This window comes from Amycolatopsis regifaucium (assembly GCF_001613935.1).
Taxonomy (GTDB): Bacteria; Actinomycetota; Actinomycetes; order Mycobacteriales; family Pseudonocardiaceae; genus Amycolatopsis; species Amycolatopsis regifaucium.
The window spans coordinates 405,262-856,492 of the sequence record NZ_LQCI01000034.1 but is presented as its reverse complement, the minus strand read 5'-3'; the positions used below and the strand labels follow the sequence as shown (position 1 = coordinate 856,492).

The 451,231-nt window shown below is 68.1% G+C and carries 451 protein-coding genes, 11 tRNA genes and 5 pseudogenes (2 of these 467 running past the window's edge); 189 read left to right on the top strand and 278 right to left on the bottom strand.

The genetic code is table 11. From position 1 onward, the window contains the following. A protein-coding gene (locus AVL48_RS27950) for a DNA-directed RNA polymerase subunit beta' (RefSeq protein ID WP_061979971.1) crosses the window boundary here: on the bottom strand, window positions 1–1,401 show its 5' portion. The gene continues 2,514 nt to the left of window position 1, outside the view; the window shows 1,401 of its 3,915 coding nt (coding positions 1–1,401); the start codon lies at window positions 1,399–1,401; its stop codon lies off the left edge, out of view. An 85-nt stretch (window positions 1,402–1,486) separates the two neighbouring features. Continuing rightward, the gene (rpoB, locus tag AVL48_RS27945; RefSeq protein WP_061979972.1) at window positions 1,487–4,987 is read right to left on the bottom strand and encodes a DNA-directed RNA polymerase subunit beta; all 3,501 of its coding nucleotides are present in this window, start codon (window positions 4,985–4,987) and stop codon (window positions 1,487–1,489) included. A 664-nt stretch (window positions 4,988–5,651) separates the two neighbouring features. Between rpoB and AVL48_RS27940 the strand changes: the two genes are divergently transcribed. Then, the gene (locus tag AVL48_RS27940; RefSeq protein WP_244162507.1) at window positions 5,652–6,890 is read left to right on the top strand and encodes a hypothetical protein; all 1,239 of its coding nucleotides are present in this window, start codon (window positions 5,652–5,654) and stop codon (window positions 6,888–6,890) included. Window positions 6,891–7,072: 182 nt separating this feature from the next. Here AVL48_RS27940 and AVL48_RS27935 read toward each other — a convergent pair whose 3' ends face one another. The 13 genes from AVL48_RS27935 to rplJ all read right to left on the bottom strand — a co-directional run bounded on the left by AVL48_RS27935 (window position 7,073) and on the right by rplJ (window position 19,997). Continuing rightward, window positions 7,073–8,035 carry a hypothetical protein gene (locus tag AVL48_RS27935; protein WP_061979973.1) on the bottom strand — a complete coding sequence of 321 codons (963 nt, stop codon included), beginning with the start codon at window positions 8,033–8,035 and terminating at the stop codon, window positions 7,073–7,075. A gap of 83 nt (window positions 8,036–8,118) precedes the next feature. After that, window positions 8,119–8,652 (bottom strand): hypothetical protein, encoded by a 534-nt coding sequence (locus tag AVL48_RS27930; protein WP_061979974.1) that lies wholly within the window; start codon window positions 8,650–8,652, stop codon window positions 8,119–8,121. Window positions 8,653–8,683: 31 nt separating this feature from the next. Next, on the bottom strand, window positions 8,684–9,949 hold the full coding sequence (locus AVL48_RS27925) for an MCE family protein (RefSeq protein WP_061979975.1): 1,266 nt from the start codon (window positions 9,947–9,949) through the stop codon (window positions 8,684–8,686). Further along, window positions 9,949–11,151, bottom strand: coding sequence for an MCE family protein (locus tag AVL48_RS27920; RefSeq protein ID WP_061979976.1), 1,203 nt, complete (start codon window positions 11,149–11,151; stop codon window positions 9,949–9,951). Before AVL48_RS27920 ends, AVL48_RS27925 begins: the two co-directional genes overlap by 1 nt. A gap of 2 nt (window positions 11,152–11,153) precedes the next feature. Further along, the gene (locus AVL48_RS27915) at window positions 11,154–12,332 is read right to left on the bottom strand and encodes an MCE family protein (protein ID WP_061979977.1); all 1,179 of its coding nucleotides are present in this window, start codon (window positions 12,330–12,332) and stop codon (window positions 11,154–11,156) included. After that, a complete protein-coding gene (locus tag AVL48_RS27910; RefSeq protein WP_061980572.1) occupies window positions 12,329–13,315 on the bottom strand; it encodes an MCE family protein in 987 nt (328 codons plus the stop codon). Before AVL48_RS27910 ends, AVL48_RS27915 begins: the two co-directional genes overlap by 4 nt. Beyond that, window positions 13,312–14,343: an MCE family protein gene (locus tag AVL48_RS27905; RefSeq protein ID WP_061979978.1), complete on the bottom strand. Its 1,032-nt coding sequence runs from the start codon at window positions 14,341–14,343 to the stop codon at window positions 13,312–13,314. Before AVL48_RS27905 ends, AVL48_RS27910 begins: the two co-directional genes overlap by 4 nt. Continuing rightward, window positions 14,340–15,683 (bottom strand): MCE family protein, encoded by a 1,344-nt coding sequence (locus AVL48_RS27900; protein WP_082857778.1) that lies wholly within the window; start codon window positions 15,681–15,683, stop codon window positions 14,340–14,342. The genes AVL48_RS27905 and AVL48_RS27900 overlap by 4 nt, the downstream gene beginning before the upstream one ends. Then, window positions 15,680–16,516 (bottom strand): MlaE family ABC transporter permease, encoded by an 837-nt coding sequence (locus tag AVL48_RS27895; protein WP_037314104.1) that lies wholly within the window; start codon window positions 16,514–16,516, stop codon window positions 15,680–15,682. The genes AVL48_RS27900 and AVL48_RS27895 overlap by 4 nt, the downstream gene beginning before the upstream one ends. A gap of 3 nt (window positions 16,517–16,519) precedes the next feature. After that, complete coding sequence (locus tag AVL48_RS27890; protein WP_125732839.1) at window positions 16,520–17,272, bottom strand: MlaE family ABC transporter permease; 753 nt, start codon at window positions 17,270–17,272, stop codon at window positions 16,520–16,522. A gap of 38 nt (window positions 17,273–17,310) precedes the next feature. After that, window positions 17,311–18,480, bottom strand: coding sequence for an ABC transporter ATP-binding protein (locus AVL48_RS27885; RefSeq protein WP_061979980.1), 1,170 nt, complete (start codon window positions 18,478–18,480; stop codon window positions 17,311–17,313). Between the two features lie 530 nt (window positions 18,481–19,010). Next, window positions 19,011–19,397, bottom strand: a complete 387-nt coding sequence (gene rplL / locus AVL48_RS27880; RefSeq protein WP_061979981.1) for a 50S ribosomal protein L7/L12 — start codon at window positions 19,395–19,397, stop codon at window positions 19,011–19,013. A 48-nt stretch (window positions 19,398–19,445) separates the two neighbouring features. Next, window positions 19,446–19,997: a 50S ribosomal protein L10 gene (gene rplJ / locus AVL48_RS27875; protein ID WP_061979982.1), complete on the bottom strand. Its 552-nt coding sequence runs from the start codon at window positions 19,995–19,997 to the stop codon at window positions 19,446–19,448. A 328-nt stretch (window positions 19,998–20,325) separates the two neighbouring features. Between rplJ and AVL48_RS27870 the strand changes: the two genes are divergently transcribed. Further along, window positions 20,326–21,192: a hypothetical protein gene (locus AVL48_RS27870; RefSeq protein ID WP_061979983.1), complete on the top strand. Its 867-nt coding sequence runs from the start codon at window positions 20,326–20,328 to the stop codon at window positions 21,190–21,192. Between the two features lie 30 nt (window positions 21,193–21,222). Here the strand turns inward: AVL48_RS27870 and AVL48_RS27865 are convergent, their stop codons facing one another. The 6 genes from AVL48_RS27865 to AVL48_RS27840 all read right to left on the bottom strand — a co-directional run bounded on the left by AVL48_RS27865 (window position 21,223) and on the right by AVL48_RS27840 (window position 24,853). Continuing rightward, window positions 21,223–21,987, bottom strand: a complete 765-nt coding sequence (locus AVL48_RS27865; protein ID WP_061979984.1) for an alpha/beta fold hydrolase — start codon at window positions 21,985–21,987, stop codon at window positions 21,223–21,225. 77 nt (window positions 21,988–22,064) lie between these two features. Beyond that, window positions 22,065–22,778, bottom strand: a complete 714-nt coding sequence (gene rplA / locus AVL48_RS27860; RefSeq protein ID WP_061979985.1) for a 50S ribosomal protein L1 — start codon at window positions 22,776–22,778, stop codon at window positions 22,065–22,067. Window positions 22,779–22,859: 81 nt separating this feature from the next. Then, window positions 22,860–23,294 (bottom strand): 50S ribosomal protein L11, encoded by a 435-nt coding sequence (gene rplK / locus AVL48_RS27855; RefSeq protein ID WP_020633284.1) that lies wholly within the window; start codon window positions 23,292–23,294, stop codon window positions 22,860–22,862. 78 nt (window positions 23,295–23,372) lie between these two features. After that, on the bottom strand, window positions 23,373–24,224 hold the full coding sequence (nusG, locus tag AVL48_RS27850) for a transcription termination/antitermination protein NusG (RefSeq protein ID WP_061979986.1): 852 nt from the start codon (window positions 24,222–24,224) through the stop codon (window positions 23,373–23,375). A gap of 76 nt (window positions 24,225–24,300) precedes the next feature. Next, window positions 24,301–24,753: a preprotein translocase subunit SecE gene (gene secE, locus AVL48_RS27845; protein WP_007031001.1), complete on the bottom strand. Its 453-nt coding sequence runs from the start codon at window positions 24,751–24,753 to the stop codon at window positions 24,301–24,303. Window positions 24,754–24,780: 27 nt separating this feature from the next. Further along, window positions 24,781–24,853 (bottom strand) — tRNA-Trp (locus AVL48_RS27840). Between the two features lie 206 nt (window positions 24,854–25,059). On the opposite strand from AVL48_RS27840, the gene AVL48_RS27835 reads away from it, so the two are divergent. The 3 genes from AVL48_RS27835 to AVL48_RS27825 are packed head-to-tail and all read left to right on the top strand — an operon-like array spanning window position 25,060 to window position 27,390. Further along, window positions 25,060–25,533, top strand: coding sequence for a PLP-dependent aminotransferase family protein (locus AVL48_RS27835; RefSeq protein WP_061979987.1), 474 nt, complete (start codon window positions 25,060–25,062; stop codon window positions 25,531–25,533). Then, the gene (locus tag AVL48_RS27830; RefSeq protein WP_061979988.1) at window positions 25,533–26,420 is read left to right on the top strand and encodes a TIGR03619 family F420-dependent LLM class oxidoreductase; all 888 of its coding nucleotides are present in this window, start codon (window positions 25,533–25,535) and stop codon (window positions 26,418–26,420) included. Before AVL48_RS27835 ends, AVL48_RS27830 begins: the two co-directional genes overlap by 1 nt. A 37-nt stretch (window positions 26,421–26,457) precedes the next feature. Next, on the top strand, window positions 26,458–27,390 hold the full coding sequence (locus AVL48_RS27825) for an SGNH/GDSL hydrolase family protein (protein WP_143104669.1): 933 nt from the start codon (window positions 26,458–26,460) through the stop codon (window positions 27,388–27,390). Between the two features lie 264 nt (window positions 27,391–27,654). Here the strand turns inward: AVL48_RS27825 and AVL48_RS27820 are convergent, their stop codons facing one another. The 6 genes from AVL48_RS27820 to AVL48_RS27795 all read right to left on the bottom strand — a co-directional run bounded on the left by AVL48_RS27820 (window position 27,655) and on the right by AVL48_RS27795 (window position 31,692). After that, entirely contained in the window at window positions 27,655–28,059 is a 405-nt protein-coding gene (locus AVL48_RS27820; protein ID WP_061979989.1) for a MaoC family dehydratase, read from the bottom strand. Then, entirely contained in the window at window positions 28,056–28,505 is a 450-nt protein-coding gene (locus AVL48_RS27815) for a MaoC family dehydratase N-terminal domain-containing protein (protein ID WP_061979990.1), read from the bottom strand. Before AVL48_RS27815 ends, AVL48_RS27820 begins: the two co-directional genes overlap by 4 nt. An 89-nt stretch (window positions 28,506–28,594) precedes the next feature. Next, the gene (gene rpmG, locus AVL48_RS27810; protein ID WP_005152047.1) at window positions 28,595–28,759 is read right to left on the bottom strand and encodes a 50S ribosomal protein L33; all 165 of its coding nucleotides are present in this window, start codon (window positions 28,757–28,759) and stop codon (window positions 28,595–28,597) included. A 44-nt stretch (window positions 28,760–28,803) separates the two neighbouring features. Continuing rightward, a tRNA-Met gene (locus tag AVL48_RS27805) sits at window positions 28,804–28,876 on the bottom strand. A 49-nt stretch (window positions 28,877–28,925) separates the two neighbouring features. Beyond that, window positions 28,926–28,998 (bottom strand) — tRNA-Thr (locus AVL48_RS27800). A gap of 78 nt (window positions 28,999–29,076) precedes the next feature. Next, complete coding sequence (locus AVL48_RS27795) at window positions 29,077–31,692, bottom strand: putative bifunctional diguanylate cyclase/phosphodiesterase (RefSeq protein WP_061979991.1); 2,616 nt, start codon at window positions 31,690–31,692, stop codon at window positions 29,077–29,079. A gap of 280 nt (window positions 31,693–31,972) precedes the next feature. Between AVL48_RS27795 and AVL48_RS27790 the strand changes: the two genes are divergently transcribed. From AVL48_RS27790 to lon, 3 genes are all read left to right on the top strand, one after another. Beyond that, window positions 31,973–32,911, top strand: coding sequence for a GNAT family N-acetyltransferase (locus tag AVL48_RS27790; protein WP_061979992.1), 939 nt, complete (start codon window positions 31,973–31,975; stop codon window positions 32,909–32,911). A 40-nt stretch (window positions 32,912–32,951) separates the two neighbouring features. Further along, entirely contained in the window at window positions 32,952–33,815 is an 864-nt protein-coding gene (locus AVL48_RS27785; protein WP_061979993.1) for an SAM-dependent methyltransferase, read from the top strand. Between the two features lie 318 nt (window positions 33,816–34,133). Further along, window positions 34,134–36,536: an endopeptidase La gene (lon, locus tag AVL48_RS27780; RefSeq protein WP_061979994.1), complete on the top strand. Its 2,403-nt coding sequence runs from the start codon at window positions 34,134–34,136 to the stop codon at window positions 36,534–36,536. A 56-nt stretch (window positions 36,537–36,592) separates the two neighbouring features. On the opposite strand, the gene AVL48_RS27775 is transcribed toward lon, so the two are convergent. Continuing rightward, on the bottom strand, window positions 36,593–37,525 hold the full coding sequence (locus tag AVL48_RS27775) for a zinc-dependent alcohol dehydrogenase (RefSeq protein WP_061979995.1): 933 nt from the start codon (window positions 37,523–37,525) through the stop codon (window positions 36,593–36,595). An 83-nt stretch (window positions 37,526–37,608) separates the two neighbouring features. Between AVL48_RS27775 and AVL48_RS27770 the strand changes: the two genes are divergently transcribed. Then, window positions 37,609–38,355 (top strand): TetR/AcrR family transcriptional regulator, encoded by a 747-nt coding sequence (locus AVL48_RS27770; RefSeq protein ID WP_244162508.1) that lies wholly within the window; start codon window positions 37,609–37,611, stop codon window positions 38,353–38,355. Between the two features lie 131 nt (window positions 38,356–38,486). Next, the gene (locus AVL48_RS27765; RefSeq protein WP_061979996.1) at window positions 38,487–39,647 is read left to right on the top strand and encodes an alkaline phosphatase PhoX; all 1,161 of its coding nucleotides are present in this window, start codon (window positions 38,487–38,489) and stop codon (window positions 39,645–39,647) included. A gap of 63 nt (window positions 39,648–39,710) precedes the next feature. Here AVL48_RS27765 and AVL48_RS27760 read toward each other — a convergent pair whose 3' ends face one another. After that, complete coding sequence (locus AVL48_RS27760; RefSeq protein ID WP_061979997.1) at window positions 39,711–40,361, bottom strand: DedA family protein; 651 nt, start codon at window positions 40,359–40,361, stop codon at window positions 39,711–39,713. Window positions 40,362–40,496: 135 nt separating this feature from the next. Between AVL48_RS27760 and AVL48_RS27755 the strand changes: the two genes are divergently transcribed. From AVL48_RS27755 to AVL48_RS27740, 4 genes are read left to right on the top strand one after another with little or no spacing between them, the layout of a single operon-like run. Then, complete coding sequence (locus tag AVL48_RS27755; RefSeq protein ID WP_061979998.1) at window positions 40,497–41,648, top strand: sensor histidine kinase; 1,152 nt, start codon at window positions 40,497–40,499, stop codon at window positions 41,646–41,648. Then, window positions 41,639–42,283 carry a response regulator gene (locus AVL48_RS27750; RefSeq protein WP_061979999.1) on the top strand — a complete coding sequence of 215 codons (645 nt, stop codon included), beginning with the start codon at window positions 41,639–41,641 and terminating at the stop codon, window positions 42,281–42,283. Before AVL48_RS27755 ends, AVL48_RS27750 begins: the two co-directional genes overlap by 10 nt. Window positions 42,284–42,326: 43 nt before the next feature. Continuing rightward, window positions 42,327–42,617 (top strand): ArsR/SmtB family transcription factor, encoded by a 291-nt coding sequence (locus AVL48_RS27745; RefSeq protein ID WP_061980000.1) that lies wholly within the window; start codon window positions 42,327–42,329, stop codon window positions 42,615–42,617. Beyond that, window positions 42,614–43,003, top strand: a complete 390-nt coding sequence (locus tag AVL48_RS27740; protein ID WP_061980001.1) for a VOC family protein — start codon at window positions 42,614–42,616, stop codon at window positions 43,001–43,003. The genes AVL48_RS27745 and AVL48_RS27740 overlap by 4 nt, the downstream gene beginning before the upstream one ends. Before the next feature lie 71 nt (window positions 43,004–43,074). Here the strand turns inward: AVL48_RS27740 and AVL48_RS27735 are convergent, their stop codons facing one another. Continuing rightward, the gene (locus AVL48_RS27735; RefSeq protein WP_061980002.1) at window positions 43,075–43,455 is read right to left on the bottom strand and encodes a VOC family protein; all 381 of its coding nucleotides are present in this window, start codon (window positions 43,453–43,455) and stop codon (window positions 43,075–43,077) included. A 47-nt stretch (window positions 43,456–43,502) separates the two neighbouring features. Next, the gene (locus tag AVL48_RS39235; RefSeq protein ID WP_156515779.1) at window positions 43,503–43,646 is read right to left on the bottom strand and encodes a hypothetical protein; all 144 of its coding nucleotides are present in this window, start codon (window positions 43,644–43,646) and stop codon (window positions 43,503–43,505) included. A 98-nt stretch (window positions 43,647–43,744) separates the two neighbouring features. On the opposite strand from AVL48_RS39235, the gene AVL48_RS27730 reads away from it, so the two are divergent. Together AVL48_RS27730 and AVL48_RS27725 are read left to right on the top strand one after the other, a co-directional pair. Further along, entirely contained in the window at window positions 43,745–44,383 is a 639-nt protein-coding gene (locus AVL48_RS27730; protein WP_061980003.1) for a TetR/AcrR family transcriptional regulator, read from the top strand. Between the two features lie 38 nt (window positions 44,384–44,421). Continuing rightward, window positions 44,422–45,636 (top strand): DUF4241 domain-containing protein, encoded by a 1,215-nt coding sequence (locus AVL48_RS27725; RefSeq protein WP_061980004.1) that lies wholly within the window; start codon window positions 44,422–44,424, stop codon window positions 45,634–45,636. Between the two features lie 26 nt (window positions 45,637–45,662). Here AVL48_RS27725 and AVL48_RS27720 read toward each other — a convergent pair whose 3' ends face one another. Then, window positions 45,663–46,196 carry a GNAT family N-acetyltransferase gene (locus AVL48_RS27720; protein ID WP_061980005.1) on the bottom strand — a complete coding sequence of 178 codons (534 nt, stop codon included), beginning with the start codon at window positions 46,194–46,196 and terminating at the stop codon, window positions 45,663–45,665. A 40-nt stretch (window positions 46,197–46,236) separates the two neighbouring features. Between AVL48_RS27720 and AVL48_RS27715 the strand changes: the two genes are divergently transcribed. Next, entirely contained in the window at window positions 46,237–46,800 is a 564-nt protein-coding gene (locus tag AVL48_RS27715; RefSeq protein WP_061980006.1) for a dihydrofolate reductase family protein, read from the top strand. A 152-nt stretch (window positions 46,801–46,952) separates the two neighbouring features. Further along, complete coding sequence (locus tag AVL48_RS27710; protein ID WP_061980007.1) at window positions 46,953–47,135, top strand: hypothetical protein; 183 nt, start codon at window positions 46,953–46,955, stop codon at window positions 47,133–47,135. Between the two features lie 361 nt (window positions 47,136–47,496). Here the strand turns inward: AVL48_RS27710 and AVL48_RS27705 are convergent, their stop codons facing one another. After that, entirely contained in the window at window positions 47,497–48,333 is an 837-nt protein-coding gene (locus AVL48_RS27705) for a glycosyltransferase (protein WP_061980008.1), read from the bottom strand. A gap of 3 nt (window positions 48,334–48,336) precedes the next feature. Continuing rightward, a complete protein-coding gene (locus AVL48_RS38630; RefSeq protein WP_074038209.1) occupies window positions 48,337–48,546 on the bottom strand; it encodes a UTRA domain-containing protein in 210 nt (69 codons plus the stop codon). A 290-nt stretch (window positions 48,547–48,836) separates the two neighbouring features. Between AVL48_RS38630 and AVL48_RS38625 the strand changes: the two genes are divergently transcribed. Then, the gene (locus AVL48_RS38625; protein ID WP_061980009.1) at window positions 48,837–49,211 is read left to right on the top strand and encodes a site-specific integrase; all 375 of its coding nucleotides are present in this window, start codon (window positions 48,837–48,839) and stop codon (window positions 49,209–49,211) included. Between the two features lie 119 nt (window positions 49,212–49,330). Here the strand turns inward: AVL48_RS38625 and AVL48_RS27695 are convergent. Continuing rightward, a tRNA-Tyr gene (locus tag AVL48_RS27695) sits at window positions 49,331–49,412 on the bottom strand. Window positions 49,413–49,531: 119 nt separating this feature from the next. Here AVL48_RS27695 and AVL48_RS27690 point away from each other — a divergent pair. Beyond that, window positions 49,532–50,023 (top strand): YajQ family cyclic di-GMP-binding protein, encoded by a 492-nt coding sequence (locus AVL48_RS27690; protein ID WP_037314015.1) that lies wholly within the window; start codon window positions 49,532–49,534, stop codon window positions 50,021–50,023. Between the two features lie 51 nt (window positions 50,024–50,074). On the opposite strand, the gene AVL48_RS27685 is transcribed toward AVL48_RS27690, so the two are convergent. Continuing rightward, window positions 50,075–50,758 (bottom strand): hypothetical protein, encoded by a 684-nt coding sequence (locus AVL48_RS27685; RefSeq protein ID WP_061980576.1) that lies wholly within the window; start codon window positions 50,756–50,758, stop codon window positions 50,075–50,077. A gap of 182 nt (window positions 50,759–50,940) precedes the next feature. On the opposite strand from AVL48_RS27685, the gene AVL48_RS27680 reads away from it, so the two are divergent. Both AVL48_RS27680 and rfbA read left to right on the top strand, forming a co-directional pair. Beyond that, window positions 50,941–52,089: a sialidase family protein gene (locus AVL48_RS27680; protein WP_061980010.1), complete on the top strand. Its 1,149-nt coding sequence runs from the start codon at window positions 50,941–50,943 to the stop codon at window positions 52,087–52,089. Between the two features lie 54 nt (window positions 52,090–52,143). Next, on the top strand, window positions 52,144–53,025 hold the full coding sequence (rfbA, locus tag AVL48_RS27675) for a glucose-1-phosphate thymidylyltransferase RfbA (protein WP_061980011.1): 882 nt from the start codon (window positions 52,144–52,146) through the stop codon (window positions 53,023–53,025). Window positions 53,026–53,210: 185 nt separating this feature from the next. Here rfbA and htpX read toward each other — a convergent pair whose 3' ends face one another. After that, window positions 53,211–54,077: a zinc metalloprotease HtpX gene (gene htpX, locus AVL48_RS27670; protein WP_061980012.1), complete on the bottom strand. Its 867-nt coding sequence runs from the start codon at window positions 54,075–54,077 to the stop codon at window positions 53,211–53,213. Between the two features lie 143 nt (window positions 54,078–54,220). Between htpX and AVL48_RS27665 the strand changes: the two genes are divergently transcribed. The 16 genes from AVL48_RS27665 (at window position 54,221) to AVL48_RS27590 (ending at window position 73,174) form a co-directional block, all read left to right on the top strand. Beyond that, a complete protein-coding gene (locus AVL48_RS27665; RefSeq protein WP_061980577.1) occupies window positions 54,221–55,189 on the top strand; it encodes a YncE family protein in 969 nt (322 codons plus the stop codon). A 16-nt stretch (window positions 55,190–55,205) separates the two neighbouring features. Beyond that, the gene (locus tag AVL48_RS27660) at window positions 55,206–56,393 is read left to right on the top strand and encodes a BtrH N-terminal domain-containing protein (protein WP_061980013.1); all 1,188 of its coding nucleotides are present in this window, start codon (window positions 55,206–55,208) and stop codon (window positions 56,391–56,393) included. A 152-nt stretch (window positions 56,394–56,545) separates the two neighbouring features. Beyond that, on the top strand, window positions 56,546–58,480 hold the full coding sequence (locus AVL48_RS27655) for a S8 family serine peptidase (protein ID WP_061980014.1): 1,935 nt from the start codon (window positions 56,546–56,548) through the stop codon (window positions 58,478–58,480). 197 nt (window positions 58,481–58,677) lie between these two features. Then, the gene (locus AVL48_RS27650) at window positions 58,678–59,913 is read left to right on the top strand and encodes a class I SAM-dependent methyltransferase (RefSeq protein WP_061980015.1); all 1,236 of its coding nucleotides are present in this window, start codon (window positions 58,678–58,680) and stop codon (window positions 59,911–59,913) included. Next, window positions 59,910–60,707, top strand: a complete 798-nt coding sequence (locus tag AVL48_RS27645) for a glycosyltransferase family protein (RefSeq protein WP_061980016.1) — start codon at window positions 59,910–59,912, stop codon at window positions 60,705–60,707. Before AVL48_RS27650 ends, AVL48_RS27645 begins: the two co-directional genes overlap by 4 nt. Further along, on the top strand, window positions 60,704–61,357 hold the full coding sequence (locus AVL48_RS27640; RefSeq protein ID WP_061980017.1) for a PIG-L deacetylase family protein: 654 nt from the start codon (window positions 60,704–60,706) through the stop codon (window positions 61,355–61,357). Before AVL48_RS27645 ends, AVL48_RS27640 begins: the two co-directional genes overlap by 4 nt. 5 nt (window positions 61,358–61,362) lie before the next feature. Next, window positions 61,363–62,385 (top strand): NAD-dependent epimerase/dehydratase family protein, encoded by a 1,023-nt coding sequence (locus tag AVL48_RS27635; protein ID WP_061980018.1) that lies wholly within the window; start codon window positions 61,363–61,365, stop codon window positions 62,383–62,385. Next, complete coding sequence (locus tag AVL48_RS27630) at window positions 62,385–63,659, top strand: DUF4910 domain-containing protein (RefSeq protein ID WP_061980019.1); 1,275 nt, start codon at window positions 62,385–62,387, stop codon at window positions 63,657–63,659. The genes AVL48_RS27635 and AVL48_RS27630 overlap by 1 nt, the downstream gene beginning before the upstream one ends. A gap of 4 nt (window positions 63,660–63,663) precedes the next feature. Next, complete coding sequence (locus tag AVL48_RS27625; RefSeq protein WP_061980020.1) at window positions 63,664–64,962, top strand: MATE family efflux transporter; 1,299 nt, start codon at window positions 63,664–63,666, stop codon at window positions 64,960–64,962. A gap of 147 nt (window positions 64,963–65,109) precedes the next feature. After that, window positions 65,110–66,060, top strand: a complete 951-nt coding sequence (locus tag AVL48_RS27620) for a glycosyltransferase family 2 protein (RefSeq protein WP_061980021.1) — start codon at window positions 65,110–65,112, stop codon at window positions 66,058–66,060. Continuing rightward, window positions 66,057–67,244, top strand: a complete 1,188-nt coding sequence (locus AVL48_RS27615; protein ID WP_061980022.1) for a polysaccharide pyruvyl transferase family protein — start codon at window positions 66,057–66,059, stop codon at window positions 67,242–67,244. The genes AVL48_RS27620 and AVL48_RS27615 overlap by 4 nt, the downstream gene beginning before the upstream one ends. Continuing rightward, the gene (locus AVL48_RS27610; protein WP_061980023.1) at window positions 67,241–67,789 is read left to right on the top strand and encodes a dTDP-4-dehydrorhamnose 3,5-epimerase family protein; all 549 of its coding nucleotides are present in this window, start codon (window positions 67,241–67,243) and stop codon (window positions 67,787–67,789) included. The genes AVL48_RS27615 and AVL48_RS27610 overlap by 4 nt, the downstream gene beginning before the upstream one ends. A gap of 7 nt (window positions 67,790–67,796) precedes the next feature. Further along, window positions 67,797–69,113: a glutamate-1-semialdehyde 2,1-aminomutase gene (locus AVL48_RS27605; protein WP_074038210.1), complete on the top strand. Its 1,317-nt coding sequence runs from the start codon at window positions 67,797–67,799 to the stop codon at window positions 69,111–69,113. Between the two features lie 119 nt (window positions 69,114–69,232). Beyond that, window positions 69,233–70,609, top strand: a complete 1,377-nt coding sequence (locus tag AVL48_RS27600; protein WP_061980025.1) for a right-handed parallel beta-helix repeat-containing protein — start codon at window positions 69,233–69,235, stop codon at window positions 70,607–70,609. Between the two features lie 56 nt (window positions 70,610–70,665). Next, complete coding sequence (locus AVL48_RS27595; RefSeq protein ID WP_061980026.1) at window positions 70,666–72,123, top strand: right-handed parallel beta-helix repeat-containing protein; 1,458 nt, start codon at window positions 70,666–70,668, stop codon at window positions 72,121–72,123. A gap of 403 nt (window positions 72,124–72,526) precedes the next feature. After that, window positions 72,527–73,174 carry a hypothetical protein gene (locus AVL48_RS27590; protein ID WP_341865676.1) on the top strand — a complete coding sequence of 216 codons (648 nt, stop codon included), beginning with the start codon at window positions 72,527–72,529 and terminating at the stop codon, window positions 73,172–73,174. A 113-nt stretch (window positions 73,175–73,287) separates the two neighbouring features. Here the strand turns inward: AVL48_RS27590 and AVL48_RS27585 are convergent, their stop codons facing one another. From AVL48_RS27585 to AVL48_RS27535, 11 genes are all read right to left on the bottom strand, one after another. Then, a complete protein-coding gene (locus AVL48_RS27585; protein WP_061980028.1) occupies window positions 73,288–73,923 on the bottom strand; it encodes a phosphatase PAP2 family protein in 636 nt (211 codons plus the stop codon). Next, window positions 73,920–75,113, bottom strand: coding sequence for a glycosyltransferase family 4 protein (locus tag AVL48_RS27580; protein WP_061980029.1), 1,194 nt, complete (start codon window positions 75,111–75,113; stop codon window positions 73,920–73,922). The genes AVL48_RS27585 and AVL48_RS27580 overlap by 4 nt, the downstream gene beginning before the upstream one ends. Beyond that, window positions 75,110–76,330 (bottom strand): O-antigen ligase family protein, encoded by a 1,221-nt coding sequence (locus AVL48_RS27575; RefSeq protein WP_061980030.1) that lies wholly within the window; start codon window positions 76,328–76,330, stop codon window positions 75,110–75,112. The genes AVL48_RS27580 and AVL48_RS27575 overlap by 4 nt, the downstream gene beginning before the upstream one ends. A gap of 1 nt (window position 76,331) precedes the next feature. After that, window positions 76,332–77,858, bottom strand: coding sequence for a right-handed parallel beta-helix repeat-containing protein (locus AVL48_RS27570; RefSeq protein WP_061980031.1), 1,527 nt, complete (start codon window positions 77,856–77,858; stop codon window positions 76,332–76,334). Beyond that, window positions 77,855–79,801 (bottom strand): heparinase II/III family protein, encoded by a 1,947-nt coding sequence (locus AVL48_RS27565; RefSeq protein ID WP_061980032.1) that lies wholly within the window; start codon window positions 79,799–79,801, stop codon window positions 77,855–77,857. The genes AVL48_RS27570 and AVL48_RS27565 overlap by 4 nt, the downstream gene beginning before the upstream one ends. Beyond that, window positions 79,801–81,984 (bottom strand): bi-domain-containing oxidoreductase, encoded by a 2,184-nt coding sequence (locus AVL48_RS27560; RefSeq protein WP_061980033.1) that lies wholly within the window; start codon window positions 81,982–81,984, stop codon window positions 79,801–79,803. Before AVL48_RS27560 ends, AVL48_RS27565 begins: the two co-directional genes overlap by 1 nt. Window positions 81,985–81,999: 15 nt before the next feature. Then, a complete protein-coding gene (asnB, locus tag AVL48_RS27555; RefSeq protein WP_061980034.1) occupies window positions 82,000–83,907 on the bottom strand; it encodes an asparagine synthase (glutamine-hydrolyzing) in 1,908 nt (635 codons plus the stop codon). 15 nt (window positions 83,908–83,922) lie between these two features. Next, complete coding sequence (locus AVL48_RS27550; protein ID WP_061980035.1) at window positions 83,923–85,479, bottom strand: Wzz/FepE/Etk N-terminal domain-containing protein; 1,557 nt, start codon at window positions 85,477–85,479, stop codon at window positions 83,923–83,925. Further along, window positions 85,476–86,756, bottom strand: a complete 1,281-nt coding sequence (locus tag AVL48_RS27545; RefSeq protein ID WP_061980578.1) for a YveK family protein — start codon at window positions 86,754–86,756, stop codon at window positions 85,476–85,478. Before AVL48_RS27545 ends, AVL48_RS27550 begins: the two co-directional genes overlap by 4 nt. A 150-nt stretch (window positions 86,757–86,906) precedes the next feature. Then, window positions 86,907–88,094, bottom strand: a complete 1,188-nt coding sequence (locus tag AVL48_RS27540; RefSeq protein WP_061980036.1) for a glycosyltransferase family 4 protein — start codon at window positions 88,092–88,094, stop codon at window positions 86,907–86,909. Further along, entirely contained in the window at window positions 88,075–89,391 is a 1,317-nt protein-coding gene (locus AVL48_RS27535; RefSeq protein WP_061980579.1) for a nucleotide sugar dehydrogenase, read from the bottom strand. The genes AVL48_RS27540 and AVL48_RS27535 overlap by 20 nt, the downstream gene beginning before the upstream one ends. 403 nt (window positions 89,392–89,794) lie before the next feature. On the opposite strand from AVL48_RS27535, the gene AVL48_RS27530 reads away from it, so the two are divergent. Further along, window positions 89,795–90,793 carry a hypothetical protein gene (locus AVL48_RS27530; protein WP_061980037.1) on the top strand — a complete coding sequence of 333 codons (999 nt, stop codon included), beginning with the start codon at window positions 89,795–89,797 and terminating at the stop codon, window positions 90,791–90,793. Window positions 90,794–90,937: 144 nt separating this feature from the next. On the opposite strand, the gene AVL48_RS27525 is transcribed toward AVL48_RS27530, so the two are convergent. The 3 genes from AVL48_RS27525 to ddaH all read right to left on the bottom strand — a co-directional run bounded on the left by AVL48_RS27525 (window position 90,938) and on the right by ddaH (window position 93,326). Further along, window positions 90,938–91,615 carry a glycoside hydrolase family 75 protein gene (locus tag AVL48_RS27525; protein ID WP_061980038.1) on the bottom strand — a complete coding sequence of 226 codons (678 nt, stop codon included), beginning with the start codon at window positions 91,613–91,615 and terminating at the stop codon, window positions 90,938–90,940. Between the two features lie 117 nt (window positions 91,616–91,732). Continuing rightward, on the bottom strand, window positions 91,733–92,389 hold the full coding sequence (locus AVL48_RS27520; RefSeq protein ID WP_061980039.1) for a polysaccharide deacetylase family protein: 657 nt from the start codon (window positions 92,387–92,389) through the stop codon (window positions 91,733–91,735). 94 nt (window positions 92,390–92,483) lie between these two features. Next, window positions 92,484–93,326, bottom strand: a complete 843-nt coding sequence (ddaH, locus tag AVL48_RS27515) for a dimethylargininase (protein ID WP_177242254.1) — start codon at window positions 93,324–93,326, stop codon at window positions 92,484–92,486. A 74-nt stretch (window positions 93,327–93,400) separates the two neighbouring features. On the opposite strand from ddaH, the gene AVL48_RS27510 reads away from it, so the two are divergent. The 4 genes from AVL48_RS27510 (at window position 93,401) to AVL48_RS27495 (ending at window position 97,875) form a co-directional block, all read left to right on the top strand. Then, window positions 93,401–93,847 (top strand): Lrp/AsnC family transcriptional regulator, encoded by a 447-nt coding sequence (locus AVL48_RS27510; RefSeq protein ID WP_037308316.1) that lies wholly within the window; start codon window positions 93,401–93,403, stop codon window positions 93,845–93,847. Window positions 93,848–93,859: 12 nt separating this feature from the next. Continuing rightward, window positions 93,860–94,612, top strand: a complete 753-nt coding sequence (locus tag AVL48_RS27505) for an enoyl-CoA hydratase (RefSeq protein WP_061980041.1) — start codon at window positions 93,860–93,862, stop codon at window positions 94,610–94,612. A 291-nt stretch (window positions 94,613–94,903) separates the two neighbouring features. Next, window positions 94,904–96,811: a 2-oxoacid:acceptor oxidoreductase subunit alpha gene (locus tag AVL48_RS27500; RefSeq protein ID WP_061980042.1), complete on the top strand. Its 1,908-nt coding sequence runs from the start codon at window positions 94,904–94,906 to the stop codon at window positions 96,809–96,811. Beyond that, window positions 96,808–97,875, top strand: coding sequence for a 2-oxoacid:ferredoxin oxidoreductase subunit beta (locus AVL48_RS27495; RefSeq protein WP_061980043.1), 1,068 nt, complete (start codon window positions 96,808–96,810; stop codon window positions 97,873–97,875). The genes AVL48_RS27500 and AVL48_RS27495 overlap by 4 nt, the downstream gene beginning before the upstream one ends. Before the next feature lie 67 nt (window positions 97,876–97,942). On the opposite strand, the gene AVL48_RS27490 is transcribed toward AVL48_RS27495, so the two are convergent. Together AVL48_RS27490 and AVL48_RS27485 are read right to left on the bottom strand one after the other, a co-directional pair. Then, window positions 97,943–99,259 (bottom strand): sunset domain-containing protein, encoded by a 1,317-nt coding sequence (locus AVL48_RS27490; protein ID WP_061980044.1) that lies wholly within the window; start codon window positions 99,257–99,259, stop codon window positions 97,943–97,945. A gap of 15 nt (window positions 99,260–99,274) precedes the next feature. Then, window positions 99,275–100,300, bottom strand: coding sequence for a polyprenyl synthetase family protein (locus tag AVL48_RS27485; protein WP_061980045.1), 1,026 nt, complete (start codon window positions 100,298–100,300; stop codon window positions 99,275–99,277). 160 nt (window positions 100,301–100,460) lie between these two features. Here AVL48_RS27485 and AVL48_RS27480 point away from each other — a divergent pair, with 160 nt between their 5' ends. Next, window positions 100,461–101,417, top strand: coding sequence for a neutral zinc metallopeptidase (locus AVL48_RS27480; RefSeq protein WP_061980046.1), 957 nt, complete (start codon window positions 100,461–100,463; stop codon window positions 101,415–101,417). A gap of 10 nt (window positions 101,418–101,427) precedes the next feature. Here the strand turns inward: AVL48_RS27480 and AVL48_RS27475 are convergent, their stop codons facing one another. Continuing rightward, complete coding sequence (locus tag AVL48_RS27475) at window positions 101,428–101,733, bottom strand: DUF6204 family protein (protein ID WP_061980047.1); 306 nt, start codon at window positions 101,731–101,733, stop codon at window positions 101,428–101,430. A gap of 180 nt (window positions 101,734–101,913) precedes the next feature. Here AVL48_RS27475 and AVL48_RS27470 point away from each other — a divergent pair, with 180 nt between their 5' ends. Both AVL48_RS27470 and AVL48_RS27465 read left to right on the top strand, forming a co-directional pair. Beyond that, window positions 101,914–102,573: a hypothetical protein gene (locus AVL48_RS27470; RefSeq protein ID WP_061980048.1), complete on the top strand. Its 660-nt coding sequence runs from the start codon at window positions 101,914–101,916 to the stop codon at window positions 102,571–102,573. A 110-nt stretch (window positions 102,574–102,683) separates the two neighbouring features. Further along, window positions 102,684–103,319, top strand: coding sequence for an SRPBCC family protein (locus AVL48_RS27465; RefSeq protein ID WP_061980049.1), 636 nt, complete (start codon window positions 102,684–102,686; stop codon window positions 103,317–103,319). On the opposite strand, the gene AVL48_RS38620 is transcribed toward AVL48_RS27465, so the two are convergent. Continuing rightward, on the bottom strand, window positions 103,295–103,495 hold the full coding sequence (locus tag AVL48_RS38620; RefSeq protein ID WP_244162509.1) for a hypothetical protein: 201 nt from the start codon (window positions 103,493–103,495) through the stop codon (window positions 103,295–103,297). The two genes, AVL48_RS27465 and AVL48_RS38620, sit on opposite strands and share 25 nt — an antisense overlap. A 605-nt stretch (window positions 103,496–104,100) precedes the next feature. Here AVL48_RS38620 and AVL48_RS27460 point away from each other — a divergent pair. Genes AVL48_RS27460 through AVL48_RS27445 form a run of 4 tightly spaced genes read left to right on the top strand, consistent with a single transcriptional unit; the run spans window position 104,101 to window position 107,254 of the window. Then, on the top strand, window positions 104,101–104,523 hold the full coding sequence (locus AVL48_RS27460) for a hypothetical protein (RefSeq protein ID WP_143104638.1): 423 nt from the start codon (window positions 104,101–104,103) through the stop codon (window positions 104,521–104,523). Continuing rightward, entirely contained in the window at window positions 104,523–105,152 is a 630-nt protein-coding gene (locus AVL48_RS27455; RefSeq protein WP_063816492.1) for a DUF3558 domain-containing protein, read from the top strand. The genes AVL48_RS27460 and AVL48_RS27455 overlap by 1 nt, the downstream gene beginning before the upstream one ends. Next, a complete protein-coding gene (locus AVL48_RS40615) occupies window positions 105,152–106,471 on the top strand; it encodes a PPE domain-containing protein (RefSeq protein WP_061980051.1) in 1,320 nt (439 codons plus the stop codon). The genes AVL48_RS27455 and AVL48_RS40615 overlap by 1 nt, the downstream gene beginning before the upstream one ends. A gap of 27 nt (window positions 106,472–106,498) precedes the next feature. Then, entirely contained in the window at window positions 106,499–107,254 is a 756-nt protein-coding gene (locus AVL48_RS27445; protein ID WP_061980052.1) for an ESX secretion-associated protein EspG, read from the top strand. Here the strand turns inward: AVL48_RS27445 and AVL48_RS27440 are convergent. The 20 genes from AVL48_RS27440 to AVL48_RS27345 all read right to left on the bottom strand — a co-directional run bounded on the left by AVL48_RS27440 (window position 107,251) and on the right by AVL48_RS27345 (window position 129,951). Next, window positions 107,251–108,009 carry a Scr1 family TA system antitoxin-like transcriptional regulator gene (locus AVL48_RS27440; RefSeq protein WP_244162531.1) on the bottom strand — a complete coding sequence of 253 codons (759 nt, stop codon included), beginning with the start codon at window positions 108,007–108,009 and terminating at the stop codon, window positions 107,251–107,253. The two genes, AVL48_RS27445 and AVL48_RS27440, sit on opposite strands and share 4 nt — an antisense overlap. A gap of 476 nt (window positions 108,010–108,485) precedes the next feature. Continuing rightward, window positions 108,486–110,051 carry an NADH-quinone oxidoreductase subunit NuoN gene (nuoN, locus tag AVL48_RS27435; RefSeq protein WP_061980054.1) on the bottom strand — a complete coding sequence of 522 codons (1,566 nt, stop codon included), beginning with the start codon at window positions 110,049–110,051 and terminating at the stop codon, window positions 108,486–108,488. 2 nt (window positions 110,052–110,053) lie between these two features. Beyond that, window positions 110,054–111,604 (bottom strand): NADH-quinone oxidoreductase subunit M, encoded by a 1,551-nt coding sequence (locus AVL48_RS27430; protein ID WP_061980056.1) that lies wholly within the window; start codon window positions 111,602–111,604, stop codon window positions 110,054–110,056. Then, a complete protein-coding gene (gene nuoL, locus AVL48_RS27425; protein ID WP_061980058.1) occupies window positions 111,601–113,499 on the bottom strand; it encodes an NADH-quinone oxidoreductase subunit L in 1,899 nt (632 codons plus the stop codon). Before nuoL ends, AVL48_RS27430 begins: the two co-directional genes overlap by 4 nt. 12 nt (window positions 113,500–113,511) lie before the next feature. Beyond that, window positions 113,512–113,811, bottom strand: coding sequence for an NADH-quinone oxidoreductase subunit NuoK (nuoK, locus tag AVL48_RS27420; RefSeq protein ID WP_061980060.1), 300 nt, complete (start codon window positions 113,809–113,811; stop codon window positions 113,512–113,514). Further along, window positions 113,808–114,653, bottom strand: a complete 846-nt coding sequence (locus tag AVL48_RS27415) for an NADH-quinone oxidoreductase subunit J (RefSeq protein ID WP_061980062.1) — start codon at window positions 114,651–114,653, stop codon at window positions 113,808–113,810. Before AVL48_RS27415 ends, nuoK begins: the two co-directional genes overlap by 4 nt. Continuing rightward, complete coding sequence (nuoI, locus tag AVL48_RS27410) at window positions 114,650–115,198, bottom strand: NADH-quinone oxidoreductase subunit NuoI (RefSeq protein ID WP_061980064.1); 549 nt, start codon at window positions 115,196–115,198, stop codon at window positions 114,650–114,652. Before nuoI ends, AVL48_RS27415 begins: the two co-directional genes overlap by 4 nt. Further along, window positions 115,185–116,522: an NADH-quinone oxidoreductase subunit NuoH gene (gene nuoH, locus AVL48_RS27405; protein WP_061980066.1), complete on the bottom strand. Its 1,338-nt coding sequence runs from the start codon at window positions 116,520–116,522 to the stop codon at window positions 115,185–115,187. The genes nuoI and nuoH overlap by 14 nt, the downstream gene beginning before the upstream one ends. Continuing rightward, window positions 116,519–119,005, bottom strand: a complete 2,487-nt coding sequence (locus AVL48_RS27400; RefSeq protein WP_061980068.1) for an NADH-quinone oxidoreductase subunit G — start codon at window positions 119,003–119,005, stop codon at window positions 116,519–116,521. Before AVL48_RS27400 ends, nuoH begins: the two co-directional genes overlap by 4 nt. After that, the gene (gene nuoF / locus AVL48_RS27395; protein ID WP_061980070.1) at window positions 119,002–120,282 is read right to left on the bottom strand and encodes an NADH-quinone oxidoreductase subunit NuoF; all 1,281 of its coding nucleotides are present in this window, start codon (window positions 120,280–120,282) and stop codon (window positions 119,002–119,004) included. The genes AVL48_RS27400 and nuoF overlap by 4 nt, the downstream gene beginning before the upstream one ends. Further along, on the bottom strand, window positions 120,282–121,154 hold the full coding sequence (nuoE, locus tag AVL48_RS27390; RefSeq protein WP_061980072.1) for an NADH-quinone oxidoreductase subunit NuoE: 873 nt from the start codon (window positions 121,152–121,154) through the stop codon (window positions 120,282–120,284). The genes nuoF and nuoE overlap by 1 nt, the downstream gene beginning before the upstream one ends. Beyond that, window positions 121,151–122,530, bottom strand: coding sequence for an NADH-quinone oxidoreductase subunit D (locus tag AVL48_RS27385; RefSeq protein ID WP_061980074.1), 1,380 nt, complete (start codon window positions 122,528–122,530; stop codon window positions 121,151–121,153). The genes nuoE and AVL48_RS27385 overlap by 4 nt, the downstream gene beginning before the upstream one ends. After that, on the bottom strand, window positions 122,527–123,294 hold the full coding sequence (locus tag AVL48_RS27380) for an NADH-quinone oxidoreductase subunit C (RefSeq protein WP_061980581.1): 768 nt from the start codon (window positions 123,292–123,294) through the stop codon (window positions 122,527–122,529). The genes AVL48_RS27385 and AVL48_RS27380 overlap by 4 nt, the downstream gene beginning before the upstream one ends. 5 nt (window positions 123,295–123,299) lie before the next feature. Then, on the bottom strand, window positions 123,300–123,848 hold the full coding sequence (locus AVL48_RS27375) for a NuoB/complex I 20 kDa subunit family protein (protein WP_005151847.1): 549 nt from the start codon (window positions 123,846–123,848) through the stop codon (window positions 123,300–123,302). 6 nt (window positions 123,849–123,854) lie between these two features. Beyond that, window positions 123,855–124,271 carry an NADH-quinone oxidoreductase subunit A gene (locus AVL48_RS27370; protein WP_061980582.1) on the bottom strand — a complete coding sequence of 139 codons (417 nt, stop codon included), beginning with the start codon at window positions 124,269–124,271 and terminating at the stop codon, window positions 123,855–123,857. Window positions 124,272–124,776: 505 nt separating this feature from the next. Further along, window positions 124,777–126,063, bottom strand: coding sequence for a geranylgeranyl reductase family protein (locus AVL48_RS27365; protein WP_037308398.1), 1,287 nt, complete (start codon window positions 126,061–126,063; stop codon window positions 124,777–124,779). Continuing rightward, the gene (locus AVL48_RS27360; protein ID WP_061980076.1) at window positions 126,060–126,764 is read right to left on the bottom strand and encodes a demethylmenaquinone methyltransferase; all 705 of its coding nucleotides are present in this window, start codon (window positions 126,762–126,764) and stop codon (window positions 126,060–126,062) included. The genes AVL48_RS27365 and AVL48_RS27360 overlap by 4 nt, the downstream gene beginning before the upstream one ends. A gap of 69 nt (window positions 126,765–126,833) precedes the next feature. Further along, on the bottom strand, window positions 126,834–127,604 hold the full coding sequence (locus tag AVL48_RS27355) for an AfsR/SARP family transcriptional regulator (protein WP_061980078.1): 771 nt from the start codon (window positions 127,602–127,604) through the stop codon (window positions 126,834–126,836). Window positions 127,605–127,682: 78 nt separating this feature from the next. Beyond that, complete coding sequence (locus AVL48_RS27350; RefSeq protein WP_061980080.1) at window positions 127,683–128,786, bottom strand: glycosyltransferase family 4 protein; 1,104 nt, start codon at window positions 128,784–128,786, stop codon at window positions 127,683–127,685. A 46-nt stretch (window positions 128,787–128,832) separates the two neighbouring features. Next, window positions 128,833–129,951, bottom strand: a complete 1,119-nt coding sequence (locus AVL48_RS27345; RefSeq protein WP_208616242.1) for a glycosyltransferase family 4 protein — start codon at window positions 129,949–129,951, stop codon at window positions 128,833–128,835. A 111-nt stretch (window positions 129,952–130,062) separates the two neighbouring features. Between AVL48_RS27345 and AVL48_RS27340 the strand changes: the two genes are divergently transcribed. Beyond that, window positions 130,063–130,893 (top strand): inositol monophosphatase family protein, encoded by an 831-nt coding sequence (locus tag AVL48_RS27340; RefSeq protein ID WP_061980084.1) that lies wholly within the window; start codon window positions 130,063–130,065, stop codon window positions 130,891–130,893. A gap of 114 nt (window positions 130,894–131,007) precedes the next feature. Here the strand turns inward: AVL48_RS27340 and AVL48_RS27335 are convergent, their stop codons facing one another. The 3 genes from AVL48_RS27335 to menD all read right to left on the bottom strand — a co-directional run bounded on the left by AVL48_RS27335 (window position 131,008) and on the right by menD (window position 134,815). Then, on the bottom strand, window positions 131,008–131,502 hold the full coding sequence (locus tag AVL48_RS27335; protein WP_061980086.1) for a hypothetical protein: 495 nt from the start codon (window positions 131,500–131,502) through the stop codon (window positions 131,008–131,010). Between the two features lie 22 nt (window positions 131,503–131,524). Further along, the gene (locus AVL48_RS27330) at window positions 131,525–133,039 is read right to left on the bottom strand and encodes a M1 family metallopeptidase (protein WP_061980088.1); all 1,515 of its coding nucleotides are present in this window, start codon (window positions 133,037–133,039) and stop codon (window positions 131,525–131,527) included. 99 nt (window positions 133,040–133,138) lie between these two features. Next, window positions 133,139–134,815, bottom strand: coding sequence for a 2-succinyl-5-enolpyruvyl-6-hydroxy-3-cyclohexene-1-carboxylic-acid synthase (gene menD / locus AVL48_RS27325; protein ID WP_061980090.1), 1,677 nt, complete (start codon window positions 134,813–134,815; stop codon window positions 133,139–133,141). Between the two features lie 57 nt (window positions 134,816–134,872). Between menD and AVL48_RS27320 the strand changes: the two genes are divergently transcribed. From AVL48_RS27320 to AVL48_RS27310, 4 genes are all read left to right on the top strand, one after another. After that, the gene (locus AVL48_RS27320) at window positions 134,873–135,796 is read left to right on the top strand and encodes a 1,4-dihydroxy-2-naphthoyl-CoA synthase (RefSeq protein ID WP_061980092.1); all 924 of its coding nucleotides are present in this window, start codon (window positions 134,873–134,875) and stop codon (window positions 135,794–135,796) included. Between the two features lie 86 nt (window positions 135,797–135,882). Next, window positions 135,883–137,007, top strand: coding sequence for an o-succinylbenzoate--CoA ligase (gene menE / locus AVL48_RS27315; protein ID WP_061980094.1), 1,125 nt, complete (start codon window positions 135,883–135,885; stop codon window positions 137,005–137,007). 63 nt (window positions 137,008–137,070) lie between these two features. Then, the gene (locus AVL48_RS39680) at window positions 137,071–137,226 is read left to right on the top strand and encodes a hypothetical protein (RefSeq protein WP_167386362.1); all 156 of its coding nucleotides are present in this window, start codon (window positions 137,071–137,073) and stop codon (window positions 137,224–137,226) included. A 103-nt stretch (window positions 137,227–137,329) separates the two neighbouring features. Next, window positions 137,330–138,199: a 1,4-dihydroxy-2-naphthoate polyprenyltransferase gene (locus AVL48_RS27310; RefSeq protein ID WP_061980096.1), complete on the top strand. Its 870-nt coding sequence runs from the start codon at window positions 137,330–137,332 to the stop codon at window positions 138,197–138,199. Between the two features lie 240 nt (window positions 138,200–138,439). On the opposite strand, the gene cds1 is transcribed toward AVL48_RS27310, so the two are convergent. From cds1 to AVL48_RS27295, 3 genes are read right to left on the bottom strand one after another with little or no spacing between them, the layout of a single operon-like run. Further along, a complete protein-coding gene (cds1, locus tag AVL48_RS27305; protein ID WP_061980098.1) occupies window positions 138,440–139,522 on the bottom strand; it encodes an L-cysteine desulfhydrase Cds1 in 1,083 nt (360 codons plus the stop codon). Then, entirely contained in the window at window positions 139,519–139,812 is a 294-nt protein-coding gene (locus tag AVL48_RS27300; protein WP_061980100.1) for a DUF4229 domain-containing protein, read from the bottom strand. The genes cds1 and AVL48_RS27300 overlap by 4 nt, the downstream gene beginning before the upstream one ends. Window positions 139,813–139,823: 11 nt before the next feature. Continuing rightward, window positions 139,824–140,297, bottom strand: a complete 474-nt coding sequence (locus AVL48_RS27295) for an Lrp/AsnC family transcriptional regulator (protein WP_061980102.1) — start codon at window positions 140,295–140,297, stop codon at window positions 139,824–139,826. A gap of 249 nt (window positions 140,298–140,546) precedes the next feature. Between AVL48_RS27295 and AVL48_RS27290 the strand changes: the two genes are divergently transcribed. Continuing rightward, window positions 140,547–140,759, top strand: coding sequence for a BldC family transcriptional regulator (locus tag AVL48_RS27290; protein WP_005151795.1), 213 nt, complete (start codon window positions 140,547–140,549; stop codon window positions 140,757–140,759). Window positions 140,760–140,908: 149 nt separating this feature from the next. Then, window positions 140,909–141,091 (top strand): hypothetical protein, encoded by a 183-nt coding sequence (locus AVL48_RS27285; protein ID WP_037308437.1) that lies wholly within the window; start codon window positions 140,909–140,911, stop codon window positions 141,089–141,091. On the opposite strand, the gene AVL48_RS27280 is transcribed toward AVL48_RS27285, so the two are convergent. From AVL48_RS27280 to hemL, 8 genes are all read right to left on the bottom strand, one after another. After that, window positions 141,088–142,425, bottom strand: coding sequence for a MinD/ParA family ATP-binding protein (locus tag AVL48_RS27280; RefSeq protein ID WP_061980104.1), 1,338 nt, complete (start codon window positions 142,423–142,425; stop codon window positions 141,088–141,090). The two genes, AVL48_RS27285 and AVL48_RS27280, sit on opposite strands and share 4 nt — an antisense overlap. Window positions 142,426–142,505: 80 nt before the next feature. Beyond that, the gene (gene ccsB / locus AVL48_RS27275) at window positions 142,506–143,477 is read right to left on the bottom strand and encodes a c-type cytochrome biogenesis protein CcsB (protein WP_061980106.1); all 972 of its coding nucleotides are present in this window, start codon (window positions 143,475–143,477) and stop codon (window positions 142,506–142,508) included. Window positions 143,478–143,482: 5 nt separating this feature from the next. After that, complete coding sequence (gene resB, locus AVL48_RS27270; RefSeq protein WP_061980108.1) at window positions 143,483–145,081, bottom strand: cytochrome c biogenesis protein ResB; 1,599 nt, start codon at window positions 145,079–145,081, stop codon at window positions 143,483–143,485. Beyond that, window positions 145,078–145,851: a cytochrome c biogenesis CcdA family protein gene (locus tag AVL48_RS27265; RefSeq protein WP_061980110.1), complete on the bottom strand. Its 774-nt coding sequence runs from the start codon at window positions 145,849–145,851 to the stop codon at window positions 145,078–145,080. The genes resB and AVL48_RS27265 overlap by 4 nt, the downstream gene beginning before the upstream one ends. A 166-nt stretch (window positions 145,852–146,017) precedes the next feature. Continuing rightward, complete coding sequence (locus AVL48_RS27260; RefSeq protein WP_061980112.1) at window positions 146,018–146,686, bottom strand: rhomboid family intramembrane serine protease; 669 nt, start codon at window positions 146,684–146,686, stop codon at window positions 146,018–146,020. 67 nt (window positions 146,687–146,753) lie between these two features. Beyond that, window positions 146,754–147,335 carry a TlpA family protein disulfide reductase gene (locus AVL48_RS27255; RefSeq protein ID WP_061980113.1) on the bottom strand — a complete coding sequence of 194 codons (582 nt, stop codon included), beginning with the start codon at window positions 147,333–147,335 and terminating at the stop codon, window positions 146,754–146,756. Next, window positions 147,332–147,964, bottom strand: coding sequence for a histidine phosphatase family protein (locus AVL48_RS27250; RefSeq protein ID WP_061980114.1), 633 nt, complete (start codon window positions 147,962–147,964; stop codon window positions 147,332–147,334). The genes AVL48_RS27255 and AVL48_RS27250 overlap by 4 nt, the downstream gene beginning before the upstream one ends. Further along, window positions 147,961–149,265, bottom strand: a complete 1,305-nt coding sequence (gene hemL, locus AVL48_RS27245) for a glutamate-1-semialdehyde 2,1-aminomutase (protein WP_061980115.1) — start codon at window positions 149,263–149,265, stop codon at window positions 147,961–147,963. The genes AVL48_RS27250 and hemL overlap by 4 nt, the downstream gene beginning before the upstream one ends. Before the next feature lie 121 nt (window positions 149,266–149,386). On the opposite strand from hemL, the gene AVL48_RS27240 reads away from it, so the two are divergent. Next, complete coding sequence (locus tag AVL48_RS27240) at window positions 149,387–149,878, top strand: TspO/MBR family protein (RefSeq protein ID WP_061980116.1); 492 nt, start codon at window positions 149,387–149,389, stop codon at window positions 149,876–149,878. On the opposite strand, the gene AVL48_RS27235 is transcribed toward AVL48_RS27240, so the two are convergent. From AVL48_RS27235 to AVL48_RS27225, 3 genes are read right to left on the bottom strand one after another with little or no spacing between them, the layout of a single operon-like run. After that, complete coding sequence (locus tag AVL48_RS27235; RefSeq protein WP_061980117.1) at window positions 149,871–150,257, bottom strand: hypothetical protein; 387 nt, start codon at window positions 150,255–150,257, stop codon at window positions 149,871–149,873. The two genes, AVL48_RS27240 and AVL48_RS27235, sit on opposite strands and share 8 nt — an antisense overlap. Further along, window positions 150,235–150,690, bottom strand: coding sequence for a hypothetical protein (locus tag AVL48_RS27230; protein ID WP_061980118.1), 456 nt, complete (start codon window positions 150,688–150,690; stop codon window positions 150,235–150,237). The genes AVL48_RS27235 and AVL48_RS27230 overlap by 23 nt, the downstream gene beginning before the upstream one ends. Beyond that, on the bottom strand, window positions 150,687–151,238 hold the full coding sequence (locus AVL48_RS27225) for a hypothetical protein (RefSeq protein WP_061980119.1): 552 nt from the start codon (window positions 151,236–151,238) through the stop codon (window positions 150,687–150,689). The genes AVL48_RS27230 and AVL48_RS27225 overlap by 4 nt, the downstream gene beginning before the upstream one ends. Window positions 151,239–151,326: 88 nt before the next feature. Here AVL48_RS27225 and AVL48_RS27220 point away from each other — a divergent pair, with 88 nt between their 5' ends. Both AVL48_RS27220 and AVL48_RS27215 read left to right on the top strand, forming a co-directional pair. Continuing rightward, window positions 151,327–152,820: an outer membrane protein assembly factor BamB family protein gene (locus tag AVL48_RS27220; RefSeq protein WP_061980120.1), complete on the top strand. Its 1,494-nt coding sequence runs from the start codon at window positions 151,327–151,329 to the stop codon at window positions 152,818–152,820. A 46-nt stretch (window positions 152,821–152,866) separates the two neighbouring features. Beyond that, window positions 152,867–154,411: an outer membrane protein assembly factor BamB family protein gene (locus tag AVL48_RS27215; protein ID WP_082857775.1), complete on the top strand. Its 1,545-nt coding sequence runs from the start codon at window positions 152,867–152,869 to the stop codon at window positions 154,409–154,411. Between the two features lie 54 nt (window positions 154,412–154,465). Here AVL48_RS27215 and hemB read toward each other — a convergent pair whose 3' ends face one another. Beyond that, window positions 154,466–155,437, bottom strand: coding sequence for a porphobilinogen synthase (hemB, locus tag AVL48_RS27210; protein ID WP_074038211.1), 972 nt, complete (start codon window positions 155,435–155,437; stop codon window positions 154,466–154,468). A gap of 151 nt (window positions 155,438–155,588) precedes the next feature. On the opposite strand from hemB, the gene AVL48_RS27205 reads away from it, so the two are divergent. Further along, complete coding sequence (locus AVL48_RS27205; protein WP_061980123.1) at window positions 155,589–156,875, top strand: Nramp family divalent metal transporter; 1,287 nt, start codon at window positions 155,589–155,591, stop codon at window positions 156,873–156,875. A gap of 50 nt (window positions 156,876–156,925) precedes the next feature. Here the strand turns inward: AVL48_RS27205 and AVL48_RS27200 are convergent, their stop codons facing one another. The 8 genes from AVL48_RS27200 to AVL48_RS27165 form a co-directional block, all read right to left on the bottom strand. Continuing rightward, on the bottom strand, window positions 156,926–157,303 hold the full coding sequence (locus AVL48_RS27200) for a hypothetical protein (RefSeq protein WP_061980583.1): 378 nt from the start codon (window positions 157,301–157,303) through the stop codon (window positions 156,926–156,928). Between the two features lie 126 nt (window positions 157,304–157,429). Further along, complete coding sequence (locus tag AVL48_RS27195; RefSeq protein WP_061980124.1) at window positions 157,430–158,962, bottom strand: bifunctional uroporphyrinogen-III C-methyltransferase/uroporphyrinogen-III synthase; 1,533 nt, start codon at window positions 158,960–158,962, stop codon at window positions 157,430–157,432. Window positions 158,963–159,024: 62 nt separating this feature from the next. Further along, complete coding sequence (hemC, locus tag AVL48_RS27190; protein ID WP_061980125.1) at window positions 159,025–159,957, bottom strand: hydroxymethylbilane synthase; 933 nt, start codon at window positions 159,955–159,957, stop codon at window positions 159,025–159,027. A gap of 24 nt (window positions 159,958–159,981) precedes the next feature. Then, window positions 159,982–161,289 (bottom strand): glutamyl-tRNA reductase, encoded by a 1,308-nt coding sequence (locus AVL48_RS27185; RefSeq protein ID WP_061980126.1) that lies wholly within the window; start codon window positions 161,287–161,289, stop codon window positions 159,982–159,984. A gap of 1 nt (window position 161,290) precedes the next feature. Further along, a complete protein-coding gene (locus tag AVL48_RS27180; RefSeq protein ID WP_425266117.1) occupies window positions 161,291–162,118 on the bottom strand; it encodes a redox-sensing transcriptional repressor Rex in 828 nt (275 codons plus the stop codon). A 191-nt stretch (window positions 162,119–162,309) separates the two neighbouring features. Continuing rightward, on the bottom strand, window positions 162,310–163,845 hold the full coding sequence (locus tag AVL48_RS27175) for a molybdopterin-dependent oxidoreductase (protein ID WP_061980128.1): 1,536 nt from the start codon (window positions 163,843–163,845) through the stop codon (window positions 162,310–162,312). Between the two features lie 57 nt (window positions 163,846–163,902). Further along, on the bottom strand, window positions 163,903–164,139 hold the full coding sequence (locus AVL48_RS27170) for a glutaredoxin family protein (protein ID WP_061980129.1): 237 nt from the start codon (window positions 164,137–164,139) through the stop codon (window positions 163,903–163,905). 19 nt (window positions 164,140–164,158) lie between these two features. Continuing rightward, window positions 164,159–165,643 (bottom strand): AMP-binding protein, encoded by a 1,485-nt coding sequence (locus AVL48_RS27165; RefSeq protein ID WP_177242251.1) that lies wholly within the window; start codon window positions 165,641–165,643, stop codon window positions 164,159–164,161. 292 nt (window positions 165,644–165,935) lie between these two features. On the opposite strand from AVL48_RS27165, the gene AVL48_RS27160 reads away from it, so the two are divergent. The 3 genes from AVL48_RS27160 (at window position 165,936) to AVL48_RS27150 (ending at window position 168,857) form a co-directional block, all read left to right on the top strand. Beyond that, entirely contained in the window at window positions 165,936–166,643 is a 708-nt protein-coding gene (locus tag AVL48_RS27160; protein ID WP_061980131.1) for a sigma-70 family RNA polymerase sigma factor, read from the top strand. A gap of 114 nt (window positions 166,644–166,757) precedes the next feature. Further along, window positions 166,758–167,858 (top strand): DUF5667 domain-containing protein, encoded by a 1,101-nt coding sequence (locus AVL48_RS27155; protein ID WP_061980132.1) that lies wholly within the window; start codon window positions 166,758–166,760, stop codon window positions 167,856–167,858. Between the two features lie 96 nt (window positions 167,859–167,954). Next, window positions 167,955–168,857 carry an HAD family hydrolase gene (locus AVL48_RS27150; protein WP_061980133.1) on the top strand — a complete coding sequence of 301 codons (903 nt, stop codon included), beginning with the start codon at window positions 167,955–167,957 and terminating at the stop codon, window positions 168,855–168,857. 84 nt (window positions 168,858–168,941) lie between these two features. Here the strand turns inward: AVL48_RS27150 and AVL48_RS27145 are convergent, their stop codons facing one another. The 11 genes from AVL48_RS27145 to AVL48_RS27100 form a co-directional block, all read right to left on the bottom strand. Next, on the bottom strand, window positions 168,942–170,048 hold the full coding sequence (locus AVL48_RS27145; protein ID WP_061980134.1) for a lysophospholipid acyltransferase family protein: 1,107 nt from the start codon (window positions 170,046–170,048) through the stop codon (window positions 168,942–168,944). After that, on the bottom strand, window positions 170,045–171,094 hold the full coding sequence (locus AVL48_RS27140; RefSeq protein ID WP_061980135.1) for an NAD-dependent epimerase/dehydratase family protein: 1,050 nt from the start codon (window positions 171,092–171,094) through the stop codon (window positions 170,045–170,047). The genes AVL48_RS27145 and AVL48_RS27140 overlap by 4 nt, the downstream gene beginning before the upstream one ends. 286 nt (window positions 171,095–171,380) lie before the next feature. Continuing rightward, the gene (locus AVL48_RS38615; protein ID WP_007030867.1) at window positions 171,381–171,482 is read right to left on the bottom strand and encodes a 30S ribosomal protein bS22; all 102 of its coding nucleotides are present in this window, start codon (window positions 171,480–171,482) and stop codon (window positions 171,381–171,383) included. 145 nt (window positions 171,483–171,627) lie between these two features. Continuing rightward, window positions 171,628–171,843 (bottom strand): helix-turn-helix domain-containing protein, encoded by a 216-nt coding sequence (locus tag AVL48_RS27135; protein ID WP_016330918.1) that lies wholly within the window; start codon window positions 171,841–171,843, stop codon window positions 171,628–171,630. A 192-nt stretch (window positions 171,844–172,035) separates the two neighbouring features. Then, window positions 172,036–172,851, bottom strand: coding sequence for a pyrroline-5-carboxylate reductase (proC, locus tag AVL48_RS27130; RefSeq protein ID WP_061980136.1), 816 nt, complete (start codon window positions 172,849–172,851; stop codon window positions 172,036–172,038). 101 nt (window positions 172,852–172,952) lie between these two features. Next, window positions 172,953–173,783, bottom strand: coding sequence for a thioesterase family protein (locus AVL48_RS27125; protein WP_061980137.1), 831 nt, complete (start codon window positions 173,781–173,783; stop codon window positions 172,953–172,955). 141 nt (window positions 173,784–173,924) lie between these two features. After that, on the bottom strand, window positions 173,925–174,722 hold the full coding sequence (locus AVL48_RS27120) for a sugar phosphate isomerase/epimerase family protein (RefSeq protein ID WP_061980138.1): 798 nt from the start codon (window positions 174,720–174,722) through the stop codon (window positions 173,925–173,927). Window positions 174,723–174,744: 22 nt separating this feature from the next. After that, the gene (locus AVL48_RS27115) at window positions 174,745–176,355 is read right to left on the bottom strand and encodes a hypothetical protein (protein WP_082857774.1); all 1,611 of its coding nucleotides are present in this window, start codon (window positions 176,353–176,355) and stop codon (window positions 174,745–174,747) included. A 105-nt stretch (window positions 176,356–176,460) separates the two neighbouring features. Beyond that, window positions 176,461–177,450 (bottom strand): Ppx/GppA family phosphatase, encoded by a 990-nt coding sequence (locus AVL48_RS27110; RefSeq protein ID WP_061980139.1) that lies wholly within the window; start codon window positions 177,448–177,450, stop codon window positions 176,461–176,463. Between the two features lie 82 nt (window positions 177,451–177,532). Further along, window positions 177,533–178,222, bottom strand: a complete 690-nt coding sequence (locus AVL48_RS27105) for a response regulator transcription factor (protein ID WP_037319339.1) — start codon at window positions 178,220–178,222, stop codon at window positions 177,533–177,535. Then, complete coding sequence (locus tag AVL48_RS27100; protein ID WP_061980140.1) at window positions 178,219–179,451, bottom strand: sensor histidine kinase; 1,233 nt, start codon at window positions 179,449–179,451, stop codon at window positions 178,219–178,221. The genes AVL48_RS27105 and AVL48_RS27100 overlap by 4 nt, the downstream gene beginning before the upstream one ends. Before the next feature lie 292 nt (window positions 179,452–179,743). On the opposite strand from AVL48_RS27100, the gene AVL48_RS27095 reads away from it, so the two are divergent. Both AVL48_RS27095 and AVL48_RS27090 read left to right on the top strand, forming a co-directional pair. After that, window positions 179,744–180,391, top strand: coding sequence for a response regulator transcription factor (locus AVL48_RS27095; protein ID WP_061980141.1), 648 nt, complete (start codon window positions 179,744–179,746; stop codon window positions 180,389–180,391). Beyond that, window positions 180,388–181,308 carry a hypothetical protein gene (locus AVL48_RS27090; protein ID WP_061980142.1) on the top strand — a complete coding sequence of 307 codons (921 nt, stop codon included), beginning with the start codon at window positions 180,388–180,390 and terminating at the stop codon, window positions 181,306–181,308. The genes AVL48_RS27095 and AVL48_RS27090 overlap by 4 nt, the downstream gene beginning before the upstream one ends. Before the next feature lie 67 nt (window positions 181,309–181,375). Here AVL48_RS27090 and AVL48_RS27085 read toward each other — a convergent pair whose 3' ends face one another. The 7 genes from AVL48_RS27085 to AVL48_RS27055 form a co-directional block, all read right to left on the bottom strand. Continuing rightward, window positions 181,376–182,125, bottom strand: a complete 750-nt coding sequence (locus tag AVL48_RS27085; protein ID WP_034310552.1) for a phosphoglyceromutase — start codon at window positions 182,123–182,125, stop codon at window positions 181,376–181,378. 446 nt (window positions 182,126–182,571) lie between these two features. After that, entirely contained in the window at window positions 182,572–183,489 is a 918-nt protein-coding gene (locus AVL48_RS27080; RefSeq protein ID WP_061980143.1) for a DUF4349 domain-containing protein, read from the bottom strand. A gap of 67 nt (window positions 183,490–183,556) precedes the next feature. After that, the gene (locus AVL48_RS27075) at window positions 183,557–184,072 is read right to left on the bottom strand and encodes a type III secretion system chaperone family protein (protein WP_061980144.1); all 516 of its coding nucleotides are present in this window, start codon (window positions 184,070–184,072) and stop codon (window positions 183,557–183,559) included. Next, window positions 184,069–185,373: a D-inositol-3-phosphate glycosyltransferase gene (gene mshA, locus AVL48_RS27070; protein ID WP_082857773.1), complete on the bottom strand. Its 1,305-nt coding sequence runs from the start codon at window positions 185,371–185,373 to the stop codon at window positions 184,069–184,071. Before mshA ends, AVL48_RS27075 begins: the two co-directional genes overlap by 4 nt. 21 nt (window positions 185,374–185,394) lie before the next feature. After that, complete coding sequence (locus AVL48_RS27065) at window positions 185,395–186,207, bottom strand: alpha/beta fold hydrolase (RefSeq protein ID WP_061980145.1); 813 nt, start codon at window positions 186,205–186,207, stop codon at window positions 185,395–185,397. A gap of 256 nt (window positions 186,208–186,463) precedes the next feature. Then, complete coding sequence (locus AVL48_RS27060; RefSeq protein WP_061980586.1) at window positions 186,464–187,642, bottom strand: L,D-transpeptidase; 1,179 nt, start codon at window positions 187,640–187,642, stop codon at window positions 186,464–186,466. Between the two features lie 214 nt (window positions 187,643–187,856). After that, on the bottom strand, window positions 187,857–188,921 hold the full coding sequence (locus AVL48_RS27055) for a UDP-N-acetylmuramate dehydrogenase (protein ID WP_061980146.1): 1,065 nt from the start codon (window positions 188,919–188,921) through the stop codon (window positions 187,857–187,859). 26 nt (window positions 188,922–188,947) lie between these two features. On the opposite strand from AVL48_RS27055, the gene AVL48_RS27050 reads away from it, so the two are divergent. From AVL48_RS27050 to AVL48_RS27030, 5 genes are all read left to right on the top strand, one after another. Then, complete coding sequence (locus AVL48_RS27050; protein ID WP_061980147.1) at window positions 188,948–189,445, top strand: DUF2505 domain-containing protein; 498 nt, start codon at window positions 188,948–188,950, stop codon at window positions 189,443–189,445. Next, complete coding sequence (locus tag AVL48_RS27045; protein WP_061980148.1) at window positions 189,427–190,224, top strand: hypothetical protein; 798 nt, start codon at window positions 189,427–189,429, stop codon at window positions 190,222–190,224. Before AVL48_RS27050 ends, AVL48_RS27045 begins: the two co-directional genes overlap by 19 nt. A gap of 63 nt (window positions 190,225–190,287) precedes the next feature. Then, window positions 190,288–190,947, top strand: a complete 660-nt coding sequence (locus AVL48_RS27040) for a DedA family protein (RefSeq protein WP_061980149.1) — start codon at window positions 190,288–190,290, stop codon at window positions 190,945–190,947. After that, window positions 190,925–191,809 (top strand): formyltetrahydrofolate deformylase, encoded by an 885-nt coding sequence (gene purU, locus AVL48_RS27035; RefSeq protein WP_177242250.1) that lies wholly within the window; start codon window positions 190,925–190,927, stop codon window positions 191,807–191,809. The genes AVL48_RS27040 and purU overlap by 23 nt, the downstream gene beginning before the upstream one ends. A 15-nt stretch (window positions 191,810–191,824) precedes the next feature. Further along, on the top strand, window positions 191,825–192,454 hold the full coding sequence (locus AVL48_RS27030) for a pyridoxamine 5'-phosphate oxidase family protein (RefSeq protein WP_061980151.1): 630 nt from the start codon (window positions 191,825–191,827) through the stop codon (window positions 192,452–192,454). A 78-nt stretch (window positions 192,455–192,532) separates the two neighbouring features. On the opposite strand, the gene AVL48_RS27025 is transcribed toward AVL48_RS27030, so the two are convergent. The 3 genes from AVL48_RS27025 to AVL48_RS27015 form a co-directional block, all read right to left on the bottom strand. Continuing rightward, entirely contained in the window at window positions 192,533–193,531 is a 999-nt protein-coding gene (locus tag AVL48_RS27025; protein WP_061980152.1) for an NADP-dependent oxidoreductase, read from the bottom strand. A gap of 104 nt (window positions 193,532–193,635) precedes the next feature. Further along, complete coding sequence (locus tag AVL48_RS27020) at window positions 193,636–194,070, bottom strand: SRPBCC family protein (RefSeq protein ID WP_061980153.1); 435 nt, start codon at window positions 194,068–194,070, stop codon at window positions 193,636–193,638. 154 nt (window positions 194,071–194,224) lie between these two features. Next, window positions 194,225–195,121 carry an ABC transporter substrate-binding protein gene (locus AVL48_RS27015; RefSeq protein ID WP_082857772.1) on the bottom strand — a complete coding sequence of 299 codons (897 nt, stop codon included), beginning with the start codon at window positions 195,119–195,121 and terminating at the stop codon, window positions 194,225–194,227. Between the two features lie 175 nt (window positions 195,122–195,296). Between AVL48_RS27015 and AVL48_RS27010 the strand changes: the two genes are divergently transcribed. Both AVL48_RS27010 and AVL48_RS27005 read left to right on the top strand, forming a co-directional pair. Beyond that, window positions 195,297–195,983, top strand: coding sequence for an ABC transporter permease (locus AVL48_RS27010; protein WP_061980587.1), 687 nt, complete (start codon window positions 195,297–195,299; stop codon window positions 195,981–195,983). Then, a complete protein-coding gene (locus AVL48_RS27005) occupies window positions 195,980–196,696 on the top strand; it encodes an ABC transporter permease (RefSeq protein WP_061980588.1) in 717 nt (238 codons plus the stop codon). Before AVL48_RS27010 ends, AVL48_RS27005 begins: the two co-directional genes overlap by 4 nt. 6 nt (window positions 196,697–196,702) lie before the next feature. On the opposite strand, the gene AVL48_RS27000 is transcribed toward AVL48_RS27005, so the two are convergent. The 4 genes from AVL48_RS27000 to AVL48_RS26985 form a co-directional block, all read right to left on the bottom strand. Continuing rightward, on the bottom strand, window positions 196,703–197,257 hold the full coding sequence (locus AVL48_RS27000) for a YbaK/EbsC family protein (protein WP_061980155.1): 555 nt from the start codon (window positions 197,255–197,257) through the stop codon (window positions 196,703–196,705). 13 nt (window positions 197,258–197,270) lie between these two features. Further along, complete coding sequence (locus AVL48_RS26995; protein ID WP_061980156.1) at window positions 197,271–197,564, bottom strand: DUF2516 family protein; 294 nt, start codon at window positions 197,562–197,564, stop codon at window positions 197,271–197,273. 85 nt (window positions 197,565–197,649) lie between these two features. After that, complete coding sequence (locus tag AVL48_RS26990) at window positions 197,650–198,354, bottom strand: hypothetical protein (RefSeq protein ID WP_061980157.1); 705 nt, start codon at window positions 198,352–198,354, stop codon at window positions 197,650–197,652. Further along, window positions 198,351–198,800 carry a helix-turn-helix domain-containing protein gene (locus AVL48_RS26985; protein WP_061980158.1) on the bottom strand — a complete coding sequence of 150 codons (450 nt, stop codon included), beginning with the start codon at window positions 198,798–198,800 and terminating at the stop codon, window positions 198,351–198,353. Before AVL48_RS26985 ends, AVL48_RS26990 begins: the two co-directional genes overlap by 4 nt. A 108-nt stretch (window positions 198,801–198,908) precedes the next feature. On the opposite strand from AVL48_RS26985, the gene AVL48_RS26980 reads away from it, so the two are divergent. Further along, window positions 198,909–200,039: a methyltransferase domain-containing protein gene (locus AVL48_RS26980; protein WP_061980159.1), complete on the top strand. Its 1,131-nt coding sequence runs from the start codon at window positions 198,909–198,911 to the stop codon at window positions 200,037–200,039. Here AVL48_RS26980 and AVL48_RS26975 read toward each other — a convergent pair. The 3 genes from AVL48_RS26975 to AVL48_RS26965 are packed head-to-tail and all read right to left on the bottom strand — an operon-like array spanning window position 200,031 to window position 201,442. Further along, complete coding sequence (locus tag AVL48_RS26975) at window positions 200,031–200,660, bottom strand: P-loop nucleotide/nucleoside kinase family protein (RefSeq protein ID WP_061980160.1); 630 nt, start codon at window positions 200,658–200,660, stop codon at window positions 200,031–200,033. The two genes, AVL48_RS26980 and AVL48_RS26975, sit on opposite strands and share 9 nt — an antisense overlap. Window positions 200,661–200,662: 2 nt before the next feature. Further along, window positions 200,663–201,040, bottom strand: a complete 378-nt coding sequence (locus AVL48_RS26970; RefSeq protein ID WP_074038212.1) for a TFIIB-type zinc ribbon-containing protein — start codon at window positions 201,038–201,040, stop codon at window positions 200,663–200,665. 33 nt (window positions 201,041–201,073) lie between these two features. Then, the gene (locus AVL48_RS26965) at window positions 201,074–201,442 is read right to left on the bottom strand and encodes a VOC family protein (protein WP_037319277.1); all 369 of its coding nucleotides are present in this window, start codon (window positions 201,440–201,442) and stop codon (window positions 201,074–201,076) included. 60 nt (window positions 201,443–201,502) lie between these two features. Between AVL48_RS26965 and AVL48_RS26960 the strand changes: the two genes are divergently transcribed. Continuing rightward, window positions 201,503–202,003, top strand: coding sequence for a CGNR zinc finger domain-containing protein (locus AVL48_RS26960; protein WP_082857771.1), 501 nt, complete (start codon window positions 201,503–201,505; stop codon window positions 202,001–202,003). 170 nt (window positions 202,004–202,173) lie between these two features. On the opposite strand, the gene AVL48_RS26955 is transcribed toward AVL48_RS26960, so the two are convergent. Then, window positions 202,174–203,472 (bottom strand): DUF445 domain-containing protein, encoded by a 1,299-nt coding sequence (locus AVL48_RS26955; protein ID WP_061980163.1) that lies wholly within the window; start codon window positions 203,470–203,472, stop codon window positions 202,174–202,176. 29 nt (window positions 203,473–203,501) lie between these two features. On the opposite strand from AVL48_RS26955, the gene AVL48_RS26950 reads away from it, so the two are divergent. Continuing rightward, window positions 203,502–204,665 (top strand): pyridoxal phosphate-dependent aminotransferase, encoded by a 1,164-nt coding sequence (locus tag AVL48_RS26950; RefSeq protein ID WP_061980164.1) that lies wholly within the window; start codon window positions 203,502–203,504, stop codon window positions 204,663–204,665. Between the two features lie 15 nt (window positions 204,666–204,680). Here AVL48_RS26950 and AVL48_RS26945 read toward each other — a convergent pair whose 3' ends face one another. Then, on the bottom strand, window positions 204,681–205,226 hold the full coding sequence (locus AVL48_RS26945; RefSeq protein ID WP_244162511.1) for a sigma-70 family RNA polymerase sigma factor: 546 nt from the start codon (window positions 205,224–205,226) through the stop codon (window positions 204,681–204,683). A 294-nt stretch (window positions 205,227–205,520) separates the two neighbouring features. On the opposite strand from AVL48_RS26945, the gene AVL48_RS26940 reads away from it, so the two are divergent. Beyond that, window positions 205,521–206,687: a hypothetical protein gene (locus tag AVL48_RS26940; protein WP_061980166.1), complete on the top strand. Its 1,167-nt coding sequence runs from the start codon at window positions 205,521–205,523 to the stop codon at window positions 206,685–206,687. Between the two features lie 530 nt (window positions 206,688–207,217). Here AVL48_RS26940 and yczR read toward each other — a convergent pair. Further along, window positions 207,218–208,672, bottom strand: coding sequence for a MocR-like transcription factor YczR (gene yczR, locus AVL48_RS26935; protein ID WP_061980167.1), 1,455 nt, complete (start codon window positions 208,670–208,672; stop codon window positions 207,218–207,220). Window positions 208,673–208,733: 61 nt separating this feature from the next. On the opposite strand from yczR, the gene yczE reads away from it, so the two are divergent. Next, the gene (gene yczE / locus AVL48_RS26930; RefSeq protein ID WP_061980168.1) at window positions 208,734–209,360 is read left to right on the top strand and encodes a membrane protein YczE; all 627 of its coding nucleotides are present in this window, start codon (window positions 208,734–208,736) and stop codon (window positions 209,358–209,360) included. A 391-nt stretch (window positions 209,361–209,751) separates the two neighbouring features. Here the strand turns inward: yczE and AVL48_RS26925 are convergent, their stop codons facing one another. Continuing rightward, complete coding sequence (locus tag AVL48_RS26925; protein ID WP_061980169.1) at window positions 209,752–210,276, bottom strand: Clp protease N-terminal domain-containing protein; 525 nt, start codon at window positions 210,274–210,276, stop codon at window positions 209,752–209,754. Further along, a complete protein-coding gene (locus tag AVL48_RS26920; RefSeq protein ID WP_004559389.1) occupies window positions 210,276–210,485 on the bottom strand; it encodes a sigma factor-like helix-turn-helix DNA-binding protein in 210 nt (69 codons plus the stop codon). The genes AVL48_RS26925 and AVL48_RS26920 overlap by 1 nt, the downstream gene beginning before the upstream one ends. Window positions 210,486–210,546: 61 nt before the next feature. Here AVL48_RS26920 and AVL48_RS26915 point away from each other — a divergent pair, with 61 nt between their 5' ends. Both AVL48_RS26915 and AVL48_RS38610 read left to right on the top strand, forming a co-directional pair. Next, window positions 210,547–211,320: a protein phosphatase 2C domain-containing protein gene (locus tag AVL48_RS26915; protein WP_061980170.1), complete on the top strand. Its 774-nt coding sequence runs from the start codon at window positions 210,547–210,549 to the stop codon at window positions 211,318–211,320. 53 nt (window positions 211,321–211,373) lie between these two features. Then, window positions 211,374–211,925, top strand: a pseudogene (locus tag AVL48_RS38610) (DUF998 domain-containing protein); the annotation flags it as partial. A 78-nt stretch (window positions 211,926–212,003) separates the two neighbouring features. On the opposite strand, the gene AVL48_RS26905 reads toward AVL48_RS38610, so the two are convergent. Continuing rightward, window positions 212,004–213,008, bottom strand: coding sequence for a D-cysteine desulfhydrase family protein (locus tag AVL48_RS26905; RefSeq protein WP_061980172.1), 1,005 nt, complete (start codon window positions 213,006–213,008; stop codon window positions 212,004–212,006). Between the two features lie 74 nt (window positions 213,009–213,082). On the opposite strand from AVL48_RS26905, the gene AVL48_RS26900 reads away from it, so the two are divergent. The 3 genes from AVL48_RS26900 to AVL48_RS26890 are packed head-to-tail and all read left to right on the top strand — an operon-like array spanning window position 213,083 to window position 215,888. Beyond that, window positions 213,083–214,465, top strand: a complete 1,383-nt coding sequence (locus tag AVL48_RS26900; protein WP_061980173.1) for an amidase — start codon at window positions 213,083–213,085, stop codon at window positions 214,463–214,465. After that, entirely contained in the window at window positions 214,462–215,010 is a 549-nt protein-coding gene (locus AVL48_RS26895; protein WP_143104662.1) for a TetR/AcrR family transcriptional regulator, read from the top strand. The genes AVL48_RS26900 and AVL48_RS26895 overlap by 4 nt, the downstream gene beginning before the upstream one ends. After that, complete coding sequence (locus AVL48_RS26890; RefSeq protein WP_061980175.1) at window positions 215,007–215,888, top strand: oxygenase MpaB family protein; 882 nt, start codon at window positions 215,007–215,009, stop codon at window positions 215,886–215,888. The genes AVL48_RS26895 and AVL48_RS26890 overlap by 4 nt, the downstream gene beginning before the upstream one ends. Window positions 215,889–215,892: 4 nt before the next feature. Here AVL48_RS26890 and AVL48_RS39225 read toward each other — a convergent pair. Continuing rightward, a pseudogene (locus AVL48_RS39225) lies at window positions 215,893–216,120 on the bottom strand (CGNR zinc finger domain-containing protein); the annotation flags it as partial. Between AVL48_RS39225 and AVL48_RS39220 the strand changes: the two are divergent. From AVL48_RS39220 to AVL48_RS26865, 5 genes and pseudogenes are all read left to right on the top strand, one after another. Further along, a pseudogene (locus AVL48_RS39220) lies at window positions 216,054–216,413 on the top strand (alpha/beta fold hydrolase); the annotation flags it as partial. The pseudogenes AVL48_RS39225 and AVL48_RS39220 overlap by 67 nt on opposite strands. A 101-nt stretch (window positions 216,414–216,514) precedes the next feature. After that, window positions 216,515–217,963: a hypothetical protein gene (locus AVL48_RS26880; RefSeq protein ID WP_143104635.1), complete on the top strand. Its 1,449-nt coding sequence runs from the start codon at window positions 216,515–216,517 to the stop codon at window positions 217,961–217,963. Beyond that, window positions 217,960–218,382, top strand: a complete 423-nt coding sequence (locus AVL48_RS26875; RefSeq protein WP_082857769.1) for a FixH family protein — start codon at window positions 217,960–217,962, stop codon at window positions 218,380–218,382. The genes AVL48_RS26880 and AVL48_RS26875 overlap by 4 nt, the downstream gene beginning before the upstream one ends. A 19-nt stretch (window positions 218,383–218,401) precedes the next feature. Further along, window positions 218,402–219,541 (top strand): hypothetical protein, encoded by a 1,140-nt coding sequence (locus AVL48_RS26870; RefSeq protein WP_061980176.1) that lies wholly within the window; start codon window positions 218,402–218,404, stop codon window positions 219,539–219,541. Further along, entirely contained in the window at window positions 219,534–220,082 is a 549-nt protein-coding gene (locus AVL48_RS26865; protein WP_061980177.1) for a hypothetical protein, read from the top strand. Before AVL48_RS26870 ends, AVL48_RS26865 begins: the two co-directional genes overlap by 8 nt. Window positions 220,083–220,141: 59 nt before the next feature. Here the strand turns inward: AVL48_RS26865 and AVL48_RS26860 are convergent, their stop codons facing one another. Then, window positions 220,142–220,396: a DUF397 domain-containing protein gene (locus AVL48_RS26860; RefSeq protein ID WP_061980178.1), complete on the bottom strand. Its 255-nt coding sequence runs from the start codon at window positions 220,394–220,396 to the stop codon at window positions 220,142–220,144. Between the two features lie 349 nt (window positions 220,397–220,745). On the opposite strand from AVL48_RS26860, the gene AVL48_RS26855 reads away from it, so the two are divergent. Next, window positions 220,746–221,018 (top strand): hypothetical protein, encoded by a 273-nt coding sequence (locus tag AVL48_RS26855; protein WP_061980179.1) that lies wholly within the window; start codon window positions 220,746–220,748, stop codon window positions 221,016–221,018. Window positions 221,019–221,023: 5 nt separating this feature from the next. After that, window positions 221,024–221,287: a hypothetical protein gene (locus AVL48_RS26850; protein ID WP_061980591.1), complete on the top strand. Its 264-nt coding sequence runs from the start codon at window positions 221,024–221,026 to the stop codon at window positions 221,285–221,287. A gap of 18 nt (window positions 221,288–221,305) precedes the next feature. On the opposite strand, the gene AVL48_RS26845 is transcribed toward AVL48_RS26850, so the two are convergent. The 3 genes from AVL48_RS26845 to AVL48_RS26835 all read right to left on the bottom strand — a co-directional run bounded on the left by AVL48_RS26845 (window position 221,306) and on the right by AVL48_RS26835 (window position 223,905). Continuing rightward, on the bottom strand, window positions 221,306–222,154 hold the full coding sequence (locus AVL48_RS26845; RefSeq protein ID WP_061980180.1) for an SAM-dependent methyltransferase: 849 nt from the start codon (window positions 222,152–222,154) through the stop codon (window positions 221,306–221,308). A 14-nt stretch (window positions 222,155–222,168) separates the two neighbouring features. Then, window positions 222,169–222,984, bottom strand: coding sequence for an SAM-dependent methyltransferase (locus AVL48_RS26840; protein ID WP_061980181.1), 816 nt, complete (start codon window positions 222,982–222,984; stop codon window positions 222,169–222,171). Between the two features lie 63 nt (window positions 222,985–223,047). Beyond that, window positions 223,048–223,905, bottom strand: coding sequence for a helix-turn-helix domain-containing protein (locus AVL48_RS26835; protein WP_005163455.1), 858 nt, complete (start codon window positions 223,903–223,905; stop codon window positions 223,048–223,050). A 220-nt stretch (window positions 223,906–224,125) separates the two neighbouring features. On the opposite strand from AVL48_RS26835, the gene AVL48_RS26830 reads away from it, so the two are divergent. Next, window positions 224,126–225,034: an MBL fold metallo-hydrolase gene (locus AVL48_RS26830; RefSeq protein WP_061980182.1), complete on the top strand. Its 909-nt coding sequence runs from the start codon at window positions 224,126–224,128 to the stop codon at window positions 225,032–225,034. A 264-nt stretch (window positions 225,035–225,298) separates the two neighbouring features. Beyond that, entirely contained in the window at window positions 225,299–226,738 is a 1,440-nt protein-coding gene (gene gndA / locus AVL48_RS26825; protein WP_061980183.1) for an NADP-dependent phosphogluconate dehydrogenase, read from the top strand. A 51-nt stretch (window positions 226,739–226,789) separates the two neighbouring features. On the opposite strand, the gene AVL48_RS26820 is transcribed toward gndA, so the two are convergent. The 3 genes from AVL48_RS26820 to AVL48_RS26810 all read right to left on the bottom strand — a co-directional run bounded on the left by AVL48_RS26820 (window position 226,790) and on the right by AVL48_RS26810 (window position 230,159). After that, entirely contained in the window at window positions 226,790–228,007 is a 1,218-nt protein-coding gene (locus AVL48_RS26820) for a GNAT family N-acetyltransferase (protein WP_061980184.1), read from the bottom strand. Between the two features lie 175 nt (window positions 228,008–228,182). Next, window positions 228,183–228,911, bottom strand: a complete 729-nt coding sequence (locus tag AVL48_RS26815) for a Clp protease N-terminal domain-containing protein (protein WP_061980185.1) — start codon at window positions 228,909–228,911, stop codon at window positions 228,183–228,185. Window positions 228,912–228,944: 33 nt separating this feature from the next. Beyond that, on the bottom strand, window positions 228,945–230,159 hold the full coding sequence (locus AVL48_RS26810) for an NAD(P)/FAD-dependent oxidoreductase (protein WP_061980186.1): 1,215 nt from the start codon (window positions 230,157–230,159) through the stop codon (window positions 228,945–228,947). A gap of 155 nt (window positions 230,160–230,314) precedes the next feature. Here AVL48_RS26810 and AVL48_RS26805 point away from each other — a divergent pair, with 155 nt between their 5' ends. The 4 genes from AVL48_RS26805 to AVL48_RS26790 all read left to right on the top strand — a co-directional run bounded on the left by AVL48_RS26805 (window position 230,315) and on the right by AVL48_RS26790 (window position 235,541). Beyond that, entirely contained in the window at window positions 230,315–231,670 is a 1,356-nt protein-coding gene (locus AVL48_RS26805) for a nucleobase:cation symporter-2 family protein (protein WP_061980187.1), read from the top strand. Between the two features lie 39 nt (window positions 231,671–231,709). Beyond that, window positions 231,710–232,228, top strand: coding sequence for a hypothetical protein (locus tag AVL48_RS39215; RefSeq protein ID WP_061980188.1), 519 nt, complete (start codon window positions 231,710–231,712; stop codon window positions 232,226–232,228). A gap of 239 nt (window positions 232,229–232,467) precedes the next feature. Next, the gene (locus AVL48_RS26795) at window positions 232,468–235,245 is read left to right on the top strand and encodes a sensor domain-containing protein (RefSeq protein WP_061980189.1); all 2,778 of its coding nucleotides are present in this window, start codon (window positions 232,468–232,470) and stop codon (window positions 235,243–235,245) included. Then, complete coding sequence (locus AVL48_RS26790; protein ID WP_061980190.1) at window positions 235,242–235,541, top strand: GNAT family N-acetyltransferase; 300 nt, start codon at window positions 235,242–235,244, stop codon at window positions 235,539–235,541. Before AVL48_RS26795 ends, AVL48_RS26790 begins: the two co-directional genes overlap by 4 nt. Before the next feature lie 4 nt (window positions 235,542–235,545). On the opposite strand, the gene AVL48_RS26785 is transcribed toward AVL48_RS26790, so the two are convergent. The 21 genes and pseudogenes from AVL48_RS26785 to AVL48_RS26700 all read right to left on the bottom strand — a co-directional run bounded on the left by AVL48_RS26785 (window position 235,546) and on the right by AVL48_RS26700 (window position 248,468). Next, complete coding sequence (locus AVL48_RS26785) at window positions 235,546–236,367, bottom strand: arylamine N-acetyltransferase family protein (protein ID WP_061980191.1); 822 nt, start codon at window positions 236,365–236,367, stop codon at window positions 235,546–235,548. A 69-nt stretch (window positions 236,368–236,436) separates the two neighbouring features. Further along, window positions 236,437–236,880, bottom strand: a complete 444-nt coding sequence (locus tag AVL48_RS26780; protein WP_143104633.1) for a hypothetical protein — start codon at window positions 236,878–236,880, stop codon at window positions 236,437–236,439. Window positions 236,881–237,073: 193 nt separating this feature from the next. Next, window positions 237,074–237,775: a hypothetical protein gene (locus AVL48_RS26775; protein WP_143104632.1), complete on the bottom strand. Its 702-nt coding sequence runs from the start codon at window positions 237,773–237,775 to the stop codon at window positions 237,074–237,076. Between the two features lie 14 nt (window positions 237,776–237,789). Continuing rightward, entirely contained in the window at window positions 237,790–238,014 is a 225-nt protein-coding gene (locus AVL48_RS39865; protein ID WP_208616243.1) for a hypothetical protein, read from the bottom strand. Between the two features lie 36 nt (window positions 238,015–238,050). After that, the gene (locus AVL48_RS26765) at window positions 238,051–238,917 is read right to left on the bottom strand and encodes a site-specific integrase (RefSeq protein WP_061980195.1); all 867 of its coding nucleotides are present in this window, start codon (window positions 238,915–238,917) and stop codon (window positions 238,051–238,053) included. Continuing rightward, complete coding sequence (locus tag AVL48_RS26760) at window positions 238,917–239,129, bottom strand: helix-turn-helix domain-containing protein (RefSeq protein WP_061980196.1); 213 nt, start codon at window positions 239,127–239,129, stop codon at window positions 238,917–238,919. The genes AVL48_RS26765 and AVL48_RS26760 overlap by 1 nt, the downstream gene beginning before the upstream one ends. Before the next feature lie 17 nt (window positions 239,130–239,146). Further along, a pseudogene (locus AVL48_RS26755) lies at window positions 239,147–240,403 on the bottom strand (replication initiator); the annotation flags it as partial. A gap of 39 nt (window positions 240,404–240,442) precedes the next feature. After that, complete coding sequence (locus tag AVL48_RS26750; RefSeq protein ID WP_061980197.1) at window positions 240,443–240,697, bottom strand: AMED_5909 family protein; 255 nt, start codon at window positions 240,695–240,697, stop codon at window positions 240,443–240,445. Then, window positions 240,675–240,932, bottom strand: a complete 258-nt coding sequence (locus AVL48_RS26745; RefSeq protein WP_061980198.1) for a hypothetical protein — start codon at window positions 240,930–240,932, stop codon at window positions 240,675–240,677. Before AVL48_RS26745 ends, AVL48_RS26750 begins: the two co-directional genes overlap by 23 nt. 294 nt (window positions 240,933–241,226) lie before the next feature. Beyond that, window positions 241,227–241,688 carry a hypothetical protein gene (locus tag AVL48_RS26740; protein ID WP_061980199.1) on the bottom strand — a complete coding sequence of 154 codons (462 nt, stop codon included), beginning with the start codon at window positions 241,686–241,688 and terminating at the stop codon, window positions 241,227–241,229. Between the two features lie 23 nt (window positions 241,689–241,711). After that, window positions 241,712–242,008, bottom strand: coding sequence for a hypothetical protein (locus AVL48_RS26735; protein ID WP_061980200.1), 297 nt, complete (start codon window positions 242,006–242,008; stop codon window positions 241,712–241,714). Window positions 242,009–242,114: 106 nt separating this feature from the next. Beyond that, window positions 242,115–242,675, bottom strand: coding sequence for a flavoprotein (locus tag AVL48_RS26730; RefSeq protein ID WP_061980201.1), 561 nt, complete (start codon window positions 242,673–242,675; stop codon window positions 242,115–242,117). 5 nt (window positions 242,676–242,680) lie between these two features. Next, on the bottom strand, window positions 242,681–243,805 hold the full coding sequence (locus AVL48_RS26725) for a transcriptional regulator (RefSeq protein ID WP_244162512.1): 1,125 nt from the start codon (window positions 243,803–243,805) through the stop codon (window positions 242,681–242,683). Window positions 243,806–243,947: 142 nt separating this feature from the next. After that, window positions 243,948–245,054 (bottom strand): helix-turn-helix domain-containing protein, encoded by a 1,107-nt coding sequence (locus AVL48_RS38595; RefSeq protein ID WP_074038216.1) that lies wholly within the window; start codon window positions 245,052–245,054, stop codon window positions 243,948–243,950. A 42-nt stretch (window positions 245,055–245,096) separates the two neighbouring features. Continuing rightward, window positions 245,097–245,729 (bottom strand): hypothetical protein, encoded by a 633-nt coding sequence (locus AVL48_RS39210; RefSeq protein ID WP_143104631.1) that lies wholly within the window; start codon window positions 245,727–245,729, stop codon window positions 245,097–245,099. Window positions 245,730–246,291: 562 nt separating this feature from the next. Then, on the bottom strand, window positions 246,292–246,732 hold the full coding sequence (locus AVL48_RS39205) for a hypothetical protein (RefSeq protein ID WP_143104630.1): 441 nt from the start codon (window positions 246,730–246,732) through the stop codon (window positions 246,292–246,294). 153 nt (window positions 246,733–246,885) lie between these two features. Next, window positions 246,886–246,959 (bottom strand) — tRNA-Phe (locus AVL48_RS26720). Window positions 246,960–246,990: 31 nt separating this feature from the next. Then, a tRNA-Asp gene (locus AVL48_RS26715) sits at window positions 246,991–247,064 on the bottom strand. 28 nt (window positions 247,065–247,092) lie between these two features. Continuing rightward, window positions 247,093–247,165 (bottom strand) — tRNA-Glu (locus tag AVL48_RS26710). A gap of 145 nt (window positions 247,166–247,310) precedes the next feature. Then, complete coding sequence (locus AVL48_RS26705; RefSeq protein ID WP_061980203.1) at window positions 247,311–248,090, bottom strand: SCO6745 family protein; 780 nt, start codon at window positions 248,088–248,090, stop codon at window positions 247,311–247,313. A gap of 123 nt (window positions 248,091–248,213) precedes the next feature. Continuing rightward, on the bottom strand, window positions 248,214–248,468 hold the full coding sequence (locus tag AVL48_RS26700) for a hypothetical protein (RefSeq protein ID WP_061980204.1): 255 nt from the start codon (window positions 248,466–248,468) through the stop codon (window positions 248,214–248,216). Window positions 248,469–249,018: 550 nt separating this feature from the next. Here AVL48_RS26700 and AVL48_RS26695 point away from each other — a divergent pair. After that, window positions 249,019–249,438, top strand: coding sequence for a hypothetical protein (locus AVL48_RS26695; RefSeq protein ID WP_061980205.1), 420 nt, complete (start codon window positions 249,019–249,021; stop codon window positions 249,436–249,438). Window positions 249,439–249,553: 115 nt separating this feature from the next. On the opposite strand, the gene AVL48_RS26690 is transcribed toward AVL48_RS26695, so the two are convergent. Beyond that, entirely contained in the window at window positions 249,554–249,757 is a 204-nt protein-coding gene (locus tag AVL48_RS26690; protein WP_003097368.1) for a cold-shock protein, read from the bottom strand. Between the two features lie 420 nt (window positions 249,758–250,177). On the opposite strand from AVL48_RS26690, the gene AVL48_RS26685 reads away from it, so the two are divergent. From AVL48_RS26685 to AVL48_RS26660, 6 genes are all read left to right on the top strand, one after another. Further along, window positions 250,178–251,419 (top strand): L,D-transpeptidase, encoded by a 1,242-nt coding sequence (locus tag AVL48_RS26685; RefSeq protein WP_061980206.1) that lies wholly within the window; start codon window positions 250,178–250,180, stop codon window positions 251,417–251,419. A 133-nt stretch (window positions 251,420–251,552) separates the two neighbouring features. Next, complete coding sequence (locus AVL48_RS26680; protein WP_061980207.1) at window positions 251,553–251,909, top strand: hypothetical protein; 357 nt, start codon at window positions 251,553–251,555, stop codon at window positions 251,907–251,909. Then, on the top strand, window positions 251,910–252,467 hold the full coding sequence (locus AVL48_RS26675; protein WP_061980208.1) for a SigE family RNA polymerase sigma factor: 558 nt from the start codon (window positions 251,910–251,912) through the stop codon (window positions 252,465–252,467). Window positions 252,468–252,471: 4 nt separating this feature from the next. Beyond that, window positions 252,472–252,930 (top strand): hypothetical protein, encoded by a 459-nt coding sequence (locus AVL48_RS26670; protein ID WP_244162513.1) that lies wholly within the window; start codon window positions 252,472–252,474, stop codon window positions 252,928–252,930. Window positions 252,931–253,142: 212 nt separating this feature from the next. Beyond that, window positions 253,143–254,558 carry an MFS transporter gene (locus tag AVL48_RS26665; protein ID WP_061980210.1) on the top strand — a complete coding sequence of 472 codons (1,416 nt, stop codon included), beginning with the start codon at window positions 253,143–253,145 and terminating at the stop codon, window positions 254,556–254,558. A gap of 9 nt (window positions 254,559–254,567) precedes the next feature. Further along, on the top strand, window positions 254,568–255,152 hold the full coding sequence (locus AVL48_RS26660) for a PaaI family thioesterase (RefSeq protein WP_061980211.1): 585 nt from the start codon (window positions 254,568–254,570) through the stop codon (window positions 255,150–255,152). Between the two features lie 66 nt (window positions 255,153–255,218). Here AVL48_RS26660 and AVL48_RS26655 read toward each other — a convergent pair whose 3' ends face one another. Next, window positions 255,219–257,900, bottom strand: a complete 2,682-nt coding sequence (locus AVL48_RS26655) for a tetratricopeptide repeat protein (RefSeq protein WP_061980212.1) — start codon at window positions 257,898–257,900, stop codon at window positions 255,219–255,221. Between the two features lie 136 nt (window positions 257,901–258,036). Here AVL48_RS26655 and AVL48_RS26650 point away from each other — a divergent pair, with 136 nt between their 5' ends. From AVL48_RS26650 to AVL48_RS40610, 4 genes are all read left to right on the top strand, one after another. Further along, window positions 258,037–258,789, top strand: a complete 753-nt coding sequence (locus tag AVL48_RS26650) for an ESX secretion-associated protein EspG (protein ID WP_244162514.1) — start codon at window positions 258,037–258,039, stop codon at window positions 258,787–258,789. Window positions 258,790–258,883: 94 nt separating this feature from the next. Then, window positions 258,884–259,294, top strand: coding sequence for a hypothetical protein (locus AVL48_RS26645; protein ID WP_061980214.1), 411 nt, complete (start codon window positions 258,884–258,886; stop codon window positions 259,292–259,294). An 18-nt stretch (window positions 259,295–259,312) separates the two neighbouring features. Then, the gene (locus tag AVL48_RS26640) at window positions 259,313–259,864 is read left to right on the top strand and encodes a DUF3558 family protein (RefSeq protein WP_074038217.1); all 552 of its coding nucleotides are present in this window, start codon (window positions 259,313–259,315) and stop codon (window positions 259,862–259,864) included. Window positions 259,865–259,884: 20 nt separating this feature from the next. Next, a complete protein-coding gene (locus AVL48_RS40610) occupies window positions 259,885–261,399 on the top strand; it encodes a PPE domain-containing protein (protein ID WP_061980216.1) in 1,515 nt (504 codons plus the stop codon). Between the two features lie 42 nt (window positions 261,400–261,441). Here the strand turns inward: AVL48_RS40610 and AVL48_RS26630 are convergent, their stop codons facing one another. The 10 genes from AVL48_RS26630 to AVL48_RS26595 all read right to left on the bottom strand — a co-directional run bounded on the left by AVL48_RS26630 (window position 261,442) and on the right by AVL48_RS26595 (window position 270,859). Continuing rightward, window positions 261,442–262,407 carry a glutamate ABC transporter substrate-binding protein gene (locus tag AVL48_RS26630; protein WP_061980217.1) on the bottom strand — a complete coding sequence of 322 codons (966 nt, stop codon included), beginning with the start codon at window positions 262,405–262,407 and terminating at the stop codon, window positions 261,442–261,444. Continuing rightward, window positions 262,407–263,792, bottom strand: coding sequence for a hypothetical protein (locus AVL48_RS26625; RefSeq protein WP_061980218.1), 1,386 nt, complete (start codon window positions 263,790–263,792; stop codon window positions 262,407–262,409). Before AVL48_RS26625 ends, AVL48_RS26630 begins: the two co-directional genes overlap by 1 nt. 105 nt (window positions 263,793–263,897) lie before the next feature. Continuing rightward, window positions 263,898–264,536 (bottom strand): response regulator, encoded by a 639-nt coding sequence (locus tag AVL48_RS26620; protein WP_061980219.1) that lies wholly within the window; start codon window positions 264,534–264,536, stop codon window positions 263,898–263,900. Continuing rightward, on the bottom strand, window positions 264,533–265,660 hold the full coding sequence (locus tag AVL48_RS26615) for a sensor histidine kinase (RefSeq protein WP_061980220.1): 1,128 nt from the start codon (window positions 265,658–265,660) through the stop codon (window positions 264,533–264,535). Before AVL48_RS26615 ends, AVL48_RS26620 begins: the two co-directional genes overlap by 4 nt. Before the next feature lie 8 nt (window positions 265,661–265,668). Continuing rightward, window positions 265,669–265,791, bottom strand: a complete 123-nt coding sequence (locus tag AVL48_RS40605; RefSeq protein WP_279626641.1) for a hypothetical protein — start codon at window positions 265,789–265,791, stop codon at window positions 265,669–265,671. 68 nt (window positions 265,792–265,859) lie between these two features. Further along, window positions 265,860–267,119 (bottom strand): GAF domain-containing protein, encoded by a 1,260-nt coding sequence (locus tag AVL48_RS26610; protein WP_061980221.1) that lies wholly within the window; start codon window positions 267,117–267,119, stop codon window positions 265,860–265,862. Between the two features lie 72 nt (window positions 267,120–267,191). Next, entirely contained in the window at window positions 267,192–268,070 is an 879-nt protein-coding gene (locus AVL48_RS26605; RefSeq protein ID WP_061980222.1) for a diacylglycerol kinase family protein, read from the bottom strand. Window positions 268,071–268,335: 265 nt separating this feature from the next. Next, window positions 268,336–268,539 carry a cold-shock protein gene (locus tag AVL48_RS26600; RefSeq protein ID WP_061980223.1) on the bottom strand — a complete coding sequence of 68 codons (204 nt, stop codon included), beginning with the start codon at window positions 268,537–268,539 and terminating at the stop codon, window positions 268,336–268,338. A 221-nt stretch (window positions 268,540–268,760) separates the two neighbouring features. After that, window positions 268,761–268,937 (bottom strand): hypothetical protein, encoded by a 177-nt coding sequence (locus AVL48_RS39675; RefSeq protein WP_167386363.1) that lies wholly within the window; start codon window positions 268,935–268,937, stop codon window positions 268,761–268,763. 272 nt (window positions 268,938–269,209) lie between these two features. Then, window positions 269,210–270,859, bottom strand: coding sequence for a thiamine pyrophosphate-binding protein (locus AVL48_RS26595; protein ID WP_279626644.1), 1,650 nt, complete (start codon window positions 270,857–270,859; stop codon window positions 269,210–269,212). Window positions 270,860–271,041: 182 nt separating this feature from the next. Here AVL48_RS26595 and AVL48_RS26590 point away from each other — a divergent pair, with 182 nt between their 5' ends. Both AVL48_RS26590 and AVL48_RS26585 read left to right on the top strand, forming a co-directional pair. Next, window positions 271,042–272,274 (top strand): hydroxyacid-oxoacid transhydrogenase, encoded by a 1,233-nt coding sequence (locus AVL48_RS26590; RefSeq protein WP_061980225.1) that lies wholly within the window; start codon window positions 271,042–271,044, stop codon window positions 272,272–272,274. Continuing rightward, window positions 272,268–272,687: an acyl-CoA thioesterase gene (locus AVL48_RS26585; protein WP_074038218.1), complete on the top strand. Its 420-nt coding sequence runs from the start codon at window positions 272,268–272,270 to the stop codon at window positions 272,685–272,687. Before AVL48_RS26590 ends, AVL48_RS26585 begins: the two co-directional genes overlap by 7 nt. On the opposite strand, the gene AVL48_RS26580 is transcribed toward AVL48_RS26585, so the two are convergent. The 4 genes from AVL48_RS26580 to lanKC all read right to left on the bottom strand — a co-directional run bounded on the left by AVL48_RS26580 (window position 272,643) and on the right by lanKC (window position 278,901). Next, a complete protein-coding gene (locus tag AVL48_RS26580; protein WP_061980227.1) occupies window positions 272,643–274,379 on the bottom strand; it encodes an ABC transporter ATP-binding protein in 1,737 nt (578 codons plus the stop codon). The genes AVL48_RS26585 and AVL48_RS26580 overlap by 45 nt on opposite strands. Beyond that, window positions 274,376–276,061: an ABC transporter ATP-binding protein gene (locus tag AVL48_RS26575; RefSeq protein WP_061980228.1), complete on the bottom strand. Its 1,686-nt coding sequence runs from the start codon at window positions 276,059–276,061 to the stop codon at window positions 274,376–274,378. Before AVL48_RS26575 ends, AVL48_RS26580 begins: the two co-directional genes overlap by 4 nt. Window positions 276,062–276,173: 112 nt before the next feature. Then, complete coding sequence (locus AVL48_RS39200; RefSeq protein ID WP_143104629.1) at window positions 276,174–276,317, bottom strand: SapB/AmfS family lanthipeptide; 144 nt, start codon at window positions 276,315–276,317, stop codon at window positions 276,174–276,176. 40 nt (window positions 276,318–276,357) lie between these two features. Continuing rightward, window positions 276,358–278,901, bottom strand: coding sequence for a class III lanthionine synthetase LanKC (gene lanKC / locus AVL48_RS26570; protein WP_061980229.1), 2,544 nt, complete (start codon window positions 278,899–278,901; stop codon window positions 276,358–276,360). A gap of 428 nt (window positions 278,902–279,329) precedes the next feature. On the opposite strand from lanKC, the gene AVL48_RS26565 reads away from it, so the two are divergent. Together AVL48_RS26565 and AVL48_RS26560 are read left to right on the top strand one after the other, a co-directional pair. Next, complete coding sequence (locus AVL48_RS26565) at window positions 279,330–279,695, top strand: hypothetical protein (RefSeq protein WP_061980230.1); 366 nt, start codon at window positions 279,330–279,332, stop codon at window positions 279,693–279,695. Beyond that, entirely contained in the window at window positions 279,688–280,137 is a 450-nt protein-coding gene (locus tag AVL48_RS26560) for a hypothetical protein (protein ID WP_425266119.1), read from the top strand. The genes AVL48_RS26565 and AVL48_RS26560 overlap by 8 nt, the downstream gene beginning before the upstream one ends. A 3-nt stretch (window positions 280,138–280,140) precedes the next feature. Here AVL48_RS26560 and AVL48_RS26555 read toward each other — a convergent pair whose 3' ends face one another. From AVL48_RS26555 to AVL48_RS26545, 3 genes are all read right to left on the bottom strand, one after another. Beyond that, on the bottom strand, window positions 280,141–281,127 hold the full coding sequence (locus tag AVL48_RS26555) for an MCE family protein (protein ID WP_061980231.1): 987 nt from the start codon (window positions 281,125–281,127) through the stop codon (window positions 280,141–280,143). A 322-nt stretch (window positions 281,128–281,449) separates the two neighbouring features. Continuing rightward, window positions 281,450–281,830 carry a PPOX class F420-dependent oxidoreductase gene (locus AVL48_RS26550; protein ID WP_061980232.1) on the bottom strand — a complete coding sequence of 127 codons (381 nt, stop codon included), beginning with the start codon at window positions 281,828–281,830 and terminating at the stop codon, window positions 281,450–281,452. A 37-nt stretch (window positions 281,831–281,867) separates the two neighbouring features. Then, a complete protein-coding gene (locus tag AVL48_RS26545; protein ID WP_061980233.1) occupies window positions 281,868–282,959 on the bottom strand; it encodes an alpha/beta hydrolase family protein in 1,092 nt (363 codons plus the stop codon). 174 nt (window positions 282,960–283,133) lie between these two features. Between AVL48_RS26545 and AVL48_RS26540 the strand changes: the two genes are divergently transcribed. Together AVL48_RS26540 and AVL48_RS26535 are read left to right on the top strand one after the other, a co-directional pair. Further along, complete coding sequence (locus AVL48_RS26540) at window positions 283,134–284,336, top strand: sensor histidine kinase (protein WP_061980593.1); 1,203 nt, start codon at window positions 283,134–283,136, stop codon at window positions 284,334–284,336. Further along, on the top strand, window positions 284,333–284,977 hold the full coding sequence (locus tag AVL48_RS26535) for a response regulator (protein WP_061980234.1): 645 nt from the start codon (window positions 284,333–284,335) through the stop codon (window positions 284,975–284,977). Before AVL48_RS26540 ends, AVL48_RS26535 begins: the two co-directional genes overlap by 4 nt. Here the strand turns inward: AVL48_RS26535 and AVL48_RS26530 are convergent. Continuing rightward, window positions 284,967–285,557, bottom strand: coding sequence for a GNAT family N-acetyltransferase (locus AVL48_RS26530; protein ID WP_482746683.1), 591 nt, complete (start codon window positions 285,555–285,557; stop codon window positions 284,967–284,969). The genes AVL48_RS26535 and AVL48_RS26530 overlap by 11 nt on opposite strands. 372 nt (window positions 285,558–285,929) lie before the next feature. On the opposite strand from AVL48_RS26530, the gene AVL48_RS40280 reads away from it, so the two are divergent. The 3 genes from AVL48_RS40280 to AVL48_RS26515 are packed head-to-tail and all read left to right on the top strand — an operon-like array spanning window position 285,930 to window position 287,344. After that, entirely contained in the window at window positions 285,930–286,310 is a 381-nt protein-coding gene (locus AVL48_RS40280; protein WP_061980236.1) for a glycoside hydrolase family 11 protein, read from the top strand. A gap of 4 nt (window positions 286,311–286,314) precedes the next feature. Beyond that, window positions 286,315–286,953: a polysaccharide deacetylase family protein gene (locus AVL48_RS26520; protein WP_061980237.1), complete on the top strand. Its 639-nt coding sequence runs from the start codon at window positions 286,315–286,317 to the stop codon at window positions 286,951–286,953. 10 nt (window positions 286,954–286,963) lie between these two features. Then, on the top strand, window positions 286,964–287,344 hold the full coding sequence (locus AVL48_RS26515) for a contact-dependent growth inhibition system immunity protein (RefSeq protein WP_244162515.1): 381 nt from the start codon (window positions 286,964–286,966) through the stop codon (window positions 287,342–287,344). Between the two features lie 14 nt (window positions 287,345–287,358). Here AVL48_RS26515 and AVL48_RS26510 read toward each other — a convergent pair whose 3' ends face one another. Both AVL48_RS26510 and AVL48_RS26505 read right to left on the bottom strand, forming a co-directional pair. After that, a complete protein-coding gene (locus AVL48_RS26510; RefSeq protein ID WP_061980594.1) occupies window positions 287,359–288,600 on the bottom strand; it encodes a lipase family protein in 1,242 nt (413 codons plus the stop codon). Between the two features lie 137 nt (window positions 288,601–288,737). After that, a complete protein-coding gene (locus AVL48_RS26505; RefSeq protein ID WP_063816493.1) occupies window positions 288,738–289,214 on the bottom strand; it encodes a cupin domain-containing protein in 477 nt (158 codons plus the stop codon). A gap of 78 nt (window positions 289,215–289,292) precedes the next feature. On the opposite strand from AVL48_RS26505, the gene AVL48_RS26500 reads away from it, so the two are divergent. Further along, window positions 289,293–289,742 (top strand): MarR family winged helix-turn-helix transcriptional regulator, encoded by a 450-nt coding sequence (locus AVL48_RS26500; protein WP_061980240.1) that lies wholly within the window; start codon window positions 289,293–289,295, stop codon window positions 289,740–289,742. 73 nt (window positions 289,743–289,815) lie between these two features. Here AVL48_RS26500 and AVL48_RS26495 read toward each other — a convergent pair whose 3' ends face one another. Then, complete coding sequence (locus AVL48_RS26495; protein ID WP_037319102.1) at window positions 289,816–290,019, bottom strand: cold-shock protein; 204 nt, start codon at window positions 290,017–290,019, stop codon at window positions 289,816–289,818. A 185-nt stretch (window positions 290,020–290,204) separates the two neighbouring features. Continuing rightward, window positions 290,205–290,822, bottom strand: coding sequence for a dihydrofolate reductase family protein (locus AVL48_RS26490; RefSeq protein WP_063816494.1), 618 nt, complete (start codon window positions 290,820–290,822; stop codon window positions 290,205–290,207). A gap of 133 nt (window positions 290,823–290,955) precedes the next feature. Here AVL48_RS26490 and AVL48_RS26485 point away from each other — a divergent pair, with 133 nt between their 5' ends. Both AVL48_RS26485 and AVL48_RS26480 read left to right on the top strand, forming a co-directional pair. Next, window positions 290,956–291,840 carry an alpha/beta fold hydrolase gene (locus AVL48_RS26485; RefSeq protein WP_061980241.1) on the top strand — a complete coding sequence of 295 codons (885 nt, stop codon included), beginning with the start codon at window positions 290,956–290,958 and terminating at the stop codon, window positions 291,838–291,840. Between the two features lie 31 nt (window positions 291,841–291,871). After that, on the top strand, window positions 291,872–292,594 hold the full coding sequence (locus AVL48_RS26480; RefSeq protein WP_061980242.1) for a MerR family transcriptional regulator: 723 nt from the start codon (window positions 291,872–291,874) through the stop codon (window positions 292,592–292,594). 170 nt (window positions 292,595–292,764) lie between these two features. On the opposite strand, the gene AVL48_RS26475 is transcribed toward AVL48_RS26480, so the two are convergent. Further along, window positions 292,765–293,964 (bottom strand): MFS transporter, encoded by a 1,200-nt coding sequence (locus AVL48_RS26475; RefSeq protein WP_074038219.1) that lies wholly within the window; start codon window positions 293,962–293,964, stop codon window positions 292,765–292,767. A gap of 82 nt (window positions 293,965–294,046) precedes the next feature. Further along, entirely contained in the window at window positions 294,047–294,178 is a 132-nt protein-coding gene (locus tag AVL48_RS40600; RefSeq protein WP_279626642.1) for a hypothetical protein, read from the bottom strand. Between the two features lie 121 nt (window positions 294,179–294,299). Here AVL48_RS40600 and AVL48_RS26470 point away from each other — a divergent pair, with 121 nt between their 5' ends. Further along, window positions 294,300–295,178: a LysR family transcriptional regulator gene (locus tag AVL48_RS26470; RefSeq protein ID WP_061980243.1), complete on the top strand. Its 879-nt coding sequence runs from the start codon at window positions 294,300–294,302 to the stop codon at window positions 295,176–295,178. 148 nt (window positions 295,179–295,326) lie between these two features. Here AVL48_RS26470 and AVL48_RS26465 read toward each other — a convergent pair. Further along, window positions 295,327–295,399 (bottom strand) — tRNA-Lys (locus AVL48_RS26465). 99 nt (window positions 295,400–295,498) lie between these two features. On the opposite strand from AVL48_RS26465, the gene AVL48_RS26460 reads away from it, so the two are divergent. The 3 genes from AVL48_RS26460 to AVL48_RS26450 all read left to right on the top strand — a co-directional run bounded on the left by AVL48_RS26460 (window position 295,499) and on the right by AVL48_RS26450 (window position 298,515). Next, complete coding sequence (locus AVL48_RS26460) at window positions 295,499–296,038, top strand: DinB family protein (RefSeq protein WP_061980596.1); 540 nt, start codon at window positions 295,499–295,501, stop codon at window positions 296,036–296,038. Window positions 296,039–296,063: 25 nt separating this feature from the next. Beyond that, entirely contained in the window at window positions 296,064–297,437 is a 1,374-nt protein-coding gene (locus tag AVL48_RS26455; protein ID WP_061980244.1) for a nitrosuccinate lyase, read from the top strand. Between the two features lie 82 nt (window positions 297,438–297,519). Next, complete coding sequence (locus AVL48_RS26450) at window positions 297,520–298,515, top strand: SCO0930 family lipoprotein (RefSeq protein ID WP_061980245.1); 996 nt, start codon at window positions 297,520–297,522, stop codon at window positions 298,513–298,515. A 9-nt stretch (window positions 298,516–298,524) separates the two neighbouring features. On the opposite strand, the gene AVL48_RS26445 is transcribed toward AVL48_RS26450, so the two are convergent. Then, window positions 298,525–299,121 (bottom strand): DUF4383 domain-containing protein, encoded by a 597-nt coding sequence (locus AVL48_RS26445; RefSeq protein WP_061980246.1) that lies wholly within the window; start codon window positions 299,119–299,121, stop codon window positions 298,525–298,527. A 197-nt stretch (window positions 299,122–299,318) separates the two neighbouring features. On the opposite strand from AVL48_RS26445, the gene AVL48_RS26440 reads away from it, so the two are divergent. Beyond that, window positions 299,319–300,227, top strand: coding sequence for a serine hydrolase (locus AVL48_RS26440; RefSeq protein ID WP_061980247.1), 909 nt, complete (start codon window positions 299,319–299,321; stop codon window positions 300,225–300,227). A 67-nt stretch (window positions 300,228–300,294) separates the two neighbouring features. Continuing rightward, window positions 300,295–301,134 (top strand): oxygenase MpaB family protein, encoded by an 840-nt coding sequence (locus tag AVL48_RS26435; RefSeq protein ID WP_061980248.1) that lies wholly within the window; start codon window positions 300,295–300,297, stop codon window positions 301,132–301,134. Here the strand turns inward: AVL48_RS26435 and AVL48_RS26430 are convergent, their stop codons facing one another. Both AVL48_RS26430 and AVL48_RS26425 read right to left on the bottom strand, forming a co-directional pair. Further along, the gene (locus tag AVL48_RS26430; protein ID WP_061980249.1) at window positions 301,135–302,352 is read right to left on the bottom strand and encodes an alpha/beta hydrolase; all 1,218 of its coding nucleotides are present in this window, start codon (window positions 302,350–302,352) and stop codon (window positions 301,135–301,137) included. It abuts the gene before it with no gap. Window positions 302,353–302,489: 137 nt separating this feature from the next. Then, complete coding sequence (locus AVL48_RS26425) at window positions 302,490–303,437, bottom strand: alpha/beta hydrolase (protein ID WP_061980250.1); 948 nt, start codon at window positions 303,435–303,437, stop codon at window positions 302,490–302,492. A 143-nt stretch (window positions 303,438–303,580) separates the two neighbouring features. Here AVL48_RS26425 and AVL48_RS26420 point away from each other — a divergent pair, with 143 nt between their 5' ends. The 5 genes from AVL48_RS26420 (at window position 303,581) to AVL48_RS26400 (ending at window position 308,596) form a co-directional block, all read left to right on the top strand. Further along, window positions 303,581–304,048, top strand: a complete 468-nt coding sequence (locus AVL48_RS26420) for a MarR family winged helix-turn-helix transcriptional regulator (protein WP_061980251.1) — start codon at window positions 303,581–303,583, stop codon at window positions 304,046–304,048. 27 nt (window positions 304,049–304,075) lie between these two features. Continuing rightward, window positions 304,076–304,924 carry an SAM-dependent methyltransferase gene (locus tag AVL48_RS26415; RefSeq protein WP_177242248.1) on the top strand — a complete coding sequence of 283 codons (849 nt, stop codon included), beginning with the start codon at window positions 304,076–304,078 and terminating at the stop codon, window positions 304,922–304,924. Window positions 304,925–304,982: 58 nt separating this feature from the next. Next, entirely contained in the window at window positions 304,983–305,519 is a 537-nt protein-coding gene (locus AVL48_RS26410) for a PadR family transcriptional regulator (protein WP_061980252.1), read from the top strand. A 9-nt stretch (window positions 305,520–305,528) separates the two neighbouring features. Continuing rightward, window positions 305,529–307,547: an NADPH-dependent 2,4-dienoyl-CoA reductase gene (locus tag AVL48_RS26405; protein WP_061980253.1), complete on the top strand. Its 2,019-nt coding sequence runs from the start codon at window positions 305,529–305,531 to the stop codon at window positions 307,545–307,547. A 95-nt stretch (window positions 307,548–307,642) separates the two neighbouring features. Then, the gene (locus AVL48_RS26400; protein WP_061980254.1) at window positions 307,643–308,596 is read left to right on the top strand and encodes a prephenate dehydrogenase; all 954 of its coding nucleotides are present in this window, start codon (window positions 307,643–307,645) and stop codon (window positions 308,594–308,596) included. A gap of 68 nt (window positions 308,597–308,664) precedes the next feature. On the opposite strand, the gene AVL48_RS26395 is transcribed toward AVL48_RS26400, so the two are convergent. Next, a complete protein-coding gene (locus AVL48_RS26395; protein ID WP_061980255.1) occupies window positions 308,665–308,901 on the bottom strand; it encodes an antitoxin in 237 nt (78 codons plus the stop codon). Between the two features lie 76 nt (window positions 308,902–308,977). Beyond that, window positions 308,978–309,910, bottom strand: a complete 933-nt coding sequence (locus tag AVL48_RS26390) for a TauD/TfdA dioxygenase family protein (protein ID WP_061980256.1) — start codon at window positions 309,908–309,910, stop codon at window positions 308,978–308,980. Window positions 309,911–310,586: 676 nt separating this feature from the next. On the opposite strand from AVL48_RS26390, the gene AVL48_RS26385 reads away from it, so the two are divergent. From AVL48_RS26385 to AVL48_RS26375, 4 genes and pseudogenes are all read left to right on the top strand, one after another. Beyond that, window positions 310,587–310,982: a hypothetical protein gene (locus AVL48_RS26385; RefSeq protein WP_143104628.1), complete on the top strand. Its 396-nt coding sequence runs from the start codon at window positions 310,587–310,589 to the stop codon at window positions 310,980–310,982. Window positions 310,983–311,163: 181 nt separating this feature from the next. Then, a pseudogene (locus AVL48_RS40275) lies at window positions 311,164–311,358 on the top strand (DUF397 domain-containing protein); the annotation flags it as partial. A gap of 55 nt (window positions 311,359–311,413) precedes the next feature. Next, on the top strand, window positions 311,414–312,295 hold the full coding sequence (locus AVL48_RS26380) for a helix-turn-helix domain-containing protein (protein WP_061980258.1): 882 nt from the start codon (window positions 311,414–311,416) through the stop codon (window positions 312,293–312,295). A gap of 91 nt (window positions 312,296–312,386) precedes the next feature. Continuing rightward, complete coding sequence (locus AVL48_RS26375) at window positions 312,387–313,265, top strand: SAM-dependent methyltransferase (RefSeq protein ID WP_061980259.1); 879 nt, start codon at window positions 312,387–312,389, stop codon at window positions 313,263–313,265. On the opposite strand, the gene AVL48_RS26370 is transcribed toward AVL48_RS26375, so the two are convergent. Further along, on the bottom strand, window positions 313,262–313,600 hold the full coding sequence (locus AVL48_RS26370) for a hypothetical protein (RefSeq protein ID WP_061980260.1): 339 nt from the start codon (window positions 313,598–313,600) through the stop codon (window positions 313,262–313,264). The two genes, AVL48_RS26375 and AVL48_RS26370, sit on opposite strands and share 4 nt — an antisense overlap. A gap of 79 nt (window positions 313,601–313,679) precedes the next feature. Beyond that, on the bottom strand, window positions 313,680–315,644 hold the full coding sequence (locus tag AVL48_RS26365; RefSeq protein WP_061980261.1) for an FUSC family protein: 1,965 nt from the start codon (window positions 315,642–315,644) through the stop codon (window positions 313,680–313,682). A gap of 49 nt (window positions 315,645–315,693) precedes the next feature. Between AVL48_RS26365 and AVL48_RS26360 the strand changes: the two genes are divergently transcribed. Beyond that, window positions 315,694–316,134, top strand: a complete 441-nt coding sequence (locus AVL48_RS26360) for an SRPBCC family protein (RefSeq protein WP_061980262.1) — start codon at window positions 315,694–315,696, stop codon at window positions 316,132–316,134. Window positions 316,135–316,341: 207 nt separating this feature from the next. On the opposite strand, the gene AVL48_RS26355 is transcribed toward AVL48_RS26360, so the two are convergent. The 6 genes from AVL48_RS26355 to AVL48_RS26335 form a co-directional block, all read right to left on the bottom strand. Further along, complete coding sequence (locus AVL48_RS26355; RefSeq protein ID WP_061980263.1) at window positions 316,342–318,870, bottom strand: CHAT domain-containing protein; 2,529 nt, start codon at window positions 318,868–318,870, stop codon at window positions 316,342–316,344. Between the two features lie 111 nt (window positions 318,871–318,981). Further along, window positions 318,982–319,461 (bottom strand): hypothetical protein, encoded by a 480-nt coding sequence (locus tag AVL48_RS26350; RefSeq protein ID WP_061980264.1) that lies wholly within the window; start codon window positions 319,459–319,461, stop codon window positions 318,982–318,984. Next, window positions 319,458–320,063, bottom strand: coding sequence for an RNA polymerase sigma factor (locus AVL48_RS26345; protein ID WP_061980265.1), 606 nt, complete (start codon window positions 320,061–320,063; stop codon window positions 319,458–319,460). Before AVL48_RS26345 ends, AVL48_RS26350 begins: the two co-directional genes overlap by 4 nt. A 331-nt stretch (window positions 320,064–320,394) precedes the next feature. After that, complete coding sequence (locus tag AVL48_RS39670; protein ID WP_167386364.1) at window positions 320,395–320,556, bottom strand: hypothetical protein; 162 nt, start codon at window positions 320,554–320,556, stop codon at window positions 320,395–320,397. A gap of 116 nt (window positions 320,557–320,672) precedes the next feature. Then, window positions 320,673–321,398: an SGNH/GDSL hydrolase family protein gene (locus AVL48_RS26340; RefSeq protein ID WP_061980266.1), complete on the bottom strand. Its 726-nt coding sequence runs from the start codon at window positions 321,396–321,398 to the stop codon at window positions 320,673–320,675. Between the two features lie 84 nt (window positions 321,399–321,482). Continuing rightward, window positions 321,483–322,115: an NAD(P)-dependent oxidoreductase gene (locus AVL48_RS26335; protein ID WP_061980267.1), complete on the bottom strand. Its 633-nt coding sequence runs from the start codon at window positions 322,113–322,115 to the stop codon at window positions 321,483–321,485. Between the two features lie 95 nt (window positions 322,116–322,210). On the opposite strand from AVL48_RS26335, the gene AVL48_RS26330 reads away from it, so the two are divergent. After that, entirely contained in the window at window positions 322,211–322,816 is a 606-nt protein-coding gene (locus tag AVL48_RS26330) for a TetR/AcrR family transcriptional regulator (RefSeq protein WP_061980268.1), read from the top strand. Between the two features lie 180 nt (window positions 322,817–322,996). On the opposite strand, the gene AVL48_RS26325 is transcribed toward AVL48_RS26330, so the two are convergent. Next, the gene (locus AVL48_RS26325) at window positions 322,997–323,497 is read right to left on the bottom strand and encodes a GbsR/MarR family transcriptional regulator (RefSeq protein ID WP_061980269.1); all 501 of its coding nucleotides are present in this window, start codon (window positions 323,495–323,497) and stop codon (window positions 322,997–322,999) included. Window positions 323,498–323,591: 94 nt separating this feature from the next. Here AVL48_RS26325 and AVL48_RS26320 point away from each other — a divergent pair, with 94 nt between their 5' ends. Both AVL48_RS26320 and AVL48_RS26315 read left to right on the top strand, forming a co-directional pair. Next, complete coding sequence (locus AVL48_RS26320) at window positions 323,592–324,488, top strand: ABC transporter ATP-binding protein (protein ID WP_061980270.1); 897 nt, start codon at window positions 323,592–323,594, stop codon at window positions 324,486–324,488. After that, on the top strand, window positions 324,485–326,125 hold the full coding sequence (locus AVL48_RS26315) for an ABC transporter permease (RefSeq protein ID WP_061980271.1): 1,641 nt from the start codon (window positions 324,485–324,487) through the stop codon (window positions 326,123–326,125). Before AVL48_RS26320 ends, AVL48_RS26315 begins: the two co-directional genes overlap by 4 nt. 34 nt (window positions 326,126–326,159) lie before the next feature. On the opposite strand, the gene AVL48_RS26310 is transcribed toward AVL48_RS26315, so the two are convergent. The 5 genes from AVL48_RS26310 to AVL48_RS26290 all read right to left on the bottom strand — a co-directional run bounded on the left by AVL48_RS26310 (window position 326,160) and on the right by AVL48_RS26290 (window position 329,073). Beyond that, window positions 326,160–326,639 (bottom strand): hypothetical protein, encoded by a 480-nt coding sequence (locus AVL48_RS26310; RefSeq protein ID WP_061980272.1) that lies wholly within the window; start codon window positions 326,637–326,639, stop codon window positions 326,160–326,162. Window positions 326,640–326,745: 106 nt separating this feature from the next. Next, complete coding sequence (locus AVL48_RS26305; RefSeq protein ID WP_061980273.1) at window positions 326,746–327,294, bottom strand: TetR/AcrR family transcriptional regulator; 549 nt, start codon at window positions 327,292–327,294, stop codon at window positions 326,746–326,748. Between the two features lie 61 nt (window positions 327,295–327,355). Continuing rightward, window positions 327,356–328,141: a metal-dependent hydrolase gene (locus tag AVL48_RS26300; protein WP_061980598.1), complete on the bottom strand. Its 786-nt coding sequence runs from the start codon at window positions 328,139–328,141 to the stop codon at window positions 327,356–327,358. A 55-nt stretch (window positions 328,142–328,196) separates the two neighbouring features. Continuing rightward, complete coding sequence (locus AVL48_RS26295) at window positions 328,197–328,550, bottom strand: STAS domain-containing protein (protein WP_061980274.1); 354 nt, start codon at window positions 328,548–328,550, stop codon at window positions 328,197–328,199. A gap of 214 nt (window positions 328,551–328,764) precedes the next feature. Further along, window positions 328,765–329,073 (bottom strand): WhiB family transcriptional regulator, encoded by a 309-nt coding sequence (locus AVL48_RS26290; RefSeq protein ID WP_061980275.1) that lies wholly within the window; start codon window positions 329,071–329,073, stop codon window positions 328,765–328,767. Between the two features lie 138 nt (window positions 329,074–329,211). On the opposite strand from AVL48_RS26290, the gene AVL48_RS26285 reads away from it, so the two are divergent. The 3 genes from AVL48_RS26285 (at window position 329,212) to AVL48_RS26275 (ending at window position 330,896) form a co-directional block, all read left to right on the top strand. After that, a complete protein-coding gene (locus AVL48_RS26285) occupies window positions 329,212–329,628 on the top strand; it encodes an ATP-binding protein (protein ID WP_061980276.1) in 417 nt (138 codons plus the stop codon). Beyond that, on the top strand, window positions 329,625–330,398 hold the full coding sequence (locus AVL48_RS26280; protein WP_061980277.1) for a SigB/SigF/SigG family RNA polymerase sigma factor: 774 nt from the start codon (window positions 329,625–329,627) through the stop codon (window positions 330,396–330,398). Before AVL48_RS26285 ends, AVL48_RS26280 begins: the two co-directional genes overlap by 4 nt. A 78-nt stretch (window positions 330,399–330,476) precedes the next feature. After that, window positions 330,477–330,896: an ATP-binding protein gene (locus tag AVL48_RS26275; RefSeq protein ID WP_061980599.1), complete on the top strand. Its 420-nt coding sequence runs from the start codon at window positions 330,477–330,479 to the stop codon at window positions 330,894–330,896. Here the strand turns inward: AVL48_RS26275 and AVL48_RS26270 are convergent. After that, on the bottom strand, window positions 330,871–331,341 hold the full coding sequence (locus AVL48_RS26270) for a MarR family winged helix-turn-helix transcriptional regulator (RefSeq protein WP_061980278.1): 471 nt from the start codon (window positions 331,339–331,341) through the stop codon (window positions 330,871–330,873). The two genes, AVL48_RS26275 and AVL48_RS26270, sit on opposite strands and share 26 nt — an antisense overlap. 55 nt (window positions 331,342–331,396) lie before the next feature. On the opposite strand from AVL48_RS26270, the gene AVL48_RS26265 reads away from it, so the two are divergent. Then, complete coding sequence (locus AVL48_RS26265; RefSeq protein WP_061980279.1) at window positions 331,397–332,380, top strand: aldo/keto reductase; 984 nt, start codon at window positions 331,397–331,399, stop codon at window positions 332,378–332,380. Window positions 332,381–332,421: 41 nt separating this feature from the next. Beyond that, the gene (locus AVL48_RS26260) at window positions 332,422–333,057 is read left to right on the top strand and encodes a nitroreductase family protein (RefSeq protein ID WP_177242260.1); all 636 of its coding nucleotides are present in this window, start codon (window positions 332,422–332,424) and stop codon (window positions 333,055–333,057) included. 1 nt (window position 333,058) lies between these two features. Here the strand turns inward: AVL48_RS26260 and AVL48_RS26255 are convergent, their stop codons facing one another. Together AVL48_RS26255 and AVL48_RS26250 are read right to left on the bottom strand one after the other, a co-directional pair. Next, entirely contained in the window at window positions 333,059–333,697 is a 639-nt protein-coding gene (locus tag AVL48_RS26255) for an alpha/beta fold hydrolase (protein WP_061980281.1), read from the bottom strand. 28 nt (window positions 333,698–333,725) lie between these two features. After that, the gene (locus AVL48_RS26250) at window positions 333,726–334,373 is read right to left on the bottom strand and encodes an HNH endonuclease family protein (protein ID WP_425266124.1); all 648 of its coding nucleotides are present in this window, start codon (window positions 334,371–334,373) and stop codon (window positions 333,726–333,728) included. A 175-nt stretch (window positions 334,374–334,548) separates the two neighbouring features. On the opposite strand from AVL48_RS26250, the gene AVL48_RS26245 reads away from it, so the two are divergent. After that, window positions 334,549–335,556 carry a tetratricopeptide repeat protein gene (locus AVL48_RS26245; protein ID WP_061980283.1) on the top strand — a complete coding sequence of 336 codons (1,008 nt, stop codon included), beginning with the start codon at window positions 334,549–334,551 and terminating at the stop codon, window positions 335,554–335,556. On the opposite strand, the gene AVL48_RS26240 is transcribed toward AVL48_RS26245, so the two are convergent. Both AVL48_RS26240 and AVL48_RS26235 read right to left on the bottom strand, forming a co-directional pair. Next, window positions 335,553–336,446 carry an SWIM zinc finger family protein gene (locus AVL48_RS26240; protein ID WP_061980284.1) on the bottom strand — a complete coding sequence of 298 codons (894 nt, stop codon included), beginning with the start codon at window positions 336,444–336,446 and terminating at the stop codon, window positions 335,553–335,555. The two genes, AVL48_RS26245 and AVL48_RS26240, sit on opposite strands and share 4 nt — an antisense overlap. Window positions 336,447–336,450: 4 nt before the next feature. After that, the gene (locus AVL48_RS26235) at window positions 336,451–337,119 is read right to left on the bottom strand and encodes an SDR family oxidoreductase (protein ID WP_074038235.1); all 669 of its coding nucleotides are present in this window, start codon (window positions 337,117–337,119) and stop codon (window positions 336,451–336,453) included. 46 nt (window positions 337,120–337,165) lie between these two features. Between AVL48_RS26235 and AVL48_RS26230 the strand changes: the two genes are divergently transcribed. After that, on the top strand, window positions 337,166–337,726 hold the full coding sequence (locus AVL48_RS26230) for a TetR/AcrR family transcriptional regulator (RefSeq protein WP_061980285.1): 561 nt from the start codon (window positions 337,166–337,168) through the stop codon (window positions 337,724–337,726). Between the two features lie 5 nt (window positions 337,727–337,731). On the opposite strand, the gene AVL48_RS39195 is transcribed toward AVL48_RS26230, so the two are convergent. Then, window positions 337,732–338,547, bottom strand: coding sequence for a hypothetical protein (locus tag AVL48_RS39195; protein ID WP_143104627.1), 816 nt, complete (start codon window positions 338,545–338,547; stop codon window positions 337,732–337,734). A gap of 398 nt (window positions 338,548–338,945) precedes the next feature. Beyond that, window positions 338,946–340,415: an AAA family ATPase gene (locus tag AVL48_RS38580; RefSeq protein ID WP_082857765.1), complete on the bottom strand. Its 1,470-nt coding sequence runs from the start codon at window positions 340,413–340,415 to the stop codon at window positions 338,946–338,948. Between the two features lie 95 nt (window positions 340,416–340,510). Between AVL48_RS38580 and AVL48_RS39190 the strand changes: the two genes are divergently transcribed. After that, window positions 340,511–341,686, top strand: coding sequence for a phosphorothioated DNA-binding restriction endonuclease family protein (locus AVL48_RS39190; protein ID WP_483398213.1), 1,176 nt, complete (start codon window positions 340,511–340,513; stop codon window positions 341,684–341,686). Between the two features lie 1,044 nt (window positions 341,687–342,730). Here the strand turns inward: AVL48_RS39190 and AVL48_RS26225 are convergent. From AVL48_RS26225 to AVL48_RS26190, 8 genes are all read right to left on the bottom strand, one after another. Further along, window positions 342,731–342,804: transfer RNA gene (locus AVL48_RS26225), tRNA-Arg, on the bottom strand. A gap of 42 nt (window positions 342,805–342,846) precedes the next feature. Further along, window positions 342,847–342,936, bottom strand: a tRNA-Ser gene (locus AVL48_RS26220). 65 nt (window positions 342,937–343,001) lie between these two features. Further along, window positions 343,002–344,657, bottom strand: coding sequence for a phosphatidylglycerol lysyltransferase domain-containing protein (locus tag AVL48_RS26215; RefSeq protein ID WP_061980287.1), 1,656 nt, complete (start codon window positions 344,655–344,657; stop codon window positions 343,002–343,004). Between the two features lie 30 nt (window positions 344,658–344,687). Further along, on the bottom strand, window positions 344,688–346,664 hold the full coding sequence (locus AVL48_RS26210; protein WP_061980288.1) for an acetoacetate--CoA ligase: 1,977 nt from the start codon (window positions 346,662–346,664) through the stop codon (window positions 344,688–344,690). Window positions 346,665–346,692: 28 nt separating this feature from the next. Beyond that, entirely contained in the window at window positions 346,693–347,445 is a 753-nt protein-coding gene (locus tag AVL48_RS26205; protein WP_061980289.1) for an ESX secretion-associated protein EspG, read from the bottom strand. After that, entirely contained in the window at window positions 347,445–348,590 is a 1,146-nt protein-coding gene (locus tag AVL48_RS26200; RefSeq protein ID WP_061980290.1) for a PPE domain-containing protein, read from the bottom strand. The genes AVL48_RS26205 and AVL48_RS26200 overlap by 1 nt, the downstream gene beginning before the upstream one ends. Beyond that, on the bottom strand, window positions 348,590–349,069 hold the full coding sequence (locus tag AVL48_RS26195; protein ID WP_244162517.1) for a hypothetical protein: 480 nt from the start codon (window positions 349,067–349,069) through the stop codon (window positions 348,590–348,592). The genes AVL48_RS26200 and AVL48_RS26195 overlap by 1 nt, the downstream gene beginning before the upstream one ends. 48 nt (window positions 349,070–349,117) lie before the next feature. Further along, window positions 349,118–349,750 (bottom strand): dienelactone hydrolase family protein, encoded by a 633-nt coding sequence (locus AVL48_RS26190; protein ID WP_061980291.1) that lies wholly within the window; start codon window positions 349,748–349,750, stop codon window positions 349,118–349,120. Window positions 349,751–349,847: 97 nt separating this feature from the next. Between AVL48_RS26190 and hisC the strand changes: the two genes are divergently transcribed. Continuing rightward, entirely contained in the window at window positions 349,848–350,903 is a 1,056-nt protein-coding gene (gene hisC / locus AVL48_RS26185) for a histidinol-phosphate transaminase (RefSeq protein ID WP_061980292.1), read from the top strand. A 90-nt stretch (window positions 350,904–350,993) separates the two neighbouring features. Here hisC and AVL48_RS26180 read toward each other — a convergent pair whose 3' ends face one another. The 3 genes from AVL48_RS26180 to AVL48_RS26170 form a co-directional block, all read right to left on the bottom strand. Further along, window positions 350,994–351,755: a sulfite exporter TauE/SafE family protein gene (locus AVL48_RS26180; protein WP_061980293.1), complete on the bottom strand. Its 762-nt coding sequence runs from the start codon at window positions 351,753–351,755 to the stop codon at window positions 350,994–350,996. Window positions 351,756–351,835: 80 nt separating this feature from the next. Continuing rightward, window positions 351,836–352,186 carry a VOC family protein gene (locus tag AVL48_RS26175; RefSeq protein ID WP_061980294.1) on the bottom strand — a complete coding sequence of 117 codons (351 nt, stop codon included), beginning with the start codon at window positions 352,184–352,186 and terminating at the stop codon, window positions 351,836–351,838. Then, entirely contained in the window at window positions 352,183–352,812 is a 630-nt protein-coding gene (locus AVL48_RS26170) for a GNAT family N-acetyltransferase (protein ID WP_061980295.1), read from the bottom strand. Before AVL48_RS26170 ends, AVL48_RS26175 begins: the two co-directional genes overlap by 4 nt. 74 nt (window positions 352,813–352,886) lie before the next feature. Between AVL48_RS26170 and AVL48_RS26165 the strand changes: the two genes are divergently transcribed. Further along, on the top strand, window positions 352,887–353,591 hold the full coding sequence (locus AVL48_RS26165; RefSeq protein WP_074038221.1) for a FadR/GntR family transcriptional regulator: 705 nt from the start codon (window positions 352,887–352,889) through the stop codon (window positions 353,589–353,591). 77 nt (window positions 353,592–353,668) lie between these two features. After that, window positions 353,669–354,484: a class I SAM-dependent methyltransferase gene (locus tag AVL48_RS26160; RefSeq protein ID WP_061980296.1), complete on the top strand. Its 816-nt coding sequence runs from the start codon at window positions 353,669–353,671 to the stop codon at window positions 354,482–354,484. A 51-nt stretch (window positions 354,485–354,535) separates the two neighbouring features. Here the strand turns inward: AVL48_RS26160 and AVL48_RS26155 are convergent, their stop codons facing one another. After that, complete coding sequence (locus AVL48_RS26155; RefSeq protein WP_061980297.1) at window positions 354,536–355,036, bottom strand: FBP domain-containing protein; 501 nt, start codon at window positions 355,034–355,036, stop codon at window positions 354,536–354,538. Between the two features lie 84 nt (window positions 355,037–355,120). Here AVL48_RS26155 and AVL48_RS26150 point away from each other — a divergent pair, with 84 nt between their 5' ends. Beyond that, the gene (locus AVL48_RS26150) at window positions 355,121–356,605 is read left to right on the top strand and encodes an adenylate/guanylate cyclase domain-containing protein (protein WP_061980603.1); all 1,485 of its coding nucleotides are present in this window, start codon (window positions 355,121–355,123) and stop codon (window positions 356,603–356,605) included. Here AVL48_RS26150 and AVL48_RS26145 read toward each other — a convergent pair. Continuing rightward, window positions 356,592–357,629, bottom strand: a complete 1,038-nt coding sequence (locus tag AVL48_RS26145; RefSeq protein WP_074038222.1) for a beta-ketoacyl-ACP synthase III — start codon at window positions 357,627–357,629, stop codon at window positions 356,592–356,594. The two genes, AVL48_RS26150 and AVL48_RS26145, sit on opposite strands and share 14 nt — an antisense overlap. A gap of 201 nt (window positions 357,630–357,830) precedes the next feature. On the opposite strand from AVL48_RS26145, the gene AVL48_RS26140 reads away from it, so the two are divergent. The 3 genes from AVL48_RS26140 (at window position 357,831) to AVL48_RS26130 (ending at window position 360,119) form a co-directional block, all read left to right on the top strand. Then, a complete protein-coding gene (locus AVL48_RS26140) occupies window positions 357,831–358,304 on the top strand; it encodes an Lrp/AsnC family transcriptional regulator (RefSeq protein ID WP_061980299.1) in 474 nt (157 codons plus the stop codon). Between the two features lie 60 nt (window positions 358,305–358,364). Continuing rightward, window positions 358,365–359,558 (top strand): MFS transporter, encoded by a 1,194-nt coding sequence (locus AVL48_RS26135; RefSeq protein ID WP_061980300.1) that lies wholly within the window; start codon window positions 358,365–358,367, stop codon window positions 359,556–359,558. Window positions 359,559–359,714: 156 nt separating this feature from the next. Further along, the gene (locus AVL48_RS26130) at window positions 359,715–360,119 is read left to right on the top strand and encodes an SsgA family sporulation/cell division regulator (RefSeq protein WP_061980604.1); all 405 of its coding nucleotides are present in this window, start codon (window positions 359,715–359,717) and stop codon (window positions 360,117–360,119) included. Window positions 360,120–360,222: 103 nt separating this feature from the next. Here AVL48_RS26130 and AVL48_RS26125 read toward each other — a convergent pair whose 3' ends face one another. After that, window positions 360,223–361,317, bottom strand: coding sequence for a S1 family peptidase (locus AVL48_RS26125; protein ID WP_061980301.1), 1,095 nt, complete (start codon window positions 361,315–361,317; stop codon window positions 360,223–360,225). Window positions 361,318–361,789: 472 nt separating this feature from the next. Between AVL48_RS26125 and AVL48_RS26120 the strand changes: the two genes are divergently transcribed. From AVL48_RS26120 to AVL48_RS26090, 7 genes are all read left to right on the top strand, one after another. Beyond that, a complete protein-coding gene (locus AVL48_RS26120; RefSeq protein WP_061980605.1) occupies window positions 361,790–364,702 on the top strand; it encodes an ATP-binding protein in 2,913 nt (970 codons plus the stop codon). Between the two features lie 250 nt (window positions 364,703–364,952). Beyond that, window positions 364,953–365,807, top strand: coding sequence for an ESX secretion-associated protein EspG (locus tag AVL48_RS26115; RefSeq protein WP_061980302.1), 855 nt, complete (start codon window positions 364,953–364,955; stop codon window positions 365,805–365,807). Window positions 365,808–365,836: 29 nt separating this feature from the next. Next, the gene (locus tag AVL48_RS26110) at window positions 365,837–366,268 is read left to right on the top strand and encodes a hypothetical protein (RefSeq protein ID WP_061980303.1); all 432 of its coding nucleotides are present in this window, start codon (window positions 365,837–365,839) and stop codon (window positions 366,266–366,268) included. Window positions 366,269–366,279: 11 nt separating this feature from the next. Next, on the top strand, window positions 366,280–368,244 hold the full coding sequence (locus AVL48_RS26105) for a hypothetical protein (protein ID WP_061980304.1): 1,965 nt from the start codon (window positions 366,280–366,282) through the stop codon (window positions 368,242–368,244). Next, a complete protein-coding gene (locus tag AVL48_RS26100; RefSeq protein WP_061980305.1) occupies window positions 368,241–368,570 on the top strand; it encodes a type VII secretion target in 330 nt (109 codons plus the stop codon). Before AVL48_RS26105 ends, AVL48_RS26100 begins: the two co-directional genes overlap by 4 nt. Next, the gene (locus AVL48_RS26095; RefSeq protein WP_061980306.1) at window positions 368,567–369,091 is read left to right on the top strand and encodes a YbaB/EbfC family nucleoid-associated protein; all 525 of its coding nucleotides are present in this window, start codon (window positions 368,567–368,569) and stop codon (window positions 369,089–369,091) included. The genes AVL48_RS26100 and AVL48_RS26095 overlap by 4 nt, the downstream gene beginning before the upstream one ends. 33 nt (window positions 369,092–369,124) lie before the next feature. Continuing rightward, window positions 369,125–374,083 (top strand): RHS repeat-associated core domain-containing protein, encoded by a 4,959-nt coding sequence (locus AVL48_RS26090; RefSeq protein ID WP_061980307.1) that lies wholly within the window; start codon window positions 369,125–369,127, stop codon window positions 374,081–374,083. Window positions 374,084–374,173: 90 nt separating this feature from the next. Here the strand turns inward: AVL48_RS26090 and AVL48_RS26085 are convergent, their stop codons facing one another. From AVL48_RS26085 to AVL48_RS26070, 4 genes are all read right to left on the bottom strand, one after another. After that, entirely contained in the window at window positions 374,174–375,346 is a 1,173-nt protein-coding gene (locus AVL48_RS26085; protein WP_244162518.1) for a GGDEF domain-containing protein, read from the bottom strand. Between the two features lie 257 nt (window positions 375,347–375,603). Next, entirely contained in the window at window positions 375,604–376,866 is a 1,263-nt protein-coding gene (locus AVL48_RS26080; protein ID WP_061980308.1) for an MFS transporter, read from the bottom strand. 399 nt (window positions 376,867–377,265) lie between these two features. Beyond that, a complete protein-coding gene (locus AVL48_RS26075) occupies window positions 377,266–377,952 on the bottom strand; it encodes a hypothetical protein (RefSeq protein ID WP_244162519.1) in 687 nt (228 codons plus the stop codon). Between the two features lie 107 nt (window positions 377,953–378,059). After that, window positions 378,060–378,896, bottom strand: a complete 837-nt coding sequence (locus tag AVL48_RS26070) for an SDR family NAD(P)-dependent oxidoreductase (protein ID WP_061980310.1) — start codon at window positions 378,894–378,896, stop codon at window positions 378,060–378,062. Between the two features lie 149 nt (window positions 378,897–379,045). Here AVL48_RS26070 and AVL48_RS26065 point away from each other — a divergent pair, with 149 nt between their 5' ends. Together AVL48_RS26065 and AVL48_RS26060 are read left to right on the top strand one after the other, a co-directional pair. Continuing rightward, the gene (locus AVL48_RS26065; RefSeq protein WP_061980311.1) at window positions 379,046–379,807 is read left to right on the top strand and encodes a trypsin-like serine peptidase; all 762 of its coding nucleotides are present in this window, start codon (window positions 379,046–379,048) and stop codon (window positions 379,805–379,807) included. Between the two features lie 7 nt (window positions 379,808–379,814). Further along, entirely contained in the window at window positions 379,815–380,033 is a 219-nt protein-coding gene (locus tag AVL48_RS26060; RefSeq protein WP_061980312.1) for an RNA-binding S4 domain-containing protein, read from the top strand. A gap of 4 nt (window positions 380,034–380,037) precedes the next feature. Here the strand turns inward: AVL48_RS26060 and AVL48_RS26055 are convergent, their stop codons facing one another. Then, window positions 380,038–380,982 carry an Ldh family oxidoreductase gene (locus AVL48_RS26055; RefSeq protein WP_244162520.1) on the bottom strand — a complete coding sequence of 315 codons (945 nt, stop codon included), beginning with the start codon at window positions 380,980–380,982 and terminating at the stop codon, window positions 380,038–380,040. 113 nt (window positions 380,983–381,095) lie between these two features. Here AVL48_RS26055 and AVL48_RS26050 point away from each other — a divergent pair, with 113 nt between their 5' ends. From AVL48_RS26050 to AVL48_RS26040, 3 genes are all read left to right on the top strand, one after another. Continuing rightward, window positions 381,096–381,383 carry a DUF2277 domain-containing protein gene (locus tag AVL48_RS26050; RefSeq protein ID WP_061980314.1) on the top strand — a complete coding sequence of 96 codons (288 nt, stop codon included), beginning with the start codon at window positions 381,096–381,098 and terminating at the stop codon, window positions 381,381–381,383. A 28-nt stretch (window positions 381,384–381,411) separates the two neighbouring features. Next, window positions 381,412–381,771, top strand: coding sequence for a DUF4190 domain-containing protein (locus AVL48_RS26045; protein WP_061980607.1), 360 nt, complete (start codon window positions 381,412–381,414; stop codon window positions 381,769–381,771). Between the two features lie 44 nt (window positions 381,772–381,815). Next, a tRNA-Ser gene (locus AVL48_RS26040) sits at window positions 381,816–381,904 on the top strand. A 74-nt stretch (window positions 381,905–381,978) separates the two neighbouring features. Here AVL48_RS26040 and AVL48_RS26035 read toward each other — a convergent pair. Then, complete coding sequence (locus tag AVL48_RS26035; RefSeq protein ID WP_061980315.1) at window positions 381,979–383,757, bottom strand: RICIN domain-containing protein; 1,779 nt, start codon at window positions 383,755–383,757, stop codon at window positions 381,979–381,981. Window positions 383,758–383,947: 190 nt separating this feature from the next. After that, complete coding sequence (locus AVL48_RS26030) at window positions 383,948–384,448, bottom strand: MarR family winged helix-turn-helix transcriptional regulator (protein ID WP_061980316.1); 501 nt, start codon at window positions 384,446–384,448, stop codon at window positions 383,948–383,950. A 537-nt stretch (window positions 384,449–384,985) separates the two neighbouring features. Here AVL48_RS26030 and ypfJ point away from each other — a divergent pair. Then, on the top strand, window positions 384,986–385,912 hold the full coding sequence (gene ypfJ, locus AVL48_RS26025; RefSeq protein ID WP_061980608.1) for a KPN_02809 family neutral zinc metallopeptidase: 927 nt from the start codon (window positions 384,986–384,988) through the stop codon (window positions 385,910–385,912). 85 nt (window positions 385,913–385,997) lie between these two features. Here ypfJ and AVL48_RS26020 read toward each other — a convergent pair whose 3' ends face one another. After that, complete coding sequence (locus AVL48_RS26020) at window positions 385,998–387,545, bottom strand: M28 family metallopeptidase (RefSeq protein ID WP_208616244.1); 1,548 nt, start codon at window positions 387,543–387,545, stop codon at window positions 385,998–386,000. Window positions 387,546–387,625: 80 nt separating this feature from the next. Here AVL48_RS26020 and AVL48_RS26015 point away from each other — a divergent pair, with 80 nt between their 5' ends. Beyond that, window positions 387,626–388,603 carry an NAD(P)H-quinone oxidoreductase gene (locus AVL48_RS26015; protein WP_061980317.1) on the top strand — a complete coding sequence of 326 codons (978 nt, stop codon included), beginning with the start codon at window positions 387,626–387,628 and terminating at the stop codon, window positions 388,601–388,603. On the opposite strand, the gene AVL48_RS26010 is transcribed toward AVL48_RS26015, so the two are convergent. Further along, window positions 388,600–389,799, bottom strand: a complete 1,200-nt coding sequence (locus AVL48_RS26010) for a cysteine desulfurase-like protein (RefSeq protein WP_037315320.1) — start codon at window positions 389,797–389,799, stop codon at window positions 388,600–388,602. The genes AVL48_RS26015 and AVL48_RS26010 overlap by 4 nt on opposite strands. Before the next feature lie 134 nt (window positions 389,800–389,933). Here AVL48_RS26010 and AVL48_RS26005 point away from each other — a divergent pair, with 134 nt between their 5' ends. Next, complete coding sequence (locus tag AVL48_RS26005) at window positions 389,934–390,542, top strand: bacterial proteasome activator family protein (RefSeq protein ID WP_061980318.1); 609 nt, start codon at window positions 389,934–389,936, stop codon at window positions 390,540–390,542. Between the two features lie 285 nt (window positions 390,543–390,827). Here AVL48_RS26005 and AVL48_RS26000 read toward each other — a convergent pair whose 3' ends face one another. Continuing rightward, window positions 390,828–392,003: an epoxide hydrolase family protein gene (locus tag AVL48_RS26000; RefSeq protein WP_061980319.1), complete on the bottom strand. Its 1,176-nt coding sequence runs from the start codon at window positions 392,001–392,003 to the stop codon at window positions 390,828–390,830. Window positions 392,004–392,042: 39 nt separating this feature from the next. Next, window positions 392,043–393,290, bottom strand: a complete 1,248-nt coding sequence (locus tag AVL48_RS25995) for a polysaccharide pyruvyl transferase family protein (protein ID WP_061980320.1) — start codon at window positions 393,288–393,290, stop codon at window positions 392,043–392,045. A 104-nt stretch (window positions 393,291–393,394) separates the two neighbouring features. Between AVL48_RS25995 and wzm the strand changes: the two genes are divergently transcribed. The 4 genes from wzm (at window position 393,395) to AVL48_RS25975 (ending at window position 397,966) form a co-directional block, all read left to right on the top strand. After that, the gene (gene wzm / locus AVL48_RS25990) at window positions 393,395–394,339 is read left to right on the top strand and encodes a galactan export ABC transporter permease subunit Wzm/RfbD (protein WP_061980610.1); all 945 of its coding nucleotides are present in this window, start codon (window positions 393,395–393,397) and stop codon (window positions 394,337–394,339) included. A gap of 3 nt (window positions 394,340–394,342) precedes the next feature. Continuing rightward, window positions 394,343–395,167 (top strand): galactan export ABC transporter ATP-binding subunit Wzt/RfbE, encoded by an 825-nt coding sequence (gene wzt / locus AVL48_RS25985; protein WP_061980321.1) that lies wholly within the window; start codon window positions 394,343–394,345, stop codon window positions 395,165–395,167. Beyond that, complete coding sequence (glfT1, locus tag AVL48_RS25980; RefSeq protein WP_061980322.1) at window positions 395,164–396,072, top strand: galactofuranosyltransferase GlfT1; 909 nt, start codon at window positions 395,164–395,166, stop codon at window positions 396,070–396,072. Before wzt ends, glfT1 begins: the two co-directional genes overlap by 4 nt. Before the next feature lie 184 nt (window positions 396,073–396,256). Then, window positions 396,257–397,966, top strand: a complete 1,710-nt coding sequence (locus AVL48_RS25975) for an arabinofuranosyltransferase AftB family protein (protein ID WP_244162521.1) — start codon at window positions 396,257–396,259, stop codon at window positions 397,964–397,966. A gap of 124 nt (window positions 397,967–398,090) precedes the next feature. Here the strand turns inward: AVL48_RS25975 and AVL48_RS39860 are convergent, their stop codons facing one another. The 4 genes from AVL48_RS39860 to AVL48_RS25955 form a co-directional block, all read right to left on the bottom strand. After that, window positions 398,091–399,584 (bottom strand): WXG100 family type VII secretion target, encoded by a 1,494-nt coding sequence (locus AVL48_RS39860; protein WP_061980323.1) that lies wholly within the window; start codon window positions 399,582–399,584, stop codon window positions 398,091–398,093. A 12-nt stretch (window positions 399,585–399,596) separates the two neighbouring features. Then, complete coding sequence (locus AVL48_RS25965; RefSeq protein ID WP_061980324.1) at window positions 399,597–400,151, bottom strand: DUF3558 domain-containing protein; 555 nt, start codon at window positions 400,149–400,151, stop codon at window positions 399,597–399,599. A 5-nt stretch (window positions 400,152–400,156) separates the two neighbouring features. After that, window positions 400,157–400,633, bottom strand: coding sequence for a hypothetical protein (locus tag AVL48_RS25960; protein WP_244162522.1), 477 nt, complete (start codon window positions 400,631–400,633; stop codon window positions 400,157–400,159). 144 nt (window positions 400,634–400,777) lie between these two features. Then, entirely contained in the window at window positions 400,778–401,542 is a 765-nt protein-coding gene (locus AVL48_RS25955) for an ESX secretion-associated protein EspG (protein ID WP_061980325.1), read from the bottom strand. Window positions 401,543–401,656: 114 nt separating this feature from the next. Here AVL48_RS25955 and AVL48_RS25950 point away from each other — a divergent pair, with 114 nt between their 5' ends. Next, entirely contained in the window at window positions 401,657–401,899 is a 243-nt protein-coding gene (locus tag AVL48_RS25950) for a hypothetical protein (protein WP_061980326.1), read from the top strand. A gap of 201 nt (window positions 401,900–402,100) precedes the next feature. Here the strand turns inward: AVL48_RS25950 and AVL48_RS25945 are convergent, their stop codons facing one another. Both AVL48_RS25945 and AVL48_RS25940 read right to left on the bottom strand, forming a co-directional pair. Then, window positions 402,101–404,026 (bottom strand): glycosyltransferase, encoded by a 1,926-nt coding sequence (locus AVL48_RS25945; protein ID WP_061980327.1) that lies wholly within the window; start codon window positions 404,024–404,026, stop codon window positions 402,101–402,103. A 6-nt stretch (window positions 404,027–404,032) separates the two neighbouring features. Then, on the bottom strand, window positions 404,033–404,530 hold the full coding sequence (locus AVL48_RS25940) for a GtrA family protein (protein WP_061980328.1): 498 nt from the start codon (window positions 404,528–404,530) through the stop codon (window positions 404,033–404,035). A gap of 137 nt (window positions 404,531–404,667) precedes the next feature. On the opposite strand from AVL48_RS25940, the gene dprE1 reads away from it, so the two are divergent. From dprE1 to AVL48_RS25910, 6 genes are all read left to right on the top strand, one after another. Continuing rightward, entirely contained in the window at window positions 404,668–406,002 is a 1,335-nt protein-coding gene (gene dprE1 / locus AVL48_RS25935; RefSeq protein ID WP_177242259.1) for a decaprenylphosphoryl-beta-D-ribose oxidase, read from the top strand. Then, the gene (gene dprE2, locus AVL48_RS25930) at window positions 405,999–406,754 is read left to right on the top strand and encodes a decaprenylphospho-beta-D-erythro-pentofuranosid-2-ulose 2-reductase (RefSeq protein WP_061980329.1); all 756 of its coding nucleotides are present in this window, start codon (window positions 405,999–406,001) and stop codon (window positions 406,752–406,754) included. The genes dprE1 and dprE2 overlap by 4 nt, the downstream gene beginning before the upstream one ends. Before the next feature lie 83 nt (window positions 406,755–406,837). Next, on the top strand, window positions 406,838–407,329 hold the full coding sequence (locus AVL48_RS25925) for a YbaB/EbfC family nucleoid-associated protein (protein ID WP_061980330.1): 492 nt from the start codon (window positions 406,838–406,840) through the stop codon (window positions 407,327–407,329). Then, window positions 407,326–408,816, top strand: coding sequence for a WXG100 family type VII secretion target (locus tag AVL48_RS25920; protein WP_061980331.1), 1,491 nt, complete (start codon window positions 407,326–407,328; stop codon window positions 408,814–408,816). The genes AVL48_RS25925 and AVL48_RS25920 overlap by 4 nt, the downstream gene beginning before the upstream one ends. Then, window positions 408,813–409,529 carry a hypothetical protein gene (locus AVL48_RS25915; protein ID WP_061980332.1) on the top strand — a complete coding sequence of 239 codons (717 nt, stop codon included), beginning with the start codon at window positions 408,813–408,815 and terminating at the stop codon, window positions 409,527–409,529. The genes AVL48_RS25920 and AVL48_RS25915 overlap by 4 nt, the downstream gene beginning before the upstream one ends. Further along, window positions 409,529–410,122, top strand: coding sequence for a hypothetical protein (locus AVL48_RS25910; protein ID WP_061980333.1), 594 nt, complete (start codon window positions 409,529–409,531; stop codon window positions 410,120–410,122). Before AVL48_RS25915 ends, AVL48_RS25910 begins: the two co-directional genes overlap by 1 nt. Window positions 410,123–410,194: 72 nt before the next feature. Here the strand turns inward: AVL48_RS25910 and AVL48_RS25905 are convergent, their stop codons facing one another. The 5 genes from AVL48_RS25905 to glf form a co-directional block, all read right to left on the bottom strand. After that, a complete protein-coding gene (locus AVL48_RS25905) occupies window positions 410,195–411,700 on the bottom strand; it encodes a hypothetical protein (protein ID WP_061980614.1) in 1,506 nt (501 codons plus the stop codon). A gap of 38 nt (window positions 411,701–411,738) precedes the next feature. Beyond that, the gene (locus tag AVL48_RS25900; RefSeq protein WP_061980334.1) at window positions 411,739–412,137 is read right to left on the bottom strand and encodes a hypothetical protein; all 399 of its coding nucleotides are present in this window, start codon (window positions 412,135–412,137) and stop codon (window positions 411,739–411,741) included. Window positions 412,138–412,235: 98 nt separating this feature from the next. Continuing rightward, complete coding sequence (locus tag AVL48_RS25895) at window positions 412,236–413,189, bottom strand: decaprenyl-phosphate phosphoribosyltransferase (protein ID WP_061980335.1); 954 nt, start codon at window positions 413,187–413,189, stop codon at window positions 412,236–412,238. After that, on the bottom strand, window positions 413,186–413,704 hold the full coding sequence (locus AVL48_RS25890) for a phosphatase PAP2 family protein (protein WP_061980615.1): 519 nt from the start codon (window positions 413,702–413,704) through the stop codon (window positions 413,186–413,188). Before AVL48_RS25890 ends, AVL48_RS25895 begins: the two co-directional genes overlap by 4 nt. Next, window positions 413,697–414,923 carry a UDP-galactopyranose mutase gene (gene glf, locus AVL48_RS25885; protein WP_061980336.1) on the bottom strand — a complete coding sequence of 409 codons (1,227 nt, stop codon included), beginning with the start codon at window positions 414,921–414,923 and terminating at the stop codon, window positions 413,697–413,699. Before glf ends, AVL48_RS25890 begins: the two co-directional genes overlap by 8 nt. 77 nt (window positions 414,924–415,000) lie before the next feature. On the opposite strand from glf, the gene AVL48_RS25880 reads away from it, so the two are divergent. Beyond that, a complete protein-coding gene (locus AVL48_RS25880; protein ID WP_061980337.1) occupies window positions 415,001–417,010 on the top strand; it encodes a DUF6541 family protein in 2,010 nt (669 codons plus the stop codon). A gap of 560 nt (window positions 417,011–417,570) precedes the next feature. Here the strand turns inward: AVL48_RS25880 and AVL48_RS25875 are convergent. Further along, window positions 417,571–418,464 carry an LLM class flavin-dependent oxidoreductase gene (locus AVL48_RS25875; RefSeq protein ID WP_061980338.1) on the bottom strand — a complete coding sequence of 298 codons (894 nt, stop codon included), beginning with the start codon at window positions 418,462–418,464 and terminating at the stop codon, window positions 417,571–417,573. A gap of 82 nt (window positions 418,465–418,546) precedes the next feature. Here AVL48_RS25875 and AVL48_RS25870 point away from each other — a divergent pair, with 82 nt between their 5' ends. Continuing rightward, entirely contained in the window at window positions 418,547–419,347 is an 801-nt protein-coding gene (locus AVL48_RS25870; RefSeq protein ID WP_061980616.1) for an HAD family hydrolase, read from the top strand. Here the strand turns inward: AVL48_RS25870 and AVL48_RS25865 are convergent. The 10 genes from AVL48_RS25865 to AVL48_RS25820 form a co-directional block, all read right to left on the bottom strand. Further along, window positions 419,344–420,078, bottom strand: a complete 735-nt coding sequence (locus AVL48_RS25865; RefSeq protein WP_061980339.1) for a lysophospholipid acyltransferase family protein — start codon at window positions 420,076–420,078, stop codon at window positions 419,344–419,346. The two genes, AVL48_RS25870 and AVL48_RS25865, sit on opposite strands and share 4 nt — an antisense overlap. A gap of 311 nt (window positions 420,079–420,389) precedes the next feature. Then, a complete protein-coding gene (wsfD, locus tag AVL48_RS25860) occupies window positions 420,390–421,856 on the bottom strand; it encodes a glycan biosynthesis hexose transferase WsfD (protein ID WP_061980617.1) in 1,467 nt (488 codons plus the stop codon). Further along, window positions 421,853–423,463: an ABC transporter permease family protein gene (locus AVL48_RS25855; RefSeq protein ID WP_061980340.1), complete on the bottom strand. Its 1,611-nt coding sequence runs from the start codon at window positions 423,461–423,463 to the stop codon at window positions 421,853–421,855. Before AVL48_RS25855 ends, wsfD begins: the two co-directional genes overlap by 4 nt. A gap of 203 nt (window positions 423,464–423,666) precedes the next feature. Further along, window positions 423,667–424,647: a lysylphosphatidylglycerol synthase transmembrane domain-containing protein gene (locus AVL48_RS25850; RefSeq protein ID WP_061980341.1), complete on the bottom strand. Its 981-nt coding sequence runs from the start codon at window positions 424,645–424,647 to the stop codon at window positions 423,667–423,669. 34 nt (window positions 424,648–424,681) lie between these two features. Beyond that, the gene (locus AVL48_RS25845; protein WP_061980342.1) at window positions 424,682–425,923 is read right to left on the bottom strand and encodes an acyl-CoA reductase; all 1,242 of its coding nucleotides are present in this window, start codon (window positions 425,921–425,923) and stop codon (window positions 424,682–424,684) included. Beyond that, a complete protein-coding gene (locus tag AVL48_RS25840) occupies window positions 425,920–426,972 on the bottom strand; it encodes a LuxE/PaaK family acyltransferase (RefSeq protein WP_061980343.1) in 1,053 nt (350 codons plus the stop codon). Before AVL48_RS25840 ends, AVL48_RS25845 begins: the two co-directional genes overlap by 4 nt. Further along, entirely contained in the window at window positions 426,969–428,366 is a 1,398-nt protein-coding gene (locus AVL48_RS25835; protein ID WP_061980344.1) for an AMP-binding protein, read from the bottom strand. The genes AVL48_RS25840 and AVL48_RS25835 overlap by 4 nt, the downstream gene beginning before the upstream one ends. 145 nt (window positions 428,367–428,511) lie before the next feature. After that, the gene (locus AVL48_RS25830; protein WP_061980345.1) at window positions 428,512–429,237 is read right to left on the bottom strand and encodes an SDR family NAD(P)-dependent oxidoreductase; all 726 of its coding nucleotides are present in this window, start codon (window positions 429,235–429,237) and stop codon (window positions 428,512–428,514) included. Continuing rightward, window positions 429,237–429,476 (bottom strand): acyl carrier protein, encoded by a 240-nt coding sequence (locus tag AVL48_RS25825; RefSeq protein WP_061980346.1) that lies wholly within the window; start codon window positions 429,474–429,476, stop codon window positions 429,237–429,239. Before AVL48_RS25825 ends, AVL48_RS25830 begins: the two co-directional genes overlap by 1 nt. A gap of 9 nt (window positions 429,477–429,485) precedes the next feature. Continuing rightward, window positions 429,486–430,217 carry an acyl-ACP--UDP-N-acetylglucosamine O-acyltransferase family protein gene (locus AVL48_RS25820; protein WP_061980347.1) on the bottom strand — a complete coding sequence of 244 codons (732 nt, stop codon included), beginning with the start codon at window positions 430,215–430,217 and terminating at the stop codon, window positions 429,486–429,488. A 173-nt stretch (window positions 430,218–430,390) separates the two neighbouring features. On the opposite strand from AVL48_RS25820, the gene AVL48_RS25815 reads away from it, so the two are divergent. Both AVL48_RS25815 and AVL48_RS25810 read left to right on the top strand, forming a co-directional pair. Then, complete coding sequence (locus AVL48_RS25815) at window positions 430,391–431,497, top strand: DegT/DnrJ/EryC1/StrS family aminotransferase (RefSeq protein ID WP_061980348.1); 1,107 nt, start codon at window positions 430,391–430,393, stop codon at window positions 431,495–431,497. Continuing rightward, window positions 431,494–432,453, top strand: a complete 960-nt coding sequence (locus AVL48_RS25810; RefSeq protein WP_074038224.1) for a Gfo/Idh/MocA family protein — start codon at window positions 431,494–431,496, stop codon at window positions 432,451–432,453. Before AVL48_RS25815 ends, AVL48_RS25810 begins: the two co-directional genes overlap by 4 nt. A gap of 71 nt (window positions 432,454–432,524) precedes the next feature. Here the strand turns inward: AVL48_RS25810 and AVL48_RS25805 are convergent, their stop codons facing one another. Together AVL48_RS25805 and AVL48_RS25800 are read right to left on the bottom strand one after the other, a co-directional pair. After that, window positions 432,525–433,280 (bottom strand): hypothetical protein, encoded by a 756-nt coding sequence (locus AVL48_RS25805; RefSeq protein ID WP_061980349.1) that lies wholly within the window; start codon window positions 433,278–433,280, stop codon window positions 432,525–432,527. Continuing rightward, window positions 433,277–433,786 (bottom strand): SigE family RNA polymerase sigma factor, encoded by a 510-nt coding sequence (locus tag AVL48_RS25800; protein WP_061980350.1) that lies wholly within the window; start codon window positions 433,784–433,786, stop codon window positions 433,277–433,279. The genes AVL48_RS25805 and AVL48_RS25800 overlap by 4 nt, the downstream gene beginning before the upstream one ends. A gap of 112 nt (window positions 433,787–433,898) precedes the next feature. On the opposite strand from AVL48_RS25800, the gene AVL48_RS25795 reads away from it, so the two are divergent. Further along, a complete protein-coding gene (locus tag AVL48_RS25795; RefSeq protein WP_061980351.1) occupies window positions 433,899–434,513 on the top strand; it encodes a hypothetical protein in 615 nt (204 codons plus the stop codon). Between the two features lie 2 nt (window positions 434,514–434,515). Here the strand turns inward: AVL48_RS25795 and AVL48_RS25790 are convergent, their stop codons facing one another. The 6 genes from AVL48_RS25790 to AVL48_RS25765 form a co-directional block, all read right to left on the bottom strand. After that, window positions 434,516–435,082 (bottom strand): copper resistance CopC family protein, encoded by a 567-nt coding sequence (locus AVL48_RS25790; RefSeq protein WP_061980352.1) that lies wholly within the window; start codon window positions 435,080–435,082, stop codon window positions 434,516–434,518. Window positions 435,083–435,246: 164 nt separating this feature from the next. Beyond that, window positions 435,247–435,822: a Uma2 family endonuclease gene (locus AVL48_RS25785; protein ID WP_061980353.1), complete on the bottom strand. Its 576-nt coding sequence runs from the start codon at window positions 435,820–435,822 to the stop codon at window positions 435,247–435,249. 257 nt (window positions 435,823–436,079) lie between these two features. Further along, window positions 436,080–436,706, bottom strand: a complete 627-nt coding sequence (locus AVL48_RS25780) for an acyltransferase (protein ID WP_061980354.1) — start codon at window positions 436,704–436,706, stop codon at window positions 436,080–436,082. Next, a complete protein-coding gene (locus AVL48_RS25775; RefSeq protein ID WP_244162524.1) occupies window positions 436,693–437,919 on the bottom strand; it encodes a glycosyltransferase family 4 protein in 1,227 nt (408 codons plus the stop codon). Before AVL48_RS25775 ends, AVL48_RS25780 begins: the two co-directional genes overlap by 14 nt. Window positions 437,920–437,953: 34 nt before the next feature. Continuing rightward, entirely contained in the window at window positions 437,954–438,883 is a 930-nt protein-coding gene (locus AVL48_RS25770; RefSeq protein ID WP_061980355.1) for an NAD-dependent epimerase/dehydratase family protein, read from the bottom strand. A gap of 7 nt (window positions 438,884–438,890) precedes the next feature. Further along, window positions 438,891–440,021: a DegT/DnrJ/EryC1/StrS family aminotransferase gene (locus AVL48_RS25765; protein ID WP_061980356.1), complete on the bottom strand. Its 1,131-nt coding sequence runs from the start codon at window positions 440,019–440,021 to the stop codon at window positions 438,891–438,893. 104 nt (window positions 440,022–440,125) lie between these two features. Between AVL48_RS25765 and AVL48_RS25760 the strand changes: the two genes are divergently transcribed. Next, a complete protein-coding gene (locus AVL48_RS25760) occupies window positions 440,126–443,245 on the top strand; it encodes an AfsR/SARP family transcriptional regulator (RefSeq protein WP_061980357.1) in 3,120 nt (1,039 codons plus the stop codon). Here the strand turns inward: AVL48_RS25760 and AVL48_RS25755 are convergent. Next, window positions 443,227–443,910: a hypothetical protein gene (locus tag AVL48_RS25755; RefSeq protein ID WP_061980358.1), complete on the bottom strand. Its 684-nt coding sequence runs from the start codon at window positions 443,908–443,910 to the stop codon at window positions 443,227–443,229. The two genes, AVL48_RS25760 and AVL48_RS25755, sit on opposite strands and share 19 nt — an antisense overlap. After that, complete coding sequence (locus AVL48_RS25750; RefSeq protein WP_061980359.1) at window positions 443,907–444,140, bottom strand: hypothetical protein; 234 nt, start codon at window positions 444,138–444,140, stop codon at window positions 443,907–443,909. Before AVL48_RS25750 ends, AVL48_RS25755 begins: the two co-directional genes overlap by 4 nt. Before the next feature lie 127 nt (window positions 444,141–444,267). Between AVL48_RS25750 and AVL48_RS40595 the strand changes: the two genes are divergently transcribed. Next, the gene (locus AVL48_RS40595) at window positions 444,268–444,399 is read left to right on the top strand and encodes a hypothetical protein (protein WP_279626643.1); all 132 of its coding nucleotides are present in this window, start codon (window positions 444,268–444,270) and stop codon (window positions 444,397–444,399) included. After that, a complete protein-coding gene (locus tag AVL48_RS25745) occupies window positions 444,396–445,955 on the top strand; it encodes an MFS transporter (RefSeq protein ID WP_061980360.1) in 1,560 nt (519 codons plus the stop codon). The genes AVL48_RS40595 and AVL48_RS25745 overlap by 4 nt, the downstream gene beginning before the upstream one ends. Before the next feature lie 14 nt (window positions 445,956–445,969). Here AVL48_RS25745 and AVL48_RS25740 read toward each other — a convergent pair whose 3' ends face one another. Continuing rightward, the gene (locus AVL48_RS25740; protein WP_061980361.1) at window positions 445,970–446,461 is read right to left on the bottom strand and encodes a nuclear transport factor 2 family protein; all 492 of its coding nucleotides are present in this window, start codon (window positions 446,459–446,461) and stop codon (window positions 445,970–445,972) included. Next, window positions 446,458–447,069: a TetR/AcrR family transcriptional regulator gene (locus AVL48_RS25735; protein ID WP_061980362.1), complete on the bottom strand. Its 612-nt coding sequence runs from the start codon at window positions 447,067–447,069 to the stop codon at window positions 446,458–446,460. The genes AVL48_RS25740 and AVL48_RS25735 overlap by 4 nt, the downstream gene beginning before the upstream one ends. A gap of 65 nt (window positions 447,070–447,134) precedes the next feature. Here AVL48_RS25735 and lhgO point away from each other — a divergent pair, with 65 nt between their 5' ends. Next, window positions 447,135–448,316: an L-2-hydroxyglutarate oxidase gene (gene lhgO, locus AVL48_RS25730; protein WP_061980363.1), complete on the top strand. Its 1,182-nt coding sequence runs from the start codon at window positions 447,135–447,137 to the stop codon at window positions 448,314–448,316. 22 nt (window positions 448,317–448,338) lie between these two features. On the opposite strand, the gene AVL48_RS25725 is transcribed toward lhgO, so the two are convergent. Together AVL48_RS25725 and serS are read right to left on the bottom strand one after the other, a co-directional pair. Beyond that, window positions 448,339–449,331: a DUF3558 family protein gene (locus AVL48_RS25725; protein ID WP_061980364.1), complete on the bottom strand. Its 993-nt coding sequence runs from the start codon at window positions 449,329–449,331 to the stop codon at window positions 448,339–448,341. Window positions 449,332–449,365: 34 nt separating this feature from the next. Then, window positions 449,366–450,634: a serine--tRNA ligase gene (gene serS, locus AVL48_RS25720; RefSeq protein ID WP_074038225.1), complete on the bottom strand. Its 1,269-nt coding sequence runs from the start codon at window positions 450,632–450,634 to the stop codon at window positions 449,366–449,368. A 133-nt stretch (window positions 450,635–450,767) separates the two neighbouring features. Between serS and AVL48_RS25715 the strand changes: the two genes are divergently transcribed. After that, on the top strand, window positions 450,768–451,231 hold the 5' end (the start) of the coding sequence (locus tag AVL48_RS25715; RefSeq protein ID WP_061980366.1) for an aspartate aminotransferase family protein. The gene runs 820 nt beyond the window's last position; the window shows 464 of its 1,284 coding nt (coding positions 1–464); it begins with the start codon at window positions 450,768–450,770; its stop codon lies beyond the right edge, outside the window.

The following is a 451,231-nucleotide window of genomic DNA, read 5'->3' as shown; positions in this document are numbered from 1 at the left end:
CTGCGCGTGGTTCAGGTCGACCAGCCGCTTCATGACGAACGGCTTGAACAGCTCGAGCGCCATGTCCTTCGGCAGACCGCACTGGTGCAGCTTCAGCTGCGGACCGACGATGATGACCGAACGGCCGGAGTAGTCGACACGCTTGCCGAGCAGGTTCTGACGGAACCGGCCCTGCTTGCCCTTGAGCAGGTCGGACAGCGACTTCAACGGGCGGTTACCGGGACCGGTGACCGGGCGGCCGCGGCGGCCGTTGTCGAACAGCGCGTCGACGGCCTCCTGCAGCATCCGCTTCTCGTTGTTGACGATGATCTCGGGCGCGCCGAGGTCGATGAGCCGCTTCAACCGGTTGTTCCGGTTGATGACCCGGCGGTAGAGGTCGTTCAGGTCGGAGGTGGCGAACCGGCCACCGTCGAGCTGGACCATCGGGCGCAGGTCCGGCGGGATCACCGGGACGGCGTCGAGCACCATGCCGCGCGGGTCGTTGCCGGTGGCCTGGAAGGCCGCGACGACCTTGAGCCGCTTCAGCGCGCGGAGCTTCTTCTGCCCCTTGCCGTTGCGGATGGTGTCGCGCAGGTTGTCGGCCTCGGCCGCGACGTCGAACTCGGTGGCCAGCTTCTGGATGGCCTCCGCGCCCATGCCGCCGGTGAAGTACTCGCCGTAGCGGTCGACGAGCTCGCGGTAGAGCAGCTCGTCGGCGATCAGCTGACGCACGTCGAGCTTGGTGAAGGTCGTCCAGACCTCCTCGAGACGGTCCAGCTCGCGACCGGCGCGGTCACGGATCTGGCGCATCTCCCGCTCGCCGCCCTCCTTGACCTTGCGGCGGACGTCGGACTTGGCGCCCTCCGCCTCCAGCTCGGCCAGGTCGGCTTCCAGCTTCTGCGCCCGTGCCTCGATGTCCGCGTCACGCTTGGTCTCGAGGTTCTTGCGCTCGACGCCGATCTCGTTCTCCAGCGTCGGCAGGTCGTTGTGCCGCAGCTCGGTGTTCACACCGGTGATCACGTAGGCCGCGAAGTAGATGATCTTCTCGAGGTCCTTCGGCGCCAGGTCGAGCAGGTAGCCGAGGCGGGAAGGAACACCCTTGAAGTACCAGATGTGGGTGACGGGAGCGGCCAGCTCGATGTGGCCCATCCGCTCACGGCGCACCTTGGCGCGAGTGACCTCGACGCCACAGCGCTCGCAGATGATGCCCTTGAAGCGGACCCGCTTGTACTTACCGCAGTAGCATTCCCAGTCCCGGGTCGGGCCGAAGATCTTCTCGCAGAAGAGGCCGTCCTTCTCGGGCTTGAGCGTCCGGTAGTTGATGGTCTCCGGCTTCTTGACCTCGCCGAAGGACCACTGACGAATGTCGTCGGCGGTAGCGAGGCCGATGCGGAGCTCATCGAAGAAGTTGACGTCCAGCACGTCTTTACATCCCCTTGGGGTTGATGCGACTAGAGGAGTTGGCGAGCGGAGGCGGGAGCCTGAGTGGCTCCCGCCTCATCGCGGATCAGTGCACGACGTCGTCCACCGAGGGCGACTCGTTGCGGGACAGGTTGATGCCGAGGTTCGCCGCGGCACGCTCGAGGTCCTCGTCGTCGGAGTCGCGCATCTCGATCGCGGCGCCGTCGCTCGACAGCACCTCGACGTTGAGGCAAAGCGACTGGAGCTCCTTCAGGAGCACCTTGAACGACTCCGGGATACCCGGCTCGGGGATGTTCTCCCCCTTGACGATGGCCTCGTACACCTTGACGCGGCCGACCACGTCGTCCGACTTGATCGTCAGCAGTTCCTGCAGGGTGTAGGCGGCGCCATACGCCTGCATCGCCCAGCACTCCATCTCACCGAAGCGCTGGCCACCGAACTGTGCCTTACCACCCAGCGGCTGCTGCGTGATCATCGAGTACGGACCGGTGGACCGGGCGTGGATCTTGTCGTCGACCAGGTGGTGCAGCTTCAGGATGTACATGTAGCCGACCGCGACCGGGTACGGGTACGGCTCGCCGGAGCGGCCGTCCAGCAGCGTGGCCTTGCCGTTCTGCTTCACCATGCGCTCACCGTCGCGGTTCGGCTTGGTGGCACCGAGCAGGCCGGTCAGCTCGTCTTCCTTGGCACCGTCGAACACCGGGGTGGCGGTGTTCGTGCCGGGGTCGACGTCGTAGAGCTCCTCGTTGAGGTTCTTCGCCCAGTCCGGGTTGCCTTCGATCTTCCAACCCTGCGAAGCCAGCCAGCCCAGGTGGAGTTCCAGCACCTGGCCGATGTTCATACGACGCGGGACACCGTGGGTGTTCAGGATGATGTCGACGGGCGTGCCGTCCTCCATGAACGGCATGTCCTCGACGGGGAGGATCTTGCCGATGACACCCTTGTTCCCGTGGCGGCCGGCGAGCTTGTCACCCGGCTGGATCTTCCGCTTCTGGGCCACGTAGACGCGGACCAGTTCGTTGACGCCCGGGGGCAGCTCGTCGTCGTCCTCGCGCGAGAACACGCGGATGCCGATGACCTTGCCGGTCTCGCCGTGCGGCACCTTCAGCGAGGTGTCGCGGACCTCACGGGCCTTCTCACCGAAGATCGCGCGGAGCAGACGCTCTTCCGGGGTCAGCTCGGTCTCACCCTTGGGCGTGACCTTGCCGACCAGGATGTCGCCGTCGCGGACCTCGGCACCGATGCGGATGATGCCGCGCTCGTCGAGGTCGGCCAGGACCTCCTCGGAGACGTTCGGGATGTCCCGGGTGATCTCCTCGGCGCCCAGCTTGGTGTCGCGGGCGTCGATCTCGTGCTCCTCGATGTGGATCGACGTGAGCACGTCGTCCTGCACCAGGCGCTCGGAGAGGATGATCGCGTCCTCGTAGTTGTGGCCCTCCCACGGCATGACCGCGACAAGCAGGTTCTTGCCGAGCGCCATCTCACCGTTCTCGGTGGACGGGCCGTCGGCGATGACCTGACCCTGCTCGACCCGGTCGCCCTCGTTGACGATCGGGCGGTGGTTGAAGCAGGTGCCGTGGTTCGAGCGACGGAACTTGTACAGTCCGTAGCTCTTCCGCGTGCCGTCGTCGTGCATGATCGTGATCAGGTCGGCCGAGAGCTCCTCGACCACACCGGCCTGCTCGGCGACGAGCACGTCACCGGCGTCCACCGCGGCACGCAGCTCCACGCCGGTACCGACCAGCGGGGCCGAGTTGCGCAGCAGCGGAACGGCCTGACGCTGCATGTTCGCGCCCATCAGCGCGCGGTTCGCGTCGTCGTGCTCGAGGAACGGGATCATCGCGGTCGCGACCGAGACCATCTGCCGCGGCGAGACGTCCATGTAGTCCACGTCCAGCGGGTCGATCAGCTCGACCTCGCCGCCCTTCTTACGGACCAGGACGCGGTCTTCGACGAAGGTGCCGTCTTCCGAGATCGGCGCGTTCGCCTGCGCCTTCACGAACCGGTCTTCCTCGTCCGCGGTGAGGTAGTCGACCTGGTCGGTGACCCGGCCCTCGACGACCTTGCGGTACGGGGTCTCGATGAAACCGAACGGGTTGACCCGCGCGTACGAGCAGAGCGAGCCGATCAGACCGATGTTCGGGCCTTCCGGCGTCTCGATCGGGCACATGCGGCCGTAGTGCGACGGGTGGACGTCACGGACCTCCATGCCGGCGCGCTCACGCGACAGACCACCCGGGCCGAGCGCGGACAGACGACGCTTGTGCGTCAGCCCCGACAGCGGGTTGTTCTGGTCCATGAACTGCGACAGCTGCGAAGTACCGAAGAACTCCTTGATCGCCGCCACGACGGGCCGGATGTTGATCAGGGTCTGCGGCGTGATCGCCTCGACGTCCTGGGTGGTCATCCGCTCACGGACGACGCGCTCCATCCGGGACAGACCGACGCGGATCTGGTTCTGGATGAGCTCGCCGACGGTGCGGAGACGACGGTTGCCGAAGTGGTCGATGTCGTCGGTCTCGACCGGGATGACCTGGTCGCCGACGGTCGCCTTGTCCTCGCCGGCGTGCAGCCGGACCAGGTACTCGATCGTCGAGACGATGTCCTCTTCGGTCAGCGTCCCGGTGTCGTACGGCGTGGTGAGGCCGAGCTTCTTGTTCAGCTTGTACCGGCCGACCTTGGCGAGGTCGTAGCGCTTCGGCTTGAAGAACAGGTTCTCCAGCAGCGTCTGCGCGCTCTCCTTCGTGGGCGGTTCGCCCGGGCGCAGCTTGCGGTAGATGTCGAGCAGCGCCTCGTCGGTGCCCGCGGTGTGGTCCTTCTCGAGGGTGGCGAGCAGCGTCTCGGAGAAGGAGAAGCGCTCGCGGATCGCCTCGGTGGTCCAACCGAGCGCCTTCAGCAGCACGGTCACCGGCTGGCGGCGCTTGCGGTCGATGCGGACGCCGACGGTGTCGCGCTTGTCGACGTCGAACTCCAGCCAGGCACCCCGGCTCGGGATGACGCGGACGTTGAAGACGTCCTTGTCCGTGGTCTTGTCGACGCTGGTGTCGAAGTACACACCCGGCGAACGGACCAGCTGGGACACGACGACACGCTCAGTGCCGTTGATGACGAAGGTGCCCTTGTCGGTCATCACCGGGAAGTCGCCCATGAAGACCGTCTGGCTCTTGATCTCGCCGGTGTTGTTGTTCACGAACTCGGCGGTCACGAACAGCGGGGCCGCGTACGTCATGTCCTTGTCCTTGCACTCCTCGACGGAGGCCTTGACCTCGTCGAAGCGCGGGTCGGAGAAGGACAGCGACATGGATCCGGAGAAGTCCTCGATCGGCGAGATCTCGTTGAGGACCTCTTCCAGGCCACCGACCGGGTTTTCTTCACCTTCTTCGACGCGGCGTTCGAACCACGCCTCGTCGCCGGTGAACCATTCGAATGACCTGATCTGCACGTCGAGCAGGTTCGGGGTGTTGAGCGGCTCGCGAATCTTTGCGAAGGAGACCCGCTTGGGGGCTCCCGGGATTCCCGTGGACTCCGAGCGAGATACAGCCGAGGTGGTCGCAGCAGTGGCCTGGTTCGCGGGAGAGACTGCCAAGATGCGTCCTTCCGGGGACAATGAGCGGTGAGCAGCCGCGTCAGCAACAGCTGATGCGGTCTGTCAAGGGTGCCGTGTGCCCACTATCCTAACTACCGGCTCCGGGCAGCCTGAAAGAGGGCAGCGCAAAGAAGCAGTCTAGCCCGAACGTCGCGGTCTGTCCAGGGGGCGCTCCTGATGGGGCCCAGCCTGCATCGCAACGTCTTCAGGTATGCCTCTCCTCGGCTTCCCCGGGTCGTCCCTCCCGCAAGGGCACCGCCGGTTCTCGCCGTTGCCAGTAAGCGTGACCCCACGCGGGCTCGTAGTCAAGATGCCGCGCGGTGGTCCCGCCGGTTGGCGCAGCGTTGAAGAGGTCACGCGGAGGGTGACGAACAAGACGCTTGTCCTGATTACCGTGCAGTACCCGCAGGTGACGGCGTTGGCGCGCCGACCTGCGTTTCGCGGGCAGATCGTGATCCGTCCGGCGGCTGTTTCGGAGAGTCACCGAGTCGAGCGTCCGGCGGCCGGGAAGGTGACAGTCACGGCTCTGGCCGTGTGACCGCTGTGACCGGTGGGCCTTCTGGGGCGGCGCACAGGAAGCCGTCCCGAGCGACTTTCGCCCGCTAATCGCGACGCGCGTTTAGCGGGCTAAACGCGCTCCGGCGGCCGGTGCCAGACTGGGGCGATGTTCCAGATGCGCGAGGACGGGCCGGAGCCGGACACCACGCCACCGATGCCCCCTGTCGTCATCCCGCCGGACGCCGAACTGCGCCTCGCCGCCGAGCGAAGTCCGGTACTGAAGGAACTACGCCAGTACGTCGCCGGCTTGGCCGGGCACAGCGGCCACGGGGACTCCCTGGTCGGTCGCTGGGCCGAGGATTGCGGACTCGTCCGCGTCCTCAAGGGCGCCCACGTACCGGTCAAGAAGAACGCGAAGCTTCTCAGGGACCCCCTCGCCCTGTGGGAACGAGCGTTTTCGACGGTCGGCGCGGCCGGGCAGGACCTGGCGGGCAAAGACTCCGTCGATCCCGGAATACAGTTCCCTCAGCTGGCTTCGGCGCTCACGTTCACGCTGTACAGGTCGAACGGAGTTCCCGTTCCCGCGGAGCTCGCCCTCGGGTTTCTCGCGGGGATGTTCGAACGCTCTCCGGCTGCCAGTCCTTCGCTCCGCTATGCGACGACCGTCCTGCTGGAGCTGCTGGACCGGCTCGGCGCGGTCGAGCGCGACACCGTGACGGACCCCGCCTCCCTCGCCAAGCTCGCGGAAATCGCCGGTAGCCCGGATCCGGACCCGACGCTGATCAGGCTCACGCCGCTCGCCGTCTGGGCGACCAACCGGGAGCTCCGCGAGGCGGGGGTGGCCGCGCCGATCGTCGGTGAGGCCGCGGACCAGAGTCTCGACGACCTGAGTTCCCACCTCCTCGACGCCACGCCGAAGGCCATCGACGCGGACCTCAAAGCCTGGGTTCGGCGTCGATCGCCCCTCGACGCGGCGACCGAGGCGGGCGAGCTCCTTCGGACTGCGACCACGCCGTCCAAACGGCTGTTCGCCTTGATCGCGCTCGGCGAGACCGGCGAATCCGGCCTCGTCATCGCCGCCGAGATCCGCGCGGAGGGCGGCCTGCCTGGGGCGGTCGCGGGAATGTGGCTGTCGGAACGTGGAGCGGTCGATCGCGAATCGGTCACCCGCGATGAGGTCGTCATCGGGATGACCGACCACTACGCGGCCATGAACGAGCTAGGCGCCTTCGTGCACCAACTCGCCGAGATGGACGACGGCTTCGACCTCGTCGAACTGCTCACGGTCTCCGGCCACCCCGCGACGACCGAGCTGCTGGACGTCGTCGCCGCCGGGCATCCGGACCGGGCGACGGCCAAGAAGGCGAGGAAGGCTCGCTTCAAGCTGCGGTCGCGCGGCCTCTGACCGCTCGTCGGCCAGGCCCAGGTCAGCGCGCCGTCGCGTCACGATTAGCCCGCGAAAGTCGACTTGGCGCGCCCTCTGGAGGGTCCCGCCCAGATCGCGTTTAGCGGGCTAAACGCGAGCCTGGGGCCCAGACCCGAGCGGAGCGGCAGATCGCGTTTAGCCCGCTAAACGCAAGTGGGGGGCTACTTGCTCGGGGCCGGGGAGGCGGGGGGTGCGGCGGGGGCAGAGGAAGCGGCGGGGTTCGGCGGAGCGGCGTAGGTGTTCATCGCCGTGATCTTCCACTTGTCGCCCTGCAGCTCCGCGTTCAAATGCAGCTGCGCGCTCCCGGCGGTGGTCTTGTTCGTGTCGGCTCGGGTCGAGCTCTGGTCGACGAACACCATCACGTCGGCCCGGTCACCTTCCAGCCGGATGACGGCGCTGCGGGTGACCTTGCAGGTCACGACCATCTTCTGCTGCGGGGCCAGCCGCTTGACCTCGCCCATCAGCAGGTTGTACTTCGCCCGCACCTCGTCGTTGACCAGCAGATCGTTCGCCGCGGCCTCGGTCTTCGCGATGTTGTTGTAGTCGTACGAGAACAGCGCCTCGGTCGCCTTCGCGACCTGGTCCTTGACCTGCGAGGTCTTCGCGACGTCCAGCAGCGCGGTGTTCTCCGTCGAGCTGGTCACCTCGTCCGCCTGGATCTTGAAGAGCACCGCGGCCGCGGCCAGCAGCAGCCCGACGACGACCAGCGCGCCCGCCAGGATCAGCTGCCGGGAGCCAGGCTTCTTCGGCTTCTCGGAGTCGGCATCGGCCTCGGCGGCAACCGCGGCTTCGGCCTCTTCGATGTCGTCCGGCTTAGCCCGGACCGCCACACGAGCCTTCGCACGCGGACTCGGCTTCGCGACTACCTCGTCTTCAGTGGCCTCAGCACTCTCAGGAGCCTCGACAGCCTCCGAAGCCTCTGCAGGCGCCTCGACAGTCTCAGCAGCAGGCTCCGAAGGCTCCACAGCCGGAGCCGGAGCCGGACGCGGAGCAGGCCGCGGCGAAGGACGGCGGACCGGCGCCGGCTTTGTCACCGGCGTCTCGTCGACCTCGGCCTCAGCCTCGACCTCGGGGGCTGGCGCCTCGCTGACCGGAGAGGCACCCGGCCGGCGCAGACCGGCCACCCTGGGGCGGCGCACCGGCGGAGTGCTGCGAGGAGGCTGGCGACGGGAGGGGGGCACTACGAGGCTCCGTTCTAGGTGACGCTTTACTGGCCGGCCGCGACGAGGGGCACGTTGTCGATCCCGGACAGCTTCCACTCATCGCCGACCCTGGTCATCGAGACCTCCAGGCGCAACGCCTTCGAGCTCGCCTTGTCGCCCTGGGTGACCTGGGTGGTGATGGCGGCGAGGAAGCTCGCCTTGCCTTCGTGGTCGTCGAGTTCCTCGACCGCGATGTCCTGGATCGTGGTCGCGACCTTGGTCTTCGCGTCGCCGAGCGCCTTGCGGTAGGTCGACTCCAGCTGGGCCAGCTGCTGGCTCATCTTGTCGTCGGAGACGGCCTTCTGCCGGTTGAAGAACTCGTCGAGGTTCTCGAAGTCGACCTCGGTGTAGGCCTTGATCGCGGTGCCACCGGCCTTCACCACTTCGTCCCGCGAACGCGCCAGGTCGGCGTTGTCGTCCGAGGCCGCCACCGCCCACTGGATCCCGAACAGGCCCGCGGCGAGCAGGGCGGCCAGCGCGAACGCCGCGGCGCCCAGCACCAGCGTTCGCGGCGAGGTCCACGATCGAGAAGAACTCATGACACTCCAGGGTAGGTATACGGTCTCGGGCTCAGCCGGGCAGTCCCAGCAAGGCGCCGAGGCTGGCCAGGCTGACGCCCGGGCTCTGCAGGACGCTCGGCATGCCCTGTGCCGCGCGCAGGCTGGCCAGCTCCTCGGCCGACCGTCCGGCGTTCGCGGCGACGTCGCCCTGCGACGGGATCTGCGGGACCCCGTTGTACGGCACGTTCTGCGAACCGCGCACGTTGATCGGGCTGCCCTTCGGCTCGGCGCAGTACGCGTCGTCCTTCGGCGGGCGCGGCGTCGTGTCGGTGCCTTCGCGGTACTTGTCCAGGCCGATGTAGCCCTTGGTGCACGAAGGCGGGTTGAACAGGTTGAGCGCGAGGCCCAGATGCGCGGTGCCGTCGTTGGCGACGGTGTTGGCGCCCGCCGCGAGCATCGGATAGGTCACCAGCCCCTGCTCGAGCCCGTCGAGCCGCGTCACGAGCAGGTTCGCCGTCGTGAGCAGGTTCGCCGTCAGCGCGCCCAGTCCCGGCCCCGATTCCGCCAGCACCTCGCTGATCTGGGTCGCCACCTGCGGGGTGATCCCGATCAGCTTGCGGATGTCGGCGTCGGAGTTCTTCAGCTGGCCGGACAGTTTTTCGAGGTCCGCGCTGAACGACTTCATCGAGCTCGCCATGTCGTTCTGCGTTTCGAGGACCTGCCCGCCCTTTTCCAGCAGCTGGATCGTCTGCGGCAGGTACTCCTGCGCGGTCGTGGTGAAGCTGCGCGCGGTGTCGAGCAGCCGCTGCAGGTCCGGGCCGGTGCCGTTGAAGGCGTTGTACGACTCGTCGACGACCTTGCGCAGCGAATCGGTCGGCACCGACGCCGCGAGGCTGTCGAGGTCGCCGATGAGCTGTTCGGTGGGCACCGGGGTCTTGACCTTGTCCGCCGGGATGACCGAACCCGGCCGCAGGAACGGCCCGTTCTCGTTCTTGGGCCGCAGGTCGACGAACTGCTCGCCGACCGCGGACCGGTTCGCGACGACGGCGTCCAGATCGGCGGGCACCTGCGGGGCGTCGGGCGCGATGTTGAGATCGGCCTCCAGCCCGCTCTTGGTCAGGCGCAGTTCGCCGACGCGACCGATGTTGAAGCCGCGGTAGGTGACCTCGGCGTTGGAGAAGATGCCGCCCGACTGCTTGAGTTCGAGCTTCACCGTGTAGCCCTCGTCGCCGAAGACCGAGCCGAGCCCGGCGAACCGGATCAGCGCGTACACGATGGCGACCACGGAGATGATCGCGAACATGACCAACTGGATCTTCGTCCTCCGGACCAGCATCAGCCCGCACCTCCCGAGAGCAGGCCGAAGATACCGGCGGGTCCGGTTTGTCGCGGCTGTCCGCCGCTCTGCGGCGCACTCACCTGGCCGCCGCCGACGCCCCCGACGCTGTCCGGGATCGGCAGCGGCGGGTTCACGCCCGGCCCCTCGGTGCCGCCGGTCAGCCCCGGCACCGGGACGACGTCCTGGAGCGGATTCTGCCGGCTGCGGCCGAGATTCTTGAGGATCTCGTTCAGGTTCAGGTCGATCTTCGCGAACAGGTTGAAGTAGTCGCCCTTGACGCCGTCGTAGGCGGCGTCACTGAACGGGAAGGTCAGCAGGATCTCCAGTGCCTTGGGCAGATCCGAGCCCGCCTCGCCGAGCTTCTGCAGCGTCGGCTGCAGCGCCTTGAGGTCGGCCACGAGATCTTCCTTGCTCTTGTTCACCGTGTCGACGGCGACGCCGGAGAGGCTGTTGAGCGCGTTCAGCATGGTCACCAGCTGGCCGCGTTGCTGCTCCAGCACCCCGAGTCCGGGGCCGAGGTTGTCGACCGCGCCGACCAGCTTGTCCTTCTGGCCGTTCAGCGTGAGGGAGAGCCGGTTCAGCCCGTCGAGTGCCCGCGTGATGTTCGCGGACTGCTTGTCCAGGTTCGTCACCAGCTGGTTGGTGTTGTTCAGCAACGCCTTGAGTTCCGGCGAGCGGCCGCTCGTGGCGTTGTTGAGTTCCTTGGTGATGGTGTTGAGCTGTTCGACCCCACCTCCGTTGAGCAGCAGCGAAAGCGCGCCGAGCAGCTCTTCGACCTCGACGCTGCGGTTCGTCCGTGCCAGCGGGATGACCGCGTCGTCGGCGAGTTTGCCTTGACCGTCCGACGGTGCGGCCAGCTCGACGTACTTCTCGCCGAGCAGGCTCGACTGCCGGACGTTGGCCAGCGCGTTCGCCGGGAGCTTCACATTGCCGTTGACCCGGAGGGTGACCTCGGCGTTCCAGCCGTCCGGCGTCAGCCCGATCGCCTCGACCCGGCCGATGGACACCTCATTGACCTTCACCCCGGCCTGCGGGGTCAAATCGAGCACGTCCCGGAACTGCACCTTGACCGTGTACGGGTGGTCGCCGAGTTCGGCGCCACCGGGCAGCGGGATGTCGTAGATCCCGCTGAACCCGCACCCGCTCAACGTCAGCGCGGCGACCGTTCCGGAAGCGATGAGAGCGAGAGACCTCTTCATGTTCACTTCGCCGCCGTTCCGTAGAGCTGACCGGCGATGGGGAGCGGAAGCGGCGGCAACTGGCCCGCCTGCGACGACTGGATCACCTGCGCGATCGACGGCAGCGGCACCAGCCCGTCGACCAGCCCGGCGATCCCCTTGCACGCGTCACCGAGCGCGTCGAGCGCGTCCGGGGTCTGCTTCAGCAGGTTGCACACCATCACCAGCGGCGGCTGGGTGAGTTCGTTCAGGTTGGCCCGCGCGTCGAGCGTGCCCGACGACGCGTTGTAGGTGTTGACCAGGTTCCCGAGGCCGACCGGGGCGACGTCGAGGACCTCGGCGAGCGCGCCGCGCTGGTCGACGAGCACCTTGGTCACGCTGGCCAGCTTGTCCACATTGGACTTCAGTCGGTCGCGGTTCTTCTCGATGAACGCCTGCACCGCGGTGAGCGTGTCGGACAGCTGCTTCACCGTGGCCGCGAGGTTTTCCCGCTCCCCAGCGAGGAAACCGCTGACGTCGGCGAGCTGCCGCTCGAAATCGCGGACCTGTTTGTCGCTGTTCACCAACGTCTGCGAGAAGGAGCCGAGGTTCTCGACCGTCTTGAACAGGTCGCCGGAGTTGCCGGACAACGTGCCCGCCGCCTGGCCGAGTTTGGTGATCGTGTCGTGCAGCGCCTGCCCGTTGCCGTCGAAGTTCTTCGCGGCGGTGTCGAGCAGGTTCGACAGTGAACCGTTCTTGTTGGCGCCGTCGGGGCCGAGCGACTTGCTGACCCGCGAGAGGCTGGCCGCGAGTTCGTCGACCTCCAGCGGGACCTCGGTGCGGTCGAGGCCGATGACGGCGCCGTCGTCGATGCGCGGGCCGCCCTTGTAGGCCGGGGCCAGCTGCACGTAGCGGTCGCTGACCAGCGACGGCGACACGATGATCGCCTTCGCGTCCGCGGGCACCGCCACCGAACGGTCGTATTCGAGTTCGACGCGGACCTGGTTGCCCATCGGCTGGATCCTGGTGACCGTGCCCATTTCGACGCCGAGCATCCGGACGCTGTTGCCCTCGTACAGCCCGACGGCACCGGCGAAGTAGGCGGTCAGATGGTTGCGGCCGGCGTCCTTGAGCGTCCACCACAGCGCGCCGGCGACCACCAGCGCGAGCACGATCGCGATGGTGAGGCCGCGGGCGAGGCTGTCTCCGAGACGGGTACTCATTTCTCGTAGCACCCCTTCTCGTTGATCGGGCCGAACGACGGCAGGACCAGTCCGCAGATGTAGTTGTCGAACCAGCGGCCGTTGCCGATCGTGTTGGTGAACACCCGGATGAACGGCGCGAACCGCGCGATGCCCTGGCCGAGCGCGTCCTGGTTGCGCTGCAGCATCGAGGTCAGCTGGTCGAGCTGGGTGAGCACCGGGTCGAGCTGCGCGTCGTTGTCGTCGACCAGGCCCTTGAGCTGGGTGGCGAGGTTGCGCGAGCCGTCCAGCAGCGCGGAGATCGCCTCCTTGCGGCGGGACACCTCGCCGAGCAGCTTGTTGCCATCGGACAGGAGTTTCTGGAACTCGGCGTCGCGGTCGACGAGCGTTTGCGAGACCTGCCGCGTGTTGGCCAGCAGACTCGCCAGCTGCGAGTCCCGGGAAGCGATCGTGTCCGAGAGGCGCGAAAGGCCGGTGAGGGCGCCCTTCACGTCGGCCGGGGTGTCGGCGAAGGTCTCCGAGATGACGTCGAAGCTCTTGGCCAGCTGGGCGGTGTCGATGTTGTCGACCGTCTGCGAAAGCCCGCGGAAGGCGTCGAGGACGTCGAACGGCGACATCGTGCGCTCACGCGGGATGGTGGCGCTCGGGTCGAGCGTGCGCTGCCCTTGCGGGTCGAGCGCCAGGTACTTCTGGCCGAGCACGGTCTTGATCTTGATCGCCGCGCTGGTCTTGTCGCCGAGCCAGGCGTCCTTGACCTTGAAGGAGATCCGGACCTTGTCGCCGTCGAGCTTGATCTCGGAGACTTTGCCGACCTTCACGCCGGCGACGCGGACGTCGTTGTCCTCCTGCAGACCCGAGGTCTCGGAGAAGTCCGCGCTGTAGGTCGTCCCGCCGCCGATCACCGGCAGGTCGTCGGAGTTGAGCGCGGCGAGGAAACCGAGCAGCAGCACCGAGATGCCGACCAGCGCGATCGGGACCGGATTGCGTTTCTGGAACGACTTCATGCCGTGCACCTCGCCCGGTTCACCGGCAGCAGCGGCAGGTTGATCGGTTCGTTGATCAGCGGAGGCAGGGCGACGGCTCCTGTCATTTCACAGGCGAAGAAGTTGAACCAGGACCCGTAGTCGGCGGTGCGGGTCAGCGCCGTCACCTTCTGCGGCAGGAACTGGATGAAGTGCTCGACGATCGGCTGGCTGTCGTTGAGGTTCTTCGACAGCGTGCCGAGCGCGGCGATGTCCTGCTTCAGCGGCTCGCGGGCCTCACCGAGCAGGCCGGACGTCGTCTGCGCCAAGGTGCCGAGCGAGTCGATGGCGTCACCGATCGGCTCGCGGTCCGCGGCCAGCCCGGAGACCAGCTGCTGCAATTTGACGATCAGGTCGTTCAGCTGCGGCGTATGCGCGTTGACCGTGTCGAGCACCGAGTTCAGGTTGTCGATGACCTCACCGATCACCTGGTCCTTGTCGGAGATCGTGGTCGCCAGCGACGCGGTGTGCTTCAGCAGGCTTTCGATCGTGCCGCCCTCGCCCTGCAGGACCTGGATGACCTCGTAGGACAGCTTGTTGATGTCGTCCGGGTTGAGCGCGGTGAACAGCGGCTTGAACCCGTTGAACAACTGCGTCAGGTCGAGCGCCGGCGTGGTCCGCTCGAGCGGGATGTTGCCGCCGGGCTCCAGGGTCTTGCCGGAGGAGTCGGTGCCCTGCCCGAGGGAGACATAACGCTGGCCGACCAGGTTCCGGAACTTGATCTGCGCGGTCACCCCGGCGGGCAGCTTGCGGCCGGCGTCCACTTCGAACTCGACCTCGGCCTGGCGCCGGTCGACGATGCGGACGTCCTTGACCTGCCCGACCCTGACGCCCGCGATGCGGACGTCGTCGTTGGGCAGCAACAGGGTCGCGTCGCTGAAGCGCGCCTTGTAGGCGTTCGTGCTGGTGGTGTTGATGTTGGCGATGCTGATCCCGAGGATCGTCGTGAACAGCACGGTGACCACGACGAAGACGCAGAGCTTGATCAGCGGTGCGAGCAATCCCCTCACTGGACATGCACCTCCGCTCCGCGGTAGAGCGGACCGACGAGCAGCGAGCCCCAGCCGGGCACGTCCGCGGCGGACATGCCGACCTGCGGGGCGACCAGCTGCGCGAGGAAGTCGGATTCCGAGGTGCTGTACGACGGGTCACCCGCGGGCGCGCCGCCGCCGTTCCCGTTGTAGCCGCCGTAGTTCGCGAAGCCGTTGGACGGCGAGAGGCCGTCGTTGGCCGAGCGGGCGGGCGGTTTGACCGTGCTGCCGTCCTTGATCGGACCGTCCGGCGGATACTGCGGGAACGGGTCCGGGAACTGCTTCAGGTCGTAGCAGCGCGGACCGCGTTTGTCCTCGAACCGCGGCTCGTCCTTGCCCGGCAGGTACGGGCCGCGGTTGACGGTGACCTCGATGGTCGCGTGCAGACCGGGCCGGTTCGTGCCCTTGCCGAGGGCCTTGTCGATCTTCGGCAGGTTGTCGGCCATCTGCCCGATCACGCACGGGTACTCCGGCGAGTACTTCGCCAGCAGTTCCGCCGTCGGGCGGGCCGTGTCGGCGAGGCGGATCAGGTTGTCGGCGTTGTTCCGCAGGAAGGTCTGCAGGTCGACCGAGGCCTGGGTGACGCTGCCGTAGAGGTTCGCCAGGTTCAGTTTCTGGTCGACGACCGTGCGCGTGGTGGTGCTCAGGTTGTCCAGCGTCCGCACCAGATCCGGGGCGACGGCGTTGAGATTGTCCGAGAACTTCGCGAGCTCCTTGAGGTTCTGCTGGAGCTGGGGCTCGTGCGGGTTCAGGTCGCCGACGTAGCTGCCGAGCTGCGCGAGGGTGTCACCGAGCTGGTCGCCGCGGCCGTTGAGGGCGGTCGAGATCGCCGAAAGCGTGCTCGACAGCTTCTGCGGCTGGACCGCCTGCAGGACCGGCATCAGGTGAGCGAAAGCCTGCTCCAGTTCGACCGCGCTGGACGTGCGGTCCTGGGTGATCACGTCGCCTTCGCTGATCGTCTTCGCCGACGGCGCGTCCGGGATCTCGAGGGAGACGAACCGCTCACCGAACAACGTCTTCGGCAGGAATCGCGCCGAAACGTTCTGCGGGATCAGTTTCGCCGATTCGGGCTTCAGCGCGAGCGTGAGTTCGGCGCCGTCCGGCGTCGCGGCGATGTCCTGCACCGAACCCACGATGAGACCGCGGACCTTCACGTCGGACTGTTTCAGCAACTGGTTCCCGATGCTGTCCGATTGGAGCTTCACGCTCACCACCGGCGTGAACGCCTTTTCGTACAGCGCGATACTCAGCGCCACGCCGCCGACGATCACGGCGACCAACAGCAGGCCCAGCAGCCTGCGCCGCAGTGTCGCGATCATCCTGCGATCCTCACCGTGACGTCGGTTCCCCAGATCGCGAAACCGATGAAGAAGTTCATGATGGACACCGTGACGATGCTCAGCCGGACCGCCTTGCCGACCGCCACGCCGACACCGGCGGGGCCGCCGGAGGCCCGGTAACCGAAGTAACAATGGGACAGGATGATCAAGACGCTGAACAACAGCACCTTGATGAACGAATACAACACATCCTGCGGAGGTAGGAACAGGTCGAAGTAATGGTCGTAGGTACCCGCTGACTGGTTGTAGATGTAGATAACGACCAACCGGGACGCGAGATACGAACTCAGCAGCCCGATGACGTACAGCGGGATGACCGCGACGAAACCGGCGATGATCCGCGTGGTCACCAGGTACGGCAGGCTCGGGACGCCCATCACCTCGAGCGCGTCGATCTCCTCCGAGATCCGCATCGCGCCCAGCTGCGCGGTGAACCCGGCGCCGACCGTCGCGGAAAGCGCGAGGCCCGCGACAAGCGGCGCGATCTCACGGGTGTTGAAGAACGCGGTGAGGAAGCCGGTGAAGGCCGAAGTGCCGATCGAGTTCAGCGCCGAGTAGCCCTGCAGACCGACTAGCACGCCGGTGAACAGGGTCAGGCCGACCATCACGCCGACCGTGCCGCCGATGACCGCGAGCGAGCCGGAACCGAAGCTCACCTCGGCCAGCAGCCGCAGGACCTCTTTCATGTAGCGGCGCAACGTCCGCGGCGTCCACAGCAACGCGCGGCCGTAGAACGACATCTGGTCGCCGAGAGTGTCCAGAGTCTGCAATGGACGGTTGGCGACCCGCTTGGCGCCTTGGAGAAAGGTCATGCGTCAGTCCAGCTTTCCGGGCACGATCTGCAGGTAGATCAGTGTGATCACGAAATTCACCACGAACAGCATGAGGAACGTGATGACGACCGACTGGTTGACCGCGTCGCCGACGCCCTTCGGGCCGCCGGACGGGTTCAGTCCCCGGTAGGAGGCGACGACAGCGGCGATGAAGCCGAAGATCAGCGCCTTCAGTTCGCCGACCCAGAGGTCGGGCAATTGGGCCAGCGCGGAGAAGCTCGCCAGGTACGCGCCCGGCGTCCCGCCCTGGAGTACGACGTTGAAGAAGTAGCCGCCGAGCACGCCGATGACGCTGACCATGCCGTTGAGCAGGAGCGCCACCAGCATCATCGCGAGGACACGCGGCACGATCAGGCGCTGGACCGCGGAGACGCCCAGCACCTCCATCGCGTCGATCTCTTCACGGATCGTCCGCGCGCCGATGTCGGCGCAGACGGCACTACCGCCGGCACCCGCGACCAGCAACGCGGTGACCAGCGGGCTGGCCTGCTGCACGGTGGCCAGCACCGACCCGGCGCCCGTGTAGGACTGGGCGCCGAGCTGGCGGGCGAGGGAGCCGAACTGCAAAGAGATGACCGCGCCGAACGGGATCGCGACGAGCGCCGTCGGGAGGATCGTGACGCTGGCGATGAACCAGGCCTGCTGGATGAACTCCCGCAGCTGGAACGGGCGCTGGAAGATGCCACGAACGATGTCGAGGCCGAGAGCGAACAGGTTCCCGGTCTCGCGCACCATGCCGATCCCGGGAATCTTCGCCGATGAAGCGGAGGAACTCACGCGCCACCTGACCCCGGATCATGTGGCCGCAAGCGGTGGTTGCCCGGTCTCCCGGGGTGCGGGATGTGGGCGACCTGATCGTCGGGCAGCTGCCCCTGGTGGTGGTTCGGGATCGACGTGTCGGTGGGCGCCGACCGGTGCCCGGCGGTCGCGAGCCGCTCGGAGCGGACGCCGTAGCGCTGCTGCTCCTCCGGCGAAAGCGACTCGATGATGCTCTGCTGTGCCTCGTGCGGAAGGCCGTGCAGGATCTGCATGACGCGGTCCTTGCGACGGACCGCGCCCATCCGCGTCGGCACGCCCGGGGTGGGCTGCATCTGCGGCGGCACCCCGGATACGTCCTCGACACCGCCCGCGTGGTGACCGGCCTCGAACATGGCGCGCTCGGCGGCGAGCTGGGCCGAGTCCTTCTCCTCGCTCATGCCGATGGGGCCGTCCATCTTGCCGTTGAGGAACTGCTTGACAACCGGCTCCTCGCTGGTCAGCAGCACCTCGCGCGGACCGAACATGACCAGTTCCTTGCGGAAGAGCATGCCCAGGTTGTCCGGCACGGTGCGGGCGAGGTTGATGTTGTGCGTGACGATCAGGAACGTCGCGTCGATCTGCGCGTTGACGTCGAGGAAGAGCTGGGAGATGTAGGTGGTGCGGACCGGGTCGAGGCCCGAGTCCGGCTCGTCGACCAGGATGATCTGCGGGTCGAGCACCAGGGCACGGGCGAGACCGGCGCGCTTGCGCATACCGCCGGAGATCTCGCCGGGCAGCTTCTTGTCGGCGCCGTTGAGACCGGTCATCTCGAGCTTTTCGAGGACGATCCGGCGGACCTCGGTCTCCGACTTCTTCGTGTGCTCGCGCAGCGGGAAGGCCACGTTGTCGTAGAGGTTCATCGACCCGAACAGCGCGCCGTCCTGGAAGAGGACGCCGAAGAGCTTGCGCACCTCGTAGAGCTGGTGTTCGGAGCACGTCACGATGTCGACGCCGTTGATCATGCACCGGCCGCGGTCCGGCTTGAGCAGACCGATCATCGACTTCAGAAAGACGGACTTACCGGTTCCGGACGGACCGAGCATCGCCGAGACCTCGCCCGGGGGCAGGGTCAGCGTGACGTCCCGCCAGATGGCCTGCTTACCGAAGGACTTCGAAAGACCTTCGATGACCACCTCGGCACCCATCGCACCTCCAGGAGCTGTTCCGCGTCGTCGCGCACTGCCTTCCCGTGCCACTGGCTCGAGAGAGCGCACGCGTCCGCGCAGCGATACCCGCGTCAACCAGGTGCAACGAGCTGAGTGCGAACAGGTTACTCACCAGTTTTCTTTTCTGGCCAGACCCGCGGGTAACTTTTCGCGCAGCCGCTGTCGGCCCGTGCACCGCTGGCAGCACCGTAGTGCACGTCACCCCCGCTCGCAGATCCACAACTCGGTCCCCGCCCAGGTCGGCGCGCTGCGCGCATCACGATTAGGGGGCTAAACGCAGGTCAGGCGCGCTGCCGCTCCCCGCCGCCGGGCGCCGCCCCGTGTCGCGGTTAGCGGGCTAAACGCGATCCGGTGCCCTGGGCGCGCTCAGGTACTTAGCGTGGCTACGCGTCGCGATCAGGGGGCGAAAGTCGACACGGGGGCGGGGCGGGAGACAGCGAAGGGGCGGGCATCCGTGGTGGATGCCCGCCCCTTCGGCGTTGCTGCGGTAGGCGCTGTCGCGCCCGGGATCACTTGATGGTGATCTTGGCGCCAGCAGCCTCGAGCTTCTCCTTGGCGGCCTCGGCGGCCTCCTTGTCGACCTTCTCCAGGAGGGCCTTGGGAGCGGCCTCGACCAGCTCCTTGGCCTCCTTCAGGCCCAGGCCCGAGACGACCTCACGGACGACCTTGATGACCTGGATCTTCTTGTCGCCGGCCGACTCGAGGACGACGTCGAACTCGTCCTGCTCCTCGGCGGCCGCGGCCGGGGCGGCACCCGGGGCGGCGGCGACGACGGCAGCCGGGGCGGCCGCGGTCACGTCGAAGGTGGTCTCGAATTCCTTGACGAACTCGGACAGCTCAAGAAGGGTGAGCTCCTTGAAGGCGTCGATCAGCTCGGTGGTGCTCAGCTTCGCCATGGTGGCTTTCCTCTCTGAAACGAACTAAAAGTTCGGGGTGGGGGGTGTTCAGCTCTCGGCGGGTGCTTCGGCTGCTTCGGTACCGGCGTTGCGCTGCTTGTCCTCCAGCGCGGCAGCCAGGCGAGCGACCTGGGACGCCGGCGCCTGGAACAGCGCGGCGGCCTGGGACAGCTTCGCCTTGAACGCGCCCGCCGCCTTGGCGAGCAGGACCTCACGGCTGTCGAGATCGGCGATCTGGTTGATCTCGTCCACGGACAGCGTCTTGCCGTCCATGAAGCCGCCCTTGATCACAAGCGCGTTGTTGTCCTTCGCGAAGTCGCGAAGCGCCTTCGCGGCGTCAACAGCTTCACCCTCGACGAAGGCGATGGCGGTCGGGCCGACGAACAGGTCTTCAAGGCCCTCGATGCCCGCGTCCGTGGCGGCACGCTTGACGAGGGTGTTCTTCGCGACCCGGTACTTGGCACTGGTGCCGAGAGCGCGGCGCAGCTGGGACAGCTGGGACACGGAGAGGCCGGTGTACTGGGTAACGACTGTGGCCGAGCTGCTGCGGAAGCTCTCCGCGATCTCGGCGACGGCCGCCTCCTTGTCGGGCTTCGCCATGGTCGCCTCCTCTCTTGGCTAGTGGTCCACTGGCCTTGAGAGCCCTGAAACGACGAAACGCCCCAGCGCAGACAGGCGCGGGGCGTCAGGGCACGCGACGACGTACGTCACGGGCGAGCCTCGTTCCTCCTGCGCGGGTCGCCCGCCCTAGCGGGGCCTTCGTTCTCCAGGCCAGATGACCGGGAGAAGACCAGCGGTCTTCGGTAGAACCTTGACAAGGATACGTGACCCCTTTTCGCTCCTCGACGCACCCCCTCTGAAGTCGCGTTCAGCGGGCTAAACGCGACCGGCGGAGTGCACAGGAGGGCTCGCGGGGCATCATGGTGACGTGGCGGAGCAGCGTGATGACGGAAAGCCGGGCAACGAGCCCGGCACGGACATCGAGCCCAAGGCGGGAGGTCAGCCCGCGCCTCGGCTGGACGAGGAGCAACTGCGCCAGTTCCAGCAGTTTCAGCAGTTCCAGGACTATCTGAAGTTCACCGAGGCACAGCAGCAGGGCCTGGTGCCTTCGCAACCCGCGCAGCCCGTGACCCAGCACTACGGCGGGCAACCGCCGGTGCCTCCGGGACCGCCGCCCGGTGAGCTCGTCCCTGCTCCTCGCCAGCGCGTGCCGCGGTGGTTGCGACGACTGGGCGGGAAGCTGCTCGCCTGGGTGATCGTGATCGTGCTGATCTGCGTCGGGGCCACCATCGCCTACCGGCAGATCTTCCCCGATGACGAGGGCAAGACGTCGGAACAAGTCGCCGCGGAAGGCGGCGGCACCTATAAGACGAACAAGATCCTTACCAGCGCCTCCCCCTACGAAGCCGTTCGCAGTGTCTACGACGGGATCGCTCAGCACGGGGCGGGAGAAAAGAGCATGGTCGCCCTGGTCTGCGGCAAGTTCGAAGAGCGCACTCAGCAGCAATTCGCCATCGACGTCAACGCCAAAGATTGTCGAGATGCCGTCGAGAAACTCCACACCGAGGTCAAGCCCGGGAAGGTCAACGACTACGCGGAGTCGATCTCGAAGCGGTCGGGCTGGCCGCCGGGCGCAAGTGTGCTCGTGAAGTCCTGCGATTTCATCATCACAGGCGGCCCTGCTCTCGGCGACTTCACCGTCTCAACGGTGCAGAACGGCCAGTGGCTGATCACCGAACACGCCCCCGGCCCCAAGGCGTGCCCTCCGCTGTCCCCCTCCACCACGCCCAGCTGATCGCGTTTAGTCCGCTAAAGGCGACGCGGGTCAGAGGTCGTGCGAGGTGAGGAAGCCGGCGAGGGCGGAGCCGAAGCCGGGGTGCATGACGGCGGTCATGTGATCGCCGGGAACGCGGACGAGGCGGGCGCCCGCGATGGCGGCGGCCAGGCGTTCGGGCTCGGCGGCCAGCGGATCGGTTTCTCCGGCCAGGACCAGGGTCGGGACGGCGATCGCCGTCAGGTCCAGTTTCGGGTTCGCTGTTCCGCGCGCGACGGCCGCGAGAGCGACGCGGTCCGCGCGGAGAGCCTCGGCAAGAGCCCTGAAAGGCGCTGAAGACGGCGGAAGCGTCGAAGGGTCCGGAGCGAGCAGTGCCTCGCTGATCGCTTCCGGCGTGACGACTCGCGTGTCCACGCCGCCGAAGTCGACGATGCCCGAGCCGACTCCGCCGATCGCGAGGCAGCGGATCCGCGGGTCGGCGGCCACCGCGCCGAGCGCGATCATCGCGCCCATCGAGTAGCCGACCATCGACACCTCGTCGAGGCCCAGTACGTCGAGCAACGTGGACACGTCGCGGACCATCGCGTCGTCGCCGTAACTCGCCTCATCGTGCGGCTTCGCCGACCGGCCGTGCCCGCGCGCGTCGAGGCCGATCACGGTCAGCCCCGCCTGCTGCAGGGTGGCGACGACGCCGGGCGCGATCCAGTTGGCGTTCGTATCGGCGGCGAAACCGTGTTGCAGCAGCACCGGGCGCCCTTCGCCCTCCCACACGGTGTAGCTCAGCTGGAGCCCGTCGAACGACGCGAAGGTAGGCATGCCCTCCAGCAAACACGACAAAGGGGCGGCCCCGCTGTAGCGGGACCGCCCCTTTGTCAGTGATGTGCGACTCAGCGTTACGCGTCCTCGGAAAGGAGGTTGCGAGTACGGGCGGGGTCGACCGGGATACCCGGGCCCATCGTCGTGGAGACGACGACCTTCCGCAGGTAACGGCCCTTCGCCGACGACGGCTTGGCCCGCAGGACCTCGTCCAGCGCGGCCGCGTAGTTCTCCACCAGCTTCTCGGTGTCGAACGAGACCTTGCCGATCACGAAGTGCAGGTTGGCCTGCTTGTCGACGCGGAAGTTGATCTTACCGCCCTTGATGTCCGAGACGGCCTTCGCGACCGCGGGGGTCACGGTGCCGGTCTTCGGGTTCGGCATGAGGCCACGCGGGCCGAGGATGCGGGCGATACGCCCGACCTTCGCCATCTGGTCCGGCGTCGCGATCGCGGCGTCGAAGTCGAGCCAGCCACCCTGGATGCGCTCGATCAGTTCGTCGGTGCCGACCGCGTCAGCGCCGGCGGCTTCGGCCTCGGCGGCCTTGTCACCAACGGCGAAAACGATGACGCGAGCGGTCTTACCGGTGCCGTGCGGCAGGTTCACGGTGCCGCGGACCATCTGGTCGGCCTTACGAGGATCGACACCGAGGCGCATGGCGACCTCGACGGTGGCGTCCATCTTCGACTTGGAGGTCTCCTTGGCCAGCTTCGCGGCCTCGAGCGGGGCGTAGAGCCGCTCGCGGTCCACCAGCTCAAGAGCCTGACGGTAGGCCTTGCTGTGCTTGGGCATTACTTCTGTCCTTAACTCTTCAACGGATCAGTGTGGTGTTGGAGCCAGCCCTGGCTCTCCCACGGTGGTGCGGGGTGAAGCTCAGTCGACGACCGTGATGCCCATCGAGCGGGCGGTGCCGGCGATGATCTTCGCGGCCTGGTCGATGTCGTGCGCGTTCAGGTCGGATTCCTTGGTCTTCGCGATGTCGCGGACCTGGTCCCAGGTGACCTTGGCGACCTTGGTCTTGTGCGGCTCGCCGGAGCCCTTCTCCACGCCCGCGGCCTTCAGCAGCAGCTTCGCGGCCGGCGGCGTCTTGAGCTTGAAGTCGAACGAGCGGTCTTCGTACACGGAGATCTCGACCGGGACGACGTCCCCGCGCTGCGACTCGGTCGCGGCGTTGTAGGCCTTGCAGAACTCCATGATGTTGACGCCGTGCTGACCCAGCGCGGGGCCGACCGGCGGCGCGGGGTTGGCCGCACCCGCCTTGATCTGCAGCTTGATGATCGCCGCAAGCTTCTTCTTCTTGGGTGGCATTTCGTTTGTTCCTTCTTACTGACTTGAGTCCCCCGCACACCTGCCAGTACGCGGGGACTGCCGGCCGTCTGGCGGCCGTCAGATCTTGGAGACCTGGTTGAACGACAGCTCGACCGGGGTCTCCCGGCCGAAGATCGACACCAGGACCTTCAGCTTCTGCCCGTCCACGTTGACCTCGGAGATCGTCGCGGGCAGCGTCGCGAACGGGCCGTCCATGACGGTGACCGACTCGCCGATCTCGAAGTCGACCTCGACCGCGGGGCCGCCCAGCTGCGACTCGGACGAAGCAGCCTCGCCCTTGCCGGACTTGGCGGGTGCCGCGGCTTCGACCTTGGGCGCGAGGAACTTCAGCACCTCTTCCACGGTCAGCGGCGACGGGCGCGAGGTGGCGCCGACGAACCCGGTGACACCCGGCGTGTTGCGCACCGCGCTCCACGAGGCGTCGTTCAGGTCCATCCGGACCAGGATGTAGCCGGGCAGCACCTTGCGCTGCACCTGCTTGCGCTGGCCGTTCTTGATCTCGGTGACCTCTTCGGTCGGGACCTCGATCTGGAAGATGTAATCCTCGACGTCCAGCGTCTGGGTACGGGTTTCGAGGTTGGTCTTCACCTTGTTCTCGTAGCCCGCGTACGAGTGCACGACGTACCACTCACCGGGAGCGGCGTTGAGTTCCGCGCGCAGCTTCGCGACCGGGTCGAGTTCCTCGGCGGGCTCGGCCTCGGCGGCGGTGTCGGTGTCGTCGTCTTCGGTCTCGACGGACGCCTCTTCGGCCTCCGCGACGTCTCCGGCTTCGTCGACCTCGTCGCCTGCGGCGGGCACCTCGACGGAGTCCAGGTGCTCGGACTGCTCGTCGCCGAGTGCCGCGTGCACCTGCTCGTCGGAAAGCTCGGTCAGCTCATGACCGGCTGCTGTGCCGTTGTCGGAGGTCACGTTCCGTCCTCTCAGTTGATCGGTTGCCGTGGCGCCGGCCACCGTGCGGCGCGGTCAAGCGCCGCGACCGGCTGCCTCAGCTGCCGAAGACGGCACCGACGACCTCTTTGAAGGCCAGGTCGAGGCCGCTCACCAGCGCCACCATGAACACCACGAAGACCAGCACCACCGCGGTGTAGGTGACCATCTGCTTGCGGTTCGGCCAGATGACCTTGCGCAGCTCGGCCCAGACTTCGCGGATGAAACGCATCAGCCGGGCGAAGATCGACGCCTGCTTCGGCTTGCGGTCGCGCTTCGGAGTCGCCGTGCCTTTGGCGTCCTTGGATTTTTCGGTCTTGTCCCCGGCCTTCGCCTTGCCGGCGGGGCGGGTCTTGTCATCCGACTTGGCGTCGGCCTTACCGGACGGGCGCGCGGACGCACGGCGCTCACGCCGGGCAGCGGCGGTCACCGGGCGGGACTGTTCGTCGGGCTTCTGCCCGGCGCCGTCCTGCGCCTTCTCACCGCTGGCGTCGCTGTCGCTCACGACCACTCCTCCGCCTTCACCAGTTCGCTTACGCAGGGGTGACAGGACTTGAACCTGCAACCTGCGGTTTTGGAGACCGCTGCTCTGCCAATTGAGCTACACCCCTTTGGCGCCCCGATGCTCTGGGGCGCCCGAGGACGCATTCCATCGTCCCCACCGCCGTGGCGGGGATGACCGTAGTGCGTTCCGAGACCAGAAGTCTACGGCAACCCCCGAACAGCTTCGCAACCGCGCCCCTCAAAGCGGCGTGGAGCAGCCTTCCGCGAGGAAACTCCCCCACAGCCGACCCCATGATCGTGCCACGATGTCGCCATGAGCGCTCCCGCACCCTCGCTTTCCCCGGCGTCCCGCGTCTCGGCCCGCATCGGCGGCAGCACGCCGTCGGCCACGCCGGCGGTCGACGCGAAGGCCCGGGAGCCCAAGGCGAAGGGCCGTCCGGTGATCGGGTTCGGGGCGGGGCAGCCGGACTTCCCCACCCCGGCCGACGGGCTCGATGCCGCCGAAGCGGCCGTCCGGGACAGGGTGAACCACGGCTACACCGCCGCGGGCGGGCTGCCGGAGCTTCGCGAGGCGATCGCGGCGAAGACGACTCCCGTGCCGCTCGGCGCCTTCTACCTATACCCGTCGAGGAAAGCCTTACTGGGCAAGGAAATCCGTGGCGAGCGGCCGAAGGACACGGTGGCGCTGGCCGATTTGCTCCTGCGTGAGGCCGAGGTCGCCGTGGTGCCCGGCGAGGCGTTCGGGACACCCGGGTACTTCCGGACTTCCTACGCGCTGGCCGCGTGATGCGTCTGGGAATCGCCCTTCCGCAGTACGGCCCTCTCGCGACGATGGACGCCGTGGCCGGTTTCGCGACCGCGGCGGAGGAACTCGGCTATGCGTCCTTGTGGGTCGGAGACCGGGTGCTGGCCCCGGTTTCGCCGTCGGACTTCTACCCCGGCGGCACCCCGGAACGGCCGTACCCGCCCGAATTCGTCACCTTCGCCGATCCGCTGATCCTGCTGACGGTGGCCGCGAGCGTCACGAAGAAGGTCCGGCTCGGGACGAGCACGCTCACCGGAACGGTGTATCCGGCCGTGGTGCTCGCCCGGATGCTCACTTCGCTGGATCAGGTGAGCGGTGGCCGCCTGGACGTCGGCCTGGGCATCGGCTGGCTTCGCGACGAGTACACCGCGACAGGCACGCCATGGACGGGCCGTGGAAGGCAACTGGAGGAGCTTCTCGACGTCCTTCGGGAGTTTTGGACCGGCGATCCGGTCGAGCACGAAGGCGAACGCTGGCGGATCCCGGCGTCGAAGGTCGGGCTGCGGCCGGTGCAGAGCCCGCATCCGCCCGTGTTGCTCGGCGGGTTGTCGGCGGCGGCACTGGACCGGGTCGGCCGCCGCGCCGACGGCTGGCTGCCTGCCGGGCTGCCCGTGCCCTACCTCGCGAAGCTCTGGGAGACCGTGGCGAGCGCGGCGGAGAAAGCCGGCCGCGACCCCGGCGCGCTGCGGCGGGTGCTGCGGATCAATCCGAAACCCGGCACCGACCTCAGGGACGTCGCGGGTCAGCTGGAAGCGGCCGCCGAAAGCGGGATCACCGAGGCCTTCGTCGACCCGCATTACCTCGCGCGGGACGTCACTCACGCGCTCGATCTCGCCGCGGAGCTGCGCGGCCTGGTCCCGGGCGACTGAGGAACGGGCGTCATCGGCCCTAAGTCCGATGACAAAAGTGGCCTCGGTCGCGTACAACGAACGGGTGACGCAGCGGAGAACTGGCGGTGGCTGCCTGTTCCTGGTGATCGTGCTGTCGGTCCTGGGGATCGCCTACCACCTGTGGGAGCGCGGAACATCGGTGACACCGGCGGGGGTCACCACCTCGGATGGCACGGGCCGGTATGTCGCTCTGGGTGACTCCTACACGGCGTCGCCGGGCACCGGACGGCCTGTCGGCGCGCCCGCCGGCTGCGACCGTTCGGACAACAACTACCCGAGCCTGCTCGCCGCGAAGCTGCGGCCGGCCGAGTTCGTCGACGTCAGCTGTGGTGGCGCCACGACGGAACACCTGACCGGCGCACAGAAGACCCGCGACGGCACGAACGCTCCGCAACTCGATGCGATCGACGGCGACACGACCCTGGTGACTGTGGGGATCGGCGGCAACGATGTGGGCTTCGTCGGCTTCGCGAGCCAGTGCGCGACGCAGCACCAGACCGCTTCGCCGTGCAAGACCCAGCTGACCGCGGGCGGACGCGACCAGCTCATGGAGCGGATCACCGCCGCCGCGGACCGGTTGGGCGGAGTTCTGGATCAGATTCGCGCGAAGGCACCAAAAGCGCGCGTCGTGGTCGTGGGATACCCGACAGTGCTTCCGGACGACGACGGCGGTTGCTGGCCGGTGCTGCCGGTCGGCGCCGGGGACATGGCCTACTTCCGCAGCTCGCTCGCGCGGCTGAACACCGCGCTGCAGGAGACGGCGAAGAAGCACGAAGCGGGCTTCGCCGATATGTCGACCGCGAGCAAGGGGCGCGACATGTGCAGTGCCGCGAACCGGCGGTGGGTCGAGGGCCCAGCGCCCGCGGTTCCCGCGGCGCCGCTGCATCCGAACGCCCGGGGCGAGGAGGGCATGGCGGAGGTCATTGAGAAGCTGCTTAAGCTCGCGTAGGGACCTTGGCGAGGGTCCTCGTGGGGGCCCACTTCTTGTCGATGAATGTGGGGACGTTCAGTGTCCCGATTCCTTCATCGACGGCTCACCCGACGTCGCCCTAACGCTGCTTAAGCTCGCGAAGCGCCTTCGCGGCGCTTCGCGAGCCGACCCGGAGCCTTCGCAAGCCCTCTGACCTGCGAAAAGAGAGCAAGGGACCTTTGCTATCGCTTACTTAGCCATGCTAAGCGACGCTAGCAAAGGTCCCTTGCTGTCGTTTTCGGGTCAGTCGCGCGCGATCACTTGGGCCTTCCCCAGGACCGCCTTGCCGTCGAACTTGGCGGTGATGTCGATCCGCGCGGTGCCGTCGTCGTTGACCACGGCGACCTTCCCGGTGAACTCGATCGTCGCCGCGCCGTCGTTCGGCACGACCACGGGGCGCGTGAAGCGCGCGAAGTAGTCGACGAGACGGCCCGGGTCACCCAGCCAGTCGGTGACAAGCCGCGCGCCGAGCGCCATGGTCAGCATGCCGTGCGCGATGACGTCCGGCAGGCCGACCTCCTTCGCGAAGGCCTCGTTCCAGTGGATCGGATTGAAGTCCAGCGAGGCACCGGCATACCGCACCAGCTGCTCCCTGGTGACTTCGACGGTCAGCGGCGGCAGTTCTTCTCCGGCGGTGAACGTGCTCACGCGCCCTCCCCTCGGACCACGAGCTGGGCGTGCGTGGTGGCGATCGGGCCACCGTCGGCACCGGCGATCTCGGCGCGCAGGTTGATGAAGTCGTTCCCCGCGCGGGCCATGATGTTGTCGATATGCGTGGTGAGCGACAGGACGTCGCCCGCGTGCACCGGCCGCACGTAGGTGAACCGCTGGTCGCCGTGGACCATCCGCGAATAGTCCAGCCCGAGTTCGGGGTCGGTGACGATCGCGTTGATCGAGGCGAGGTTGATGATCGTGAGGAACGTCGGCGGCGCGATGACGTCGGGGTATCCGGCCGCCTTCGCCGCTTCGGTGTCGCGGTAGAGCGGGTTCGCGTCGCCGAGCGCGTCGGCGAACTCCCGGATCTTCTCCCGACTCACTTCATAGGTACTGGTCGGCGGGTACACCCGCCCGGTGAACGACTGGTCCAAGGCCACCCGAGCAGGCTACAGAACCCGGAAACGCCCGAAGCCGCCCTGGTGTGACCAGGGCGGCTTCGGGTAAGACTGGTAGAACCGCTAGACGCTCAGCGGGTCTCTTTGTGAGTCCGGTGCGTACCGCAGTTCGGGCAGAACTTCTTCATCTCCAGGCGATCCGGGTTGTTGCGCCGGTTCTTCTTGGTGATGTAGTTGCGGTGCTTGCACTCCTCACACGCGAGCGTGATCTTCGGTCGCACGTCAGTGGCAGCCACAGCATTTCCTTCTCTCTAGGCCTGGGACACCCAGGGTTACCGCGTAGCGGTGGCCGGACTTGAACCGGCGACACAGCGATTATGAGCCGCTTGCTCTGCCAGCTGAGCTACACCGCCTTACATGCTCCTGGCCGCGACACGCTTGCGTGACGCGGCTGAGGTCGCGAGCCCCTTTACGGAATCGAACCGTAGACCTTCTCCTTACCATGGAGACGCTCTGCCGACTGAGCTAAAGGGGCCTGCCTCTCGCGAGGACTTGGAAAGATTACCAACGCCGGAAGACCCGGAGTTCAGGGGGGTCCTCTTACCGCAAAACCTCAGGTCAGCAGGGTCAAGACGGTCTCGGAGTGGCGGCCGGGCGAGCGCGCCGTGCGGGCCTGCAGCCACGCCTCCAGACGGTCCTCCGGCAGCGGCCGCGAGATGAGGTAGCCCTGTGCCACGTCACATCCCATCGCTTCGAGCTGATCCCGCGCGACGTCTTCCTCGACCCCCTCGGCGACGACCGTGAGGCCGAGCGAGTGGCCCAGTTCGACGATGGAGCGCACGACGGCGAGGTCGCCGAGGTCGGTACCCATGCCGAGGACGAAACTCTTGTCGATCTTGACCTGGTCGACCGGGAGCTGCCGCAGGTAGGCCAGCGACGAGTAGCCGGTGCCGAAGTCGTCCACGGCGAGCACGATGCCCAGCGAGTGCAGTTCCCGCAGGATCGGCAGCGCCTTCTGTGGGTCGGACATCACACCGGATTCGGTCAGCTCGAAGGTGAGCAGCTCGGGCGGGATGCCGAAGCGGTCGAGTTCGCGCGCGACCTTCGTCGGGAAGTCCTCGTCGGCCAGGTTCCGCACCGACAGGTTCACCGCGGCGGAGATGCGCAAGCCTTCGTCGAGCCACTTCCGCACGCGCTTCAACGATTCTTCGAGCACGAAGGACGTCAGGACGCCGATGAGGCCGGCGGCTTCGATCGCCGGGACGAACTCGTCCGGGCCGAGCCTGCCGAACTCCGGATGCACCCAGCGCACCAACGCCTCGACACCTTGGATCTGCCGGTTCGGCAAGGTGATCTTGGGTTGATAATGGACGCTCAGCTGGCCTTCTTCGAGCGACTGCCGGAACTGCGTGACCATCTGGAACCGGCGCATGAAGATCTGGCCCATGCTGGCCATGTAGCCGCGCACCTCTTCACCGCCCTTGGTCGCGCGGACGGCGACGTCGGCGCGCTGCAGGAGCCCGTCGACGTCGACCTGCTCGTCGTCGTCTGCGGAGGACGTGGCATAGCCGATCATCGCGTTGGCCTCGACGGAAAGCCGGTCCACCGGATACGGGGCGACGAGTTCCGCGCGAAGCAGTTCCGCGGCGGCCTGAGCGCGCTCCGGCGCGCAGCCGACGAGAAGCGCCGCGAAGGAAGCGCCTTCGAGCCTGGCGAGCGGGACGTCGGGGCCGAGCGCGTCGCGGATGCGGCGGCCGGCGGCGATGACCATCCGGTCGGCCCACACGTAACCGAGCGCGTCGCTGACGGTGGAGAAGACGTCCAGGTCGACCCGCAGCACGACCGCGTCGACCTGTTCCCGCAACGGTTCCTTGGCGACCTGGCGGAAGCCCGGCCGGTTGAGCAGGCCGGTCAGCGGATCGTGGTAGGCGTCGTGGCGCAGGGTCGCGAGCAGGCGCCGGTTGTCCAGCGACGTCGCGAGATGGCTGGCCATCGTGCCGAGCAACTGGACGTCGTACTTGCCGAAACCACGCCAGCGCGAAAGCCGGTCGTGCGCCTCGACGACGCCGAGGAGCTGGTTCGCACTGCGCAGCGGGACGACCAGCGCCTCCTGCGCGCCGCGGTCGAGCAACGCGGACCGGACGTCGGGATTGGCTTCGGTGATCCGGAAATGCCGGACGTGCGCGCCGGGAAGGCGCAGCAACGGGTCGTCGGCGGCCGGATCCACCGGCGGCAGTTCGTCGCCCGCGACGACCATCCGCATGGTGTCCTTGGGTTCCAGCCGCAGCCGGAGCACGACACGGCCGGCGGCCAGCTGGTCCTTGATGCGTTCGGCGATGGTCGCCCACTCACGGACGTCCACTCCGCCGACGAGTTCGTCGGCTCGTCCGGCGGGACGCGCGGCCGCCTGCTGACCGGACCGCGCGACCATCAGGCTGACGTCGGACAGCGCTTCCATGTCGCGCTGTTCGCGGAGCAGATCGGAGTAGGCCCAGTACAACGCGGTGAGCCCGAGGAACACCGCCAGCACGAGCGGCCAGGCCTTCGGGGTACCGGAAATGACCAAATAACCGGAAAGACCGACCGAGGCGTTGACGAACCCGACGACGAGGATGCGGCCGGTGAGCCGGATCGCGGTGCTGACCCGCATGCGGCGGCGCAGCACGCGGACGGCGGCGAGCGCGAGCAGCGTGCTGACCAGTGGTGCGGTCAAAGTGCCTGCCAGGGCGGCGATCCAGGTCATGTCGTGCGCGCCGGAGGCCTGTTTCACCAGTCCTGCCACGGCGAACGCGCCGGTGATCTCCAGCAGGAAGGCGCCGGCGTTGTAGAGGACGCGGCCCGCGACCTTGCGGGCCAGCAGGGTTCCGATGCCCGCCGCGAGATGCGCGGCGAGGACGACTTCGAATGGTGCGACGAAGAATCCGATGACCAGCGGGATCTCGGTGAACGAGATCGTCCACGAGATACCGCTGCGGACGTCGACGTTGATCCCGAGTTGTTCGGCGAGCAGGAAGGCGAGCGCGAGGATCGGCCCGATCCACAACAGATCGTCGGAGGCCTCGAAGTCCAGCCACAGACTGACCGCGGCCGCGGCGGCGATGCCCATGGTGAGTACGGCGAAGGTGTAGACGCGGAATCGTCGCTCGTCGGTTCGAGCCTCCGTAACGGCCCCTCCCTTGCCCGGTGCCGCCTGTGCGGTGCTCCCGGGGCTGCCGTTCGTGTCCGGCATCCGACCTTCCTTCCCGGCTGCCCAACCGATCTTGTCCTACCGCGACCTCGGGGACGAGGGCAATACAGTACCCCGGAGGGCGTACCCAAGTCCCATTCGAGACAGTATGAGATCACCCCAGGGTTAACAATGGGCTCGTCGCGCTGACCTGCGCGGACCAAGGGGTGAAATGGGAGCGTTATTCGCGTTCCTTCCGACTACCGGAAGTCACTTGGCACCGCGGTGGGGCCAATCTCGTGAAGTTCGCCGCGGACCCGTCAGTAGGGGCTTGAATAGACGTATGAATAGCCACGCGATCGCCGCCGGCCATGCCGAGCGGCTCGCCACAGTGGACGCCCTGCTCCCGGAAATGCCTGCACTGGAGCCTGTCGAGGGTTCCGTGTCACTCTCCGCGACAGCCGACGAATCGGCCGCCGCCGGATTGTCGGTTCGCACCGAGGCGGGCCCTGATTCTGTTGACTCTCCGTGGCGGGCCCTCGTCGAACATCGCCTCGAAGCGCGGCTCACCGGACCGCGCCCGGAAGCGGCCCTTGACGCATTACTCACCCGATGGGATGAACATCTGATGGCGGTCGCCCCACCTGGGGATGTCGAAACGGCGGCGACCGTGGTGCGGCCGAGCCGCGATTCGCCGGGCTCGGCCGAATTGCTGCGCCGCGGCTTCGCTCCGGTGCTGGTGATCGCGGTCCGCCCGGCCGACCGGCTCACCATGACCGGGCCGCCCGCGACGCCAGGGGTGCACATCCGGCCGGCCGAAGCGGATGATCTCGAAACCGCGGTCGGTCTCGAGCTGGAATTGCAGCGGTACGACGCGCAGTTCGGATCTGTCACTTTGCGCGAAGGCGCGAAGGAAGCGATCGCGGCGGATCTGTCGAAACAGCTGGGGCGGGAAAACCCGACGTTGTGGATCGCGGAGCTGTACGGGCGTCCGCTGGGCATGGTACGTGTGCAGTTCCCCGACGAGACTTCGTGGATCTGCGACCGGGTCGCGGCGGACCGGGTCGGCTATCTGTCGTCGCTGGCGGTGGCGGAGCCGGCGCGGTCGAGCGGGGTGGGGACCGCGCTCGCCGCGCACGCGCACCAGGTTTTCGACGAATGCGGGACCGAAGCCGTGCTGCTGCACCACGCGCTGGCCAATCCGCGCTCGACGCCGTTCTGGTACGCGCAGGGCTACCGGCCGCTCTGGACTTACTGGCAGCGTCGGCCCGCCGTGCGCTGATCCCGATACGCTGATCTTCGAAGGATCAGGGGGTGGAGGCATGACCGGCGACGATGACGCGGCCCCGGTGGCGCCGAGCGGGGTCGACACCGAAAAGCCGTCCGCGGCGAGGATCTACGACTGGTTTCTCGGCGGCACCCACAACTGGGCGGTCGACCGCGAGTTCGCCCGCGCGCTGGAACGGCAGTGGCGGTGGGTCAAACCGGGCGCGCGGCACAACCGCGAGTTCATGAACCGAGTCGTGCGGGCCGCGCTGAACGCGGGCGTCCGGCAGTTCATCGACTTGGGTTCCGGTGTCCCGACCGCCGGGAACGTGCACGAAATCGTCCAGGAGGAACTGGAACCTGGCGATACGGCGAAGGTCGTGTACGTCGACTACGAGCCGGTGGCGGTGGCGCACGCGGAACTGATCCTCGAACGACACGAGGCGACCGACTGGGCCGGGATCGTCCACGCGGACATGCGGCGGCCGAAGGACGTCCTCGGACATCCGGAGACGCGGCGGCTGATCGACTTCGACCAGCCGGTGTGCCTGATGCTGATGGCGGTGCTGCATTTCGCCGGGCCGCACGACGATCCGCCCGCGCTGGTCGCGACCTACCGGAACGCGCTGGCGCCGGGGAGCTGGCTGGGGCTGTCGCACATGAGCTTCGGCGGCCAGACCGGCGAGGACGCCGACGGCCTGCGGTGGATGGTCGAGCAGTACCGCAAGACGAGCAACCCCGTGTGGATGCGGGACCGCGAAGAGATCGAGCCGCTCTTCGGGGACTGGCCGCTGCTGGAGCCCGGCATCGTGCACCTGCCCGACTGGCGGCCGGTGCGGGACCTGCGGCGGAACGAGGAAGGTGCCCGGCCGTTCGCTTGGTGCGGGGTCGCCACCCACCCGCTTACATCCGACCACTGACCCCACCGTGTCGCCTTTCGCGGGCTAACCGCGCCACGTTGGGCCACAGGTCCGAGGGGTGGGTGCGGCGCGTCCGGCGACGGGGGCCGAGAGGGCTCGGTTCCCGCGTCGTGGGCCCGGCGCGGGTCGCTGGCTGCGGTACGCGGGAAGAGATCCGACCAATGTGGGCATCGCGTCGCCTTTCGCGGGCTAACCGCGCCGCGTTGGGGCGGAGAGGTCTGAGGGGCGGGTGATCGCTGACGGCGAACGTGAGGAGGAAACAAACGGGTCGATCGGAGAGTTGAGCTAGGCAGACTCAACTAACCGAGGAGTGCACAGATGACCGACAACCGCCTCCTGCCCGTCCTCCCGCTCGATGACGACGTCGTGCTGCCGGGCATGATCGTCCCGCTCGACCTCACCGACACGGAGACGCGGGCCGCGGTGGAGTCCGCCCAGGCCAACACGCCTGCCCAGGCTTCCTTCCCGGGGATCCGGTCCAGCTCCGCCACCAAGGCCGAAATGCTGATCGTCCCCCGCGTCCACGGCGAGTACGCCGAACTCGGCACCATCGCGACCGTCGAGCGCATCGGCCGCGTGCCCGGCGGCAAGACCGCGGTGCTGCTGCGCGGCACCCGCCGCGCGACCGTCGGCCGCATCGCCGACGGCCCCGGCGCCGCCCGCTGGGTCCACGCCGAAGTCGCCGCCGAGACCACCGACGACAACTCCGCGAAGCTCGCGTCCGAGTACAAGAGCGTCGTCCTCGCGATCCTCCAGCAGCGCGGCGGCTGGCAGATGATCGACGCCGTCCAGGAGGTCGAGGATCCGTCCGCGCTCGCCGACCTCGCGGGCAACTCCTCGTACCTGAACACCGACCAGAAGCTCGAACTGCTCTCCACGCTCGACGTTTCGGCACGGCTCGAAAAGGCCCTCGAATGGAGCCGTGAGCAGCTGGCCGAACTCGAGGTCACCGACACCATCCGCAAGGACGTCCAGGAGGGCATGGAGAAGCAGCAGAAGGAGTTCCTGCTGCGCCGCCAGCTCGAAGCGATCCGCAAGGAGCTGGGCGAACTCGACGGCACGGCAGGCGACGACGACTACCGCGCCCGCGTCGAGGCCGCCGAACTGCCGGACGCGGTCAAGAAGGCCGCACTGTCCGAAGTGGACAAACTGGAGCGGACCTCGGAGCAGTCCCCCGAGGGCGGCTGGATCCGCACGTGGCTGGACACCGTCCTCGAACTGCCGTGGAACGAGCGCACCACCGACGTCCACGACATCGCCGCCGCGCGCGACATCCTCGACGCCGATCACGCCGGTCTCGACGACGTGAAGGAACGCATCATCGAGTACCTGGCCGTGCGCAAGCGTCGCGCGGAGTCCGGTCTCGGGCCGGTCGGCGGACGTCGTTCGGGTGCCGTGCTCGCGCTCGCCGGTCCTCCCGGGGTCGGCAAGACCTCGCTCGGTGAGTCCGTGGCGAAGGCGATGGGCCGCAAGTTCGTCCGGGTCGCGCTCGGCGGCATCCGCGACGAGGCCGAGATCCGCGGGCACCGCCGCACCTACGTCGGCGCGCTGCCCGGCCGGATCGTCCGCGCCATCAAGGAAGCGGGCTCGATGAACCCGGTCGTGCTGCTCGACGAGATCGACAAGGTCGGCGCCGACTACCGCGGCGACCCGACGGCGGCGCTGCTGGAGGTGCTGGACCCGGAACAGAACCACACGTTCCGCGACCACTACCTGGAGGTCGAACTCGACCTGTCCGACGTCGTGTTCCTCGCGACGGCGAACGCGCTCGAAACCATTCCCGGTCCGCTGCTGGACCGGATGGAGCTGGTCACCCTCGACGGCTACACCGAGCACGAGAAGGTCACCATCGCCCGCGATCACCTGCTCCCCCGCGAGCTGGACCGCGCCGGCCTCGGCAAGGAAGACGTCAAGCTGACCGACGACGCCTTCAGCCGCATCGCCGCCGAGTACACGCGGGAGGCCGGGGTGCGCAACGCGAACCGGACCATCGCGAAGGTGCTCCGGAAGGTGGCGACCAAGGTGGCGCTGGACGAGGTCGAGTTACCGCTGACCATCGACGCCGATGGGCTCGAAACCTACCTCGGCCGTCCGCGGCACCTGCCGGAGTCGTCGCTGCCCGCGTCGACCCAGCGCACGTCGACCCCCGGTGTGGCGACCGGTCTCGCGGTGACCGGCGCCGGTGGTGACGTCCTCTACATCGAGGCGTCGCTGGCGGATCCGGAGTCCGGCGCGACCGGACTGCAGCTGACCGGCCAGCTGGGCGAGGTGATGAAGGAGTCGGTGCAGATCGCGTTGTCGTACCTGCGTTCGCACGGCGCGGAGCTGGAACTTCCGGTCGGCGATCTGAAGGAGCGCGGCATCCACGTGCACGTTCCCGCGGGCGCGGTGCCCAAGGACGGGCCGAGCGCCGGGATCACGATGACGACCGCGTTGGCGTCGCTGCTTTCGGGCCGGGTCGTGAAGTCGGACGTGGCGATGACCGGTGAGGTGTCGCTGACCGGGCGGGTGCTGCCGATCGGCGGGGTCAAGCAGAAGCTGCTGGCCGCGCACCGGGCCGGGATGAAGACGGTGATCATCCCGCAGCGCAACGAGCCGGACCTCGACGACGTCCCGGCCGAAGTGCTGGCACAGCTGGACGTCCACGCCGTGGCGAACGTCCGTGACGTGCTCGACATCGCGCTGGCGCCGGCGTCCACGCCGGTCGCTCAGGCGGCGTAACGGCACGAAGTCCGAAGCCCCGGATCCGCGAAGGATCCGGGGCTTTCGGCTGGGCATCAAGGGTGGAGGACGACTTTGATGGCTCCGGCGGCCCGGTCGCCCGCCACGCGGAAGGCTTCCGCGGCGTCGTCGAGGGGGAAGCGGTGGGTGATCACCGTCCGCGCGATCTCGGGGTCGCCCGCGAGCAGCGCCGCGGCCTCTTCGGTGTCGCGGACGCCGTCGTGCCTGCTGTAGGCGATGGAGTGCACGTAGGTGAGTTCCTTGACCAGACTGACGATGCCCGGAACGGGAGCCGTGTGCCGGTAGACCCCCAGCAGCACGACACGACCGCCGGGGCGGGCGAGTTCGGCGCACCGGGCTAGTCCCGCTTCGCTGCCCGCGGCGTCGATCACGACGTCGTAGGTACCCGTGACCGAACCGGCTTCCAGGCGTTCCGCCGCGATCCGCTGGTGCTCGTGGCGTGTCTCGACATCGACGTCGAAGCCGCGTTGCCGGGCCGTCGCCGCGGCCAGCAGTCCGACGCTGCCGCCGCCGACGATCGCGAGCCGCTCCCCTTTTTCGAGTGCCGCGGCGCGGACACCGTGCCCGGCCACTGACGCCGGTTCGACGAGGCAGGCGTCGCGCACGTCCAGGCCGGGCGGGAGGGGGACGAGCATGTTCCCGGGAACCGTGATCGCGTCGCACATACCGCCGTCGCGGAAGATGCCGAGCGTTCCGTGGGCCGGGTCGTCGCATCTCTGGACATGGCCTTGGCGGCATTGCCCGCACTCTCCGCAGTAGACCGTGGGTTCGACGGCGTAGGACCGGCCGTCGGCGGCGGTCCCGGCGAATTCGTGGCCGTAGGTGTAGCCCTGGACGCCGTTCGCCGCGAAGGCGACGTCGGTTCCGCAGATTCCGATCGAGGCGATGACGAGGCGGACGCCGGAACCTTCCGGCTCGTCGACCTCGGCCACGAGGATGCCCTGATCGGAGTTTCGTACGGCACGCATGACTTTCCCTTCGGTCACCCTTATGCGAACAGTGTTAGCTTATATTAAGTGATACTTGTTCGCATAGGCCTTATCCTTGGGCAGTGGACGAACCGAGCACGACAGCGGAGACCGGCGAAGCGCGGCCGGGAACGGCGGCCTGGTGGCTGGCCAGGGAAAACGAACCCGCGCGTCAGCGGCGACGCCGATCACTGACCATCGAGGGCATCCTCGACGCGTCCATGGCGCTGCTCGACGCGCGCGGGGCGGCCGCGCTGACCATGCGCAACGTCGCCGAGGAGCTCGGCTGCACCCAGGCATCGCTCTACCGGCACGTCCGCAACCGCGAGGAACTGGTGACCCTGCTCGTCGACAGGGCGATCAGCGTGGCGAGCGCCGCTCCACCCGAAGACGCGGATTGGGCCGAAAAGGCGGCGTGGTCCGCGCACCGGTTCCGGGCGCACCTGCGCCGTCATCCCGGCGTGGCCTCGCTTCTTCGCGGTACCGAGCGGCTCGGCCCCAACTCGTTGGCCGGGATGAACTACGCCCTCGGACTGTTCATCGGTGCGGGTCTCAGCCCCAAGCTCGCCGCCGCCGCCGCGTCGTCACTGGCCACCTTCGTCATCGGTTCGGTGCACTTCAACCTCGGCGTCGACGCCCGAGATCCGGCAGAGAAGCGGCACCGCAGGCGGCTGTATCGTTCGCGAGACGCCGAGGCCGTTCCGTTGCTCGTCCAGCACGCCGACGCCCTCGCCGAACTGGGGAGCGACGACGAGTTCGAAGTCGGCCTGACCGCGTTGCTGGCCGGGTTCCGCGTCCTGATCGAGAACTCGGACGGCACCCGCGATTGAGCGTGGCTGCGACGAAAGTTCCCTTCCCCCGGTGAATACGTCGCGAATTCACCTGGATGTCCCGTCACGCCCGTAATCTCCCCTCCGCTCCTTACCGCACCACCACCTCAGCGGATGTCTTGGAGGCACGAGTGAAGCGACGGAATTTCCTGCGCGCGGCCGTGGTCGGCGCCGGGGTCACGGCGTTCGGCAACAGGCTTTCGGGGACGGCTTTGGCGGCGCCCGCGCAGAACGGACCCAGCCCGTACGGCGCGCTCCAGGCGGCCGACGCGAACGGGATCCAGCTGCCCGCCGGATTCACCAGCCGCGTCATCGCGCGCTCCGGCCAGCAGGTCGCGGGGACCGGTTACACCTGGCACAACGCCCCGGACGGCGGCGCGGTGTTCGCCGACGGCAGCGGCTGGATCTACGTGTCGAACTCGGAGATCACCCCTGGTGGTGGCGCCAGCGCGGTCAAGTTCGACGCGAGCGGGAACATCACCGGCGCCCACCGCATCCTGGCGAACACACGCCAGAACTGCGCGGGCGGCAAAACCCCTTGGAACACTTGGCTTTCCTGTGAGGAGGTCGACCTCGGCCTGGTCTACGAGTGCCAGCCGAACGGGCCCGCCACGGCCGCGGTCCAGCGGCCCGCGATGGGGAAGTTCAAGCACGAGGCCGCCGCCGCCGACCCGGTGCGCAAGGTCGTCTACCTGACCGAGGACACCACGGACGGCTGCTTCTACCGCTTCGTCCCGACGACCTGGGGCAACCTCTCCGCCGGAACGCTTCAGGTACTGAAGGCGGGTACGGCGACCTCGGGCAGCTTCACCTGGGCGAACGTGCCCGACCCCGACGGCTCCCCCACCGCCACGCGCAACCAGGTGTCCGGCGCGAAGCGGTTCAACGGCGGCGAAGGCCTGCACTACGCCAACGACACCGCCTGGTTCACCACCAAGGGCGACAACCGCGTGTGGCAGCTGAATTTGACGAATAACACCTACGAACTCGCCTACGACGATTCGCTGGTCAGCCCCGGTTCGGCGCCGCTGACCGGCGTCGACAACGTCACCGGGACCTCGTCGGGTGACCTGTACGTCGCCGAAGACGGCGGCAACATGGAGATCTGCATCATCACGCCGAACGACATCGTGGCACCGTTCCTGCGGATCAACGGCCAGAGTTCGTCGGAGATCTGCGGCCCGGCGTTCAGTCCGGCGGGGAACCGGCTGTACTTCTCTTCGCAGCGCGGTACTTCCGGCTCGTCCTCCGGCGGGATCACCTACGAGGTGACCGGTCCCTTCCGCTCTTGATCCCGCGGAAGGCCTCCTTCCCTCGGCTGAATGGAGGGGGAAGGAGGCCTTCACGCGCGTTCGTCAGGCGTTGGTGCGGTTCTTTTCGCGGAGCCGGGTGACGACGAAGAGCGTCAGCGCGACCACGACGGCCGCGATCACCACGTATTGGAAGAACCCGGCGTACTCCTCGACGAGGTGCCAGCTTTCCCCCAGGCCGTAGCCCGCCAGGACGAACGCCGTGTTCCAGATCAGGCTGCCCAGCGTCGTCAACACCAGGAACCGCCAGAACGGCATCCGCTCGATCCCCGCGGGCAGGGAGATGAGACTGCGGAAGATCGGCACCATCCGGCCGAAGAACACCGCCTTGGCGCCGTGCTTTTGGAACCAGGCCTCGGTCTTGTCGAAGTCGGCGGTCTTGACCAGCGGAATCTTGGCCATCCAGCGGCGCGTGCGGTCGCGGCCCAGCAGCATTCCGAGGTAGTACACGATGATCGCACCGGCCACCGAGCCGAAGGTCGTCCACACCAGCGCTTCGACCAGGGTGAACGTTCCCTGACTGGCGGAGAACCCGGCGAGCGGCAGCACCAGCTCGCTGGGGATCGGCGGGAACAGGTTGTCCAGCCCGACGATGATCGCCGCCCCCGGACCTCCCAGTGAATCCATCAGTGAGACTGCCCAGCCGGCGAGGCCGCCCATCGATTCGTTGGCGGCTTCGGCGAGGAGGAGGTTCATGGCGGCCTTTCGTGGTCGTCTGCAGGTGTCAACGAACGTACGAATTGCCCGGGTTCCACACCCTGCGGTGAAGCGGCACAGATCACTGCGGAAAACCGCAATACCGTTCTTCGGATACCCCGCTAACCTGGTGTTATGCCTGTTCCGGCCGCTACGCGCCGCTACCTGCGCAAGATGCTCCGCGGCACGCTGGGCCTGGCGATCGGCGCCGCCACCGCGTTCGCGGAGGTCTTTTACGTCCTCTTCGGGGGTCTCGCGCTCGCGCTCCCCGCGCTGCGACAGACCGTCTTCGACGGCGCCCGCGCACTGTCCGAAGTGGAGCGACGACGGCTCGAGAAGTACCTCGGCGCCGAGAACGCGACGGACTACACCGGCCGCCGTGCGATGACCTACCTTGTCCCGCGCTGCGTCGTGGGGCTGCTCAGCGCGGGGATCTTCGTGTTGATCCTGCTCGGTGCCGGCTCCGGCTTGATCATCGGATATCAGCTCCTCGACGGCAGGTCGCCCGGCGGCGGCGCGCCCGCCGGCTGGTACGACCCCGTCACCACCGCGCTCTTCGGCGTACTGCTCATTTTTCTTTCCGTACAGGGGCTCATCGGCATCGCCACCTTGGATCGCAAGCTGGCGCGGCACTTCCTCGGCCCCAGCAAGCAGGAACAGTTGCGCCGCCGGGTTTCCGAGCTGGCGACCAGCCGCGCCGAGGTCGTCGAAGCGGTCAACGACGAACGCCGAAGGATCGAGAGAGACCTGCACGACGGCGTCCAGCAGCGGCTCGTCGCGCTCGGCATGCTGCTCGGCCGGGCGCGCCGCACCGGCGATCCGGACCACGCGTCGGATCTGCTGCGGCAGGCGCACGAGGAATCCCAGCGCGCGCTGAACGATCTGCGCGAGGTCTCGTGGCGGGTTTATCCGATCGCGTTGGACACCGACGGGCTGCATCCGGCTTTGGAGGCGCTCGCGGAACGCTCGGGCATACCGGTCCACCTGCGCGTCGACCTGCCGGAACGGCCATCGGCGGCCATCGAGACCGTCGCCTACTTCGTCGCGTCCGAGGCGGTCACCAATACGATCAAGCACGCCGCGGCGACGCGGATCGACATCGAGGCCGAGCGGGACGGGGACAGCGTGCGGGTGCGGATCACCGACGACGGCACGGGCGGGGCGAGGGAGTCCGGTGGCGGTCTTTCCGGTCTCGCGCGGCGCGTCGCGGCGGCGGACGGGGAGTTCACCGTGGACAGTCCGCTCGGCGGTCCGACCGTGGTGACGGCGGTGCTGCCGTGCGGGTGATCCTCGCCGAGGACTCGACCCTGCTCCGGGAGGGCCTGGTCCGGCTGCTGGTCGAAGAGGGGCACGACGTCGTGGCGTCGGTCGGAGACGGCGAAGCACTCGTCTCGACGACGGCCGCTTATCGGCCGGACGTGATCGTCACCGACGTCCGCATGCCGCCGACCCACACCGACGAGGGCCTTCGCGCCGCACTCGAAATCCGGACACGCTGGCCGGAGATCGGCGTCCTGGTGCTCTCTCAATACGTCGAGAAGCGGTACGCGGCCGAACTGATCACCGGCGACGGCGAACGCGTCGGCTATCTCCTGAAAGACCGGGTCGCCCAGGTGGGCGAATTCCTGGAGGCACTCGACCGGGTGGCCGCGGGCGGTGCCGCGTTCGATCCGGAGGTGGTACGGCGACTGCTCGCGAGGACCACGCACACCGATCCGCTCGCGAAGCTGACCACCCGCGAGCGTGAAGTGCTGGAGAAAATGGCGCAGGGCCACACCAACGCCGGGATCGCCGAGTCGCTGTACGTGTCGCAAAGCGCCGTCGAGAAGCACGTGAACGCCATCTTCGACAAGCTCGGACTGGCCAACACCGCCGGCTACAGCCGCCGCGTCCTCGCGATCCTGCGGTACCTGGGCTCCTGATCCCGGCTTGACAGGCAAGTGACGACTTGCCTATAACTGGGTCGTGGACGGCGACCTGTTCAAGGCCATCGGCGACGCGACGCGACGCGTCATCCTCGACGAATTGACCGAAAAGGACGGTCAAACGCTGTTCGAGATCTGCGGACGGCTGACCATGAAGCACGGCCTCACCTCGTCGCGGCAGGCCATTTCGCAGCATCTCGCGATGCTCGAACAGGCAGGCCTGGTGCACACCCGGCGGCAAGGCCGCTACAAGTTCCACCACATCGACACGAGCCCGCTGCGCTCGATCGTCGAGCGGTGGCCTCTCGACCGGAAGGAACCGAACCCGTGATCCGCGTCAACCTCACCAGCGTCTTCGTCGACGACCAGGCCAAGGCGCTCGCCTTTTACACCGAGAAGCTGGGGTTCCAGAAGAAGCACGACGTGCCCACCGGCGACGCCCGCTGGCTCACCGTGGTCTCCCCCGCCGACCCGGACGGCGTCGAACTGCTGCTCGAACCGGACGGTCACCCCGCGGCGAAGCCGTTCAAGGAAGCCCTGGTCAGCGACGGCATCCCGGTCACCCAGTTCGCCGTCGACGACGTGTTCGCCGAGGTCGAGCGGCTCAAGGGACTGGGCGTCGAGTTCACCCAGGACGCCGTCGACATGGGGCCGGTGGTCACCGCCGTTTTCGACGACACCTGCGGCAACCTGATCCAGCTCGCCACGATGAAGTAGCGGCACCGGAAAGCGGGGCTTGGTCCATTGTGGACCAAGCCCCGCTTTGTTTCCCCGAGATGGGCGATCCTTTACTGCTGCACCCACTCCACGAGTTCCACGGGCACCCCGTTCGGGTCGGTGACCATGAAGAGCCGCTCTCCCCACGGTTCTTCCCGCAGCGGCAGCGTGATCTCGACACCCGCGGCACGCAAGCGCTTCTCCTCGGCTTCGAGATCCTCGACCGTGAAGGCCACGATCACCCCGGCCGCGCGCTGCTGCCGCAGGTGCTCCGGCAGGACCTCGATCCCCGCCTTGAGCAGGACGATGTTCACCTTCGCGGTTTCGTGCCCGAGGGAGACGAAACCCTCCGCGGCCATCTGCTCGGTGAAGCCGAAGTGCTCGGTGAAGAAGCGACTGGATGCGGCGACGTCGTCGACGGTCAGCGAAACGGTGGAGGTCAGGACGTTCATGGGCTATCCCCTTAGGTCAGCGGTGGGTTTTCGGACTGGCTGAGCGGTCAGTACGACCTGCGCCGCGGAACGCCGATCGAGCGGCGCACGGGCATCGAGCGGCCGGGGAACGGCCGCTGATGGCGGCGGTCGTTCCGGCGGACCTTGGCGCGGTCGGCGCCTTCGTTGCCTTGGGGGATTCGAGCGGTCAAGGAGCCTCTTTCTCTCAGTGGTCGGTAGTACGGACGTAAGTTTACATCCAACCTAAGGTAAGTCAAGGATATTTTTACAACAGTGGTAAAGTTCGCTCATGATCAGCACGGATGTGGGTTTGCGAGAGCTCAAGAAGCAGGAGACACGGCAGCTGATCTCCGATCACGCGACGATGCTCTTCATCGAGAAGGGCTTCGAAGAGACGACGATCGCCGAGATCGCCGCGGCGGCGAGGGTGGCGAAGAAGACCGTCACCAACTACTTCCCGCGCAAAGAGGATCTGGCGCTCGACCAGCACGAGGCGTTCACGAACGGACTGGCGAACGCGGTCGGCTCCAGGAAGACGGGTGAGTCGGCGCTGGCCGCGCTACGGCGCACCTTCCTGGACGCGGTGGCGGAGCACTCGCCCGTGATCGGCTTCACCGGGCCTGCCTTCGCGAAGATGGTCCTGGAGAGCCCGACCCTGACCGCGCGGCTGCGTGAGCTGCACGAACTGCGGGAGGCCGCGCTCGCCGAACTCCTCGCGGCCGAGACCGGTGCCGACATCGGCGACGTCACCCCGGTAATGGCGGCCGCCGAACTCAACGCGATCGACCGCGTCCTCTTCCGCGAGGTCCTGCGGCGTTCGCACGCCGGCGAGAGCAACGACGAGATCGCCGAAGCGCTGACGAAGGCGGCGAAGCGGGCCTTCGAGCTACTGGAGCCTGCTTTCGGTGACTACGCGGTCCGCGAGTAGCTCACCGATTTGTCGGGGGTCCACGCTAAGTTCGCTCCATGTCTGAGGGGACTTTGCTGGACGTCATCTACTGCGAAGGCTGGGATCCGGCCGCCCGCGCGCTGCTCGGGAGGCTTTCGCCCGGCACCGCGCGGGAACGCGACGCCACCGGAGAGCAGTACGCCGTCGCACTGGTGCTTCCCGGCACCGAAATGCCGCTGGTGCTGTTCGAAATCGCCTGGGGGCACCACTTCGCCCGCACTGTGCACTTCGATCAGCAGAAGCGGCGCCAGAGTTCGTTCGAGTTCCGCGCGCTCGGAGACGACGCCCTGTTCCTCGTGCGGGTCGAGCAGTGGACCTACAAATCCGACGACCAGGAGGAATTCGACCCGAAGACGGCAGGCCACGTGGAGCTGACCTTCCAGCCCGACGGCACGGGCTGGGTGGAACGCTCTCCCCACGGGGAAAGCGGCGGGTCGAGCAGTACCAGCGTGCGGAAAACGGTGTCCGAACTGACCACGCCGAGACCCGCCTTCGGCGACTGGACGGCCTTCACGAAATCGAAACAGCTGACCCTCCGAACGCCGGACGTTCCGGACACCGATCCGCCGCTTCCCGTCGAAGAGCGTCCTTGGCGGCCATCCGTTCCTCTGCAGCCTTCGGGCCTGGAAGAGATGTTCACGCCAGGTACGCGCTTTTCGCTGAGCGACGATCTCGGCCTCGTCGAGGTCGAGGTCCGGCGTGCCGGGAAACTCCGCATGCCCAGCGGCGAACTCGTCGCCTCGGACCCGGCCTTCCTCGATCGGGAAACCGAACCCTTCACCGTCACCGTGCCTCCGGGGGACTACCCGGTCGAGGTCGCCCTGATCCGGTTCGTCGACGAGCCGGATCACCTACGGGTCGCCGCCGCCAAACTTGTCGTCACCGACGTTCCGGTCGCCACGTGGGAGGCCGCGCTGCGGCCGGGAGAGGACACGCTCTTCCTCGGGGACGGGCATTTCCACGGCTACGGCGTGGACAGTGGGACAGGCTGCTTCGCCGATGCCGCCGCTCTTCCCGAGAAGGTGGACGACGACTTCATCGAGCGGTTCACCGAGGTGAAGCCCCATCTCGACCTCACCCTGGACGGAGTCGACGGCAACATCATCCTGTTCAACGCCGGCTGGGGAGACGGGAGCTATCCCACCTGGATCGGCCGGGCCGCCGACGGCACCCTGGCCTGCTTCGTCACCGACATGCTGGTTCTCAACGACGCACAAGTACTCACGGCCTGAGGGAGACACCCGTCGCGGCGTGCGGTTCACGGCGCCGCGTAGAGCAGCATGTCTCGCGCGAAGCCGCCTATCTCCTGATGGGCGGGCAGCAGCGCTTCGCGCCGATAGCCCGCCTTCTCGGCCGCGCGCAGCGAGCCGCGGTTCCACGGCTCGATGTACAGCTCGATCCGCTCCACGCCCGGCACCGTCCAGGCGAAGGGGGTGATCGCTTTGAGCGCGTCGGACGCGAAGCCGCGGCGCCGATGCTCGGGCGAGATCGAATAGCCCACGATCCCGATGCCTTCGGACAGTTTTCGCAGCCAGAGTCCGACCGTCCCGACCCCGGTTCCCGCCACGTCGATCACGAAGGGGAACCCGCGGCCCTCCGCGTGACGACTCTGCTGCCGACGTACCCAGGCTTCGGCTTCCTGACGCGTCGGATGTGCGGGCAGGCTCCCGATGAGCGGCACGTACGGATCTTCGCCGAGTTCGAGCGCGAGACGGACGTCGGCTTCGGTGAACTCGCGGAGGACGACGGATCCGTACGCCGGTGGCGTGGACGGCCAGGGCAGCGGGGTCATCGCCCCATTCTTGTCGGAGGGCGGCGGTACGGTCGGGCGCATGCGGAAGCTGATCGTCACGGAGAACAGCACGATCGACGGCGTCATCGAACTGGCGGGTGACTGGTTCAGCCCGGGTGACAGCGACCCGGACGTCGACCAGTCGGACGTTCTGGCCGCGCTCCGCGAACAACGGGAAACCGCCGACGCGCTCCTGCTCGGGCGCATCACCTTCGAGGACATGCGCGGCTATTGGCCGGAACAGACCGATGACCAGACGGGCATCTCGGCTTATCTCGACTCAGTGAACAAGTACGTCGTATCCAGCACGCTGACGGAGCCGGAGTGGGAAAACACGACAGTGCTCTCCGGTGGCCTGCGTTCCGAGATCGAGAGGCTGAAGGCCGCCGAGGGCAAGGACATCGTGACCACCGGCAGCGTCTCGCTGGTGCACGCCCTCATCGCCGCCGGACTGGTCGACGAGTACCGGCTGTTCGTCTACCCGGTCGTCGTGGGCGAAGGCCGTCGGCTGTTCGAGGGCGCGACCGCCGTGCCCAAGCTGCGGCTGGTGGAGGAACGCGCGTTCACGTCGGGGATCGTGCTGCTGCGGTATCGAACCGCGTAGAGCGGTGAGCCCGACAATCCGTGAGGCGCGACGGACGTGTATCCAGCATGACCGACGAGCAGCGTGACAAGCCGATGAACCGCGAACAGCGGTAAGCAGCGAGGGAGGCCGCGCCTGCCAAGGAACGGACACCGGTCGATGTCCTCCTGATCATGATCGGTGTCGTCGCCGCCGTGGTCTTCACGATCGTGGGAATCGGACGTCTCAGCCAGGGGACGGGAACGAGCGACTGGTGGGACGCGGGCCGCACGGTGATCCTGACCTTCGGGCTCGCCGGGGTAGATGCCGCGCCAACTTCTCCAGAGATCGGCGGCATCGCGCGGTGCGCAATGTAGTTTCGAAGCCCTTCCACAAGACGGTAGCCAAAGTGGCTTTCGTACGCCTCATTAGTTGCGCGCGTGAACCTCTGAAGCCGGTCGGAGCCAGGGCCGAAGCTTTCCGACAAACCATGCCTTGATTATCTGTACATAGTCGCCATACAAGCGCAAATGATACAACCGACGCGCCAAGCTCTTCGGTAACTTGCCGAGTTTCGTCTCCTCGAGACGCCCAACCTGTTTACAACCTGATCAAAGTTTAGCTTTGCGCCGACCACAAGACGGGTAGACAGTCTTGCCGCATACTCCCTACAGTATCTAATTGCTTCACGGCTTTCTTTCTCTTCGCCTTTCAGAACAGGGCGCAGGACGGTGATGTTCACGGCGACATCTCCGGCACCGTGCCCTGCGCTTGGCGTCCTTCTGGAGGCATAGCTGATTCAGCCGTCAGATCGCCGCCATCAATGGCCGCTGGTTCGTACCGAATTCCGTTCGCATGAATGGCCTCCACTCGCATCTGAATAAGCCGCCTACGCGCCTCGTCTTCCTGCGGATTCCAGTACGACTCAGACGCCGTAGTCTGCGCCGAGTGCTTCCGGTAGAGCATGCTCGGTTCGGCGATGAACTCCCCGGGCGTCACTGCCTCCGCCGCCAACAGCGTGGCAATGGTCTCGGCCCCCGTGAGAGCCATCCACCCACCCAAAAACCAGATGAGGTCCGTGTGCATCGCGACGTTCGCCGCAAGCACCGAGAGCCTGTCCTCTGCCTGCTCCTTGTAGAAGCGGCCGGGCTCGACGGGGCCATGGGGAGGGTCGTACGGCCCGGGCGTTGTCGTCCCATCCTCGTGCAGGTCAAGACCTGCCGAGACGCACCACGCGACGCGGTGCAACGCGTCGATATCCCGCTCCAATGCACCCGGCAGCAGCACGTCGTCCGCGTCGAGGTTGCGAATCACGATCCCCTGCGCCTGAGATAGCGCCATGTTGCGCGTGACCGCAGCACGGCCAGCCAAACCAGTGCCGTAGTGGACGCGCGGGTCATCGTCCGGAAGCTCTTGTTTCGGCACACCACTATTGCCGTCTTCCTGCACACACCACTCCCATGACCAGCCTTCTGGCATCTCCTGAGCGCACAGGGACTCGTAAGCCTCCTTGAGGTAGTGGTGTCCGCCCTCGAAGACGGCCGTCACTACGGAGATCAAGCGTGGCGTTGCCATTGCTTACTCGTCCCACTTTCGCAGTTCGGTGGTGCAGGACAGGGAAATCCGGTCCGCTGGGGTCAGGAGTTCGGCCACATCCACCGCACGACCCGACGTGTCGTAACTGATCTTCAGACTGGGAAGCACGGGCACATTGAACGGGATGTCATAGAGGGCCACCTCTTCCTCGGTGGGCATGCGCGCGGAAACGCGATCTTCAAACTTCCCCACCTCCGCCGTCTAGAGCTGGTGAAGCGTACCGCCCGCCCAGGGTTCATTGGATGAGTCCAACAGCGGCGGATGATCCTTGACGAGCGAATATGAGCTGATGTACTACGCCGCTCTCCGGCCGGAGGAGGTAGCGAACCTGAGCAAGGCCGACCTGTCGCCCCCGAGGAAGGTCGGGGAGATCTTCTCCTCAGGAAGGCGCGCCCCGGAGATCGGGCAGGAATGGACAGACTCCGGCGAGGCATCCGAAGAGGGGACCGCTCAAGCACCGGGCAGAAGAGGAGGAGCGGCCGGTGCCGTGCCCGCGTCAGCTCACCGCGCTACTGCACGAGCACCTACGCCGGTTCGGGACCGCGCCGGACGGCAGCCTGTTCCGAGGAGCCCGCGACGGCGGGCGGGTCGGCAGCTCGGTCTACGGCCGGGTGTGGGCGACGGCACGCGAGCGGGATTTCACGGCTGAGGTGGCCGCTGGGCCGCTCGGAAAGCGTCCCTACGACCTCCGGCACGCTGCGGTGTCGACGTGGCTCAACGGCGGTGTGGAGCCCACTCGTGTGGCCAAGTGGGCCGGACACAGTCTCTCCGTCCTGCTGAGGGTCTACGCGAAGTGCCTCGACGGCGGGAAGCAGGCCGCCCGAGACCGCGTGACCAGGGCTCTTGGTGGCGAGTAGGCCCCGGGAACTTTGGGGCAGCCAGCCGCCTACGGCCGCGCAGAGCTGCACCCAACTGCACATAACAAGATCGGCCCCCTGGCCTGGTTTTCCAGGTCAGGGGGCCGATCTTGCTGGTGTGGCGAGTGAGGGATTCGAACCCCCGAAGGCTGTGCCGTCTGATTTACAGTCAGATCCCTTTGGCCGCTCGGGCAACTCGCCGTGGCCGGGCGAGCCCGGCCGAGACGAAAGAATACCCAATGCCGTGGCGGGCCGGTCAACCGGGTTCCGCAGGGCTAGGGTGGAAGCTCCTGACAAGCGAGTACGAGGTGTGAGAACACGTGGCGGATCCCTCTTTCGACGTGGTGAGCAAGGTCGATCGCCAGGAGGTGGACAACGCCCTGAACCAGGCCAGCAAGGAACTCGGTACACGGTTCGACTTCCGGGGTACCGGGACCAAGATCGACTGGTCGGGCGAGGAAGCGATCGCGATCGAGTCCGAGACCGAGGAGCGGGCGCTGGCGGCGGTCGAGGTGTTCAAGGAGAAGCTGATCAAGCGCGGCATCTCCCTGAAGGCCTTCGAGGCGGACGAGCCGGCGCTTTCCGGCAAGATCTACAAGGTGAGCGGCAAGATCCTGCAGGGGATCGCGTCGGACAAGGCGAAGCAGATCGCCAAGTTCATCCGGGACGAGGGCCCGAAGGGCGTCCAGGCGCAGATCCAGGGTGACCAGCTGCGGGTGTCCGGCAAGAAGAAGGACCAGCTCCAGGACGTGATCGCCTTGCTCAAGGGCAAGGACTTCGAGATCGCGCTGCAGTTCACGAACTACCGCTGACCCTGCGGAGAAGGCCACCTTCGAGAGCCTCGAAGGTGGCCTTCGTCATACCTACGACGCGGTGAGCGTCCAGGTTCCATCGCCTTCGATCGACACGAACGCGGGGCCGGACACGGGAATGTCGCCCTTGTAGTCGCCGAGCTGGTTCACGGGGAGATCCGAGTGGCCGCCGCTGTGCACCCATACCGCGACGCGGCCGCTGTTCTTGGTGGTGAGGGCGACCGACGCGACGGCGTCGGGCACGGAGAAGACAGCCTCGTTCTTGCCCGAGACGGGCTTGCCCGGCTCCAGGACGGGCAGGCCGCTTTCGTCGGTGACGGTCAGCGTCCAGGCGGCGTTGGCCTTGATGGTGAACGTCTTCGCCTGGTAGCCGGGCATGTCGTTGATCCACTGCGTGCCCCTGTACGGGCCGCTGTCGTTGACGATCAGTTCGTTCTCCGTGTTGACCGCGACGTGCCCGGAACACTTCGGGCAGTCGAAGGTCACGAAGCCCAGGCGCATCGGCCAGGTCGTGGGTACCGACGCGTTCCCCTTGCCCGAGTGGCTCTCCGGCGGGTGAGGCGCGGGTGGCGGGGTGGTGGAGGTCGAAGGCGGCGCGGGCACTCCCGAAGGCGCGCGCAGTCCATCCCGATCGGCGGCTCGCGGAACGACGCGGCCGGTGTTCGCCGGCGAGCAGGCCACCAGGCCGACGGTCAACAGCACGGCGCCTGAGGCCGCGCACAAGCGCCTGATCACGTGTTCCCCCATATCGAGCAGTCCTAGGATCTTCGCCGACCGATAGCCCAGCGTTACCGCGCCACCCGGCCGAGCGATTCCCGCCACTCGGGCGTGGGTTTCTGCCGCGACGCCTTGGCGGGAGTCCGAAAAGGACAAATGCACATGGTGTAATCCGGCGCTCGCGTTCGAGGAGGGTCACGATGAAGCGCCGACTCAGCACCACACTCGCCCTAGCGTTGTCACTCACCGTGATCGCGTCGTCGTTCACGTCCGCGCAGGCCGCCGAGCGGCAACAGCTCGTGTCCGGCTTCGGCTCGTACCCGCGACTCATCCGCCTTGACCATTCCCCGATCGGCCGCGGTCGCATCCTCGCGTCGCTGACCAGCGAAGACGCCAGTGGCAAGTTCACCCCGATCATGGAAAGCACCGACGAGGGCGAGAGCTTCCACAAGATCGGTGAGATCCGCGACCGCGACGGCCGGTACGGCATGTGCTGCGGAACGCTGTACGAGCTGCCGCAGCGGGTCGGGAGGTTTCGCCCCGGCACACTGCTGTGGGCCGCCAGTTACCGCCAGGACGCCGGTCCGGAGCGCCGGATCGGCATCAAGATCTGGTACAGCCGTGACGTCGGCCGCACCTGGTCCTTCCTGTCCGAGGCCGCCCGTTCGCACAACCACGACGGCGTCTGGGAGCCCGAGTTCGTCGTCGACGCCGGCGGTACCCTGTGGCTGCACTACGCCGACGAGACCGAGGCACCGCAGTTCGCGCAGGTGTTGACCCGGGTCGCGTCCACCGACGGCGTGAACTGGGGCACCAAGCAGCACACGATGGCCATCCCGCCGCATAGCGTGCGGCCGGGGATGCCGACCATCCGGCGTCTCCCCGACGGCCGGTACTACCTGGCCTACGAGATCTGCAACTACCGCGACCGCTACTGCGACCCGTACTTCAAGATCTCCTCCGACGGCGCCAACTGGGGCGATCCGGTCGATCCCGGGACCCGCGTCACCACCGCCAACGGCAACTACTTCCAGCACGCCCAGACGATCACGCTGTTCCCCGGCGGCCCGAACGGCGTGCGGCTGGTGATGGTCGGCCAGATCTACACCAACGCCGCCGGCGACCCGCAGAGCGGGAACGGCCGGGTCCTGCTCGCCAACGACGACTTCGGCTCCGGGCACTGGTACGAGCTGCCCGCGCCGGTGCACGTCACCGGCATCTACGACAACTTCTGCCCCAACTACAGCTCGACGTTACTGCCGGTCGACGACGGCAAGAACGTGCTGCAGATCTCCACTGAACACAACCCCGGTTGCACGGCGTACTTCGCCAAGGGACCCGCTTTCTGACCACCACCCGGTAGTGTGAGTCGTTGACGGACGGCTACGAAGCGGGGGCTGAGGATGAAGGGAATCGTGCTGGCGGGGGGCAGCGGGACGCGACTGCATCCCATCACCCAGGCCATCTCGAAACAGCTGCTGCCGGTCTACGACAAACCGATGATCTACTACCCGATCTCGGTGCTGATGTTCGCCGGGATCCGCGAGATCCTGATCATCTCGACGCCGGTCGACCTGCCGAACTTCCGGAAGCTCCTCGGGGACGGCAGCCAGTTCGGGCTCAGCTTCAGCTACGCCGAACAAGCCGCCCCCAACGGGCTGGCCGAAGCGTTCATCATCGGCGCGGACTTCGTCGGCGACGACGAGGTCGCGCTCGTCCTCGGCGACAACATCTTCTACGGCCAGGGTTTCTCCACCAGGCTGCAGGCCGCCGCGACCTCGCTCGACGGCTGCGTGCTGTTCGGCTACCCGGTCAAGGACCCGCAGCGGTACGGCGTCGGCGAGATCGACGCCAACGGCAAACTTCTCTCCATCGAGGAGAAGCCCGCGAAGCCGAAGTCGAACAAGGCCATCACCGGCCTGTACTTCTACGACAACCAGGTCGTCGAGATCGCCCGCGGCCTCAAACCGTCGCCGCGCGGCGAACTCGAGATCACCGACGTCAACCTCGCCTACCTCAGGCAGGATCGCGCCACCCTGGTCGACCTCGGCCGCGGCTTCGCCTGGCTCGACACCGGCACGCACGACTCGCTGCTGGAAGCGGGCCAGTTCGTGCAGGTTCTCGAGCACCGGACGGGCGTCCGGATCGCCTGTCTCGAAGAAGTCGCGCTGCGGATGGGCTTCATCGACGCCGACCAGTGCTTCGCCCTCGGCGCGAAGCTGGCGAAGTCCGGCTACGGCGAGTATCTGATGAACGTCGCGCGCGTCCACGGCGCTACCGGCTGAACAGGTGCTCCCGCAGGGTGTCGCCGGTGTAGTCCGTCCGGAAGACGCCCCCACGACGTGGGACACCCCTGCATTTCGTCCTCTAAATGCGTTCCTTGCACACGCAACTACCGCATTTAGAGGACGAAATGCGGTAGTTCGAGGGCGAACGAGCGCATTTAGCGGGCTAAACGCGATCCGGCTGGTCAGAGGGGGCGGCGGGCCATCTCTTCGAGGCGGCGGATGCGTTCGTCCATGGGCGGGTGGGTCGAGAAGAGCTTCGAGAGGCCTTCGCCCGGCCGGAACGGGTTCGCGATCATGAGGTGCGACTGCGACACCAGCTTCGGCTCCGGCACGAGCGGCGCCGCGCGCGTCCCCTGGTCGAGTTTCCGCAGCGCCGATGCCAGGCCGAGGGGGTCACCGGTGAGTTCCGCGCCCGACGCGTCGGCCTGGTACTCCCGCGACCGGCTGACACCGAGCTTCACGATGGCGGCCGCGATCGGGCCGATCAGCACCAGCAGCAGCGCGACCAGCGGGCTGTCGCCGTCCTCGCGGTCGTTGCCGCCGAAGACGCTCGCGAACATCGCGATGTTCGCGAGCACGCTGACCACACTCGCCAGCGCGCCCGCGACGCAGGAGATGAGGATGTCCCGGTTGTAGACATGCGACAGTTCGTGCCCGAGCACCGCCCGCAGTTCGCGCTCGTCGAGCAGGCCGAGGATCCCGGTGGTGCAGCACACCGCCGCGTACCGGGGGCTGCGGCCGGTGGCGAACGCGTTCGGTGCCTGCGTGGGGCTGACGTACAACCGCGGCATCGGCTGACGCGCTGTGGTCGCGAGCTCGCGCACGATCCGGTACATCGCCGGATACTCCGCCTCGGAAACCGGGCGGGCGCGCATGGCCCGCAGGGCGATCTTGTCGGAGTTGAAGTAGGCGTAGGCGTTGACACCGAGCGCCACCACCAGGCCGATGACCAGCGCGCCCCGCCCGAAGAAGCCGCTGATCCCGACGATGAGCGCGGACAGCATGCCGAGCAGGACGACCGTCTTCAAACCGTTCTGGTGTTTGTGCACAGCGTCCTGCTCCTTTCGTTCTCCGAGTATGGGGGCGAGAGGGTTACCCACCGGAAACAACGCGATCGGGGGACGTGAAGTTCCTTCGCCCGGACGAACCGCGGGTTATCGTCGGTTCCCGGAACGATCTTGGGGAGGCGCTTGTGCGAGGACCCGAACTGAGCCGCCGAGCCCTGCTCACGCTGGCCGCGGCCGGGGCTTCCGCGGTCGCCTTCGCCCCGGCGGCCAGAGCCGAGAAGGTCCTCCTGATCGAGGTCGGCGGCGCCCCGGAGGCGGTCGCGGTGAATTCCGTCACCGGCTTCGCCTACGTCTCGGACCCCTCCACCGGCACGGTCGTCGTCCTCGACTCGCGGTCCGGCACCGTCGGCGCGGTGATCCCGGTCGGCGGCGAGCCCGCGGGCCTGGCCGTGGACACCGTGACCAACCGGGTCTTCGTCACCAACCCGCCCGCCGGGACCATCCTCGTGATCGACGGGCTGACCAACGACGTCATCAGCGTGATGCCCGCCGGGCCGGGGGCGTCGAGCGTCGACGTCGACGAGCAGGCGAACCGGATCTACGCGGTCAGCGACGTCACCGGGATCCTCGCCGTCCTCGACGGCGTCGGCTGCCGCCTGGTGAAGCTGGTACCCGGGCCCACGTCGAGCCTGTCCTCGATCGCGGTGGACGGCGACCGCGAACTCGCGCACTGCACCAGCACGCGCACGGATTCCCTCGAGATCTTCGACATCGGCGCGGAGAAGTTCACCGACGGCGTCAAGGTCGGCAAGTCACCGACCGGGGTCACCGTGCATCGCGGCAGCGGGACGGTGTTCGTCGCGAATTCGGCGATCCACCATCTGTCCGTCGTGGACGCGAGCGCCCGCCGGGAAAAGGCGACGGTGCTGCTGCGCTCCGAATCGTCGGCGGTCGCGATCCACCAGGGTACGAACACCGTGTACGCCAACGGTGGTCCCAACGGGATCGCCCGGATCGACGGCGTGACCAACTTACTCACCGGTGACCTGTCACTCGGGGTGAACCCCGGCGCGGTCGCGATCGACCAGCGCCTCAACGCCGTCTACGTGACGGATCCCTTGCGTGGCAGGGTTTTCCTGATCAAAGACTTCTGAGTGGCATGATGGTCGGGTGAGCGGGTACGAACTGCGCGGCGGACTGCAACCGGACGTGTCGGCGGTGGCCGCCGTACTGGCGCACCACGGTGTCGAAGGGCCGGACGGGAAGGCGCCCAGCGAGGCGTTGCTGTTCGCCGCCTCCGGCGGGATCGGGGCCGGCTACCTCCTGTGGGACTTCGCGCACGAATCGACCTCGACGACCGTGTTCGGTTTCCGTGCGCGGTGGCAGTATCCGCAGGACTGGCTGAAGTCCACAGTGGACAGGCTCGGCCTTCGGGCCGACATCCACACCACCGGCGGCAAACGCGCCGCCGCGAAACGGCTCACCGCCGACCTCGGTGCGGGGCGGCCGGTGATCGTCCTCCCCGATCGCGAGTCGCTCGGTTACTGGCGGCTGCCGCCGGAGCTGTCCGGCGCCGGCGGGCATTTCGTCGTCGCGTACGGCGAAGAGGATGGCCGGGTGCTCGTCGACGACCGGAATCTCGCCCCGCTGACGGTCGACCGGAAGACTTTCGACCGCGCGCGCGACCGCGTCGGCTCGTACAAGAACCTGCTCGCGACGATCCAGCCCGGCGAGGTCTCCGACTGGCGGACGGCCGTCCGCGACGGACTGACGGACTGCGCGCGGAACCTCTCGGCGCCGTCGAAATCGTTCTCGCTGCCCGCCTGGGAGCGCTGGGCGAAGGCGATGACCGACGAGCGCGATCCCAAGGGCTGGCCGCGCGCGTTCAGCGAGCGACGCGGCCTTTTCGGGGCGCTGCTCAACGTCTGGGAGAGCGTCACCCCGGCGGGGATGGCGGGCGGACATCTGCGTGGCCTGTTCGCCGACGCGCTCACCGAGGCCTCGGGGTTGCTCGACCTCCCGGTACTGGCCGAACAGGCCTCGGCCTGGCGCGGGATCGGCGAACGCTGGGCCGAACTGGCCGAGGCCGCCCTCCCGGCGTCGAACGCGGAGTTCGCCTGGGTGCGCGGGCTGGTCAGCGCGGTCTCGGCGGGCGTCCGCGAAGGTGACGCCGGACAGGACGCGGCCGCGGCGGCCGGTGCGGAGTTGTGGAAGCTGCGCGCGCATTACAACGACGAAATGCCGTTCACCGACATCGAGGTGGGCGATCTCTTCAGCACGATGGGCAAGCTGCTTCGCGACATCCACGCCGCCGAGACCACCGCGATCCGCGAGCTCTCCGAAGCCCTGACGGAGTGAGCAAGTCCCGGAGCCGAATTCTTTTTAACCGTTTATGCTCCATTTCCCCCAGCCGGGATTTCCCGGCTGGGCCGTTCAGTGGCTGATCGACACGCTTTTCGGCGGGTACCTTCGAAAGACCTCTCCCCTGCAGAGATCCCCGGAGGTATTTCATGCCACGGCCGAAGTCTGTCCGCATTCTCGCGCCCTTGGTCGGCGCGCTTCTCCTGACGAGCGGAGTGGCCGTCGCCGCTCACGCCGAGGAAGACCCGCAGTTCATCCGCCTGGCCAGCAGGACCTTCGATCCGCTCAGCCAGCGGACCGCCGCGAGTCAGGACTGGCGGGGCGCCTACCTGCTCCAGGTCCGTGGCGCGCTGACCGACGCGCGGCGCGAGCGATTGCGCGCACTCGGCGCGCGAATCGGGACCTACATTCCCGATTTCGCGTACGTGGTCCGTTTGAAGCCGGAGAACCGGGAATCGATCACGAAATTGAATTTCGTCCGCTGGCTCGGTGAATACCGGCCCGGCGACAAGGTGGAGTCTTCGGCATTCTCGATCAGTGGCACCGGCAGCCATCTGGTGACGCTCGTCGAACCCGACGCGCGGGACCAGCGCGCGGTCGCCGAGCGGATCCTGCGGCTCGGCGGCGGTATCGAGGCGATCTCGCAGAGCGGGCAGCACATCGTCGCGAGGCTCGGCTCCGGTCAGGTCGCCGCGGTGGCCCAGGGTGCCGAGGTGCTCGCGGTCGGCGCGATCACCGCGCCCGAAACCGACATGGCCAACGCGCGCGAAAGCGGGGGCGCGAACTACCTCGAAAGCGTCGGCGGCTACCGCGGGCAGGGGGTGCGCGGCGAGGTGATGGACGGCGGGCTGCGGGTCACCCACCAGGAGTTCAAGGCGCGGCCGACGGTGCTGCACGGGTCGAACTCGACCAGCACCAGCCACGGCACTTCGACCTACGGGCAGATCTTCGCCTCCGGCGTGAGCGCGCCGCAGCGCGGCCTGCTGCCGGAAGCTCAGGGCATCTTCGCCACCTACGACAAGCCCGACCGCTATGCCCACACCAAGGAACTGGTCGACCCGGCCGGCAAGTACCGCGCGGTGTTCCAGAGCAACAGCTGGGGTGGTGGGCTGACGACGGCGTACAACTCGGTTTCGGCTGAGCTCGACAAGATCGTCTTCGATCACGACCTGCTGATCTGCCAATCTCAGAGCAACGCGGGCACCCAGCAGTCGCGACCACAGGCCTGGTCGAAGAACGTGCTCTCGGTCGGCGGTCAGTACCACTACAACACGCTGAGCCGCACCGACGACAAGTGGAACGGCGGCGCCAGCATCGGCCCGGCCGCCGACGGACGGATCAAGCCGGAGCTGTCGAACTACTACGACCGGATCGACACGACGTCGTCCACCAGTGACACCTCGTACACGACGTCGTTCGGCGGGACGAGCGGCGCGACCCCGATCACCTGCGGAAACGCCGGTCTGCTGTTCCAGATGTGGGCCGACGGCGTATTCGACGGCGGCCCCGGCAAGGGCCGCGACGTCTTCGCGAGCCGCCCGCACGCCGCGACCGCGAAGGCGCTGCTGGTCAACGGTGCCGACCAGTTCGCGTTCAGCGGCACCTCGCACGACATGACCCGCACCCATCAGGGCTGGGGTACCGCGAACGTGCGTTACCTGCACGAACAGGCCAAGGCCAACGGGTGGAAACTGCCGGTACTGGTCAACGAGACGGACCTGCTGGCCACCGGGCAGACCAAGAAGTACACGGTCGCGGTGAACGGGACGAAGCAGTTCAAGGCCACGCTGGCCTACACCGACCCGGCGGGCTCGCCGAGCGCGGCGGTCACCCGGGTCAACGACCTGACGCTGAAGGTCACCGCGCCGGACGGGACGGTGTACTTCGGCAACAACGGCCTGCGCGCGGGCAACTTCTCGACCGCGGGCGGGTCGCCGAACACCATCGACACGGTGGAGAACGTCATCCTGGAGAAGCCGGCGGCGGGCACGTGGACGGTCGAGGTCGTGGCGACGCAGGTGAACGCCGACGGTCACCCGGAGACCTCGGCGACCGACGCGGACTACGCGTTGGTGGTTTCTTGACGGGGTGAGCCGCGGCACCGCGTTCAGTCCGCTGAACGCGGTGCCGCTTGCGGTTGCCCGCGCCCGGATGGCCGAGGCGCCTGCGCCGAGCAGGTTTCGGTTGTGAGACGGAACCACGAGAGCTTTGAAAGGCATGTAACGAGGTGACCCGGGGGGCCGACGTCTGGGATACGTGACGCGAGCCAAGGAGCCTCTCGATGACCACCTGCCGACTCTGCGGCTCGGCCCATCTCGCCAGTGTCGTCGACCTCGGGGCGACGCCGCCGTGCGAGCGTTTCCTGACCGCCGAGCAGCTCGCGGAACCGGAGCCGACCTATCCGCTGCACCTGCTGGTCTGCACCGAGTGCTGGCTGGCCCAGATCCCGCCGCTGATCACCCCGGAAGAGACATTCACCGAATACGCGTACTTTTCGTCGTATTCCGCCTCCTGGGTCGAACACGCCAAGACGTTCGTGGACAGCGCCGTCGAGCGGCTCGGACTCGACGAGTCCTCGTTCGTCGTCGAGGTCGCCAGCAACGACGGCTATCTGCTGAAACACGTGGTGTCGCAGCAGATCCGCTGTCTGGGAGTGGAACCTTCGGTGAACGTGGGCCAAGCCGCGCGTGACGCCGGGGTGCCGACGAAGACCGCCTTCCTCAGTTCCGAAACCGGACGCGAGGTCCGTGAGGAGCACGGTCCCGCCGACCTCGTCGTGGCGAACAACGTTTACGCGCACATTCCGGACATCATCGGGTTCACGGAGGGACTCCGCGCCCTCGTCGCCGACGACGGCTGGGTCAGCATCGAGGTCCAGCATCTGCTGACACTGATCCAGGAGAACCAGTACGACACGATCTACCACGAGCACTTCCAGTACTACACGGTGGAATCCGCGCGCCGGGCGCTTTCGCGCGGCGGATTGTCCGTTGTGGACGTCGAACTCCTCCCCACCCACGGCGGTTCCATCCGGCTGTGGGCGCGTCCGGACGCCGTCGCCGGTGAGCCGAGCGAGCGGATGATGCAGGTCCTCGATGCCGAAAAGGCCGCCGGTCTGCACGAAATGTCCGGCTACACCGAATTCTCCGAGCGGGTCACCAAGGTCCGGCTCGACCTGAACAAGTTCCTCACCGACGCGGCGCTCGAAGGCAAGACCGTCGTCGGTTACGGCGCCCCGGGCAAGGGCAACACGCTGCTGAACCACTGCGGCATCCGCCCGGACGTCCTGCGGTACACCGTCGACCGCAACCCGTACAAGCACGGCCGGTTCACCCCCGGCACCCGGATCCCCATCCTCCCGCCGGAGCGCATCGAGGCGGACCGGCCCGACTACGTGCTCGTCCTTCCGTGGAACCTCCGGAAGGAACTGACCGCCCAGTTGTCTTTTGTGGACGATTGGGGCGGAAAACTGGTCTTCCCCATCCCGCACCTGGAAATCGTCGAGGTGAAGTCGTGAAGGTAGTCCTCTTCTGCGGCGGCTACGGCATGCGGATGCGCAACGGTGACGCGTCCGACGTGCCCAAGCCGATGGCCATGGTCGGCCCCAGACCCCTGATCTGGCACGTGATGCGGTACTACGCGCATTTCGGCCACACCGAGTTCATCCTCTGTCTCGGGTACGGCGCGCACCACATCAAGGAGTTCTTCCTCAACTACCAGGAGACCACCTCCAACGACTTCGTCCTGCGCAACGGCAAGGCGGAACTGCTGTCGACCGACATCGCGGACTGGTCGATCTCCTTCGTGCAGACCGGTCTCGAATCGGCCATCGGGGAGCGGCTGCGCCGGGTGCGCCCGTACCTCGAAGGCGACGAGATGTTCCTCGCCAACTACGCCGACGTCCTCACCGACGCCCCGCTGCCGGACATGATCGAGCGGTTGTCGAACTCCGACGCCGGCGCCTCGATGATGGTCGTGCCACCGCAGTCGTCGTTTCACTGCGTCGAAATGGGCGAGGACGGCCGGATCGGCGCGCTGACCCCGGTCAGCGAGATGCCGCTGTGGGAGAACGGCGGGTACTTCGTACTGCGCCAGGAGGTCTTCGACCACATCCCCCAAGGCGGCGACCTGGTCGCCGACGGCTGCGGGGAACTCGCCAAGCGGGGGAAGCTGCTCGCGTACCCGTACCGCGGCTTCTGGAAGCCGACCGACACGGTCAAGGAACGGGTCCAGCTCGACGAGGCCTACGCGCACGGCAATCGCCCGTGGGCGTTGTGGGAACACGAACCGGCACCGGTGGGCATCGCGTGATCGGACTCGGTACCGGCAGGCTCGAGCGGATCGTCGCGCTCGGCGCGCATTGTGACGACATCGCCATCGGCGCGGGCGGCAGTTTGCTGACCATTTGCGACCGGAATCCGGGCGTCCGGGTCGACGCGCTCGTCCTGTCCGGCGGCGGCACCGAACGGGAGGCCGAGGAGCGCGCCGCGCTCGCGGCCTTCTGCCCGGACGCCGACGTCGAGGTCACCGTGCTCAAACTGCCCGACGGCCGTCTCCCCGCGCACTGGGAAGAGGCCAAGAACGGGCTGGAGGAGCTGCGTCGCCGCACGGATCCGGACCTCGTCCTCTCGCCGCGCACGGCCGACGCGCATCAGGATCACCGCGGCCTGGCGACGCTGGTGCCGACGGTGTTCCGCACCCATCTCCAGCTGGAGTACGAAATCGCCAAATGGGACGGCGACCTCGGCAAGCCGACCGCGTACGTCCCGCTCTCGCCCGAACGTGCCGAGGAGAAAGTCCGCCTGCTGCAGGAGCACTACGCCTCGCAACGGCACCGTCCTTGGTACGACCGGGAAGCCTTCCTCGGCCTCGCCCGCATCCGCGGTATCGAATGCGGGCAGCGGTACGCGGAGGCCTTCGACCTCAAGAAACTGACGCTCGATCTCTCCTCGAAAGGCTGAAAGCCATGCGTGTGCTGCTGACCGGGCACAAGGGTTACCTCGGCACGGTGATGGCCCCGGTGCTGGCCGCCGCCGGCCACGAGGTGATCGGGCTCGACTCCGGTCTCTACGACACCTGCGTGCTGGGCCCCCGGCCCGAAGATCCCGAGGGCTACGAGGTCGACCTCCGTGACGTCACGGCCGAGCACGTGACCGGGATGGACGCCGTGATCCACCTGGGCGCGCTGTCCAACGACCCGCTCGGTTCGCTGGCGCCGGAACTGACCTACGACATCAACCACCACGCTTCGGTCCGGCTCGCCAAGCTGGCGAAGGACGCCGGGGTCAAGCGGTACCTCTACGCGTCGACATGCTCGGTCTACGGCGCGTCGGGCGGCGACGGCCTGGTCGACGAGGACGCGCCGCTGCGCCCGGTGACGCCGTACGCCGAGTCGAAGGTGCGGGTCGAGGACGACGTCCAGGAACTCGCCGACGACGACTTCAGCCCGGTGTACCTGCGCAACGCCACCGCGTTCGGCTTCTCGCCCCGGCTGCGCGGCGACATCGTGCTCAACAACCTCACCGCGCACGCCCACCTGTCCGGTGAGGTGCTGGTGCTGTCGGACGGCACGCCGTGGCGGCCGCTGGTGCACGCCAAGGACATCGCGCGGGCCTTCACCGCGGCACTGGAAGCGCCCAGGGAAGCAGTGCACGGCAAGGCGTTCAACATCGGCACCGAACGCAACAACGTGACCGTCGCCGAAATCGCCGAAGAGGTCGTCGAGGCCGTTCCCGGCTCGACGCTGCGGATCACCGGCGAGGCGGGCGCGGACCCGCGCTCCTACCGGGTCGACTTCTCCCGGTTCCGCGCGGCGATCCCTGGCTTCGAGTGCGACTGGTCGGTCAAGGACGGCGCCCTCGAACTGATCGAGGCCTACCGGACCCACGGCCTCACCGAACACGGCTTCCAGCGCCTGTTCACCCGGCTGGCGCGGTTGCAGGACCGCACCGCCGCCGGCGAGCTCGACGACACCTTGCGGCGTCGCTGATGACGTACCGGGACCTGGAGACGGGCGCCGACCTGCGGGAGCTGGTCGCGCGCCTGTATCCGCTGTGCCGCAGCATCACCGGCGACGGCGTCCGCCGCACGCTGGAGATCGTCGGCGAGCACATCCCGCTGGAGATCCACGAAGTCGCCACCGGCACCCGGGTACTGGACTGGACCGTGCCGCAGGAGTGGAACATCCGCGACGCGTACATCAAGGACGCCTCCGGCCGCCGTGTCGTCGACTTCCAGGAGTCGAACCTGCACGTCGTCGGCTACAGCGTCCCGGTGTCGCGGAAGATGTCACTCACCGAGCTGCGCGAACACCTGCACACGCTGCCCGAACAGCCGTCCTTGGTGCCGTACCGGACCAGCTACTACTCGCCGACGTGGGGTTTCTGCCTGGCGCAGGAGACCCTCGACGCGCTGCCGGACGGCGAGTACGAGGTGCATATCGATTCCACTTTGGACGATGGGCACCTCACCTACGCCGAGCACGTCGTACCGGGCGAGGTCGCCGACGAGGTGATCGTCTCCTGCCACACCTGCCATCCCTCACTGGCGAACGACAACGTCGCCGGGATCGCGATCGCGGCCGCCTTCGCCCAGACGCTGGAGAATCCCCATTACACCTACCGGTTCCTGTTCATGCCGGGCACGATCGGCGCCATCACCTGGCTCGCGCGCAACCAGGATCGTGTCGACCGGATCAAGGCGGGACTCGTGCTCGCGTGCGCCGGTGACCCGGGTTCGCTGACCTACAAGCGAAGCCGCCGAGGCGACGCCGAGATCGACCGCGTACTCGCGTACGTACTCGCCGATCGCGCGCACAAGATCGTGGACTTCTCGCCGTACGGCTACGACGAACGCCAGTTCTGCTCCCCCGGCTTCAACCTCGGTGTCGGATCCTTGACGAGGACGCCGTACGCGGGTTACCCCGAGTACCACACGTCGGCGGACAACCTCGAGTTCGTCTCGACCGAGGCGATGGAGGAGACCCTGCGGACCTTGCGGGACACCTTCGCCGTCCTCGACCGCAACCGCCGCTACCTCAACCTCAGTCCTTACGGCGAGCCGCAGCTCGGCAAGCGTGGGCTGTACGACTCGCTCGGCGGCCGGAGCGACGCCAAACAAGCCCAGATGGCGATGCTCTGGGTGCTCAACCTCTCCGACGGCGAGCACAGCCTGCTCGACGTCGCCGAGCGGTCCGGGCTGCCGTTCGATTCCGTCGCCGCCGCCGCCCGGGCGCTGCACGACGCCGGATTGCTCAAGGACTGAGCCCATGCGATCACTTCTGCGTTCCCAGGCCGTCCGGGCCATGGCCGGACGGCTCAGCTGGGGTCTCGGCGATCAGGCCGTCTCCAGCATCACCAACTTCATCGTCGGTCTCTACGTCGCCCGTTCGCTCGGCACGACGGCGTTCGGCATGTTCAGCCTCGCCTGGGTCACCTACGGCGTGGTGCTCAACCTCTCGCGCGGGCTGACGACGGATCCGCTGATGGTGCGGTTCTCCGGCGTGTCCACCGACTCCTGGCGCGCCGCGACCGCCAGGGCGACCGGGACCGCGCTCACCGCGGGTGTCGTGTCCGGCGCGATCAGCGTCGTCGTCGGTCTTCTGGTCGGCGAAGACATCGGTGGCGCGTTCGTCGCGCTCGGCATCGTCATCCCGGCGCTGTTGCTGCAGGACGCCTGGCGGTTCAGCTTCTTCGCCGCGGGACACGGCAAGAAGGCGTTCGTCAACGACGTCGTGTGGGGCCTCGCGCTGGTCCCGGCCCTGTTCGTCGCGCACCGGTGGTTCGACACGGTCGTCGCCTTCATCCTGGCGTGGGGCCTGTCGGGAGCGGTCGCCGCCGGATACGGCTGCCTGCAGTCGGGGGTCCGGCCCGCACCGCGCGGCACCCTCGAATGGCTCAACCGGCACCGCGATCTCGGTACGCGGTACCTGATCGAAAACGTCAGCAACAGCGGCTCGTCACAACTGCGGATGTACGGCCTCGGCGCGATCGCGGGGCTGGCGAGCGTCGGGGCGGTGCGGGGTGCCGAGCTGCTCCTCGGGCCGTTCTTCGCCCTGTTGATGGGACTTTCCCTGGCCACGGTGGCCGAAGGCGCGCGGGTGCTCCAACGGGCCCCGCATCGGCTCCGGCACTTCTGCGCCGTTCTCGGCGCGGGTCAGGCGGCCGCGGCCCTGCTTTGGGGCTTCGCCTTGCTTCTGGTACCCCACGACGCCGGCCGGTTCGTCCTCGGCGACGTCTGGGATCCCGCTTCGGAACTGATCCTCCCGGTGACCATCGGTATCGCCGCGGCGGGATTCAACACCGGGGCGGCCGCCGGACTGCGTGCGCTCGGCGCTGCGAAACGGAGCCTTCGCGCCCAGCTGATCAACTCCGCCGGCTATGTCGGCTTCGGGCTCATTGGCGCCTTCTTGGCCGGGGCGCCCGGATCCGCTTGGGGGGTCGCGCTGGCGATCACCAGCGGGTCTGCGGTGTGGTGGCTTCAGCTGCATGCCGCGTTGAAGGCACATTTCATTTCGGAGAAGGACGGCGGAGCTGAAACGCATCCGCCGAAAGTGAGCAGCACGTGAACCCGCCCGGCCGAAGGCCCCGCTATCGCGGTGGCAGGGTGCCCTTCCCTTCCACCGGGACGTGGCCGCCAACCGGCGCCCTGCCGACGTCGATCGCGGTCGCGGGTTCACCCATAGACACTCGGAGAAGGAAGAAATGAGGACGTCATGAGCACCGCTCCTCGGCTGAGCATCGGGCTCCCCGTCTACAACGGCGAGGACTACCTCGCCGAATCGCTGGACGCACTCCTCGGCCAAAGCTACGAGAACTTCGAGCTGATCATCTCGGACAACGCGTCCACGGACCGCACCGAAGAGATCAGCCGTGCGTACGCGAAGCTGGATTCCCGCGTGCGCTATGTGCGCCAACCGGTGAACATCGGCTGCGCGCCCAACCACAACTACTGCGTGGACGTCGCCCGCGGCGAGCTGTTCAAGTGGGCTTCCGACGACGACCTCTACGCGCGCGACCTGCTGGAGCGCTGCATCGAAGCGCTCGACGAGCACCCCGAGTTCGTGCTGTCGCACTCGTGGACGGCGATGATCGACGAGAAGGGCATCGTCACGCAGGCGCTGGAGTACCCGCTCAACACCGTCTCGCCGCACGCCGCGGAACGTTTCCGCAGCACGCTGTTCGCGCCCGGCGGGGACGACGACGGCGCGGTCATCCGCACCGAGGTCCTGCGCCGCGTCGCGCCGCTGGACAGCTACCACCACGCGGACCGGACGATCATCTCGGAACTGGCCCTGCACGGCCGGTTCCACCAGGTGCCGGACTGGCTGTACTTCCGCCGCGACCACCCCGGCCGCTCCGAGCACGAGTACCCGACCGTGCGCAAACGCGCCAGCAACCTGGACCCCAAACGCGCCGACAAACTGCGTCACCCGATGGTCCGGCTGCTCGGCGAGTACGTCCTCGGCTACGTCAAGGCGATCCGCAACGCGCCGATCTCCGGCGCGGAGAAACGCGAATGCTTCCGGTACCTGCGGCAATGGATGCTGAACCGGGCGGGTAACCCGGCCATGGGCCGGATGCCGGTGCAGGCCGAGGCCGAACTCGGGCCGCGCGAAGTCTCCGTGGTGTCGGTCGTCGCCGGCCAGGAGGGAAGAATCCCTTGAGCCCGCCCGCGAGAATCGGGCTGTTCGGCCTCCTCGGTTCCGGGAACCTCGGCAACGACGGCTCCTTCGAGGCGGTTCTCGGGTATCTGCGGGCGGAACATCCGGACGCCGCGCTCCACGTGATGTGCGGGGGTCCGGAAATCGTCACGTCACGTTACGGGCTCGAGACGACCGCGTTGAACTGGTACCGGGGTGAATACCGGACGGCTTCCGGTCCGCTGTCCATCGCCATGAAGGCGCTCGGCAAGCTCGTCGACGTCGTCCGCACGGCGGCGTGGGTGCGGCGCCAGGACGTGGTGATCGTGCCGGGGATGGGTGTCCTCGAATCCACCCTTCCCTTGCGGCCTTGGGGTTTCCCGTACGCCCTGTTGCTGCTGTCGGCATCCGGCAGGCTCGTCGGCACCAAGGTCGCGCTCGTCAGCGTCGGCGCCAACGTGAGCGGGCACCGGGCCACCCGGACGATCATCGGCTGGGCCGCGCGACTGGCGGCGTTCCGGTCCTACCGGGACGAGCCGTCCCGCGACGCCATGCGCGAAATGGGCGTGGACGTCACCCGCGACCACGTCTATCCCGACCTGGCCTTCGCCCTCCCGGTGCCGTCGGAACCGGCGTACCCGGGAGCGGTCGGCGTCGGGGTGATGGCCTACTACGGCGGGAACGACGACCGCGCACGGGCCGACGAGATCTATGAGTCCTATGTGGACAAAATGACCCGGTTCGTGGCCAAGCTGGTCGCCGACGGCCGTCAGGTCCGGTTGTTCATCGGCGATCAGGCCGACCGGCAGGTCGTGACCGAGATCATCACGGAACTCGGTTCGCCGCTGATCTCGGCGGCCGACACGTCCACTTTGGACGAGCTACTGCGGGCGATGTCGGCGGTCGAGACGGTGGTCGCCACCCGCTACCACAACGTGCTGTGCGCGCTGAAGCTGGCGAAACCGACGTTGTCCATCGGGTACGCCCGCAAGAACGACGTCCTCATGACCGAACTGGGCCTCGGCGAGTTCTGCCAGTCGGCCAAGGAGATCGACTTCGACGCGCTGATACGCCAGTTCGCCGAACTCGAGAGCCGCGCCGACGAACTGTCCGAGATCCTGGCGAAACGCGGCGCGGAGCAGGCGCGACTGCTGGAACGGCAGTTCTCCGAACTGTCCTCCGCCTTCCTGCCGATGGGAGTCCGATGAAGGCGATACCGGTGCCAGCCATCGCGGGCGCGTACCTGTTCGAGCCGACGCCGCACGTCGACGAACGCGGGTTCTTCAGCCGCACGTTCGACGCCGACGTCGTCCGGTCGGTGGGAATCGACCCGAACGGGTTCCTCCAGGACAGTGTTTCGCGGTCCCGCCAGGGAGTTTTGCGCGGAATGCATCTCCGCTCGGGCCTCGGCGAGGCGAAACTGGTCCGGTGTTCGTGGGGCGCCGTCTTCGACGTCGTCGTCGACCTCCGTCCCGATTCCCCGACCTACCTCGGCAAGGAGACGTTCGACCTCACCGGGGAGACCCAGGTCTCGCTGTACATCCCGGCGGGCTGCGCGCATGGGTTCCAGGCGCTGACCGAGTACGCCGACGTCTCCTACCGGATCGACCGCGCGCACGATCCGGCCGAAGACGTCGCCATCGCCTACGACGACCCCGATCTCGCGATCCCCTGGCCCCTCCCGGCCGCGTTCGTCTCGGCACGGGACCGGCAGGCTCTTCCGCTCTCCGCGGTACTACAGAACATGAGGTGAGAGAGAAGTGACCCGGCATCTTCCCCGATCCATGCGGGCCAACGAGCGTCTCCACGCGATGATCCCCGGAGGCGCCCACACCTACGCCAAGGGTGACGACCAGTACCCGGAGAACCTGGCACCGGTCATCTCCCACGGTCGTGGCGCGCACGTCTGGGACGTCGACGGGAACTCCTACATCGAGTACGGCTCGGGGCTGCGCGCGGTCAGCCTCGGGCACGTGCACCCCCGGGTCAGCGAAGCCGCCCACCGCGAGATCGACCGGGGTGCCAACTTCGCCCGACCGTCCATTGTGGAGGAGAAGGCGGCGGCGAAGTTCCTGGAGACCGTTCCCACCGCGGAGATGGTCAAGTTCGCCAAGAACGGTTCGGACGCCACCACGGCCGCGGTCAAGCTGGCCAGGGCCGCCACCGGCAGGCCGTTGGTGGCGATCTGCCGCGACCACGCGTTCTTCTCCATCGACGACTGGTTCATCGGCACCACGCCGATGTCGTCGGGGATTCCGGCCGAGGTCAGCGACCTGACCGTGTCGTTCCCCTACGGCGACCTCGCGGCGACGGAAGCGTTGCTGCGGGAGCACGCGGGCCGGGTCGCCTGCCTGATCCTGGAGGCGGCCACTCAGCAGGAACCCCCGCCCGCCTACCTCATCGGCCTCCGCGAACTCGCCGACCGGTACGGCTGCGTGCTCGTCTTCGACGAGATGATCACGGGTTTCCGCTGGTCGGAGGCCGGAGCGCAGGGGATGTACGGGGTAACGCCGGATCTTTCGACGTTCGGGAAAGCACTCGGGAACGGGTTCGCCGTCTCGGCGTTGGCCGGCAAGCGCGAACTGATGGAACTCGGCGGACTCCGCACCGCCGGGGAGCGCGTCTTCCTGCTGTCCACCACACACGGCGCCGAGACGCATTCCTTGGCCGCCGCGATCGCGGTCATGGAGACCTACACCGAAGAAGGCATCGCCGCGCGGCTGCACGCGCTCGGCGACCGGCTCGCCGCCGGGGTCCGCGAAGTCGCGGCGTCGGCCGGGGTCGGAGAACACGTCGTCGTGCGCGGCCGGGCGAGCAACCTCGTCTTCGGCACGCTCGACGCGGAAAAGAAACCGTCGCAGGACTACCGAACGTTGTTCCTGCGGCAACTGGTCACGGGCGGGGTCCTCGGACCGTCGTTCGTGGTCAGCAGCGCACTGTCCGAAGAAGACATCGACCGGACTGTCGAAGTGGTATCGCAGGCGTGCCTCGTGTACCGCAAAGCACTCGACGCGGATGATCCGGCGCCGTGGCTGGGTGGCCGTCCGGTGAAGCCGGTATTTCGGAGAAGGGTATGAGTCCAGGGATCGCATCTCGCTCGGCCGGCTCTCGCGCGCTCCGCGTCGCGCTGTCGGTATTACTGCTCCAGGTCGCCGTTGAAACCACAGCGGTGGCGACTCCAGAGCCGGCCCGAGGGGTGTGCGACACGACTGTCGGCGTCCCTTCCGCACCGGAAGGCGCCCAGGTCGTCGAACCGGGAACCGATCTGACCGACAAGACCCGGTTCAGCCCGCCGGGGAGCGTGTTCTGGCTGGCGCCCGGCACGCACACCTTGAGTTCCGACCAGTACGGGCAGGTGATGCCCAAGGACGGCAACGTCTACCTCGGCGCACCGGGAGCCGTTTTGGACGGCCGCGGACTCAACCGGGCGGCCTTCACGACGTCGGCCAAGGACGTCGTGATCCGGGGGCTGACCATCCGCCGTTTCGTCGCCGAACGCGATCAGGGTGTGGTGAACCACGACTCCGGTGACCGCTGGACCATCGAGGGCAACGTCATCGAGGACAACGACGGCGCCGCGATGATGACCGGATCCGGCCAGCGGGTGATCGGGAACTGCCTGCGGAACAACGGGCAGTACGGCATCAACGCCTACCGCTTCGGCGCCGGATTGAGCGATCTGCTCATCGAAGGCAACGAGATCTCCGGGAACAACACCGGCGATTGGGAAGCGAAGCTCCCGGGCTGCGGCTGCAGCGGCGGGGCGAAATTCTGGTCCGTGAACGGCGCCGACATCCGCGGCAACTGGGTACACCACAACCACGGTGTCGGGCTCTGGGCCGACACGAACAACAACGATTTCCTCATCGAGGAAAACCTGATCGAGGACAACGCGTCCGAGGGGCTGTTCTACGAGATCTCCTACAACCTGGAGCTGATCGGGAACACGTTCAACCGCAACGCGCTGGTCCAGGGCCGCACCCGGGCGGCGAAGGGCGACAACTTCCCGGTCGCGGCGGTGTACCTCAGCGAATCGGGCGGGGAGCCGAGGTTGCCCGCCAGGACCAGCCGGATCGACATCCGGGGCAACATGTTCTCCGACAACTGGTCGGGGATCACGCTGTGGGAGAACGCCGACCGGTTCTGCAACAGCCCGGCCAACACCTCCACGCTCTCGTGTACGGCGTTGGTCTCATCGACGTCCAGCTGCTCCGATCCGGGAATCGCCACCGAGCCGCTGTACAGCGACTGCCGATGGAAGACCCAACGCGTTTCGGTGCACGAGAACACGTTCGAGATCGATTCGTCCATGGAAGGCTGCCTCGGCCTCTGCGGACGGATGGCGGTGCTCTCGAACTACGGGACCTTCCCGGCGTGGTCGCCGTACCGCGGCGCGGTGATCTCGGAGGCGATCACCTTCCGGCAGGAGAACCGGTGGTACGAAAACAAGTACTACGGTCCTTGGACGTTCGTCGCCCATGACACGTCGCGGCGGCTGACCGCGGCGCAATGGCAGGCCGCGCCCTATCTGCAGGACACCTGCAGCGGGTTCGGGGAGACGGAGACCTGCTGAAGGTTCACCTGTAAGTGTCCGTCTGGGACCGTCCATAGTGGCTTACCGTTTCCGGTATGCCAACGTGGAGACCCCTGTCCCTGGTTCTGTCGCTGATCCTCGCGACAGGAGTCGTCGTGACCGCACCGGCCGCGGCTTCTCCTGTCGCGGTCTGCGAAGCGGGACCGGCGAGCCCGCCGAAACCGGACCATGCCGTGGTAGTCGAACCGGGGACGGATCTTTCCGCGAAGACGCGTGAACTCCCGGCAGGCACGACGTTCTGGCTGGCCAAGGGCACGCACAAGCTGGACCCGGACGAGTTCGGCCAGATCATCCCGAAGGACGGCAACGCCTACCTCGGCGCACCCGGCGCGATCTTGGACGGCGCGGGCGTCAACCGCTACGCCTTCACCCAGCAGGCAAGCGACGTCGTCATCCGCGGCCTCACGATCCGCGGTTTCATGGCGCCGCAGGATCAGGGAGTGGTCAACCACGACTCCGGTGCGCACTGGACCATCGAAGGCAACACCATCGAAGACAACCGCGGCGCCGCGATGATGGCGGGACCGCGTCAGCAGATCCTGCGAAACTGCCTGCGGAACAACGGGCAGTACGGAATCAACGCCTATCGCGCCGGCGACGGGATCACCGGGCTGGTCGTCGAGGGCAACGAGATCAGCGGGAACAACACCGACGACTGGGAGAAGAAGGTCCCCGGTTGCGGCTGCAGCGGCGGCGTCAAATTCTGGGCCGTCGACGGCGCCGACGTCCGCGGCAACTGGGTCCACCACAACCACGGCGCGGGACTGTGGGCGGACACGAACAACAACGACTTCCTCATCGAGGACAACGTGATCGAGGACAACGAGGCGGAGGCGCTGTTCTACGAGATCTCCTACAACCTCGTCGTCCGAGGGAACACCTTCCGGCGCAACACCCTGGTGCAGGGGCGCGCCTTCGCCGCGCGGGGCGACGACTTCCCGGTCGGGACGGTGTACATCTCGGAGTCCGGCGGTGAGCCCCGGGTGCGGGCCAGGACTTCGCTGGTGGAGATCACGGACAACGTCTTCGAGGACAACTGGGCCGGAATCACCCTGTGGGAGAACGCGGACCGCTTCTGCAACAGCCCGGCGAACACTTCTTCGGGCTCCTGCACGCTTCTCGTACCTTCGGTCTCTTCCTGTTCTTCGCCCGGCATCGCTTCGAAACCGCTCTACGACGATTGCCGGTGGAAGACGCAGCGCGTTTCCATTCACGGCAACCGTTTCCGGATCGGTTCCGGATGCTCGGGGTTTTGCGGACGGATGGCACTTTTGGCGAATTTCGGGACCTATCCGGACTGGTCGCCGTACCGGGGCTCTACCGTTTCGGACGCGGTGACCTTTCGGCAGGAGAACCGGTGGTACGACAACGCTTACTCGGGCGATTGGCGTTTCGTCGTGCACGACACTTCGCGGACGGTGGGGTTTTCGGAGTGGCAGGGGGCTCCTTACTCACAGGATGCGGGCGCGAGCGTGGAGGATTCGGGACGTTGAGCGTCCCGGATCCTCCACGTTCGCGAAGAAAATGAGATGACAGGACCGTTCGTGCACCCAAAGAACGGATTTTGTCGGTGGGCGAGTGCACTGTGATCGGGTGCGACGAGGAACCTGGTCGACCGACCCTCTACTGACCCAAGGCCCGATGGTGGTTCGCGCGGCCGCGCTCGAGGCCGCCGGTGTGCCGGGCAGGACCATCTCACGCCGGTGCGCTTCCGGCGGTCCCTGGCAACGCCTTCTACCTGGGATCGTTCTGCTCCACAGTGGAGAACCTACCAACGAACAGCGGCTACAGGCGGCGCTTCTCCATGGTCGCGAAAACGCGCTCCTGACCGGTCTATGGGCGCTGCGTGGTCATGGTCTGGAGCGGCTCCCGCCACCGCGGGATGTGCACATCCTGGTGCCCGCCGATCGGCGGATCGCCACGACGGGCTTCGTGCACGTCGAACGGACTCGACATCCACCCAGGGCATATGTGCGGGGTGGGCTCCCGGTCGCCCCTGTCCCCCGAGCCGTCCTCGACGCCGCACGAAGGCTCACGAACGAAGACGAGATCCAAGCGATGATGGCCGAGTCCGTCCAACGCCGCTTCTGCACCACCGGCATGCTCACCGACGAACTCGACCAAGCCGGACGTGCCGGAACCGCCCTGTTCAGGAAGGCCCTGATCCCACTCGCCGATGGCGCCAGATCAGTCGCCGAAGCAGACGCCTGGCACCTCTTACGAAGATCCGGTCTCCCGCCCGGCCAGTGGAACGTCGCGATCTACGACGCCGACGGGAACTACCTCGCCACCCCGGACTTCTGGTGCGACGAGGTCGCGTTCGCTTGGGAGATCGACTCCTACCGTCACCACACGAGCCTCGAAGACCACCGTGCCACCGTCGCCCGCAACGCCCGATACGCCGCCGCGGGGATCGTCGTGCTCCAGACACTGCCTTCACGGCTGCGCACCGAGCCGGACGTCGTACTCGGCGAACTCCGTGCCGCGTTCCGGGCCGCGCAGGGCCGTCCGCGGCAGGGGTCTCTGTTCAAGCGGACGGCGTAACGTGAAGAGATGGCAGAGACGCCCGGGCCTTCACCTGTGCTCGCCGATACCCGTGCGCTGCTCCTCGGCTACCTCGACCACAACTCGACGGCGTGACCGGGAAGTAGCGGCGCTCAATCCCGCCGTGTGAGCCGGTCCACCGCCCACCCCACCACCGGCACCACCGCGACAGCCACGCCGAAACCCCCGAAGGTGTCCGTCGGGTAGTGCGCCCCCAGCGCGACCTCAGCCCACCCCATCGCGAACCCCGCGAACGCGACCAGCCCGAACAGCACCGAAGCCCCGCCGACAGGTCCGAGGCTCCGTACGTCGATCACCAGCAACGCGGCGACCGCCGCCACGGTCACCGCGAAAGCCGTGTGCCCGCTGGGATAGGAGAGGAACTCACCGTGGATCAGCCTGCCGGTCAGGGGTTTCAGGCCGGTGGTGAGCGCCACCGTCACTCCGGACGCGGCCACCAGCAGGATCGCTGTCCGCGGTCGCCGGTGGCGTAGGCACAGCCAGCCGAACAACGCGATGACGACGACCGCGCCCACCGGTTCGCCGGCGAAGTCGATCGCGGTCGCCAGGTACCAGAGCTGGCCTTCGACCCGGTCGATGGCCGGAAGCACCAGAGCATCCAGTCCGGCGGTGTGGGAGGTTCCGGCGTAGCGCAGGCCGAGGACGAGGGCGACCAGGAAACCGAAAGCGCCGAGGCCCCACAGCGGGACCCGCGCCCGCGGCGGGAGCGCGGGCGGGCCGGTGATCACGCGGGCGATACTACGTCGATCGCGGCCTGGTATCCGCCGACGAGTCGTTCGAGGCCGACCTTCGGCGTGAACTCCTGTTCGTACACCAGCCGGGCCGCCCAGCCCAGCTGCTGGTTCCGTTCGGCGTCGGCGACGATCTCCCGCAGCCGGGTCGCGAGCGAGTCGGCGTTTCCGGGTTCGTGCAGCAGGCCGGTGACGCCGTCCTCCACCAGTTCGCGGAAGGCGCCGTGGGCGGCGGCGACCGTCGGGACACCGGCGGCCATCGCCTCGACCACGACGAGGCCGAACGTCTCCAGCCATTCCGAGGGGGCGACGACGGCGGTCGAGCGGGCGACGAGGTCGCGACACTCCTCTTTGGACTGAAGGCCGACGTAGCGGACGTCGTCGCGGCCATGTGCCCAGCGGGCGACCTCGTCCTGCATCGGACCGGTGCCGGCGATCACCAGCGGCGGCAGCGGGCCGCCCGCCGCCGTGAGCCGGTCCCAGGCCGTCATCAGCAGGCCGATTCCCTTTTCGGCGGTGATCCGGCCGAGGAACAGCACGTGCTCCCCCGCGCCCGTGCGTGTCCTGCCCGGATCGTCGACGTAGTTGTACTTCACCGTGAGCCGCTCGGCGGGCATTCCGGCGGAGATCAGCACCTCGCGTTGCGCCCGCGAAATGCAGAAGAACCGCGCGACCCCGGACCACCAGCGGTTGCGGTTCAGCATCAGGCTCGCCGCCATCGGCACGGTGGCGAGTCCCGAACCGCGGTAACACCCATGTCGCACGGCCGGAATCGGCTTGCGTCCCACGCAGTCGGTGCACACCTGGCCATCGCGGTACAGCGTGCCGGGAGGGCAGATCAGGGTGTAGTTGTGCACCGTCGCGACCGTCGGGACCCCGGCGTCGGCACAGGCGGCGAGCACCGAAGGCGACAGCAGCGGGAACGTGTTGTGGACGTGGACGACGTCCGGCCGATCGTCGCGCAGCCGCCGGGCGAGTTCCGCGCGCACGGCCCGGTTCCACGGCACCTGGAGCGGGACGACGGCCTTGCGCGGGAGGGACATCTCCGCGATGTCGTCGCTGCGCTTCTCGAACAGGCCGACGTCGTGCCCGGCTTCGGCCAGCAGGGCGGCTTCCTGGTCGACGACGTTGTTCTCCCCGCTCGGCTGCTCGGATCTGTAGCGGTTGTGGAGCACGAGAACCTTCACGCCGTCTCCTTGTCGAGAAAGTCCGGTTCATCGGCGGGCATACGCACCAGCAGCGACGCGGCCAGGGCCAGGTGCAGCAGGTACGGCGACGCGTCGCCGAGGCCCGCCTCGGTGTAGGAGGCGGAAAGACAGTAGGTGATCAGGAAGATCGCGCACGCCCTCGCGGGAGACGGCGGCCGCAGCACCGCGACCACGACGAGCACGAGCAGGAACGCGGCCACGATCGCCATCCCGACGAAACCCTGTTCGTGGTAGACCGCGAGCCAGCTGTTGTCGATCGGGAGCCCGTCGTAGGACTTGTCGGTCAGACCGACGCCGAACAGGTACTCCAGCGTCGTGCGAGGGGCGTCGAGCAGCGCGTCCCACACCTTCGCCCGGCCCGTGAGGCTGGAGAAGTTCTCCTCGCTCTGGCCACGCAGGAACCACGCCTGCAGCAGCCCACCCAGCGCCACCACGACGATCAACCCGCCGAAGACCAGCCCGGTGAACACCTTGCGGGCGCGGGCACTGGACATCCATTGCGACATCAGCGCCACGACGGTTCCGGCGACCAGGCCGAGCATCGCGGTGCGGGTGTGGGTCAGCAGCAGGATCCCGAACGCCGGGACGATGACGAACAGCGCGTTCCGCCGGTCCAGTTTTCCGCCGAGCCACAACAGGATCGTGAGGCCGATGACGATGGCCGCGTACTGGCCGACCTGCGGCGGGGTCAGCGGCCACAGTGTCCCGGTGAGCCGTCCGCCGTACTCGAACGGCAGCGCGTTGCCGGGGCTCAGCGCGAGCCCGATCACCACGGTCACCAGCACCACGCCGTACGCGCGGATGTGGGTGCGGACGAGGTCGAGGCTGCCCCACCAGCGGGTCAGCAACCACAGGGTGCTGAGGAACAGCCCGAACCGGAAGCAGCGGAACAGCGCGCCGAACCCGCCTTCGAGGTTCAGGCTCGAAACCACGCTCAGCACCAGCAACAGCGAGAGCAGGAAAAGATAGGCGCTCGGCCTGATCCGCAGCTTGCTGTTCAAGGCGAGCGCGATCACGAACGCGGCACCCAGTGCGCCCATGGTGATCAGCTGGCTGACCGACCTCGGCAGCGGGATGACCGTCTTCGCCCCCGTCGAACCCAGGGTGTTGATGATCAGCAGCGTCCAGACGACACCGACCGCCCTGGGGTTGCTCCGGTGGATCGCCGTTTCGGGCCGGACCGCGGGATCGAGCATGTCAGCCACCTCCGGCACGGGTCAGCCTGCTGCCCTGGTCCTGACGGTAGGGCGCGCCTTGCCACTCACCGAAGCCCAGCACCCGGCTCGGCTCGAAGGCCACGAAGCTCCACGGCCCGGAGTAGGTGTTGTCGTAGAGCCGGTTGCCCTGCGCGAAGGTGATCGCGTGCTGGACGACCTCGCCCTTGTACGGCGACCACTCCGGGAACGTGCCGAAGTTCGCGAGCATCGCCATCCGCGCACAGCTTTCCTCGCAGCCGGTGGCGGCCGGGTCGAGCACGAACCGGTTGTGGTGGATCTCGACGCGCTGGGTCTTCCACCGGCAGTCGGCGTTCAGCGCGCCTGCCGCGATCGCGGGCTGCGCGCATTTGCCCTGCTCGGGCACCAGCCGCGTGCAGGATCCGGACGACGTGTTCGCCGGGCTGTTGCAGAACCGGTCGGAGTTCTCCCACAGGGTGACGCCGTTCCAGTTGTTCTCGAACGAGTTCCCGGAGATCTCCAGTTTGTCCGTGCGCGCCTTCACCCTCGGCTCGCCGCCCGACTCGGACACGTAGATCGACGCCACCGGGAAGCTGTCGCCGCGGTCGATGTAGCGCTTGCCGTCCACCCAGTTGTTCCGGCGGATCGTGTTGCCGCGAACAACGGCGTTGTAGCTGGTCTCGTACAGGAGGGCGGAACTGTCGTTGTTCTCGATGACGTTGCCCTCGATGAGGAAGTCGTTGTTGTTCGTGTCGGCCCACAAGCCCGCGCCGCGATTGTCGTGCACCCAGTTCCCGCGGACGTCGGCGCCGTCGACCGACCAGAACTTGATCCCGCCGGTGCAGCCGCAGCCGTCGATCTTGCGTTCCCAGTCACCGGTGTTGTTGCCGGAGATCTCGTTGCCCTCGACGAGCAGCCCGGTGATCTCGTTGTCCTGCGCGTAGGCGTTCATCCCGTATTGACCGTTGCGCCGCAGGCAGTTCCCCCGCACCTGCTGCCGTGCGCCCGCCATCAGCGCGGCACCGTCGTTGTCCTGCAGGGTGCTGTGCTCGACGACCCAGCCGTCGGCCGAATCGTGGTTGACCACGCCTTCGTCGTGCGGTGCCGCGAACCCCTGCACGGTCAGATACTGGATCTTGACGTCGGCGGCGTTGCCCGCGAAGGCGTATTGGTTGATCTTGCGGCCGTCGAGGACGGCTTTCGGACCGCCGAGGTAGACGTTGCCCGCTTTCGGGTTCACCTGGTCGAAGCGGTCGTCGCCGAGTTTGTGCGTACCCGGCGCCAGCCAGAACGTCGTCCCGGCCGGGCTCGACCGGGTCTTCGCGGCGAGGTCGCCCGGGACCGCCGGGTCGATCTTCACCGCTCCCGCCGGTGCCTCCGCCGGACCCTCCGGCAGCTTGTCGCACACCTGTGCGACCGAACCGGACGGTGCCTTGGCCGGATCCGGTCCAGGCTCATCGGCCGGTCCGGTCGTGCAAGCGGTGAGCGCCAACGGGCCGAGCAGCACCAGAAGCGCTGCCCGGTGGAGACGGTGCGGTCGTGCGATCACAATGGGGGATCCTCGTTACCTGAATCGAAGGTCAGCGCGGTGGTGAAGGTGGTGCCGTCGGCGGCGGTGCCGCTGCCGAGCACCGTCCACGCGGGCTCGCGCCTGCCGAACCCGGCCGAATACCAGCCCAGCGGCGGGCTGGTCTCCCCGCGGTGCGCCGTCCACCGCAGCTCCGGCGGCAGTTCGAGCGAAGCCGTCCGCTCGTGGCCGTCGACCGTCCAGGTCAGCGTCGCCGTCCCACCGGAAAGCGCGACCTCGACGGCCGGGCCGAAGTGGAACGCGAGACGGCACGGCCGTGCCTCACCGCCGCGAACCTCGTCGGAAATACGCAGCTCGGCACCCTCCAGCTCCACCGAGCGCCGGTGGATCGAGGGCGCGTAGCCGTCGTGCTCGGCACTCCAGCGTGAGGGAGTTCCGGTCGAGATCACCGTGGTGGCGGCGTGCTTCGTCCACAGGAACGGGCCGCCCGAGACGGACTGGTCGGTACCGGAGAGTTCGAGCGTGTTGTGCCCGGCCGTCGACCGGAAGTACGACCGCCACTCCGGTTCGCCGTGGTAGCAGTAGGTTCCCGGATCGGCGAGGATGTCGACGCCGTCGTGCCGGACCTCGACCGAAAGCGCGTCCGCGTGCGCGTGGGCGGCGATGGACAGGAAGCCGTGCGGCCCGCCGTCGCAGCGGCACCAGATCGCGCCGTCGCGCAGGATGGTCATCCCCGCGTCGGCGAAGTCGTCCCGGCGTCGGACCGGACGCCGCGCGTCGACCTTGATGTCCTTGCCCAGCGCGGAGAAGAGCTGCGTGCGGACGTCTCCGCCCGGCGTCTCCGACCACCAGTCCAACCGTCCGAAAAGGACGGATCCGGTGTCGAGCAACGACGCCCAGCGACTGGTCCCGTCCCCGTCCACGATGAGCCCGAAGCCGTCGTCCGCGTCACCCTGTCGCGGCGGGCGCAGCCGATTGTCCACAATGGACGCCAACGCGTCCGTCATCCGGAGCAGGACGAGCCAGGTCGACTCGGGCACCGCGACCCCGGCGGCCTTCGCCTCCAGCGCCCCGGCGAGCCCCAGCTCCAGGACGAGACCGTGGTACTCGGTGGCGAGTTCCCGGTTGAGCCCGGAGTCGAAGGTGTTGTGCCGCAGCATCTTGTCCAGCGATGCCAGTGCAGAATCCCGCCACCCCGCCGATTCCGGAAACCAGTCGAACGCGCACGCGGCGGCGAGCTGTCCGGCGTCCTCGGCGATCACGTGGTTGTTCGCCGACGAACCCCGGCTCGGGAACGCGGCCAGCCAGCGCTGGTGGTGCCAAATCTGGTCGAGCGCCACCGGGTTGTCCTCGAACAGCGCCGGGGCGGGCGCCCAGCCGTCGAGCAGCCGCCGGACCCACACCCACGACAGCAACCGGATGCCGAGTTCGATTCCGCTGACCCAGTGCACCCCGCGCATCGGCGGATTGGCCGCCCACCAGGACTTCAGGTGCGCGGCGACGCGTTCGGCGTACCGGTCCTCGCCGGTCAGGGCGTACGCGGCCGCCAGCACGGTGAGGTGTTGGTGCCGGGACGGCTCCCAGATCTGCTTGATGTCGCCGACGGCGTCCTCGCTGCGATACGGGATGTCGAACGAGTACACATCGGACGGTGCGCGCCTGCCGGTCTTCGGGTCGTACGACCAGTCCGGGTCGACGAGGTCGTCCCGTTCGACGCCGAAGTACTCGGCGCGCCCGTCCATCAGCCGATCCGCCTTGACGAGCAGATCCTTGACGGCTTCACCGGAGACGGCGGCGAGGACGTCTTCACCCGGCACCGACGCGAATCGCCGGTCCGGCAGCCAGACCGCCCTCTCTCCCGCCACGCCACGCCACTGGCGTTTGCGCACGACGTCGGTGACCCGGCCCGCGATCTCGGCGGGCCCCATCCGCGACAGTCTTCGCAGGTACCAGGAGGGATCCATCAGCCAAGCCCCTCCTTGGCGTCGATCCGCACCACGGCACCGGTTTCCAGGCTTCGGTTGACCCCGAGCGTGGCCAGCGTCGTCGAGACCAGCGAGTCGACGGACACCGGCATCGCGACCCCGGTCGTCAGCGCGTTCACGAAGGCTTCGAGTTCGGCGGCCTGGCCCTTGTCGCGGCCCTTGGGGATGCGCGAGCTGGCCCACTTCTTGCGGCCGAACACCGACGCGCGCGCGAAGTCGTCGAACTTCAGCACCTTGCCGTCGGCGGTGACGTCGATGGTCTCCTTGGGGAAGGCCGACGACCCGTTGGTGGTGTACGCGATCGACGCGGTCGAGCCGTCCGGGTAGCGCAACAGGAGCTGCAGGTCCTGGTGTCCCGGCGTCGCGGTGGCGTACACCGAGACCGGGTCGGAGCCCAGCAGCCAGCTGACCGTGTCGATGAAGTGGCCGCCTTCGCCGGCGAACCGCGAACCCTCGCTGTCGACCTGGTTGTACCAGCTTCCCGCGTCGAGACGGCCGGCGTTGACCAGGTACCGCACGGAAGCCGGGCCGATCCGCGGTCCGAAGTGGAGCACCGCTTCGTTCAGCAGCGGCGCGAACCGGCGGTTGAAGCCGACCTGCAACCGGTCGTTGCCGGACTCCTCGATCGCGCCGAGCACGACCTCGAGTTCCTTCTCCGACAGGGCGAGCGGCTTCTCGACGAAGACGGCCTTGCCCGCGAGCAGCGCGCGGCGGGTGAGCTCGGCGTGCGAGCTGTGCCGGGTCACGATGAACACCGCGTCGATCGAGGTGTCTTCGAGCATCGCGTCGACGTCTGTGGAGGCGCGGGCGAAGCCGAACTTACGCTTGGCGTTCGCGCCCGAGAGCGCCGAGGTGGTGACGACCTCGGCGAGGTCGACGTACTCCATCGCCGCCAGATGCGGCAACAGCATCGAGGACGCGTAGTTGCCCGCGCCGATGAACCCGACCCGCACGCCGCCGGGCTTCGGCGCCGCGCGGACCGCCGACGGCTTCGGCACGGAAACCGAGGTGACGGCCTGCTCGGCGGCGCCCGCCACCCGCTTTTCGTATTCGAACAGCACCGCGACGGCCTTGAGCTCGCCCTCGTTCAGCTTCCGGTAAGTCTCGACGGCGTCGGAGAAGTCCGAGACGTGCGAGATCAGCGGCTCGACGTCGAGACGGCCGCTGCCCATCAGGTCGACGACGCATTCGAGGTTGCGGCGCTCGGTCCAGCGGACCTGGCCGATCGGGTAGTCCCGGCCTTCGAGTTCGTACTCCGGGTCGTAGCGGCCGGGGCCGTACGAGCGGGAGAACCGGACGTCGAGTTCCTTTTCGTAGTAGGCGTTCCACGGCAGGTTCAGCGAGCACTTGCCGATGTCGATCACCCGGCCGCGGTCGCGGGCCAGCTTCGCGGCCAGCTCCACCGGCTCGTTCGTGCTGCCGCCCGCGGCGAGGTACACCTGGTCGACGCCGTGCCCGGAACTGATCTCCGCGACCGCGGTGTCGACGACACCGGATCCAGGGTCGCCGCAGTTCAGCGCGCCGAGCTGTTCGGCGAGCGCGCACCGCGTCGGGTCCGGGTCGACGCCGACCACGCGGACGCCGGAGGCGACCAGCAGCTGCACGACCAGCTGGCCGATCAACCCGAGCCCGATGACCAGCGCGATGTCGCCGATCTGCGGTTCACCCTGGCGGACACCCTGCATCGCGATCGAGCCGACGGTGCCGAACGCGGCGTGCCGAGGGTCGACCCCGTCAGGCACCTTGCTGTACAGATTCTTGGGCACCCAGTTCAGTTCCGCGTGCAGCGCGTGCTCGTTTCCCGCGCAGGCCACGTAGTCCCCGACGGCGACGTCGTCGACGCCCGCGCCGACCTCCTCGACCACGCCACACAGCGAGTACCCCAGCGGCGTGTAGGAGTCGAGCTTGTTCATCGCCTTGCGGTAAGTGGCGCCCAGCCCATTCGTCGCGACGCTCTGCATCACCTTCGCGACCTGGTCCGGCCGCGCCTTCGCCTTGCCCACCAGCGATAGGCTCGCCTCGGACACCTTCATCATCTCGGTGCCGGTGGAGATGAGCGAATAGGCGGTACGGACCAGCACACCCCCCGGTTTGCACGCGGGGACTTCGACGTCGAGGAGCGCCAGCTCCCCGCTCTTGTAGTTCTGCACTACCTGCTTCACGTCGCTCCTCAGCGATCAGGTGGTCCGGGCCGCGACGGCGCCGCGGTACCAGTATTCGAGGGTCAAGATGTGCCAGAGGTGCTTGGACCGGTCCTGCTGCCCGGAGGCGTCTTCGTCGACGAGCCGTTGCAGGGCCTCACGACGGAGGAACCCGGCCTTCACCAATTCACCATCGTTCGTCACCTCACGCACCAGCGGCGCGAGGTCGCGGCTCATCCATGCCCGCAGCGGCGCGCTGAACAGCCCCTTCGGCCGGTGCACGATCTCGGCGGGCAGGATCGACAACGCCGCTTCCTTCAGCGCCATTTTCCCTTGGCGCTTCACGATCTTCTGGTCACCGGGGATCCGGAACGCGGCCTTCACGACCTCGATGTCGACGAACGGCGTCCGCACCTCGGTGGAGGCGGCCATACTGGACCGGTCGGTGTAGGCGAGGTTCAGTCCGGGCAGGAAGAGCCGGGAATCGGCCAGGCACATGCGGTTCACGAAGTCGGTCAGCGTGTTGTCGTGGTAAGTGTCCGCGTGTTCGGTGATCACGTCGTCGACGGCACCGGCGAGGTCGGGATTCAGCAGTCCCACCAGTTCGGCCTGGTCGTACATCGTGTAGCTGCGCCGGAACGCGGTCTCCTCCGGCAGCTCCGCGAACGAGAGGAACCGCTTGGCGAATCGCACCGACCGGAACCCGCGCTTCGACGTCGCCACCGGCAGTCTGTCCACAACGGACTCGATGGGGCGACGCACCATGCCCGGGACACGCTGATACCGAACGGCGATCTTGTTCGCGAGATGCTTGCGGTATCCGGCGAACAGCTCGTCGGCCCCCATTCCCGAAAGCATCACCTTGACGCCGGCCTCGCGAGCCGCGGTACAGATCAGGTAGCTGTTGATCGCCGCCGGATCGCCGATCGGCTCGTCGAGGTGATACGTCATCCGCGGCAGCAGATCCAGCACCTGCGGCGCGATCTCGATCTCGTGCAGATCGACACCGAACTTCGCGGCGACCTTCTTCGCGTACATCAGGTCGTCCGGCATCGCCTCGAACTTCGCGTCTTCGGCCCGGAAACCGATGGTGTACGCGGAGATGCCGGGCTGCTCACGCGCGGCGAGCGCGGTCAGGTAGCTGGAGTCGAGGCCGCCGGAAAGGAACGTCGCGACCGGCACGTCGGCCAGCAGGTGCTTGCGGGTCGAATCCTCGATGACGGCGTTGAGATCGAACTCGCCTTCGTACGCGGCTCCCTCTTCGGCGACCTGACGCAACGACCAGAAGGTACCGCGCTCGACGTCGCCGTTGGGCCGGAATCGTGCCCAGCTGCCCGGCGGCAGCTTCTCGGCCTCGCGGAACGCGCAGCGGCCGTCCGGAACCCAGTAGTAGAGCAGGGAAGCGACGAGGGCGGTGTCGTCCACGGTCAGCGAACCACCGAGTTCGGTGGCCAGCGCCTTCAGTTCGGACGCGAACGCGACCCCCTTGCCGCGGCGCACCAGGAACAACGGCTTGATGCCCAGTTGGTCTCGCACCAAGGTCAAAGCGCCGGAACGTTCGTCGAAGACGCCGAACGCGAACATGCCGCGCAGCCGGTGCAGGCCTTCGGTGCCCCACTTCCGCCAAGCCTCCAGGAGGACCTCGGTGTCGGAGGTCCCCCGGAACCGCACACCCGCGGCTTCGAGCTCCTTCCGCAGCTCCGGCGCGTTGTACAGCTCACCGTTGTAGGTCAGCGCGAGACCGTCCTTGACCATCGGCTGCGCGCCGGTCTCGGTCAGGTCGACGATCGAGAGCCTTCGGTGTCCTAAGTGGACTTCTCCCGTCCCGGCGCGGTGGTCGTACCGGCCCGAACCGTCCGGTCCGCGGTGGGCGAGGATCTTGGTGAGCCGATCGGTGAGCGGGCCCCCGTCCGGCCACAAGTAAGCGCCTGCGATGCCGCACATCTGCTTTTACTCCCCCTACAAGGCTTCGGCGTTATCCGGTGACACAGGCGCGAATCGTTTCGTCGGCTGATCGGCGTTGGCGACTTCCTTGGCGCGTTTGTACGGCGTCGGGTACCCGTTCTTCCGCTCCCGCGGGAACATCTCGACCGGTTTCGGCATGGGCCGGGCGGCACGGCCGCGCAAGGCCGTGTGCAGGCCGTCCCACAGGGTCCCGTCGGTGTGGTCACGCGGATCGGGATCCACTACGACGACACCGATGATCGGGATGTGCCGATCGGCGAGCTGCCGTGCGACGGTGTGCAGCCATTCGGTGTTCGCGTACCCGGCGCGGACGACGAGGATCGTCTCCTCACCGAGGAATTCCAGCTCGGTCCACGACGTCCCCGGCTCGACCGAGCCGACGCCGATCCTGCGCTCGTGACCGGAGAGCGGCACGTCACCGGGGTCCAGTACGCGGATCTGGCCCTCACCCGCCAGCGCGCGCAGATCCGCCTTCGGCAGGTCGTCGACGAGCGAAACCGGCCTCTTCGCCGCCAGCTCCCGGGCCATGTCGACGGCGAGCGCGGCGGTGACTTCGCGGGCGCCGAGGTCGAGCAAGGACACCTGCCCGCCCGGCTGCCGTACGGCCCGGACCAGCGTCGTCGCGACCCGCTGCCGCCGGGCGGCCGCGCGGGAACGCCGCAGGAAACGCGGCGGTTCGGGCAGCTGCGCGATCACCGAGGCGCCGAGATGCCGCGAGATCTCGCGACGGAGCACCGGCCGGTCCTTGATCACGCTCGTGACGGCCGCGAGCCCCAGTCCGGCGAGCAGCCCCAGCGCGAAGCCGATTCCGGCGTCGGTGGCGAGGGTCTTGAGGAAGGACCGCGGCAGGATCCGCGGCGCGTCCACGATCTGCGTGCCGGCGGCGACCTTCGGCGTGCCGATGCCCGCCTCCTGCGCGCGGCCGTCGTAGTCGGAGATCTTCGAGTTCAGCTCCGCCCGGCGCGCGTACAGCCGCTCCAGCTGGGCCGGGTTGGCGTTGCGGTTCTTGGCCTCCTCGGCCACGATCGCCGCTTCGATCGGGGTCAGTTCGTTCTGGGCCTGATTGCGCTGGTCGAGCAGGGCCTTCTGCTGCGCCGCCGCGGCCGCCTGGTTGCGGGCGATGTACTCGGTGATGAAGGCGTCGGAGATCGCCTGCGCGCGGGCCAGCGCCTCGTCCTTGCTCTTGGCCTTGACCGTCAGCTGAAGGACGTTGTTCGTCAGGCCGAGCCCCTCGTAATCCTTGAGGAACTCCTCCGGCGCCTGGGTGCTGTTCAGTTTCTTGAGCGCCTCGGTGGCGATCTTCGTCGTCTGGAGCACGGCGACGTCGGTCCGCATCAGCGTCCCGCTGTCGGTCGGCGAGTCGTCGGGGTGGATGACCAGGATCTGCGCGACCGCGGTGGGCGGCGACGGCAGGAACACCGCGACCAGGCCGCCGAGGATCAACCCGAGCAGGGCGGTGGCCACCCACAGGCGACGGCGTCTCCGGATCGAGACGACCAGCCGCTGAAGGTCGATGAGGGGCTCGGATTCAGCGTTCTCGGCGCTCGTCACGATGTGCCTGCCAGTGCTTCGTGGTCCTTGCGGGCGGGTGCGCCGGGCCGGGAGCGGGTCGGCCGGACCGGGCGGGTCAGCACGATGCCCACCACGGTGAGACCGGCGTCGGCACAGGCTTCGGCGATCCCGACCAGCTCCCACGCGGACCGGGAACCGAGGCTTGACACGACGAGAACGCCGTCGGCGTCGGTGTCTTCGATGACAGGACGGGCCGGGGAGACGGTCACCGGGACGAACCACCGGTCGGCGAGACCGACGATTCGCTCGGCGGCCTTCCGTCCCGCGTGATCGCCGTCGACGGCCACCACCAGCAGCCGCCGGTGCGGGAGCCGGGACACCAGGCGCCGGTACTGGACGACGGTGTCGATCTCGTCGGGGAAGACGTCGACCCGCGGGATGTTCCACGGCCGGTCGTCGTGGAGGAGCTTGGCCCGCGGGGTGGCCCCCGACGGCCGCTCGTCCACGACGTCGAAGGTGGCCAGCACCGGGCCGCCGAGTGCCGCGGCGATCTCCTCCTCGTCGCGCAGCCGCCGGTCGGTGCGGGCGGCGAAAAGGTGCCCGAAGAGACCGAGCAGGAAGAACAGCGCGGCGCCGCCGAGCGCGAGCTGCGCCAGGGTGGGCGCCGCCGCCGAGGACGGCAGCTCGGCCGAGCCCAGCACGACCATGTTGCCGAGGCCGCTCGCGGTGTCGGCGGCGTTCAACGTGGACATCGCCGATTCGATCGACGAACGCAGGCTCTGCAGTTCGGTGCGAAGCTGGACGCTCTCCACGGTCGTCTTGCCGTCGTTGACCTTCGCCGAGAGTTCACTGATCCGCTGGTTGGTCTGCGCGACCTGCTGGCGCAACGTCTCGCGGCGCTCCTGCGCCAGCTGCACGGCGGCGTCCCCGGAACCGGCGATGATCTGGGTGGAGTACTTCACGAACTCCTGCGCGAGCTGATCCGCGAGCCGCTGCGTCTGTTCGGCGGTGTCGCCGGTGGCCTCGATGGTGATCACATTGCCCTGTGCGACCGAGGTGGCCACCTTGTCCCGCAGATCGGCGCCGGTCTGGCCGTCACCGAGGGCGGCGGCGGCCCGGTCGAGGACGACGGAGCTGGTCGCCACGTCGGCCTGGGTGAGCAGTTCGTCCGCCTCGCGCGGCCCCTGGAGCAGCACGCTGGACGTGGTCCGGTAGCCGGGGGAAAGGATCACCGACGATCCCGCACCGACCAGGGCGCCGAGGACGGCGAGGACCACCAGGGTCCGCCATCGTCCGCGCAGAACCTGCCCGATCATGGACAGGCGCACCGTGTCGTCAGTCAAAGCCGGGATCTCCCATCGGTGCCTGGCACCGCCGCGGATGGCGTATCACCAACCTCGTCGGCTCGATCGCGGCGTTGGTTACAGGATCGCCCGAGTCTTGTTCTAAACGCGACCGGAAGCCGATCAACGGACGGCGGCCGCGTAGGCCGCGAGCAGGGCTTTCTGAGAGTTCTCCCAAGACAGCGGACCGGCGACGCGCGCCCGCCCCAGCTCACCCATCCCGGCCCGCTGTTCCGGCGAGTCGAGCAGATGCGCGATCTGCTTCGCGAACTCCGGCTCGTCGTTCGCCGGCGCGTACAGCGCGGCCTCCCCCGCCGAAACCCGGGCCTCCCGCAGTTCGAAGGAGACGATCGGGCGGCTCATCGCCATGTACTCCATGATCTTGTTCATGGTCGACACGTCGTTGAGCGGGTTCAAGGGGTCCGGCGAAAGGCAGACGTCGGCCGCGGACAGATAGCGCAGCAGATCCTCGTCGGAGATCCGGCCGGTGAACTCGACCTGGTCGTCGAGCTTCAGTTCCTTGGACAACGCGACCATGGCGTCGAAGGCGTCACCGGAGCCGATGAACACGGCGTGCCAGTCCGTGCGGCCGATCTCGTCACGCAGCGAAGCGAGCGCGCGCAAGGCGTAGTCGACGCCGTCCTGCGGGCCCATCACGCCGAGGTACGCCAGCAGATGCGGCTTGCCCTTCTTCAGCTCCGGCTCGACCGGGACCTGGTGGAACCGCTCCACCACGGGCGCGCTGCGCACGACGAAGACGTCGTCCGGCGACTTGCCGCCGCGCTTCACGGCGACGTCCTTATAGCTCTCGTTGGTCGCGATGACGACGTCGGCCGTCTTGTAGGTGCGGCGCTCCAGCGCGCGGACAGCGCGGTACAGGAAGTCCTCGCCGCGGTCGAAGCGCGAAAGGTACAGCTCGGGGCAGAGGTCGTGCTGGTCGAAGATGAACTTCGCGCCCTGGCGCTTGAGGTACAGCGCGACCAGGAACAGCAGGTCCGGCGGGTTGCAGGCGTGGACGACGTCGACCCGGCCGACCTTGCGCGCCAGGCGGAGGGTGTGCCACAACGCGGAGCCGTACTCCTGGACGTATCCGGCCGGGCCACCGGTGGCGGCCTTCAGCGGGTACCGGAGGATGCGGACGCCGTCGATGGTGACTTCGGCCTCGGTGTCCCGCTTCGTCCCTTGCGGACAGATGACGTGGACTTCCCAGCCGGCGTCGCGCAGCGTCTGGCACTCCTGCCAGACCCGGCGGTCGAAGGGGACGGAAAGGTTCTCGACGAGGATGAGAGCTTTACCAGGCAAGACCGACATATCCCTCTTCAGTCCGGCGCCGGTCGGCGTCGGGTACGCGGACGAGATCGATGATGGTGTGACCGCCGCCCGCCGGGAGCGCCGCGAGGACGTCCGGGTCGGTGCAGCCGATGAGGCAGACCTCGGCGTGGTCGACGACCTCGCCGACGGAACCGGCCAGCAACTGGCCGAGATGCGGCAGCCTGCCCTCGATGTACTCGCGATTCGCGCCCATCAGCCGCGAAAGGCTGACGTTGGCGTCGTAGATGCGGAGGTCGTATCCCTTGCCGAGCAGCCGCTCCGCGAGCTCGACGAGCGGGCTCTCGCGAAGATCGTCGGTGCCGGGTTTGAAGGACAGGCCGAACAACCCGACCTTGCGTTTGCCGGTGCGCGCGACCAGGTCGAAGGCACGCTGGAGATGTTCGTCGTTGGAGGGCAGCACGTGCGAGAGGATCGGGACGGCGACGTCCGCGCGGTGCGCCGCGTAGACGAGACCGCGGAGATCCTTGGGGAGGCACGAGCCGCCGAAGGCGAACCCGGGGCGGAGGTAGGCGGGGCTGATGTTCAGCTTGCGGTCGGCGAGGAAGACGTCGATCACCTGGTGTGAATCGAGCCCCAAGGCGCGGCAGATCGAACCCAGTTCGTTCGCGAAGCCGATCTTGAGCCCGTGGAAGGAGTTGTCGGCGTACTTCGTCATCTCGGCGACCGGGATCGCGACACGGAAGACCTCGCCGGGAAGCCCTTCGTAGAGCGCCGCGACGACGTCACCGCTGGCGGCGTCGAGCTCGCCGATGACCGTCTTGGGCGGGTCGTAGAAGTCCTTGACGCTGCTGCCCTCGCGCAGGAACTCAGGGTTGACCGCGACCCCGAAGTCGACCCCGGCGGTGCGGCCGGACGACTTCTCGAGGATCGGGACGAGCAGATCGAGACACGTGCCCGGCAGCATGGTGCTGCGGAACACGACGGTGTGCCTGGTGGTCTTCTCCTTGAGCGCTTCGCCGATTTCCTCGGCGACGCGCTCCAGGAACGCCGTCGACAGGCTGCCGTTGGGAGCCGAGGGGGTACCGACGCAGATGAGGGAGACTTCGCTGTCCGCGATCGCCTGTCTGACGTCGGTGGTGGCTCTCAACTTGCCCTGTGCGACCACCTCGGCGGTCAGCTCACCGATGCGCTCCTCCACCACCGGCGCCTTGCCGCTGGAGATGAGGTCGATCTTCACCGGGTTCACGTCGACCCCGACGACCTCGTGCCCACGCCCGGCCAGGCACGCCGCCGACACACAACCGACGTAACCGAGCCCGAAGACACTGATCTTCATGACGAATTCCTCCAGCCGCATTCCGCTGCCCGTTGGTCGGTGGGAGGACCGGGTTCGTTACCGCCGCCCTCGGTTCGCCTGCTTTTGGCGGAATGCCTGTGCGGCAAGGGAATTACCCATCGTTCGGAGGGTGCGAAACGCTACAGGGCGCGCGTAAGGGTTTCGTCTCGATTCAGGGGGGAAGGGGAAGGGGGAGGGAGAGGGGGCGGCGGTGAGGGGGCGGTCCGGTTGGTCGTGAGTGGCGATTCGGGTTAGAACCCGAATCGCCACTCACGACCAACTTGCCCCAATCGGCACCACCGTCCTCACGCGGTTGTCCACAGGCAGGGCTCCTCGCACCTCGTTTATCCACAGATTCGCTCGCTGTGCTCCACGGTGACCGTTCAGCGGTGATCGTCGAAGCATGCCCATCCACAAACGCTGGTCGGAGGAGTCGATCCCGGCCGTCCAACGCCCGAGCTGGCCGATCCTTCTGGCGGAACAGCGGGGAATCGTCAACACCAGTCAACTTCGCGCCTACGGCCACTCCACAGCCGACATCGAGGCGAACCTCGAGGCAGGAAGATGGCAACGAGTGCTACCGCGCGTTTATGCGACGTTCACCGGCGAACTCTCCCGGTCCGCGAAAATCCATGCCGCGCTGAGGTACGGCGGCGGGCACGCGATCCTGAGCCATCGCACGGCCGCCGAAGAATGGGGACTTCTGCCGATCATCGAGGGGCCGGTCGAGATCACCGTTCCGTACACATTCTCGGCGGTTTCCTGCCCGCCGCTGGTGATCGTGCACCGATCACGCGCACTGCCCCATATCGCGGTCGGAACGACGCCACGCAGATCTCGCCTCACGGACACGATCGTCGATCTGGCCACCTCGCAGAGAACGCCGAAAATGGCGACCAACACCGTGGTCGACCTCGTCAGCCGAAGCAAGGTCTCCTTGGCAGCGATGGAGAAGTGTGTGTTCCTCCGGCCGCCTTACCGCTATCGGCCCGCGATCCGGTATGGCCTCGCGCTGCTCGCTGGTGGGCTGATGTCGGCGCTCGAGGTGGAGTACAAGGAAGCGGTCGAGGACGAGCACGGCCTTCCCCAAGGCAGCAGACAGACGCCCTTCGAAGTGAAGGGCAAGATTTTGTGGGAAGACGTCACTTACGATCCGCACGGCGCCGCGGTGACGGTCCGGCTCGACGGCCGCGCCACCCACGCCATGGCGGACGTCGCCTTCCGCGACCGGAAGCGGGACAACGCCGCGGAACTCGCCGGTCGGGCACGACTCGTCTACGGATGGAACGACGTTCGGACAGCTCCGTGCGAAGTGGCGGCGGAGGTGCGAGCCGTCCTCGTCCGGGAGGGTTGGGACCCCGCCGGAGGCCGCGCGGCGACGTGCCCGAGGTGTGGCAAGTGAGGTGCGGGGCAGGGAGGGGAGGAAGAGGGGGCGGCGGTGAGGGGGTCGGTACAGGTGGTCGTGAGTGACGATTCGGGTTAGAACCCAAATCGCCACTCACGACCAACTTGCCCCACGCCCACCCCGCGCCGCTGTCCCCGCCGGTCAGCCCTCGACGAACTTGGCCGCCAGGCCCTCTCCCACCGAAGTCGACTTGCCGTGGTCCTCGATCGGCGACACCTTCGAGTTCTTGAAGCAGATGTAGGTCACGCCCGAGTCGACGCCGCCGTTCTTCGGGTCCGGGTTGATGCCCAGCGCCTTCGCGGTCGCGTAGGACGCCTCGCCGATGATGTCGTTCGGGCCCGTGTCACCGATGACGGTGTAGAGCACCTTGTTGTTGTAGACCACCGCGCACGAGCCGGCGCCCTTGAGGCCGGACTTCTCGAAGTTCCAAGTGCTGCTGATGCTCGGCACGACGACGTAGGGCGTCTGGTCGGCGATCAGTGCCTTGCCGTCGGAGCGCGGGTACGCGGTGCCGTCCTGGAACCACGGGTCGGTGGTCTTGTTGCATCGCGGCGTCGGCTGCCCGTCGCAGTCGATGTCCATGTCGGCCTTCCAGAACACGGCGCTTCCCGCGTCGCAGACCGCGACGGTCCGGCCGGTTTCGTCGTCGGTCTTGTACTTGCCGTTCGAGATCTGTTTGCAGCTGGTGGTCTTCGCGAGCAGCTGCTGCGCGGTCGGACCCGCCTGCACCGAGACCGGAGCCGGTGAAGCCGCGGCCATCGCCGCGGGGGTCAGTCCTGCGGCCAGCACCATCGTCGAGAACAGGAGTAACTTCCGCATGCCATGCACCCCTTAGTTAGTAAGACTTCCTTACTCAGGACGCTCAGGATGCCGCCGTCAATGACCGCTCTCAAGGGCTGTCAGGGTGTTGTTTTCCCACTATTCAATGAAAACCGGTCAAAAGCGGGCAAGCCTGGCGACCCGCGCCACGAACCGTCCCGCTCGGCGGTACAGGCCGTCCCGGTCACCGAGCACGCCGTCGATCCACTCCTGATCGACGTCGTGCCGGATCCCTGTCCGCGGCTGCAGCCAGCCGTCACGCGACGCCGCGCCGCCTTCGGTCGTGTAAACCCTCGTCGCGCCGGAGCACCGGAGCCGCTTGAGCACCCGTCGGTCGTAGGCGCCGAACGGCGGCGCGTACGACCGCACGGGTTCGCCGCTCAGATCGGCGAGCAGTTTCGGCGCCGCTTCGAGTTCGCGGCGCGCGTGCCTGCCGTCGAGCCGCCGCCAGTCGCGGTGCTCCCAGCCGTGCGAGCCGATCGACATCCCGGCGTCGACCAGCGCACGAAGACCGTCGGCGTCGACGAAGCCCCGCTGGCCGATGCGGCCGGCCAGCGGGAAGAACTCCGCCGTCAGCTCGCGTTCGACCAGCCGGGGCAGCGCGATCTCGACGTCGGAGGCGTTGCCGTCGTCGAAGGTCAGGCCGATGTCCTCACGCCCGGCCACCGCGTCCAGCACCCGTTCGAGCTGGTCGACGGTCACCCAGGATTCGTCTTCGCCTGGATCCAGCACGCGTACGGGCTTGCCCACGCCGCCAATCGCCAGGATCACCATCGCGCCTCATTCGGGACCGAGTCAGTCAGTTTCCCGATTAATCGCGTTGGCGAATGGAGTAGTTACATGATCCCGCGAGGTGTCCACGAACGGATTACTTGCGGATCTCCAGGGTGCAGCACTTCGGGCCACCGCCTGCCTTCCTGAGCTCGGAGATGTCCACGAAAACCGGCTCGTAGCCGCGTTCGGTGAGCCGCGCGGCCAAGCCGGTCGCTTCGACCGGCAGGACGACGTTGCGGCCGTCCGAAACCCCGTTCAGCCCAAAGCACTCGGCGTCGGCCCGGTCCGCGATTACCGCGTCCGGGAACATCCGCTCCAGTACCTTCCGCGACCCGGCCGAGAACGCCTCCGGGTAGTAGGCGATCTGCGCGGACGTGGTGTCGGTGGCCTCGGCGAGGACGAACAGCGCGGTGTCGAGGTGGTAGTAGCTCGGGTCGATCAGCCGCAGCGAGACGACGGGGACGCCGAGGATCTCCTGCGCTTCGGCGTGCGCGGCAGGGTCGGTCCGGAAGCCGGTGCCGGCGAGCAGGACCTTGCCGGTCCAGGCGAAGTCACCTTCAGCCTCGTTGATCTTCTCGGGCATGGTGATGTCGCGGTAGCCGTGCTCGACGAACCAGCGGCGGAAGTGCTCGGCCTCGGCGGTGCGCTGCGGGGCGCGGAACCGGGAGCCGAGGACGCGGCCGTCGACGACGGTGCCGGAGTTCGCGGCGAACACCATGTCGGGCAGGCCGGGCTGGGCGTCGATCTCCTCGACGGTGTGGCCGAAGCGTCGGTAGGTGTCACGGAGTTCGGTCCATTGCGCCATCGCGGTGTCGACGCTGACCGGGACGGTGGGGTCCATCCAGGGGTTGATGACGTAATCCACCGCGAAGTACCGCGGCGGGCACATGAGGTAGCGGCGCGTCGTGGGCACACGGGGCTGCTCTAGTACCGGCATACACGAAGGGTAAGGCTCACCTAATTCCGCAATCAATCGCTGTTCGCTGCGCGTATACCTGCTAAACATTGCGTGTGAACACCATCGACCAGCGAATCGTTTCATGTCTGATGGCCAACGCGAGGTCCAGCTACGCCGACATCGGGAAAGTCGTCGGTCTTTCCGCGCCCGCGGTGAAGCGACGGGTGGACAGACTGCTCGAAACCGGCGTTCTGCGCGGCTTCACCGCGGTCGTCGACCCCGAGGCGCTCGGCTGGGGAACGGAGGCGTTCGTCGAGGTCACGTGCAACGGCAACATCACCCCGGCCCGGATCCGGGCCCGGCTGGAGCCGTTGCCGGAGGTCGTCGCCGCCTACACCGTGTCCGGCGCGGCCGACGCGATCGTCCACCTGCGCGCGTCGGACATCCACCACCTGGAGACCGCGCTGGAGCGGTTGCGCGGACTGGAGATCGTCGACCGGACGGTCTCCACCGTCGTCCTTTCCCGGTTGTTGGAACGCCCACCGACGCCCGAAGCGTGAAACCCTCGACCCGTGACCGATCAGATCCGCTCCAGCCACGACGGCGGCGTCGCCGTGCTCACCATCGACGCGCCCGCGACCCGCAATGCGCTGACCCTCGACCTGTCCGCGCAACTCGCCGACGCCGTCGGGCGTGCCGAAGCCGACGAGAGCGTCCACGCTTTGGTCGTCACCGGTGCGCCACCCGCCTTCTGCGCGGGCGCGGACCTCGACACCCTCGCCGGCGCGAGGGAGGACGGACTCCGCGCCATCTATGACGGCTTCCTCTCCGTCGCCCGGTGTTCCCTGCCGACGATCGCGGCGGTCGGCGGCGCCGCCGTCGGCGCCGGATTGAACCTCGCGCTCGCCGCGGACGTCCGCATCGTGGGACCGCGGGCCAAATTCGTGGCCAGATTTCTCGACTTGGGCATCCATCCCGGCGGCGGGATGACGTGGATGATCCAGCGGCTCGTCGGCCCGCAGAAGGCGGCCGCCATGACACTCTTCGGAGAAGTCGTCGGCGCCGAAGCCGCTGTCGAAACCGGGCTCGCGCTCCGCCTCGTCGACGGGGATTTGATCGAGGCCGCCCGTGAGCTGGCACAACCCGCCGTCGAAGCTCCACGTGACGTCCTCCTCGCGACAAAGCGCACGCTTCGGCACACGGCCGCGCTGACCGGACATTCGGCAGCCGTCGACGCCGAGATCGAGCCGCAGCTGGCGTCGCTCACCGCGCCCGCTTTCGCCGAAAGGCTCGCCAGGCTCAAGGCCACCATGACTGGCCGATGACCGTTCCTCGAGCGGACTTCACTACGCTTGAAGGAGATACGGCTCACAATCGGGGCGCATCGTTAACCGTTACCATCGGTAACAGATAAACCGGATAATCCCCGCTCAGCGTCGAGCTCAGGCCACTCGAGGAGTAGGTCCAGGCCATTTTTAAGGCAATCTGGGAAGTGTGCCGAGGACTAACCTCGGGACATGGCATCTGTGACCTGGCCGACATCGCCGGGCGAGGCACGCCGATCCCCGGCCACGCCGGGGAACGACGCACGTCGGGAGAGAGGGAATCCCTGACCTATGAGCACGAGTGCGAACGGCAACGGCTCCTTGGCGGCCGTGAGGCCGACCGAGGTCGCCAAGCTGGACCGGGTGGTCATCCGGTTCGCCGGTGACTCCGGTGACGGTATGCAGCTGACCGGCGACAGGTTCACCTCGGAGGCGGCCGCCTTCGGCAACGACCTGTCGACAATGCCGAACTTCCCCGCGGAGATCCGCGCGCCACAGGGCACCATCCCCGGCGTCTCGAGCTTTCAGGTGCACTTCGCCGACTACGACATCCTGACGCCGGGCGACCGGCCGGACGTCCTGGTCGCGATGAACCCCGCGGCGCTCAAGGCGAACCTCGCCGACGTCCCGCAGGGTGGGACGATCATCCTCAACACCGACGAGTTCACGAAGCGGAATCTGGTCAAGGTCGGGTACGACAACGACCCGCTCGACGACGAAACCCTTTCGGCCTATCAAGTCCACCGGGTCGCGATGTCGACGTTGACCAGAGGTGCGCTCGAAGAGACCGGACTGTCCAAAAAAGACGCCGAACGCGCGAAGAACATGTTCGCGCTCGGACTGCTCTCCTGGATGTACCACCGGCCGACCGAGGGCACCGAACGATTCCTGCGCGAGAAGTTCGCGAAGAAGTCCGACATCGCCGAGGCCAACATCCTGGCCTTCCGGGCCGGCTGGAACTACGGCGAGACCACGGAGTCGTTCGCCACCACGTACGAGGTCGCGCCCGCGAAGCTGAACCAGGGCACGTACCGCCAGATCACCGGGAACACCGCGCTGGCCTACGGGCTGGTCGCCGCCGGGCAGCAGTCCGGCCTGCAGATCCTGCTCGGCACGTACCCGATCACCCCGGCGTCGGACATCCTCCACGAGCTGTCCAAGCACAAGAACTACGGCATCCTCACCTTCCAGGCCGAGGACGAGATCGCCGGTATCGGCGCGGCGCTCGGTGCCTCCTACGGCGGCGCGCTGGGGGTCACCTCGACCTCCGGTCCCGGAGTCGCGCTGAAGTCCGAAGCCATCGGCCTCGCGGTGATGACGGAACTGCCGCTGGTCGTGATCGACGTCCAGCGTGGCGGCCCGTCCACCGGGCTGCCGACCAAGACCGAACAGGCCGATCTGCTGCAGGCGATGTTCGGCCGCAACGGCGAATCGCCGGTCCCGATCGTCGCGCCGCTGTCCCCCGCGGACTGCTTCGAGGCGGCGCTGGAGGCCACGCGGATCGCGCTGAAGTACCGCACCCCGGTCTTCCTGCTGTCGGACGGCGCGATCGCGAACGGCTCGGAGCCGTGGCTGATCCCGGACGTCGAGAACCTGCCGGACCTGCGGGTGGAGTTCGCCACCGAGCCGAATGCCGAAGACGGTTCCGGGGAATTCTGGCCGTATGTCCGCGATCCCGAGACCCTCGCCCGCGCTTGGGCCGTGCCGGGCGCCGCCGGTCTGCAGCACCGCATCGGCGGGCTGGAGAAGGCCGACAAGACCGGGCACATCTCCTACGACCCCGACAACCACGACAAGATGGTCCGCCTGCGGCAGGCCAAGATCGACGGCATCGACGTCGGAGACCTCGTCGTCGACGACCCGAGCGGCGGCAAGGCCCGCGTCCTCGCGCTCGGCTGGGGCTCCTCCTACGGGCCGATCGGCGCCGCGTGCCGCCGGGTCCGCAAGGAGGGCATGCCGATCGCGCAGGCGCATCTGCGGCACCTCAACCCGTTCCCGGGCAATCTCGGTGACGTGCTCCGTTCGTACGACACCGTGGTCGTCCCTGAAATGAATCTCGGCCAGCTGTCGATGCTCTTGAGGGCGAAGTACCTCGTGGATGTGAAGTCGTACACGAAGGTCGCCGGGATGGCGTTCAAGGCCGAGGAGCTGCAAGGCGTGTTCACGGAGATCATCACCAGTACGGAGGCGGCGAAGTGACCGCGATTGATCTGGGGATTCCCACCCTCGGCGGCCTGGACCTCGTGCCGACCGAAACCGAGCCGCAGAAGGCGAAGGACTACAAGTCGGACCAGGAGGTCCGCTGGTGTCCCGGCTGTGGCGACTACGTCGTGCTCAACGCCGTGCAGTCCTTCCTGCCGACGCTCGGCCTCAAACGCGAGAACATCGTGTTCATCTCGGGTATCGGCTGCTCTTCCCGGTTCCCGTACTACCTGAACACCTACGGCATGCACTCGATCCACGGCCGCGCGCCGTCGATCGCGACCGGGCTCGCGACCGCCCGCCCGGATCTGTCGGTGTGGGTCGTCACCGGTGACGGCGACGCGCTGTCCATCGGCGGCAACCACCTGATCCACGCGTTGCGGCGCAACGTGAACATCAAGATCCTGCTGTTCAACAACCGGATCTACGGCCTGACCAAGGGCCAGTACTCGCCGACGTCCGGGCCGGGCATGGTCACCAAGTCCACCCCGATGGGCTCGGTCGACACCCCGTTCAACCCGCTCTCGCTGGCGATCGGCGCCGAGGCGTCGTTCGTGGGCCGCGCGCTCGACTCGGACCGCAAGGGCCTGACCGAGGTGCTGGAGGCCGCCGCGAAGCACCGTGGATCGGCGCTGGTGGAGATCTACCAGAACTGCCCGATCTTCAACGACGGCGCGTTCGAGGTCCTCAAGGACAAGGACGAAGCCGCGAGCAGGCTCATCCCACTGCGGACCGGTGAGCCGATCAGGTTCGGCCCGCAGAGCGAATTCGGCGTCACGCGCAGCGGCTGGGGCGGCCTCGAGGTCGGGAAGGTCGCGAACATCGGCGAAGAGAACCTCGTCGTGCACGATCCGACCATCGAGGACACCGCGTACGCGTTCGCGCTGTCGCGGATCGGCGACCAGAACCTGAACCACGTGCCGACCGGCATCCTGCGGCAGGTCGAGCGGCCCACCTACGACGACCAGGCGCGCGCCCAGGTCGCGGAGGCCCAGGCCGCCCGCAAGCCCGACCTGCAGGGGTTGCTGCGCGGCAAGGACACCTGGACCGTCGTCAGCTAGCCAGGAATGCAATGAAGGGGCCTTTCATCGCAAATTTCGCGATGAAAGGCCCCTTCATTGCGGATAGCTAGCTGAGGGGACGGAACCCCACGCGCTCGGCGTCGGAGGCGGTGCGGAACCAGACCTCGGCGACCATCTTCGGGAACTGGGGCGAATCCTCGGTGCAGTACCGCAGTGCCGTGACGCTGGCCTTGACCCCGAAGTCGTCGGCGGGACGGCCACCGCCCGGCCGCGGCATCGCCGAACCGGGACCGAACGGGCCCGGCGGGACGGACTCCACCGCGGGCGCGACCTGCCGCGCGGGCGGGGGTTCCGGGGCGGGCACCGCGTCACCGGGCTGGACGGTGGGTTCGAACAGCGAGCCGCTCTGCCCGCCGGACAGGTCCGGCTCACGGCGTTCGATGGCCCGCATCGACGGCTGGATCGGCTGCGGCGGCTCGAAACCGCCGCGGACCGTGCCCCGCGGGGTGCGCTTGGGCAGCACCTGCGTGGCTTCGGCGGGCGTCTCGGGCTCGGAGTCGAGGAGACCGGCCTTCGCTTCTTCGTCGGAACCGAAGGCGTACGCGGGCGGATCCTGCAGCTCTTCTTCCCGCTCGAACCAGTTGGTCTCGACGGGCGGCTGTTCCGTGTCCACGCGCGACGCCGGACTGAACAGCGAGACCGGCTCGGGCTGCGTCTCCGTGCCCTCGGGGTCCAGCTGCATCTCCAGGCGGGACCGATACGGTCCCTCGCCCGGTGTCGGCAGAGGCTCGGGCTCGGGCAGGGGCTCGGGCTCGGGCTCGACGTCCAGCTGCGACGCGGGCTGGAGGTACTCGGTCGCCGCGGCGGCGTACGGGTTCTCCGGCTCGGGCTCGGGTTCCGCCGGGGTCATCGGGATGTACTGCGTCCGCTCGGCGGGCTCGGGCTCCTCTTCGGGCGCGGTGCGGTACTCCGCCTCGTACTCGTTTTCGGGCTCGAAGGTCCGCGTCGCGAGCGGCGTGTGCTCGGGCTCGGGCTCCCGCTCCTCGACGAGGTCCTCTTGGACGTCCTCGACAGGCTCCGGTGCCTTCTCCTCGACCGGTTCGGTCCACGGTCGCGCGGGCTCACGCTCGGTGAGAGTCTCGGGATAGGCGGGCTTCGGTTCCTCGGCGGCCGCGAACTCCTCGTCCAGCTCGTCGTGCGACGGCTTCGTGAAGTACGCGGTCCCGCCGGCGGTCGCCGCTGCCCCCGCGCCGACGCTCACCCCGGCCGGGACCCGTGACGTCTCGGCGTGCGCGGTGGCCAGCGAGCTTTCCAGCTCACGGATGCGCTTGCGCGCCGGAAGCACCAGTACCAGCCAGGTGAGCAGCGCCCCGACGACGAACGCCAGCAGACTCCACAGCCAAACCTGTCCGAAAATGGACATCTATCCTGCCCCTTGTCAATGCGTTCGCGCGACGAGGTAGTCGGCGACCGATTCGCAGGCGTCCCGGGCGGGCGACGCGGGCAGCGCAGCGAGCTCGGCACGCGCTCGCCGAGCGTAGTCGGAAAGGGTTTCGCGTGCGCGTTCGAGTCCGGACGAGGCCCGCAGCAGGTCCAAGGCCTCGGCGACGAGCTTGTCGTCGGAGATCGGGCCGGACAGCAGCTCGACCAGACGCGGGTCGGTGGCCGGGTCGGCCAGCGCGTACAGCATCGGAAGGGTCCTGACGCCTTCGCGCAGGTCGGTGCCCTGCGCCTTGCCGAGCTCCGCCGAGGGCGAAGCGATGTCGATGACGTCGTCGGAGATCTGGAACGCCGTCCCGATGATGTCGCCGAAGCGGCGAAGCGCGTCGATGTGCTCGTCGGCCGCGCCGGACATCATCCCGCCGAAGCGGCCGGAGGTGGCGATCAGCGAACCGGTCTTCTGCGCGATGACCGTGAGGTAGTGCTCGACCGCGTCGTCACCGTCTGCCGGGCCGACCGTCTCGCGCATCTGGCCGGTGACCAGCTCGCCGAAGGTCTCGGCGATGATCCGGGCGGCGTCCGTGCCGAGGTCCGCGACCAGCCGCGAGGCGTGCGCGAACAGGAAGTCGCCGGTCAGGATCGCGATGGTGTTGTCCCAGCGGGCGTTGACGCTCTCCGCGCCGCGGCGCATCGTCGCCTCGTCCATCACGTCGTCGTGGTACAGCGTCGCGAGGTGCACCAGTTCGACGGCCGCGGCGGCGATGACCACCTGGTCGCCCTGCTTCGGCCCGAACTGTGAAGCCAGCAGCGTGAACAGTGGACGGAAGCGTTTGCCTCCCGCTTCGACCAGGTGCGAAGCGGCGTCCTCGACGGCCTTGACGTCACTGCGGACAACGTCGCGGAGCAGGGTCTCGACGTCGGCGAGCCCGGTCGCGAGGGTGCGCAGGAGCTGCTCGTCGGCGATCTGGAGCCCCACGGACGCGCGCAGGTCCTCGATGGCACCACCTGGGGCAGGTGAAGACACAGACACGTCGGCTCCGCTCTCTTTGACACCGGTTCGGGATTGCTTCCAGCGTAGTGGCAACCCCGTCGGCCCTGTTGACGTGCTGTCCAGGGGAAACGGTGACGAATATGACACCCCCGCCGAGTATCCTGCCGCTCTTGGCACGAACTGGGGATACGACATGACGACACCGGACGATTCCGGCGAAAGACCGGCGTGGGCACCTCCCGCCGAAGACCACCAGGAGCAGCGTTCGACGGTGTGGATCACGGTGATCCTGTTCGTCGTCTTCATGGCGGTGATGCTGCTCGTGGCCGGCCTCGTGGTGGGCGGCGTGAAGGAGTCGAGGGCGGGCGCCGTCCAGACCCGGCAGCCGGCGGTCCCGCCGACGTCGGCGCCCACGTCGTCCGCACCGCCCGCCACACGGCAGGAGGTGCCGATCCGCAAACTCGAGACGGCGGCCAATCCGCTCGTCGCTCCCGGCGTGGCGATGCCGAAGGTGACCTGCGAACTGCCCAAGCTCCGCGGCACGAAGGAGCAGCTGGACGCGTTCTATCTGGCCTTGATCCCTTGTCTGGAGCGGGCGTGGCATCCGGTCCTGACCCAGGTCGGCGAGCCGCGGATCCCGGTCGCGGTGAACCTGCACGACGTCTCGAACACCGCCTGCGGCCCGCCGCCACCCGCCTCGGAGGCCATGGGCTTCTACTGCTCGGACGACAAGACGATCTTCGTCCCGTTGCCGAGGCAGCTCGAAGACGGCGGTCCCGAACTGCTGAGTCAGCTGTTCCTGCTCGCCCATGAGTACGGACATCACGTTCAAGAACAGTCAGGAATCCTCCGGAAACACGACACGCTCTACCGCGAGGCGGACGGCGACCGGCCGAGGATCCTCGACCTGAGCAGGCGGCTCGAACTGCAGGCCGACTGCTTCAGCACGCTGTTCCTCGCCAACGCCGCCGGCCGCGGTTCGATCACCGCCGGGCTGATCGCCCCGCTCGGTCAAGCCGGCTACGAAGGCACGGACAGCGAAACCCACGGCTCGGCGAAGAACGCCGCGTTGTGGCAGAAGCGCGGCCTGAAGGCCAAGGACACTTCGGCGTGCAACACCTTCGCGGCCCCGCCCGCCGAGGTCTCCTGAGGCCCCGGGGTCAGCGGCGGCGGATCTTGATGTCGTCCATGCAGGTCGCCTTGCCCGCGACGTCGCGATACGGGTAGCCCTTCGCGTCCAGCAGCTCCATGACCTTCAGCTCGGCCTCGTCGAGCACGTCGCGTTCCTCTTCGCCGCGAAGCGTGATGCGGAAGGTGAAGGCGCCGAGGTGCGCGCTGTAGGTGAGCAGGCCGTCCTCGGTGAACCCGATCGCCTGGTGCTGGTCCGACTCGGCGAGGAGCCGGGCACGGGTCTCGGCGTCGGGGTGGTCGAACTTGCCGTTGACGAGGACGCGGTAAGTCGGCATACGTCCGAATATACAGACCTGTATCTGAATACGAATCTGAATATCCAACGAGTGCCCATGATCCACGGACGAGTGAAACGACCGGCACGCCCGCAACGGGCGAATCCGACCCGCAGATAGTGATGACAAAAGGGAAGAACGGCCGCTCCAGGTTCGCTCCCCAACACGTGAGAGGAAGCGATGCGCATCACCATCGCAAGTCGGGCCGGCCTCGTCGGCGCACTGTTGCTGGCAGGTCTCGGCGTCGGAGTGACACCTGCCGCAGCGTCCAACCCCGCGGGCGTCGCGTCGCTCGGCTCCGCCGCTTTCGGCAAGGCCGGACAGACGCCGATCGCGATCTCGTCGCTGGCCGACTGCGCGGTCGAGGGACCGACGGCCAACTCGTCCGGGGCCGTGTCCAAGACCGGCATCACGTTCGGTGGCGGCACGACGACTTGCACGACCACGGTCGTCGACCCGGCGAACGGCGTGACCACGACGAAGTCGGAGGCCAAGGGACAGGAATTCGAGCTGTCGGCACTGGTCTCGTCGGGCGGGCCGCGGCTCAAGCTCCGGTCCTATTCGGTCAGCTGCACAGCGACCCAGAGCAACACGAACGCCACCTGGTCCTACGGCGGTGCGACCGGTCTCGGCACGCTGCCGTCGCCGGTGCCGGTCGGCTACGTCAAACCGATCACCAAGTCCGACGGGACCCTGCTCGCCGAGGCGATCTTCAATGAGCAGGCCTTGCCCGGCGACGGCAGCATCGGGCAGACCATGCTGCGGATCAAATTCGCCCCTGCCTCGAACATCACCGGTGAAGTGATCGTCGGCCGCGCGGCCTGCTCCCCCACGCCATAACCATCACGCCGGGAGAGGGGCGTCCGGGTCGTCCCGGGCGCCCTTTTCCATATTGGCTTATATAAGTATGGGCTGATAATGTGTCCGCGACCGAGCCGAGGAGGACTCCCATGGTCGACGTGACCAGCCAGCTCAACTCCGTCCAGCGCAAGGTGGGCAAACGTGTGGTCGAAGCGGGTGATGCGTTGACGGTCACCGTCGGCCAGGTCTACGACACCGATCTGGACGACCTCTGGGACGCCTGCACCAACCCCGAACGCATTCCGCGCTGGTTCCTGCCGGTCACCGGCGAACTGCGGGTCGGCGGCAAGTACCAGCTCGAAGGCAACGCGGGCGGGACCGTCGAACGCTGCGATCCCCCGAAGAGTTTCGCCGCGACCTGGGAGTACGGCGGCGACGTCAGCTGGATCGAGGTCCGGCTGAGCGCCGAGCCCGACGGGCGCACCCGGTTCGAACTCGACCATACCGCCGTCCCGAACGAACACTGGAACCAGTTCGGCCCGGGCGCCGTCGGCATCGGCTGGGACATGATGCTGAACGGGCTCGCGCTGCACCTGGAATCCGGTGAGGCCAACGATCCCGAAGCGGCCATGGCCTGGATGGTGAGCGAAGAGGGCACGCGATTCATGACACTGAGCAGCGAGGCCTGGTACGAAGCCGACGTCGACGGCGGGACCGACGCGGACATCGCGCGCACCCGGGCCGACGCGACCTTGGCCGCCTACACGGCGCCGCCGGAGAGCTGAAGGTCTTCGGCGAGTTCCGGGGCGCGAAGCAGGGAGACGAGGTCGTCGTCCGACCGGAAAACGGCGCGTGCCCCAGGCATTCCCGCCTGCCGGAGCATCGCGTGGAGGACATCGGCGTGCGGCTGGTCGAGCAGGGTCCAGACCATCGCGCCAGTTGCGCGCGGTTCAGCCCGCACACCTTGATCGTCTGTTAGCCCTTCTCGGTCAGCGCGCGGTAAGTGCCGATCGACAGCCCGAGGAATCTGGGGCGAAATCCCCAGCCGCACATGTCCACGCGCGTCAAGATTCCCGAGTGGCGAGACATAAAGGGACGAGTGCGGCCAGGGCGGCGTCCGCGGCGCGTTCGTCATGGTCAGTGGGGGAGGTTGTTTCGGCTGCCATTCGGAAAGTGCGGTTGAGGTGGTGCCATGACCACGAAATTCGTACAAGCTGCCAATAGCCCGATGAGCAGGGCAACAAAAATCACTCTTCGAAACTTCATTCACGCGGAGTATGCGGGCCGCTGGTCACGCTCACCAGGAAAAACCCCTCCTTTTGGCGCACGTCCACCCGAATGGTTTTCACGGATAGTCACCATGGTCGCGATGGCTATTCAGCGAGGAACGGAACTTAAGGTAGAGGTCCTCGCCTGCCGGGGAACCCTGGTAATCTTCCCGGCGTCGGATTACGCAGGGTGCATCGGGGTGGAGCGCCTTGTAGCCACGGGAGGGGCATATGACGACGGTGACTTCGGGGCGGGTTCGCCCAGTCAGCGGGGATCGGTTCGGGGTGGCAGGGGTGCATGGCCGTGCCTGAGGGGCAGCCGACCTACGACCCAGGGATGCGCTGGAACGACTCCATGGGTCTTCGTCCCTCAGGAGGCTCGTACGGTGCCTCCGTCGCGGAGGGTGCGGGGTTCAAGTACGACGAGGCGACGCTCCACGAACTGGTGAAGGAGTGGACCGACCTGGCCAAGGAGTACCTGACGGACCGCATCGAGGCCGAGTTGATCGCTATAGCGCAACCTCCCGGGATGGAGTACGCCAGCGGAGGCAACGCCGAAATCACACGCGAGTCCGGCAACGCCCTCATGACAACCCTCGATCAACGTGCCAGCTACTGCGAAAGCATGGCGAAAAAGTACGCAGCTGCGCTCGGTAAGTACGCGACCGTGGAGGAGCAGAGCGTCGTAGACATCAACCAGCAGCCGAAGGGCATCGTCTGATGCGTCGATCAATGCTTCTCGTCTTCGTGACCACTCTCGTGCTCTCGGCGTGTTCGCCCACCACCAACGGCACCGCCACACCCACGGGTAAGGAGAGCGCGCCCAGTCCGACCTCACCGGAGACTGGAGCTCAGCTACCCGGGCCTGGGGTCCCCAATGTGGACATCCCGATCGATCTCGCTCGGTTCAAGCAGGCACCATGCAGCGGCCTCACTGACGCACAGGCCCAGGAGCTGGTTGGGCCCACGGTGGAGTCGAAGGCACGACCAAATGGAGATGCTGGACCTGGCTGCGGTTGGTCCCCACCAGCAGCCGCCCGGCCTCTGGTCTACGTCGTGTTCGGCGGCCAGACCAACCGAGGGTTGACGGCTGTATACGAGGCCAAGGGAAAGGCATACAAGTTTGTCGAACCGCTCGCATCGGTCGACGACTATCCCTTAGTCGCCTTTGGTGCGGAAGACGAACGCGCCACCAAGGGCCATTGCCTGGTGGCAGTCGGAACCAGTAACAGTGAAGTCATCAGTATCGGGTTGGAGCAGTCCGAAGCCAATATCGGCAAGAAGGACCCCTGTGACACTGCGCGCGAGGTGGCGATCAGGGTCCTGGCTACCGTTAGAGGGGCGAACTGATGGCCGACGAAAAGCCGCTCACAGCATCGGAAATCTATACCCAGATCACCGGCGGTAAGGGCACTGGCTCGCTTTCCAAAGCCCAAGAAAGTGCCTTCGGCTTGGCCAAACGGCACCAAGAGCGCATGCAGCGGATCACAGCGCTCAGCCAGAAGACCGCCGCAGGATGGCAAGGCGCCGCCAGCAGCGCAGCGGTGGACGCGACGAAGCCGCTCGTCGAGGCCGCCATGGACGACGCGATGCATTTGGCGGTCGCCCAGAGCGCCATCTCAGCGCAGATGGACGCGTTCGGCTCGGCGAAGAACTCGGTCAAGCCTGTGCCGCCGGAGCAGCCTCAGCCCACTGCTCAGGACGCGCTCGATCTGATGCAGGGTAAGCCTGTCGGGTACTTCGACCGGGTCAAGGGTTACCAGGCTGACAGTCAGCACAACATCGACACGTTCGCGACCTATCACTCGGCCAGCACCTCCAACGGTGACGTGCTGCCCGCCCAGTACGCGCAGCTCACCGACCCGGGTGGCGCCGTCACGATGGACGACGGCAGTTCCGGCAAGCCGGCGGTCAAGGGCTTCGGTGACGGCTCCGACCGGCGTGACCCCGGCATCGGCGAGCCGTATCGCGGGACCGGCGGACCGGGCACCGGCACGCCGGGTCCGGGCGGCCCCGGCACAGGCGGCCCCGGCACAGGCGGTCCAGGCACGGGCGGTCCTGGCACGGGCGGCGGTCCCGTGAGCGGGCCGCAGCCCGGACAGGGTGGCTCGCAACCGGTCCAGCCCGGAACGCACCTGCCGCCGCCCGACGACGGCACCCGCGCCAACTCGTACACGCCGCCTCAGGTCACCCCGGTCGTACCGCCCGCGGCGAACGTCGACTTCGGGCCGACAGGCAAACCGATCAACACGGTCAACCAGCCGGGCACCTTCCCGCCCGGCTACCCCTCGTTCGGCCCGGGAACCGGTGGCACGCCGGGGTCGCCCGGCGGGCGAACGCCGGGTGGGCCCGGGTCGCCAGGCGGGTACCGGGGCGGCAGTGCGCCCGGCGCGCCGGGTAGCGGCGGGCAACCCGGTCCGGGTGGCCGAAGCGGCACCGGGACGCCGGGTCAGCCCGTGGGAGGCCGGGGTACGGCGGGAGCGCCGGGAGTCGCCGGTCGTGGCGGGGCGAACGGGATACCGATGGCGCCCGGCGCGGCCCGCGGGAAGGGCGAGGAGAACAAGGAGAAGAAGGCTCCGGCATACCTCCAGAACCCGGATCCGGACGAGACCTTCGGCGGCTACATCGAGAAGCCGATGCCGCCGGTGATCGGCGAGAAGAAGAAGTAGCGCCACAGTCTCAGGGGAGGGAGAAACGTGGTGCTCGCGCGCCCGGTCGAAATCACGCTCGACACCTTGCTGACCGCGTTCCGGCACGCCGGCTGCGGAGATCCGCATCTGATCTTCGCGGGCGGCTTGCGGTACATCCCGCCGTCTTCGCTGAACAGCGAGGATCGGGCGGCGTTCGAGGAGCTCGGCGGGCTCGGTTTCACCGAAGGCAAGCGATTGACGAGCGACTTCGAGGACGTCCTGCACATCCTCGACCGGCCGAATTCCGAGTACTACGCGACCGTGCGGACGGAAGCGGAGCAGTACAGCGTCCTGGTCGCCGTACGCGGCCGTGCCGCGGTGACCGCGATCTGCCAGGACAGCCGGGTCTGGCTGAAGGGTGTGCGGACCGACGACCGCGCGGCGGCGCTCGTGTTGAACCTGCCCGAGTATCCGCCCGCGCGGTTCGCACCGTTCTCCTTGCCACAGGACGATTTCAAGCCAGGTGCCGGAAGCGGCCTCTACGACGACGAAGCCGAGTCACGTAGCCGTGAAGCTCGGCAGTTGGACGAGGTTTTCGAACAGCCGTATTTCGGTATCGGGTTCTTCGCCGCGGCCAAGCGGCCCGATGGCGGCAAGCGCGTCGAGGCCACCGACGGTCTGACATATCTGGACATCGACGCCGGGCGGGTGGCCATGCACGTGACCGGCTCGTCCAGCAACCGGTACATCACCGTCCTGCCCGGCGAACCCACGCTGCTGGCCCAGAAGGTCGCCGCGTTACGGGCGAGCCTCGACCACTAAACCGGCGGCACCAGGCTCTCGATCAAGTGCACCGACCGCGCCGGATCCAGCGCCACCGCGGTCGAGCGCACGGTCGCCCGCACGTACGGCTGGACGTCGGCGGGCTGGTGCAAGAACACCCCGGAACGCAGGTGTTCCAGCCGCACCACCGGCCTGCCGTCGGGAAATTCGAGCAGGGCGTAGCCGCCGCACATCCCGGGATGGCCGCCGACGTCGAAGGGGAAGACGCGCAGCTCGACAGTCGGCCGCTGCGCCAGCGCGAGGAGGTACCGAAGCTGGTTCGCCATGATCCGTTCACCGCCGATCTGCCGTCGCAGAACTCCCTCGTCAAGGAACGCGACCAGCCTCGGCGGATTCTTCCGGTCCAGCACCTTCTGCCGGTCCTGGCGTAGGTCCATCCGCGCTTCGAGTGCCGCGGCGGAGACGTCGGCCGCGGAGAGCGCGGCCCTCGCGTACGAAGGTGTCTGCAGCAGCACGGGAAGCGACGCGGTACTGGATTCGACGATCTTGGTGGCTTCGAGTTCGTACTGCGCAAGGGTCTTCACCTGCCACGGCACCTCGGCGTCGCGAGTTTCCAGCCAGCTGGGGCGGTCGGCGTCGCGAGCCAGCTCGATCAGCGCTTCCCGTTGCTCACCAACGATCTGATAGACCGCGAGCAGTGCCGACACCTCTTCGGTGGACGCGGCGCGCATTCCGGTTTCGAGACGGCTGATCGTCGACTGCGACCAGACCAGTTTGTCGGCCACCTCGGTCATGGCCAGTCTGCTGAACCGCCGCGCGACTCGAAGTCCCTCGGCGAGTGCACGCTCCTGCGGCGTCGGTTTCTGCTTCGGCATCGCTCCCCTTCTTCCGGCGAGCAATCTGCCCTGTGCGACACGGCAAGTCAGCTCCCGATCCGGGCGACCTCCCGGACACGGGTGGTGAACCAGTTCAACCGCTTAACAGCTTCCGGATCCGCTGCTCCATGGCGTCGTCAAGCCAGTCGTACGGGAACGCGCCGTCGACCAGTACCGCGCCGCGACTTGCCGCGGGCCCGCTCGGCCGTTGAGGTAGACGATCGGGATGCCGGAGCCGCCGGTGTCGGCCGGCGCGGTGTCGTCGACCGGCACCATTCCGGTCCAAGGGGCGGTGAGCGAGGCGCTGCTGAGACTATCGAGACACGCCCCTGACGTCGCCCTGACACCGAAAAGCCCCCTCACGACAGCGAGGGGGCATTTCGCGCGAACAGGGCTTACTTGAGGGCGAAACCGCCGGAGCCCGCCCAGTCGAGGGCGAACGCCGGGATCAGGCCGAGCACCAGCGTGACGATGACGCCGATGGTGATCGCGGTGGTGGTGAACGCACCGGGCACGGTGACGGTCGGGCCGTCGGGCGCCGGTTCGGAGAAGTACATCAGCACGATCACCCGCAGGTAGAAGAACGCGGCGACGGCGCTGAAGACCAGTGCGACGACGACCAGCGGCGCCATGCCGTCGGACAGTGCCGCCGAGAACACCACGAACTTGCCGACGAACCCACTGGTCAGCGGGATACCGGCCAGTGCGAGCAGCAGGAACGTGAACACCCCGGCCAGCACCGGTGACCGCTTGGCCAAGCCCGCCCACGCGGACAGGTGCGTCGCCTCGCCGTTCGAGTCCCGCACCAGCGAGACGACACCGAACGCGGCGAGCGTGGTGAAACCGTAGGCCAGCAGGTAGAACAGCGTGCTCGACAGGCCTTCCTCGGTCATCGCGATCGCACCCACGAGCAGGAACCCGGCGTGCGCGATGGACGAGTAGGCGATCATGCGCTTCACGTCGGTCTGCGTGAGCCCCAGCACCGCGCCGATCAGCATCGAGATGATCGCGACGCCCCAGAGCACGCCGCGCCATTCCCAGCTCGTCGACTCGAACGCCACCTGGAACACCCGCAGGATCCCGCCGAACGCGGCGACCTTGGTGCAGGCACCCATGAACGCGGTGACCGGGGTCGGCGCGCCCTGGTAGACGTCCGGGGTCCAGGTGTGGAAGGGACCGACCGAGCCCTTGAACAGCAGGCCGACCGCGAGCAACCCGAGCCCGGCGAACAGCAGCGTGTCCGAACGGTCCGAACCGGCGGCGGCGTTGGCGATGTCCGACAGCTTCACGGAGTTCGCGTAGCCGTACAGCAGCGCGAGGCCGTAGAGGAAGAACGCCGACGAGAACGCGCCGAGCAGGAAGTACTTGACCGCGGATTCCTGCGAGAGCAGACGACGCCGCCGCGCGAGACCGCACATCAGGTACAGCGGCAGGCTCAGCACTTCGAGCGCGATGAACATGGTCAGCAGGTCGTTGGCCGCGACGAACGACATCATGCCGCCGAGCGCGAACAGCGTCAGCGGGAAGACCTCGGTCTGCATCCCGGTGGTGCCGACCTGCGCGCGGTCCTGCAGCGTGCCGGGGCGGATACCCGCCTGCGCGACGAACGCGCCGCCCGGTTCGACCGAGCGGTCGGCGATCAGCAGTACCGCGCCCAGCGCCAGCGCCAGCAGCGTGCCCCACAGGAACAGCGACGGCCGGTCGACGGCGATCGCGCCGCTGAAGGTCGTGATGCCGCCCTTCGGCGCGGAACTGCTGGCGTACCAGGCAAGGAAGACGCCGGCCGCCCCGATCCCGAGCAGGGACAGGAAGACCTGCGACGGCCACCGCATGTGCTTGGGCAAGAAGGCTTCGAACAGCACGCTGACACACGCGGCCCCGAGGATGATCAGGATCGGCGTGACGGCGAAGTAGTCGATCGACGGCACCTGCACCAGTGGCGCCTGAGTCAAGAAGAGCACTGTTACTTGCCTCCCTGTACGGACGACATCGTCGCCTGCACCGACGGGGTGATCGTGTCGAGCACCGGCTTGGGATAGAAGCCGAGCGCGATGATCAGCACGACCATCGGCGCCAGGATCGCGATCTCCCTGCCGCCGAGGTCTTTGATGACCTTGGTCGCCCCGAGTTCGGGAGCGATCGCCGTGCCGGGCCCGCCACCGGCGCCGATCAGGGCGTCACCGCGGACGGGGCCCTGCATGACGCGCTGGTAGAGCCAGAGCACGTACGCCGCGGCCAGCACCATGCCGACCGTCGCGATGATCGTGTACACCGGGTAGTCCACAAAGGACCCCAGCAGCACCAGGAACTCACTGATGAAGGAGTTGGTGCCGGGCAGGGACAAAGTGGACAGACCGGCGATGAGCAGCATGCCGCCGAGCAGCGGGGTCACCTTCGCCATGCCGCCGTAGTCCGAGATCCTGGTGGATCCGCCGCGCATCACGATCAGGCCGACCACCACGATCAGCATGCCGGTGGCGAGGCTGTGGTTGAGCATGTACGACACCGAGCCGACCATCGCCTGCTCGTTGAAGGTGAAGATGCCCAGCGCGATGAAGCCGAAGTGGGCGATCGACACGTAGGCGATGAAGCGCTTCATGTCACGCTGCCCCGCCGCGAGGATCGAGCCGTAAAGGACACCCGCGACGGCGAGCACCAGCACCCACGGCGCGAGTTCCTTGCTGGCCTCCGGGAACATCGGGAGGCAGTAGCGCAGGAACCCGAACGTGCCGACCTTGTCCAGCACACCGACCAGCAGCACCGCGACGCCGATGGGCGCCTGGCCCGCGGCGTCCGGCAGCCAGGTGTGGAACGGCACCAACGGGGCCTTGATCGCGAAGGCGAGGAAGAACCCGAGGAACAGCCAGATCTGGGTGCCCGTCGGGGCGTCGCGGACGACGGTGACGAGGGTTTCCCAGTCGAAGGTGCCCTTGCCGAGTTCGTCCGACGCCATCGAGTACGCCCCGATGGCCGAGGCCAGCATGATCAGGCCGCCGAGGAACGAGTAGAGGAAGAACTTGACCGCCGCGTACTGCCGGTTCGCGCCGCCGTAGCCGCCGATGAGGAAGTACATCGGGATCAGCATGATCTCGAACAGCACGTAGAACAGGAAGACGTCGGTCGCGGCGAAGACGCCGATGGTGAGCGCTTCCTGCACCAGGATCAGCGAGAGGAATCCGCCCGCCGAGCGCCCGGCCGGGAGCTTGTCGGTCAGGCCGAGCGCGCCGACCACGATAGGCACCAGGAGCCCGATGACCGCGATCATCACCAGCGCGATGCCGTCGATGCCGAACGAGATGTGGATGCCGAAGTTGGGGATCCAGTCCATCGAGGACTTCTGCTGGATCCGGTCCCCCGAGGGCGTGTAGCTCGCCCACATCGGGATCACCAGCAGGAACGTCAGGAGCGACACCACGAGCGCGGTGAGCGTCGCCAGCCTGTCGTTCTTCTTCATCCCCGCGACGACCGCGGCGCCGACCAGCGGCAGCAGGATGGTTGCGAGTAGCCAGGTCATGAGAACCTCACCAGCAGGAGTGCCGCCAGAAGCAGGAATGTGCCGCCCAGCATGGACAGTGCGTACGAGCGGACGAAGCCGGTCTGCAGGCGGCGCAGGCGCCCGGATCCGCCGCCGAGTGCGGCGGCGAGGCCGTTGACCGCGCCGTCGACCCCGCGGTTGTCCACGTAGACCAGCGCGCGGGCGAGCCAGGTACCCGGACGGGCGACCAGCGTCTCGTTCAAGGTGTTGCCGTAGAGGTCGTTGCGCGCGGCTTTGACCACGGCGGAGACCCGCTCGGGCCGTTCCACCGGAACGTCCTTGCGGCCGACGAAGAGCCAGGCGGCCACCGCGCCGAGTACGGAGAGCGCCACGGTGAGGACGGGGACCAGCGCGTGCGGGATGACGCTGTGGCCACCCTCTTCGAGCGGGCCGACCACCGGGGCGAGCCATTCGGCGAACCGGTCGCCGAGCGCGAAGAACGCACCGGCGCCGACCGAACCGACGGCGAGGATGATCATCGGCCACTTCATCACCGCGGGTGATTCGTGCGGGTGGAAGTCGCGGCCGTCGCTGGACTTGATCTCCTTCCAGCGTTCCTTGCCGAAGAAGGTCATCACCATCAGGCGCGTCATGTAGAACGCGGTGAGCCCGGCGCCGAGCAGTGCCGCGCCGCCCATCACCCAGCCGCGCCAGCCGCCCTGGGACAGCGCCGCTTCGATGATCGCGTCCTTGGTGAAGAAGCCGGACAGCGGCGGGATGCCGATCAGGGCGAGGTAGCCGAGCGCGAAGGTCCAGAAGGTGACCGGCAGGTGCTTGCGCAGCCCGCCGTACTTCCGCATGTCGACCTCGTCGTTCATGGCGTGCATGACCGAACCGGCCCCGAGGAACAGCCCGGCCTTGAAGAAACCGTGCGCCACCAGGTGCATGATGCCGAGCGCGTAGGCGATCGGCCCGAGGCCGACGGCGAGCATCATGTAGCCGATCTGGCTGACCGTGGAGTACGCCAGGACCTTCTTGATGTCGTCGTAGGCGCAACCGATGATGCACCCGATCAACAGCGTGACCGTACCGACGAGGGTGACGATCAGCCTGCCGTCCGGGGTGGCGTTGAAGATCTCGTGCGCGCGGGCGACCAGGTAGACGCCGGCGGTGACCATCGTCGCCGCGTGGATGAGGGCCGAGACCGGGGTCGGGCCCTCCATCGCGTCCGGAAGCCAGGCCTGCAGCGGGAACTGACCGGACTTACCGCAGGCGCCCAGCAGGAGCAGGATCGCGATCGCGGTGATCGCGCCGGCCGGGATCTTGTCGATCGCGCCGAAGACCTCGGCGTAACCGGTACTCCCGACGTACTTGAACATCAGGAAGATCGCCAGCGCGAGCCCGACGTCACCGACGCGGTTCATCAGGAACGCCTTCTTCGCCGCGGTGGCCGCGGACGGGCGGTCCTGGTACCAGCCGATGAGCAGGTACGACGCGAGACCCACGCCCTCCCAGCCGAGGTACAGCGTCACGAAGCTGTTGCCCAGCACCAGGATCAGCATCGAGGCGACGAACAGGTTGAGGTAGGCGAAGAACCGCGACCGGTCGCGGTCCTCGGCCATGTAGCCGATCGAGTAGAAGTGGATCAGCATGCCGACGCCGGTGATCAGCAGCACGAACGTCAGCGAAAGCGCGTCGATCCGGAGCCCGAAGTCGACCTGCAGCGCCGAAACCGGGATCCACGAGTACAGCTTGACGTCCGCGACGTTCTTCGTGTCGGCCGTGAAGAAGAGGATCAGGCCGTACACAAAGGACAGTGAGACGGTCGCACTGCCGAGGAGGTGTCCCCAGCCCCTGGCCCGTTTACCGGCCAGCAGGAGAATAAGGGCGCCGAGGGCAGGGAAGGCCACCAGCAGCCACGATGATGCGGTCAACTCCGTGCTCCCTTAGTACTTCAGCAGGTTGGTGTCGTCGACCGAGGCCGAGCGCCGGGTGCGGAAGATCGCCATGATGATCGCCAGCCCCACCACGACCTCGGCGGCGGCGACGACCATCACGAAGAACGCCATCACCTGTCCGTCGAGCGACCCGTTGATCCGGGCGAACGTGACCAGGGACAGGTTCGCCGCGTTCAGCATCAGCTCGATGCACATGAAGACGACGATCGCGTTGCGGCGCACCAGCACCCCGACCGCGCCGATGGTGAACAGCAGCGCGGACAGGAGCAGGTAGTACGTCGGGGTCATTCCTTCTCCCCTTCAGATTTCCCTACGAGCGCGTGGGCGTCCGGGCCTTCGTCGGTTCCGGCGACCTGCTTGCGTTCGTCTTCCAGCCGCGAGGCCGAAGTCGACTCGATGATGTCCGAGAGCGACTCCGGCGCGATCGAGCCGTCCGGCAGCAGCGCCGGGGTGGCGATCGAGTTGGCGGTGGCGAAGACACCCGGGCCGGGCAGCGGTGAAGGCCGGTCGTGCTTGCCGGTGAACCGGTCGATGACGAGTTCCTTCTGCGACTTCTTGCCGCCCTTGGCGTGCCGGTCGGTGAAGGCGAGCACCATCGCGCCGAGCGCGGCGGTGATCAGCAGCGCCGACGTGAGCTCGAACGGGAACAGGTACTTGGTGAAGATGAGCCGCCCCAGCCCGCCGGGGCCACCGCCGTCGAGGTTCGCCGGGTTCAGCGGCATCGCCGGGGTGACGTTGGCCAGCGAACGGGCGAGACCCGCCGCGAGCAGCCCGCCGACCCCGATGCCGAGCAGGGTCGCCATGACCCGCTGCCCGCGCAGTACTTCGACGACCGAGTCCGAACTCTCCCGGCCGACCAGCATCAGCACGAACAGGAACAGCATCATGATCGCGCCGGTGTAGACGATGATCTGCGTGAAGCCGAGGAACGGCGCCTGCTGGATCATGTACAGCGCGCCGAGGCACAGCATCGTGAGGACCAGCCACAGCGCCGAGTGCACGGCGTTGCGGGAGAAGATCATGCCCAGCCCGCCGAGCAGCGCGAGCGGACCGAGCACCCAGAACGCGATGGTCTCGCCGGTGGTGATCCCGGCTGAAACGTCCGTCTGGGCGAGGAAAGCCGTGATCACTGGACGGCCTCCGCTTCGGTGGCTCCGCTGGGCTGCTTGCGCGCGAGCTCGGGACCGTTGACGTAGTAGTCCTGCTCGTTGTCGCCCAGCCGCATCGGGTGCGGCGGCTGCTCCATGCCGGGCAGCAGCGGCGCGAGGAGGTCTTCCTTGGTGTAGATCAGCCGCTGCCGGTCGTCGTCGGCCAGCTCGTAGAAGTTGATCATCGTCAGCGACCGGGTCGGGCAGGCCTCGACGCACAACCCGCAGCCGATGCAGCGCAGGTAGTTGATCTGGTAGTCGGCGCCGTACCGCTCACCGGGCGAGAAACGCGCCTCTTCGGTGTTGTCGCCGCCTTCGACGAAGATCGCGTCCGCCGGACAGGCCCACGCGCACAGCTCGCAGCCGACGCATTTCTCCAGTCCGTCCGGATGCCGGTTGAGCTGATGCCTGCCGTGGTAGCGCGGGGCGGCGGGGGCGCCCGCCTCCGGGTACTCCTCGGTGGCGACCTTCTTGAACATCATCCCGAAGGTGACACCGAAACCCTTGATGGGATCAAACATCCCCATCGCCGGCCTCCCTTCCACTGGAAACCGCCGCGGGCTTGCGCTTGGCCGCCCGGGCTTCGGCCTTCGCGATGGCCTTCTGACGCGGAGTCTTCTCCGGAACCTGCAGGTCGAGCGGCGGTACCGGGAACCCGCCACCGGTCACCGGGACGTAGTCGTCGTCCGGGACCTTCTTGTCCGGCAGCAGCAGGCTCAGGATGACGACGACGAGAATGAGCGCGCCGCCGCCGATGAGGATCTGCGGGGTGCTCAGCCCACCCGAGTTCTTGATCGCGCGGACCGTGACGATCACGACGATCCAGACCAGGTTGACCGGCACCAGGACCTTCCAGCCCAGCCGCATGAACTGGTCGTACCGCAGCCGGGGCAGCGTGCCGCGCAGCCAGATGAAGCCGAACAGCAGCATGAACAGCTTGGTGGAGAACCAGATCAGCGGGAGCCAGCCCTGGTTGAGGGCGTGGTCGGCGCCGACGAACGGGAACTTCCAGCCACCGAGGAACAACGTCGTCGCGAACGCCGAAACGATCACCATGTTGACGTACTCGGCGAGGAAGAACATCGCGAACTTCATCGAGCTGTACTCGGTGTGGAAACCGCCGACCAGCTCGGATTCGGCCTCGGGGAGGTCGAACGGCGCGCGGTTGGTCTCACCGACCATGGAGATCAGGTAGATCACGAAACTCGGCAGGAGCAGGTAGAAGTACCAGCCACTCTGCTGCGACTCGACGATCGCCGACGTCGACATCGAACCCGCGTAGAGGATGACGCCCACAATGGACAGACCCATCGCGATCTCGTAGGAGATCACCTGAGCCGCGCTTCGCAGGCCACCGAGGAGCGGGTACGGGGAACCGGACGACCAGCCGGCCAGCACGAGGCCGTACACGCCGATCGAGGAGCAGGCCAGGATCACCAGCACGCCGACCGGCAGGTCGACCAGCTGGAGCACCGTCCGCTCGCCGAAGATCGAGACCACCGGGCCGAACGGAATCGCGGCCAGCGCGATCAGCGCCGGCACCGCGGAGATCACCGGCGCGAGGAAGTACACCTTGCGGTCGGCGGTGTCCGGGATGATCTGTTCCTTGAACGGCAGCTTGATCGCGTCCGCGAGGGACTGCAGGTAGCCGCCGGGACCGACGCGGTTCGGGCCGGGACGGTTCTGCATCCGGCCGACGGCCTTGCGCTCCCAGACGATCAGGAAGATCGTCAGGATCGGGCCGATCAGCAGGATGACGACCGTCTTGAGCAGGACCAGCCACAACGGGTCGTCGGCCAGCAGCGCCGCCCGCTCGGCGGCGTCCGGCATCTGGCTGAACAACGGAGTCACTTCTCACCTCCGGTGAGGTTGACGGTGGAGCCGTGCCCCGCGCCCAGGGAGGCGCGGACGGCCGAGCCGTCGGAGTTGCCCGGGAGCCACACGACGCCGTCCGGCAGGTCAGCGACCTCGATCGGCAGCGTGATGGAGCCGCGTTCGGTGGAGACCTTCACGGTCTTGCCCAGACCTTCGGCGGTCTTCGCCGACAGCTTGGCGACGACCTCGCGCTGCGTGCCCTTGAGGTGCGGCTCGTCGTCCTGCAGCGAACCGTTGTCGATCAGCTGGCGCCAGGTGGCGAGGAGGACCTGGCCGTTGGCGGGCTCCGGACGTGCGATGAAAGCGTCCTTCATTGCGAAATCTGCAATGAAAGCGTCCTTCATCTCACGCGCGGGGAGCTTCGCCAGATCGGCGGCAGCGGCGGCCGGGGTCTGGGTGAACAGGTCGGCGTCCATCTCGACGGCGAGGGTGTCGAGCACCCGGCAGTCCGGCAGGGCGCCGGTGCCTTCGAGGGTGATCGCGAACTCGCGGCGGCGGCCTTCCCAGTTCAGGTAGCTGCCCGCCTTCTCGACCGAGGGGGCGATCGGGAGGACGACGTCCGCGTGCTCGGTGACCGCGCTGTGCCGCAGTTCCAGGCTCACCACGAACTTCGCGTTCACGAGTGCCCGCAACGCCAGGCCGGGGTCCGGCAGGTCGTCCGGCTCGACGCCGCCGACCAGCAGGCCGTCGAGGCCGTTCTCGGCGGCCGCCTTGAGGATGGCGGTGGTGTCGCGGCCCTCCGTGGCGGGAAGCGTGACGCCCCAAGCCTTTTCGACCTCGGCGCGAGCCGAGGCATCGGTGACCGGACGGCCACCGGGCAGCAACGTCGGCGCCGCGCCCGCCGCCAGGGCACCGCGCTCACCCGCACGACGCGGGATCCACGCGAGCCGGGCGCCGGTGCGCTCCACCAGCCGGTGCAGGGCCGAGAACAGGCCGGGGACCTCGGCGGCACGCTCGCCGACCAGGATCACCGAGCCTTCGGCGATGAGCGCCTGGTCGACGTCCTGCGCGTGCTGCGCGATGCCGTCGATCGCGGCGGCCTCGGCACCCGGCGCGCAGGCCAGCAGCTCACCGAAGGTCTTGCGGACCGACGAAGTGGTCCACTGTCCCAAGTGGACAACGCGCGTGCGGTTCTTGCGGGCCGCCTTGCGCAGCCGCAGGAACACGATCGGCGCCTCGTCCTCGGGCTCGAAGGCGACGCACAGTACCGTGCGCGCCCGCTCGATCTCGCCGAACGTGACGCCGCTTTCCGGCGTCGTCCCGACCACGTGGGCGGCGAGGAAGTTCAGTTCCTCGGCCGAGTGCGGGCGCGCCCGGAAGTCGATGTCGTTGGTGCCCAAGGCGATCCGCGCGAACTTCGAGTACGCGTAGGCGTCCTCGACGGTCAGGCGGCCACCGGTCAGCACCGCGGCGCCCTTGCCGTCACGCGCCTTGGCCAGCCCCGTCGCGGCCGCGCGCAGCGCGTCGGTCCAGGAGGCTTCTTCCAGCACGCCGTCGGCGTTGCGGACCAGCGGACGGCGGATGCGGTCCTCGGCCGTGGCGTAACGGAACGCGAAGCGGCCCTTGTCGCAGATCCACTCTTCGTTGACCTCGGGGTCGTCGCCCGCGAGCTTCCGCATGACCTTGCCACGGCGGAAGTCGGTCCGCTCGGCGCAGCCGGACGAACAGTGCTCGCACACGCTCGGCGCGGACACCAGGTCGAACGGCCGCGACCGGAACCGGTACGCGGCCGAGGTCAGCGCGCCGACCGGGCAGATCTGGATGACGTTGCCGGAGAAGTAGGACTGGAACGGCTGCCCCGACGTCGTCCGGGAAGCGAGGTCCAGCACGTCCGCGGTCTCGGCGGTGCCGATCTGCTGGTGCGCGCCGCGTTCGAGCAGCTCGATGAACGGGTCACCGGCGATCTCGCGGGAGAACCGGGTGCAGCGCTGGCAGAGCACGCACCGTTCGCGGTCCAGCAGCACCTGGGAGGAGATCGGCAGCGGCTTCGGGAACGTCCGCTTCGTGTCGACGAAGCGGGAGTCCGCGCGGCCGTGCGCGAGCGCCTGGTTCTGCAGCGGGCATTCGCCGCCCTTGTCGCAGACCGGGCAGTCCAGCGGGTGGTTGATGAGCAGCAGCTCCATCACACCCTGCTGGGCCTTGTCCGCGACGGCCGAGGTCAGCTGGGTCTTCACGACCATGCCGTCGGCGACCGTCATCGTGCACGAGGCCTGCGGCTTCGGCATCGGACGGCCACCCATTTCGACCTCGACCAGGCACTGGCGGCAGGCGCCCGCCGGGTCGAGCAGCGGGTGGTCGCAGAAGCGCGGGATGACCGTGCCGAGCCGTTCGGCGGTGCGGATCAGCAGCTCGCCCTTGGGCGCGATGACCGTTTCACCGTCGATGACCAGCTTGACGTGGCCCTCGGGAACCGGGGTCTCTTCGACCTCGGTCCCGGGCTTGTCGGGTGCGATCGTCATGCCTGCGCCCCCACCAATTCGCGCTTGTTTGCCTGACACAGTGCGAGGAATTCCTCGCGGAAGTACTTGATCCCGCTCTGGATCGGCGAGACCGCGCCGTCACCGAGGGCGCAGAACGAGCGGCCGAGGATGTTGTCGCAGACGTCGAGCAGGGTGTCGATGTCCTCCTCGGTGCCCTTGCCCTCGACCATGCGCTCCAGGATCTGCGCGAGCCAGTAGGTGCCCTCACGGCACGGCGTGCACTTGCCGCAGGACTCGTGTTCGTAGAACTGCGTCCACTTCATCACGGCCCACGGCACGGAAACGGTCTCGTTGAAGACCTGCACGGCCGTCGTGCCCAGCATCGACCCGGCTTCCGCCGCGCCTTCGAAGTCCAGCGGAACATCGAGATGCTCCGCGGTGAACATCGGCGTGGACGAACCACCCGGCGTCCAGAACTTCAGCGGGATGCCGTCCTTCATGCCGCCGGCCATGTCGAGCAGTTCGCGCAGCGTGGTGCCGAGCGGGCATTCGTACTGGCCGGGCTTCTCGACGTGGCCGGAGATCGAGTAGATCTTCGGGCCGGGCGACTTCTCGCGGCCCATCTGGCGGAACCAGTCGGAGCCGCCGTTGACGATGTACGGCGCGCTGGCGATGGTCTCGACGTTGTTGACCGTGGTCGGCGCGGCGTAGAGACCCGCGGCCGCCGGGAACGGCGGCTTGAGCCGCGGCTGACCGCGACGGCCTTCCAGCGAGTCCAGCAGCGCCGTCTCCTCGCCGCAGATGTACGCCCCGGCGCCCGCGTGCACGGTGATGTCGAGGTCGAATCCGGAGTCGAGGATGTTCTTGCCGAGGTAGCCCGCTTCGTACGCCTCGCGCACGGCCGCGTTGAGACGGCGGATGCAGTGCAGCGCCTCACCGCGGACGTAGATGAAGCAGTGGTGTGAACGCATCGCGTACGAGGCGATGATGCAGCCCTCGATCAGCGAGTGCGGATCCGCCATCATCAGCGGGATGTCCTTGCAGGTACCCGGCTCGCCCTCGTCGGCGTTGATGACGAGGTAGTGCGGCTTGTCCTCGTTCGGCGGCATGAAGGACCACTTGATGCCGGCCGGGAAGCCCGCGCCGCCCCGGCCGCGCAGACCGGAGTCCTTGACCAGCTGGACGAGCTGCTCGGGCGTGCCCTTGAGGGCCTTGCGGATCGCGGTGTAGCCCTCGAGTGCTTCGTAGGACTGGATCGTCCAGGAGTTGGGCGAAAGCCAGCGCTTCGTGAGGACCGGAGTGATGGGATCGGCCATTACTTCTTCTCCACTTCGGGGAGCGGAACGTCCTTCATCGCGGGCGCGGTCCAGCCGCGGTCCTGCGCGACCTGCGCGCCACGCAGGGTTTCGACGGCCTGCGAAGGACCGTCGACGTCCGTGCGGTACTGCTGCGCGTCCTCCGGGAAGAACCCGGCCAGCTGCAGTTCGGCGCCCTTGAAGTTCGTCAGCGGTGCGCCGCGCGTCGGAGCGGGCTTCTTGCCCGCCTGCAACGCGTCGACCAGCGCGACGGCCTTGTCCTCGGTCTGGTTGTCGAAGTACTCGTAGTTGACCTGGATGACCGGGGCGAGGTCACAGGCCGCGAGACATTCGGCGTGCTCGAGCGTGATCGAGCCCGGTTCGTTCGGCGTCCCCGCGGTCTCGTTGTGCCCCAACGGCTTTTCCTCGGAGCCGAGGTGCGTCTGGAGCCTCTTGTAGATCGCGTCGCCGCCCAAGGCCGCGCAGAGCGTGTTCGTGCACACACTGACCAAGTGCTCGCCGCACGGGCGGCGCTTGTACATGGTGTAGAACGTCGCGACCGCGCTGACCTCGGCGTCGGACAGGTCGAGCTGCGAGGCGCAGAAGGCGATGCCCTCCTGGCTCACGTAACCCTGCACCGACTGCACCAGGTGCAGCAGCGGCAGCAGGGCCGACCGCGACTGCGGGTACCGCGAGATCAGGTTCCGCGCCTTGGCGTAGGTGTCGGCGTCGAAGATGTCTTCGAGCTTCGTGTTCTCCAGGATCCCTTCCGCCTGGGCGGAATCCGGCGCGATCGCGATCACGTCGACGTCACCGCCGGCGGCGATGTGGGTCTGCTCGGCCAGGCTGGTGCCGGGCTCGGGCGTCGGTGTCGTTCCGGGCTGGGTGCTCAACGGTCCACTCCCCCCATGACGGGGTCGATCGAGGCGATGGCGGCGATGACGTCCGCCACCAGGCCGCCTTCGGCCATCGCGGGCATCGACTGCAGGTTCACGAAACTCGGTTCGCGCACGTGGACCCGCAGCGGCCTGGTGCCGCCGTCGGACACCAGATGCGCGCCGAGTTCACCGCGCGGCGACTCGACCGGCACGTACGCCTGACCCGCCGGAACCTTGAAGCCTTCGGTGACCAGCTTGAAGTGGTGGATCAGCGATTCCATCGACTGGCCCATGATCTTGCGGACGTGCTCGAGCGAGTTGCCCATGCCGTCGCTGCCGATCGAGAGTTGCGCCGGCCAGGCGACCTTCTTGTCCTCGACCATGACCGGGCCCGGCTCGAGCTTCTTGAGGCACTGCTTGATGATCCGCAGGCTCTGGTGCATCTCCTCGACGCGGATCAGGTAGCGCGCCCAGCAGTCGGCGTCGGTCGAGGTCGGGATGTCGAACTCGAACTCGTCGTAGCGAGAGTAAGGCTCGGTCTTGCGCAGGTCCCACGGGAGACCGGCGCTGCGCAGCACCGGCCCGGTGACGCCCAGCGCGAGGCAGGCGTCCACCGGCAGGTAGCCGACGCCCTTGAGCCGGTTGCGCCAGATCGGCTGACCGGTGAAGAGCTTGTCGTACAAGGGAAGCCGCTCGTCCATCGTCTTGACGAACGCGCTGACAACTTCTTGGTAGTCGGCGGGCATGTCCTGAGCGAGGCCGCCGGGGCGGATGAACGCGTGGTTCATCCGAAGCCCGGTGAGGTGCTCCAGCAGGTGCAGGACCTCTTCGCGCTCACGGAACCCGAGCGTCATCGCGGTGGTGGCGCCGAGTTCCATCCCGCCGGTGGCGATGTAGACCAGGTGCGAGCCGATGCGGTTGATCTCCATCAGCATCACGCGCAGCAGTTCGGCGCGGCGCGGGGCCTGGATGCCCAGAAGGCGCTCGACGGTGAGGCAGTAGGTCATTTCGGTGAACAGCGGCGCGAGGTAGTCCATGCGCGTCACGAAGGTGACGCCCTGGGTCCACGTGCGGTACTCGCAGTTTTTTTCGATCCCGGTGTGCAGGTAACCGATGACCGAGCGGAGCTGCGTGACGGTCTCGCCCTCCATCTCCAGCACGAGCCGGAGCACACCGTGCGTCGACGGGTGCTGCGGGCCCATGTTGATGACCATGCGCTCGTCGTGGCGGGAGTCCTCGATGAGGTCTTCCCAGTCACCGCCGGAGACGGTGTAGACGCGGCCTTCGGTGGTCTCGCGGGAGTCGGCGTAGTCGACGTCGTCCGTGCTGTCGGAGCCCTGGGGTCCCGTGGCGGTGCCCGTCGTGACGTCGGAGAGGTTTTCGGTGCTCACGAGTACGACCTCCGCTGATCCGGCGGCGGGATCTCCGCGCCCTTGTATTCGACGGGGATCCCGCCGAGCGGGTAGTCCTTGCGCTGGGGGTGGCCGTCCCAGTCGTCCGGCATGAGGATGCGGGTCAGCGCCGGGTGGCCGTCGTAGACGATGCCGAACATGTCCCAGGCTTCCCGCTCCTGCCAGTCGGCGGTCGGGTAGACCCCGACCAGCGACGGGACATGCGGGTCTTCGATGTCGAGGGTGACTTCGAGCCGGATGCGGCGGCGGTAGGTCATCGACGTGAAGTGGTAGACCGAGTGCAGCCGCTGCGGGACGTCGACGCCGTAGTCCACGCCGGAGACGGAGCTGAGCAGTTCGAAGCGGAGACCGGTGTCGTCGCGCAGGACCTCGGCGATCTCGACGAGATGCTCGCGGGCGACGTAGAAGGTGATTTCACCGCGGTCGACCGTGGTCTGCAGGATCGCGTTCGCCGGAATCTTGTTGTCCGCCAAGGCCGCGTAGAACTCGTCGGCGAACTCGTCGAACCAGCCGCCGTACGGGCGCTCCGCCGGGGGCGGGCTGTACGCGGGGAGGCGGACGCCGCCGTAGCCGGAGGTGTCGCCGGTGCCGCGCACGCCGAACATGCCCTGGCGCTCTTTACCGGTGACGACCGGTTCGGCCGGGCGGGCGCCTTGCGGTTCGAGACCGCCTTCGGGCCGGTCGGCGCTGGACTGCTCGCCACCGGTCTCCGGGGTCTCTTCGGGGGTGTTGTCTTCAGGCACGTCGCTCACTTCTTCGCGTACTTGATCGAGGAGGCGATCAGCTCGGTGCGCTCACCGCTGGCGGCGCGGATCGCGGCCCGGCGCGCGTTGATCGGCTCGTCCTGGATCTTGGCGTGCAGCTTCAGGATCGCGTCGAGCAGCATCTCGGGCCGGGGCGGGCAGCCGGGGAGGTACATGTCGACCGGGACGATGTGGTCGACACCCTGCACCACGGCGTAGTTGTTGAACATCCCGCCGGACGAGGCGCAGACGCCCATCGCCAGCACCCACTTGGGCTCGGCCATCTGGTCGTAGATCTGGCGGAGCACCGGCGCCATCTTCTGCGTGACGCGGCCGGCGACGATCATCAGATCCGCCTGGCGCGGCGTCGCGCTGAAGCGCTCCATGCCGAACCGGGCGATGTCGTAGCGGGAACCGCCGACGGTCATCATCTCGATCGCGCAGCAGGCGAGGCCGAAGGTGGCGGGCCACATCGAGTTCTTGCGGGCCCAGTTCACCAGGCCTTCGAGACTGGCCAGCAGGATGCCGTTGGGGAGTTTTTCTTCGAGGCCCATGCTTCTCTAGTTCCAATCCAGGCCGCCGCGACGCCATACGTAGGCGTACGCGAAACCGACCGTCGCGATGAACAGCACGATCTCCACCAGGCCGAACATGCCCAGCGCGTCCGCGGAGACCGCGAACGGGTAGAGGAAGACCATCTCGATGTCGAACAGGATGAACAGCATCGCGGTGATGTAGTACGCGACCGGCATCCGGCCGCCGCCGACGACCGGCTGCGGCGACGGTTCGATGCCGCATTCGTAGGCCGCGAGCTTCGCCTTGTTGGCGCGGCTCGGACCGACAAGCGGACCGAGCAGCACCGAGAGCACCGCGAATCCGAGAGCGAGGACGAACAGGAGGACCAGGGGGAGGTACATGTCGAGATTCGGCACTGTAGGCACCGTTGGGGTATCGGCCTGGGCCGGCACAGGCAACATCAGCACGGGGTTTTCGCCATCCTTTCCGCGCCGCTGCGGTTTTCGAGTCGGGGTTCACCGCTTCCCTCGTCGGCACCCTAAGGGACCTGGGTCACACCGCCGAGGGTTAGGCAACCCTTACGGGCCGTGCATGACGGCCCCCTTGCTTGTGAAATAGTTCACAAGCCTCCCGTCGAGGATGTGAAGCGATTCACAAAGCATGGGGCGAGTGTAGGACGCGACTCACATTCTTGTCCCTAGGCCCCGTGCTATAAGGCTGCCCTAACTTGACCGCACGGCCAGTACGGTTACTTCCGACGTGCGGTACCGATGACCTGCGACGTCGTCCCTAAGATCGGCTTGCCGGGTCCGTTTGACCACATTTGTCCTGTGACCGATACCACTGCCGGGCGTACCCGTGACTGGTCCGGACGTGTGGTCGCGGGCCCTGGCCGACCGCATTTCGTCCTCTGGTTGCGGTAGTTCGGACGCGAACTACCGCAACCAGAGGACGAAATGCGTGACGTCAGCGCGGGGAGGGGGTGGCGCGGGCCAGCGCGGCGATCAGGCGGTCGACGCCGTCGCCGCCCTTGGCGTCGTAGCAGCCCGAGAGTCCCTTGTAGACCAGCGGAAGGATCGAGTTGATCCGCAGCCCGTACTTCGTCGCGGCGTGCATGACCTTCGGCTTCCCGATCAGCTTCGCGAACACGTTGCCGAGCCGGTAGTAGCCGCCCATCAGCTCTCCGACCGCGCGGGGGTAGCCCTCCAGCGCCCGCTCACGCGACGGTCCTTCGCGCCGCGCCAAGGCCTGCACGACGAACTCAGACGCCAGCTGCGCGGACTCCATCGCGGCCGAGATGCCCTCACCGTTGAAGGGGCTGACCATGCCGCCCGCGTCGCCGAGCAGCAGCAGGCCGTCGCGGTAGTGCGGGGTGCGGTTGAAGCCCATCGGGAGACCGGCGCCGCCGACCTTGCCGATGGCGTTCTCCTCGCGGTAGCCCCATTCCTCGGGCGTCCCGTCGAGCCACTGGCGCAGCAGCGCGCGGTAGTCGGTGCTGCGGAACGCCGCCGACGTCGACAGCATGCCGAGGCCGACGTTCACCGTGCCGTCGCCGAGCGGGAACGCCCAGCCGTAGCCGGGCAGCAGCTTCGGGTCGCGCGGATCGCTGCGGTCCCAAAGCTCCAGGTGCCCCTCGATGAACGGGTCGTCGTGGCGCGGGCTCTTGTAGTACTGGCGGACCGCGACGCCCATCGGGCGCTTCTCGTTCTTCTGGATGCCGACACTCAGCGCGAGCCGCGCGGAGACACCGTCGCAGGCCAGTACGAGCGGAGCGCGGTAGCTCACCGGGGTCTTCTCCGGGCCGACCTTCGCCTCGACGCCGATCACGCGACCGGCCGGGCTGGTGATCGCGCCGGTGACGGTCGTGCGCTCGTACAGCCGCGCGCCCGCCTTGACCGCGGTCTTCGCGAGCAGGTCGTCGAAGTCCTGACGGGTCCGCGAAACGCCGTAGGGCGGGTAACTGGTCAGGTCCGGCCAGTCGAGTTCGAGGGTCAGCTCGCCGGTGAGGATCCGCAGACCGCGGCTGTGCACCCAGCCCGCGTCCTCGCTGGTGTCGATCCCCAGGTCGATCAGCTGCTTGACGCCACGAGGAGTCAGCCCGTCGCCGCACACCTTCTCGCGCGGGAACTCGGTCTTCTCCAGCAGCAGCACGTCGACGCCCGCACGGGCGAGGTACGTGGCGGCGGTGGAGCCGGCCGGTCCGGCACCGACGACGATGACTTCGGCGTCGTGGTCAGCATTGCGACGGGTCATGCGCGCGAGTTTACGGATGGCTTCTTCGCGCGGTGGATGGCGACGACGCCGAAGGTGAGGTTCAGCCACTCCACCTCGGTCCAGCCCGCGCTCGCGATGATCTCGCCGAGCGTCCGCTGATCCGGCCAGGCCAGCATGGATTCGGCCAGGTAGGAGTAGGCCTCGGGGTTCGTCGAGGTCCGGCTGCCGACCCAGGTGAGCAGCCGCAGGATGAACTTGCGGTGCAGGAACCGGATCGGCGGGAATGTGGGCGTCGACACCTCGCAGATCACCAGGCGGCCACCCGGTTTGACCACCCGAGCGATTTCGGTGAGCGCGGCCTTGGTGTCGACGAAGTTCCGCAGCGCGAGGGAAATGGTCACCGCGTCGAAGCTTTCGTCCGCGAACGGCAGCTTCAACGCGTCGGCGGCCACCATCGGGACGCCGCGATGCTTGCCTGCCTTGAGCATGCCGACCGAGAAGTCCGCGGCCAGGCACCAGGCCCCGTTACGCGCGTACTCGACGGTGGACACGCCGGTGCCCGCCGCGAGGTCCAGCACCTTCTCGCCGCGTTTGGCGTCCAGCACCCGTGCGGTGGTGGTGCGCCAGCGGCGATCGAAGCCGAAGGTCATGAACGAATTCGCGCGGTCGTAGCCGTCCGCGACGTCGTCGAACATGGCGGCGACTTCGTGCGGATCCTTGTCAAGACTCGCTCGGGACATGCCTCGAACCCTAACCCCGAGGCACTGAGACAGGTCACCCAAGCGGGAGCAAAGCGGCGCCCCGTAGGTTCACCTGGTCCGGTTCAGCAACGCCGGGGCACGGTGCGCACCGGCCCCCGCGGCTTCACCGGCGAGGATCCTCCGCTCCAGCAACCGCAGTTCCGGCCCCGGTTCGAGGCCGAGCTGATCGATCGAGACCCGGCGCGCGCGCCGGTACGCCGCCAGCGCGTCGGAGGTGCGCCCGGCTCGCCAGAGAGCGTCCATCAGGAGGTACTGGGCACGCTGCCGCAGTGGATGCCGCCGCACCAGACCGGCCAGCTCGACGGCCGCGCTCGCGTGCTGTCCGAGGTCCAGTTCCGCCTGGTAGAGCTCTTCGAGCAGGACCAGACGGTACTCCGAGAGACGCATCGTCTCGTCCGAAAGCAGCGGGACGTCCAGGCCGTCGTAGGGCGCGCCGTGCCAGTGGCTGAGCGCCTGCCGGATCAACGAGGCGCGCTGCGCGGGATCCGCGGCTTTCAGCGCCTGACCGCCCAGCGTCTCGAAGGTCTCGACGTCGAGTTCGCCGGGATGGACATCCAGCCGGTAGCCGCCGTTGTCGAAGCCGATCCGATCGTCTTCGGGAAGGGCCTGCCGGAGCTTGTGGACGTGCCAGTGCAACTTCGGCACCGCCCTCGGTTCCCACCGGCTCTCCCACAGGGCCTCGGTGAGCACGTCGACCGGCACGAAGGTGTTCGCCCGGACCAGCAGTACGCCCAGCAGCGTTCTTCTCATCCGGCCGCCCAGCGGGACCGACCGCGAACCGGAAGAGATGGTGAACGTCCCCAGTACTTCGAACCTCACGTGCCGTCCTCTCGCTCGATGGCGTGTGGGGACGATGAATGCCGGTTGTACAAAAGAGATACAAATGATCTTGGGTGATCAGGCGAGTGCGGAGAGCATTCCCTGTACCGCGCGCGGCCAGGCGAATTCCTCCGCCCGTGCCCGCGCGGCGGCGCGCCTGGTGTCCTCGGGACTCTCCAGCAAACCGGTGACGGCGCCCGCGAACGCGGGGGCGTGATCGTCGACGGCCTCGCCGCAGCCGGGGCGCACGATCTCCCGTAACGCCGACGACGCCGAGACCACCACCGGCGTTCCCGAGGCCAGCGCCTCCAGCGCGGCCAGGCCGAAGGTCTCGTGTGGTCCCGGCGCGAGGGAGACGTCGGCGCTGGCCAGCAGGCGCGCGACCTCCCCGCGACCGGCCAGGAAGCCGAGGAACGTCACCGGAAGTCCACGCGCCCGGCGTTCCAGTGCCCGTCGCCGAGGTCCGTCGCCCGCGATCACGAGCCGCACGCGATGTCCCGACTCGGTCAGCTCGGCGACGGTGTCCACGCTGCGCTCGACGTGCTTCTCCGGTGACAAGCGTCCACAGTGGACAAGCAAGGCGTCGGCGTCGCCGGACAGGGTGTGCCGCCAGCCGTCATCCCGGCGGGCCGGGGTGAACGTCGCGAGGTCGACGCCGAGCGGGACACGGCGCACGTTCGGCGCGGCGATCCGGTCGAATTCCGCGCGGGCGAACGCCGTCGTGCAGACGACCGTGTCGTACCGCCGCGCCATCCGCCGGTTCGCGACATCCGCGACGCGCCTTGCGACGGGTTCCGGCATCAGGAACTGTTCCAGCAGCCTGTCGAGCCGCTCGTGCGAGATCACCATGCTGGGCACGCCGTTGCGCCGCGCCCACCCACCCATTCCGCGCAACGTGAGCCGGTCGGACACCTCCAGCCTGTCGGGCTCCAGGCGGTTCAGCACCGCTCGCGCCCGGTGCGGATCGACCGCGCGATAACCGCCCGTGCCGGGAATCCGGGGCGCGGGCAGGGAAAACCGCCGGACGCCCGAGGGCAGTGTCTCGTCCGCGTAACGCCGTCCCGGCACCACGAGGGTCACCTGATGCCCGCTCGCGACATAGCCCGCGCCGAGGTGATGCAACGCCGTCCGCAGCCCGCCCGAGCGTGGCCCGTAGAAGTTGGCCAGTTGGACTATATGCATCTAGGTCCGCCTCGTGCCCGGTCCTTTCCCAGCCGGTGCATCGTGGTCAGGCCGCGCGCGCGATCTTGCCCTGAACGGCCTCGTAGTGGCCGACCAGTTCGTGGCAGACGGCGGGCCAGGTCCGGCCCAGCACCACCTTGCGGGCCTTCGCCCCCAACCTGGCGCGCAGCGCTTCGTCGCGCAGATCGTGCACCTTGTCTACCAGCGCCTTGGCGAATCCGGCCCGGTCGGCGGGCAGCAGGTAGCCGGTGCGGCCGGGCAGGACCAGATCCTTCGGCCCGCCCGCGTCCGGGGCGAGCACCGGCAAGCCGGACGCCATCGCCTCCTGGACGGCCTGGCAGAACGTCTCGTGCGGTCCTGTGTGGACAAAGACGTCGAGGCTCGCATACGCGGCGGAAAGTTCTTCTCCGTATCGGGCGCCGAGAAAGGCGGCGCCCGGAATCCGCTCGCGCAGCATCGGCAGCTCCGGCCCGTCCCCGACGACGACCACCCGGATCCCGGCGATGCCGGCGAGCGCGGTCAGCCGCTCGACCTCCTTTTCGGGCGCGAGCCTGCCGACGAAACCGACGAGCAGTTCCCCGTTCGGCGCCAGTTCGGCGCGCAACGCGGGATCGGCGTGCACCGGCGAGAACCGCTCGATGTCGACGCCGCGCGCCCAGTGATGCACCCGGGGAATGCCGTGCAGCCTCAGCTGCTCCACCGAATCCGACGACGGCGCGAGCGTGCGGTCGGCCCGCGAGTGCAGACGGCGCACCCAGCGCCAGGCCGCGCGGGCGGCGATGCCGAAGCCGTACGCGGCGGCGAAACCGGCGATGTCGGTCTGGTACACCGCGACGCACGGCACCCGCAGCCGTCTGGCCGCGGCGAGCCCCCGGGCGCCGACCACGAACGGCGAGGCGAGGTGGACCACGTCCGGCCGGAAATCGGCGAGGGCGGTGAGCACCGTCCGGGTCGGCACGCCGACCGGGAGGGAGTTCACGCCGGGGAAGTCGAGGGCGGGAATGCGCACGACCGGGGCGCCGAGGTACTCCACGGGACCCGGTCCGGGGGCGATGATCAGCACGTCGTGCGCGCGGTCGCGGAGGTGTTCCACGACGCGGAGCACGGAGTTGGTCACGCCGTTCACCTGGGGCAGGAAACTTTCGGTGACTATCGCGACTCGCACGACGCACACTGTCGCACCCGGTTGTGACGCCCATGCCAACAAAAACGGAACAGACGACATGTCATCTCGTGGTCGTGTTCCGGAAACCAGGCTCGGCCACACTAGTCAGGCATGACCCTCCTGTCGTCAAGGCCGCCGCAGCCCGTCGAGCCCGGATTGCTGTCGAGGGCCCTCGAAGTGGCCGGGCGGCTGGCCAACGACGCGACCGACGTGATCACCGCGACCGCCGGCCGCGGCACCCAGCCGGACCTGAAGGACTCCCCCTTCGACTGGGTCACCGACACCGACCGCATCCTCGAACGCCACACCCGCCGCGTGCTGACCGCGGAATTCCCCGGCATCCCCGTCGTCGGCGGTGAATTCGGCGCCGACCACGGTGCCGACGTCGCCGACTACCGCTGGGTGGTCGACCCGGTCGACGGCACCGCGAACTACGTCGCCGGTGTCCCCTGGTGCGCGTACAGCCTCGCCCTGATCGACGCTTCGGGGCCGGTGGTCGGCGTGGTCGCCGACCCGTACCGCGCCCAGATCTACGCCGCCGCCCGTGGCCGCGGCGCCCGCGCGAACGGCAAGCCGATCCGGCTGACCGACCGCCGCGGGACCGCCGGGGCGATCGTCTGCACGGAACTCACCCGCAGGGGCCTGTGGCCGGGAATGGGCCAGTTCATCGAACGCGCCGCCACCGCGCACGCCGGCGTCCGGGTGCTGGGTTCGGCGGCGCTGGCCATCGCGCAGGTCGCGCTGGGCCACGCGGCGGCCGCGGTGCTGCACAGCTACCGCGAATGGGATGTCGCCGGCTCGGTCGCGCTGGCCATCGAATCGGGCGCCGTCGTGCTGGACCGGCACGGGGAAGGGGTACCGCTGCCCGCCGATGGGCTGCTGGTCGCGGCGCCGGGGGTGGCGGACGAGATCCTGGGGTGGTGGCGGGAGACCGTCGGCTGAGGCCCGGCGCGCGCGTGAGATGAAGGACTCCTTCATCTCACCGAACGCAATGAAAGCGTCCTTCATAGCGAATTTTGCCATGAAGGACGCTTTCATTGCACGCGCCGGGAGCGGTCAGGCGGTGGGCGCCGCGGGTTCCGGAGCCGGAACCGCCTCCGCCACCGAAGCCTCCGCCAGCGAGCGCCGGTAAGCCAGGCGCTGCCGCCGGATCCACCACAGCAGCGGCCCCGCGATCAGCCAGGTGAAGAAGACCATGCTGCCCAGCGGCAGCAGCGTGTTGACCGCCGACCGGCCGGCCACCCGCGCGAGTTCCGGGTCGCTGACGTCGTACTCGATGTTCACGAGCTGCTCGGCGGCGAGCCCGGCCGGGTAGAGGACGCCGTTGGCCGGGCTGTGCACGATGCCGTCCGGGGTGGCGAAGTTGATGATCGTGCGGTCGAACGTCACCGACTCGACCTGCGCGGTCGCCTGGCCGAGTTGCGCTTCGATCGCGTTGTCGTTGCGGATGGCGGCGAACAGCAGCGAGCCGCAGAGCACGGTGACGAGTGAGGCGACACCGAGGGCGGCATACCACCCGATGCGCCTCACTCGCTCCGTTTTGGCCGTCACGCCGCGAGCGTAGCGCTACCCGTCAGTGGGCGTGGCGCTCGGCGAGGAATTCGTGCGTCGCCTTGAGCCGCGGGTAGGACTTGGGTGCGATCGGCGCCACAGCGGCCCGGAGAGCCGGCGCGCCGTTCGGCCCCAGCGCGGGCTTGCCCTTGGTGTAGAGCCAGGTCCGGAACAGGTCGTACAGCGGCTTGCCCGAGATCTTCTCCGCCAGCGCGATGAACTCCGGTATCACCGCCGACTTGCTCTTCTTCACCTGCTGCCAGGTCTGCAGGATCCGGAAGAACGTGTCGTCGCCCACGGCCTTGCGCAACGCGTGCACCGCGAGCGCGCCACGGTCGTAGACGGCCGCGTCGAACTGGTTGTCCACGCCCGGATCGGCGGGCAGGACCTGCCAGAACGGGTCCTCGGCGGGCGCGGAGTCGTAGATGTATTGGGCGAGTTCGTCGGCCGTGCCCTCGCCGGTCTCCTCCGACCACAGGAACTCCGCGTAGGAGGCGAAGCCCTCGTTCAGCCAGATGTCGCTCCACTTGCCGAGCGTGACGCTGTCGCCGAACCACTGGTGTGCCTGCTCGTGTGCGACGACCGAGGTGTTCGAGCCGGAGCGGAACGCCCGCGCGCCGTACACCGGCCGCGTCTGGTTCTCCAGCGCGAAGGTGATGCCGGTGGTGGCGACGCCGCCCTGCGCCTCGAACGGGTACGGGCCGAACTTCGAGGCGAGGAACTCAGTGATCTCCGGCGTCCGCTCGATGCTCGCCTTGGCCGCGCCGAGCGATTCGCCGAGGTCGGCGCCGTAGGCGGTGATGAACGGCTGGCCGTTCGGCGTGGTCTGCTCGTTCACCTCGAACTTGCCGACCTCCAGCGACGTGAGGTACGTCGCCTGCGGTTTGGTGCTGCGCCAGTTCCAGCGGGTCCAGCCCGGCCGCTGCGTGGTCTTGCGCACGAGCGTGCCGTTGGACAGCGCCGCGACGTCGTTCGGGACCTCGACCGATACGTCGTAGGTGGCCAGGTCGGTCGGATGGTCGTTGGACGGGAACCACCAGGCCGCGCTCTGCGGTTCGTCGACGGCCAGTGCGCCGTCCGGCGTCTTCTTCCAAGCGGTGAAGCCGTCGATCTTCACCTTCGACGGCGTGTCCGCGTACGCCACGACGACGGTCGCCGTCTGGCCCTTCTTCAGCGGGGTCGCCGGGGTGACGGTCAGCTCACCGGTGCCGTCGGTCGAGGTCGCGAACCGCGCGGGCCTGTTGTCGACCCGGACGCTCGACACCTTGAGGCCGAAGTCGAGGTTGAACCGCGAGAGGTCCTGCGTCGCGGTGAGCAGGATCGTCGTGGCCCCGGACAGCAGGTCGGTCGACGGCTGGTAGGTCAGCCGGAGGTCGTAGTGCCCGACGTCGTAGCCGCCGTTGCCGGCGTGCGGGTAGTACGGGTCGCCGACGCCGATCGAACCGGGCGCGGGTGCGGCGGCCGCGGTGCCCACGAGCAGCACCGTGACCACGCCCGCGGTCAATCCGGCGAAGCCGGCGCGAGTCTTCAAGCGCATTGCGGATCCCTCCCAGGATTTGTCAGCGCGCTCGAACGTAGCCAGACGATCATCGGGGAGACACGTCCGAAGGAGGGGTTCCTACCCTCTGGAAAACGGCTAGACAGCGCGCACGGCGGAGGAAACCGCCGTACGGAGTCGCGCGTGCAGCTCGCGGTGGCGCGTTCGGTCCACGCGGACCTCCACCACCCGCAGCCCCGGCGCGGGCTTGAGCGCCGCGCGGAACTCGGTGAGCGTCTCCGCGACGACGTGCGGCACGCGGTAGCCCGCGCACAGCGCGCCCAGATCGGCGCCGTGCGGCGTCCCGAAGACCCGCTCGAAGCTCGCGTTGTGCTCCGGCGCGCCCTGCTCCAGCAGCGAGAAGATGCCGCCGCCGTCGTCGTTGAGCACCACGATCGTCAGGTCGGGGCGTTGCTCCGCGGGGCCGGTCAGCAGGCCGCTCGCGTCGTGCAGGAAGGTCAGGTCCCCGAGCAGCGCGTACGAATGTCCCCTGTGGACGGTCGCGGCACCGATCGCGGTGGACACCATGCCGTCGATCCCGGCGACCCCGCGGTTGCGGTGCACGAGGACGTCGGGCCGCAGCCGCCCGGCGAGCGCGACGTCGCGGGTCGGGTTGGACGAGCCGACGACCAGCAGCGACCCCTCCGGGACCGCGTCGACCAGCTCGGTGGCCAGGCGCAGCCCGCTCGGCCATGGTTCTGCGGCCAGTGCTTCGGCCACCGCCGCCGACGCCGCCTTGTCCGCGCGCTGCCAGCTGGCGAGCCACTCCGGGTCGGCGGGTTTGGTCGGCTCGTCGAACCACTGGCCGACCTGGCGGACGTTGTGCGCGGGCGCGGGCCAGTCCGAATCGGGCCGGACCAGCAGCACCTCGACGTCGGGATCGGACAGGACCCGCTGGACCTGCCGGAAGACCGTCGGACGGCCGATGCACAGCACCTGCTCCGGTTTGTGCCGCGAGATGAACTCCTCGACACCGAGCAGCCAGGCGCCGGACGAGATCGCCGTCGCACCCGCCAGTCCGATCCCACCGGTCTCGGAGACGACCGGCCAGCCGTGCAGTTCGGCCCATTCGCTGGCGGCCTGCACGCCGGTGTCGCAAGCGATGACCAGGCCGGAACGGGCTGAGGGCACCACGAAGGAGGGAAGAGCGCCGAAGTCCGGCAGTTCGGTCCACCGGGCGCCGTCGGGACGCCCTTCGAGTGACTCGAACCACTCACCGTCATCGTCGATGTCCGGGACGAGCGGCTCACGGAACGGGATGTTCAGATGCACCGGCCCGCAACGCCATTCGCCGTACGCGGCGTTCCACGCGCGGCAGATCTGGCCGCGCCAGTACGAGTTCTGTCCGGCGCGGCGTTCGGCGACGGCCAGCTCGTCGAAGTAGCGGATGGCGTTGCCGTAGAGCTGGTGCTGGTCGATGACCTGGCTCGCGCCGGCGGCCCGCAGCTCGGGCGGCCGGTCGGCGGTCAGCACGATCAGCGGGACACCGGCGCGGTCGGCCTCCAGCACGGCGGGGTGGAAGTTCGCGGCCGCGGTGCCCGAGGTGCACAGCACGGCGACGGGACGGCCGGTGCGCGCGGCGATACCGAGGGCGAGGAAGGCGGCGCCGCGTTCGTCGATGCGGACGTGCAGCTGGAGGCGCCCGGCCGCCGCCGCGTCGTACAGGGCGATCGACAGCGGGGCGTTGCGTGAGCCAGGGCAGAGGACGACGTGCGAGACGGTGTTGCGGACGAGCTCGTCGACGATGACCCTGGCCTGCGCGGTGGATGGATTCACCGGCAGACCTCGGGTTTGACACTACGAGTCACGGCCACACGTCCTATTCTCCCAAACGTGGATGACGCCCAGGTTTCCGAGCTGTTCGACCCCGCCTTGTGGACCGAGGTCGAAGGTTTCGACTTCACCGACATCACCTATCACCGCTCCTCCGAGAGCCGTTCAGGCAAACGCGTCGTGCGTGTCGCGTTCGACCGTCCCGAGGTCCGCAACGCCTTCCGGCCGCACACCGTCGACGAGCTGTACCGCGCGCTCGACCACGCGCGGATGAGCTCGGACGTCGGGTGCGTCCTGCTCACCGGCAACGGCCCGTCGCCGAAGGACGGTGGCTGGGCGTTCTGTTCCGGTGGTGACCAGCGTATTCGCGGACGGTCCGGGTATCAGTACGCGGATGGGGAGACCTCGGACACGATCGATCCGGCGCGGGCCGGACGACTGCACATTCTCGAGGTCCAGCGGCTGATCAGGTTCATGCCGAAGGTGGTCATCGCGGTGGTCCCGGGCTGGGCCGCCGGTGGCGGGCACTCGCTGCACGTGGTGTGCGACCTCACGCTCGCCTCGGCCGAGCACGCGCGGTTCAAGCAGACCGACGCCGACGTCGGCTCGTTCGACGGCGGCTACGGTTCGGCGTACCTCGCCAAGCAGGTCGGGCAGAAGTTCGCGCGGGAGATCTTCTTCCTCGGGCGCGAGTACACGGCCGAGCAGATGCAGGCGATGGGCGCGGTCAACGCCGCCGTCCCGCACGCCGATCTCGAGACCGAGGCGCTGGACTGGGCGTGGACGATCAACGGCAAGTCGCCGACGGCGCAGCGGATGCTGAAGTACGCGTTCAACCTCACCGACGACGGCCTGGTGGGCCAGCAGCTCTTCGCCGGCGAGACCACCCGGCTGGCTTACATGCAGGACGAAGCCGTCGAAGGGCGCGACGCGTTCCTGGAGAAGCGCTCCCCCGACTGGTCGGCCTTCCCGTACTACTACTGACCTCCCGCATTTCGTCCTCTAAATGCGGTAGTTGCGTGCGCAACGATCGCATTTAGAGGACGAAACGCGGGACGTAGGCTGGCGGGATGCGTGCGGTACGGGTGGACGGGAGTCCGGAGTCGATCGCCGAGCTGACCACGGCACTGGCCGGGGCCCTCGACGGCGGTCCGGCCGTCCTCCCCTACGCGTCGGAGGCCGTTCGCGACGCGATGGAGCCGACACTCCCGGCCGAGCCCGGGACGGCGGTGATCATCGCCACCTCGGGGTCCACCGGCGAGCCCAAGGGCGTCCTGCTTTCGGCCGCCGCGCTGGCCGCGTCGGCGAACGCGACCCACGCGCGGCTCGGCGGGCCGGGGCACTGGCTGCTCGCCACTCCGGCGCAGTACATCGGCGGGTTGCAGGTGCTGGTCCGCTCGTTGCTGGCCGGGACGACGCCCGCCGTGCTGTCCGCCTCCGGTTTCCGGCCGGACGACTTCGCCGAGGCCGCCGCGCCGCTCCTCGCGCTGGACGGGCCGCGCTACACCGCGCTCGTCCCGACCCAGCTCGGGCGGCTGCTCGACGATGCCGGGCCTGGACTGGCCGCGGCCCGGGCGTTCGACGCCATCGTGATCGGCGCCGCGGCGACCACCGCGGACCTGCGGGAGCGCGCGGCCGAAGCGGGCGTGAAGATCGTGCCCGCGTACGGCATGAGCGAGACGGCGAGCGGCTGCGTGTACGACGGCGTACCGCTCGACGGCGTCCGGATCGAACTCGACGACGAGCGGGTCTGCGTCGCCGGGGACGTCCTCGCGCACGGTTACCGGCTCCGGCCGGAACTGACCGCGGAGGCGTTCGACGGGGGCCGGTTCCGCACCTCCGACCGCGGACGGCTGGGGCCCGACGGGCGGTTGGAGATCCTGGGGCGGATCGACGACATGATCAACACCGGCGGGGTGAAGGTGGCCGCCGCGAGCGTGGAACGGGTACTGATCGCGCAGCCCGGAGTCCGCGACGCGTGCGTGGTCGGCGTACCCGATCCCGAGTGGGGCGAAGCGGTCGTCGCGCTCGTCGTCGGCGCTGGTTGCGACGTCGATTCCTTGCGCGCCGCGTGCCGTGAAGAGGCCGGTGCGGCGGCCGCGCCGAAGCGGGTCGAGTTCACCGAAGAACTGCCGTTGCGGGGCCCCGGAAAGGTCGACAGGGCGGCGGTCCGGGATCTCCTACTAAGGTCGTGAATTTCCCACCGATTACTGGGACTTTGTTGACAGAGTCATTACCCGCGGGTTTACGTCTTGAGCATGACGCGCTGGACACGCACAGTATTGGCCTGCACCGCCGTCACGATGGGCCTGGTCGCTTTGGCCGGGCCCGCGCTGGCGGACGAACCGGAAATCGCCGTGCCGAACAGCGGCACCCTCACCTGGACGCTCGACGACGTCGTCGACGTGAAGTAGCGCGTTTCGTCCTCTGCTCGCGGTGACTCGATGCCGCAGGCAGAGGACGAAATGCGAGCAGCCCCACGTACCGACCGGTATCGGCCAGGGCCAGAATGGCGGCATGGCGACTGCTGGTGAATGGATCGAAGGGGCGCGCCCGCGGACGCTGCCCAACGCGGTGGCGCCGGTGGTCGCCGGGGTCGGCGCGGCCGTCGCGCTCGACGGCTTCTCCTGGCCCCGCTCGGTTCTCGCGCTCCTGGTCTCGCTGGCCCTGATCGTCGGCGTCAACTACGCGAACGACTACTCCGACGGCATCCGCGGCACCGACGAGAACCGCGTCGGCCCGTTGCGACTGGTCGGCTCCGGGGCCGCGAAGCCGAAGGCGGTCCTGGCGGCGGCTCTCGTGGCTCTCGGGCTCGCCGGGATCCTCGGACTCGTGCTCGTCGCGATCAGCGGGTTGTGGTGGCTACTGGCGATGGGCGCGGTCTGCATCCTCGGCGCCTGGTTCTACACCGGCGGCAAAAAGCCTTACGGCTACTACGGTTTCGGTGAGATCGCGGTCTTCGTCTTCTTCGGACTGGCCGGCGTGCTGGGTACGGTGTACGTCCAAGCCGGACAGCTCAGCTGGACGGCGTTCGGCTGCGCGGTCGCCGTCGGTTCGTTCTCGACCGGCGTGCTGACCGCCAACAACCTCCGCGACATCCCGACCGACATCGAAGCAGGCAAACGCACGCTCGCCACCCGGCTCGGCGACAAGGGCACCCGGCTGCTTTACCTGGTGCTGGTCGCGGTGCCGTACGTCGTCAGCGTGCTGCTCGCCTTCGTGACGCCGTGGGCACTGCTGGGGTGGGCGACCGCGCCGTTGCTGCTGAAGTCGGTCAAGGCCGTCGGCGGCGGTGAACAGGGCCGGGCGCTGATCCCGGCGTTGCGGGACACCGGATTCGCCATGCTGGGGTGGGCGATCCTGACCACGGTCGCGCTCGCTCTTTAGCCGTCACCGGACCTTTGATGCGGACACAGTGCGGCCGCGATGGGACCGGTCATGCGCTTCCGGCCGCTCACGCTGGCCTCGGCGGCGTGAGCGGGATGAACGTCCCATTCATCCCTTGAGTTTCGCGCTTGGGGCCACTACCTGTAGTGGTTCAGCGTCCAGGCGACCACTAAATGTGCCCCAGGCGATAGCAAAGGTCCCTTGCTCTTTTGGTGATCCCGTCAACCTGAGGTAGGCCGCTCAAATCTCCGGAGCGAACTTCCCGCTCACCAGGAATTCCCGGTACATCTCCAGATAGGGCGCGATGTCGATGTTCTTGTGCGCCAGCCACTCGTCGTCGTAGTAGGTGTTGGCGTACCGCTCGCCGCCGTCGCACAGCAGCGTGACGACGCTGCCCGCCTGGCCTTCCGAGATCATCCGCGAGATCAGGGTGAACGCGCCGAAGAGGTTCGTGCCGGTCGAGCCGCCCGCCCAGTGCCCGGTCCGTTCGCGCAGCAGGCGGATGGCCGCCAGCGAACCGGCGTCGGGGACCTGCAGCATCTCGTCGATCACGCCGGGCACGAACGACGGCTCGACACGTGGCCGTCCGATCCCCTCGATCCGCGAAGGCATGCCGGTCGCGTAGTCGAGCGCACCGGTCTCCCAGGCGCCGTAGAACGACGAGTTCTCCGGGTCGACGACAGCGATCTTCGTGGTGTGCCGCTTGTAGCGCACGTAGCGGCCGAAGGTCGCGCTCGTGCCACCGGTTCCGGCGCCGACCACGATCCACGTCGGCACGGGATGCCGCTCCGACTGCATCTGCGCGTAGACCGACTCGGCGATGTTGTTGTTCCCGCGCCAGTCCGTCGCGCGTTCGGCGTAGGTGAACTGGTCGAGGTAGTGGCCGTTGCACTCCGAAGCGAGCCGCTCGGCCTCCGGGTACATGTCCGGCGCCCGGTCGACGTAGTGGCACTCGCCGCCGTAGAACTCGATGAGCGCGATCTTCTCCGGCGAGGTGCTCCGCGGCACCACGGTGATGAACCGCAGCCCGAGCATCCGCGCGAAGTACGCCTCCGAAACCGCTGTCGAGCCGCTGGAGGCCTCGACGAGCACGGTGTTCTGCCCGATCTGGCCGTTCACCAGGCCGTACAGGAACAGCGAACGCGCGAGCCGGTGCTTGAGCGAGCCGGTCGGGTGGACCGACTCGTCCTTCAGGTAGAGGTCGATGCCCCATTCCGCGGGCAGCGGGAAGACGTGCAGGTGCGTATCCGCGCTGCGGTTCGCGTCGGCCTCGATGATGCGGACGGCTTCGCGGACCCAGCTGCGGTTGTGGAGCCGGCTCACGCTGTCCCGTCCACCCGGTCGCCGCGCAGCTGGGAGCGCAGTTCGGCACGGGCGCGAGCGCGCTTTTCGTTGCGGCGGGCGAGTCCGGCGGTCACGCGCGCGTTCAGCGGGCGGAACAGCAGCAGACCCAGCGGCAGCCCCACGACCAGGCCGATCAGCAACGCGACCAGCAGCGGGACGTTGACCAGCAGCAACCCGCCACCGATGACGCCGACCAGGAGGAACCTGGCCAGTACGTACAGCGTCAGGTCACGGGCGAGGTGATCGGCGGTTTCCGGATTGTCGCTCACATCAACGCAGGCTACGCGTTGCCGTTGCGGCCGTCCTCCAGACCCGCGTTGTTGGGCCGTCCCTCGAAGCGGGTGGAAAGCACGACGGTGGTGTTCGTCCGGCCGACGCCGGGGATCCGCCGCAGCCTGCCGAGGGTCCGCTCCAGATCGTCGACGGTCGCCACCCGCACCTTGACGACGAAGGCCTCGTCGCCCGCGACGGCGTAGCAGCTTTCGACCTCGTCCAAGGCCCCCAGCGCGGCCGCGACGTCGTCTTCGGTCGCGGTGTCGGTGGGGTGGATGCCGACGAGCGCCGTCACCCCGAGTCCGACCGTGCTGGGATCGACCATGGCGTGGTAACCGGTGATCACACCGGCGGCTTCGAGTTTGCCGACCCGCTCGTGCACCGATGAGGCGGAGAGGCCGACCGATCGGCCGAGGTCGGCGTAGGTAGCCCGCCCGTTCTCCCGCAATGCCGCGATGATCTTCCGATCCACCTGGTCCACCGCTACACCTTAGGGGTCATGCGCCGATTCGCCGGACAAGGGCGCGTTTTTCGTACCTCCGTGACAAGACCGGCAGGCCGAGGAGCGCATGTCTCGCTTGTCGGTTTTGCCCTTTAAGGGCTCTTTACTATTGGACAACCGTTCGAGTACCTGACGGGTGAGATGCAACGATTGCCGCGTTGGCTACCCGGCACGACGGGCATTGGGCCCGCCTCCGGTTTAGCACTGGAACCGTGAAGGAGGCGGAAAATGACCGCGACGATGGGCGGAAGGTTGCTCACCCCCGGCGAAGTGGCGGCCCTGTTCCGGGTCGACCCCAAGACCGTGACCCGCTGGGCGACCGCGGGCCGGATCGGCTCGATCCGCACTCCCGGTGGGCACCGCCGGTTCCGCGAGGCCGAAGTGAACGAGCTCCTCGCCGAGCTGACCACCGACGCCAGCGAACCCGCCCGCAAGGTCTGACCTCGCTTTTTTCGCAAAAGGGACTCCGGTGACGAAGGGCTCCAAACGGCCCTTCGTCACATTGGGGTATCCGTAGGTCCCCCCGCGCGCGGCAAAGAGGCTAGCCTCGTGGGACTGAGCAACGTCCTCCACGCGGAAAGGGACCGAGCATGATCTATCTGCTCGCGGCCATCGGAGCGCTCACCGTCGCCGTTGTCTTGTGGCGCGCGTTCGGGATCGAGCGCGTCGGGGTGCCCTCGTCGCGGCCGACACTGGCCCCGGACGACGACCCCGACTTCCTGCGCAAGCTCGGTGAGCAGCAGCGCAAGAGTAAAGACGAGGACAAGGACTAGGGCTGGACCTGGCGGTACTGCTGGCCCCCGAAACCGTCGGCGACGGTGGCGGCCAGTTCCAGCAGCGCCAGCCGGGTGTCGGCCTGGAGCCGGTCCAGCTCGATCTCGGCGCCCTCTTCCAGGTGCGGGTCGAACGGAATCCGGCAGACCGACCGGACGCGTGCGCCGAAGTGCGCGGAGAGTTTGTCGAGATCGACGGAGCCACCCTTCGGGCGCACCGAGTTGATCACCGCGACAGACCGTTTGACCAGGTCGCCGTAGCCGTGTGCCTCAAGCCAGTCGAGCGTCGCCGAAGCACTGCGCGCGCCGTCCACGGAGCCTGACGAGACCACCACCAGCGCGTCCGCGACGTCCAGGACGCCCTTCATCGCCGAGTGCATCAAACCGGTCCCGCAGTCGGTGAGCACGATGTTGTAGAAGTGCTCCAGCAGGTTGACCGTCCGCCGGTAGTCGTCCTCGGAGAACGCCTCCGACACCGCCGGGTCCTGCTCGCTGGCGAGGATCTCCAGCCGGCTCCCGCCCTGCGAGGTGTACGAGCGGACGTCGCTGTACCTGGTGATCTTGTCCGCGTCCCGCAGCAGATGCCGCACGGTCGCGGTGGTCTCGATCGGGATCTTCTGCGACAGCGTCCCGCGGTCCGGGTTCGCGTCGACGGCGACGACGCGGTCACCGCGCAACGACGCGAACGTCGAGCCCAGCGTGGTGGTCGTGGTGGTCTTGCCGACACCGCCCTTGAGGCTCAGCATCGCGATCTTGTAGCACCCGCGCAGCGGCTGGTTGATCTGCGCGATCAGCTCGCGCTTGCGGGTGTCGGCGGGGCTCTCCCCCGGGTTGATGAGCTTGCCGGTGCCCACGTAGACGGCCTTGCGCCAACCCGATTGCGGCTTGCGCTTCTGCGGCTTGACCAGGCTCGCGGTGGCGAGCTCGTCCGGGAGCGCGTGCCTGCCCTGCGGCTGCGGGAGCCCCGGCACGGCGGGCTGCTGGACCGGCTGCTGGGGCACGTACTGCTGCTGAGGCGGATACGGGACCTGTTGAGGCTGCTGAGGCGCCTGCTGCGGCTGCAGCGGGGGCAGGTTCTGGTCGTACGGCTGCGGGTACTGCCCGTGCGAGGGCTGCGGCAGTGGCGGCTGCTGGGCGGGCTGCGGCGCGTACTGCGCCTGCGGGGCCTGCTGCGGGTACTGCGGCTGGACGACCTGCGTCGGCTCGGCTTCGAAACCGCTCGCGTTCGGATGCGGCGCCGAGTCCGTCCTGTCCTCGGAGAACAACTCCGAGGGCTGAACGCTCTCCGTCGGTTCGGGGTGGCCAGGAGCCGATTCTTCGCTGGGTCCGGTCACCGCTGAAATCCTCCTCCGCGCACGTCTTCCCCCATTACCTCAAGTATTGACGGTAGTCGGCTCGCGTGCAGCGGTGACGGTCAGCCCCCGGCGTAGGAGTGCAGCCCCACCGTGACCAGGTTCACGAAGAACAGGTTGAACACCGTCGCCGAGAACCCGACGATGTTGATGATCGCGGCCCGCTTCCCGCGCCAGCCCGCGGTGGCGCGCGAGTGCAAGTACGCCGCGTAGACGACCCACGCGACGAACGCGACGGTCTCCTTCGGGTCCCAGCCCCAGAACCGGCCCCAGGCCGCTTCGGCCCACACGGCGCCGCACAGCACGCCGAAGGTGAAGACGGGGAAGGCGAAGATGGTCGTGCGGTAGGCGATGCGGTCGAGCACGTCCGCGGTGGGCAGCTTCGGGCCGAACCGCGCGAACTTGGCCGGGTTTTCGTCGTGCGCGGCGCGGAAGAGGTAGAGCACGCTCGCGACGCCTGGCACGAGGAAGACGCCCGAACCGATGATGGCCGCCGAAACATGGATGATCAGCCAGTACGACTGCAGTGCGGGCTGCACCGGCGCCGCCGTCGTGTACAGCATGGTGCCGTTGACGAACATCAGGATCACGACCGGCAGCAGCACGAAGCCGGTGAGGTGGCGGACCGGGAACTTCCGCAGGATGACCAGCCAGGTGAGGACCGCGATGAAGGTCGTGGCCATGCCGTACTCGTACATGTTGCCCCACGGCGCGCGGTGCACGGCGAGCCCGCGCAGCACGATCGCGGACAGGTGCAGCAGCGCGGCGAGCACCATCAGCGCGGCGCCCATGCGGCCGATGCGCTCGGGACGGCCGACCTCCCGCGGCGGCTCGGCGGAGGACACGGTGGTCGACGACGGACCGCCCGCACCGACCAGTTCGCGGACGCGCTGCTTGCTGCGCTCCGCCGCCAGACGGCCCTTCGCGCCGAAACCCTGCTCGACGAGGGTGAACATCAGCGCGAGGACGTAGATCGCCGCCGCGGTGGTGTAGGAGTAGTCGCTGTACTGGGACAGCGTCTCGTTGATCGGCATGACCTCTAGTTGCCTCTCTGCCCCTGGACCAGCTTGGCGCTGATCCGCTGGAACTCTTCGCCGTAGCCCGCCTGATCGGTGCGCGCCAGCCCGGCGACCTCGATCACGGTACCCGTCTCACCTTCGCGCGCCGGTGTCACCCGGACCCACACCCGGCGCCGTTTGACCAGCAACGATCCCGCCAAGCCGAGCAGCATCGCGATCGCGCAGACCAGCACCCAGCCCTGCACGGGATCGTGCGAGACCTGGATCGCCACCCACTCCTGTACGCCGTCGAAGCGGACCTTCGTGCCGTCGTCCAGCACGGTCTCCTGGCCCTGGTTCAGGTTCTGCCGGGTGAGCTTCTTGAGCCTGCCGTCCTCGACGAGCGACTGGTCGATCTGGAAGATCGACTGCCCGCGTCCGGCGTCGAGGCCGAGGTCGCCGCGGTAGATGTCGACGGCGACGGCCGGTTTGTTCGCCTCGGGCCGCGACGACGTCAGCACGTTGCCGTGCATGAACGCGGTCGGGGCGAGCAGGCCGGTGATCGCGAGCTGCCGGGTGCGGCGTTCGACCGGGTCGGTGATGCCGGGCTGGTCGAGCTTCGTGGCGCCTTCGGAGAGCTTTGTCGGCTCGTCGGCGGGGCGCCACGGCGTGATGTTGGAGCGCACGGTGCCGTCCGGGAAGGTCACCGTGAACTTCGGGGAGTAGCCGAAGTTCAGCAAGTACACGCGGTCACCGGCGGTGCGCAGCGGCGAGTTGACCTCGAGTCCGTACGGCTTCCAAACGCCGGTCTTCAGGTCCTCGCCGGACTGGTACTCCATGTTGGAGTGGTAGTAGTTCGCCTGCCCGGCCTCGGTGTAGCGCGCTTCGAAGTCTTTCAACCGGATGCAGAAGGCGTTGAGGTCGGTGCCGTCGACGCGCAGACCGGCGTTGAAGGTGTCGTAGCCGAGAATGCCGGAGTTGCACCACGGGCTGTTGTCGGCCTGGACGATGACCTGGCCTTCGTAGCCGAAGAGCTTGCCGAGCGCGAAGAAGATGATCAGGCCGAGCATGCCGAAGTGGAAGACGAGGTTGCCGGTCTCGCGGAGATAGCCGCGTTCGGCGGAGATGCTTCGGACGCCGTCGGCCTCCTCGCGCTCTACGCGGCGCCAGCCCTTGAGAAGTGCGTGAGTGTCCTTCAGGACCGTCTCGGGGACCCGGTCGGTCGTGGTGGACAGGTGATGCGGCATCCGCGAGAGCTTGCGTGGCGTGAGCACCGGCTTCGCGCGCATCGCCTTCGCGTATTCGAGGCTGCGCGGCGCCAGACAGCCGACGAGCGAGACCATCAGCAGGAGGTAGATCGCCGAGAACCAGACGCTGCCGTAGACCTCGAAGAACTGCGTACGGTCGAGCAGCTCGCCCCACCAGCCGTGCGCGGCGATGTACTCGTCGGTCTTGGCGACGTTGAGGTTCCGCTGCGGCAGGAGCGCGCCGGGCATCGCGGCGAGCGCGAGCAGGAACAGCAGCACCAACGCGGTGCGCATCGACGTCAGGCCACGCCAGGTGTTGCGGAGGAAGGCGAGGACGCGCTTCAGCGGCGTCTGGCGGTATTCCTTCTTGGGCGGTGCTTCGGTGGTGGTCACAAGGGCAGCCTGAGGTCGCTCACGAGGGTGTTCCGGATCCAGCCGGTCATGTCGCCCCACAGGCCGGTCACCAGCAGGACGCCGACGATCAGCAGCAGGGCGCCGCCGAAGACCTGCACCTGACGGCCGTGGCGGCGCAGCCAGTCGGTGGCGCGGACGGCCCAGCGGGCACCGAACGCGATGAGGAGGAACGGCAGGCCGAGACCGAGGCAGTAGACCAGGATCAGTACGTAGCCGCGCGCCGCCGCCCCGCCGGTGGCGCTCGCCATGGACATGACCGCGGACAGTGTCGGCCCGATGCACGGCGTCCAGCCGAGCCCGAAGACCGCCCCGAGCACCGGCGCACCCCAAAGCCCGCCGCGCGGCACGTGATGCGACCGGAACTCGCGGCGCAGTCCGGGAATCCAGCCGAGGAAGACCAGCGCCATCGCGATCGTCAGTACGCCGCCGAGCCGCTGGAGGAGGTTCATGTTGAGCTGGACGACGGCGGCGATCCACACCAGCGTCCCCAGCGTCACCACGAAGACGACGGTGAACCCGAGCACGAACAGCGCCGCCGCGCCGACGACGGCGTAACGGCCCTTCTTGCGTTCTTCGTCGGGACTGACCGCGGGGGCGTCCGCGCCGACCAGCGCCGCCAGGTACGCGAGATACCCCGGCACCAGCGGGACGACGCACGGTGACGCGAAGGAGACCGCCCCGGCCAGCAGCGCGACACCCGCCGCGAGCAGCAGCGGCCCGGAGAGGGCCAGCTCGGTCACACCGTTCACGCAAAGGAGCGTAGGCAGTGTGGTCGAGGTGAAAGCGCCGGGGCGCCCTCAACGGGACCTACGTCGCACCCGGTCAGGACGTTGGTCCCGTCCCCCTCCCCCGCGTTTCGTCCTCTGAATGCGGTCCTTGCTTGGGGCGACTACCGCATTCAGAGGACGAAATGCGCTACTTGGGAGAGTCGGGCGGGGTCAGGGGGATGGTCGGGAACGCGGGTGCGGCGACCTCGGGCTTGGGACGGCGGTCCCGGAACACCCAGCCGCCGATCAGGCCACCGAGGAAGCCGAAGAGGTGCGCCTGCCAGCTCACCAGCTCGTTCTGTGGGAACAGGCCGGCGAACTGGTAGGCGAAGCACAGCGCCATCACCAGGCCGATGACGATGTCGAGCTTGTGCCGGTCGAAGATCCCGCGCACGAGCACGTACCCGAAGAAGCCCATCACCAGCCCGCTCGCGCCGAAACCGATCAGGCCGGAAGGCGACAGGAACCAGGCACCGAGGCCACTCGTGATGGCGATCAGCAGTGTGACACCCAGGAATTTCTTCACCCCGCGATACGCGGCGAGGAAGCCGAAGATGAACAGCGGGCCCGAATTGGCCTCGATGTGGTCCCAACCGGTGTGGACGAACGGTGCCCAGAGGATGGCGGGCAGCGTGCTGACGTCCCGCGCCCGTGCTCCGGTTTCGAACACCCCGTAGCCGTCCAGCGCGTTGAAGATCTGGACTGCCCAGATCACCACGAGCGAGCCGACCATCACCCCGAAGGCCTTTTTGGCCTCGGCGATCATCGCTTCGGCGTCCTGCGGCCCGGATCTGGGCGCGTCTGAAGCAGTCGTCATTTCCTTCTCCCCAGTTCAGAGCCGCTGCGCGGCCGAGATGAGGAGGATAGCCCGCCCACCCGACAGATCAGCGCGGTTCGGCGACCAAGCGCTGAACGACCGGGAGCAGGTCCGAGGCCAGCAGGTCCCGCAGGAAGACCGCCGCGACGCGGTGCTGTTTGTCCAGCACGATCGTCGACGGGATGATGTTGCGCGGATAGCCGGAGAGTTGCAGCAACGTCCGCCCGGACGGGTCGTAGATCGACGGGTACGTCAACTTCCGGTCCCGGACGAAGTCCTGCGCCGGCGCGCGGTCGTTGTCCCGCAGGTCGATGCCGACGACCTGGACACCGGACGCCTTGGTCTGGTCGTAGACCTTCTGCATCTCGGGCGCCTCGACGCGGCACGGCCCGCACCACTGGCCCCACAGGTTCAGCACGACGACTTTGCCGGGAAAGTCGGCGATCGAGAGCTGCTTGCCCTCGTTCATCAGGTCGTCGCCGGACAGGGTCGGCGACTGCTGGCGGTCGGCGACGTCGTAGGTGATGTCGACCTTCCCGCCCGGCGAAACGAAGTTGAACGAGCCGCCGGTGACGACGGCGTCCTTGCCGGTGGTGCAGCCCGTGACGACGAGCGCCAGCCCGACGACGGCCGCCACGAGCCGCTTCATGCGCCGGTCACCTTCGGGTCGGTCGTGCCGGCGGGCTCGCTGTAGACGATCCGCACGAGCTCTTCACCTTCGAAGACCAGGCTGGTCAGCGACGCGAGCGAGCACTGACGGCTGCGCGGGTCGTGCCAGAGCCGCTTCGCCTCCAGGAACCGCCGTACGGTCCAGATCGGCAGCTGGTGCGAGACGCACAGCGCCTCGTGTCCCTCGGCCGCCCGCCGCGCGCGGTGGACCGCGCCCAGCATGCGGTGCGCGATCTCGACGTACGGCTCGCCCCACGACGGCCGGAACGGGTTGACCAGCTTCGGCCAGTGCTTCGGCCGGCGCAGCGCCCCGTCGCCGACGGCGACCCGTTCACCCTCGAACTGGTTGTCCGCCTCGATGAGCCGCTCGTCGGTGTCGACGTCGAGCCGGTGCGCGGCGGCGATCGGCGCCGCGGTCTCCTGGGCGCGCTGAAGCGGCGAAGCGACGACGTAGGTGATGTCGTGTGTCGCGACGGCTTCGGCGACGGTCAGCGCCTGGCGCTGACCGCGGTCGGAGAGCTTGAAGCCGGCCAGACGGCCGTAGAGGATCTTGTCCGGGTTGTGCACCTCACCGTGGCGGAGCAGGTGCACGATCGTCGTCTCGCTCACGCCTGGACCGCCTCGGCCGCGGCACGAGCGGCCACGCGAAGCGCGGACTCGATGATTTCGAACTCGGCGTCACCCATGGCGGCGTTGACGAACCACGCCTCATACGCGCTCGGCGGCGCGTACACGCCGTTGTCCAGCAGTGCGTGGAAGAACGCCGGGAACCGCCAGGTCTCCGAGGCCTGCGCGCCCGGGTAGTTCGTCACCGGGCTGTCGCTGAAGAACACGCTGACCAGGTTGCCCGCGTACTGCACGGTGTGCGTGACACCGGCTTCGGTCAGCGACCGGTCGAACAGGTCGCCGAGCCGCTTCGCGTTGGTGTCGAGGGCCGCGTACACGGCGTCGTCCGCCGCGCGCAGCGTCGCGAGCCCGGCGGCGACGGCCACGGGGTTCCCCGAGAGCGTCCCCGCCTGGTACACGGGCCCGCCCGGCGCCAGCTTCGCCATCACGTCGGCGCGGCCGCCGAAGGCCGCGGCGGGCAGCCCGCCGGACATCACCTTGCCGAAGGTGTACAGGTCACCGGCGACACCTTCGAGGCCGAACCAGCCCGCCTTCGAGACGCGGAACCCGGTCATCACCTCGTCCATGATCAGCAGCGCGCCGTGCTCGTGCGCGATCTCCTTGAGCCCGGCGTTGAAGCCTTCGACCGGGGCGACGGCACCCATGTTGCCCGCGGCGGCTTCGGTGATGATCGCGGCGATCGAGTCCGGATTGTCCGCAAAGGACTTACGGACCGCGTCGAGGTCGTTGTAGGGCAGGACGATCGTGTCGGCCGCCTGCGCACCGGTGACGCCGGGTGAGGTCGGGAGGCCCAACGTCGCGACGCCGGAGCCCGCTTCGGCGAGCAGCGCGTCGACGTGGCCGTGGTAGCAGCCCGCGAACTTGATGATCTTCGCCCGGCCGGTGAACCCCCTGGCCAGCCGGATAGCGCTCATCGTCGCCTCGGTGCCGGAGTTGACCAGGCGGACCTGTTCCACCGGCGCGACGCGCGCGATGATCTCCTCGGCCAGTTCGACCTCACCGAGGGTCGGCGTGCCGAACGACAGTCCGTGGACGGCGGCTTCGCGCGCGGCGGAAACGACGGCCGGATGCGCGTGCCCGAGGATCATCGGCCCCCAAGAAGAGACCAGGTCGACGTAGCGGTTGTCGTCGGCGTCCCACAGATACGGCCCCTCGCCGCGGACCATGAACCTCGGGGTCCCGCCGACGGAGTTGAAGGCCCGCACCGGGGAGTTCACCCCGCCCGGGACCACGGCCTTCGCTCGTTCGAACCATGCCTTGGACTGATCGACTCCGGTAGTCACCTCCCCAGTCTCGCAAATCCCCGGGGACACCCGCCGCCGAGTCTCGCGGATACGGGCGCGGGGTGACCGGCCCCACTAGGGTGGGAACCACTCCCGCCGAAACCCTCGCGGAGGAATCCACGTGTCCACGGTGCCGCCACCGCCGACCCACCACCGTCGCCTGCGCTGGCAAGCACTGGCCGGATTCATCGCCATGTCGGCGATCGTGGGGGTGGTGGCCGCGCTGGCCGTGGCCACCCGGTCCGAGCTGAACAACGTGCTGGCCCGTCCATCGTGGGCGCCGCCGGGCTGGCTGTACGGCCCGATGTGGTCGGCCCTGCTGCTCTTGGTCGCCTTCGCGGGCTGGTGCTACTGGCGGACCGACGGCGAGACGCGCGGCTTCGCCTTCTACGGCGTCTGCCTGCTGCTGACCCTGCTGTGGACGCCGCTGTTCTTCGCCGGTGGGGCCCACGTCCTGGCACTGGCCGACGTCGTCGTCCTGGACTTCGTCGTGCCCATCACGATGATGGAGTTCGCGCGCCGGTCGAAGCTCGCGGCCTGGCTGCTCGTGCCGTATCTGCTGTGGCTGCTGTTCTCGACCGCGGTCAACGCCGCGGTCGTCTGGCTCAACTGACCTTCGAGTCCTTGGGCGCGCGATGCCGCGTCTTCATCGCCAGCAGGAACTGGCGGATCGCGTCCACCACCAGGATCGCGGCCAGCACGCCCAGCCCGATGGCCCCGGCGAGCGGGCCGCCGAAGTACCGCTGCGATTCGAGCGTCGTCGTTTCGCCGTAGCTGATCAGGACCGGGACGACACCGGCCTTCCAGCAGGCGAAAGCACCCCAGACCGCGAGCGCGGCGAGAATCAGCTCGGCGACCCCCACCAGAGCGCGCAGGGGTTTGTGCAGCCGGGCCGCCGGGCGGTCGTCCTCCGGCGGCCACAAGTCGGCCCCGGTCGGCTGGGGAAGATCGATCACAGTGAGCAGCTTCTCATGACTCTGTGGTGCGAGCACGCACCAAATCCTCGAGAGCCTCGCGAAGGGCGCCGGGATCCTTGGCCCAGGCGCGGACGAAGACGCCGTCGTCGAGCTTCAGCGGGACCTCGCCGTGCTTCTTGGGGATCGTCCAGCCACCGCCGAGGACCCGTGACCCGACGGGGGCTTCCTCGTCTTCGAGTACCTCGGCGATCCGGGCCGCCGCCAGGGTTTCCCGCCCCTGCCGATAGCCGTCGGCGGTGACTTCGAGCGAGAGGTACCGGCGGCGCGCGTACACCCACGGCACGGTGATCAGCACCAGCCCCGCCGCGACCAGGAGCCAGGCCGGCCAGTGCACCGGTCCGCCGGTCGCCAGCTCGGCGAGCAGCCCGGCGAGGGCGAACAGCGGTGCCCAGAGCAACGCCGTCCAGCCGACGCCGGGTTCGCCGTAGAGGGACGGCTCGGACGTCATGGCAGCTCGCGCCCGACCTTCGGGAAGAAGTCGCCGACGCTGGGCAGGTACATCAGGATCAGCGCGATCGCGGTCAGCAGCGTGGCCACCAGCAGGAACACGTTGAGCGTGCCGCGCAGCACGAACAGCTCCACCAGCACCAGGAAGACGGCGCCCACGGTCAGCACCGTCCTGGCCGAACGCGTTCCCTCGCGAGCCTTGTAGGCGAACAACGCGAACAGGACGGCGAAGGTGACGGCCCCGCCGAGCAGCATCCACAGCAAGGTGTTCACCCCGGAGGCGATCTGCGCCGGGTCTACCGGCTGGCCGGGGACCGGGTTGGCGGTGATCTGCTTGATGATCCCGTCGGTCAATTCCTGCTTCAACACCAGCAGGGCGATCTGACCGGCCACCAGCACGACGCCCGCGGCGATCCAGAGCCAGAAGGAGATGACGACCGGCGTCGGCACGGTGATCACCGGTGGCTTCTGCCCGGGCAGGAGCGGGTCGGGTGCCCTCCCCCGCTTGCGGCGCTCGTCGTCCGTTTCGCCGGCTGTGCTGTCGCTCACGCCGGGCAGCCTACGTGGTTCCGCAGGCCAGAGCGTTTCCGGCCGGGTAGCTTATGCGCGAATCGACACGATCACTGGGGATTTCGCGATGACCACACCGAACCATCCCGGCGGGCAATGGCAGGGACGGCAACAACCCTGGCCGCCGCAGGGCTACGGCTATCCGCCACCACACCGGACGCCGCCACCTCCTCCGCCCGGGAAGTCCAAGAAGTTCCTCTTCTGGCTGATTCCGCTCGTCGTGGTGGTCGTCGCCGCGGCCGTCGTGCTCCCGATCGCGCTGACCGGCGGCGACCCGCCCCGCGACCAGGCCGCCCGGCAGCAGCAGCCGAGCAGTCCGGCCCCGGTCGCCCAGAAGGTGAAATGGCGGCTGTCCGGACTGGAGGGCGACGTTCCCGAGTACAAGCAAGGCATCACGACCTGGCTGTACGCGGACACTCTCGTCGTCGTGCGGGACAAGTACGTCGCCGCGTTCGCCAGGGCGGACGGCAAACAGCGCTGGCTCACCGAGGTTCCAGGCGGGAAGCGGGCGTGCGGGGCCTCCGTGGAACCTGTCGACGGGAGGATCGCCTTCGCCTACGGCGAGGAGAAGACCTGCGACCACGCGGCCGTCCTCGACCTGAAGGACGGGAAGCTCGGCTGGCAGCAACCACTCGAAGTACCTCAGAAGCTGCAAGGCGACCGCCCGCCCAAGTCCGCGATCCTGCAGATCGTCGGCGACGTCGTCTTCGCCACGCAAGGGGAGGGTATGGGCGCACTCGACCTGGCCACCGGAGCGAAAAAGTGGGCGAAGACCCACATGCGCGAACCCGACCAGGCCGACAGCCCGACGTGCGCCGGGCAGGACGCCGTGCCGAGGGACGGCAAGATCGTCGTCGTGATGACTTGCCTCACCGGGGAGTACGGCCTCAGCATGCTGCGGGTCGACGCGTCGACCGGGAACATCGAGGGGCAGGAACACCTGCCGAAGGAGAGCTCTTCGCTCGGCGACGTCGGCGTCCTCTCGGTGAAACCCCTGCTGGTCTATGGCAAGACCACCGACGCGGGCACGTACTTCCTCTTCGAGGACGACCTGAAGCTCAAGTCGAAGATCGACGGCGGCGACCCCTTCACCCCGGACGGTCTCAACGGCACGGATGGTCAGGGCTTCGACAGTGACGCGTCCGGCACCGAGCATGAGGTCAGCCCGGCCCTGGTCGCCGAAGAAGTGCTCTACACCATCACGATGCCCCAGGCGGGCACGGTGAACGCACTGGTCGCCGTGGAGCTGAACACCGGGCGGCGCAAGTGGTCGGCCAAGGTCCCGGCGGGCACGGTGATGGCCCCGCTCGCGATCGAGGACGGCCAGGTGATCACCGAGGTCGCGCCCGTCGAGCGGGACGGACCGCAGCGAGTGGTCAAGATCGCCGTCGCGGACGGGGCGGTGACACCGTTGGTCGAGGCGCAGATCGAGAACGCCGACAACGACAAGAACGGACCGATCTCCGGCCTTTACCGCTATCTCTGGGCGGACGGCCGCGTCTACGCCGTTTCCGGTCGTTTTCCGAAGTACAGCCTGGACATCTACACCGTCGAACCGTAGCGCGGGCTGTTTTCCGCGATCATCACCGAACAACTGGGGAACACCGATGACCAGACCTACTCCACCCGGCAACGGGCCATGGCCGCCGCAGCAACCCTGGCAACCGCACGGGCAACCGCCTCCGGGATGGCAACAGCCGCAGCCCTACCCTCAGCAGCAGTACGGCCCCCCAAGGCAGGGACCACCACCGCCCAAGGGCAAGAAGTTCCTCTTCTGGCTCATACCGCTGGTCGTGGTGGTCGTCGCCGCGGCCGTCGTGCTCCCGATCGCGCTGAGCGGCGGGGACCCGAAGCAGGATCAGGCCGCTCAGCCCTCCGCGAATCCCGGCTCTCCCGGCGGGTCACCGAAGGTCAAATGGGAACTGTCGGGGGCGAAGCAGGACGTCCCGGAGTACAAGCACGGCATCACGACCTGGCTGCACGACGATGACCTCGTCGTCGTCCGTGACCGGTACGTGGCCGCGTTCACCAGGGTGAACGGCAAGCAGCGCTGGCTGACGAAGGCACCGGACGGCAAGATCTTCTGCGGCACCGGAGTCGAGCCCGTCGGCGGCAAGATCGTCCTCGCCTTCGGCAAGGCGAAGGTCGGCAAGGAGGACGGGAGCTGCGACAACGCCACCATCCTCGATCTGAAGGACGGGAAGCTCGGCTGGCAGGTGCCGATGGTCGTCCCGCAGAAGATGCAGGACCGGGTGGTCTCGGTGGAGGCCGTCGTCACGCAGATCATGGGCGACGTCGTGTTCGTCACCGCGGACCAGGGCTACGCGGCGCTCGACCTGGCCACCGGCGCGATCAAGTGGACGAAGACCTTCTCCCGCAAAGCCGACGGAGAGGACACCTGCGCCGGACACGACATGATGCCGAGGGACGGCAAGGCCATCGTCGTGGCGAGTTGCCTCACCGGCGACTTCTCGGTCACCGCGCTCCAGATCGACCCGGCGACCGGGAACGTCGAACTGGAGGACAGCGTGCCCCACTCCGGCTACTCGATCTCCGGGATCGGTCTCCTCTCGGTGAAGCCCGTGCTGGCCTACGGCTCGAACACCGAGCAAGGCACGTACTTCCTCTTCGACGACAACATGAAGCTCAAGTCGAAGATCGACGGCGGCAAACCCAAGAGCGAGGACGAGCTCGACGGCACCTCGCCGCAGGGCTTCGGGAGCCTCGCCTCGGGGACCCAGCACCAGACGAGCGCCATCATCGTGGAAGGCGACACGTTCTACACGCCGACCAGGACGATCGGCGGAGAGGTGAACAAGCTCGTCGCGGTGGACCTGAACACCGGGCAGCGCAAATGGACGGCCTCGGTTCCAGAGGGCACGATCCAGGCGCCGATCAAGATCGTGGACGGCCAGCTCCTCGCCCAGGTCGGGCCGATCCACAACACCGGACCGCAGCGGACGGTCAAGATCGCGGTCACGGACGGGAAGGTGACCCCTTTCCTGGAGGCACAGATCAGGAACTCCGACCAGGACGACACCGGGCCGATCCCGGGGTTCTTCCGGTATCTCTGGGCCGACGATCGCGTCTACGCCGTGGCCGGCCGGTGGTCGAACCTCAGCGTGGACGTCTTCCTGCTTCAGGCCGAGTAGCGATGCGAAAAGGGCCCCTTCCGTAGCGGAGGGGCCCTTTTCGGCTGTGCGAGGTCAGTCCAGCCAGGCGACGGCTTCGGCGGCCCAGTAGGTGAGGATCATGTCCGCGCCCGCCCGGCGGATCGAAGTCAGCACCTCGAGAATCGTGCGCTCGCGGTCGAGCCAGCCGTTCGCCGCGGCGGCCTCGACCATCGCGTACTCGCCCGAGATGTTGTACGCCGCCACCGGAACCGGCGACGCCTCGGCCGCCGCCCTGATCACGTCCAAATAGGACAGTGCGGGCTTGACCATGATCATGTCCGCGCCCTCGGCGATGTCCAGCTCGATCTCGCGCAGCGCCTCGCGCACGTTCCCGGGATCCTGCTGGTAGGTCTTCCTGTCGCCCTTCAGCTGCGAATCGACGGCCTCACGGAAGGGGCCGTAGAACGCGCTCGCGAACTTCGCCGAGTAGGCGAGGATGCCGGTGTCGGTGCGCCCGGCCCGGTCGAGGGCGGCGCGGATGACACCGACCTGGCCGTCCATCATCCCGCTGGGCCCGAGCAGATGCGCACCCGCTTCCGCCTGCGCCAGACCCATTTCCGCGTACACGCGCAGCGTCGCGTCGTTGTCGACAGCGCCGTCGGCGTCGAGGACGCCGCAGTGACCGTGGTCGGTGAACTCGTCGAGACAGGTGTCGGCCATCAGGACCGTCGCGTCACCGAGTTCGGCCCGCAGGTCGCGCAGGGCGACGTTGAGGATGCCGTCCGGGTCGATCGCGCCGGAGCCTTCGGCGTCGCGGGTCTTGGGGATGCCGAACAGCATCAGGCCGCCGACACCGGCGTTGACCGCGTCGACGGCGGCCTTGCGCAGCGTGTCGCGGGTGTGCTGGACGACGCCGGGCATGCTCGAGATCGGGCGGGGCGTGTCGATGCCCTCGGCCACGAACATCGGGAGGATCAGCTGACGTGGGCGCAGCGTCGTCTCACCGGCCAGCCTGCGCATCGCCGGAGTGGTACGGAGCCTGCGGGGACGATGTTCGGGAAACACTCCATAGACGGTACTCCCGCTCGCTCGAGCGGCGGTCCACAGGCGCGGTGAACGGCGCGGTGGTCCAGCCGGGCGGACCTTCCCTAAGAAACGGTAAAGAGTCACCTTTGCCCGATTCGCACTCAGTGTGACGTGGGTTACTTTGCCTCTCATGTCGAGTTCAACGGTGACCGACCAACCGGAGGAACCGCCCGTCGGCTGGCGCGCACGGCTGCGCCAGCTCGGGCCGGGGATCATGGCCGCGGCGACCGGGGTCGGCGCGGGCGACCTCGTCGCGACGATGGTGGCGGGATCGCGCTTCGGGTACACGCTGCTGTGGGCGGTGCTCGTCGGGACGATCTTCAAACTCGCGCTGGCCGAGGCCGTCGGCCGCTGGCATCTGACGTCGGGCCGGACGATCCTGTCCGGCTGGCGGACGCTGGGGATCTGGGCGCTGATCTATTTCGGGATCTACGCGGTGATCTGGGGGTTCGTCTACGGCGCGACCGCGATGTCGGCGTCGGGACTGCCGCTGAACGCGCTCTTCCCCGCGCTTTCGGTGCGGTACTGGGCGATGATCTGCGGCCTGCTCGGCTTCGCTCTGGTGTGGTTCGGGCGCTACGCGATCATCGAGAAGCTGATGACGGTGCTCACCGGCGTGATGTTCGTGACCGTGGTCGGGACCGCGGTGCTGGTCGTGCCGAATTTCACCGCGCTGTTCGAGGGCGCCGTCCCCACGCTGCCCGACGGCTCGCTCGTCTACCTCCTCGGTCTGATCGGCGGCGTCGGCGGCACGATCACCATGGCGGCCTACGGCTACTGGACGCTCGCGAAGGGCTGGCGGTCGTCGAAGTGGCTGTCGATGATGCGGACCGACAACGCCGTCGGCTACCTCATGACCGGGATCTTCGTGATCGCGATGCTGATCGTCGGCGCGGAACTGCTGCTGGGCCAGAAGATCATCTCGGGTGACAAGGGCCTGCTTTTCCTCGGCGACACACTCGCCGCGGATTACGGGCAATGGGCGCGGATCCCGTTCCTCAGCGGCTTTTTCGCGGTTTCGTTCACCTCGGTGATCGGGGTCTGGCACGGCGTGAGCCTGCTTTTCGCGGACTGGTGGCGCATCCTCCGGCTGCCCGCGAACACGACCGAAGCCGTTGAGACGTATGAGAAGAAGGCCGGTGAACGCAGTCCCGCGTACCGGGGTTACGTGCTGTGGCTGACTTTTCCGCCGATGGCGTTGCTGTTCCTCGATCAGCCTTTCCAGCTCACGGTGATCTACGGCGTACTGGGCGCGTTGTTCATGCCGTTCCTGGCGGCGACCTTGCTGGTGCTGCTGAACACGTCGCGCGTGCCACGGGAGGGGCGTTCTCGGTGGCTTTCCAACGGGCTTCTCGTGATCTGTCTCGCGATGTTCGCCTACCTCGCCTACACGGAGGTCGTGAAGTTCTTCAGCTGAACAGCTCGGTCACTCGGCCGAGCCGCCACCAGCCACAGCGGCAGTACAAACTACAGCGGAATGGACTTCGTGTTGCAGCCTCCGCCGCCGCAGGCGGTCACGGTCAGCTTGGTCGCCAAGGTCCGCCCGGTGAAAACGACCCGCTTCGTCTCGTTGTCGGCGACGACCTGGTGTCCCTCGGTCGACGGACCGGACAGGACGAATTGCGCGGTGAGTTTCGAGGCGGGCGAACTGTCGGTGACGGTGGCCGACACCCGGGTCTGGCCGCCGGCTTTCTCGACGGTGCCCCGCACGCTCTGCACCGCGCAACCGAGCGGACTGCAGACCTCGAACGGCGTCGCGGGTGCGGCGGAGGCCGTGCCCGCGAACCCGGCGAACCCGAGCGCCAGCACACTCAAAGCGGTACTTGCGTGAACGAGAGACTTCATGGTCACTCCCCAGCGATTGTCGGATCACCCGAGGTTAAGCCTCGTCGCTTGGCAGGCACCAAGGTTTCGCTAACGAAGAAAACCCCCTTCCCGCATCATGCGGAGAAGGGGGTCTTCGTCACGGAATCAGGAGCGGCGGGCCCGCTTCGCCTTACGCGGCGGCGGAAGCGCACCTTCGGCGCGGAGCCGGGCGGCGTGCTCGGCGAGCGCGTCGACCAGATGCGGGACGTCGGCCTTTTCGGGCTGGACGTCGACCCGCAGCCCGAACTCCACGGCGGTCTCCGCGGTCTTCGGGCCGATGCACGCGACCAGCGTGCGGGTGTGCGGCTTGCCTGCGATGCCGACGAGGTTCCGCACGGTCGAGGACGAGGTGAAGCAGACCGCGTCGAAACCGCCGGTCTTGATCATCTCGCGGGTCTCGGCCGGCGGCGGCGCGGCGCGCACGGTGCGGTACGCGGTCACGTCGTCGATCTCCCAGCCACGCTCACGCAGGCCGGCCGACAGGGTCTCGGTGGCGATGTCCGCCCGCGGCAGCAGCACGCGGTCGACCGGGTCGAGGACGTCGTCGTACGGCGGGAACTCGGCGAGGAGGCCTTCCGAGGACTGCTCGCCCTCCGGGATCAGCTCCGGGATGATGCCGAAGGAACGCACCTTCGCGGCGGTCGATTCGCCGACGCAGGCGATCTTCACGCCGGAGAACGCGCGGGCGTCGAGGCCGAATTCCTCGAACTTCTCCCACACCGCGCGGACGGCGTTGGTCGAGGTGAAGACGATCCACTGGTAGCGGCCGTCGACGAGACCCTTGACCGAACGCTCCATCTGCGCGGGGCTGCGCGGCGGCTCGACCGAGATGGTCGGGACCTCGTGCGAGGTGGCGCCGTGGCCGCGAAGCCGCTCCGCCATCTCACCGGCCTGCTCCTTGGTGCGCGGCACCAGGACCTTCCAGCCGTACAGCGCGCGCGACTCCCACCACGACAGCTTCGAGCGCTGGCCGACGGCCTGGCCGATGGTCACGATCAGCGGGCCGACGAGCTCTCCCGCCTCGTTCGCGACGGTGGCCAGCGTGGTGTCCAGGGTGCGCTGGGTATTGATGGTCCCGTTCGACGTGACGGCGACCGGCGTGGTCGCCGCCAGGCCGTGCTCGGTCAGCGCGGACGCGGCTTCGGCGAGGTGCGCCGAGGTCGCGTGCAGCACGATCGGGCCGGGAGCGGCGGCCAGCGCGGCCCAGTCGACGTCGCCGCGGACGTCGACCTCGGTGTGCGTGCCACCGAGCGGGACACCGGCGTAGGCCGGGACGGCGGCGCCGGGCGAGACGCCGGGGATGATGTCGAAGACGGCGCTGGTCCGGGAAACGGCCTGCACCTCGGCGACCACGGCGGGCTGGGTCAGCGGGTCACCGGCGATCAGCCGGAGCACCAGTCGTCCGGCCTTGGCCTCGTTCACCAGGTCCTTGGCGACCTCGGTGGCCTCGCCGACGGCGGGGCGCACTTCGGCGCCCTCCGCGGTGAAGGCCAGGACGCCCGAAGGGACGTCCGGGTCGGTCACCACGACCTCGGCCTTGGCGAGCAGCTCCTGAGCGCGGACGGTCAGCAGACCGGCGTCACCGGGGCCCGAGCCCACGAAGGCGACACGCCCGGTGGTCTTACGCGCGGGGGTCATCTGTGCGTTCTCCTCTTAGGCGGCCGCGGTCGATCGCGGCCGATCCATCAACGTTCCTGGCTTTACTCACTGGGTGGGACCGACAGCGCACCGGCACCCAGGTCGAGCAGCTCGGCGGCCAATGTCCGGCCGAGCTGTTCGGCATCGCGGAAGTCGGCGAGCGCCGAAGCGCGCACCATGTCGACCGCTTCCCCGTCGGCTTCGACGGCGGCGGTGCCCCGCAACGAGATCCGCTCGACGACCCGCCCTTCGGCGTCCAGGTCCTCGACGATCTCCGCCAGCGCTCCGACCGGTGCGCTGCACCCGGCTTCCAGCGCCGCGAGCAACGCCCGTTCGGCGGTCGCCACGGCACGGGTGCCTTCATCGTCCACTGTGGATCCGAGCAGGTGCTCGATGTCCACGTCCCCGGCCCGGCACTCCACCGCCAGCGCACCCTGCGCGGGGGCGGGCAGCATCTGGATCGGGTCGAGGGTCTCGGTGATCTCCCCGGCCCGGCCGATCCTGGCCAGTCCGGCACGCGCGAGCACCACGGCATCCAGCTCACCGTCGGCCACCTTGCGCATGCGGGTGTCGATATTGCCTCGGATCGGCACGATTTCCAAACCGAGCCCGAGCGCGCGCAGTTGCGCGGTGCGCCGCGGCGAGCCGGTACCGACGGTCGAACCGGGCGGAAGCTCGCCGAGAGTCAGCCCGTCACGGGCGATCAGCGCGTCACGCGGGTCCTCGCGGCGCGGCACGGCGGCCAGCACGATGCCCGGTTCCGGTTTCGTCGGCAGATCCTTGTACGAATGCACGATGACGTCGACTTCCTTGCGCAGCAACGCTTCGCGCAGCGCGGAAGTGAAGACGCCGACCCCGATCGTCGGAATCGGCGCGGACGACTTGTCGCCAGGGGTCGTCACGGTGACGAGTTCGACCTCGGCCCCGGTGGCGCGCAGGGCGTCGGCGATGGTGCCGGTCTGCGCGAGGGCGAGTTTGCTGCCGCGCGTCCCCATGCGGATGACTCTGCTCACTGATGATCACTCGTCTTTCGGCGTCGCGGTGGGACTCGCCACGGCGGCGGGCGCCTGCGGGTCGAGGCAGAACAGCTCGCGCAGCGCGTTGGCGTAGTCGGTGTCGGCCGTCTCGGCGGCCAGCTGCTTCACCCGCACCGTCGGCGCGTGCAGCAGCTTGTCGACCACCCGGCGGACCGTGCGGCCGACCTCCTCGCGGACCCCCGCTTCGAGGTCCGGCAGGCGGTTGTCCAGCCGCAGCAGTTCGGCGTCGACCACCTCGGCCGCCCGGCGGCGCAGCGCGGTCACCGTCGGGGTGACCTCGGCGCTGCGCTGGCCGGCGAGGTACTCGCGCACCTCGTCGAGCACGATGCCGGTGGCCTTCGCGGTCTGGCGTTCGGTGGTCGGGGTGCCCGCCTCGCGCATGCGGCGCTGGATGGTCTCGAGGTCGACCACGGTGACGTCGGCCAGTTCGGCGACGTCGTGCTCGACGTCGCGCGGGAGACCGAGGTCGCACACCACCAGCGGACGGCCGCCACGGGCCGGGACGTGCTCGGCGGTGAAGACCGCGGCCTGCGCGCCGGTGCAGCAGACGACGACGTCCGCCTCGGCGACCGCGGCCGCGATGCCGCTCATCCGCACGGCCTTCGCGGGCACACCCTGCTCGACGCTCGCGGCGGCGAGCCGGGCGGCCCTCGCCTCGGTGCGGTTGGCGATGGTCAGCTCGCCGATCCCGGATTTGCGCAGGTGGGAAGCGGTCAACGCGCCCATCGAACCGGCGCCGACGATCAGCGCGTGCTTGCCCTCGATGTCCCCGGCCGCGGCGAGCGCCTCGGAAACGACCGAGGCACCGAGCTGGTCGAGGCCGGTCTCGCTGTGCACGCGTTTGCCGACGCGCAGCGTGGTCTGGATCAACTCGTGCAGGGTGCGGCCGACGGTGCCGGCGTCACGCGCGGTGGCGTAGGAGGACCGGATCTGGCCGAGGATCTGCGTCTCGCCGACGACCATCGAATCCAGGCCGGAGGTGACCGAGAACAGATGCTCGATCGCCGCGCCCGCGTAGTGCACGTAGAGCGAGTCGTAGAGGTCCGCGGGCTGCATCCCGGCCTGGCGGGCGAGCACGCCGGAAACGTCGTTCAACCCGCCGTGGAAGGTCTCGACGACGGCGTAGACCTCGATGCGGTTGCAGGTGGAGACGAGTATCGCCTCACTGACGTGCTCGGCCTGCTGCAGTTCGTGGAGCACCTTGGTCACGTCGGTCGCGGGGACCGCGACGCGCTCCAGGGTGCTCAGCTCGGCACTGCGGTGCGAGAGCCCGACCGCCAAGACGCTCATTTCAGCGCACCACCATTCCGTTGCCGTGGCCGTTCACGCTGCCATTCTCGGCCGTCACGGGACCAGTGTCCCCTCCACCATTGCCATGAGCGGCCAGATCCGCGCGGCGGGCGACATGGAACGACAGGATCTGCAACTCGACGGCGAGATCGACCTTGCGAACCTCGATATGCGGCGGCACCTGCAGCACCACCGGGGCGAAATTCAGGATGCACTGCACGCCACCTGCGACAAGCCGGTCGCAGACCGACTGCGCGGCGGTGGGCGGAGTGGCGATGACGCCGATGGAGATCTGCCGTTCGGCGCAGACTTTGGGGATCTCGTCGAGATGCGAGACCGGGAGACCGCCGACCGGCACGCCGACCAGATCCGGGTCGAGGTCGAACAGCGCTTCGACCGGGAAACCGCGGCCGGGAAACCCGCCGTAGTTGGCCAGCGCGTGGCCGAGGTTACCGATACCGACCACGGCGACCTTGTGCTTGCGGGTCAGGCCGAGGATGCGCTCGATCTGGCTGACCAGGACGCCGACCTCGTAACCGACGCCACGGGTGCCGTAGGAGCCGAGGTAGGACAGGTCCTTGCGCAGTTTCGCGGAGTTGACGCCCGCGGCCTGCGAGAGTTCTTCGCTGGAGATCGTGGTCGCGCCCTGCTCGGCCAATCCGGAGAGGACTCGCAGGTAGACGGCGAGGCGGGCGACCGCGGCTTCGGGGATCGACTTCGCGCGGACCGCTTCCGGTTCGGCGACCGTCTCGACGGCGGGCATCTCCGCGGTGGGCGCGTTGTCGGCGTCCGGTGTCACCCGGGTGCGCCGGCCTCGTTGCGACACCACGCTTGTCCGCTCCCTCTGGTCCTGCTGAGTACATGAGTCGCCCGAACCAGGAAATCGGCTCTTGACCCGAAGCGCTGAGTCCGGTTCGATGCCGGGCGCCCATCGGCGGCGATGGCTCTACGGTAGCCACTTGTGAACGCAGGCACAAAGTCACTGGTAGGTGCTGTGTTGAAGGTCGCGTGAGGACAGCGTCAACGAGCGTTGACCGACACCGTGTGCCAACCGGTCGCGCCGTCCGGCACGGTTCCGACGCGCGTTTCGGTCTGCGTGTAGCCGGATTGATCGGTCGCCCTGACGGCGATTTGATGCTGACCAGCGGGGATGTCGATCTCGGTCCACCACATGCGCCAGGTGTCCTTCGACGTCTCGGCCGACAGCACGGTCTCCCGCCACAGCCCCTGATCGACCCGGATCTCGACCTTCGCGACGCCGGTGTGCTGCGCCCACGCGATCCCGGACACCACGACCTTGCCCGCGTCCACCGCCGAACCGGGGGCATCGATCCGCGACTGCGTCTTCACCGGCCCTTCGCGCCCCCAGCCCCGGCCGAGCCAGTACGCCTCGCGCGCCTGCCAGGTGGTGATCTCCAGGTCGGTCACCCATTTCGTGGCGGACACGTACCCGTACAGCCCGGGGATCACGATCCGCGCGGGGAAGCCGTGTTCGATCGGCAGTGGTTCGCCGTCCATGCCGATGGCGAGCATCGCGCCACGCTGGGCGTCCATGGCGGCTTCGACCGGGGATCCGCAGGTCCAGCCGTCGACGCTGGTCGCGAACATCTGCTCGGCGCCGGGCCTCACCCCCGCCTCGTTCAGCAGGTCGCGCAGGTCGACGCCGAGCCAGCGCGCGTTGGAGATGTACGGGCCGCCGACCTCGTTGGAGACACAGCACAGCGTGACGTCGCGTTCGATCAGCGGCCGTGAGCGGATGTCGTCATACGTATAGGTGACTTCGCGGTCGACCATCCCGTGGATCCGCAGGCGCCAGTCCTCGGTGCGGACCTGCGGGACGACCAGTGCCGTGTCGATCCGATAGAAATCCTTCGAAGGAGTGAGATATGGCGGGGTGCCGAACTTCACGAAGTCGGCGTCCGGCGGTATCGGTGGAGCGGTCCGGGCCGCGACGAGCCTGCCGACGGAGGCGCGCGATTCCTCGGCGTTCTCGCGGGTTCCGACGAGCTGTCCGGTCAGCGCGGCCACCCCGGCGCCGGCCGCGACGGAAGCCCCGGTGAGCAGGACCTTCCGCCGGTCCGGCCCCTCGCCTTCGCGATCGTCGAAGAACACCGGCGGCCGGAAGAACCGGTGCAGCCAGGTGAAGACGGCGAGTCCGGCGACCGTCGCGGCCACCGGTGCCAGCAGCGAGAGCTGCCCGAGGTCGGTGCGCACGAAGACCGCGGCGACCCCGGCCGCGCCGAGTAGCCCGACCAGCACCTGGCCCGGCAGCGGCTTGCGTCGCGACAGCTGTCCGGCGAGCGGCGCGAACAGCACCAAGACGACGGCGAGACCGAACCTGAGGACGGGTTTGTCCCAGGTCTCCAGCGTCCGCTCGGCCCAGGCCACGACGGCGTGCGGGCTGTGGTCGATGACGAAGTTCGCCACGGCGATGAACGGCGAAGCCGTATACCCGACGAAGCCCGCGACAAGATGTCCGACACCGAGCGCGGCGGCCAGGGCGAGCAGCCCGGTCAGCGCGGCTTGCGGGAAGGTGAGCCTGCGTTCGTCGTCCACGACTCCATCTTCACCAGGGGCGGGGACCGCGGTCGGCCGTTCGCCCTTACGAGTGTCTTACGCCAGTGCTTCGCGGAGCCTGTCCTCTTCGACCCGCCAGTAGCCGTGTTCGGCGTCGTCGACCAGGATCACCGGCACGCGGTCGCCGTATTCGGCCCGCCATTCCGGGTCGCTGTCGACGTCCTGCGCCGACCAGGCGACGCCGAGTTCGCCACAGATCCGTTCGATGTCCTGTTCCGCGACCTCGCACAGGTGGCAGCCCGTGCGGGTCATGACGGTCACGTGGTGGGCCATACGTCAATCCTTACCTGAGTTACCTGAGCCGGAGACGCCGGAGCTTGCCCGTCGCCGAATGCGGCAGCGACTCGGCGAACTCGACGGTGTGCGGCACCTTGTATCCGGCCAGGTGCTCCGCGCAGTGCTCGACGACCTGCTGTTCCGAGAGCGACGCGCCGGGTGCCGGAACCACGACGGCCTTCACGGCCTCGCCGGTACGTTCGTCGACGACGCCGACCACACCCGCTTCCACGACCTCGTCCAGCATCGAGATCACGTTCTCGACCTCGTGCGGATAGACGTTGAAGCCGTTGACGATGATCAGGTCGTTCGCCCGGTCCACCAGGTGCAGGTCGCCGTCGGTGTCGAGGTAGCCGACGTCGCCGGTGCGGAACCAGCCCTCCTCGTCGGGACCGTGCGCGCCGTCGGGCCAGTAGCCGGAGAACAGGTTCGCGCCGCGGATGGACACCAGCCCGGTGCCACCGTCCTCGTCGAAGGCGTCACCGAGGTCGTCGGGGTCCAGTGGGACCGGCGTCGCGTCGCCGTCGCTGTCGACCAGCCGGAGCTCGATCCCAGGCAGCGGCCGCCCGACCGAGCCCGGCTTCGGGTAGCCGGTGACCAGCGTCGTGGTGACCACCGGCGCGCATTCGGTGAGGCCGTAGCCCTCGTAGACGTCCAGGCCGGTGGCGCCGCGGATCGCGGCGAGGATCTTGGGGTGCAGCGGCGCCGCACCGGAGGTCATCCGCCGGATGCTGGAGAGCCCGGCGCCCAGTTCGTCGGGGTCCATCGCGGCGAACTCGGCGTACATCGCGGGCACGCCGGCGATCGAGGTCACCCGGTACTCGGCGCAGTCGGCCAGCGTCCGCTCGGCGAGGAAGCGCTCGGAAAGGATCGCCGTCGCGCCGACCGACGTGGTCTGCAGCAAACCGGGGCCGAGGCCGTAGACGTGGAACAACGGGATGGTGATGAGCACGCGGTCGCCGTGCACGAGCGGCGTCGGGACGATCCGGCTCAGCTGGTCCAGGTTCGCCAGCAGCGCCCGATGCGACAGCATCACGCCGCGCGGCGGGCCGGTCGTGCCGGAGGTGTACGAAATGACGGCAATGTCCTCGCCGGCCCCGGCCGCGTCGACCGGTCCGACTGCTCCATCCGAGGTAATGGGTGGTGAGAGGCTGGTCACTCCGTCGAAGAGTTCCTCGGTCGGTTCGCGTTCGAGGAGCAGCCGGGCGCCGCTGTGTTCCAGCAACCCGTTCAGCTCCGCCACCGGCGCCTGCGGCGAGATCGGGACGACGGTCGCGCCGGCCCTCAGCGCCCCGAACAGCGAGACGGCGAACGCGGCCGACGTCGGCAGCCGCAACGCCACCCGGTCACCGCGGTCGATTCCCGCGTCGAGCAGGGCACGGGCCAGCGTGTGGGCGGCATTGTCGAGTTCCGCCCAAGTCAGCGTGACCCCGCCGCCGGTCTCCTGGACGGCCGTCTTGCCGGGCCACTGCCGGGCGGCCTCGGCGAGCAAAGTGGGCACGCTTCCTTCGGCAACCTGCTCCGCGCTCAACTGCGAACCTCTTCCCTCGATGAACGGCGTTGCCAGTTTGTCATCTCGGCCGTCGTCATGGGGGTCACTCGCTTTCGTCGCAGTTCCGTAACCCCGGCACCGCTACCTACTTCGCGGTAACTACACGTATGCTGCTGATCGTCGTCGAGTGGTGTTGATCACTCGATGGTGAGAAAGGAAGTCCGGACGTGCAGATCTTGCAGGCCCACGCGGCGGTGGGACATGCGGGCCGGTCTTCTCTGTCCGGAACGGGAGGTGCACCGTGACCCTTCCCGCGCCCAGCCCCGTCTCCATGCTGGCGGGCCATATTCTCCGCCGGAGCGGCCTCTCCCCGGCGCCGTCGCCTCGACAGGCCGACGAAACCACCGAAGAGACCAATGCCGCCGCCGAAGCCGCGAAGGCCGAAGCGTGGGACCTGGTCAGCGCCGCGCAGGGTGGCGACACTTCCGCCTTCGGCAGGCTCTACGACCGCTACGTCGACGTCGTCTACCGCTACGTCCTGTTCCGCCTCGGCGACCGGGACCTCGCCGAGGACGTCACCAGCGAGACCTTCCTGCGCGCGCTGCGCCGCATCACGTCGGTCAGCTACCAGGGGCGTGACGTCGGCGCCTGGTTCGTCACGATCGCGCGCAACATCATCCTCGACCACGTGAAGTCGAGCCGGTTCCGCCTGGAGGTGGTGACCGACGAGGTCGCCGAACCCAGCGGGGCACCGATCGGGAACGTCGGCGTCCAGGCCGTCGCGGGGCCGGAACAGCAGGCCATCAGCCGGGCGACCCGGGCCGAACTGCTGCGTTGTGTCGCCGAACTGGGTGAAGACCAGCGCGAATGCATCGTGCTGAGGTTCATGCAGGGGCTTTCCGTCGCCGAGACCGCGGCGATCATGAGGCGCAACGAAGGCGCCATCAAGGCACTCCAGCACCGCGCGGTACGCCGGTTGGCACAACTTCTGCCCACGGGATTACGTTAAAGTTCCATATTTCTTCCTCACCGGGCCTTGCCGTAACCCTGGGGTGCTCCCACTCGTTTCCCAAGCCAGACCGGTGTCAGGACCGGGGCTGAGCGCAAGAGACGGAGCAGGACCGTGGGCGTGCCGGGATGGTTCGCACGGGAGCGAGCGGACGGTGACCGCTTCGCGGACCTTGTCGACGGCGACGCGGTTCCGGAAGCGGACGAATTCGCGCGTGAACTCGCGCTCGTCGGCGACTTGCGCGAACTGGGCTCGGCAGGCGCTCCCGACGCCGAAACCCGGCAACGGATCCGCGAGGAGATCGCCGGACGTCTCGCCGAAGCCGAAGCACCGCCGAAACGGCGTGGCCACACCGTCGCCAACCTCGCCGCGGCCGCCGTCGCGCTCTTCCTCGCGCTGGGCGGCCTCACCTTGCTGCTGTCCAAGGACGCTCTGCCGGGTGATCCGCTCTACGGCATCAAACGAGCGGGTGAATCGGCCGCGCTCGGGCTCACCTTCGACGAGAAGGACAAGGCGAACAAGCATCTGGAGTTCGCCACGAACCGGGTCGGCGAACTCGACGAACTCACCCGGCAGGCATCGACCACCGAGGCGTACTTCACCGGCCTCGCCGATTTCGAGTCCGAGCTACGCGCGGGGGTCTCGCGGCTGACGGCCGTCGTCACCGACGAAGGCGGCCAGACACGGCTGACGGAACTCCGCACCTGGGCGCGGCAGCAGTCCGACCGGCTCGGCCTGCAGATCGAACGAGCCCCCGCCGAAGCGCGGGACAAGTTCACCGCCGCCCGCACCCTGCTCGAGAAGGTCCAGGCCCGCACGACCGATCTCGGCTCGCGGCTGGTCTGCTACACGATCACCACGGGCTCGTCCGACGAACTGGGCGCCGTCCCGGCCGCCGGTGACTGCGTGCGCGACCCCGGCTCCCCCGACGCCGTCGTACCGCCGTCGACCGTTCCCGGGCCGTCCTCCGCGCCGGCAGGGTCGCCGACGCCGACGCGGACACCGACGGCTGTCCCGCCGTCGTCCGGCGTGGACACCGACGGCCCGACCGGACCACTCACGCCGCCGACCGGCGGGACGCCACCGCCCGTGCCGACGCCTCCGACAACCAAACCGAACCCGCCGCTGCCGGTCCCGACGACCGTCACGCCACCCCCGCCGCTACTTTCGATTCCGCCGCTGATCCCGGGGTTGCCACCGATCGTCATCGGCTGACGAGACGGGTGATGAGGCAGGCGCCACACCTGGGACAGCCCGGTTGAGCTCTCGCTACGCTGTGCATAGGCACCTGGGATTCCGGAGGCGGTGTGCGTGTCAGTTTGGCGGGGCAGGGATAAGAGTCAAGAGCTCGAACGGCTGGCCGAGCTCGCGGGCGAGGCGTCGGCCGAGGCCGCCATGGCGACCGCGACCGCCGAAGCCCTCGAACCGCCGGCCCCGCCCGCACCGCCGGACCTGACCGCGGCCGCCTTCTTCGACGTCGACAACACCATGATGATGGGCGCGTCGATCTTCTACTTCGCCCGCGGCCTGGCCGCGCGAAAGTTCTTCACCTCCGCCGATCTGGCCGGTTTCGTCTGGCAGCAGGTGAAATTCCGCCTCGGTGGCCGGGAGAACAAAGAGGACATCAAAACCCATCGCGAACGCGCACTGTCCTTTGTGGCTGGTCGGACCGTGCAGGAACTGACCGACATCAGCGAAGAGATCTACGACGAGCTGATGGCGGACAAGATCTGGTCCGGCACCAGGGCCCTGGCGCAGATGCACATCGACGCCGGCCAGCGCGTCTGGCTCGTCACCGCGACCCCGATCGAACTCGCCGCCATCATCTCGCGGCGCCTCGGCCTCACCGGCGCGCTGGGCACCGTCGCCGAGACCAAGGACGGCGTCTACACCGGCCGTCTCGTCGGCGATCTGCTGCACGGCCGCGCGAAAGCCCACGCCGTCCGGGCACTCGCGTCACGCGAAGGGCTGAATCTCAAGCGCTGCACGGCGTATTCGGACTCGCAGAACGACGTCCCGATGCTGTCGGTCGTGGGGACCGCGGTCGCGGTGAACCCCGACGGCGGCCTTCGCGACGTCGCCCGTGCGCGCGGCTGGGAGATCCGCGATTTCCGGACCGGGCGGAAGGCCGCGAAAATCGGCGTTCCCTCGGTGCTCGGTGTCGGCGCGGTCGCCGGTGCCGTGGCGGCCGGAATGGCCTACCGGAAGCGCTGACCCCGCCCTCCACGCGTTTAGTCCTCTGAATGCGGTCCTTGCGCTGGGCAACTACCGCATTCAGAGGACTAAATGCGTTCTGGGTCAGCCCTTGAAGACGCTCTTCCGCTGCGAAAGACGTTTGTACAGCGATTGCTGGATCGACTCCCGCACCTGGTCGGTCAGCGTGAACACCAGCATCGGGTCGTCGACGGCGTCCGCGTCGTAGGTGTCCGTGCGGATGGGCTCGCCGAACTCGATGCTCCACTTCGTCGGCAGTGGGATCACGCCGAGCGGGCCGAGCAGCGGGAAGAACGGCGTCACCGGGAAATACGGCAGGCCGAGCAGCCGGGCGAGCAGCTTGATGTCGCCCACCTTCGGGTAGATCTCCTCCGCGCCGACGACCGACACGGGAATGATCGGCACTCCGGCCCGCAGCGCCGCGGAAACGAAACCGCCTCGGCCGAAGCGCTGCAGTTTGTACCGCGACGAGAAGGGTTTCCCGATGCCCTTGAACCCTTCCGGCCAGACACCGACGAGTTCTCCCTTGCGCAGCAAGCGTTCCGCGTCGGCGTTGCAGGCGAGGGTCTGCCCGGACTTGCGCGCGAAGGAACCGACCAGCGGCACCTGGAACACCAGATCCGCGCCGAGGCCGCGCAGATGCCTGCCGCCGGGGGCGTGGTCGTGCACGGCGACGGCGGTCATCAGCGCGTCGAGCGGCAACGTGCCGGAGTGGTTCGACACCAGCAGCGCGCCGCCGTCGGACGGCAGGTTCTCGACGCCGAACGTGTCGACGCGGAACCACTTCTCGTACAGCGCGCGCAGCGGCGGCAACAGCAGTGTCTCGGTGAGCTCGGCGTCGAAACCGAACTCGTCGACGGTGTAGTCACCGGTCAGCCTGCCCCGCAGGAACCCCAGTGCCTTCTTGAGCGACTCCGGGAGCAGCTCCGAATCGGCGGGCTGGGTCTTGGCGGGTGGGACCCGCACCGGGCCGGGGAACTCGACCACAGGTGCGTCCGCCCGGCGTTCCTGCTGCTTCAGCAGCTCTTGCGCCTCTTCGGACTCGCGAAGATCCCGATTCGCCTGGGCGGCCGGGTCCGGCTTCTCTCTGCCGGGGCCGTGCAACGGGATGACCTGCGCTTCAGCGCCGCTCACGTTTTCCGCCTCGCCTTCGTGAGAGTTTTCGGGGGTGCTTCCGTAGGGCCTGCTCACCGGTTCGTCGCCTGCCCGGTCGCCGCGGCCACCAGTACCTTGCCCGCGAGCCCGGCGAGCCTGCCACCGTCCACCACGGGCCTGAGCCCGCGGCCGGTGATGTAGTCGTCGAACGCCTCACGCGTCGTCCAGCGCGGGATGTAGCCGAAGTCCTTCTTGAGCTTCGTGACGTCCACGACGCGGCCGAAGTTCAGCAGCCGGACCTGGTCGGCGGAGAAGTCGACCACGCGGGCACCGCGCAGCACCTTCCCGACCGACGGCACGACACCGCTGGGCATCGGCAGTCCGACCCGGCCGGCTCGCCGGATCGCCTGAGACAGGGTGAGTACCCCTTCCGAGCCGACATTGAACACGCCGGGCTTGTCTTCCAGCGTCGCCCGCTCGAAGACGCCCAGCGCGTCCGAGGCGTGCAGCAGCTGGATCCGGGCGTCGTAGCCGAAGACGGTCGGAACCACCGGCAGCGCGAAGTAGCGCGAAAGCACGGTGTCGATTTCGGGGCTGATGATGTTGGCGAACCGGAAGAGCGTCGTGGTGATGTCGGGACGGCGGCGCATGAGCCCGCGCACGTACCCCTCCATCTCGACGGCGTCCTTGACGTATCCGCTGGTCGAGGTGGGAATGAGCTCGGAATCCTCGGTGAAGACGGCCTGCGAACGCGCGCCGGCGCCGTAAACCGCGGCCGTGGACTTCACCACGAGCTTGCGCACGAGCGGCGAACGCTGGCAGGCCGCCAGCAGCCGCATCGTGCCGATGACGTTGACCTCTTTGAGCGCCGTGCGACGGGCGGGCCCGGCCGGATGCGCGGTGCACGAGGCGTGCACGACGGTGTCGACCTTGGCCGTGCTGATCACCTTGGCGATCAGCGGGTTGCGGATGTCGGCACGGATGTATTCGGCGTGGCCCATCCGCTGCAGCACCGACTTCGGCGGTGGCGTGGTGTCCACGCCGATCACCCGCTCGAACTCGGGATTGTTGCCGAGTCTGGCGAGCAGTTTCCCGCTAAGGTCTCCCCCGACCCCGGTCACGAGCACGATGTTCGACGGCATAGGACTCCCTGCGGCTTTCAGGCGGTTTCTCGGACTCGATCACGGGGTCCTGATGACCTTGAGTACGTACTGGATCTACCGAGTGTGCGCGACCTGCACTCACTGGAAGCATCGCGCGGCTGCCCTTGAGATGTTACCGCTCATTAGGGGTAGTCGAGGCAGCGCTTACATGCTATTAACCGGGCGCTCGCAGAGGGGATCCGTGTCTCACTCGAATGGATGGACGCTGCCCACTAAATGGGAGTGGCCCGCCCAGAAACTGGACGGGCCACTCACCGGCTGTGTCTTACTTGCCGGCCTTCCTACGCTGAACACGCGTCCGGCGCAGCAACTTGCGGTGCTTCTTCTTCGACATGCGCTTACGGCGCTTCTTGATCACAGAGCCCATCGAGAGCGCTCCTTCCTTCGTCGTCGGTCACGCTGCCCGGCGCAGCGTCCAACGGGTGGAGCGCACAGGCACGAGCGGTCTTCCAGGGTACCCGCGCCCCGGAAGGCGCCCTCCGGCGGGCACACTGTGCTCCGCGAAGCGAGCCTCAGCCCACGTCGAAGTACGCACCCTGTAGATATTCGTGAACAGCCTTTTCGGGGACTCTGAACGACTTCCCCACGCGCACCGCGGGCAATTCACCCGAGTGAACTAGGCGGTAGACGGTCATCTTGGAGACCCGCATCAGCGTGGCCACCTCGGCGACCGTCAGAAACTGGACCTGGCCCACTGAGGGCAGATCATCCTTCTTGTTCGGCGGCATGATTCACCGTGTCCTTCGACACGTGTCGCGCCACGAGGCTTCCCCACCTGTGGTATCGACACGCACGTGCTCTCCTGAGAGTAGCGGGACTGGTGGGACTAAAGCGACGCGAGTCACCGAGATGGGCCTGTCCGACTACGCATTTCGTCCTCTGAATGCGGTGGTTCGGCGTCGAACTACGCATTCAGAGGACTAAACGCGGGGGTCGTGGGCGGCGCCGAGTTCGGTCGAGCGGTCCTTCGCGGCCTCGATGGCGGCCAGGAGCGCCGCGCGGACGCCGTGCTTCTCCAGTTCGCGGATGGCGTTGATGGTCGTTCCGGCGGGCGAAGTGACGGCTTCGCGCAGCAGCACCGGGTGTTCGTCGGACTCCGCGAGCATCTTCGCCGCCCCGACCGCCGACTGGATGATCAGCTGACCGGCGAGCGCACGCGGCAGGCCGAGCAGGATCCCGGCGTCGATCATGGCCTCGACCAGGTAGAAGAAGTACGCCGGCCCGGAGCCGGACAACGCCGTGACGGCGTCCTGCTGCGACTCCGGCACCTCCACGACCTGCCCGACGTGCGAAAGCAGGTCCTTCACCACCGCGATGTGCTCGGCGGTCGCGTGCGCGCCCGCGGAGACCGCGCTCATGGCCTCTCCGACGAGCATCGGCGTGTTCGGCATGACCCGCACCACGGGGACGCCCTCGGCCAGCCTGCGCTCGTACAGGGCGGTCGGCAGGCCCGCGCACAGCGAGACCACCAGCGACTCCTTGCCGAGCAACGGCGCGAGGTCGGCCAGCACCGGGTCGATGTCCTGCGGTTTGACCGCGACGACCAGGACGTCCGCCCGGCGCGCGGCGTCGGCGACGGTGACCCCTTGAACGCCGTAGCGCTCGGTCAGCTCGGCCGCGCGCGCCGGATAGCGTTCGGTGAACAGCAGGTCATCCGGGCTGTGCCCGCCGTGCAGCAGGCCCGAGAGCAGGGCCTCTCCGATCTTTCCCGCACCGAGGACCGCGATCACACTCATGCCTTCTTCCCGTACTGGGTCACTTCGCGTCGCATGAGCGGACACTGTGTCGATGATTCGCTCGCAGGCTCGCTCATGCCGTTCAGCGTGCCAAACCGCCGTCAGCCGCCGGGCGCCGGGGCGAGCGCCAGCTGACGCGCCTGGCAGACCAGCCTGCCCTGCGCGTCCACCACGATGGCGTCCGAGTCGAACCAGGCCTCGTTCACCGACTGGGCCCGCACGATCACCCGCAGCCAGCCCGGCGCCGGGCGCGTGCGCAGCAACGCGGTCAGCTGCACGGTGGGCGCCCAGCCGACGCGGCCGAGGTTGTAGACCACCGGTGGATTCACGTCCCCCGCGAGCAGGGCGAAGAACGGATCCGGCAGACCGTGCCGCGGCCGGACCCACAGCCGCATCTTCGGCGGGTCGCCGATCCGGCCGTGCAGGTAGCCCACACTCGCCGGATCCAGCCGGACTTCGCAGCCCTTCGCCAGGTTGAACATGCCTTCGGAGGTCTCACCGGTGACGGACACCGCGCCGGGCGGCGGCTCCGCGGGCATGGCGGGGACGTCGGTCCACTCCGGCCGCCGCATCGGCAGCCGCCCGGTGGTCACCCTGGCCTCGACGCAACTGCGGCCCCGCTGCTCCAGCAGGACCGCGACGACCGAGGCGCGCCGTCCGACCTTCCGGACGTCGGTGCGCAGCAGCACCGGCCCCACCGCGGGCGGATGCAGGAACTCCGCGCTGATCGCCAGCGGCTCGGACGGCGGTTCGCCGCGTTCGTGCAGATGCGCGAGGGCGGTCCGCGCCATCAAGGCCATCAGGAAGCCGCCGTGCGGATGCCCGCCGATCGACCATTCCGTGCGCAGTACCGCGGTGAACGTGCCGTCACCCAGTGATCGCGTCGCACACGCCGCGTCGAAGGAGGTGACCGTGTCGTCGGCCGCGCTCACCGAGAACTGACCAAGGCCACGAGCCGATCCATCGGGGTGCGGGAGATCAACAAGCGCAGCTGGTTCACGGTCGGAACTTTACGTGTACCAGCGCCTGGAGTGCAGACAGGAATGAATCTCCGCACCCGGAGACGATCTTTGTCACTGGCCGAGGTGGAACCTCGCGAACAAGAGTGACTCCGCGAGGTCCCTCGATCGCTGTGCCGCGTTCGGCGACCGGCGGGTGTTGATCTCCAGTACGACCTGTCCGGCGAAATCGCTGCTCACGAGCTTTTCGAGGAGTTCGGCGCACGGTTCGATCCCGCGTCCGGGTACCAGGTGCTCGTCCTTCGGGAGGCCGGTGCCGTCGGCCAGATGGACGTGCGTAAGGCCGGAACCCATCCGTTCGGCGAGCGCGAGGGCGTCCATTCCCGCCGCCGCCGTGTGGGACAGGTCGAGCGTGTAGTGGCGAAACCCTACGTCCGTAGGGTCGATCGACGGCCGGAAGGCCGACACGCGCGCGGTCCGCGAGCCGCCGGGCGGGCGGACCTTGAACATGTTCTCGACCGCGATCTCGATGCCGCTTTCCGCTTCGAGTTCGTCGACGAGGTCACCGAACGCGTCGCCGTAGCGGCGCTGCCACCGGAACGGCGGATGCACCACCACCGTGCGCGCACCCAGTTCCAGCGCCGCGTCCACGGACATCCGCAGGCGCACCTCGGGATCCGGGGACCACACGCGCTGGGTGATCAGCAGCGACGGCGAGTGGATCGACAGCACCGGCACCCCGGTGCGGCGCGACCACCGACGCAGCGCGGTGACGTCCTGGCTGACCGGATCGGCCCAAACCATCACTTCCACGCCGTCGTAGCCGAGGTCGGCGGCCATCTCGAAGGCCGCTCCCGCCCGCAACGGCCAGACGGACGCGGTCGAGATCCCCACCGGAACAGGAACTGCCATTCCGGCATCCTCCCCGAGGCCGCTAACGGGCCACGAGGAGGAGTGCGGCCGGTGAGACCGTCACCACCAGTCCGACCAGTACCGCGAGCACCAGGGTCTGCAGGTCGTCCGCCTTGCGGATCTTCCGGACGATCCACACCAGCGCGACGATCACCAGCAGCGCGGCGACCAGTGCGGCGGCGGGGATGTTCACCCACAGCCAGTTGAAGCCCAGCCAGACCCCGGCACCGCCGACCACGCCGAGGGCGAGCTGACCGGCCAAGGCCAGCCATTGCTTGCCCGGTGAAGCGTTCTCGACGTACTCCTCGGGCTCGTCCTCTTCGACGACGTCCGCGTCCTGGTCGTCCTCGTAGTCGTCTTCGTAGTCGTCGGACCGGTAGCCGGCCGCCGTCCGGTCGAAGCCGTACTCCTCGCGTTCGAAGTCCGGGCCGCTGTCGGGGTAGGCCGGGTCGGCGAAGTCGCGCTCGTACTCGTCGAGGTCGTCCGGTGGCCGGTCGCGGTCGTCGAGCGAATGCGGCGGCACGAACGGCATCGGCGCCGGATGGGGAGAACCCATGGTCGGCGGCCCGGCGTCGAACGGATCCGGTTCGGGATCCGCCACCGGCTCGACGGGCGCGGCGGCCGCGGGCGGCGGCACCGGCGGGATCACGCCGATCTCGGTGTCCTCGGACTGCACCTTCTGGCGTCGCTTGCGCCAGCCCGCCAGCCCGGCGGGTACCTCCGGCTCGACGGGCGCGGGTGGCTTGGCTTCGGGAGCGGGCTCGTCACCCACCGCGGCGAACTGCTCGGTGCTCGGCTCGGCCTTGGGCTGGACCGGGCGGGCAGGCGGACGACGGCGCCGCACCGGTTGGGCGGGCGGGGTCGCGAACGCGCCGCCGGCCATCGGGCCGGGCTGGTCCTGGTCCTCGTCGACGCCCGCGTCGACGCCGCCGTCGAGTCTCGCCGAGAGACCGGTGGACGGTGGACCGGCCGGCGGCTCGGGGCGGCGGCGGACCGGCGGCACCGCGCCGCGCGTCTCTTCCGGACCGGTCGGCCGGGGACGGCCGCGCGGGGGCAGGCCGGTGGAATCGGGCATCCGCTGGTAGCCGCTCGACTCCTGGGGCGGGGCCGGGCGCGTGAACTGGCCGGACTGCTGCGGTGGCCGCTGCTGGTAGCCGCTCTGCTCCTGCGGCGGAGCCGGCCGGACGAACTGGCCCGACTCCGGTGAGGGAGGGACCGGCTTCGGCTGGACCGGCTTCGGCGGGGCCGGACGGGCGAACTGCCCGGACTCCTGCGGGGGCTGGACCGGCTTCGGCGGGCGCACCGGCGGTGTCTGGCGGGTCGGTGTCGACGCGACGTCCGGCGGCACCGGCAGCGGCGCGGAGTCCTGCTGCGGCGGCGTCTGCGGGCGGCCGCGACGCGGCGGGCGCGAGGGCGGCGGTGGGGTGTCGCCGGATACCCGGTCGATGATCGCCTGCGGCGCGGTGTCGCTCACCGACGGCGCGCGGCGGCCGCGCGTCGGCTCGGGAGCCTCGTCCTCGTCGTCGGCCGCGCGGCGTCGCCTGCGGCGCCCGCCTTCCGGCTGGGCTCCGTGCTGCGCGAGCAGCTCCGCCACGGTCTTCTGCGGCTGGCCGCTCTCTGTCTCGTCCGTCATACCGTGCTGTCCAATGCGCGCTCCAGCCGTTGCGAACCGGCTCGCGACGGGGCATCGGCGGCGTCACGCGCGCTAGTGGCCGTCATCCGCATTTCCGTCACCTCTTCACCGTGCCCGTTCTCCTTCGACGAAGTCCAGTCGGGCGCTGCCGCCCCCAGTCTCGTCCGCACCATTCGAATGGTCCAGCCGCCGCAGGATGACACCTTCGCGCAGCGCCCACGGGCAGATCTCCAGTTCTTCCAGTGAAAGCGCCCGCATGGTGGCCTGTGCGACGAGCGCGCCCGCCACCAGCTGATGCGCCCTGCTCGCGCTGACCCCCTCGAGTTGTGCCAGGTCATGGGCGGTCATCCGGGAGATGAACGCGATGAGCTGGCGCAACGCGGTGTCGGTCAGGGTACGGCGCACGTGCGGCCCGCTGGCCGACGGCGCCGCCCCGGTCAGTCGAGCGAGTGACCGGAAAGTCTTCGACGTCGCCACGACACGATCGGGTTCACCCAATTTGGCGACCTTCTTCGCGAGCGTGCCGAGCTGTTCTTCGAGCCAGGCCGAAGTCGCGATGAGTTCCGAGCGGGACGGCGGATCGTTCCGGAACCTCGTCCGGGTGGTCCTGCCCGCGCCCAGCGGGAGTGACTCGGCCAGCTCGGGCTCCTCGTCACGGCCCATCGCGACCTCGAGTGAACCGCCGCCGATGTCGAGCACCAGCAGCTTGCCCGCCGACCAGCCGAACCACCGGCGGACGGCGAGGAAGGTGAGCCGGGACTCGTCGACCCCGGAGAGCACCTTCAACTCGACGCCGGTCTCCTCTTGGACCTTCGCCAGCACCTTGGGGGCGTTCTTGGCCTCGCGGACCGCGGAGGTCGCGAACGCCATGACGTCTTCGCAGCCGAGCCGCAGGGCCGCCGCCTTCGCCGATTCGACCGCCCGCACGAGGCTGTCCGCGCCCGCGCGGCTCAGGTCGCCGTTGCGGGTGATCTGCTCGGCGAGCCGGAGGACGGCCTTTTCGGAATGCATCGGGGTCGGGTGGGCGCCACGATGGGCGTCGACCACGAGTAAATGGACGGTGTTGGAACCGACGTCGAGTACCCCTAGGCGCACGAGCGTCTACGGTACCCGCCCGCACGTCAGGTCACGAAACCGTAACCGTGATCTGTATCGCAACAGGCGGGTACCAGGCCGATCAGGTTTCGAACTTGTAGCCGAGGCCACGCACCGTGACCAGATGCCGGGGCGAACCCGGATCCGGTTCGATCTTGGACCGCAGCCGCTTCACGTGGACGTCGAGCGTCTTGGTGTCGCCGACGTAGTCCGCGCCCCACACCCGGTCGATCAGCTGTCCGCGGGTGAGCACGCGGCCCACGTTGCGCAGCAGGTACTCGAGCAGGTCGAACTCCTTGAGCGGCAGGGACACCTCCTGGCCGTCGACGGTCACCACGTGCCGCTCGACGTCCATCCGTACCGGCCCGGCGGACAGCACCAGCGGCGCCAGTTCGCCCTCGGCGCCGGGCTCACCGCCGCGGCGCAGCACCGCCCGCACCCGCGCGATGAGCTCGCGCGCCGAGTACGGCTTGGTGACGTAGTCGTCGGCGCCGAGTTCCAGCCCGACGACCTTGTCGATCTCGCTGTCCCGCGCGGTCACCATGATCACCGGGACGGCGGACCGCTGCCGGAGCTGCTTGCAGACGTCCGTTCCGCTCATTCCGGGGAGCATGAGGTCGAGCAGGACGATGTCGGCGCCGTTGCGGTCGAATTCCTCGAGCGCCTGCTGTCCCGTTCCGGCCACGGCGGCGGTGAAGCCCTCCTTGCGCAGCAAGAACGCGAGCGGGTCGGCGAACGACTCTTCGTCCTCGACGATGAGAACCCTCGTCACAGGTTTCCTCCATGGTCGGGGCTTTCTTGCCCTGTTGCCACGAGACGGGGTGTCCGCTCGGGGGTCTTCTCCGGCCGGGATGCCGGCGGAGTCTGTTTGGCGGCCGCCGGCGGTTCGGCACCGATATGCGCGGGGATCCGCAGGGTGAAGGTCGACCCGGTGCCGGGACGGCTCCAGAGGCCGACCGAACCGCCGTGGTTGGCCGCGACATGCTTGACGATCGCCAGGCCGAGCCCGGTCCCGCCGGTGGCCCGCGACCGCGCCTTGTCCGCGCGGTAGAACCGCTCGAAGACCCGCTGCTGCTCGTCCTCGGCGATGCCGATGCCGCGGTCGGTCACCGCGATCTCGACCTTGCCGTCGACCAGCCGCCTGCTGATCGACACCGGGCTGCCCGGCTGCGAGTACGCGACCGCGTTCTCCAGCAGGTTCGACAGTGCGGTGACCATCAGCGTCCGGTCACCCTCGATGAGGAGCCCGCTCGCCGCGTCGGTGGTGATGGTGATCTGGGCGGATTCGGCCGAGAGGGTGGTCCGGCCAAGCGCCTCGCGGACGACGGCGTCGACTTCGACCACGTTCAGATCGGGCAGCCGCTCGGCGCCCTGCAGCCGCGACAGCGCGATCAGCTCGGTGACGAGCTGGCCGAGCCGGGTCGACTCGCGGAGGATCTTGCCGCCGAACCGGCGGACCTCCGCCTCGTCGTCCGCGGCGTCGAGGACGGCCTCGGTGAGCAGCGCGATCGCGCCCACCGGCGTCTTCAGTTCGTGGCTGACGTTCGCGACGAAGTCCCGCCGGACGGCTTCGAGGCGGGCCGCCTCGGAGTGATCGACGGCCTCGACCACGGTGAACCCGTCACCGAGCGGGCGGACCTCGCCGAGGACGGCTTCCGGCTGGCGGCCCCTCGCCTCCAGCGGCGACAGGTCGATCTCCACCGGCTCTTCGGTCTCGACGACCTGTTCGGCCGCCTTGCGGGCCCGCGGATCGGCCTGGTTGACCTTCACCAGGCCCAGCTCGAAGGCGCGGGGGTTGTGCAGGACCATGTCGCCGAACTTGTTGAGCACGACGACCCCGTTGTTGCTGGAGCGCACGAGCCGTTCGAGCAGTTCGGCCACGGTGGGCCCGGTCGGGCGGCGCTCCTCGCGGCGGGCCCGGCCCCTCGCGATCAGGAAGCCGAAAACCACACCGACGATCAGTCCGCCGACGGCAAGGGCGAGGGCAACAGGCGTGGTCACAAGGGAATCGTAAGCGTCCGGGTAGCCTTTTGGCCTAGTACTGGATCCGTACTCGTGATGCCTATGACACCTGGCGACACCCTGTTCGCCTGCAGGTCAGACCCCGTTCACGTGACCGATCCCTGGCCGAGATCTACCGGGTGAGGCGGGTCACCCGAAGCGGGCAGGTCGACGGCCCCCGGCGCCCGGATTCCTGCTTTCGTCGCCGTTATCCCGGCTCCGCCTATCCCGCCTACGGGGAAATAGCGACGTTCCCGCCACAGTCGCCGGGGAATGTTGGGAGACTGTCGCCGTGGAACTCGTCAGTGACATCTCCCTGATCCGTGGAGAAGAAGAGCTGTTCGACCGGACGGCTCATCTGTTCGTCGCGGCGACCGACATCGCGTGCGCGGCCGACGATCTGTACACCTGGGCGCTTTCCCGGCCGTCACTCACCAGACAGGGCGAGCGGCTCGTGCACGACAAGCGGATCCGCAAGCTGTACCGCCCCGGTGTCCTGCTCAACGAGCAGACCGCGCAGCACCTGCACCGCCTCTCCCGGCTGGGCGCGCAGATCCGGATCGGCACCGAGGAGATCAACGAGACCATCCTGCTCGACGAGCGGGTCGCGATCATGGCGGGCGACGAGGGCAAGGCGGTGCGCTCCTACAGCGTCATCTCGCGCCCGGAGCTCGTGCAGGGCATCCTGTCGTTGTTCGAAACCGCCTGGCAGGCGGCCGCCACGCTGGAGACGTTCGACGCGCGGTTCGCCGACATCCGGATGGAGGCACCGCAGATCCTCGAGTTCCTGACCACCGGCTGCAAGGACGACAAGGCGGCGAAGAGTCTCGGCATGGGCGTGCGCACCTATCAGCGGCGTGTTTCGGAACTGCTGGTCGCGCTCGGCGTGACCTCGCGGATCCAGGTGGACGCGCGAGCGCGGGAGCTGGGCCTGCTGTGAAACGCCGCTGGGCAGGGCTCGCCGTGCTGCTCGCGCTCGCGGGCTGCACCACCACGGTCTCCGGCGCCGCGCGGCCCGAGCCGGAGAGCCCACCGGCGAACCTCGCCCTCGTCAACCCGGCACAGACCGCTTCGGTGCTCGGAGCGGTGAAGACGGCCATCGAAGCGGTGTTTTCCTACGACAGCACGGCCCTGCCGGCGCACGAGAAGGCGACCAACGAACACCTGGCCCCCGCCGCGCGCGAAGAGGTGGCGAAGTTGCTGACCACGGTCCGGAACTCGCCGGAGCCGGTCAAGCTGGTCACGCGGGTGATCGTCTCGGCAGCCGTCGAGCAGACCCCCGACAAGGCCCAGGTGCTGACGGTGGTCGACCAGAACAGCACCCGGGCGGCCGCCACCAGCAAGGGCATCGCGTCGGTACTGCTCTCGACGACGCGCGAGGGCGACCGCTGGCGGATCGGCGAGATCAAGGTGAACCCGACGCGGGTCCAGCTGCCGCCCGAGAAGCCGGGCGCGGGCGACCGCGCGATCGCGGTGACCCGGGACTCCGCCCGCGACGGCGGTCTGCGGATCGCGGAGACCCTGCTGCATGTGGATCCCGCCGATCCGGAAGGCACCTACGCTCGCTACGAATCCGTCGCGACCGGACCGCTGCTGACCCAGTTCCAGCAGGGCAAAGCGGCTCAGGTGACCCAGATCCGGAGCGCGGGCACGAAGTCGTCGATGGATCCGAAGTCGATCGCGGCGGTGATGGAGCTCGTGGACGACAAGGCGAGCGTGCTGCTCTACGCGACCACGAACGTCGTCGACGCCCAGGGCAAGGCCCAGGAGAAGAACCTGCCGATCGTCCTGCGCCTGCAGCGTCTCCCTGAAGGCTGGAAGGCCGCCAACATCGAGCTGGTCCAGGCCCTCCCCTGACGCAATTCGTCCTCTAAACGCGGTGGTCCGTAATACGAACTACCGCGTTCAGAGGACGAAACGCGAGCTAACGACCCTGGTTCGCGACGGCGGCCGCGGCTTCCTTGGCGGCCTCCGGGTCCAGGTAGGTCCCGCCGGCGGTGACCGGCTTGAGGTCCTCGGTCAGGTCGTAGCGCAGCGGGATACCGGTCGGGATGTTGAGCCCGGCGATGGCGTCGTCGGAGATGCCGTCGAGGTGCTTCACCAGCGCCCGCAGCGAGTTTCCGTGCGCGGCGACCAGAACGGTCTTGCCGGCGCGCAGATCCGGCACGATCGCGGACTCCCAGTACGGCAGCAGCCGCGCGACGACGTCCTTGAGGCATTCGGTCAGCGGGGCGGCGTCACCGAGGTCGGCGTAGCGCGCGTCGCCGACCTGGCTGAACTCGTCGGCCGGGTCGATCGGGGGCGGCGGGGTGTCGTACGAACGACGCCAGAGCATGAACTGCTCCTCGCCGAACTCGTCCAGCGTCTGCTTCTTGTTCTTGCCCTGAAGCGCGCCGTAGTGCCGCTCGTTGAGGCGCCAGTCGCGCTTCACCGGGATCCAGTGCCTGTCGGCGGCGTCGAGCGCCAGGTTGGCGGTGGAGATCGCCCGGCGCATCAGCGAGGTGTGCACGACATCCGGCAGCAGACCGGACTCGGCGAGCAGCTGCCCACCCTTCCGGGCCTCCTGCTCGCCCTGCTCCGAGAGCGGCACGTCCACCCAACCGGTGAACAGATTTTCGGCGTTCCACGTGCTCTGCCCGTGACGCAGCAGCACCAGAGTCCCAAGCTCAGCCATGCGCCCAGCCTGCCAGAGTGAGCGGAAGCGCCGGTCAGAGGGCTGGAATTGCCCGTTCTTCTACGGAGAGTGCGTTACCCATGGGTAACACCTCACTCGTCCAGAAGACGGGCTGCCAACAAGCGCGAATCCGCGAAATTCGAACTGCACTCCGTTATCCCGGTTTGCGAAGTTCACTCCAACGGAGTAACGGGTAGTCTTGTGATTACAGGTGGAGATCTGACAGGTTGACTACGTCCCGCGCGGCCGGATTCCACGCACTCCCCGGCTCGACGCGGGTGACGACCGCGACTCGTCTCCCCCCTGCCGAGTCGCGGCGCCCGCCGGCCCCGTTGGCATCCCCCTCGTCACCGGGTCCACCCTGGCGGGAACTTCAGCGGGGCGGCTCGAGATCGCGACTCCCCCCTCCCTCGAGCCGTCCCGCCTAGTTCTTTTCCATGCCTCGTTCAGTCCAGCGGTGGCGCGGACGGCAGATCGGACGCCGTCGCCATCGCGGGCGTCGCCGAGCGGCGCCGCTTGCGCAGCCACCACACCAGCGCGGCCGCAGGGATCCCGAAGACCAGCAGGAACGGCGCCATCGCGCCGATCACGGTCAGCAGGCCACCGCCGAAGGTCAGGAACGCGTCCCAGCCGCCGGCCAGCCCGCCGAAGAACCCACTCTGCGATTCCTCCTTCGCCGCGACCGTTTCCGCCTTCACCTGCAGGGATATTGTCGACATGGCGACACTTCCGGCGAGGCTCTCTCGACGTTTCTGAAGCGACTCGAGTTCGGCTTCGCGGCTCGTCAGCTCGCTCTCGACCGAAGCGATCTCCGACACCGACGTCGCCCTCGCGAGCAGCGCGCGGATGCGCTCGACACTCGCCCGCTGGGTGGCCAGCCGCGAATCGACGTCGACCATCTGCTCGGTCACGTCCGTCGCGGTGACCTCACGCTTGACCTGCTTGCCCAGCTTTCCCAACTGGTCGAGCACACCGTCGAGGCGATCCGAGGGGACGACGACGTTGACCGACGCCCGCTTCTCCTGGGTGCTTTCCTGTCCGGTGTAGCCGGCGGCGCCCTGGGTGATGACGCGCACCTGCGAGATCACGTCGCCCACGTTCGGCGCGGTGAGCTCCAGGTTCGCCGTGCGCACCAGCTTGCGGTCGGCGAGCCCCGGTTGCCCGACGGGTACCGGCGCCTTCTGCTGGCCCGCTTTCCCGGCGCTGTCGCCGTTCTCCTTGTTCGGCGCGCCCTGGTTCGGCGCTGCCTGCCCGTCCGCCGACATCGGCTGCGCGGCGGATTTCTCGCCGGAGTCGTTCGCCGAGCAGCCCGCGAGCGCCAGCGCGATCCCGGCGGCGGCGACCCATCTCCATCGCTTGTGCATCAAACCGTCTCCCTCCAGTGTTGCGGAGAGAGACGGAGCGGAACCCGGCGCCGTTGCACCGTCCGGGTCACGAGTCGGTCAAGGCTCCTGGTTCGTGTCCATTCGAAGGTTCCACGAGATGCTTGAAAGCCTGCAGGTTCGCCAGTGATTCGCCACGCGAAACCCGCCAGTCCCATTCACGTTTGATCGATTCGGCGAATCCGAGTTCCAGCAGGGTGTTGAAGTCGCCGTCGGCGGCTTCCAGCACCTGCCCGAGGATCTTGTCCAGTTCGGCCTCGGTCACCGTGTCCAGGCCGAACCGGCCGACCAGGTAGATGTCGCCCATCGCGTCCACCGTGTAGTGCACGCCGTACAGCTTCGCGTTGCGCCGCAACAAAAAGCGGTAAACGTCCGCATGGGACTCATCGGGACGGCGGCAGACGAAGGCTTCGACGGCGAAAGCGTGATCCCCGGCGACCAGCCAGCAATTCGTCTGCAGTTTCTTGGTACCGGGCAAGGTGACGAAGTACTTTCCCTCACCACGTTTGTCGTACTTCAGCTCCGCGTTGTCCAAAGAGGACTGCAAAATCTCGTCGAGCGTCAAACCGCCACCTCCGCGCGCTGTTCGAGGGCACGCCGGAACGCGCCGGTCGCTTGAGCGTACGTGTCGAGCAGCCGGTCCGTCGTGCGGCGCCAGGAAAACCGCTGCGCGTGCACGACGGCGTTCGCCGAAAGTTCGGCACGCCAGCCGGGCCGCAGGGCGACGTTCGCGAGCGCGCCGGCCCAGTCCTTCGGATCGTGCGAAGGAACCAGCAGCCCCGAAACGCCGTGCGGGACCGCGACCGGCAGCCCGCCGACCTCGGCCGCGATCACCGGCGTCCCACAGGCCTGCGCCTCGAGGGCGACGAGCCCGAACGACTCGTTGTAGCTCGGCACGGCGACGATGTCGGCCGCGCGATAGACCTCGACCAGCGCCGCGCCCGGCTGCGGCGGCATGAACCGGGTCTGCCGCTCGATGCCGAGGGAGACGGCCAGTTCACGCAGGGCCTGCGGCTGCTCCAGTCCGTTCCCGGACGGCCCGCCGACGATCAGCACGACCAGCCGCGACGCCAGCTCCGGCCGTTCGCGCAGCATTTCGGCCGCGGCCAGCAGGAGGACGTCCGGTGCCTTCAGCGGCTGGATCCGGCCCGCGAAGGCCAGCACGATCGCGTCCTGCGGCAGCTCCAGCGCCCGGCGCGCGGCCGACTGCGAACCCGGTGTGAAGCGGTCGAGGTCGACACCCGGCGGAATGGCGTGCACGGCGTGCGGGTCGGCGTCGTACAGCTCGATCAGTTCGCGGGCCTCGACGCGGGTGTTCGCGACCAGGCAGTCCGCCTCGGCGACGACCTGCTCCTCGCCGATCACGCGGGTGCGCGGTTCGGGGGTGTCGCCTTCGGCCAGCGCGGCGTTCTTGACCTTGGCCAGGGTGTGCGCGGTGTGCACCAGCGGCACGCCCCAACGGTCGCGGGCGAGCCAGCCCGCCTGGCCGGAGAGCCAGTAATGCGAATGAATGAGGTCGTAGTAACCGGGCTCGTGGAAGGCCTCGGCCCGCAGCACCCCGGCGGTGAACGCGCACAGCTGCGCCGTCAGCTCGTCGCGGCCCAGTGGCTCGAACGGCCCGGCCGGGATGTGCCGCACCAGTACGCCGGGCGCCAGCTCGGCCACCGGCGGCTGATCCGAGGACGTGGCCCGCGTGAACACCTCGACCTCGACACCGCGGCGGGCCATCTCGGTGGCCGTCTGGCTCACGTAGACGTTCATCCCACCGGCGTCACCGGTACCCGGCTGTTCCAGCGGAGAGGTGTGCAACGACAGCACCGCGACGCGCCTGGGCGCGGCATCGAACCCGTACAGAGGGAACGTCACCTGGTCAACACTCCTGAAGTCCTACTGATCGGCGAACCCGCGCAGCAGGCCACCGAACTCCTCCGCCACTTCGGCGAACGGGAGATGCCCCACCTCAGGTAGCCAACGCACGACGGCCCCCGGAATCTTCCCGGCCGCGTACTCCGCGGACGTCGGATCGATCACAGCGTCCGCGAGACCATGGACGATCAGGGTCGGTTTGTCCAAATCGCGAAGTACGTCCTCGCTGCCGATGTCGCGCCGGAACAACGCGGAACGCACCGAAGGCGGCGTCGCGAGACTGGCGCCGAGCAGGCCTTGGGTCAGCGTCCCCGACACCGGCGAGGCGGTCATCCGCTGGCTGAACCGCACCAACGCCGGAATGGCGACCGCTGGATCGTCCGACAGCACCGCCGGGATGGCTTCGCGCATGGCGGGACCGACCTTCCCGCCCGGACGATTCTTGCCGATTTCTGTGATCGCGCCCACAAGTACGACGCCGCCGAGCCGTGTGGAACCGTGCACGCGGAGGTAATCCGTGATCACCAAACCGCCATACGACCAGCCGACGACGATCGCGTTTTCACCGGCGAAGTCGAGCACGGAGGCGAGGTCCTCGGCCCAGACCCGGGGGTCGTCGTAGCCGGCGGAGGGGGCTTCGGAGTCCCCGTGCCCGCGCAGATCCATCGCGACCAGGCGAAACCGCTCGGACAGCGCGGGATCGGCGAGCTGGGGCGCCCAGGCCCTGGCGGACTGGGCCCAGCCGTGCACGAACACGATCGGACGGGTGTTCTCGGCGCCCTCGACCCACAGGCCGATCCGCGTCCCGCCGTAGCCGACTACTTCGGTCTTCATGCCAGCACTTTATGGGTTTTCGCCAAGGCGGTCGTGAGTGGCGATGACGGTTGGCGCGGACCGGGGCCGGCGCGCTCGCTCGCGATGGCGGGGGATCGTTGCGCCTCGACCTTGAGCCGAGAGCGTTTCTTGACGGTAAGGCAAACGTGGCGTGTCTCGGCGCGGGTCGAGGGCATCGACTGGGTGGATTTCGGGACGTTGGATGACCAGAAATCCACCTCACCTTCCCCAGTACATGATGGCCACGAGCCGCTCGCTACTTGATCGCGGACAGGGCCTTCCAGGACTTCCAGTCGTAGAACCAGTTCTTGACGTCCGACTTGGTCGGGCTGCCCAGCTTCGAACCGGTGATCTCGACCGGGTCGCCGATCATCGCCGAGTCGAAGTACTTCTTCGCGTCCGCTTCGAGCAGGTTCACGCAGCCGTGCGAGGTGTTGGCCTTGCCGATGTTGGCCGCGTTGTCCTGGTTCTCGTGGATGTACTCGCCGTTGTTCGAGATCCGGCAGGACCACTTCTTGTTGACGTTGGTGTAGCCGTAGCGCGCGTTGTCGAACCGCGCCATCGGCTCCTTCGTCATCACGATGAACGTGCCGTTGGGGGTGTTGCGCTGGACGTCCCCGTCGAGCCCGTTCGAGCACGGGTAGCTCGCCGACTCGGCCCCGCCGCGGTAGACCTTCATGACGTGGTCCGGGGTGTGGATCTTGACCACCTGGTTGCGGCCGATCTTGAACTTGGTCGTGACGTCGGCCTTGCCGTACGCGCCGCCGCCGAGCGCGACGCCGTAGAGCTTCGCTTCGACGCTGACCGTGATGTTGGCGGGCCAGTACTCCTTGGGCCGCCAGTCGACCTGCGTATCCGACAGCCAACCCCAGGAGCCCTCGACGTCCTTGTCGGTCTTCACCTTGAGCGCCTTCTCGGCGGCCGCCTTGTCCTTGACCGGCGACGCGAACTTCACGCTGATCGGCATGCCGACGCCGACCTCGGCGTCGTCGGTCGGGTTCAGCGTGGCGCGCACCTCCTTGGCCGGTTTGACCGTGGTGAACGTGCCCTTGAGCTCGGCGGTCTTGTTGTCACTGCCGGTGGCCTTGGCGGCGTAGGTGTACGTCTTGCCGTAGCCGAGGACCTCGGAGGCCGTCCAGGTGAGACCGTCGGCGGAAAGTTCGCCCTTGACGTCCTTGCCGGACTCGCCGGTGACCTTGACCTCGGTGAGCTTGCCGTCGGCGACCTTCACCACGACCGGCGTCACCACGGACGCGTCCTTGGCGTCGACGGCGGGCTCGGCGGTGATCTTCGCGACCGGGGGCGCGGAGGACTCTCCTTCGCCACCACTGCCCTGCGGTTTGGCGTTGCCGCCTTCTTCGCTGGAGCAGGCAGCTGCCAGCATGGCCGCTCCCGCGGCGAGCGCGGCCTTGAACACCGTGCGCCGTTCGATCACCGTGAACCTCCCATTGACCCCCATGCGAGTACCTACCCGCTCAGCGCTGGGGACCTCTCCGACGTTACCCGCGGCGACGGAACTCACCCTCGCCCCTCACTGGGTAGACGCGCGGGGCCTCCGCCTGGTTGTTCCGGCTACCCGCATTTCGTCCTCTGTATGCGGTCTTTGCGCGCGCAAGAACCGCATTTAGAGGACGAAATGCGACAGGGGGCTAGAGCGAGCAGTTGATGAGGAGGGGTTCGGGGTGCAGCGAAACACCGAAGCGAGCCTTGACGCCGTCGCGCACTTCGCGAGCCAGGGCAAGGAGGTCGGCGGTCGACGCCTTCCCCCGGTTCGTGAGCGCGAGAGTGTGCTTCGTCGACAGCGAGACCCGGCCTCCTGGCCCTTCGTGTCCCTTCGCGAACCCCGCCCGCTCGATCAGCCACGCCGCGGACAGCTTCGTGCCGCCGGGCGCCGGATACCTCGGCACGCGCACGTCCTCACCGACGACGTCGACGATTTCCGCCAGCACCTTCGCGACCTGCGCCTCCCTGATGATCGGATTGGTGAAGAACGAGCCCGCGCTCCAGGTGTCGTGGTCGTCCGCGTCGAGGACCATGCCCTTGCCGCGACGCAGTTCGAGGACCGCTTCGCGCGCTTCGGCCGCCGGGACGCGATCACCGATCTCGACGCCGAGCGTGCGGGCGAGTTCGGCGTAGCGGATCGGGGCCGAGAGGCCGTCTTCGGTGACGTTGAAGCGCACCGTGAGCACGACACCCGCGTCGGTCCCCTTCAGGATCGATGTGCGGTAGCCGAACCCGAGCTCTTCGGCGGTCAGCGTCCGGATCTCGCGGGCGGCGCGGTCGTAGAGGTCGACCGAGACCAGCGACTCGGCCACCTCACAGCCGTAGGCGCCGACGTTCTGGATCGGCGTCGCGCCGACCGAACCGGGGATCCCGGAGAGACATTCGAGCCCGCCGACGCCCTCGGCGACGAGACCCTCGACGAAACCGTCCCAGTTCTGCCCGGCCGCGACCTCGACGAGACCTTCGTCACGTGTCCAGCCGGTGTTGCCGACCTTCAGGAGCGCGCCGTCGAAGCCCTCGTCGGCGACGACGAGGTTCGAACCGCCGCCGAGCAACAAGACCGGCTCGCCCGCGTCGTCGGCCTCGCGGACCGCGTCGACCAGGGCCTGTGCCGTCGTCGCCTCGGCGTAGCGCCGCGCCGGGCCGCCGAGCCGCAGCGTGGTGTGGTCGGCGAGGGCGACGTGCTGGGTGGGAGTTTCAGCGGTGCTCACGCCCGTGAACGGTACTGTCTGGCGCCATGGCCTCCCGTATCGAGCACCGCACAGCCTTCTCCGCCGACGTCGCGAGCACCTGGGACGCGGTGTCGAGCGAGGCGGCGCTGCGGGCCAGGCTGGAGCAGATCGGCGGGGACGACGCGGAACTGCTGGAGTACGTCACGACCGCGGACGGCGTGCGCTACAAGCTGCGTCAGGGCATCAGCTCGGACAAGCTCCCGTCCGCCGTCCGGACCCTGCACCGGGGTGACCTCGTCGTCGAGCGCGAGCAGACGTGGCGCGCCGACGGCGACGGGTACACGGGCGTCGCGACCGCGTCCGTGAACGGTGTGCCGGGCGAGATCACCGCGAAGACGTCGCTGACCGGCGAAGGCGGGCGGACGACGCTGACCAACAGCGGCGAGGTCAAGGTGCGGATCCCGTTCGTCGGCGGGAAGCTGGAGGGCGTGATCGCCGAACAGGTCGTCAAACTGCTGGAGCGCGAGGCCGAATTCGTCGCGAAGTGGCTGGCCGAGCGCTGAAACCGGTCGGGGCACCGACTCGCGGGACGACCAACCCCAACCGGCTCCGCCGCGTGGACCGGTGGCTCGCGAGCGACGCGGGCGTGACCCGGCTGCTGCGCCGCGCCGACGAACCGCTGGTGGTGGACCTCGGCTACGGCGCTTCGCCGGTGACCACGGTGGAGATGGCGCGATGGCTGCGCTCCGTGCGTCGCGACGTCCGGGTGCTCGGCCTGGAACTGGACGCCGAACGGGTGGCCGTGGCGCAGGCGTGTGTCGACCGGCCATGGCTGGACTTCCGGCGCGGCGGCTTCGAACTCGCCGGGACCCGGCCGGTGCTGGTGCGCGCGTTCAACGTGCTTCGGCAGTACGACGAAGCCGAGGTCACCGGCGCCTGGTCGCTGATGCTGGACGCGATGGCGCCGGACGGGCTCCTCGTCGAAGGCACCTGCGACGAGATCGGGCGGCTGAGCACCTGGGTCGCCGTCGGGCACGACGGCCCTCGCGCGCTGACCCTGTCGGTACATCTCGCCAGCCTGGAACGTCCGTCCACAGTGGCCGAACGACTGCCCAAGATCCTCATCCACCGCAACGTTCCCGGCGAGCGCATCCACGATCTACTGTCCACTTTGGACATCTCCTGGGCGACGGCGGCGCCGCATCAGAACTTCGGCGTCCGTGCCCGCTGGGCGCACACCGTGCATCTGCTCACCGCGCGCGGCTGGCCGGTGCTGAGCCGTCCGTCGCGCTGGCGGCTGGGCGAACTCACCGTGCCTTGGTCGTCGGTGGCCCCGGGCTAGGAATTCACCGGTCGAACCCCGCTCCGTCACCCCAAAGCGACCTGCGGTGATCACCATGTAACCGTGGAACTGCTGGAGTACGTCACCGAACTGCTTCGGGGCTCGCTGGGATCACCCTGGCTGTGGGTGATCGTGTTCCTCGTGTCCGGGTTGGACGCGCTCCTGCCGTTCATGCCGAGCGAGACGACCGTCATCACCGTCGCCGTCCTGATCGGCCCGGATCCGCCGCAACTGGTGCTGCTCGCCGTGATCGCCGCGCTCGGGGCCTGGCTGGGCGACTGCCTCGGCTACACCGTCGGCGCCGCGGCCGGCCCGCGAGCACTCGCCCGCCTGCAACGCGGTCCGGACGGGACCCGGCGCTACGAATGGGCCAAGATCCAGGTGCGGCGCAACGCGGTCCTGCTGATCCTCGCCGCCCGCTACCTGCCCGGCGGCCGCGTCGCGAGCGGACTCGCCAACGGCAGCCTCGGCTACCCGCCGCACAAGTTCGTCCCACTCGACGCGCTCGGCGCGAGCGTCTGGGCGGGCTACAGCGTCCTGATCGGTCTGGTCGGCGGAGCCGCCTTCGCGGACGAACCGGAGAAGGGCCTTCTGTTGTCCTTCGCACTCGGCCTGCTGCTGGTCGGAGCGATCGAGATCGGACGCCGCGTCCGCGTCCGCATCCTGACCCGGCGCCGCGCCGCGGCCGGGACCAGCGACAATGGTGTGCGTGTCAAACCCTGAACGCCGCTACGTGATCTCCTTCGGCTGCCCCGACCGCACCGGCATCATCGCCCGGATCTCGGGTTTCCTCGCCGAGCACGGCGGCTGGATCGTCGAAGCCGCGTACCACACCGATCCGGACACCGGCTGGTTCTTCACCCGCCAGGTCGTCCGCGCCGATTCGCTCCCCTTCGACGCCGCGGAACTGCGCTCGCGCTTCGCCGACGTCGCGGAGTCGCTTTCGGCCGAGTCAAGCTGGCAGGTCAGCGACACCGGCGAGCGCCGCCGCGCCGTGATCCTCGTCTCCAAGGCCGGGCACTGCCTCTACGACCTCCTCGGCCGTGTCGCGTCCGGCGAACTGGACGTCGACGTCGCCGCGGTCATCGGCAACCACGAGTCGCTCGGCGACATCACCCGCGCGCACGGCATCCCGTTCCACCACGTCCCGTTTCCGGCCGGCGACGCCGCCGCCAAGGCGCCCGCCTTCGCCGAGGTGCGGAAACTGGTCGACGAACACGACCCGCACGCCGTCGTCCTCGCCCGGTTCATGCAGGTCCTGCCCCCGGAACTGTGCGAGGCCTGGGCCGGGCGGGCGCTCAACATCCACCACAGCTTCCTGCCGTCGTTCGTCGGCGCGCGGCCGTACCACCAGGCCCACGCGCGCGGGGTGAAGCTGATCGGCGCGACCTGCCACTACGTCACCGCCGACCTCGACGCGGGCCCGATCGTCGACCAGGACGTCATCCGGGTCGACCACGGCGACTCGGTCGAGGACCTGGTCCGCAAGGGCCGCGACATCGAAAAGGTGACGCTGGCGCGGGGACTGCGGTGGCATCTGGAGGGCCGCGTGCTGGTGCACGGGAACCGGACTGTCGTCTTCTAGTGGTTGACTGGGTCCATGGGGACTCCAGAGATCAAGGTGATCGAAACGCTCGACGCGCTCCGCGAGCATCTCGGCCACCCGACCGAGCGGACCAAGGGGAAGATCATCCCCTTCATCGACCCGCACGCGCGCACGCTCATCGAACGCTCGCCGTTCTACCTGCTGGCGACGGCATCGTCCGAGGGCACCTGTGACGTGTCGCCGCGCGGTGACCCGGCCGGTTCCGTGAAGGTGCTCGACGACCGGACGCTCGTGCTGGCCGACCGGCCCGGCAACAAGCTGCTCGACAGTCAGACCAACATCATCGAGAACCCGTACGCCGGACTGCTGTTCCTGATGCCGGGAATGAACGAAACGCTGCGGGTCAACGGCCGCGCGAAACTGGTCGCGGACGCGCCGTTCTTCGACGACCTCGTGGTCAAGGGGAAGCGGCCCGCGCTGGCGATCCTGGTCGAGGTCGAAGAGCTGTACCTGCACTGTGCCAAGGCGTTCCTGCGGTCCTCGCTGTGGAAGCCGGAAACCTGGCCGGAGCGGTCCGTCCTGCCGAGCGCCGGGCAGATCTTCCGCGATCAGCTGAAGCTGGACATGCCGGTCGAGGAACTGGACGCGGCGCTGACGCACGGGGCGCTCACGACGCAGTACTGAGTCCCTGACGCGCGCAATGAAGGGGCCTTTCATCGCAAATTTTGCAATGAAAGGCCCCTTCATCTCACGGGGCGAGGGTCAGACGCGGACCAGCATCTTGCCGGTGTTCGCGCCGCCCAACAGGTCCAGGAAGGCCTGCGGCGCGTTGCGGATACCGTCCACAATGGTCTCGGAGTACTTGAGCTGACCGGAGGCGACCAGCGGCGCGACCTCCTTGACGAACTGCGGCTGCAGCGCGTAGTGGTCGCCGACCAGCATGCCGCGCATGGTGAACCGCTTCGCGATGATCGACGCGAGATTGCGCGGCGCCGCTGCGGGTTCGGTGTTGTTGTAGACGGAGATCATCCCGCAGATCGCCATCCGGCCGTGCAGGTTGATCGAGTCGATGGCCGCTTCGAGGTGGTCGCCGCCGACGTTGTCGAAGTACACGTCGATCCCCTCGGGCGCCGCCGCGCGCAGCTGTTCGACGACCGGGGCGTCCTTGTAGTTGAACGCCGCGTCGAAGCCCAGCTCGTCGGTCAGCCACTTGACCTTTTCGTCCGTGCCCGCGCTGCCGATGACCCGCTTCGCGCCCTTCAGCTTCGCCAGCTGACCGACGACGGACCCGACGGCCCCCGCCGCGCCGGACACGAAGACGGTGTCGCCCTCCTTGAACTCCGCGACTTCGAGCAGCCCGGCGTAAGCGGTGAGCCCGGTCATGCCGAGGACGCCGAGATAGGCCGAGATCGGCGCGGCGTCGGGGTCGACCTTCACCGCGTGCTTGGCGGCGACGACGGCGTGCGAACGCCAGCCGAGGCCGTGCAGCACGATGTCGCCGGGCTTGAAGTCGTCGACGGTCGACTCGACGACCTCACCGACGGCGCCACCGTGCATGACCTTGCCGACCTCGTACGGCTCGGCATAGGACTTCGCGCTGCTCATCCGGCCGCGCATGTACGGGTCGACGCTCAGTACCTGGTTGCGGACCAAGATCTGCCCCTCGCCGGGGGTGGGGATCTCGACGTCCGCGATCTCGAAGTTCTCGAGCGTCGGGACACCGTGCGGACGGGAGGCGAGCCGGATCTCGGTTGCGTTCACGAGGTAACTCCAAGTCTGTTGCGAAACACAAGCGGGGCGATCGCCCCGTATTCACGACGGGTACAACGGACTAACCGGGGCGACCATTCCGATTGTGGTGAGCGCTACACGACCTCGGCGAGCTTGCCGAGAACTCCCTCGTAGATCCGCTTGAGCCCACCGGGCGCGAAGGTCTTCTCGAAGAAGCCGCCGATGCCGCCCGCACCGTCCCAGGTCGTCTCGATGCGGACGAGGCTGCCCTCGGGCACCTCGCGGACGGTCCAGGTGGTGACCATGCTGGAGTTCGCGTCGGTCTCCACGAGGGTGCCTTCGGACGGCTCGGTCACCGTCGCGGCGACGTCCCGTACGCGCTTCGACGTCGCCTGCAGCTTCCAGCGCGCCTTCGTGCCCGCGCCGACACCGCCTTCGATGACCTCGTAGTCGCGGTAGTGCTCCGTCAGCAGCTTCGGGCGGGTTTCGGCGTAGTCCGCGACGAGCGCCCTGACCTTGTCGGCCGGCGCCTCGATGGTGCGCTCCGCGATGGCGGTGACCTTTCCCATCCCACTCCCTTTCACCCGTGTGCAAGACAGCGTCCACGATTCCACCGCCGCCCGCAGAGGGAGCGAGCGCCCCTGTCCCCGACTGCAATGAAGGGGCCTTTCATCGCAAAATTTGCGATGAAAGGCCCCTTCATTGCACTTGGCCGAGGCGGGACTAGATGAGGGACTTCTCCTTCAGCCAGTCCTTCGCGACGTCGCCCGGCTTCTCGCCGTCCGAGTCGACGCGCTTGTTCAGCTCACGCAGCTGCGCGGTGTCGAGGGCCTTGCTGACGGCGTTGACGGCGGCCGCGAAGTCGGCGCCGCGCTCGTCGAGCACCTTTTTGTTGACCGCGGGTACGACGTTCTCGGTCGGGACGATGGCGAGGTCGTCCTCCAGCGCCACGAACTGCGGGTCGCCGACGAGCGGGCTCACCGAGTCGACCGGGATGACGGTGACCTTGCCGGACCGCAGCTGCTCGACCCGCGGGCCTGCCTCCTGCACGGTCTGGAAAGTGGCCTTCAGCTTGTACACGTCCGTGAAGCCCTTGAAGCAGGGAAGCCGCGTCTCGCACTCCGGGCCGCCCGCGACGATGACGTTGTCGACCTTGGACAGATCGCTGATCTTCTTGAGGCCCTTCTCCTTGGCGAGATCGGCCTTCACGATGTAGGTGTTCTTGTCCTCCGCCGGCGAATAGTCCAGCAGGCCGATGCCTTCGGGCTCGAACAGCTTCTTGAGCTGCTCGTGCTCGCCTGCGGCGTCCTTCGCGGCCTCCTTGCCGAAACCGGTGGTGATGGCGGCGCCCTGGTACTCCGGGATGAACTGCAGTTCCCCGGACTTCAGGGCCGGGTAGATCAGCTCGCGCGAACCGAGGTTCAGCTTGCGGGTGATCGGATAGCCCTTGGCTTCCAACGCGTTCGCGTACAGCTCGGCGAGGATCAGGCTGTCGGTGAAGTTGAAGGAGGCGACGACGATCGGTGCCCCGCCCTTGCTCTGCGCGGCCGGAGCCGCTGCGTCGTCGCCACCCCCGCAGGCGGTCATACCGAGGACGGCGGCGGCGAGCACCGCGCCCACTCGAACATTCCGTGTCCAGCGCACGTGCACACACTCCTATGACTCGTTCAGAGGAATGGACAGTATCTCCGGCTACCGACAGAATCCACATTTTGAGAGTTCCGCCCTTTTCGTTCCCGACAAGCGGAATCGGGCCCCCCGAACGGGGTAGGGTCGGCCGGTGCGAGCGTCCTCCGTGTTCCCCGTGCCGTCCCAAGGCGGGCGGCCGTTGTTCGAATGGCGCTGGGTGGACCGCCATTTCGACGAGATCCTCGATCGGCTCGGCGAGCACATCGCACTGACCGCGGCGGCGCTGGCCATCGGACTGGTGGTGTCGGTCGGTGTCTCCGTGGTTTCGCTGCGTCGCCGATGGTTCTACGTCGTCGCGCTGAGCACGGCCGGTTCGCTGTACGTCATACCGAGCCTCGGCGCTTTCGCCGTACTCGTGCCGTTCACCGGCCTCACGTCCTTCACCACCGCGGTGATCCCTTTGGCGACTTACACGTTGCTGATCCTGATCCGCAACATCGTCACCGGCGTCGAACAGGTACCGAAGGAAGTCCGCGAAGCCGCGATAGGCATGGGTTTCACGCGCTCGCGACTGCTGTGGCAGGTCGAACTCCCGCTCGCGCTGCCGGTGGTGATGGCGGGCCTGCGGGTCGCGGCGGTGACCACGATCGGGCTCGTGACGGTGACTTCCATGCTCGGCAAGGGCGGCCTGGGTTACTTCATCCGTGCCGGAATCCAGACGGCCACCCCGAATCCGACGTCGATCATCGTCGGCGTCGGGCTTTCCGTGGTGCTCGCCGTCGTGGTGGATCTCCTGCTGTGGCTGGGCGGGCGCGCCCTCGCACCGTGGTCGCGGAAGGCGGCGTCGCGATGAGCATCATCGATCAGACCATCGAGTGGTTCGGCGAACCGGGCCGCTGGAGCTGGACCGACCCGGAAGGCGTGCCGTACCGGACGATCGAGCACCTCCGATTCTCCTTGCTGGCGTTGGCGATCTCGGCCGCGCTGACCATCCCGCCCGCGTTGTGGCTGGCGCACTACCGGCGCGCGCAGTTCCTCGCGACGAGCGCGGTGAACATCGGCCGCGCGATCCCCAGTTTCGGGCTGGTGATCCTGTTCTGGTTCCTGGCTTCCCGGCTCGAAGTCGACACGACGTTCTGGCCGCTGATGCTCGCGCTGGTGGCTTTGGCGCTGCCGCCGTTGTTCACGAACACGTACGCGGGCGTCATCCAGCTGGAGCAAGAGACCATCGACGCCGCACGCGGAACCGGTTACCGCGAGTGGCAGATCATGCTGCGCCTGGAGTTGCCGCTCGCGTCACCGGTCATCCTCGTGGGTGCTCGTGTGGCGTTCCTGCAACTGATCGCCACCGTCGCGATCGGCGCGATCGTCAACGACGGCGGCGGGCTCGGGCGGTACATTGTGGACGGTTTCGCGCTCGGGGATCCGGGCCACGGCGAGATCCTGGCAGGCGGGATCGCGGTCGTCGTACTGGCTTTGGTGTGCGAGGCCGCCTTCGCGCTCATCACTCGCTGGGTGACTCCGCGGGGACTGGCCATCCGGTCCCGCGCGGAAGTCCGCTCTTGAAGGCTCTCACTCGACGGGACGGGCGAGCCCGTCGATCACCTCGGCGCCGGGCAGGGACGCGAGCGCCGCACCCGAGATCAGCAGCTTGCTGCCGCGGATACCGCTCCCGATGACCAGTTCCGGCTCGTCCGCGACGCGCTGGTCGAGCAGGATCGGCCACCCCTCCGGCAGGCCGACCGGCGTGATGCCGCCGTACTCCATGCCGGTGAGCGAAACGGCTTCGTCCATCGGGGCGAAGGAAGCCTTTCGGACGTCAAGGCGGCGTTTGATCACGCCGTTCACGTCCGCGCGGGTGGTGGCGAGGATCATCGCGGCGGCGAACCGGACTTCACCGGCTCGCTTGCCCGCGATGACGACGCAGTTCGCGGACGCGGAAAGCGGCGAGCCGTATGCCTCGCAGAAGGCGCCGGTGTCGGCCAGTCCGGCATCGATCTCGGTGACGCCGACGGCGTCCGGATCGGAAAGGGCGGCGAGTGCCTTGGCGACGGGCTCGGCGAGCAGGTCCGGGCGCGAAGGGGCGGGGACGACGGTGAGGCTTCCGGCGATGGTCCAGTCAGTCACAGCGCCACGATAGTCACCAGTTGCGGCCGCCGCGCTGGACCTCGATGAGCTTGGGGCGGACGTCCACCAGGTAGACCAGGACCGCAACCAGAGCGGGCAGCCACAGGATCATGCCGCCGCCGTAGAACTCGAAGATGATCAGCACCGCGGTGGCCCCGCCGGTGATGAGCATCCAGATGGGTTTGGTCTTGCGATCGGCGGCCGAATACGCGTCCGCGCGCTGCAGCAGCGCATGCACGAAAGCGAACAGCCCCGTCAGTGCGCCGCCCCAGTGGATGGCGAAGAGGATCCAGGTGGCAACGAACACGAAGTCAGCTTACGTCAAACCGGGCGAATGGCCCGGGCCCCTGGTACCGAATGCGGTACCAGGGGCCCTGGGATTCACGCGGACCTTACTTCTCGGTCGTCTTCGGCGTGGTGGCCGGCTTCTTGGCGGCCGGGCTGGTGGTGGTGCTGGTCGTGGTGGTGCCGGTGGTGCGGCGCGCCGGGGTCGTGGTCTTCGGCGCGGTCTTGTTGGCGACCTTGCGCGAAGCCGAGCGGGTCTCGTGCGCGAGGTCGTCGCCGATCTCCTCGACCTCGCCGGCGATGTCGATGGCGGCGTCGGAGACCTTGCGGGCGGCCTTCTCGCCCACCGAGCGGGTGCCCTTGGTGACCTTGCCGAGCACGGTGTCGATGCGCTCACGGGCGTCGGTGGTCGCTTCCTCGACGCGGTCCTGCGCGGTGCTCAGCGCGTCCTCGAGCTGCTCGATGGCCTTCTTGACCTGCGGCTGCGTGGCGATCTTGTCCCACGCCTGCTCACCGGACTCGGCCAGCTTGTTGTACAGCTTCAGCGCCGCCTCGGTGTACTCGTCGATGACCTTGCGCAGCTCGGCCGGGTCCAGCTTCTCGCGGAGACCCTCGACGTCGTGCGGGAGCTCTTCGATGTTCTTGCGGGCGGTCTCGCTGCCCTCGACAACGCGCTCCTTGGCCTTCGACACGGCGTCGACGACGGCCTGGCCCGCCAGGTTCCCGGCGCCGAGGGCGGCCAGCAGCGGGGTGCGGACCTGGTCGAGGGCGCTGTGCTTGCGGTCGGTCTTGTTCTTCGTGGTGGTGGTCATGCTGACTCCTTGGATTCGACGGCTTGCTGTGGGGTTTGCGCGGCCGGTTCCGGCTTCGCGGCGGCGTTCTCGCGGCGGAACGATTCGTAGACGTCGAGCAGGACCTGCTTCTGCCGCTCGGTCAGCTCGGTGTCGGCGCGGATCGCGTCGCCGACCGGGCCGCCCATCGGCAGATCGAGGATTCCCGCTTGCACGTAGAGCGCCTCGGCCGAGATACGCAGGCCTTTGGCGATCTGCTGCAGGATCTCCGCGCTGGGTTTGCGGACCCCGCGCTCGATCTGACTCAGGTACGGATTGGACACGCCGGCGAGTTTCGACAGCTGCCGCAAGGAGATCTTCGCGTTGCTGCGCTGCTGGCGGATGTACTCGCCGATGTCGGAAGCGATGTCCGCGACCTTCTCCATCGGCCCGCCCGATGCGGGCTGGTCCCGGTTGGTGTCTGACATCGGTCACCTCCTCGCGACGTCTTCAACGCTACGCGCGAGTGCTAGCTATTGCAAGCACACTGCTTGCAACCATCGGGTGTGTTGGTGCTCACCCGCTACCGTGGAGGGATGTCGAGTGCGACGCGGCTACGGCGGCGCCTCGTCGAGCATCTGCTCGCCGAAGGCGTACTGCATGACGCACGCTGGATGACCGCTTTCCGCACCGTGCCCCGGCACGTCTTCCTGCCGCGGTTCTTCGTCCCGGCGGCGAACGGCTGGGTCGCGATGCAGAGCGGTGACGACGGCTGGCTCGCCCGGGTCTACTCCCCCGACGTGCTGGTCATCCAGCTCGACGACGATTCCGGGCTCTGGGAACGGGCGCGCTACCTCGGCGCGCAGCCGGGAACGCCGACGAGTTCGTCCAGCCAGCCGTCGATCATGGCGATCATGCTCGAAGAGCTCCGGGTCGCCGACGGGCACCGAGTGCTGGAAATCGGCACGGGCACCGGCTACAACACCGCGCTGCTGTGTCAGCGGCTCGGCTCCGGGCTCGTGTACACAGTGGACATCGACCCGGAGCTGGTGGACACCGCGCGCAAGCGGCTGGCGGAGGCCGGATACGCGCCTTCGTGCGCCGCGGCCGACGGCGCCGAGGGTTACCCGGCAGGCGTGCTTTACGACCGGATCCTGTGCACCTGCTCGGTGTCCTCGATCCCGCCCGCCTGGCTGGAACAGACGGTGCCGGGCGGGCTGGTCGTCACCACGCTGAACCGGCCGATCGGCGGCGGGCTCGTCCGGATCGTCGCGGGCGAAGGCGCCACGGGACATGGACGCGTGCTCGCCCGCGACGGCCGTTTCATGCCGCTGCGTGCCCATCGGTTCAAACCGTCGAAGGTGCCCGACGGCGAAGCGGCCTGGCGGCCGACCCGGTTGCCGATGAGGGCCATCACCGAAGTCCGCAGCCGCTTCGAGTTCTTCGCCGGGCTTCAGCTGCCCGGGGTGACGGCCTCGCGGGACGGCCGGCACACCGCGCTGGTCCACCCGGACGGCTCATGGGTGCGGCATCGGCAACGAGGCGATGGGTTCGAAGTGGCCGAGGGCGGCCCTCGACGACTGTGGGAACTGGTCGAAAACGCGCAGGAGGAGTGGTTCGACCTCGGTCAGCCCGGACGGGACCGGTTCGGGCTCAGCATCGACGGTGAAGACCAGGTGATCTGGCTGGATGCACCCGACGGCCGCACCTGGCCGCTGTCACCCTGAGAGGTGGCCCCGCACCCAGGCCTCCACGCGGTCGACGGCGGCGTCCACCGGGATGTGGGTGGTGTCGAACAACTCGACCGGTGGCTCCAGCGACGGCGCTTCGGCCTGCAGCCACTCGTTGAACTCCAGCATCTCCTCGACCCGCTCCTCGTCCCACTCGCGCCAGGCGGGCCGGGCCAGCAAGCGTTTGCGCAGCGCCTCAGGCTCGCTGACGAGCGCCAGATAGTGGATGTCGGAGAAGAAGACGCGCTCGGGCAACCGCTCGAACTCGGGCGGCGCGACGGTGCCGCACAGCACCACCGGCCGCCCGTTCTGGTGCAGCATCGCCGCCATCCGCAGCCAGGTCGAGCGGAACGCGGGATGGCCGGGGACGTCGTCGCGCAGCGCTCCCGTCCACAGCACGTCCTGTTCGACCACGAGGGCCAGCTCGCCGAGCCGTTCCGCCAGCCGGGGCCCGACCGTGGATTTCCCCGCCCCGCTCGGCCCGGTCAGCGCGAACAGCGGGAGGCGCCGGAAGGGCCACCGGTGCGCGCATTTCGCGCACACCAGCAACCCGCTCTCGACTCGTGGCCGTTCGGCGCGATCACCGCAGGCCGGGCAGATCTTGAGATCGAGGACCACGGTCAGTCGAAGAGGCCCTCGAGGAAGCCGCCCTTACGACGCTTGTGGCCGTATCCGTGCGGGGAGTCCGCGTAGCCGCCGCGGTAGCCCTTCGGCGAATCCGCGTAACCGCCCCGGTAGCCCTTCGGCGAGTCGGCATAACCGCCGCGGTGCGGACGCGGGGAGTCCGGCCGTCCGTAGTGCGGAGCCGGCGCGTGCCCACCTCCCTGATACGGCGGGGGCGGCGCGTGCCCACCGGCGTAGTACGAGTTCTCGGCACCGGCGATGGCTTCCAGTTCGCCCCTGTCCAGGAAGATGCCGCGGCATCCCTGGCACTGGTCGATGTGGATACCGTTCTTGTCGACGGTCTTCATGACGTTCTGGCACTTCGGACAAATCACGTATCAGAGATTACGCATTTTTCGCGGCCGAGGTCAGCAGGCACACAGACAAAACGGGTGTCCGGCCGGATCCGCGTACACCCGGAAGGTCTCCGGGGAGTCATCGAGCAGCTTCGCGCCGATGGCGAGCGCGCGCTCGTGCCCCGCTTCGAGGTCCGTGACGTCGAGGTCGACGTGCGCCTGCTGCGGGTTCTCGGCGGAGGGCCACGCGGGCGGCCGGTAGTCCGGGACGCGCTGGAACGAGAACCGCGCGCCACCCTCCGGGTTCCGCAGGGTCACCCAATGGCCGTCTTCGGCGACTTCCGCGGCCTTCCAGTCGAGCAGCTCGCGGTAGAACTCCGCCAGCGCGACCGGGTCCGGGCAGTCGAGGGCCACCGCGCCGAAGGTCGGTACCGCACCCATGGTTCAGCCTCCAGAAAGATCGAGTAACCAGTGAAACTAGTATGAGGGTTATCGCTGCCGATGACAACGGGTCTCGGCCGTACACTGGGCGAGGTGAACACCGACGCGTCCCTGGTGGTCGAGTTTTTGAACACGGTGAACGTCGAACGCGGCACCGACCTCTTGGACGATCTGGAGACCTGGCAACGCTGGGCCCATGATCACCGGCTGCGCGCGGATACCCCCGCGGTCGCCCGCGAAACCCGGAACGCGCTGCGGGCGGCGATCGGCGATCCGCGGCTGCCCCGGCTCGGCCTGCGCGCGCCGGCGGAGGTCGTCCTCGGCCCGGAAGGCCCGCTCCTGGTCGCGGAATCGGTCAGCGAGGCGGTGATGGCGGCGTCGATTCGGCTGACCGTGCTCGGGGAATGGATCCGGCTCAAGATCTGCCCGGCGGACGACTGCCTGTGGGCGTTCTACGACGAGTCGCGCAACCGGTCGCGGACGTGGTGCTCGATGCGGTCGTGCGGAAACCGGGAGAAGGCGCGGGCGTGGCGGGCGCGGACGGCGGACGTCTCGACTTGACCGCCGTCCGCACCACAACTTCTGGTGTCACCCACCCCCGAGTTACCCCCAGGGGTTGTGCACAGCGTTAGGCCAAAGACGTGAAATGCTGTGGATAACCCTGGGGATGACTCCACTTCCTGTGGACAACTCGCGGTGAGGCCTCCGGAGTGTGGTATAGGCACCGCCGCTCAAAAGAGCAGCTGCGCGACCGCGTAAATGACCAGTCCGGCGAGCGCGCCGACCACCGTGCCGTTGATCCGGATGAACTGCAGATCCCGGCCGACCTGGAGCTCGATCTTGCGCGAGGTCTCCTCGGCGTCCCAGCGCTCCACGGTGTCGGTGATGATCGTGGTGATCTCCTTGGAGTAGTGCGTGACCAGATAGGCCGCCGCCCCCTCCACCCAGTTGTCCACCTTGGACCGGATGTGGTCGTCGGTGACCAGCCGCCCGCCCAGCGACTCGAGGCCGGTGCGCACCCGGCGGCGCAGCTCGCTCGACGGGTCCTCGGCGGCGTTGAGCAGCATCTCCTTGGCGGTCGCCCAGGCCGAGCCGATCAGCTTCTGCACCTCGTCGTGCCCCAGCATCTGGGACTTGACCTGCTCGGCGCGCGCCATCACCTCGGGGTCGGTCTGCAGGTCGAGGGCGAACTCGCCGAGGAACTTGTCCAGCGCCAGCCGCATGGGGTGGTTGACGTCGGTCTTCACCGCCCACACGAAGGACAGCACCTCGCCGTAGACCTTGTCCGCGAGCATCTCGTCGACGAATTTCGGCGACCAGCTCGGCGCCCGGTCCGACACCACGCGCAGCATCGTCGTGTGGTTGTCCCGCACCCATTCGTAGGCGCGGTCGCACATCAGGTCAACCAGTTTGTGGTGCGCCCCGTCGGCGAACACGCCCGCGAGGATCTTGCCGAGCGGCGGACCCCACGGCTTGTCCACGATCCGCTTGACCACGGCCTGTTCCATGATCGCCTGGACATCTTCGTCGCGGAGCACCTTGACCGCGGCACGGACGACGGTGGCCAGCTCGGACGTCACGCGTTCGGCGTTCTGCGACTGGGAAAGCCAGCCGCCGAGACGCTTCGAGACCTCGACCCGGCTCAGCTTCTCGCGGATCACGGACTCGGACAGGAAGTTCGAGCCGACGAAGTCACCGAGGCTGCTGCCGAGCGCGTCCTTCTTGTTCGGGATGATCGCGGTGTGCGGGATCTTGATCCGCAGCGGATGCCGGAACAGCGCGGTCACCGCGAACCAGTCGGCGAGCGCGCCGACCATCCCGGCTTCGGCGGCGGCGCGGACGTAGCCGACCCAGCCCGGCCAGCCCGCGGCTTCGGCCCAGCTGGTCAGCAGGAAGATCACCGTGGCGCCGAGCAGGAACGACAGCGCGACCATCTTCATCCTGCGCAGGCCGCGACGCTTCTCCTCCTCGGCGGCGGTTCCACCGGGCGGGTCGGCTGGGGTCACCTTGGCGGGCGTCAGTTGCTCCACACCGCCATTGTCCGTGAGGATGGCTGATCGTGCGCGAACCTCTCCTCGTCTCCCGCCTCCAGCCCTTCACGTCGACCATCTTCGCGGAGATGACGGCGCTGGCCGTCCGCCACGACGCGGTCAACCTCGGCCAGGGTTTTCCCGACACCGACGGGCCTGTCGGGATGCTCGAAGCCGCCAAGAACGCGCTGTTCGGCGGCGCGAACCAGTACCCGCCGGGCCCGGGGCGGCCGGAGCTGCGCGCGGCGATCGCGGGGCACCGCCTGCGGTACGGCGTCGAGTACGACCCGGACACGGAGATCCTCGTCACCGCGGGCGCGACCGAGGCCATCGCGGCGTCGCTGATCGCGCTGACGCAGGCCGGGGACGAGGTCATCGTCATCGAGCCGTACTACGACTCGTACGCGGCCGCGGTCGCCATGGCGGGCGCGGAGCGGCGCGTCGTCGGCCTGGTGGAACGGGACGGCCGGTTCGCGTTGGACGTCGAGGGCCTCCGCGCCGCGGTGACCGACCGGACCAGGGCGATCCTGATCAACTCGCCGCACAACCCCACCGGCACGGTGTTCACCCGCGCCGAACTGGAGGCCGTCGCCGCGCTCTGCGTGACCCACGATCTGATCGCCATCACCGACGAGGTGTACGAGCATCTGGTGTTCGACGACGCCGAGCACATTCCATTGGCCACCTTGCCCGGTATGCGCGAGCGGACGGTCTCGATCTCCAGCGCGGGCAAGACGTTCAACTGCACCGGCTGGAAGATCGGCTGGGTCTGCGCGAGCCCCGGGCTGGTCGCGGCGGTGAAGGCGGCGAAGCAGTTCATCACCTTCGTCTCGGGCGGCCCGTTCCAACCGGCCGTCGCACACGCGCTGGATCACGAACTGCCGTGGGTCGAGGACCTGCGCACGAGCCTGCAGGGCAAACGGGACCGGCTCGCGACAGGCCTCGCGGAAGCCGGGTTCGCCGTCCGGCCGACCGCCGGGACGTACTTCGTCTGCGTCGACGTCCGGCCGCTCGGTTTCGAAGACGCCGCCGAACTGGCCTGGGAGCTTCCCGAACGGGTGGGCGTGGCCGCCGTCCCCGTGAAGGTGTTCACCGATCACCCGGAAGAGTGGAAACACCTGCTGCGTTTCGCGTTCTGCAAACGTAACGAAGTCATCGACGAAGCCGTCACCCGATTGCGCAAACTGACGTGACTGGTCTGATGTCCATCAGGCCCACCCACTCTTTTCGAGAGCACGCCTGAGCCTGTCCAAACACCGTCTTCGAAGCCTTCCGACACTGGCCGGACTGATCCCCAGCTCGTCGGCGAGCTGGGCGTAGGACAGCTCCGGCCGGTGTGCGAGCAACCACATCAGCCGTCGGTGCACGTCCGGGAGCCGATCGACCGCCGCCCAGAGCGCGCGGTCACGTTCGGCGCGGACGACCTCGGCCTCCGGGGTCGGTTCCGGGCCCGGCGGCGGAGGCGGCGTTTCGCGTCTGTTCCTGGTGATCATCCGGAGCGCGCGGCGTCGCGCGGTGGTCGTCAACCAAGCGCGGAGCTTCGCTTCGTCGCGCAGCGAGCCTGGCGCGCGAAACAGTTCCAGCCACGCTTCCTGACAGACGTCCCTGGCGTCCGCTTCGCTCAGCCGGTAGGCCCTCAGCGCGCCGAGTACCGCCGCCGACACCACGTTCTCGTCCCACATCGCGGACTCTCCTGTTTCCGGCGGCGCACGTCCGCCCGCTCGATCACCGAACGCGACTTCGACGGCACGCACCGCAGCAGGGATCCGGAAAAGGTCAGGTCATCGATGATTTGAGTAGTTCCACCCGTGCCCGGATGGCCGCCCGGCACACACCGAGAGTGATCGACTTCAGTACTCCAGGCACCGGAGCCGGTTGCGTCGTTCCGCCTAACGGGCTGGATCGATGGCGGCTGAGGTGAAACACTCCCCTCCAGTGCTAAAACTGGTGCAGCCCCGGGGGAACTGCGACCTGGCCGGAAGAGACCCCAAGAAAGATCGAACTCACGCGGAGAACGTGGGTTTCAGGCGCGGACGGCGGTGATTGCCATGAGTGGTACGGCAGTCGTGCGCCGTCGCGGCCGCATTCCCTCGAAGACGCTGTCGAACGCCGGAGCGCGAATCCTTTTCGCGAGCGGAATCACGATCACGGGCTGGGTCCTCGGTGCCGTCCTGAGCACACCGGCTTCGGCCGAGGAACCGACGGCCACGACGCCGGAGACCTCCGCGGTCCAGCCGTCGAGCGAAACCGGCACCGGGAAAACGACTACTCCAAATGAGTCCACTTCGGACTCCGGCTCGGCGAAGGCCACGAAACCCGCCAAGACCACGGAAACGCCGGAATCGACGAAGTCCGGATCGCCCAAGGAAGGGTCCGCGACGGAAGAGCCCGCTCCCGCTTCGAGCGAGGAGCCCGAGGCCACCGTCGAGGAGCAGGCCGTATCGAGCGCGAGTTCCGTCGAGAAGACCGCTTCCCCGGAACCCGTCGAGAAGACCACCACCACCAAGGTCCAGTCCGGCAACGGTCTGCTGGGCGGCCTCATCGGCGGTGTGCTGGACGTCGTGACGAACACGGTCGGCGGCGTCGTCGAAACCGTGGGCGGGGTCGTCGGCGGGATCGGCGAGAACGTCCTCGCGCCGATCCTCACGCCGGGTCCTTGCTGCGGATCGGGCGATCCCGTGTTCCTGCCGGGCGTCGGCGACGCGCTCGACCCCGTCTTCGGCGGCGGCTCCGGCGACTCGGCGAGCGGCTCGGTCACGATCTCCGTTCCGGTCAAGGCCGCCGCGCCGATGGCACCGACCACCCCGAGCGCGCCGACCGCGCCGATCATCCCGGCCCCGCGTCCGGCCGTCCCGGCCGAGACGCCCGCTCCGGCCGCGGCGAGCCAGAACCACCGCGTCGTCCTGCCCACCCGGGTCAAGGTCGACGTCCAGCCCGCTTCTCCGGCCGCTCCCGCCGAGTCCGACACGCACGCGTCCCCGGATGGCGGCGGCTCGGGCGGCGGCGGCGGCCTGCCGAATACCCCGGTGGCTCCGCTCGCGCCCACGTCGAGCGCCCAGCCAGGGCACGACAACTCCGCCGGCGGCCGCGGGCCGCTCGCCGTGCTCGACGCCGGAATCCCCGCCACGCAGCTGAAACTTCTCGGCACCGGCTGCGATCACGAAGGCGAGCGCACCGGCAGGGAAGCCGCGCTTCCCGCCACCTCCCCCGACTGACCTGACCGGGTCGCCGGGGAGAACCACGTCCAAACCAAGATCAACTTCGGTTTCGACGTCTTCTGAGCATCCTCGGCCAAGTCGCGTTTCAGCCTGCCCTCGTTCAGGTTTCCCCGTCTTCCCGAACGGCCGACCGCGCCCGGCCGTTCGGATCCCGGGCCCCGGCGCCGCGCTGCCCCTGTGGCGCCGGGACCAGCACCGGGTGGACTTCGGGGGCTTCTGCTCACCGCGCCGAGCAGGAGCCGACCAAGCTCGAAGACCACCTGAACCGCGGGCGGTTCCCGGCACGTCGAGGGGCTGTGCCGGGTAACCGCCGCGGTGCCCGTCCCCAGGTTTCGGCCTGGGGGCGGGCCGGATAGCCGGTGCGCTGGTCGTGCGGCGCCGATGCCCTCCCTGGAGCATCGGCCGCCCCGCCGGCGCACCGGCTATTTCCGTTTCACGCCCCGCGCGTTTCGTCCTCTGAATGCGGTGGTTCGCGTTGCCGACTACCGCATTCAGAGGACGAAACGCGGTAGGTCAGGGGGTGGAGGTCAGGTGATTTGGACGGTCACCGGGGCGGCCGTGGCCGGGGTCGCGCGCACCGAAGCGGCGGCCGCGCCAAGCCGGCGAACGGCCTCGAAAAGCCGGTCGGCGGGCAACGCGTACGGCAGCCGCAGCCAGCGTTCCAGGCCACCGTGGACACCGAACCGCGAACCCGGCGCCACCTGCACCCCGTGCCCCGCCGCCGCGACGGCCAAGCGCGTGCTCATCGGCTCCGGCAGACGGCACCACAGCGAAAGCCCGCCCGGCGGCACGGTGAACGTCCAATCCGGGCAGTACCAATGCAGTGCTCCCGTCAGCGCGTCACGCAGGGCCAACGTCTCCTCGCGGCGGTGCGCGAGCGCGGCCCCGCCGTCGTCGAGCAGTTCGGCGAGAACCAGTTGCTCGAAGACCGGAGACCCCAGGTCGACGGCGAAGCGGGCCGCGATCAGCCTGCCGATGACATCCTCCGAAGCGCGGATCCAGCCCAGCCGGAGCCCGGCCCAATGTGACTTCGACGCCGAGCCGATCGTGATGCCGAGATCCCCCGCGAACGCGCCGAGTGGCGGCGGCCCGGCCACCGGATCGCCTTCGAGGTCCAGCTCGACCAGGGTCTCGTCGATGATCGCCGGGGTCCGCGCGCGGCTCAGCGCGGCGGCGAGCCGCTGCCTGCCGTCGACGTCCAGCCGCAGGCCGGTCGGGTTCTGGAAGTCCGCGACGAAGTAGGCGAGCCTCGGCGCGGACTGCCGCAGCGCGGCTTCGATCCCGACGATGTCCCAGCCGCTCGCCGGGTCCAGCGGCACGGGCACCGGGATGGCGTGTGCGGCGCCGATGGCTTCGAGGGCGTTCGGATACGTCGGCTGCTCGACCAGGACCCGGTCACCGGGACCGGCCAGCATCCGCAGTACCTGCACGAACGCGTGATGTGCGCCGTTGGTGATCATCACCTGATCGGCGTTGGTCGGCATCCCGCGCTGGGTGTAGCGGCGGGCGATCCGTTCGCGCAGGATCGGCAGGCCGCGCACGTGGTAGCCGTTCTCGCCGAGATGCTCCACCAGAGCCTTGCGGGCGGCGTCCACGGCCGGCACCAGGCCTGCGATCGCGGGCGGGCAGGCCTGGGCGAGGTCGATGAGGTCTTCGCCGGACGGCAGGAGCGTCTCCCGGCCACGGCCGCCGGGGGACGCGATCCAGGAGCCGGCCCCGCGACGGCTGGCGACCAGCCCGTCGGCCCGCAGTTTGTCCAAGGCGGCGCCGATCAGCGTGCGGCTGACCTCCAGCGCGTCGGCGAGTTCTCGTTCGGCCGGAAGTTTCGTGCCGAGCGGCAGCCTGCCGTCGAGGATCAGCAGTTCGACCGCCGCCGCGAGGTCCGCGGCGCCGTGACGAGAACCACTTTGCCGCCAACTTCCCAGCAAGGTGGCCAATTTTTGGCCGGAAACCCGTCCAGTCAGCGGTATCAGCGGTTCCATAAGGCCAATTATTGCGGATTGGCCATGGTCAAGGTAGCCACTTACCCCCGATGGTGCAGTCGTGGCACTTACACTCGACCTCAGCCCCGTCGGCATCTCCCACGACACCACCCGCCGCTCGATCCAGCTCGTCGCCGGGCTCGCCCTCTACGGCGGCAGCATGGCCATGCTGACCAGGTCCGGCCTCGGCCTAGACCCGTGGGACGTGCTCCACGAAGGGCTGATGAAGCTCACCGGCCTCACGTTCGGGACGGTCACCGCGCTCGCCTCGGTCGCGGTGCTGCTGTTGTGGATCCCCCTGCGGCAACGGCCCGGTATCGGCACCGTCGCCAACATCGTGGTCATCTCGCTCACCGTCGACTTCGTGCGGCTCTTCCTGCCCGAGCAGGACGTCCTCGGCTGGCAGATCACCAACCTGGTCGCCGGCGTCGTGCTCAACGGGCTCGCCGCCGCCATCTACGTCGGCGCACGGCTCGGCCCCGGCCCCCGCGACGGGCTGATGACCGGTTTCGCGGCCCGGACGGGCAAGTCGATCCGGTTCGTCCGGACCCTCATCGAGCTGACCGTCCTGGCCGCCGGATGGCTGCTCGGCGGCACCGTCGGCGTCGGCACGGTCCTCTACGCGCTCGCCATCGGACCCCTCACCCAGGCGTTCCTGCCGCTGGTCGCCTGGCGTGTTCGTGAGTGATTTGGGTCGTTTTAACCGAGGGTGTTCAGGTACCTACGGCGGCTGAGCCCGTAGCGGCCGGTCCGTGAAGGCCTCCTTGAGGGAATCGTCTTTGGTTAGCCACTGGTGTGGGACTTGTGTGGGGTTGCCGGTGTGGTCGGGTGGGAGGATTCCGGTGGTGGGGTGTCCGGGATCTTCCCCGCTCGGCTGCCGGTCCATAGGTCGTGATCGCACACGAGCTTGATCAACGGAGGATCAGGGACGTTGAGTGTCCCGGATCTTCCGTTGATCAAGGCGTGACCGGGCGACGATGCCCGCGGGACCACCCTCGTGCAGGTCCGTGAAGGCCAGCAAAAACGCCGGACCCGAGTAGGTACCTGAAAGAGGGTTCGTTCTAACCGACTCACGAGCGCTAGCTCGCCTCCCGCCGCTCCATCAAGCGCCGGACGGCGAGGGAGTCGATGCCGCGCTGGGCGAGGACGTCGGCGGCCGCGCCGGGAAGGGACGTCAGCGCGAGCAGGAGGTGCTCGCCTTCGATGCGCTTGCTGCCGACGTCGACGGCTTCGCGGAGGGTCTGCGCCAGCACCTTCTTCGCTTCCGGCGTGAAGGGCCGATGACCGCGCTTGCTCCGCTGTCCCCCGGTCAGCGCGCCGGGGCCGTGGGTCTGCTCGACCCGCTCGACGATGTGCTCGACGTCGATGCCGAACCCGCTCAGTGCTTCGACATCGGCGTCGCTCATCCCGCCCCGGCGGCGCACCCGCCGGAGGTCGTCGGCCAGTTCGTCGCCCGGGCAGCCCAGCGCGGTCAGCACCTTCGTGTTCCGGGCGAGTGAGGTCAGCAGGTGGAGCGGGTCGACGCTGGCGGACGCCTCGTCCGACGCGACGCGCTGAGCCTCGACGACGACTTCGCGAGCTTCAGGGGTGAAGCGTTCGAACATCAGTGCCTCCCGTACTTCTTGTGCACCGCTTGCCTGCTGACCCCCAGCTCGGCCGCGATCTCCTGCCAGGACCATCCGTGCACCCGCGCGCTGCGGACCTGCACGGCTTCGAGTTGTTCCAACAGCCGGCGCAAGGCGGCGACGGCGCGCAATCCCACGCGGGGATCGCGGTCACCGGCTCGCGCGGCCAGGTCTGTCGCTTCGGTCATGACGTCAACCTACGTTGACATCTCGGCTGTGTCAACCCCAGTTGACAGTTAGGGTCGGGGCATGGCCGAAATCGCAGTGGCGGAAAGGGATGGAGTAGGTGCGGACGGCTCGCCGCGCCCGACCGAGGACCACGTCGCCGTGCTCGGGAACGCCGTGGTGGTGCTCGACGGCGCGACCTCGCCGCAGCCGGATCTCCCACCCGGCGGCTGGTACGCGAGCCTGCTCGTGCACAGCCTGTCGCAGGCGCTGAGCGCGGAACCCCAGGCGGATCTCGCGGTAGTGCTGGCCGAGTCGATCGCCGACGTCGCACGGCGCGAAGGCCTCGAACCGGGCCGCTCGCCGTCGAGCACGGTCGCGATCGCGCGCTGGACGGACGACACCGTCGACGGACTCGTGCTCGCCGACAGCCCGATCATCGCGTTCGGGCCCGACGGCGCCGACCCGCTCACCGACGACAGGCTGGTCTCGCTGCGCGGCGGCGGTCAGCTCCGCACCGGTTCCGACGTCCGCGCCAAACGCAACGCGCCGGACGGCTTCTGGGTCGCCGAGGCGGAGCCGAAAGCCGCCGCCGAAGCCATCCGCCGCAGTTGGCCGCGTTCGGAGGTCGAAGCCCTGCTGCTGGCGACGGACGGCGTCGCGGTCGGGGTCGACGAGTACGAACTGTTCGACTGGCCGGAAGTGCTCGACATCAGCCGGAAGCGTGGTCCGGACGCCGTCCTCGACGCGGTGCGCACGGCGGAGAAACAGGACCCCGACGGCGAACGCTGGCCCCGCGCGAAAAGGCACGATGACCAGCTGTTGGTAGTAGTCGACTTCGGGGTAGCCCCAGGGTAGAACCGGGGGCTTCCCGGATCGGAAATCCGCGGCCGCGCGAGCACGCTGGACGCATGACGTTCCCTGGGGAGAGATCGCGGACCAAGGCCTGGCTCATCGCGTCGGGGGCGGCCATCGGCTGGGCACTGTTCACCATGGTCGTGCTGCATCTGATCAGCTCACGCGATCCGGTGTTCGACACGCTGTCCAGCTACGCCTACGTCGACCGCGGCACGGGCATGCTGGGGGCCAGCGTGCTCTCGCTGTCCATCGGCTCGCTCACCGCGCTGGGCGCGCTGGCCGCGGCCGGGATCCCGCTCAGCCGCACCACGAAACTGCTTTTCGTGCTGTGGTCGCTGGGACTGGCGGCGGCCGCGATCTTCCCCGCCAGCTACCCCGAATTCCCGGACCCGGTCAGCGGCGAGATCCACCTCTACGCCTGCCTCGTCGCGTTCCTCAGCCTCCCCGCGGCCGGGTTCAGCCTGCGCGACAATCTGCGCGGCACCCCCGCGGCCAGGCAGATCGGCCGCCTGGCCTGGGGCAGCGCGACCGGCCTGGTCGTCTTCGGGCTCAGCTTCATCTTCGTGCGCCTGTCCGACATCCCGTTCTTCATGACCCTCACCGACATCGTCCCGGTCGGGGTCGCGCAACGGCTTTCGTTGGTGGTGCACGTGATCCTGATCGCCGGGATGCTGAAGGTGGCGTCAGCCGCGCACCGCGTCGGCGAATTCCGGGGCGTACCCGTAGAGACCGGGCAGCCCGCCCGTGTGCAGGAAAACAACGTGCTCGTCGGCCGCGAAATGGCCTTCAGCGGCCCAGGCGATCAGCGCGGCACCCACTTTGCCGGTGTACACGGGATCGAGCGCGATTCCCTCCGTACGCCCGAAAAGGCGCACCGCGTCCCAGGTCTCCGCGGTCGGGATGCCGTAGCCGGGGCCGATCGCGCGGTCGTCGACATGAAGACCTTCGAGTGACGGCGGCGTCCTGCCCAGCAGAGCGGACGCCGCCGTGGTGAGGTCGGCGAGGTTGTCCAGGGCCTCGTCCACCGGATGGCTGACGCAGGCGATGTCGAGGGTCAGCCAGTCGAGGTCCGCCGTCCCCACGACGAGCCCGGCCGACGTCCCGCCGCTGGCGTGCGGAGCGACCAGCCGCGCCTTGGTGATGCCACGATCGGCGAGTTGCCCGGCGATCTCCCGCGCGGCGGCGACGTATCCGAGCGCCCCGACGGCGTCGGAACCGCCGACCGGGAAGGTGGCCACCTCGCGGCCCTCGGCGGCGGCTTCGGTGAGCAGCCGGTCGTAGGTCTTGCCGGTCTCCTCGCCGTCCCGGCAGATGTGCACGTTCGCGCCGAAGAGGTGGTCAAGGGAGACGTTGCCGGACCGTTCGTACGCGTCGCCGTCGCGAGGGACCTTGGCGGTGAGCACGAGTTCGCACCGCAACCCGAGCTTCGCGCAGGCGGCGGCGGTCTGCCTGCCGTGATTGGTCTGGAGCGCGCCGAAGGTGATCACCGTGTCGGCACCGGCCTCGATCGCCGCCCCGAGCAGGAACTCGAGTTTGCGCAGTTTGTTGCCGCCCACGCCGAGCGGATGCACGTCGTCCCGTTTGAGCAGCAGGTTCTCCAGGCCGAGCGCCTCGGCCAGCCGAGGTGCCGGATGCAGCGGCGTCGGGTAGCCGCCGAGATCGACGCGGGGAAAACGATCGAGGTTCATGAAACTCACGTAACCACACCGACACTGCCCGGTGGTATCGTTCGTTTGAACGAACGAGACGTGCAGGGGGAGCCATGACCACCTCGAAATCGAGCCTCGCGTTCACCGGCCTCGCCGAACAGGCCGCCCTGCTCGCCGTCGGGGCGACGTCGTCCGTCGAGCTGACCCGTCTCGCGCTCGAACGTGCCGAAGCGAGCCAGCCCACCCTCAACGCCTTCAAGTGCCTTCGCCATGAGGAAGCCCTTCGCGAGGCCGAGGACGCCGACCGTCGGCTGGCCGACGGAGAAACCGCTCCCCTGCTCGGCGTCCCCACCGCGATCAAGGACGACCTGGACGTCACCGGCCTGCCGACGGCCTTCGGCTGCGACGGCGACTTCTCGCCGGCGACGACCGACTCCCCGCCCGTGGCCGCGCTGCGTGAGGCCGGTGCGGTGCTCATCGGCAAGACCAACACCCCGGAACTCGGCCAGTGGCCCTTCACCGAAGGCCCGGCGTTCGGCGCGACCCGCAATCCGTGGGATCCCGAACGCACCCCGGGCGGTTCCTCCGGCGGCGCGGCGGCGGCCATCGCGTCGGGGGTGATCGCCGCCGCGCTGGGTTCCGACGGGGCCGGGTCGATCCGGATCCCCGCCGCGTGGACCGATCTGGTCGGGATCAAACCGCAGCGTGGCCGGGTCCCGACCGAAGGGGAGCTGTTCCACGGCCTGACCGTGGTCGGCCCGCTCGCGCGCACCGTGGCCGACGCGGCCCTGCTGCTGGACGTCGCGGCGGGAACCGGCACCGCGTTCCAGGCGGCCGCCCGGCGTGAACCGGGCCGGATGCGCATCGGGCTGTCCACCCGGATCCCTTTCACCGCGACGAGAACCCGGCTGGACCCGCACGTGCACGCGGCCGTCATCCGGCTCGCGGAACGGTTCGCCGAACTCGGCCACGAGATCGTCGAGGTCGAACCGGACTACCGGCTGATCGGCCTCACCTTCCTGCCGCGCTCGCTCGTCGGCGTCCGTGACTGGTCCCGTCGTGTCCCGGATCAGGCGCGGCTCGACCCGCGCACGCGGGCCAACGCCCGGCAGGGTTCGGTGCTCGCCGGTCCGGCGCTACGGCTCGCCAGGGCCGCGGAACCGTTGCTGCAACGGCAAATCGGCTCGGTGTTCGGCCGGGTGGACGTGCTGCTCACCCCGACGACCGCCACCCCGCCACCGCGGATCGGCAGCTTCGACGAGCTCAGCGGCTGGCAGACCGATCAGGCCATGATCGCGGCGTGCCCCTACGCTTGGCCGTGGAACGTGCTGGGCTGGCCGGGGGTCAACGTGCCGGCCGGGTTGAGCCCGGACGGGCTGCCGCTCGGCGGGCAGTTGCTCGGCCCCTCGCACGCCGAAGAACGGCTGATCTCACTGGCCGCGCAACTGGAAGAGGTCGAACGGTGGCAGGACCGCAAACCCGAGACCGCTTGGTGAACACCCGCGAGACCATCCTCCACGCCACGCTCAAGGTGGTCGGAGAACAGGGTGTCGGCGGGCTGACCAACCGCCGCATCGCGACCGCCGCGAGCGTCTCGCTCGGCACGCTGACCTACCACTTCCCCAGCCAGACGGCGTTGCTGCGCGAAGCGATGCTGCTGTTCGTCGAAGAAGAGACCGCGAAGCTGACCGGCTTCGTCGACACCTACCGCGAACAGGGGTTGAGCGTCGAGGAGGCCGCCTCGGTGGTCGAGCAGGTCATCGCCAAACTGCCGTTCGGCACCGACGAACTCGGCGCGCACGAGTTGTATCTGCAGGCGGCACGCGACCCCGGGCTGCAGGACGCCGCGGCGCGCTGTTTCGCCGCCTACGACGAACTCGCGCTGGTGATCCTGCGGACGCTCGGTGTCGCGTCGCCGGAACGCCTGACCGGACCGGTCGTGGCCCTGATCGCCGGGCTGCAGCTGCGCAGGCTCGCCACCGGCGGCGACGGCGTGGAGGTGGCGTTGCCGTTGATGATGCTCGTCCGCGGCGCGTCATGAGCGGGCCGCCGATCGTCAAGGGGACGGCGGCGTGGCGGTACTTCGGGGACTTCCGGGCCGGGCTGCTGGCCGGTCAGGTGCTGGTGCTGCAGGTCGCGCATCCGGTGGTGGCGGCCGGGGTGCGGGATCATTCCGACTACGTCGAGGATCCGTGGACCCGGCTGATGCGCACGGCCGCGTCGCTGTCCATCTACGTCTACGGCGGTCGGGACGGCGCCCGGTACGAGGCGGACCGGTTGCGCGCGCTGCACCGGTCGTTCACCGGGATCGACGCCGACGGGCACCGGTACAGCGCGCTGAACCCGCACGCCTATGCCTGGGTGCACGCCACGCTCGTCATGGTACCCGTTGACACACAACGGTTCTACGGAAATCCGTTGACACCGTCCGAATTGGACGAATACTACGCGCAGATGTGCGACGTCGGACGGCTTCTCGGCCTGCGCGAGCAGGACATGCCGCCGACGTGGCCGCAATTCGAGCGGTACTACACGGAGATGATCGACGGTTTCGGCCCGAACGAGACGATCTCGACGCTGTTCGAGACGATCCGGACGGTGAAGAAGCCATGGCGATGGCTGTCCGACGAACGCTGGATTCGCCTGCGGCACCGGCAGTATCTGGCGCAGATGTTCGTCATCCGGGGCACCCTGCCACCCGCCCTGCGCACTCGGCTTGGTCTACAGTGGACGGAGCGCGACCAACGTCGATTCGATCATTTCCGTTCAGTGGTCCGGATTCTCGGTGGCCTGGTGCCGACGACGCTGCGCTCCTCGCTCGTGCGCCGGATCGGCAGGCTCAACGTCTGGTTCCGGGCGCATCCCCGCGCGTACCGCTTCCTTGGCGGCACCACCGGCCCCGGAAGTGCCCGCGTTTAGTCCTCTAAACGCGCTTTCGGGTGCGGGCGTAATGGGCGCGGGCCTTCGCCCGGTTTCCGCAGCGCGCCATCGAGCACCACTGACGCGACCTTCGCGGCGAGGCGTCGCAGAACCGCAGGCCACAGTCGTCGGCGGCGCAGATCCGGACCTCGATGCCTTCGGACGTACTTCTTCGAACGCTGGACGCATCAGCGGCAAGGCCTGAGCCGGGAAGCCGTCGACGAATACGTCCGCGCCTTCTCCGCACCGGGCGCCCTGCGGGCCGGATTCGACGACTACCGCGCGTCCTTCCCGCACGACGCGGAAGCGGACGACGCCGATTTCGAGGCGGGTCGTCGCCTCGAACTACCCGTGCTGGCACTGTGGGGTGCGAGCGGCTTGCTGGGAAAGCTGCCGACACTGGAGATCTGGCAGGGCTACGCGAAGGACGTCTCCGGTACGGCGATCGAAGAATGCGGCCATTTCCTCGCCGAAGAACGCCCTCGCGCCCTGCTCGAAAACCTGAAACCGTTTCTGCTCGGGTGAACCCCCACCGGGGGTAAGGGCCGTGGTCCCCTTTACGGGGGACCCCGGTTCACCCCGCGCCGTGACGCTTTCCCATGGCACCGCCGTTAACTTCGGCCGGGATGGGGAATTCACCGAGGGGGCGGCGCACGGCGCCGTTGGTCATCGTCCGCGTACTGGTCTTCTGTGCGCTGGCCTTCTTGCTGTCGGGCGGCACGGCCCAGGCGGATGGCGTGTCGAGCGGCGCGGACGTCCAGGTCGCGCAGACGCTCGGCACCCGTGATCTCACGATCGTGCTGCGGCGGATGGACATCGCACCCGGCCCACTGCACGTCGATGTCGTCACGCACGCCGGGAACCCGCCGGGAACGCTGAAACTGCGCGCGTCCACGGCGGGCACGACGTTCTCCGAAACCACCGTCCAGCTGGGTGAGCGGCCCGGCGCCTATTCGGCGCTGGTGCGAATCGACCAACCGGGGCCGTGGGAACTGGGCCTCGACGACGGGACGGACACCGCGTCGATCCCGTTCATCGCCCCGGCCAGGGTCGTTCCCCCGTGGGAAAAGGCCACCTTCGGCGGTTTCGTCGCCGCGGGTGTGTTCCTGGTACTCGGTCTCGTCATCGCGATGCGCGTGAAACGGCCGCAACTCGCGCTGCTCCCGGCCGGCGGGATGGTCGCCGCGCTCGCCGTCGCGATCACCGGCGCGATGCTTTCGGCGTCGACCCCGCCGCCGCCCGCGCCGGGCGCGGAGCTGGACCCCACGATCGACAACATCCAGGACCCGTACGCGAACGCGCAGATGTCCACAGTGGACTTCTCGCGCCCGCCGGTGAATCTCGCCGTGCGTGCCCCGGGTGCGCGTTCGGGCGGTCTCGCCGACGTCCGGATCGTCTTGACCGACGGCGCGACCGGTCGCCCGGTCGACGACCTTCTGGTGCACGACAACGCTTTGATCCATCTCGTCGTCATCTCGCCGACGGGCAGGCTCTGGCATCTCCACCCGGTGCGCGTCGGCCCCGGTGACTACCGGATGAAGTTCACGCCACCCGAGGCGGGAACCTACGCCGTCGCCGCCGAACTCGCCCGGCGAGGCGGCGGTGTGCAGCTGGTCCGCACCACGATGCCGGTCGCGGCGGGCACCGACTCCCCCGCCGAACCGGTGCCCGCGGGGGCGGGCTCGCGCGTCATCAAGGGGAACGAGGTCGACGTCGACGTCAAACCGGGCACACCGACCACCATCACCGCGCGGTTCGCCCGCGCGGATCTCCAGCCGTGGCTGGGCATGCTCGGCCACCTGATCGTCGTCGGCCCGATCACCGGCGACGGCCGGGTCGGCGCGGATGCCGCTGCCGCGCCGACCTGGGCCCACGTGCACTCGATGATCCCGCAATCGCCCGGTATGCCGGGGAAACCCGACGAGACCGTCGCCGCGTACGGCCCCACCGTCCCGTTCACCTACACCTTCGGCGCGCCCGGCAAGTACCGCGTCTGGCTGCAGGCCGAACGCGACTACACGGTGCTGACCGTGCCCATGCAGATCGAAATCCCATCTGGAGGGGCGCCCCAGTGAACTCCACAGTGGACACACCGGACACCGCGCGGCGGAAGCCCGTCCTCCTCATCGCCGTGGTCGCCGTTCTCGTGGTGGCGATCGTGGCCTGGCTGCTGTGGCCGAGTGACGGCGGGGAACAGGTGCGGCGTTCGACGCAAGGCCCGTACACCGTGGAGTTGTCGGTCGCGGATCCGCACCAGGGCGGCAACGTCTTCACGCTGACGGTCACGGGTGCCGTGCCGGACGTGGTCACCCTCGAACCCGTCATGCCGCAGATGGGGCACGCGCTCGCGCCGACTTCCGCGATCGCGGAGGCACCGGGCCGGTATCGCACCGGCGACGTCCTGCTGCCGATGCCGGGGCAATGGGAGATCACCGTTTCACTGCGCGGGTCAGCCGGCGCCACGCAGCACGTTTTTCCTTTGCTGGTCAAATAAGAGAGGGAGGTCGGGGGGTATGGATCTCACCGCGGGAGGGGCGAGGACCGGCTCGGTGGCACGAAGTGCGCGCACCGGTCTCGCGCCGGCGGGCACGGTACTGGCCGGCTCGGTGATCTCACTGATCGGGCTGACCTGGGACATCCAGTGGCACGGCGACGTCGGCCCGGACACGTTCTTCACGCTGCCGCATCTGTTCCTGTATTCGGGCAGCGCGATCAGCGGGCTCGCGAGCCTCGTGGTCGTGCTGATGACCACGGCCGCGCGCCGGGCGGGCCGAGGCGTCGACGCGCGCGTCGGTGGCCGCGCGATCAACGTCTTCGGCAAGGTCTTCGCCGCACCGGCCGGCTATCTGGTGACCGGCAGCGGCGCGGCGATGTTCCTGCTGTACGGCCTGTGGGACCAGTGGTGGCACGGCCTGTACGGCTTCGACGCGGTGATCGACTCGCCGCCGCACATCGGGCTGCTGCTGTCGATCACGTTGAGCATCATCGGCACGGTCATGGTGTTCGCGGCCGCGCGCGAACACCACTGGGGCACCCTCGGCGTGGTCGGCAGCCTTGGGGTGCTGATCGCGTTCAGCACGGTCACCGTGCTCGGCCTGGAACAGATCGACGTCGACGGGATCGACGTCGTCTCCGTGGGTACCGCGCTGCTTTCGGTGCTGTTGGTGGCGGCGGGCGCGGGCTTCTGGGGGCGGCCGGGTGGAGCGGTGTTGGTCGCCGCGGCACTCGCGGTCATCCAGGCGATCACCTGGTGGTTCTCGCCATGGGCAGCGGAGACGTACGCGGGCGCCGTCGGCTTGCCGATGCGGGACTACATAGACGGTGTGCCCGCGATGCCGTCGATGATGCCGATGGCGCTGCTGCCGATCGCTCTGCTGCTCGAAGCGATTTACCTGCTTTCGCGGCGCGGCTGGTCCGCCGGTCGCGTTTCGGTGCTGGCAGGCGGAATCGGCGGGCTCCTGGTCGGCGCGAGCATGCCGATCCAGAACGCCGTCGTCTACGGGGCCGACTCGGTCAGGTGGCCCGTGGTGTTCATGACGGCCGCGGTCGGCGCGGTGGTCGGGCTGCTCGGCGGATTCGCCGGATGGCGTTTCGGCGGGATGCTGCGGCTGCTGGCGCCCGCGAAGACTCAAGGGGGCGAAGCGAATGCGTAAGACACTGCTGGCGCTGGCGGCGGCGATCGGGTTGCTGTTCGCGACCACCCCGGTGGCGACTGCCTACGAACCGGTGAACATCGTCCACACCGAACGGGTGCAGGTCGGCCCGTACGGGATGACGGTCGGGTTCAGCACGTGGCCGTTGCGCGCCATGCAATCACTGGACTTCACGTTCATCCCGGACGACGGGATCGCCGGGAAGTCGGGGACGCTCGCGTTCGTCAATCCGGAGACCGGGCGGCTGGGCCGTCCGCAACCGCTGGCGAAGCATCCGCGGAAGCTGGAGGTGTGGGGGCTGGACATCCGGGCACTGCAGACGCAGGGTTCGTGGACGTTCCGGTTCGAACTCGACGGGCCCGCAGGCCGGGGCGCGGGCGAACTCCGCGATCTGAAGGTGCTCGAACAGCCGGGGCCGCCGATGGCGGTCAGCTGGTCGATCAGCCTGATCCCGTTGATCGTCCTCGCCGTGCTGATCGCCATCGCCTGGCGGCGCACCAAAGCCAGGCTGCGCGGGAACGGGGTCGCGGCGATACCGTGACGCGGAGTGACCGAAGATCGGATGGCTCGCGTGCCCTGACGGGACACGCGAGCCGTTCGTCATGGGCTCAAATCGAACTGTCCGGCCTTGACCGCCTTCAAGAAGGCGTTCCACTCACCGGAATCGAAGACGAAGACAGGACTCTCGGCCAGTTTGGTGTCACGGACTCCCACCAGGCCTTCCCTGCCCAGGTTGACCTCGACACAGTTCCCCCCGTTGGGCTCGCTCGCGAAGGATTTCTCCCAGGCGGCGTCGTCGAACAGCGACACGGCCGTGGTCGGATCGTAATCCGGCGCCGATGGATAATCGGCCATTGGTCGTACCTCCGAACGTCTGTCGGGGGTGCGATCGCCACCTGCGCGAACCGTCACGTCCCCAGCTTCTCGTGCCTCAACGGGACTATCCCGCACCGCCAAGTGGGTGATCAACTCCGCCCACCCTCGACATGAAGATTATTCCAGGAGTAGGATTAATCGCAGCGGCCGGGGCTCGGTTGTTGGTGAATCGCTCGCAGTATGCGGAGAGCTTGGCGACACGTGTCACCGGGTGGCGTTCAGCGGGGTTTTCGTCGTTCCAGCAGGGCACCGACGGCAGGTGACCGGCCGGAAACACCACCCCGCGGCGCATGCCCACCCATCGCCGACCTCGTGGGGGAGGATCAGCGTGATCATTCAGGACACCATGCCGGCGACGGTACTGGCCGTCGGCAGGCTCATGGCCGGGACGGCGGGCGAGAGCCGCCGCTCCGCGCATCTGTTCGACGTGCACTCCGGGGGCTCGTACCCCGAATTCCTGCACGCCCGCTGCGGCGCGGCGATGCCTTACGACCACTTGGAATGGCTCCCCGTCGGCTCGGGGATGCCCTGTGAACGTTGTCTCGGCCTCACCGATTCGGCCGACCAGACGCGGTTGCCGCGTCCGGGCCGGGGGGTGTGACCGGGATGGCCGTCCGCCTCACCACGCTGTTGTTCCGCCGTGAGGACGAACGCCTGGCGTCGGGGAAGCGCCGCGACATCGGGCTCGAGCTGCGTCAGCGGTTCGGGTTCAGCCTCATCCAGGCCCCGCTGCGCAGGCAGCCGCCGTGGAACTCCGAAGTCGATTTTCCCGGCAGACGAGGGCATCGGGACATGATCAGAACCGGCAGGCCGCTCGAAGGCCGGTTCGAACTGTCACCCTTGATCGGGCATCTGGCCGGCCGGGTCTGATCACCACGCCCTGCTGGTTCAGGGCTTGCGGCCGAGCCCGCCGAGCCCGCCGGTGAAGGTCGGGTCGTCGGCGAACCTGGCGCTCGCCCGGGAAGCCGCTTCGTCCAGATGCCAAGCGGCCATCCAGTCGATTCCCGGCTCCACCAGCTCCAGGCCGTCGAAGAACGCGGCGAATTCCGCGCGGGAGCGCAGATGGAACGGCGCGCTCGTCTTCTTGTACAGCTCCTGGACGTTCTCACGGTTGTCACCGGTCTTGCGGGTGACGCCGTCTTCGGTCAGATGCGAGGACAGGAAGTACGAACCCGACGGCAACAGGTCGAGGTAGTGGTTGACCATCTCGTGCACCGGCTCGTCGGGGCCGAGGAAGTACAGCAGGCCGACCATTACCAGGCCGATCGGCTGGCGCGGGTCGAGCACCGCGGTTTCGAGGGCGCGCTTCCAGATGTCGGCGGGGTCCCGGACGTCGCCCTGCAGGACCGCGTGCCGCCCGAGCAGTCCCTCGCGTTCCAGCAGCAGCTGAGAATGCGCGACGGCGACCGGCTCGATGTCGACGTAGACGACCCGGGAGTCCGGGTTGATCGCACTGGCGATCTGGTGGACGTTGCCGACGGTGGGCACGCCGGAGCCGATGTCGAGGAACTGGGTGATCCCTTGGCGCGCCAGGTATCCCACGCCGCGGCCGAGGAAGTCGCGGCCGACGCGGGCGAACGTCTTGATCTCCGGGAACTGCTTCAGCACCTGCGCGCCGAACTCGCGGTCGACGGCCCAGTTCGCCGAGCCGCCGAGGAACCAGTCGTACACCCTGGCCACGTTGGGACGTTCGAGATCGACACCTTCGGGGGCTACGGGATCCTGCTGCGCGGTCATGCCTTCACACCTCGTCAGGGAGCGGGTTTGCGGGCGACCCCGCCGATGCCGCAGTCAAGCGCAAAAGAGCGGGGGTCGTCCAGCCGCCATGCGCCGACCGGCACCAGACCGGGTTCCACGAGCTCCAAATCCCCGAAAAAGCTCAGGATCTCTTCCCGGTCGCGGAAGGCGGCGGGCGTGCTCGACTGTTCGTACTGTTTCACGACGCGCTGGATCTGTTCGAGTTCGTCGCCTTCCACGCCGGACATCGTGACGTGGGAGAGAACGTAAAAGGAACCGGCGGGCAGCAGGCCGCGGTAGCGCGCGATGGTTCCGGCGAGTTCGGGGCCCGGCACGAAATGCAGGACCGCGACGGTGAGCAGTGCCACCGGTTTCGCGGGGTCGAGGACGCCGGTGCCGAAGGCGCGTTCCCAGATGTCGTCCGCGTCGCGGAGGTCGCCGGCGATCACCGCGTGGCGACGGGGGTCGCCGTGCTTCTCCAGCAGGATCTTGGCGTGCGCGACGGCGACCGGTTCGTTGTCGACATAGACGCATCGGCTGTCGGGATCGACGTCGTCGGCGATCTCATGGACATTGCCGACCGTCGGCACGCCGGAACCGAGGTCGAGGAACTGGGTCACGCCGTTTTCGGCGCAGTAGCGCACCGCGCGGCCGAGAAAGGCCCTGTTCGCCCTGGCGCCGGTGCGGACGAGCGGGAAGGTCTTGACCATCTGCTCGCCGAATTCCCGGTCCACCGCCCAGTTCGCGTTCCCGCCGAGGGCCCAGTCGTAGATCCGGGCGGCGTTGGGCCGCTCGAGGTCGACGCCCTCGGGTACGAACTCCGGGTCCACGTCCAGCCCCTGTCCACTCGACCGCGGTGATGTCGGCAACACTACGAAGGGAAACCGGCGATCTCAGGATTGCATCTGATTGCGGTACAGCTCGGCGAGTTCCTTGAGGAACTGCCGGGTCTCCTGGCGTTCCAGCGCGGCGCCGCGCAACCGGTCCCAGGAATCGACGAAAATGTTGAAGTCCTTGACGTCGTCGAGGTACAACCCGCCCGCGGAATGCTCGATGTAGACGAAATCCCTGGTGCGATCCGGAAAACGCATGATGGTGAAGTCGTTGGGCACGGCGGCGAGGCGCGCGCCGAACGGCAGCACGTGCACATACACGCGCGGATGTTTGTCCAGCGCCAGCAGATGCTCCACCTGGTCCAGCATCACCGCGGGGGCGGAGCCGCCGGGAGCGCGGCGCAGGGCGCCTTCGCTGATGATGAACCGGTAGTAGGGCGGTTGCTGTTGCTCGAACACGGCTTTGCGGTCCAGCCGGTTGCGCACCAGCGAGGTGACGTCGGTGGCGCCCGCTTCGGTGAACTGCTTGAGCATGTAGTGCTCGGACTGGAGCGGACCGGGGATGCGCTCGCCGTGCCAGGTGAGGATCTCCGCGGCCGCGGGTTCGAGGTCGGTGAAGGTGCGAAACCAGTGCGGGACCACGGATCGGTAACCGGACCAGTGGCCGCGCTGCCCGGCCGCGGCGCGGGCCAGGTTCATCAGCGTGTCGGCCTCGTCGCCGTTGATCCCGAACGCGTTCAGCATGGATCGCACATCCCCGAGCTTGACCCCGACGGCACCGGACTCGATCTTGTTGACCTTGCCCTGGGTGCAGCCGAGAACCTCGGCGACCTGCTGCTGTGTCATCCGCGCGGCGTTGCGGGCATGCCGGAGCTCGTTTCCGAGCTGCTTCCGGCGCGAGGTGACGGTGCTGGCCATCAGCCTTGCTCTCCCGGACCACATAACCAGGACCGCGGCTTCCCGCCGTCCTGCGCGCGAACATTCGAACCCACCCAGGGTAGACCACCTTGCGGGGTTCGATGATGACATTGCGCAGCGTTCCAGGAAACGGCCGAAAACACCAGTCACCTGCCGCGTCACCCTGGTGGCGGAGCGATCTCGTCACATTTCGGACACCTCGATACGACATAGTGACCAGGTGGCCCGATCCCCCTCAGTCCAGCGGCTCACCGACGGTGTGTTCGGGTACGTCCAGCCCGATGGTTCGTGGTGGATCGACAACTGCGGGTTCGTCGCCGCGGGCGAGCACACCGTGGTGATCGACACGTGCGCCACCGAACGGCGCACGCGCGCGCTGCTGGAGACGGCGGCGTCGAGCGGCGGGGCCCCGGTGACGACCGTGATCAACACGCATCACCACGGCGACCACACGAACGGCAATCACCTGGCGGCCGGCGCGACGATCGTCGGGCACCGGAAAACCCGCGAGGTGATGGTCGCGACCGGGATCAACACCTACGAACAGTCGTTCACCGGGAACGACTGGGGACAGCTGGAGCTGCGCCCGCCGGAGGTGCTGTTCGACGACCGGCTGACCGTGCATACCGGCGACGTCCGCCTGGAGCTGATCCACCCCGGCCACGCCGCGCACACCACCGACGACGTGCTGGTCTGGCTGCCGGAGCGGCGCGTGTTGTTCGTCGGCGACCTGATCTTCAACGGCGGCAGCCCGTTCGCGTTGACGGGCTCGCCCGCCGGCTGGCGAAAGGCGCTGGATCTGGTCCGTGAGCTGGAGCCGGAGACGATCGTGCCGGGCCACGGGCCGGTGTGCGGGCCGGAGGCGATCGACGTCGTCGACGGGTATCTCGCCTTCCTGCAGGAGCTCGCCGCGCATGGGAAGGCCGCCGGGCTGACACCTCTCCAGGCCGCCCGCGAAGCCGATCTCGGGCCCTACGACGCACTGTCCGAACAGGAACGACTGCCCGCGAACCTGCACCGCGCCTACGCCGAACTCGACGGCCTCGGCTGGGGTGCGCCGATCGATCTGGGAGCCGCGCTGACGGACATGGTCACCTACAACGGCGCCCCGATCCGCTGCTTCTCCTGACCCTCACCCACTCGGGCCACCATGCTCCGGACCTGGCCTTCCGCCCGAATTTCCGCGCGCGCCCGAACCCCAGCCCCCCACCCGTCCCTGGGGGACGGCCCCGCACCCAGCGTACCGGCGCCCCGGTCGGCGTGGGGCGATCGAGCCGAGTTGTCCACAGGCCGGGCCGGTTGTGGACAACTCCCGGTTGATCCCTTCTCGCCCCGGCGCCGTATCCCTCAACGGGGATAGGCTCGGCACGGGAATCGAAGCGGAAGGGTGCGGATGAGCAACAAGGCGAGCATCGGGGTCACCGGTCTGGCGGTCATGGGCCGCAACCTGGCCAGGAACCTGGCAAGGCACGGGCACACGGTGGCCCTGCACAACCGCTCCGAGAAGCGGACCAAGGAACTGGTCGAGCAGTTCGGTGACGAAGGCGACTTCATCCCGGCGTATTCGGCACAGGAGTTCGTCGACGCGCTGGAGCGGCCGCGCCAGGTGGTGATCATGGTCAAGGCCGGTGCGCCGACGGACGCCGTGATCGACGAATTCGTCCCGCTCCTCGAAAAGGGCGATGTGATCGTCGACGCGGGCAACGCGCATTTCGCGGACACCCGCCGTCGCGAGGCCGCGTTGCGCGAAAAAGGCATCCACTTCGTCGGCACCGGCGTGTCCGGCGGCGAGGAAGGCGCGCTGCACGGGCCCAGCATCATGCCGGGCGGGTCCAAGGAGTCGTACCAGTCGCTCGGGCCGCTGTTCGAGGACATCTCGGCGAAGGTCGACGGCGAACCGTGCTGCACGCATGTCGGCGCGGACGGTGCCGGGCATTTCGTGAAGATGGTGCACAACGGCATCGAGTACGCCGACATGCAGTTGATCGCCGAGTCGTTCGATCTGCTGCGCGGCGCGGGCGGCTACTCCCCCGCCGAGATCGCCGAGGTCTTCCGGACCTGGAACTCCGGACGGCTGGACTCGTACCTGATCGAGATCACCTCGCAGGTGCTGGCCCACACCGACGCCGAGTCCGGCAAGCCGTTCGTCGACATCGTCGCGGACCAGGCGGAGCAGAAGGGCACCGGGCGCTGGACCGTCCAAATCGGACTGGACCTGGGGGTGCCGATCAGCGGTATCGCCGAGGCCGTCTTCGCGCGGTCGCTGTCGGGTTCGTCGAACCTGCGTGAGGCGTCCCGCGGTCTCGGTGGTCCTTCGCGTACTCCGCTGACAGGGTCCGCTTTGGACACCTTCGCCGATGACGTCGAGCAGGCGCTGTACGCGTCGAAGGTGGTGGCGTACGCCCAGGGCTTCAACCAGATCCAGGCGGGGGGCGCCGAGTACGGGTGGGACATCGACCTCGGCAAGGTCGCGTCCATCTGGCGCGGCGGCTGCATCATCCGCGCGAAGTTCCTGAACGACATCACCGCCGCGTACGCCGAGGAGCCCGGCCTGCCGACGCTCCTGACGTCCGGCGGCTTCCGGAAGGCCGTCGAGGACGCTCAGGACTCCTGGCGTTCGGTGATCTCCACGGCGGTGCGGCTCGGTATCCCGACGCCGGGCTTCTCGACCGCGCTGGCGTATTACGACGGTCTGCGCGCCGAGCGGCTTCCCGCCGCGTTGGTGCAGGGGCAGCGGGACTACTTCGGTGCCCACACGTACCGCCGCGTCGACCGCGATGGCTCGTTCCACACCGCTTGGGCGGCCGACGGCCGTCCCGAGTCCTCCGCCTGACCGGAGCTGAAAGGGTTCCGCGCCGCGTCGCTCGCGGCGCGGAACCCCTGATCAGAACCAGTGCAGGCAGTGCGGAGGACGCTCGGCCCGGAAGAGGGCGTCGGCGAGGGCCGCCGCGTCCGGGCGGTGGGCTCGGATGTGCCCGGCCCGCACGAGCGTGCTCGGGGCGGTGCCACCCAGGTAGACCGATCCCAGGTCACTCACGTCCAGGGACAGGTCGGGCTCCCGGCCGGTCGGGACGCAGTCGGCCTTGCCGTCCCGCACGGTCAGCAGATAGCGACCACGCTCGCCGAGGAACGGATCTTCGACGTCGAGGACGAGTTCACCGTCCACGAACCAGCCGCGCGTGGTCAGCGCGCGCGGGACGTCCAGCAGCCGTACCCAGAGCCAGTCGGTGTCGTCGCTGACCTGACCCGCGCGGAAGTCCGCGAGCTGCCACCGGAGCGGGTGCTCGGGCGGGAGGTGTTTGAACACGACCTGAGCGACCAAGTCGTGTTCGAGTACAAAACGCGCCAGCGCGGTGAAGACGGTGTCGTCAGCCGCGATGGCTTCGTCGACCGTCAAGGTGTTCGCCTCACCGAACGCATAGCTGGCGTAGCCGTCGGGGACACCGTCGTCGTCACGGTGGACGACGATGTAGCGCGGCGCCGGAGAGATCGGCGGCTGCCCCGCGCCCAAGGCCCACCAGCGGTGCGGCCTGGACAGCGCTCCGGGCTGCGCGCGACGGTAACGGTCGTAGACCTCCTCCAGGATCCCGGCGCACTCGGTACGCCGAAACACCTCGACGGAGCCGGTCGCGGGAGCGTCGGCCAGGCCAACCGCCCTGGGGAAGCCGAAAGCGGCTCTGTGGCGCGAAACCGTCAGCCGCTGAGTGTGGGTCGCCGGGCCGTAGCCGAACCTGCGGTAGATCAAAGCCTCCGAGGCCAGTAGCACCGAGAGAAACTCCCCTCGGGCGCGTACGTCGGCGAGTTGACGCCGCATCATCGCGCTGAGCACACCCTGGCGTCGATGTGAGGGCAGGACGCCGACGGCGGTGACCCCGGCGGCCGGGGCGAGGGTCGCGCCGGGCAACGTGAGTTCGAAGGAGTACGCGCCGGCGGTGCCGACGGGCCGTCCATCGGCCCCGACCGCGAACAGGCCGCGGTCCATCTCAAGCGCCGACCAGGTCCCGCCGCCCTCCGCCGAAACTTCCGGGAAGCGTCCGAAGGCAGCATGGAAAGTGCCGACGAAGACGTCTCGGTCCTGCTCGTTGGTGGAGCGGATTTCCATGGTCGCCGCGGCCTCCCCGGGATACCGGGCACCACGGGTTCGCGGCGCCCGGCCACAGTGCAGCGTCGTACCCGGGGCTGGAGCAAGCGAATTTCGACCGCCGGCCACGACTTTCACGTACTCGCGGCCAGTAAGACCAGGGCGAGGAACACCAGGACGGCGAGGGCGATCCTCGTCATTTCCCCCGCGCGGCGACGATTTCCGCCAAGGCCCGCAGGATCACCGCCTCGCTCTTCTCCTTCGTGAGCCCGAGCTCACCCAGCAGGTCGTCTCCCAGTTCGAACAGGGCCAGCAGGATGTGCTCGGTACCGATGTAGTTGTGCCCGAGCCGCAACGCCTCCCGCATGGTCAGCTCCAGGACCTTCTTGCTCTGCGCGCCGAACACCATCTTCGCCGCCTCCGCCGGTTCGTCGGCGGGTTCCGGCAGCCTCGCCACCGCGGCCTCGCGGACGGCTTCGAGGGTCACGTTCTGCGCCACGATCGCCCCGGCGGCGAGCGCCGCGGGTTCGGCCAGGAGGCCCAGGATCAGGTGGACGGGCTCGATCTGCGGGCTCTTCGCCGCGACAGCCTCGTCTCTCGCCGCGACGACGACGTGCCGGGCGCGATCGGTGTAGCGGCCGAACACCTTCACCAGGTCTTCGAGCGCGGCGCCTTCGCCGGATTCCTTGGGAACGAAGCGTTTCTGGGCTGCCTGCTTGGACACCCCCATGTTCTTGCCGATTTCGGTCCAGGACGCGCCGGAGCGGCGTGCCTGATCGACGAAGTGGCCGATCAGGTGGTCGGCCACCTCGCCGAGGTGTTCGCCGAGGAAGACCGCGTCGGACAGCTGGCCGAGCACGTCGCCATCGGGATGTTGCTGCTTGATGTGGGAGATGAGGTCGTCGAGACGGACTGGAGTGGTCATACCGTCAACTCTAGGTTGACGGCAGACCGATCGTCAACCGCGAGTTGACGCGAGGGTCGCCTTGAGATCGAAGCCGTTGGCCTCCAGCGTCTCGAACCGCGGCGCCGGATCCGCGGCGAACAGACGGCGCGCGGCGATGTGGTCCGGCGGCCGGTTCACCGACTCGACCCCGGTGAGCACGCCGTCCCGGAACGACAGCACCGAGAACTTCCCGCCCTCCCGATCGCCGGTCACCACGGTCTTCTCCGCCCCGGTCAGAATCCCGGCGATCTGCAGTTTCGCGCCGAGCTGGTCGGTCCAGAACCACGGCAGGCTGTCGTACGGCGCGGGTTCACCGGCGATGGCCGCGGCCGCCGCCCGCGCCTGGTCCACGGCGTTCTGCACCGATTCCAGCCGCGTCGCCGTCCCGGCCTGGACGCACGGGAAGTTCGCGCAGTCCCCGACCGCCGAGATCTTCGGGTCGCTCGTGCGCAGATGTTCGTCGACGACGACTCCGTTCGCCACGGCGAGTCCTGCCTCTTCGGCGAGCCGGGTCCGCGGCTCCACCCCGACCCCGACCAGCACCAGATCGGCGGGAAGCCGGGTGCCGTCGCTCAGTTCCACCTCGGCCACCCGGCCGTCGCCGTGCAACGCCGCGACGCCTTGGCCGAGCAGCACGGCGTGCCCGGCTCCCTCGTGCAGCGCCGCGAAGTATGCCGAGACCTCCGGAGTCGCGACGCGGGCCATCAGCCTCTCCTGCGCCTCCACGATCGTCACCGGCCGTCCGGCGTGCGCGGCGAATTCGAGGCCGATGAACCCGCCCCCGACCACGACGACGTTTTTCGCACTCGCCAAGGCCGCACGCAGGACATCGGCGTCATCCTTGGTACGCAAGGTGAACACGCCGTCCAAAGTGGACCCAGGTACCGAAAGCACCCGGTTGCCCGCACCCGTCGCCAGTACGAGATGGTCGTACTGGTGCGCGGTCCCGTCCTCCAGCACCACCTTCCCGCCGTCGCGATCCACCGACGCGACACGGCCGGCGATCAGCTCGATGTCCTTCTCCGCGAAGAAGTCCTCGGCGCGCAGGCGCAGCTGGGCGTCCCCCGCCGTCCCGGCGAGATAGCCCTTCGACAGCGGAGGCCGTTGATACGGCAAGCCCGGTTCGTCGCCGATCAGGACCACCCGCCCGTCGAACCCCTTGTCCCGCAGCGAGGTCGCCACCCCGAACCCGCTCTGCCCGGCCCCTACGACAAGGACGGTCTCCATCGGCGCTCCTTCCGTTGTGCCCGGTGTCCATTCAACACAGGTCCGGCCCTTTCGACCGCCCCTTCGAAACGTGATCCTCATGCCGTGGACGCGCTACGGTCATGCCGGGCGAGTCAGCTTGATCGCCGAGGTTCCCGCACGTCACAGGGGGTTACATGAGCTCCAGCCCAGCCGAGGTCCACCCGGTCGACCAGCGCCCGCCGCTGCCGAAGCTGACTTTGCTCGGCCTGCAGCACATGTCGATCATGTACGCGGGCTCGGTGGCCGTCCCCCTCGTCGTCGGCAGCGCGCTGAAACTGGACGCGGCGACGATCGCGTTGCTGGTCAACGCGGATCTGCTGGTCGCGGGCATCGCGACACTGATTCAGGCGATCGGGATCGGAAAACTCTTCGGCGTCCGGCTGCCCGTCGTGGCGGGCGCGACGTTCACCGTGGTCAATCCCATGATCATGATCGCCTCCCAGTACGGCATGCAGGCCGTCTACGGTGCCATGCTCGCGTCGGGTGTGTTCGGCCTGCTCATCGCGAAACCGTTCGCCAAGATGATCCGGTTCTTCCCGCCGCTGGTGTCGGGCACGCTCCTCGTCGTCATCGGCATCTCGCTTCTCGGCCCCGGCGTCGGGTTGATCGCCGGTCACGACACCGAAGCACCGGACTACGCGAGACCGGCCAACATCGCGCTCGCGTTCGGCGTGATCGCGGTGATCATCCTGTTCACCAGGGTGCTGCGCGGGTTCGCCAACCAGATCGGCCCGCTGCTGGCGCTGGTGATCGGCCTGGTCGCGGCGATCCCGATGGGCCTGGTGAGCTTCAAGGGCGTCGCCGACGCCGACTGGTTCGGCCTCGCTTCGCCGTTCCACTTCGGCCCGCCGACCTTCCCGATCGCGGCGGTGCTCTCGATGTGCGTCGTGATGCTGGTGACCTACACCGAATCCACCGCCGACCTGGTCGCGGTCGGGGAGATCACCGGACGGCCGCCGACCGATTCCGACCTCGCGCGCGGTCTCGCCACCGACGGTCTCTCGGCCATCCTCGGCGGCGCGATGAACTCGTTCCCGGACACGGCCTTCGCGCAGAACGTCGGCCTTGTGCGGATGACCGGGGTCCGCAGCCGCTGGGTGGTCGCGATGGCGGGTGGCCTGCTCGTGCTGATGGGACTGGTGCCGAAGGTCGGCGCGTTCGTCTCGGCCGTACCGGAACCGGTGGTCGGCGCGGTCGCCGTGGTCATGTTCGCGATGGTCGCCGTCGTCGGCGTGCAAAACCTGAAGAAGGTGGAGTTTTCCGGTAACCACAACACCTTTATCGTCGCGGTGTCGTTCGGCGTCGGCCTGCTGCCCGCGTTTTCGACGAACCGGTTCGGGAGCTCGATCTTCTTCCAGCACTTCCCGTCGTGGCTGCAGACCATCTGCGGCAGCCCGATCACGGTCGCCGCGATCGTCGCCTTCACCCTCAATCTGCTGTTCAACCACCTCGGCAAACGCCGGGAACCGGATCTGCTGAAGGCGCCCTGATCAGCCGAGGACTAGCACCAAAGCCACTTCGGCCACAGATTGCACTCTTCGGCCGGCTTCGTACTCGACGGCGGCGGCGGGGCCGGCTTGGGCGGCTGCGGCACGACCGTGGATCCGGTCGTCCTCGGCGGATCGGCCGGCCCGTTCGACGAAGTCGGGGTCGGTGTGGGGTCCGGGGAGTCGGACGTCGAAGCGGCCGAACTCGACGTGCGACGGCTGGACGTCGTCTTACCTGGCTGTGTCGCCGAGGACCCGCCGCTGGTGCGCTCGCCGGTTCCGCCCGCTTCGGTGGCCGGGACCGCCGAAGTCGCGTCGGCTCCCCTGTTCTCCGAAGGCCGCTTCGGCATCTCGATGACGCTGATCTGGTTCGGCTGGGCGTTCTGCTCGGGTTCCGAATCGAATCCCACGAGCACACCGGCGGCACCGCAGGCGACGACCACGGCGATCACCACCGCGATCACTCTCCAGCGTGACTTTGCCCGTGACTCCTCGTGGTCATCCCAGCCCTCGCGAATGAGCAGGTCGGCGACCGAAACGTCGTCGTCATCCACCAGCTGAAACCTTTCGCACCGGGGAACGGCCAGCAGTAGTTTTACCCGAGCTGACCGCCGAATGGGTGAGCTTAACCAAAAATTATTCACCCGATGGGAGAACTCGGCGGATACCAGTCACACACCGTGCATCCATGTGCTTTCGCGCATATCCCCGGTGGTCGCCCTTCGGTTCGCGTATACAGCGCTCCTCGCGGGTGGTGTAATCGACGGTGCCAGCACCGGAAGAGGGGGTTCGGACGGATCATGGAGGCTGACGCCCTCGCCGTGCCCGGAGCCGGAAATTCCGGCACACCGGCAGGCGCGCCGCTCGGGAACGAGCCGGTCGGCGATCTCGGCCTCGCGGGCGACCACGCCGCGATCTGGTCGTACGACTTCGAGAGCGAGACCCTGTCCTGGCTGCCCGGCCTGGAGAACCTGCTCGGTGGAGCCGATTTCACCGAAGCCGAGCTCGAGTCACGGCTCGCCGATCTGGTGGCCCCGCTGACCTCCGGCACCCGCACTTCCCCGCCGTGGCGGGAATTCGAACTCGAGCAGTCGTTCCGGAACCCGGCGGACGAGCTCCGCTGGGTCCGCCTGCGTGCCCGCACCATCGGTGACGAGAACGGTTCGTCGGGTCTGCTCGGGATCGCCACCGACGTGACCGACGTCCGCGAGAACCGGCAAGCGCTCGAAGACCTCACTGATCGTTACCGGCTTTTGGTGGAACTCAGTCCCGACGCGGTCTGTGTCCACGAAGCCGGTGTTGTCACGTACGTGAACAGGGCAGCCGTCACCGCGCTCGGAGCGTCCTCGACCGCGGAACTGATCGGGCGGCCGATCATGGACCTCGTCGCCGACGAATCGCTCCCGGCCCTGCTCGACAGGATCGCGTCGCTCCACCGCCAAGGCGCGTCCACCGAGCCCGCCGACGCCGTCATGCTCCGCCTCGACGGGACGAAATACCTGGTCCAGAGCATCTCGGTGCGGACGACGTGGGAAGGCAGGCCCGCCTTCCAGGTCATCATGCGTGACATCAGCGCGCAGAAGGCCGCCGAAGCGACACTGCGCTACCAGGCCGCGCTGATCAGCCACGTCAGCGACGCGATCATCGCGACCAGCGGGGACGGCGTGGTGACCAGCTGGAACCCGGCCGCGGAGAACGTGTACGGCTGGACGGCGGACGAGGCGATCGGCGGCACGGTGAGTGACCTCGTCGGTGCCGCGCTCGACCCGGAAGCGGTGCTGCGCAAGGGCGGCGTCATGCAGACGACCCATCGGCACCGCAACGGCTCGACGCTGGCCATCCGCGTCTCCGCCGCGGAGATGAACGACGGCTTCGTACTGGTCTGCGCGGACGAAACGGCCCGGCGGCGCGCCGAGCAGCACTACAGCACGGTGGTCGCCTCGCTCGACGAAGGAGTGGTCGTGATCGGCCCCGGCGGGCTCATCGAATCGGCCAACCCGGCCGCTTGCCGGATCATCGGCGTCGGCCACGACGACCTCATCGGCGTCCCGTGCGTGACGCTGGAGCTGTACGACGAACAGGGGCGCATTCCCCCGGCGAGGATGCCGTCGGTGGTGGCCCGGCGCACCCGCGTGGCACAGAACGGTCTCGTACTGCGGCTGCGCAGGCACGACGGCGACGATGTCTGGATCTCGCTCACCGCGAGGCTGCTGACCCCGGAAGACCCGTCGGCCGACTCGGTGGTCACGTCGTTCACCGACATCACCGAACGCCGCGCGATCGGTGAGCGGCTCGCCCACGAGGCGACCCACGACCCGCTCACCGAACTCGCGAACCGGACGCTGGTGCTGGACAGTCTCGCCGAGGCGCTGTCCGGCGCCGGCCGCGCCGAGCTGACCACGGTGCTGTTCATCGATCTCGACAAGTTCAAGGTGATCAACGATTCCCTCGGCCATTCGGTCGGCGACAAGGTGCTCCGCATCGCCGGCGAACGGCTACGGCGGGGAATCGGTGAGAACGACCTCGTCGGCAGGCTCGGCGGCGACGAGTTCGTCGTCGTCACCGCCGAGATCACCGAACCGGAGGAGATCAAGGCACTGGCCGAACATCTCCGCGAAGCGCTGACCGAACCGATCACGGTGAACGGCAGGCAGCTGCACATCGACGCCAGCATCGGCATCGTCACCGCGGCCAACGACGACACCCGGACCGCCGAGGACCTGCTCCGGGACGCGGATGTCGCGATGTACCAAGCGAAAACGCTCGGCCGCGCGCGCTACGAATTCTTCGACGTCGAACTACGGGAGCGGATGCAGCGGCGGCTCCGCATGGAGCAGGACCTGCGCGACGCACTGCAGAACGGCGAACTCTGGACGGCGTACCAGCCCGTCGTCGACATCGAATCCGGCCAGATGGTCGCCGTGGAAGCATTGCTGCGCTGGAAACATCCGGAACACGGCACGATCTCGCCCGCCGAGTTCATCCCGCTGGCCGAGGAAAGCGACCTGATCAACCTGATCGGCAAGCACGTCCTGCGCACGACCACCCGCGAGATCGCCAAACGACGCGAACGGCTCGACGTCGACCTGAACCTCAAGGTCAATCTTTCGGCGAGGCAGCTGGACGATCCACATCTGGTGCCCACGGTGCAGGACGCGCTGAAGACCACCGGCCTGCCGCCGCACGCGCTGACCCTGGAGGTCACCGAGAGCGCGTTGATGCGGGATCAGGCCGCGGCGGCCGAAGTCCTGATGTCGTTGCGCGATCTCGGTGTGTCATTGGCGATCGACGATTTCGGCACCGGCTATTCGTCGCTCGCGCAGTTGCAACGGCTGCCACTGGACACGCTCAAGATCGACCGCACCTTCGTCACCGGCATCGCGGAATCACGGGACGCCGCCGCGATCGTCAAGAGCATCATCGCGATGGCGCACGCCGTCGACCTGATCGTCGTCGCCGAAGGTGTCGAAGACGAAGAGCAGCTCGCCGTGTTGCGGGAGCTGCGCTGTGACCAGGCACAGGGCTTCCACTTGGGCAGGCCCGTGCCATCGGACGAGCTTTTCGGAGCGGCTGAATGAGTGTCGAGATCAAATCCGGAGAAGACCGCTACGACATCGTCGTGGACGGAAAACCCGCCGGGTTCCTCGAAACCCGTACGCGGCCGGACGCGATCCTGTTCCTGCACACCGAGATCTCGGACGATTTCACGGGACAGGGCCTGGCGGGCAAACTCGTGACCGCCGCGCTCGACGACGTCCGGGCGCAGGGCAGGTCGGTCCTGCCCTACTGCCCGTATGTGCGCTCGTACATCGCGAAGCACCGCGAGTACGAAGACCTTGTGCCCGAGGACAAGCGCGCGGAATTCGAACTCTGAGCCCTCAGCCCGGGTAGATCTTCAGCAGCTTCGCGAGTTCTTCGTCGGTCAGCACGACGTCCAGCCCGCGCAGCGTCGCGTCGAGCCGCTCGGCCGGGATCTTGGTCGTCTCCTTGGTCCCATCCGGACGTTCGACGATGAACTCGTCGCCGACCAGCTTGCGGCTGAGCCCTTCCTCCAGGCGCATGACCACCAGCTGCCCGGTGAACGGCGATCGCGGATGCGTCGAGGTGTAGTGGTGATAGACCTCGTAGTCGATTCGGTGCATCGGCGTGAGCGTGAAGGCGTGCAGATCGGTCCAGTCGTCGCCCTCCAGTTTCTGCAGGCGCCACCAGTCACCATCGGCGACGAGCCGGTGCGGCCAGCCCGCCTGATCCACCACGGCGCCGTCGACCAGCGGCATCGGCACCAGCATCCCGGCGCCGAACCCGACGTCGACCAGGTGCTGGACGCCGCCGGCCTCGATCGCGAGCGTCATATGCGTGTACGGCCCGTTCTTCTGCGGCTGGACCCGCGCGACGAGGCGGCGCACCGGATAGCCCAGTTGTTCGGCGGCCGCGGCGAACAGGCTGCCGTGTTCGTAGCAGTAGCCGCCGCGCTGACGGCGGACGAGTTTGCCGATCACGTCTTCGAGCGCGATTCCCTTGTGCTGGCCCAAAACGACGTCGACGTTCTCGAACGGGACGGCCAGGACGTGCGCCCTCGCCAGCTCACGCAACGCGGCGGCAGAGGGCTGCTCGCGGTTCTGGCCGATCCGGCCGAGGTACGCGTCGAGGTCGAGGGTGCCGACAGTCCATTCGTCGATCTGCTCAGGTGCGATTGTCATGTCCCGAGCCTCACATCTCTACTTGACTCGAGGTCAAGATCAGCGTGTGGTCTGAGCACTGTCGAGCGGCTACATCGAAACAGGCGGGGCGTCCTTCGCGGCCTCGATGAGCTCGTCGAAATCCTCACCGGTCGCTTCGGCCAAGATGCTCGTGAGCGTTCCGAACATCGTGGTACCGAAGGTCACCAAGGCGAGAAAGCCCAGAATCGTCTGCACCAGCCCGGACGTGGCGACCGCACCCCAGGCGAGCAGGAAGCTCGCGCTCAAGGCCGCCGCGAGCCCCAGCACTCTCCGCATGCTCGAAGACCTGATCCCACTGCGAAGTACCGTCGCCCCGGCGCAGAGCAGCAAAACGGCCATCCCTCCGGCGGCGACATAGACCAGGGGTGAATGGTCCGCCGACCACCAGCGCCGCCACACCCCGAACGCGAAAATGAACGGAGCCAGCACGGCGCCGCTGATGACATTGGCGATCACGTTGGCGACGACGTTGATCATCATGTCTCGCAGCAACTGCCGGGAGTGTCTTTTTCTTCGAAGCAGAAGAGGAATCACGGTCGGCAGCCTAAAGCGACTTCGACGGCTTCGACCTGCCTCAGGCAGGAAAAACCGCCCAGACCTGAGTCGGGGCGGTTCTGCGAGCGGTGGCCAGGGCCGGGGTCGAACCGGCGACCTTCCGCTTTTCAGGCACAGACGTTTTCGCAGGTCAGGAAGGCTGCGGGTCGGCTGCGTGCGTCACACGTGCAACATCGTTCTTGTCTGGCCCTTCGACAACCGGCCGTGCCTTGGATTCATCCTCAAGCTCCGTCTTGAACCCTCCCCACCGGTCCTGTACTCGAAGCTTCAACCGCTGAGCCGACCAAACGGGATGCCGGACCCACCCGCACAGCGGATACACCCACCCCCGATGCTCGCCATCCAAGTCGGTCTTCATCCGCTTCAAGACAACAGCGGCCATCTCGGACAGGTCCGTCTCTAGCGCCTCTACGTCCGCCTCAGAAAGAGCCTGATCAGACGTCAGCGACCCCGCCTTAACAGCAAGCTTCGCAGCGGCCCAATCTACAGATCGCGAGGCCGCGATACTGAGAGGGAAGTACTTGCGTACGACGGCCTGTCCAGATGCACCGAGCTTTTCACGGCGTGCGTGCTCGACGTTATCGACCAACTTGACGACGGACTGGTAAAACTCGGAGTAGGTCTCCGTCCTGGCTAACTTCCGCTGCTCTCGACGCCCGAGGGCATCCCTGCGGGACGTCAACCACTGACCCACCAGGATGCCCAGGAAGGCGCCAGCAGGAACCAGCAGAGCTACCCACAACGGCACGTCCGTCTTCATGCCTTCCAAGTCGGCCCGACGATTGAACCTGTTTGCAAAGTCGCCAAAACGACACCGGGAATTGATCTTCAAGAGACTGTCCGTCCTCAGTGCTTCACGATGATGGTCTTGGGCAGCTTGGCAGCGTTCCCGTGCGCGGCGAGCTTGCTCAACTGGTCGGCTACCTCCTTGTCCCGCCCTTCGACTGCGTGGAGATACCGGAGGGACGCAGCCGCCGACGCGTGCCCCAGCCGCTTCTTGAGGTCAGCCAGCGTCGCGCCCGCACTCGCCGCGAGTGTCTGGCCCGTGTGCCGCAGGTCGTGGTAGCTCACGTCCACACCGACCTTCACCCGCGCCCGGACGAACGCCTAATAGACCGCGTTCCCCCGCATCGGCTGACCGTCCTTGCCGATGAAGAACCGATCACGCCCCGCCCACTCCTTCATGTGGTCTCGCAGGTACGGCATGACGTGCGGAGGGACCGACACCGGTCGACGACCCGCGTCCGTCTTGGGGTCCTTGTCGTACTTCTTCGGACTCTCCAGAAGCTCCACCCGGTTCTTCCGGACCCACACGACGCCGTCCACCAGGTCCACGTCATCCGTCCGCAAGCCGCAGACCTCACCGCGACGAAGACCGCACCAGGCCGCCAACAGCACAGCCGCCCGATAGCGAGGAGTGATCGCCTCGACGAGATCGACGATCTGCCCAGGGGCGGCGATGCCCCGCTCCTTCGCCTTATCCGTGCCCGCGCCCGGAATCTGGCAGGGGTTGATCACGATCGCCCCGTCCCTCTTGGCCGAGTTCATCACGGCGCGCAGGAAGCGGTACGACTGTCCAATCGACGTCTTCCCGCCCCTCCCGAGCAGGGCCTTTGCGTACCAGCTCCGCACCACCGGCGGGGTGATCGCGATCAACGGAAGGTCCAGCAGCTCAGTCATGTGAAGGCGCATGTTCCGCCGACACGTCTCCTCCCACCTGTCCCCGATGTTCGGACTATCGCGAAGGTAGGCACTCGCGTAGTTGCCGAACGTCTCCCGTCCTAGCTTGTCGTCCAGCCAGGCGCCCTTGTTGATATCCGCCTCTACGCCGACCAGCCATCGATCAGCGTCGGTCCTGGTCCGAAACGTGTCCGGCGCGTACTGGCGCCCTCCGTTCGGGCCGATAAACGAGGCCTGAAACCGGCCGGAGGGCAGCCTCCGAACCGACCCGAACCGCCTCCGCTTCTTCGCCATCAGGCCACCGCCCGACCAGCGGACCAGTTCACCTGAACCGGCTCGACGCGTCCCGCCATGACGAACGCGTCCAGATCGGCGACCGCCAGCCGAACGTGAGCGCCGACCTTGTGGAAGGCGATCCGTCGTTCCGCGATCAGCCGCCGCACGAACCGGGCACCCGTGTTCAAGTACTCGGCCGCTTCATCGACTGTCAGATAGTTCTTTCGCACGGTTTCCTCCCCAGTTCCTAAGCAGCTTGCCGAATTGCCGAAAGATCCGGCGGGTCTTGCGCAGCGAGTAGCGCCCTGTCGTATTCGGCTTTCCAGGTGATGCGTTCGGAGATGGCGTGCATGACCAGGTGGTCCCGAGGAGGCACGGACGGGTCGCCGGAGTCGACCTTGCGCCAGACCAGCCGAGCCGGATCGGGTGCCGGTTTCTCGATCCCGACCGCCGCCAGCGCTTGCAGGACGAACGCGTTCCGGTCCGCCTTGTGGTCGACGAGCGTCTTGCCGGACCACTTGCGCGACACCAGCACCCGACGCCCCGGCAGGCCAAGGGTGGTCCGCCGATGAGCCCGTCCCTTGCAATGTCCCGGAGTGGTCTTTCCGTTGGCGCCCTTGGGATTGATCCCGTAGAGCAGCCACACCGCGCACCGAGGCGAGCACGGTGTCACCGACAGTTCCGCGTGCAACCGGTCGTGGTGATCCTTCTGCCGCGCCGTGTCGGCTTCGACCACCTCACCCGTGGATTTGGTGAGGTACTTGGTCAGATAGCCGATGTGCCGCCCGGCCTCTTCCGTCCCGCCGAGGAGGCCCTTGGAGTGCACCTGTCGCCCGAAGGTGACCACGTGCGCCGGGTGCTCCACGGCTTCTACCGCGTCGTCCCAGCCGGTCAGCGGCTCTCGCGTGTCCGGGTCGACGAACACCCTGGCGTCGCCGTCCCACAGCGGCATCCGATCGACGTAAACCACCTCGTCGTGCGCAGGCCACCAGACCTGGTGGTAGGTGGCTTCGGTGACTTGGCGGATGACGTCGTGCGGGACCGATCCCCGGATCGCCGTGTGCAGGTGGGGTGCGGCCCGTCGTTGGGGTTCGACGGTGGCGAAGTACTGCGCGTCCCAGCCCACGACCCGCCGCAGGTTCTGCCACCACCGGTCAACCAGCGCCGAGAAGTGCACCGCGTCCCGAGCCGCCCGCCGGTAGTCATAAGTCGACGGATCGACCGGTGCGCCGTCGGAGCGGACGGGGCCGTAGGTGTCGCAGGTGAGCGTGACGAACATCGACGGCCGAAACCGACCTGCGTACTCGCGGCCCACGGTGGTCTTGGCGACCTTTCGTCGAGGCAGGTTGGGCGCGTCCTGCCGCCGCTTGGTCGAGCGCTTCACCGCCCGCTTTGTCGGCAGGTCGATCGACGGGAGACGGCCCCGCATGCCGAGTTGCCGAAGTTCTTCGTCGACTCCCTGAATCTCCTCCCGCAGCTCGTCGGCTTCGGACTGGTTCGTCTCTTGGTCCCCACGTGCGTTTTTCGCTCTGTCATTCAGTTTTCAGCTGGCTTGCGACTTCTCCTTCTGAATCTGCGCGGCCACCTCCTCCGCCTTGCGTTCCTCGTATCCCACCCAGTAACGGAGTTCGTGGTGGTGCGCCCGGTCCACATCGGACACGGCGCGATACATGCGCGCGTTGGCCTGATGAAACTTCAGCCAGGTCGTCAGATTCGATCCCGGCTTCGGACGATGAGCCGAGGCGACCGCGTGCGCGTCCCTCAGCGTCTGTGGTTCATTCCGGCCCGGGGTCGTCACTGCGCACCTCCCCGGCTGTCGCGTGCTTGCCGAGGAACACGGCCAGTTCGTCCGCGCTGTCGCGGACTTGGCGAAGGAGCCGGATGAACTCCGGCCACTCGGCCGGGTCGGACGGCGGCAGGATCGCCAGGCTGTCCGGGTCGAGGTAGATCACCAGGGCCGGGTTCGCCGAACCATTGCCCTGCATCCCCGCGACCGCCTGCGGCCCCGGCTTCCACATCGCGTTGAACGCCACGGCCCTGCTCCTCCTCACTGTGAGCGCGGATCTCCCACAACCGCGCGTTCTCCTCGAATCCCTCAGCCGCCGCTGTCACGGCCGCGAGCACCCACCATGGCAACTGGCTTTCCGAAGCGAGGTCCCGCCAGGCCGACGCCACCGCGAAGGAAGCAACGGCTAGGTCATGCGCCGCCACGGAGTCGACCGCGTGCGCCCTCAGGGCGCTGTAGTGGTGGTAGGCCATCTCCCACGCCTGGACCAGGTGCGGAGGAACCACGGCCACACGGTGGCTCCCCGGCACCCCGCCCGGCATCACGCAGCCTTGGGCGTCGACTCAGCGGAACCCGAGGCCCGGCCCGACTTCGACGCCCCGCCAGCGGCCGCAGCCTTGAAGCCGGTCGCACGGAACGTGTAGGACTGGTACTTGAACTCGCCCTGACCAGCCACCTTCGGCTCAGCCGTCAGGCCCTCCAGCTCGATCGGCCGCATACCCGGCAGTACCTCCGACGTGGTCGGAACCGGCTGCACATCGGCCAGCAACGTGATCTCGAACGATGCGCGCTTCGCCTTGACCTCGTCTGGGTCGGTCACCGTGACCTTCCACTGGCGCTTGCCCGTCACCTCGTCGACCCGCTGACGAGCCGGACGACCCGCAGCCCGGTCCTCGCGCGACTGGTACTCGTTGTCCGGCGACACTTCACCGACCATGACCAAGCCCTGACCGAACGCCTCGTCGAACTCGATGGGGAAGCGGAAACCCCTGTAGATAGCCATTTATTGCTCCTAGTTGCGTGTGATCAGTCGTTCTTGCGCGTGACGGTTTCGTCGGCAGCGTCAGACCATTGGTCGTGGAAGGAGGAGGAATGCGAGCGCGTGCGGTGCTGGGTTTCGCACCACTCGCTGAACTCGCTGGCAGCGGCCGCGAGACTCTGCGCGAACCGTGCGGTGTCCATCAGGCCGCCGATACGGGCGGGCACCTGGACGATGAAAGAGGTCTCTTCACTTCCGGCGACGAGCTGACGAACGCCAGGAGAGGGTGAAATCACCGCCGCGCCGTAGCCGACGAGGGGCTGAATCACCACGTGAATGCCCATGTGTGCTCTCCCGATGTCTCGGTCTCGGCGAGCCCGGATTGGGCGCGCTGAACACAGGAGACACCCAGTGAGCAGCCTCACCCCGGACAAACTGTCCGGGTAGGGACTAGCGGGGGAGAGGAACGGCCTCGTTCACTGCGGAAAGTACCGCTGACCAGGGCAGCTCACGGCCCGGGGCGCTCCGCGGTTCATGCAGCGGCCACACGTCGTCCCCGTACACGAGACGCACGCCAGCACGCCGCAACGCGTCGATGTGGGATTCCCAGGACGGGTGACGAGCGTGCGCGGCGTTCACGCGCGGGAAGACCACGACTGGCAGGTTGAGCGTGCCGATGGCCTCGTTGACCTGCGTCAGGGCCTGATTGTCGGCGATGCCCATCGCGAGCTTGGCGACCATGTTCGCCGACGCGGGCGCGACCAGGTAGCAGTCCGGCGCCGGATGCGGGCTGGTTTCGGCCGGCGAACGGGGCTCGACCCGGACGGGGAACCCGGTGGCCTCCTCGATCTCGGCGCGGCCGCCGTCCTCGTCCAGCCAGCGCCCCGCCGTGGGGGTCAAGGTCACCGCGACCCTCCAGCCGTCCTCTTGAAGGGGCCGGATCACACGCGGAAGAAGATCCTCAACACCACCAGCACCCGAGCCGACCAGGCCCAGAACACGCGACGCCACCCGACCTACCTCACCGCGCCGCAGCGCTCAGCCAACGCCAACAACGGCGAGGACTTCTTACCAGCCGTCGCCGGGGCACGGCGATACATCGACCGCACGACCTCCCGCACGGCCGTACTGTGCCGGACGATCCCCGGCGCCTTCTGCTCAGCAGTCAGTAGCGCCGACAACGCCTCGTCATCCTTGGCGACCAGGCTCAACGCCCGCGCGAAGTCGATCAGGTGCGTTACCTGCCGCTCCACCGGCAGGTGGTCGACGCTGATCCCGGGAGCCGACTCGATCACCTGCGAAATGTCGCCCAGGTCCAGGGCGGCCGACAACCGGTGCAGCTCGACGTTGGCCGGGCCGAAGCCCGTTTGCCAGTGGTTGGCGTCCACGCCGAGCTGATCGGCCGCCCGTCCCGCGTGAGACAACAGCTCATTGGCCGTCGACCGGTCCTGTTGCCGAGCAGCGGCGACAGCCGTCCGAAGGTAGAGCATCCCGTAGAGGCTCAGCGCGGCCGGATCACCAACCCTCATCCTCGGGACCAGCCACTTCGCGGCCACGTCACCCAGCTCAAGCGCGTCATCGAACCGGCCAACAGCCAGGAGCGCGTGAGTGCCGGAACGGGCAGCAGAGGCCAGCACCAGGGGATCATCGGCTTCGTCGGCTGCTTGCATGGCGCGTTCCGCCGCGATCCACGCAAGGTCGGCTTCACCGATCTTGCTCAGCGTCGTCGCGGCCAGGTGGTGGACGCGGGCCGACACCGCCGCACAGGCCCGCCGGTAGGCCGCGTCATCGGCCGAGGCGGACTCCATGCCCTGGCTGGTCTTGATCAGGCCCGGCAGCGCGGCGACGACACGGCCGAGGTCGCCCTTCTGATAGCTCGACCATGCACCCTCCACCAACTGAGCCACCGGGGCCGGGTCGATGTACTCCGGCGACATAGCCGACGAGAACAGGGTGCGGGACAGACGCCGAGGGGCCATGAGCGCGTCTCGGATGGCCGGAACGTCGTCGTTCTTGTCCTCGTCCTCCATGAGCACCGGTTCGCCGAGGAGGTCTCCCAGGGTTACCCGCAGGCCCCGCGCGACGTCCGCCAGCACGTCCAGGCGCCGGATCTCGCGCTCACCGCGCTCGATCTTGCTCAACCAGTCCTCAGTACGCCCCACCAAGTCAGCAAGAACCGCCTGCGACAGACCACGCCGCCGCGGTAGAAGGCAATACGCTCCCCGATGCTGAGCTGATCACCCGCACCACGCATACCGCCAGGCTAACAGAAGTTGACGAATCCTACTTGGAGTGAATTAGCTTGAGCTTGCGCTCTCTGTTTCCTCCGGACGTTAAATCAGAACCAGAGGGGGTCGAGGAAACGACACCGATACCGAAGATTATTTCATTCAAGTCGGACGGATGAACATTTAAGTCTCTGGCGGCACTGACAATACTCGACCCCCGTGAGCGCAGAGAGTCGGATACTTTGCCGAGCAACTTAGACGTTTCACGATCTATGCCGCCAGGTTCCGCTTTCCCGAACCCTAAGCGTCCGAGTTCCACGACGACTCGCCTGTAGACCCAGTCGGTCAAGTATCCCGCGTCATGCAAGCGATAGGCCATGGCCATGGCCGACACTTTCCACTTTCGCTTGTAGGAAATTATCTTATCTGTCGTCAGAGTCTCTGGAACACTCTTCTTCAAGCCCATCTTTGGCATAAGGAATGCTGACGCGAACTCATTTGCTTCTTTTTCAAGAGGCCTACCCTTAACGCCACATCCGTTTGCCCCGTGCATGACAAGATGACCGAGCTCATGAGCTGCATCGAATCTGCTACGCTCGGCCGTCTTAAGAGTATTGAGAAGAACAAAAGGCCTCGATCCTCGCCAGAATGAGAAAGCGTCCACGTCAGCGTACTCTGGCGGAAGCGAGAAGACTGCGACACCATGCGCTTCGAGAAGATGGATCATGTTGATAATTGGATCTGTATCGCCCAAATTCCAGGCACTCCGTACATGCTCCGCCGATAACTCTGGCTTTGCCGGAGGGTCAATTACAGGCAACCGCACCGGAGGCAAGCTGAATCGGCCTCCAAGCCACTCGTAGAACTCCTCCGCCAGGACACCAGAGCTAAGCGATGCTTCACGTGCCTTCGCTGTCATTCTCGTCCGCGCGCGGAAGCTAACTTGATCAGCGTCAAGCAGTTCGATATCACTGCCGAAGAAGAAGGACACCGGAAACCGAAGCTCTGCAGACAAGGAGCGCAAAGTTGCATTAGATGGCTCCTGTACTCCTCTTTCGATATTCGAAAGGCTCTGCGAGGTGATCCCAATCCGGGCAGCAACATCGACAAGCGTCTTGCCGCGCCGCTTGCGGGCCAAGGTCAGTCGAGACGGTTTGAACATCGGTGGCTTTCTCGGGTTGGCAATGACTGGCGGACTTGCAGACTATACCGAGAAATCGTACGCTCCGCCGAACCCGTCATTGGGATCTTCGTCACCGAACTGCTCTTCAATTTGATATGGAGGGCAGATGAGACGCCTGCTCCAGCCGACTGGGCGACCATTGGCATCACTGTCATGCGGTTCGGACACTTCGTAGCGAATTTCGTTCTGCTTGACGTCTGTGTAGACTAGGAGGATCCAGTACTTAAAGTCCTTAGTGGACTCCAAGAAGTCCAGAAGCCTCTTCTCGGTTGACGATTGAAGACGATCAAGTGAATTGTCGAATAGATCATCAATGTCGAGATTTGCATTGCGCCGTTGGAGGCAGTTCGTAAGGCGACCCTTTGGGTTCTTAGTCGTAGGTGAGCGACCAAAAATGCGCTGACCTGTTAGTTCATCGCCGCTGGAGACAGTGAATACAACTTTGTGGTCTGCGTTTATCAAGACAGGAAGGTTGGAGGGATCGCTCCTCTCCCAATTTCCATCGTTCGGCATGTTCTGACTCAGACTTGACAGTGTGCCATTCCAAGCATAGAAGCCAGGCGCATTCTTGGCGCAATATCCGGTTCGCGCCAGCTTGCGCTCAATGCTTCCAGCGCCGATGGCCTCGGCCAGGGTCGCGTGCTCGATGCCCATCGCGCTGAGCTGACTGACTACTGGATCCCCACTAGGTGGCTGAGGCTGGTTCAACCCGTCTCCCGGTTCTAGTTTCGGCACCTCATTTGAGGCGCCAGATGTAGAAGTGAACCACACCTGCCGCAGAGCTGTCATCCGACATGCCGGTGGCGCTAAGTCCATGGTTGCTGCCGAACTTGGCTCTATGGGATCAAGGCGCCGCCGTTGGCGGCGCGCGGGTCACCACCCGTCCGGCGGGCTACGCCCAAGAGGCGACGCCGGCCTCCCGCTCCGCTCCGGCAGGCGCCGCCGGGCGAGCCCGCCGCAGGGCAGCACCCGCAGCGCGCCGCCAACGACGACGGAGACCCAGGAGCCACACGGCCTCATCTCCCGACCCACCCGACCGACGTGCAGTGGTCACCAGGAGGTCCCTCGCTTCTCAGCGTCTAACACCGGCCCGCCCGCATCAAGGCGGGAAAGCGTGCCTTGACGCGACCGACCCGGCGCTAGAGATGGCGGGGGCGAGGGAAACGGGGCGAACAGGTACGCAGTGATGAACCAGCCGAGCCGACGGGCGTACAGATCAGCGACGCCACCGCTTGAGTCGAGCCGCTATCGGCCTCAGCTTCTCAAGCCAGGGATGCCACAGGCTCCGGCTCAGATCTTCGATTGCCCCGCGCATCGCTTCCTCTTCTGCGGTGCCACGGACGGTTAACGGCTCACCGTCTGGTCCCTCGTCATAGGTTTCGCTGCTGTTGCGCGCTTCTATGACGGCCTGAGTAAACCGCAGCACCTTCGAACGTGGCACCCCTGCAAGGATGGCCGCCGCCTCAAGTGCCGCCACAGCTCGGCGGAAATCCGGATAAGGCTCGTCATGCCAGCCCAGGGCGTCGACCTCGGCGACTTTCTCACGAACGGCCGCCCGCGCAGCGCGGCGATCTTTCGCTTGAGTGACTTGAGGCGACACCGCGCCGCCGATCAGCGCAGCGATGAGGCTGGTTAGAACCTGTAGCCAGATCGGCATGAGAACGTCCTGGAGTCAGTGCGAGGCGTGCAATCCGCGTGCAACTAGCGGAGGCTAGCAGCGGTCAACCAAGGTCAACAGTGGACAGACTCAAGATCGACCCTGGACATGAAAAAACCGCCTTGACCTGGGTCAAGACGGTTCGCTGAGCGGTGGCCAGGGCCGGGGTCGAACCGGCGACCTTCCGCTTTTCAGGCGGACGCTCGTACCAACTGAGCTACCTGGCCGGGAACGCCGGCAAGGAGCCGAACGATCTTGCGACCCTGACGGGACTCGAACCCGCGACCTTCGCCGTGACAGGGCGACGCGCTAACCAACTGCGCCACAGGGCCTTGCATACTGCTTTGTAACTGTACTGCGTACTCCCAACGGGATTCGAACCCGCGTTGCCGCCTTGAAAGGGCGGAGTCCTAGGCCGCTGGACGATGGGAGCCCGGTTCGGTTTCGGCGAACCGACCGACCCGCGCTCTCCGGTGTCCCCGGGAGCGAACATAACTATAGGACACCCCTGTTTTGGCTCCCGCACAGGGGGTCTCTAACTGATTCACAGGGCTGGGACCTGCGAGAACGCGGTGACTTCAGGATATCAGGGCCGAAGCGTCCGACAGGCCGACCAGACGGCTTCGAAGCTCGTCTCGCTCGTCGCCCGTGAGAGTGACGTCGAGGAGTTCGGCCACGCGCTGATCGGTCAGGTGCTCGGCGTGCCGCCAGCGCTGCCGCAGATCGCCCTTCGCCTCCGCCGCGGCGATCAGTTCGTCGGTGGCCTCCTCGGACCACGCGGTGCGCAGGAGCCGCCCACGCCCGCCCTCCGGGTCCGCGACGACGGCCTCGGGCACGGTCAGGCCCACCGCGCGAAGGGCAGCGAAGTGGACGCCGCCGCGGAATTCGCGGAAGACCATCAGCGCGAACGCCAGCCGCTCGACGTCGTCTTCCGGGCGTTCGGCGCGTTGCCATCCTGCGAACAACGCGAGACCACTGGCGTCCGCGGCGTCCACGAGACGGAACAGCAGCTCGGCGAGGCGACCGGGGCCTTCGGCGGCCGAAAGGCTGACCCGCGCCCACTTCGCCGATGACCGCGAGTAGGCGCGGACCGCGGAGGCCGCGTCGAGTGCCGCCATCGCGGGCGGCAGGGCGAACTCGAAGAGCCAGTGCGGGAAGATCCCGAACAGCTCCGCGACGACCTTCGGCGGCGGGTCGCCGAGCACCGCCGAACGCCCTCGCAGATACAGCGTTCGCGGCGACAGCCCCACTTCGGCCTCGACTTCGGCGAGTTCCGGAGAGGTCATGAACTTTCCGCCCAGCGCCTGCACCGTGCCCCGGATCTCCCGCGCCATCTCGATTGTCGCTACATCGCCCATGTCGGCCGCCTTCCCGCCAGCTGAATAATAACAGTGTTACATAACTGACGGACGACTCGTCAAGCGCAAACGAAAGCCCGGCCACACGGCGAACACACCGCGCGACCGGGCTTCGGACGAAACTCAGCGCTGAACGGGCGCCTGCCCGTCCTCATCCAGCGTCAACCCCAGCATGTCCAGCAACTGGACACAGTCATCGACACCCAGCGCCCCGTTGGCCACCGCCAGCCGGGCACGCCGCACCTGATCATCGGACACCCGCTGGGTATCCCCCTGACCCGTGCGTTGCGCCGGCAGGCCACCCGCCAACGTCGAACTACCCCCATCGGCACCTTCGTACCGAAGGAGGAACTGTCGAACTTCCACAGACCCACCCATGGTTCCTCCAAACGGCCAACGAACAGCTTGGCCGCGAGGCTAGCCACCGCCGGCCGCGACACACAGCCCCCCGGAGAGTGAAACTGTCGCCACGCTCCGCACAACGCAGAGCAATCACGCGCACACCGGCACCACATGAATCACCGGCGAACCAGAGGTGACGCGCCGACCGGAATTCTGCCCGCGCCCACTCGCCCTTCTCAGCAAACCGTGCAACAATCGATTTGCTGACACACCCCCGGTCAGCGCCTGTGGAGATCCCCTCCGACCCCCGCGTTCCTCCCCCTGGCGCGGGGGTCGCTCCGTGTTCTGGGGGCCACCCCCCCCAGACCCCCAGGGTCCGTTCGGTGGCGGTTGGCAGCCCCGCACCGGTGGCGGATGAGTGCCCGATCTCAGGTTTCGTGAATAGTTCTCGTGCACGTCGCTGATCGCGTTCAGTGATCACCGGTCTATGCGCGCGTAGACATCGTTGGGCCGTTCGGGAAATAAAAGGGGTGTGTCGTGGCTCACTGTGGTTGGTTTGCCGAGACCGAACCGTTATCGTGGCCCGGTGCCCCTTCCTTCCCTGAGCCGTCGTAACGGCAGCCGCACGAACTTGAAGCCGGTCAACCCCGGTCGTCACCGCAACTCCGCCTCCAAGGAGGCCGAGGCGGTCGTCGAAGACACGGAGCTCACCAGCTACCTTCGTGCCCTCGCCCCCGACAACGACCCGGAGAGCACCGGCACCGGCAGGCGCTTCGGTGAAGCGCAGGTGTTCCAGCTGCGGATGAACCTCATCGCCATGGAACAGCTCAAGGACGCCGCCACCGAACGCAACCTGTCGCCGCAGGCGCTGGCGCAGGAATGGATCCTCGAGCGTCTCTCGTGGGAATCACAGGCCAACTCGGCCCAGCAGCGCCGCCACGAAGAAGCCCACACCGACGAATTCCACTTCGACGCCAACGCGTGGGAGCAGCCCGTCGCCCGCTGACCGTCACCGCGGAACGGAAACAGCACAACAGAAGAAGCTTTCGAAGTCCGAAAAGGCCCCCGGCGAAATCGCCGGGGGCCTTTTTGATCAGTCTGAGCAACGCCGAAGGGCGGACTCAGATCGCGCGGACCTTCTGGGCCTGCGGGCCCTTCTGGCCCTGACCGACCTCGAACTCCACTCGCTGATTCTCCTCGAGAGTGCGGAAACCGCGGCCCTCGATCTCCGAGTAGTGAACGAAGACGTCGCCCTCGCCGCCATCCTGCGCGATGAAGCCGAAGCCCTTCTCCGCGTTGAACCACTTCACAGTGCCTTGCGCCACCGCTGTACTCCTCGTTGCACATCCGCTTCGAGTGCCACCGAAGCGACACCCAGACCGTCCCGGGCGGTTCCAACGAGTCGAGCGAGAGCGCGTCACCGGCTCATGGCTCGCGTCAGAAGTTCCGCGAGTGTGAAGCCACGAACACGCAAAACGACGGCCTGATGGCAGAGTACCGGGATCTGGCCATATTTGAAGCCCGTGATCGGACTCTGGGCACCCCCAAGTCCCAAGGTCACCGGAACGTCGTATACCGCGCCGCTTTCTGTCGGATCCCCTCGCTACCCTTCCGCCGCGCGCCGACCTCAGGTCATCGCCGGATACGGACCGAAGTCGGACATGCCCCGATCGTGAACTATGATCCACCCGATTGTGACTCGCATCACTCTCCGTGGGATCAACTTAAGGGACGGCCCGGACGTCATGGTCGGTGTACAGGGGAGCAAAGGGGAAGCTTTGAGGTTCACTGAAACCGCCCGCCGCCGCGCGGCGTTCGCGGCACTGGGGCTGGTGGCCGTTCTGACACTGGGGGCGTGCAGCAGCGAGCCGACCGTTTCGGCCAGCGGGCCGGACGGCGGCGGCCCGATCAGCAGCGAGACCGGCGGACAGGCGGCCGCGCCGGCCAAACTGACCTACGAACCGGCCGCGGGCGCGCAGGACGTCGCGCCCGGCCAGCCGATCAAGGTCAGCGTCGCCGACGGCACGCTCGACCAGGTCGTGCTGACCAACCCGGACGGCAAGCAGGTCGCCGGGCAGCCGTCCGAGGACAAGAAGAGCTGGTCCGCCACCGAACAGCTCGGCTACGGCAAGACCTACACCTGGTCCGGCAAGGCCACCGGCACCGACGGCAAGCCCGTCGACGTCGGCGGTGCCTTCACCACGGTCAAGCCGCGCAAGCAGGTGGGCGCCAACATCAACGTCTTCGACGGGCAGACCTACGGCGTCGCGATGCCGATCACGCTGACCTTCCCGGGCAAGGTCACCGACAAGGCTTCGGTCGAGAAGGCGCTCTCCGTCGAGACCACGCCGAAGACCGAGGGCTCCTGGGCCTGGGTCCACGACGACACCTCGGTGCACTGGCGGCCGAAGGCCTACTGGCAGCCCGGCACCACGGTGAAGTTCAACGCCAAGATCTACGGCGTCAAGATCGGCGATGGCGTGTACGGCAAGGAAGACCGCTCGGCGAGCTTCACCATCGGGCGCTCGCAGATCGTCAAGGGCAACACCCAGACCCACCGGCTCCTGGTGATCCGCGACGGTCAGCAGATCGCGGACTACCCGGCCAGCTACGGCCTCGACGCCGACCCGGGCCGCGTCACCCCGAGCGGCACGCACGTGGTGATGTCCAAGCACGACACGTACTCGATGACCAACGAACGCTACGACTACGAGAACATCGTCGTGCCGTCCGCGGTGCGGTTCTCGACCAACGGCGAGTTCATCCACGGCTACGGGCCCTCGATCTGGGCCCAGGGCAAGAAGAACATCTCGCACGGCTGTGTGAACCTCGCTCCGGCGAACGCCAAGGAGTACATGGCGGGCGCGCTCGTCGGCGACCCCGTCGAGATCGAGGGCAGCACCCAGCGGATCAACCGGGCGCGCGACTACAGCGACTGGACCTACTCCTGGGAAGAGTGGACGAAACTGTCCGCTCTCACGAGCTGAAGTACCTCCATGGAACCGGGCGGCCGGAGACCCTCGTGGTCTCCGGCCGTTCGTGTGGTGAAAACCCGCGGAAACTCGATGCAACCCCAGGCCGGGCGGGGCGCATGTCTAACGACGTAAGGCGCCGCGGCCAATGAGCGGCGCCCGGATCGAGGAGACACTCTTGCGTACTCGTATCGCTCTTTCCCTCGGCGCGCTGCTGCTGGCGGGCGGCGCCGTCTTCGCGACCACGTCGCTGGCGTCGGCCGACCAGAGCGCGCCGTCGCCGACGGCCACCCAGGCGCCCCAGCCACCGGCCAACGCGCCCACCACCGCGAAGCCGGCGGAGCCGACCCGCGCCACCACCGCCCCGGCGCGTCCGGAGGCGGCCCCGCCGAAGCCCGGCGCCGCCGTCGTGAAGCCGGGCGAGCACCGCGTGCCCAAGGCCGTCCCGGCCGGGCCGACCGGGGATCTGCACCTCCCCGCCATCGTCGAAGGAGCCGGTAACTAGGTGTCGTCGAGCCGCTCGTCGAAGACCGGGACGGGCTCGCCGTGGGACGGCGAGTTCGCCCGGTACTTCGACGAGCGCGCGCACACCCTGCGTGCCACCGCGTACCTCTTGTGCGGGGACTGGCATCACGCCGAGGACATCACCCAGGCCGCGCTGCTGAAGCTGTACCTGGCTTGGCCGAGACTCTCCCGGCACGACGCTCTCGACGCCTATGCGCGCAAGATCGTGTTGCGGACGTTCCTCTCCGAGCATCGGCGCGTCTGGCGCAAACGGGAGAAGCTCACCGACGCCCTGCCCGAAATTCCGGGCGAAGAAGGCAGTACGGAACAGGAGATGCTGGTCAGGCACGCCCTTTCCGGCATCGCGCCGAAGCAGCGGGCCGTGCTGGTGCTGCGCTACTTCGAAGACCTCAGCGTCGAAGAGACGGCCGCGACGCTGGGCTGCAGCACCGGGAACGTGAAGAGTCAGAGCGCACGGGGCCTCGCGACCCTGCGCAAGCGGCTCGGACCGCATTTCAGCGAACTGGCCTTGAGCGGAGCGCACGACGATGGGAGGTGAGGAGATGGACGAGGACATCAAGGGCGTGCTTTCGCACCGGGCGAGCGGTCCCCCGCTGGGCATCCGGGCGGCGGACATCATCGAGAAGGGTGGCCGCATCCGGCGACGACGCAAACGGCTCGCCGTGGCCGGGAGTTCGCTGGCGACGGTCGCGGTGATCGTGCTCGGCGCGATCGCCGTCGGTGGTCGCGGTGGTGAGGGATCCGCGCCGGTACAACCCGCGGAGCCCGGCCTGTCGACCATCTCCCCGCTACCGGTCTCGCCGCCGTCTTCCGAGTCGACGCCCCGGCCGGAGTCTTCTCCACCGGAGCCACCCGCCGCGGAGACGACACCGAAGTCCGGCCCGACGCGGGCGGCCTCCAAGACCGTTCAGCCGGGCCGCACGACCACGGCCGTGCCTCCTCGCGCGCCATCCGCGACGAACGGGCCGAGCGAGCCGCCCACACCGATCACGACCCGCTGATCTCTGCCCGGACGCCCGCTTCTCCAGGCGTAACCCAAAGTGATCGGAAATTTTCTGACATCGGCATCACCTGAGGGTTCACCACCCAAACGGGGGTACGACGCTCGCGCGATCGATGCAAAGCGCTGAGTCCGCACGTTTGAACACCTACGGTCGAGGGAACCAACCGTCGACGATGGGTAAGTAAACGGGTGGGTCGGGAGGTCAAACCCATGGCCGAAGAGGCGCTGAGCGCGTCACATCAGGAAAAAGGGGAACCAGCGGAGGCCCCACCTGAGCAGATCAGAAAGGCCGTCGCCGGTGCGGCGATGGGTAACTGCATCGAGTGGTACGACTTCGGTGTCTTCGGCTTCATGCCCGCCATCCTCGGGCAGGTCTTCTTCAACGCTTCCAGCACTTCCGAAGGCGCGCTGGCGACCTTCGCGGTACTGGCGCTCACCTTCGTCGTGCGGCCTTTCGGCAGCTTCGTGTTCGGTCCGCTGGGGGACAAGATCGGGCGCCAGAAGGTGCTCGCGCTGACGATCATCCTGATGTCCGGATCGACGTTCATCATCGGTCTGCTGCCGTCCTACGCCACGATCGGACCCGCCGCGGCGGTACTCCTGATCCTGTTGCGCACCATCCAAGGCTTCTCGGCAGGCGGTGAATACGGCGGCGCGGCGACGTTCATCGCCGAGTACGCCCCCGCCCGGCGCCGGGGTTTCTGGGGCAGCTGGCTGGAGTTCGGCACCCTCGTCGGCTTCGCGATGGGCGCCGGCTTCGTCACGATCTTCACCGTGGTCCTCGGCGACGAGGCGATGCGCGAATGGGGCTGGCGCCTGCCGTTCCTGATCGCCGGTCCGCTCGGCATCATCGGTCTCTACCTGCGGAACAAGCTGGAGGATACCCCGCTGTTCCTGGAGATCGAGAAGAAGAACCAGGTCGAGAAGTCGCCGCTGAAGGCGCTGCTCAAGAAGCACTGGACCTCGATCCTGCACCTCATCGGCATCGTGGTGATGCTGAACGTGGCCGACTACATCGTGATCACCTACCTGGAGACCTATCTCAAGGACGTGGTCGGCTTCAGCGGGCACACCCCGTTGCTGATCATCCTGGCGACCATCGCGTTGATGCTGGTCTTGATCGTCCCGGTCGGCATGCTGTCCGATCGCATCGGGCGAAAACCCATCCTGATCGCGAGTTGCGCGAGCTTCCTGGTGCTGCCCATTCCGGCGTTCTCGCTGATGGGGGCGGCCGCGGACGACCGGAACCCCTGGCAGCTCATGCTCGGGCTGGTGATGATCGCCGTACCGCTGGTGCTGATTCTGGCCGTGCTGGCGGCGACGTTGCCGGCGATGTTCCCGACGCAGGAGCGCTACGGCGGTTTCTCCATCGGGTACAGCGTTTCCACCGCCGCGTTCGGTGGCACGGCGTCGTACGTCATCGGCACGTTGGTGAACAAGACCGGCGACAACCTGTGGCCCGCGTACTACCTGATGGGCGCCGCGGCGATCGCGGCCATCCCGATCCTGCTGCTGCCGGAGACGGCCGGGGTCTCCCTGCGCCGCATCGTGAGTTCGCGGATCGTGCGCCGCCGGAAACCGGAACCGGTCACTCCCGGCGAGGCCTCGGAGCTACCCGCGAGTTAACGTCTTTCCATGAGCCGTATCTCCCAGCCGTGGCCGCCGGTCGAAGTCGAACCGGCGACCGTCCACCCGAAAGCCCCGCAGCCGGGCAGCGACCTCGGCATTCACTTCGGTGAGTGTTTCGGGTGCGGGGACGAGATCGAGGCCGGGCTCCACCTGCAGTCCACGGTGGGCGAAGGGACGACGGTGTACTCGAAGTTCACCGTCACCTCCGCCCACCAGGGTGCGCCCGGTCTCGCCCATGGCGGTCTCCTCGCCTGCGCCTTCGACGAGGCGCTCGGCGCGACCGTCGGCAACCTGCTGCGTCGCCCCGCCGTCACCGGAAAGCTGGAGACGGACTTCCTGCGGCCGGTACCGGTCGGCTCGACGCTCTACATCGCGACGAAGCTGGACGGCATCGCGGGCCGCAAGATCTACGTCAGCGCCGACGGACGCCTCGACGCCGAAGACGGTCCTGTCGCGGTACGGGCGCGGGCGTTGTTCGTCCGGGTCGAGTTCGAGCACTTCAGCACCCACGGCGACCCCGAGGCGCTTCAGAAGCTCGCCGCCGCGCACGAAAAGGCCAAGCGCGAACGCGAGTGGGACATCAACCCCTGAGCGTTTCGTCCTCTGAACGCGGTAGTTCGTACGCCGAACCACCGCGTTCAGAGGACGAAACGCGGGTCAGGTGAGGGTCCTCGGCCGGATCGCGTTGGCCTTGTCGACGAGTTCCACGCGCTGGTCCACCGTGCCGGCCAGCCGTGCCAGCGTGCGGTAGCAGCGCTCGAGCCCGAACCGCAGGCCCCGCTCGTCCAGCTCGCAACCGAGCACCTTCGCGCCCGGCGTCGGCCGGTTCTGCGCACTGAGCCAGCCGTATGCCGCTTCGAGGACCTCCGCGGACAGCCGCGTGCGACGTTCGGCGTCGAGCTGCAGCCGCTCCAGCCGCGTCGATGCGTCGACGAGGTCGCGTTCGGACACCGGCACCGGATCCTTGCCGCCGCCGTTGTTCCTGGTCTTGATCTTGATCGCGGCCACCTGTGCGGCCACGTGATGCGTGGACGACGCCGGGACGGCCTCCAGCACCTCGATCGCGCTGGCACGGGCGCCTTGCGCGAGGTACACGCGAGCGAGCCCGAAGGCGGCGCTGACGTACGACCGGTCCGTTCGCCACACCAGCTCGTAGTAGCGCGCGGCGCCGAAGTAGTCCCCGACACCCTCCGCGCTGACGGCCAAAGCGAGCTTCGGCGCGATCTCGCCGGGCAGGTCGTCGTACACCGCTTCGAACGCGACATGCGCGACACGGGACCGGCCACCCGCGAGCTCGATCAGGCCGCGATACCAGTCGATCCGCCAGTCGTGCGGGAAACCGGCCTTGATGGCGAGATACTGCGCGGCCTGCAGCTGCCGCTGCGCTTCGACCAGCTCGCCGAGCTCGATCCGGGCGCGGACGATGCGCAATCGCACCTCGATCGACTCGCGCGGCGCGCCGGCCAGTGCCTCGATCGCGCCGCTCGGGTCGAGCGCGACCGTCGAGGCCAGCATGCCCGCCGCGGGGTCGTCCGTGTCGACCTGCGGGATCGGCAGGCCCGAGACGACCTCGCCGGGATCCGGCAGCGGCACGCTCCCGCCGTGCTCCGGGACGACCAGGTCGACGCCGAACGTGCGGGTCTCCGGACCGAAGACGGTCGAGGCGCCCGGACGCGGTTTTCCGGTGCCCAGCGCCATGATCTCGCGCAGCACGCCGGTCAGCTGGTCGGCCATCTCCTCGGCCGCGATGAACCGGCGATCCGGGTCGCTGTGCGTCGCGCGCTTCAGGAAGCGGTAGTACGAACCGAAGAGCGCGAACAGCGGGACGACGTCCGGCCCGGGCAGGGTCGTCTTGTACTTGCTGGTGTAGCCGGAGAATTCGAAGCTGAGGACGGCGAGTGTGCGGCCGACCGTATACAGGTCCGACGCCACCGAAGCGCCGTGTGTCGCCAGCTCGGGCGCGCTGTAGCCGGTGGTGAAGAACAGCGGGCTCTCGTAGTCGTCGATGCGGCGGACCGCGCCGAGGTCGATCAGCTTGAGCTGTTCGTGCGTCTGGATGACGTTGTCGGGCTTGAGGTCGCAGTACAGCAGGTTCTGGCTGTGCAGATAGCCTATGGCCGGCAGGATCTCGAGCCCGTAGGCGATCACCTGGCCGATCGGCAACGGCTCCGGGCGCTTCGTCTCGCGGTGGTGCGCGAGCGCGAGCTGGCGCAGCGACTGGCCGCCGACGTACTCCATGACGATGTAGCCGACGGAGTTGCCGGTGTCGCCGTCCGGATGCTGCACGAAGTTGTGGATCTTGACGATGTTCGGATGCTCGACCTCGGCGAGGAACCGCTGCTCGTTGGCCGCGGCCGCCATCGCGGTGGCGTCCCCGGTGTCGATCAGGCCCTTGAGCACCACCCAGCGGTCACTGACGTTGTGGTCCTGCGCGAGGTAGATCCAGCCGAGCCCGCCGTACGCGAGCGCGCCGAGCACCTCGTACTGGCCACCGACGATCTCGTTCGGCCGCAGCTTCGGGACGAAGGAGAACGGGTTCCCGCACTTCTCGCAGTTGCCTTCCGGCGCGCCGGGTTCGCCGTCCTTGCCGCGGCCGACCTTGGCGCCACAGCTGCCGCAGAAGCGTTTCTCCTCCGACACCATCGGGTTTTCGAGGACGGCGGACGCCGGGTCGCGGTACGGCACCTGCGGGACGTCGACGAGCCCGGCGCCCAGACGGCCACGACGCGAAGTACGCGAAGACGTCCGGCGCGCGGTGCCGGGGAACGAACCCGTTCCGGTGCCGGTCCCCCGGCTGCCCGACCCGGTACCCGTGCCGGTGCCGCTCCCGGTTCCCCGGCTTTCGCTGGAACGTTCGGGGAGCACGCTTTCCGTGCCCGGATCCGGCAGCGGTCCCGGTCCGCTGTCGACGCGCGGCGTCGGCGGCATGATGCTCTGCGTCTCGGGGGTGGGCGAGGAGAGCACGCTGGTCGGCTGCGGCGCGTCGGCGGGTGTCTGCCACTCGGGGCGGACGACCTGGGTCCGCGGGCTCACCGGGGCCATCTCACCCGGCGGACGCGTCGGGTCTTCGGCGCCGGGGATCGGCCGCTGCTGACCGCGCGGTGGAGTCTGCGGGCGCTGGACCGGCGCGTGATAAATCGTGCGCTCGGCGTCGCTTTCCGGCTTGGGCTCCGGCTTGCCCTGGGGCGGCTCGGAGAAATCGAGCCTGCCGGAAATGGACGGTTCAGGGGTTTCCCAGCGGACCGGCGCCGGCGGCGTCCACGAGGCTGCCTCCGCCTCCTTCTCCGGCTTGGCGTCATCCGGCGCTGCGTGCCGAGGACGGCGCGGCTCATCCGACACTGGTACCTCCCGAAATCCCCGCGACGAAGTCAGGCCCGATCCTAGTCGCGAGCAGGCAGGTCGTGCCCGCGCCGGGTCGAACCCGCTACGGTGCGGGAGAGAACCGATTCAGCAGGTGATGAGAGGGAGGGTCGGAGTGCCTGCGTCATTTTCGATGTCGATGACCCAGCTCGACGTCGTACTCGAGGAACTCGGACTCGGCAGATTCGTGCTGCCCTTCGAGATCCCGACCGTCGGCACCACCTACACCGAACGCGAGCGGCACTGCGAGGAAGTCTGGGCCGGGCTGGCCGACCGCGGCTTCGCGCGCGGCCGTGAACTCCTGCGGGACTACGAGGAGACCCTTCGGCTCTGGGCCACGGCCGACTTCGTCGTCACACTGGAGGCGCACGAGGTCGAGCAGGACGCCGAATACCTCTATCGGGGCGGCTGGGACCGCCGTTCGGGTGTCGTGAGCCAGCAACGAGGATTCGACATCCTCTTCGAGCCGGTCTACCCCGAACAGGTCGTCGCGACCCTCCTCGGCAACCTGCCGTCACTGCAGCCGTTCCCCGGACGAGTGACGACATCCAGCACTCTTCCCCCGTCGAAGCGACCGGACGACCCGTTCGACGAGGACCCGGACAACCTCCGCCTGGGCGCGGCGAGCCGGTTCTTCGAATACCCGCTCGCGAGGCTCGGCACCATCAGCGTCACCCTGCGCGACGACCGGGGCAAACCACAGCAGAAGAGCGTCCAGTGGTTCGACAGCGTCCAAGGCCGCTTCATGCTCACCACGGACCGCTTCCCCGACGGCGAAGTCCGCCGCACGTTCACCCCGACGAGCGGCTCCCACCTGGCACGATGGATCCACGACCTGGTCGAAGCCGCCCGCGTCGGCAGCGCGTGATCCTCGCCCGAAGGGGCTCTGTCGACCTACCTCCGCTGATATCGTGATCTGACGAACGCGACGAGTAACCGGCACTTGGTACAGGGGAGAGACCATGGCAGACGGCACCGGTGGACCACCGGGTGACTTTTCGCAGATGCTGGGCGATTTCTCGGCGCAGGCCGACGCGATGGTGACGGCCGCGAAGGAGGGGAAGTTCGCGGTCAGCGAAGAGGCCGGGGAGGCGTTGAAGAGGGCAATCACCGAGTACGTCGATGATTGGCGTAAAAACCAGCGGGCCTTCCAACGTCTTTCCGAAAAACCGATGCTCGGAACCGGCCCTTTTGCGCAGCAGGTCGGACACCACGCAGCCTTGGTCGCCGATGGCGACGAGCTATCGGCCAAAACTCAACTGGACACGCTTCAAGACGTGCTCAACCGAGCCATGGACGCGATCGACCTGGCCAAGTCGAAATACAAGCAACAGGACACAGGCGCCACCGACCATCTGAATTCTCTGAAATAGGACTGACAAGAAATCGATATGCTGATCAAATCAAAGTTATTGAAGCTTGCCAGCCTGCCGGTCGTGCTAGCACTCACAGTGTCCGGTTGCTCTCGGGAGGAGCCCGGGAACGCCACCCCCATACCGTCGCCATCGAAATCAGCCTCACAATCGCAAAGCGCTGGACCGAAAGATGTATTCGGTGATATGCGGGCTTGCGACCTGCTTGAGCCGACCACCACTCCGAAAGGCTTCGACCTCCCGGAGGTCGAGACCTACGAGAGCGACAACGGCTGCGCGGCCGAAAAGAGTGGATACGCCTCCGTAAGTATTTACCTCGTCTCCAAAGCCGGGATCGATCAGTTGTCACCCGGGCAAGGAACGAAGGTTCCGACGAAAGTCGGCGATCGCGAAGCGGTGGAAATCCCGGGCGACTCCGGCACACAAGCCTGTACGGTGGCGATCGCAGTCACACCGACGTCTCGCATGACAGCGTCGACCTCCTTGAACAGAGGAACCAACGAGGAAGCCTGCGCGCTGTCCAGGGAAATCGCGGAAGCCGCTGAACCGAAGCTGCCAAGAGGAAACTGACTACGGAACGGGGAGGGACCATGGTCAACGTCGGGCAAGACGACTTCAACAGCACGTTCTCGGTGTCGGGTAAGGCGAACCGCGATTACGAGGCCAAGCGTTACTCCGAGACCTACGACGAGACCAATGCCGGCCCCGGCGGGAACCCTCTGACCGCGAAGCTGACGGCCGAGGCGAGGGCGGGACAGTACTCCGCTGATCAGGCGGCGGCGCTTACGCAAGGCCAGCAGTTCCGTACCGGCCTCACCCCGTCGGACCAACGCTACGAAGCCGTCCCGCACGGCGACTTGAAGAACATGGTCACGCAGGACCTCGACCCCCGCGACATCGACGAAAAAGGGGAACTCTGGAACAACCAGGGCAACTCCTTGAACACCTTCAGCAACGCTGTCCGCGCCGCGATCAGCAAAGAGGGCGAGCACTGGCAGGGAGACGGTGCGCGAGCCGTCACCGGTTTCTTCTCCAACATCAGCAAGTGGGCCGACAACGCGGGCGACGGCGCCTACCTCGCGTCCAACCGCTTCTCCCAGTCAGCGGCCGCGGCGACCACCGCGAAGAACTCCATGCCCGAAGAGGTCCCGTTCGATCGCAACGCCGAGTACAAGAACGCGATGCAGCAGTTAGCGTCGGGGAATTTCGCGGGCGCGGTGGAGACGGTCGGCAACATCTCGGCCAAGCAGGAGCAGTCGTTCCAGGCGCACCAGCAGGCCGCGCAGGTGATGCACACCTACGACCGGTCTCTCTTCGACGTCAATTCCCAGCAGCCCACCTTCTCCCCGCCGCCGGAAATGGGTGATTCGACCTCCGCGTCCGGGTTTTCGGGCGGGGATGTCAAGGGGTTCAGCGGTGGGCCGGGCAGCGGGCCCGGGACCGGGCCGGGGATGCCTGGGCCGGGCAACCCTGGTGGGCCTGGGCCGACCTCGGGGCCTGGGCCGGGGATCACCACGGGCGGCGGCCACCTGGGGGTGTCCGGGCCGAATCAGCCGCTCAGCGGGCCGCCTGGGTCTTTTCGCCCCGGTCCGACGCCGGGGCTGGCGGCCCTCAACGGCCCCGGGCCCTCCGGTCTCGGACGGCTGGGCAGCGAGCAGTATCGCGGCAAGCCAGGCCGGACGACGAGTGGGCCGGGCGGCAGCGCGGCGAGCCGGTTGACCGGTGGCGGGGGCGGCAAGAGCGGGGGCGGCAAGAGCGGCGGCGGGTTCGGGCGTAACGGCGGGGCCGGCAACGTCGCCGAGCGGCTCGCGGGCGGCAAGGTTTCGGCCGGTGAGGCCGAAAAGCTGGCCGGCAAGGGCGGCGGGTCCGGGTCGGGCAAGTTGCCAGAGGAGCGCATCACCCGGGGTGGCGCGGCCGCCGCGGGCAAGAGCGGCGGTCCGGGCGCGATGGGCGCCGGCGGTCCTGGTGGCAAGGGGCAGAAGGAAGAGGACAAGGAAAAGAAGGCCCCGAACTACCTCCAGGAAGAGGATGCCGACGTCTTGTTCGGCGGCTACGACGGCGAAATGAAGCCGGTGCCGCCGGTGATCGGCGAGAAATCTCCCTAGTACGAAACGGGCCGTTCGGGATCGCTCCCGAACGGCCCGTGTTCACTTGTACTGGGGCGCCGGCGGCGTCCCGCCTTCGAGTTTGTTCCCGATCCACTTCGCGTAGCTCGCCTGCCAAGCGCCACCACGCACGTTCTCCAGCACGGCGTTCACGTACCGCACCATGTCCTCGTTCTCCTTGGGGATACCGATTCCGTAGTTCTCCTCGGTGAACCGGTCCCCGACGATCTTCAGTGTCGGATCCTGGGCGAGCATCCCGGCGAGGATGACGTCGTCCGTCGACACGGCCTCGACCTGCTTCTGCTGCAGCATCACCAGGCAGTCCGACCAGTTGTCCACCGAGACCGGTACCGGCTTCGAGGGGTCCGACGCGATCTTCGTCAGCGAAGTCGACGTCTTGGTCGCGCAGACCCGCCGCCCGGCGAGATCCGAAAGCTGGGCGACCTTCGACGCCGCGTCGACCAGGATCCGTTGCCCCGCCTGGTAGTACGCCGTCGAGAAGTTGACCCTCTTCAGCCGGCTGCAGGTGATGCTGTAGGTCCGCACCACGATGTCGACCTGTTTCTTCTCAAGCACTTCTTCGCGCAGCTTCGACGGAATCGCGCGGAACTGCACGCGCCCTTCCGCGCTGCCGAAGAGGGCCTTCGCGATTTCGTTGACCATGTCGATGTCGAAGCCTTCGAGCTGGCCCGACGTCGGATTCCGGAAACCGAACAGGAACGTCGTCTGGTCGACGCCCGCGATCAGTTTGCCGTTCTCCTTGATCTTCGCCATCGTCGAGCCGCTGCTGATCTGCAGGCCGCTGGTCGGCCGCAGACTCGCCAGCGGGTTGCAGCTCATGTCGGCCGTGCCGCCGCCACCGGCGTTGTCCGCCCCGCCGACGTTCGCGGGCAGCGGCGGGGCGACTTCGCCGACGGGGGCCGGATCGACCGGTGCCCCCGCGCTGCCGCAAGCCGTCGCCAGCAGCAGGACCGCGCCGAGCACGGCCGTTCGCAGACCGTTGCGCATCACCGGTACTCCCTCAGCCGTTCACGGATTCCCAACGCGGATCCCGCCGCCGCGATCAGCGCCAGTACCGCGATCCCCGGCGCGAGCAGGGTCAGCGCGCGTTCGGCGCCGCGGGTGTCGTCAAGGAACTCCTGTCGTCCCACGTTGATCGCGGCGACCAGGCTCTCGTCGAGCCGCAGGAACGCCCCGGCCGCGCCGTCCTTCTTGTCGTCGCGGATGGCCGTGCCGACGGCGTCCTGGTAGAAGCCGTCGTCGTCCTGGCGCCGCACCTCGGCATGCGCCTTGAACCACGCCGAGGCCGCTTGGATCGCCGCGTCCACCTTCTCGGCGGCCGCGCCACCCGCCGCGAGGCCGCGGGCTTCACCCAGTAGGCCGCCCTGTCCGTCGGCCCCGCCGAGTCGCGCGGCGAGGTCGCGGAAGTCCTTTTCGTACGCCGCGCCGTCGCCGCGGGCGACGAGGGTCAGCGTCTCGTCGGCTCGTGCCTGCAATGCCGCGATGCGCGCGCGGACGAGGACGTCCACCTGGTGCGAGCCGTCTTCCTCGCCGCCGCCGACGAGGCTGCTCTGCACGATCAGCGCCACCGCGCCCCACAGCAGGGCGACCACCACCGACACGGTCGCCACGACGAGCCCGATGTTCAGCAGCCGGTTGGTCTTCCGCGTCAGATGCACCTGGGTGAAGATCAGCGCGGCGAGTAGCGCGAGCACGAAAGCCGTTGCCAGCCAGGGGAATCCGGTCGCGTCGTCCTGTTCGGCGGCGAGCCGGTCGGTGTCGATGCGGTAGAGATCCTGTGCGGCGGGAAGGATTTTCGCCCGCATCAGCTCGGAAGCCTCACGCAGATAAGAGGCGCCGACGGGATAACCCTGCCGGTTGTAGGTGCGCGCCGTTTCGATCAGTCCGGTGTAGACAGGAAGTTCACGGCCGAGGATGTTGATCTTCTCGGCCGCCTCGTCGACGCCGGAAGAGTCCGACGCCGCCTTCGCCAGCGCGGCACCGGCTTCGGCGATGTCGCGTTCGTAGCGCTGGCGCATCGGGAGCGGTTCGGTGCCGATCGAGAGGAACGAACTCGCCGCTGTCGCGTCGGCGTCCGAAAGCGCGCGGTAGACCTGCTGCGCGGCGGCGGCCAGCGGTTCGCGGTGGTCGATCAGGCCGTTGATCGTGTCCTTCTTTTCCTGCGCGGCAAGCGTGCCGAACAGTCCCGCGACCAGCGACAGCAGGACGAGTCCGATCGCGATCACCGACAGCCTGCCCGGCGTGGTCGCCGCGGACCGGATGATCGCGCGGATCCCGTTCCCCGGCAGTTCGAGCAGCCCGGCGATCCCGCCGCGGCCCTCCGGCGCAGGGGGCGGCGCGGGGCTCCCCGGCCGGGTCACAGTGCTCGTCATCGCCGATCCTCCCCATTGGCTCTACCCGCAAGAAGGTATCCGAGTCGGGATCTGCGCAGCCAGTGACACCGGCGTGTGTCATCGGCACGTGATCTGCCGACGACGTCAGAGCCCCTTTTCCAAGCCGTAGCGCACGGCCTCCGCACGATTGCGCACACCGATCTTGGCGAAGACGTGGTTGATGTGGCTTTTCACCGTGGCCTCGCCGATGTACAGCTCGGCGGCGATTTCCGGATTGGACAGCCCCCGCGCGATGAGGCCGAGTACTTCGCCTTCGCGGGCGGTGAGGCCGTCCGGGAGCTCGGTCCTGGCCCGGGTGACCGTTTTCGCTTCGAGCGCGGCGACGAGCCTGTCGGAGACCTCGGCGGCGAAGATCGCCTGTCCGTTGGCGACGGCGCGGATGGCGGCCCCGATCTCGGCGCGGCCGGCGTCCTTGGTCAGGTAGCCGCGTGCTCCGGCGCGGAGCGCGTCGGCGATCGAAGCGTCGTCCGCGTACGTCGTCAGGACGACGACCGCGACGTCCGGGTGATCCCGTTTGAGCAGTCCGGTCGTGGCCACCCCGTCGAGGACGGGCATGCGCAGGTCCATCAGCACGACGTCGGCCGCGGTGCCGCGAAGCAGGTCGAGCGCCTGCCGTCCGTCACCGGCGGAGCCGACGACCTCGACCCCGTCGATCAGTCCGAGCAACGCGACGAGCCCTTCGCGCATGACCTGCTGGTCATCGACGACGACCACCCGGATCACGCCCCCACCACCGCCTCCACCGTCCAGTGCCCGTCCTCCGGTGCCGCGGACAGCGTGCCACCGGCGAGCGCGAGCCGCTCCCGCATCCCGGTCAGACCGAATCCGCCCGCGTCCTCCGATCGGGCGGTATCGCCGAGTTCGTTGCGCACCCGCAGGCGGACTTCCGCCGGGGTGAAGGACAGCCGGAGCGACACCGGACGGCCGGGAGCGTGCTTGGCGGCGTTGGTCAACGCCTCCCGCGCGACGCCGACCAGCGAGACCACCGCGGCGGACGGCAGCGGGCGCTGCTCCTCCGAAACCTCGAAGGTCACCCCGCCGTGGTGCGCTTCCACCAGCGACCGCAAGGCTTCGGCGAGCGACGGGACGTCGCTGCGCAGAGCCGCGACGGCGCCCCGCGCCTCGGCCAGTCCATCGGCGGCCAGGCGCCGGGACAGCCGTACCCTGCCGAGCGCACCGTCCACATCGGACTTCTCGGCCAGCAGCGCCTCGGCGACCTCCAGGTGAATCCCCAACGCTCCCAGCGAATGCGCGAGGACGTCGTGGATCTCCCTGGCGATCCGCGTGCGTTCGTCGAGCGCGGCGGCCCGCGCGTGTTCGCTTTGGGCCAGTTTGGTCTGCTCCAGCAAGGCCGCGGCCTGGACCGCCTGCACCTCGTACTGCCGCCGGTTCAGCCCGAGCAGCATCAGCACGAGCAGGACGCCGACGTTGCCGAACACCACCACCAGCGGGGAGCCCACGAGCAGGCCGGGAATCACCGCGAGGCCCAGGTCGAGGCTTACCACCCCCACGATGGCGGCCACCGAAGGGCCGGTCAGGGTGGCGAACCGGCTGACCGTGACCACGGCGAGCACGATGGCGGACGAATCCTCGGCCCAGCCGAGCGCGAGCGACGGCGGGACGGTCGCCACCGCGAGCAGCGCCGTCGCCACTCTGGGCAGACGCGGGGAAGCCGCCACGAAACCCAGCCAGCAGACGCCGCAAACGCCGTAGGCCATCCAGATCCACGCCCTGGATTCGCTCGCGGTCAGCAGCACCACCACGACCGCGGCCGTGCCGAGCAACTGGACGACCAGCCAGCTCGGCGCGATCGTGTCCGGCAGCAGTGGCCTTTCCCGCTTCCCCATCTCCCCCCTCAGCGATCACTCAGCCGGGTGATCAGCTCCACCAGGAGCAACCGATAGGCCAAAAATCCGAGAAGGACGACGATACCGATCGCGACCAGACCCAGCAGGGCCTTTCCGTTCATGTTTCCCATGGACCGAACGTTAGGAACGCCGAGGGGTGGAACGGGACCATCGCCGGGTTGAGCCGGGGGTGGAGTTCTCAGGCGCGGACGGCGGGTGCGACGGAGTGCGGGAGGACCTCGCCGTCGGACGGCCGCTCGACGACGACCTCGACGTCGTCGGCGAACCGGTACGGCCTGCCCAAGAGGATCCCGCCGAAGTGCCGTCGCATCCTGGACATCTCCGCGCGGACGGTCACGGTGCGGCCCGCGTCGCCGAAGAGGTCGAGCGACAACTCCGAAGCCGACCTCCCCTGACGATGGCGCGCGAGGATGTACAGCATCTCCGCGTGGCGCGGGCTCAGCCGGTGCGACCAGGCTCCCGCCGCGCCCGAGACGCGCAGCGTGCTTTCCCTGGCCGACTTCAGATCGAGTACGACGCGGGTCGGCGGCGCGTCCTCCTCTTCGGTGAGCCGGACGAGCCAGCCGCCGGGCAGCGGCTCCATCAGGCAGTTCCCGTAGGCGGGCAGCCAGGCCCGGCCGGCGGTGACGTCGTTCGGCAGGGCGATCCGGCCGACCGGGACGAGACCCGCCGACGCCGCGATCCAGCCGTGCGGGTCGGTGATCACCGCCCGGCCCTTCACCTTGGCCAGCAGGGGCGACGCGAGCCCGCGCAGGCGTTCCAGTTCGGAAAGGTGTGTGGTGCGCAGATGTGCTTCGGCGAGTTTCGCGACCGCGTCGACCAGGGCCAGCGTCGTCGGGTGCACGGTCGAGGCCGGGCCGGAGAGGTCGACGGCGCCGAGCAGCTTGCCGTCCCTCGGATCGTGCAGCGGCGCGGCGGCGCAGGTCCAGTCGTGCTGGTTACGGACGTAGTGCTCGGCGGAGTAGACCTGGACCGGATGCCTGGCGACCAGCGCGGTTCCGATGGCGTTGGTGCCGGCGACGTTCTCGTGCCAGTCGACGCCCTCGAAGAAGCCGAGCCCGTCGGCGCGGCGGCGGACCGCGGTACTGCCGTCGCGCCAGAGGACGCGGCCGTCGGCGTCGACGACCACCAGGATGTGCGCGGCCTGCTCGGCGAGGCTGATCAAGCCGCCGCGCAGGGCGGGCAGGACGGCGGCGAGGCCGCTCTCGCGGCGACGAGCCTCCAGCTCCTCCGGGACGAGCGCGGGAACGGGCGCGCCGCGATCCGGGTCCAGACCGAGACGGCGCATGCGCTGCCAGGACGCGCCGATGACCGCGCGCGGGTGGCTCGGGAGCGCGTCGCCGGAGAGGGCGGCTTCGTGCACTTTGGCGAGGACACGGGCGTGCCGCCGCGGATCCGCGCCGACCGGCAACGCCGCTTCCAGCTGCACCTGGTCCACTCCCTTGGTCCGTTTCGCCCAGTGTGCCTGGCCGCACCGGCGATCGGAAGGTCTCTGTGACCTGGGGCGGACTTACCGGATGAAGGGAGCTTCCACCAGCTGGGACGACGGCAGGATCCGCTCTGGCTTCCGCCCGAGGAGCAGGCCTTTCCTGGTGGCCTCCGCCATCACGGCGCGGACGTCGACGCACCACGGGCCTTCGGTCTTCAACTCGACGAAAGCGCTCTCTCCCGGCTTGAGGACGAAATGCGGTTCGCCGTCGAGCGCGATGGAGCCGCCCGCGGCCCCCAGGTCGACCCGCACGCCGGGGTACAGCACGCTCCAGCCCCGGACGCCCACCGCGCGGACCTCGCCCGGCGCGATCGGCGCCTGGACGACATACGGCGTCTCGTCGACCGGCCCGAGCGAGACCGCCACGCCGTCCACAGTGGACTTCGGGCTGGCGCACAACCTGCCGGCGATGCTCGACAGGCCGATCCCGTCCGGCACGGCGAACGTGCAGTACAGCTCGGTCAGCGACGCGGGATCCCACCGGGGTTCCGCCGACACGCTGACGTCGTTCAGCGCGATCTCCCGGCGAGCCTTCGTGACGACCTCGAGGACGGTCGCACGGTTCGTGACCAGGTCCGGGTCCACCTGATGGCCGGCCAGCAGCCCGGCGGCGAGCCCGGCCACGGTCGGCTCGGGAAGCGCGGTGCTCCCGATCGGCAGCATGAGCAACGGGACGTCGCCGCAAGCCGCCGCGGCGGCCCGCATCATGCCGTCGCCACCGAGGCAGATGAGCACACTCGCGCCCGCGTCCACCATCCGGCGGACGGTGCCGATGATCTTGCCCGCCTCGGTCCACACCATCACCCGGCCGACTCCGGCTACGCGGAGTGCCGAACGCAGACTCTGGATGTCACGCTCCGAAGCGGGGTTCGCCAGGATCCCCGCGACCACTTCGCCCACATGTCCTCCGCTGCCGCGCCACGTCCTACAAGGAAACGACGTCGAGGCCGCGAAAGAAAGAGTTGCACGAGGTTGCATCACAGAAGCATCTCCTCCGTGCGTGGCGGATCCGGTGGTATCCGGCGCCGAACGGGGCGAATATCCGATCACGCCCGGGCGCAGGCGATCGTGCCGGCCTACGAGACCGGGCTGGTCTCACCGTGAAGGACCGGAAAAAGCAGCAGGGCCGCCTCCCGAGGGAAGCGGCCCTGCTTGAAAGCTTGGATCAGATCACGTTGACCGAGGTGGCCTGCGGACCCTTCGCACCCTGACCGATCTCGAACTCCACGCGGGCGTTCTCGTCAAGGCTGCGGAAGCCATTGCCCTGAATTTCACTGTAGTGCACGAAGACGTCGCCGCCGCCGTTGTCGGGAGTGATGAAGCCGAACCCCTTCTCGGAGTTGAACCACTTCACAGTGCCCTGAGTCATAAAATCTCCATATGCAACACAAACAAACAGGAAGCCACGTCGGCAACCCGGGTCATGACCAGACGGTTTGCTTCCTCGGAAATGAGGAGACACTACGCCCGCTGAGTTCTGCGAGCGTGAACCAACACGAACACAAAAAACGAGACCTAAACCAGTAAAGCACACCTCACGTAGACCGACAAGCGTCGTCACCCGGCCGCGCGGTGCTCTTTACCACTCGGCTATTCGCCGCTCGCCGCGCGCAACGGAACGTCGGCGCCGAACGGTGAACGGCGCAGGGCTTCACGGTTGGTGGGCACGACGGCGACGTCGTGGGTCTCCGCGTCCGCGCTGAACTGCACCGGCACCACGCCGGAAACGGACTTGGACTTGTCCTGTGGCTTCATCTCGTCAGCCATGTTTTCTCCCCTGTGTCAACACAACGCTGTACGTACTGCGTGCCAACAACTCACCGGCGGACGGCCGCGGCCCCACTGGCCGCTCCTGTCCACCCAGTCCTCATCGGACTCTCGGTGTTGCGGCGATTGTGCCACGGCCGACCGACAAAATCCGGTCTCCGCGATCGAAAGTCGGCCGAGTCGTCGCCGGATTCCCACCCCTTGGGGCAGGTGAAGGCGCCCCCGCAAGGGTTTCTGTGTATCCCCTGAGAAAAAGTACCGCCCGGTAATCGCTACTGGCCGCCCTGCTGCGGCCTCGCGGCGCCCAGCAGGCTCGTCAGCCGGATGTCCGGGGTCACCACGTCCGGATCCGTCCGCACGTCGATCACGCACGGCCGTTGCCGGACCAGCGCGCTCGCGATGATCGGCTCCAGCTCCTCACGGTCGTCCACGGTGTACCCGGCGGCGCCGAGCCCGCGTGCCCACGACGCGAAGTCGGTGGCGGCGACGGTGACCCCCGACAACCGTCCGTGCTTGCGTGCCTGGTGCACGGCGAGCGGACCGTGCAGTCCGTTCTGGAACACCAGGACGGTCACCGGCACCCGGTAGCGGACGGCGGTTTCGATCTCCTGCCCGGTCATCAGCGCACCGCCGTCGCCGACCATCGCGATCACCGTCCGGCGCGGCTCGGCGAGTTTCGCCGCGATCGCCGCGGGGACCGCGTACCCCATGGCGGCGTTGCTCGGCCCGAGCTGACTGCGCGGCGCGGTGAAGCACCAGTAGCGGTGCATGAACTGGGCGAAGTTGCCCGCGTCGCTGGTCACGATGGCGTCTTCGGGCGCGAGCTTGCGCACGGCGCGGATGACGTCGGCCGGATGGACGCGGGTGGCGCCGCTGGTGTCGGGCGGCGTCATGAAGGTGTGCACGGCGGCGTTCGCGGCCGACGCGCGACGTGTCCGCGGCGAGGCGACCGTGCGCAGTTCGCGCAGGAACGGTTCGACTTCGGAGTCGACCCGGAAGGTCAAGCCACCACGCCTGGCCGGCTCGATGCCGGTGCCCACCAGCACCAAAGTCTGCGAAGGCGTCGGGTAGCGGAAGGACTGGGTGGTGACCTCGTCGAGCTGCGTGCCCAGCGCGAGGACGAGGTCGGCGCGTTCCAGCGCGTCGAGCTGGCGCGCCGGGATGCCGATGCCGAGGTGGCCCGCGTAGCGCGCGTGGTTCTCCGGGAAGGCGTCCTGACGGCGGAAGGCGTTGTACACCGGCAACGCGAGTTCGTCGGCGACGGCGATCAGCTCGTCCCGCGCCGAGCGCGCCCGGCCGCCGACGATCACCACCGGGTAGCGCGCCTCGTCGACCAGCTGCGCGACCGCCTCGGCGGTCCGGCCGAGCGCGCCGGTAGCGGGCGGCCGCACGGAAGCGACCGGTTTGGCCGAATCGAACGGCACCCCCCAGAAGTCGGCGGGGACGGCGACGACAGTGGGGCCGGGACGCCCTTCGCGACAGCGGGTCAGCGCCTCGACCAGCAGGCCCGGCACCTCGTCCGGTTGCTTCGCGTGACCGGTCCACTTGGCGATGGGCTCGAACATCGCGGTCAGGTCGGCGGTGGGCAGTTCACTCGTCGGGCCGGGACTGGACGGCGGGTTCTCCAGCAGGACGACCATCGGGCTTTCGTCCTGGTACGCCGTGGCGACACCGATCGCGAGGTTCGCCGCGTTCGGGCCGCGGCCCGCCAGCAGTACCGCCGGCTGCTCGGTGAGCTTGCCTTCGGCTTCGGCCATGAAGGCCGCGCCGGAGTCGTGCCTCGCCGAGACGAAGGTGATCGACCGCTCGCGTTGCAGCGCGTCGAGCAGATCCAGGAAAGACTCACCAGCCACCGCGTACACGCGGTGGACTCCTGCCTCGATCAAGATCTGCACGGCCGTATGGGCGACGGACGCTCCCAGTTGGTATCTAATGAGAAGAGCTTAGGCGGGCGGTGATCGGTGCCGTCAAGCGATCTTTCGATTCCGGCAACCCCGGGGCGGCAGAATGTCCGAAATCGGGACGTGTTCGAGCAAGGGAGCACGAAAACGTGACCTCAGCCACCGCTGGACGTGAAACTGTTTTCACCTACGGCGCACCAGCCTTGAAGTACGGAACCGGGTCGAGTGACGAAATCGGCTACGACCTCACCCAGTACGGCGCCCGGCGGGTGCTCGTATTGACCGACGCGGCCGTCGCCGCGACGGGCTGGCCACAACGGATCGCCGAAGGCATCGGGACCTACGGCATCGAAGCGGTCGTCTTCGACGGCGTCCACGTCGAGCCGACCGACGTCAGCATGCGCAAGGCCGTCGACTTCGCCAGAGGACAGGGCGAGTGGGACGCCTTCGTCGCCGTCGGTGGCGGGTCGGCCATCGACACCGCGAAGGCGGTGAATCTCTTGACCAGCAACGACGGCGACCTGATGGACTACGTCAACGCACCGGTCGGTGGCGGCCGCGCGCCGAGCGCGCCGCTGAAACCACTGGTCGCGGTGCCGACCACCACCGGAACGGGCTCGGAGAGCACGACGGTGTGCGTGCTGGACGTGTTGTCACTGCGGGTGAAGAGCGGCATCAGCCATCTCCGGCTGCGGCCGAGTCTCGCCGTGGTCGATCCGCGGCTGATGGTGTCGCAGCCGCCGGAGGTCACCGCCGCGAGCGGGATGGACATTCTGTGTCACGCCGCGGAAAGCTACACGGCCAAGCCGTACACCGAGTTCGACCGCAAGCGCCCCGAGGACCGCGTTCCCTACTGTGGCGCGAATCCGCTCGCCGACATGTTCGCCGAGCAGTCCCTGCGGCTGCTGTCGTGGGCCTTGCCCGCGGCAGTGCGGGACGGGTCGGACCTGAAGGCCCGCGAGGCGATGGCGCTCGCGGCGACGTTCGCCGGACTCGGCTTCGGCAACGCCGGCGTGCACATCCCGCACGCCAACGCCTATCCGATCGCCGGGCAGGTGCGGGAATTCCACCCCCCGGGTTATCCGGGTGACGAGCCGATGGTGCCGCACGGGATGGCGGTCTCGCTGACCGCGCCCGCGGCGTTCCGCTTCACCTTCGACGCGTGCCCGGACCGGCACCTGCGGGTGGCCCGGCTGCTCGCCCCGGAGTACGAATGGCCGGGCGATCTGCAAGACCACCTGCCCGCGGTGCTGCGGCAGCTCATGCGGGAGATCGGGATCCCCAACGGGATCGGCGCCGTCGGCTATTCGGAGTCCGATGTGGACTCACTGGTTTCCGGCACGGTGAAACAACAACGACTGCTGGCGACGGCACCACGCGAGGCCGCCGAACCGGACCTCGCCGGGATCCTGCGTGAATCGGTGACGCTGTGGTGAACGACGAGTACCCGCACTGGCAGACGGTTCCGTTGCGGTGGAAGGACAACGACGTCTACGGACATGTCAACAACGTCGTCCACTACTCGGTGATGGACACCGTGATCAACACCTGGCTGATCGAACGCGGCGGGCTCGACATCGAAACCGGGCAGGTGATCGGGTTGTGCGTGGAATCCCAATGCAAGTACCACGCTTCGGTGTCGTTCCCGGGTGAACTCGAGGTCGGCCTGCGGGTCGGGCATCTCGGGCGGTCGAGTGTCCGCTACGAGGTCGGGATGTACTCGAAGGAGACGGTGATCGCCGAAGGGCATTTCGTGCACGTCTTCGTCGATCGCGAGTCCCGGCGCCCGGTTCCGGTCGACGGGCTACTCCGGGGCGCGCTGGAAGAACTGCGCACTGGGCTGGGGTAGCCGCGGCGCCCACGCGTGCATGAGCTGGGCGTAGCGCGTGGACCGGTCCATGAGTTCGAGGTGGGTACCGAGGGCGGTCTCCTTGCCGTCCATCACCAGGACCCGGTCCGCGCGCAACGCCGACGTCAGCCGGTGCGCGATCACCACCAGGATCCCGCCCCGCTCGGCGAACGCCCGTTCCGCGCGGGCTTCGGCGGGCGGGTCGAGGTGCGAGGTCGCCTCGTCGAGGATGACGACGCCCGCGTCGCTCGCGTACACCCGCGCCAGCGCGATGAGCTGCGCCTCACCGGCGGACAGCGTCCCGTGCCCGATCTCGCTGTCGAGTCCGCCCAGCCGCGTGACCAGCGGCTCCGCCCCCACGGCGGTCACGGCCGCCCACAGTTCGGCGTCCATCGCCGTCCGCGCGAACAGGCCGACGTTGTCCCGCACGGATCCCGCGAAGACGTACGCCTCCTGGGGGATCAGCGCGATCATCCGATGCCGTACCGCCGCCGGCACCTCCCGGACCGGTACTCCGCCGAGCAGTACCCGCCCGGCCTGCGGTTCGAGCATCCCGGTCAGCAACCCGGCCAGCGTCGACTTGCCGATCCCGCTCGGGCCCACCACCGCGAACCGCTCGCCCGGCCGCAGATGCAGGTCCAGCCCGCGCACCACCGGCTCGGCCGCCGCACCCCAGCTGAAGGTCAGATCCCGCACGTAGATCGCGGTCCCGGCCGGTTCGGCCGTACCGTCCGGCTCCGGCTCGGCTTCCGCGGTCTCCGCCAACCGCCGCAGCGCGACGATCAGCCGCAGCACCACGGTGCTCGCGGTGGACGCCAGCCCCCGCAACGCCGGCTGCATCGTCGTCGCGAGGTAGACCAGTGCGCCGAGCGCGGCGCCGGCGGTGAGCACGCCGCCGGAGACCATGCCCGGCGCCACCAGCAAGGCCAGCAGCAACGGGACGAAGCCGCCGGTCGCGATCACCACCGTCCTGGCCGCCCCCGACCGCGCCACCCGCACGGCCGCCTTGGCCTGCGTGTCGATGGCGTCGTAAAGCTCAAGCGCGGCAAGGGGTTCCGCACCGCAGGCGACGATGTCGCGCATACCGGACAACGACGCGCCCGCGACCTCGGCGGTTCGCTCGTCGGCCAACGCGAGCGCGCGCTGCCGCCGGGCCAGCGAGGGCAGCAGGCAGGCGAACACGACCACCGAAACCACCACCGGGATCGCGACGATCAGCGCGAGCGAACCGGCGATGGTGAACAACCCGGCCAGCGCCGCCACCGTCGTCACGATCATCCCGCGCGCCTGCACCAGCAACCCGGCCGTGGCGTCGCGGACCACCTCGACGTGCTGGGTGATCCGGGCGACGCCGCTGGCGTCCGGCTGGTTCCGCGGTGGCGCCGGATCGTGCAGGACCCCGCGCACCACGGCGGTCACCAGCGCGTCACGCAGCGGCTCGACGACCTTGCCGAGCTGATGCCACACCAGCCGCGACCCGAACGCCCCGATCACGGCGACCAGGCCGAACACCGCGAGCCAACGCAGTCCGGTGCCTGGCCGATCCGCGGCAAACCCCTCGTCAACCGCGAGTTCGACCAGGCGACCGGACAAGAACGCGGGCGCGCTTTCCAGCACGGAGCAGGCCAGCAACACCAGCCCGCCTCTCCACTGCCCGGCCAGCGCCGAGCGGTAGAGCCCCCAGACGCTCACTGCTCGCCCTCCGTGTTCGCTGGCGAACCCGTGAAGACGCCTTGATAGGCCGGATCCTGCCACAGCTCGTCGTGGGTACCGACGGCACGGACCCGCCCGTCGTCCAGCCACACCACCGCGTCCGCCCGTGCCGCGGTGGCCGCGCGATGCGTCACCACCACCCGGGTCCGGCCGGGCAGGGTGCGTTCGATCGCCGCTTCGACGGCGGCTTCGGTGACCGTGTCGAGGCTGGCGGTGGCGTCGTCGAGGATGAGCACCCTCGGCGCGTGCGCGATCGCGCGCGCCAGCCCGATCCGCTGCGCCTCCCCGCCGGAGAGCGGGGTCTCCGAAAGCGGCGTCCGATATCCGTTCGGCAGCCGGACGATCAGGTCGTCGACCTGCGCGGACTGACAGGCGGCGCGCACGGCGGCCTCACCTGCCCAGGAGCCGTATCCGACGGCGTCGCCGATGGTGGCGCCGAGCAGCGCGGGCCGTTCGAAGGCGAAACCGATGACCGCGCGGAGTTCGTACGGCCGCAGGTCCGCCAGCTGACGGCCGTCGAGCGTCACCGCCCCTTCGTCCGGGCTCAGCAGCCCGCCGAGAACGTTGACCAGCGCGGACTTCCCCGAGCCGGAACGCCCGACGACGGCGGTGAACCGGCCGCCGCGGACCACGAGGTCGACATCCCGCAACGCGCCTTCGACGGTGACACCACGCAGTTCGAGCGTCCCCCGACCGGGGACGACGCCCAGCTCGCCCGGTTCGGGTACCGGTGACGCCAGCACCTCGGTGATCCGCCGCGCGCACGAGCGCGCGCGGGAAAGCGTGGTGAGCAACGGGATCTGGGTGACCATGCTCATGCCGAGCGCGACGTAACCGAGTGCGGCGAGGACCTGGCCGACACTCAGCCTCCCCTCCAGCACGCCGAAACCGGCGGCGGCCAGCACGGCGATCTCCACCGCGGGCAGCAGAAGGCCGGAACGCCACACCATCCTGGCCTGTGTGCGCCACATCCCGCGGCCCGCGAGACTCAGCTTCGGCAGCGGCCGCAACACTCGTTCGGCTTCGCGATCGGCGGTACCCGACGCGGCGATCGTGCGCAGCCCGGCGACGGCGTCGACCATCCTCGCCGCCAGTTCCCCGGAAACCTCTTGGTAGGTAAGGACGTCTTCGGCGGTGTTCTTCAGATGCGTGCGCGCGAGCATCAGCGCGAACGGGATGCTGCCGAGGAAGACGAGCGCGAGTCGCCAGTCCATCCACGCCAGCAGGACGACCGCGCCGCCGGAGATCAAGGTCGACGAGCCGAGCTGGACGACGACCGAGGCGACCAGGCCGGCGCCCGTGCAGTCCCCGGTGAGCCTGCTGATCGCGTCACCGTCGGCGAAGGTGGATCTGGTGCCGAGCGCCAGATAGCGGTCGGTGAGTTTGCGACGCAGCCAAGCGGTCGCGAAAGCGGTCATCCGCGCGGTGAGGATGCCGCCGATGAGGCCGACGGCGATCTGCGTGGCGCCGAGCACGAGCAGCCACGAGACCTCGGGGAGGCTGGGCCGTCCCGCGACGACGGCGTCGACCGCGGCGGCGAGCGCGCCGGGCAGGAGCAGCCCCGCGGCCGTCCCGGCGAGGGCGCTCAAGATCAGCGCGATCAGGCGGGGACGATCGAGCATGGTCACGGTGACCAGTAACCGATCGGTGGAACCCGCCATCCCACTCCTTACAACGTGATCCCAACGAGATGATCCGACCGGCAAAATGAGGGGCGCGGGAGCGGCGCACTTGGCCTGTGCCGCTCCCGCGCCCTCACCGATCACTCAGTGATCAGTGGCAGGTCAGCAGGCTGACCGTGCTGTTCGCGCAGGAGGCCAGCAGGCTGAGGTTGCTGGCGCCGCCGTGGCTGCCGCCACCGCCGGTTTCGAGCACCTCGGGAGCTTCCATGGCCTGCAGGTCCAGAACGAGTTCCATGATCGTGTTCCCTTTCGTTGTTTTCCTGGTCCGCCGATCGTCAACGACCGGCAGTTCTGGGGGACAGGAACGGCAGCAAGGCCTTCCCGTCCAGGGTGGCGGCGAGGGCGAGCAGGACGCCCGCGCCGCCGGTGACGACGTCCATCGACAGCCGCAGCAGCTGGTTGCCGGGGAACGCCAGGCCACCCTTGTACGGCACCGCGTACCAGGCCAGCCGGGAAAGATGCAGGTCGACGGCCTCGCGGACGCGCTGGTCCGGTTCGGCGCCCGTCGCGAGCGCGGCCATCAGCCCGCACCGGCCGAACAACAGGCCGGGGTGGATGACGAACTCGCCGCGGCAAGATTCGCGTAGCCCGGGAAGGCTCTTCAACGCCTTCGCGTCCGGACGGTGTTTCGCCAGCTCTTCGGCGACCAAGAGGATCCCGGCGCTGCCGACACCCACGTAGGGCAAGGTCCTGGTCTCGCCGTCGCGGACCTGCAGCGAGCCGTCGTCGGATTCGACGCACTCCTCGATGTCCCGCTCCAGCGCCTGGTCGGCGAAGGACAGCCAGCCCTCTTCACGGGTGCGCTCGAACAGCCGGATGAACAGCAACGCCGGCCCTGACCAGCCGTTGAGCAGCCCTGACCTGGCGAAGTCGCCGGGCGGGTCGGCGGTTTCGAGCGCTTCGGCGAGCCGGACGGCGGTGGCGAGTGCCTGCCTGCCGAACTCGTTGTCCTTGCGCTTCACCGCGAAGTGCAGCTGGGTCAGGCCGATTCCGGAAAGGCCGCCTTCGAGGCCGTGGTCGGCGGTCTGTCCCACCAGCGTCGCCGACGACGACAGTAGTTTGGCCGCCTCGTCGCGGTACCCGAGTTCTTCGAGGACGTAGGCGATTCCGTACGAGCCGTCGTAGAACCCCGGCCGTCCCGGCGGGTCGCGACGGACCGCGTCCAACAGCCACTTCTCGTGCTCGGGGTAGCGGTCGCCGTTGACCGCGTTCAACGCGTAGAGGACACCGGCCGCTCCGTAGCCGAAGCACGCTCCGCCGACGCGGAACTGCTCGATGTCGCCGGGGAAGAGCCGGTCGGTGCGCTCCGGGGTCGCGCTGGCGAGGATCGCTTCGGTGATCTGCTTGCGGACCAGCGTCCAGTCCGGTTCGTCGTGGTCGAGTTCGGTCTCACTCGATCGCGGCGGAGCGTTCCGGGGCGCGAGCTCGGCGACTATCGAGTCGGCGTAGCCCTCCGGGACGTCGAAGCGTCGCTGGACGAAGTCCGCCAGCCCGCGCAGCTTCGCCGGGGCGAGTTCGAGGAGCGTGGTGAGCGGCAGGAAGATCCACAGCTTCAAGACGGCGAGCGCGTACTCGTCGACCTCGAAGCCGTGCCGATCCCGCGGGGCGCGGAATCCGGGCGCGCCGAGAGCGGGCCGGGCGCCGCCGTCGACGTCGGCCGCCATCTCGAAGTCGATCAGCGAGACCTTGTCGTCGTCTCCGTCGACCAGGATGTTCATCGAGTGCAGGTCGCCGAAGACGATCCGGCGCTCGTGCACCGCTTCGACCATCTTCTCCACGCGGTCGACCAGCGCCAGCGCGCGTTCGGTGTAGGCGGTGATGTCGGCTTCCGTGCAGTCCCGGCGGGTGAGCGGGTAGTTGCGGGCGAGCCAGCTGCCGAGCGCGACGCCGGGCATGTACTCCATCGCCAGGAAGTGGTGCTCCCAGACGGTGAACCGGTCGTAGGCGGCGGGGACGCCGTCGATGTCCTTGAGCCGTTCCAATACCTGGTGCTCCCGGCGAAGCCGTTCGACGGCGTCGACCAGGTCGCGGTCGAGGCCGGCGTAGGGCCTGGCCTCCTTGAGGACCACCTGTTCGCCGTCGGCGTTCCGGTCGGCGAGGTACACCCCGCCGCCGTTGGAGAAGTGCAGCGGCTTCTTCACCCGGTAGGGGAACTGGGCCGGGTCGCCACCCTTGCGAGCCGCGAGGTGCGGCGCGAGGAACTCCGGAATCGTCACCCAGTCGGGTACGGAGAAGGTCGGCTCGCGTTTGTCCGGGACCAGCGTGCCGTCCGGCTTGCGCACCGCGAGGACGCGCTTGCCGTCGAGTTCGACCCATTGCTCGGCGAATCCGCCGTAACGGACGAAGAGCGGGCCGGCGCCATAGCGTAGATCACTGAGAATATACGCTCCTGGCTCTCCCTCCAGCTTCACGGCCAGCTCCACGAGCACGCGCTCCAGCTCGTTGTTGTCAGCTGGATAAAGAGTCAGCAACTTTCCGCTTCCGTCACGCGGCGCGTATTTGGAATTCCTGGCGAGCAGGGTGTTCCTCGAACGCAGATGCTTGTACGACACATTGTGCTCGATACAATGCTCATGCACCTTCACGAGCACCCGCTCGGCGTTGTGCAAACCTGCCGAAACGTGGATTTTCCAGCCCTGCGAAGGAAGGTTTCGAGCAAGAGGGTGCAGCATGCGCCATACCCCGCGCACTCCGGAGCGCCAGCCGGATTCGGGGGCGGGCAACAGGGCGGCGTAATCGTCGGCGGCGTCCCCGGTTTCCCGCTGCTCGTCGAAGAACAGCGGATCCGCGAAGCAATACGCTTCGTAACGGACGTCCATCGAGCGCCCCCTCCTTGGCACCAATCGGATGGGCCAAGTGCACCATCGCGATGGGGAATATTCCACTCGCCCGGCAGCGAACGGCCAATCCGCCATACCGGGGGTTCGCATGGGCTGTTCAGGGACGTGAATTCGAAACCTACCGAATAGTAGGGGTACCCAGGGTGAGATCAATTCGGTTTTCAACCACCCGGTCGGCGTGTAACAGGAGCACGCTCGCGCCGTAATCCCTGGTCGCGGCACAGAACACAATTGCGGCCGGCCGAATTGACAGAACGCCAACCGAACGCGCTTCGTGATCTATTCACTCGCGGTCTTGACCATCGCTCACTCCATCGTGGCCCCCGCCACGAACCCCGCCGGTCGCCCATCGGCGCCGAAAAGCCCGCAGGTACGTTGTCGACGGCGGAGTAGGTAAGGAGGCGGGCGTGATCACAGGCTTCGCGGTGATCGTCGCGATCTGCGCGGCGCTGGTCGCGGTGTGGAGTTTCGTGCAGTCCGCGCGCAAGAAGTTGCCGGACAACGCACTGCTCGTCGGCCTCGGCGTCGTCGAACTCCTCCTGGTGGTCCAGCTGGTCATCGGCGTCGTGCTGCTGATCGGCGGCGGCCGCCCGGGCAGCATGGCCACCTACCTGGCCTACCTGATCGGCTGCCTGGTCGTGCTCCCGCTCGGGACGTTCTGGGCGCTGGCGGAGCGCACGCGGTCGAGCACCGCGATCCTCGGGATCGCCTGCCTCGCCATCCCGGTGATGGTGCTCCGGCTGCACGAGGTGTGGGCGGGCGCCAGTGCCTGAAGAAACCGAGGAGAGCACGGTGGGCGAAGCCGCCAAGGACGTCAGCGAGAAGCCCGGTACGGACAAGGCCTCAGGTCCCGGCCGCATCCTGGTCGCCGTGTACGCGATCTTCGCGCTGGCGGCGACCTCGCGCGCGGCCGTGCAGATCAGTACCAAGTACCACGAGGCCCCGCTGGCCTACGTGCTGTCCGCGTTCGCGGCCGTCGTCTATCTCTTGGCCACCGTGGCACTCGCCCGCCGCGGCGCGAACTGGTGGCGGATCGCGGTGCTCGCCTGCGGGATCGAGCTGATCGGCGTGCTGACCGTCGGCACTTTCAGTCTCTTCGACCGCGCGGCTTTCCCGCACGCCACCGTGTGGTCGGTGTACGGGCAGGGCTACCTCTTCATCCCGCTGGTGCTGCCGGTGATCGGGCTGTACTGGCTCCGGCGGACGAAGCCGTAGTCCTCACTTCTCGAAGCAGCCCTTCTCGTTGAGCGGTCCGAACGAGGGCAGCACGAGCCCGCACAGGTAGCCGTCGATCCACCGCCCGTTTCCCGCGACATTCGTGAGTACCCGGATCGCCGGGGCGAACGCGGCGATCCCCTTGGCCAGCGAGTCCTGGTTGCGCTGGAGCATCGACGTCAGCCGGTCGAGTTGTTCGAGCACCGGCCCGAGCTGCGCGTCGTTGTCGGCGACGATGCCGTCGAGTGCGGTCGCGAGCCGTTTCGAGCCGTCGAGCAGATCCTTGATCGCCTGCTGCCGGGTGGAGATCGCGCGCAGGAGCGCGTTGCCGTCCTGCACCAGCCGCTGGACCTCGGCGTCGCGGTCGACGAGGGTTTGCGAGACCTGCCGCGTGTTCGCCACCAGCGTCCGGAGTTGCCGGTCGCGCGAAGCGATGGTGCCGGAGAGCTTCGAGATTCCGTCGAGCGCGGCGCGGACGTCGGCAGGCGTATCGGCGAAGGTGGCTGAAATCGTGTCGAAACTCTTCGCGAGCTGATCGACGTCGATGGCGTCCACGGTTTTCGACAAGTCTCGAAACGCCTCAAGGACGTCGTAGGGCGCGGTGGTCCGCCGCAGCGGGATCGGGTCGCTTGGATCGAGGACCGCTTCACCTCGCGGGTCGAGCGCCAGATACTTCTGCCCCAGTACGTTCTTTATCTGGATGGACGCGCCGGTGGCGTCGCCGAGCCAGGCGTCCTTCACCCGGAACGAAACGAGCACCCGATCGCCTTCGAGGTCGATCCGGGACACCTTCCCGACCTTCACCCCGGCGATCCGGACGTCGTTGTCCGCGCGCAATCCGCCCGCGTCGGAGAATTCGGCCGCATAGGTGGTGCCGCCGCCGATCACCGGCAGGGCGTCGGCGTTGAGCGCCGCCGCCATCCCGAGGGCCATCGTGGTGAGTCCGGCGAGTGCCAGCTTGACCGGATCCGCCGAGCCGAAGGACCGCATCGTCTCACCTCGCAGGTCGCGGTCGGAAAAGCGTAAGGGCCGCTCCTGTCGATCGCCAGGCGAAACGTTGCACCGATCGGGTGGCGCTGTCCGTCCTTAATGGACAGACAGTGCCACCGGTACGGTGCGGAATTCGGTGTCCGCCGCGTTTAGCGGGCTGAACGCGAGCAGTCGGTCCCCGCAGGAGATCACCTCGGAGGGTAGCGAAGGGCCCCTTCACTACCCTCAGGGTAGGCAAAGAGGCCTTCACGACGCAGTGACTCACACGCCACGTTTGCCTTACCCAAGTGAAGCCCTGGTGGAGCGCGGATTTCCTCAACCGCTAAGTATCCAGTCTCAGCTCGTAGTGGAGCGTCTTGTACTTCTTCCACCGATGCACGAGCGGAACGAAGAAGCCGTGCAGTAGCCGATGTTTCTCGGCGAGGCACTCGGCCGCGTGCCGGGCCTCGTCGCAGTCGAGCAGCCGCACGTGCCCCCGCACGGCGTCTCCGGTCGGAATGCCGCGGAAGGTGGAAGGAGCGATCTCGACGCGGGGGTCGTTCCGCATCCGCTTGGCCTTCCACGCCGCGTCGTAGGTGCGCAGGAACGCGTGGTCCCCTTCGACGGCGATGTTGACCGGCGTCCCGACGGCCGTCCCGTCCCGTTTGAACGTCTTCAAAAGGATCGTCTTCTGGTCGGTGAACCTGCTGAGCTGTGTCGTCATGACCTCTGGACGAAACGGCCGCCGCGAGCGTGACGGCCTAGTTCCAGAACTTGATCTCGGGGTTGCCCGTCACCGGCCCGTCCAGCAGCGGCTGGCGGCCGCCGCGCAGGTTCGCGTCGAAGAACGCCGAGACGTACGCCCTCGTCAACTCCATCCCGCGCAGGCCACCGAGCAGTCCAGGCTTCGACAGGCCGAGTTGCTCGCCGAGCACGCCGACGTCGGTGAAGGACGCGTGCCCGGCCGCGGCGACGCTGATCCAGCGCTTCCAGCCGGTGAGCTTCGGCCAGCTGCCGGCCCAGGTCGTGTCCGGACCGGCCGGGGTGTACTCGCTTTCGCGGCCGAGCAGCAGGAACGGCCGGTCGATTCCGGACGCGGGGATCGGCGACCACAGCCTGCCGTCCATGTCCACGCCGGCGCGGATCCGCTGGTCGTTCACCATCGCCGTCGGGCTGCTGTAGCCGCCGATCGAATGCCCGGCCATGCCGATGCGCGTCCGGTCGATCAGCCACGACCACTTCGACGAACCCCTGGTCAAGGTGTCGAGGACGAAGGAGACGTCCGCGGAGCGGATCGGCGGGAGCAGGGTGGAGTCGGATCCGCAGGCGGCGCATTCGGTGACGCGACCGTCGGGGAAGGCGGTGCCGTGGGATTCGTAGTTGTGGCCGATCACCGCGACGACGAAGCCCTTGCTCGCCAGCTCCTCCGCCAGCCCGGTGAGCGTGGTGCGCGGCTTGCCGAAACCGGGTGACAGCACGACCAGCGCCCGCTTCCCCGGCAACGGCGGGGCATCGACGCGGGCACTGCTCCGGGTCCCGGCGACCCGCGCGGGGTCGACGTCGGGAAGCCCGGACTCGGTCAGAAAGGCCTTGGCTTCGGCCGTCGTCAGATACGGCCGCCGCTGGCCGATCGACAGCAGCGCCGGGTAGAACATCGACACCATCAGCTCACGCGACCCGGTCGGTACCCAGGGATCCCGGCGTGCGTCGTCGACCAGATGCAGGTCGGTGGAGCCGACGGGATGCGAACCGGTCGGCGGCGGCAACCGCAAAGACGGCGCGTCCGCCGAAGCCCGGCTCACCACCGAGACCATGGCGGCGAGGGTGAGCAGTGCGACAAGAAGCCTTCTCATGAGGATTTCCGTTTCGGTCGAGGATTTTCCGTCGCCCAGCCTGTGCCATGCCGCCGTGTTCGCACATCGGCCGGAGAGCACGTCACTCCTCGTCCGTTCGTCTGTCGCAGGTCGTACCCGGAACTCTGTCTCGCGGTGGATCCGCGGCGCCCGATCCGCGGTTACGCTCGATCGGTGCTGGCCGTATTGAGGAACCATCCGAAGGCCGTCGACCGCGGGCTGACCGTGCTCATCGGACTGTCCACTGTGGTCGCCGCCGACGCCCCGGAGGGCTTCGAATGGTGGGTGGTGTCGTTGGTGGCCTTGGCTTCTCTGCTGGTACGACACCGCAATCCCGCGATCACCTTCACGGTGGGCACGGTGGTCTCGCTTCTTCATCTGGCCATGGGCAACGATCTCCGCCCGGTCGACCTCGTGGCGTTGATCGGCCTCTTCTCCGTCGCGGCCTGGGGGTCGCGACGGCTTTCCCTCGCCCTGCTGGCGGCGGGGCTGCTCGCCGCCGCCGCGTGGTCGTTCCACGCCTCGGAAGCGAACTCCCGGGCACACGTCCCGCTGCCGCCGCCGCGGATCATCGTCATCGATCCGATGGCACCGCCGATCGACGACGACGAAAGCCAAGTCCAGGACTGGGGCGGGTTCGCGGGCGTGGGGTTGTCGCTCTCGGTGGCGTGGCTGGCCGGGATGAACACGCGGCAGCGCCGGATCCGGCTGTCGGTGCTCGAACAGCGGGCCGCCGATCTCGAACGTGAGCGGGACACCCAGGCCGCGCTGGCCGTGGCGGCCGAACGCGGGCGGATCAGCCGCGAACTGCACGACGTCGTCGCACACGCGCTTTCGGTGGTGGTACTGCAGGCACAGGGCGCCCAAGCGGAACTGGAGCGGCGGCCGGAGCGGACCCGGGAGGCGCTGGACGCCATCGTCGGCACCGGGCGGACCGCGTTGAGCGAGATCCGGCGGCTGCTCGGCGCGCTCGGCCAGGACGCGCCGGACTGGGAACCGCGGCCGGGTGCGGAACGGCTGCCGCGTCTGGTCGCCGACCTCCGCTCGGCGGGTACGCCGGTCGACTTCCGCGTCGAAGGGGAACCACGGCCGCTTTCGTCCACAGTGGACTTGGCGGCGTACCGGATCGTGCAGGAGGCCTTGACGAACGTGCTGAAACACGCCGGTCCGGACGCGTCGGTGACTATCGTGGTGCGGTATGAGCCCGAAGCGCTGGAGATCGAGGTGACCGACGACGGCATCGCGGCGGAGGCGCCGTCCGGCACCGGGCACGGCCTCGAAGGGATGCGGGAACGGGTGAACGTGCTGGGCGGCACTTTCGACGCGGGGCCCTTGCCGGAACGCGGTTTCGCCGTCCGCGCGACACTGCCGTCATGACGATCCGGGTGGTCATCGCCGACGACCAGGCGCTGGTGCGTACCGGCCTGCGGATGATCCTCGACAACGCCGACGACATCGACGTCGTCGGTGAGGCAGGCGACGGCGCGGAGGCCGTGGAGCTGGTTGCGGACCTCGACCCCGACGTCGTGCTCATGGACATCCGGATGCCCGAAATGGACGGCGTCGAAGCCACCGCCGCGATCGCCGAGGCCCACCGCACCCGGGTGCTGGTGCTGACCACCTTCGATCTCGACGAGTACGTCTACGCCGCGCTCCGGGCGGGCGCCAGCGGCTTCCTGCTCAAGGACGCGCTGGCCCCGGACCTGCTTTCCGCCGTCCGCGTGGTCGCCGCCGGAGAAGCCACCCTCGCCCCGACCGTGACCCGTCGGCTGCTCGACCGCGTCGTCACCGGCCTGCCCGCGCCGCCACCGGACGACCGGCTCGCCCTGCTCACCGGCCGCGAACGCGAAGTGTTGCAGCAGCTGGCCCGTGGCCTGTCCAACGCCGAGATCGCGGAGCTGCTGTTCCTCTCGCCAGGAACGGTGAAGACCCACGTCGGCCGCATCCTCACGAAACTCGGGCTACGTGACCGCGTCCAGGCCGTCGTCTTCGCTTACGAAGCCGGGATCACCCGTTGACCGCGGCGGGCGTCCGCCAGTGTTTGCCGCGACGGGGCCGCCGGTGCTGACCGCGGCTGCCGCCGCGGCCACCGAGGTCGTCCGGACGGCGCAGGGCGAACTCCTCGGCCGTGATGCCCATCCGCACCAGGTACTTGATTTCGCCGCGCACCACTTCGGTGTCGCGCAGCCTGCCTTCCTCGCGGAAGCCGAGGCCACCGTGCAGGGAAAGCGACGCCAGGTTGCCGCCGTACACGCTGACCTCGCATTTGCGGAAGCCGCGCTGCTCGAACATGTGCGCCAGCAGGACGGTGATGGCGTCCGTGGCGTAGCCGCAGCGCTGGTGCCGAGGGGCGATCCCGATGCCGTAGCCGAACAGGCCGGTCACGGGGTCGGCGCCGATGGTGCAGACCGAGCCGACCAGCATGCGCCCGCGGACGGTTTCGATGCCGAAGTGGATGTCGTCACCGGCGGAACCCGAACGATGCGACGCCCAATGCCGGTGCCCGCCGCCGATCAGCGGCGTCGCCTCGCGGGCCATGTCGCGGTCGAAGCCCATCAGGACCCGGCGGTCCCGGAGGCCGACCTCGCGCAGCCGCACCTTCCGCCCGACCTGCTCGGGCTCCAGAGCGGAGCGGCTCACCGCGCCAGACCGCACGAGTGCTCACGAATGATCACAAGCATCCCTTGACGATATCGGTAGCCGGGACACGAGCTCCAGAGACCATCGTCGGGCCCGCGGATGGGCCTGGCCACACTCTCGCGAGCCGGCGAAACTTCTTCGAAAGTCTTTGACCGGCTTCCTTGGTGCCACCGACACTTTTTCCCTCGGCACACCTCGACGAAGAGGGAGCACACGGATGAGATCTCTTGGGACATCCCGGTTCCGGCCGGCTCTGAGCGGGGCCGTCGTGGCCGCGCTGATCACGGCTTTTACTACTCGTTCTGGACCGACCGGCCCGGTTCGGTCTCGATGACGCTGAGCGCGGGCGGCAGCTACCTGACCCTTTACGGTTGGACGTCGAACCCGCTGGTGGAGTACTACATCGTCGACAACTGGGGCAGCTACCGGCCGACCGGGACCTACAAGGGCACCGTGACCAGTGACGGCGGGACGTACGACATCTACCAGACGACCAGGTACAACGCCCCGTCCGTGGAAGGCACCAAGACGTTCAACCAGTACTGGAGCGTCCGGCAGACGAGGCGGACCGGCGGCATCATCACCACCGGCAACCATTTCGACGCGTGGGCGCGGGCCGGAATGCGGCTCGGCTCCTTCAGCTATTACATGATCATGGCGACCGAGGGCTATCAGAGCAGTGGCAACTCCAGCATCACCGTGAGCGGGTGACGCCGTGTTCGTCGTCGCCGCGCTGGTCGCCGCGCTCACCTTCGTTCCCGGCGCCACTCCCGCCGCCTGCTCCGGATACGTCGGACTCACCTTCGACGACGGCCCGTCCGCCACTACCTCACGCCTGCTCGACGCGCTCCGGCAGAACGGGTTGCGGGCCACGATCTTCAATCAGGGCCAATACGCCGCCGCGAATCCGGCGCTGGTCCGGGCCCAGGTAAGCGCGGGAATGTGGGTGGCGAACCACAGTTACACGCATCCGCATCTGCCCCGGTTGAGCCAGTCGCAGATCGATGCGGAGCTCTCACGGACGCAACAGGCCATCGCCAACGCCGGCGGCGGCACCCCGAAACTGTTCCGTCCGCCCTACGGCGAGACGAACACGACCGTGCGCTCGGTGGCGGCGCGGTACGGGCTGACCCAGATCCTCTGGGACGTCGACTCGCAGGACTGGAACAACGCGAGCACCGACGCGATCGTCGCGGCGAACGCCCGCCTCACCAACGGACAGGTCATCCTCATGCACGACTCGCCCGTCAACACCATCGCGGCGATCCCGCGGATCGCACAGGGCCTGGCCGCGCGAGGGCTCTGCGCCGGTGCGATCTCCCCGCAGACCGGACGGGCGGTGGCGCCGGGGTAGTTTGGGGCCCGTGACCACTTTGGACGACCTCGAACCGCCATGGGGCGACCCGCCACCGGACGCGACCGGCCTCATGACGACGGTCTACCGGTTGCGCCGCAAGCCGATCCGGGACTTCGAGGTGGAGGACCTGCGAGTACTGCTGGGGCAGCAGGTGAGCGTCGAGGTGCTCGTTCCCCTCGCGCTCCCCCTGCTCGAAGCCGACCCCATGGCCGAGGGCCGGTACTACCCCGGCGACCTGCTCGCCGCGATCCTCATGGTGCGGGAGCCGTACTGGCGGAAACATCCGGATCACCTCGCGCGGCTGCGCGAGGTGATCCGGATGGCCAGGGAAACCGGTGACGTCAAGCCGTTGCGGAGGCAGCTCGAGGCTTTTCCGCAGGAGAGCTGAACTTCGGAACCGCGCTAGAACCGGCCGCAGTTCCCCGCCGCCGGTTTCCCGGCGAACCGTTCGGTCAGCCAGTTCGCGGCTTCTCCCTGGGCACCGGAGATGCCCAGGACGTGGGAGAAGAGCGGGCTGAACGACGGGATGTCCTGGAAGCGCACGTTCGCGCCCTTGGCGCACCAGTCCTTGCCGAGCTGTTTGCCGATGCTCGACGGGATGACGTCGTCGTTGGGAGCGTGCGCGACCAGCACCGGCGCGGCGGGCTTGAGCGTGCCGATCCGGTTCGCCGCGACGATGCCGCGGAACGGCTCCTGGTCCAGGTACGCCGAGACGGGCCGGCCGTCCTTGGTCAGCTGAGCGGAATTGCGGTACATGTATTTGAAGACCGCGTCCAGCGTGCAGGTCTTCCGGGCTTCTTCGAAGAGCTGCTTACCGGCGTCGTTGGCCAGGTCGAGGATCTTGGCTTCCGGATAGGCCGCGTTCAGGCCGATCAACGAATACCCGAGGAAACCGACGTACATTCCACCGTCCAGGCTCTTCGCGAGCACCGCCTTGTCCGCGGGAGCCGCGCCTACGTAAGCGCCCTTCAAATCGAGTTCGGGCGCGTAGGACGGCGCCAGCTCGGCCGCCGAAGCCGAAGCGCCGCCGCCTTCCGAGTAACCCGCGACGCCGACCGGCGAAGCGGACGAAAGCCCGGTGCCGGACAGTCGCTGCGCCGCCCTCAGTACGTCGAGTACCGCGTGCGCTTCGGATTCCCGCACCACGTAGGTGTGTTCGCCCGGTGTCCCGAGGCCTTCGTAGTCGGTCTGGGCGACCGCGAAACCCTTGTCCAGGAGGGCACTCACGAAGGACTTCTGGAAGGAGGACACGAAGTCACCACCCTCGCCCGCCAGGGATTTCGACGGCGCGCACTGATCGCCCATGCCCGCCGTGAACGGCGCGTACGCCACGATCGGACGCTGCCCCGGTCCGCTCCATGCCTTGTCCGGCACCAGAACCGTGCCCGTGACCGGTATCGCGCGATTCGCGGCGTCCCGGCTCAGGTACATGACCCTGGTCGACTTCGCGCCGCTGAAGGTCGACGGCAGCGTCTTGATCACGTCGCCGTCGGCGCCCCGCGGAAGCGGTGACGGGGGATCGTAGAAACCAGGGTCGGCATCGGCGGACGCGGCCCCGAAGGACAACAACGTCGCCACGAGCCCTGCCGTCACCAAACCGGAAAACAGCGCACGCCGCCGGGAAGAACGGAAAGTGTTGTGCATGCTGAACTCCACCCACCGAGTTCGATTTTTCTCTCGCGGATCCGCGAGAGAAAACCACAGTGGCGGCCGACTTCAGCGACGTCAACCGGCGGCTACGCGCTTTGTGAGGCGAAGGAGAAATCGCGGTCGGATGATTGTCACCCGGCGTTGAGGGATTCGTTCCATTCCGGCGCGTCGACGAAATGGACGTCGTAGCGCTCGTGGATCCGGTCGACCTCGTCCGGCGGCAGGTCTCCGCGCAGGATCTCCGGCAGGGCACGGAAGTAGTCGAATCGCTCGATACCGGGAGTGAGCGTGATGAGCACATTCGCGGCGAGCTCCGGCGGCGCGGCGAACGCGTGCCGGACGCCCGGCGGCACCACGACGTAACCACCTTTGTCGACGGTGATCAGCTCGGTGCCCACCATCATGCGAAGCGCCCCGTCGAGCACATAGAACGCTTCCGCGGATTTCTCGTGAAAGTGCGGCTTCGTACCGGCCTCTCCGGCCCGCAAGCAGAGCCGGTTCGCGCCGAGGAGCCCGCCCGTGTGTCCGCTGTCAGCCAATAACCACAGCGCGGGGCGCTCGATCGTCTCCGCGTCTCTCTCCTGCACCACCCAGGCGTCGTTCGCCATCGCGCACCTCATCTAGTTGAAGTCTTCAACCAAAAGTAGCCCGAAGTAGTTGAAGGCGTCAACTGCTACCTTGGCGGCGTGACCAACTGGCTCGACGCGGACCAGCAACGCGACTGGCGGGCGTTCATCGAAGGATCGGTACGTTTCGTCGACCTGCTCGACCGCAGGTTGCGGGAGCGGCACGGGCTTTCACTCGCCGAGTTCGAACTGCTCGTACGGCTGTCCGAAGCGGAGGGTCAGTCGATGCGGATGGCCGACCTCGCGAAGTCGGCGTACTACTCGCGCAGCCGGCTGTCCCATCGCGTCAACGGGCTGGAGTCCCGCGGCCTGGTCCGGCGGGAGTCGGCCGCCGAGGACGGGCGTGGGGTCAGCGCGCGGCTCACCGAGGCGGGCGACGAGACCCTGCGCCGCGCGGCACCGGACAATCTGCGCACCGTCCGGGAGCATTTCGTGGACGTGATCGAGCCGGAAGACCTCCGGGCCGTCGGCCGGGCCATGACGGCCGTCACACGGCGGCTCGAGGACTGAAGCCGCGGCGGTCCCTTCAACGACCGAAGGCCCTCACCCAGTTCGGGTGAGGGCCTTCGGCGGTGGAAAAACGTCAGATGGCGACGACGCGCTGGGCCTGCGGGCCCTTCTGGCCCTGACCGATTTCGAACTCCACGCGCTGCCCTTCGTCCAGGGACTTGAAGCCGTTCCCCTGGATCTCCGAGTAGTGCACGAACACGTCCGGTCCGCCGTCATCCTGCGCGATGAAGCCGAAGCCCTTTTCGCCGTTGAACCACTTCACGCTGCCCTGAGCCATACTTTTTACCTGCTCTTCATATGCGAGTCTGAGCGCATTCGATGCCCCGATCTCACTACCCATTCTCGCAGGTGTCGCCGGAGAGCACACGTCGTGTCCCGAAAAAAGAAGATTTCGGTGCGCGGGCAGCGCGGGAAAAAACGGACATTCGCCAGGTCAGTGCCACTTTCTCGGCCGAGAAAAACTTACGGTGTACTCACCCACATTGGGTCGATGAGCCTCGCCCGCCCAGCGCCGCGGGTCGCTCCACTCCGGACGCGATAGCGCAGATGGGTGGCGGCCCCCGCGACGGGCTCTCCCGCCGGGATCAGGTCGCCGCGACCACCGCCGAACAACGCCGTCCCCTGCCCCAGGAGGACGGGCGCGAGGTGGAGATACACCTCGTCGAGCAGGCCCGCGGCGAGCAGCCGGCCCGCGACGTCAGCGCCCAGCACGAGGACGTCCTTGTCCCCCGCGGCCTCCTTGGCACGCCGGACCGCGGCCTCCAGGCCGTCGAAGACGAACGTCCCGCCGTTGTCCCCGAGGAGGTCGTCCCTGGTCCGGCGGGTGACCACGAAGCTCGGGACGCCCGGCCACGGGGTGCCGCCCCACGGACGCAGGCCGAGGTCGAAGGTGCGCCGCCCGATGACGGTGGCCCCGACCGCCGAGTCCACCTCCCGGCGGACGTCGGCGTCCGGTCCGGCTCCGCCCATCCACTCGTGCAGTTGTTCCCCGCCGTCCCCCATGGACTCCTCGGCCCGGACGTTCGGTCCGGCGGTGAACCCGTCAAGGGACATCGACACGTCCAGTACCACCTTGCTCATCGCAAAGCCTCCTTCGCCGCTTCAGCGCCCGCTCGGCGCTTTCACCTGGAGGTCGGAGCCGTCCCTGCCGTCTCGACATGGACATCGGGAAAGCTTGACCTTGACCCTGCGTCAGGGTTGGAGCCTTGATCGCATGACGAACGACAGCACTTCCCCCGCTCGGCTCGCGCCGCCGATCGGCGGATTCCAGGAGATCGACGGCCGCCGCGTCTTCGTGCACCGGTCGGGCGGCGGCGGTCCGGCCGTCGTGTTCCTGCCCGGCGCGAGCGCGGTCGGCCTGGACTATTTCGGCGTTCAGCAGCAGGTCGCGGGGTTCACCACCGCTGTGGTGTACGACCGCGGTGGCACCGGCTACAGCGATCATCTCCCCCTGCCGCGCACTGCCACCGCGGTCGCCACGGAACTGCGCGACCTGCTGCACGCCCAGGACATCCCCGCCCCGTACGTCCTGGCGGCGCACTCCCTCGGCGGCCTCTACGCGCATCGATTCGCGCAGCTGTATCCGCGAGACGTCGCCGGACTCGTCTGGCTGGACGCCCTGCACCGGGACTGGGACGACTTCATGCCGCCGGCCGCGGGCCTGGCCGCGGCTGGGCGGATGGCGCCCGATCCGGAGCGGATGCGGCAGGCACTGCGCGAGATGTACGACGAGCTGCGCGCGGACTACCCGGAACACGTCCGGCAGGCGCTGGTCGAGGCCAAGGTGAGCGACGAATGGCTCCGCGCCGGCGTCGCCGAGCGCACCAAGCTGCCCGAACTCGTCACCGAACTGCGGGCCGGGCCGGACCTTCCCGACGTCCCGGTGGTCGCGCTCACCGTCGTGGGCACCGATCCCGGCCAGGACGAGCAGCTGTCGCGTGAGCTGAACGACGCCAAGACGAAAATGGACGCGGCCCTGGTGAGCGCGGTCTCGCACGGCGAACAACGCGTCCTCTCCGACACCCTGCACCACCGGCTCTGTTTCGACCGCCCCGATGCCGTGGTCCAGGCGATCCGTGACGTCGTCGATCGCTCCTAGACTCAGTGGGACCCCGGAAGGCAGGAGAACGGTGCTCACGATCGGCCAGCTCGCGGCGACCGCCGGCGTGACCGTGCGCACCGTTCGCCACTACCACCACGTCGGTCTGCTGCCCGAACCCGAACGCGACGCGTCCGGCTACCGCCGTTACAGCGCGCAAGCGGCGGTGGATCTCATCCGGATCAGGACCCTCGCCGATGCCGGGGTGCCCTTGGCCCGGATCGACGCCCTGCTGCACGCACAGCCCGCCGAATTCGCCGCCGCCATCACCGAAATCGACGCCGACCTGCGACGCAAGATCGACCGGCTCACCGAAAACCGCCTCCGGATCGCCGAACTGGCGAGCGGCGAAAGGCTTGTCCTGCCACCGGAAGTGGTCGCCATCCTGGACCGGATGCGCCGTCTGGGCATCAGCGAACGGAGGATCCGGCTCGAACGCGACGCGTGGATCCTCATGCAGGCGCTGGATCCGCAGCTCCTGCCGCAGCGGCTACGGGACAAGAACGCCGCCTTCGACGATCCCGAGACGGCGCGCTTGTATCGCGCCTGCGATCAAGCGGCCGGCTGGGATCCCCGCGATCCACGCCTGGACCGGCTCATCGACGACCTGGACGCGTGGGAGATCAAGCACGAAGGCGCCTCCAGTGAGCCCGGCTACCTGAAGCTGGTCGTTTCCCGGATCTCCGAAGCTTCACCGGCATGGCAGCGCATCGTCGACGCGCTCGCCCACCGTGCCCTGCGGCGTGGGCGGTAGAAGAAAACCTGCTTGCGCTCGAAACCCCGGCGGTCTTCTCGTTCCCGCTGCACGTCATCGCCATCCACCTGGTGCTCGACGACCTCGACAGCCCGGATCCCATGGACGTCGGCTGGCTGGCCGACGTCCATGGGATGGGGCACCAAGGCGCCGGCTGTGCCTACTGGTGTTCACGTGTGGCCCTTTCCGGCCTGCGCGGCGTCGCGGTGCGAGCCGATGGCGGTCAGCAACGCGGTCACTGTCAACGCGACGCCGAACCACACCGCACCGGTGGGCCCGAAACCGCCGGCGAACAGTCCGCCGAGCAATGCGCCGAGTGCGATCGAGATGTTGTATCCCATGGTGTTGAGCGACATGGCGGCCTCGAAGGTGTCCGGGGCCGCGGCGAGCATCATGTTGACCTGGCAGAGATTGGCGGCGCCGAAGGACACTCCCCACACCACCACGGCGACGACCAGGCCCACCGGGCTGCCGCCGAGCACCAGGAGCAGCAGCAGCGAGGCGACGAGTCCGGTGCAGGCGACGACGAACGTCGCGCGCATGTTCCTGTTGACCGTGTGCCCGGCGACGAAGTTGCCGACCGCGCCGCCGACCCCGAACACGATCAGCAGCCCGGTCACCCACGCCGCCGACGCCCCGGCGCGCTGCTCCATGAAGGGGCGGATGAACGTGTACGCGCCGAAGTGCCCGAGTACGTAAAGCACGACGGTGGTCAGCACGACTCGCATCCGTCCGTTCCGGATCGGCAGCGCGAACACCTCCCGCACCGGGATGGCGCTCTGGGACGGCAGCGACGGAAGCGTGAGCACTACGGCGAGAAGGACCGCAAGGCTCAGGCCGCTCCAGATGAGGAATGTGGTGCGCCAATCGGTGAGGCTCTCGATGAACGTGCCCAGCGGCATGCCCACGACGGTGGCGATCGACATGCCGGAAAGCACCACCGCGGCGGCCTTGCTGGCCTTCTTGTCGGGGACGAGCCGCATCGCCATGGCGACGCCGATCGCCCAGAACACGCCGTGCGCGAACCCGGTGACGAGCCGGGCGGCCAGGACGATCGGGAAATTCGGCGACACGGCCGTGAGGAGGTTGCCGACCGCCATGATCGCCAGCAGCGTGGCGAGGAGAGCACGGCGGTTCACCTTGCGGCTCCACGCGACCAGGAACGGCACCCCGACGCCCGCGGAGATGCCGTACAGCGTCACCATCATGCCCGCGAGGCCGACGGAGACGGACAGTCCCGCACTGACCGGGGTGAGCAGCCCGATGGGCATCAGCTCGGTGGTGACGAAGACGAACAAGCTCGCGGTGATGGCCGCGACGCCCAGCCACGCCCGGAACTGTGAGCGCGGTTCAGTACTGACAGTGGTCATAGGTGTCCTTGTGAACGTCCCCGCACGAACGGGGAATCGAGGGTGAGTTCAGGAGAAGGCGGGCTCGCGTCGCGGCCGCGCTTCAGCTCGGAGAACTCGTCCGCCACGGCGACTGTGACGACCCGTCCCGCAGCGCGCCCGCGGCCTTGCCGCGCACCGCCGGGGTGCGGGACGGGACCGAAGAACGCGATCCGGTCACCGGCGTATCGGTCATGACGATCCGTTCATCTCCGAAGTCCTGATGTGGCCTTGCCACAACTCAAAGTCTTGCGGGGCGACAACGATGAGTCCAACGCATTGTTGGCACTTCAGCAATGCCGTGTCAGCATTGATCTATGGAGCTCCAACAGATGCGTTACGTCCTCGCCGTCGCCGAGACGAACAGCTTCACCCGTGCCGCGGAGCAATGCCTGGTCGTCCAGTCGGCGCTGAGTCGCCAAATCGCCGGCCTCGAACGGGAACTGGGCGCACGGCTGTTCGACCGCACCAGCCGCCATGTGCGCATCACCCCGGCCGGAAAGGCTTTCGTGGCCGCGGCCCGCGAGAGCCTCAACGCCGCGGAGCGGGCAGCCGCCGACGTCGCAGCGGTGACCGGCGAGGTGCGCGGCAGGCTCGCCCTCGGCCTCATCCCCACCGTGGCCGCCGTCGACATCCCGGACGCGCTGAGCCGGTTCCACGACAGATATCCCGAGGTCCAGCTGAACATCCGCGTCGGCGGCAGCGAAGAACTCACCGAACAGGTCAGACAGGGCAGGATCGAGGTCGCCTTCCTCGGATTGCCCACCAGCGTGCGACCGGTGGGCGTCAACGCCCATGAACTCGCCCGGGACCGGCTGGTCGCCGTCGTCGCCCCTGACCACCCGTTGGTGGGCGAACCAGCCGTCGACCTCGCTCGGCTCTCCACCGAGACCTTCATCGACCTGCCACCGCACTCGGCCGCGCGGGCGCAGTCGGACGAGGCATTCGCCGCCGCGGGTCTGAACCGCGAGGTCGCTTTCGAGGTCACCACGGCGGATTTCATGATGGCCCGGCTCGTACGGAAGGGGCTGGCGATCGCGCTACTGCCGTCGGCCTATGTCCCCTACCTGACCGGTCTGGCCACCATCGAAATCACCGACGCCCCCATACGCGTCGAGTACCTCATCTGGAACGGTGCCGGACGCACCCCGGCGGCGACCGCGTTCCTCGATCTGCTGGACCTACCGGACCGCTGACTACGGGACGATTCCCGCTCCGGCGCGACACGCGTCCGACTCCACGAAGGCGAGTGGAACGCAAATCCGAGGTCCCGAGATCACGTCGAATGCCGCCGGGCCCACGGACCAAAAACATCCCCGCTGATCAGCGAGGATGTCGAGGGAGTGGGCCGCCTGGGGCTCGAACCCAGAACCTACGGATTAAAAGTCCGCAGCTCTACCAATTGAGCTAACGGCCCGTGCGGCCGAGTCTAGTAGACCGCCGCCGACCACCAGGATGGCGGGGCGGCAGCTTCGGCGCCACGGAATTGTCGGGGGTGTCTGCCATGGTCGGGGGCATGGACGCGATCCCCGAGGAGAACTACCCCATCGACTGGTCCGGCGACAGGCCGGAGGTGTCGCGCACGGCGAGCGAGCGGCAGATCTTGACGTCTCTCCTCGACTGGCATCGTCGCACCTTCGAGCTGAAGTGCCAGGGTCTGACGCCGCAGCAGCTGGCCCTGCGGTCGACGGAACCGTCGACGTTGTCGCTGCATGGGCTGCTCAGGCACCTCACCGGCACCGAGCGCTGGTGGTTCCGCATCCAGTTCGCGGGCGAGGACGTCCCCCTGCTGTATTACTCCGACGAGCGGCCCGAGCAGGACTTCGACGACACCGATGGTGACGTCGAGGTCGCGTGGGCGGCGTGGCGCGAGGAGTGCGCGCGGTCCAGGGAAATCGTCTCGGGGGCCTCGCTCGACGACACGGGCAAGAGCCGCCGCGACGGTGAGCCGTTCTCGCTGCGCTGGTTGCTGGTCAACCACATCGCCGAGTACGCGCGCCACAACGGCCACGCCGACCTGGTGCGTGAGCGCATCGACGGGAGGACAGGCCGCTGATGGACGGGGGTGCGATGCTGGGCCGATGAACGCCGATCCCGATTCCGGCCTCCTCTCCCCGGTCCGCGCGGGCACGCCCGCCGAGGCGGCGACGGGGGATCTCGCCTGGGTGCGGGCCCTGCTCGACACCGAGGCCGCGCTCGCGAGGGCGCAGGCGCGCACGGGGCTGATCCCGACGGCCGCCGCGGACGCGATCACCGAGGCCGCCGCGTCGGCCGAGATCGACGTGGTCGCGTTGGCGAGGGCGGCACGTGAGACGGCGAACCCGGTCGTGGGGCTGATCAAGGAACTGACCGCGGCCGCCGGCACGGAGTACGTCCATCGTGGTTCGACCAGTCAGGACATCTTCGACACCGCGATGATGCTGGTCGCCGCGCGGACGCGGGAACTCCTCACCGCGGACCTCGAGGCGACGGCGGACGCGCTGGCGGACCTCGCCCGCGCCCATCGCGACACGATCATGGCCGGACGCACGCTCACCGCCCACGCGGTCCCGACGACGTTCGGGCTCAAGGCGGCGGGGTGGCGTCAGTTGACGCTCGACACGCTCGACAGGTTGAACCGTGTCGTCCTGCCGGTCTCGCTCGGCGGGGCGGCCGGGACGCGGGCCGCGTATGCCGAGTACGCGCGCCTCGCCGAGTTGCCCGACGGCTATCCGCAGCGGCTGCAGACGGCCTTCGCCGAAGAGACCGGGCTCGCCGAGACGACGCTTCCCTGGCACACCCTCCGCACCCCGACGGCCGACCTCGCGGCGGCGCTCTCGTTCACCGCCGCCGCGCTCGGGAAGATCGCGGTCGACGTCCAGTTCCTGACGCGTACCGAGGTCGGCGAGGTCAGCGAGCCCGCGGATGAGGGCCGTGGCGGTTCTTCGGCGATGCCGCACAAACGCAATCCGGTGCTGGCGACGCTGATCCGGTCGGCCGCGCTCCAGGTGCCGGTGCTGGCCACCGGCGTCACCCAGGCCCTGCTCTCCGAGGACGAACGGTCCGCGGGCGCGTGGCACGCCGAGTGGCAGTTGCTGCGCGAATGTCTGCGGCTGACCGGCGGCGCCGCGCACACCGCGGCCGAACTCGCCCGCGGCCTGGTCGTCCACGACGGCCGTATGCGCGACAACCTGGGCCTCACGCACGGCCAGATCGTTTCCGAACGGCTTTCCACCGTGCTCGCCCCGCTGCTGGGCAAGACGCGGGCCAAGGACGTCCTCGGTCAGGCGGCCAAGCTCGCGCTGGCGCAGGATCGGCCCCTCGGTGCGGTCCTTTCCGACCTGCCGGAGGTAACCGGAGTCCTGCCCGCGGAATCCCTCGCCGACCTGCTGGATCCCGCGAACTACACCGGCTCGGCCGGGGTGCTGACGGACGCCGCGCTGGAAGTCAGCGAAGGAAATCCGAGCACTTCTTGAACCGGTCCCGTAGGGGGTCCGTGTAGGGGGTACAAGCTCACCGCGCCAAGCCGCGGAACCCCTACGAACAAGGAGAAATCCCATGCTTCGCAAGCGTTTCGTCGTCGCAACGGCGTCTGCGGCCGCGGGCCTGGCGCTGCTGTCGGCCTGTTCGGGTGGCACCGAGGCCACTTCGCCCGCCGTCGCGCCGGCCGCCGCGGTGGCCGGAGCGGGCGGGAACGCCCCCGCGGCCAAGGGTGAGACCAAGGTGGCCGTGGCCGAAGCCGGGGATCTCGGCCAGGTACTCGTCGACAAGGACGGGTTCACCTTGTACCGCTTCGACAAGGACAGCGCGAAACCGCCGAAGTCCAATTGCGACGGTGACTGCGCGAAGGCATGGCCGCCGGTGCTCGCGGACGGCGACGTGCGGATCGAAGGCGTGGACCAGGCGCTGGTCGGGGAGCTGACCCGCGCCGACGGCCGCAAGCAGGTCACTGTCGGCGGTTGGGCGCTCTACCGCTACGCCAAGGACGCCAAGGCAGGCGAGACCAAGGGGCAAGGAGTCGGAAGCACCTGGTACGCCGCGAACGCCAAGGGCGGCAAGGCCGGGCAGGCGGCCAAGGAGGCTCCTGCCGAGCAGAAGGCGGAGGGTGCCACGAAGCTGGTCGCTGGCAACGTCGACGGCATCGGACCGGCCATTGTGGACAAGGACGGCTTCACCCTCTACATGTTCACCAAGGACAAGAAGAACAAGCAGCCGACCTGCAACGGTGACTGCGCGAAGGCATGGCCGCCGGTGCTCGCCGAGGGCGACGTCCAGCTCGAAGGCATCGACTCGAAACTGCTCGGCACCGTGAAGCGCGCGGACGGCACCACTCAGGTCACCGTCGGCGGCTGGGCCGTTTACCGCTACGCCAAGGACGCCAACGCGGGTGAGGCGAACGGGCACGGCGTCGGCGGCACCTGGTTCGTCATCGAGCCCGCCGGCTGCAAGAGCACCGCGCCGGTGAAGGACAAGGCAGCCCAAAGCGGGAACGCCGCCCCCAAGAAAGAGGAGGGCGCTCCCGCCGAGGCCGGTGGTTCGGAGTACGGCTACTGAGCCGAAGACCTAGTGGGCCAGGCCCGGCGGTCGCTCCTCACGAGCGACGGTCGGGCTTTTTTCATGCTTCGGCGACCGCGAACCGTCGCGGACGGGGTCGACGGCCGTGGCGCTGTCGGCCCGGTCCACGACCACGTTTTCTTCCTCGTCCTCCGGCAGCAGCACCTTGTGCCGCGCGGGCAGGAACGCGATCACCAGACCGAGCGCGGCGAGGCCGAGGTGCAGCCAGTTGTCCGGCCCGTTGAGGTTGAACGGGTTACCCGCCTCTGAGACCGGGTTCGTCGAAACGGTCCCGGTGATCATGAGACCCCAGACGAACAGGGCCCCGAAGGCGACGAAGGTCAGGAAACCGAAGACCCGGGCCCGCCCTGAGCTGAAGGTCAGCAGCAGACCGATCAAGCCCATCAGGACGAATCCGAGGTTGTAGAGCGGGTTCACCGAGAAACCGAGAACGGTCGTGTCGCTGCGACCGGCGAAATCGGCGAACCCGGTCCGGGTGAAGCCCACGATCCCGAACACCAGGAAGGCCAGGCTCGCCAGCCCGGCCAGGACCTGCGCGGGCTGGAGCCCGGCGGTCCGAATACGAGCGCGTTGTGTACGTGCCATTGCTCCGCCTTCCAGAATTGGCGACCTGAAGTCACGCTGGGGGCCGAATACCCACGGGTCCTCCCGGACAAACCGGAAAGTCGCTCTTTGCTGACGCCGCGCGTTCAAGGGGTTACCGAACCCGTGCCCAAACGAGACTCACGTCACACAAGCGTCTCAATCGCGAACACGAATGGGTGAATCAGTCAACAAGTCGTGTGGGCAAGGTGAACGGAGTCTTCCTCCTGGTGGGGCTGTGCCTGGGGGCCATCCTCGCGATGCTGTTGGTTCCGCCGTCGCGGCCCGACACGACGGTCATCGCCGCGGCGTCGGGGGCCGCGGCGATGACCGTCGAAGCGGAGGCGGTCGAGCCCACGGACCTGCCGCCCTCCCCCGCGCCGGACCCGCCCGCCTCGAACGAGCCCGGCAAGCCGGCGACCGTCGATGCGAATGCCCTCGCGGCCCTCGTCCCCGATGGGCAGGTGAGCGTGGTCGTCTACGACCGCGTCGCCAAGAAGAACACGGTTTCCCTTCAGCCGGGCCGTTCCTACACCTCGGCGTCCCTGGTGAAGATCCTCATCGCGCTCGAAGCGCTCAAAGCGGGCACGCCGCCGGGCACCGTGCAGCGGATGCTCTCGGTCAGCGACGACGAGATCGCCAGCAGACTGTGGTCCGAACTCGGCGGACCCGCCATCGTCACCCGTTGGGCGGCCGAAATCGGCCTCCGGGGCACCCGTCCGCCCGAGGATCCCGGCCGCTGGGGAGACACCCGGATCACCGCCGCCGACATCGCGAAGATCTACCGTTACTTACTGGACCAGGTCACCGCGGGATCGCGGACGACCATCATGCGCGCGTTGAGCGGCGCGACAGAGAGCGGTTCCGACGGGATTCGCCAGTACTTCGGCATTCCGGACGCCGTCGGTGACCTCCGCTGGTCGGTCAAGCAGGGCTGGGCGTGCTGCCGCGGCAGCCGGATCCTGCACAGCTCCGGAGTCGTGGGCAAGGACGACCGCCACATCGTCGTCGTACTGACATCGCAGCCGACGTCGACCACCTATACCAGCGGCGGCAGGCGGGTGACCGAGGTGGCGAAAGCGCTGGTCCCGGCATTGCCTCCGGGCTGATCCCACTATTGACGCTCTGTAAACAAGGTGGGACAGTGGCTGTACGCCGCTCTCTCGGGAGGTCGTCATGAGCACCGAAGCCCGCCTGTCCGCCCTGACCCCGCTCGGCGCGGATTCCGTTGCCTGGCAAGTGGTCGGCGACCGGAGACTGCTGCTCGGCGCCGGGACGGCGCTCCTGTTGCAGGTCGCGCATCCGGTGGTCGGCGCCGGGGTCAACGACCATTCGAACTACCCCGAGGATCCCTGGGGCCGCCTCGACCGGACCATCGATTCGTTGCTGTCACAGGTTTTCGGCGGACCAGAGGCGAAGGCGGAAGCCGAGCGGCTCCGCGAGCTGCACCAGACGATCAAAGGCGTCGACCACCACGGCGAGCGCTATCACGCGCTGCACCCCGAGGCCTACCGGTGGGTGCACGGCTCGACGTTCTGGACGATCGTCCGTATGCAAGAGGTCTTCGTGCATCCCTTGTCCCGCAACGAAAAAAGTCGATTCTACGCGGAATGGCACCGGCTGGGCCTGCTACTCGGCCTCCGCGAACACCACCTGCCGTCGAACCTCGAAGGCTTCGAGGCCTACTTCGACGACGTGGTCGCGAACCGCCTCGAAGACAACCACACCGTTCGGGAACTGCTCCACTCGATCACCATGCGGGACACCCCTCCGCCGCCGTGGTGGTTCTTGCCGGAAGTCCTGTGGCGCCCGGTCCGCCCGGCGGGCGGGAACGTCCTGACGCTGTGCGCGATCGGCCTGCTGCCTACGGCTTTGCGTGAGCGGTTGAGTCTCAAGTGGACAGACGGGGACGAGCGCCGCCTCCGGCGGCTGAGCGCGATCACCAGGGCTGCCGGGAAACGAGTACCCGACCGGCTTCGCCTGTATCCCAAGGCGTACCGCGCCAAACGCGGTTAGCTACTCGACGACGTCGACCAGCGCGCCCTTCGCCCCGGTGTTGGGCAGCGGCCACGGAGTGACCCCGCCGTTGGTGACGATCTTCTTGTCCTGCGGCATACACGGCGGCACGGTCCGCGCGCCGATCCACGCCAGCACGTCGGGCACCTGCGCCTTGAAGGTGTTCATGTTGTGCCCGGCGTCCGGGATCCGCCACGACGAGAGCGTCGCGGGAGCGCGGACGGCCGCCTGGATCTGGTCGATCGAGAAGCTCTCGAAACTTTCCTTGTCCCCCGCGATCGCGAGGAGGTCGACCGGAGACGGATGCTTCCGCAGGTTGATCGTGACCGTGTTCGCGTCGACGATGTCCTGCCTGCCCTTGAACAGGTTCTCCGTCTCCGCGTCCACTGAAGCCTTGTAGTAGCCGCTGACGCTCGCCGCCTGGCCGTACCACTGCGGATGCCTGGTCACCAGGTTCATCGCGCAGTACCCGCCCGAGGACCAGCCCGCCATCGTCCACGCCTTCCGCTGCGGGTTGGCGCCGAGTTTCTCGATCGCCCAATCGCGGATGTCGGCGGTCAGGTAAGTGTCGTTGGCGGTGCCGTTGACCTCGTCGATGCATTCGGTGTCGTGGCCGACCTTCGGTTTCCCGGTCGGATCCGGGATGACCACGAGGGTCGGCGGGAGCACGTGCTTCGCGATGGCCGCGTCGAGCTTGGCGGGCAGTTCGTAGGGGCCGGTGACCACTTCGGGACCGGAGGGGTAGTTCGGGATCCATTCGATGACCGGGAACTTGAGTGACCGGTACGCGGGATCGTAGTACTGGGGCGGGAAGTACACCGAGACGTCGCGGGTGAGGCCGGTGCGTTTGCCGGTCACCGTCATGTGCACGACGGAGCCCCTGCCCTCCTTGGCGCGCATCGCGCCGGCGTCGCGCAGCTTGTCGAGATCCGCGCCGTCCTGGCCCGCGACGGCGTCGACGGTCTCCCCGGAGTACACGCCGGTACCGAACAGGGCGCCGACCGTCGGGAAGAACCCGCCGATCATGTTCCCGCCCATCCCGGCGCTGACCAAGATCAGCACCACCGCGGTCAGGATCGTGGCGCTGCGCCCGATCACCTTGCGGCGCCAGCGTTCCCAGAAGAACGGCACCGCGATGATCGCGAGCAGGGTCAGCACGACGACGATGACGAGGTTCAGCGTCGAATCCAGCCGGATGGCACTCAGTCCCAGTCCCATGGCGCTCGTGTCCCTCCCCACCGGAGCGCGCGTCACCGCGACGCATCTCCCACATCCGGATCAAGAGACGTGCGACCACCGGAAAGTGTTGTCCAGGGTGACGCGCGTCACCCTGGACAATTTCATGATCCGGTTACTCAGCCTTCGAGGGCGGTCCGCAGGACCCCGATCGCCTGCTTGATCGCGGCGTCCGCGGCGTGAGTTTCACGCAGGGTGTTGAGCATGACGAAGTCGTGGACGATGCCCTGGTACCGCACCGCCGTCACCGGAACTCCGGCCTGACGCAGCTTCGCGGCGTACGCCTCGCCTTCGTCGCGCAGGACGTCGGCCTCTCCGGTGATCACCAGGGCGGGCGGAAGGCCGGACAGCTCTTCAAGGCTCGCCCGCAGCGGCGAAGCGGTGATTTCCGCGCGCTGCGCCGGGTCGGTCGTGTACTGGTCCCAGAACCACTTCATGCCGTCGAGGGCGAGGAAGTAGCCGTCGGCGAACTGACGGTAGGACTCGGTGTCGAAGTTCGCGTCGGTGACCGGGTAGAAGAGCACCTGCTGACGGAAGGTGACATCGCCACGCTGCTTCGCCATGAGGGTGAGGGCGGCCGTCATGTTCCCGCCGACGGAGTCACCGGCGATCGCGATCTTCGTGCCGTCGAGCCCGTTCTCGGCGCCGTGCTCGGCGACCCACTTCGCGACGGCGTAGTTCTGCTCGATGGCAACCGGGTAGCGCACCTCCGGCGAGCGGTCGTACTCAGGGAAGACGACGGCCGCGCCGGTGCCGACGGCGAGTTCGCGGACCAGGCGTTCGTGCGTGTGGAAGTTCCCGAAGACCCAGCCCGCGCCGTGGATGTAGACGATCACCGGGAGCGTGCCGGTAGCACCGGCCGGCCGGACGATGCGGACCTCGACGCCGTCGACGTGCGTGGTCTCGACGTCCGCGGCGGGCAGTTCGACGTCGCCGCCCTGGACTTCGTCGACGGCCTTGCGGCCTTCCTCCGGCGGTAACTCGAAGAGGAACGGCGGGTTCGCGGTGGCCTCGACGAAGGCCTGCGCGGCCGGTTCGAGGGCCAGGTTGTGCGGGTTGGCGGTCATTTCTGCCTCCTGGGAGTCGAAGTCGATGAACTGAAGGTAGCTCGCAACTCAGTTGCGCACAACTAAAATGCTCTCAAGGAGATTTTCCCCACTCGAGTGGCGCGCTGAGGCATGATCGGCACACCATGGGACGAGGAGGACAGATGCCAACAGAAGACACCGGATCGCTGTGCCTGGACGACCAGTTGTGCTTCGGGCTCTACGCGGCATCGCGCGCCGTGACCGCGCTCTACCGCGTGGTACTCGACGACCTGGGCCTGACCTATCCGCAGTACCTGGTGATGCTCGCGCTTTGGGAGAAGGACCAGCGGCTGGTCAAGGACCTCGGCACCGTGCTGAACCTCGACTCCGGCACGCTGTCACCCCTGCTCAAGCGGCTGGAGAAGGCCGAACTGGTCCGGCGTGACCGGCAGGCCGACGACGAGCGGTCCGTTCGCATCAGCCTGACCGAGGACGGCGCCCGGCTCAGGGCCCGCGCAAGAGGCATCCCGAAGGTCATCGGCGACGCGATGGGCCTCGACGCGGCCGGACTCGCCAGGACCCGCGCGGAGCTCGATCGCTTGACAGAATCCGTGAACGCCTACCGCGAGGCCTACGTCCCGGCCGGTTAGCATGGAATTTCCGGCGCGGACAAAGGGATGACGATGATCGATCACGACGCGGCGCTCAAGGCCGTCGAGAACAGCTTGGACCGGCCGTCCGCGGCCCGCGTCTACGACTACTTCATCGGCGGCGACACGCATTACGCCATCGACCGCAATTTCGCCGAGAAGGTGCGCCAGCGTCTGCCGCTCATGGGCGAGTACTGCAAGACCAGCAGGCAGTTCCTCGGCCGCGCCGTGCGGCACTGCGCGGAACTGGGCATCCGGCAGTTCGTCGACATCGGTTCCGGCCTGCCGACCGCCGGCAACGTCCACGAGGTCGCCGACGAGGCGCGGCCGGAGGAGGACACGCATGTCCTCTACATCGACAACGAGCCGATCGCGCTCGCGCACTCGACGCTGCTGCTCGCCGACACCGCCGACCCGGACCGCCACCACGCGATCGCCGCGGACCTGTTCGACCCCGAGGATCTTTGGGCCAGGGTGATGGACGCCGGGATCATCGACGTCCGGCAGCCCATCGCGCTGGTGATCAACGCGGTCATGCATTTCATCAAGGACGAGCAGGACCCGGACGGGCTGCTGGACTTCTACCGCGACCGGCTCGCGCCCGGCTCGCTGCTGGTGCTCTCGCAGATGACCAATGAGAACCCGGCCAACGACGAGGAACGTCAGGCGCTGCTGGACATCCTCGAGTACTACGAGACCACGACGAACCCCGGTTTCCTGCGCACGATGGACGAGTTCCGGCGGTTCTTCGGCGGCTGGCCGCTGCTGGAGCCGGGCCTGGTCTACGCGCCGGCGTGGCACCCGGACGAGAAGACCGTCTTCGCCGCGACCCCCTCGGAGTCACGCGTCATCGGCGGTGTCGCCCGCAAGCCGTAGCTTCCCACGTGACCCACGTCGCCTTGCAGTGCAACTAGGTGCATATGAAACTAGGTGCATGGCACTGGAGCACGCGATCCTGGTTTCGCTGTCCGAGCGGTCCGGCTCGGGTTACGAGCTGACGCGTCGTTTCGAGAAGTCCATCGGGCTGTGGTGGAACGCCACCCACCAGCAGATCTACCGCGTCCTCAAGCGGATGGAGGACGCCGGCTGGGTCGCCGTCGACCAGGTCGCGCAGTCCGGGAAGCCCGACAAGAAGGTCTACACCGTCGGTGCCGCGGGCCGTGCCGAACTGGCCCGCTGGCTCGCCGAGCCCGATCCCGCCGCCACGGCTCGGGAACTCGCCGTCAAGATCCGCGGCGCGACGCTCGGTGACCCCGGTGCCGTCGCCGCCGAGATCACCCGGCATCGCGACGCGCACGCGGCCCAGCTCGACGCCTACCTGCTGATCGAGAAGCGCGACTTTCCCGACCCGAGCATCCTCAGTGGACAGTCGTTGCATCAGTTCCTCGTGCTGCGCGGAGGAATCCGAACCGAACAGGGCCATGTCGAATGGCTCGAGGAAGTCCTCCAGGCATTCCACCACGATGCGTAAGGACCAGCGATGAGCCTGTACCCGAACCTGCTGTCCCCACTCGATCTCGGCTTCACCACCTTGCGCAACAGGGTGATCATGGGCTCGATGCACACCGGCCTCGAGGACAAGGAAGCGCATTTTCCGCAACTGGCCGAGTATTACGCCGAACGCGCCCGCGGTGGCGTCGGGCTGATCGTCACCGGCGGGTTCGCGCCGAACCGGACAGGCTGGCTCCTGCCGATGGCCTCGAAGCTCTCGACGCGTGCGGAAGCCAAGGCGCACAAGCGACTCACGGATCCGGTCCACGAGGCGGGCGGCAAGATCGCACTGCAGATCCTGCACGCGGGCCGATATTCCTACCACCCGCTGAGCGTTTCCGCGTCGAGCAGCAAAGCGCCGATCAACCCGTTCAAGCCGCGAGCCCTTTCCGGGTCCGGCGTACTGCGGCAGATCCGCGCGTTCGCCGATTGCGCCTTTCTGGCCAAGGAAGCGGGCTACGACGGCGTCGAGATCATGGGCTCCGAGGGCTATTTCATCAACCAGTTCCTCGCCGAGCGGACCAACAAGCGCACCGACAAGTGGGGCGGCAGCGCGGAGAACCGTCGCCGGATCGCCGTCGAAATCGTGCGCCGCACCCGCGAAGCGGTCGGCGAGGACTTCATCATCGTCTATCGCCTGTCCATGTTGGATCTCGTCGAAGGCGGACAGCGCTGGGAAGACGTCGTCGCGCTGGCCAAGGAGGTCGAAGCGGCGGGCGCGACGATCATCAACACCGGCATCGGCTGGCACGAGGCGCGGGTGCCCACGATCGTGACGTCGGTGCCGCGCGCGGCGTTCACCTGGGTGACCGGAAAGCTGAAGCCGCACGTCGGGATCCCGGTCGTCACGTCGAACCGGATCAACATGCCGCAGGTCGCCGAGGAGGCGCTGGCGAGCGGCGACGCGGACCTGGTGTCGATGGCGCGGCCGTTCCTCGCCGACCCGGAGTGGATCCGCAAGGCCGAGACCGGGCGCGAGGACGAGATCAACACCTGCATCGCCTGCAACCAGGCCTGTCTCGACCACGCGTTCAAGCGGAAATTGGTGTCCTGCATGGTCAATCCCCGCGCGGGCCACGAGACCACGCTGACACTGGCGCCTGCCCGCAAGACCAAACGCGTCGCCGTCGTCGGCGCGGGCCCCGCCGGGCTCGCGGCCGCGACCAGCCTCGCCGAGCGGGGGCACGCCGTCGAACTGTTCGAGGCCGAGGACGAGATCGGTGGTCAGTTCGGGATCGCGCGCAAGATCCCCGGCAAGGAGGAGTTCGCGGAGACCATCCGGTACTACACGCGACGGCTGGAGGTCACCGGCGTCAAGGTCCGTCTCGGCTCCCGGGTGGCCGCCGCCGACCTCGTCGGTGCCGGCTTCGACGAGGTGGTGCTGGCCACCGGCGTGACACCGCGCGTGCCGTCGCTTCCCGGCATCGACCACCCGAAGGTTCTGTCCTATGTGGACGTCGTCCGGCACGGGAAACCGGTCGGCGGGAAGGTCGCCGTGATCGGCGCGGGCGGGATCGGCGTGGACGTCAGCGAGTTCCTGACGCACACCACCTCCCCCGCGCTCGATCTGGAGGCGTGGATGGCCGAATGGGGTGTCACCGATCCCGAGCGGGCCGCGGGCGGTCTCACCGAGCGCAAGGTCGAGCCGTCACCTCGGCAGGTCTTCCTGCTACAGCGCAAGAAGTCCGGGATCGGGGCGGGATTGGGCAAGACCAGTGGCTGGGTGCACCGGGCGGCACTGAAGGCCAAACGCGTCGAGCAGCTCACCGGGGTCACCTACGACCGGATCGACGACGACGGCCTGCACATCACCGTCGGTGACAAGCCGCGCGTGCTCGATGTGGACACCGTCGTCGTCTGCGCGGGACAGGAGCCGGTGCGCGACCTCGCCGACGACCTGCGGACGGCCGGATTGCCGGTGCATCTGATCGGCGGCGCCGACGTCGCGGCGGAACTGGACGCCAAACGGGCCATCGATCAGGGAACGCGCCTCGCGGCTGTTCTCTGAGTATCTGTCGGTGAATCCGCGCCGCGATCGACCTCGTCAGGCTCTGACGTGGGACCAAGTAGGTGGCAGGATGAACCCTTGTGCGAGACGTATGCGTGATCGGGCTCGGGTTGATCGGCGGTTCGCTGCTGCGCGCGGCGCATTCGATCGGCCGCACCACGTTCGGGGCGACGACCTCCGAAGCTGACGCGGACGCGGCCAGCAGAGCGGGTTTCGACGTGACCACGCAGGTCGAGGCGGCGCTGGGCAAGGCGGCGGAGCGGGACGCGATGATCGTGCTCGCGGTGCCGCTGCCCGCGGTCGAAGACGTGCTTCGTACCGTTTCGCGGGTCGCCGGGCACTGCGTGCTCACCGACGTCACCAGTGTGAAGGGCCCGGTGCTGGACGGCGTCCGGCGTCGTGCGCCCTACGCGAAGTTCGTCGGCGGGCATCCGATGGCCGGGACCGCGGAGTCCGGGTGGAAGGCGAGCAACCCGGCGCTGTTCGGCGGGGCCGCGTGGGTGCTCGGCGTCGAGCACGACACCGACCTGACGGCGTGGGCCGAGGTCGCCCAGCTGGTCCTGGACGTCGGAGCGCACGTCGTGCCGCTGCCCGCGGACTCGCACGACGAGACGGTCGCGCGGATCTCGCATCTGCCGCATATCTTCGCGGCCATCCTGGCCACGATCGGCGCGCAGGGCGGGCCGCTGGCGATGTCGCTGGCGGCCGGGTCCTATACGGACGGCACGCGGGTGGCCGGGTCGAGCCCGGCGCTGGTGCGGGCGATGACCGAGGGGAACCGGGACGCGCTGTTGCCGATCGTCGACGAAGCACTCGGACGACTGGGCGCGGCGCGCGGCTCGCTGGCGTCGACGGGTGGGCTCGCGGTGACGGTCAACTCCGGCTACGAGGGCGCGCAAGCGTTTGCGGCCAGTAAGGACGCGGAGCGCGCGGGGGTGCGCGTCAGCCTGACCGCTCCGGACGCCCGCGACGGCCTGATCGCCCTCGGCGAGCGCGGTGGCCGGATCACGGCGATCGACGGCGACACCGCGGTCGGCGAGGTCTCCTGACGCGTTTCGTCCTCTGGATGCGGTAGTTGCGTGCGCAAGGACCGCATTCAGAGGACGAAATGCGGTGGTTATCGGCCCTGGGGCGGCTGCTGCTGGTCCTGCTGGGGCGGGTTGTCCGGGGTGTCGTCGAACTTGTTGATGAAGCCCTTCGCCTTTTCGACGCCGGAGTCGATCTGGGAGTCGTGGCCGGAGAACTTCGACTTGGCGAACTCCGCCGCCTTGTCCACGCCGCCCTCGATCTTGTCGTTGTGCTCACGAAGAGCGTCGGTGGCCTTATTCTTCAATTCATCGAAGTTGATGCCCATGGCCTCATCGTCACACAGGTCGCGGGGTGCCCGCCCGGGACGGGCGCGCCGATCACCCGTCGCGGGGACCGCCCGCTCAAAACGGCCGGTCACCCACGATGGCGACACGTTCGGCCACCCGCGCGTACGGGTGGTAATCGTTGACGGCGTAATGCTGGGTCGCGCGGTTGTCCCAGAACGCCACCGAGCCGGGCCGCCAGGTGAAGCGCACCTGGAACTCCGGGATGTGCGCGCGGCTGAACAGGTACCGCAGGAGCCTGTCGCTCTCCTCGCGTTCGAGTCCGACGATGTGCGTCGTGAAGGCCTGATTCACGAAGAGGGTTCGCCGTCCGGTCTCGGGATGCGTGCGGACGACGGGATGCTCGACCGGCGGGAACGCGTCCTGGTGCCGCGAGAGTGTTTCCGGATCGGAGAACCGGGCGAAGCCGGGGATGAAGTCGTGCACCGCCTTCAGCCCGTCGATCCGGGCACGGACATTTTCCGGCAGGTTGTCGTAGGCGGCGGCCATGTCGGCCCACATCGTGTCGCCGCCGACCGGCGGGACCTCGATCAGCCGCAGCACCGAGCCGAGCGCCGGCGCGGGCCGGAAGGTGACGTCGACGTGCCAGATGTTCTCGAACGCGGGCATGGTCGCCGAACGGGTGAAACGGGTGGTGTCCTCGGTTTCGCCCTGGGGGATGAACGGGTTCGTCTCCAGCTCACCCCAGTGCGCGGCGAAGGCGCGCTGGTGGGCCGTGGTGATGCGCTGGTCGCGGAAGAACAGCACCTTCCACTCCAGCAGCGCGCGGTTCAACTCCGCCTGGAGGGCGGGCGTCAGCGGCTCGGCGAGGTCGACGCCGCCGATCTCGGCACCGATCACCCGTCCCAGCGGACGCAGCGCGAAAAGTTCGTAAGGGCGTTCTTCCACGCATTCCGGCAGGCGACGCAGTACGCGGGCGCCTTCGAGGATTCCGCCGTCGGGGACGGTCGCGGGGCGGAGGAGGACACGGTCGGGCAGTTCGATGGACATGCGGGCTCCCTGGATTCACCGTCTTCGAGGACTTGACGAGATGGGGAGCTACGCGGGCGGCGAGCCCAGACGTCCACGGCGCAGGAGCAGCGCGACGACACCTTCGCCCGCCGAGCGGATCGACGAGGACTGCCGGATGGTGGACACGCCGTCATGGTGGCCCCGGCGCGAGCAGGCGGTCAACGTCGTCCACGGTCCGGGACGGCGGGTGTCGACACCATCGGGTCGATCCGGCCCGGATCATGTATCCACGGAGATGACCTCCGCCTCTTTTGATCCCATTCTCGACACCACTGTCGAATACACTCCAAAAATAGCGAGAGCGGATCCCGGGAAATAGTCCACTTGAGTGGAATCAAGACATGCGCCGGATGGTCGTGAATATTCGACCAGGGGTCACCCCGAAGTACAGGATTCGACGTCGAAGCGCTCGTCTGACCAGTAAGTGCACCCGAAAGAGTTAAGTTCGAATATTCGAAAACCCAATTCACCAAAGGCTTACTCGAATCCCGCCCCCGAAGACACGGACACCATTCATGGTGTGTAAGACTTGCGCGTGGGAAATGACGAAGTGCGAATATTCGACCAACCGCACAACGGAAGCGGCGCGGCCCTCTGTTGCGAGAGGAACCGCGCCATCGTCATCCGACTTCAAACCATTCTCCGAAAGGACAACATGTCGACCCTAGCCCCCATCTGTTTCGCGGAGCCACCAGAACATGCCGATGATCACTCCACCGGGGCACCGGGCACGCCGGCCAAGTCGCGCGTGGTGGTGATCGAGTTCGCCGAATCCGGGCCGTCGCTGCGGCGTATCGAAGTCGCGGAAGTGACCTTTCCCGAAGGGGCGATCGGCCGCCGCAGGCACGGGCGTCCGAACTCCCGGATTCCCGTCTCCATGACGGTGGTCGTCCAGGTCTGCCTGCTCGCGGTGATCGTGGTCGTCGCCGTGCTCAACCCGGTGGCGGGCGCTGGGATCGCGGGGACGGTGCTCGCCGGCGTGTTCGGTCTGGCGGTCACGCGGGGTATGCGGACCAGCGAGGAAACGAAGCGCGACGAAACCCTTCCCTGACCTGCTGACCGGGGTGGCCCGGACGCGCTCCCGGGCCACCCCGGCCGGCGCCCTTCAGTAGTCTTGACCGACCACATTGGAGTGAACATGTCCCGGATCGAATCGCTCTCGGCTTGCGCACCGAATATTCGACACTCACTCTGGAATCGAATATTCGACTCGCGGGCTCTGAGGGGGAGCGATGCGGTTCTACGATTCGATGCCGTCCACGACCGGGTTCGACGAGGGCGGTTGGCACCGCTCGACCTACAGTGGCCCCAACGGGGGCACCTGTGTGGAAGTCAACTCGACCGGTCCACTCGTCGGGGTGCGCGACAGCAAGCTCGTCGTTTCACCGGTTCTGACCTTTTCCCCACCAGGCTGGCGGGCCTTTCTCGACCTCGTCCGTCAGGGCTCCATCGGTTCTTGGGCCGCCTCCCGGATATCGCGGGATGGGACGGCTGATGGGGCCGGATCAGCAGAACCACACGGACGAAACCGACCGGGTCCAACTGGGCAAGCTGCTGCGGTCCGCACGTCAGGGAGCGGAAATGACGCAGCTCGAAGCTCGGAACCTGATCGGCAAGTCGCAGAGCACGATGGCGAAGATCGAGGCCGGGACGACCTCGATCTCGCGTCAGTCCCTGCAGAAGCTGATCGCCGTGTACGAGCCGCCGGCGGATGCCATCCCGACCATGTGGGCGTTGTGGGAGAAGACGAGTTCTCCGGCGCGACTCCGCCAGGGCAAGCGCATCGGCACACCGGTGTGGTTCGGGGAGGTGCTGGACAAGGAGCAACTGGCCGAGGAGCTCTGGTCGTGGACCGGGGAGCGCATCCATGGACTGATCCAGTGCGAGTCCTACATGATCGACCAGTTCGACGGGGAGGGGCGGGGACCTGAGATCTCCCCGCGCCTGCTTCAACGCCAGAAACGGCAGCGTCTGTTCGATCAGGAAGGCAAGAGCTTCGTCTTCCTGTTCAGCGAGGCCGCGCTCGACCGGCTGTGCGCCCAGACCGAGCATCCACACGTCGTCACGGACCAGCTCAAACACATGGCCGAACTCGCCGAACGGGACAACATCACGATCCGCGTCGTGCCGTACCGCGCCGTCGCCTACGTCGATTCGGACTTCATCATCCTGCGGGAAACGGACGGCGACAGTGCCTACAGCGAGTACCTCACCAACGTGCACTGGGCGAACGCGCGCGAGCTGGCGACCTACCGCGAGGCGTGGGACGCGCTGCTGTCGATAGCGGCGAGTCCCGAGGACACTCTCGAGGACCTTCGCAGACGGTGCAAGCTTGCCGACCGGGGTGACCCCGATGGTGGATGAGCTGTCCTCCAAGTGCCGTCTATCGCTACCAGCCACCCGGCAACTACGTTCAGTGAGGGATGTCATGGTCCAGACGCGGGAGGGGATGGCTGTGGCCGAGGAGGATGTCGACGCGTATCCACCGCCGGGCATCGACATGCGGCGCCCCAGCGTCGCGAGGGTCTACGACTACTACCTCGAAGGCACGGCGTCCTGGCAGATCGACCGCAAGTTCGGCGACAAAGTGCTCGGGGAGTTCCCGATGCTCCGGCCGATCGCCAAGGCCAATCGGGTGTTCCTGCACCGGGTGGTGCGTCATCTCATCAACGCCGGGGTCACCCAGTTCATCGACATCGGCGCCGGGCTGCCCACCATGCAGCACGCGCATCAGGTGGCCGACGACCTCGCGCCGGGGAAGGCCAGTGTGGTGTACGTCGACTACGAACCGGTCGCCGTCTCGCATTCGCAGGGTCTGCTGGAAGAGCACGGGGATCCTGACCGCCACGCCGCGGTACACGGGGACCTCCGCGCCCCGGACCGGCTCTGGAAACAGGTGGCGGACACCGGCATCATCGACGTGGACAAACCGGTCGCGATCCTGCTGATCGCGGTGCTGCACGTCCAGCAGCCCGCGTCGGCGCGCAGTGGCGACAGCGGCGATGTCGGCCCCGCCTCGGTCGCGCGCTATCGCGAACTCGCGCCGCGCGGGTCGTATCTGGCCATCTCGCACATCACCGACGAGGGCGTGCCGAGCCATTACGAGAAGCCGCTGGTCAGGCTCAAGGAGATGTACGACAGCAACAGCAGCCCGGTGATCTGGCGCAAACGCGCCGAGATCGAGGCGCTGTTCGGCGACTTCGAACTCATCCCTCCTGGTCTGACCTGGACGACCGAGTGGCATCCCGAGGATGCCAGCCCGACCGAACCTGAGATCAGCTTCGCCGAGCCCAGCGAATCGCTCATCCTCGGCGGCGTCGGCCGCAAGCCCTAGCGGCGCCGCTCGTAGGGGAAGCTGCCCGACCAGCGATTCCGCTCCTCGCGCGGTCGCAGCGCCTCGGCCAGCACCCACTGCGAATGCGTCGTACCGCCCTGGCCGACCGGGCCGAGCTGGAAGGTCACCCAGCCGACCCAGTGCGCCGTCGTCGTCGCCCGCCACATCCCCAGCAGTCCGGGGACGATGACGGTCAGGTCGAGGCCGTCGGGGAGGCGGGCTTTCGCCGCGCCGACCGGGTAAACCAGCTTGAGGTCGACCCAAACGGGCTGGTGGGGCCGAACCATGTGGAGGTGACGCGGCCCCGGCGGCATCGTGTCACCAGTGTCGAGCATGCTTCGATTATGCGTGAAATCTCGAACATTAGTTCGAGAGGATGCTCACGCTCCCCCGTACGGGTGATTCGGCCAGACCTCAGGCTCGCCGGTGGTACGGCAGGAACCGCCGGACCAGCCGTAACGGTGCGCGTTCGACGAGATCGGGACCGCGCACGGCGTCGAAGGCGGCACCGATCTGGTCGACCACTCCGGACAGTTGCTCGTTGTCGGGCATCGGCATCTCCGCCGGGTCCCGTTCCTCGCGGACGGCGGCGGCGAGTTCGGCGAGCGCGGCCGTCAGGAGGGCGATGTCGGCGTCGGCCGGGGCGGGGGCGCCGCGACCGAGGGTGACGCCGACCTCGGTGACGGCGTCCGCGACACGTTCGAGTCCGGCGATCACCGGCCACCAGGCGACCGCTTGCCGTCCGGCGGCGGAAGGTTCGACGACGACCTGTTGGAACGCGGTCCGCAGGTCGGCCAGCGCGCGGTACGCGCGGCGACGGGCGCGTGAGCGTTCCAGGCGTGCTTCGCCCGACGGCGCGAGCACGAGACCCTTGTCGACGTATTTCACCAGGCAGTCGAGGCTGTCGGCGAGTCGTCCGCCGACCTGCGGGCGACGGCTGCCCGGCCAGAGCAGGTAGCCGAAGAGGAGGACGATCGCACAGCCCAGCACGGTGTCCACGAGCCGCGCGAGCACGATGTCCCAGCTGCCGGTGCTGGCGAGGTCCATCTGCAGGATGATCAGCGGCGTCACGAAAGCGCTGAGGATGCCGTAGTTGCGGACCTTGCCGACCGCGACGCCGCCCGCGAACACGGCGATCAGCAGGACCAACAGCCAGCCCTCGCCGCCGGCGGCGAGCACGGCCGCGCCGATGCCGACGCCGATCACCGTGCCGATTCCGCGCAGCACCGCGCGGCCGAACACCGAACCGAAGTCCGGTTTGAGGACGATGCCGACGGTGAGCGTGATCCAGTAGGAGCGTTCGAACGGAACCATCAGCGCGACGACTTCGGCGATCGCGACGCACAGGGTGAGCCGGAGCGCGGCGAACCAGGTGAGCGGGCCGGAGACGAGCGAGGCCGCCCAGCTCCGGAGGCGTTTGTGCCACGGCTGGACCTCGCGCCGTTTCCGGTTGTCGCCCTTGCCGATCCGGGCGAGCCCGGCGTAGAGCGCGGCGAGGACCGGGTCGGCGTCTTCGGGTGCTTCGGGCGGTTCCGGCAGTTCCTGGTTCGCGAGTACGGCGGCCGACGTCGCGATGAAGTGGTCGATCACGTCGTCCGGGGCCCGGCGGCCGGCGTTGACCATCGCGACCGACGCCTCGACGGCCGGGGTGCTGGCCGAGAGCAGGTTGAGCAGCTGGCGGTAGGTGGCGTCGCGGCCCGAAAGCCAGGATCGCGCGGTGAGCAGCCGGTCGTAGGCGGTGTTCATCGCGGTCGTGAGCTGGTGGCGAGCGACGCGGGAGGTGGCTTCGTCGGTCGCGGACAGCATCGCGGCGAGTTCGACGTAGACGTGCGCGACGGCGCCGCGCTCCGGGCTGGTCGCGCGGAAGGTCCAGGTGGCGAGCGCGATGAGCAGGCTCCAGGCGGCGCCGACGCAGAAGTAGCCGAGGAGCAGCTCGACGCGCAGGCCGGTCACGTGCTGGCCGGTGCCGAGCACGCAGAAGACGAACATCTGCAGCCCGGCGACCGAGGCGTTGCTGCCTGCCGCGCTGATCAGCGCGGACACCGCCGCGACCCCGACGACGACCGGGATGGAGGCGGCCGGGATACCGCCGGTGATCAGTCCGGCGAAGTAGCCGAGGGCGGCGGCCGCGGTGGCACCGCCGAGACGGCGGGCGCGGTAGCGGTACGGGCCCGCGGATTCGGACAGGACGGTGGGCAGGGCGCCGGTGGAGATGAGCGCGCCGACACCGATGTCGCCGAGCGCGTAGCCGACGGCCAACGGCACGGCCAGGGCGAGCACGGCTCTGGCGACCATGTTCCACGGGATGGGAACCGGTGTGCTGCGGAGCAGCTGCACCAGCCAATGCGGTGCGGCGATCTCGCGGCGCGGGGTGCTCACGCTCCTATCTTGACTTATCCGTCGCGGGCGAAGCGGTTATCGTCGCCACATGGGCAAGACGTACTCCTTCGAAATCAACCGGACGAGCAGCGCCTCGCCCGCTTCCCTCTTCGCGTTGGAAGCCGACGGTTCCCGGTGGTCGGAATGGGCGAAGCCGGTGGTGTTCCACTCGCGCTGGGCACGGGAACCGGGTGAGGACGGGGTGGGCGCCGTCCGGGCTGTCGGCCTGTGGCCGGTGTATCTCCACGAGGAGACGCTGGAATACGAACAGGACCGAAAGCACGTCTACGGCTTCGCGGGCATCGCGCCGCTGAAGGACTATCGCGCTGAAGTCTTGTTCACGCCCAACGCTTCCGGTGGCACGGATCTGCGCTGGACCGGCCGATTCACCGAATCGCTGCCCGGCACCGGTGCCGCCGCCTGCGCCGCTTTGCGCGCCGTGGTCTCACTTCTGGCCACTCGCCTGGTGAAACACGCCGAACGCGCCTGACCCCACCCCCCGCCCTTCCCAAGGGGGGCGGCCCCGAGTCCAGTCTACCGGTGATGGGCGACGGAACGGGCTGGTCGGCGGGGTTGTCCACAGGTGACGGTCGTTGTGGACAACTGCCCCGCGGTGGGCGGTGATTGTGGACACTGGGCGCGCGGTGTCAGGAGGGGTTCTCATGACACACCGGCCACCCAGCGAATCGAAAAAGGATCAGCCCGCGCCGAGACACAGGAAGGGCCGCCGCAGCGGATCGGCGGCCGTCGCTTCGGCGAGTGCCAAAGCGGGTGAGGTCCCCGAAGCCAGCCGCCGGTGCAGGTCGGACATCGCGTCGGCGGCCGCCTTGTCGCCGACCCGCGCGATCGCGCCGATCACCGTCCGCGAGCCGCTGGCGAGCAGCGTCCCGGCGAAGCCGAGCGCCTCCTCGCCGGGCCGGATGTGACTCATCGCGAGTTCGCACGCGGCCAGCACCACCCGTTCCGGCGGATGCGCGAGCCGGGCGGTTTCGTGCGCGTACAACGGTCCGCCGACCAGTTCCAGCCGCGAGAACAACGCGTTCGCCGGTTCGTGCGCGCCGTGCGCGACCAGATGCGCCATCCCGGAACCGTCCAAAGCGGACAGTACGACCTCGCTGGTCGCGTCCTTCCCGTCGACGAGCCGGGCCCGCGGGTACACGGACCGCAGGTTCCGCACCTCACCGACCGAACCCGGCACGCCGGGCCCGCCGGCGAGCAGGACCGGCCCCTTGCTCCGTCGTCCGGACGCGGTCACCCAGGCCGTCGCCGACGGTGCGATCGACACCGGATGTCCGTGCAGTGACGGCAAAGCACCCCAAGGCAGCGCGTACAGCGAACCGATCGGCACGATGATCAGCTCGCGGTTCTCCAACGTCTTCGCCAGCGACGCGGAGATCAGCTTGTCCAGTTTGTCCGCCCGGCGCCGCGCGGAACCGGTGACGACCTCGACCAGCGGCGCGGGCAGGTTGTCCGGGGCCAGCGCGTCGAGGTCCGCGTGCAACTGCCGCGCGGTCTCGACGATCTCCGCGAGCGGACCCAGCTTCAAGAGCCGGAACCGGCCGCGGTCGACGACCACCGCGTACAAGGTGTCGCGGTAACCCATCAGACTGACCAAAACGCGGTCCCCGAGTCGCTCGACCACCTCTTCGGGCGCCGAGACCGGCCGCGGACGGCCCCATTGGCTGGTGTACCACCCCAGCCGGGTCGCCTCCTGCTGCAAGCGGTCGTACCGCTCCTCGAGTTTCCCGACCGGTTCGCCGGACAGCCGCCGCGCCTGGATCGTCCCCTGCACGTGCCGCATTTCGTTGATGTGCCGGGCGAGCGCGGGATCCTCGATGACCGGAAGCGGTTCGTAGCGGTACATCTGCGCGCGCGTGCGTTCCAGCCAGGCGAACAGGCTTTTCGCCCCGGCGCCGCTGCGCCTCGCCTTCTTGAGCACCAGCGTCAACGCGAGTTTGCCCAGTTCCTCGCCGTGCGCGGCCGTCCCGCAGACGAGGTCGAGCCCGCCCATGCGGTCGCGGATCTGCCCGAGTTCCGCCAGCCCGGCCCGCGCCTGGGCGAGCGCCGACCGCGGCCGATGCGACGCCACCGCGAGTTCGGCGCGGCACAGCCGCAGCAGCATCCGGTGGTCGATCGGTGTGGTCTGCCGCGGTTTCGGCACCTGCGCCAGCAGTTCCTCCGCGGCGGCCGTCTCGTCGCGGCGGATCAGCAGCCGCACCGCGAACATCCTGGCCGCGCCGGCCTCGTCGCGCAGACCGAGTTCGGCCAGCCGGATGGCGAGCTCGGCCAGTTGACCCGGCAGTTTCGCGGACGGTCTCTTCTCCCGGTCCGCCAAGACCTTCACCGCGTCCGCGCGAAGCCTGGTCAACTCCGCGATCTCCGCCCACCGGCGGTTGCCGCGCCGCAGGAAACTCCGCCGTGCGGACGTCGCGAGCTTCTTCGCGAGAACGTGGTCGCCCTCCAAGATGGCGGCCCCGGCTCGCGCGACCTCCGCTTCGGCGACGACATGGAACGCGCCGTTTCCGCGAAGTTCGGGGATCGCTTCGTCGAGATGCCGCGCCGCCTCCTCCGCGAGCCCGGCGGTGAGCAGGGCCTTCGCCTGGTCCAGCCGGACGAGCGGCAATGAGCCGGGCCCGTCGGTGACGAAGATCGAGGCCGCCTGCTCGTAGTGCCGGAGCGCTTCGGGAATATCGCCGAGCAACTGGGCGTGATCACCCAGGTTGTGCCGGATCTTCCCTTCGAGACGGCGATGCCCGTGCTTGACCGCGATGTCGAGAGCGCCGATCAGATCCTTGTAAGCACCGTCGGGATTGGTCATCTGCAGATGCAGCCACGCCCGGTTCATCATGTTCCGGGTCAGGAGCAGGCTGTGGTCCTCCATCGAGTCGACCAGACTGGGGAGCACCACGTCATAGAGCGCGAGCGCTTCCTCCAGCCGCCCGATCCGCATCAGCACGACGGCACGCTGCAGGACGACGGTGAACCGGAGCAGACGCCGGGTTTCGCCTTCCGGCAACGAAAGCCGCACCTGCTCTGCCTCGTCCAGCCGAGCGAATCCGTCCTTTTGGGACAAGACCTCCGCCTCGGCCGCGGCGAGGCTGATCAGCACCCTGACCCTGATCTCCAGCCGTTCCGGCCCGGCGCCCTCCACCGGCCCGAGGCAGGACAAAGCACGCTGCAACAGCCTGATCGCGGCACCCGGACCGTGGTCGGCGGCGGCGGCCATCGCCTGACGATGGAGATCCGCGGCCTCGGCTACTGGGTCGGCGACGGGAAGCTGCGCGGGCACACGCACTATGGGAGCACACCCGCGCCGCATAACGGAACAGCCGTCCGGTTACAGCACCACTGTCGGGGTCACGACGGTTCTCCGGCAGGACACGTCACCGAGGTGGATCACGATCTGCGTGGTCCCTTGGGGAACGTCGTCCAGCACGAACCGGCCGCCCTCGTCGGCGGTGGTGGAACTCGTCCCGTGCTCGGCGACGCGCACCTCCACTCCGTACTCGCCGGCGGGCACGAGCCAGCCGTCGATCCGGTGTTTCTTGCCGATCTTGGTGAGGTTGATCATCACGGTCAGATCGCTGACGGTGAAGGTGATCGTGCCGGTGTCGCTCCCGTGGACTCCCGCCGTGGCGTCCATCCGTTCCCAGCGGGCGACCTCGACGTCGAGGTTTTCGAGCGCGAGCGCGAACTGAACCCGCTGCACCAGATCTCCCGGTGGCGGGTCCATTTCGTCCATGAAGCGCCCGATATCGGCCAGCAAGGCCTCATCGCCCGGGGAGGTCATCTCCCCCGGCGTCCCGAGGTCGTTCATCGGCTTCCCCCTTCGTGGGCCAGCAGGTCGCGCATCGATTCGAGGCAACGGCCCCTGGTCGGGCCGACACTTCCGCGCGGCATGCGGAGTGCTTCGGCGACCAGTTGGTATTCGGCCCGTCCGGCGAGCACGGTCAGCCGGAGGAGCTGCTGACAGCGATGCGGCAGACGGAGGAAGGCGCGCCAGACCCGGCGGTCCCGGTCGGCGCGGACGGCTTCCTCCTCCGGAGCCGGATGGGTGCTCTCCATGTTTTCGGCCAGCTCGTCGGTCAGCGGCACCGGCTGAGCGCGGCGGCCGAACGGATGCTGCGCTTCGCGTCTGGTGGTGGTGATCAACCAGGCGGCCAGGGCCTTGGGGTCCCGAAGTTTCTCGAGTTGGCTGAACAGGGCGAGCCACACCGTCTGGACTACGTCCTCGGCGGTCAGGCGATCGAGCCCGTTCGCACGCGCGACATGCCACACGAGCGGGGTCAGCTCGAGCACAAGTCTGTCCATCGCCTGGCGGTCACCGGCCCGCGCCGCGCGCATGCAGGCGGCATGCAGATCGGCACCGGTCAGTCCTTCCCATGGCGGGTCTACCTCGGTCGTTTGCACGTCGGTCACCGTATCTGCCCCACTTCGGACGTGTCTTCGTGTCGGCGCTGGCAGTATCGCGGGCCCTTCGGGGAAAAGGAGCGTGCTAGAGGCTCTGGGATACATCAAGTCACTAACTATTTTGTGTCGGATATCCGGACAACTGGCGTATCGGCGGTCGAGGACGAAGGCACCGGCCGGCGCGAGTAGGTGTGGACTGCGCACCGGCCGGCCCTTTTCCCTCCCCCCGGGCCCGCTCCCCAACGGGCCCGCGTCCGGGCGTCCCCCTCCCCCGAAGGAGCACCCGGAGGCAATGCCCGGAGGCCCCCTCGGCCTCCGGACATCACCCGTCTGTGTTAGTTCAGTTCACCGGTGGATTGGTGCCGTTCGGCTCCCAGTTGCCGTCCGGGCTCGTCCCGGGACGGGGCGGGACCGGAGCCGTGATCGGCTTCGGGGTGGCTTCGAGGTCTTCGGTGGCTGTGGCCTCGTCCTCGACGGGTGCGGTGCTGGTCTCGGTCGTCATCGGGTGTCCCTCATTTCCTCGACTGCTCCATAAGACGCAGCGAGGCTGCCACCAGATACACGCAGAGCCAGCTTTTTCGGATAAATTTCTGGATTTGTGGCAGGAGGGTGACCTGATCAGCGGCTTTCCGGCGGGAAAGTGTCACTGAGTAGCTGCCGGGTCACGTCCGCGAGTTGCCCGGCCCAGCGCCGGTAGCCCTCCGGACCGGGATGGAAACGGTCCTCGGCGAAGGTCGCGGGGTCGAGCATCGCGGCGGGCATCGGGACGTGGACGACGCCGGGCAGCGACGCCAGCCGGGCGGCCGCGGCGTCGAGGGCGGCCGACCGGGCGCCGAGGACGTCCCGCAGCGGACGCGGCAGGGCGGGGAACCGGCCCATCGGCGGCACCCCGGCCAGCACCACCGGGATTCGCCCGGCGCGGCGCCGCAGGGAGACGATCAGATCGAGCAGGTCACGGCGATAACGCGTGGCCGAGTGGAGTTCGATCGTGTCGTTGACGCCGAGCGCGATCACCACGACGTCGGCGGGTTCGAGCAGCGGCAGTAGCTCCTCGCGCACCACGTGCGCGTTGGCCCCGGTCTTGCCGATGGCCTGCCAGGCGACGGCGCGGCCGTCCCGGGCGAGTTCCTCCGCGAGCCGTCCGGTCAGCGCCTCGGCGTGTGTCGCCGCGCCGACGCCGTCCACAGTGGACTCGCCGAGCACCGCGAGCCGCAGCGGGCGGCCCTCGCCTTCCACGAGGCCGCTGACCGGGCCTGTCGCGCCTGGCAGCCTGGGCGTCGTACGGCGCACCCGGACGGCTTGCGCGAGAAGGATCGGGGCGAGTACCACCGCACGGCTCATCACGCCGCGACCCTACTTCCGCGTTCAGTCCTCTGGTCGCGATCGTTGCCGACGCAACAACCGCGTCCAGAGGACTGAACGCGGCGGTCAGCCCTTGGCGATCGAGACGGTCTGGCGGATGAGGGAGTCGTCCGAGGCCGCGCGGAGCAGGTAATCAGCGACGTCGGCGCGGTTGATGCTGAAGCCGCCGCGGACGTTGCCGTCGGTGCGGGCGGCGATCACGCCGGTGTGCGGTCCGTTCAGCAGGCGGGGCGGGCGCACGATCGTCCAGTCGAGTTCGCTCGCGCGCACGATCCGCTCGGCGGCCACCATGTCGGCGAAGGGGTGCCGGAGGACCTTGCCGAGGATCGGCTTGACGACGTTTCCGGTGAAGAACCCGTCGCCGTCGACGAACGGACCGCTGGCGCTCACCAGGAGCAGCCGGCGGCCACCCGCCGAACGCAACGCGGCGAGGGCGGCGTGCGCCCCGTCGGTGACGACGGTCGTCGGGCGGCGCTCGCGGGCGCCGAGCGCCGAGATCACCACGTCGCGCCCGGACACCGCCTCGGTCAGCGCGCCGTGCTCGGACAGCTCGGCGACGACGACTTCCAGCAGTTCGTCCTCGACCTCCAGCCTGGACGGGTCGCGGACGACCGCCGTGACGTGCCGGCCCGCGGCCAGCGCCTGCTTGACGACCTCGGTACCGACCCCGCCCGTGGCACCGAAAACAGTGAGTTTCATGGTCACGCCCTCCTGGTTAGTGAACACTCACCCACTATGGTGAGTGTTCACTCACCACTTGTCGAGCGAACGCTGAGAAGCCCTCAGGAGCGAACATGGGAAGCCGCGAGGAGATCGTCGCCGCGGCGGCGAAGGTGATGCGCGAGCAGGGCTACGCGCACGCCACCACCAAGGCCATCGCGCAGGCTGCGGGCTACTCGGAGGCGTTGCTGTACAAGCACTTCAAGGACAAGACCGAGATCTTCACGAGCGTGCTGACCGAACAGCTGCCCGCGCTCGGGACGACCTTGGACGAGCTGATGGAGACGGCGGCGGAGGCCCCGCTCGCGGCGAACCTCGCCCGGCTGGCGCGGATCACGCTGTCGTTCTACCTGGAGAGTTTCCCGATCGCGGTGTCGCTGTTCTCCTCGCGGAAGCTTCTCGCGACGCACCGGGAACGGGTCAAGAGCAGGCAGTCCGGCCCGGACGTCCCGCTCGCGCGCGTCGTCGAGTACCTGCGCGAGGAGGCGCGGCTCGGCCGGATTCGCGAGGGTGCGGACCTGGAGGCTTCGGCGTCTTTGCTGCTGGGGGCCTGTTTCCAGTACGCGTTCCTGGCGTCCTTCGAGGACCGCGAGCCGCCAGGGGACGAGTTGGACGAGTGGGCGGAGCGGCTGGCGGGGACGCTTCTGGGCGCGCTGGTCGTGAGCGGCGATACGGGATAGAGCGAACCCACTCTTAGGTACTCGTCGTGGCCTGCGTCTTCGCTGGCGTGAAGTACATGATGGCCCCCTTCCTTGCGCTAGACGCAATGAAGGGGGCCATCATGTACTGGGAAGGTGTGAAGGCGGCCACCGGGCTCACTCACGACCATCTGCACCGAACGGCCACCCGCGCCCCTCCGGTCACTTGCCCTTCGCGGCTCGCATCTCGTGCCACTTGGCGTACATGTCGTTGAGTTCCTTGATCATGAAACTCAGGAAGTCCCGCATCTCCGCGACCCGCTCACCCGCCGGCGTGTCCTCACCGAGCGCCGAAACGCCCTCGTCGGCCGCGTCGCGCCACATGGTGATCATGCGGTCGCGTTTCATGAAGGTGGCGTACCAGAGGTCGTCGAACAGCCGGTAGTGGTCGCGGCGCGAGCCCGGCTCGCGTTCCTTGGCGACCAGGCCGATCTGTTCCAGGTAGCGCACGGCGCCGGAGATCGCGGCGGGACTCACCGAGAGCTGGTCGGCCAGTTCGGCCGAGGTCAGGCGGCCGGCGTCGGTGGTCATCAACGCGGCGAACACCCGCGCGGGCATCCGCTGCATCCCGATCTGGGAAAGCGTGAGACCCAGGTGTTCCACGTAGCGGCGGACGGCGTCCTTGTCTCTCTGGGTGCTCGGAGCACTCTCAGGCGTCGTCATGGGTCCATCCTCTCGTACATCCCCCAGAACGATCACACCATCCATACGTTTTCTTAACTTCACAACTTCGTGAAATCACTGTACCTTCAGATCCATGGAAAACGCCATCTCCATCTCCGGCCTTCACAAATCCTTCGGCCGGACCAAGGCTCTCGACGGTCTTGACCTGCGGGTACCCGCTGGGGAGGTGCACGGCTTCCTCGGCCCGAACGGCGCGGGGAAGTCGACCACCGTCCGGGTCCTGCTCGGCCTGCTCCACGCGGACTCGGGCGACGTCCGCCTCCTCGGCGGCGACCCCTGGAAGGACGCGGCGAGGCTGCACCGGCGCCTCGCCTACGTCCCCGGCGACGTGAACCTCTGGCCCAACCTCTCCGGCGGCGAGGTGATCGATCTGCTGGGGCGGCTGCGGGGCGGGCTCGATCAGCGCCGCCGCAAGGATCTCATCGAGCGTTTCGACCTCGACCCCAAGAAGAAGGGGCGCACCTACTCCAAGGGCAACCGGCAGAAGGTCGCCATCGTGGCCGCGCTGGCCTCGCGGGTGGACCTGCTGATCCTGGACGAGCCGACCTCCGGGCTCGACCCGCTGATGGAGGCCACCTTCCAGTACGCGATCCAGGAAGAGCGCGAGCAGGGACGCACGGTGCTCCTGTCGAGCCACATCCTGGCCGAGGTCGAGGCGCTCTGCGACAAGGTCAGCATCATCCGCAACGGCCGCACCGTGGAAACCGGCACGCTGGCCGACCTGCGGCACCTCACCAGGACGTCGATCTCGGCCGAACTCGCCGGTCCACCCGACGGACTGACCAAACTGGAGAACATCCACGATCTCAAGGTCGAGGGCAACCGGGTCCGGTTCGACGTCGAAACCCGTTCTCTCGACGACGCGCTGCGACGGCTCACCCAGGTCGGCGTCCGCAGCCTGACCAGCCAGCCGCCGACGCTGGAGGAACTGTTCCTCCGTCACTACACCACCGAAGCGAGCGCGAAATGACCGCGACGCTCGACCGGCCCGCGCACGCGGCCGGCTCGTCGGCCACCCGGCTGGTGGGCACCTGGCAGCTGACCAGGCTCGCGCTGCGGCGGGACCGGATCATCCTGACGGTCTGGGTCTTCCTGCTGGGCATCGCGCCGTCGAGCACGGCCGGCACTTTCGAAACGCTGTACCCGACGGCCGCCGAACGCGCCGGGCTCACCGCGAGCATGGGCGCCAACCCGTCGATCGCGGTGATCTACGGACCGGCCTTCGACCTCTCGACGGCGGGCGGGTTCACCGCCTGGCGGCTCGGCGGGTTCCTGGCACTGCTCGTCGCGTTGATGGCGGTCTTCACCGTCACGAGGCACACCCGGGCGGAGGAGGACTCCGGCCGCGCCGAACTGCTGGCGTCCGCGGTGGTCGGCCGGTACGCCGCGCTGACCGCGGCCGTGCTCGTCGCCGGCGGGGCGAGTGTCCTCATCGGACTGATCGAGACCGGGCTGATGATCGGCGCGAAGATGCCGTCGGCCGGGGCCTTGGCCCTCGGTGGCGCCACCGCGGCGACCGGGCTGGTCTTCACCGCGGTCGCGGCGGTCGCCGTACAGGTCGCCGAATACTCCCGGACGGCCAACGGGATCGGCGCCACCCTCGTCGGGGTCGCGTTCCTGCTCCGCGCGGTCGGTGACTCGACGGCCGACGCGGGATGGGTCTCGTGGCTGTCCCCGCTCGGCTGGGCGCAGCAGCTCCGGCCGTTCGCGGACGAGCGCTGGTGGGTCTTCCTGCTGCCGCTCGCCACGGCCGTGGTCGTCGGCGCGATCGGCTACGCGCTGATCCCTCGGCGTGACGTCGGCACCGGCCTCCTTCCGCCGAGGCCAGGCCCCGCCGTGGCGGCCTCGTCGCTGCGAAGCCCGTTCGCGCTGGCGTGGCGGTTGCACCGGGGACCGTTGATCGGCTGGCTGATCGGGACGGCGATCTGCGCCGGGGTGTTCGGTTCGGTCGCGAACGGCATCAGTGACATCGTCGGGCAGAGCGAGCAGGCCCGGCAGATCTTCCAGCGGATGGGCGGCACCGACGCGCTGGTCGACGCCTTCATGGCGGCCATGGCCGGCATGTTCGCGATGGTCGTCGCGCTCTACGGGGTGCAGGCCGCGCTGCGGATCCGCGCCGAGGAGACCGCGGTCCGCGTCGAGCCGCTGCTCGCCACGGGTGTCGGCAGGCTTCGGGTGCTGTGGAGCCATCTCGTGTTCGCCTTCGGCGGCACCGCGCTGATGATGCTCGTCAGCGGTGTCCTGTTAGGACTTACGAACGGGATGCGCGCCGGGGACGTCGGCGGCTCGGTCGGTGACCTGGTGGTCGCCTCGCTCGCGCAACTCCCGGCGGTGTGGGTGATCGTCGGTCTCGCCGTGACGCTGTTCGGCCTGGCGCCGAAGTTCTCGACGGCGGCGTGGGCGATCGCCGGGCTGGCGTTGCTGCTCAGCCTGTTCGGCCCGGTGCTGAACCTGCCGCGGGTGCTGCTCGACGCCTCGCCGTTCTCGCACGTTCCGAAACTGCCTGCCGCGGAGTTCACCGCGACCCCGCTGAGCTGGCTCGCGGGGGTGGCGGCGGTCGCGCTCGCGGCCGGGGTCGTCGGCTGGCGACGCAGAGACGTCGGCTGACCGGGCCGTGAAGGCCGCCCACCACGGGCGGCCTTCACGGTTGTTGCCGTACTTCGCCTCCCGGGCCGACGACCAGTTTCGCGACCGGCACTCCGCCACCGCATTCCTCGCCCGCCGGGTAGCCGAGCACCGGCGTCACGTCGAGGAAGTGGGGTTTCCCGTCGTCGAAGGTCACCGTGGTCTTCACCGGCGTGAGCGGCAGGCCCTGGACGGGCACGGCCGCGTGCTTGCCACCGGTGGGCACCGCCTTCCCCGAGCACACATCGCCGACGCACCCTTGGTCCTCGGTACGGCTGCTCGGTGTCAGCTCGGCGGCTTCGGTCACGCATTTCCCCGCCCAGCAGAACTCCATCGACACGCGGGTGCGCCCGGCGGCCGCCTCGGGCGGGACGTCGAGCGACACCCCCTCCATCAAGGCCATGGCGGGGCAGTCTTTGCCACCACCGCCACCGGAGGACTGGCCGCACGCGGTCAGTGTCGCGAGCAGGAGCACGAAAACCGGTAGCCGACGCATACCGGACAGACGGAAAGAGGAGCCGTACGGGTTGCCTCGGTCGCGCCGGAATTCCCTGACCGAACTCGGCGGGGTGCCCGACGACGTCGAAAGGTACGCGGGCCGCTCAGCCTGCCTTGCGCAGGCCGTCGACCACGACGCGGACGAGGTGCCGGCTTTCCGGCGAATACCGTTCCGCGGCGAGGCAACCGGCGATCAGGGCGCGCAGGTCGTCGCCGTCGATGTCCTCGCGCACCGCCCCCGCGGCCTGCGCCCGGAGCAGCAGCGCCTGCAGTGCCGACCGGAAGTCGGAGCCCGCGCTCGCTTTGAAACCCAGCCCGGTCGTCTCGGCGAGCGCGTCGCAAAGGGCCCGGTTGAGGGACGCCTGCTGGACGACGCGCTTGAAGAAGTCGAAGAACACCGCGCCGGGGTTTTCGGCGGCCAGCAGTTCGCGTGCTTCCCGCGCGAACTGCTCGACGCGTTCCAGGACGACGGCCTGGAAGAGCGCTTCCTTACTGGGGAAATGCCGGTAGACCGTACCCGCGCCGACCCCGGCGAGGCGGGCGATCTCGTCGAGGGGGACGGCGAGGCCGTCGACGGCGAAGGCCTGTTCGGCCGCCGCGAGCACCTTCGCGCGATTGCGTCGCGCGTCGGCGCGCAGCACGGGCTTGTCCACTGTTCCCCCCTCAACCGGGTCCGGCGTTCCGATTCAACGCCGCCGGCGGTAAGGGCATTCCTCAATGGACCGCGGTCTGCGTCCCATCCGGGGTGAGGAAACCCTGGACGGTGGTGAAGAGGTAGTCCCAGACGCCCGGGATCAGCACCACCGCGGCGATCGCGAACACCGGGAAGATCAGCCGGTTCTCCACGTTCTTGCCGGTGCGGAAGCGCAGCGGCTTCGGCGGCCGGATCTCGTACCAGGTCTCGCCCGCGATCGGGATCGGGAACAGGAAGGGGCAGCCGGACTCGGTCAGCGCGTCCCCGAGACAGTGCACGAAACAACCGGCCGCGACGGCGACGCCGAGCCAGCCGGAGATCTCCGCGAGCTGCGCCGTCTTGTCCGGCGGCGCCGTCCACACCCACCAGCCGACCGCGGCGCCGCTGACCGGCAGGAGCCAGTCGCCGAGGGCGCCTTCCGCGAGCAGCAGGCCCAGTACGACGACGCCGAAGACCGCCCACGGCCCGCCTTCGGTGGTGCCCCAGGACGTCAGGAAGCCGAGACCGACGGCGAACAGCACGGTGTGCGAAAGGTGCCGGTGCTTACCGGTGACCTTCTCGTCCCGAGGTCCCTTGGTCAGCGCGTACAGGGCCGCCGACACACGGCGCAGCAGCCAGGAGATCGCCCCGGTGAACCAGCCGAGCAGCTTCGACGCGCGGGCGCCCGGGTGGTCGAGGTCCGGCAAGAGGGCGAAGCCCGCCGTGGTCGCGGCGAACACGACCGCTTGGTGCACCGTGCCCGCCCCGACGACCGGTGCGAGCGCGAGGCCCGCGCACCAGCCGGTGAGGGCATGCGTCCGCCCCATCATCGTGCTGCCCCCAGGTGTCGCGGATCAAGAGCCCACGACCGTAGCGGGGGGATCAGGCGGGGGGCTCCTGCGACACGCTGAGGTGCTCGGCTACCCCGGTGAGCTCGATCACTCGGCTCACCTGCGCGCTGGGCACCACTTCGAGCTCCACCTTCTTCTCGGCGGCCTGGCGCTGCGCCTGGAGCACCACGTTCAGCGCCGAGGAGTCGAAGAAGGTCACCCCGGTCAGGTCGGCGACGACCCGGCCGGACGGTTTGTCGGTGATCAGGGCCCCGAGGGTCTCCTGGAGCTGCGGGCTCGTCAACAGGTCGAGCTCACCGGTGACCACCACGCGCGGTGCTGACGCGTCGGTGTCCAGCGTGATGCTGAAACCGGGCGGCGTGGTGTTCTGCTCCGCTGCGGGCATGCACATTCTCCTCATCAGGTGAGAACCAGCGCTCAGCGCCGGAGCTCGCCTGTGGTCTCAAGCTACGGCCGCGCCCAGTCCGGACACGGACGCACGCTCTTCTTCGGCGGGTAGGCGTGGCTGTCCCCGCAACGACAGTCCCAACCCTAACCCAGTCCGGACGGCGCGCCACGATCGCCATCGCGCGCGTCGCCGATCGGCGTCCCGGACACGCTCAACGCGCGGTCAGCGCCTGCCGCCCGGCGCGGCGTTCCCGCAGGAACAACTCGCGGCGCTCGATCTCGCCGAGACCACCCCAGATGCCGTACGGCTCCTGGACCGCCAACGCGTGCTTGCGGCACTGCGCCAGCACGGGGCAGGTCTGGCAGATCGCCTTGGCACGGGATTCGCGCCGCTCGCGTGCCGAACCGCGCTCGTTGTCCGTATGGAAGAACAAGCTGCTGTCGGCGCCTCGGCACGACCCACGGAGCTGCCAATCCCACTCTTCCGCCACCACGTTGGGCAGCCGGCTCACGTCAGCCATGTCGGTCCCCGCCTTCCAAGGAGATCGTTTGTCGCCGGTTACATGCCCGCCGCCTGTGCGAGTCAAACGTGGGTTTGGTTTGCTCACACCCAGGGCAACCGAGCAGACGGCAGCGCGCAGCCGGAGAGAGGAACACACGTGGTGGACAACACCCCGCCCAGCGGGGAGGGCGCTCAACTCATCGAGGTACGCACGGCCGCGGTACCGCATGTGGTACCGACTCTCCGGACGATCGTCGCGGATATCGCGATGCGTCAGGATTTCGACCTGGACGCCGTCGAGGATCTCCGGATGGCGGTGGACGAGGCCTGCTCCATGCTGCTCCCCTCGGCCGCCGACGGACAGCTGACCTGCGTCTTCTCTTGGAAGGACGGCCGGATCGAGGTGACCGTCTCGGTCATGTCCGATTCTCCGGAGCCCGACGACGAGACCGGTCTGTCCTGGCAGTTGCTCACCGCGCTGGCGACTTCCGCGCGGCGGAGCGTCACCCCGGCCGACGGTGGCTACCTCTCCAGGGTCGAGCTCATCCGGGAGAGCGAGGCGGCCCGGCCGTGAGCGATCCCGTCGGGCAAGACGGCGCGGACGTTCCGGCCCTGTTCGAGCGCATGTGCGCGCTGCCCGCGGACGATCCCGAGCGTGAACGGCTCCGGGACGACCTGGTGCGCGCCCATCTGGAACTCGCGCGCAACCTGGCGCGCAAGTTCCGCAACCGTGACGAGTCGATGGAGGATCTGGTCCAGATCGCCACGATCGGGCTGATCCACGCCGTCGACCGGTTCGATCCCGCCCAGGGCAGTGACTTCCTCGCCTTCGCGGTGCCGACCATCTCGGGTGAGCTTCGTCACCATTTCCGCGACAACAGCTGGTCGGTCCGGGTCCCGAGGCGGCTCAAGGAGCTGAACGCGAACATCTCGGCCGCGCGCGAGGAGCTGACGGTCCGGCTTTCGCGCGCGCCGAAACCCAGTGAGATCGCCGCCCACCTCGGTGTCGGCGTGGACGAGGTCTTCGAAGGCCTTCGTGCCGGTCAGGGTCGTTACGGGGCTTCGCTGGACAACCTCCTGGAGAACTCGGCGCACACCCGCTTCGGCGAGGCGGACGCCAACCTGAGCCAGGCGGAGCTGCGCGAGGCGCTGCGTCCGATGCTCGAACGCCTGCCCGACCGCGAACGCAAGATCGTCGCGCTGCGGTTCGGGTCCGGGATGAGCCAGTCGGATATCGCCCGCCGGGTCGGGGTTTCCCAGATGCAGGTGTCCCGGCTGCTGGCCTCCACTCTTCAGAAGATGCGGGAGGGGCTGACGGAAACCGGACTCACCGACGGAGTTTGATTGGACCGTCGACCTTGTGGGTACCAGGGAGACGAACATCCGGATCTGGGGAGTCTCTCGTGAGGGGAGGTGCACACCATGACGATGTCCAAGACGCGATCGGAGGGCTCGTTGCCAGTGGTCTCCCTGTCCCTCCCGGTCGATGTCACCGCCCCCGCGGTCGCACGGCAGGCGGTGCGAGCGACCCTCGCGAGCCTCGGTTTCGACGACCTGGCGGCGGACGACGTCCTGCTGGCGACCTCCGAACTGGTGACGAACGCCTTCGAACACGGCGAGAAGCCCGACAAGCTCGAAGTCGAGTACTCCGACGACAGGCTGACCCTGCGGGTCTTCGACTCCGGCTCGGGGCGGCCGAAACTCAAGGAGCCCTCGCCGATGGCGGCCCGCAGCCGCGGACTCCAGCTGGTGCACGCGTTGTCCGAGGACTGGGGACACGAGCTGTACCCGGGCGGCAAGTACGTCTGGGCGGTCTTCAGTCTTCGCCGCGCCGCAGACTGAGCGCGGCGTCGGTTTCCCCGATCCGCTCCCGGAGCGACTTCCGCTCCAAGGCCTCGACGGCGGCCGCCAGCACCTCCCTGAGCGGGTACGGCAGTTCGGCTTCCAGCTGATCGGCCGCGGCGCTGGTCGCCGCCCACTCGGCTTCGAGCGTCGGCATCAGCCGTCGTGTCTTCTCCGTCAGCGAAACGATCCGCTGCCGGGCGTCGGTCCCGGGTCTGAGGGAGACGAGGTCCTGGCGCGCCATCTGCGCGACGGTCTGGCTGGCCGCGGAATGTGTCACCCCGACCTCGGCGGCGAGATCGCGGATGGACAGTGGCCCGCGCGCGACTATCGCGCGGACGACCGGGGTGAACCGAGGGCGGTAGTCCCCCAGCCCGATGTCCTCGAAGAACGCGGAGACGTCCGCTTCGGTCAATTCGAGGACATGCCTCAGCAGCGTGCCCATCCCTCGTTCCCGCGGTGGCCTGCCCACCGGCGGATCATAGCTAGGATCGACGATCATGGAGACACGGAAGATCGCCCGGCTCGGTCGCGACGTCGGTGTGGTGGGGCTCGGCTGCTGGCAGCTGGGCGCGGACTGGGGCACGGTCGACGAGACGGACGCGCTCGGCGTCCTGCACGCCGCGGCGGACTCCGGGGTCACCTTCTTCGACACCGCCGACGTCTACGGCGACGGCCGCAGCGAGCGGCTCGTCGGCCGGTTCCGCGCGGAACGCGGCGACGACGCGATCTTCGTCGCCACCAAGATGGGGCGTCGCGCCGAGCAGGTGCCGGAAAACTACGTCGCCGAGAACTTCCGCGCCTGGAACGACCGTTCGCGCGCGAACCTCGGCATGGACACGCTCGATCTCGTGCAGCTCCACTGCCCGCCGACGCCGGTGTACTCGTCCGACGCGGTGTACGACGCTCTTGACGCGATGGTCGACGAAGGCCGGATCAAGGCGTACGGCGTCAGCGTCGAGACCTGCGAAGAGGCTTTGACCGCGCTCGCGCGGCCGAACGTGGCTTCGGTGCAGATCATCCTGAACTGCCTGCGGCTCAAGCCACTCGAGCAGGTGCTCCCGGCCGCGGAGAAGGCGGGCGCGGGGATCATCGCGCGTGTCCCGCTCGCGTCGGGTCTGCTTTCCGGCCGCTACACCGCTTCGACCACCTTCGGCGAGGACGACCACCGCAACTACAACCGCCAGGGTGCCGCCTTCGACGTCGGCGAGACCTTCTCCGGTGTTCCGTTCGACGTCGGACTCGAAGCGGTGGAGCGCCTGCGGACCTTCGTCCCGGAAGGGCGGACGCTCGCGCAGTTCGCGTTGCGGTGGATCATCGACCGGTCTGGGGTCAGCGTCGTCATCCCGGGCGCGCGCGACGCCGAGCAGGCGAAGGCGAACAGTTCGGCGGCCGAACTGGCGCCGCTGACGGCCGAAGCCACTGCCGCGGTCGAAGAGGTCTACGACGAGCTGCTGAAACCGTTGATCCATCCGCGTTGGTGATCTCGGCAGAGCACGTCCTTCGGCGACATAATCGCGGGATGATGACGCCCGAAGAGCTGCTGACGACCACCCGGACCGTCCGCAAACGACTCGACCTCACCCGGCCGGTTCCGCTTGAACTGGTGAAACACGCCCTGCAGGTCGCGCTCCAGGCGCCGAGCGGGTCGAACACCCAGCGCTGGCACTGGCTCGTGATCACCGATCCGGGGCAACGGGCCGAACTCGGCAAGCTCTACCAGCGGGCGTGCCGCGAGTACCTGGATTCGCCGAACGCGGCCGGGAAACTGTTCGCGGACGACCCGGAGCGCTCGAAGGTCCAGAAGCGCGTCGGCTCCAGCGTCGAATACCTGGCCGACAAGATGGGCGAGGTGCCGGTGCACGTAATTCCGTGCCTGGAGACGAAGAGCGCCGAGCTGCCCGCCGGCAACCAGGCGGGACTGTGGGGGAACCTGCTGCCCGCCGTGTGGAGCTACATGCTCGCGGCGCGCGCCGTCACCCTCGGCACGGCGTGGACGACACTGCACCTCGCGTACGAGAAGAAGGCCGCGGGGATCCTCGGCCTGCCGGAGAACGTGCACCAGGCCGCGCTCATCCCGACGGCGTTCTACACCGGCGACACCTTCAAGCCCGCCCCGCGTCAGCCGCTCGAAGACGTCATGCACCTGGACCGCTGGTGAGCTACAGGTAGGACTCCAGGCGGTCCGCCAGGGCCTCGGGGTGGCTCAACGGCACGGAATGCGAACCCTCGATCTCGTCGGGCGCGAAACCTAGCCTCTCCTGGACGACCCGGCGCTGGAACTCAGGCGGGAAGAAGCGGTCTTCGCGCGCGATGAGGACCTTCGTCGGGACGTCCGGCCACTTTTCCAGCGGCCAGGGCTGTCCCCACTCGGCGCTGACCTGGTTCCTGCCGTGCGAGCCCGCCTCCGCGACGACGTCCGCCGGGACGCCGTTGTAGAACTTTTCCTCGTCGCTGAGGTCCTTCGCGTCCTGGAAACCGGTGTTGCCCCACCAATCCCCCGGCGTCTCGCCCGGCTTAGGGATCATCGGCGTCAGCAGGACGAGCAGCCGTGCCGAATGCTTCTCAGCGACCAGCGGCGCGGTGAAGGCACCGTAGGAATGGCCGAGCACCACCAGGTCGCCGCGGTCGCCGATCGCCTTCGTGACGGCGTCGACATGCTCGGCGAAGCCCGCCTTCTCGTCATCGATCGGCAGGTTCACCGCGACGACGTCGTGCCCCCGCCCGGTCAGTTCCGCCTCGAGGAGGTGGAAGTCCCAGGCGCTGCCGCCCCCGCCGTGGATCAGTACGAAAGTCCCCATCGCCTCAGCTAAGCCGAAGTCACACGGATCAGCAACGACCGAGCATGTCGCTCAGTGCCGTCTTCTCCGCCGTGGTGATCGTGAGGCCGTAGTAATGCTTCACGGTGATCCAGTCCGTGGCGTAGGTGCACCAGAAGGACACGAGCGGCGGTTTCCACTGATCCGGTGCCTTGTCGCTCTTCTCCTGGTTGACGTTGTCGGTGACGGCGAACAGCTGCGGCCGGGTCAGGTCGTTCGCGAACTGCCGCCGCTTCTCGTCGGTCCACGATTTCGCGCCGCTGACCCAGCTTTGGGCGAGCGGGACCATGTGGTCGATGTCGACGTCGTCCGGCTTGGTCCAGGTCTCGCCGTCGTAGATGCTGGTCCAGCTGCCGGAGGTCGGGGCGCAGTCGGAACCGGTCTTGACGTCCTTGCCGTCCCGCTTGAGGACGAACTCGCGCGTGTTGCAGTTGTTCCCCTGGTTGTCCCAGTGCGGGTACTTCTTGCGGTCGTAGCCGTCCATCGAACCGCGCGGCGCGACGGTGAGCTCGTCCAGCTGCTGGCGCGCGTCGACGGCGCTCGCCGGGTTCGAAGGCGTCGGCTGCAGCGCGGCGCCCTTGCCGGATACGAACCAGAACACCGCGAGCACCACGGCGAAGAGCGTGATCAGCAGGAGCAGTCGCTGCGCCGTGGTCATCTGCCGGGTACGCGTGGCCACCGCGCGATTCCTCTCGACGGGGTTGGGGAGCGACCAAGTATCGCCGTACCCGGTGCGGAACCGGGTGCGACACGGCGATGACAGCTCGTAGTTGTTGTCACATCGGAGCCCTGGTCGGCGACTACCCAAGGACGCTGCCGGAAGGAGCGGGTTTGTGGGCGCCGAAAAACGCAAATGGAACACCCGGGTCGACGAGTACCTGAACCGGAAGGCCGCGGAGCGCGGGCACGTGATCGCCATGGCACGCATGGGATCCACCGCGCTCGAACGCGGGGACCTCGACGAGGCCGAGTCGTGGTTCCGCAAGGCCGCCGCGGGCGGGGACCGGGTCTCGATGGGCAACCTGGCGCACCTCCTGCGCGAACGCGGCGCGCCCGAACAGGCCGAACGCTGGTACCGGGAAGCGGCCACGGCCGGTGATTCGCATGCCATGGCGCATCTGGGAAATCTCTGTGCGCAGCGAGGGAATCTGGACGACGCCGAGGACTGGTGGCGTCGGGCCGCGGGTGAAGGCCGGGTCGAGGCGATGGCGGAACTCAGCCGGTTGTTGCACCGGCGCGGCGAACTCCAGGAGGCCGAGCACTGGGCGGGACAGGCCGCGGAGGCGGGCAACGTCGAAGGGATGATCACGCTCGGCGCGCTGTTGTGCGACACCGGACGGACCCGGGAAGCGGAACCGTGGTGGCGCAGGGCGGGTGACGAGGCCGACGCGGCCGCGCTGTGCAAACTCGGCCACCAGGCCCAACAACGGGACGATCTCACGCGCGCCGAAAGCTGCTACCGCGCGGCCGCGGCCGCCGGTGCCCCCGATGCCGCCGTCCGCCTCGGCCTGGTGCTGCACCGGCGCGGTGAGCTCGACGCCGCCGAGCATTGGTACCTGAAGGCCGCGAAACGGGGCGACGCCGCGGCGATGACGAACCTCGGCGTACTCGCCAACGACCGGAACGACCCCGGCGAAGCCACCGCCTGGTACCGGAAGGCCGCCGAACTCGGCAGCGTCCCCGCGTACACCAACCTCGGCAGGCTCGCCGCCGATCATGGGAACTTCCAGGAGGCGGAGCACTGGTTCCGCGCGGCCGCCGACACCGGCGACGAGGCCGGGCAACGAGATCTGGAGGAGCTGTACCGCAACTCCGGCGCCCGGCACCGTCAGCGGTACTAGGCCTGCCAGTTCCGCATCGCCGCGAAGCCCTCGCGCAGCCGCTGGAGTTTGCGGCTGCGGTACGGGTCCTCGCCGTCGTCGAGGCGCCACCGCTCCTCGACGCCGGCGCGGAACACCGCGAGGCCGTCGAAGCCGAGCCCGGCGGTGAAGTCCGCGATGCTCACGTCGACGCGGCCCGAACCGTCGAGATCCAGACGGAGCAACCATTCCGCGAGCTCCTTGGGCTCCGGCGGCGAGTCCGCGCAAACCTCGGCGTACAGCGCGAGCGCCCTTCGCACCTCGTCGCTGAGCGTCCCGAAGGAGTCGTCGACGAAGTCCAGCGCCTCCACGACCAGCTCGACGACACGGCACAACAGCGGTCCGTCCATGATCTCCTCGGCGGTGGCGAGCACTTCGCGGACCTTCTCGGCGTACGCGAGCGTGCCCTGGAACCCGACGAAACCTCGCAGCCGCAACGTCCCCTCGACGTGACGCCGCAACGCGTCGAGGTCGTCGCGGCCCGCCTTGAGCGACAGCTTGCGGAACAGGACCGGATCCTCGTTCGCGTGCCCGACGAGCAGTTCGACCAACTCGGCGCGGGTGAGGCTTTCGACGTACCCGCGGATGTCGGCCGCGCCGCCGTCCGCCGCGCCTTCGAGGACGAGCAGACCGACGGCCACGCAGTGCTTGCAGAAGAAGCCGTCCGCCGCGTGCGGGCAAGAGCACTCGCCGACCAGCTCGCCGTCGACGTTGCGCAACCGGACCGTGTACCGGTCGGTGCCGCTGACCACCGCCGTGACCCCACCCGCGACGTCGTCCAGCGTCTCGACCGACTCCAGGTACTTGACCCCGCGCGCGAACGAGACGTCACCGGCCTGCCTGCGGAGTTCGTCCTCGCTGAACCACGTCACCGGCCTATTGAACCCCTTGCGTCGGCGGCCCGAGAAACAACCCGCCGCTCGCGTCGAGGACCTGGCCGGTCACCCAACGGGCGTCGTCGGAGACGAGGAAGGCAACGACGTCCGCTATGTCGCCTTGGTTCCCCAGCCTTCGGTGCGCCGTGAGGTTCGCGATCGCGGTCTCCAGCTCCGGCGTGAAGATCGCTTCGTTGTCCGCGGTCCTGGTGGCGCCCGGGGCGACGGCGTTGACCGTGATCCCGCGGGGGCCGAACTGCTGGGCGAGCGTGCGGGTCATGGTTTCGAGCGCGCCTTTGGCCATCGCGAAGGAAGTCTGGGCCGGGTTGGCCATCCGCGTGGCGACCGAGGAGACGTTGACGATGCGCCCTCCGTCGTTCATCGGCGCTCGCTGGATGAGGAAGTACGGCGCTTTCACGTTAACCGCCATCAAGTGATCGAAGCTTTCGGGCGTGTCCGTCTCGATCGGCCCCGCCGGCGGGGCCGCGGCGTTGTTGACCAGGATGTCGAGGGTCTCGATGCCCTCGATCGCTTTGTCGACACCATCCATCGTGGAGAGGTCAGCCTTGCTGCTGTCGTGTTTGATCACTTTGACGCCGTCGCTTTCGAGGCGTCGCGCGATCGCCGCCCCGATCCCCCGCGAGGCTCCCGTCACCAATGCAGTCTTCATGCGCACCCCAGATGTTAGTGACTAACACTTTGGTAGTGTCTACCACGTGAGCCTCCGCGACCGCCAGCGCGCCGAAACCCGGCTTCTCGTGCAAACGCACGCCGTCCGCCTCTTCACCGACGTCGGCTACGACGCGACCACCGTCAACGACGTCGCCGCGGCCGCCGGCGTCTCGGCGATGACGGTCTACCGGCACTTCCCGACGAAGGAGGACCTGGTCCTCTACGACGAATACGACCCCGTGACGGCTTCTGCCGTACTTGAGCAGCCTGTTGGCCCTTTGTCTCTGCGGATCGGGCGCGCGCTGGAGTCGACCGCCGCCCTGGGTACTTCCGAGGAGAAGGCGTTCCTGCTGGCGCGGCTACGGCTGATGATCTCGGTCCCGGCACTGCGGGCGCGACATCTGGACAGCCAGTACGCGACGGCCGATGCGATCGTCGCCGCTCTCGGTTCCTCCTCTGCCGATGAGGAGTTTCGGGTGCGGGCTACGGCGATGGCTTGCCTGGGGGCGGCGCATGTTGCGCTGGTGCGATGGGCCGAGACGGACGGGGAGGGGGATCTACCGGGGCTGGTCAGGGAGGCGCTGAGGAGCGTGTTCGGGGACTAACGCACCTACCCGCCACGCGCTTTCCCACTTGCAAGAGCAGAGCGCAAAGCGGCAATCAGTAGGCCCCTAAGGTGTTCCGGCGCACAGAATGTCAGGGAGCCCGCAAGAGTGCGCCCGGTGCCCAACTTTGGAGCAGCCTCAATTGGCGCCACCACAAAGGCTTCACCGCTATCAATGAATTCAGTCCTTGCTTCAAGTAGATAAGTAAGCGCTTGCTCATATCCTCGCCGCAAATAATCTCCTTCAGCGGTGTACTTACATTCGATTACGATTCCATATCGACTTTTATGATCGACCAGAAAAATATCTGCACCCTTGGTGCGACCTCGTCGTACTAACCCACTAGTGGCAAGCACATAAGGCTCTTTAGTATCTGGCGAATTCCAAATATCGCCTGCCTCGAACCACAAATCCCACGCCGTCGCACCTGGAATTTCTACTCGATAGGCCGGGCCATGCGAACGACCAGCAAGAGGACGTCGACTTACCACCCTACAACCCAACTCTTCTAATACTCCCAGAACAGTGCCTAAAATACCGAGATGAAACAGACGCCAAGCAATAGAGTCATCCGGGGCAAGCTGCTCAATCGCGAGTCTCCATAGATCCCCTGAATCTTCTTTTCGTAACTTTTCAGCAAGATCGGCAACGACTCGCCACGTAGACCCCAAACGGCGCATAGAGTCTATGATTAGAAGGTCCGGAAACACTGATTCGACAGCTTTAATTTCTGCGCTATTTGCCAGATTCTTTAACGTGCTCAATTGGGGGGTCAACTCATCCCCCACGTTAGCGCGAGACTTCTTTGCATCGCGATACACGAGCAGAAGCCTGTCAGCAGTCCACCGTAAACAACCCAATAGCTCATCGTCAGGGCTTCTTCTGCGAACACGCCCTGTAAACTCCGCCGGAGGCCACCCTCGCCGCCGCGTTTTAGGCCAGTCAACTGCGCCGCGCAACGATCTACTTACCACAGTCTCGGCTTGAGAAGCAACTGGCATAAGTTTCCACCAGTCCATAAGTCGAACCGGAAGTCGAACTACGTTTCCACGACATTGCTCAAACAAGACGAGATGCGCCCTCTTCGCTATATCATCCGCAGTCCAATCATAACCATCCTCGTCGATAACCGCCGACAAACCCGAAAAGAGTTGCCCCTTTCCAGACCAACTATGAAAAAGCTTACGCATACCTTCCCATGGCAGAGAAAGAACACTCTCTACCGAAGAGTCTTTAGCTGACCTCGAAGCCACTCCCATTCACCCCCGAGGACGTCGTCCGAACCGACCACTTCTGCAACGTCTTCCATTCTCTCGTCGCGATCATAAAGCGCGAGCCAGGAGCCCATTCCCGCCAAGTAAGCTTCTGCTATCAACCGAGGTATTTCAGAATCGGAAGTCTCCTGCAGGCCAGCTGATACATAATCCGGAATAGACAATAGTGCAGCTGGCCCCATAGGATCTAAGTAATTAAAGTGAGCGGAATATATTACTCCAAGAATTTCATGTATTCGATCTGCATCCTTCTTACTTAGCGCCCATTTAGTCTTGGCGATCCGGGACCGCAGTGCAACAGAGAAAGAAATGTCGTCTGGGGCGCCGACCGGCACGTGGCCAAATCGCCGACCTAGCGCTTCACCGAACCGAAAAACGCGCTGAGCGTCGACTGCATTGTAAGTGCCCAGTATGCGCCAATCTGTACCAGCTTTGTAGATAATTGGCTCAGGTGATACATATTTCCCGCGCAATCGGTCGCGACCTACAACCTCACTGTAAGGTTTCTCGTTCCAGTCAAGCACAATTGGGCTCGACCGCGGATCCGCGCTCACGCGCCCAACAATTACCGCCTGACCGGACAGCCAGGTGAGCAACCCACCAAAAATGCGATCCAGATCTGCACGATTTGCCTCATCGAGAACTAACCAACGGTCTTGTGCAATAGCCTCGAGGACATGTCCCGGACTGAAGCAGATTTTCCCCTTGTCGTCAACAGTATCTCCGCCAACTAGCTCACGAGTAGTCCAAGACTCGTCCGGTGTCACGAACAACGGATCATGAACTGTCGTCATGCCGTACGATCGCGGGTCCCGAGCAATCTCTTCAGTAATCTCAGCAACCATCTGAGTCTTGCCTGTCCCAGGCGGACCTACAAGCATGACGGCCTGGCGAGATTTTACCGAAAGGCGCAGCATACGACTCACCCGAGTATCAACGACGAGTGGATGTTCAGGCGCCCTCCGTCGAAAAGTTGCCGAAGCTTTCACTTTATTCGCCGCCACCCCAAAGCGCTGCGCAAGTTCTTTTGCGATTGTAGAATTACGGTCGCCCTGGTAGCCGATCCATTGCAGGCTCCACGTGCTCCCACGCTTCCCTAGCACCAAGATGGTTTGCGAAACTCCTGACTCCAGGTACTGACGCAACGCCTCCACCATCAGGTCATCATCAACCGAATCAGCTACTACAATCCCCAATTCTGTATTGGCCATTCTATTGGAATGCTCCAGCTGAGCGGCCAATTCTGCCGCACTGCCGACCTGGATAGCTGCAACCTTAGTTGAATTGATCCCCGCCGCAGATGCCATCAAATACTCGAGTCGAAAAAATTTCGTACCGCTAGGTGAATCAAGATCAACACCCGCCATGCCGTATTCGAGCAGCTCGGCGGGCTTCAGCTTTGACGGTTCAGTCATAAGAACTGACGGTACCGACCGGCTCGAACGTCCAGCCTCACCGCCACGCGCCTTCGCTCGGCGAAGTTCAGTCTCTGAGGCCTTGACATGCGCGAGTGCACGAAGCGGGCGTACGCAGGCCTCGCACAGCTACACTCAGTGTGCACGTCACACGGAGGGGTGGAATTTTGGACGAGGATGGCCTGTACGAGCAGCTTCGACAGCTTCGTGTCGCCAAAGCAGATGGCGAACAGAAGCCGTACAAGCCACTCCTACTTCTCTGGCTCTTGGGCCGATACCTCAACGAACGTTCCTCGGCAGTCGCGTATGACGTCGCTGAGGACCCCGTAGGGCGACTGATTGGGCGATTCGGTGGAGGCAACTCGCATCGAGCGGACCGGGCCGCAATGCCCTTCGTGCACCTAGAGCGTTCCCTTTGGACTGTGACAGCCGATGGTTACTCGCAACTCAGCAACAGTCCGTCACGATCAGGATCATGGCTAAGAAATCACGGTGCGCGCGGCGCCCTTCGACCTGAGGTCGTTGCCCTTCTTGACGAGCCATGGGTCATCTTCAAAGCGGCTAACGTTCTGTTTGACAACTACTTTGCATCGGGAGTCGTAGCAGAGCTGCGCTCTGCGGTGCACCTCGATCACTTCGGAGCGTCTCCTGCTACAGCTGCTCTTGCCCGTACCACACCGGCTGTTACAGAGAAAATTCAGCTTGCTTTCGATACGGATGAGCTTCCCCAGGCGCTCAGCCTTCCGGCCGATCTTGAGGATTTTGACTTCGATACCCAGCTTCGTTGGCATGCGTTCAGCTGGCTCACCGACTTAATGAGGAAGGAGGGGCGCAATCTTCCCTCCCGAAAGATCAAAGGCTTCGCCTTCAACGGGCAAAATTTTTCCCTTCTTGATCAGCAGGGAATCTGGAAGCCCCGTCAGCTTGACGTGGCACTTTCGATCAGGACTACTTATACCCCACCGCACAAGAGGCGTCCCTACGAGGATGAAGTAAGCGAAGACGGCCTAGTCCGATATAAGTACCGAGGAACTGAACCTGGCCTTTTTGCGAACGTTGCACTTCGCCGCGCTTGGCAAGAGAAGCGACCCTTGATTTGGTTCAAAGCAGTTGCCAAATCTGTATACGAACCACATTTTCCGTTCTGGGTGGTAGCCGACGAGCCAGAAAACCTGCAGGTCGTCGGCAGCTTCGATGCCCCGGACGGTACGGGATCAGTGTGGAGCACACTGATTGAGAACGGGAGGCACGCGCGATGGAATGCCAGGTAGACCGATCATGCTCCGCGACCTTTGCTCGACAGAACTTCCCGAATCGTCTAAGCGCGTATGCATCCCCCGAGTCGTCGACGCAAGCCCACCGGATAAGAGCACCTACCGGGAATTACACCACTATTATGAAGTATCGGGCATTAGCAGACATTCTTACCCGATAAGATCGGGCTGATTTTCAGTTCCGAAGTTCCATTGGACTATACACAGGCAGAAGAAACATTTAGATGCAGCTGACCTACATTACTTAATCGCAACGGCATTGTTAATCCGTCTGCCTGGTTCCCTGCTGCTACTGTGCGATCTGCGCCCAGTGCCGATTTATTGTCACCCTGAATCCGTTTCGATCCCACCAAGCGCGTATAGCATCGAATTGCTGAGTAAGCTGCTCAGCGGGCGCTCCCATAACCCGGTAACCACGCGTTGCAATGAGGCGCCCCTTTTGGAGCCCATCTGTCGGATCATCACACGGTGAACCCTCGAATTAGGACTGCAACCTAAGCTCGACCGACCCTGGAAAGCCGCTCGCGCTCGCGCGGCATAATCCTCCACGCCAGAGTTGCCGGCCGCGGCCAACGACGTGTTTCGTTGTCATGGCCGGTCGCGTCGATGGTCTGCCCGGACACGATGCAGTTGAGCACGAGGCAGAAGTCGTCATCGATGTCTGTGGCGCTTTCGAGGACTTCATAGACACGATCGCGTAGTTCGGCCGGGATCGCCGCCCGTTCGCGGGCAACGGAATCCTTTGATCGTCCGGGTGTCCGTGGGTGGACTGAGGGTGATACGCCGGTCGACGGATGCGAGGGGCATCGGCCACCCCGCCTGATTTGGGATTAGGAGTCACCGCGTTCGACTCGCGGGCATCCGACTACCGCTACGGCAAAGGAGGACTGGCCGAGCCGGATAAGGCAGCTGTCTTGAACCCGATGGACGACGTGGGGGCGTCGCACAGGTTCGACTCCCGGCTGGGTCGCTAAGATCCAACGGACAAACAAAAAGGCCCTCCCGCGAACGGGAGGGCCTTAGTGCTGTCTCAACCAGACGTGCGCCCGAAGGGATTCGAACCCCTGACCTTCTGATCCGTAGTCAGATGCTCTATCCAGCTGAGCTACGGGCGCTTGTTCAGTTTTCAATCTAGCACCTGCCGGAACAGGGGCCAGCGGAGGCTCCGGGATTTGAACCCGGGAGGGGGGGTTACCCCCAACCGCATTAGCAGTGCGGCGCCATAGACCAGACTAGGCGAAGCCTCCCAGGTCGAACGACCACTGCCCAGATAGGTTACACACCCGGAGAACCCCCGCGAAAGGGACCCCCCTTAGGTGCGCCGCAACGCTCTGAGCAGGCGTGATGGACGGCCGCCGAGGCCTTCGGCTTCGAAGACGGCGACGCCGACGCGGGGGAGGTCGCGGGCCGCGGGGTAGGCCAGGTAGCGCGGGACCCAGCGGGGCTGGAACTTGGCGTTGAAGCGGTAGAGGGTCTCGATCTGGATCCAGCGTGAGAAGAATCGCAGTGTCTTCGCGGACAGGCGCGCGACCGGGCCGGCGCCGATGCGTTGGCCCTGTTCCAGAACGGCGCGGAAGGCGGCGAAGTTCAGGGACACGTGCTGTGCGGGGGTCGTCAGGAGCAGTTCGGAGATCATCAGCTCGTTGACGCCGTTGTCGGCGGTCCGGTCGCGGCGCATGACGTCGAGGGACAGGCCCTTCTCGCCCCAGGGGACGAACTGGAGGACGCCTCGTACGGCGCCGTCGTGCTCAGCGGTGACCAGGACCGAGCCTGGATCACCCATCCGGCCGAGGGCCATGGAGAAGCCACGTTCGTTGTCGGTGCCGCGCCAGGTGGCGGCGAGGGTGCGGAGTTCGTCGAGTTCACCTTCGGGCACGTCTTCGGCCTTGCGGATCTGGACGGTGTAGCCCGCTCGTTTCGTGCGTGAGACGGCTTGGCGGACGCCGCGCATGACGCGGCCGTCGAGGGTGAAGGTGTCCGTGTCGACGACGGCTTCGTCGCCGATCTCCAGTACCTCCAGCCCGAAGCGCGCCCAGACGGTGGCGCCCAGTTCCGAGCAGCCCATGGTCGCCGGGGTCCACGCGTACCGTCGGCAGACGTCCAGGTACTCCTCGATGGCGCCGGGCCACGCTTCCGGGTCACCGAGGGGGTCCGCCGAGCACAGCGCGACACCGGCGATCACCCGGTAGGTGACCGCGGCCTTCCCCGACTTCGAGAAGACGACGAACTTGTCCCGGCGCAGGGCGAAGTACCCCAGCGAGTCTCGCTCGTCCAGCAACGCCCTGAGCCGCTCGACCTCGTCATCGGTCAGTTCAGGCGCGGGTTCGGCCGACCGCAGCAGGAAGTACGCCGCCAGTAACACAGCGCTGATGCCGAACAGCACGCCGACGGCCGCCGACAGGTCCTCCAGCCACAGCGTGTGGAAGACCGCCGGGCCGCTTACGCCGACCAGGGCCAGCACCGATTGCAGCAGACGGTCGCCGACGCCGAGGGGATCCAGCGCGCGGGCGAACGACAGGAGCGCGAAGTTGATCGCGATTCCGGCCAGCACCAGTTGCAGGAAGACCCGGATCGCGCGCCACCGGCCGGTCACCGGATCGGGGAGCGCGATGAAGTAGCGCCGGGTCGCGATCAGGGCGATCAGCAGCGCGAGCGAAACGAGCCCGGCGCCGAGGACGTGCCGCAGTCCGAGGTGCGACACCGTCAGGAGTACGGCGGCGGCGACCGCCAGTTGCCAGGCCCGTCGCTTCCGCCGTTTGAGGCCGGTCGCGAGCAACATCAGCAGCACGCCGGTCACCAGCACGACCGTCGCCGCGCCGACCGTGGCCTCGTGCGGCAGTTCCAGCCATTCGGCGACGTGCCCGCGCAGGGTGCGCCGCCCGGCCGGGACCAGCACCGAGACCAGGGCCAGCAGTCCTGCCAGCCGGGTCACCCAGGTGATCACCAGCACCGAGGTGGCCCCCGCCACCCGCCACGCGCCCGCCAAGTTCCGCCCCCGTTAACTCCTTGCCAGCTCCACGAACGGTACAAGGGCGTCGGGGTTCAGCAGCGCATCCCTGCTGACGGCGCGGTCAGGTGAGACCCCCGAAAGGATCTTCTTGACCGGAACCTCGCATTTCTTGCCGTTGAGGGTGCGCGGTACCTCACTCACCTGCACGAACCGGTCGGGCACATGCCGCGGCGAGAGGGCCCCTCGCAGCTCCTTGCGCAGCGCGGGCTCGACCTCGTCGAGCGAGACGCCCTCCGCCAGGACGAGAAAGCACAGCAGCTGACCGTCCTCGTTCCCTGCCGCCGAGGTGTCGATCACCAGCGAGTCGGCGACCTGGTCGAAGGACTCGACGACCCGGTAGAACTCGGCCGTGCCCATCCGGACGCCGCCGCGGTTGAGTGTCGAGTCGCTGCGCCCGTAGATGACCGCGGAGCCGCGTCCGGTGATCCGGATCCAGTCGCCGTGCCGCCAGATCCCCGGGTACATCTCGAAGTACGCCTCGCGCAGCCGCGAACCGTCCGGGTCGTTCCAGAAGAACACCGGCATCGACGGCATCGGCTCGGTGATCACCAGTTCACCGACCGTCTCCACCACCGGTTTCCCCTCCTCGTCGAACGCGGCGACGGCGGCGCCGAGCGCGCGGACGGAGAGTTCACCGAGCCAGACCGGGACGTCCGGGGCCGCCGCGACGAACGCCGCGCACAGGTCCGTGCCGCCGGACACCGAGCAGATCTGGACGCGTTCGCCGACTTCGTCGACGATCCACCGGAAGCCTTCGACGCTCAACGGCGCACCGGTGGATCCCAAGGCGCGCAAGGCGGTGAGGTCGTAACGCTCCGCCGGTTTGATCCCGGCCTTCAGGCAGCTCTGGATGAACGGCGCCGAGGTGCCGAAGTAGGTCACGCGGTGCTGCTCGGCCAGCTGCCACAACACGTTCAGGTCCGGATATCCCGGGCTGCCGTCGAACAGCACGATCGTGGTGCCGGTCAGCAACCCGGAGATGAGGAAGTTCCACATCATCCAGCCGGTGGTGGTGAACCAGAAGAACCGCTCGCCAGGGCCGAGATCGCTTTGCAGGGCAAGGGCTTTGAGGTGTTCGAGGGTGATCCCGCCGTGACCGTGGACGATGCCCTTCGGCAGACCGGTGGTCCCCGAGGAGTACAGGACCCACAGCGGGTGGCCGAATTCGACGGGCTCGAAGGCCAGCTCCGCGCCGTCGTTGTCGGCGAGCAGGGTGTCCCAGTCGAGGGTGCCGTCGAGACGGCCGCCGGCGTAGTCGACGAGCACGGTCGCTTCGAGGGTGGAGATCTCGTCCCGCAACGAGTTCACCGTCGACCTGCTGTCGAACCACCGTCCATTGTAGACGTACCCGTTGACGGCGATCAGCACCTTCGGCTCGATCTGCGCGAACCGGTCGGTGATCGCCCGGACACCGAAGTCCGGCGAGCACGACGACCAGACGGCGCCGAGACTCGCCGTGGCGAGGAAGGCGATCAGTGTCTGCGGGCAGTTCGGCGCCAGCGCGACGACCCTGTCCCCTTTGGACACTCCCAGCTTTCGCAGGCCTTCCCGCGCGGCGGCGACGGCGGACCGCAGAGCGCCGTAGGTCAACTGCGACGAGAGACCGTCTTCGCGGTGGAAGATCACGGCGATCTCGTCGTCGGCCTTGGCGGCGCCCGCGACGCCGGGCATGAGCGAGTGCTCTGCGTAGTTCAAGGTGCCGCCCACGAACCACCGCGCGTTCGGCATCTCACCGGTGAGCACCTCGCCGGGCCGGTCGTGCCAGCGCATGCCGAGGAAATCGGCGACGGCCGCCCAGAACTCGGGCCCGCGCTGGACGGAGAACTCCCACAACGCGTCGTAGTCGTCGACTTCAACTCCGCGTTCGGTGCGCAGCCAGCGGCGGAACGCGTCGATCTTGGTGTCGGGCAGGCGGCTCGGCTCAGGGCGCCAGAGCACTTCCGGGGCGTCGGCGGTGTGCGTCACCCCGCGATGTTAACCCCCGTTAACCGACTTAGCGAGCCCCGGTGAACAGCTCGTACGCCATCGTCTTGAGCCGCGCCGCGTCGAGCGGGGTCACCGTGAGCCAACCGCGGTCGCGACGAAGTCCGTAGCGCCCGTCATGCGTGTCCACCCAGGTCAGCGTGCCTTCGCCGCGCACCCAGCGGCCCTCCCACGACTTCCTGGTCGCGCCGAGCCGCCCGCTGCGGATCCGCTGCGTCGCGATCCTCACCAGCACGATGACCTCGGGTTCCCGCAGCCCGGCATCGCGCAGGACGTCGGAGAACGCCGGCTGCCCACCGCGCTCGCCCGCCTCGCACGCCGCCGTGTAGTCGTCGACGCGCAGGTTGACCGAGAGGCCGCGCCCCTGCTCGCACGGGGGCAGCGCCTGCAGCAGGGTCGCGGCGACGAGCGGTTCCCGCAGAGCCGCCAGTTCGACGTCGGTGCCGGCGACGCCGATCGCGACGGCGCCCCGATCGGACACGCAGCCGACGGCCCGGTACGACGGATCGCCGTCGAGCCGCAGGTCCAGCGTCAGCTCGCTGTTCGCGAGCGTGTGCAGCAACCCCACCAGTTCGGGCGAAGGCGCCTCGACCGTGCCCAGGCCGCGCTCGGACAGTGTCCGGCCAGCCGTCGCCATCAGTTCGGCCCGGAACTCCGGCGTCCGCCCGACGTGCGGCACCTCCAGCACCGCGGGCAGTTCGTCGCGTCCGTGCACCGACCACAGGAGGAACAGCTCGCCGATGTGCAACCGGATCCAGTCCATCAGCGGCCGCCCCTCGGGTCTTCGCCGATGACCGGCGGAGTCACGTACCCGCCGAGCCCCCAGACGTCGGAGTCCTCGACGAGGTAGTCCGGCGCCTTGTGTTCTCCCTCGTCCTGCTTGCCTTGCTGAGGCGCCATTCCCATCGGCATCCCGCCGAATCCGCCCATGCCCGCGGCCGCCGCCCGCGATCCGCCACCGGCGAGCTGGCCGGGCTGGCCCGACGGACCGAAGCCGCCGACGCCGGATCGGCCGCCCTGCCCGAGCTGCTCGTGGGTTCCGCCGGAGGTGCCGGGTGCGCCGGGCGGCGGCGGCACGAACGCGCCGCTGCTCGCGCCGGGCGGGCGTGGTGCGTCGGCCGGCTCCCGCACCTGGATCGGGGCGACGTCGTCGACCCCGCTGCTGCGCGTCGAGTCGTCCGGCGGTGTCCCCGGTTCCGGCTCCGGGACGGGCTTCGGTTCGGGCTCCGGCTTCTCGGGCGTCTTGAGAAGCTGCGGCTGCTTGCCGTACGAAGTGAAGCGGGGGACGTTCTCGTAGACCTCGCCGGAACTCCGTTGCATCCGCGTCATCACGTCGGCGGCCTGGCGATGCAGATCCTGCGAGCTTTCGTCGGTGGGCTCGGCGACGATCCGGCCTGCCTCCGCGAAGTCGGACTTCGGCGGCGAAGACGTCGACATGGCCTGCGTCGAATCGGACATCGGGATGGGACGACGCTTCGGTACCTCCGGCGGCTTCGGCCGTGCGGAGAATCCCGGCGGCTCCGGCATCGTGCGCCGCGCGGCATCGGCGATATCCGCCTGGCGGCGCAAGCAGTTTGCGACGTTCTCAGCGCGCCAGCCGGTCTCGCCTGCCCAGTCGACGAGTTTGATCGCGGCGTCACGAGCCCTGTCCGCGCCCTCGCCGGTCCAGCCGTCGGCGGTGGCGACGATGGCCGCCCTGAGCTCGGAGCCGACTCTGTCCAGGAACGCGCTGATCTTCGCCCACTGCGCGGCGACGGATTCCGCGCCTGCCAGGTCCAGCTCGTTGTGGACCATCTCGTAGAGCTCTCGATGCGAGTAGCTCATCCAATCGATGTCGGCGTTGAGGTGCTCGGGACCCGGCTGGGGCTCCGGCTCGGGCGGCGGCCACGGCGTCGGCATGATGCGCATCAGCGCTCGTCCTTCCGCTCGGGTTCGACCAGGTCCTCCATGTCGAACCGGCGCGCGACCCGCTCGAGCTGCTCCTGGCCTTCCTCGTCCGCGGCGACGTACATCTTCCGCGCCGCCATCACGGTGAGCTGGAAGTCCTTGAGCACCTTGGCGAAGTCGTCGAGGACGGGCACGGCGGCTTCGGTCCCCTCCGTCGCGGCACCTTGGAAGCGTTCGCTCATCGTGTGCCCGACGAGGTTGTCGCCCAGTTTCAGGGGCGCCTTGAACTCCGTCGAGTCCTTGATCAGCGCGTTGAGTTCGTGACGTGCCTTCAGCAGCGCGTCGACGAGCTTTTTGGCGGCGTCTTCGGTGACCTTGACGGTCCCCTTCTTGGCATCGGTCTTGGTGTCCCGGATCTGACCCGCCACCGGCGCCAAGGCCGGTGACGAAGCACCGAACGCGGCTTGTGGCGTCACGGGCACCTTGGGTGACTGTGCCATTTGACCCTCCCCTGTCACATCTGAAGGGGAATGTTAGCGCGGATGGAGTCAGCGCAGGTGGGCGTCGAACCAATTCAGCGTGCGCTGCCAGGCCTCCGCGGCCGCGTCGGGGTCGGCGTCGAAGCGGTGGTTGGCACCTGGGTAGCGGACGACGTCCGTCGCGACCCCCGCCGAGGCCGCCGCGTCGCGCAACTGCTCGAACTGGGCGCCTCCGGCCTCGTCACCCGCGTCACCGTACATACCGAGCCATGGGCTGGTCAGCCGTCCCGCGATCTCGACGAGGACCGGCAATTCGGCGACCCCCTGCCCGCCGACGCTCACCGCCGCGCCCAGTCTGCGGTTCGACGCGACGACCAGCGCCGCCGTCCCGCCGAGGTCGAAACCGACGACACCGACGAGATCCGCCTGGACACCGCGCTCGGACAGCCAGGCGAGCGTCGCGTCGGTGGCGTCGAGCAGGTCCCGCTGCGTGAGGTCGTCGCGATCGAGATGCGGGGTGACGGTGAGCCAGCCTTCGCCGGCGAGACCCGCCAGCAACAGGCCCAAACCCTCTTCGACCTCTTCGGCCTCTTCGTGCAACACGACGAGTCCGCCACGGACGACGCCTTCCGGTTCGGCGAAGGTCAGGCGCAGCGTGTGGCCGTCGACGTGCTGATGTTCCACGGTGGTCGTCAGGGTCATTCCTCCATCAGACCACTCTTAGGTAAATATTCGGGGCTTGCCCCGGCGCGGGAGGATACGGTGTCGGAGCCGTCCCCCAGAAGTAGGAGCGCCGAAGATGTCCCCTGTTTCGCCGCGTGCGGATCTCGAATCGTTGCCGAAGTACGTCCCTGGCCGGACAATCCAGGGTGCGATCAAGCTGGCGAGCAACGAGGTTCCCGGTGGACCGCTGCCGAGTGTGGCGCAGGCCATAGCCGAAGCGGCACAGGGCATCAACCGGTATCCGGACATCACCTCGTCCGGGCTCGTCGAGCGGCTGGCCCGCGAACTGCACGAGCCGACCGAACGCATCGCCATCGGCTGCGGCTCGGTTTCCCTTTGCCAGCAGATGATCCAGGCCCTCTGCGGACCGGGTGACGAGGTCGTCTTCCCGTGGCGTTCGTTCGAGGCGTACCCGATCGTCACGCAGGTGGCGAACGCCGTCAGCGTGAAGGTGCCGCTGACGGACGGGCACGGCTTGGCTCTCGACGCGATGCTCGCCGCGATCACGCCGAAGACGCGGCTGGTCTTCGTGTGCAACCCCAACAACCCGACCGGGACGGTCGTGCGGCGCGCGGAGCTTGAGCGGTTCCTCGACGCCGTGCCCGCCGGGGTGCTCGTCGTGCTCGACGAGGCCTACAAGGAGTTCGTGACCGACACCGAGGTGCCGGACGGTGTCGAACTGGCGCGCGGCAGGGACAACGTCGCGGTGCTTCGGACTTTTTCGAAGGCGTACGGCCTCGCGGGTCTCCGCGTCGGTTACGCGGTGGCACCGGAACCGATCGCCATCGCACTGAAGCAGGTGTACGTCGCCTTCTCGGTGAACATGATCGCCCAGGCGGCGGCCATCGCCTCCCTCGACGCGGCCGACGAACTGCTGGAGCGCTGCAAGGAGATCGTCTCCGAGCGGACCCGCGTGCGGGATGCCCTGCTGGCCAAGGGTTACGAGGTTCCGGAGACCCAGGCGAACTTCGTCTGGCTGCCGCTGGGCGAGCGGACGACGGCGTTCGCGGAGCACGCACTGGAGCGGAAGCTGATCGTGCGCCCGTTCGCGGGCGAAGGTGCGCGAGTGACCATCGGGACGCCCGAGGAGAACGACCTCTTCCTCGAAGCGGCGGGAGATTTCCCACGCTGAGGCCGAAAAGGTCTCGGTCGCGGTGCAGTACATGATGGCCCCCTTCCTTGCGTCTAGCGCAAGGAAGGGGGCCATCATGTACTGGGTCCGCTATTTGAGGAGCAACTGCACCATCGCGGCGAGGCCGATCACGATGATCACGGCGCGCAGCACCTTCGGCGAGAGCTTGCGGCCGATCTTCGCGCCGACCTGGCCGCCGATCGTCGACCCGACCGCGAGCAGGGCGACCACCGGCCAGCTGACGGGCGCGATGAAGGCGTAGACCGTGCCGGCGACGATGTTCACGACGGCGGAAAGCGCGTTCTTGACGCCGTTGAGCCGTTGCAGCGACTCGGACATCAGCATCCCCATCACGGCGACCATCATCACGCCCTGCGCGGCCGTGAAGTATCCGCCGTAGATGCCGATCAGGAAGATCAGGAACAGCAGGAGCGGCCCGATCTTGTGGACCTTCCCGTTCTCCTCGCGGCGCTTCGCGACCCATGCGCCCACTCGGGGCTGGACGATCACCAGCACCACCGCGAGCCCGACCAGCGCGGGCACGACGGTCTCGAAGGCGTCCTTGGGCAGCGAGAGCAGCAGGATCGTCCCGCAGATCGCGCCGAAGAACGACGCCACGGCGAGTTTGACGACCTCCGGCCAGTAGCCCTTGAGCTCTTGGCGGTAGCCGATCGCCCCGCTGACGGTGCCCGGGGCGAGGCCGATCGCGTTGGACGTCGTCGCCGTCAGCGGCGAGTAGCCGAGCGCGACCAGGACCGGGAACGTCACCAGCGTGCCCGAACCGACGACCGTGTTGATGGTGCCCGCCCAGAGCCCCGCGATGAAGATCAGGACCGCGTGCCACCACGTCATAAAGCACTCACTCGCGCACCATAAACAGGGTTACCTCCTTTCGCGCTCTGGATGTGTCTAGTCGAACATTCATGTGCCCGTTATGCCCCGTTCGGCGCGAACACGCAGAACTCGTTGCCTTCCGGGTCTTCGAGAACGTCCCATTCGATCTCGCCGTCCCTGGCCCGCACGAGTTTCGCACCGGCGGCGACGAGTTCGGCGGTCGAGCCGAAGACGTCGATGTGCATGCGGTTCTTCACGGTTTTGGTCTCGCGCACCGGGTTGACCCAGATCAGCGGGCCGCGACCGGCCGGATCGACGATCGCGACCGGCCACTCCCGCGGCCGGTCCTCCTGATGCGGCCGCACGTAGCCCATCGCGGCACACCACCAGTCGGCGAGGGCCTGGTGGTCGTTCGCGTCGAGGCAGATGTCCTTGAACACCGCCGTCATGAGTTCTCCTCCGGTAGATGGGCCGCGGTGATCTCCGCGGCGACCGTCCAGCCGAGCGCCAGGTACAGCGCCCGCCCCTCTTCCGTCGCCACCAGGACCGCTCGTTCCGCCCCGGCGGCGACCGCCACTTCGTCGAGCCGTCGCATGACGAACCGGCCCAGCCCGCGCCGCTGATGCTCGGGCTCCGTCACCACCTGATCGACCACCGCCGTGCCGCCGGCGATCGCGACCCGGCCGGTCGCGGCACGCGAGCCGTCGGGCGCGCGCACCACGACGTCGGTGACGACGCCGTCGCCGACCAGTTCCGCCCGGTACGGCTCGGGCGCGGCCATGACGGGCCGCATCGCGAGCGGAGTGCTCATCAGGTACTCCGGTGGGCCGACCTTCCAGTTCGGCGGCACCGTCTCCGCCACCTCTTCACGGGAACCACTCACCTTCAGCCACGTGCCGGGCTCGGTCAGCGCGCGAGCCCGGCGAGCGGCCGACTCCGCGTCCGCCAGCACGTATCTCACGCGATGCCCCGGACGGCCGACGTCGAGCCGGTAACCGTCCGGTTCGGCCACCGGGAGGCCGACGCCGCGGGAAAGCGCCCAGCCGTGCACCCATGCCTTGATCAACCCTGCCACCCCAGTCATCGTCCGATGATGACACCGGCCACCGACAATCCCGACCGGTTCGCCGAACCTGCGAGGATGGGGCCGTGGCCGACGACGAGCGCGAAGTCCGCGCGGAGCAGGTGTGGAGCGCGACGGTCGATCATCTGCGCTCGATGATCGACTCGGGCAGGCTTCCCGCCGGGTCGAGGCTGCCCGCCGAACGGGCGCTCTGCGAGCAGCTCGGAATCAGCCGCGGTTCGCTACGGCAGGCGTTGCGGGTGCTGGACTCCATCGGCTACGTGCAGGTGCGGCCGGGTTCGGGCACGTACGTCCGCGAGAACCTCGGCGAACAACCGCTGCGCGGCTGGTTTTCCGAACACGAGCAGCTGGTCGAGAAGCTGTTCGACCTGCGGACCACCGTCGAACCGACGCTCGCCGAGCGACTCGCGCTCCAGCACACGCCGCGGGTGCTCGCCCGGCTGGAGAGCACCGTCGACGAGATGGAGCAGGCCGCGGCCGACGGCGACATGCTGCGCGTGATCGCGGCCGACGCGGAATTCCATCGGGTGATCGCCGGCAACGCGGGCAACGACGACGTCACCGATCTGCTGCGTTCGGTGCTTTCGCTGGTCGGCGAGGAACGGCGGGCGGCGCTGCGGCTTCCCGGCCAGATCCGCAAAGCCGTCGACGAGCACCGCGCGATCCTCGAAGCGGTCCGCCGCTCGGACGCGGCCGCCGCACGGGAGATCACCCGGAAGCATTTGCTCGACGCGAAGACCTACGTCCACGACTACACCGCTCGGGATTGACGCTTCCTTGATGGCGAACACAGCGTCTGGCGAGTAGAGTTTTCAGAAGGTTGTGAAACTTCTGATAGGGGCGTGCGGTGGAGAAGGTCCGATTCACCGAAGAGAAGGCGACGATGCTGGCCACGCTGTACGGCCGTGCGCTCGACGCCCGCAGTGCCCGGCCGATCCTCGGTGACCAGGCCGCCGACGAGGCCGTGAAGCAAATCGACTACGACTTCTCGAAACTCGGCGTCACCCCCGACATGGGCTTGACCGTCGCGCTGCGGGCCAAGCCGATGGACGAGTGGGCGGCGGACTTCCTCCGGAAGCATCCGGACGCGACGGTCGTGCACCTCGGCTGCGGAATGGACAGCCGTGTCCACCGCGTCGACCCGCCGCCCTCGGTGCGCTGGTTCGACGTCGACTACCCCGACGTCGTCGACCTGCGCGGCCGGATCTATCCGGACCGGGAGGGATATCGGACCATCGGCTCGTCGGTGACCGACTTCGGGTGGATCGACGAGATCCCGTCGGACAAACCCGGTCTGGTGATCGCGGAGGGGCTGACGATGTATCTGCGGCCGTCCGAAGGCGAAGAGCTGCTGAGGCGGTTGATCGCGCACTTCCCGCAGGGCGGCGAGATGGTCTTCGACACCTTCAGCAGGCTCGGCATCAAGCTGCAGAAGCTGAATCCCGTGGTCCGGAAGGCGAACGCGACGCTGTACTGGGGCATCGACGAAATCTCCGAGCTGGAACGGCTCGGGCTGACGCTGGTCACGAAGCTCGACGCGACGGACTACGCGACGCCTGAGGCGAAGGAGCGTCTCTCGGCGTCGATGCGGGCGCAGTTGTGGCTCGTGGGGCTGATCCCGGCCTTCAAGAAGATGGGACGCATCCTGCGGTTCCGGTTCTGAGGGGCGGTAGAACGCATTTAGTCCTCTGAATGCGTTCTACCGCCGGGCGCGTCAGCGTGACTCCAGTACTCGTTCCACGAACCGGTGCAGTTTGTCCTCCAGCCGGAAGACGCGTTCCTCCAGCGTCAGGGACTCGAACGGCTGCGGCACGTCCGACGTCAGTTCGCCGCGGATGTACTGGCTGCACGCCAGATTCGCGCACGCGTAGATGCCGAGCGTGTTCCCCTCGCGCCCGGGTTTCCCCGCGCGGCGGCCGGAGAACAACGCGATGTCGGACAGCGGATGTGTCGTCGTGCACAGGCCGCACATGTTGCTCAGCAGGACACGGCCCTTCGGCCGGGGCGCGGCGCGAAGGGACAGGCCGACGATTTCCCCTTGGTAAGGCAGCACGAGATACGCGCGGGAAGCCGCCTTCGGATCGCGCCAGCCGAGGAATTCCCTTTTCTCCCAAGGGATCTCGTCGGGCCTGGCGGGCAGGGTGACCCCCTTGGCCTCGCCACGCGTGCAGTTCACGAAGGACGCTCTGATCTCGTCCTGGCCCAGCGGTTCCATGTCTGCAAGGTAGCCACCGCACGCGAGAACTGGCCAACCGTTTTCCGCCGGAGGTCCTACGATCACCGGGTGCGTGGGAAGACGATGTCGAGCCGGTTCCGGCTGGTGCTCAGGACCAGCCTGGGCTTCGCCGCGCTCGGCATCGGCTCCAGCGTGTGCGGTGCCGGCGTCGTGGCGTTGCTGCTGCTCGTGCAGGGCCTGCCGAGCGAGGTCGGCGACCGCGGCTGGATCCTCTCGGTCACCGCCGCCGGGATCGTGGCGCTGTCGCTGGTGGTGGGCACCCTGTGGACGGCGTGGCTGCAGCGGCGCACGGCGGTCTGGTTCGTCTTCGGCCGCCCGCCGACGAAGGCCGAGGCCGAGCGGGCGCTGCGGCTCCCGGTCGACATGGCGATCGTCAGCGGGACCCTCTGGCTGATCTCGACGGTCGTGCTCGGCTCACTCGCCAGGGTGCTCGGGTCGTGGGCGGATTCCCTCGGGATGGCGCTGGTCATCGGGCTCGGCGGGCTGACCACGGTCGGCCTCACCTATCTCGCCGCGGAATGGGTCGCGCGTCCGGTGATGACGATCGCGCTCAAGGTCACCCCGCCGAAGGGGACGCTCCGGGTCACCGTGCGGACCAGGGTGGTCGTCACCTGGTCGCTGGCGAGCGGCGTCCCGTTCCTCGGGGTGCTGCTGGTGGCCACGCCGCCGGACTTCGGTAAGGGTGACCACGTCGCGAGCCTGATCATGCTTTCGGTGATCGGGCTGAGCGTCGGCGCGATAGGCACGGGCTTGCTCGCGAAGGCCGTGGCGACCCCGCTGCACCGGCTCCGCGTCGCGCTCGACGAGATCGCGCGCGGCAACAAGGAGATCGTGGTCGACGTCGACGACTCCAGCGAGATCGGCCTGCTGCAGAGTTCGGTCAACGACCTCGCCGCCGGGCTGCGCGAGCAGGAACGGATGCGCGACCTCTTCGGCAGGCACGTCGGGGACGAGGTCGCCCGGCACGCCCTCGAGTACGGCGCCTCCCTTTCGGGTGACGTGCGCGAGGTGACGGCGCTGTTCGTCGACGTCGTCGATTCGACGGCCTTGGCGAGCCGGACCCCGCCCGAAGACCTGGTGAAGATGCTCAACCGGTTCTTCAGCAGCGTCGTGCACGCCGTCGGGGCGCGCGGCGGGCTGGTCAACAAGTTCCAGGGTGACGCCGCGCTCTGCGTCTTCGGCGCGCCGACCCGGCTCGCGGACGCGCCCACGGCCGCGCTTTCGGCCGCGCGGGCGATCCGGGACGCCGTCCAGGAGACCGGCGAGCTGGACCTCGGCATCGGGGTCGCGAGCGGGCGGGTCTTCGCCGGTCAGCTGGGTACCAGCACCCGGTTCGAGTACACCGTCATCGGCGACGCGGTGAACGAGGCCGCGCGCCTGACCGAGTACGCGAAATCCGCCGAAGGCCGCATCCTGGCGAGCGAAGCGGTGCTCAAGGCGGCGCTGGAAAGCGAACGCTCGCACTGGGAGCCGTTCGCGGAACTCGAGCTGCGTGGCCGCACGGAACCCACGCACGCCTGGGCGGCGAGCGCGCTCAGCCCGGAATGACGTCCGGCCAGCGCAGCAGCGTCGAGCCCCAGGTCAGCCCGGCCCCGAAGGCACCCATCACGACGCGGTGACCCGGCTGCAGCGTCCCGTCCTTGGCCGCGTCGGCCAGCGCGATCGGGATCGACGCCGCGCTCGTATTGCCCACCTTCTCGATGTTCGAGTACATCACGTCCTCGGCGAGCCCTAGCTGCTTCGCGCAGGTCTGCAGGATGCGGATGTTCGCCTGGTGCCCGATGAACCGGTCGACGTCGCCGACTCCCCAGCCCGCGGAGCCCAGCACCGTGCGGGCCGATTCGGCCATCCGGGCGCAGGCGTGCCGGAAGACGGTCTGTCCCTGCATCACCAGATAGTGGTCACGCGGGTCGTCCGAGCGGCGGTTCTTCGCGCCACCGGCCTCGACCCAGAGCAGCTCCGCGAGTTCGCCTTCGCTGTGCAGGTCGAACGCGCCGAGCGCGCCGAGTTCGTCGGCCGCACCCGCGCGCAGCAGGACCGCGCCCGCGCCGTCGCCGAAGATCGGCACCGTGCCGCGGTCGTCGGGGTCGACGAGCGAGGTGAAGACGTCCGCGCCGATCACCAGCACGCGGCGCGCGATCCCGGCGGCGATCAGCCCGGCGCCGGTGGCGAGCCCGTAGATGAACCCGCTGCACACGGCGTTGACGTCGAACGCGGCGACGCCGTTGAGCCCGATCTTGGTCGCCACCTGCGGCGCGCTGGCCGGGCACAGCTGGTCGGCCGTCGACGTCGCCAGCACGACGGCGTCCGCGCCGTCCTCCCCCGCCGAGGCCAGCGCCCGGCGCCCCGCCTCGGCCGCGAGGTCCACAGTGGACGTTCCGGGATCGACGACCCGGCGTTCGGCGATGCCGGTACGCGAGCGGATCCACTCATCGGAGGTGTCCAGCCGCCGGGCGATCTCCTCGTTGCCCACCACGCGCGGCGGCAGCCAAGAGCCGAGACCCGCGATAACGGCCGCCTGAGATGAGGGCACCAAGAAATCCTTTCGCGCGGAAAAAGAGGGGTCTGCCATTCACTTGTAAGCGCTACCATTCAGTAGACCCGTCAGTTGTGTTCCGGGTCACATTTCAAAGAATCTTCACTTTTCCCGGCGCACCACGGGCGGACCAGCGACAACCGCGACTGACCTGGGCGGACGGGGTGACGGGGCACACCGCGCGGCGCGTGGCCGGAGAGCGGGCGGGCCGGAGAGTCGGCCGGTTAGCCTGATCAGGTGCACACACCCGACCTCGACCGCCTAGACGTGGCCATCCTCTCCTGCCTGCAGGCCGACGCCCGCACGATCGCCGAGTCCATCGGGGCGAAGGTCGGCCTGTCCGCCGCGGCCGTGCAGCGGCGGATCAAGCGGTTGCGCGAGGCCGGGGTGATCGAGCGCGAGGTGGCGGTGCTGTCGCCGCAGGCGCTCGGGCTGACGATGACGTTCGTGGTGATGGTCGAGATGGAGCGGGAGAGCCTCGCGGTGCTCGACGGCTTCCGGCGGCAGGTGCTCGCGGACGACAACGTCCAGCAGTGTTACTACGTGACCGGCAACGCGGACTTCGTGCTCGTGGTGACCTGCCGGGACATGGCGGGCTTCGAGGCGTTCACGCGGCGGATGTTCTTCGACAACCCGAACGTGCGGCACTTCACGACGTCGGTGGCGATGGACCGGGTCAAGACGGGGCTGACGCTGCCGCTGGAGCCTTGACCGGGAGCTGATCTTCGCTATTCTGGCCTGCTGCCTTCTGGGGGAAGGACCACAGCAGCCATGCAGACCCAGCTCCGCCTCTTTCTCACCGCCACCTTCATCGACGCGCTCGGCAGCGGGATCTGGCTCCCGTTCGGACTGCTCTTCCTCGTCCACGGCCAGGGTTTCGGCCTGATCGAAGCCGGTACGGCGCTCAGCACGGGGGGTCTGCTCGCCCTGGCGACCGGGCCGCTGGCGGGAGCCGCGATGGACCGCTTCGGTCCGCGCGCCCTCCTGATCGCGGGCAACCTGCTGCGGCTGGCCGCCTTCGGCTGTTATCCGCTGCTGACCTCGGCCTGGCAGGTCGTCGCCGTCACCCTCGTGGCGGGCGTCGGCGACCGGTTGTTCTGGACCTGCAACGCCCCGATGGTCGCCGCGCTCACCTCCGGCCGCGACGCCGAGCGCGTCCTCGGCACCCAGACGGTCGGCCGGTTCGCCGGCGCGGGCGTCGGCGCGGCGGCGAGCGCGGTGCTGCCGGAGATCACGAGCCCGGCGGCGTTCCATCTCATCGCTTACGCCAACGCCGCCACCTTCGCGGTGGCCGCGGTGCTCATCCGGTTCCTGCCCGCCGCGGCCCGGGTGTCCGAAAAGGACAGCCCGCCAGGCTGGAAGGCCGTCTTCGCCGACCGGCCCTACGTCGGGTTCTGCCTGACCCACATGTGCTTCACCCTGGCGAGTGCGAGCAAGTTCGCCGTCTTGCCGATCCTGGTCCGCGACTTCCTGCACGGTCCACAGTGGATCGCCGGAATCGCGATCACGATCGGAACGGTCACCGTGGTCTTCGGCCAGCACCTCGTGATCCGCGTACTCGACGGATACTCCAGGACCACCGGGCTCATCACCGCAGCCGTGGTCTTCGCCGCCTCGTTCGCGCTGCTCATTCCGGTCACCTCGGTCCCGCTGCAAGTTGCGATCTGCCTCATCCTGTTCACGAGCTCGACCTTCTCGATCGCCGAGGCGATGTTCGCGCCGCTGTCCACGGCGGCCGCCGCCGGAGCCGCGCCACGCGGGGCCGAGGGCCGTGCCAGTGCGCTGTTCCAGCTGTCGTGGGGACTGCCGATGGCGCTGGCCCCGGCCATCCTCGGCGGCCTGCTCTCCGTGAGCGGCCCACTACTGTGGACGTGTCTCACCGCGACCTCGCTACTCGCCGTTCCCGCGCTCCTCGGGCTGAAGAAAACGCTGCCGGGCAAACCGCCACAACGGGTATCGGCCTGACCGCAAGGGGTCTGTGCCCGGCGTTACACCACTATGGACATGTGCAGCCGATAGCGTGAACGTACCGATAGTCGCGTCATTCGCCGTGTGCCCGGGCATCTCCTTGCCGAGACGAAAAGTTCGCGCCGCGCGAACCACGAGCACTTAGGAGTGGCCGTGCACACCGACGCCGTTCACCAGAGCCAGTTCGTACTGCTGAACAACAGCAGCACGCCCGTTCTCTCCCGCCTGTCCTTCCACGTCGACGAGCCCTACGCCGTCACCGTGTCGTTCCGGACCGAGCGCGGCCGGTGGGTCGAGTGGACCTTCGCGCGTGAGCTGCTCGCCACCGGTCTCACCGACCCCGCCGGGTTGGGTGACGTCCGCGTCCGCCCCGACCTCTCCGAGGACGAGGCGATGCTGACGCTGGAAATCGAGTCACCCGATGGCTATGCGTCGTTCGAGCTCGAACGCGAAGACGTCGAGTCCTTCCTCGATTCCACATGCGAGCTGGTCCCACTCGGCTCCGAGAGCGAGTACTTCGACATCGACGCGCTGATCGAAGAAATCAGCAACGTCTAGCGCAGCCCGCGGTACGGAAAAGGCGAAGGGCGGACCGAGTGCGCTGGAGGCACTCGGCCCGCCCTTCGTCCTCTTCGGTGGTTCTCGGCGACCGGGGCTGGGGTCAGCCGAGCACCAGGGATGTCCCGGTCGCGGACAACGCCGGCCGGACCGGGAAGAAGTACGTCACCGAGCTGTTACCGCCGGACAGCATGCCCTGGGCCTGGTTGCCCGCGATGAACGAGCCGCCGGAGTCGCCGGCCTGGGAGCGCACGTTGGTGGCGGTCATGCCGTAGACCGTGCCCTCGGCGTAGCGGACGGTCTGGTTCTTGGCGCCGACCGTGCCGCAGGTCCAGCCGGTGGTCGAACCCGACTTGCAGATCGAGGCGCCGGTCGCGGCCTCGCTCGAGCCACTCACCCGGGTGCCGTTGTTGATGATGCCGCGCGGCACCCAGTTGCTGTTGACCCGGACGTGGCCGTAGTCGTTGCCGGGGAAGCTGGCGCGGGCGAACGAGCCCATCGCGACCCGGTTGGATCCGGTCACCGTGCCGGGACCGCAGTGCCCGGCGGTGAGGAAGCCGCCGTTGACCGAGAAGCCGATCGAGCAGCGCGAAGAGTTGTTGATGTAGTAGGCGTCGCCACCACGGACGTCGTACTTCAAGGTCGGCGCCCCCGCGGTCTCGACCACCGAGACGGCGGTCTTGTCGACGCCGGTCTTCTCCAGGAACGAGTCGACGGTGCCGCCCTTGCCCGGCAGGACGTTCAACGTCACACGGTTGGTCTTGGTGTCGACACCCCAGCCGGTGATCGCGCCGTCCGCCGCGCGCTCACCCGCGTTCAGTTTGTCCACAGTGGAATCCAGCTGGGCCGCCGAGAAGCGCACGAGTTCCGCCTCCGCGCCGCTGGCCTGCACCTGGCCCAGCTTCGCCGCGTCCGTGACGCCGACGCGGAGTTTGCCGGTGGCCTCGTTGTAGCTCGCGCCACCGAAGCTGCCGGCGAGTGCCGAAGCGAGTTTCTGTTCGAGCGCGCCGGCGGCGGTCTCGCTCTGGATCCTGGCGAGTGCCTGGTCGGCGGTCAGGCCGAGGTCCCGCTGCAGGGCGGGGACCATTTCGGCGTTCAGCAGGGTGTCCGAGGACGCTGCCGCGGGGGTGCCCGTGACGAGCGCGCCGGTGGCCAGTGCTGCCGTGGCGGCCACACCGAGGAGCTTCGTGATCTTCATGCTTCTCCCTCGTCATCACGCACGGCTCCGGTTCGCCATGCGATTGCCCTCCCCCGACGGGTGAGAGTCGTGGAACCGGAGACCGCCCGCAATCCGGGTCGGCGGGGGATAGGTATACCCATTCTTCGGCGGCCGAATCCCCTGCTCCAGGGGCAGTCACCTAAAGCCGACACCCGGACGGACACGTCCGTAAGTAGGGTTTCGAGCGAATACCCTGTGTAGTCGTCGCCACCCCCTGAACGTGGGATGAATCGCCGAATCGGGTTTGTCGCCGATGTTTCGGGTGCCCGGTGATTTTCCAACCGACGATCCGTCAGCCAACCGGTGACGGTGCGTTCGCGGACGGCCTCATCGGGTGCCCGTGCTGTCCGGGTTGGGTGGTTTACGACCAGGTAGGCAGTGCTTAGGCTCCGCAGGACAACGCACAAGATCGTGTCGGGCTCACCGGGAACTCCCCACCGAGGAGCGCATGATGTGGCTTGCCACCCCTCGCCCGACCTCGGTTTCGGTCCGCGCCGGATCGACGGCACTGGTGGGCCGCGACGTCGAGGTCTCGGCGATCGTGAAGATTCTGCTGCGCCGTCCCGCCGCCGTGCTGATCGAAGGCGAACCCGGGATGGGCCGCAGCAGGCTGCTCGAAGAACTGGCGGGACGCCGAGAGTTCGCGGCGGGCCGGGTGCTCTTCGGTGCGGGTCAGCCGATGCGCGAGCCGTTCCCGTTCGGACCGGTGCTGGAAGCACTGCGGTCGGCGGGTGACCGGCCGCTGGGCCCGCTCAGCCCGGTCGCCGGGGTACTGAGACCCTTGCTGCCCGAACTCGCGGAAAGCCTTCCGCCCCAACCGGAACCACTCGCCGACCCGTGCGCCGAACGGCACCGCCAGTTCCGCGCCGTCCGGGAACTCCTGATCGCCTGCGGGCCCACGCTCGTCCTGATCGACGATCTTCAGTGGGCCGACGAGGGCACCCGTGACCTGATGCGGTTCCTCGCCGCGGCCATGCCGTCCGAACTGGCCGTCGTCGCGGCGTACCGGACCGGCTCACCGTCTAGACACGGAGGCGCGGGCATCCCGTTCCGCACCCCGCCGAACGTCCAGACCGCCCGCGTGACACTGGGCCCCCTCGACGTCGATGCGGTCGGCAAGTTGGCGGAGGAATTGCTGGACCTGCCGAGGGTTTCCGCGTCGTTCACCGCGAAACTCCACGAAAGCACCGCCGGGATCCCGTTCGTGGTCGAAGAGACGCTGCGCGCGTTGCGTGACGCCGCCGGACAGCTGCCCATCGGCGAGGTGCTCTCTGACCGGCTGCTGGAGAGCCTCGAAGTCCCGATCTCCTTGCGTGAGGCCATCACCGAACGGCTCGAAACGCTGCCGGACCCCGCCATCCGGCTGGCGCGCGCGGCGGCGGTGCTCGCCGTCGCCTCCGAACCCTCGGTGATCGGCGAACTCGCCTGTCTCACCGGCGACGAACTCCGCTCGGCCCTTCTGTCCACTTTGGACGGCGGGGTACTGGGCGAACTCGGGGGCGACCGCTACGGCTTCCGGCATCCGTTGGCGCGCAAGGCCGTCTACGACACGATCAGCGGGCCAGAGCGCACCCTGCTGCACTCACGCGCCATCCAGGTGCTCTCCGATCAGCCGGTTCCCCCGCTGACGCTGCTGGCGAACCACTCCCGCGCGGCCGGACGGACCGAACAGTGGCGCCACTACGCCGAGGCCGCCGCCGACGAGGCCATCGCCCACGGTGACACGTCCCGCGCGATCGACCTGCTCCAGTCGGTACTGGCGGAGGCGGGGCTCGGCGAGGACGACATCGCCCGGCTGGCCACGAAACTCAGCCAGGTCGCCTTGCGTGGATTCCGCCCGGACGTCATCGAGACACTGGAGCGAATCCTCGACGACCTCACCGACCTTCGCCCGAGTGCGCGCGGGACGATCCGGCTCAGCCTCGGGATGCTGCTGGTTCGCACCATCGGGCGACTCGGCCGCGGCCGGGTCGAGGTGGAGAAGGCCATCACCGAACTGGTCGACGAGCCGGAACTGGCCGCCCGGGGGATCAACCTGCTCGCCCAGCCGATCGACGGGCTGACCCCGTTGTCCTGGCACGAGGTCTGGATGGAACGCGCCCGTGAGGTCTTCGACCGGCTCGAAGACCCGGAGCTGCGGCTGGCGCTCATCGGCGACCGGATCTCGACCAGGGCGCATATCGGCGACGGCTCGGCGTGGGCCGAGTTCCAGGAGCTGCCCGACCAGGGCGGCAGCGTCGCCGAGCGCGTCCAGCTCGCGCGGCTGTGGTGCAACCTCGCCGACGCCCAATCCTGGGCCGGACATCTGACCAGGGCGGAAAAGCTGGTCACCGAAGGGATCCGCCGCGCGACCGACGCCGGCGCCCTCTACGCCGCCGGACTCGCGCAAGGCACCCGCGTCCGACTGGACTGGGTGCGCGGTGAGTGGGCCGGGCTCGCGGAGGCCACCGAACGGATCCGCGACGCCTATCCGGACCTCGGTCCGATCGTCATGGAATCGTCGCTCGTCCTCGGTGGCCTGGCCGCCGTCCGCGGGGAATTCGCCGCCGCGCAACGACATCTGGCCGCCGCGAGCGTGCACGCTCCGGAACACGGGCCCATCCCCGTCGTCCTTTCGGCGGCGGGGGTCCTGATCCGGGTGCTCCTCGCGACGGACGACGTCGAGGGTGCCTGCGCGGTGGCCGACAACACGGTCGCCGCGGCCCGGCGCAAGGGCGTCTGGGTGTGGGCGGCCGGTCTGGTCCCGGCCGCGGCCGAGGCCTACACGCGGGCCGGACGCTGGTCGGAGGCGGACGCCGTGGTCGAGGAATTCGCCCGCGGCGTCGAAGGCAAGGACTCCCCCGTCTCCGCGGCCGCGCTGCTCGCCGGCCAGGCGATCCTGCTCGACGCGCGCGGCAAACATCCCGTCGCGGCAACGGTTTTCGACGAGGCGGCGGCGGGTTACGAAGCGCTGCCGATGCCGTACCAGGCCATCGGCGCCCGGGAGCGGGCGGCGCTGTGCCGTCTGACCGCGGGCAACCGCAAGGCGATCGAGGACCTCGCCGCGGCCGCGGAGGCCTATGAGCGACTCGGCGCCACCCGGGACGCCGGACGGTGCCGCCATCAGCTGCGGGAGCATGGCGCGTGGGCGCCTTCGCAACGCGGGCGGCGCGGCTACGGCCAGGAGCTTTCGCCCCGGGAACTCGAGGTCGCGAGGATGCTCTCCGACGGGCGCACGAACCGGGAGATAGCAGACGGACTGTTCCTTTCCCCGCGCACCGTGGAGCAGCATGTCGCGAAGGTCCTGCGGAAACTCGGCGCGCGTTCGCGGACGGACGTCGCCCGCCGGATGTCGACCTACGCACCCGCCGCAAGTGGGTCGTGAGCCGAACGGCCACCGCCGCCCTGCCGCGCCCGCCGGACACCTACCGCCGGTGACCGATTTTCCTTTAGGGGCAAGAAAAGCGTCCGATCGGGCACTGTGATCCATTCCATCGGCTACACCGGTGGTCGTACGGTTCCGTACAGTCATGCGCTGTGCTAGTTTGTTTTCGCCATTAACAAAGTCGGCGCTCTTTTTGCAGGTCAGCCGATCGGGACGGGGTCGCACCCCCGCGAGGGAGTAGCGCAGAAGCATGGCTGAACGAGCCGATTTCGCGCTGGGGACGGTGGAGGCGACCGTGGTCGGGCAGGCGCTCGGCGTCGATGTCCGGTTGTTTCCCTTACGCGTCCGCAACACTTCGATCGACCCGGAGCGCTACACCGCGCTCATCCGGAAGGTCTATACCGATCTCGAACAGCGCCGCCTGTCGATCAACGGCGAGCTGAACCCCGCCATCCGCACCGCGTTCGCGCTGCTCGCGAACCACCGGATCACCGTTTCGATCAACGGCATCGACGGCATCGGCCAGGACATCGCCGTCCTCACCGTCACCGACGGCGCGCAGGCCCTCGGCATCACGCAGGCGCACGGTGAAGACGTCCTCCAGTTCGCGCTCTTCGCGGACGAGGAGCTGGTCGAGGTGCTCGCCGGCGTCCTGCCGCGGATGCGGCCCGCGTCGACGGGCCGCCGCACGATCGTGCGGAAGGAGGAGCGCGCCGTCTCCGCGATGGCCGCGCGCCGTCAGGCCGAGGCGGAGTTCGACGAAGAGGAGACCGACGCGTTCGGCAACCTCCAGTTCACCGGCGTCGTCCGCGCCCGGCCGGAGCCACCGGCTCGACCGCGTGGCGAAGAAGGCGATGTCGCGGTCCTGGAGAAGGTGCTGTCCGGAACCCGTCTCGGCGGCGGGCACATCATCGTGAGCGGCATCGGCCGCCGCGGCGAACGGCTCCGGTCGACGCCGTTGAGCTGGCTCGACACCGAAGACGGCCGGTACCTGGTCTGGACCGAGACCGACGAGGCCTCCGGCGCCGTGGTCGGGCACTACGAACCGGCAAGCCAGTCCGGGGTGGCGAACGCGATCCGGGACGCCATCGCGGACATCTACTGACCTTCCTGAACCCGGCGAGAGGATCCTCCGTGACCGAGGAAGCACAACCGGTCCAAGCGAAACTGGCCGACGCCACGCCGATGATGGCGGCGACGCGTGTCGGCCTGGCTGGCCGGGACCTGAAACTGATGGCCAAGCAGGGTGGCTTCGCCGTCGACGACACCACCGGTGAGGAGATGATCCGCTCGCTCCAAGGTGTGCTCGACAGCCTCGAAGAACGCTGGACCGCGCTGACCAAGCTGCAGAAGTCACCGCCGATGAGCGGCACCGCCACCGCGCGCTGGGTGTCCGGGCACATGCAGGGCACCGCGACCGACGCGCAAGGCCTGCTCACGCAGCTCGAAGCGGCCCGCGCCGAGTTCCCGACCTACGTCGAGGCGATCGAACTCGGCAAGCGGAACTACCGGGAACGCGACGACGAGAACCAGCGCAATCTGACGCGGATCGACACCGAGATCTGAAGGGGAGACCAGTGAGCGACTCCGCGGAAAAGACCACGAAGGTCTCCGATCCCACTTCGAAGGACTACGACCCGAACAGTCCGTTCTACGACGTCACGGCCGACTCGTCGTCCGAGTACTACGTGGGGCCGCTGGCGGACAAGGCCGCGTCCGGCGACGAGATCCGGGCCGGCGCCACGGCCGGGACCGATCTCCTGTTCAACCTGCTCGGCTGGGGCGACACCGCGCTCAACGGGTTCAAGGACATGTTCACCCAGCGGATGTACGAGAAGCAGCTGGAGAACGCGCGCCAAGGGCTCGAGAAGGACCTCGAGATCCGCAACCCCGGCCAGCCGCCGTCCACGGTCTGGGCGAACGCCACCCACGAGCAGATGCAGGCCGCGATCGTGGACAACGCGGACTCGGCCGCGGTGGGCGAGACCTCCGAGGAATGGGTCCGGATCGGCAACGAGCTCGCGACGCACCAGCGCAACCTGGCCAAGGCGATCAACGCCAGCACGGCCAACTGGCAGGGCGAAGGCGGCGACGCGGCACGCGAGCACCTCGCCGGCGTCGGCAAATGGCTCGGCGCGACCGCGAACGGCGCGACACTGACCGGGCGTCAGCAGCAGATCCACTCGCAGACGCTGAACGAGACGCAGAAGCAGATGGCGGCGAATCCGCCGGTGCCGTTCGACGTGCGGGAGGCCAACGCCAACCTGCAGACGATCACCGACCCGTACCAGTACATGTCGCAGCTCGGGAAGGATCTCGAAACCTTCAAGAAGCAGCAGGACGCGCGTGACCGGGCCGCTCAGGTGATGACCCAGTTCGACACCACGGTGGGCTCGGCGATCGCGACCCCGGCGTTCCCGTCCCCGCCGAAGCTGCCGTCCGCGCAGGCGACCCGGCAGTTGCGGGGGACTCCGGCCGGCGGTGGCGCGGGTTCGCCCGCCCACGCGCTTCGCGACCCCAACTCGCCCGAGAACGCCGACGGGACGCAGCGTCCCAGCCCCTTCGACGTGGGCTCGAACGGCGCGGGCCCGGATGGCATCGCCGCTTCGACGGACGGGACGGCGCACGGAGGCGGAGCCGGTGGTCCCGGCGGTGTGTCGCCGTTCAACTCGCCGAACGGTCCCTCCGGCGGAACACCCGGTGGTGGCTTCCCCGGTGGTGGCGGTCCTGGTTCGCACCCGAATCCGCCCGGCATCTCCGTACCGGACCTGCCGACCGGCGGCGACGGCTACCGTCCCGCGGCGGCCTCGGGGCCGACCATGCCGAACCTGCCCAAGTTCGACGACGGGACGCACACCACCGGCTACACGCCGCCGTCGATCCAACCGCCGTCGTACCAGCCGCCCAACGTGCAGATGCCGACCATCCCTGAAGGCGGCGGTCCGCGCACCGGTCCCGGTGGCGGCCTCCCGTACACCCCGCCGAACATCCCCATCCCGAACCGGCCGACCGGCGGGCCGGGCCCGGTCATGCCGAAGATCCCGCCGATCGGGAACCCCGGCGGCTCGGGAGACAACATCGGCAGGCGGCTCGGCGGACTGCCCTCGATCCCGGACGGCGGCTCGTACAAGGGCACGCCGTACACCCCGCCCAAGCTCCCCAACCTGCCGAACATCCCGGGCGGCGGCGGTGGCGGCAACCTCGGTGGCATCGGTGCTGGCGGTACCGGCGCGGGTGGCGGCGGCCTCGCCGGCGCCGGAAGGTCGACGGGCTCGCTCGGGATGGGCGGAGCCGTCGGCGCGGGCGCGATGGACGCCGAAGCGGCCGCGGCCCGGGCGGCCGGTTCCGGCAAGGCCGGTACTCCCGGCGCCATGGGTCCGATGGGCGGCATGGCACCCGGCGGCGCCAAGGGAAAGGGCGAGGACGACAAGGAACACAAGGTCGCCGACTACGTCGAGTCCGACGACCCGTCCTTCTTCGCCCCGGACGAGGTGGTGGCACCGCCGGTGATCGGTGACTGGAAGAACAAGGACTGGAAATGACGGCTTCGTTCGACGTCGATCCGGACGACCTGACCGCGCACGCGAGCCATCTCGAAGGGCTCGTGGACCGGTTGGAGACCGCGCAGGGCGCGACCGGTTCGGCGATGTCGGCGGACGCGTACGGCCTGCTGTGCGCGTTCCTCCCGCCGATCGTCAACCCGACCGGCGAACGCGCGGCGGAGGCGATAAAAGCGGGCGCGGAAGCCGTCCTGGCGTTGGCCGACAACGTCCGCACCGCCTCGAAGTCCTATGTGGACGGTGACCGGGACAACGCGGAACCGTTCAAGGCCGACTTCAAGGCCTTGCACATCGGAGGAGTGAAGTGACCGGCGCGAACGGGCTCGGGGAACTCATGCGGGACCCCGAAGAGGCTCAGCGCAAGCTGGACCAGTGGGCCGAAGGGCTGGAGAACAAGGCCCAGCGCTACGCGGCCGCCCAAGAGCGGACCGAGCAGTTGCGGCTGACCGCGTCCAGCTCCGACGGCGCCGTCAAGGTCACCGTCGGGGCGGACGGTGGCGTGACCGAGCTCGAATTCGGGAACAAGGCCAGGACGTACCCGTTGGAGGAGCTGTCGCGCCAGATCCTCGCGACCATGCGCCAGGCGCAGTCCGGGATCGCGACGCGGGTCGCCGAGGTCATGCAGGAAACGCTCGGCGACGAGGACCAGGAGACCCGGTCGCTGATGATCGGCACCCTGCGCAGCCGCTTCCCCGAGCTGGAAGAGGAAGAGCCCCCGTCCTCGCCCTCTCCCCCTCCCCCGTCGTCCTCCGCCGACACCCCACCGTCACAGGCGCCTCGCGAGAAGCGCCACGAAGCCCCGGAAGACGAAGGCAACTCACCCTGGTGAGGCCGTCTTTCCTGAACCACTGAGAAGGTCGTTGTGGGTAATCCGCTGGTCGCGGAGGTCAAGGACTCGACGAAGGCGTACACCGGCTCGTCACTGCTGGAGTCGGCGTTCGAGCTGAAGTCGGCCATCGAAAGCGGCGACTGGGCCTCGGTCGCGCTGGGCGCGGTCGGGACCGCGCTCGACGCGCTGTCGATGGCGATGGACCCTTTCGGCGCGATCCTCGCGAACGGCGTCGGCTGGCTGATGGAGCACGTCGGTCCGCTCAAGGAGGCGCTCGACGCGCTCACCGGCAACGCCGACGAGATCGCCGCGAACGCCGAGACCTGGAAGAACATCGCGGCCGAACTCGGCGAGGTCGGCGCGGATCTGGCCGGGATGGTCTCCGCCGATCTGCAGAGCTGGACCGGGGTCGCGGCCGACGCCTACCGTGACCGGGCCAAGGACACGGTCACACTGCTGGACGCGGCGAAGGCGGGTTGCGAAGGCGCGTCCAGCGGGGTGAAGACGGCGGGCGAGGTCGTCGCCGCCGTGCGCGCGCTGGTGCGCGACATCATCGCCGAACTGATCGGGCACATGATCAGCTGGGCGTTGCAGGTGCTGTTCACCCTCGGCATCGGGCTGACCTGGGTGGTCCCGCAGGTGGTCAACGCCGTGGCGAAGACCGCGAGCAAGATCGCGAACCTGACGAAGAAGACGGTCAAGGCACTGCAGGCGCTGATGCCGCTGCTGAAGCGGGCGGACGACCTGTTCGGCGACGCGGCGAAGGCGTTGAAGAAGTTGCAGCCGGGCAAGGGCGCGCCCGGGTCCAAGCCGAACAAGCTGGACGAAGGCACCACCCCCAAGGGCAGCCCGGACGGCGGCACGACACCGTCCGGCTCGCCGCCACCGAAGAACGATCCGCCGCCACCGGCGAAGTCGGATCCGCCCCCTCCGCCGAAGAACGAGTCCACGGACGGGCCGACGACGCCGTCGGGTTCGCCGCCCCCGCCGCCCAAGGATCGGGGCGGTCCCACACCGCCGCCGGACAAGCGGATCAAAGACGGCGACAACGATCCAGGGAACGCTGTCCCGCCGAAGAACCGCAACGACTGCGGTGACCCGATCGACGTCGCGACCGGTTCGATGATGCTGACCCAGGACGACGTCGTGTTCGCCGGGATCCTGCCGCTGACCTTGTCACGGACGCATCTTTCGTCGTACCGGTTCGGCCGGTTCTTCGGCTCGTCCTGGGCGTCCACTGTGGACCAGCGCATCGAGGTCGAAGACGACGGGCTGCACCTCGCGCTCGCCGACGGGACACTGCTGACCTACCCGGTCCCAGTCTCCGACGCCCCCGTCTATCCAACCTTCGGACAGCGACTCGCGCTGTCCAAATTGGACGACGGCTACGCAGTGTCCACTCCGGACGGTGTGCTGCTCTTCTCCGGCACCGGGGACATCCTCCCGCTGCGCGCGATCGCCGACGGCGACGGGCACCGGATCTTCCTGCACTACGACGACAACGGCGTCCCCCGCGAACTGGTCCACTCCGCGGGCTACCGTCTTCTCATCGAGTCGAAGGACGGGCTCGTCACCGCGCTTCGGCTGCCCGGCGCGGAAACCGCGTTGCAGAACTACCGGTACGACGAGCGGCGGCGGCTGGTCGAGATCGTCGACGCCGCCGGTCTGCCCCTGCGGTTCACTTATGACGCCGAGGGCCGGATCGTGCGCTGGCAGGACGTCAACGGCCGTTGGTACCGCTACGGCTTCGACTCCGAAGGCCGCGTCGTACGCGCGCAGGGCTCCGACGGCGTCCTCGACGTCGGTATCGAGTACGACCGGGAGAACCTGGTCACCTCGGTCACGAACTCGCTCGGGCACGTCAGCCGTTACCAGCTCGACGAACTGCACCGGGTCATCGCGGAGACCGATCCGCTGGGCAACACCACCCGCTACGAACTCGACCGCTTCGGCAGACTGCTCAGCCGCACCGACGCGGTGGGCCGCACCACGCGGTGGGAAATGGACGACGAGGGCAACGTCGTCGCGGTGACCCAGCCGGACGGCGGCCGCGCGTTCGCGGAGTACTCCGCGCTGAACCGGTGGACCAGCATGACCGGACCGGACGGCGCGGTCTGGCGCCGCGAGTACGACGCCCGCGGGAAGCTCGTCCGGACCACGGATCCGACCGGCGCCACCACCACCTACGGCTACGACGAAGCGGGCAACGTCGCGGTCGTGACCGACGCGCTCGGTGGGGTCACGCTGATCGAGTCCAACGCGGCCGGGCTGCCGGTCGCCGTCACGGATCCGCTCGGCGGGGTCACGCGGTACACCTACGACGAGTTCGGCCAGACCACCTCGGTCACCGACCCGCTCGGCGGCGTCACGCGGACGAAGTGGGACGGCTTCGGGGAAATCGCCGAACAGATCGACCCCGACGGTTCCGTCTGGCGTTGGAACCGCACCACCGAGGGCTACACCGACGAAGCCGTGGACGCCCGCGGACTCGCGGTGCGCACCGAGTACTCGCAATTCGACCTGCCCGTCGCCGAGATCGGCCCGGACGGCGATCGGCTGTCCTATGTGTACGACACCGAGCTGCGCCTGGTGTCGGTCACCAACGAACACGGCCTTTCCTGGCGCTACGACTACGATCCCGCCGGAAACCTGATCAGCGAGACCGACTTCAACGGCCGTACCACTCGCTACGGTTACGACGCGGCCGGGCAATTGGTGCTGCGCGCCAACAGTCTCGGCCAGACGATCGCCATCGAACGCGACGCGCTCGGCCGGGTCGTCAGCCGCCGCGCGGACGACGACGTCGCCACGTTCACCTACGACGCGGCCGACCGGATGACCTCGGCGCGCAACGCCCATTCCGAAGTCACCATCACCTACGACGCGCTGGGCCGGGTCGTCGCGGAATCCCTTAACGGCCGGACCGTCCACTCGGAATACGACGCCGTCGGCCGTCGCGTCGCGCGGCGTACGCCGTCGGGCGCCGAGTCGTTCTTCGCCTACGACGCCGCCAATCGCCCCATCGCGCTCCGGACCGCCGGCCGTACCCTGCGCTTCGAGTACGACCTTTCCGGCCGTGAAGTGCTGCGACGGCTGGACGGCACGTCGGTGGAACTGCGGCAGAACTGGGACACCGCCGACAGGCTGACGTCGCAGATCGTCTCGAACGACCGGGGTATCGTGCAGCGCCGCGAGTACGGCTACCTGCGCGACGGCCTCGTCTCGTCGATCGCGGATCTGCTGTCCGGACCGCGCTCGCTGCAGGTGGACCGCGCGGGCCGGGTCGTCGACATCCAGGGGCAGGGCTGGCGGGAAAGCTACGCCTACAACCTCGCCGGCGCGATCACGCAGGCCGGCTGGCCCGGCGCGGATCCCGCCGTCGGACCGCGGCGCTACCAGGGCACCCTGATGATCGGTGCCGGTTCGACGTCGTACCTGCACGACAGCGAAGGCCGCACGATCGCCCGCCGCAAACTCGGCCGGGACTGGACCTACCAGTGGAACTCCGACGACCGGCTGACCGGCGTCGTCACCCCCGACGGCGAGCGGTGGCTCTACCACTACGACGCGCTCGGACGGCGGATCGCCAAACAGCATCTCGACATCCAGGGCCGGATCCTCGAACAGATCGACTTCACCTGGGACGGCACGAACCTCGCCGAGGAGATCCGCGGCGGCACCGCCGTCGTCTGGGACTGGGAGCCGGGCGCGGAACGGCCGATCACCCAGGTCGAACGGCTCTCCGGCCACGACGCCCGCTTTCACGCGATCGTCACCGACCTCGTCGGCTCGCCCAGCGAACTGCTCGACGAAGCGGGCAACGTCGTCTGGCATCTGCACACGTCGTTGTGGGGCAAGGTGCTTTCCCCGCCGGGGCAGGCGTACACGCCGTTGCGTTTCCCGGGCCAGTACCACGACCCGGAAACCGGGCTGCACTACAACTTCAAGCGCTACTACGACCCGGACACCGGCCGGTACCTCTCGCACGACCCGCTCGGCCTCGAACCGGCGTCGGACTCCCTGGCCTACGTCGGCAACCCGACGGACATGATCGACCCGCTCGGCCTCGCTCCGACAAGGCCGTCGAAGACTCCTTGCGCCAAGGGAGGAGGCCGGAATGGTGGCGGCAAGACGAAGTCCTCGGGCAACCGGGTCACCAAGCCGAAACCGGCACCAGGACCGAAGAAGCCGCGGCGGCCACCGCAGAGCTACCTCGACGGCACGCACGGCGCGAAGACCCGTGAGCAGAACCGGCTCACGGCGAAGTACGACAACGAGCTCAAGAACGACGGCCGGGAGAAGGTCTCCGGGAAGTCCCACGAGTCCGAGCACCCGGTCCCCTACGAGGCGATCGGTCGCGGCAGTGGCGGCAAGCGGGGTTCGGGTGACGACCAGAAGGACCTGGAGAACCACGCCTGGGCTTATCAGGAGGCCAAACCCGCGCACGCGTCGCATATCGGTACCGGTAACAAGGGTGACCAGGACCTGACGGAGGGTTCGAAGAATCCGAGCGGGTTCAAGAACAGCCAGGAGTACCGCGACTCCGAGCGCAACGCGCTGGAGGGTGGTGACCCGAACACGGCGATCCAGCTCAACCAGCTCGACTACGCCTTCCGTGACGGGTTCAAGAACACCGACAACACCCTCGACGGCAAGATCGCGGACGACTCGTACCACAAGATGATCGACGACGCGCACGCCGGCGGTAAGGGCCTCACCTACTCGACCGGTCCCGGCACGACCGCGTCCACCCCGCCGCTCAGCAGCCACGACGTCAAGGAACTGCACATGACCCGGGACACCATCCGGACCGGGGAGTGGCCCGAGGAGATGAAGCGGCAGAACCGCGAGACCTACGAGGAAGAAGTCGCGAGGATCCACGAAGAGACGTACAAGAAGCCGACCAAGGCGGATTGGGACAAGCTCGAAGCCGGCGGCTTCGGACCGCTCGACACCGGCAAGAAGGATCCGAACGCGATGGACGTCGACTGACGTAGAACGCGTTTCGTCCTCTGGATGCGGTCCTTGCGTGCGCGACTACCGCATCCAGAGGACGAAACGCGTGGCCTCGATGCGTGGTCTTCAGGCCGCGGCGAAGCTGACGACGCGATTCCGGCCGCTGTTCTTCGCCTGGTAGAGCGCGGTGTCGGCGACGTGCAGCAGGCGCTCCAGGACGGTCCCGCCGGACGGGTAGACCGCGACGCCGATCGACACCGAAAGTCCTCGCACGATCCGAGGTCCCGAAGCCGTCGCGACCTCGACTTCGAGCGCCATCACCGCCTGCCGGACCCGCTCGGCCACGGGGATCACCTCGGTCTCCGTCGCGCCGGGCAGCAGCACGACGAACTCTTCGCCACCGAAGCGCCCGACGGAGTCGTAATCGCGTACGTGCTCGGAGATCGTCGTCGCGACGGCCTTGAGGACGACGTCACCCGCGAGATGGCCGTAGACGTCGTTGACCTGCTTGAAGTGGTCTAGGTCGAGCATCAGCACCCCGAGCTTGCTCTTCGTCCTGGCCGCCGACGAAAGCGCCCGTTCGCTCAGCAGATGCCACGCGTGCGCGTTGAGGACCCCGGTCTTGCCGTCGATGTTCGCCGCGATCTCCAGCTGCCGCACCAGCACGCTGCGGTGCAGCACCAGCACCGGCAGCAGGACGAACGGGACGAGCGCGGGCGCGTGGACGATGCCCAGCGCGGTCGAGGTCCCGAGCACCAGGGTGGTGACTTCCAGCAGGTTGTCGTCACCGGTGCCGAACAGGGAGCGCGGGGATCGGCCTCCGGTGTGCAGGTAGACCGAGAGCGCCACGATGAACGCGTTCGCGGCGGTGAACACGGCCGCCGCCTCGACGATCCGCAGTGATCCGGTGAACCCGACCGGCAGGCCGTTCCAGCCGGCGACGATGACTCCCGAAGCCAGGCACGAGAGCACGATCGCCGCCGCGCAGTACACGACGCGGTAAGCCGGGCGGTGGCTCATCCCCCGCCACACCCGGAGCCAAAGATGCAGGTAGATGAGCAGGCCGAGCGTGACGGCGAGGCCAGACGGAAGGACGAGCACCCCCGCGAACGTCCACACCGACGTCATGTTGATGTGTGGCCGGTCACAGAGGGTACGCCGCAACCGTTCCACCGAACGAGAAAGCTCGGCCTGGACGAAAGCGAGGCCGAGCAGTGATCCGAATCGGACGAATTCCGTAATCCCGTAGTTCGATCGGAGCAGGGCGATGACCGCGACCGCCGCCGCAAGTCCTTCCACGACAAGAAAAATCGCGGGTACTCCGCGTGGTCCGGACCATAGTTCCCAATGCCCGACCCAGGTTCTCAGACGTGTACCGGCCCCTTCTCCGGCGAGTTCCGCATCCCCCATAATCATCGTCACCGGTCCCCCTTCCGTACGCATTTCAATGTATCCGAGGTAGTACTGAGGGTGGCTCGAGTCAATTCCGGAACACACAGATGGAGCAGTGGGAGGGAGGACCATCATGAACGGTCGCGAGGACTGATCCCATCGAATCAACCCGTTCGGCTCCCGGCCGGGAGCCATACATCGGACCCGGTGGCGATGGCACGTTTCCACGCCACCGCCATCGGGCCCGCCGAGGCGACGGCGACCGCCGCGGCCACCCCGACGGCCACGAACGGGCCGGTCAACTGGGCCAGCCCGCCCGCCAGCATGATCCCGATCCCTTGCACGGTCACCAAACTCGTCGAGGTCAGGCCCATCACCTGCGCTCGGACGCCGTCCGGGACCGCGCGGGCCATCAACGCGACGGCCTGCAGGTGGTACGGCGCCGCGCAGGCCCCGCTCAGCCCGATCAAAGCGAGACAAACCGGCAGCGGAGGGCGAAAGAAAAGAAAGAGCAAAGGAACAACGGATGCAATGGCGAGAATGCCGACGATACGCGTTTTCCGCCGCGCCGGAACCCATTTCGTGAAGATCCACGATCCTATTACCGAACCCACCGGATCCGCCGCGAGAATGAGACCGACCGCGAAACTCCCGGCCCTGAGTTCACCGGCGAGCGGCGCCGCGAGCCCCTCCGGCGCGATGGCGAACCCGGCGAGCATCTTCAACCCGAACAGCACCCGGATTCCTTTGCCCCGCCACAGTTCCCGGGCACCCGCACCACTGAATGCCCGCCCCACCCGGCTTTTCACCGAGGATTCCGTGACCGCCGGTGTCCGGCGACGGACCCCTGTGGACACGAGCAGCGCCGAGACCACAAAGGTCACCGCGTCGATCACCAGTCCCCAGTAGGGCGTCACGAGCCCGATCACGAGTCCGCCACCGCCGAAACCCGCCAGCTGTGCCGTTTGGATGGTGATCGTGCGCACCGCGAGCCCGGCGACGTACCGTTCGCCTTCGAGGACGTCCGGCAGCAACGCCAGCTGCGCCGCCCGGAACGGTCCGCCCGCCATCGTCAGGATCACCAGCAGTCCGGCCAGCACGAGCAGCGGTGTCCCGGGGACGGCCATCAGCGCGGCGACCGCCGCGCGCAGCAGGTCGCAGACGATCATCACCGTCCGTCGCGAATACCGATCGGCCAGCCCCGCGAACAGGGTGCCGCCGATCAGCGTCGGCAGATACGTCAGGCCGTAGGTGAGCCCGGTCAGTCCCGCCGACGCCGTTCTTTCCCAGACCAGCACCGACAACGCGACCCTTGCCAGCTGGTCACCGGCCTGCGAAAGCGCCTCGGCCGCCCACAACGCACGGAACTCGCCGACCGCGAAAGCGGCCTTGAACGCGGTGCCCCGTGCGGAATCCCCCTCTTTCATGAGCCCCTCCCCTTGGCTCACGGTAGTCGATCAATTCCGCTGTGTCAGCGCCCATCCGGCCCACGACGACCGTCAGTGTCCATTGTGGAGGATCGATTCCCGGGGTAAGCGCAGGTTAGAACGAACCCTCTCCTAGGTACCTACTCGTCACCTGCGGTCCTGCTCGCGTGAAGTACATACGCCTGACCTGCCCGAGAATGGTTCCGCCGGCGTCGCCGCCCGTCTCACACCTTGATCAACGGCATCCCGCACCAGCCCCACACCAGCGGGTAACCGAATACAAGTCTCCCAAAAGTCCTCACGGCCAGGCGGCTACCGGGCTCACCCGCCGTAGGTACCTCAAACACCCTTGGCCAGCACCCGAAACGCCACTCACGACCAACCGGACCGAAGAAGGTCTCAGCGACCGGAACTGTAGGTCATCATCCCCTGCGCCATGCGCATCGCGAGCGAACTCGCCACGGTGGGATCCATCATGTTCCGCAAGTCGTCCGCGGCCTTGTCCGACGACCCGGTGTCGATGCGCGGCTGCTCCGACGCACTCGTCTGGGCAGGCGGCAAGGCGACGACCTGATCCTTCGCCGCCGCCTTCTTCTTCGTCGTCGTCGCGGGCACTTGCTGCTTCACGGTGACCGGGACATAGACGGTCACCGGGGCGGGCTGCGGCGCGGGCTGCGCGGCGGGCGGCTGGGGCACGGCCTGCTGAGTCGCCACGGCGGGCAACGGTTGCTCGGACAGGGCGTCGTCGACCGGCGACGCGAGGGTGGTCATTCCGGCGATCCAGCCGATCGCGAGCAGCGCCACCCCGGCCCCACCGGCCAACCACGACCTGGCCCGACGGTGGATGACGACGGCCTTGGGCCGCAGGTCCTTGTCGACGACCGGTGCACAGACCGGTGGCCGGATCGGCAGTGGCTCCGGCTCGCGTTCGTTCTCGGGGCTGCGCCGCCGTTTCGGCAGGCTCGCCGCGATGATCCCGGTCCGGTCCAGCAATTCGACTGTCTCGACGGCCGCGCTGGAAGCGGCATCGGCCGACGGACGGCGCTGGGCGGCGCGCGGCATGGGGACCTCCGGAAGCGGAATCACGAACGTGAGCATTGTGGTGCATTTCCGACGCCGCCGTAAGTAATGCACCCCGATCGAGTTATCCCAGGCCGTCCGGACCACGGAGGGTTACTCCGTTCAGAGGTTGCTCATTTCTTCACCCTCCGCATGCCCAACCGGCCCAGCAGCGCCAGTGGCCGCTGGTAAAAGGAGCCGAGCAAGCGGGGAATCGCGTCGATGACATAGGCGTCCGCGCCGATCAGGATGCGCGGTGTCCCTCGTTCGATACCACGCACGATGGTCTGCGCGGCGCGCTCCGGCGTCGTCCTCGCGATCTTCTCGAATCCGTCCGCCGCTTTGTCGAGGTCCTGCTCGGCACCGCCTCGCGCGTCGCGGGCGATATTCGTCTTGATGCCACCGGGGTGCACGCAGCTGACCGCGACCGGATACCGGGCGATCAGCATTTCCTGCCGCAGCGCCTCGGTGAACCCGCGCACCGCGAATTTCGCCGCGTTGTAGGCACTCTGCGTAGGCACGCCGATGAAGCCGAACACACTCGAAACATTGACGATGTGCCCGTCACCCGAAGCGATCACCTGCGGCAGAAAAGCCTTCGTCCCGTTGACCACACCGCCGAGATTGATCCCCATCAGCCAGTCGTAGTCGTTCCAGGTCATTTCCTCGACCGTCGCGCCGAGCGCGACCCCGGCGTTGTTCACCACGAGGTTGGCGCCCCCGAAATCGGCCGCGACCTCCTCGGCGTTGGCGAGAACGGCGTCACGGTCCGCGACGTCCAGTTCGTACGCTTTCGCGTCCGCTTTTCCGGCGGCGGACGCGCAGAGCGCGACGGTTTCGGCCACGCGGAGGGCGTCGACGTCGGAAAGCGCCAGCCTCGCCCCGCGTCCCGCCAGTTCGATCGCGAGCGCCCTGCCGATCCCCGAGCCCGCGCCCGTGATCACCGCGACCTTGTCCGTGAACGACTTCATGCCCGCTCCATCCATCCCGCTCGACCGTTACCGGAAGTAACACATACTACGGCTGTGAGCTTGCTGTGTGTTGATCGATTCGGGCTGTGCTCAGGGACCGCTTATGGTGATCTGTAGCCAGGCAGCCGTGGACAAGCGAAAGGAAGGCGATGCGCCGCGCCCTGTTGGTCGTGCTCTGTGTCGTGCTGACCGCTTGCTCCGCCGCGTCCGACCCCGGTGGCCCCTCAGCCGACGACGCCGCCACGCCGGTGAAGGTCACCCCCGCCTCGCCGCGGTACAACCCGGCCATCGGCGCGCTCTTCCTCGACGGCTCGCACTTCTGCACGGCCAGCGTCGTCCACAGCGGCCCCGGTGATCTCCTGCTCACCGCGGCTCATTGCCTCCATGACGGCGAAGGCGGCGAATACGCGACGGGAATCTCGTTCGCGCCCGGCTATCACGACGGCGTCGCGCCTTACGGCTATTGGGAGGTCTCGGATCCGCAGGTTCCCGACGGCTGGGCCGATTCGTCCGATCCGGATCTCGATGTCGGGTTCGCGACCGCGCATCAGGCGGGCAACCCGAAAACCCTCGAAAGCGTCACCGGCGCCAACACCCTGCTGGCGAGCGGCGGATTCGCCCACACGATCACCCTGACCGGTTATCCCGACGAGCGGGAAGCGCCGCTCGTCTGCCACGGCACCAGCAGCCAGGCCGACACCTACCAGATGCGGGTCGACTGCCCCGGCTTCACGACCGGCACGAGCGGCGGCCCATGGGTGGTCGACCCCGACCCGGCGACCGAACTCGGCACGGTCGTCGGGGTGATCGGCGGTTATCTCTACGGCGGGGACGATCCGGACACGTCCTACAGCAGCTATTTCGACACCGACGTCGCCACCTTGTACCGGAAGATGGACGCACGGGGATGATCTCCCCATGAGCATCCACGACGTCCCGATCACCGGCGAGCCGATCCGCCTCGGCCAGTTCCTCAAACTGGCCAATCTGGCCGAAGACGGTTCGCACGCCAAAGACCTCCTCGACGCCGAAGAGGTCACGGTCAACGGCGAGGTGGAGGTCCGGCGCGGTCGGCAGCTGACGAACGGCGACGTCGTGGAGGTCGGCGGCGAAGGCGGCCGCGTAGTCCTGTCCTAGGCGCCTAGCGGCCTTGCAGCGGCGGCAGGCGCAACGCCCTGGCGAGTTCCTCGAGTTCGCGGTGCACCGGCTCGTTCAGCGGGACACCCAGCGCCTGACACTGTTCGAGGTATTGCGCCTCGCGCCAGCCGGGATAGCGGACCGGCGTCCCGCCCTCCCAGCCGAGCAGGCTCCCGAACAACGCGCTCGCGGCCTTGTAGAAACCGTCGGCGCTGCGCAGCGTCGTCGGCGCGATGGCCATCACCATCAGGCCGGTGTCGTGGTCGTGATCGCCGACGCCGGACAGCACCCCGGCGAAGATCTCGACCAGTAGAGCGAATCCGGCGATGGCGGCGCTGTCGGCGTCCGTCAGCGTGTCCAGATCGAGGACGAATTCGGGATACGCGCCCGCCGGGGCGGCCATGCCGAGCGGATTCGCGGCCGTCCCGCGTTCCCCGCCCGCCGCCATGACGAGACCGATCATCGTGTGCGGCAACGCCCTCGCGGCATGATGCCCGGCGCGGCCGAACGGACCGACACCGCGGACCGACATGAGCCCGACGCCGTACCGGCCCGCCCGGGTCACCGCCCGGTCCATCGCGTCGCCGACGGCCCACAGTCCCGGCGCGCGGCGGTAGTCGATCAGGGCGGCGGCGCCGCGGTCGGCGATCATCAGCGGTTCGGCCCTCGGCCGCACCATGCCGTTGACCAGCATCGGCAGATGCAGCCGGGTCAGCTCGGCGACCCCGGTCTCCGGGGTGCCGGTGAGATCGCCGTGGCACAGCGCCTCGGCGGCCATGCGGGCACGCGACCACGGCAGGTCGTGCGCGGTGAAGACCTCGGTGACGAGGTCGATCAGCGCGTCGATGGGAACGCGTTGCCAGACCTGTTCGGGTATCGGTGAGGGTTCGGCCGGTTCGGGGATCGGCTCGACGGGGGCACGGCGTAGCGAGCGGGGTCTGAGGGGCACTCCGCCGAGACTGCCCAAGCGCGTTTTTCGGCGTCAACGAACCGGGCCAGCTTCTAACCGACTGTGTGATCGAAGCACCCGGAAACGTCGGTGGCCGGACGTACGATCGGGGCATGTGCCGGAACATCACCACGCTTCGAGGCCTGGAGCCGGCGGCGACGCCGGAAGAGATCGAGGCCGCCGCCCGTCAGTACGTACGCAAGGTGACCGGGGTGCAGAGCCTCTCGGACGCCACCCGCGAACCGTTCGAGGCCGCCGTCGCCGAGATCACCCGCATCACCGAACGGCTGCTCTCCGAACTGCCCGCGCGCCGTCAGCCGCCGCCGACGGTGCCGCCGTTGCGCCGTCCGGAGGTGCAGGCGCGCATCGCCGCGAAAGCCGCGAAGAGTCAGGCCTCCTGAACCGCACTCGGACGGTTACGGTGTGTTCGTGACATCTCCGCAGGATCCCTACGGTCAGCAGCAGCCCTATGGGCAGCAACCTTACGGACAGCCGTACCAGCAACCGGGTTACGGATACGGCCCGCCGATGCCGCCGCAGGAACAGGGCCTGGCGATCGCGGCACTGGTCGTGTCGATCGCCAGCCTGGTCGTCTGCAGCGGGCTGCCGTCACTGATCGGCGTCATCATGGGGCATGTCGCGCACGCCAAGGCCAAACGCGGTGAAGCGGGCGGACAGGGGATGGCGCTCGCGGCGATCATCATCGGCTACCTCGGCGTCGCGATCATCGTCGGTCTCGCGCTGCTGGTCGTCATCATCGGAATCTCGACCGACTGGGACTTCGACTAGATCCGAAGCGTTCCGACAAGGAACCGTCGGATATCCTCGACGGCGGTAGCGTGTCCGAGCGGCCGAAGGAACATGTCTTGAAAACATGCGAGGGCTCTGTCCTCCGTGGGTTCGAATCCCACCGCTACCGCCAGTCTTGAGAGCCGGTTTCGAAAAGCGAAGCTCCCAGGCCCGCGGACCGGGGAGCTTCGCCGTCCCATCTCGGGATCAGGCGGGCACGAGCGCCCAGACCGTCTCGTCGCTACGGCCACCCACGAAAGGCCGCTGCTCCAGGAGCGAAGCCGTGCCGTCGTCGACCTGCCGCACCGCCAGCTTGCTGGCCCGGTTCACCAGCCCGTAGCGCATGTCGGCACTCCGGAGCAGCTTCCACTGCTGATCGCCGGATGAACCACAGTGCGTTTGTTCGAGGTTCGCGCCTTCCGCGGTGCTGCCGGAGACCGGCCGCAGGCACTGGCCGCTCCGCTCGTTGACGATCTTCCAGTAGCCGCCACCCGCGTCGGTGAGCTTCCACTTCTGGCCGTTGTCGTTCTGCCTGGCCACGTTGGTGATCTTCGCCCCGGCCGACGTCGAGCCGTCGACCACGGCCGCGCTGTTGCCGTTGGTGGCGACGGAGAGGTAGTACTTCTTGCCCGCCGTCGGACCGGGATCGGCGACGGGATCGAGGGTCCATTGCTGGTTGGCCGCCCCGGTGTAGGGCTGCTGGACCAGCGGCGCCGGATACGCGCCGCCGTCGGTGATCGCGTAACCCGTCAGGTAGTTGAAGATCGCCACGCGGCCGTTGCCGAGCGGCTGGAACGCCCACCGCATGCCGTTCTGGCCGTTGCAGTCGTACTGAAGGATCTGCGTCCCGGGCGCCGTCCCGCTCTGGGCGCTGTCGGCGCACAGCTGGCTGTTGGCGTTGACGAGCTGGAGACCGGTGTCGTATCCCAGGATCCACTTCTGGCTCAGTGCGTCGTTCCGGGGCCGCTGACTGAGCTTGACGAGACCGCCGGTCGACGAACCGATGACGTCGATCGCGTTTCCGCTGCTGCCGGTGATGACGTAGGTCTTCCCGCCTTGGGCGTGGCCGTCGTCGTTGTCTGGGGTGTCCTTCTTGATCAGGAAGGCGCTGTTGGCGACGTTCCAGTGGGTGGCGAGCCAGCTGCCGGGGGTGGGGGCGGTGCTGAAGTAGTCGTCGTTGCCGCAGTCCAGGAGCCGATCGAAAGCGCGCTGTGTGCAGTCGAAGGACTGGGTGTCGCCGTAACACATCAGGTCCCATTCCTGGGAGCAGTGCCCGCCGCCCTGGTAGTGCGGGGCGCCCGGCAGTACCGCGCCGAGCATGTGGCCCAGTTCGTGCGCCGCGGCGTTGACCCCCCAGCAGGGCACGGCGATCTCCGTGTAGTGCCTGCCGTTGTTGAAGGCGTTGGCGGGGCCGGGCTGGTCGTCGTTGTCGCCCCAGGTACCGGCACAGGTGAGGGGATTGTCGGAGAAGAGCATGTAGTCGCGATCAGCGTCCTGAAAGCCCGCTTTGATGGCGAGTTCGCGGATCGCGCCGGATTTGTAGGTGCCGTCGGCGACCACGAGGCTGGCGACGGCGACCTGGCAGCCCGCGCCGGCGGTCGTCACGTAGCGGAGGTGCCTGCTGCCGCCCGTCGCCGCGGCGCTGTCGTTGAACGCGTCGTCGATCCCCGACGCGTAGGCACGCAGGGACGGCACGACGGCCGCGTACCGGTCGGGCTGCCCGGCCTCACGGACATAAACCAGCTCGACGCGCTTGCCGGAGACCCCGTCCCCCTCGCAGATCACCGGGTTGGCGGCGATCTGCGCCTGAGCGACGGCGGGAGCGAGCGGGGCCACCGGGGCCGCTCCGGGTGGCAAGGGTCTGCTGTGGTCCTTGGCGGCGAAGTCGCCGGTGGGGGCGGCCCCGGCCGTTTCCCCCACGAACAAGCCACAGATGAGGCCGGCGGTCACCAGCAGGCCGGCGTATCGCCGTTTCGCCTTGGACAAGGGCTCTTCCTTTCGCGATGGACTCACATTTTCTCGCGATAAGAAGCCTAGAGATCGGATGTATGCCACACCAGACACGAAGATCAGTTGAGCGGTTTTTACCGTTGAGCGGCACATTGATTCGACTGGTGTTCATCCGCGATTCTTCTTGAGGTCGGATGAAATCACCCATTTGCCTCGAGCACCGTGGTCAGGTGACCGACGGCAGGCGCGAGAGACCGTCGATCTCCGACAGGTGCTCCAGCACCCGGCCGAAGGCCTGCCCCAGCACCTGTTGCTCTTCCGGGCTCAGCAAGTCGATCAGGTGCTCTCGGACACCCTCGACGTGCGTCGGCGCCGCGTCTTCGAGCAGTTCCCTGCCGCGTTCGGTCAGCTCCGCGACGACGCCGCGTTTGTCCGCCGGGTCGCGGGTGCGGCCGATGATCCCCTCGGCCTCCAGCCGGACCATCTGGTGCGAAAGCCGGCTCTTGGTCGAGCCGAGCATGCTCGCCAGTTCCGACATCCGCATCCGGTCGTCGGGCTGGAGCGAAAGGCAGACAAGGACCTCGTAGTCGGCGAGCGTGACGTCGTGACGCTCGGCGAGTTCGCGGTGCAGGCGCTGTCGCAGCCGCATGGTGGCGACGATGTACGAGCGCCACGCGACCATCTCGGACTCGTTCAGCCAGCGCACATTCTTCTGCTCCACCGCCATCCACGCAGAGTAGATCGTTGATCGAACGAGGCGCAGACCCACCGGTCACTTTTCGGTCCCTGAAAACCCGGTGGGACATTCGCCCGAAGGAGGGTCACGAAAAGGTTGAGACTCGGCGAGAAAAGGCGCATTCTTCTTGTCAGCGGATGGTCGGGCAAGTACCGGGCGCACCGTAGGTAGGGCGCCGGACCTGCTCCCAGCCGGGAAGGGTTCAGGTGGTGGTATGGCGGGTGATTCTCGCGGTTGACCGCCTGCTGTGTCCCGCGACCGGAACGGAAAGATCCGGGTCGGTCGCGACTGTGAACAGCGACGAGCGCGGGCATCTGTAGATGCGCTCGACAATTCTCGCGCATTCGGCGTCACTCGTGCCTGTTTCGGGTTCGCGGCCTCTTCGACCGCCTCGGCAGTGCCGGACGCCGGCCCGGTGATCGCGGCCAACCGGCGAACAGAGCAACACAACCTCGGTAGTTCTGGGTGCGGCCATGGCGAAGTGGCCGCACCCAGGCATATCCGGGCTTCTCGGGCTACGCTTCCCTCGTGCGATTCGACGAAGGCGCGGGCCTGGACACTTCCGAAGTCGAGGACATGCGCGGCGGCGGTGGTGGTGGCGGTATCGGCGGCCGGGTGGCGCTCGGCGGCGGCGGGCTCGGCGTGGTCGGCCTCGTCATCTACTTCCTCCTCTCCCAGTTCGGCGGCGTGAGCCTCAACCCGTCCTCGGGTGGGTTCGGCGGTCTCGGCGACGTGGGTTCCGGACAGCAGGTGGACAACACGACGCTGTCGCAGGAATGCAAGACCGGCGCGGACGCGAACCGGAACCACGACTGCGCGATCGTCGCCATCATCAACTCGATCCAGGACTACTGGGGAAGCGAGTTCCAGCGGTCCGGGTCGACCTACCGCAAGGCCGTCACGAACTTCTTCAACGGCGGCGTGAACACGGCCTGCGGGAACGCGACGTCGGACGTCGGACCGTTCTACTGCCCCGGCGACTCGGAGGTCTACATCGACCTCGGGTTCTTCAACGAACTCCGCACCAAGTTCGGCGCGCAGGGCGGGCCGTTCGCGGAGGCGTACGTGCTGGCACACGAGTACGGCCACCACGTCCAGAACCTGACCGGCGTCTCCAAGAAGGGCACCGGAAGCGGGCCGACGTCGGGATCGGTGCGGCTCGAACTGCAGGCCGACTGCTACGCCGGTGTCTGGGCGAACCACGCCACGACCACGCCGACCGAGACCGGCAGGCCGCTGATCAGCGAGATCAGCCAGGAAGACGTCAATTCCGCACTGGACACGGCTTCGCGCATCGGTGACGACTACATCCAGTCCAAACTCGGCGGCGGCCGGGTCGACGAGTCGACGTTCAGCCACGGCACGTCGGCGCAGCGGAAGAAGTGGTTCAGCACCGGCTTCCAGACCGGTGAGCCCGCGCGGTGCGACACCTTCGCGACCAACAGCCTGGGCTGAGTTTCGCGCTTCGGAGACGCAATGAAGGGGCCTTTCATCGCAAATTTTGCGATGAAAGGCCCCTTCATTGCACTTGAGGGAGCTACTACGCGGCGACCACACCATGGTGGTCGTCAGCCTGCACCGAAGCCGTCATGCTCCGCTGCGCGGACCGCTCGGCCGCGCGAACGGCGGTCGGCTTCGCGGCCTTGCCGGCCGGGACACCGTTGATGTTCTCGGTGCTGGTCGCGTACACGCCCAGCGCCCAGGCGACGGCGTCCGAGTTGCGCTCGAGCGCGACGCGGTCGACGTTGCCGAGGTTGTCACAGGCCTGGTGGTAGCACTTGTCGTAAGGAACGTTGGCGCTTCCGCCCCACTTCGCCGCCTGAGCCGCGGTCTTCACGCCTTCGGCGCCGGTGAACAGGCCACCGGCCGGAATGCCGACCGCGATGAACTGGCCGTAGTCCGAACGGCCGGTGAAGTCCGTGCCCTCGACCGGGACGCCCTTGCCCTTCTCGAGGTAGTCCACGAGGGTCTTCTCGAGCTGCGCCGAACCGTACGGGCCCGCGCCCGCGCCGACACCGTCGGAGTCGTCACCGTCGTAGGCGAAGTACGCGGCGTTCGGCGAGCCGATCATGTCGTAGTTCAGGTAGAGCGCGATGTCGAGCTGCTGCTCGAAGCTCAGCGAGTTGACGTAGTGGGTCGAGCCGACCAGCCCGAACTCCTCGGCGCTCCACCAGCCGAAGCGGACGGCGTTGCCGGCCTTGGGCTTGCTGCCCAGCTGAAGCGCGGTTTCCAGCAGCGCGGCGGAGCCGGTGCCGTTGTCGTTGATGCCGGGGCCCTCGGTGACGCTGTCGAGGTGGGCGCCGAGCATCACGACGTTGTCCTTGCGACCGGTCTTGGTCTCGGCGATGACGTTGTAGCTGGTCCGCGCCTCCTGGAAGGCACGCAGATCGAGGGTGACCGAGGCGCCGTTCTTGGCGGCGAGCGCCTGTCCGTCGGCCTGGGTGATGCCACCGGTCGGGATCTTGCCCGCGGCCGGGTCGCCCAGGGTGCCGTTGACCGGGCCCGGAACGTTGTTGTAGACGATCGCGCCGACGGCGCCGGCCTCGGCGGCTGTCGCCTGCTTCTGCGCGAAGGAGCAGCCGCCGCGCTGGATCAGCGCGATCTTGCCGGCGACACCGCCCGCGTAGTCGGCCGCCTCGCAGCCGCTGGTGTCGTCGACCGGGACCACCGCGAGCGGGGCGGTGATTCCACCGGCGGGCGTGGAGGGGCTGTAGGACATGATGATGATCGGGACGTCCGCGCCCGCGACCGTCAGCTTCTCGGCGAGGGTTTCCGCGTAGGTGAAGGGGAATTCCTGCCGGGTGACGGTGTACCCGGCCTGTTCCAGCTTCGTGGCGACGTACTCCGCGGACCGCTTGTGGCCCTCGGTGCTGGCCGCGCGGCGGCCACCGGTCGCGTCCGAGATCCGCTGCAACGCGATCAGGTGCCGGTTGACGTTGTTCACGTCGACCTTCGTGACGAGCTGCTTAGCCAGCGCGGGTCCGTCGATTCCCGTGACGGCCGTCGCAGCGGGAGCCATCCCGACCGTGAGCGCGGCGGTGGCCATCACCACGATCGAGGGAACAATGCTTCTTCGCGAATATGACATGGGCGTCACCTTTGTGTGGTTTGCGCCACAGGTCAACCGACGTTCGGCGGACTTTACGACACCGGGATATGGTCGTTTGTATGTATGCGATCACCATCCGTGAGCCCGGCGATCCCGACGTTCTCGAATGGACCGAAGTGCCCGATCCGACAGCGGGCGAAGGTGAAGTGGTCATCGACGTCGCGGCGAGTGCGGTCAACCGTGCTGACCTGCTGCAACGCCAGGGTCACTATCCTCCTCCGCCGGGTGCCAGCGAAATTATCGGCCTCGAATGTTCGGGCACGATCGCCGAAATCGGCGAAGGCGTCGAAGGATGGCGAATCGGGGACGAGGTTTGTGCTTTGCTCGCCGGTGGCGGCTATGGACAAAAGGTGGCCGTCCCGGCCGGACAACTGCTCCCGCTTCCCGCCGAAGTCGAATTACTCGCGGCCGCCGGACTGCCCGAAGTCGCGTGCACGGTTTGGGCGAATGTGGTGATGCATGCCCGGCTGTCCGAGGGCGAGGTCCTGCTCGTCCACGGCGGAGCCGGCGGGATCGGCACGCACGCGATCCAGGTCGCCAAGGCGCTCGGCGCGACGGTCGCCGTGACCGCCGGATCGGAGGAGCGGCTGGAGAGCTGCCGTCAGCTCGGCGCCGACATCGCGATCAACTACAAGGAGCAGGACTGCGTGGCGGTCCTGCGCGCCGAGACCGGCGGCGCGGACGTCATCCTCGACAACATGGGCGCGAAGTACCTCGACCGCAACATCGACGCGCTGAAAGCGGACGGCAGGCTGGTGATCATCGGCATGCAGGGCGGGGTCAAGGGCGAGCTGAACATCGGCAAGCTGCTGGGCAAACGCGTGAGCGTATACGCCGCCGGGCTGCGGTCGCGGCCGCTGGAGCAGAAGGCGGCGATCGTCGCCGACGTCCGCGAACGGCTGTGGCCGCTGGTGGAGCAGGGTTCGGTGAAGCCGATCGTCGGACAGGTCCTCCCGATGGCCGAAGCGGCGTCCGCGCACCGCGCGCTCGAAGAGGGCACGGTATTCGGCAAGGTCCTGCTGGCGGCGAAGTCTTAACGGATCTCTTCCAGCACCCGGACGAGCTGATTGACCTCGAAGACGTTCGAGTAGTGCGCGAGGCCGATCCGCACGGCGCCGCCGACTTCGGCGGCGCCCAGCGAGCCGAAGACGCCGCTGGTGCCGTCGTCGGCGAAGGCGCAGAGTCCTTGGGACGCCAGGTACTCCGCGACCTCGGGCGCCTTCTTGCCCGCGACGGCGAAGGCCAGCGCGGGAATCCGGCGCATGGCGTCACCGATGACCATGACGTGCCGCAGCGAACGCAGTTCCGTGGACAGCTGCGCCAGAAGCCCCGCGTGGTATGACTTCGCCGAACCCAGCGACGTCACCAGCCGCTCGCGCCGCGAGCCCATCGCGGCGTCGTCCAGACCGGCCAGATAGTCGATCGACGCGATCAGGCCCGCCAGCAACGGATACGCGTGCGGCCCGAGCTCCATCCGGGCCGGACCGCGCGCGGCGGGGTCGAGCGAGACCGACGGCAGGCGTTCGAGCAGTTCGGGGTCGCGGAACACCAGCGCCCCCACCGACGGCCCGCCCCAGGCCTGCGCCGAAACCACCATCACGTCGGCGCCGAGCGCGTTGAGGTCCAGCGGCACGAACGGCGCCGCGTACGTGGCGTCGACGACGACCAGCGCGCCGACGCGTTTGGCGAACTCGATCACCGTCGGGACGTCGGGCCGGGTGCCGACCGAACCGGACGCCAGGGTGACCGCGACGGCCTTGGTGCGCGCGGAAACGAGATTCTCGTACTGCCACGCGGGCAGCTCGCAGGTCTCGATGTCGATCTCGCCCCAGCGCACGACCGCGCCGACGCGTTTGGCGGCGCGGCGCCATGGCGCGAGGTTGGCCTCCTCGTCGAGCCGGGAGACGACGACCTCGTCGCCGATCGTCCAGCGGTCGGCCATCGCGTCGACGAGACGGCGGATGAGATCGGGCGCGTTGGGCCCGAGCACGACTCCGGCCGGGTCGGCGCCGACGAGGTCGGCGACCGCCCGGCGAGCGGCCGTGACAATGCTTTCCGCACGCTGGGAGGCCGGAAACGCTCCGCCCGGTCCGGACACCGGAGCGCGCATGGCCGTGGATACGGCCGAAGCGACCTGTTCAGGTACGAGCATTCCGGCGGCGCCGTCGAAGTGAATCCAGCCGTCACCCAGCGCGGGAAACAACCCACGGATACGAGCGACGTCGAACGCCATGGGGACACCGTACGGACGTGCGGTTTGGCGTTTTACCCGGGGTTGGGTGCCCGACCACGGGGCGCGACGATTCCCGCTACGCTCGGAGACGGCGCCGAAAACCACGCTGCGCTTTGTGCCCGACGTAGGCCAGGATGGAGCACATGACCGACCCTGATTTCCGCGAATCGACCACCCCCGGTGACGGCGGCGGAGAGTCCTCACCGCACGTGGTGGTCGTCGGTCCCGACGGCACTCCGGTCGGCACCGCGCGCCTCGCCTCCTCCGGAGAGCAGGGCGAGGGCGGCGGCGGCGAGGAGTCGCTCGGCGACCTCGTCGAAGAACCCGCCAAGGTGATGCGGATCGGCACGATGATCAAGCAGCTCCTGGAGGAGGTCCGCGCCGCGCCGCTGGACGACGCCAGCCGCACGCGGGTGCGCGAGATCCACCAGACCTCGATCCGCGAGCTGGAGCAGGCGCTGGCGCCGGAGCTGCAGCACGAGCTGGAGCGGCTGGTCCGGCCCTTCACCGAGAACTCGACGCCGTCGGACGCCGAACTGCGGATCGCGCAGGCTCAGCTGGTCGGGTGGCTGGAGGGGCTGTTCAGCGGCATCCAGACCGCGCTGTTCGCGCAGCAGATGGCCGCGCGGGTGCAGCTGGAGCAGATGCGCCGCGGGCTCCCGGCGGGGCCTTCCGCCGGCGGCACCGCTCTGGGCGGCCACGGAGCCGGCGGCGAGTCGCACGGGCCGGGTCAGTACCTCTGAGGTGTCACCGGCCCGCTGACACCTCACCAGCGCGCAATGAAGGGGCCTTTCATCGCAAATTTTGCGATGAAAGGCCCCTTCATTGCGGCTTTCGTCCGGAGTTCTGAGGGAGGGCGCGGGGCGACCCGATTGCGTGTCCGTGAAGACTCGAATCCACAGCGCCCGATTTAGGTGATTTGCGAATATTCGAGTAGGCGTACATGGAAACATCAATCGGGCACCAAGTCGACAGAAGGTGTCCCTTGTGGACGCTGAAGAGCAGCCGGCCCCGGGACAGCTAGCCGACTACTTGCGCCGCGGGTCGCGCAGCGTGCGGAAGAAGGCCCGCAGGTCCCCGATGAGCAGGTCCGGCACCTCCAGCCCCGGGAAGTGACCGCCGCGGTCCGGAGTGGACCAGTGCACGATGTTGTCGGTCCGCTCGGCGAGCCGCCGGATCGGGAGGCCGGTGTCCTTCGGGAACACCGCGACCCCGGTGGGCACAGTGGACCTCGGCGGCTCCTCACCCCAGGCCCCGCCCAGCGCGGCGTAGATCCGCGACGACGAGTTCGCGGTGCCGGTGAGCCAGTAGAGCATCACGTTGGTCAGCAGATCGTCGCGGTCGATCGCGTCTTCGGGAACGTCACGTGAGTCCGAATAGGACTTGAACTTTTCCATCAGCCAGCCGAGTTGCCCGGCAGGCGAGTCGGTGAGCCCGTAGGCAAGCGTTTGCGGCTTGGTCGCCTGGATCATCGCGTAGCCCAGCTCGCCGTACTGGAACTCCCGCCCGCGCGCCAGCGCCGCCTCACCTCGCGCGCGTTCGTCGCCGGTGAGTCCTTCGAGATCGGCCTCCGATTCCGGTACCGCGCTCGGGAGCATCGTCAGGTGGGCGCCGATCACCCGCTCCGGGTACCGGACGCCGATCTGACGCGACACGATCGCGCCCCAGTCGCCGCCGTGCAGGCCGAAGCGTTCGTAGCCGAGCCGCGACATCAGCACCGGCCACGCGTCGGCGACCCGGTCGGGACCCCAGTTCGCTTCGGTCGTCGGCCCGGAGAAGCCGAACCCGGGCAGCGAGGGCACGACGACGTGGAACGCGTCCTCGGGGTCGCCGCCGTACGCACGCGGATCGGACAGGGGCCCGATGACGTCGAGGAATTCCACGATGGACCCCGGCCAGCCGTGGGTGAGCACGAGCGACGTCGCCTCCACCTCCGGCGACCGGAGGTGGAGGAAGTGGACGTTCGCGCCGTCGATGTTCGTCATGAAGCCGGGGAAGCCGTTGAGGCGCTCCTCGTGCGTCCGCCAGTCGTAGCGGAGCCGCCAGTACTCGGCGAGGTCCTGGAGGTAACCGAGCGGCGTGCCGAGGCCCCAGCCGACGCCGTCGAGCTGGTCGGGCCAGCGGGTGTTCGCCAGGCGGGCGGCGAGATCGTCCAGATCTCGCTGGGGGACGGCGATCTTGAACGGCGTGACGTCTTCGGTCATGAACCCGACGTTAGGGAGGATCGAGGACGGTTACGGTCCTCAACCTCGGATGATTCGGGACCATCGACGACGTCGTGGGGGCGCCATCGGGGGTTCTTCCGCGGGCGCTTCGGGCTCCGGCTCGGGGCGGATCACGGGGGCGTAGATGGACTTCGCCAGCTCCACCTTCACCCTCTTGAAGTTCGCGAGCACCTCGGGGGCGTAACCGCCCTCCTTCGGGCGATCCGGCACCTGGTTCAGGTCTTCCAGCAGGGTCCAGTTGGAACCGAGCGCGGCCAGGGAGCGGTGTTTCGTCGCGTAGTAGTCGGGGTGGATCGACACCGCGACCCCCGACGCCCCCGCGGCGGACGCCAGCATGTGCAGGTGGAACCTGGTGGAGATCCAGGTCTGGTGGGACGCGGCCGGGAGCCCGTGGGTCCAGATGTGCGAAAACGGATAGAACCGGGCGCCGGGCAGTTCTCGCTCGAGAAGCGCGAACACCTCACGGTCGACGCGAGGGACCCCTTCGACGACGCCGACCTTCTCCGGCGGGATCTTCCATGACCGCAGCATCGAGAGCACCGCGCCCGCCAGCTTGCCGATCCCCACCTCGACGAGGTCGGATTGAAGGCAGAGCATGACCTCGGGCAGGTCTTCGGTGGCCTCGTAGAGGTGCGGGCCGATGCCGATGAAGGCGTCGTCGAGCCCCACCGGCACGTCCAGCAGCTCCGCTGAGGCGGCGTCACGGACTTCCACGATCTCGAACCGGTCGGCGAGCGCGCGCAGCAACGGCGTGACGTCGTCGCAGGCGGGCAGCAGGCCCTGTCCCGTCATCGCCGCCCGGCCGCCGGACCGCTCGACGGCCGCGGCGGCACCCGCCAAGAGACCGATCTGTTTCGGCCAGAGCTTGTTGATGTAGCCACCGCCGACGACGTGGATGACGTCCACCTCGGCCAGCAGCTCGATGCCATGGTGCAGCCTCGGCATCATCCCGGGGTTGTGGACGGCCTCGCGGACCCACGCGGCGGCCTGCCAAGGCTCCTCGGACGCGACCTCCCAGCAGAGCCGCCAGAGGGTGTCGGTGAACTTCGCGCGCGGATGCAGCCCGTCGAGCAGCACGGCCGCCGGACCGGGCGAGTGGGTGTCCACCCACACATCCGCGTCCGGGGCCACTTCAGCCAGATGCCGGAGCCAACTCGCGGCGATGAGCTCGTCACCGTAATTGGGGTGACCGACCGGCGCGACAAGGTAATACAACGCGCGCCGGGCGGGCTCCGGGACCGGAGCCGTACTGTCGGGGGCCGGCATTCGTGCATCGTAACGCCGCACCCACCGTCACCGGAGCGGGCGCACGGAAGCGCTCCGCCCGGGGTGGCCCAGGCACCGTGCGCCCCATCGGTACCCTCGTTCCCGTGCATGCCACCAGCACGGTTCACGCCGCCGACGGTGCTGCGCCGACCTCGGTTCCGCCGATCTCGGACAGCAAGACCTTTTCGCGCGCGTTCGCCGACATCAAGACCGGTTTCGCCGCCAAAGAGCTGTGGGGACACCTCGGCTGGCAGGACATCAAGCAGCGCTATCGCCGCTCGGTGATCGGCCCGTTCTGGATCACCATCAGCCAGGGTGTCATCGCACTCGGCCTCGGACTCCTGTACTCACAGTTGTTCAACCTGCCGACGGCGACGTTCCTGCCCTACATCAGCACCGGCTTCATCGTCTGGGGCTTCATCAGCGGCTGCCTTTCCGAGGGCATGGAGACCTTCATCTCCAACGAGGGGCTGATCAAACAGCTCCCGGCGCCGCTTTCGGTGTACGTGCTCCGGACGGTCTGGCGACAGACCCTGATGCTGGCCCACAACTTGATCGTCTACGTCATCGTGGTCGCGATCTTCTTCACCAGCCTGGACCATCAGTACGCCATGAGCGGCGCGTGCGCCGATGGTCTCCTGTGCCACCCCGGCATCGGCTGGTACTCGCTGAGCGCCATCCCGGGCATCCTGGTGCTCGCTTTGAACGCCGGCTGGGTCACCCTGTTGCTGGGTATCATCTCGACGCGGTACCGCGACATCCCGCAGGTGATCAACTCGATCATCCAGCTGCTCTTCTACATGACGCCGATCGTGTGGCCGATCGACCAGCTGATGGCGGGCGGCGCCCGTGTCGGCGTTTCGTGGGCCTTGCCGTTCGTCTACGGCAACCCGCTCTTCCACTTCATCCAGATAGTTCGCGCGCCACTGATCGGCCAGGCCGTCAGCATCAACAGCTGGTACGTGGTGCTGGGCATCACCGTCATCGGCTGGGGCCTCGCGCTGGTCGCGATGCGCAATTACCGTTCCCGCGTCTCTTATTGGGTGTGACAGATGGTCAGCATTGATGTGCACAACGCCTACGTCGACTTTCCCATTTTCGACGCGAAGACCCGCTCCATGAAGAAGAAGGTGCTGGGAAAGGTCGGCGGCAAGATCGGCACCGAAAGCAAGGTGCCGATCATCGAAGCCCTCCACGACGTTTCCTTGTCCTTGCGGGAAGGCGACCGGGTCGGCCTGGTCGGCCACAACGGCGCCGGAAAGTCGACGCTCCTGCGGCTGTTGTCCGGGATCTACGAGCCCACGCGCGGTTCAGCGAGGATTTCCGGCAAGATCGCGCCGGTCTTCGACCTCGGCATCGGCATGGACCCGGAGATCTCCGGGCTCGAGAACATCATCATCCGCGGCCTGTTCCTCGGAATGACCGCGAAACAGATGGAACAGCGTGTCGACGACATCGCGGAATTCACCGAACTCGGCGACTATCTCCAGATGCCGCTCCGGACGTACTCGACCGGTATGCGCGTCCGGCTGGCGCTGGGCGTGGTCACCTCGATCGACCCGGAGATCCTGATCCTCGACGAGGGCATCGGCGCGGTCGACGCGGCGTTCCTCAACAAGGCGAAGGATCGGCTGAAGGATCTCGTGAAGCGGTCCGGCATCCTGGTGTTCGCCAGCCACTCGGACGAGTTCCTCTTCGAGCTCTGCGATTCCGCCATCTGGATGGACGAAGGGCACATCAAGCAGCGCGGTTCGCTGCGCGAGGTGCTCACCGGCTACAAGGGGCGCGACCCGTTCGAGAACATGAGCCAGGAGACCCTGGAGCGGTTCGATGTCGAACCCGAGCCGATGGCGGCGACGAACGGCGGTCAAGGATGACCAGCGAGACCCGGCAGTTGCCCGAAGGCGCCGTCGTCGGCGTCGTCGTCACGCGCCATCGGCGGGAGCTGCTCGCGGAATCGCTGAAGGTCATCGCCGCCCAGACCCGCCCGGTCGACCACCTGGTCGTGGTCGACAACGGGCCGGACCAGTCGGCACGCGACATCGTCGAGAACTACCCGCTTCCCGTCACCTACCTGCCCTCGCACCGCAACCTCGGTGGCGCGGGCGGGTTCGCGCTCGGCATGCTGCACGCGCTGTCGCTGGGCGCGGACTGGATCTGGCTGGCCGACGACGACGGCCGCCCCGCCGACGAGAACGTCCTCGCGATCCTGTTGGAAGAGGCCGAAAAACGGGATCTGGCCGAGATTTCCCCCATGGTCACGAACATCGACTCACCGGAGAAACTCGCGTTCCCGTTGCGGCGCGGGCTGACCTGGAAGCGTTCGTCTTCGGAACTGGGCGTCGACTTCCTGCCCGGCATCGCCTCGCTGATGAACGGCGCGTTGTTCCGCGCGTCCACTTTGGATGTCGTCGGCGTGCCGGATCTGCGGCTGTTCTTCCGCGGCGACGAGGTCGAACTGCACCGGCGCCTGGTGCGTTCGGGACTGCCGTTCGGCACCTCGCTCAAGGCCGCGTACCTGCACCCGGACGGCTCGGACGAGTTCAAGCCGATGCTGGGCGGCCGGTTCCACGCGCAGGACCCGGAGAACGAGGTCAAGCGCTACTACACCTACCGCAACCGCGGGTATCTGCTTTCGCAGCCGGGCATGCGCAAGATCGGCGCGCTCGAAGTGGCACGGTTCGGGCTGTACTTCATCGGTGTGAAGCGCGATCCGAAGGCGTTCCTGCAGTGGCTCAAGCTGGTGCGGCAGGGCCGCAAGGAGAAGTTCTTCCGCTACTGAGGGGAGCTGGATCATCCTCGCCGAAGCCGTGGTCAGCGAGCCGTCGCCACAAACGTAGTATCTGTTCCGAGAGGTAAGGCAACGTGTCGTGGTCGCGGGCCGGTCATTGTTCGACTCCGGGGGAGCCCAGGCGCCATTTCAGTCTTACTCCTCATGAGACCACGCTTTCTTAAGGGGTTTGCTCGTGGACACAGCCGTACTTGCTCCGGGGACCCCGGAATCGGCATCGCGACGTCGTTTCGACTGGAATTTCGTCACCATCGGGCTGGTGGTGGCGCTGTTCGCGGGGCTCGCGTGGCAACGACGGTGGGTATGCGACGACGGACTGATCGTGCTACGGACGGTCCAGAACCTTCTGGACGGCAACGGGCCGGTGTTCAACGCCGGTGAACGCGTCGAGGCCAACACCAGCACGCTCTGGACGTACATCCTCGCCCTTGCCGGTCTCCTCGGCGTCCGGCTCGAATGGGCTTCCGTCTTCCTCGGCCTGATCTTCGCGGTCGCCGGCATGGCACTCGGCCTTGACGGCGCACGGCGGCTTCACCCCTCGAAGCTGATCGTGCCCGCCGGGGCGCTCGTGCTCCTCGCGCTCTCGCCGTTCTGGGATTTCGCGACGTCGGGCCTCGAGACCGGCCTCGTCACCTGCTGGCTCGCCGGGACGTGGTGGCTGCTGGTCCGACACGCCACCGAGCCCGGCAAATCGGCCTGGGGCACGGTCTTCGTGCTCGGCCTCGGCCCGTTGGTCCGCCCCGAGTTCGCGCTGGTGACGGTGCTCGTGGGCATCGCTCTGCTCATCATCGTCAAGCCGGGCTGGAAACGCGCTCTGCTCTGGATGCTCGTGGCCGGTGTGCTGCCGGTGGGTTACCAGATCTTCCGCATGGGTTACTACGGCCTGATCACCCCGAACACCGCGTTGGCGAAGGAAGCGTCCAAGGCCCGCTGGGAACGTGGCTTCTTCTACATCGCCGACCTGCTCGACCCGTATCTGCTGGTGATCCCGCTGCTCACGTTGGTCGTCCTGGCGGCGCTGGTACTCCGAAAGATGCCGCGTGCGACGACCATCGTCGTCTTGGTGCCGGTCATCGCCGCGCTCGGCCTGCTCTTCTATGTCACCCGCGTGGGTGGCGACTACATGCACGGCCGCATGTTGCTCCCCTCGCTCCTGCTGCTGCTCCTTCCGGTGCTCGCCGTGCCGCTGAGCAAGTGGACCGCGCTGCCGGTGCTGGTACTCGGCGTTTGGGCCGTGGTGAGCGCGGGTTGGCTGCGAGCGCCTTCCGCGATCGAACACGGGATCGGCGCCAACGCCATCACCGATTCGCGCGTCTTCTGGCTCGACACCACGGCCAAGACCCATCCGATCGTCGCCGAGGACGCCGCACAGGTGCCCGGCTACCTGCCGGAACTGGCCAAAGCCATGGAAGGCAAGCAGGGGCCGGTCGTCGCCGTGTCGGTCGGCCACCGGTGGGTGATCGTGCCGGCCAAGGATCGAACCGTCGTGTCCTCTCCTGGCGCACTCGGCTTCCCCGGCATGCTGCTGTCCTACGACTACAAGGTGATCGACGACCTCGGGTTGGCCAGCCCACTGGCGTCGCACTCGATCTCGATTCCCGGCTGGCCGATGGGACACGACAAGCTGCTCTCGGTCGCGTGGACCATCGCGGACGCGGGCCGGGGGACGCCGGAGGAACTGTCCGCGGCCACCGGCGGTGCGGTGCCCGCGGAGGAGATCGCGGCCGCCAGGCGCTCACTCGAGCGGCCGGAGATCCAGGAGATGCTGGCCTCCGTCCGGGCGCCGTTGACCGGGGACCGGTTTTGGGAAAACCTGATCCACTCCTTCGGCCGGTCCAGCCTGCGCTACGACCGCGATCCGCTGGTCGCCCAGCACGGGCGCTGACCCAGACGTAACCACCTCGAGAACCTTCGCGAATCGTGAGCACAAGGCGCGATCAGATAAAGCGCTGATTATCTGCGAGAGAATGGCCCCCTTGCTCGCGAGCAAGGGGGCCATTCGGGGAGAGCTATTCGCCGATGACCGGCGGTGCGGTGCGCATGTCGGTCCCGAAGACCTCGTCCGGGTCGCCCTCGACGAGGTACGTCGGACGCTGGTGCTCGGTGTCCTCGTCCCCCTCGGAGTTCTGGCCGCGGCCGGCCATGCCGCCGCCCATACCCGGGCCGCCACGGCCGGCGGCGCCACCGCCGAGACCACCCATACCGCGACCGGCCGCCGCTTCGGCCGCACCGACCCCGCCGGGGCGGGCCGCGCCGGACGCGGAACCCGCACCGGGTGTGGAGCTCGCGCCGCTGCCGGGGCCGAACCCGCTGCCGCCACCGCCGCGGCCGGTCCGGCTGTTGTAGTCCGAGTCACCCATGCCGCCGCCCATCATGGGCGACATCGGCATGGGGCTCATCGGCATCGCGTTCATGTTGGTGTTGGGCCCGGGCATGCTGATCGGAGACGGCGTGGTCTGGAAACCCGAAGGCGTCGTGCCCGAGGGAAGGCTGCCGGACCCCGTGGTGGACCCGGGGCCTGGGATGTGGCTCGTGCCCGGTGGGATGACGGTACCGCCGCCCCCAGTGCCGCCGCCGCCGCCTCCGCCGCCACCACCACCGCCGCCTCCGCCGCCGTTACCGGGCGGGATGTAGGTGTTGCCGGGCGGGGTGGAGCCGGGCGGGTTCGACCCGGGAGGCACCCGGTAGATGTCGCTCCGGTCCCCAGTCCCCTCACCGCCGCCGGTGCCGAACTTCGGCGGCTCGGCGAACACGGGCTGCTTCGACGCGGCCTCGTACAAGGACTTGTCGTACTCGTGCATGGCGGCGGCGGCCTGGGTGTGCGCCTCCTGGCTGTCCTGCTGCTTCTGGATGGACTTGTCGATGTTCTCGCCGAGGTTGAACGGGTTCGACGTCATCCAGCCGCCGACCTCGTCCTTCCAGCTGAACGGGATCGGCTCGGGCATCACGTTCTTCACGTTGGAAGCCGCGGTGCCCTGGTCGTAGATCGTCTCGGACGCGAGCTTCGCGTTCTGCGAGTTCGCCTCGGACCACTTGCTGAGACTCTGGAAATAGCCCTTCGCGTTGGCGGCCGCCTCGCCGTCCCAGGTGCCCTGCGACGCGTTGACCGCTTGGGTCATCGTGTTCGCGAAGCTTTCGAAAGCCTTGTGGATGTCGTGGTACGCGGTGGAGACCTGGGTGACCTGCTCGACGTTCAAGTCGCTGCTGACGAACTGCTTGAGCTTCTCGTGGTCGTAGCCCTGGTAGTCCGCGTTCGACGGCTCCAGCCCCTCGACGTACTGGACCTCGCCGTTCTTGGTCAGCTGGTCGACGTTCTTGTCGCCGACCTCCTGAGCCTGCTGATGCGCCTGCCCGGTGGCGATGAACTGCTTGACGGCGCCGAAGAGCCAGCCGTCACTCGGGTCGACGCCCTCGTTCGCCTTCTGCTGGAAGTAGGCGTCACGTGCCGCGGGCGAAAGGTCGGCGACCTGCTTCTCGCTCAGGTTGGGTGTCTTCGTGGTCATCCTGATTCCCCCTTAGCTCTTCGGAAGCTTCGGTGCGACGATGTCCGCGACCTTCTCCGCGATCCCGCAGGCCTTCTCGGGATCGGTCGACACCGTGACGACGTCCACCCGCGAAGTGGCGCCCGCTTCGAGCGCCATCAGGCAGTTCGTCGGCGGGGTCGGGACCAGGACCGCCTTGCGGCCCTGCACGTTGCCGTTGGTCTTGCCGTTGCCGGCGTCGTTGACGCCGTCGAGCCCCTGCGAGTCACGGACACCGACGCTGACGGTCAGCGATTCTTCGCCGGCGGTGGCCTTGTCCTTCGTGAGAGTGCAGGTGCGGGCTCCCCCGTCTTCGCCGCTCTCCGGCGCCTTGAAGGTCCCGTACGAAGACAGGTCGGCCGCGCTGACGAGCGAGCACGGGTCCAGCGACGCGGTGTTCCCTCCGCCGGTGGACGGCGGCGCGGCGGACGAAGCCGACTGCCCCGGCGCCGAGGTCGGCGCGGCGGTAGGGGTGCCGGGCTTCTCGCTGGAGCAGGCGGTGAGTACCAGTGCGGCCGCGGCGAGCGGCAAGGCGTAAAGCTTCTTCATCGTCCTCAAGCCTGGATCTTCTTGGTGGCGTCGACCGCGCGATCTTCGACTCCCTTGTACAGCCCGGCCGCCCTGGCCAGCGCCTCGTCGGCGTCCTTGACCACCTTGGCGAACTGTTCGAGCACGACGGCGGCGGATCCGGCCGACTCGGAGGCGCCCTTCTGGTCGTGCGCCGCGACGGCCTTGCCGTACGGGTGCCCGCCCAGCTTCGGGGCCTGCGAAAGGTGCACCGTCTTCGCCTTGAGCGTGTCGAGGTGCTCGGACATGTCCGCCAGCGCCTTGCGCAGGGGTTCCACGCCCTTCTCGGTGATCGTGAAGCCGCCGTTCTTGGCGGCGGCGACCAGCTTCTGGGTCTCGGCGCTGACCTTGGCGACCGCTGCCTCGTTCAGGCCGCCCTTCGCGACATAGCCCGCCGCCGCGCCCATCGCGGAGCCGATCGAGAAATTCGGTGCCGCCTGTCCGCCGTCCGCTTCGAAAGCCATCGCCCGCCCCACTGCATCGTCTTCTCGCCGTGCGTACCGCCCGGCAGTCTACTAGCCGGGCACTCAGCGCAACGGTGATTCTCCGATCACCGAAGGCCGCTCCGAAACTGTGACGAAACGGGCGTCACCCTGGTTCCGGCTTGTTCAGAACTGGCCTTCGAGCTGGGCATACAGCTGCTGCGCGATCCTCGCGTTGTCGGCGGGAGCGTAGGTCAGCCAGCTTTGCCCGTCGGCCGCCCGGCGCGAGGTCATCATGAATCGGCCTGCCTCGGTGTCGAACCACGCCAGCGGAGGGAACACCTGGCCACCGCGGATGAACACACTGAACTGGCCCACGCGCGTCTTCGGCTTCTCGAAGATCCGTTCCACCTGCCGTTGCTGCGGGTTCGACCCGTGGGAACGGGGACCGCTGACACCGGCGAAGGGGTCGTAGGCGTCGTCGTTGCGAGGGCGCTTCGGCGTGCTCGCCGGCTTCGCGATGGTGACGGACTGGCCGGGACCGGGCGGGGTGAGCGGCAGCAGGTCGACGATCGACGCGACGATCGCGGTCGGCCTGGTCTCCTCGAACACGAGCAGGTTCTCGTCCTGGCGCACGAGGACCGCGAACTGGCCGTTCGTCGCCGCCCTCGCGAACAGCTGCTTGTCCTTGTCCATCTGCGCGACCGCCCACACGGCGAGCTGCGGCCGGACGAACGTGGCGAGCGCGAGTTCCACGTCGGCGTCGAGCCTGCCGCCGCGCATCAGGCCACGGCCTTCGAGATCGCGGAAGACGGCCTCGCGCACCATCGCGCGCTGGTCGGTGGTGGTACCGATGTGCGGGACCTCGAACGGCACCGGAGCCGGTCCGAACCGGCCGTGTTCGAGCAGGATGTCCACCGCCGCCAGCGACAGCGAGAACGAATGCGGCATCGCCTTTTCCCCCCGCGGGTGTCTTGTTCGTCGGGATGAACGTAGTCCACTCACCCGGTACGCCCGCAGCGAACCCGCTTGCCCGGCCGTGATCACGGCTGGTGCGATGGGTGCATGGCAGACCAGAAACCCGCGCTCGTACTCCATCTCGTCGCCGGTGGGGAGCCACTGCTCTTCGCGCTCACGACGGACGAAACCGAACGGCTGACCAAAGACCTTTCGCATTTCGTTCGCACGGGTTCGGTGCAGACGATCAAGACCAAGGACGATTCCGAAGTGGCGATCAACTTCTCCCACGTCGCCGCGGCCTACATCGACGATCTGAACCGCAAGACGCGGGTCTTCGGTCTCCACTAGGCCGCCGTTTGTGACTGGTGGGCCCGTAATGACCTATCTCGAGGGGTGAGGGGAACCTTGAAGGACTTTGAGTCCCTCAAGGAGTCCTTTACAGCCCTGCTGCCACCGGACTCACCCGCCGCAAGGAAAGGCCCCTTCATCGCAAAATTCGCGATGAAGGGGCCTTTCATCTCACGCTAGCGGAGAGCGAAGCGGCCTTGCTTACAGCTCGTAAAGCCGCTTCCAGTTGTCCCGCGAAGACAGCTCGGGCATGGCGCGCTTGTACTGCTCCTGCACCGCGGCGCCTTCCTTACGGAGCCGCTGGAGGACCTTCGCGCCCTTCCGGGCCAGCTCGAACATCTTCGCGCGGTCGTACGAGCGGACCCGCACGCCTTCCTGCGAAGCGTCGGTGACGACGGCGGTGTCGAAGGTCGCGACGTGCCACCAGTGGGCCTCGTCGATCGGGATCGCGCCGAGCGAGTGGCGACTGCGGCCGAGCACCCGGTCGAGGACCCGCTTGATCAGCACCAGGCGCTGCATGCTGGGCCGCGGCGCGCTGTTGACGATGCCGATGTCGTTGGACGCGATACCCGGGACGTCGGTGGCCTTGTGCCGTTTGGTCTCGGGGTACTCGTCACGGATCCGGCGGATCTCCTTCATCGCGGCGACACCGCCGTCACGCAGGATCTCCGGCCCCTCGAGGAAGTCCTCGACGGCCTTGATCAGCGTGGCGGACAGGCCGTACTGCATGCCGAGCAGGTACCGGACCAGCTGCGCGATGAGCACGCGGGAGAGCAGGTTCAGGTTGAACGGCGAGTGCAGCGCGGCGGTGATGATCGAGTTCCGCAGGTTGAAGTAGCGGTGCCACTCGTCCCAGTCCTTCCAGTGGAAGTCGGCGTGCCAGACGCCGGCGCCCGGAAGGGTGACCGTGGGGAAGCCGTGCGCGCGGGCGCGGTAGCTGTACTCCGCGTCGTCCCACTGGAAGAAGAACGGCAGCGGGTAGCCCGTGGCCTTGACGACCTCGTACGGGATCAGGCACGACCACCAGCCGTTGTACCCGGCGTCGAGGCGGCGTTCCTGGCGGTTCGGCTTGAGGGTCTCCTCGTCGACGCCGAGCAGGTCGGCGGTCGAGAGCGAGTGCGTCACCGGCTGACCGGGCTCCAGCGTGTTCAGCCGGGCGTACTCGGCGCCGACGTGCAGCTGGTTCGGGTGCAGCAGGTTCAGCATCTGCCCGCCGACGATGACCGGGTTGACCGTGCGGTTGGAGAACGCGGTCATCCGGATCACCAGGTCCGGCTCGAGCAGGACGTCGTCGTCCATGAACAGGACGTTCGCGTGCTCGGTCTCGGTGTGCCCGGCGACCTCGTACAGGCCGCGGGTGAAACCGCCCGCGCCGCCGAGGTTCGGCTGCTTGATGTAGTGCAGCTTGTCGCCGAGGTCCTTCGCGACCTGTTCGAAGCCTTCACGCGACTCGACGAGGTCGGTGCCCTGGTCGGCGACGTAGATCGCGTCGAGCGTCTCCAGCGAGGAAACGTCGGCGGCGAGCGCCTGCAGGTTCGACAGGCAGTCGTCGGCGCGGTTCATCGTGCAGATGGTCACCGCGGTCGGGCGGATCTTCTCCGGCGCCTCGACCGTCCAGCGGACGTTCTCGACCCGCAACGACTGGCCACCCTCGGTTTCGAGGTCGAGCCAGAGCGCGCCGCCGTCGTAGAACTTGTCCAGCTTCGCGGTCAGCGTCACCTTCTGCTGCTTCGCCCCAGTGACGACCTCGGCGGCGACGACACGAGGGTCACCCTCGATGTCGGAAGCGCCGACGGACAGCTGCCCGTCACCGGTGACGACGGCCTCGACCGCGACCTCGGTCACGTCGGTCCAACGCTGCCAGTAGCTCGCGGGGAAGCGCCCGAAGTAGGTGTTGCCGGACACCTTCGACGCCGGCTCGATGGAGATGCCCGCGCGTTCGCGCACGGCGGAGCCCCATTCGAGTTCGGCGTAGAGGTCCTTGCTGACGATGGGGGCCGGGCCGGCGTAGAGCCCTCGCTGCGCGGTGAGACGGCCCTGCGGGGTGCGTTCCGCGAAGCGGGTGTCGTCGATAGTGCTCACCATGGCGCTCGGGGCCTCTCCGGTGACGGCGGCTTTACCGGGCATGAATCCTCAGTTCTCCTCTGTGCTGGTCAAGACTGGGCTGGCGGCGCTGGCGCGGGGCTCACGGAAGACGACCCACTTGAGCATGACGAAGTTGATCACGGTCGCGGTTGCCTGCGACACGACCCAACCCAGTGTGGCCTTCCAGGCGGACTCCGGGAGGACGTGCAGCATCGTCCGGTTGACACCCACGGCGACGAGGAACGTCACGGCGTACAGGAGGACGAAGCCGCCGATCTGGCGTGCGCCCTCTCGGCGCCCACCGGCGAAGGTGAACTTGCGGTTCAGGAAGAAGGCGGTCGTGGTGCCCACGATGAAGCTGAGCGCGCGGGCGATGTCCACCCACGGCGTCGCGTCCATGCCGAGGGCACGCAGCCCCTGGTAGACACCGAAATCGACCAGGGCGCAGAACCCACCGATGAGGCCGAAGCGGATGAGCTGCCCGAGCAGCCCAGGAGAGGACGGCGCTGCTGCCGTCAGGCCGGCTTGCGGGTCGGTCGCCACCACTGCTCTACCTCATAAACTGCTGGGGCTGGTGGTCAAAGTGTAGAAGCGGCCACTTCAGGGTCACGTTCCGGGCAGTGTTCGGCGTGGTTACCCTGGTCGGCGTGACCCGAGCACCCAAGACACAGCGGCAGTCGCTCATGGGCTGGGCAAGGACGTCGCCGAGTATCGCGGACGTCCTTAGCACCCCCGACGTGGAAACCATCGCGCGGGCGGTGACGCAAGCGGGGGCACGCGGGGTCATCGCGCGCGGTCTCGGCCGGTCGTACGGCGACCCGGCGCAGAACGCGGGCGGCCTGGTCGTCGACATGACCGCGCTGGACCGCATCCACTCGATCGACCCGGATTCCGGCATCGTCGACCTCGACGCCGGGGTCAGCCTCGACAAGCTGATGCGCGAGGCGCTGCCCTACGGCCTGTGGGTCCCGGTGCTGCCGGGCACGCGCCAGGTCACCATCGGCGGCGCGATCGCCAACGACATCCACGGCAAGAACCACCACTCGGCCGGCAGCTTCGGCAACCACGTCGTGTCGATGGACCTGGTCACCGCCGACGGGCAGGTGCGCACGATCACGCCGGACGGCCCCGACGCGGAGCTGTTCTGGGCGACCGTCGCCGGCATCGGCCTGACCGGCATCATCGTCCGGGCCAAGGTCCGGATGACGAAGACCGAGACCGCCTACTTCAAGGCCGACCTCGAGCGCACCGCGAATCTCGACGAGACGCTGGAACTGGTCAGCAACGGCTCCGACGACAACTACACCTACTCGTCGGCTTGGTTCGACACGATCTCGACCGGCTCGAAGCTGGGCCGCGCCGCCTTCGGCCGCGGTTCGCTGGCGAAACTCGACGAACTGCCGCCGAAGCTGCGTGCCGACCCGTTGAAGTTCGACGCGCCGCAGCTGCTGACGCTGCCCGACGTGTTCCCGAACGGACTGGCGAACAAGCTCACGTTCGGTTCCATCGGCGAGCTCTACTACCGCAAGACGCCGAAGAAGGCCGTCGGCAAGATCCAGAACCTGACGGCGTTCTACCACCCGCTCGACCTGTTCGGCGAGTGGAACCGCGCCTACGGCTCCAAGGGCTTTCTGCAGTATCAGTTCAGCACTCCGCTGAACGCGCACGAGCCGCTGCGCCGGATCATCCAGAAGGTCGCCGACTCCGGGCATGTGTCGTTCCTCAACGTGTTCAAGCGGATGGGCGAGGGCAACGCGGCGCCGCTGTCGTTCCCGCACCCCGGCTGGATGATCTGCCTCGACTTCCCGATCAAGGACGGCCTGAGCCGGTTCTGCCAGGAACTCGACGAGGACGTGCTCGCGCTCGGGGGCCGTCTATACACGGCGAAGGACTCCCGCACCTCCGCGGAGAACTTCGCGAAGATGTATCCGCGGCTCGAGGAATGGCGCAAGGTCCGCGCTTCCGTAGACCCCGAAGGCGTTTTCGCCTCTGACATGTCCCGAAGGTTGGAACTGTGATCGACGCTGTGGGCAACCCCCAGTCCCTGCTGCTGCTCGGCGGTACCTCCGACATCGCGCTCGCGATCGCGGAGAAGTACCTGGCCGAGAAGCCCCTCCGGGTCGTGCTGGCCGGGCGGCGGTCGCCTCGGCTCGACGCCGCCGCGCAGCGCCTGAAGGACAAGGGCGCCGAAGTGTCCACGGTCGACTTCGACGCGAAGGACATGGACTCGCACCCGGCCGTGCTGGACAAGGCGTTCGAGGCGGGCGACATCGACGTCACCGTGGTGGCGTTCGGTCTGCTCGGTGACCAGGAAGAGCTGTGGCAGGACCACGCGAAGGCCGTCGAGGCGGCGACCGTGAACTACACGGCCGCGGTTTCGGTCGGGGTCGCGCTGTCGAACAAGCTCAAGAAGCAGGGCCACGGCAAGGTCATCGCGCTGTCGTCGGTCGCCGGTGAGCGGGTCCGCCGGTCGAACTTCGTCTACGGCTCCACGAAGGCCGGCTTCGACGGCTTCTACCTGGGTCTCGGCGAGGCGCTGGCGCCGTCGGGCGTGCAGGTCACCGTCGTCCGCCCCGGGCACGTGAAGACCAAGATGACCGAAGGACTCAAGGACGCCCCGCTCGCGCAGACCGCCGAGCAGGTCGCCGAGATCGCCGTCAACGCCTCGCGCGCCGGTAAGGAACTGGTGTGGGCTCCCGCGCCGTTCCGCCTGGTCATGTCGGCCCTGCGGCATGTGCCCCGGCCGATCTTCCGGAAACTGCCGATCTAGGGAACGAGCGCACTACGCCATTCGTCTCACCCGGTGCACGGAACGGGAAGGGTCCCCCTTCCGGCATCGGGTGAGAGGAAACGATGGCTGACCAGGAAGCCAGGCTCGACGCGGCCATCCGGTCGTTTCAGGAGCAGGCCGCCAAAGCTGCGGAACTGAAGGACAAGATCGCCGGGCTGCGCGGGTCCGCGCGCAACGCCGACGGCTCGGTGACGGTGACCGTCGCCCCGTCCGGCGCGTTGCTGGGACTCCAGTTGTCCCCCAAGGCGATGAACCGCACGCACACCGCGCTGCAGCAGGAAATCCTCGCCGCGATCAGGGAAGCGACGCAGCAGGCGGCGGCCGCGATGCAGCAGACCGTCCAGCCGATTCTCGGCGACCGCGCGGAACAGTTCAAAGAGGCGTTCAACGCCCATGTCGAGCCGCTCGGGCCGAGCGCTCCCCCGCCCGCGGAATCGCTCGCCGGTCCGGCTTCGCCCGTCCAACAGCCTGTCCGGACTCAGCGGCCGGCCCGTCCGGCCACGAGCGACGACGAAGACTTCGGTGGCCCGATCCTGCGGAGGGACTCGTTTTGACCGGCTTCGGCGTACAGACGGACGCGCTCACCGCGCACGCGAACGGATCCAAAGAGGCTTCGGGGAACTTCGGCAGCCTCGCGAGCCTGCTGGAACAGGCCAGGGTCTCCGACGACTGCTTCGGCCCGCTCGGCGAATTGATGGCGTTCAAGTATTTCGAGGGTCTGCGGGAATGCCAGGATCTCGCCGAACAGGCGAAGTCCTTCCTCGACCAGATCGCCGACAAGACCACCACCGCGGCGAAGACCTACCTCGACCACAACCAGGGCACCGCCGAGGTCATCACCGGACTCGGTGCCGGGCTGGGCGACGGCGGCAGCGGCCCCGGCAGCCTCAGTGACCTCAACAGTGCGGGTGACTCGGGCCGCAAGGGGTTCTGGGAGCAGAACGGCGGCTACGGCAGCTCGTGGCTCAGCACGGCGTCGGACGTCTCCCGCGCGAGCAGCCCGCCGGACGTCGCGATCGCGGCCGTGCACGCGCGGATGGAACAGCTTCAGCTCGTCATGAGCCCCGGTCAGTCCTTTTTGGACAACGGACTCGGCTTTCTGATCGGGATCGTGATCAGCCCGCTGGTCGAGCTGGTGCTGGAGCCCGCGATCGGCGACCCCGAGCAGATGCGCAGCACCGCAAAGGGCTGGGAGCAGACGGCGAAGTGGCTCGACGGCGTCGCCGAGCACGAACAAAAGCGGGCAGAAGCGACGAAGGAGCCCTGGAAGGGCGAGGCAGGCGACGCCTTCCGCGGCCAGATGACCGAGTTCTCGGGCGGCGCCAAGGCGTTCGCGAACGACGTCCGCGGGCTGCAGCAGATCCTGGAGATCGCGGCCGACCTGTTCGACGCGTTCGTCGAAATCGTCATCGACATCATCGGAGAACTGGTGATGGGCCTGATCATCGAATGGCTGGCCGCGCTGGCCGCCTCGTGGATCACGGCGGGTGCTTCGGTCGGCGCGGCTGGTGCGGCGACGGCGGGTCAGGTAGCGGTGACCGGCGGACGGCTCGGGATGAAGGTCAAGCAGTTGCTCGGCAAGCTCAAGCCGCTGATCGAAAAGCTCGAAGACATCCTGAAGATGCTCCGCAACGGGCCGCTGAAGAAGGTCGTCGAGCGGGCCGAGGGGCTGCGCGACGGCAACTGGCTGCAGAAGCGGCTCGCCGACCAGATCGACAAGAACCCGCTGGCCAAGATCGTCACGAAGGCGAACCCCATGACCGGGGCCTCCAAAACCGCCAACAAGTTCGCGAACCGCTACGGCGTCGGCGGCGAGGGCTCGGACGCGCTCACCACGAACCTCACCGAGGCCGGGCTGCGCGCGCTGGGGATGAACGGGACGACCAGCCTCGGCAAGGCCGCCTTCCGCGGGAGTGCCGGTAACCTGGCCGAACTGGGCGTCGAGCAGGGCGTCAAGGCGGGCTACCACGAGTCGCAGGATTCGTCGTCCGAGGAAGAGCGCCGCGCGGCGACCGACAGAGGGTTCACGATCGAAGAATGAATCTCGGCTACCCGCTCGGGGCCGCGTCACAGGCGCTGCCCTCGCTGAACCCGGGCGAACGGTTGCTGTGGGCCGCGTACGGCCGGACGCTGAACTACGACGTGCGCGGCCTCGACCCATGGGGTGTGCCGAAGAAGAGCGTCCTCGGCAAGATCGGCTCGGGTGCGGCGAACTTCGCCGGCGACATGGTCGGCGCGGCGCTGGGCGCGGGCGACGACGGCGGCAAGTCGAATCCACCGACACCGCAGGTCATCGTGTTCGGCGAACAAGGCGGCATCGCGCACGCGGCGGTGCGGGAGCTGTCCACCAGCGGTTCGCTCGCGCGGTTGTGGGCGCTGACCAGCGCGCGGCTGCTGGTGCTGGAGAAGTTCATCCCGCCGCCGGAACCGGAAGAGCCCGCGGAGAAGTCGTTCATGTCGAAGGCGATCGGGTTCGGCAAGGGCGTGGTCAAGACGGGCAAGGAGATCGCCGCGATCATGACCACGAAGACCTACGGCGACAACGCCGAGGGCGTCCCGATCGCCACGCACCGGATGGTCGTGGCCGCCGAGCTGCCCCGCGAGCGGATCGGCGGGTTCACCGTGGCGGAACACGGCAAGAAACGCCGTCCGTGTCTGCGAGTGTCCTTTGTGGATGGATCGGGGATGGACCTTCTGTTCGACTGCGACGATCTCCGGCAGTTCGCCTGGCTCCACGCGATGACGGTGCGCTGATGGAGAACACGATTCCGATGGCGAAGTCCGTCGACGAGATCGTCGAACGGGAACTCCACCAATTCTGGCTCGCGCCCGGTGAACGCCTGATTATCGGCTGCCCGCCCGCACACGGCTACGTGGGCCTACTGCTGGACGGCAAGCTCACGCTGCCCTACGAGGCGGCGCGGGAAACCCCCGCGGTGACCGGCAAACCGCGTTGGCCACTGCCCGCTGGGGGCGTACTCGAAGCCGACTGGACCGACGACCCGACGATCGCGTACTGGGTCGTCGCGCGGTCGGCGGACCAGCTCGCCGTGCGGATCGCGGACCACCTCGCGGGTGGTCGCGGCGAAGCCCGGCTGACGTTGTCCGACCGGCGACTGGCGCTGGTCTACCCGGCGCGGATGCTGGAGCGCGAGGATCCCGCCCAGCCGTTCCGGACGTTCGAGGAGATGCCGTCGAGCGTCGTGCGCTCGGTGTCCGCGCTGTACCTGGGGCGGAGCTTTCCACCGCGGCCGGTGCTGCAGTTCGTCTTCGCCGACGGGTCCGTGGTCCACCAGCGGGACATGCTGGCGGTCGACAAAGCGGCCCGGGCCGACTCACGCCGCTGACCCGCGCATTTCGTCCTCTGATTGCGGTCGTTGCGCGTGCATTTACCGCATTCAGAGGACGAAATGCGGGTTCTACCGCGCGGACAGGAGGTAGAGCTGCTGGGTGCCCATCCACGGCGAGCTGATCGTCCAGGCGGCCAAGGCGTTCGGCGGTGGCGTCTTCCGGGTGGTGGCCAGCATCAGATCCGGGGTCGCGGGCGGGACGCTGTGGTCGAAGAACCGGAAGTTGGCTTCCAGCAGCGCCTTGCCGAGATCGCCGCTGCGGTTCTTCGTTTCGACGATCGCCGGGTCGACCGAGCCGCGGTCGGAGAACTGGTCGACGATGTCGCAGTCGCAGGAGTACGCGAGGGCGCCGACCTCACCGGCGCTTTCCACCTTGCGTCCCCTGGTGAGTTCGGCCAGTTGCGAGCCGATCGCGCGGTATTCGTCGGACGCGGCGTGGTTGCTGGTGATGGGCGCGAACCGGCGCGGCAGCTCAGGCGCGGCGTAGGCGAAGACGCTCACGAGGAGGAACGCGCCGGCGAGGAGCCCCGCCCCGAGCCGGGCCCGACCGCGTACCGCGCAGGCACCGGCGGCGAGGAAGATCGTCGCGCCGATGATGCTCGGCGCGTAATACCAGTGGTAGGGCGGGACGTTCAGCCAGCAGTAGGCCAGATAGTGCGCCGCGCCGGCGATCGCGAGCGTCGCGAACGGCACGAGCCGCTTCGCCCGATCCGAACCACGCCGGTAGTGGAACGTCCACAGTAGACCGGCCAGACCACCGATCACGAGTGGCAGGAACGCGAGCGTCGACGCGACGGGGAAGTTGCGCCAGTACAGCAGCGGGCCGTTGGTGAAACTGAACGGTCCCCACGACCGCTGCATGATCTTGATGACCAGGGTGTCGGGCACCGCCGAACCCAGCGCGAGCCAGCTGAACACGAACCACGGCAGCATCACCGCGAGCGCGGCGAACGTCATGCGCCAGATACCCACCCAGAACTCGCGGCGCGCGAGGAACAGCACGAAGGCGATCAGCAGCAGATCGATCCGGATGAGCGCGATCAGGCCGATCACCACACCCGCGGCGGCGGGGCGGCGTTCGTGCAGGAACACCATCAGCCAGACGACAGCCGTCGCGCCGAGGGCGACTTCGAGCCCGACCGACGACAGCAACAGCGGATTCACCAGCAACAAGCCCAGCGCCAGCGGGGCGAACCCGCCGGGAAGGCCGGTCGCGGTGCCGATACGGCGCAGGCCGAGCACGAGAAGCACCTGGCTCGCGACGAAGACGATCCCGGCGGCGAACACGGCGTCCCGGACGATGAACGTGAGGAGAGCCAGCACGAGAACGTTCAGCGGCGACGTCGCGGTGTTGGCGGTGCCGTCCTCGATCAGGCCCCAATGACCGTGGAAGGCGAGGTTCTTCGCATACGACAGCGTGATGTAGGTGTCGTCGATCAAATGCCCGCTGACCAGGACGAACACCAGTGAGGACGCCACCGCCGCCGCGGCAGGCAGCACCCAGGGTCGAGCGAGGACGGCGGCTACCGGCAGCGCACCGGTGGCCTTGGGCAATTCAGCGGAGGCGCTTCGCATCACGAACACCGTACACGGTGTCGTGATGATTCCGTTATCTACCGTCCGTGCGACTCGTCACGCCAGTCACGGTCACCGTGGCCGCCGCGGAAGTCACGGTGCCCGCCGGGACCGGCCGAGCCATGGTGTTCGCGGGAAAAACCGGGCCGGTCACCGTCGCGGGAGGCCAGGCCGACGGCGGTCCCGATGACCCCGCCGCCGAGGAGGAAGCCGAGAACGCCGACCGCCACCAGTTGCGTCGCGCGGTGCCCGGCGAACCGGCGGAAGCCACCCTTCGCGGGCGGAGCCTGCGGTGCGGGCACCCAGCCCGGCGGCGGCCCGGCCGGGGCGGCGGCCGGAGTTTCGGGTTCGGCGGGTTTCTTCGGGCTCTCGCCACCGACGGCGGGCTGCTCGACCGTCTTGTCTTCGTCTTCGGACGGCCGCTGCGGGTCGTTCATCTATCGCTCCTGGAGTCGATGGGGGCGGGCGCGGTGCCCGCCCCCATCACCGAGGATGCGTGCGCATCCTGTGGATGCGCTGTGTCCGAGCTGTCGATTCAGAGATAGAACGACAGGAACAGTGTGACGACCCAGCTCGCGCCGAGGACCTGCAGCACCCGGTCCTTGAGCGCGATCTCCTCCGGCTCGCCCGCGTTGCCGCCGTCGACGTCGACGGCGTAGCGCAGGACGGCGACCACGAACGGGACCATCGAGACGACGGCCCAGACCGAGTTGTGCTCGACCTGGCGGATCTCGAACGCCCACAGGCAGTACGACATGATCAGGATCGCCGCGGACGTCGCCCACACGAACCGCAGGTAGCTCGCCGAGTACTTCTTCAGCGAAGACCGGATCTTCGCCCCTGTCCGCTCGAAGAGCATGATCTCGGCGTAGCGCTTACCGGCCACCATGAACAGCGAGCCGAACGCCGTGACCAGCAAGAACCACTGCGAAAGCGCGATATCGGCGGCGACGCCACCGGCGATCGACCGCATCAGGAAGCCCGAACCGACGATGGCCAGGTCGACCACCGGCTGGTGCTTGAGCCCGAAGCAGTAGCCGAGCTGAACGGCCTCGTAGACCGCCAGCACGACCGCGAGCTGCCAGCTGGCGAGGAACGAGATGCCGAGGCCCGCGGCGAAGAACACGCCCGCCGCGACGAAGGCCACCGGGACCGGCACGATCCCGGCCGCGATCGGCCGGTTCCGCTTGGTCGGGTGGGCCTTGTCCGCCTCGACGTCGATGGCGTCGTTGATGAGATAGACCGAGGAGGCCACCAACGAGAACGCCGCGAAGGCGATCAGCGCGGCGATCAGCAGGCCGGTTCGATCCGTCGACTTGGAGAAAGCGAAGAACGGTGCGGCGAACACGAGCACGTTCTTCACCCACTGGCGCGGGCGTGCCGTCTTGATGATGCCGCCGACGAGACCGCCGGCGACCTTCTTCGGTTCGGCGGCCTCGGGTCCTACGTCTTCAGGCTTGGAATCGGCCTTCTCGGTCGTTTCGCTCATTGTCGTTTCTTCAGCTTCCGTCGTATGAGACCACCGACGAGGCCCCCCAGGGCTGCTCCGGCCAGAACGTCGGTCGGGTAATGGACGCCGAGCACCAGCCTCGAGGCGAGCATCGGCGGTACCAGGGCCGGGACCAGGTTACGCCCGGTCAATCCGGAGTAGAGCACCGCCGCCGCCGTAGTGGAGGTGGCGTGCGAGGACGGGAAGCTCAGCTTGCTCGGCGTCCCGACCAGGACCTCGACGCTCGGGTGATCCGGCCGCGGCCGCCTGACCACGCGTTTCACCGCGATGGACGCGGCGTGCGCGCCGACGACGCCGACCGCGGCGACCAGCCAGTCCTTGCGCCGCTTCTTGTCCACCGCCGCCCCGACGAGGCCCAGCGCGAACCATCCCGCGCTGTGCTCGCCGAAGTGCGAAAGACCTCGTGCCGCCTTGACGGTGACGTCACTCTTCAGGACGCCCTGTGCCTTCGCGAGAACCGCCACCTCGCCGGTGGGAGCGCCCTTCTCAAGCATCGAGGGACCCGTCCAGAGGCGCGCCATCGGTGAGGTGCGGCGCGATCTTGTTCTCGAACGCGGTCAGCGCGGAGCCGATCGCCATGTGCATGTCGAGGTACTTGTAGGTACCGAGACGGCCGCCGAACAGCACGTTCTTGTTCTTGGCCTCGGCCTTCGCCAGCTCGCGGTAGGCCTCGAGCTTCTCGCGGTTGTCCGGGGTGTTGATCGGGTAGTACGGCTCGTCGGTCTCGCCCGCGAACCGGGAGTACTCGCGGAACACGACGGTCTTGTCGTTCGGGTAGTGCTTGCGCTCCGGGTGGAAGTGCCGGAACTCGATGATCCGGGTGTAGGGCACTTCTTCGTCGTTGTAGTTGACCACCGAGGTGCCCTGGAAGTCGCCCGTCTCGACGACCTCGGATTCGAAGTCCACCGTGCGCCAGGTGAACCGGCCCGCGGAGTAGTCGAAGTAGCGGTCCAGCGGACCGGTGTAGACGGTCGGCGTGCCGGCGGGGATGTGCTCGCGGACGTCGAAGTAATCGACGTTCAGCCGCACCTCGATGTTCTCGTGCTCGGCCATCTTCTCGAGCCACGCGGTGTAGCCGTTGACCGGCAGGCCCTCGTAGGCGTCGTTGAAGTACCGGTTGTCGAAGGTGTAGCGGACCGGGAGCCGGGTGATGATGTCGGCGCCGAGGTTCTTCGGGTCGTTCTCCCACTGCTTGGCCGTGTAACCCCGGATGAACGCCTCGTACAGCGGGCGGCCGACCAGCGAGATCGCCTTCTCTTCGAGGTTCTGCGCGTCCGCGGTGTCGAACTCCGACGCCTGCTTCGCGATCAGCTCGCGGGCCTCGTCCGGCGTGTGCGACTTGCCGAAGAACTGGTTGATGAGCGCCAGGTTCATCGGGAACGAGTAGACCTGGTCCTTGACCCGCGCGAACACGCGGTGCTGGTAGTTCGTGAACTCGGTGAAGCGGTTGACGTACTCCCACACCCGCTTGTTCGACGTGTGGAACAGGTGCGCACCGTAGCGGTGCACCTCGATCCCGGTCTCCGGCTCGGCCTCGGAGTAGGCGTTTCCACCGATGTGGTGGCGCCGCTCCAGCACGAGGACCTTCTTGCCGAGTTCGGCCGCGGCCCGTTCGGCCACGGTCAGCCCGAAGAAACCGGACCCGACCACGATGAGGTCGTAGCCGGTGAAATCGGCTTCAGTAATCTTGTCGGGGTTCGTGTGCGCGCTCACGGGCGTCGAGGGTACGCAGGTCGCCTACGTGCCCTGCACCGAGCACCGGTTTTCACCTTCGACACCCTTAGGAAGCAGTGCCTACTCCGGACACCTTCTGGTCGTACTTCGGCGCGACCGTCACCTACCTGGCCGTGCTGGCGATCCCCGGTGGCCTCGTCGGCCGGGCCGCCGGCCTGCGCGGCTGGGCCCTGGCGGGGCTGGCCCCGCTGCTGTCCTACACGGTAACCGGACTGGCCGGTCCGTGGCTGGCACTCGCAGGCGTGTCGTACAACCCGCTGACCGTGGCGGCCGTCACGGCCGTGCTCGCCGGGATCGGTCTCGGCCTGCGGAAGCTGGGCCAGGCACGCGGCTGGGGCAAGCCGGGCGCCGAGGAGCCGCCGACGAAGTGGCATCCGCGCGCGCATTACGCCGTCGCGGCCTGTGTGGCGCTGGCCGTGGGGATCTCGATCCTCGTGGTGCTCTCGGCCCGCGGCGGGACGACGGCGGTGTTCCAGCGCTGGGACACCGTGTTCCACGCGAACGGCATCCGCTACATCGCCGAGACCGGCGACGGCTCGCTGACCGGCATGGGCACCGTCAACTGGTATCCGGACGGCTCGTTCTACCCGAACGCGTATCACCTGGTCGGCTCGCTCGTGTACTCGATCTCGGGCACGACGATCCCGGTCACGCTGAACGCCATCACGATGCCGGTCGCCGGGATCTTCGCGCTGTCGATGGTCGCCCTGATCCGGCAGCTCGGCGGCCGGGCGGTGTTCGCGGGCTGCACGGCACTGGTGGCCGCGGCCGCGACGACCGGCGCGTACGAGTCGGTCTCCAGCGGGCTGCTGCCGTTCGCGCTGGGCATCGTGCTGACCCCGCTGGCCGTCGTCGCGCTGGCCCGGTTCCTCGCGCGGCCCGGTCTCGACACCGGCTACGTCCTCGCGCTGACCGCCGTCGGCCTGCTCGCGGCGCACTCGTCGGCGCTGTTCGGTGCGCTGCTGTTCGCCTTCCCGGTGGTGGTGCAGCGCTGGTACCGCGCGCTGCGGCACAAAGCGCTCGACGGCGTGCCGGATGGCCGCGGCGGTTGGCGGGTGATCGGCGGTGACGTCGTCAAGATAGTGCCGGTGATGATGGCCAGCGGGCTGCTGGCGGCGCCGCACATCCTGGGCGCCCTGAAATTCACTTCGGGTTCATATCCTTATTACGCGTGGGGCTCGAACCTTCCGGTGGTGAAGTCGCTCGCGCTGCTGGTGACCTTCCGGCAGGTGCTGAGCGCCCCGCAGGTGTGGCTGACGGTGCTGCTGGTCATCGGCGTGCTGAGCCTGGTCAAGCTCGGCAGGATGCGCTGGATCGGGCTCTCGGCGCTGGGTTTCTCGGCGCTGTTCGTGCTGGTGGCCTCGTTCGGCGCCGAACCGTGGGTGATCTCGCTGTCGCGGCCGTGGTGGAACGACCGCTACCGCCTGATGGCGCTCGCCGCGATCCCGCTCTGCCTGCTCGCCGGGCACGGGATGGCGGAGCTGCAGCGCTGGTTCGCGAAGTGGGCGAGCGGCCGGTCCTGGGTCAAGAGCAGGCCTGCCTTGCCCACCCGACTCGGCCTGGCGACCGCGGTCTTCGTGGTGGCCGCCTCGGCGGTGCTGACCAAGGGTTTCTACACCGAGTCGAACGCGCACGCGGTGTCGTTCCTGTACTACAACGGCCCCGAGGGTGAGGTCACCCCGCCGGTCAGCGCCGACGAACTCGCCGCGATGGATCAGCTCACCAAGATGAACGTCGGACCGGACGAGAAGGTGCTCAACGAGCGCTTCGACGGGACGGCGTGGCTGTACGCGATCACCGGCATCCATCCGGTGGCCGGGCACTACGACCCGGGTGTGCCGCCGCCGGACGCGAAGTACCTGGCGCTGCACTTCCGCGACTACGACACCGACCCCGAGGTGCGGGCGGCGGTCAGGCGGCTGAACGTCAAGCACGTGCTGATCGGGAGCACGCCGATCAAGATCGGCGAGCCGCCGGCGCCGGGGCTGCGGGATCTGGACGGGCTGGACTTCCTGCGGAAGGACTACAGCAACCCAGGCGCGTCGATCTACACCCTGACCCGCTGACCCTCACCACGCTCCTCGCGCTCCTCGCGCTCGCTCGCTGACGCTCACCGCGCTCGCCGCACCCCACGCAATGAAAGGCCCCTTCCTTGCGAATTTTGCAAGGAAGGGGCCTTTCATCTCACGCCAGCGCCATAAAAGGACCTTTCCTAGCACCCATGAGAGGAAAGGTCCTTTCCTCGCGAAATTTGCAAGTAAAGGACCTTTCATAGCAGCCGGGAGGGTCTGGCGCCGACCCCGAACGGTCTCCCCAAGGGCGCCCAGCGCCCGACGGAAACATTTTGCGGGACGCCCTGCCCCGTGAACGCGAGTTCCACCACGATCCGCGTCCCGCGAAATTTTCCGTCAGCGCGCGACAGACAAACACAGCGCGACAGACAAAGACGGCTCGCGTGGTCGCGGACTGCCCCCGCCGCGACCACGCGAGCCTTCGTCCCCCATTCACCCCCGGGGTGACCCGTGAGGGGCAGCCGTCGTCGGCCGCGCCCACTCGCTGTACTTGTCTCTCAGACGACCGTTAGGCGGAACCGGTTTACCCACCTCGTCGACGTCACCCGTTCAGCCTAAGAACTTTTTCCCTGGAGTACCGGGAGTACGTCGCGGGCGACCTCTTCGAGCGTCGACTCGCGGCCGACGTAGTAGTCGCCGGAGCGCGGCCAGTGGGTGACGATGTCGGTGAATCCGAGGTCCTCGGCCCGCCCTGCCGCGTCGGTGAAGGCGCCGACGCTGGAGAGTGAGAAGACCGGCGCCGCGTCGAGGCTCAGGAACCGTTGCACGCTCGCCTTGTCCCGGCCGACGGCCTCGACCCGCTCTTCAAAGGTTTTCACGAGTTCCGCGACGCCCTTCCACCACTCGTCCTGGGTCTCCGACTTGACGCCGGTGGTGGCCCAGCCCGCGCCGAACCGCGCGGCGAGCGTCATCGTGCGCGGACCGTTCGCGGCGACCAGGAACGGCAGTCGCGGCCGCTGAACGCAGCCTGGCAGGTTCCGCGCGCCCTTGGCGCGGTAGTACTCGCCCTCGAAGTCGAAGCCGTCGGTCATCAGCAGCCCGTCGAGCGCCTCGACGAACTCGGTGAACCGGTCCGTTCGCTGCTTCACCGACAGTTCCGGGCCGTCGAGGACGGCGGCGTCGTAGTTGGTGTGCGGCACACCGGCGCCGACACCGAGGATGAAACGACCGTCGGAGACGTCGTCGAGGGTGAGCAGCTCACGGGAGAACGACACGGGATGCCGGGCGACCGGAGAGGCGACGAAGGTACCCAGTCTGATCCGGGACGTGACCATGGCGGCCGCCGTCAACGTTGGCATCGCACTGAACCAGGGGCCGTCGACGAGGGTCCGCCAGCCGAGGTGGTCGTACGTCCAAGCGTGGTCGAAGCCGTACTCCTCGGCGGCCCGCCATTTCGGCTCGGCCGCCCACCAACGATCTTCCGGAAGGATCACGATGCCTACGCGCACACCCCGGAAGGTAGCGGTCTCCTCCGACACTTCGCCCGATGGGCGGATCTTCGGGGACAATGTGCCGGTGGAGAAACCGCTCTTGATCGCGTCCGACGTCGACGGCACCCTGCTCGGCCCGTTGGAGACCCTGACCGAACGCACGGTGGACATCGTCCGGCGCGTCACCGCGGCCGGAATCCCGTTCGTGCTGGTCAGCGGCCGTCCGCCGCGCTGGATCGCCCCGATCGCGGAACCGCTGGACCTGACCGGCTACGCGGTCTGCGCGAACGGCGCGGTGCTGTACGAGATCGGGACGGACCGGATCGTGGCGGTGCACGGGCTGCTCGAACCCCAGTTGCTGCACGACACCGTGAGTGCTCTTGATCACGCGCTGCCCGGTTGCCGGTTCGCCGCGGAGCGGATCGGCGAGTCCGCGCGGGACCCGGAGATGCGCAACTTCGTGATCGAGCCGGACTATCACAATCCCTGGGGCAACCACGAGGGCACGGAGGCACCGAGGGCCGAGGTGCTCGGGCATCCGGCGATCAAGCTGATGATCAGCAGGCGTGGGATGAGCTCCGACGAGATGGCGCGGGCGGCGCGCGAGGTGCTCGACGGTTCGGTCGACATCACCTATTCGACGAACTCCGGTCTGATCGAGGTCGCCGCGCACGGCATCACGAAGGCGACCGGGCTGGCCGAGGTCGCCGAGCGGCTGGGCGTCCCGGCCGAGCGGGTGATCGCGTTCGGCGACATGCCCAACGACCTCGAAATGCTCAGCTGGGCCGGGCATGGCGTGGCGATGGCCAACGGCCACCGCCAGGTGCTGGCCATCGCCGACGAGGTGACCGCGCCGAACTCCGAAGACGGTGTCGCGCAGGTGCTCGAACGCTGGTTCTAGCGACCCTCGCGGTCCAGCTTGGCGGCCTCTTCCGGCGTCGGCGCGGTGCCGCCGAGGTGCGCCGGAAGCCACCAGCGTTCGTCATCGGAACCCGGTTTCTCCGGGTAGTCCGCCTGAACCCGGTCCACGAGCGCGGACATCCGCACACGAAGGTCCTTCGAGAGAACCTCGGCGTCTTCGTCGGCCTTCGGGTGGATCGGCTCGCCGACCAGGATCGAGATCGGGACGTGGCGTTTGGTGAGGTCCTTCGGGCGGCCCTTGGTCCACAGCCGCTGCGTGCCCCACAGCGCCATCGGGACGACCGGAACGCCGGCTTCGGCGGCCATCCGGACGGCGCCGGATTTGATGTCCTTCACGGTGAACGACCGGCTGATCGTGGCTTCGGGAAACACCCCGACGACCTCTCCGGCCTTCAGCCGCTCGACGGCTTCGCGGTACGACGCGAGACCCGCGCCACGGTCGACGGAGATGTGGTGCATCCCGCGCATGAGCGGCCCGGCGATCCGGTTGCTGAAGATCTCCTTCTTCGCCATGAACCTGACCAGGCGTTTCGCCGGTTGCGCGCCGAGACCGCAGAAGATGAAATCGAGGTAGCTCACGTGGTTGCAGGCGATGACCGCCCCGCCGGTGGCCGGGATGTGCTCGGTCCCCTCCACCCGGATGCGGTTGTCCAGCACCCGGAACATCAACTTCGCCGCCATGATGACGGGCGGGTAAACGAGCTCAGCCATTCGTTCAGGTTACGCGACCGTAGGGTGACCAACCTACGGTCGCGTAGGTCACATGCGCGCACTCCTGTCATCACCGCAGGTCACTGCCCCCTAAATTGGGTCCGCTGAGGCACGAAACCACCGAAATCACCCTGACGCCGCGAGGCAGACCAAACGCCCAGCGTCGCTGGCCTATCTCGCGCTGGGCACGGTGTCCCTGATCAATCTGATCTCGTTCATGCCCGCATTCCCCAAGCCGCACGAGCAGGCTGGGGCGACGCGGTGAACCACTACCGCATGTCGGAACAGACCGGCACGGAACCTGCGGTTCGTCACGGGACTTTGGACGTCAGGGAAGCCAAGTCCTTCTGACGCGCGAAGGTCACCAGCGCCAGGACGACGCCGAGCAGCGTGCAGTACAGCGCGATCACCTGGTGCTTGACGTTCTCCAGGCCGTCACCCAGCGCCGCCAGCGCGAACTGCCCGGCTGCGACGGCGAGCAGGAACCAGAGCGCGACGCCCACCGCGTCGCGCCGGGTCTTCCAGCCGCGCGCGGCGAGCAGGAACCAGATCGGCAGTAGCGCGAAGAAACCCAAGGGCGCCAAGAGTTTCGTGCTGGTCGACGCCACCGGGACGCGGTATTCCTGCGCCTCGGGGGCGAATCCGGCCGAGCGGTCGAAGCTGCCGAGGTAGGGCGGTCGCGCGGTGAGCAGGTCGCCCGCCGCGCGGTGCAGGATGCCGATGGTGCGCGGGGGATGCGTCGCGAAGTACTCGACGACGTTGCGCCTGCTGATCTGTTCGCGGTATTTCGGGTACTCGGGATCGAGCGTGGCGGGCCGCGGATGCCACCAGCCGTTGCCCGCGTACTGACCGAACGAGGCGGGTAGCCCCAGCGCGGCGAGGTCGGCTTCGGTGTCGTGCTGACCGTCCACAATGGTCAGAAAGATCGTGTTGAACATGTTGATCTCGCGGGAATCGTCACCGGGGCGCTCGGCGATGGAGCCGTCGGGCAGCTTCGCCGGTTCGACGGTTTGCTGCGCGTAGGCCGTTCCGCCGGCGAGCGCGCCGATGACGAAGACCACGGGCAGCCACCGCTTCAAGCCTCGTACGCCCGCCGGGCGGACGAGCAGGACGGCGAGCGCCAGCAACGGCAGGATCATCAGCGTCTGCACCTTGGCGTTGACCGCGATGATGCCGCCGAACAGCAGTACGGCCAGTCCCGCGTAGCGCCACCAACCCGGCCGCGCGGCCACCAGCAAGCCACCGACGGCGAGCAGAAGGCCGAGGAACGCGGCACCTTCGCCCAGTACGGACGCGAAGTAGCCGAAGAACGCGGAGTCCGCGACGACCAGCAGGAGCCCGGCGGTCGCGGAGGCGCGGACGCGCCGCGAGTACGGCAGGCCGACGACGATCAGCGCGACCGCCGCCGCGGCGAGGACGCTCATGAGCACGCCGAGCACGACCAGGCTGAGTGTCGAATCCAGGCCGAGCAGTCCACCGAGCGAGCGGGCGACTCGCGCGAACCAGCTCTGGCTCAGCAGATACGTCGCGTCGCATTCGCCCGCCGGAACGGTGTACTCGAGCCGTACGAACGGCTCCGGCTTCCCCTTCCACGGGATGCCCGCGCCACAGAGCACCCGAAAGCCGTCGCCGTTGTCGGACATCGCCACCGGCCTCGGCACGAGGAAGCGGACCAGGAGGACGGTGAGCGCCGCGGCGAACACGCCGAAGCCGAACAGACGCGAGGACGCTTCGAGCGCTGCTGGGCGGCCGGGGGAAACGCGTTCGTCGACACTCACGAAGGGCACGGTACGTGGCGGAATTCGGGCGAGAAGTCGAGGGCGGGCGTCACCGACCGCTCGACATCGGCCCGCAAAAACACGGTGAGCCACGAAGAGGTGCCTTCACGCACGAAGGTCGCGACGCGGTACCTGGCCGCGTACTCCGGGTCGATCACGCAGGACTGCGTCGCCGAATAGCCGCTGTCGGTGATGACGGCGATCGTCGGATGCCGCCGGGAGACGACGGCCTCGTCCGCTTCCTCGGTCTGCCCGCGAACGCCGACGATCTGCAGCTGCGTCCCGGCGTGATACGACAGCGCACCCGGCGCGGACGTACTCACGACCGAACCGGGCGGCAGGTAGACGCCGAGCCAGCGGCCGATCTCCTCCATCTGCGCGCCGTGGTCGTGCCAGGCGCGCACGCCGGCCAGCATGTCCGGGCTGAACACCGAGGCCAGCACCGCGAGCCCGGACAACGTCACCGCGGCGGCGGGCATCAACCGCTTGCCTGCCGGCCTCGGCCGAGGGCTCGGTTTCGAAGCCGCGGCGAGCACGCCGTAGACCGAGACCGCCGCCACCGCCAGCAGCGGCGGGATCGGCGCCAGCAGCCGCCACGCCGGCGCGGCGTCACCGCCGAAGAAGACCACGAACCCGGCGAGCACGACGGCGGTGACGAGCATCAGCCAGATCAGTGCTCTGGCCTCGGCCTCGTGGGGCGTACGGCCGTTGCGACGCAGCGGCAGCATCACCGCCGCGACCAGGCCGAGCAACAGGAATCCCTGGTGGACCACCGAGAACCCCGACAGGTAATGCCAGCCGCGGTCGATCCGCGCCGGGATGTCGATGTCGAAGGGTATGAGGACCGCGGTCGGCAGGACGTGGTCGTAGTAGGTGGCCCGCCACGCCGTCCACGGCGCGACGAAGACGAGCCCGCCGAGCAGCCAGCCCACCGGCGACCACCAGGTGTACCGGCCGCGCAGCGCGGCGACGACCAGCCAGCAGCCGACGAGTACCGCGAGCAGCGTTCCCGATGGGCGCGTCATCGTCGCGAAGGCGACGAGCACGCCCGCGACGACCGGACGACGTGCGGCGAGGGAGGCGAAGACGCCGAGGATGAGCAGGACGAACAATGGCGTCTCGGTGCCGGATCCGCCGTACGCGGCGAGCCCTCCGGCGGCCGCGACGAGCATCGCGGCGGCCACGCCACAGGCCGGACGGGGCTCGCCGGCCGCCCGCGCGACCACCCGGTTCACCGTCACGTACGCGAGCAGGACGGCGCCGAGCGTGGCGAGGATTCCGAGCACGATCGCCGACGTCTCGATATCGGCCCCGAAAGCGGCCTTCGGCAACGCGAGCGCGATCATCCAGAGGAAATTCGCGTACCCCTCGATCCGTTCGCCGGTGTTGAACACCGGACCGTTGCCGTCGGCGATGTTCTGCGCGTAGCGGAAAGTGATGTACGCGTCTTCCGCGATCGTCGAGTACACCAGCTGGTGCACCAGTGAGAAACCGAGCGTCAACGCGAGCGCGGCGGCGCGCCAGTTCTCGTCGGCCTTGATCTTGGGCCAGGCCACGAGGACGAAGGCGGCGACCACGAGCCAGGCGCCGACGACCGCGACCACCACCTGATCCCACCCTCCCGGGCTGAGCCTCTCCCCTGGCGGAAAGACTACGGTCAAGTAATCGATCACCGCGCCAAGGTGTTTCCTTCGACGCAGTGACTCGACACGAATGGGCGAGTGGACGCCGTCGCGGTCATTTCCCCATCCCTGATGCGTTTCGTCCTCTGAATGCGGTCCTTGCGCGTGCAACTACCGCATTCAGAGGACTAAACGCGTGGGGTGGAGCGAGCAGCGAGGCGGGCCGAGAGGGCGGCGACACCGGCGGTGATCAGGTCGGCGACGGTGAACATGACGCGCGAAGCGATGGCGAACGCCGTCGCCTGGACGACGGTGAGGCCGGACGCGGTGAGCACGGCGACCTGGGCGACCTCGCGGACACCGACCCCGCTGGGCAGAATGAACGCGAACGTCCCGACGGTCATCGCGACGGCCATCGCGCCGACGCACAGCACGAATCCGCTGAATCCCGGCGTGCCGACCGAGTTCGCCAGCAGCCACAGGTGCACGCCCTGCAGTGCCCACGCCGCTGTCGACGAGCCGAAGACCTTGCCGACGACCGACCAGCTCAGCCGGTGGTCCAGTGGCGGGCGGCGCAGGATCCGCAGCACCAGTGACGTACCCCAGGTGAGCACGCGCGGATGCAGCATCGCCAGCCCGACCGGGATCAGCACGAACAGCCACAGCGCCCGCGGGCTGTTGCTGAACACCGCGGGCGCCGCGAGCAGCGAGACGACCAGCGCGGAGACCACGCCGACGCCGAGTTGGATCAGCGAACCGGTGAAGATCCGGGCCCTGGCGAGCCCGGCCTTGCGGCCCAGTTCCATCTGCAGCAGGTATGCCCACACCGAACCCGGCACGTACTTGCCGAGCGAACCGACGAGGCAGATCTGCGCGCCACGGGCGTAGCCGACCGGCTTCCCGAGGTCGTCGACCATGACCTGCCAGCCGTAAGTCGACACCATGATCGCGGCGATGAGGGCGAGCAGACTCAACGTGGAGGATTCCCAGGCGACGTCGGACAACGTCCGCCAGAATTCACCCCAATTAGCCACCAGTGTCTTCGCGGCGAAACCGACTACCGCGATGATGGCGATCCAGCGGACGACGTCGAGGATCTTCGCTTTGGTGGATTTCGGTTGCTTTACCGCAACCGGAGACTCCTCCTCGGGCGTTTCGACGATCGTCACTGAACCTCCTCCGCGGTACCGCTGTCGCCGCTGGTCAGGCCTGCACGGTCACCAGTCGGCTGAACTCGGTCAGCAGATCGTAGCCGTCCCAAATCGCGGAGAACGTCAGGGCCGATCCGAAGGGAACGACACGGTCGACGCCGCGGCCCGCCAATTCCGTCACGAATTCCGTCAATTCCTCTTTGCTGAAGCCGAATTGACCGACGGTTTGATCTTTGCGGAGCACGATCGGGACGAGGTCGGAAAGCGTGCCGACCCGCGCGTTGGCGAAAGTGCCCGCGCCGAGCCACTCGCGCGGCAGGATCGCGGGATCGGCCAGCTCCAGCGTCGCGATGCCGTTGCCCTGGAACTCGATGCCGTCGACGAGCCCGTCGACGGCCGCGCCGTACGCCGAAACCCGCTTCTGGACGGCCATCGCGGGCTCGGTGACGTGCTGTTTCGTCGCCAGCACCTCGGCGAGCAGCTTCCGGAACTCCTGTCCGGCTTCGCGAGCGCCGTCCTCGTCGCCGACCCAGAACACCGCGCGCGGCGACGAGCAGGCGGCCTGATCGAACCAGTACGAGTCGTTGTAGAAGCCTTCGGCCGCGCCACGGCGCTCGGCCTCGGAGGCGTTCTGCCAGCCGCGCACCGACGCGACCGCGAACGACGACCGGTCCGGGAAGGTCAGGTCGCGCGCGTGCGGCGCCAGCGGGTACTCGCGCAGGGCCGCGACCGAGGCGTCGCCACCCCAGATGACGCGCAGGTCCGCGGCGACCGACAGCGCGCCGCTGATCGCGTCACTGCGGTCGTAGGTGACCATGCGCTGGGTCGCGGTGATCGCGGCGGCGGTGTCCGCGTCCACTTCGGACAGGGCGGCGTTCAGCGCCTCCAGCACCGTTTCGGCGGCACCGGCCGAACGCGACGACACGCGGACGACATTGTGGTTGCCCGCCAGCGCGGAAAGCGCCCACGAGTACACGAAGATCGTGTCCACGTTGGCGGGCGGGACGTGGAAGACCAGCCCGCGCGGGAAGCGCAGCGCGTCGCCTGACGTATGCAAAGTGGACAATGCCTTGGCGATCTCCCCCTTGCGCAGGAAGAAACCGAGTGACGCCAGTTCCGGGAACCGGCGCGCGGTGGCGGGCGCGAGGAGCTTGCGCGCGAACTTCGTCAAGAACTCGACGACACGCGGGTCGCCGACGCGAAGCCGTCCACCGACGGGCTCGGCACGCAGTTCCTCGACGAGCTTGTCGACCTCGATCGCTTCCGAAAGCGGAAAACGCTGGTTCAAGGTCATGCCGCCGCCCCCTGGAAGGTGTCCGAGCAGCCGCGGGCCTCGGCCTTGGGCAGCCTGCCGTGCACGGAGAAGTGCTTGCCCGGCCAGTCGCCGTCGTCGATCCCGTTGTAGACGCCCAGATCCTCGGTGAGGAGGACGTGACCCGGATACGAGTGCGGCAGCGTGCTGACGACCTCGATCACGCCGGGTACGCCGACCGGCTGCTCTTCCCAGGTCTCCGGGTCCCGGATCACGACGTCCGCGAAATCGGGGCAGTACAAGGAGTTCCCGGAAGGTCCTTCGAGGAACACGGTGCCGATCTGCTCGATCATCCCGTAGTAGTTGTGGATCCGCTCCAGGCCGGTGTCCTCTTTGAACCGGCGGCGGAACTCGGTGTTGTCGACCGCGCGGTCGATCAGCTTCTTCCAGCCGCCGGAGTGGATCAGGATCCCGTTGGACAGGTCCAGCTGGTGCTCGCGCGCGACCTCGTAGAGGTACTGCCACACCATGAAGGTGAAGCCGAAGATCAGGAACGGCTTGTCGCCGTAGGTGGCGAGGAACTGCTTGACGGCCTCGACGTCCGGCTGGTCGTTCTCGTCGAGCACGTAGGTGTGCTTGCGGCCGAAGTTCGCCATGCCGAGCACGCCCGCGCCGCGCGCGGAGAACGAGCGGCGGTTCTTGATGATGCCGATGGTGTCGACCATCAGCATCGGCAGCCGCTCACCGCCGAGTACCTCCTGCAGCGTCGCGCCGAGCTGCTTCGTCTGCGCGCCGGCGGCGGCCTTGTCCAGGTAGATCCGCGACGCGCCCGCGCCGGTGGTGCCCGAGGACGTCAGCGTCTTGAAGATCTCGGACTCGGGGATGCTGCGCAGGTCGTGTGTCTTGAACATCCGCACCGGCAGCCACGGCAGATCCGCGATCGAAGCGAATTCCGCGTCCCGCGCGATGCCCAGCGAAGAGAGGATGCGGTCGTAACCGACGGAGTTCTCGCGGTGGTGCGCGGTCAGTTCGGCGAGCTGCGGAAGCAACCGCTTCTCGCGCTCAGCCTGAGACAACGTAAAGACGCTCATACCTGGGCCTCCAGCGACCGGTAGTCGATCTTGCCGCTGGCGAGCAGCGGCACGGTGTCGATGGGGCGGACGTCGAACCCGCTCGTGTGCAGGTGCAGCCGCTCGGACAGCGCCTTGGCGGCGTCCTTGCAGATCTCCTTGTCGGCCGCCTCGGCGAACAGGACGACCTTGTCCCCGGCCGGGACGGCGGCCACGACGTCGATCCCCACCGAAGCGGAACGCACGGCGTGCTCGAGATCATCCAGGCTGACCCGGTTGCCGAAGACCTTGCCGATCCGCTTGAGCCGTCCGGTGATGTAGAGGAATCCCTCTTCGTCGAGGTAACCGAGGTCGCCGGTGGGCAGCACGCCACCACATTCGTCGCCCGCGGCCAGCCCGGTCTCGTCATCGGCGTAGCCCATCATCACGTTGGGCCCCCGGTAGACGACCTCGCCGACGATCTTCGGGTGCGTCGTCTCGGAACCGTCCTCGCGCCGGATGGCGAACGAACCGCCGGGCAGCGCGGGTCCGGCCGAACCGAGCTTCTCCGCGAGCCGCTCCGCCGGGACGGTGGTCATCCGCGGCGCGGCCTCGGTCTGCCCGTACATCACGAACATCCGCCCGCCGACGGCGCGGATCTTGTCGTTGAACTGGGCGACGAGGTCGTCGCGGAGCTTGCCGCCCGCCTGGGTCAGCGTGCGCAGCGTCGGGTACTTCGCCGGGTCGAACTTGAGCCGCCGCAACATCTCGTAGTGATACGGCACGCCCGCGAGCGAGGTGACCTTGTGCTCGTTGACCGCGTCCCAGAACCCGCGCCCGAGCACGCCGGAGGGCTCGATGACCACGGTCGCGCCGCGGACGAGATGCGAGTTCAGCACGGACAGGCCGTAGCTGTAGTGCAGCGGGAGGCTGGTCGGCGCGACCTCGTGGCGGTCGATGCCGAGCACCTGCGCGATCGCGTCGGCGTTGGACAGCACCGCGCCGCGCGAGAGCCGGACCAGCTTCGGGTTGCCGGTGGAACCGCTGGTCGGCAGCAGGACCGCCAGCTGAGGATGCGGCTCGACACCTTCGCCCGCCTCCCGGACCCAGTGTCCGTCGGTGACGCCGTACCCCTCGGGCGCGGGCGCGTCCGGCGCCGACAGCACGGCCGCCGGGCGGAAGCGCTCGATGAGCCCCGCCAGAACGTCGGCGTCCAGGGCCGGGTCGATCAGCGCGATCGCGCGGCCCGCCTCGAACGCGCCGAGGTAGTTCAGCACACTGCCGAGGTCCACCGACATCCGCGCGAACAGCGCGCCCGGCGGCAGCAGCGACAACGCGGCCCCCACGCGGGTGACTTCGGCGTCGAGTTCATCGCCCGCGAGCGTCTTGCCGCTCGTGACGTCGATCAGTCGCGCACCCACACCCAAGAGGGTCACAGTTCATTCCTCCGACCGATTCCCGACCGCGATCGGTCCGGCAGGGCGGTCGTGCGTTCGTCCGCCGGATTCACCGACCGGCTGCCCTGCCACCCCGATAGCGGGGCCTTCGGCCAGCCGCAGGCAGCCGCACGTCGCGCCACCATTACAGAACTAATCCTCCATCGATGCCCAGCACCTGCCCGGTGATGAACGAAGCGTCATCACTGACGAGGAACCGGATCGCGTTCGCCACGTCTTCGGGCGTCCCGAGCCGCCCGAGCGGGGTCTTGCCGATGTTCTCGGCCTTGGCGTCCTCGCTCAGTCCCGAGGTCAGGTCGGTGTCGATGACGCCGGGCGCCACCGCGTTGACCCGGATGCCGGACCGGCCGAGTTCCTTCGCGGCCGAACGCGCGATGTTCGCCACCGCCGCCTTCGAGGCCGCGTACACCGTCTGACCGGCGCTTCCGTGCTCGCCGACGATCGAAGCCAGCACCACGATCGCGCCGGTCTTCTTGCGCATCATCGCCCTGGCCGCGGCCTGGACGGTGTGCAGCGTGCCGGCGACGTTCGTGCTCAGCGTGGTGTCGACGAGTTCCTCGCGGATCATGCCGAGGAGCGCGTCCTCCATGATCCCGGCGTTGGCGACCACGATGTCGAGCTTGCCGTGCTCCTTGGCCACGCCGCGGACCAGCGTCGACACGGCCTTGGCGTCGGTGACGTCCAGCGCGAGCCCGCTCGCGGCGCCCGCCGCGGCCGCCGCTTCCTTGGCCTTGGCCTCGTCGCGGCCGGTCAGCACGACGGTGGCGCCCGCCTCGGCGAGCGCCCGCGCGGTCGCGAGCCCGATCCCCCGCGTACCGCCGGTGACCAGGGCGACCTTCCCGTCCAGCATCACTTGTTCTGGAGGTCCGTGACCATGTCGACGGCGACCTTGAAGCTCGACATGTCGATCACCTGGTCGGTGTCGAACTCGACGTCGAACTCGTCCTCGATGGCCGCGACCAGCGCCATGTGACCGACCGAGTCCCACGCCTCGATGTCGCGGTACTTCAGGTTTTCGACGTCGACATCGCCATCGAGGTCCAGCGCCTCGACGAAGACCTCACGCAGCTTGCCGGCGACTTCCGCCATCTGTGACTCCTAGTGCTCTTCGCGCGGACGGGCGTCCCACGCCTTCACCAAGGTAGAGAGGTCACCGGGCAGCCGGTCGGCCAGCCCGTCCTCAGGGAGACCGGCCTTACCCTTCAGCCACGGTCCCAGTGCCTCGATGGTGGCCTCGTCCAGCCCTCGGCGGGACAGGCCCACGGTGTTGACGCCGGTCACGCGGGCGGGGTTGCCGACCGCGATGGTGAACGCGCCCACCTCCTTGCGGACCGCGGAGCTCATCCCGACCATCGCGCCGGGGCCGACCACGACCCGCTGGTGCAGGATCGCCCCCATGCCGAGGTTCGCCCCGGACCAGATGTGGCAATGGCCTCCGGTGATGACGTTCGACGCGACCGTGACGGCGTCCTCGACCAGGCAGTCGTGGGCGATGTGGGAGCCGCGGAGGAAGTAGCCGCCGTCGCCGATGGTGGTCGTGCGCCAGGTGCCCTGGTGGACGCTCACGTACTCGCGGATGCGGTTCCGGCTGCCGATGACGACGCCGTGGCCGTCGTGATCGGGATCACCGTTCGGCGCGGAGTCCCAGGCGGCGGGGTGCTCGCGGCCGCGATCCTCACCGGGGGTGCCGATGGTCACGTGCGGGCCGATCCAGTTGCCGTCGCCGACGCGCGTGGGGCCCACGATGACGGTGAACGGTCCGATGACGTTGTCGTCACCGAGCTCGACACCCTCGCCGATGACTGCGGTCGGGTGGATGCGGTTCACCACGTGAGATCCGTTCGTTGTGGCTGGGAGGCAGCCTGGGGTATTGGGCGCTTCGGCGGTCCCGGTAACGTGTGGCCCGCGCCAGAGAGGGCGGCCGGACGCAGAACCGGCGGCTCACTGTACCGGACGCACCGTAGTGCCTGATTCACGAATGCCCAGTCGAGAGAGACTTGCAGATGATCCCCATTACCGTGGTCGACGTCCGTGACGCGGAGGACCTCGTCGTCGAGGTGCTGCGATCCGGCGCCATCGCACAGGGACCGATGGTCAAGCGCTTCGAGGACGCGTTCGCGAACGTTTCCGGCACGAAGCACGCGATCGCCGTCAACAACGGCACCACCGCGCTGGTCGCCGCCATCCAGGCGCTCGACCTCCAGCCGGGTGACGAGGTCATCACCTCGCCGTTCACCTTCGTGGCGACGCTGAACGCGATCCTGGAGGCCGGCGCGACCGTCCGCTTCGCCGACATCCGGCGCGACGACTTCGCGATCGACCCGGACGCCGTCGGCGCCGCGATCACCGACCGCACCAAGGTCCTCATGCCGGTGCACCTGTACGGGCAGACCGCGGACATGGGCAAGCTCGCGCCGCTGGCCGCCGAGCACGGTCTCCAGGTCATCGAGGACTCCGCGCAGGCCGTCGGCGCGTCGTTCGAGGGCAAGCCGTCGGGATCCTTCGGGATCGGCTGCTTCTCTTTGTACGCCACCAAGAACGTCACCACCGCCGAGGGCGGCGTGATCACCACGGACGACGACAAGCTGGCCGACGCGCTGCGCGTGCTGCGCAACCAGGGCATGCGCGCCCGGTACCAGTACGAAGTCGCCGGGCACAACTACCGGATGACCGATCTGCACGCGGCGGTCGGCATCCCGCAGCTGGAGAAGCTGGACCAGCTCACCGCCGCCCGCCAGGCCAACGCGAAGCGCCTGACCGAAGGCCTCGCCGGCACTCCGGGGCTCGACCTCCCGCAGGTCCTGCCGGGCCGCGAACACGTGTGGCACCAGTACACCGTGCTGGTCGGCCCGCACGCCTTCCTCTCCCGTGACGAACTCGCCGCCGCGCTCACCGAACGCGGCATCGGCAACGGGATCTACTACCCGAAGATCGTCTTCGACTACGACTGCTACCGGAACAACCCGCTGATCCCCGATGCCGAGGTCGAGGACTTCCCGGTGGCCGCCTCCGTCGCCGCGCAGGCGCTGTCCCTGCCGGTGCACCCGCACCTTTCCGAGTCCGACCTGGACACCATCATCGAAACGGTTCGCGAGGTACTCGGCGCATGACGACGCACAAGATCGCTCTCATCGGCACCGGGAACATGGGCTCGCTGCACGCCCGTGTCCTCGCCGCGAACGAGCGCGTGGACCTCGTCCGCGTGATCGACCCGCGCGAAGAGGCGGGTCGCAAGGTCGCCGAACGCTACGAAACCCAGTGGACGCCGGAAATCGGCTCTCTGTCCGATGTGGACGCCGTCGTGCTCGCTTCGGCGACCGAGGCGCATTACGAGCTGGCACAGGAGATCCTCGGCCAGGGCAAGCCGCTGCTGGTCGAGAAGCCGGTCTGCAACAGCCTCGAATTCTCCCAGGAGATCGTCGCGCTGTCGGCGAAGAAGGACGTCCCGCTGATGTGCGGGCTCCTGGAGCGCTACAACCCGGCCGTGCTGACCGCGCGGGCACTGATCAACGAGCCGATCCACCTGATGGCCCGCCGCCACGGCCCGTACGCGCCGCGGATCAAGACCGGGGTCGCGTGGGACCTGCTGGTGCACGACGTCGACCTGGCCATCCAGTTCTTCGGCGGCGCGACCCCGGCGCGGGTCGCCTCCGGTGCCGGCTACTTCCACCCGAACTCGGTCGAGGGCGCCGAAGACACCATCGAGACGGTGCTGTCGTTCGAGTCCGGGCTGGCCACGGTTTCCGCGTCCCGCCTCGGCCAGCGCAAGGTCCGCTCGCTGTGGGTGTCCGAACTGGACCGCATGATCGAGATCGACCTGCTCCGCCGCGACGTCACCATCTACCGGCACGTCTCGCACGACTCGGTCACCCCGGACGGCCTCGGCTACCGGCAGCAGACCGTCATCGAGATCCCGGAACTGGTCACCGCGCGCGAGCCCCTGGCCACCCAGCTGGACCGGTTCCTCGAACTGCTCGAAGGCAAGGTCGACGCCGACACCGAGCGGGAGCTGATCCTGCCTTCGCACGCCGTCGTCGACCAGGTGCTCACCCAGGCCGCAGCCTGATTCTCTCGCATCTAGTCCTCTGCATGCGGTAGTTGCCCAGCGCAACGACCGCGTTCAGAGGACTGAATGCGTTATTTGGTGAGGCGCACGCCCCTCGCGTCATAGGCGACGAGCGGGCTCAGGACGTTCGCCGACTCCACGTCCGCCGGGTCGAACCAGAAGATCACGACCGCCGGGTCTTCGGACCAGACGGCCGTCTTCGCTTCGACCGGCTTTCCCCGCACGGTGCTGGTGATCCGTTGCGCGGGACCGGAGAAGTAGCCGAACACGGGGACGAACGTGCCCCGGATCAGCTCGCCACCGTCCGTGGCGTGGAAGCCGAAGGACCGGTCGGATCCCTTGTATTCGTTGGTGCCCAGGAGCGCGTCGAAGGTGCCGTCGTCGTTCCGGTAGGCGACCTGCAGGCTGAAATGGATGTCCGGCAGGACCGGCTCGTCGAGCGCGGACGCGTAGATCACCAGTTCCCGGCCGCCCTCACCGCGGATCCCGAGCGAAAGCACATCGCCCATGGGCAGGTCCGCCGCCGTGGTGGCGACCGACGGTGCCGGTGAGGTCGGCGCCGGCGGCGGCTGCGACGGAGGGGCGGCGGACGCGCTCGCCGCGGGTGGGATCGATCGCCGGTCGGACGGCGGTTCCTTCAACGCGACCCCGCCGACGATGACCAGCACCGTCACCATGGCGGCGGCGACCCCGCCCGCGCCGGTCGCGAGACGGCGACGGCGGCGGATGCGCCTGCCCTTGGTCATGATCGCGGCGAGGTCGGGTGCGGCGAACTCCTCGGCGGGCGGTTCCCGCAGAGCCGAGCGCAGCGTCTCGAGGTCGGTCATCGTCCCAGCCCCCCGATCAGTTCCGTTCCGTCCTCCGCGGTGATCCGCAGCTTCGTCAGTGCGCGGGAGTTGGTGCTCTTCACCGTGCCCACCGAGACCCCCAGCTCGCCGGCCACGTCGGACTCCTTCAGATCGAAGAAGTGCCGGAGCACCACAACCGCTCTTTCCCGGTCTGTGAGCGTACGCAACGCGTCAAGCAGCCATTTCCGCTGGACAACGGCCCCGGCGACGTCCGCGCCGCTCGGCCGCTCGGGAATCTCCTCGGTGGCGTTCTCGCGCATCGGGCGCCGCCAGCCGTCGATGATGTGATTGACCAGGACCTGCCTCGCGTAGGCGTAGGCGTCCTTGCGGCGCACCCGTGGCCAGGCGGCATACGTCTTGGCGAGGGCCGTCTGAGCGGCGTCCTCGGCCTGATGCCGATCGCTGGTCAGCAGGTAGGCGGCATGCTGCAGACGCGTCGACGAGTTCCGCACGAACTCGACGAACTCGTCATCGCCGCGAGCCACGCTGGTCCTCATCTCCGTTCGACGGTTGACCACCCGAAAGGTTGCCTCAACCTTTCCGGCCGCTCCCCCGTAGAGGTCTTCGCATGATCTTCGACCACTGGGAGGCACCGCAATGAAATCACCCGGGAAGCGGACGCTGCTGACAGGCGGCGGAATCGCGGCCGCCGGTCTCGCCGTCGTCCTTTCGACCACCTTGACCGCGAACGCGGCCCCCGCTCCGGCACCCGCACCGGCGGCGGAGGTCGTGGAGGCACCCGTTCCGGTGCGGGCCGCCGAGGAACCGGACAACACGCCGTGGGGTGACGTCATCGGCACCGGCGTCCAGGGCGACGGCGGTGAACTGGTGTTCTACGGCGTGAAGGTCGACATCGAGCAGCTCCCGCAGACGACCTTCGGGATCATGGCCGGGCACCGGTCGGCCGACGGCAAGGTGACCGCCGGCACCGTCACCAACGAGTACTCCGGCCCCGACAAGTCACCTGGTTTCCACGCGGTGTCCGGTGGGCTGAACGGCATCCCGTCCTTCGGCTACTACGCGGGCCCGGCCGCGAAAATCACCGCGAAGGTGAACGGCAAGACCGTCACCGCGCACCAGGCCGCCTGGAGCGTGGACCCGAACATCGTCGTGTTCTGGTTCGACTCCGCCGCCGACCCGCTGAAGCTGGCCGCCTTCGACGCCTCCGGCAAGAAGTTGCCGGTGGGCAACCCCGACGTCGGCCACGGCTGAGGTCAGTTCTTGCGTCGAGTAAGGCGCAACGCGACAACGAGACCGGCGACCACCACGGCGACCGCGAGCACGATCCACAACCAGACGGGCAACAGGCCTTCGGGAGTGGTCTCCTCCGCCTGCGGGGCCGGGGTGGCGCTGGTCGCGGGGGCCGGGCTGCTCACCGGAGCCGCCGCGCTGCTGGAGGACGGTGAGGACGCGGGGGCGCTGAGGTTGAACTTCACCGAACCGCTCGCGACATGCGAATCCTCGGAGGCCACCTTGTAGCGCAGGGTGTACTCGCCCGCGGGTCCGACGGCCTGTACCGGCGCGGTGACGACGGTTCCGGCGACTTCCGCCCGGCCGACCGTCCACGACGCGTTCTCGGGCCCGGTGATCTGGATCGGGTTGTCGGCGAGGGCGACCGGACCGGAGAACGTCAGCTTGACCTGCGTCGGCGGCGTCGCGAGTGAAGCGCCGCTCTCCGGATCGCTGCTCTTCAGCTCCGTGTGGGCCATCGCCGGGGTCGCGGCACTCAGCAGGGTCACCCCGGCGACCAGCAGGGACGCACCGAACCGCTTGAACCTCATCAGACACCCTTCACGCGGAAACTCCCACGATGAGCCTAGTGGCCATCGTCGCCCGATCTGACGCCTTGATCAACGGAAGATCCGGGACACTCAACGTCCCCGATCCTCCGTTGATCGAGCTCGTGTCCCTCAAGGAGGCCTTCACGGCACCGGCCCGACGGTGCTCAGGGGCGCTGCGCGTGGCGGGTGGTGAGGGCGTCGAGGTCGAGAGTGATCGGGGCGCTCTCGAAGTCGAGTGACACCTTGCCGGTGTGCTCGCCGAAGTTCTCGTACTCGCCGTCGACCAAACGGTAGGTGATCATGCTCGGCGGGTCGTCGAGGTCGACGATCCAGTAATGCTCGATTCCGGCTTCGGCGTACTCGGAGAATTTCGTGACCCGGTCGGTGCGGACCGAGCCTTCGGAAAGGATCTCGATGACGAGACGCACGTCTTGAGCGGCGTATCGAGCCGGATTCTCTTCCACCAGCTCGGTCGCCGCGACGAGGACGTCCGGGACGCGAACCGTCAACGGGAGTTCCGCGACGACGAACTCGGCTTCCGAGAGAGCCATGAGGGATTCAGGCAGTTGCTCGTTGAGCACGTATCCCAGGCGGGTGACCGCGAGCTGATGGAACGACATCGGCCGAGGGCCCACGATCAAGACTCCTTCGACGACTTCCGCGCGGTGTTCCGGGTCTTCCGGCAACGCGGCCCAGTCGTCGAGGGTCAGGAGGCGGTGAGGCCACTGCACGACACTCATCGAACTCCTCCTTCGCCGGTGATCACCAGACCATCTTCCCACGGTTTCGCCGAAACGGTAGCGCTACACACGGTAGTGAAAGGCCGCTGGGTCGAGTTGCGTCTACGCAAGCTTTCGCAGGTCGGCTCCATTGTGGCGAGGAGAAGAACCTGGGGGTTCCTGGCCATCGGCCTGCTCTTTTCGGTCACCGTCTGTACCGTCACGATCACGTTGCCCGCCCGGTAGCCGTCGCCCGCCCTCGTCCTCGACGCCTCTGACTACTCCGTGAAGTCCCCTGCCGGAGCGCCCCAAGACCCCGGGGTGTGACCGCGCTCCTCCGCCAGCGCGCGCCGCCGCGCGTTCTCGCCGCGCACACGCTCCACTTCGGACTGGATGTACTCGTCGTCGTACTTCTGGAACACGCGCGCGGGGTTGCCCGCGACGAGTGTCCGCGGCGGGACGTCCTTGGCGACCACGGAATTCGGCTGCACGGTGGCGAAGTCGCCGATCGTGACGCCCGCCATGATGACGACGAGGCCGCCGATGAAACAGCCTTTGCCGATCTTCACCGGTTTGCGTTCGATGAGGTCACTGCCGGAGTGGTTCTGCAGCGTCATGTTCGCGAGCCAGCTGGAATGCGTGAAGATCAGCGTGTTCAGGCCGATGCTGGTGTGCTCGCCGATCTCCAGCCCGCCGCTGGCGTCGAGCGCGGCGCCTTCGCCGATCCAGCAGTGTTCGCCGATCTTCAGGTTCTCCGGGCTGATGATCTTGACCCGCTCACGCACCCTGGTCGTCTCGGGCAACCCATAGAAACGAGCGCGCTCGGCGTCGTTCATGTACTGCGAAACGAGTTCGGTCAGGATTTGCGGACGCAGCCGGTTGCTGCGCTCGTCATCGAAGAACATCGGCCTCGGTCACCAGTTTCTCGAAGGTGCGCAGGTGTTCGTCGGCGACGACGTCGAGGCCGAAGTTGGCCCGCACCATCGCACTTTCCCGCTGTGCCACCAAAGCCCGCTTCTCCGGGTCGTCGAGCAGTTCGATGACGGTGTTCGCGACCGCCTCGCTGTCGTCCGGCCGCACCAGCAGGATGTTCTCGCCGTTGCGCAGTTCGATGCCGGGGTAGTTGTCTTCGGTGACCGACGCGATGGTCGCGGTACCCGACAGCATCGCCTCCAGCGACGCGGTACCGCAGCCGCCGTTGAGGTCGTGCGTGACGATGTCGGCGGCGGCGAAGTACGCGGGCACGTCCGCCTTCGGCACGGCACCGGTGACGATGATGGCGTCGGCGACGCCGAGTTCTTCGGCCCGCTTCAGGAAAACGTCATGGTAGACCCGGCCGACGACGACCACCTTCACGTCGGGGTGCTTGTCCAAGATGGACGGAAGTGCCTCGACGAGCGGCAGCCGGTTGCGCAGCGGGATCACGTGGCCGAGCGACACGATCACCGGGCCGTCGCCCAGTTCGTGCTCCGCGCGCACGTCGAGCGTGAGCGGCTTCTCGAAGTTCCCGGTGTCGACGGCGATCGGGAAGTAGTCCGAGTTCGCGTCGCTGGTGCCGTAGCGCTCGACGCAGTAATCGACCCCGAGCTTGTCGAGGATGACGTACCGCGGCTTGAGGTAGCGCAGGATCGGGTTCACCAGCACGGTGTCCAGGAACCGGAAAACGCCGCCGTATAGCTTGTTGTCGCTGATCAGGAGGGTGTGAATGGTCAGCAGCATGGGCAGCTTGTGCCGCCGCGCGTACAACCCGGCCAGCCACGACAGGTCGAAGAACTGCCCGTGCAGGTGGATCGCGTCCGGTTTGAATTCGTTCAGCAGCTTCCACAGCCGCCGCCAGTTCCCCGGCCGCAGCGAGGCGAAGCTCATGTCGAAGTCGATCGACAGGCCCAGCTGCGGCATCTTCACCGCGGGCAGGCGGACGACGCGGTAGCCGTCCTTCGTCTCGTCGGCCGGGGCGTCGGCGTAGGCCGCGGTGATCGCGAGCACCTCGTGCCCGCGCGCCGCGTACTGCTCGGCCAGGGACGCCGCCATATGCGCGCTTCCGCCCACCCTCGGCGGGAAGAAGTTGTTGACGACCGCGATGCGAAGGGTGCGGCTCTCCCCCGGCGCCATCACCATTCCGCCTCCGCGGGAAAGAGCACGTCGGCGGGAGTCACTCCGAAGCCTTCACCAGTTCGTACATGCCCTCTTCGACGGAGATCTTCGGCTCCCAGCCGAGGATCTCGCGGGCGCGGGTGATGTCCGCCGCCCGGCGCGACACCAGCACGTCACGCTCGTTGAACAGCGGCTCGACGTTGACACCGACGGCGTCGATGAGGATCTTCGCCAGTGTCGCGATCGAGGTGTCGATGCCGGTGCCGATGTTGATCGGCAGGTTCGCCTGCTCCGATTCGAGCGCCGCGACGACGGCGCGGGCCAGGTCCGTGACGTGCACGAAGTCCATCGACTGGTCGCCGCGGCCGTCGATGATCGGCGGCTGGCCGGCGCGCAGGCGCTGGATGAAGTGGTTGATCACCGACGTGTAATAGGCCTCGATCTTCTGGCCTGGGCCGTACACGTTGAAGAACCGCAGCGCGTTCCAGGACAGGCCCTTGGTGCGCTCGTAGAAGCCCAGCATGTCCTCGCCGGCGCGCTTCGAGATGCAGTACGGCGTGAGCGGCTTGAGCTCGTCGTCCTCGTGCATCGGCAGCCGCTTCGGGTCGCCGTAGACGGACGCGGTCGACGCGAACACGACCCGCTCGACGCCCTCGTCCGCCGCGGCGGCGAAGACGTTGTGGTTGCCGACCATGTTGATGTCGATGGACTCGTGCGGATCCGCGACCGACTTGTTGATCGACACGGTGGCGAAGTGGATCACGTGCGTGCAGCCGCGCATGGCCTCGCGCACGGCGCCGCCGTAGCGCACGTCCTTCTCGACGAGCTCGACCTTGCCGGTGGCGATGAACTCGTTCACCCTGGCGCGGTCGCCGCGCGTCATGTTGTCGAAGATACGGACGGTGTAGCCGCCTTCGATCAGCATCGGGATCACGTGCGCGGCGATGAAACCGCCGCCCCCGGTGAAGAGGACCTTCTTGTCGGGCATTTCTCTCCTAGCTCGCCCACGCGGCGCTGACGGTCTCGATGACCCGGTCTACGTGAGTATCGGTGAGGTTGGCGTGCATCGGGATGGCGAGATGACGGGCGAAGAGGTCCGCCGAGACCGGCAAGGTCTGCTTCTTGCCGTAGATGGGCTGGAGGTGCGAGGCGTAGGTGCCGAAGTTGCACTGCACGCCCTGTTCGCGGATTCGCAGCGCGAGCGCGTCGCGGTCGATTTCCGGGGCGACAGTGAGGATGTAGGCCTGCCACGGGTGCTCGCGGTCAGGCAATTCCACCGGGACTTCGAGGCCGGGCAGGTTTTCGAACGCCTCGTGATACCGCTTGGCCACCGAGCGGCGGGCCGAGAGCAGTTCCGGGAGCCGGTCGAGCTGGACGTTCATGATCGCGGCCTGCACGTCCGAGAGCCGGAAGTTGTAGCCCAGCTCGTGGAACTCCGGGATCGGCAGCGCGCCGGAACCCTCGCGGGTGATGGCGGGCTCGATGCCGTAGGTGTGCAGCTTGCGCGCGTGCGCGATGAGGTCTTCGCGGTCCGAGACCAGTGCGCCGCCCTCGCCCGCGGTGATGCCCTTGCGGCCGTGGAAGGAGAACGCGGCCAGGTCGGCGAGGCTGCCCGCCGGCCGGGTCTTGTAGGTCGCGCCCGCGGCGCAGGCGGCGTCTTCGAACAACCACAGGCCGTGCTGGTCGGCGATCGCGCGGTATTCGTCGAAATCACCGGGCTGCCCGGCGACGTCGACGGCGAGGATGCCGACCGTGCGCGGGGTGATCAGCGCTTCGATCGACGCCGGATCGGCGCTCCACACGTCCGGGCGAATGTCCGCGAACACCGGCGTCGCGCCCGCCTGCAGCACGGCGTGACCGGTGGCGGGGAAGGTGTAGTCGCCGACGATGACCTCGTCGCCCGGCTTCACATCGAGTACACGGAGTCCGAGAAAGAGTGCCGAGCCACAGTTGCTGGTGGTCAGGGCATGCGCGGTGCCGACGGTCTGCGCGAAGCGTTCCTCGAAACGACGGCAAGCGGGACCGGCGCCGGCCAGCCAGCCGGACCGGAACACCTCCGCCACCGCGGCGAGTTCTTCGTCGCCCACGGTCGGCTGACCGAGGACCACGGGTTCCTGCGTAGACATACCACTCCCATTGCGTGGGGACCCGGCGAAGTGTATAGACGCCGATCGGCGTAGTTCGGGCGGGCTGGAACAGCCCAGGTCAACGACGCCCTACTCTTTGCCCCATGCGATTCGGCGTTCTGGGGGCGACGGAGGTGCGCCGTGCGGACGGCGCTCTCGTGCCGGTCGGCGGGCCCAGGGTCCGGACGCTGTTCGCGCTGCTCGCGCTGGAGGCGGGCCGGGTCGTCCCGGCCGAACGGCTCATCGACGGTCTCTACGGCGAACGACCACCCGAAGGGGTGGTAAACGCGTTGCAATCCCAGGTCTCCCGGTTGCGCGGCGCGCTGAAGGATTTCGCGCCGGTCGAATTCACTCCGGCGGGTTATCGGTTGGCCGTGGATCCCACCGACGTCGACGTCCACCGGTTCGAGCAGCTCGCCGCGGAAGGACGTCGCATCCTCGCGGCGGGAGACGCCACGAAGGCGGCCGAACTGCTTCGCGACGCTCTCGCTCTGTGGCGTGGCCCTGCGTTCGCGGACATCACCGACGCGCCGTTTCGGGAGCCGCAGGTCACCCGGCTCGACGAACTGAGGACGTCGGCGATCGAAGACCGGGTCGAAGCGGATCTCAAGCTGGGACGGCACGAAGACGTCCTCACCGACCTTCGCGAGATCGTCACCGCCCGACCGCTGCGCGAACGGCCACGTGCGCTGCTGATCCGCGCGCTGCACGCCGCCGGACGCCATGCCGACGCGCTCACCGCGTTCGAGGACGCCCGCCGGGTCCTCGCCGACGAACTCGGCACGGATCCGGGACCGGAACTCGCGGCCGCGCATCTGGCCGTGCTGCGCGGCGAGACGCCTCCCGCCAAAGAAGTGACGACGCCGCTCCCGGCGCAGCTCACCAGCTTCATCGGGCGCGAGGGCGACCTCCGGCACGTACTCGGCCAACTGGACCGCTCCCGGCTGGTGACGCTGACCGGCCCCGGTGGGACCGGCAAGACCCGGCTGGCGGTCGAAGTCGCGGCCGTCGCGGACCTGCCCGTGGTGTTCGTCGGGCTCGCGCCCTGCACCGAGGACGCCGACGTCGCCCACGCCGTGCTGACCGCGCTCGGCCTGCGGACCACCCCGCTCGGCGCGGCGACCGCCCGGGTGGAGAACGAACCCGTCGAGCGACTGATCGGCGCCTTGGCCGACCGGGCGCTGCTGGTGGTGTTCGACAACTGCGAGCATCTGGTCGACGCGGCCGCGAAACTGATCGCGCGGCTGCTCGGCGCGGCCGCGGCACTGCGGGTGCTCGCCACCAGCCGCGAACCGCTCGGCATCACCGGCGAAGTCGTCTCCCCCGTGCCCCGGCTCGCCGTGCCGCCGCCGGGGACGCCGCCCGCGCGCTCGATGGAGTTCGCCGCCGTTCGGTTGTTCGCCGATCGCGCCCGGGCCAACGATCCGGGCTTCGCCGTCGACGACACCACCGCGGGCGACGTCCAGCGCGTCTGCGCCGCGCTCGACGGGCTGCCACTGGCCATCGAACTCGCCGCGGCCCGCGTCCGGGCCCTGCCGGTCGGCGAGATCGCCATCCGGTTGGACGACCGCTTCGCCCTGCTCTCCCGCGGCAGCCGCGTCGCCGAAAACCGGCATCGCACGCTGCGCGGCGTCGTCGAATGGAGCTGGGATCTGCTCGACGAGGACGAACGGCGGCTCGGCAGGCGGCTGACCGTTTTCGCGGGCGGCACCACCCTCGCCGACGCCGAGGCGGTCTGCGCAGTGCCGGGCACCGGGGAGCTGCTTCCGTCCCTTGTGGACAGATCACTCGTCGAGCGGACCGGGAACCGGTACCGGATGCTCGAAACCATCCGGGCCTTTTTCGCGGAAAAGCTCGCCGAAGCGGACGAGACCGAGCGGATGCGACGCGCGCACGGCGAACACTTCCTCGCCCTCGCCGAAACGGCCGATCCGCTCATCCGTACCGGTGATCAGCTGAGCTGGCTGGACCGCGTCGACGACGCCTACGACGACCTGCTGGCCGCGTTGCGGTGGTCGGCCGAGGCGGACGCGCGGATCGCGCTGCGGCTTTCGGCCTCGATGGTGACGTACTGGTGGATGCGCGGGCGCCGGTTCGAAGGCTCGACGCTGTGCCTGGAAGTGGTCAAACAGCTCGGTCCGCGTCCGCCGGAGGGGCTCGAAGAGGAATACCAGCTCTGCGTGCTCAACGCCGCCGCCGGTCTCCGCGGCCACGAAGCCCTCGACCGCCATCTTCCGGCGGTGGACGACCTCGGGCACACCATGGCCAAGGCACCCCGGAATCCGGCGCTGCTGCTGTTGATGGGGGTCGTGACCGGTCCGCCCGGTGACGACGACTCGCTGGTCAAACGCAGTCAGGCCCTGTTGGCGCACAGCGACGCGTGGAGTCTCGCCCTCGCGCCGACGGGGTATGGCCTCCGCGCCTTGATGCGGGGCGACCTCGAACCGGCGGAAGAGTTCCTGCGCCAGGGGGCGGCGGCGTTCCGGCGGCTCGGGGAACGCTGGGGACTCTCGATGGCGCTCGATCACCTGTCACAGATCCTGATCTGGACGGACAGGCAGGCGGAAGCACTCGAAACGATGAACGAGGCGCTCCGGCTGATGCGGGAACTCGGGGCCTCGGACGACAACGCGGACCTGCTGTGCCGTCGCGGCGGCAGCAAACTGCTGCACGGTGACGCCGCGGGGGCGCGGGCGGATTTCGAACTCGCCATCGAAATCGCGCGGCGCTCCGGAATGCCGGAAAGCCGCGCGGCCGGATACATCGGGCTCGCCTTCCTCGCCCGGCACGAAGGCGATCTGGCCACAGCTCGCGCGCTGAGCGAACTCGCGCTTTCGGAGTGCCCTGGCGGCTCGTTCGCCGCCGAAGGGGTCCGTGCCGGAGCGAGGATTTCGCTGGGCTGGGTGCTGGCCGCCGAGGGTGACGCGGACGGCGCCGAGGAACTGCACCGGTCGGCGCTCGTCTCGGCGGACCGGTGGCACGACAGCACCACCCTGGCCTGCGCCGTCGAAGGTCTCGCCGGGGCCGCCCTGCTCCGGGGTGATCCCGAGCGGGCGGCGGTCCTGATCGGCGCCGCGGTGACCGTCAGGGGCACCCCGTCCGCCGTCGATCTGGACGCCGCCCTGCTCCGGGCGACCGTTCGGGAGCGGCTCGGTGACGACTTCGACCGGGCCTACCGCCGGGGCCTCGGCCTGCGGAACGCCGCTCAACTGGCGGGATTGTGAACGCCGGTCAGCAGGACCCCCCTCGGCGCGAACCGGGCGACGGCCTCGGTCAGGAGCCGCGAGTCCAGCTCACTGTCCTGCACCGCCACGTACAGCGGCTCCGCGTTGACCGGGACAGCGCCCAGCCGGGTCATGCCGGGGCCGACCGGATCGATGGTGAGCCGGGTGACGTCGCGCCACGGCACGACCGTCCGCTCGACCCGGACGCCCACCGCGTCCAATTCGAAGAGCACCCACTGCTGGTCGTGCAGCGATCGCACGTAGGCGAGGACCCCGCAGACACCGGCGATCAGGATGACGCGCAGCGGACCGGGAGCGTCGATCGAGCCGAGCAGCGCGGCGAGCGCGAAGAAGACGACCAGGATTCCGGACAGCTTCGCGGCAGCGACCAGCCCCGCGTTCGGCTTGTGCACCCGGAACCGCACGGTGCGGTTCAGCTGTTTCGTGAGCATCCCGCCGCCGACGGCGACGGCCAGCGCGATCATCGTCACCACCAGCGCGCCCGGGGAGAAGTCCACGAAGACCTGGTAACCGGCGATCAGCGTGACGAAGCCGCCGACGACGGTCAAGGCCAGTGCGAGCTTGCCCTTGCGGATGTCGCGCTCCCGCCGTTCGAGCGCGGCCTGGTCCGGGGCGGCGAGAAAGCCGCCGTCGATGTTCCTCATCGGGCATCACGCTGTGCTGCGTCTTCGGTGGCCAGTGCGGCTGCGCGGCGCTCGCGCTGACGGCGGTCGAGGACGTACAGCAGCGCGCCGGCCCCGGCGCTCAGTGCGGCGTAGAACAGGTCCTGTAGGCCGTCTTCGGGGTAGCCGGTGGAGAACTCGATCATCGCGAGCGCGACGAAGAGGACGCTGAACACGGCTCCCGCGATCATGTACACCTTGTTGCCGAGCATGGAATCCCTCGCTTTCGGTCTTGTGTGCCGAAAGCTTCGCGCGGAGCACATGACATTCCGATGACACGAAACGAGCCGTCAGCGTTCGGTGCGCGGGCGGTCAGCTGGGGCGGTCACGCTCGCGGCCATGACCTACCTCGCGGGATCACCCGAAGACTTCCTCGCCGTGCGGCACATGAGCACCCGGTTCCACCTCGGCGACGGTGAGCACGGCACGGCGCGTCACTCGCCGGAATTCACCTTCGGGGTGACGCGATGACCATCGGCCGCGGCCGCAAGGTCGGCACGCTCGCGGTCTGCGTCCTCGCGCAACTGCTGATCGCGATCGATCTCACCGTGCTGCATCTGGTGCTGCCGTCCCTGTCGGAACAGCTGCGTCCGTCGGCGACCGAAATGCTGTGGATCGCCGACGCGTACGGCTTCGCGCTCGCCGGGCTGCTGATCACGATGGGGAACGTGGGCGACCGGATCGGGCGGAAGAAGCTGCTGCTGATCGGGGCGTCGCTGTTCGGGATCGCCTCGGTGATCACGGCGTACGCGCCGACCGCGGAACTCCTGATCGCCGCCCGCGTGCTGCTGGGGATCGCCGCCGCGACGCTGATGCCCTCGACGCTGTCGATCGTGCGGAACGTGTTCACCGGCAAGGAACGTGCCGCCGCGATCGGGATTTCGAGTGGGCTGACGATCCTCGGTTTCGGGCTGGGACCGCTCGTCGGCGGTGTCCTGCTCGAGCACTTCTGGTGGGGTTCGGTGTTCCTGGTCAACGTGCCGGTGGTGGTGGTCATGGTGATCGCCGGCGCGCTGATCCTGCCCGAGTCGAAGAATCCGGAACCCGGCCGGATCGACGTGCTCAGTGTGCTGCTGTCGATCGTCGGTCTGGTCGGGATCGTCTACACGATCAAGGAAATCGCGTACAAGGGCTGGGGACACTGGGACATCGCCGTCGCCGCGGTGCTCGGTCTCGGCACTCTGCCTGCGTTCTTCGTGCGGCAACCGAGGCTGGCCGAACCGCTGATGGACCTCAAGCTGTTCACGCAACGCGCGTTCTCGGCGACGATCGGCACCACCATCCTGGCGATGTTCGCGCAGCTCGCGGTGTCCGTGATGTTCGCGCAGTACCTCCAGCTGGTGGCGGGCTGGTCGCCATTGAAGTCCGGGCTCGCCGGGCTGCCGGGAATGGGCGGCGCGATCCTCGGCGGCGTACTCGCCCCACTGGGGATCAAGCTTTTCGGCCGGGCGGTCACCATCGCGCTGGGGTGCGGTCTTTCGGCGGTCGGCTTCGCGTTGTACTCGGGTATCAGCGTGACGATCGTCTACCCCGAACTGCTCGCCGCGATGATCATCTTCGGCGTCGGCCTGGCGCTGATTCTCTCGGTCGCGACGGACACGGTGCTCGGCGTCGTCCCGAAGGCCAGGGCCGGCGCGGCGTCGGCGATCTCCGAGACGGCGACGGAACTCGGCGGGGCGCTGGGGATCGCGGTGCTGGGCAGTGTGCTCGGGGCGCTCTACCGGAGCGAACTCGTCGTCCCGGCGGGTCTGCCGTCCGAGACGGTCTCGGACACTCTCGGTGGTGCCGTCCAGGTCGCGGCGCAGTTGCCGCCCGAGCAAGGAGCGCTGGTCCTGGCCAACGCGAAACTGGCGTTCGTCGACGGGCTGCAGCTGACGATGCTGTGCTCGGCGGGGCTCATGGCGCTACTGGCGGCCAGCGCGTTGTTCACGCTGCGCGGCGTGCCGAAGGTGCTCGAAGACCCCGACGACACTTCCGCATTTGGTCCTCTGAATGCGGAAGCGCCGCACGCCTCACACCGCGTTTAGTCCTCTGAACGCGGTCAGGGGCGGGGTCCGGCCAGGGGGACGGCACGGCGGTCGCCCGACCGCACCATGGCCAGCAACGGTTTGGTGGCCACGCTCAGGAACCGGGCCGCGAAGGTACGGCCGTTGCGGCGCGCGATGTCGGGGCCGAAGGCGTCCATGAGCGCGACGAGGCCGGGCAACGGCCGCACGAACAACGTCGCTTCGGCGATGAGCCCGTCTTCGTCGAGCTTCAGCACCGCCGCCTCTTCGACCTCCTCGTCGCCGATGCGCGCGGAGTAGACGACCACGCGCGTCGACGAGTCGCCGGTGTCGGTGCTGAAGCGGACGTCGCGCAGATGACTGAAGGCGACTTCCAGCAGCGGCCTGAGTTCCGCGTGCCCGGTGAACCGCACCCGGCTGGTCAACGGCGAACGCACCACCGCGTCCGGCGCGTAGGCGCTCAGCCCGAGTTCGACGTCTCGTGTCTCCAGAGCCCGGCGGTACCGCTCGATGGTTTCGATGCTCATGTGTCCTCCTGGATCAGGGCTCCCAGACCGCGCCACAGCAGATCAGCCGTGATCGCGACGACTTGCTCGCGCGGGATGTCGCGGTTGCTCCACCACCAGGTGGCGATGGCGTTCAATGCGCTTTTCGCCGCTTCGGCGAGTACCTCGTTCGCGCGTTCGCGGGGCAGGTCCGCGGTCAGCGCCAGACCGGGGACCTGCGCGAACACCTCGGTCAGCTGTCCGGTGGCCCTGGCCTGCCCGCGCCGGTGCACCTGGGCGACGCTCTCGTCGGACGGCGTTTCGGCGAAGATCATCCGCCAGCCGCGTTCGTTCGTTTCCATCCAGGCGAAGATCGCCTCCACCCGGCCGCGCAGCAGTTCCTCGGCGGTGCCCGACGGCGGCAGCTCGGCCCAGCCTGCCAGCAGACTGTCCACTTCGGACTCCAGCAGTCCGGCGTACAGCTTCGCCTTGGACGGGAAATGGTCGTAGAGCACGGGCGTGCTGATCCCGGCCGCCGTCGCGACCTCGCGCATCCCGGCCCCGTCGTAGCCGGACGCGGCGAACACCCGCGCCGCCGCGGCGAGGATCCGCTCCCGGCGTTCGTCCTTGCTGAGCCGCTTACCTGACATCGGTCAGGTACGCTATCACCTAACCTGACAGTCGTCAGGTTGCGCTCCGGGTAGCCTGGTCGATCGTGCGTACAGTCGTAGTCATCGGGGGCGGGATCGTCGGTCTCGCCGTGGCCTGGGAACTGACCAAACGGGGCCTGGACGTCACGGTGCTCGAAAAGGAGGACCGCTGGGCGGCCCACCAGACCGGGCACAACTCCAACGTCGTGCACGCGGGGCTCTACTACAGGCCGGGTTCCTTCAAGGCGAGGATGTCCACCGCGGGCAATAGGTCCATTGTGGACTTCGCGCGGCAGTACGGGGTGCCGGTGGAGGTCTGCGGCAAGCTGGTCGTCGCGACCTCGGAAGCGGAGCTTCCGGCGCTGAAGGTGCTCGCCGAACGGGCCGAAGCCAACGGCGTCCCGGCCAAGCTGATCACCCCGGGCGAAGCCCGCGAGTACGAACCCGAAGTGTCGTGCGTCGCCGCGCTGCGCGTGGAGTCCACCGGCATCATCGACTTCCCCGCCGTCTGCACCGCGCTGGTGCGCCTGCTCGACCAGTCCGACGCCGACCTGCGCCTCGGCACGCCCGCGCTGGGCATCCGCGCGGGCCGCACCGGCGGCGTCGAGGTGGCGACCGGCGACGAGGTGATCCACGCGGACGCGCTCGTCAACTGCGCGGGCCTGCACGCCGACCGCGTCGCGCGGCTCGCCGGGCTCACCCCGAGCGCGCGGATCGTGCCCTTCCGCGGCGAGTACTACGAACTGAAGCCCGAACGCCGTCACCTCGTCCGCGGCCTGATCTACCCGGTGCCGGATGCGTCGCTGCCGTTCCTCGGCGTGCACCTGACCCGCATGCTCGACGGCAGCGTGCACGCCGGCCCCAACGCCGTGCTCGCGCTGCGCCGCGAGGGCTACACCTGGCGCGACATCTCCGCGAGGGACCTCGCCGAGGTCGCCCGCTTCCCCGGCGTCTGGCGGCTCGCGCGCAAGTACGCCTACCCGACCGGGCTCGACGAGGTCCGCCGCTCGTTCTCCCGCCGCCGCTTCGCGGAAAGCCTCGCACGGCTCGTGCCCGCCGTCACCGAGGACGACATCGTGCGGCACGGCTCCGGGGTCCGCGCGCAGGCGCTGCGGCCGGACGGCGCGCTCGTCGACGACTTCCTGATCGAGACCGCGCGTAACCAGGTGCACGTCCTCAACGCGCCCTCACCGGCGGCGACCAGCGCGTTGGAGATCGCCAAGTACATCGCCGACGAGGTGGCCTGACCGACCGATTACGCGCAGTCGGCTAGGACGCGGGCACGTTCGCGGTCACCAGCGGCATCACGGCCTGCGGGATTTCGCAGGCCTTGGCCTTGTCGGTGAGGTCGCCGGTGTCGATCTTGATCGACGACGTCTCCGTGACCGGCATGAGCGCGACGCAGATCGGGCTGTCCGCGGCGGAGTAGACGATCCACTTCCGGCCGTTCACCACCTGCTCGGCCGGAGTGCCTTCCAGCCCGGGGACGTCCTCGGTCTTGGTCGCGGTGTAGACCCACAGGTCGAGTGCCTTCTTGCCCGCGTCGCCGTCCGTGTCGTCCCACTGGCAGCCGTTCTTCGGATCCCTCGACGAACCGTTCATCGGCCGCGCGGGCTGCAGGTTGAACGGGGCCACCTGCTCCGGCTTGAGCAGGGTGCACGGGTCGACGTTCACCAGCGGCCCGGACGGTTCGAGTGGCTTCTGGCCCGGCGGCGCGGTGATCTGCGGATCCTGCTGCCCGCCGGGGAGATGTGACGCGATCGCGGGTGCGGCGGCCTTCGCCAGGTCGCACGCCTTGCTGTTGTCATCGCCCGGGGCGTCGCTCGAAATCTCGATGAACGTCTTCGCGTCCAGCTCGGTGGCCAGCGAGCAGTAGCTCGGGCCGAGGACGGTCGCGTAGCGCGTCCAGGTGAACCCGCCGATGCCGAACTTCTCGCCGGGCAGCGCGCCCGCGTAGTAGTCGACGGCCGACAGGTTCAGGCTCTGCGACACTTCGAGCGCGACACCGTCGGGCGCGTCCTCCAGCTCGCTGAACCGGCAGACGGCGGGGACCTTCTGTTCGGGTTTCGCCGGACGTTCTTTGCCGGGGTACCTGACGCCCAGCTCGTCCGCCTGCTGCTGCGAAAGCAGTGCGCACGGGTCGGCCTTCGTGATCACCGGCCCCTGACCCGGCACCGGCGAGGCGGAGCCGCCGATCGTCGACGTACAGCCGCCGAGCGCCAGTACCGCCAGGCCGAGCACGACCGAATTCCGAAACCGCATGCGTTCCCTGTCCTCCGCCCTTCCGCGCGAAACGCTACTTCGATGTCGGTTCGAGCAGCTCGGTTCCGCCGAGGAAGGGACGCAGCGCTTCCGGCACCCGCACCGAACCGTCTTCGAGCTGGTGGTTTTCCAGGATCGCGACGATCCACCTGGTGGTGGCGAGCGTGCCGTTCAGCGTCGCGACCGTCTGCGGACGGCCGTCGTCGTCGCGGTAGCGGATGCCGAGGCGACGGGCCTGGAACGTCGTGCAGTTCGACGTCGAGGTCAGCTCGCGGTAGGTCTCCTGCGAAGGCACCCACGCCTCGCAGTCGAACTTCCGGTACGCGGAGGTGCCGAGATCGCCCGTGGCGGTGTCGATCACCCGGTACGGGACCTCGATCTTGGCGAGCATCTGCTCTTCCCAATCCAGCAGGCGCGCGTGTTCGGCTTCGGCGTCCTCGGGACGCGTGTAGACGAACATCTCGACCTTGTCGAACTGGTGGACGCGGATGATGCCGCGGGTGTCCTTGCCGTACGAACCGGCCTCGCGGCGGTAGCAGGACGACCAGCCCGCGTAGCGCTTCGGCCCCTTCGTCAGGTCGAGGATCTCGTCGGCGTGGTAGCCGGCGAGCGGGACCTCGGAGGTGCCGACGAGGTACAGGTCGTCGTCGCGCAGCCGGTAGACCTCCGACGAGTGCGCGCCGAGGAAGCCGGTGCCCGCCATGATCTCCGGGCGCACGAGGGTCGGCGTGATCATCGGCGTGAAGCCGTTCGCCGTCGCCTGCGCGACGGCCATGTTCAACAGCCCGAGCTGCAACTGGGCGCCGATGCCGGTGAGGAAGTAGAACCGGGACCCCGAGACCTTCGCGCCGCGCTCCATGTCGAGCGCGCCGAGGCCCTCGCAGAGTTCGAGGTGATCCTTCGGCGTGAAGTCGAACTTCTTCGGCTCGCCGACGTGCTTGAGCACGGCGTAGTCGTCCTCGCCGCCTTCGGGCGCGTCGGGGTGGACCAGGTTCGGCACCAGGCGGTGCAGCTGGTCGAACTCCTCCGACGCTTCGGTCTGCTCGACCTCGGCGGTCTTGACCTGGGCGGCGAGGTCCTTCGCCTTGGCGAGCAGTTCGGCCCGCTCGTCACCCTGTGCCTTCGGGATGAGCTTGCCCAGCGACTTCTGCTCGGCGCGCAGCTTGTCGGCGGCGGCGATCGAAGACCGGCGCCGGGAGTCGAGGGAGAGCAGCTTGTCGACCACTCCTTCGTCCTCGCCACGGGCGCGCTGAGAAGCGCGCACGACGTCCGGGTCATCGCGCAGAGTCCTGGGGTCAATCACGAGTGCTGAGAGTAGTCCGTGCGAGCCGCACAAAATGTGCGGGTCCGCGCGGATAACCCGACAGTCTGATCGTTGCCGCCCGTTTCGGGCCGTCCCCATACTGAGATCTCCCTGCTGCGGACGGAGAAACCCGATGACCGATGCGGACCTGCTGGCGCGGCACAAGGCGGTACTCCCGTCGTGGCTGGCGCTCTACTACGACGAGCCGATCGAGATCGTGCACGCGCAGGACCGCCGGGTCATCGACTCGACCGGACGCACCTATCTCGACTTCTTCGCGGGCATCCTGACGAACTCGATGGGCTACGACGTCTCGGCGATCAGCGACGCCGTGCGCAAGCAACTCGACACCGGGATCCTGCACACCTCGACGCTGTACCTGATCCGCTCGCAGGTCGAACTGGCCGAGCGCATCGCGAAGCTCTCCGGCATCCCGGACGCGAAAGTGTTCTTCACCAACTCCGGGACCGAGGCCAACGACACCGCGCTGATGCTCGCCACGCAATACCGGCGCAGCAACCAGGTGCTGGCGATGCGGAATTCGTACCACGGGCGGTCGTTCGCGACGGTCGGCATCACCGGCAACCGCGGCTGGTC

Coding starts and splice junctions, on each gene's coding strand:
- AVL48_RS25890 (WP_061980615.1), bottom strand. CDS start 413,704: ATGCTTGAGAAGGGCGCTCCCACCGGCGAGGTGGCGGTTCTCGCGAAG.
- AVL48_RS26640 (WP_074038217.1), top strand. CDS start 259,313: ATGCTGATCAAATCAAAGTTATTGAAGCTTGCCAGCCTGCCGGTCGTG.
- AVL48_RS27835 (WP_061979987.1), top strand. CDS start 25,060: ATGAGCGCTCCCGCACCCTCGCTTTCCCCGGCGTCCCGCGTCTCGGCC.
- AVL48_RS26115 (WP_061980302.1), top strand. CDS start 364,953: ATGGCTGAACGAGCCGATTTCGCGCTGGGGACGGTGGAGGCGACCGTG.
- AVL48_RS39675 (WP_167386363.1), bottom strand. CDS start 268,937: ATGGCTGACGAGATGAAGCCACAGGACAAGTCCAAGTCCGTTTCCGGC.
- rplL (WP_061979981.1), bottom strand. CDS start 19,397: ATGGCGAAGCTGAGCACCACCGAGCTGATCGACGCCTTCAAGGAGCTC.
- AVL48_RS26475 (WP_074038219.1), bottom strand. CDS start 293,964: ATGACCACTGTCAGTACTGAACCGCGCTCACAGTTCCGGGCGTGGCTG.
- AVL48_RS26575 (WP_061980228.1), bottom strand. CDS start 276,061: ATGGCGGGTTCCACCGATCGGTTACTGGTCACCGTGACCATGCTCGAT.
- AVL48_RS26785 (WP_061980191.1), bottom strand. CDS start 236,367: ATGACAATCGCACCTGAGCAGATCGACGAATGGACTGTCGGCACCCTC.
- AVL48_RS27635 (WP_061980018.1), top strand. CDS start 61,363: ATGCGTGTGCTGCTGACCGGGCACAAGGGTTACCTCGGCACGGTGATG.
- AVL48_RS25760 (WP_061980357.1), top strand. CDS start 440,126: ATGCGATTCGGCGTTCTGGGGGCGACGGAGGTGCGCCGTGCGGACGGC.
- AVL48_RS27540 (WP_061980036.1), bottom strand. CDS start 88,094: ATGTCGGTCTTGCCTGGTAAAGCTCTCATCCTCGTCGAGAACCTTTCC.
- AVL48_RS27255 (WP_061980113.1), bottom strand. CDS start 147,335: ATGAAGCGGCTCGTGGCGGCCGTCGTCGGGCTGGCGCTCGTCGTCACG.
- AVL48_RS39860 (WP_061980323.1), bottom strand. CDS start 399,584: ATGACCACGAAGACACCCAACCTGAGCGAGAAGCAGGTCGCCGACCTT.
- rfbA (WP_061980011.1), top strand. CDS start 52,144: ATGAAGGGAATCGTGCTGGCGGGGGGCAGCGGGACGCGACTGCATCCC.
- AVL48_RS27360 (WP_061980076.1), bottom strand. CDS start 126,764: ATGTCCCGAGCGAGTCTTGACAAGGATCCGCACGAAGTCGCCGCCATG.
- AVL48_RS26275 (WP_061980599.1), top strand. CDS start 330,477: ATGACGATGTCCAAGACGCGATCGGAGGGCTCGTTGCCAGTGGTCTCC.
- AVL48_RS27310 (WP_061980096.1), top strand. CDS start 137,330: ATGGCGACTGCTGGTGAATGGATCGAAGGGGCGCGCCCGCGGACGCTG.
- AVL48_RS27545 (WP_061980578.1), bottom strand. CDS start 86,756: ATGATCGGGCAGGTTCTGCGCGGACGATGGCGGACCCTGGTGGTCCTC.
- AVL48_RS27475 (WP_061980047.1), bottom strand. CDS start 101,733: ATGCCGACTTACCGCGTCCTCGTCAACGGCAAGTTCGACCACCCCGAC.
- AVL48_RS26805 (WP_061980187.1), top strand. CDS start 230,315: ATGAGCTCCAGCCCAGCCGAGGTCCACCCGGTCGACCAGCGCCCGCCG.
- AVL48_RS25735 (WP_061980362.1), bottom strand. CDS start 447,069: ATGTCAGGTAAGCGGCTCAGCAAGGACGAACGCCGGGAGCGGATCCTC.
- AVL48_RS26845 (WP_061980180.1), bottom strand. CDS start 222,154: ATGACCGCGCAGCAGGATCCCGTAGCCCCCGAAGGTGTCGATCTCGAA.
- rplJ (WP_061979982.1), bottom strand. CDS start 19,997: ATGGCGAAGCCCGACAAGGAGGCGGCCGTCGCCGAGATCGCGGAGAGC.
- AVL48_RS27785 (WP_061979993.1), top strand. CDS start 32,952: ATGACCGGCGACGATGACGCGGCCCCGGTGGCGCCGAGCGGGGTCGAC.
- AVL48_RS26135 (WP_061980300.1), top strand. CDS start 358,365: ATGCAGACCCAGCTCCGCCTCTTTCTCACCGCCACCTTCATCGACGCG.
- AVL48_RS26615 (WP_061980220.1), bottom strand. CDS start 265,660: ATGGGGAAGCGGGAAAGGCCACTGCTGCCGGACACGATCGCGCCGAGC.
- AVL48_RS26320 (WP_061980270.1), top strand. CDS start 323,592: ATGGAAAACGCCATCTCCATCTCCGGCCTTCACAAATCCTTCGGCCGG.
- AVL48_RS26050 (WP_061980314.1), top strand. CDS start 381,096: ATGTGCCGGAACATCACCACGCTTCGAGGCCTGGAGCCGGCGGCGACG.
- AVL48_RS25840 (WP_061980343.1), bottom strand. CDS start 426,972: ATGAGCGTCTTTACGTTGTCTCAGGCTGAGCGCGAGAAGCGGTTGCTT.
- AVL48_RS39680 (WP_167386362.1), top strand. CDS start 137,071: ATGACGCGCTGGACACGCACAGTATTGGCCTGCACCGCCGTCACGATG.
- AVL48_RS27680 (WP_061980010.1), top strand. CDS start 50,941: ATGAAGCGCCGACTCAGCACCACACTCGCCCTAGCGTTGTCACTCACC.
- AVL48_RS26645 (WP_061980214.1), top strand. CDS start 258,884: ATGGCAGACGGCACCGGTGGACCACCGGGTGACTTTTCGCAGATGCTG.
- AVL48_RS27135 (WP_016330918.1), bottom strand. CDS start 171,843: ATGCCGCCGAACAAGAAGGATGATCTGCCCTCAGTGGGCCAGGTCCAG.
- lanKC (WP_061980229.1), bottom strand. CDS start 278,901: ATGGACGTCCGTTACGAAGCGTATTGCTTCGCGGATCCGCTGTTCTTC.
- AVL48_RS26255 (WP_061980281.1), bottom strand. CDS start 333,697: ATGGGGACTTTCGTACTGATCCACGGCGGGGGCGGCAGCGCCTGGGAC.
- AVL48_RS26545 (WP_061980233.1), bottom strand. CDS start 282,959: ATGAGAAGGCTTCTTGTCGCACTGCTCACCCTCGCCGCCATGGTCTCG.
- AVL48_RS26265 (WP_061980279.1), top strand. CDS start 331,397: ATGGAGACACGGAAGATCGCCCGGCTCGGTCGCGACGTCGGTGTGGTG.
- AVL48_RS26505 (WP_063816493.1), bottom strand. CDS start 289,214: ATGGCGAACGACGCCTGGGTGGTGCAGGAGAGAGACGCGGAGACGATC.
- AVL48_RS26395 (WP_061980255.1), bottom strand. CDS start 308,901: ATGGGCATCAACTTCGATGAATTGAAGAATAAGGCCACCGACGCTCTT.
- AVL48_RS26445 (WP_061980246.1), bottom strand. CDS start 299,121: ATGGCACGTACACAACGCGCTCGTATTCGGACCGCCGGGCTCCAGCCC.
- AVL48_RS25945 (WP_061980327.1), bottom strand. CDS start 404,026: ATGCCCGGTAAAGCCGCCGTCACCGGAGAGGCCCCGAGCGCCATGGTG.
- AVL48_RS27365 (WP_037308398.1), bottom strand. CDS start 126,063: ATGACCCGTCGCAATGCTGACCACGACGCCGAAGTCATCGTCGTCGGT.
- AVL48_RS26630 (WP_061980217.1), bottom strand. CDS start 262,407: ATGCGCAACGGTCTGCGAACGGCCGTGCTCGGCGCGGTCCTGCTGCTG.
- AVL48_RS26020 (WP_208616244.1), bottom strand. CDS start 387,545: ATGTCATATTCGCGAAGAAGCATTGTTCCCTCGATCGTGGTGATGGCC.
- AVL48_RS27650 (WP_061980015.1), top strand. CDS start 58,678: ATGACCACCTGCCGACTCTGCGGCTCGGCCCATCTCGCCAGTGTCGTC.
- glfT1 (WP_061980322.1), top strand. CDS start 395,164: ATGACCAGCGAGACCCGGCAGTTGCCCGAAGGCGCCGTCGTCGGCGTC.
- AVL48_RS26510 (WP_061980594.1), bottom strand. CDS start 288,600: ATGCACAACACTTTCCGTTCTTCCCGGCGGCGTGCGCTGTTTTCCGGT.
- AVL48_RS25910 (WP_061980333.1), top strand. CDS start 409,529: ATGGAGAACACGATTCCGATGGCGAAGTCCGTCGACGAGATCGTCGAA.
- AVL48_RS27530 (WP_061980037.1), top strand. CDS start 89,795: ATGCCCATCCACAAACGCTGGTCGGAGGAGTCGATCCCGGCCGTCCAA.
- AVL48_RS26080 (WP_061980308.1), bottom strand. CDS start 376,866: ATGAAAGAGGGGGATTCCGCACGGGGCACCGCGTTCAAGGCCGCTTTC.
- AVL48_RS26355 (WP_061980263.1), bottom strand. CDS start 318,870: ATGGCCGCCGCCGCCGACCACGGTCCGGGTGCCGCGATCAGGCTGTTG.
- AVL48_RS26550 (WP_061980232.1), bottom strand. CDS start 281,830: ATGACGACACAGCTCAGCAGGTTCACCGACCAGAAGACGATCCTTTTG.
- AVL48_RS27565 (WP_061980032.1), bottom strand. CDS start 79,801: ATGGATCCCTCCTGGTACCTGCGAAGACTGTCGCGGATGGGGCCCGCC.
- AVL48_RS26460 (WP_061980596.1), top strand. CDS start 295,499: ATGGACGCGATCCCCGAGGAGAACTACCCCATCGACTGGTCCGGCGAC.
- AVL48_RS25795 (WP_061980351.1), top strand. CDS start 433,899: ATGAAATCACCCGGGAAGCGGACGCTGCTGACAGGCGGCGGAATCGCG.
- AVL48_RS26410 (WP_061980252.1), top strand. CDS start 304,983: ATGGCACTGGAGCACGCGATCCTGGTTTCGCTGTCCGAGCGGTCCGGC.
- nuoK (WP_061980060.1), bottom strand. CDS start 113,811: ATGACCCCGACGTACTACCTGCTCCTGTCCGCGCTGCTGTTCACCATC.
- lon (WP_061979994.1), top strand. CDS start 34,134: ATGACCGACAACCGCCTCCTGCCCGTCCTCCCGCTCGATGACGACGTC.
- AVL48_RS26405 (WP_061980253.1), top strand. CDS start 305,529: ATGAGCCTGTACCCGAACCTGCTGTCCCCACTCGATCTCGGCTTCACC.
- AVL48_RS27895 (WP_037314104.1), bottom strand. CDS start 16,516: ATGACCTTTCTCCAAGGCGCCAAGCGGGTCGCCAACCGTCCATTGCAG.
- AVL48_RS27760 (WP_061979997.1), bottom strand. CDS start 40,361: ATGAACCTCCTCCTCGCCGAAGCCGCCAACGAATCGATGGGCGGCCTC.
- ddaH (WP_177242254.1), bottom strand. CDS start 93,326: ATGCCGGTACTAGAGCAGCCCCGTGTGCCCACGACGCGCCGCTACCTC.
- gndA (WP_061980183.1), top strand. CDS start 225,299: ATGAGCAACAAGGCGAGCATCGGGGTCACCGGTCTGGCGGTCATGGGC.
- AVL48_RS26765 (WP_061980195.1), bottom strand. CDS start 238,917: ATGGCGAAGAAGCGGAGGCGGTTCGGGTCGGTTCGGAGGCTGCCCTCC.
- AVL48_RS39670 (WP_167386364.1), bottom strand. CDS start 320,556: ATGACGACCGAGACCAGCACCGCACCCGTCGAGGACGAGGCCACAGCC.
- AVL48_RS27200 (WP_061980583.1), bottom strand. CDS start 157,303: ATGAAGTCTCTCGTTCACGCAAGTACCGCTTTGAGTGTGCTGGCGCTC.
- AVL48_RS27655 (WP_061980014.1), top strand. CDS start 56,546: ATGCCACGGCCGAAGTCTGTCCGCATTCTCGCGCCCTTGGTCGGCGCG.
- proC (WP_061980136.1), bottom strand. CDS start 172,851: ATGAGTGTGATCGCGGTCCTCGGTGCGGGAAAGATCGGAGAGGCCCTG.
- AVL48_RS27120 (WP_061980138.1), bottom strand. CDS start 174,722: ATGGCAGTTCCTGTTCCGGTGGGGATCTCGACCGCGTCCGTCTGGCCG.
- AVL48_RS27115 (WP_082857774.1), bottom strand. CDS start 176,355: ATGACGGACGAGACAGAGAGCGGCCAGCCGCAGAAGACCGTGGCGGAG.
- AVL48_RS26270 (WP_061980278.1), bottom strand. CDS start 331,341: ATGGGCACGCTGCTGAGGCATGTCCTCGAATTGACCGAAGCGGACGTC.
- AVL48_RS25925 (WP_061980330.1), top strand. CDS start 406,838: ATGGCTGACCAGGAAGCCAGGCTCGACGCGGCCATCCGGTCGTTTCAG.
- AVL48_RS25965 (WP_061980324.1), bottom strand. CDS start 400,151: ATGAAGAAGCTTTACGCCTTGCCGCTCGCCGCGGCCGCACTGGTACTC.
- AVL48_RS26490 (WP_063816494.1), bottom strand. CDS start 290,822: ATGAGCAAGGTGGTACTGGACGTGTCGATGTCCCTTGACGGGTTCACC.
- AVL48_RS27865 (WP_061979984.1), bottom strand. CDS start 21,987: ATGCCTACCTTCGCGTCGTTCGACGGGCTCCAGCTGAGCTACACCGTG.
- AVL48_RS27030 (WP_061980151.1), top strand. CDS start 191,825: ATGGGGACTCCAGAGATCAAGGTGATCGAAACGCTCGACGCGCTCCGC.
- AVL48_RS26705 (WP_061980203.1), bottom strand. CDS start 248,090: ATGGGCGATGTAGCGACAATCGAGATGGCGCGGGAGATCCGGGGCACG.
- AVL48_RS26380 (WP_061980258.1), top strand. CDS start 311,414: ATGGGACGGCTGATGGGGCCGGATCAGCAGAACCACACGGACGAAACC.
- AVL48_RS26070 (WP_061980310.1), bottom strand. CDS start 378,896: ATGAAGTCGTTCACGGACAAGGTCGCGGTGATCACGGGCGCGGGCTCG.
- AVL48_RS27925 (WP_061979975.1), bottom strand. CDS start 9,949: ATGCTGGTCCGGAGGACGAAGATCCAGTTGGTCATGTTCGCGATCATC.
- AVL48_RS27910 (WP_061980572.1), bottom strand. CDS start 13,315: ATGAAGTCGTTCCAGAAACGCAATCCGGTCCCGATCGCGCTGGTCGGC.
- AVL48_RS26670 (WP_244162513.1), top strand. CDS start 252,472: ATGGACGAGGACATCAAGGGCGTGCTTTCGCACCGGGCGAGCGGTCCC.
- AVL48_RS27575 (WP_061980030.1), bottom strand. CDS start 76,330: ATGCTCGATCCCGCGGTCCGGCCCGAAACGGCGATCCACCGGAGCAAC.
- AVL48_RS27205 (WP_061980123.1), top strand. CDS start 155,589: ATGTCGAGTTCAACGGTGACCGACCAACCGGAGGAACCGCCCGTCGGC.
- nuoI (WP_061980064.1), bottom strand. CDS start 115,198: ATGGGGATGTTTGATCCCATCAAGGGTTTCGGTGTCACCTTCGGGATG.
- AVL48_RS25785 (WP_061980353.1), bottom strand. CDS start 435,822: ATGAGTGTCGTGCAGTGGCCTCACCGCCTCCTGACCCTCGACGACTGG.
- AVL48_RS26300 (WP_061980598.1), bottom strand. CDS start 328,141: ATGGGGCGGACGCATGCCCTCACCGGCTGGTGCGCGGGCCTCGCGCTC.
- AVL48_RS26120 (WP_061980605.1), top strand. CDS start 361,790: ATGTGGCTTGCCACCCCTCGCCCGACCTCGGTTTCGGTCCGCGCCGGA.
- AVL48_RS26990 (WP_061980157.1), bottom strand. CDS start 198,354: ATGACCACCACCACGAAGAACAAGACCGACCGCAAGCACAGCGCCCTC.
- AVL48_RS25740 (WP_061980361.1), bottom strand. CDS start 446,461: ATGAGCATCGAAACCATCGAGCGGTACCGCCGGGCTCTGGAGACACGA.
- AVL48_RS26065 (WP_061980311.1), top strand. CDS start 379,046: ATGCGCCGCGCCCTGTTGGTCGTGCTCTGTGTCGTGCTGACCGCTTGC.
- AVL48_RS26420 (WP_061980251.1), top strand. CDS start 303,581: ATGCCAACAGAAGACACCGGATCGCTGTGCCTGGACGACCAGTTGTGC.
- AVL48_RS38615 (WP_007030867.1), bottom strand. CDS start 171,482: ATGGGCTCTGTGATCAAGAAGCGCCGTAAGCGCATGTCGAAGAAGAAG.
- dprE1 (WP_177242259.1), top strand. CDS start 404,668: ATGGGCTGGGCAAGGACGTCGCCGAGTATCGCGGACGTCCTTAGCACC.
- AVL48_RS27085 (WP_034310552.1), bottom strand. CDS start 182,125: ATGGCTGAGCTTGGGACTCTGGTGCTGCTGCGTCACGGGCAGAGCACG.
- AVL48_RS26205 (WP_061980289.1), bottom strand. CDS start 347,445: ATGGACTGGATCCGGTTGCACATCGGCGAGCTGTTCCTCCTGTGGTCG.
- AVL48_RS26455 (WP_061980244.1), top strand. CDS start 296,064: ATGAACGCCGATCCCGATTCCGGCCTCCTCTCCCCGGTCCGCGCGGGC.
- AVL48_RS40595 (WP_279626643.1), top strand. CDS start 444,268: ATGACCTACCTCGCGGGATCACCCGAAGACTTCCTCGCCGTGCGGCAC.
- AVL48_RS27260 (WP_061980112.1), bottom strand. CDS start 146,686: ATGACGACTGCTTCAGACGCGCCCAGATCCGGGCCGCAGGACGCCGAA.
- AVL48_RS26335 (WP_061980267.1), bottom strand. CDS start 322,115: ATGAAACTCACTGTTTTCGGTGCCACGGGCGGGGTCGGTACCGAGGTC.
- AVL48_RS25825 (WP_061980346.1), bottom strand. CDS start 429,476: ATGGCGGAAGTCGCCGGCAAGCTGCGTGAGGTCTTCGTCGAGGCGCTG.
- AVL48_RS26740 (WP_061980199.1), bottom strand. CDS start 241,688: ATGGCTATCTACAGGGGTTTCCGCTTCCCCATCGAGTTCGACGAGGCG.
- AVL48_RS27195 (WP_061980124.1), bottom strand. CDS start 158,962: ATGACCCCCGCGCGTAAGACCACCGGGCGTGTCGCCTTCGTGGGCTCG.
- AVL48_RS26180 (WP_061980293.1), bottom strand. CDS start 351,755: ATGACGTGGTGGCACGCGGTCCTGATCTTCATCGCGGGGCTCTGGGCG.
- AVL48_RS27940 (WP_244162507.1), top strand. CDS start 5,652: ATGTTCCAGATGCGCGAGGACGGGCCGGAGCCGGACACCACGCCACCG.
- AVL48_RS26795 (WP_061980189.1), top strand. CDS start 232,468: ATGGAGGCTGACGCCCTCGCCGTGCCCGGAGCCGGAAATTCCGGCACA.
- AVL48_RS25765 (WP_061980356.1), bottom strand. CDS start 440,021: ATGTCTACGCAGGAACCCGTGGTCCTCGGTCAGCCGACCGTGGGCGAC.
- AVL48_RS26960 (WP_082857771.1), top strand. CDS start 201,503: ATGACAACGGGTCTCGGCCGTACACTGGGCGAGGTGAACACCGACGCG.
- AVL48_RS27730 (WP_061980003.1), top strand. CDS start 43,745: ATGATCAGCACGGATGTGGGTTTGCGAGAGCTCAAGAAGCAGGAGACA.
- AVL48_RS26870 (WP_061980176.1), top strand. CDS start 218,402: ATGGATCTCACCGCGGGAGGGGCGAGGACCGGCTCGGTGGCACGAAGT.
- AVL48_RS27790 (WP_061979992.1), top strand. CDS start 31,973: ATGAATAGCCACGCGATCGCCGCCGGCCATGCCGAGCGGCTCGCCACA.
- AVL48_RS26850 (WP_061980591.1), top strand. CDS start 221,024: ATGGCCGTCCGCCTCACCACGCTGTTGTTCCGCCGTGAGGACGAACGC.
- AVL48_RS26190 (WP_061980291.1), bottom strand. CDS start 349,750: ATGACCCTGACGACCACCGTGGAACATCAGCACGTCGACGGCCACACG.
- AVL48_RS26810 (WP_061980186.1), bottom strand. CDS start 230,159: ATGGAGACCGTCCTTGTCGTAGGGGCCGGGCAGAGCGGGTTCGGGGTG.
- AVL48_RS26000 (WP_061980319.1), bottom strand. CDS start 392,003: ATGACCGAAGACGTCACGCCGTTCAAGATCGCCGTCCCCCAGCGAGAT.
- AVL48_RS27735 (WP_061980002.1), bottom strand. CDS start 43,455: ATGAACGTCCTGACCTCCACCGTTTCGCTGACCGTCGACGACGTCGCC.
- AVL48_RS26390 (WP_061980256.1), bottom strand. CDS start 309,910: ATGTCCATCGAACTGCCCGACCGTGTCCTCCTCCGCCCCGCGACCGTC.
- AVL48_RS26905 (WP_061980172.1), bottom strand. CDS start 213,008: ATGAACCTCGATCGTTTTCCCCGCGTCGATCTCGGCGGCTACCCGACG.
- AVL48_RS25810 (WP_074038224.1), top strand. CDS start 431,494: ATGACGACGCACAAGATCGCTCTCATCGGCACCGGGAACATGGGCTCG.
- AVL48_RS27930 (WP_061979974.1), bottom strand. CDS start 8,652: ATGAGTTCTTCTCGATCGTGGACCTCGCCGCGAACGCTGGTGCTGGGC.
- AVL48_RS26685 (WP_061980206.1), top strand. CDS start 250,178: ATGGTCGGTGTACAGGGGAGCAAAGGGGAAGCTTTGAGGTTCACTGAA.
- AVL48_RS26860 (WP_061980178.1), bottom strand. CDS start 220,396: ATGGCCGATTATCCATCGGCGCCGGATTACGATCCGACCACGGCCGTG.
- AVL48_RS27285 (WP_037308437.1), top strand. CDS start 140,909: ATGATCTATCTGCTCGCGGCCATCGGAGCGCTCACCGTCGCCGTTGTC.
- AVL48_RS27185 (WP_061980126.1), bottom strand. CDS start 161,289: ATGAGCGTCTTGGCGGTCGGGCTCTCGCACCGCAGTGCCGAGCTGAGC.
- AVL48_RS26100 (WP_061980305.1), top strand. CDS start 368,241: ATGACGGCTTCGTTCGACGTCGATCCGGACGACCTGACCGCGCACGCG.
- rplA (WP_061979985.1), bottom strand. CDS start 22,778: ATGCCCAAGCACAGCAAGGCCTACCGTCAGGCTCTTGAGCTGGTGGAC.
- AVL48_RS40605 (WP_279626641.1), bottom strand. CDS start 265,791: ATGGGAAACATGAACGGAAAGGCCCTGCTGGGTCTGGTCGCGATCGGT.
- AVL48_RS25725 (WP_061980364.1), bottom strand. CDS start 449,331: ATGCGGTTTCGGAATTCGGTCGTGCTCGGCCTGGCGGTACTGGCGCTC.
- AVL48_RS25770 (WP_061980355.1), bottom strand. CDS start 438,883: ATGCCCGACAAGAAGGTCCTCTTCACCGGGGGCGGCGGTTTCATCGCC.
- AVL48_RS26865 (WP_061980177.1), top strand. CDS start 219,534: ATGCGTAAGACACTGCTGGCGCTGGCGGCGGCGATCGGGTTGCTGTTC.
- AVL48_RS26835 (WP_005163455.1), bottom strand. CDS start 223,905: ATGGCCAGCACCGTCACCTCGCGCCGGAAGCAGCTCGGAAACGAGCTC.
- AVL48_RS26260 (WP_177242260.1), top strand. CDS start 332,422: ATGACGCCCGAAGAGCTGCTGACGACCACCCGGACCGTCCGCAAACGA.
- AVL48_RS27795 (WP_061979991.1), bottom strand. CDS start 31,692: ATGCCGGACACGAACGGCAGCCCCGGGAGCACCGCACAGGCGGCACCG.
- AVL48_RS25950 (WP_061980326.1), top strand. CDS start 401,657: ATGGCAGACCAGAAACCCGCGCTCGTACTCCATCTCGTCGCCGGTGGG.
- AVL48_RS40615 (WP_061980051.1), top strand. CDS start 105,152: ATGGCCGACGAAAAGCCGCTCACAGCATCGGAAATCTATACCCAGATC.
- AVL48_RS27625 (WP_061980020.1), top strand. CDS start 63,664: ATGCGATCACTTCTGCGTTCCCAGGCCGTCCGGGCCATGGCCGGACGG.
- AVL48_RS26315 (WP_061980271.1), top strand. CDS start 324,485: ATGACCGCGACGCTCGACCGGCCCGCGCACGCGGCCGGCTCGTCGGCC.
- AVL48_RS27065 (WP_061980145.1), bottom strand. CDS start 186,207: ATGAAGACCGAAGTAGTCGGCTACGGCGGGACGCGGATCGGCCTGTGG.
- AVL48_RS26015 (WP_061980317.1), top strand. CDS start 387,626: ATGTATGCGATCACCATCCGTGAGCCCGGCGATCCCGACGTTCTCGAA.
- AVL48_RS26125 (WP_061980301.1), bottom strand. CDS start 361,317: ATGAAGATCACGAAGCTCCTCGGTGTGGCCGCCACGGCAGCACTGGCC.
- AVL48_RS26310 (WP_061980272.1), bottom strand. CDS start 326,639: ATGCGTCGGCTACCGGTTTTCGTGCTCCTGCTCGCGACACTGACCGCG.
- AVL48_RS25995 (WP_061980320.1), bottom strand. CDS start 393,290: ATGCCGGCCCCCGACAGTACGGCTCCGGTCCCGGAGCCCGCCCGGCGC.
- AVL48_RS26815 (WP_061980185.1), bottom strand. CDS start 228,911: ATGACCACTCCAGTCCGTCTCGACGACCTCATCTCCCACATCAAGCAG.
- AVL48_RS26290 (WP_061980275.1), bottom strand. CDS start 329,073: ATGGCTGACGTGAGCCGGCTGCCCAACGTGGTGGCGGAAGAGTGGGAT.
- AVL48_RS27715 (WP_061980006.1), top strand. CDS start 46,237: ATGCGGAAGCTGATCGTCACGGAGAACAGCACGATCGACGGCGTCATC.
- AVL48_RS26680 (WP_061980207.1), top strand. CDS start 251,553: ATGAGCGGCGCCCGGATCGAGGAGACACTCTTGCGTACTCGTATCGCT.
- AVL48_RS26900 (WP_061980173.1), top strand. CDS start 213,083: ATGACCACCTCGAAATCGAGCCTCGCGTTCACCGGCCTCGCCGAACAG.
- AVL48_RS25830 (WP_061980345.1), bottom strand. CDS start 429,237: ATGCTGGACGGGAAGGTCGCCCTGGTCACCGGCGGTACGCGGGGGATC.
- AVL48_RS39205 (WP_143104630.1), bottom strand. CDS start 246,732: ATGCCGATCTGGCTACAGGTTCTAACCAGCCTCATCGCTGCGCTGATC.
- AVL48_RS25790 (WP_061980352.1), bottom strand. CDS start 435,082: ATGAGGTTCAAGCGGTTCGGTGCGTCCCTGCTGGTCGCCGGGGTGACC.
- AVL48_RS27830 (WP_061979988.1), top strand. CDS start 25,533: ATGCGTCTGGGAATCGCCCTTCCGCAGTACGGCCCTCTCGCGACGATG.
- AVL48_RS26665 (WP_061980210.1), top strand. CDS start 253,143: ATGGCCGAAGAGGCGCTGAGCGCGTCACATCAGGAAAAAGGGGAACCA.
- AVL48_RS25915 (WP_061980332.1), top strand. CDS start 408,813: ATGAATCTCGGCTACCCGCTCGGGGCCGCGTCACAGGCGCTGCCCTCG.
- AVL48_RS27900 (WP_082857778.1), bottom strand. CDS start 15,683: ATGATCGCGACACTGCGGCGCAGGCTGCTGGGCCTGCTGTTGGTCGCC.
- AVL48_RS27400 (WP_061980068.1), bottom strand. CDS start 119,005: ATGACGATCGCACCCGACAAGCCCGGGACCGAGGTCGAAGAGACCCCG.
- AVL48_RS27290 (WP_005151795.1), top strand. CDS start 140,547: ATGACCGCGACGATGGGCGGAAGGTTGCTCACCCCCGGCGAAGTGGCG.
- AVL48_RS26150 (WP_061980603.1), top strand. CDS start 355,121: ATGTCGAGCCGGTTCCGGCTGGTGCTCAGGACCAGCCTGGGCTTCGCC.
- AVL48_RS26485 (WP_061980241.1), top strand. CDS start 290,956: ATGACGAACGACAGCACTTCCCCCGCTCGGCTCGCGCCGCCGATCGGC.
- AVL48_RS27710 (WP_061980007.1), top strand. CDS start 46,953: ATGATCGGTGTCGTCGCCGCCGTGGTCTTCACGATCGTGGGAATCGGA.
- AVL48_RS26200 (WP_061980290.1), bottom strand. CDS start 348,590: ATGCGCATCATGCCGACGCCGTGGCCGCCGCCCGAGCCGGAGCCCCAG.
- AVL48_RS25750 (WP_061980359.1), bottom strand. CDS start 444,140: ATGCTCGGCAACAAGGTGTACATGATCGCGGGAGCCGTGTTCAGCGTC.
- AVL48_RS25955 (WP_061980325.1), bottom strand. CDS start 401,542: ATGCCGCATTCGTTCTCGCTGTCGCTGGCGGCGGTGGACATCCTGCTC.
- AVL48_RS27610 (WP_061980023.1), top strand. CDS start 67,241: ATGAAGGCGATACCGGTGCCAGCCATCGCGGGCGCGTACCTGTTCGAG.
- AVL48_RS26175 (WP_061980294.1), bottom strand. CDS start 352,186: ATGACGGCGGTGTTCAAGGACATCTGCCTCGACGCGAACGACCACCAG.
- hemC (WP_061980125.1), bottom strand. CDS start 159,957: ATGGGGACGCGCGGCAGCAAACTCGCCCTCGCGCAGACCGGCACCATC.
- AVL48_RS27460 (WP_143104638.1), top strand. CDS start 104,101: ATGGCCGTGCCTGAGGGGCAGCCGACCTACGACCCAGGGATGCGCTGG.
- AVL48_RS26450 (WP_061980245.1), top strand. CDS start 297,520: ATGCTTCGCAAGCGTTTCGTCGTCGCAACGGCGTCTGCGGCCGCGGGC.
- AVL48_RS27020 (WP_061980153.1), bottom strand. CDS start 194,070: ATGGGAAAGGTCACCGCCATCGCGGAGCGCACCATCGAGGCGCCGGCC.
- AVL48_RS27775 (WP_061979995.1), bottom strand. CDS start 37,525: ATGCGTGCCGTACGAAACTCCGATCAGGGCATCCTCGTGGCCGAGGTC.
- AVL48_RS26925 (WP_061980169.1), bottom strand. CDS start 210,276: ATGTTCGAACGCTTCACCCCTGAAGCTCGCGAAGTCGTCGTCGAGGCT.
- AVL48_RS27350 (WP_061980080.1), bottom strand. CDS start 128,786: ATGCATATAGTCCAACTGGCCAACTTCTACGGGCCACGCTCGGGCGGG.
- AVL48_RS26330 (WP_061980268.1), top strand. CDS start 322,211: ATGGGAAGCCGCGAGGAGATCGTCGCCGCGGCGGCGAAGGTGATGCGC.
- wzt (WP_061980321.1), top strand. CDS start 394,343: ATGGTCAGCATTGATGTGCACAACGCCTACGTCGACTTTCCCATTTTC.
- AVL48_RS25775 (WP_244162524.1), bottom strand. CDS start 437,919: ATGGTGATGGCGCCGGGGGAGAGCCGCACCCTTCGCATCGCGGTCGTC.
- AVL48_RS27500 (WP_061980042.1), top strand. CDS start 94,904: ATGAGCACGAGTGCGAACGGCAACGGCTCCTTGGCGGCCGTGAGGCCG.
- AVL48_RS26880 (WP_143104635.1), top strand. CDS start 216,515: ATGGGGAATTCACCGAGGGGGCGGCGCACGGCGCCGTTGGTCATCGTC.
- AVL48_RS27370 (WP_061980582.1), bottom strand. CDS start 124,271: ATGTTGCCTGTGCCGGCCCAGGCCGATACCCCAACGGTGCCTACAGTG.
- purU (WP_177242250.1), top strand. CDS start 190,925: ATGGTGTGCGTGTCAAACCCTGAACGCCGCTACGTGATCTCCTTCGGC.
- yczR (WP_061980167.1), bottom strand. CDS start 208,672: ATGGAACCGCTGATACCGCTGACTGGACGGGTTTCCGGCCAAAAATTG.
- AVL48_RS25865 (WP_061980339.1), bottom strand. CDS start 420,078: ATGGCTGAGCTCGTTTACCCGCCCGTCATCATGGCGGCGAAGTTGATG.
- nuoF (WP_061980070.1), bottom strand. CDS start 120,282: ATGGCCGATCCCATCACTCCGGTCCTCACGAAGCGCTGGCTTTCGCCC.
- AVL48_RS27595 (WP_061980026.1), top strand. CDS start 70,666: ATGCCAACGTGGAGACCCCTGTCCCTGGTTCTGTCGCTGATCCTCGCG.
- AVL48_RS26360 (WP_061980262.1), top strand. CDS start 315,694: ATGGGCAAGACGTACTCCTTCGAAATCAACCGGACGAGCAGCGCCTCG.
- AVL48_RS26660 (WP_061980211.1), top strand. CDS start 254,568: ATGAGCCGTATCTCCCAGCCGTGGCCGCCGGTCGAAGTCGAACCGGCG.
- AVL48_RS26920 (WP_004559389.1), bottom strand. CDS start 210,485: ATGACCGAAGCGACAGACCTGGCCGCGCGAGCCGGTGACCGCGATCCC.
- AVL48_RS26415 (WP_177242248.1), top strand. CDS start 304,076: ATGACGATGATCGATCACGACGCGGCGCTCAAGGCCGTCGAGAACAGC.
- AVL48_RS25805 (WP_061980349.1), bottom strand. CDS start 433,280: ATGACCGACCTCGAGACGCTGCGCTCGGCTCTGCGGGAACCGCCCGCC.
- AVL48_RS26985 (WP_061980158.1), bottom strand. CDS start 198,800: ATGTCAGACACCAACCGGGACCAGCCCGCATCGGGCGGGCCGATGGAG.
- AVL48_RS40600 (WP_279626642.1), bottom strand. CDS start 294,178: ATGACCGATACGCCGGTGACCGGATCGCGTTCTTCGGTCCCGTCCCGC.
- AVL48_RS27005 (WP_061980588.1), top strand. CDS start 195,980: ATGAGCATCATCGATCAGACCATCGAGTGGTTCGGCGAACCGGGCCGC.
- AVL48_RS26325 (WP_061980269.1), bottom strand. CDS start 323,497: ATGACGACGCCTGAGAGTGCTCCGAGCACCCAGAGAGACAAGGACGCC.
- ccsB (WP_061980106.1), bottom strand. CDS start 143,477: ATGCCGATCAACGAGACGCTGTCCCAGTACAGCGACTACTCCTACACC.
- AVL48_RS26060 (WP_061980312.1), top strand. CDS start 379,815: ATGAGCATCCACGACGTCCCGATCACCGGCGAGCCGATCCGCCTCGGC.
- rplK (WP_020633284.1), bottom strand. CDS start 23,294: ATGCCACCCAAGAAGAAGAAGCTTGCGGCGATCATCAAGCTGCAGATC.
- AVL48_RS26915 (WP_061980170.1), top strand. CDS start 210,547: ATGGCCGAAATCGCAGTGGCGGAAAGGGATGGAGTAGGTGCGGACGGC.
- AVL48_RS26145 (WP_074038222.1), bottom strand. CDS start 357,629: ATGGCAGACCCCTCTTTTTCCGCGCGAAAGGATTTCTTGGTGCCCTCA.
- AVL48_RS26965 (WP_037319277.1), bottom strand. CDS start 201,442: ATGGGTGCGGTACCGACCTTCGGCGCGGTGGCCCTCGACTGCCCGGAC.
- AVL48_RS27465 (WP_061980049.1), top strand. CDS start 102,684: ATGGTCGACGTGACCAGCCAGCTCAACTCCGTCCAGCGCAAGGTGGGC.
- AVL48_RS26790 (WP_061980190.1), top strand. CDS start 235,242: ATGAGTGTCGAGATCAAATCCGGAGAAGACCGCTACGACATCGTCGTG.
- AVL48_RS26295 (WP_061980274.1), bottom strand. CDS start 328,550: ATGCCCGCAGCGGAGCAGAACACCACGCCGCCCGGTTTCAGCATCACG.
- AVL48_RS26195 (WP_244162517.1), bottom strand. CDS start 349,069: ATGGCACAGTCACCCAAGGTGCCCGTGACGCCACAAGCCGCGTTCGGT.
- AVL48_RS27620 (WP_061980021.1), top strand. CDS start 65,110: ATGAGCACCGCTCCTCGGCTGAGCATCGGGCTCCCCGTCTACAACGGC.
- AVL48_RS39210 (WP_143104631.1), bottom strand. CDS start 245,729: ATGGGCATCGAGCACGCGACCCTGGCCGAGGCCATCGGCGCTGGAAGC.
- AVL48_RS27470 (WP_061980048.1), top strand. CDS start 101,914: ATGCGCATCACCATCGCAAGTCGGGCCGGCCTCGTCGGCGCACTGTTG.
- AVL48_RS27885 (WP_061979980.1), bottom strand. CDS start 18,480: ATGGGTGCCGAGGTGGTCATCGAAGGTCTTTCGAAGTCCTTCGGTAAG.
- AVL48_RS27140 (WP_061980135.1), bottom strand. CDS start 171,094: ATGCCGTCGAACATCGTGCTCGTGACCGGGGTCGGGGGAGACCTTAGC.
- AVL48_RS27525 (WP_061980038.1), bottom strand. CDS start 91,615: ATGCGGAAGTTACTCCTGTTCTCGACGATGGTGCTGGCCGCAGGACTG.
- AVL48_RS25780 (WP_061980354.1), bottom strand. CDS start 436,706: ATGTTCTTCGATGACGAGCGCAGCAACCGGCTGCGTCCGCAAATCCTG.
- AVL48_RS27170 (WP_061980129.1), bottom strand. CDS start 164,139: ATGGCCCACCACGTGACCGTCATGACCCGCACGGGCTGCCACCTGTGC.
- AVL48_RS38595 (WP_074038216.1), bottom strand. CDS start 245,054: ATGTTCAAACCGTCTCGACTGACCTTGGCCCGCAAGCGGCGCGGCAAG.
- AVL48_RS40280 (WP_061980236.1), top strand. CDS start 285,930: ATGACGCTGAGCGCGGGCGGCAGCTACCTGACCCTTTACGGTTGGACG.
- AVL48_RS40610 (WP_061980216.1), top strand. CDS start 259,885: ATGGTCAACGTCGGGCAAGACGACTTCAACAGCACGTTCTCGGTGTCG.
- AVL48_RS27080 (WP_061980143.1), bottom strand. CDS start 183,489: ATGCACAAGCGATGGAGATGGGTCGCCGCCGCCGGGATCGCGCTGGCG.
- AVL48_RS25905 (WP_061980614.1), bottom strand. CDS start 411,700: ATGCGAAGCGCCTCCGCTGAATTGCCCAAGGCCACCGGTGCGCTGCCG.
- AVL48_RS26425 (WP_061980250.1), bottom strand. CDS start 303,437: ATGACCGCCAACCCGCACAACCTGGCCCTCGAACCGGCCGCGCAGGCC.
- AVL48_RS26370 (WP_061980260.1), bottom strand. CDS start 313,600: ATGCTCGACACTGGTGACACGATGCCGCCGGGGCCGCGTCACCTCCAC.
- AVL48_RS27330 (WP_061980088.1), bottom strand. CDS start 133,039: ATGCGCTTGAAGACTCGCGCCGGCTTCGCCGGATTGACCGCGGGCGTG.
- AVL48_RS27050 (WP_061980147.1), top strand. CDS start 188,948: ATGGCCTCCCGTATCGAGCACCGCACAGCCTTCTCCGCCGACGTCGCG.
- AVL48_RS27725 (WP_061980004.1), top strand. CDS start 44,422: ATGTCTGAGGGGACTTTGCTGGACGTCATCTACTGCGAAGGCTGGGAT.
- AVL48_RS26495 (WP_037319102.1), bottom strand. CDS start 290,019: ATGGCTCAGGGCAGCGTGAAGTGGTTCAACGGCGAAAAGGGCTTCGGC.
- AVL48_RS27220 (WP_061980120.1), top strand. CDS start 151,327: ATGACCACACCGAACCATCCCGGCGGGCAATGGCAGGGACGGCAACAA.
- AVL48_RS27920 (WP_061979976.1), bottom strand. CDS start 11,151: ATGAAGAGGTCTCTCGCTCTCATCGCTTCCGGAACGGTCGCCGCGCTG.
- menE (WP_061980094.1), top strand. CDS start 135,883: ATGCGTGCGGTACGGGTGGACGGGAGTCCGGAGTCGATCGCCGAGCTG.
- AVL48_RS26435 (WP_061980248.1), top strand. CDS start 300,295: ATGAGCACCGAAGCCCGCCTGTCCGCCCTGACCCCGCTCGGCGCGGAT.
- AVL48_RS25895 (WP_061980335.1), bottom strand. CDS start 413,189: ATGAGCGAAACGACCGAGAAGGCCGATTCCAAGCCTGAAGACGTAGGA.
- AVL48_RS27755 (WP_061979998.1), top strand. CDS start 40,497: ATGCCTGTTCCGGCCGCTACGCGCCGCTACCTGCGCAAGATGCTCCGC.
- AVL48_RS26940 (WP_061980166.1), top strand. CDS start 205,521: ATGAGTGGTACGGCAGTCGTGCGCCGTCGCGGCCGCATTCCCTCGAAG.
- AVL48_RS26625 (WP_061980218.1), bottom strand. CDS start 263,792: ATGACGAGCACTGTGACCCGGCCGGGGAGCCCCGCGCCGCCCCCTGCG.
- AVL48_RS26030 (WP_061980316.1), bottom strand. CDS start 384,448: ATGGCGGTGGAGCAGAAGAATGTGCGCTGGCTGAACGAGTCCGAGATG.
- AVL48_RS26350 (WP_061980264.1), bottom strand. CDS start 319,461: ATGAACGACCTCGGGACGCCGGGGGAGATGACCTCCCCGGGCGATGAG.
- AVL48_RS26430 (WP_061980249.1), bottom strand. CDS start 302,352: ATGGGACTGGGACTGAGTGCCATCCGGCTGGATTCGACGCTGAACCTC.
- AVL48_RS25755 (WP_061980358.1), bottom strand. CDS start 443,910: ATGAGGAACATCGACGGCGGCTTTCTCGCCGCCCCGGACCAGGCCGCG.
- AVL48_RS26470 (WP_061980243.1), top strand. CDS start 294,300: ATGGAGCTCCAACAGATGCGTTACGTCCTCGCCGTCGCCGAGACGAAC.
- AVL48_RS25745 (WP_061980360.1), top strand. CDS start 444,396: ATGACCATCGGCCGCGGCCGCAAGGTCGGCACGCTCGCGGTCTGCGTC.
- AVL48_RS26600 (WP_061980223.1), bottom strand. CDS start 268,539: ATGACTCAGGGCACTGTGAAGTGGTTCAACTCCGAGAAGGGGTTCGGC.
- AVL48_RS39200 (WP_143104629.1), bottom strand. CDS start 276,317: ATGGAACTCGTTCTGGACCTGCAGGCCATGGAAGCTCCCGAGGTGCTC.
- AVL48_RS27915 (WP_061979977.1), bottom strand. CDS start 12,332: ATGAGTACCCGTCTCGGAGACAGCCTCGCCCGCGGCCTCACCATCGCG.
- AVL48_RS26700 (WP_061980204.1), bottom strand. CDS start 248,468: ATGGGTGGGTCTGTGGAAGTTCGACAGTTCCTCCTTCGGTACGAAGGT.
- AVL48_RS26890 (WP_061980175.1), top strand. CDS start 215,007: ATGAGCGGGCCGCCGATCGTCAAGGGGACGGCGGCGTGGCGGTACTTC.
- asnB (WP_061980034.1), bottom strand. CDS start 83,907: ATGTGCGGCATCGCAGGCGCTTACTTGTGGCCGGACGGGGGCCCGCTC.
- AVL48_RS27705 (WP_061980008.1), bottom strand. CDS start 48,333: ATGGCAACGCCACGCTTGATCTCCGTAGTGACGGCCGTCTTCGAGGGC.
- AVL48_RS26250 (WP_425266124.1), bottom strand. CDS start 334,373: ATGACCACGGCGCAGCGACTGCTCCTGCTGATCACGCTCTTCGCCGTG.
- AVL48_RS27455 (WP_063816492.1), top strand. CDS start 104,523: ATGCGTCGATCAATGCTTCTCGTCTTCGTGACCACTCTCGTGCTCTCG.
- AVL48_RS26155 (WP_061980297.1), bottom strand. CDS start 355,036: ATGGAACCGCTGGGCCAGGACGAGATCAGAGCGTCCTTCGTGAACTGC.
- AVL48_RS27490 (WP_061980044.1), bottom strand. CDS start 99,259: ATGTCCATTTTCGGACAGGTTTGGCTGTGGAGTCTGCTGGCGTTCGTC.
- AVL48_RS38580 (WP_082857765.1), bottom strand. CDS start 340,415: ATGACTGAACCGTCAAAGCTGAAGCCCGCCGAGCTGCTCGAATACGGC.
- hisC (WP_061980292.1), top strand. CDS start 349,848: ATGTCCCCTGTTTCGCCGCGTGCGGATCTCGAATCGTTGCCGAAGTAC.
- AVL48_RS26555 (WP_061980231.1), bottom strand. CDS start 281,127: ATGCGGTCCTTCGGCTCGGCGGATCCGGTCAAGCTGGCACTCGCCGGA.
- AVL48_RS27340 (WP_061980084.1), top strand. CDS start 130,063: ATGACCCTCCTGTCGTCAAGGCCGCCGCAGCCCGTCGAGCCCGGATTG.
- AVL48_RS27630 (WP_061980019.1), top strand. CDS start 62,385: ATGACGTACCGGGACCTGGAGACGGGCGCCGACCTGCGGGAGCTGGTC.
- AVL48_RS26820 (WP_061980184.1), bottom strand. CDS start 228,007: ATGGAAATCCGCTCCACCAACGAGCAGGACCGAGACGTCTTCGTCGGC.
- AVL48_RS26005 (WP_061980318.1), top strand. CDS start 389,934: ATGGAGCACATGACCGACCCTGATTTCCGCGAATCGACCACCCCCGGT.
- AVL48_RS26535 (WP_061980234.1), top strand. CDS start 284,333: ATGACGATCCGGGTGGTCATCGCCGACGACCAGGCGCTGGTGCGTACC.
- AVL48_RS27480 (WP_061980046.1), top strand. CDS start 100,461: ATGACGACACCGGACGATTCCGGCGAAAGACCGGCGTGGGCACCTCCC.
- AVL48_RS27520 (WP_061980039.1), bottom strand. CDS start 92,389: ATGGTGATCCTGGCGATTGGCGGCGTGGGCAAGCCCGTACGCGTGCTG.
- AVL48_RS27535 (WP_061980579.1), bottom strand. CDS start 89,391: ATGAAGATCAGTGTCTTCGGGCTCGGTTACGTCGGTTGTGTGTCGGCG.
- AVL48_RS27430 (WP_061980056.1), bottom strand. CDS start 111,604: ATGACCTGGCTACTCGCAACCATCCTGCTGCCGCTGGTCGGCGCCGCG.
- AVL48_RS27440 (WP_244162531.1), bottom strand. CDS start 108,009: ATGACCGAGGTGGCCGACAAACTGGTCTGGTCGCAGTCGACGATCAGC.
- AVL48_RS25960 (WP_244162522.1), bottom strand. CDS start 400,633: ATGGCTTTCGAAGCGGACGGCGGACAGGCGGCACCGAATTTCTCGATC.
- AVL48_RS25845 (WP_061980342.1), bottom strand. CDS start 425,923: ATGACCTTGAACCAGCGTTTTCCGCTTTCGGAAGCGATCGAGGTCGAC.
- AVL48_RS26010 (WP_037315320.1), bottom strand. CDS start 389,799: ATGGCGTTCGACGTCGCTCGTATCCGTGGGTTGTTTCCCGCGCTGGGT.
- AVL48_RS26735 (WP_061980200.1), bottom strand. CDS start 242,008: ATGGGCATTCACGTGGTGATTCAGCCCCTCGTCGGCTACGGCGCGGCG.
- AVL48_RS25815 (WP_061980348.1), top strand. CDS start 430,391: ATGATCCCCATTACCGTGGTCGACGTCCGTGACGCGGAGGACCTCGTC.
- AVL48_RS27720 (WP_061980005.1), bottom strand. CDS start 46,196: ATGACCCCGCTGCCCTGGCCGTCCACGCCACCGGCGTACGGATCCGTC.
- AVL48_RS26980 (WP_061980159.1), top strand. CDS start 198,909: ATGTCGAGTGCGACGCGGCTACGGCGGCGCCTCGTCGAGCATCTGCTC.
- AVL48_RS26235 (WP_074038235.1), bottom strand. CDS start 337,119: ATGAAGACTGCATTGGTGACGGGAGCCTCGCGGGGGATCGGGGCGGCG.
- AVL48_RS27215 (WP_082857775.1), top strand. CDS start 152,867: ATGACCAGACCTACTCCACCCGGCAACGGGCCATGGCCGCCGCAGCAA.
- AVL48_RS27890 (WP_125732839.1), bottom strand. CDS start 17,272: ATGGTGCGCGAGACCGGGAACCTGTTCGCTCTCGGCCTCGACATCGTT.
- AVL48_RS26385 (WP_143104628.1), top strand. CDS start 310,587: ATGTCGACCCTAGCCCCCATCTGTTTCGCGGAGCCACCAGAACATGCC.
- AVL48_RS27375 (WP_005151847.1), bottom strand. CDS start 123,848: ATGGGCCTCGAAGAAAAACTCCCCAACGGCATCCTGCTGGCCAGTCTC.
- AVL48_RS27230 (WP_061980118.1), bottom strand. CDS start 150,690: ATGACGTCCGAGCCGTCCCTCTACGGCGAACCCGGCGTCGGCTGGACG.
- AVL48_RS25900 (WP_061980334.1), bottom strand. CDS start 412,137: ATGAACGACCCGCAGCGGCCGTCCGAAGACGAAGACAAGACGGTCGAG.